Raw genomic sequence first — 450,144 nt, 5'->3', positions numbered from 1 at the left:
TCAACTCCGCCTGCGCCGCCTCCAGCGCGGTGCGGGCGACGGCCAGTTCCGGCGTTTCCAGCGGACCCAGGGCTTCGCGTTCGCGCTTGGCCTGTTCAAACTGGCCGACGACGCGGGCCAGCCGCGCCTCGGCGTCGCGCTTCCTCGCGCTCTCGGCGTTGGCGCGGGCCTCGACGGCGGCCAGGGTCCCGGCCAGGCGCTCGACCTCGCCGTCGGCGGCCTTGCGCGCGTCCTCGGCGACCAGCAGGGCCTTCTCCAGTTCCGGCCCGCGCTCCGGCGCGGCGGCGATCTCGGCCTTCAGCCTGGTCAGTTCATGGTCCAGCCGGTCCAGCTCACGCTGGGCGTCGGCGGCCATACGCTCCTCGCGCTCGACGTCGGCGTGGATGCGGGCGGCTTCGGCCTTCAGCCGGTCGACCTCGGCGCGGGCGGCCTGTTCGGCCATGTCGAGGCGGTCGCGTTCCAGCGTGGCGCGGTGCAGCAGGGCGCTGGCCACGGCGTCTTCCTCGCGCGCGGGCTTCATGGCGTCCTGCGCCTTCAGCGCCTCGGCCTCGGCCTTGGTGGCGGCTGCGCTGGCCTCGGCCACGGCGCGGTCGGCGTCGCGCAGTTCCTGGGCCGCGACTTCCGCCGCCGCCTTGGCGTCGTTCCAGCGGACGTAGAGCAGGGCGGCCTGCAGGGCCCGGATCTCGGCCGAGATCTTCTTGTACTTCTCGGCCTGACGCGCCTCGCGCTTCAGCCGGTTCAGCGCCGTTTCCAGCTCGCGGCCGATGTCGTCCAGCCGGTCCAGGTTGGTCTCGGCGGCCTTCAGTCGCAGCTCGGCCTCGTGCCGCCGCGTGTGCAGACCGGCCACGCCGCCGGCTTCTTCCAGAATCCGTCGACGGTTCTGCGGCTTGGCGGCGATCAGTTCGGAAATCTGGCCCTGACGCACCAGGGCCGGGCTGTTGGCTCCGGTCGAGGCGTCGGCGAACAGCAGCTGGACGTCGCGGGCGCGGACCTCCTTGCCGTTGATGCGATAGGTCGAGCCCTGGCCCCGGTCGATGCGGCGCGACACCTCCAAGACGGGAGAGTCGGTAAAGGGCTGGGGCGCGCGCTTCTGGGCGTTGTCGATGGTCAGGACGACTTCGGCGTGGCTGCGCGGCGGACGGCCCGAGGCCCCGGCGAAGATGACGTCGTCCATGCCCTGACCGCGCATGGCCTTGGCCGAGTTGGCGCCCATGACCCAGCGCAGGCTTTCCAACACGTTGGACTTGCCGCAGCCGTTCGGCCCGACCACTCCGGTCAGGCCGGACTCGATTTGAACTTCCGCCGCGTCGACGAAGGATTTGAAGCCGACGAGCTTCAGTCTCTGGAACTGCATCGGCGGGGGCTTAGCGCCCCTTGAGCAGCGGGTCTATGGCTGCCGACAGGGTTTCAATCGAATGATCGGCGGCGCGGCGGCCGTTGACGAAGAAGGTCGGGGTGCCGTTGACGCCGGCGGCTATGGCGGCCTCGACGCTGTGCTGCAGGTTCTGGTTCGTCGCCGGATCGGCCAGGCAGGCTTCGATCTGCGGCTGGGTGCGGCCGCTGACGGCGATGGCGCCCATGTACCAGCCGCGGACGTCGCCGCTGGCGAAGGCCGCAGCCTGACCGGCCATGAAGTGGTGGGCCACGTCGAAGAACTTCTCGGGCGCGGCGCAGCGCGCGATGGCGGCGGCGGTGGCCGCCACCTGGGCCGGCTGGGTCGGCAGGTCGCGGAACACCAGCTTGACCTTGCCGGTGTCGATATAGCGCGCCTTGAACGTCGGCAGGACCTCATTGGTCCAGGCGGCGCAGTGGCTGCAGGTGAAGGAGGCGTATTCGATCACCGTCACCGGGGCGTCGCTCCGCCCCAGCACACGGTCGGCGGGGCTCACCGCCGGCACCGCGGCCACGGCGGCGGTCGCGGCCGACGCCGACGGGGTGTCGGCCGCGAAGGCGACGGGCGCGACGGTCAGCACGGCCGCCGTGGTGACGACGGCCATCAGGCTTCTGATCATGTCCGGTCGCGCCCTCATCGCCCTACTTCTTGGCCAGTTCGGCGTCGATGGCCTGCGACAGGCCCGACAGGCTGCTGTCGACGACCTTTGTGCCATTGACGATGAAGGTCGGGGTGCCGGTCACGCCCGCGTCGATGCCGGCCTTGATGCGGTTGCTCATCTCTTCGATGGCGGCCTTGTCGCGGATGCAGGTCTCGGTCTGCTCCTGGCTCAGGCCGGCGGCGGCGGCGGCGCGGAACAGGGTGGTGCGCGGCGCAACGCCCGCCATCCACTCTTTCTGGCTGGCCATGATGTCGTGGACGACGTCGAAATACTTGTCGGGTCCGGCGCAGCGCGCGATCAGGAAGCCGGCGACGGCGATGTCCTGCGGCGGGGTCGGGAACTCGCGGAAGACGTAGCGGACCTTCTTGGTGTCCACATACTTGGTCTTGAACTCGGGCCAGACTTCCTCGTTCCAGACGGCGCAGTGGCCGCAGGTGACCGAGGCGTATTCGACAACCGTGACCTTGGCGTCATCGCCGGCACCCATGGACATGTCGCCCTGTGCGGCGCCGCCGGTCTTGGCGGTGCAGCCGGCGACGGTCGCCATGGCGGCCAGAGCGGCGGCGGTCAGGGCCGCACGGCGGCTCATCGATGCGTAACGGAACGTAGCCATGGGTCGTCCTTGGTCGAAAATGGTGACTCAGAAGAATGACGCGATCCGCCGGACGCGCGCAATCCGATTATTTGTCGAGAACAGATACGGCCATATTAGGCCGCGCCTGTCGCCGATATCCTATCGGAGGCCCCAAAGCCAAGCCATCAAAGCCGGCGGGACCTGTGGTCGCACAAGTCGGTCGTCGTGGCGGTGGTTGAGGGGCAAGCGGTCATGGCTTCCGCGCCGACAGCGGCCTTTGGCTTCAAGGCCGGAAAGCGGCTGTGTGGAATGTCCGCGAAGGGTGGAAAGCGGACATGGGCTTTGTCATGCTGCTCTCGCGCAACGGGAGCACTCACCATGGATCATAAGAGAGACTTAGCTGTTCCGTGGGTGCCACTTTCGGATATCCCTCAGTCGCCATGCGGGATCGAAGTGGACGCCGCCCCGGGGTGGGTGACGGTTCGTGCTGTGTATTCGTTCTACGACGGCGACCGCGATTTGATCATCGAAATGCGTTCGATAATCGCGAGCCTCTTTGATGAAGCTGCTTCGCCGCTCGTCGATTTCTCCCGGGGCTACCCGAAGCTCACCGATCCTCGTTGGCCGCATCACTGGTGGCCACTCATGAAGGTTGAGGACTCTAGTTGGCTGGTTGAAAACCGTGCGCGCTTGTTTGAAGGCAATGCCTACGAACACATTCGAATAGTCTCGGACGATGGCACCTTCGATGCGATCGTTGAGCAAGCCCCGGACAATGTGCAGTGGGTTTCAGGCAAGGGCGCTTCATTTTACACACCTTCCTACCGATCAAAATGAGGCCTTGGCACAATCGGCAATTCCGCTAGGGGCTTCGGTCGTCCGTCATCGCCGTAGAGCGAAGAGTACTTCGGCACACTGAACGTCAGCGAGGGTGCAGAGCGGTCATCGATACCGAAGCCCGAAGCGGATATCGACGGTTGGGCCCAAGAGTGGCCCCGCTGCAGTTCCGCTACGGGTCGAATGCGGTCCTGAGGGGCGGCGCCGACAGCGGACGTTCGGCTTCAAACTGAAAAGCGGTCGCCATCGATTTCGGTTAAGGGAGCGAACATCGATTTGCGATAGGCCATCCGGCCGGGCTCGCTCCGGGCTAGAGGGGTGTTCGCGCGAATACTCCTCTAACATTCTGTTAAATATAAATTATTTACTCGGCTCGTGATGGGCCGGGATGACCATCTATCCGCCAGTACGAACACTCGGCTTACGCTCGTTGGAAGAACAGCTATGAATATCGACCGCCTTTTGATCTCTGCCGCCCTGGCTGCCATGGCGCTGTCAACACACGCCAATGCTCAAGCGCCGGTTCTCGGCGATTCAGCCTCGCGCGCCTCGACCTTTGATTGGTCAGGCCCCTATGCCGGCGTGAACGCTGGGGGCGGATTTGGCGATTTCGAGCATTCGAATGTGTTCACAATAACCAGCGACACGGGCCTTCTGCTCGACGGATCGGTTGATCTTCCGGTGGGCGGAATGCTCGGCGGGGTTCAGGCCGGTTACAACTGGCAGTCAGGTCAGTTCGTCTATGGCGTCGAGGCCGACTTTCAAGGATCGACCGTGGAAGGCGAGGGGTCGATCAACGGCAGGTCGCCGCGCGTGACCTTGACTGGCCAGGCCAGCACCAAATTGAATGGGCTAGGCACCGTGCGCGCTCGCCTTGGCTATACGCCTGTCGACCGCTTCATGGCCTATGCCACGGGCGGCCTGGCGTACGGTGATACCGAGAGCGTTCTGACGGGCGTTGTTGATATTCTGCCGGTCGCGTCGAAAAAATCCGAGACGAAGACTGGTTGGGTTGTCGGTGGCGGCGTTGAATACGCTCTCACGAACCATTGGACCATCAAGTCCGAATACCTCTACGCCAACCTCGGCACGGTCACGCTTTACAGCGGCGACCTGGGCCTTCCGGGGGCCGATTTGAACTTTGGCAACGAGGTTGCTTTCCACACCGCGCGCGTGGGTCTGAACTACAAGTTCTAGAACCCATCGACACGACGGGGACCGAGGCTGCCAAGGCTCGGTCCGCTTGTCAGCGGCCCTCGGTTTCAGGGGGCTGCGACAGGACCGCCCGGCCCAGCTTGCGCAGCGCGGCTTTCAGGCTGTCGGGCGCGTCCTCGACGGCGGCGGCCAGTTCGGCCTCGACGGAGGCGGGCAGGGGCGGCAGGGCTTTCAGGCCGCGCGCACGCGGCTTGGCGCCGGCCACGGGCAGGGGTTTGACCGGGCCCTGGGCGATGCGCAGCCGCTCGACCGATCCGGCGCCGAGGAACAGGTTCACCCGCTGGATGATGTCCTCGGACTGATGCTGGACCAGCAGGGCGGCGGGGCCGGCCACACGCAGTTCCAGCGTGCCGCCGGCGGTCCCGCGACCCTTGGTCAGCTTTTGCGGGCGGGTGACGCGGGCCAGGCGCTCGCCGACGATCTCGACCCAGCGCGGCTCCAGGGCGCCGGCGCCGCGGCCGAACTGGGCGTCCAGCTTCTTGATCAGCGGCGCCAGCGACCGACCGGCCGGGGGCGGCGGGCGCAACGGCGGGCGCGTCCGGCGTCTCGCCAGGATTTCGCGGGCTTCGCTTTCGGTGGGCAGAGGACGACGCATTCGTCCTATATACCGCGACCCATGCCCGACGTCTCTTCCCTCCGCGCCGCCCTGCTTGATTGGTACGACGCCCATGCGCGGACCCTGCCGTGGCGCGCGCCGCCGGGGGCGAAGACGCGCACCGACCCCTACCGGGTCTGGCTGTCCGAGGTCATGCTGCAACAGACGACCGTGCCGCACGCCGCCCCCTATTTCGAGCGCTTCACCACGCGCTGGCCGACGGTCAGCGATCTGGCGGCGGTCGAGGACGGCGAGCTGATGGCTGCCTGGGCCGGGTTGGGCTACTACGCCCGCGCCCGCAACCTGCTGGCGTGCGCCCGCGCCTTGGCCCGCGATCACGGCGGCGTCTTTCCCGATCAGGAGGCGGCGCTGCTGGCCCTGCCGGGGGTGGGCGCCTATACCGCCGCCGCCGTGGCCGCCATCGCCTTCGACCGGCCCGCCAATGTCGTCGACGGCAATGTCGAGCGGGTCATGAGCCGCCTGTTTGCGGTCGAGACGCCTCTGCCCGCCGCCCGGCCCGAACTGAAGCGGTTGGCCGCCCTGTTCGTCAGCGACGACCGCCCCGGCGACTGGCCCCAGGCCCTGATGGACCTCGGCTCCGGCGTCTGTCGGCCCAAGTCGCCGTCGTGCGAAGTCTGCCCGCTAGCCTTCGGCTGCGAGGGGCTGAAGACCGGTGAACCCGCGCGCTATCCGCTGAAAACCAAGAAGGCCGAGCGCCCGCACCGTCTGGGCCACGCCTTCGTCCTGCGCGACGCCGCTGGGCGGATCGGCCTGGTGCGCCGTCCCGACAAGGGCCTGCTGGGCGGCATGGTCGGCCTGCCGACCTCGGACTGGAGCGCCGCCGCGCCCGCCTTTGATCCGCCGGTCGCCGCCGACTGGACCGAGGCGGGGGCGGTCGAGCACGTCTTCACCCATTTCAGCCTGACCCTGACCGTCCATGTCGCCGAAGCCGACGGCGACTTCCTCTGGACCGAGGCGGACACGGCGCTGGCCGCCCTGCCGACCGTGTTCAGGAAGGCGCTGGAACGCGGGCTGGCCTGACGTAAATCCTCCCCTGCTTGCGGGGGAGGGGGACCACGCAGTGGTGGAGGGGGCGTGTCTGGATGCGACGGATTGAATCTGGCCGCACTTTGATTTTAGACGGCTTGCTGGTTTCCGCCCCCTCCACCGCCGTCCGGCGGTCCCCCTCCCCCATAAGGATGGGGGAGGATCGAAGAGGTCAGCCCGCCACCCTCAGACTGACGGTTCCCCGCCGTTCGCGCGGCATGACCACGACATGGCCGTCCACGCGCTGAAAGTTCAGGTCGATGGCCCCGTCCCCGACCGCCAGATTGGTCAGGTTCAGCCGGTCCAGCCCGACCGGCAGGGCCGGTCTGGTGACTTCGACCAGCCCCTCGGCGGCCTTGATCTCGACCCCCAGCACCGCCTGCAGCATCAGGAAGACCGACCCCGCGGCCCAGGCCTGCGGCAGGCAGGCGACCGGATAGGCGATGGGCGGCTCGCCCGTCTCGCGGATGAAGCCGCAGAACAGCTCGGGCAGGCGCAGCTGGAAATGCGCCGCCGCGCCGAAGATCTCGCCCAGCAGCATGGCCACCGCCCGACGCTCGCCGTAGCGGGCCATGCCCGCCGCAGCCATGGCCGTGTCGTGCGGCCAGACCGAGCCGTTATGATAGCTCATCGGATTGAAGCGCGTCTGACCCTTGCCCAGGGTCCGCAGTCCCCAGCCCGAGCGGAACTCGGCGGTCAGCATCCGCCGCGTCACCCGCAGCGCCCGCTCATGCGAGGGCAGGCCGCTGAACAACAGGTGCCCGGCGTTGGAGCCTATGGCGCGGCACTGTTCGCCGTCGCCGTCGAGGGCGATGGCGTAGAAGCCCTCGTCCTCCATCCAGAACCTTTCCTCGACCAGGTTCCTCACCCGGTCGGCGCGCGCCTGCCACTCCATGACGCGGGGATCGCGCAGGTGCTCGCCAATCTCGGCCAGAGCCTTCCAGGCGGCGAAGGCGTAGCCCTGAACCTCCAGCAGGGCGATCGGCCCCTTGGGGAAGCGTCCGTCGGCGTAGAAGATGGAGTCTTCCGAGTCCTTCCAGCCCTGATTGGACAGGCCGGTGTCAGCGCCGCGCGCATAGTCGATCAGGCCGTCGTTGTTGCTGTCGCCATAGTCGCTCATCCACCCCGCCGCCGCGATCAGGTTGGGCCACAGGGTGCGGATGGTCTCCATGTCGCCGGTGCGCTGGGCGTAGGCGCCGGCCAGGGCGATGAACAGGCAGGTGGTGTCGACCCCGCCGTAATAGAGGCCGAACGGCACTTCGCGCAGCGCGCTCATCTCGCCGCCGCGGGTCTCATGCATGATCTTGCCGGGGGCGGAGTCCATGAAGGCGTTGACCTCGGTCGCCTGACGCGAGGCCAGATAGGTCAGCACCCCCTTGGCCAGACTGGGGTCGATCCACAGCATCTGCCAGGCGGTGATGATGCCGTCGCGCCCGAACGGGGTCGAGAACCACGGCACCCCGGCGTAAGGATAGGGGCCGGTCGGCAGGTCGGTGGTCAGCAGGGCCACATCGGTGCGCGACTGGGTCAGCCAGTCGTTGACGCGGGGATTGCGCGGAGCCTGAACGCTGGCGCCGCGCCGCAGCCTTCGACGCATGGCCAGTCGCGCCTGGATCGCGTTCCAGCGCCAGCGCTCCTGATCAGGCGCGTCGCAGACATCGAGGCCGCACTCGATATAGAGGTCCAGCCGCCGACCTTTGGGCAGGCTGAACATGAACTCGGCCCGGTTGGCGCTGAGGCGGGCCGGAGGCTCGGAAAAGGCCAGGCAACTGGTGCGGGTGAAGCCGTCCAGCCCGGTGTAGGCGAAGCTCACCCGGCGTCCATCCATGGTCGGCGTGGCATAGGCGCCGCGCGCCGCCCGCGCCGTCCCGCGCACCTCGAAGATGTCGGCGAAGTCGGCGGCGAACTCGAAGGCCAGCGGCAGCAGGATGTCCTCGATGCCGTGATTGACCATCCGCACCCGCTCGAACAGCCTCTTTTCCCAGAGGAAGCGCCGCCGCTCCAGATGCAGCACTCCCGCCGGGGCCGAGCGCCCGCCCATCGGCGGCAGGGGGCGGTTGGTCGAATGGCAGGTGAAGAAGACATTGTCCTCGGTCACGCCGGAACTGAGCCGCGACGGCCGCGCCCGCCCCACCGTCAGGACAAAATGCGACAGCATCCGCGTGTCTTGGTCGAACAGGCCGTCGGCGCCGCTCTTGACGTCCCCCCAGTGGTCCGCGACCAGAAAGGTGTCGCGATCCTTCAGCGCCATCAGGGTTTCCAGCCCGTCCTGATCGCTGTTGTCGGCGGCGGTGGTCTGGACCGAATAGGCGTCGTCCATGGTCTGCCTCGCTTCAGCGCGGAGTTCGCTTAAGGCCCTTCAGGGAAATGGCCGAACGGCCCAAGGGTTCAGGCGCGCACGGCGAAACTGCGCGGCTCGCGCAAGGGGCGGACCGGCGCCTCGTCCAGAACGTGGGCGGCGAAGGGGCGGCGGGCCAGGAGGTCGCCGTAAACATCGAGATAGCGCCGCGCCATGGCCGTGGCCGAGAAGCGTAGGTCGAACCGCGCCCGGATCGCTTCGCGATCCAGGGTGTGCGCCTGTCCGGCGGCGGCGACCGCCTGTTCCAGGGTGTCGACCAGAAAGCCCGTGGCTCCATCCTCGATGATCTCGGGCGTCGAGCCGCAACGGAAGGCCACCACCGGCGTGCCGCAGGCCATGGCTTCGATCATCACCAGGCCGAAGGGCTCGGGCCAGTCGATCGGGAAGAGCAGGGCTTCCGCTCCGCCGAGGAAGGCCGACTTCCGGTCGTCGCCGATCTCGCCGACGAACTCGATCATGGGACTTGCCTCAACGAGCGGCTTGATGACCGTTTCCCAATAGGTCTTGTCCGCCGCATCCACCTTGGCCGCGATCTTCAAGGGTTTGCCGAGGCGCTTGGCTATCTCGATGGCCCGGTCGGGGCGTTTCTCGGGCGAGATACGGCCGAGGAAGGCCAGATAGCCCTCGGATTTCGGCGAGAAGCGGTAGAGGTCGCCGGGCATCCCATGATGCACCGTCGCCTTCCAGTTGGCGGCGGGCAGGGGGCGGCGCTGATCGTCGGAGATGGAGACCAGGCCGAACTGGGGCCAGCGCTCATAGACCTCGGGCAGGTCTTTCAGGTCGAGGCGCCCATGCAGGGTGGTGACGGTCTTGTCGGCCAGCCCCTGAAAAAACGGGAAGTGGGCCATGTCGGTGTGAAAATGGATGACGTCGAAGTCGTCGGCCCACTCCAGCACCTGGGCCAGCATGGTCATGTGGGCGGCCATGTCGGACTTCAGCGGCGCCGGGTCCAGCCGGATGGCCTGATCGCGCACCGGGATCAGCCGCGCCCGCGTCTCGGCCTCGGCGCTGGCGAACAGGGTGACGTCATGGCCCAGATCAACCAGGGCGTCGGTCAGGTGGGCCACGACCCGTTCCGTGCCGCCGTAAAGCCGGGGCGGCACCGCCTCATAGAGGGGCGTGACCTGAGCAATCTTCATGATCGGACTCCAGCGCCCCCGATGGCGCACTGAAGTCCTCAACACAGGTCAATGAACGGCGGTTCCAGCTTGGCCGGACAACTTTCCTCCCCATTCCATGGGGAGGGGGACCACGGCCCGAAGGGCGGCGCGTAGCAGCCGAGTGGTGGAGGGGGCGGCGCAGGCATCTGACGTGGAGACGCCCCCTCCGTCACGTCGCTGCGCCGCGCGCCACCTCCCCATGAAATGGGGAGGAGAAGCCTCGCCTACTGCATCCCGGCGCGGATCTCGGCGCGCAGGGCGTCGATGGGGCGCAGGCCCGTGTCGGTCTTGAACCGCCAATAGGTCCAGCCGTTGCAGGCCGGGGCGTTTTCCAGCAGGGCGCCCAGCTTGTGGATCGAGCCGGTCATGGAGCCGGACACCAGCGAGCCGTCGGCGCGGACGCGGGCCTCATGGTCACCCTTGGGGCAATACAGCTTGTCGCCGGGGGCGAGCAGGCCGGCTTCGACCAGAGCGCCGAACGGCACCTTGACCTCGGCCTTCTTGGAGCCGGTGACGACCAGGTCCTCGGGCGCGGCGGGGATGACCGCCTTGATGCGCTTCTCGGCCACCTTGGCGTAGCCCTCGTCGCGCTCGATGCCGATGAAGCGGCGGCCCAGGCGCTTGGCCGCGGCGCCGGTGGTGCCGGTGCCGAAGAAGGGGTCCAGGATGACGTCGCCGACGCGGCTGGCCGACAGGATGACCCGGTGCAGCAGGGCCTCGGGCTTCTGGGTCGGGTGGGCCTTGTCGCCGTTCTCGTCCTTCAGGCGCTCATTGCCCGTGCACAGGGCCAGGGTCCAGTCCGAGCGCATCTGGGTGTCTTCGTTGAAGGCCTTCAGCGCGTCGTAGTTGAAGGTATAGCGCTTCTGCTCGCGCGACTTGGCGGCCCAGATCAGGGTCTCGTGGGCGTTGGTGAAGCGGGTGCCCTTGAAGTTCGGCATCGGGTTGGACTTGCGCCAGATGATGTCGTTCAGCACCCAGAAGCCCAGGTCCTGCATCGCCGAACCGAGGCGGAAGATGTTGTGATAGCTGCCGATGACCCACAGCGAGCCCTCGTCCTTCAGCACCCGGCGGCATTCGGTCAGCCAGGCGCGGGTGAAGGCGTCATAGGCGGCGAAGCTGTCGAACTTGTCCCAGTCGTCATCGACCGCATCGACCTTGGAATTGTCCGGCCGCAGCAGGTCGCCGCCCAGCTGCAGATTATAGGGCGGGTCGGCGAAGACCATATCCACCGACTTGTCCGGCAGGCCCTTCAGCACCTCGATGCAGTCGCCACGCAGGATGACGTCGGTCTTCAACTCGGACATGGAAAAGCGGCCCCGGACAGATGAGGGGCTTATGGTGAATCCTTACGGTTAAGGCGAAGTAACCAAACTTAAGATCCCGACAAATGGAGAAATCCTTGTCCCCTTGCGGGAGAAGGTGGCAGGCGAAGCCTGACGGATGAGGGGTCTCGCGACGGCGGATGAAGGCGGACGGTCGAAGCGCAGCGTGACCCCTCATCCGACCTCGCTCTGCTCGGCCACCTTCTCCCGCAAGGGGAGAAGGCAAAGATGGTGCAAATCGCATCCCGTCTGAGCTATGACGCCAGGATGATCGCACGCCTCCGCCCCGTCCCGTTCGCCCTTGGGCCTGTCCACTTCGTCGGCATCGGCGGCATCGGCATGAGCGGCATCGCCGAAATCATGCTGAAGATCGGCTATCAGGTGTCCGGTTCGGACGCCAAGGCCAGCGCCAACACCGAGCGGCTGGAGCGTCTGGGCGCCCGCATCTACATCGGCCATGACGCGGCCCATGTGACCGAGGGCGTCTCGGCGGTGGTCTATTCCACGGCGGTCAAGGCGACCAACCCTGAGCTGGTCGCCGCGCGCGAGCGCCGGATTCCCCTGGTGCGCCGGGCCGAGATGCTGGCCGAGCTGATGCGTCTGCAATTCTCGATCGGCGTCGGCGGCACCCACGGCAAGACCACGACGACCTCGATGGTCGCGGCCCTGCTGGACGCGGCGGGTCTGGACCCCACCGTGGTCAACGGCGGCATCATCAACGCCTACGGCACCAACGCCAAGGTGGGCGAGGGCGACTGGATCGTGGTCGAGGCCGACGAGAGCGACGGCAGCTTCCTGCGCCTGAAATGCACCGTGGCCATCATAACCAATATCGACCCGGAACACCTGGACCACTACGGCGACTTCGACGCGGTCAAGAAGGCCTTCTGCGACTTCATCGAGGACATTCCCTTCTACGGCTTCGGCGTGGTCTGCCTGGACCACCCGGAAGTGCAGAAGCTGGCGGCCCAGATCGATAACCGCCGCCTGGTCACCTATGGCCTGAACCCGCAGGCCATGGTCCGCGCCGAGAACGTGCAGATGTCGCCCGACGGCGCCCGCTTCGACGTGGTGGTGCAGGGCCAGGGTCTGGCCGCGCTGGACGAGCCGACGCGGATCGAGGGCCTCTATCTGCCCATGGCCGGCTGGCACAATGTCTCCAACTCCCTGGCCGCCATCGCGGTGGCCCGTGAACTGGGCGTGGACGACGACGCCCTGCGCGCCGGTCTGGCCGGCTTCGGCGGGGTCAAGCGCCGCTTCACCACCACGGGCGTGGTTGGCGGCGTGCGCGTCATCGACGACTATGGCCACCACCCGGTCGAGATCGCCGCCGTGCTGAAAGCCGCCCGTCAGGTGGTCCAGTCCGCCGAGAACCCGGGCCGCGTTATCGCCGTGGTCCAGCCGCACCGCTATACCCGCCTGCGCGACCTGATGGAGGATTTCTCCACCTGCTTCGCCGACGCCGACAGCGTTCTGGTCGCCGATGTCTATCCGGCGGGCGAGCAGCCGATCGAGGGCGTCGACAAGCACGCCCTGGCCGACGGCATCCGCCGCTATGGCCACCGTAATGTCTCAGCCCTGGAAAACGCCGCCGTCCTGCCGCGCGTCATCAAGGATGAAGCCAGGCCGGGCGATCTGGTCGTCCTTCTGGGCGCCGGCGACATCACCAGCTGGGCCTACGCCCTGCCGGCGCAACTCGAGGCGCTGGGTTGATCGACGCGCCGTCGCTGCCTGATTTTTGCGCTGAGATGCGACGGCTAGCCGCGGTCATCGAGGCCAGGGCGGAATTGCTTCCCGACTGCGGCGGCCCTGATCGAGGGGGACTCCGGATCGAACTGGAAGGCGGCACCTTTTTGCTCACCTACAGCGAGAAGGGCGTGACAGATGTCCTTGCGCGCAGCGCCGACGCGGACGCGGTAATGGAGCAGGTGTTTGTGCAAGTCACCGGGCGACTGGCGGCTGAGGACTTGTCGTCCGACGCGCCGGCCATCGAGCCTCAGGACTTCGTCCTTCCTTCGATTGACGAAGCGCGAGCAGCTGCAACGCAACTCCAGAACGACGGTGGACTGATGCAGCTTCGATTGATGGCCCAACTCAATGCTGAATGGGGCCGTCGGCAAGCCGAGCGGAATGTTGCGCGCGCGCTGGAAATCCAACACTTCTTCAACGGGAGCCGCCCTTGACCATCACTCTCCCGACCGTGCGCGGCAAGCTGCTGCTGAACGAGCCGCTGGGGCCCTACACCTGGTTCCGCGTCGGCGGGGCGGCGGACGCCCTGTTCATCCCGGCGGACGCTGACGACTTGGCCGACTTCCTCAAGGCCCTGCCGGAAACCGTGCCCGTCACCATCATCGGCGTCGGCTCCAACCTGATCGTGCGCGACGGCGGGGTCGAGGGCGTGGTCATCCGTCTGGCGGGCCGGGCGTTCGCCGCCATCACGACCGACGGCGACACTGTCACGGCGGGCGCGGGCGCGCTGGACTCGATGGTGGCCAAGGCCTCGGCCAAGGCGGGCATCGCCGGGCTGGAGTTCTACGCCGGCATTCCCGGCACTATCGGCGGCGCCCTGACCATGAACGCCGGCTGCTATGGTTCGGAGACGAAGGACGTTCTGGTCTCGGCCTGGGGTCTGACGCGACAGGGAGAGCGGATCGAGCTGGCGCTGGCCGACTTCGGCTACACCTACCGCCATTCCAACGCCCCGGCGGGGGTCATCTGGATGGAGGCCACCTATCGCGGCACGCCCGACGCGCCCGAGGCCGTCGCCGCCCGCATCCACGAGATCACCAGCCGCCGCGAGACCACCCAGCCGATCCGCGAAAAGACCGGCGGCTCGACCTTCAAGAACCCCGAAGGCCATTCCTCGTGGAAGCTGGTCGACGAGGCCGGCTGGCGCGGCAAGCTGCGCGCCGAGACCGGAGGAGGGGCCAAGTTCAGCGAGCTGCACTCCAACTTCATGATCAACCCGGGCGAAGCCACCGCCGCTGACATCGAAGCCCTGGGCGAGGCCGTCCGCGCCGACGTCCTGGCCAAGACCGGCGTCCAGCTGGACTGGGAAATCAAGCGCATCGGGCGCAAGGCCTGACGCGGCCTTTCCTCCCCATTCTATGGGGAGGGGGGCCACGAAGTGGTGGAGGGGGCGACGCAAGCGTCTGCCGTCGAGCCGCCCCCTCCGTCACGTCGCTATCGCGCCGCGCCACCTCCCCATGAAATGGGGAGGAAAGACGTGACGAATTCCCCTCCCGACCCGCTATCGTTTCCAACCGGTTAACCGTATTCAGGGCATAGGGGCGGGCTAGTAGTCGGATCGTCCCATGCGCGCGCCCCTGAACACCCTTCATGTCGCTGTCCTGATGGGCGGCCTGTCGTCGGAACGCGAGGTCTCGCTGTCCTCCGGTCGCGGTTGCGCCGACGCCCTGGAAGGGCAGGTGGCCAAGGTCACGCGCGTCGACGCCGGTCGCGATCTGGCCCAGGTGCTGACGGCCCTGAAACCCGATGTCGTCTTCAACGCCCTGCACGGCGAATGGGGCGAGGACGGCTGTGTTCAGGGCGTGCTGGAAACGCTGAAGATCCCCTACACCCACTCCGGCGTCCTGGCCTCGGCCCTGGCGATGGACAAGGACAAGTCCAAGGCCGTGCTGCGCGCGGCGGGCGTCGTTGTCCCCGGCGGCGGCCTGTTCGACCGCATGGCGGTGGCCGCGGGCCACGTCATCGCGCCTCCCTATGTCATCAAGCCCAACGCCGAGGGCTCCTCGGTCGGCGTCTATGTCATCCAGCCTGGCGACGCGCCCTGCGCCATCGTCGGCGACGACAGCTGGACCTATGGCGATCTGGTCATGGTCGAGCCCTTCATCGCGGGCAAGGAGCTGGCCGTCACGGTTCTGGGCGAGGCGGCCGGCCCGCGCGCCCTGACCGTCACCGACATCACCCCGACCAAGGGCTTCTACGACTACGAAGCCAAGTATGCGCCGGGCGGCTCCAAGCACGTCCTGCCCGCCGAACTGCCCGCCCATGTCTTCGACAAGGCCCTGCGTCAGTCCGAGCTGGCCCACACGGCCATGGGCTGCCGCGGCGTGTCCCGATCCGACTTCCGTTATGACGATGTTAACGACGTTCTCGTTCTTCTGGAGGTCAACACCCAGCCCGGCATGACGCCGACCTCGCTCAGTCCCGAGCAGGCGGCCTATGTCGGGATGGCGTATCGTGATCTGGTTCGGTGGATGGTGGAGGACGCCTCATGCCCGCGGTAGTGCGTGGCGGTCGGCGACAGGGTTCGGCCAAGGGCAAGGGGCCGCAAAAGGGCTCCCGCAACGCTTCGGCCACGCCGGGCAAGGTCGCCGCCATCGGTCGGCTCGACCTCTCGCCGCGCGCCGTCCTGATCTCCATCGTGGCGGGCGTCGTGGTGCTGGGCGGGGTCCTGGCCACCGGCGCGCGCGCCGAGCGCATCTCCAATTCCGTCTCTCATAAGTTCGACAGCGTCACCTCGGGCATGGGGCTGAAGGTCAAGCAGGTCCACGTCACCGGCGCCTCGCCCGAGGCCCGCGCCGCGATCCAGCAGGCTGTCGGCGTCAGCGCCGACCAGCCCATCGTCAGCCTCGACCTGAACGCCGTGCGCGACCGGGTGCAGGCCGTGGGCTGGGTCAAGGAGGCGCGCGTGGTGCGCCTGCTGCCCGACACCCTGATCGTCGACGTCAAGGAACACGACCGCCTGGCCGTCTGGCAGACCGGCGGCCACGCCTATGTCATCGACAGCCGGGGCCAGGTAATCCAGGGCGCCGACGCGGGCCGCTATCCCAAGCTGCCGCTGGTGGTGGGCAAGGGCGCCGATCAGACCGCGTCTGAAATCCTGCCGCTGCTGGCCCAGCGCCCGCGCCTGATGGCCCGCATCGAGGCCCTGGTCCGCGTGGACGAGCGCCGCTGGGACCTGCGCCTCAAGGACGGCAGCCTGATCCAGCTGCCCGCCGTCGATCAGGACAGCGCCCTGATCCGCCTCGACGCGCTGGACCAGCGCGAACGCCTTCTCGACCTGGGCTTCGCCCGCGTCGATCTCCGTACGCCCGAGGAGGTCGCCGTCCGGCCCTCCGAAGGCGCCGTCTGAACCGAATACCCAGGACACGATCATCATGGCCGGACGCAGCCGAGACACGAACACGGATCAAGCCAAGGGCGCCCCGCGCGCTCCGGCCGTGGCCGCGCTCGACCTGGGCCAGTCCAAGGTCGCCTGCTTCATCATGAAGCCTGAGGGCGTGCGCCACGCCGACCGCACCATCCGCGTTGCGGGCGCCAGCCACGTCCAGTCGCGCGGCGTTCGCGGCGGGGCCATCGTCAATATGGACGAGGCCGCTCAGGCCATCGGTCACGCGGTTGAGCGCGCCGAGCGCGCCGCCGGCTCGCCCGTCTCCGGCGTCATCGTCACCACGGCCATCGGCCAGATGGCCAGCCACCGGGTTCAGGCCCGCGTCTCGCTGGGCGCCCATCCGATCAGCGACGGCGACCTGGCCCGCGCCATCGGCATGGCCCTGGCCCAGATCCGTCTGCCCAACCGTCGCCCGATCCACGTCCTGCCCATCGCCTGGTCGGTGGACGGGGCGCGCGGCGTCCATGACCCGCGCGCGATGCGCGGCGGCTCGCTGGGCCTCGACCTGCTCGTCGTCTCCATGTCCGAAGGCTCCTTCGGCGCGCTCAGCCACTGCCTCGAACTGGCTCACCTTGATCTGCAAGGCGTCGCCGCCGCCCCCGTCGTCTCATCGCTCGCCGCGCTGGAAGAGGACGAGATGGAGCTGGGCAGCGTCTGCATCGACATGGGCGGCGGCTCGACCTCGGCGGCGGTCTGGGGCGGGCGCAGCCTGTTGCACATCGAAAGCCTCAACGTCGGCGGCGATCACGTCACCGCCGACATCGCGCGCGGCCTGTCGACGTCCAAGGTCGGCGCCGAGCGCCTGAAGACCCTGCACGGCTCGGCCATGGCTTCGGCCAACGAAGACCGTGAGATGCTGGAGGCCCCGCCGCGCGGCGAGGATCCGTCCGCCGGTCCCGTCATCGTCCCGCGCGCCATGCTCAAGACCGTCATCGCCCCGCGCGTCGAGGAAACCCTTGAGCTGCTGCGCGACCGGCTGAAACACGCCGGCGTCGGCATGGACCCGGGCGCGGGCATCGTCCTGACCGGCGGCGCCAGCCAGCTGAACGGCGTGCGCGAACTGGCCGTGCGCGTGTTCGATCGCCCGGTCCGCCTGGGCAAGCCGCAACGCGCGCCCCACCTGGCCGACGCCGCCTCCGGCCCGGCCTTCTGCTCGGCCTCGGGCGTCCTGCTGCGCGCCGCCTACGGCCCGCGTGAGGCGGTCTCGGCCCGCAAGCTGATGTCCCGTCAGATCACCGCCGCCGACGCCCCCAAGGTGCACCGCGGCGGCATGGTGGCCCGCGCCGCCGGCTGGCTGCGCGACAACCTCTAGGGCGACACGCGCCGACGACGGACGGCGTGGTCGTCCCATTCCAGTCGGATTTCGGAGCACGCCGTCTGATCGTTCTTTGTCGAGAGCGATCTTTTCGTGACGAGTTTTGCGCAATTTGTGCGCTGTGAGCATCGTACCGGGAATGACCGTCGATCGTGGAACGGCTCTCGGCCTTGTGTGTCGGGACTGTGTTCTGATTGTTACAGGTCTGACGCGGGGTAGCCTGATTTAGGTCACAAAGCTTGTGGTGCGGGCAAATTTGGCTAGACGGGTGGTGGAGCTGCAGATTCAAAATTTGATTTGCGGCAATTTTCATCAAGAGTTGGGGGCGATCTTCATATGAACTTGAAGCGCAAGTATTTGTTCGGAACCACGATTTTGGCTGGGGTGATGGCTGTCGCCGCGCCTGCTCTGGCTCAAGAATCGACGCAAGCCGCTGCCCAGTCGGCGCCCACCACGCAAACGACGACGGTGTCGGAAGTGGTTGTGACCGGTTCGCGCATCCGTCGTAGCGAGTTCACGAGCACCCAGCCGATTCAGGTGATCACTGCTGAGCAGGCCGAACTGAAGGGCACTGCAGACGCTGCTACCGCCCTGATGTCGTCGTCGCTCGCGGCGGGTTCGTTCCAGCTCAACGACCAACTGACCGGCTATGTCACGGCTGGCGGCGGCGGCACGCAATCGGTCGCTCTGCGCGGCCTGGGCTCGCAGCGCACCCTGACGCTGCTCAACGGTCGTCGTGCAGGCCCGGCCGGCACGCGCGGTCAGGTTCAAGCTTTCGACCTCAACGTGATCCCGCAGTCGGTTGTCGAGCGTTTCGACATCCTGAAGGACGGCGCTTCGTCGCTGTACGGTTCGGACGCCGTCGCCGGCGTCATCAACATCATCACCAAGCGCGATGTGGATGGCGGCTACATGAGCGCCTACGTCTCGCAGCCGTTCGAACATGGCGGTGAAGTCTACCGTGTTGACGGCAGCTACGGTCAAACATTTGACCGCGGCTACTTCAGCGTGGGCGCAGAATATTATCGCGCCGAAGCTCTGCGCCGCGAGGATCGTGACGACACGGGTTGCCAAGCGGACAACCTGCGTAGCGCCGCTACGGGCGAACGCGTCGACTACATCGACCCCCGCACGGGTAAGTACAAGTGCGTGAACTTCACCAACCAGTATGTCTCGGTGTCGGGCGTCGGCAACCTGGTCCGCAAGGATCTGTCGCCCTTCCCCTACAACTATAACACCCCGGGTAATACGTCGCCCTACGCTGACTGGGCGCGCTTCAACAACTCCGCCGACAAGAACACCTACCTCTACGCCCCGACGGAATCGGAGCTGTGGAATCGTTCGACCGTCATCAGCCCGACGGAACGGGCGACCTTGACCTTCTTCGGCGGGTATGACCTGACCCCCAACATCGAGCTCTACACCGAGCTGATGTACAACCGTCGTGAATCCTCGCAAAACGGCGTTGGTCAGATCTTCCAGAGCTTCGCCCAGCGCAACACCGTCAACGGCGTTCCGAACAATCTGCCGATTTCGAACCCGAACAACCCCTTCGGCCGCACGGTCCAGACGGTCGGCGTGTATGAATCCAGCTCGAACCAGGTTGTTGACTACTACCGCGCTGTCGCCGGCGCTCGTGGCCAGTTCTCGGCGTTCGGGCGTAACTTTGACTGGGATGTCTACGGCCAGTACTCGCTGTCGGACGCTGTCTATGACAACGGCCCGCGCGTCTATCTGGACCGCTTCCTGGCTCTGAACAGCCCGAACGTGGCCTGCACCAACAACCCTGTTGGCGGTAACGTCTCGAACTTCAACTGCTCGGCCCTGCCGAACGGTATTCCGTGGGCTGACGCTCGCGTGCTGGCTGGCAACTACACGCAAGCTGAACGCGACTTCCTCTTCATCAACGAAGAGTACACCACGACCTACGACCACGCTTATGTCGAAGGCGTCATCAGCACGGACAATCTGTTCTCGATGCCCGCCGGCGATGTCGGCTTTGCCTTCGGTGCTCAGATCCGTCACGAGAAGATCGACGACACGCCCGGCGAGCAGGCTGCTAACCGCAACATCGCACTGTACACCAGCGCCGGCCGTACGGTTGGTTCCGACGATATCCGCGAAGCTTTCGCCGAACTGGACGTGCCGCTGCTCAAGGCGCTGCCGTTCGCTGAATCGCTCTCGCTGAACTTGTCGGGCCGCGTTTCGGATTACGACAGCTATGGCACGAACTCGACCTGGAAGGCCGGTATGAACTGGCAGATCACGCCAGAGTATCGCATCCGTGGCTCGATCGGCACCTCCTTCCGCGCCCCGGCGCTGTATGAGCTGTACCTGGGCAACCAGACGGGCTACGGCGCGCAGTCGTCTGTCGACCCGTGCTACGACTACGGCAGCAACACGAGCATTGATCCCAATGTTCTCGCTGCATGCCAGGCGCTGGGCATTCCGTCTGACCAGACCGGTGGTTCCAGTGCGACCATCTTCACGAACGGCGGCAAGGGCGTCCTGGAAGCTGAAACGGCCGAATCGCGCAGCCTGGGCGTGGTCTGGACTCCGCGCTTCGCTTCGCTGTCGGTGGCCGTCGATTACTTCGAAATCGAAATCGAGAACGAAGTTTCGCAGTTCGGTGCTTACAACATCATCGAATACTGCCTGCGTGGCCGCACCGACTTCTGCAGCCTGTTTGAACGCGACCCCGTCACCAACTACATCACCACTGTTAACAACAGCTACGTTAACATTGCGACGCAGTGGAGCCGTGGCATCGACCTGACGCTGCGCTATGATCGCGACACGCCGTGGGGCGACCTGACCTTCCAGACTCAGAACACCTGGAAGCTGGAAGATCGCACCAACACGCTGGGCGGTGAGATCGAGGACTACCTCGGCAACACCTTCAACTACTCGGGACCGCAGTACGCCGGCAACCTGAGCCTGACCCTGCGTTCGGGTGATTTGACCTGGAACTACGCTGTCGATGCTATCGGCAAGGGTTCCGACTATGATCAGTACGGCTATCGTACGGCCTTCTCGGCCAAGTATGGTCAGGACGTCGCCTACAAGATGTGGAACGAGTTCACGACCTACCACTCGGCCTCGGTTCGCTACGCTCTTGAAGACTGGACCTTCCAGATCGGCGTGAACAACCTGTTCGACGAGCGTCCGCCGTCGTCGGACGCTTCCACCTGGCGCGTGGGTACGGCCGCATTGAACGGTTACGACATGCGTGGCCGTCGTGGCTTTGTCCGGGTCGGCCGCAGCTTCTAAGCGAGCGACCATCGGTATATGAAGGGGAGGCGGTTTCGACCGCCTCCCTTTTTTATTGCGCGTTGTCTCTAGGCTGCCTGTCCAAGGTTGGCTCAAAAACGATCACGCCAAAAGATTGTTTGAACAATGCGACGCTGGCTCTCGGCGCAAAAAAGAACCCCCCGGCAGCGGAGCCTGCCGGGGGGGGGGGGGGGGTAATGTTCCGCAGAGCGGGTGGATTACAGGCCGCCGTTACAGCCTTCGCGGAAGTAGTTGTCGATGAGGCCAAGTTGTTGGGCCATGATTGCGCGTGTCCACGCATTGCCATGACCGTAGTCTGTCAGCCGGGTGAACTGAACATCCTGTCCGCTTGAGCGCGCCTTTTCGACGAACCATTCCGAATGTTCAATCGGCGCGGTTTGGTCTCTTTCGCCGTGGTAAAGCATGATCGGTATGCTGATCGTGTTGGCGACGGCGGCAGGGCTCAAGCCCTTCACGGTGTCTCTTTGAGCGTCGCGCGTATAGGGGTTGTTGAGTAGCGAGTCGCGGATCCGCGACAGGTCGGAAACGCCAGCGCCTGCGATGGCGCATTTGTACAATCCGTTTGGCCGGACAGCCGCCACCATGGCTGCATACCCGCCATAGGAAAATCCGAACATGGCCACATGGCCCTGCTTGGCCAAGCCGTCGTTCTGAGCCCAGACGACGGCGTCATCCAGGTCATCCTGCATCTTCTGTCCCCACTCGCCGTCGCCCGCGCGCCATAGCGCCGTTCCCCAACCGGATGATCCGCGGAACTGGGGCTGAACAACTGCATAGCCGCGCGAGGCGAGTAGAGCCGGCCACATTGAGCCGTCCCATTCCATGTCGTCCCGCGCCCAAGGTCCGCCGTGAGGCATGATCACCGTAGGATAAGGGCCCGTTCCGAAATGCTCGGCGTTGGGGCGCGTCACAAACGCTGGGATCACCTGTCCGTCGCGCGCGGTGTAGGTCGCGTATGACGTGACGCCCAGGGATGCCGGAGCAATGTCGGGGTAGGGCTGCGAGAGAACGGTCAGCTGTTCTTTGTTGCGCAGCAAGTAGTATGCGCCGGGGTCATTGGCGCTTCCGGCCCAAACGATGATCGTGTTCAGGTCGCGCGACGCCGAGATGATGCGGGCGTGGCGCCCGACCCGGTACGGAATTGTCTGATGTTGGCCGGTGGCCGGATCGACGATGTCTACCGGCGTTTCCTGAATGCCCAGCGCAGCATTGATCCGGTTGTTCAGAAGCTCGAGTTCAGGAAGGACTGGATAGGTTTCGCCGCGCAGACCAGCGTAGCTGAAGCTGGCGATCTCACCGAAACTGTCCCCCGGAATATTCCAAACCGAAACGCCAGTAGCTTCAAACAGGGGATGGCTGAAGGCGACCTCGCCTAGGCGCCGCGCCGCAATATCATATTCCAAGATCGCGGCCTTGTCGCGATCGCGGTTCGAGATGATGAAGGCGATATTCGGATCTTTGGAGAAGCCGGCCACCGAGAAGACCTCGCGGTCTTTGACGTAGTTTCTTACGTGCTCTTCCCATCCGCCGGCGGCATTACGAAACTCGGTTGCGACATATAGGCCGTTGCCGTCGCGGCCGGTGCGGCTGCGCGCCCTCAGATCGCCATTCAGGTCGGTATCGTATCCGTTGACGCGTTCACCGGAACGCAGCACGCGCTCTGATCGGTGGCGGCGGACATCGTATTTGTAAATGTCGCTACCAACGCTGAGGAGAACATTGTCAGGATCGTTTGGAAGGGTGTCGATGACCCTGGCGCTGGAGCGGCTAAGTTGTTCGCGTTCGCTTTCTGAGCGCGTCTGGATCGTGGTCAGAGGATCGTTCCACGGCCCGCCATTGACATTGATCAGATATAACTTGCCGGCGAAGGTTTTAAAGGATCCCGACTCGAACGGTTGCCAAGCGGTAATCGCCACGACGCCGTTCTTCACGAACTGGACGCTCTGCACCTTCATGTGCTGCGCACCCATGTTGCGCGGCTCGTTCGCCAGGTTGTTGGCGTCCCAGATCGTGACGACGCGCTCTTCTCCCCGCGATTGGACAGCGGCCAGATGTCGGCCATCGGGCGACACGGTCAAGCTGGCAATGGCGGGGTATGCGGCGAGTTGCTCGAGGGTCGGCGCACGGAACGTGTCAGCGGCGGTGGCGGGGACATTTGGCGCTTCCGCAAATGTCTGCACCGCCGTTAGCATAACGATCGTAGCGACGCCGGCCGCTAAGGCCGCACGTGTAATATTCTGCATTCTAGCCCCCATTGTCTGTCATCGACTAATCATGTCGATCCCCACGTTTGTGCCACATTCTGACCATGCGCGTCGCGGTCGCAGTTCGCCGGGAGGGACGAAATTTGTAGGAATATAACAATAATCCGACGGCTCCGCTTTCGATCTGGCCGACTCATAGTACCGGGGTAACACTCCGTTAACGCAAAAGGGGTTTTCCTTAACGCGCTCATAACCAATGCGATTCGGCGGGGATTTCGCACTGGGGTTAACGGGCAGGGTCGGAAGGTCGGAACAACAATCATGTCTCTCTCGCTGGTGAAGCCGCAACACACGGAACTGAAGCCCCGGATCGTCGTCTTCGGCGTCGGCGGCGCGGGCGGAAACGCCGTCAACAACATGATCGACGCCGGCCTTGAAGGGGTCGAGTTCGTCGTCGCCAACACCGACGCCCAGCATCTGAGCTTCGCCAAGACGGATCGCCGCATCCAACTGGGCGAGACCATCACCCAGGGCCTCGGCGCCGGCGCCCACCCCGAAGTCGGCATGAACGCCGCCGAGGAGAGCGCTGATGAGATCCACGCGCACCTGGACGGTGCGCACATGGTCTTCATCACCTGCGGCATGGGCGGCGGCACCGGCACCGGCGCGGCCCCTGTCATCGCCAAGTGCGCCCGCGATCGCGGCATCCTGACCGTCGGCGTCGTGACCAAGCCCTTCACCTTCGAAGGCCGTCACCGCATGCGTCTGGCGGACTCCGGCGTCGCCGAGCTGCAACGCTACGTCGACACCCTGATCGTCATTCCGAACCAGAACCTGTTCCGCGTCGCCAATGAGCGCACCACCTTCGCCGACGCCTTCGGCATGGCTGACCAGGTGCTGCACTCGGGCGTCCGTTCGATCACCGACCTGATGATCCTGCCCGGCCTGATCAACCTCGACTTCGCCGACGTCCGCGCCGTCATGTCCGAAATGGGCAAGGCGATGATGGGCACGGGCGAGGCCACGGGCGATGACCGCGCCCTGCTGGCCGCTCAGAACGCCATCGCCAACCCGCTGCTGGACGAGACCAGCCTCAAGGGCGCCAAGGCCGTGCTGGTGAACATCACCGGCGGTCTGGACATGACCCTGCTGGAAGTGGACGAGGCCGCCAACGCCATCGCCGCCGAAGTGGACGGCGACGCCAACATCATCTTCGGCGCCGCCTTCGACCCGGCCCTGGACGGCAAGATCCGCGTCTCCGTCGTCGCCACCGGCATGGACGAGGCCGTCATCCAGAAGATCGAGCCCCAGGGTTCCGCCTTCTCGGACCGCCGCCCGGCCGCTCCGGCGCCGCGCCAGCCGGAAGTCCGCATCGATCCGGTTCGCGAACCGGTCCGTGCGCCCGAGCCGGCCCCCGTCTATGAGGCTCCGGCCGCTCGCGCTGCACCCGAGCCGCGCCCCGAGCCCGTCATCCATGACGCGCCCCGCAATCTGGAGCCGATCGTCGATCCCTGGGTCGAGGAATACGAATCCGGCGCCGTCCGCGCTCAACCGGCCGCCGCGTCGGCCGAGCAGGGCGACCTCTACTTCGACCGCGGCCAGCAACAGCAGCCCCAGGCCCGTCCGGCTCCGCGCCGCGAAGAGCCGGTCGCTGAGGACGAATACTACGACGACCGCGATCACCGTCGCAGCGGCTGGAGCCTGTTCGGCAAGAAGCGCCAGCAGCCGCAACAGCAGCAGCCCTCCTACGCGCCGCAGCCGTCGTCGAACCGCACCACCCAGCAACTGCGCCAGACGCAGGCGACCCAGCCGACCCAGGACTATCAGGCCGGTCACGCGGAAGACGACGACCTCGAAATCCCGTCCTTTCTTCGCCGCCTTGCGAACTAAGCGGACCAAACGCTGATTGAAACGCCCCGGAGCCTGGCTCCGGGGCGTTTTTTCTTGGCGGGATTGGACTCGGCGCCTTTCCGGTCCCGCTCCTCCCGGCGTCCGCCGGGATGAGCCGCGAAGGAAAGATGAGGTCCCGGCGGCATGGGCAGGCTGTCACCCGACCGAAACATTTCGAAACCCGACTTTCATTTCCGGCTTGAGCGGTCGTGGTTAAACGACAGGTGAGGCGAACTCCGCACGTCATGCGCGGAGCCGCGCAACACAGAGAGTTTCCAGCTTGCCGGTCCGTCACGACCATCACGAACAGACCATCGTCGCCCCGGCCATTTGCGCCGGCGTGGGCGTGCACACCGGCCAGCGCGTCAAGCTGGTCGTGCGTCCGGCTGCGCCGGGCACGGGCATCGTCTTCGTGCGCACCGACATCACCGACCGCGACAACCGCATCCCCGTCTCGGGCGAGGCCGTCGTCGACGCGCGCCTGAACACCATGATTGAGAATGCGGCCGGCGTGCGCCTGTCGACCATCGAGCACCTGATGGCCGCCCTGTGCGCGCTCGGCGTCTCCAACGCCGTGATCGAGGTCGACGGCCCCGAGCTGCCGATCCTCGACGGTTCGGCCCTGCAGTTCGTGCAACTGCTGGACCGCGCCGGTTTCCGCCGTCAGGAAGCCCCGGTCCGCTTCATCGAGATCCTTAAGCCGATCCGGGTGGAGGAGGGCGACAAGTCCGCCTTCCTGCTGCCTTGCGATCGCTACGAGATGCGCTTCGAGATCGACTTCCCCACGCCGGTCATCGGCAATCAGGTGGTGGACTTCGTCGTGGACGAGGCGACCTTCCGCTCGGACATCATGGCCGCGCGTACCTTTGGCTTCGCCCATGAGGTCGAGGCCCTGCGTCAGGCCGGTCTGGCCCGCGGCGGTTCGCTGGAAAACGCCGTGGTCATCGACGGCGACGAGATCCTGAACCCCGGCGGTCTGCGCATGGAACGCGAGTTCGTGCGCCACAAGGCTCTGGACGCCATCGGCGACCTCTATGTTCTCGGCGCGCCCCTGATGGGCCGCTACGAAGGCGTCAAGGCCGGTCACGCCCTGAACAACAAGCTGGTCCGCGCTCTGCTGGCCCAGCCCGACGCCTGGCGCGAGACGGTTCGAGTCCCCGACATGGCGATGGCGGGCTGATCCTCTCTTCCTTCTCCCCCTGAGGGAGAAGGTGTCATGCCTGCATGACGGATGAGGGGTGACGGCGGCGCCCTTCACGAGTCAGCCCTGTCGTCGGCCTCACCTATCCCAGCGCAGCGCTGACACCCCTCATTCGAGCCGCGGCGCGGCCCGCCTTCTCCCTCAAGGGGAGAAGGATCAGGTCAGGGCGATCGCGCTGATCAGCCGCCCGAAATCCGGCTCCCCCGCCAGAAACGCCCGCCGGTTCGAGTAGAATCGCGCTGCGTCCGCGCGCGTGTCGTCGCCGGTCCAGGCGGCGTCGCCGACGCCGGACTGCTCCAGCCGCCACAGGACAAAGCCCGGCAGGTCGAACAGGCGTTTGTCCTCCGTTGCGCCCGGCGCAAAGAAGCGTTCGCTGCCGGGGTCATGATGGGCGAACCGCTCCTGATAGTCGGCGCCGACCTCATAGGAAGCCTGCGCGATGCAGGGACCGACCACGGCGACCATGCGCTCAGACCGCGCGCCGAGGGCCTCCATCGCCGCCACCGTCGAGTGGATGATCCCGCCCAGGGCTCCCTTCCAGCCCGCATGGGCCGCACCTACCACGCCCGCCTCGGCGTCGGCGAACAGGACGGGCGCGCAGTCCGCAGTCAGGACGGAGGCGATGGGGCCGCGCACGGCGGCGACCACGGCGTCGCCCTCGGGCCGCTCGCCCTTCCAGCCGCTGTCGGCCACGCGGGCCACGGCGGAGTGGATCTGATAGCAGCCGCACAGGTCGTCGTAGGCGCCGCCCATCCATTCGGCCACGCGACGACGGTTCTCGGCCACGCGCGCCGGATCGTCCTTGGAGCCGACGCCGGTGTTCAGTCCGGCGTAGATGCCCTCCGACACGCCGCCCTCGCGGGTGAAGAAGCCGTGGCGGACCCCGGCCTTGTCGAGCAGGGGGTGGGTGATGGGGTTCAGGCTCATCCTTCAAATCCCGGCAGGGCCAGCGAGCGGGGCGAGAAGATCGCCGCCGCCTTGAACAGTTCGCCCATCTGGTCCGGCGCGGTCAGGCGGTCCAGCTGGCGCTGGATGACCGGGGCGGCGTCGGGGCGGGCCTGCATCAACCTCTGGGCGCGGGCTTCGATCCCCAGGGCCTTGAGGAAGGCGCCCTGACCGACGCAGCCGGTGACATCCGCCCCGGTCCGCACAGCGGCCTCCAGCACCAGAGGATAGTCGGCCCATTGCGTCAGGTCGGCCTCGCCCGGCGTCGCCAGCGGGTCGACCTTCTGGTGCCGCCTCAGACCTTGCAGGGTGTCGCCCGCGCCCGGGCGGCTGCGGCCATAGTCGATCAGCAGGGCCGCGCCCGAGGCGGCCTTGACCAGCACGGCCAGGTCGCGCGCAAAGGCCGCCTGCTGTTCCGAAATCTCGACCACCTGACCCGGCTCGACATCGTACTCCGGCCGCTCGAACCCGCCCGAGATGGCGACCAGGCCAAAGGTCAGTTCATTGTCGTCGGTCACGCCGACGCGGCGCTCGGCCCAGCCGCCCTCGGTCTTCATGAACTGGCGCGCGGGCATGCAGTCCAGCACCTCGTTGCCGATCAGGATGACGGGGGCGTCGGTCTCGATCTGGTGCAGGGCGCTGAGCCAGCGGGGGTGAACGTCGGCCTCGGCCAGCCGCCGCGCCTGTTCGGCCCGCAGCGGCGCACTGGGCTCGATCAGGATCAGGTCCACGGCCTCCAGGAAGCCGGGGACCAGCCGCGCCGCCCGCAGCACGTCGGACATCAAGGTCCCGTCGCCCGGCCCGACCTCGACCAGCCGCACGCGCTCCGGCGCGCCCAGACGGCTCCAGACCTCAATGGCCCACAGACCGATCAGTTCGCCGAACATCTGGCTGACCAGGGGCGCGGTGATGAAGTCGCCGCCTTCCCCCAGCGCGGGCCGCGTCGAGTAATAGCCGCCCTTGGGGTCGTGCAGGCAGCGGGTGACATAGTCCGCCACCGTCATCGGCCCCGTCAGCACGATCTCGCGGACCAGCCGGTCCTTGAGCGTCTCCGTCATGGCCTCTTACGCCTCCGCCACGACCGGCTTCTTCAGCGCCCGCCAGATCAGCCCGGCGCCGACCAGCATCATCGGGATCGACAGGATCATGCCCATGGTCAGGCCCAGCGGCAGGTGCTCCAGTCCGGCGTCCGGCTGACGCACGTTCTCCAAGGCGGCGCGGCAGACGCCGTAGCCCAGCAGGAACAGGCCGGTGACGAAGCCCGGACGCTTCAGCATCTTCCACTTCCAGATGGCCAGCGACAGGATGATCAGCAGCAACAGCCCCTCAAGCCCGGCTTCATACAGCTGGCTCGGGTGGCGCGGTTCATTGCCGGCGGGGCAGAAGCCGTACATCTGCTCGATGCGCGCGTTGCAGAAGCGGATGGCCCAGGGAACCGTCGTCTCGCGGCCCCACAGCTCGCCGTTGATGAAGTTGGCGATGCGCCCGAACAGCAGGCCGATCGGCGCGACCGGCGCGATCAGGTCGCCCAGGCTGAGCGGATTGATCTTCTGGCGGTTGGCGTAAAGGATGATGGCCACGACGACGCCCAGGAAGCCGCCGTGGAAGCTCATGCCGCCGGTCCACAGCTGCAGCAGCTCCAGCCGCTCGCCCCAGTTCTGACCCGTAAACAGCTGGGCGTACATGGCTGGCTTGTAGAAGAGGGCGTAGCCCAGACGTCCGCCCAGGATGACGCCGAACGTGATCCACAGCACCAGATCGTCCAGTTGCGGGCCCGTCACCGGCGGCTTGCCGGGCGACCACAGCCGCTCCGTCTTGGCCAGGCGCGAAGCGTACCACCAGCCCAGCACGATCCCGGCGACATAGGCCAGGGCGTACCAGCGGATGGGCAGGGGGCCGAGATGGATCAGGACAGGGTCGAATTCGGGGAAGGGCACAGGGCCTCCGTCAGCGCCGTTTGGGACCGAAAATCTCTAGCAAGAGAGACTGCATTCGTCGCGCGCTTTTCCAGCGAAGCAGTTTATAGCCGGTTCGGACGGAAAGGTTTCGTTCACCCAATTTAAGTCGCCATTAACCATATACTGGTGTGGCAGAGACGCGAGATTTCATCATGCAGACGCGCAATCCGATCCTCGACGAGTTCGCCAAGCTGACGACCGGCGCCATGGGTCTGGCCCAGGCTGCGGGCGACGAGGCCAAGGCCGCCTGGCGGGCCCAGACGGATCGATTCGTCGCCGAGATGGATCTGGTCCGCCGCGACGAGTTCGATGTGCTGAAGGACGAGATCGCCGCCCTCCGCGCCGAGATCGCTGAGCTTAAGGCTCAGAAATCGCCTGCGAAAAAGGCGTCGAGCGGAACGTCCACAGCTGCGGCGCCTGACGCTGATTCAGCCGGTTGAGCCGAATCTCCGAACACGTTTACCGTTCGTTTGCAGGTCGTGAGTCGCGACCCCCGAGTAAGAATGTGAATCCCTGATGGATGCAGCCCGACCCGAAGAGGTCGACGTTCCCTACGACCCCCTGGATGTCGTGGAGCACGTCCTCAACGCGGAGAACCTGCCGTTCGACCGGACGGACGACGGCGACCTCGCCTTCGCCCTGGCCGGCGACTGGAAGGACTATGAGCTGTGGTTCGCCTGGCGGCCCGAGGGCGACTGCCTTCAGCTGTGCTGCGCCCTGGACCTGCGCGTCATGAAGACGCGCCGCGCCGCCGCCTATGAACTGGTGTCGATGATCAACCAGCGTACCTGGCTGGGCCATTTCGAAGTCTGGCCGGACGAGGGCGAGATCGTCTTCCGTCACTCGCTGGCCCTGCCGCACAGCGAGCGCCCGACCCTGGCCCAGGCTGCGTCCATGATCGACGCCGCCATCGAGGCCGCCGACCGCTACTACCCCGCCTTCGACTTCATGGTGCGCGGCTCCAAGAAGGCGCAGGAAGCCATCGACGCCTGCCTGTTCGAAACCGTGGGCACCGCCTGATGACCAAGGGCGGGAAGATGGGGCCGGTCGTCCTGCAAGGCGTGGGGCGGCTGGGCTCGGCCATCCTGGAAGGCTGGCTCAGGACCGGCGCCGTCGATCCCGCCGACCTCATCATCCTGACCCCGTCCGAGAAGCCCGCCGCCGAGACGGCGCGGGGCCTGGGCGCGCGGATCAATCCGCCGCTGGAAGCTCTGGCCGACGCCCGCGCCTTCGTCATCGGCGTCAAACCCGCCAAGTGGCTTGAGGCCTCGCGCCCTGTCCTGCCGTATCTGGCGCCCGACGCCGTGATCGTCTCGGTCATGGCCGGGGTGAGGGGGCAGACGATTGCCGAGGGCTTCGACGGCCGCTCCGTCGTCCGCATCATGCCAACGACCGGCGTGGCCCAGGCCCAGGGCGTGGCGACCATCTGGGCCGCTGACGCCGCCGCCCGCGCCGTCGGCGAGGCCCTGTTCGCCCTCATCGCCGAAACCGTCCACCTGGACGACGAAGCCGCCATGCACGCCGCGACCGCCGTGTCTGGCTGCGGCCCCGCCTATTATTTCGCCTTCACCCGCGCCCTGGCCCAGGCCGGGGTCGAGGAAGGCCTGACGCCGGAGGCCGCCGTGCGGCTGGCGCGCGCCACCCTGCGCTCTGCGGCGGCGGGCGTCGAAGGAACCGAGGCTCTGGACGCTTTGATCGACCGCGTGGCCTCGCCCGGCGGCGTGACCCAGGCCGGTCTTGTGGCCCTGAACGCAGACGGCGCCCTCGACCGGGCGGTCGAGAGCGCCGTGCAGGCGGCTGTCGCCAAGTCCACCGAACTCAGCCGCTGACCCTTAACGGGTGACGTAGCGCCCATCGGCCAGGTTGCGCGCCAGCCGGTCAAAGGTCGTGCTCGCGTCCTGCCAGGTGCTGAAGCCGCGCACATCGCTCAGCGTCGTCGAATAGCGGCTGTATTTCACCGGAAGCACTTCACCCGACGCGGTCGTGACCGTGCCCTCGATGGCGGCGCCGCCGATCGAGATGCTGCGGAGCGGGTCCAGCCCCGGCTTCTCCACCATCTGCTGCATGGTCGGCCGGTTGGGCTTCAGATCGGTGATCGTCAGCTCAATACGGGCGCCGTCCAGCGCATGACGCTCGGTCAGGACGCGCGTGACACGGGCGGTCAGGTCGTCGACCTGCTGCTGGACTTCACGCTGGCCGAGCTCTTCGGCGGTCTTGGCGAAGTCGGGGCTGACGGTGACGACGACCGCCGAGGGTTGAGCTGCGACGGCCCCGGCCAGAGCCATGGCGGCGGTAAGCGGTGCGAGGAATGCGAAAGGACGCATGAAATGGTCTCCTGATCCAGGCCCCCCTGGAACGCCTCCAACATGAGCTTGTTCCAGCGGCTACGCTAGAGCCAAATCGGTTTGGACGTTTTCGCGTTCAAGCCCAGATATTCGCTTCAGCATTAGGGAAAAATCCTGATTCACAAGCAGGCTCGTGGGGTGCGACAGATCAGCCCGGCAGGCGGATCGCCGCCTTCAGCCCGCCCAGATCGCTGCGGCTCAGGGTGATGTCGCCGCCGTGGCCGCGCGCCACGTCGCGGGCGATAGCCAGGCCCAGACCCACGCCCTTGCTGTTCTGATTGCGCGAGGCGTCCAGTCGCGAGAAGGGCCGGAAGGCCTCCTCGTGCATGTCGTCGGGAATGCCCGGCCCGTCGTCCTCGACCGCGATCTCGATCCCGCCCGAAGGCAGGGGCCGGGCGGACAGCCGCACATGCTCGCCGTGAACGGCGGCGTTGCCGGCCAGATTGTTCAGGGCGCGACGGAAGGCGAGGGGGCGCAGCATGGCGTCCAGCTCGTCGGGCGTCTCCACCGTCACCTCGGCCCCGGCGCGGCGGGCGTCCTCTGCGGCGCGGCGCAGCATCTCGGGCACCGAAACCGCCTGGATCGCTTCCCCGGCCTCGCCGCGCGCGAAGGCCAGGTATTCGTCGATCATATGCTCCATCTCGTCCAGGTCGCCCTTCATGGCCTCGGCCCGCTTGAAGGGCGGGGCCAGGGCCAGTTCGAGGCGCAGACGGGTCAGAGGCGTGCGCAGGTCATGGCTGACCGAGGCCAGCAGGGCCGTGCGTTGTTCGATATGACGCTGGATGCGGGCGCGCATGTCGAGGAAGGCGTTGGCGGCGGCCCGCACTTCGCGCGCGCCGTGCGGCTTGAAGCGCGGCACGGTCTCGCCCCGGCCAAAGGCCTCGGCGGCGTCGGCCAGACGTTCGATCGCTCGCACCTGATTGCGGATGAACAGGACCGCCACCCCCAGCAGCAGAATGGTCGCCACCGTCAGCCACAGCACGAAGATATGGGCCTGGGTCGCCACGGCCCGCTCGCGCGGGGCGATGACGCGCAGCACCCCGCCGGGCTCCTGCACCCGGATGTCGACATAGGCGGGGTAGCGGGTGGTGTCGTACCAGAAGGGCTGGTCCAGCCGCGAAGCCAGGGCTTTCTCCAGCGTGCGGTCGACCACGCCGATGGCGCCGCGCCGCTGTTCCTTGGGCAGGGTCGCGCCCTCCTGAAACGCGATGGACAGCTGCATCGACCGCTCGGCCCGGTCGGCGATGACGGTCAGGTTCTGCGGCGTCGGCTGGTCGCGATAGCTCTCGGCGGCCCAGGCCACGTCCCCCGCCAGGCCTTCGGACAGGCGCGCGGTCACGGCCTGCCAGTGGGCGTCGAAGAAGGCCCAGGTCACGGCCCCCTGCATGACCAGAACCGGCAGGACGATGATCAGCAGCGACCGCCCCCACAGGGAGGTCGGCAGGCGGCGCTTGATCATCCGCGCCCAGAGGGGGAGGGGCAGCAGCCTCATGGCCGGGTCAGTCCGGCGCCAGCATGTAGCCGACGCCGCGCACGGTCTGAAGATAGCGCGGGTTCTTGGGATCGGCCTCCAGCTTGCGGCGCAGGCGAGTCACCTGCACGTCCACGGCGCGGCCAGTGATGTCGGCGGTGTCGGGCGACAGGTTCATCCGCTCGACCGGCGAGTGGGCGTGGATGGCCAGGGTCTTCAGCAGTTGCGCTTCGGCCTCGGTCAGGCGTTGCAGCACGCCGTCGCGGGTCAGCTCCAGCCGCTCCATGTCGAACACGGCCGGCCCCATGCGGATTTCGCGCGGGGTCATCGGCTTGCCGCCGGTGCGGCGCAGGATGGCCTCGATCCGCAGCGCCAGTTCGCGCGGATCAAAGGGCTTCGACATATAGTCGTCGGCGCCGCGCGACAGGCCCTCGATCCGGTCATTGGGATCGCCCTTGGCCGTCAGCAGCAGGACGGGGGTCTTGGACAGCGACGCCTGGCTGCGGATCCAGGTGGTCAGATCGAACCCGCTCTCGCCCGGCATCATGACGTCCAGCACGATCAGATCGAACTCGATCAACTCGACCAGACGCCGCGCCGCGCCCGCGTGGGCGGCCCCGGTGACGCGATAGCCCTCGCGCGCCAGGAACTCTTTCAGCAGTTCGCGGATTCTGTCGTCGTCATCGACGATCAGAAGGTGACGGCCGGCGCCGGGGGCGGCCACAGGGCCAGAGCGGCCGTTCGAGCGCGTATCAGTCATGCTTTGGGCGATCCTGCCGAACGCAAGGCGTTGACGGCGGCGGGAGAGAAGAGTGTAAGCGGACCACATCCCCGGGAGACGTTATTCAATGGCCTTCGTTCCTTTCGACGATCGTGACGGCTGGATCTGGTTTGACGGCGCATTCGTGCCCTGGAGGGACGCGAAAACGCACGTACTGACCCATGGCCTTCACTACGGCTCGTCGGTCTTCGAGGGTGAGCGTATGTACGGCGGCGAAATCTTCAAGCTGACGGCGCACAGCCAACGGCTGAAACGCTCGGCCGAGCTGCTGGACTTCGACATTCCCTACAGCGTGGCCGAGATCGACGCCGCCTGCAAGGAAACCTGCGAAAAGAACGGTCTGACGGACTGCTACATTCGTCCCGTGGCCTATCTGGGCGCCGAACAGCTCAGCGTCTCGTCGCTGAACAGCAAGGTCCACCTGGCCATCGCCGCCTGGGAATGGCCCAGCTATTTCGACCCCGAGGTCAAGAAGAAGGGCATCCGTCTGGAGTGGGCCAAGTGGCGCCGCCCCGACCCGGCCACCGCCCCCTCGACGGCCAAGGCCGGCGGCCTCTACATGATCTGCACCATGTCCAAGACCGCGGCTGAAAAGCGCGGCTATGCCGACGCCATGATGCTGGACTGGCGCGGCTATGTGGCCGAGGCCACCGGCGCCAACGTCTTCTTCGTCCAGGGCGGCGTCCTGCACACCCCGCGCGTCGACCACATCCTGGACGGCATCACCCGCCAGACCGTGATCGAGATGGCCCAGGCCAAGGGGATCGAGGTGGTGATCCGCGACATCCTGCCGGAAGAACTGGCCGACTTCTCGGAATGCTTCCTCACCGGCTCGGCCGCCGAAGTCACCCCGGTCAGCGAGATCGGCGACCACCGTTTCACGCCCGGCGAACTGTCGCTGAGTCTGATGGACGACTACGGCAAGCTGGTCCGCGGCCAGCTGTAAGGGCAGGGATTTCCTCCCCCTCCATGGGGAGGAGGAAAACGGCAATCAGGCGGAGGGCTCGCCCTCCGCCTTTTTCCTGCGCGCCGCCTCGGCGGCCCGGCGCTGCACGGCGCGTTTCTGACGCCAGCGCCACCCCAGCCACGCCAGGGGCGCGAACACCAGCAACAGCGGCAGGACCCCGGCCAGCAGCATGATCAGCGCGCCCAACGTCGACATGAACAGATAGGCCGCCTGGCCCAGGGCGTCGGTGACAGGTTTCAGGGCGCTGTCGGGCGCCAGTTGCCCCGCCGCGCGATAGGTCACGTCCAGCTTCGAGGTCTGCACCCGCGTCCGCATGACCGCCAGGGCCGAGCGCGTCGCGTCCAGTTCACCCTGGACCCGCGCCAGTTCACGCTCGACCTGCAGCAGTTGTTCCAGCGGGCCGCTGCGGGTGGCCAGGAGCTGCTGCAGCCGGTCGCGCAGCGTCTCCATCGCCCGCATCCGCGCCTCGGTGTCGACCAGTTGCCGGGTCAGATCCTCGCTCTCGACGGCCTGTTCGGCCACGCGCCCGCCGGCGCCCTTGGCCTCGCCGTCCAGCGCCGCGCGGAAACGGGCGACGTAGGCGGGCGTGGCGCGCATTTCGAGGCGGGCCTCGACCGAGTCGCGACCGACGCGGCTGGAGTTCGAACCGATCACCTGACAGGCGGCAGGGCCGGCGGCGATGCAGGCCTGTTCATGCTTGGTCATGAGGCTTGTCGCGGCCTCTGCCGGAAGCTCCAGCCCGAAACGATATGCGTAGGCGATACTGGGGGCGATGCTGGGGGCGATGCTGGGTGCGACGACCGACGAGGGGGCACCGCTCGGTCCCGGCGGCGCGGAGGCGGCGCCGCCCATGACGGGCGCGGCGGGCGCGGCCGCCATCAGTTCGACGTCCACCGACTCGTCGGCATACTGACGCGATGCGTCCTGGCATCCCGCGAGCAGGGCGCTCGCCGCCGCCGCCCCGATCAGTTCCTTGCGCATCGGACCTCTCCCGTTGATGACGTAACGGCGATTGGCGTCTCGCATAACGGCAAAGTTTGGGCTGAGCCGAGGCGCTGGCGCGACAGGACGCCGCATGCGCTCTTGACCAGCAGGCGCGGGGTAGCGTTCAAGCAGGTTTCAAGGACGGTCCTCAGCCGTCGGCCGGTTGCGGAGCCGCCTTTCCCATGTTCACCCTTCTGAACCTCCAGAGCCTGTTCGGTCTGGTCGTCATCATCGCCGTCTGCTGGGCGATGTCCGAGAACCGCAAGGTCTTCCCCTGGCGTCTGGCCATTGGGGCGGTGGCGGTGCAGGCGGCCCTGGTGCTGGCGACCTTCGCCATTCCGGGCTCTCAGGTGGTGCTGGATGCGATCAACAATGCGGTGAAGGGGCTGGAACTGGCCACCGAAGAGGGGACCAAGTTCGTCTTCGGCTACCTGGCCGGCGGCGATCAGCCCTACGCCGTCGCCAACGAGGGCGCCCTGTTCACCTTCGCCTTCAAGGTTCTGCCGCTGATCCTGGTGATCTCGGCCCTGTCGGCCCTGCTGTGGCACTGGAAGATCCTGAAGTGGATCACGCTCGGCTTCGGCTTCCTGTTCCAGCGCACCATGGGTCTGGGCGGCGCCTCGGCCCTGGCGGTGGCGGCCAACGTCTTCCTCGGCATGATCGAGAGCCCCATCGTCATCCGCGCCTATCTGGACAAGCTGACCCGCTCGGAACTCTATCTGATGATGGTGGTCGGTCTGGCCACCGTCGCCGGCTCGACCATGGTGGCCTACGCCACCATCCTGGCGCCGGTCCTGACCAATGCGGCGGGCCACGTCCTGGTCGCCTCCATCGTTTCGGCCCCGGCCGGGGTCCTGCTGGCCCGCATCATCATCCCGGAAAAACCGGGGCAGGGCGGGGCGGTCGCCGATTACAACTCGGCGCTCAAGTACGACAGCGCCATCGACGCCATCGTCAAGGGCACCTCGGATGGCCTGATGGTGGTGCTGAACATCTCGGCCGTGCTGATCGTCTTCGTGGCCCTGGTGGCCCTGGCCAACGTCATGCTGGGCGCCTTCTGGATCGGCGGCGAGGCCTTGAGCGTCGAGCGCATCCTCGGCGTGGTCTTCTCGCCGGTGGCCTGGCTGATCGGCGTGGAATGGGCCGACGCGCAGAAGGCCGGCTGGCTGCTGGGCGTCAAGCTGACCCTGACCGAGTTCGTCGCCTTCATCAAACTGGGTCAGGTGCCCGACGGCGACATGACCGAGCGCACCCGGATGCTGATGACCTACGCCCTGTGCGGCTTCGCCAACATCGGTTCGGTCGGCATCACCGTCACCGGCCTGTCGGTGCTGATGCCCGAGCGCCGCGAAGAGGTTCTGGGTATGGTGTGGAAGGCCCTGTTGGCCGGCTTCCTGGCCACCCTGATGACCGCCTGCATCGTCGGGGCCATGCCGGCCTCGGTGTTCGGCCAGTAAGTCTGATCTGGGGGAACCGTCCGATGAAGCTCTACACCTCCTATCGCGCGCCCAATCCGCGCCGGGTCCGCTGGGTCATGGCCGAGAAGGGCATCGACAACGTCGAGTTCGTCGAGATCGACCTCTTGTCCGGACAGCACCGCACGGCGGAATACCGCGCTAGGGTCGGCGTGCCGCACGTTCCGGCGCTGGAACTGGACGACGGGACCTGCCTGTCGGAATCCATCGCCATCTGCCGCTATCTGGAGGCGCTGAACCCGGAGCCGAACCTGTTCGGTCACGATCCGAAGGAACAGGCCGTCATTGAGATGTGGACCCGCCGCTGCGAGATCTACCTGGCCAACCCGATGATGCTGAACGTGCGCTTCAGCCACCCGGCCCTGGCCGCGCTGGAAGCCCCCCAGCCTCAGGTCGCGGAATACAGCCGCGTCGGCGCCGAGAAGTTCATGCGCCTGCTGGATCGCCAACTGGCCGAGCATGAGTTCATCGCCGCCGACCGCTTCACCATCGCCGACATCGTCGCCGCCGTGGGCCTCGACTTCGCCCGTCTGGTCAAATACCGCCCGCCGGAAGAGTTCACCCATCTGGCCCGCTGGCTGGAGGCCTGTCGCGCTCGCCCGGCGGCCAAGGCAGGCGTCTAGAGGCTTTTCGCTCCCTGTTCGTCATGCCAAGCTGTGCGGCATGAACAGAGCAGTCACGATCACCCTCGTCCTCGGCCTCGCCGTGTCCGCCGCCGCCTGTACGGAAAGCCGGCGCGCGCGCAACGACGCCACCTTCAGCGACCGCCCGGCCGACATCACCTGCTGGACCTATGGCGTCGAGACCTTCCAGGGTCGCTCGACCGGCAAGGTCGAATACAACGACGGCGGCCGCATCGCCTTCGTGGACGCCGCCAATGGCCGCTACACCACGGTCGATGGCGAATGCCGGGTGGTCTACGCCGCGCCTGCGAAGTAGGCGGCCTCAGTCTCGCGGCGTGAACTTCCGGATCACGCCCGAAAAGGTCATCAGCAGCCGGTCGCCCGTGTTGATCTGACCGCGCACGAAGATCAGGCTCTTGCCGGCCTTCGTCACCTGGCCGGTCGCCTCGATCAGTTCGCCGACATAGGCGCCGTCGATGAAGGTGGAATCCAGCTGCACCGTCACGCCGGACGCCCCCTCCATCTCCTGATAGGCGATCTGGAACATGGCGATGTCGGCAAAGGTCATCAGGCAGCCGCCGTGCATCCGGCCGCCGAAATTCATGTGCTTCTGTTCGGCCCGGAAGGCGCAGCGCATCGAGCCGTCGGGGTCAGGCTTTCGATAGAAGGGCCCGACGGTGGAATCGAAGGTGGTGTTGGAGATTTCATAGGTCGTCCATCCGGCGAACTCGCCTTCGGTGACTGTGATTTTCTCAACCATGTCGGTTTCGCCTTCTTTCCGGTCCTGCTGTGCAGCATATAGGCGCAATGAGCGATCCTATCGAAGCGGCCATTTTTGAAAAACTGGCCAAGGCTGACCCCAAGAACGTCGGCGGCAAGAGCATTGAACCCTCGGACGTGGCCAAAGAGCTGCAGCCCGAGCAGTGGCAGCGCATGCTGCCCAAGGTCCGCGCCGCGGCCCTGGGCCTGATGCGTCAGGGCAAGCTGACCATCACCAAGAAGGGCAAGGTTGTTGACCCCAACGCCTTCAAGGGCGTGATCCGTCTGCGCCTGCCGACTGAGGCCGAGACGGCTGCCGCGCTTGCGGCCCTGCCGCCGGTCGAGCCTTCGGATGACGGCGACTTCGACTGATCCTGAAGAGGGCCCCCAAGCGGGCGTGGACGAGGGCGGTCTGGACGCAGTCCTGGCCGACATCCGCGCCTGCCGGGCGTGCCTGGGGCAGTTGCCCCACACCCCACGCCCGGTGGTCATGGTCGCCCCCGAAACCCGCCTGCTGATCTGCGGCCAGGCGCCGGGGCGGCGCGTGCATGAAAGCGGTCTGCCCTTCACCGATCCGTCCGGGGTGCGCCTGCGCGACTGGATGGGCGTGGACGAGGCGACCTTCTACGGCGACGCCCGTCTTGGCGTCGCCGCCCAGGCCTTCTGCTTTCCCGGCACAAATCCGAAAGGCGGCGACTATCCGCCGCCGCGCCGCTGCGCCGAGCTTTGGCGGCCCCGGCTGCTGGCCGAACTGCCCAAGGTCGAGCTGACCCTGCTGGTCGGCGGCTATGCCCAGACCTGGGCTCTGGGCGACCGGGCCAGGGCCACCATGACCGAAACGGTCCGCGCCTGGCGCGACTACGCCCCCGCCATCCTGCCCCTGCCGCACCCGTCGTGGCGCAATACGGCCTGGCTGCGCAAAAATCCGTGGTTCGACGCCGAGGTTCTGCCCTACCTTCGCCAGAGGACAGCGGAGATACTGGCGTAATGCGCAGCTTTCTTTCCCTTCTCCCCTCGAGGGAGAAGGTGGCTTGCGGAGCAAGACGGATGAGGGGGCGGGCAACCTCATGCTCATCGGCGGACCGTCTGCCTGCCGAAACCTCCCCCTCATCCGAGCGCCTTCAGCGCCCACCTTCTCCCTCGAGGGGAGAAGGGAAGGCTCTTCGCGGGTGGATGGGCGCCGTGCTGCTCAGCTTTGCCCTGTCCGCCTGCGCCACGCCGCACCTGCAAGGCCCGCAAACCCCGCCCAACGGCTTCAATGGCCCGCGCATCGAGGCCGGAACCCTCGGCCGCGGCGCCTTCGTGGTTCAGGACGGCGCGCGGCTGCCCTATCTGCGCTGGAGCCCCGAGAACGGCGCGCAGCCCTGGGCCGTCATCGTCGCCCTGCACGGCTTCAACGACCACTACGCCTCCTTCCGTCTGGCCGGGCCGTGGTGGGCCACGCGCGGCATCGAAACCTGGGCCTATGACCAGCGCGGCTTCGGCCTGTCGCCCCATCGCGGCGAGTTCGCGTCGGAGAGCCTGACCAGCGCCGACCTGCGCACCATCGTCTCCCTCGTTCGCGCCGAGCGCCCCAACGCCCTGATCGTGGTGGCGGGCGAGAGCATGGGCGGGTCCTCGACCATCGCCGCCTTCGGCGGCGAGACCCCGCCCGACGCCGACCGGGTGGTCCTGCTGGCTCCCGGCGTCTGGGGCTGGTCCAGCCAGAGCCCGCTCAACCGCGCCGGCCTCTGGGCCGCCGCTCGCCTGATGGGAGCCAAGACGGTTGAGCCGCCCGCCTTCGCCGTCCGCAACATTCGCGCCTCGGACAATACGCTGGAACTGATCCGCAACGGGCGCGATCCGCAGAGCATCCTCGCCACCCGCTTCGATTCCATGCATGGCCTGGTCGACCTGATGGAGGCGGCCTCGATGCGTCTCGGCGCGATCGAGAAACCGACCCTGCTGCTCTACGGCGCCCATGACCAGATCGTGCGCAAGGGGCCGATGCGGCTGGCGCTGGAGCGGGCGGGCGAACGGCCCAACCTGCGCACCGCCTATTACCCGAACGGCTGGCACATCCTGAACCGCGACCTGCAAGGCGAGGTCGTCTATCGCGACGTCGAGGCCTGGCTGCGCGACGCCGCCGCGCCCCTGCCGTCCGGCGCCGGGCCGGTGCTGCCGGCGCTGCGGGCTGATCCGAAGGCGCGCTGAGTTCCCGCTCACCGCTCATCCCGGCGTCCGCCGGCATGAGCGGGATCAAGAAGGGCTCGGACGCGAAACCGTCATGCTTGCCGTTTAGGCGGGCGCGGCGTATCTCCTCGCGCAACAAAAAATACCCCAGGAAAGGCCTGTCATGGGCAAGACGCTGTTTGATTCCCCCTCTTTCGCGAACCATGAAGGCGTCCACGCCTTCCACGACGAGAAAACCGGCCTGAAGGCCATCGTCGCCGTTCACTCCACCGCGCGCGGCCCCGCCGTCGGCGGCACCCGGATGTGGAACTACGCCTCGGCCGCCGAAGCGCTGGAAGACGTGCTGCGTCTGTCCAAGGGCATGAGCTACAAGAACGCGGTCGCCGACCTCGAAATGGGCGGCGGCAAGTCGGTCATCATCGGCGACAGCCGCACCCAGAAGTCGCCGGAACTGTTCCGCGCCTTCGGCCGCGCCCTGAACGGTCTGGGCGGTAACTACTACGCCGCCGAAGACGTCGGCACCTCGGTCGAGGACATCGCCGAGGCCCGCAAGGTCACCGAATACGTGCTCGGCCTGAAGGACGGCCCGGAAGCCTCGGGCGACCCCAGCCCTGTCACCGCCGAGGGCGTGTTCCGCTCGAATCTGGTCGTGGCCCGTCGCCTGTTCAAGCAGGACGACATGACCGGCCTGACCGTCGCCATCCAGGGCGTGGGCCACGTCGGCGCCTATCTGGCCGAGAAGCTGCACAAGGCCGGCGCCAAGCTGATCATCACCGACGTCAACCAGGCCAACCTGGACGCCGTCGCCGCCGCGACCGGCGCCGAGATCGTCGCGCCCGACGCCATCTATGACGTCGCCGCCGACATCTACGCCCCCTGCGCCCTGGGCGCGACGCTGAACCTGCAGACCCTCGACCGCCTCAAGGTCAAGGCCGTCTGCGGCGCCGCCAACAACCAGCTGGCCACCGCCGACATCGGCGACGAGCTGTTCCGTCGCGGCGTGCTCTACGCCCCCGACTACGTCGTCAACGGCGGCGGCATCATCAACGTCGCCTCGGAAATGAACGCTCGCCAGTCGGGCGGCGCCTATGACGCCTCCTGGGTCGAAGGCAAGCTGTCGCGCCTGATGGACACCTTCGAGGAAATCCTTGAGCGCTCGGTGGTCGAGAACAAGCCGACCCACCTGATCGCCGACGCCATCGCCGAAGCCCGCATCAAGGCGGCTGGCGACCTGAAGGCCGAGCTGCTGAAGGCGGCCTGAGCTTTCAAACACTGAAGTCTGAAGAGGGCGGCGTGTCGAAAGGCGCGCCGCCTTTTTCTTTCCTCCCCATTTCATGGGGAGGGGGACCGCGTAGCGGTGGAGGGGGCGGCGCAAACGGCAGCCGCAGAGTCGCCCCCTCCGTCTCGTCGGCTTCGCCGCTGATCCACCTCCCCATGGAATGGGGAGGAAAGCTGATAGACCTCGGATTCCCTCAATCTTTAACGCATCTTAACGCGGCGTTTACCATCCACGCGGCACTTTCTGCCTAGCGGGGCGGTGTGGTCCTCCCGCCAGTATGAGGCGGGGACGCGTGGGCGGCTTCACGGCGGCGTTGCAGAAGTTCGGGATCGGCCGCTTGGCCGCAGTGCTTGGCGTCGCCGCGGGCGTGGCCGCCGTGCTGGTCGCCGTCATGCTGCGGGTGGGCCAGGCGCCCGACGCTCTGCTCTATTCCAACCTCGACCTGCGCGAAGCCTCCGAGATCAGCGCGGCCCTGGATCAGGCCGCCATCAAATACACTTCCAAGGGCGACGGCTCGACCATCTTCGTCAGCCGCGACGAAGTCGGCACGGCGCGCCTGCTGCTGGCGGGCAAGGGGCTCGTGACCTCGGGCAGCGTCGGCTACGAGATCTTCGACAACCAGTCGGTGCTGGGCCAGACCGAGTTCCAGCAGAACCTGAACGAGCAGCGCGCCCTGCAAGGCGAGCTGTCGCGCACCATCATGTCGATGCGCGGCATCACCTCGGCCCGCGTCCACATCACCATGCCGCGCCGCGAGATGTTCCAGGCGGCCGCCACCGATCCCACCGCCGCCGTGGTCGTGGGCGTGGGCGGGCGCGATCTCAGCGCCGATCAGGTTCGCGCCATCCGCAACGTCGTCGCCTCCTCGGTGCCGAACCTGAAGCCGGACAAGGTCACGGTGACGGACCAGTCCAATCGCACCCTGGCCGCCGGCTCGGAAGACACGGGCTTCACCTCGGCCAACGCCGAGGCCGCCAAGGCCACGACCGAATCCCAGCTGCAGGCCCGCATCAAGGACATCGTCGAGGGCGTCGTCGGCGCCGGGGCGGCCCGCGTCCAGGTCACTGCCGACATCGACCACAGCCGCTCGACCACCCAGGAACAGAAATACGACCCCGACGGTCAGGTCGTCCGCTCGACCTCCACCAACGGTTCGCAGTCGCAGGACACGACGGGCCAGGCCGACGGCGGCGTCACCGCCACCAACAACATCCCCGGCGGTCAGGCTCCGAACACCACGCCGATCGGCTCGACCAACTCGGAAAACACCGAGACGACCAACTACGAGATCTCCAACACCACCACCACGACAGTCAAGGAGCCGGGCGAGGTCAAGAAGCTGTCGGTCTCGGTCGCCGTGGACGGCAAGTACACGCCGGCCGCCGGCGGCAAGGGCGAGCCGACCTACGCCCCGCGCACCGCCGAAGAAGTGCAGCAGATCAAGACCCTGGTCGCGGCCGCCGTCGGCATCGACGAGACCCGCGGCGACAAGATCGAGGTGGTCAACGTCCGCTTCAACCGCGAACCCTCGGCGGCGCCGGGCGCGGACGAAGGCTCGTCGATGTTCAACTTCGACAAGAACGACATCATGCGCGGGGTCGAACTGCTGGTCCTGCTGATCACCGGCCTGCTGCTGATCTTCTTCGTCGTCCGTCCCCTGCTGAAGACGGCCTCGGGCGGCGCCGGCGCGCCTGCCCTGGCCGGCGCCAACGGCCTGCCGGTGACGCCGCTGGACACTCAGCTGGTCGGCGGAACCCTGCCTGGCCAGCCGGCCATGCTGGCCGCGCCCAGCGAGATGGATCAGCGCCTCGACATCGCGCGCATCGAGGGCCAGGTGAAGGCCTCCTCGATCAAGAAGGTGGCCGACTTCGTGGATTCCCACCCCGAGGAATCCACCGCCATCCTCCGCTCCTGGGTGCATGAAACCACATGACCCGCCTGGTGAGTAAAAAGGCCCCGATCGACGATATCCGCAAGCTGACGGGCCCTGAAAAGGCGGCCGTCGTCCTGCTGTCGCTGGGCGAAGAGCACACCATCCTGTGGCAGCAGCTCGATGAGGAGGAGATCAAGGAGGTCTCCCAGGCCATGGCCGGTCTCGGCACCGTGGCCGCCGCCGTGGTCGAGGAGGTCCTGGTCGAGTTCGTCTCCGGCATCGGTGGCGCCGGGGCCTTGATGGGCAGCTATGAGCAGACCCAGCGCCTGCTGGCCTCCTTCATGCCGGGCGACCGCGTCGACGCCCTGATGGAGGAAATCCGCGGCCCCGCCGGGCGCACCATGTGGGACAAGCTCGGCAATGTGAACGAGGCGGTCCTCGCCAACTATCTCAAGAACGAATACCCGCAGACCGTCGCCGTGGTCCTGTCCAAGGTCCGCCCTGACCACGCCTCGCGCGTGCTGACGGCCCTGCCCGAGGACTTCGCCCTGGAATGCGTCCAGCGCATGCTGCGCATGGAGCCGGTGCAGCGCGACATCCTCGACAAGATCGAGCAAACCCTGCGCACCGAGTTCATGTCCAACCTGGCGCGCACGTCCAAGCGCGACAGCCATGAACTGATGGCCGACATCTTCAACAGCTTCGACCGCCAGACCGAGGCCCGCTTCATCGGCGCCCTGGAGGAACGCAGCCGCGATTCCGCCGAGCGCATCCGCTCGCTGATGTTCGTCTTCGAGGATCTGTCCAAGCTGGACCCCGGCGGCGTGCAGACCCTGCTGCGCGCGGTCGAGAAGGATCAGCTGGGTCTGGCGCTCAAGGGCGCCTCGGACGCCCTGCGGGAGATGTTCTTCTCCAACATGTCCGAGCGCGCCTCGAAGATCATGCGCGAAGACATGGAGTCCATGGGGCCTGTCCGCCTCAAGGACGTCGACGCCGCCCAGATGACCATGGTCCAGGTGGCCAAGGACCTGGCCGCGCGCGGCGACATCATGCTGGCCGGCCAGAGCGGCGACGACGAGTTGATCTACTGACATGACCGGCATCCCCTCCACCGCGCGTCCCTTCATCTTCGACACCGAGTTCGATGCGGCTGGCGACGTCGTGCGCCCCTCGGCCTGGCAACCGGTCAAGCGGTCCTTCGCCCCGGCCGAGGTCGACGCCCTGGTCGCCCAGGCCCGTCTGGAAGCCCGCCAGCAGGCCCTGGCCGAGGTCGAGGCCCTGCGCGCCGACGCCCTGTCCGCCCTGGCCCAGTCGGTGGCCCAGGCCGCCGGAGCGCTCAGCACGGTCGCCGAGGCCCATCGTCGTCAGTCGGCAGAACTGTCGGTCGCCGCCGCCCGCACCCTGGCCTCCGCCGCCTTCGATCGCTTCCCGCGCCGCCCGCTGGAAGCCGCCATCGAGCAACTGGCCCAGGAGATCGACGCCTCGCCCCGTTTGCAGGTCCGCGCCTCGGGTCTGGACGCCGAGACCCGCGCCCATGTGGAGGCCCTGTGCGCCGACGCCGGTTTCAGCGGCCTGATCGCCTTCCGCGAGGACGCCGGCGCCCCCGCCGCCGCCTTCACGCTGGAATGGGCCGACGGCCGCGCCGAGTTTGATCCCGAGGGCGTCGCCGCCCGCGTTTCGGCCGCCCTGGAGGCCGCCTTGGCCGCCGAGGCCGGTCATGCTGAAACCCTCGACAGGAGCGCCTTCTGATGGCCACCGACGATCTCGCCCTGGAAGAGTTCGGCGATTCCACTGCGCTCGCCGTCGCCGACGAGGGCGGCGAGAAGTCCGCCGCCGACCTGGCCACCGTCTTCGACGTGCCGGTCAACATTTCGGCCGTCCTGGGCAAGGCCCACATGTCGGTGGCCCAGCTGCTGAAGCTGAACCGCGGCTCGGTGCTGGAGCTGGACCGCAAGGTCGGCGAGGCGATCGACATCTTCGTCAACAACCGTCTGGTCGCCCGCGGGGAGGTCGTCGTCGTCGAGGACCGCCTGGGCGTGACCATGACGGAAATCATCAAGACCGAGGACTCGGGCGCCTGATGGGCCGCCCGGTTTTCGTTGTAGCGATCTAGAGGAGAAGACCCATGCGGCTTCTGGTGGTTGGCAGGCTCAGCGGACAGCTGGCGACGGCGGTGAAGATGGCCATGGCGCACGGCGCCAAGGTCCAGCACGTCGAACGCGCCGATCAGGCGACTGAGCAACTGCGTCGCGGGCAGGGGGCCGACCTGATGATGGTCGACTACCGCATCGACATCGCCGCCCTGATCGCCGCCAACGACGCCGAGCGCATCCACGTCCCGGTCGTGGCCTGCGGCGTGGACGCCGACGCGCGCGAAGCCGCCGACGCCATCCGCGCCGGGGCCAAGGAGTTCATCCCCCTGCCGCCCGAGGCGGACCTGATCGCCGCCGTCCTGTCCGCCGTGGCCGACGACGAGCGCCCGATGATCTCGGCCGATCCGGCGATGAAGGCCGTCGTGGCCCTGGCCGATCAGGTGGCGCGCTCGGACGCCTCCATCCTGATCACCGGCGAAAGCGGCGTCGGCAAGGAGGTGATGGCCCGTCACCTGCACAACGGCTCCAAGCGCGCCGACCGCGCCTTCATCAGCGTCAACTGCGCCGCCATTCCCGACAACCTGCTGGAATCCGAGCTGTTCGGTCACGAGAAGGGCGCCTTCACCGGCGCTGTGGCCCGCCGCATCGGCAAGTTCGAGGAGGCCGACGGCGGCACCCTGCTGCTGGACGAAATCAGCGAGATGGACGCCCGCCTGCAAGCCAAGCTGCTGCGCGCCATTCAGGAACGGGTCATCGACCGCGTCGGCGGCTCCAAGCCGGTGCCGGTCAACATCCGCATCATCGCCACCTCGAACCGCGACCTGGCCAAGGCCGTGGCCGAGGGGAGCTTCCGCGAGGACCTGCTCTATCGCCTGAACGTGGTGAACCTGCGTCTGCCGTCCTTGCGCGAACGTCCTGGCGACATCGCCGTCCTGTGCGACCACTTCATCCGCAAATACGCCGTCGCCAACGGCGTGCCGCCGCGTCCGATCTCGATCGAGGCCCGCCGCGCCCTGGTCGGCCACCGCTGGCCCGGCAACGTGCGCGAGCTGGAAAACGCCATGCACCGCGCCGTCCTGCTGGCGACGGGGCCGGAGATCGACGTTGACGCCATCCGCCTGCCGGACGGCCGCCCCCTGCTGGAAGGCGGCTCGACCGCCCCGTCGCCGACCGCCTCGACCTATGACGGGGGCGTCGCCGGTCATGCGGCTCAGATGGCCGACGCCATGACCCGCAGCTTCGTCGGTCAGACCGTGGCCGAGATGGAAAAGACGCTGATCCTCGACACCCTGAACCACTGCCTGGGCAACCGCACCCATGCGGCGACCATTCTGGGCATCTCGATCCGCACCCTGCGCAACAAGCTGAACGAATACGCCGACGAGGGCACGGCCATCCCGGCGCCCCAGTCGGGCGTCGCCGCCGCCTATGGCGCGGCGGGCTAGACCCATGCGCGCCGACCGCCGCATCCTCCTGCTGGGCGTCGGCGGCCTTATGCTGGCGGCCTGTTCGCGCGAGGTGATGTCGGCCGAGGCCGATCTGGACGCCGATATCGACGCCGAAGACGGCCCGCTCGATCTGGACCTGTCGGATCTGGAAGCGCGCCACGGCGGACGGCTCGGCCTGGCCATCGCCTCCGCCGGAGCCAACGCCGCCTGGCGCGGCGACGAACGCTTCGTCTATTGCTCGACCTTCAAGATGTATCTGGCCGCCGCCACCCTGTTGCGGGTGCAGGCGGGCGATGAGCGACTGGATCGCGCCATCCCCATCACCGCCGCCGACATGATCAATCATGCGCCGACCACGCAAAAGGCCGTGGGCTCGACCCTGACGGTCGAACAACTGATGCAGGCCACGGTCGAGCTGAGCGACAACCCCGCCGCCAACATCCTGATCCGCGAGATGGGCGGGCTGGACGCCCTGCGCGCCTTCTATCGCGGCATCGGCGACGACAGCACCCGCGTCGACCGTCTCGAGCCGGAGATGAACCGCGCCGACGGCGACAAGGACACCATCACCCCGATCCAGTCGGTCCAGAACATCAGCCGTCTGCTGGTTTCCCCCGAAACCCCGCTGAACGCGGCGTCAAAGGCTCTGCTGATGCGCTGGATGACCGCCACGCCGACAGGGCAGGGCCGGATCAAGGCGGGCGTCCCGACAGGCTGGGTCGTGGCGCACAAGACCGGCTCCGGCGGCTATGGCCCGACCAACGACATCGGCCTGATCCAGCCGCCCCAGGACGTAAAGAGCGGCGCGCCGATCGTCATCGCCGTCTATTTCCACGCCACGCGGGAGTCCACCGACGCCCAACGGGAGGCCGTCATCGCCGAAGCGACCCGGCGGGCGTTGAAGGCCCTGGGGCATGGCTGAATCTGCGCGAATCCTGTCATCAGGCGGGATGACCTTCGCCCATCGCCATGGTTGATGCGCCGATCCTGATGAAGGACGGCTATGCGCGCCCCACCGGGCGCGACGCGCTCGGCTGGCTGATGCGCGGCGAGGTGCTGATGGCGATCGGCGTGATCGGCGTCATCATGCTGCTGATCCTGCCGGTTCCGAAGATGCTTCTGGACCTGCTGCTGGCGATTTCGCTGGTCTCGTCCGTGTTGATCCTGATGACGGCCGTGATGATGAAGCGGCCGCTGGACTTCGCCATCTTCCCCACGGTGCTGCTGGTCTCGACCCTGTTCCGTCTGGGTCTCAACCTGGCCTCGACCCGGTTGATCCTGACCCACGGGCACGAAGGCCACGACAGCGCCGGTCAGGTCATCAACGCCTTCGGCCAGCTGATGATGGGCGGCAACTTCATCATCGGGGTCATCATCTTCGCCATCGTTCTGGTGGTGAACTTCGTTGTCATCACCAAGGGCTCGACCCGCATCGCCGAGGTTTCGGCCCGCTTCACCCTGGACTCCATGCCGGGCAAGCAGATGGCCATCGACGCCGACCTGTCGTCGGGCTTGATCGACGAGGACCAGGCCAAGCTGCGCCGCAAGGAGCTGGAACAGGAATCCACCTTCTTCGGGGCCATGGACGGCGCCTCGAAATTCGTGCGCGGCGACGCCGTGGCCGGCCTGATCATCACCTTCATCAACGCCATCGGCGGACTGCTGATCGGGGTGCTGCAACATCAGCTGCCGGTGGGCGAGGCGGCCAACACCTATGTCCAGCTGACCATAGGCGACGGTCTTGTGACCCAGGTCCCGGCCATCATCATCTCCATCGCCGCCGGCTTCCTGGTGTCCAAGGCGGGCGTCGAGGGCACGGCGGACAAGGCCCTGGTGGCGCAACTGGCGACCAACCCGGTGTCGCTCGGCGTCGTCTCGGGCGCGGCGGGCCTGATCGGCCTGATCCCGGGGATGCCGCTGATCCCCTTCGCCGCCCTGGCCATCGGTTCCGGCTTCATGGCCTGGAGGCTGGGTCGGAATCGGCTCAAGCCCGCCGTGGTCGAGGCCGTGGACCTGGGCAAGCCCAAGGAGGACGTCGAGGAGCCGATCTCGACCGCCCTGACCATCGACGAGGTCAAGATCGAGCTGGGCTACGCCCTGCTGACCCTGATCAATGATCTGGAAGGCCGCCGCCTGACCGATCAGATCCGCGCCCTGCGCCGCTCGCTGGCCCAGGAATACGGCTTCGTCATGCCCAGCGTGCGCATCCTCGACAACATGCGCCTGCCCAATCAGGGCTACGCCATCCGCATCAAGGAGATGGAGGCGGGCGCGGGCGAGGTGCGCCTGTCGTCCCTGATGGCCATGGACCCCGCGGGCCGTCAGGTCGAGCTGCCGGGCGAGCACACGCGCGAGCCTGCGTTTGGCCTGCCCGCCACCTGGATCGACGAATCCCTGCGCGAGGAGGCCACCTTCCGCGGCTATACCCTGGTCGATCCCTCGACAGTGCTGACCACGCACCTGACCGAGATCCTCAAGGAGAACATGGCCGAGCTGCTGACCTACGCCGAGGTCCAGAAGCTGCTGAAGGAGTTGAAGGGCGAGGAGCAGAAGCTGGTGGAGGAGTTGATCCCCACCGTCGTCACCGTCACCACCCTGCAACGCGTCCTGCAAAGCCTGCTGCGCGAAAAGGTCTCGATCCGCGACCTCCCCGCCATCCTCGAAGGTCTGGCCGAGGCCGCGCCCCACACCACCAGCGTCACCACCCTGGTCGAGCACGTCCGCACCCGTCTGGCGCGCCAGCTCTGCTGGGCCAATCGCGGCGACGACGGCGCCCTGCCCATCGTCACCCTGTCGCCGGACTGGGAACAGGCCTTTGCCGACAGTCTGATCGGCCCCGGCGAGGACAAGCAGCTGGCCATGGCCCCCAGCCGCCTTCAGGACTTCATCCGCGGCGTCCGCGACACCTTCGAGCGCGCCGCCATGTCGGGTGAGAATCCCGTGCTGCTGACCGGCCCCCAGGTGCGCCCCTATGTCCGATCCATCATCGAGCGCTTCCGCGGCCAGACGGTGGTGATGAGCCAGAACGAGGTCCACCCCAAGGCCCGCCTGCGGACCGTCGGCACGGTCTGACCCGGATCGAGGTTAACGACTGGACTCAAGGGGTTGGGTCGATAAGCTGGCGACCATGAAACGTATTCGGCCGGCCCTGCGGACCTTTGGCGCCTTTCTGCGCACGCCGACCCTCAGCCGTTCGATCATCGCCCTGCTGGCTCTGGCCATCCTGCTGCTGCTGGCGGTCAACGCCGCCACCTACGTCATGATCCAGCGGACATCGGCCTATAACGACACGGTCGATCACAGCCAGCAGGTGCGTCTGGCGGCCAAGGACGTGCTGGGCCTTCTGGTCGACGCCGAGACGGGGCAGCGCGGCTTCATGCTGACGGCGCGGCCCGAGTATCTCAAGGTCCATGACCGGGCGGTGGCGCAACTGCCCGGCGTGCTGGCGCGGCTTGACGGCCTGATCGGCGCGGACGCCGAACTGGCCCCCCGGTTGGAGCGGGTCCAGGCCCTCTATCGTGAGCGCATGACCCTGATGGATCACACCATCGCCTTGACCCGCACGGGTCGGATCGGCGAGGCGGTCTCCCTGATCCGCAGCGGCCGGGGCAAGGTTCTGATGGATCAGATGCGGATCGAACTGACCGCCATCGACGCGGTCGAGGCCCGGCGCCTGGCCGAACGCACGCGGCAGTCGGAAAGGGCCTCGGCGGTGACGGTGTCGGTCAACGCGCTCGCCGCCCTGCTGATCCTGATCCTGGCCGGCATCAGCACCTGGCTGGTGCGCCGCTATGTCGAGGAGATCGAAAGCGCCCGCCTGGAACTGGATCGCCTCAACGCCGGGCTGGAGAACCAGGTCCGCGACCGCACCGCCGAGCTGACCCGCGCCAATGAGGAAATCCAGCGCTTCGCCTATATCGTCAGCCACGACCTGCGTTCGCCCCTGGTCAACGTCATGGGCTACACCTCCGAGCTGGAGCAGATCGGCAAGATCTTCGACCACCAGTTGACCCAGCTGGAGCAGACCCATCCCGACGCCATCGAGCCCGAGGCCATTCGGGCCGTGCGCGAGGACGTGCCCGAGGCGGTCGGCTTCATCCGCGCCTCGACGGCCAAGATGGACCGGCTGATCAACGCCATCCTGAAACTGTCGCGCGAGGGGCGCCGCCGGCTGGCGCCCGAGCCGCTGGACATGACGGCTCTGGTCCGCGGCATCGCCGACAGCCTCAACCATCAGGTCAGCGAGGCGGGCGGCGAGATCATCGTGCGCGACCTGCCGGTGCTGGAAAGCGACCGCTTCTCGATCGAACAGATTTTCGGCAACCTGCTCGACAATGCGGTCAAGTATCAGCAGCCGGGTCGGCCGATCCGCATCCTGGCCGAGGGCCACCAGACCGCCGACGGCTGGCTCCACTACCGGATCACCGACAACGGGCGCGGCGTGTCCGAACGCGACCATGAGCGCATCTTCGAGCTGTTCCGCCGCGCCGGAAAGCAGGACCTGCCGGGCGAGGGTCTGGGCCTGGCCTTCGTGCGCAACAGCGTGCGCCGTCTTGGCGGGACCATCACCCTGGAGTCAGAGCTGGGCCAGGGCTCGACATTCCATCTCAAATTCCCCACACGGTTGATCGTGCTGGGCGAGGCTGGAGACAATCTATGAGCCACTCCGTGAAGATCGTCATGGTCGAGGACGACCACGGCCACGCCAAACTCATCGAAAAGAACATCCGCCGCGCCAATATCGCCAACGACATCGTTCACTTCGATCACGGCGACGCGGCGCTCGACTATCTGTTCAGCGAGGAGGTCCGGGCCCAGGGCCCTCTGCTGATCCTGCTGGACCTCAACCTGCCGGACATGTCGGGGACCGACATCCTGGAAAAGGTCAAATCGGACGAGCGGCTGCGCCGCGCCCCCGTCGTCATCCTGACCACGACCGACGACAAGATCGAGATCCAGCGCTGCTACGACCTGGGCTGCAACGTCTACATCACCAAGCCGGTCGACTACGAAGCCTTCGCCGGCGCCATCCAGCAACTGGGCCTCTTCCTGTCCGTCATGCAGGCTCCCGAGATTTGAGCGCCCCTATCCGCCTGCTCTACATCGACGACGATCGGGGTCTATCGCGGCTGGTCCAGAAGGAGCTCGGCCGTCACGGCTACGAAGTCACCTGCGCCCCCGACGCCGACGCCGGCTACGCCGCGCTGCAGGCCGGCGAGTTCGACGTCTGCGCCCTGGACCACTACATGCCGGGTCGCGAGGGGCTGGACGTCCTGCCCGACATTCTCGACCTGCCCGGCCCGCCGCCGGTCGTCTATGTCACCGGGGCCCAGGACGGACGCATCGCCGTGGCCGCCCTGCGCGCCGGCGCCGCCGACTATGTCATCAAGGACGTGTCCGAGGACTTCACCGCCCTGCTGCGCTCGGCCATCGAGGACGCCCTGCTGCGCCGCCGTCTGGAGCGCGAGAACGAAGTCGCCCAGGAAGAAGTCCGCCTGGCCCGCGACCGCGCCGAGGCCATGCTGCGCGAGGTCAATCACCGCGTCGGCAACTCCCTGCAACTGGTGTCCAGCTTCATCTCCCTGCAACTGCGCCAGCTGGCCGACGAGGGCGCGCGCTCGGCCCTGCGCGAGGCCCAGGTGCGGATCGAGGCGGTCGCCCACGTCCACCGCCGCCTCTACACCTCGTCGGACCTCGCCACCGTGGCCATGGACGAATACCTGCAAGGTCTGGTCGAGGAACTGGGCAAGTCGATCGGTCCCGCCACGGGCGAGGGCGCGCTCCGTCTCACCCTGCGCGCCGAACCCATGCGGGTGACGACGGATCAGGCCGTCTCCCTCGGCGTCATCGTCACCGAACTCGTCACCAACGCCGTCAAATACGCCTATGAGCCGGGCGAGGGCGGCGAGATTCGGGTCGTGCTGGCCGCCGCGGCCGAGGGACGCGCCGTCCTGACCGTCGAGGACGACGGCCCCGGCCTGGGCGACGGCGCCCCCAAGGGCACCGGCCTGGGCTCCAAGATCGTGTCCGCCATGGCCGGCGGTCTGCGTTCGGCGGTGCAGTTCGACGCCGACCACCCCGGCGTGCGCGCGCAACTGGTCTTCGACCTTTAGCTCAAGTTCTCCTCCCTCTCACCGCTCATCCCGGCGGACGCCGGGATCCAGTGCTTTGGCTGCAAGCACGACGCTGGCGAAGGCGCGTCTCAAATCCGCGCGCCCCATTTGACCTTTAGGCCCTTTCGCATCGGCCGTGACGCGCGTTAGTCTGCCGCGATGAAGCTTCAGTTTGGAACGGCCCGACCCGGCCTCGACTACCTCCACCGCGCCGCGACCTTCGGTCTGGTCGAACAGGACGGCAAGCTGGCCTGCGTCCGCGTGGATCGCGGTGAGGGCAGCTATTTCGACCTGCCCGGCGGCGCCGTCGACGGCGAGGAAAGCGAGCAGCAGGCCCTGGTGCGAGAGTTCGCCGAGGAGACCGGCCTGATCGTCCAGCCCGAGGATCGGCTGACCGAGGCGGCGCAATATTTCCGCAAGACCGACGGCTCGCCGGTCAACAACGCCGGGGGGTTCTGGACCGTGCGCGTCACCGGTTTCGACGCCTCGACCCAGTGCGAGCCCGACCACGAACTGGTCTGGCTGGACCCGCTGGACGCCGTCTCGCGCCTGCGCCACGAAGCCCACGCCTGGGCCGTGGTCAAATGGCTGCGTGCGAAAATCCAGGGAACCTGACCGCCGCCGAACGGTTGTTTCTGTCGAAGCGTCGTCAGCCCGACGGCGTCAGTACAGAGGGTTCTCATGCCTGATCATGACCGTATCGAAGGCGCCGCCAAGAACATCGGCGGCAAGATCAAGGAAGCCGCCGGCAAGGTGACTGGCGACGAAAAACTGAAGGCCGAAGGCCGCGCCGATCAGGTCGAAGGCAAGGTCCAGAACGCCGTCGGCGGCCTCAAGGACACCCTGCGCGGCGACCGCCACTAAGACCCCCCGTTGGTACCGATCAGGCCGTCGCCCTCACAGGGCGGCGGCCTTTTCATGCCTATTTTAGCCAGAGCCCGGTCGCGTCAGTCGTTGCCCGTGAAGGGGCCGGTTCATAGAGAATGTCCGTAATGGGTGGGCAGCGGACTTGGGGATGATAGGTTCATCATCTGCGCTATTCGAGGAAGCTGTGATGAACTGGCTAGCCCGCCTGATGGGTCAAAAGCGGACCAGACCGGCTCTCCCGCCTGTGGCAGTACCTCGTCGAATAGGCGAATTTCTTAAAATCCAGGCTCTTGGTCCAATCATCCTCAATGACGAGATGGAGCGTTCGCTCGGGGCCTATCTCTCGGATGAAATCACTCGGCGGGATTTTCAGCTCGAAGCGGCTGAAGCGTTCTCTGACCCCAATACCGACTGGATCGGAATCCTAACGCATTTCGATGTTTACGAAGCCGAGGATGCCGCCGACGCCCACGACTACGCGAAGCTGGCGATCTGGGACTATGCTTTTCCGGGCGAGCCCCTGCCGCTGGAAAGGCGGTAGTTAGCGTCCGCTATCCGTTGTTTTCGTGTTGACCTCTTGGTCAGAAAGCAGTCGCCTTCAAAGTCGCTCAAGGATGGGAAACAATCACAATCAGGCGGGCTAGACCATGTGGCGGACTTCGCTAGTCACCTTGTCTACATCGAAGCTCATGTAGTCGTACAAAGGCTGTCCGTCTGGCCGGGTGGGCTGCACTGCTATCGCCCAAATATCCGCATGCTCACGAACGCTGGTGATAGGGTAGGTGAAGCCTTGCTCGCCAATGTCGGCGATCCGGGACTTTACGAGTTCGATAGCCTTCGCCCTATTCATGGCGGGACGATAACGGATCGATCGAACGTCTCCAACGGGCCGAGCGCCGCCCTACCGCGTCAGCGCCCGCATGGCCTTGTCCAGCCCATCCAGCGTCAGGGAATACATCCTCTGGTCCATGACCTCGCGGATCAGGCCGACCGACTGGGTATAGCTCCAGTAGCGTTCGGTGACGGGGTTCAGCCAGACCGACTTGTCCCACTGCTGGCGGGCGCGTTTCAGCCAGACGGCGCCGGCCTCCTCGTTCCAGTGCTCGACCGAGCCGCCCGGCATGGTGATCTCATAGGGGCTCATGGTGGCGTCGCCGACGAAGATGGCGCGCCAGTCGCCGGGGTATTTGTTCAGCACGTCCCAGGTCGGGATCTTCTCATTGTGCCGCCGCCGGTTGTCCTTCCACACCCCTTCATAGAGGCAGTTGTGGAAGTAGAAGAACTCCAGGTTCTTGAACTCGGTCCTGGCCGCCGAGAACAGTTCCTCGCACAGCTTGATATGGCCATCCATCGACCCGCCGATGTCGAGGAACAGCAGGACCTTGATGGTGTTGCGCCGCTCGGGCCGCATCTGGATGTCCAGCCAGCCCTGACGCGCCGTGCCGTCGATGGTGCCGTCCAGATCCAGTTCTTCGGCCGCGCCCTCGCGCGCAAAGCGGCGCAGACGGCGCAGGGCGACCTTGATGTTGCGGGTGCCCAGTTCGACGCTGTCGTCCAGGTTCCTGTATTCGCGCTTTTCCCAGACCTTGACCGCGCGGCCCTGCTTGCCAGGCCCGCCGATGCGCACGCCCTCGGGGTTATAGCCGCCGTGGCCAAAAGGGCTGGTCCCGCCGGTCCCGATCCACTTGTTGCCGCCCGCGTGGCGTTCCTTCTGCTCCTCCAGACGCTGTTTCAGCGTCTCCATCAGCTTGTCGAAGCCGCCCAGAGACGCCCATTGGGCCTCGATTTGAGCCTTCTCCCCGTCGGTCAGGAACTTCTCGGTCAGCAGCCGCAGCCAGTCCTCAGGGATATCGGTGGTCAGGTCCTCGCCCGCCCCGACCGTCTCCAACCCCTTGAACACCTTGCCGAACACCTGATCGAACCGGTCATAGTGCTTCTCGTCCTTGACCAGCACCGCCCGCGACAGGTGGTAGAAGGCCTCGACGTCGCGCCCGGCCACATCCTTGTCCATGGCCTCCATCAGATGGAGCCATTCCTTCAGCGAAACCGGAACACGAGCTTCGCGCAGGGCGGTGAAGAAGGGCAGGAGCATGGGATCAGACTGGGCCGCGATCAGCCGCGTTTCAAGATGAACTCGTGGTCGTTCCAGGCGCCAACCGGGTAGTCGTATTCGCCGGCCTTCTCGAAGCCGTAGGCGGCGTAGAGTTTCTGCGCCTTCTCGTTGCCGCTCCAGACGCCGATCCACAGGGGGCCGTCGGTGTGGGCCTCCATCCATTCCAGCGCCAGTTTCAGCAGCTGGGTCCCCAGACCCAGGCCTTGCGCGTCGCGGCCGATGTAGAGGCGGCGCAGTTCAGCGTGGCTGGGCTGAGCGTCGGGATGGGGCAGGGTGTTGGGCCCGGTGTTGGCGAAGCCCAGGATGTCGCCGTCGCGGTCGGCCACCCACCAGGCGGCGCCCGGCTCGGCCAGTTTCGACAGGATGGTCTCGACGCTGAAGCTCTTGTCGAGGAAGGCGGCCAGGTCGGCGGCGGGGTAGGGGATGCCGAAGCCCTCGACAAAGGTGTCCACGAACGTCTGTCGGCCCAGCACGGCCAGGGCGGCGGCGTCGTCGGGGCGGGCGGGGCGGATCACGGGCTCGGTCATGGCTTCGCCTCTAGCGCCGGGCGGGGCGGGGGTCGAGAGGGCGCTCGCGAGGCTGTCATCGCTTGGTGGTTGCAGGGGCGCGTGCCGGGAGCTACCACCATCTTCCAAGGGGCCGACGAAACGCTGGCCCCGCTAACCGCATTCGGGGGGATTGAGGGACGCCAAAGCCTTGATTTGACAGGCTGCTCCCCGTGCTATGACGTCTCCCGCACTCATGACCCACACCGAATCCGCCGCATCGACGCCTTCAGAGGCGGACCCCGCCGCCCAGGCGACGCCGGCTGTGGGCGCGATCATCCTGGCGCGACACGGCGAACCGGCCCTGTCGCGCAAATGTCTGATCACCTCGGACGAGTACCGCGACTGGTGGGGCCGCTATGAGGTCGGCGGCCTGCGCGCCGGCCAGACGCCGCCGCAGACCCTGCTGACCGCCGCCGAGGGCGCGGGCGCCATCTACGCCTCGTCGCGTCTGCGCGCTCAGGAAACGGCCCGCGCCGTGGCCCGCGACCGCGAGGTCCTGGTCGACGCCCTGTTCATCGAGGCGCCCCTGCCGCCGCCGCATTTTCCGTCGTGGATCAAGCTGTCGCCGCGCTACTGGGGCGTGATTTCGCGCTTCTGGTGGCACGTCTTCAACCACCACGAAGGCCAAGAAACCCGCGCCGAGGCCGAGGTCCGCGCCGATCAGGCGGCCCGCATCCTGATCGCCCGCGCGAGCGAAGGTCAGGACGTCCTGGTCCTGGCCCACGGCTACTTCAACCACATGGTCGGCCAGAAGCTGAAGTTCCACGGGTGGCGCCTGGCCGAGAACCAGGGCTTCAAATACTGGTCCCAGCGGCGCTACGAGAAGCGCTGAACCCGAACGGTTGACGGATATAAAGGCTTTCGTCGTTGATGCGCCGCGCGGGCGTCTCTAGGTTGCCCGCATCATGACCGACGCCCCCGTTTCCCCCGCCGTTTCCGCCGATCTCAGCTTCGAGGACGCCCTGTCGCGTCTGGAGGGCATTGTCTCGCGTCTGGAGTCGGGCCAGGCCCCGCTGGAAGAGTCCATCGCCCTGTACGAAGAGGGCGCGCGCCTCAAGGCCCACTGCGAGGCCCGGCTGAAAGCCGCCCAACTGCGCGTCGAGAAAATCGTCGTCGGCGCCGACGGCCAGGCCAAGGGCGTCGAACCCGCCGAATTCGCCTGACGGCGCCGTCGTGACCCTGCTCGCCGCCAACTCTCCAGAACAGGCCGTCATCGACCGGGTGGCCGAGATCGCCGATCTGGTCACGGTCGCCCTCGACGAGCTGCTGCCCCGCGCCGACGGCCCCGAATGCCGCCTGACCGAGGCCATGCGCTATGCCGCGCTCGGCCCCGGCAAGCGTCTGCGGCCCTTCTTCGCCATCGAGGCGGGGCGCCTGTTCAATGTGGACGAGCGCGCCGTGCTGCGCGCCGCCTGCGCCCTGGAATGCGTCCACGCCTATTCCCTGGTGCATGACGACCTGCCGGCGATGGACGACGACGACGTGCGGCGCGGCCGGCCGACCCTGCACATCGCCTATGACGAGGCCACCGCCATCCTGGCCGGCGACGCGCTTCAGACCGCCGCCTTCGACATCATCCTCGACGAAGACACCCACGAGGACCCCGCCATCCGCTGCGAGCTGGCCCGGCGCCTGTCGTTTGCGTCCGGCGCGCGTGGCATGGCTGGTGGTCAGATGATCGACCTGCTGGGCGTCCGCGACGACCTCGGCGGCGTCGCTCGGATGCAGCGGCTGAAGACCGGCGCCCTGTTCGCCTACGCCTTCGAGATTCCGCTGATCATCGCCAACGCCAGCGATTCCGCCCGTCACGCCCTGATCAGCTTCGCCCACGACATCGGTCTGGCCTATCAGATCGTCGACGACCTGCTGGACGTCGAGGGCGACGCCGCCGAACTGGGCAAGGCCGCCGGCGGCAAGGACGCAGCGCTCGGCAAGACCAATTTCGTCACCCTGCTGGGCGTCGAGGCGGCGCGTCACAGGGTCGCGCACCTGGCCGATCAGGCCCGCTCCCACCTGGATCCGTTCGGCCACGAGGGCGAAATCCTCAAGGCGAGCGTGGACTTTGTGCTCAAGCGCAGGTCCTGATAGGAAACGCCCCCGCTGTCCGCGGGTTAAATGACTGACGATCCGCGTCAAAGGCCCCCCGTTACGATGCCCGACACCCCCGTTCTCGACACCGTCACTGTTCCCGCCGATATGCGCGGGTTCGACATCGCGCGGCTGAAGCAGTTGGCCGACGACGTGCGGACCGAGACCATCGACGCTGTCTCCGTCACCGGCGGCCATCTGGGCTCGGCGCTCGGCGTGGTCGAGCTGACGGTCGCCCTGCACCATGTGTTCGAGACGCCCAGGGATATCCTCATCTGGGACGTCGGCCATCAGTGCTATCCGCACAAGATCCTGACTGGGCGCCGCGACCGCATCCGCACCCTGCGTCACGGCGGCGGCCTGTCGGGCTTCACCAAGCGCGCCGAGAGCGAATACGACCCCTTTGGCGCGGCCCACGCCTCGACCTCGATCAGCGCCGCCCTCGGCTTTGCCGCCGCCCGCGACGCCAAGGGCGAGAAGAACCGCGTCGTGGCCGTCATCGGCGACGGCTCCATGTCGGCGGGCATGGCCTATGAGGCGATGAACAACGCCGCCGAGGCCACCAGCGGCCAGTTGATGGTGGTGCTGAACGACAACGACATGTCGATCGCCCCGCCCGTCGGCGGCATGAGCGCCTATCTGGCTAAACAGGTCTCGGGCGGCGCCTATCAGAACATCCGCAAGGTCGGGAAGAAGTTCGTCGACCACATGCCGCGCCCCTTCCGCGACGCGGCGCGCAAGGCCGAGGAATACGCTCGCGGCATGATCGTCGGCGGCACCTTCTTCGAGGAGCTGGGCTTCTACTACATCGGGCCGATCGACGGTCACGACATGGAGAACCTGGTCCCCATCCTGAAAAACGCCGCGGCCATCACCGACCGTCCGGTGCTGGTCCACGTCGTCACGCAAAAGGGCAAGGGCTACGCCCCCGCCGAGGACAGCGCCGACAAGTACCACGGCGTGGTCAAGTTCGACGTGGTCTCGGGCAAGCAGGCCAAGGCCGTCTCAAACGCCCCCAGCTACACCAAGGTCTTCGGCACAGAGCTGATCAAGCACGCCCACAACGATCCCAGCATCGTGGCCATCACCGCCGCCATGCCGACCGGCACCGGGCTGGACCTGTTCGGTCAGGCCTTCCCCGACCGCACCTTCGACGTCGGCATCGCCGAGCAGCACGCCGTCACCTTCGCCGCCGGTCTGGCGGCGGATGGGATGAAGCCAGTCTGCGCCATCTATTCGACCTTCCTTCAGCGCGGCTATGATCAGGTCGTCCACGATGTGGCGATCCAGTCCCTGCCGGTGCGCTTCGCCATGGACCGCGCAGGGCTCGTCGGCGCCGACGGCGCGACCCACGCAGGCTCGTTCGACATCGGCTTCATGGGGGCTCTGCCCGGCATGGTGCTGATGGCCGCCGCCGACGAGGCGGAACTGGCCGCCATGATCTCGACCTCCCTGGCCATCGACGACCGCCCCAGCGCCTTCCGCTATCCGCGCGGCGACGGCGTCGGCGTCGAGATTCCCGAACTGGCCGCCCCGCTGGAGATCGGCAAGGGCCGCATCGTTCGCGAAGGCACGTCGGTCGCCATCCTGTCGCTGGGCACCCGCCTGCAGGAATCGCTGAAAGCCGCCGACCTGCTGGCCGCGCGCGGCGTCTCGGCCACGGTCGCCGACGCCCGCTTCGCCAAGCCGCTGGACGCCGACATGATCCTGCGTCTGGCGCGCGAGCATGAATGCCTGATCACGGTGGAAGAGGGCGCCATGGGCGGCTTCGGCGCCTTCGTCCTGCAACTACTGGCCGAGAAGGGCGCGCTGGACAGCGGCCTCAAGATCCGCACCCTGACCCTGCCCGACGTCTTCCAGGACCAGGACAAGCCCGAGGTCATGTACGCCCAGGCCGGCCTCGACGCCGACCACATCGCCGCTGTCGCCCTGACCGCCCTCGGCGTCGACGCCAGCCGCGCCGTCCGGGCCTAACGCTCTAAAAAACCTTTTCCCCTTGCGGGTGGAGGAAGCTCGCACCGCGAGCGACGACGGGTGGCAGTCCTCGGACTTGATCCGGGGCTGACGGATGAGGGGGGCTCACCCTTACCAAATCCGCTCACCCCGGCGGATGCCGGGGTCCAGTCCTTTGGCTGCAAACGCCGTGCGTGAGGCTCTCACTAGGTCCCGGCGTCCGCCGGGATGAGCGGTGAAAGGGGCAGCCTTCACATCCAGCCCCGCCAATCCCTGAAACTGCAAGGGATTGAGCCCGCCATCCCCCATTTCCTCGCCCCACCCTCGACCTGGCTCATCATCCCCCTGTCCCGTCGCAAGGGAGGGCTCGCTAGGCCGGCGAACCGAAGCGGCGGCGGGGGCGGAGAGAACGGGGGTCTTGTCGAGCCGTTTGTCCTCCATCGCGCGCACCGGGCAAGGGAGCACCCAGCGGAAGGCGGCGACGGATCAGGCGAAGCGTTCAGGAGTGAAGGGGGCAGCGCGCGAACGCGGGCTAATCTCGGGGTCTCAAGTAGCCCGAAGGGCGATAGACCTCACTTCAGACGAGACATCGATGGGGCCTAGCGACGGGGCGAGGCCGCATGCCTCGTCACCCTGGCCAACGCGCGCAGCGAGGCCGAGCCGCGGCCGCGATCTCGCGAGGCGGGCGGTCCTGTTTTCTGAGCCGCAGCCAAAGAAAAGGCCCGCTCCGGTTTCCCGGGGCGGGCCTTGATCTTTCAGCCTGGGCTGGGACCGTATTAACGGCCGCCCGGAACCCGGGGCTTCGGCGCCGGCAGCAGGCCCTCGCGCTGGGCGCGCTTGCGCGCCAGCTTGCGGGCGCGACGGACAGCTTCAGCCTTTTGACGGGCGCGCTTTTCCGAAGGCTTTTCGAAGTGCACGTGGCGCTTCATTTCACGGAAGCTGCCTTCACGTTGCATCTTCTTTTTCAGGGCCTTGAGCGCCTGATCGACGTTGTTGTCGCGAACGAAAATCTGAACCAGGGTTATCTCTCCTTTGGCCGCCCGCCGCGTCCTTTCGAAGGGAGACGGGCAGACAAAATAAAAATCTCGACCGAAAGAACTGAGGCTCTCGGATGAAGGCGCGCTGATACACGACCCATCGGGGCCTGTCCAGATCGACACAGGCAATCGTGATGGGTCGAAATGCCGGACGGAGAGGACTATTCTGGGGATATGACCGACACCGCCGCCTCCGCTCCCAGGACTGACTGGGCCACCCGCATGGAACAGGCCGTGCTGGACGCCGCCCTGACGCGTGCGCCGGCCCTGGGCTGGAACCGTAGACTGGTCCGCGCGGCGTGCGAGGCCAACGGCCTGTCGCTGGGGGACGAGGAGCTGCTGTTGCCGAACGGCGCGCGCGACCTCGCCGTCCTGCTGTCGCGTCGCCACGATTCGCGGGCCTTGAAGGCGCTGGAGGCCACGCCGCCGGAGACGATGAAGATTCGCCAGCGAATCGCCGCCGCCGTCTCGGCGCGGCTGGAGGCGGGGGCCGAGGACCTTGAGGCGGCCAAGCGCTGCGCCGGATTCCTGGCCCTGCCGACCCATGCGGACCTGGGCTTCAAGCTGGCCTGGGAAAGCGCCGATCACCTGTGGCGCTGGGCCGGCGACACGGCCACGGACCAGAACCACTATTCCAAGCGCGCCATTCTGGCCGGCATCCTGATCCCCGCCCTGACCATGCGCTGGTTCGAAGGCCGCGAAGCCGCCGAGGCCTTCGTCGCTCGCCGCATCGAGAACGTCATGGCCTTCGAGAAGTGGAAGGCCGGCAAGGACTTCGACGCCCCCCTGAAAGCGGTCACGGATGCGCTGGGGCGGTTGAGGTATGGGGCGAAGGAAGCTTGAGCGCCCTCTCCTGATGGGAGAGGGTCAGAGGATGCGGTTCACGTGCGCCATCTTGCGTCCGGCGCGGGCCTCGGCCTTGCCGTAGAGGTGCAGGCGGGCGTTCGGTTCGGCGGCCAGGGCGCGCCACTGGTCGACCTCGTCGCCCAGCAGGTTGGTCATTTCGATGCGGGCATGGGCCTCGGTGGGGCCGAGCGGCCAGCCGACGATGGCGCGGATGTGCTGTTCGAACTGGTCGCAGACGCAGCCGTCCTGGGTCCAGTGGCCGGTGTTGTGGACGCGCGGGGCGACCTCGTTCACCAGCAAGACGCCGTCTCCCATGTCGAACAACTCGATGCCCATGACCCCGACGTAGTCGAGGCCGTCGAGGACCGCCGAGGCGATCTCATGGGCGCGTCCTTGCGTCGCCGCATCCACGGCGGCGGGAGCCAGGGTGGTCTTCAGCACCCCGTTGGCGTGGATGTTCTCGCCCAGAGGATAGACGGCGACCGCGCCGTCACGGCCGCGCGCGGCGATCACCGACAGTTCGCGATTGAAGACGGCGGCGGCTTCCAGAACGGCGGGGCGGCGCCCGATGGCGTCGAAGGCGGCTTCGGCGTCGGCGGCGTCCCTGATCCAGACCTGGCCCTTGCCGTCATAGCCTTCGCGGCGGGTCTTCAGCAGGGCGGGCAGGCCCAGCGTCTCGATGGCGGTGGCGAGGTCATCCAGGGTCGAGACGGCGGCGAAGTCGACGGTCGCGGCGCCGACGGCGTTCAGATAGGTCTTCTCGTCCACCCGGTCCTGAGCCACGGCCAGAGCGGTCGGCCCCGGCGCGACCAGGGCGCCGGCCTCGGCCAGCTGCTCGACCGATAGGGCGGGCACGTTCTCGAACTCGAAGGTGACGACGTCGCACAGGCGGCCGAGCGCCTGCAGCGCATCGGGGTCGTCATACGGCGCGGTGATCTGGGCGCGCGAGACGCGGGCCGCCGGGCAGTCGGGCTCGGGGTCGAGGATCACCACGTCGAAGCCGAGGCGCGAGGCGGCCTGGCTCAGCATCCGGCCCAACTGGCCCCCGCCGAGAATGCCGAGGGTCGATCCGGGGGGCAGGGGGAGCTGGGGCAAGTCAGTCCTCGACGGTTTCGGCGACGGAAGCGGTCTGGGCGGCGCGGAAGGCGCTGAGGCGTTCGGCCAAGGCGGGGTCCGACAGGGCCAGGATCTGCGCGGCCAGGATGCCGGCGTTGGCGGCGCCCGCCTCGCCGATGGCCAGGGTGGCGACGGGCACGCCGCCGGGCATCTGGACGATGGAGAGCAGGCTATCCATGCCCTTCAGCGCCTTGGACTGGACCGGCACGCCGAGCACCGGCAGGTCAGTCATCGAGGCGGCCATGCCCGGCAGGTGGGCCGCGCCGCCGGCGCCGGCGATGATGACCTTGTGGCCGTTCGCCTTGGCGGTCGTCGCGAAGTCATAGAGGCGTTGGGGGGTGCGGTGGGCGCTGACGACCTTGGCCTCCCAGGCGACACCCAGCTGATCCAGGCGTTCGGCGGCCAGCTTCATGGTCGGCCAGTCGGAACGGCTGCCCATGATGATGGCGACAGGTGGCGTCGAGGCGGTCATGCGCGAAGGCTCCCCACACGGAAAGCGGCCCGTTACAGCACGCGCGTTGCGCCCGCAACCAAGGTCGCTAGAATCATCCGCGTCGCGAGGGCCTGAGTCGCCCGCGATTCGCGATACCGGAGCCTGACTTGAACCACGTGGCCGAACCGACTGCAGGGACCGATCTGCACGCCGAGATCGAACGGCTGCGCGCCGAAGTCGCCGCCCTGACGGTCCGGGCCGAGACGGCCGAGGCCCTGGCGGATCACGATGTCCTGACGCCTGCGCTGAACCGGCGCGGCTTCATGGCGGTGCTGAACCGCAGCATGGCCTATTGCCGCCGTCACGAGGTCGAGGCGGCCCTGCTCTATCTCGACATGGACGGGTTCAAGGGCGTGAACGACGGTCTGGGCCACGCGGCAGGGGACGCCGCCCTGATGGCCGTGGCTGACCTGCTGCTGGCCAATGTGCGCGAGTCTGACGCTGTCGGGCGTCTGGGCGGCGACGAGTTCGCGCTTCTGCTGATGAACGCGGGCGCCGACGAGGGACGGGAAAAGGCGAAGCGTCTGGCGACGGCCCTGGAAACCGAAGGTTTCGTCTGGGACGGGGCGACGGTGGCCCTAGGCGGCTCGTTCGGCATCCGCGCCTACGCCGGTCAGACCGATCCCGAGGTCTGGCTGTCCGAAGCCGACGCCGCCATGTGGCTGAGGAAGAAGGGCCGCTGAGCCGACGCCGACCTAGGCGATGATGTCGGGCAGGATGCGGTCTTCGATCTTCACGATCTCGTCGCGCAGGGCCAGCTTCTTGCGCTTCAGGCGGGCGATCCGCAGCTGATCGGGGATGGGCATGTGGCCCAGCGCCTCGATCGAGGCGTCGAGGTCGGCGTGCTCCTGCTGAAGCGCCTTCAGCGTATCGCGCAGCTGCTGGTCCTCATCGGACAGGAAAGGTTGGTCGTCGTTCATGGCTCGCCCCGGACGTCCTTGTTCATAGCCGACTGAGGCTCAGGCGGGAAGGCGGTCGGCCAGGATCGTCAGCGCCGGGCGGGGCACCACGCGGGCCCACAGCTTCGCCGTCTCGGCCAGACCGTCGATGGCGCGGCGCGGGGCGTCGGACGGGGCGGGAGCCAGGTCTTCCAGCTCCAGCATCAGGCGGCGCTCGGCGTCCAGCTCCAGCGTCTTGACCTGCTGACGCAGGGCCTCGCGGTGGGCGTCCTCGATGTCGGGGATGGGCGCTTTCAGGATGCGGCGCACAGCGCGAAGCGGGCTGACGATGACGGTGTCATAGGCGCGAGCCGCGTCGCAGGCGGCCTCAATCGTGTCCTCGTCCGGGCGGCGGCCGGTGACGGCGACCCAGGCGGCCCACAGCAGCAGGGGCACGTTCTGTTCGTGGTGGTCCTGCAAGCTCAGGCAGGCCTCGGCCACGCCCGGCGCCTTGTAGGCCGTCAGGGTCCAGGTCCACAGGTCGCTCATGCGCGCGTCGCCCCGGCCTTCAGGCCTTCCCAGCGGCGCACGGCCGCCCAGTCCAGACCGAACAGGTCCAGCGCCCGGCCGACCGACTGGTCCACCATCTCGGCGATCGAATCGGGTCGGGCGTAGAAGGCGGGCAGGGGCGGGGCGATGGTGGCGCCCATCTCGGCCAGCGCCGTCATGGTGCGCAGGTGGCCCAGGTGCAGCGGCGTCTCGCGCACCATCAGCACCAGCGGGCGGCGTTCCTTCAGCACCACGTCGGCGGCGCGGGTCAGCAGGGTCGAGGTCACGCCGGTGGCGATCTCGCTCATGGTCCGCACCGAGCAGGGAGCGACGATCATGCCGAGCGTGCGGAACGAGCCCGAGGCGATGGCGGCGCCGACGTCGGCCAGCTTGTAGGTCACGTCCGCCTTCGACATCAGGTCGTCGGGGCTCAGATCCGTCTCCTGCGACAATGTGAGCAGGGCGGCTTTCGTGACGACCAGATGGCTCTCGACGCCCAGTTCGCGCAGAGCGTCCAGCACCCGCGCGCCATAGACGACGCCGGAAGCGCCAGAGATTCCAACGACCAGCCGCGGGGGCGTCGGGTTCCGTATGGTCGAGTTCACATCTTCGGCCATTTTGACTTCCAGTCTCTCCGTGTCCGGAGCGGCGCAGGGTCACTGCAATGTGATTCCACAGGCCGTCGTTCCGGGCGCTCAGTGTAGTGGTCCCTTAGACATGGAGGCGCAAGCCATGACCATCGAGGCTCGTATTCGCGAACTGGGAAATCGGCACCGGTCGCTGGATGAAACCATTCAGCAGGAGGCGCGCAGACCCACCGCGGACCCGATCCACCTCAGGGAACTCAAGCAGCGAAAGCTCAGGTTGAAGGAAGAGATCACTAGTCTGGAGGCCAGAACCCACTAGCCTCCCCAAAACAGAAACGGCCCCGAAGATCGCTCTTCGGGGCCGTTTCCACATTCAGGGCAGACCGATCAGTCGTTCTTGCCGAAGACCGATTCGGCGGTCGGCTCGGCGCCGGGGCGCACGCGCTCCTCGGGCACGAACTCCGGCTCTTCCGGTTCGGCCTGGATCGACTGCAGGGCGGCGCCGCCGCTCTTGGCGTCGTCCTTGGCCTTCTTGTCGGCGGCCTTCTTGACGATTTCGTCCAGTTGCAGCTGGCCGACCAGGCCGAGCGTCACCGGATCGACCGGCTTGATATTGGCCGAGTTCCAGTGGGTGCGGTTACGCACGGTCTCGATGGTGGACTTGGTGGTGCCCAGCAGCTTGGCGATCTGGGCGTCGGTCACTTCCGGGTGGTTGCGCACGAACCAGGCGATGGCGTCGGGGCGATCCTGACGACGCGACACGGGCGTGTACTTGGGGCCGGTCTTGGACGGCTTCAGCAGTTCGGCGTGGCGGCTGACCACGGCCTTCATGCGGTAGTCGGGATTGTCCTGAGCTTTCTCCAGCTCTTCGCGCGTCAGCTGACCGCCAGTGACCGGGTCCACGCCGCGGATGTCGCGGGCCACGTCGCCGTCGGCGATGCCGCGCACTTCCAGCGGGTGCAGGCCGCAGAAATCGGCGATCTGCTCGAACGAGAGCGAGGTGTTGTCCACCAGCCAGACCGCGGTGGCCTTGGGCATCAGGATGTCGGTCATGGGGCGTGCGTCCCGGCGTTTGCGGCCCGAAAATCGGGCGTTTGAATCGACGGCGCCCGACCTTTCGGCCGGGCGCTGAGAGCTTCTGTATAGGCGCATTCGCGACAAAAGAAAACGTTGTCCGAATATGGCGTACAGCAAAGGTTCATCGGCGATGTTGAACAGTCTGGCTTGTGGTGCGTTGTGCGCCAAAGGATCAGGAAGGACAGCTCTCATGAGACAGTTCGCGATTATCGCCGCCGGCGCAGTCATGGCTTTTGGCGGAGCCGCCGCCGTGCCTGCGGGCTCGGCCGAGGCTCAGGTTCAGACGCGCGGCGCCCCGCGGGGCAGCTATACCCAGAGCTGCACCGGCTCCTACGTCAATCAGGGGCGGCTCTATGCGGATTGCCGCGACAACCGCAACAATGTCCGCGAGACCTCGATCGAACTGGCGCGTTGCTCCAGCGAGGAAATCCGCAACGACAACGGCCTGCTGGTCTGCGGGCGTCACCGCGGGGACTATGAGCGTCCCGGCGGCGGCAACGGGGGCAATCCGGGCTGGCCCGGCGGTCCCGGCGGCGGCAATGGCGGCAATCCCGGCTGGCCCGGCGGTCCGGGCGGCGGCAACGGCGGCGGCTGGGGCAACAGCTCGATCACCGTCTATCGCGACGCCGACTATCGCGGTCAGGCGCTGACCTTCCGCCAGGAAGTTCCCAACCTGCGCAACAGCGGCATGAATGACGCCATCAGCTCGATGCGTCTGGGGCGCGGCAGCTGGGAAGTCTGCACCGACGCCTATTTCCGCGGCGATTGCCAGGTCATCAACGGCGATGTGCGCAACCTGCGCAACATGAACCTGAACGACAAGATCTCGTCCCTGCGGCCCGCGCGTCGCGGCGGCAACTGGTAGGCCTGTGAAACGGGAGGCTACTGCCTCCCGTTTTTCCGGGGCTCAGGTCGTCAGAACGATCTTGCCGACGTGGTCGCCCGCCTCCAGTCGCTGATGGGCGGCGGCGGCCTGGTCCAGGGGGAAGGTCGCCTCGACCCGGGCGCGCACCGCACCGGCGGCGACCCAGGGCCAGACGGTCTGTTCGACGGCTGCGGCCAGGCGGGCCTTTTCGTCCGCCGGTCGGCTGCGCAGGGTCGAGCCGGTCAGGACGATCCGTTTCAGCATGATCCGCATCAGGTCGATCGGGGCCACCGCGCCGGTCAGGGCAGCGATGACCACCCAGCGTCCGCCGGGCTTGAGCGCGTTCAGGTTCAGATCGGCGTAGGCCGCCCCCACCATGTCCAGCACCACGTCGGCGCCGCCCGCCGCCTTGATCGCCGCCAGCAGGTCGCCGTCCGTGGCGTCCAGGCTGACGTCGGCGCCCAAGGCCAGGGCGGCCTCGGCCTTGGCCGCGCCGCGCGAGGTGGCGATGACGCGGGCGCCCGCCGCCTTGGCCATCTGGATGGCCATGACGCCGATGCCGCTGGTGGCGCCGTGGATCAGCAGGGTCTCGCCCGCCTTCAGCCCGCCGCCCTCGAAGACATTGGCGAAGACGGTGAAGACGGTCTCGGGCAGGGCGGCCGCCTGTATGAGATCGAGACCGTCAGGGACGGGCAGGGCATGGCGGGCGTCGACCACGGCGGAGTCGGCGTAGCCGCCGCCGCCCAGCAGGGCGCAGACCCGGTCGCCGACGGCCCAGCGCGTGACGCCGTCGCCCACCGCATCGACCTCGCCGGCGACCTCAAGCCCCAGAATGTCCGAGGCGCCGGGCGGGGCGGGATAGAGGCCGACGCGCTGGACGATATCGGGCCTATTGACCCCGGCAGCGCGCACGCGGATGCGAATCTCGCCCGGCGCGGGCGTCGGCTGGGGCCGTTCCGCCAGACGCAGCGCCTCGGCTGGGCCCTTGCCGCCTTCGATCTCGATGACCCGCATGATGTCTCCGCCGCTTGCAATCGTGCTCGTTGGGGCGTTTTCATACGGCTTCGTGTGGTTTCTGGCCACGGAGACGGTGATGACGTTCGAAGATCTGGAGCCCCGACCCCAGGGCGGCGAGGCGCTGAAGGCGCTGGGCCGCGAGGACCTGGACCTCTATGCGGTGGACGAACTGCACGAGCGCATTGCGGCGCTGGAAGCTGAGATCAAACGGTCGAAGGCCGCCATCGACGGCAAGTCCTCCAAACGCAGCGCCGCCGACGCCCTATTCAATTTCCGCTGATCCGCCTCTCCCGCCATGTCGTAATCCGTGGCATGACGATTGCAGTTCCGGTCCGTGCGGCGTCGTTCTGACCCGCGAGTTTGACGGACGCGCGTGACGTTTCATGGGTAGAACCGAGTTGACTGCCATCGACGCTGACATGGTCGGATTGCGTTCGCGCAGCGCTGAGGTGCTGGATTTCGCGCGCTCGGAGCTGTTCGACCGGACCTTCCGCGAGGGCATGGAACTGGTCGAGGAGACCGCCGCCTATCTGGACGGCGACGGGCGTCAGGATTCGCGCCTGCTGTCGCGCGCCGCCGCCCTGGCCTATGCGGGCGAGAGCATGAAGCTGACCACGCGGCTGATGCAGATCGCCTCCTGGCTGCTGGTCCAGCGCGCCGTGCGTGAGGAGGACATGAGCGCCGCCGCCGCCTGCGAGCCGCGCTATCGCCTGGCCGACCGCAAGGTGGAGAGCGAGCCCAGCCACCGCGAGCTGCCCATCGCCCTGATCGAATACGCTGTGCGCGCCGAGAAGCTCTATGACCGCGTCCTGCATCTGGACCAGCGCATGTATCTGGGCGGCGACGAGGAGCAACCGGTCAATCCGGTGCAGAGCCAGCTGGATCGCCTGCAGGCCGCCTTCGGGGGCTGACGCCCCCGAACACCTTGAAATCGAGGCTTACGGCCCGACGTCGTTGGCGTCGCTGGGGCCGTCGGCGATGACGCGCGGCAGGTTGACGGCGATGCCGAGCGCCTGGGCCAGTTTTTCATCCCGGCGATAGACGTCCTCACGGAAGGCGACCCTGCCCTGACCGTCGACGAAGGCGGTCCAGTAGAGCAGGCGCACGGCGATCTCGCGGCCGGTGGTGACGCGGGTGGTTTCGCGACTGTCCTGGGCGGTGTCGAACTGGGCCAGTTTTGCGGGGTCAGGTTGCAGCAGCAGGCGGGCGAACTCGACCGCATTCTGAACCCGGACGCAGCCGTGGCTGCGCTGGCGCACCGACAGGTTGAAGGCGCCCTTGGACGGGGTGTCGTGCAGGAAGATGGCGTAGCTGTCGCGCAGCTCGAACTTCACATAGCCCAGCGACGACTGCGGACCGGCCCGCTGGATCACCCAGCCGTCCTTGTTGATGTACATGTCGTGGGCGGCCAGATAACCGGGCCCCTTGGGCAGGATCTCGCGGCGGGCGATGCCCATCGGCACGGTCCAGGGCGGGTTGGCCACGACCGAGGCGAAGGGTTTTTCCAGGCTGGGCGTCTGATTTTCGGCCGAGCCGACCACGACGCGGTTGGAGTGAACCGGCTTGCCGTCCTTCCAGTAGACCATGATGGCGGCGGCGGTGTTGACCTCGATCCGCTCGGGATTGAGGTCGCGCTTGAGCCAGCGGCGGCGCTCCAGGTTCAGGGCGATCTGGCGGGCGCGGTCCTCGGCCGAGGCCCCGAGCGAGCGTTGGGTGCCGGCGCCGATGCGACCGTCGGCGCCCAGGCCGTGGCGTGTCTGGAAGCTGCGGACGGCCTGTTGAAGTTCCGACCCATAGGTCAGGTTGCCCTTCAGGCGTTCGCCGGCGGCGGCGCTGAGGTCGCCCTCGGCCACCAGGCGGGCGATCAGGGCGGGGATGCGGTTGTCGCTGGTTCCCGGCTCGATCGTGCCGCCCTGACGGAAGGCGGGCCAGCCGCCGGCGCGGGTGATGCGGCGATAGCGGGCGTAGCCGGCCGACAGGTTGGTGTAGCCGATGTCGGTGGGGGCCAGGCCGTCGAACCACTGGCTCAACTGGTTGGCGCTGACCGCCTGGGTCAGGCCGGTCGGGATGTCGACGCTGTTCTTCTGCATCTCCCACAGGTCCTCGACCGTCTCGGGACGGACGCGGCCCTCGGCCAGAACGCGGGCATAGGTCACGGCGGCGGCGGTGGTGCGGATCTCGGCCGAGGCGGGATCGGCGGCCAGGCCGACGAAGTCGAAGAAGTCAACGGCGGGCAGGGCGTGGCGTTCGGCCCCGGCGGCGACTTCCTGCAGGACGCGCAGGCGGTCGGCGGTCCAGATCGGCCGGCCGCCGGTCAGTTGATAGACGGCGCGGACGTCGGCCTGAACGGCCTCTGGCAGGCGGCCGGCCTGGGCGTCGAAGCCGGCGATGAAGACCTGGGGGTCGACCGATCGGGTCTGCGCCAGGGCGGAGGAGGCCGCGCCAAGGGTCAGGGTCGCTGTCGCGGCGCCAAGGCCCAATTCCCGTCGGTTCATTCTACAGCTCTTAAGTCCGGTCCGGCGCCAGACCCGTCGCCTGCGCCCCGAAGGATCGAACGCCCCCATGTTATCGACGTTCCGGGCAAACAAAAAGCGCCGGCCCTTCGGACCGGCGCTTCTGTGGCGACTTTGTCGCAGCCCCGAAGAAGGGCTGTAGGGCTTACTTCTTGATGAAGCCGCCGAACTTGTTGTTGAAGCGCGACACGCGGCCGCCGCGGTCCAGCATCTGGGCGTTGCCGCCGGTCCAGGCGGGGTGCGTCGACGGGTCGATGTCGAGGGCCAGCGAGGCGCCTTCCTTGCCGTAGGTCGAACGGGTCTGGAAGGTGCTGCCGTCAGTCATCACAACCGTGATGAAGTGGTAGTCGGGGTGCGTGTCCGCTTTCATCGATCTGATCCGTCTCTGCGCTTCGACGATGCCGACCGTCAGTGCGCGTAAATAGAGAAACCCGCCGAGGCTGCGGCGGGAATGAGGGGCGGCGTTTACACCGGGGGGCGTTCCGGGGCAAGAGCGCGAGTATGACCCAAGTTTCCACGCCCTCCGCGCCTCAAGACGCCGCTTCAGCGGCGAGGGGCCGCCCCGGCGCCGGCGCCCTGCTGGTTGAACAGATGGACGAGGCGGGCGGCAAGCGCGCCAAGACCCGCAACATCAAGCCCCTGGGGCGTTTGCTGCCCTTCATGATGCGCCACCGGCTGGATGCGGGGATCGCCGGTCTGTGGCTGATCTTCTCGACGGCGGCGTCGCTGGGGCTGACGGCGACGGCGCGCGGCGCCATCGACAACGGCTTCGAGAACGGCGGGCGCGACATCAACACCTGGTTCCTGATTCTGGGCGCCAACGCCCTGATTCTGGGATTGGCGACGGCCTTCCGTTACTTCTACGTCACCAAGACCGGCGAGCGGGTCATCGCCGACCTGAGGACGGCCCTGTTCAAGCGCATCCTGACGCTGGACCCGGTCTTCTTCGCGCATATGCGGACGGGGGAGGTGCTGTCGCGTCTGACCACGGACATCCAGTTGGTCGACACCCTGCTGACCACCTCGGTCAGCTATGCCCTGCGCAACTTCTTCACCCTGATCGGCGGGGTCATCCTGCTGTTCTTCGTCAGCCCCAAGCTGACCGGCTTCGTCCTGTTGATCGTGCCGGTGCTGATCGTGCCGCTGTTCATCTTCGGACGGCAGGTGCGCAAGCTGACGGTCAAGTCGCAGGACACCTTCGCCAACGCCGTCGGCTTCGCCGGCGAGAGCGTGGACGCCATCGAGACGGTCCAGGCCTTTGGCCGTGAAAAGAGCGCCATCGGACGCTTCGGCGCGGCGGTGGAAGAAGCCTTCGGCGTCTCCCTGATCCGCATGCGGGCGCGCGCCGTCATGACGGCCATGATCATCGTGGTGATGTTCGGCGGCGTGACCCTGGTGCTGTGGCTGGGCGCGCAGGACGTGATCGCCGGGACCATGACGCCGGGGGCGCTGTTGCAGTTCGTCCTGCTGTCGGTCTTCGCCGCCGGCGCCGTGGGCGCTCTGGGCGAGAGCTGGGGCGACGTGCAGAAGGCCGCGGGGGCCATGGAGCGCATTGACGAACTGATGCGCGCCGTTCCCGCCATCGCCCCGCCCGCGTCGCCCGTCGCCCTGCCGCAGCCGCCGCGGGGCGAGGTGTCGATGTCGGCGGTGGACTTCGCCTATCCGGGCCGTCCCGACCTGCCGGCGCTGAAGGGCTTCAGCCTGACCGTACGTCCGGGCGAGACGGTGGCCCTGGTCGGGCCGTCGGGCGCGGGCAAGTCGACGGTCTTCCGCCTGTTGCTGCGCTTCTATGATCCGCAGTCGGGGCTGGTCTCGGTGGACGGGGTGGACGTGCGCGCCGCCGATCCGGTCGAGGTGCGCGAGCGTTTCGCCTGGGTGTCGCAGGAGGCGCCCCTGTTCTCGGGCTCGGCGCTGGAGAACATCCGCTTTGGCCGCGAGGCCGCGACGCTGGAAGAGGCCCGCGCCGTGGCCGACGAGGCCCAGGCGCTCGGCTTCATCGAGGCCCTGCCGCAGGGCTTTGACACGCCGCTGGGCGAGCGCGGCAAGAGCCTGTCGGGCGGGCAGCGGCAACGTCTGGCCATTGCGCGGGCCCTGGTGCGCGAGGCCCCGATCTTGCTGCTGGACGAGGCGACGAGCGCTCTGGACGCCGAGAACGAGCGCCTGGTGCAGGCGGCGCTGGATCAGGCCATGGAGGCGCGCACGACCCTGGTCATCGCCCACCGTCTGGCCACGGTCCTGAGGGCCGACCGCATCGTCGTCATGGACGGCGGCCAGGTGGTCGAGGAGGGCACCCACGCCGAGCTGACGGCCAAGGGCGGGCTCTATGCCCGACTGGCGGCCTTGCAGTTTCAGGGGACCTAAGGGCGGGCGTTCTCCTCCCCATTTCATGGGGAGGTGGCGCGGCAGCGCAGCCGACGTGACGGAGGGGGCGACACCACGTCTGACGTTTGCGCCGCCCCCTCCACCGCTACGCGGTCCCCCTCCCCATGAAATGGGGAGGAAAGAGTTGGATGGCCGTTGCACTGTGATCAGAAAAAAAACAGTGCAATTGGTGCAATCGCCTGCGGAGTAGGCGGCGATCCTCCCCCGTGAATGGGGGAGGATTGAAGGGCGTTTGCGGCTGCGACGATGTCAAAGAACGCGAGCATGATAACGCAGCCTGGGGCGGCGCCATGAGTTGCGCTTCGGAGCGCTGAAAAAGGCTTTGAGATCAAGGCGCGAGGCAGCGGCGTTGTGATGGCTGACGGGCCTTTCCTCCCTGTTCGCGGAGCGAATGGGGAGGTGGATCGGCGGCGCAGCCGACGAGACGGAGGGGGCGGCTCGACGGTAGCGTTTGTGTCGCCCCCGCCACCGCTACGCGGTCCCCCTCCCCACAGAGTGGGGAGGAAAGAGAGGCGTTAGCGCGCCGCCACCGCCTTGCCGGGGAAGTCGCTGAACACGGCGTCGACGCCGAGGGCGTGGAAGGCTTGCAGGTAGGCGGTCAGGTCGCCGTGGTCGGCGGGGGCTTCGCCGCGGCGGTGTTCCAGGGGCAGGAAGGCGTTTTCGGCCCGGAAGGTCCAGACCACGACCTTGAGCCCCGCGGCGTGGGCGTAGGCGATCAGAGGCGTGGGGGGCAGGCTGCGACCCGAGGCGTCGCGGGGCAGGATCATGCCCGTCTCGACCCCGATGGCGTCGGCATAGGCGGCGACAGCGCTGAGGCCCTCGGGCGTGCTCATGGCGGCGTAGGTCAGGTCGGGCCGGTCGGCGGGGCCGCCCGAGACGCTCATCAACTGAAGCAGGGGGGCGTCGATGCGGGCGTTCAGCCTTTGCAGCGGCCCGACCTCGAAGCACTGGATCAGGAGGGGGGCGTCGGCGTCGGTCAGGCCGTGGCGCTCCAGCGTCGCGACGAGTGAATCCTCCATCGGCAAGCCGAGGCCGGCGAAATAGGAGGGGTGTTTCAGCTCGGGCGCGACGCCGATGACGCGGCCGGCGCGGGCGCTCTCTTCGCGGGCCAGGGCCACGACCTCGTCGAAGGTCAGGAAGGGCTCCTGATCGTTCCAGGCGCTGTTGGCGGGGCGGAGCAGGGGCAGTCGCTCGCGGGCGCGCAGGGTCTTCAACTCAGCCAGGGTGAAGTCTTCGGTGAACCAGCCGGTGGTCTGGACGCCGTCGATGACCTTGGTCGCGCGTCGGGCGGCGAACTCGGGCCGTTCGGCCACGTCGGTCGTGCCGCCGATCTCGTTTTCATGACGGACGACGAACTGGCCGTCGCGGGTCATGACCAGATCGGGTTCGATGAAGTCCGCGCCCTGTTCGATGGCCAGGCGATAGGCCGAGGCGGTGTGCTCGGGGCGTTCGCCGGACGCGCCGCGATGGGCGATGACTTGGGGGGCGGGCGCAGACATGGCGTCAGGATGGGCCGGATCGCGCGCCGAGGGTAGGGGCAGATACGACGAAGGCGGCGGGTCAATGACCGCGCCGCCCCCACCCGACCTCGCCTGACGGCTCGGCCACCCTCCCCATGAAGGGGAGGGAGAATTCTAGTTTACGCCGCTTGCAGCAGCTTGCGCAGCTGCGGGTGCAGTTCGGGGTTCGAGGCCACGATCTGCTTGCCGTTCTTGGGGTCGCCGTCGATGTCGATGGTGGTGACGGTGCCGCCGGCTTCGGTGACGAACAGGATGCCCGCCGCCACGTCCCACGGTTGCAGGTTACGCTCGAAGAAGGCGTCGTAGCGGCCGGCGGCCACCCAGGCGAAGTCCAGCGAGGCGGCGCCGAGGCGACGGATGCCGGCGACGCGTTGGCCGACCGCGTGGATGTCCTTGATCGACTGGGCGTGGCCGGTCTTGCCGATGAAGGGCAGGCCGGTCGAGATCAGGCTCTCGGACAGGTCGCGACGGCCCGAGACGCGGATGCGCTGGTCGTTGAGGTAGCAGCCCTTGCCCTTTTCGGCCCAGAACAGCTCGTTCATGACGGGGTTGTAGGTGACGCCGGCGACGATCTCGGACGAACCGTCGGGATGCTTGCGCTCCAGGCCCACCGTGATGGCGAAGTGGGGCATGGCGTGCATGAAGTTGGTGGTGCCGTCGATCGGGTCGACGATCCAGGTGTGCGACTTGTCGGTGCCTTCGACCATGCCGCGTTCCTCACCGAGGAAGCTGTAGCCGGGGCGGGCCTTCATGAGCAGTTCGAAGAGGGTGTCCTCGGCCTTCAGGTCGGCGGCCGTGACGAAATCGCCGGGCCCTTTGCGCGAAACCTGAAGCTGGGCGACTTCGCCGAAATCGCGAAGCATGGGGCGTGCGGTCTTGCGCACGGCGCCGATGATGACCTGAACGAGAGCAGAGGCGAGGGCCATGGGGTTCTCCTGGTCCGGCTGTCCTTGAAGGCCCTGTTTGGCCCGGAGAGACGGAGAAGCAAAAGGGGCGCGGACCATCCGCGCCCCTGTAGATTATGTCTTATGCCCGACCTTGGCCGGGAAAGACGGTCTTTGTTAGTCCGCGCGGCGGACGTATTCGCCGGTGGTGGTGTCGACGATGATGCGCTCGCCGGCCGACATATAGGGCGGGATCATGATGCGGACGCCGTTGTTGGCGATCGCCGGCTTGTACGACGACGACGCCGTCTGGCCCTTCACAGTGGGCTCGGTCTCGGCGACTTCGAGCGTGACCTGTTCCGGCAGTTCCAGGCCGATGGGGCGGTCTTCATGCATCTCGATGATGACCTTCATGCCCTCTTGCAGGTAGGGGATGCGTTCGTCGCCGACCCAGCCCTTTTGCAGTTCGATCTGCTCGTAGGTGGCGTCGTCCATGAAGACCAGGCTGTCGCCGTTGTCGAACAGGTAGGAGAAGTCCTTCTGTTCCAGGGTGACGCGCTCGACCTTGTCTTCCGAACGGAAGCGTTCGTTCAGCTTGTTGCCGGTTTCGAGGTTCTTGGCCTCGACGTTGGCGAAGGCGCCGCCCTTGCCGGGCTTGACGTGGCTGGCCTTGGTGACGACCCAGAGGCCGCCGTTATGTTGCAGGACCATGCCGGGTTTGATGGTGTTGCCGTTGATTTTCATAGAAACCGCTGGATCTGAGGGCTGGGGGCGGCCCGGCCGCTCGTGGGCGGGCGCGCGAAATCGCGGCGAGCCGTAGAGGAACAGCGGAAAAAGGGCAATGGGGGCGCTGATCGCCGGTCTGCGGATTTAGTGGACGGTCGGTACCTTGCGCAGTCTGGCTTCGGCCTTGTTGGCCAGGCGGACGCCCATGCCGGTGGGCGAGGCCAGCTTGCCCGCCGCGGGGTCCAGCTTGCGCGCTTCGTGAGCGAAGGCGGCGGCGAGGCCGGCTGAAGACATGGCGGCGGCCATCTGGGTCGTCAGCCGTGTCGGACGCACGGCCAGCCAGACGGCGCTGACGGCCTGGGCCGCGATCCACAGGGCCATGGCGGTGCGGCGCTCGGGGCGGGCGGGGGCGTTCCAGACACGAACGGCGGAAAGGGTGGTGGCGGAGAACATGGCGGGCAGGATCAGGCTGATCGGACCGCGCGGGCGTTCAGTGATCGGGGCGTCGCCGCCGAGCGGCTGGAGTGCGCGGCGGGGCTGGGGGCGGATCAGCTTTGACGCGGCGGTGGTGGCGGCCAGGGCGAAGCCGGCGGTCAGGGCCACGCCCAGTGCGACATGGGTCCAGTTCCGGCCCTCGGCGTTGAGGAAGTCGGCGGCCTGGTCGCGGGCGGTGTCGAGGGCGTCTTCGATGCTGGTCATGAGACCGAAATGGCCGGACGCGGAAACTCGTTCCCGCGCCCGACATCCGGAAGATGGATCAGTTGCCGGTGGCGGCGCCGTCGGTCTTGATCTCGCTCATGGCGGACTGGAGGTAGTTCTGGGCGCCCAGCAGTTCGATCAGCTTGTGCTGGTTTTCGAGGAAGTCGACGTGCTCCTCGGTGTCGGCCAGGATCTTCATCAGCAGGTCGCGGCTGACGTAGTCGTGGGCGGCTTCGCATTGAGTGACGGCGTCGCGGGTCGTGGCGCGGCTGTCGATTTCCAGTTGCAGATCGGCGCCGAGGCATTCGATCGGTTCCTCGCCGACCTTGAGCTTGTGCAGGTCCTGCAGGTTGGGCAGGCCGTCGAGGAAGAGGATGCGCTTGATCAGCATGTCGGCGTGTTTCATCTCGCCGATCGATTCCTGATAGATCACGTTGCCGAGGTGGCTGAGGCCCCAGCTTTCGAACATGCGGGCGTGCAGGAAGTACTGATTCACCGCCGTCAGCTCGTTGGTCAGAACTGCGTTCAGGGTGCGGATGATCGCCGGATCGCCCTTCATGGTCGTCGCCTTTCGTCATGGGCGGCGAAGGGAGGCCGGAACGGCGCTCCAGACTCAATCGCTGCCGGATGTGAAGGCTTTTACCACGGCAAAGGCGTCGCGGACGAATTGCGAGTACTTATCACTGCATTGATAGTGCGAGTGAATTTCGTCTTCAGGCGCGCTGGACTACTCGGCGGCGAGGGCGAAGGCCGCCTGGGTGTCCTGGATCATCTGTCGCATTTCGCAGACGCATTTGGCGCACTGGGCAGAGCATTGATTGGACGCGAAAATATCCTTCGGGCGGGTGGCACCCGCCTCGATGGCCTGGGCGACGTCACGTTGGCGAAGGCCGTTACAGTTGCAGACGTACAAGGCGGCGTGCCCCGAAGCAGTTACTGAGAATGGCTCGCTATAGCATTTCTTAAGGCGAGTGCAAATCGTTCGCATAGGGCTGCGACATTGACGCCCGGCGCGCGGACGGGCAGGGCGGGAGGCATGGCACGTCAACCCGCAACCCCGCCCCGTCCGCCCTGTCAGCTGTATCTGATCACACCGCCGGTCATCGCCGATCTGGACGCCTTCGCCGGCCTGCTGGAACAAGTCCTGTCGGCGGGCGACGTCGCGGCCTTGCAGATCCGGCTCAAGGACGCCTCTGACGATCAGATCAAGGCCGCCGTGGCGCGCCTGGCGCCGATTGCTCAGGCGCATGGCGTCGCCGTGATCCTGAACGACCGGCCTGACCTGGCCAAGGCCACGGGCTGCGACGGGGTGCATGTGGGCCAGGACGATACGCCGGTGGCCGAGGCGCGGCGCATCATGGGGCCGGACGCCATGATCGGCGCCACCTGCCACGATAGCCGCCACCTGGGCATGGAGGCCGCTGAAGCCGGGGCTGACTATGTCGCCTTCGGCGCCTTCTTCCCGACCGAGACCAAGCAAACGACCCACCGCCCCGACCTGGTCGAACTGACCATCTGGCAGGAGACGATGGAGACCCCGTGTGTCGCCATCGGCGGCGTCACGGTCGAGAACGCCGCGGCTGTGGCGGCGGCGGGGGCGGATTTCGTGGCCGTCAGCGCGGGCGTCTGGCGCCACCCCGAGGGGCCGGCGGCGGCGATTCGGGCGTTTAACGCCGTTCTCGAAAGCGCCTTCTGACTTCAGAGGATGTTTAGGAAGGTCCGGCAGGATGGGGTGTTAGTCGCGTACACCGGACCCGATCATGACGATGAGCCGAGCGCTCGACAGGGCTGAGCCTGCTTTCGACGTCGCGCCTGCGGAGGGCGGCGTCGCTGCGTCTGCGCCCAATGCAGCCTTCTTCCGACAGCCCTTGGCGCCGATCCTGACGGCCATGGGCGTGACCATCCTGGTCGTGCTGGCGATCAGCTTCGCTCGCACCAACGGCTTGGTCGCCGCCCTGTGGGGGGCGGGCGGGCTGGCGATGGCGGTCTGGCTGCGCGGCGGCCGGGGTCTGACCTATGATCTGGGGTTCGGCGTCCTGGTGGTGACGGGCGTGCTGGCCGGCGAGTTCCTGGTCGGCAACGGCCCGCTGCTGTCGCTCATGTTCATGACCATGAACCTGCTGGAAATCGTGCTGGCGGTGGTGCTGATCCGTCGCTTCGTGCCGGGTCTGAGCGTTACTTCGGTTGAGGGGCTGGCCCGGTTCCTGGGGGCCTGCGCCGCCGCACCCCTGCCGTCCGCAGTGCTGAGCGCCCTGGCGTTGAACGCCATGCTGGATGTGAACGTCTTTGACGGCCTGAGAATCTGGTGGTTCGGGCACGCCCTGGGCTTTGCCGTGATCGGCGCCTTCGGGTTGGCGTTGCAGCGTCGTCATCTGGTGATCGCGCGTCAGCCGGGGCGTCTGGCCGAGGGCGCCGTCCTGCTGGGGATGATCGGCTTTGCCTGTTACGCCATCTTCTCTCACCTGAGCCTGCCCTACGGCTTCCTGTTGATGCCGCTGCTGTTGATGATGGCGGTGCGCTTCCGGGTGTCGGGCATCGCCCTGGCGCTGGTCGTGGTCACGATCATGGCTATCGGCGGGACCATGGCGGGACACGGACCCTATCACTCGTTCGGGGCCGAGAACCGGGCGCTGCTGGCGCAGCTTCTGGTGCTGCTGGGCTATATGCCCATCCTGATGGTCGCAGCCCTGCTGGAGGAGCGCGATCGGCTGGCCGAGCGGGCGCGGGCCGGTCGCGAGCGGGCCGAGCGGGCCTCGGCGGCCAAGTCGCGGCTGCTGGCCAACGTCGCCCATGAGATCAAGAGCCCCGTCGGCGGCATCATCGGCATTGGCGAACTGTGGGCGGGCGGCCAACTGGGCGCGACCTCGGCCGAACAGGTCGAGATGGCGCAGATGCTGGTCAAGACGGCGCGTCAGGTCGAGACCCTGGCGCATGACCTGCTGGACGTGGCGCGGGCGGAATCCGGCGCGGTCAAGGTGGAGCTGCGGCCCACCGACGTGGCGGGTCTGCTGGACGACGTTCGCCGCAGCCTGATCCTGAAGCCCGAGACTCGGGGTCTGTCGGTCGAGGTGGCGGTCGAGGGCGACGCCCTGATTGCGCAGGCGGATTCGCAGCGCCTGGCCCAGGTGATCGGCAATCTGGCCGGGAATGCGGTCAAGTACGGCGCCTCCGGCGGGCGAGTGCTGATGCGCGCCGTCTGGGCCGACGACCGCGTGCGGATCGAGGTGGTCGATTTCGGCCCCGGCCTGAGCCTGGAGAAACAGGCCCAGTTGTTCGAACCGTTCAACCGGCTGGGGCTGGAGCGTTCGGCCATCGAGGGGCATGGCATCGGCCTGGCCCTGGCCAAGCGGCTGACCGAGCTTCAGGGCGGGGATATCGGCGTGATCTCGACGCCGGGCCACGGCGCGACCTTCTGGGTCGAACTGCCCGCGGCTTGACCGCCGGGCGGAGCGGGGGCCAAGGTCGCCGCATGAAAACCGCGCTTATCGCCTCCGTCCTGCTGAGCCTGGCCCCGGCGGGCCAGGTCCTGGCCCAATCAAAGGCTTCTTCGCAGAGCGTCGAGGAACTGACCCGACTGCTGAACGGCGGCCCGCCCGCTGCGGCGCGCCCTGCGCCTGCTCCGACGCCGACGCCTGCTCCGACGCCAGCGCCCGCCGCGCCGGTTCGATCGACGGTCGCGGCGACGCCGAGACCGGCGTCCGTGCAGACGGCCCCGGCTGAGCCGCCGGTCAGAGCCGCGCCGACGCCTGTCGCCCCGGCGCAGGTTGCGCCCGCGCCGCCGCCCGCGCCCGCTTCGGAGCCGCCGCCGCCCGCGCCGCCGCCCGCCGTCCCGCTCAGCCCGGCGGCGGTCGCCGCCCTGCCGTTCCGCATCGACCTGCCGAGCGGGTTCCAGCTATTTGAAGGTCGCAGCGCCCCGGACGCCAAGGTCTGGTCCGTGCGAAAGGCGGGCAAGACCTTCGCCATGATCTACGCCGGGCCGTCTTCGCAGTTTCCCATCTATGACGGCGAGCAGGTGACGGCTGCGGGCCGCGTCTCGGTCATCGTGCCCGAGGGCACGCGTCGGATCGCCATGGAGCACCTGTTCCAGCGCCCGGTCGCACCGACCGAAATCCACGTCTGGCTGATGAGCCTCGACGGCGCCGACCGTGACGCCGCCGAGCGACTGGCTCAGTCGGTCGACCCCCGGTAACGGGGGCGCCGGGTCTATTCGGACCAGACGGCCAGATCGTTGCCGGACGGGTCGCGGAAGTGGAAGCGGCGCCCGCCGGGGAAGGCGAAGATCGGGTGGGTGATTTCCCCGCCCGCCGCCTGCACCTTGGCCAGCATGGCCTCAAGGTCTTGGGCGTAGAGGATGGGCAGGGGCTTGGGCGTCATGGCCTCGGTGGTGAAGCCGCCGTCCAGGCCCTCGCCAAAGGCCGCGTAGTCGGGGCCGTAGTCCTGAAACACCCAGCCGAAGGCCGAGGCGTAGAAGGCCTTGTGCGCCGCCATGTCAGTGGCGGGCAGTTCGAGGTAGTCCAGCTTGCCGTCTTCGCGCATCGCGACTCTCCAGAAAATGGAGGCGGACGCTTGCACGACGGACGATCCTGCGCAAACCTGCAAATGGTTCGCAAATGCAGGAGTCGGCCCATGATTGTCCTCAGCGCCGGATGCGCATCGCTGGCTTCCCTCATGCGCGATGTGGAACGATGCGCGGGGCGGGAAACGAAACGGGCGCCAGTCGGAAACGACCGACGCCCGCGTCTGGTGTGCATCAATGACGGCGATCAGCGCGCCGTCTGGGTCTCGCCCGCGCGCCACACGCGATAGCGCACCTCGACGTCCGACGGGGCGTAGACCACCACCGGCAGGCGCGAGTTGTAGCGGATCAGCGGCTGTTCCTGCGTGGTGACGAAGGCCTGGCGCTGTGAGCCGGGCGGACAGCCCATCATCGTGCTGGCGGCGTTTCCCAGGGCCGGCAGGACGTAATAGTCATAGCCCCAGCCCTCTGCCGTCCGGGTTTCCAGGCGACCGCCGAAGACCTGGCGGTTGCAGTCCACCGTCTGGGTCTTGCCCAGGATCAGCTCGACCTTCAGCGCGCCTTCGTCGGCCTGGGCGGGCAGGGTGATGACGTGGCGCGTCTGGCCCGCCGTCGCGGCCGGGAAGGCCTTCAGGGCGTCAGCGGCGTCGGTCTGAGCCGAGGACGTGCTGTCGTTCATGGCGCTTTCCGCCTGGGCGGTGGCGCAGGCGGCCAGGGTCAGGGCGGCGACGCCGGCGAAGAGAGAGGGGAGGATTTTCAAAAGCGTAGTCTCCACGGCCAAGGTTAGCGTGACCGTGGAGAACGTTGCAGGATCAGGCCAGTTCCACGGCCATGGCGACGGCTTCGCCGCCGCCGATGCACAGGGAGGCCACGCCCTTCTTGCCGCCGCGCGCCTGAAGCGCCGCCAGCAGGGTGGACAGGATGCGTGCGCCCGAGGCGCCGATGGGGTGGCCGAGCGCCGTGGCGCCGCCGTTGACGTTCAGCTTGGCGCGGTCGATGCCCAGTTCCTGTTGCGCGATCATGGCGACGACGGCGAAGGCTTCGTTGACCTCCCACAGATCCACATCCTCGACCGACCAGCCCGCCTTCTTCAGCGCCTTCTGCATGGCGGGGACGGGGGCGGTGGTGAACAGGCCCGGCTCATGGGCGTGGGCGGCGTGGCTGACGACGCGGGCGACGATGGGCAGGCCGAGCGCCTTGGCCGTGCTTTCGCGCGTCATGACCAGGGCGGCGGCGCCATCCGAGATCGAAGAGGCGTTGGCGGCGGTGATGGCGCCGTCCTTGGTGAAGGCGGGGCGCAGGGTGGGGATCTTGGCCGGGTCGGCCTTGCCGGGCTGCTCGTCCTCGCTGACCACGACAGGGCCTTTACGCGTAGCGACCTCGACCGGGACGATCTCGGCCTTGAAGGCGCCCGAGGCGATGGCGGCCTTGGCGCGGGTCAGGCTCTCGATGGCGTACTCGTCCATCGCTTCACGGGTGAACTGATACTGGGCCGCCGCGTCCTCGGCGAAGACGCCCATGGCCTTGCCGGGGGAATAGGCGTCCTCAAGGCCGTCCATCATCATGCTGTCGACGATGACGTCGTGGCCGATGCGGGCGCCGCCGCGGTGCTTGGTCATCAGATAGGGGGCGCCGGTCATGGACTCCATGCCGCCGGCGACGATGACCTCGGCGGTGCCGGCCAGCAGGGCGTCATGCGCCATCATGGCGGCTTGCAGACCCGAGCCGCACATCTTGTTCACCGTGGTCGCCTCGACGTGCTTGCCGAGTCCGGCGCCGATGGCGGCCTGACGGGCCGGGGCCTGGCCCAGGCCGGCGGGCAGGACGCAGCCCATGAAGATCTGCTCGACCTTTTCAGGGGCGAGGCCGGCGCGCTCGACAGCGGCCTTGACCGCAGCGGCGCCCAGGTCGGTAGCCTTGACCGGCGACAGCGCGCCCTGGAAGCCGCCCATGGGCGTGCGGGCGAAGGAGACGATGACGACGGGATCAGTGGCGGCGGTCATGGGGGGCGTTTCCAGTATGAATCGTTTCGCGGGGGATTAGGGGAGGCGGAGGGCCGCTGGCAAGCGGCGCCCAAGAAGAGTGGAGGCCTAAAGCAGCTTCCTGCGCTGACGGGCCAGGGCCAGCGGGCGACCGTCCGCGCCCCAGGCCACGGCCTCGTCCAGCGACCAGCCCAGGCCGTGATCCAGCAGCCGGTACTCGAAGAAGGCCCAGCCGTCGGGCGCGGTTTCCGGCGTCGGATCATTGATGAAGTCGTAGCGCAGATCGACGCTGGTCATCATCGGCGGCGCCTTGAAGGCTGTCCAGGCGGGCGGATAGAGGGCGTCCAGCAGATAGCAGAGCCGCAGTTCGTCCAGCGGCGCGCCGTCGCGGGTCCGCATCCAGACCCGCTCGACGGCGGGCTTGCCTTCGTTGCCGCCCAGAATGTTGGGGCCGCCGTCAAAGCGATAGTCGACGTGTTGCGAGAAGCGGGGGGCCATGGGGCCGCTGAGGCCCGGCGCGTCGCTGTCCAGCAGGGGCGGCGGGGTGAGCAGGGGGGTGAGGGTCTCGGCGCTGGCGCCGTCGGCGCCGTAGGTGGCGCTGGCGTGGTGGGTCAGGCGCGAGCCCTGCCCGCCCTCGACCACGGCATAGGCGACGTTGCGGCCGCCGCGCAGCAGACGCGGGCGGAAGTGGATCGGCTGGCCGTACCTGGCGGCGGCCAGGTACTGGACGGTCAGGCTGCGCAAGGGGGCCTTGAGGTCCAGGCCCTGCCGCATGGCCCCGGCGCACAGGGCCGCCAGCAGACCCCCGAAGGGAAAACCCGCCTCGGGCGGGGCGGCGATGGGGCCGTTGGAGAATTCGCCGGAGAGATGGGCGCTCAGGCCCCCGTCTTCGGGCGTCAGGGTCAGGGCGTCGTGCAGCAGGTCGGCTTCGGTCATCGGTCCACGCAACAGGCGAAAGAGGCGGGCGGAGACTGAAGCGTCGCCGCCGGCAAGTCGAGGAAGGCAGGAAGACGGCCGGGAAGCCGCAAGTTAGTTGCCAAAAGAAACTGACAAACTGCGTCCCGATTGGCAACCCACTTGTCAAAAGCCTGACGCGGGGTCACTTTCCGTCCATGGGACGCACCGCCGACTATAGCCGCCAGAGCTGCTCGATCGCCGCCACGCTGGAGGTGATCGGCGACCCGTGGACCCTGCTGGTTATCCGCGACGCCTTCAACGGCGTACGCCGGTTCGAGCAGTGGCAGGAGCGGCTGGGCGTGGCGCGCAATGTCCTGGCGGCGCGTCTGAAGTTGCTGGTGCAGCACGGGGTGCTGGAGCCGCAGCTCTATTCCGAGCGCCCGCCGCGCAACGAATATGTCCTGACGGCCAAGGGCAAGGACCTGTACGGGGTGCTGGTGACGCTGCACGCCTGGGGCGAGAAACACGTCTATGGCGAGGCCGACAGCGGCGTCGCCATGATCCACAAGACCTGCGGCCACGACCTCAAGCCCCGCATCGCCTGCGGCCATTGCAACGAGATCGTCAAACCCCGCGACATCGAACTGACCTGGGCCGAGAACCGCCCGACGGTCGGCGATATGATGCCGAAGGAAGACGCGGCCTAGGCAGTTGCAAGCGGACGCGCTGAATGTCCGCTAGGGGGAGCAGACCCCAGCGATGACTTTGGCTTCGCCAATCGCTCGCCTTTCCCAGACGACGAAAGCCGGCCGCGCTTGCGCACGACCGGCTCCCGTCATCCCTTGACGCACACCACCTGACGCAGGGTGTGCACGACCTCGATCAGGTCGGCCTGGGCCGCGATGACCGCGTCGATATCCTTGTAGGCCATCGGCGTTTCGTCGATCACGTCGGCGTCCTTGCGGCACTCGACGCCCTGGGTCGCGCGGACGTGGTCTTCGACCGTGAAGCGGCGCTTGGCCTCGGTCCGGCTCATGGCCCGACCGGCCCCGTGCGAGCAGGTGCAGAAGCTGTCTGCATTGCCCTTGCCGCGCACGATGAAGGACTTGGCCCCCATCGAGCCGGGGATGATGCCCAGTTCACCGTCCTTGGCCGATACCGCGCCCTTGCGGGTCAGGAAGACGTCCTGACCGAAGTGCTTTTCTTTCGAGACGTAGTTGTGGTGGCAGTTCACCGCCTCCTGCGTCGTCGTCAGATCGGGCCAGAAGGCCTTCAGCACGCCCAGCACCTGCTCCATCATCACCTCGCGGTTGGCGCGCGCGTACTTCTGCGCCCACGACACCGCCCGCACATAGTCGATGAAACCCTCCGTCCCTTCGGGGAAGTAGGCCAGGTCCTGGTCCGGCAGGTTCAGATGCCAGCGACGCGATTCATACTTGGCGCGCTCGATGAAGTAGGTCCCGAAGCGGTTGCCGACCCCGCGCGAGCCGGAGTGCAGCATGACCCAGACGTCGCCCGCCTCATCGAGGCACAGCTCGATGAAATGGTTGCCGGTGCCCAGCGTGCCCAGGTGGCCGAAGCCGCGCGGGTGCCCCGCCTTGGGATGGCGCTCGATCACGGCGTCGTAGCCCGCCTTCAGGTCCGCCCAGCGCGCCGCGGCCGAGGCCGGAGGCTCGGACGACCAGGCGCCCTTGTCGTTGCGCCCGCCGTTGTCGGTCCGGCCGTGCGGAACGGCGGCCTCGATGGCGGAACGGATGCCCGACAGGTCGTCCGGCAGATGCTCGGCGCGGATCGAGGTCCGCACCGCCATCATGCCGCAGCCGATGTCCACGCCTACGGCAGCGGGGATGATCGCCTTCAGCGTCGGGATTACCGAGCCCACGGTCGCGCCCATGCCCCAGTGGACGTCGGGCATGACCGCGACGTGCTTGTGGATGAAGGGCAGCGAGGCCACGTTCTTCAACTGCTTCAGCGCCGCATCCTCGATGGGCACGCCCCGGGTCCAGGCCTTGATCGGCACGCCCGGGCTTTCGATTACGTCATAGCCAGACATGGCTGACGTCTCCTCTTCTGTCTGTGGTCCTCTCGAACCGGACAGAGGGCTGTCGCTTGCACCTACAAGAAACCCCTCCGGCCGGTGGCGGGAGGGGTTGCTGGAAAACCGAAGTCGAATGACCGCCGGTTCTTCTACATCCCTCCCATGCACGCGCCTTTGCCCTCGACCGGCAGGCGGTCGACGGTCATGGGCCGTTGCGAAGGGTGAATGTTGAAGAACATGGGTTTCTCGATTCCGGAGCGGGGCTTCTACACGCAAGCCAAGGCTCTGGCTACGACGTTATTCGAGCGAACCGCCCTTTAACGCCATCAGGGGGATGACGATGTCCTCTTCGTCGTCGAGGTGGCGGATCAGGTCGGGCGAAGCGCGGTCCAGCACGTCAGTCAGGCGGTGGGCGCGGTCAGGGGCGTCGGGGGACTGGCCGGCGACCGCCTGATGGAAGGCGACCGCTGAGTGATAGAGGGCGTCCAGATGGGCGTGGATGGCGTCGTGGTCGCGGTCCAGCAGGTCGAGGCCGGTCTGGATGCGCGGCTCGATCCGGCGGAACTGGGGGAAATAGTGGCCGCTCTCGACGCGGTGGTGGCCGTCCAGATGCTGGAGGAAGGCTTGCAGCGTCGGGATCAGGGCGGCGTGCAGGCCGCGCGGGTCGAGCGCGCCGGAGCGCCAGCGCGCGGCGGCCTCGGCCATCTGCGCCTGCTGGGCGCGGAAGCCGGCGTGCATCTGCAGCCAGAAGGCGGCGGTTTCGGGCAGGGCGCCGGTCCAGCGCTCACGCGGGAAGGCGTCGCGCAGATACAGCATCTCGCCCGGCAGGCCGGCGCGGACGCCCAGCGCCTGCGCGTCGTGAGGCGCCTCAGACGACAGCGGTGGTGCTCTGGATGAAGCCGCCGCCCAAGACGCGGTCGGGGTCGGCGGGGTCGTAGAGGGCGCAGGCCTGCCCGGGGGCGACGCCTTCCTCGCCTTCATCGAAGACGACCGAGATGACGCCGTCCTCGCTCATGGTCAGGCGGGCGGGCGAGGGCTGGCGGGTGGAGCGGACGCGGGCCAGGACGGGGGCGCCGTCGCGGGCGGCTTCCTCGATGGTGGCCTGATCGCCCAGCCAGTTGGTTTCTTCCAGCACCAGACTGGCGGTCAGCAGGGCTTCGCGCGGGCCGACGATGACGCGGCGGTTGTCGGGGTCCAGCCTGGTGACGAACAGGGGCTCGCCCACGGCGACGTTCAGGCCCCGGCGCTGGCCGATGGTGTAGTCGGTGATGCCGCCGTGCTGGCCCAGCACCCGGCCGTCCATATGGACGATCTCGCCCGCTTCACGGCCTTGCGGACGTAGGCGGTCGATCAGGGTGCGGTAGTCGCCGGAGGGCACGAAGCAGATGTCCTGGCTGTCCGGCTTGGCGGCGATCTTCAGGCCCAGAGCGGCGGCGACGCCGCGCACCTGGGGCTTTTCCAGATCAGCCAGGGGGAAGCGCAGATAGTCCAGTTGCGCCTGGGTCGTGGCGAACAGGAAGTAGGACTGGTCGCGCGAGTGATCGACGGCCTTCCTCATTTGTGAGCGGTTGCCGACGGCGGCGCGGCGGACATAGTGGCCCGTCGCCATGGCTTCGGCGCCGAGATCGCGGGCCACGTCCAGCAGGTCGCGGAACTTGACCGTCTGATTGCAGCGGATGCAGGGGACCGGGGTCTGGCCCTTCAGATAGGAGTCCGCAAACTGGTCGATGACCGCGTCCTTGAACCGGCTTTCGTAGTCGAGGACATAGTGGGGAATGCCGATCAGTTCGGCGGCCAGACGGGCGTCGTGGATGTCCTGACCGGCGCAGCAGGCGCCCTTCTTCTTGAGCGCGGCGCCGTGGTCGTAAAGCTGGAGGGTGACGCCGACCACGTCATAGCCGGCCTTGGCCAGCAGGGCGGCGACGACGGTGGAATCCACCCCGCCTGACATGGCCGCGACCACGCGGGCGCCGACCGGCAGGCCGACGGCCTGTCGCGCGCTCTCGATCGCGGCGTCCATGTCGGCGGCGCCGGACATGGGGGCGATGGTCGGGATGGGGCAGATGTCGTCAGCCAGGGTCATCGCCGCCATATAGAGGGGCTTGCGTTCGATTTCGAGGCGGGGGCGTTAAAACGACAAAGGCCGCCTCTGTTTCCAGAAGCGGCCTTGTGATCTCGGGGCCTCAAGTAGCGCGAAGCGCGGTAGGCCCCCAAAGGGATGTCATCAATCCCGGTAGCTCTGGATGCGCGTGGTGCGCAGCCCTTGCATGCCCCATTTGTCGATCGCCTGTTGCCAGGCGATGAATTCCTCGGCCGTCAGACGATACTTCGTCAGGGCGTCTTCCAGGCTGATCAGACCGCCGCGCACGGCGGCGACCACTTCGGCCTTGCGGCGGATCACCCAGCGGTTCGTTTCCGCCGGCGGGAGATCCCGCAGGGTCAGCGGCGTGCCCGTCGGGCCGACCACATATTGTTCGCCTCTACTATTAAGGCGTCGCTCTTGCAGCATGGGCTTAAGCCTCTTTCACCACCACCATCGACGCGTACCCTAGGACCCCCCCCGCTAAGGGGCGTTTAAGCGTCGTGGTGAAGGAATGGCTAAGACGCATCCTCCGCCCCCGGCGCATCGAAGGCGCCGGAAACGAAGGATTCATCGAGTCTAACAAAGGCTTACTCACGGAGTCCGGTTAAGCGATCAACGCTTGATGCTGAGCAACTCGGACAGCATCTCGTCCGCCGTGGTGATGATCTTGGACGAGGCCGAGTAGGCGCGCTGGGTGGTGATCAGGCTGGTGAACTCGGCCGAGAGGTCGACGGTCGAGGATTCCAGCTGCTGGGCCGCGATCATGCCCGCGCCCCCCGTGCCCGCCGCCTTCAGGTTGAAGGTGCCGCTGTCCAGGCTGACGCGGAAGGCGTTGCCCGTGACCTGACGCAGGCTGTCGGGGCTGGGGAAGGTGGCGATGGCGACCTGGGCGATCCGGCGCATGACGCCGTTGTCGAAGATGGCGGTGACGAAGCCGCTCTCGTCGATCTTGATGTCCGACAGGTTGCCGAAGGCGGTGCCGTTGGTCACCGTCGACTGGACGATCGAGGCCGTGTTCAGCTGGCTGAGGCCGCCGGCCGAGGTGGCGAGATCCAGGGTCAGGGTCTGGGCCGAGATGCCCAGGCCGTCGGCCCACTTCACCTTGTAGTCGTCAGCCGGGTTGGCCGGGTCGATGATGACGTTGGGGTCGGAGCGGCCGAAGTCCAGCACGGCGTTGGCCGGATCGTCGAACAGGCCCTTGCCCGCGGGCCAGGTCTGCATCGTGGAGATGTCCAGACGGCCGGCGGGGGTGAAGGCGAGGACGCCCTTCTTGATCTGGCCGTTGGAATAGGCCCCGCCCGTGATCACGTCGTCGGCCGGAACCGCGACGATTTCCGCATACCATTCGTTCGGCTGATCGCTCTTGAGCAGGCGGATTTCGATATTGCGCTGGCCGCCCTTGGAGTCGGAGACCGGGATGTTGATCTTGAAGTCCGGCTTCACGCCCAGGGGGTTGTCGTCCTCGCCATTGTACATGGCCATCGAGTTGATCGAGGGGTCGTACTTGGTCTTGGCGACGTTGTTGTTGACGATGCCGAGGCCCGGCGAGCCCAGGGCGACCGTGTCGCCGCCGCCCAGGTCGAGGTCGGTCAGGGACTGGGCCACGCCGCCGACCGTCAGGCTGGCCAGGGCGCCGGCGGCGTCATAGGTGGCCACGGCGTTGATGGTCTGGATGCCGGTCTTGACGGTGACGTTGTACTCGCTGGGGTTGCCGGTCGGCGAATAGCGGACGGTGAAGTCCTTGGGCCCGGAGGCGGCCGGGACGAGCGGCACGTTGGTGTACTTGTTCGGGCTGGCGGCGGTCGAGATCGTCTGGCCGGAGTAGAGGTTGGCGTTGATCTGGGCGCGGGTGGTGGGCTCGGCGGTGCCGCCGACGGTGCCGATGTTGATCGAGCGCAGACGGGTCAGGTCCGACGGGTCCGTGGCGATGTCGCCGTTGGAGTCCACCGGCCAGCCTTGCAGATACAGGCCCGCGCTGTTCTTCAAATAGCCCAGGTTGTCGATACGGAAGGCGCCCGCGCGGGTGAACAGGCGGCTGTCGGTGGCGCCGACGCCCTCGGCCTTCTCGGTCGTGACGAAGAAGCCCTGACCATCAACGGCCAGGTCGGTGCTTTCGGTCGTGCGCTGCAGCTGGCCTTCCTGGCTGATGAAGTGCCGGGCCGTGGTCATGACGCCGCCGGCCGCATAGCCGCCCGCGCCCTTGCTCTGGCTGTTCACGATGGTCTGGAACTCGCCCTGGGTGCGCTTGTAGCCGATGGTGTTCACGTTCGCGATGTTCTGCGAGATCGCGGCCAGGGCGGCGGAGTTGGCGGAAAGACCGGAAACCCCGGCCTGCATGGCGCTGTTGATGCTCATTGTAGCGGCTCCTTAAGCGGAAATAGGGGAAGCGAGAGGGACGCCGTTCAGGCGTCGGTCTCGGGATCTGTGGGCAGCGGCGGCGTGGTCGCCGTCGGTGGGTTCACGCTGGCGTTCTTCTCGTCGAGCGCGATGATGCTGGAGAGCGGCATGACCGAGTTGCCGATCGTGACGTAGGGTTCGTCGGCGTACATCTCGACGCCGGTGATGCGGCCGCGCATCAGGACCTGGGCGTCGACCTTGCCGCCGGTGGCGTCCTTGGCCGTGACCTTCAGGGTATAGACGCTGCCGTCCTGACCTTCGGTCCAGTTGAAGTCGTGGACGCCGACGCCGGCGTCCGGGGCCGGGCCCTTCCAGACGACCTGGCCCGAGGCGTTCAGGACCTGAAGCTCGACGTCCGAGGCGTTCGAGCCCAGCTCGTAGCTCCACGACGCCTTGCCGTCGGAGGCCTTGGTCGCGTCCCAGACGGCGGTGGCGTCCTTGCCGATGTAGTTGGAGGCGCTGGCCAGGCCGTCGCCCTTCTGGCCGTTCAGCAGAGCGGTCAGCAATTGGTTGGACAGCAACTGCTGTTCGACGCCGGCCATCTGGGTCAGCTGACTGGTGAACTCGTTGGAATCGACCGGCGACAGCGGATCCTGGTTCTTCAACTGGGCGGTCAGCAACGAGAGGAAGGTCTCGAAGTTCGACGCCAGCATGGTCGAGCCGGTGTTGATCTTGTCGGTGGCGGTGTTTCCGGAGACGGCGGTGACCATCGATCAGACCTTCATATCGACGCGGTCGGGCGTCAGCGAGAGAGAGGCCCAGGGGCCGGGCGTCGGCAGGGCGGTGTCGGCCTGAGCGGCCAGACGGGCGGCGCCGGCGAAGGCGCGACGATCAGGGGCGCGGTCAAAGGCGCCGCCGCCGAAGCCGGACGACGGGTTGCGGTCCGAGAACTCAAGCGAGTCCTGGGTCAGCTGGAAGCCAGCGTCCTGAAGCTGGCGGCGCAGTTCGTCGGCGCGGGCGCGCATGTCGGTCGCCGCCGCCGGGTTGTCGAAGGCCAAGCGGGCGGCGAGGCGACCGTCGGAATCGATCTCCAGGCTGACGTCGACGCGGCCCAGGCCCTCGGGCGTCAGGGCCATGTCGAAGCGGGTCGAGCGGCCTTCCAGCTTCTTGAGGATCTGGGCCGCCAGGTGGGCGGTGGTCTCGACTGTAGCGCGCGACAGCTGAGACAGGCCCAGATCGCGCGGGGCGTTGGGGGCGGAAGCCTGGGCGTCCAGAACCTGATGCGACGGCGCCACGTCTGTGTGAGCGTCCAGAGGGGCGTCGGCGGCGGGCAGGGGAGAGGCGGGCGAGGCGGTGTCGCTGGCGCCCGTGTTCTGGGCGCCGTTCTGGGCGCTGTTATGGGCGCCGGTCGCCGCAGCGGCGGCGGCAGTGGCGGTCGGCAGGATCGAGCGGGCGCCCGCGGCGGCTTCGCTCCGGCTGTCAGCGGTCGCCGTGGCCGCGTTGGAGCGGCGCTCGTCCAGACGCGCGCCCCCATTGCGGGCGGGCGCCGGAGCGGCGGGTGCGGGCGGCGGGGTCTGAGGCGCGGCCTCGGGCTCGACGTCGTCGGAGGTCGATGAGGCGGCCGATAGAATGACGGCGGGCGCCGGGTCGGCCGCGTCGGCGGCCGGGGCCCCGGCGGGGGCGGCGACCTGTGCAGCGCCCTGGACCTTGGACGCAGCCGGCGGCGCGACGGGCTGCGGCGCGGCCGCGGTCGTCGGGAGAGGCGTGGCGGCCAGGGCTTGAGCCATGGCGGGCGCGGTCGCTGCGACCGGCGGGGCCGCAGGGGCCGTCGTGGCCCCAGGGGCCGTAGTGGTCGCAGCGGCGGTGGTCGGGACGGGGGCGGGCTCGGCCGCCTGGGGCGCGGTCGCCGGAGCGGCGGGCGCGGCCGTCAGGATAAGGGGGGGCTGGGCGGCGACGCGCGGCGTGGCGGCGACTTCGGCGCGCGGCGCGACCGGGCTCTCGACGGGGGCTGCGGCGCGGTCGGCGGCGGCCGCAGCGGCCGGAGCCGTGGGCGTGGGACGGGGAGCCGCCGACGCGGGACGCTCGGCGAAGTCGGGCCGGGTTTGTTTCTCAGCCTGAGCCTGAGCATGGGCCGAAACCTGGGCCTCATCCTCGGTCTGGCCCTGAACGGCGATGGGCGTTTGCGGGGCGACGACGACGGCCGGCGCTGGCTGGACGGCCGAAGGGCGGGCGCTCAGGGGCTGGGCGGTCGATGTCTGAGCAGGACGGGTCTCGGTCGGCGTCGTGACCGCGTCCGCCGTCATCTCGGGCGGCGATGAAGACGGGGCGACAGGAGACAGCGACGGGGCTGCGTCTTTGGCGGGGGGCGGCGCATCGGGCGCGGCCTCCAGAAGGGGCGCGAGCGGCGCCGTGGGGGCGACGGGCGCAGCGGCGCTCGCCGAAACGGCGTCGTCCGTCGTTCCGGTCGCCGAGGGCGCGACCGACAGGGGTGCGACTGGCAGAGGCGCGGGGGCGATCAGGGGCAGGGGCGGCCAGACGGGCGGCGCCTCGACGGCCCCATCCAGGGACGGGGCGGCGTCGGCGTCGGCGAGCGGCGCGTCCAAAGCCGAAGCGCTGTCCTCGCCCTGGCCCTTCGACGGCGCAGCGACAGCGGCGACCAGACCCGCGAACAGGCCTTCGTCGCCCGTCGTTTCCACGGAGGCGGCGGCGCCGACCGGGGCGGTCGGGGCGATCAGGGACATGACGCTGAGCGCGGACATGAGCGGGGATAGGGCTTTCGCTGGGTGGGCGGCGCCTACTGCGCTCAGAGAGTTCGAAAGCTCTGGCGCAAGCCTCGGGCCAAGTCGCGCATCCAATATCAAAACATTGAAATTGATAGACTAATCTAGAATCCAGCTCTCGCTGGAGGGTGAAAACGCCCGGCGCTTCTTGCCGCGCCGCCACCTTTTTGCCGGGCGAACCGGGCGCTTCGGGACATGGCCTGGGTTTTGCGCCGCCGCTGGTGAACGCACAGGGGCTGAAAAGCCGATGTCTAATAAATTCAAGGAGTTGGCTAGAATGGCTAACCGAAACGCCGGGCAAGATTTGCGCGCAGGCCAGCAAGGCTTGCCGGGCGCAGCCCTGTATGGAGCCCGTTTCTGATGTCCCTGAACTCGATCATGAACATCGCCACCTCGGGGATGAACACGGCCCAGCAGCAACTGCGGGTGGTCTCCGACAACGTCTCCAACGTCAACACGCCCGGCTATATACGCAAGGTGGCCGATCAGCAGTCCTGGGTCAGCCAGGGCGCGGGGGCCGGGGTCGAGGTGGCGCGCATCCGCCTGGCCACCGACCGCTTCCTGCAGGCGGCCAGCCTGAGCGCCGGAGCTGACGCCGGGCGTCAGTCGGTGCGCTATGAGCTGTTCAACAATATCCAGTCGCAGTTCGGCGATCCGGGCGCGGACAGCGGCTTCTTCGCCCAGATCGACAAGATCTTCTCGGCCTTCGGGGCATCGGCCGAAAACGCCACCTCGGGGCCGCTGCGTCAGGATGCGATCTGGAAGACCCAGGCGATGTTCGACGAGGCCGCGCGCGTCGCCAAGGAGATCCAGGCCACGCGCGAGGAGGCCGATGGCCGTCTGCGGACCGCCGTAGACAAGGTCAACGGCCTGGTCGATCAGATCGAGAAGCTGAACGTCGACATCGCCCGCGCCAATGTCGTCGGCACGGATTCGACCGGCGCCCAGACCGCCCAGGCGGCGATGATCAATGAACTGTCCGAACTGCTGGACGTGCGGATCACGACCCGCTCGATCGGCGGGGTCGAGGTGCGGACCGGAGCTGGCATACTGTTGGCCGGTCAGGGCGCGGCCAAGCTGGAATATCAGCGGGCGGGCGCGGTCTCGCCGGAGACCGTTTTCAACCAGATCATGATCACCGAGCCCAACGGCCAGCGGCGACCGCTGACCGAGGGCCTGGCCTCGGGCGAGATCAAGGGTCTGCTGGAACTGCGCGACCTGGACGCGCCCGCCGCCGCAGAGCGCCTGGGCGAACTGATGACGCGCCTGGCGGACGAACTGAACCGCGCGCACAACGCCTCGTCCTCGGTCCCCGCGCCGTCGGTGCTGAACGGCCGCAATGTCGGCCAGTCGCTGGAGACGGCCCTGACGGGCTTTACCGGCACGACCACCATCACCACGGTCGACGCCCAGGGCGTGATTCAGAACGCAGCCCAGATCGTCTTCTCGGGCGGGACGATGACGATCAACGGCGTGGCGGCGACGCCCGCCACCTTCCTGGCCACCCTGAACGGCCAGTTGGGCGGCGCGAGCGCCAGCTTCATCAACGGCCAGTTGAGCATCCAGGCCCCCGCTGGTCAGGGCGTCGCCATCGCCGACGACGCAACCAACCCCAGCAACAAGGCGGGACGCGGATTCTCGCACTACTTCGGTCTGAACGATCTGGTCTCGACCAGCCGTCCGGCGCTTTACGACACCGGGCTGACGCCGGCGTCGCAGCACGGTTTCACGCCGGGCGAGACGATCAAGTTCCGCTTCACCGACGCCGCAGGGTCGCGCATCCGCGATCTCTCGGTCGCCGTGCCGGCGGGCGCGGGCACGATGGCGGAGATGCTGGCGGCGCTGAACGACCCGACGACCGGGGTCGGCGCCCACGGCAGCTTCAGCCTGAACGGCGCCGGCGAACTGATTTTCACCGGGCACGGCGCTCCGCCGTCAACCATGTCGGTGGTCGAGGACGGCACCCGTCAGGTTCCCTCCGGCGTGTCGATGAGCGACCTGTTCGGGCTGAGCGGGGCCCGTGCCTCACGCGCCGGCGGTTTTTCGGTTCGCGCCGACATCGTCAAGGACCCGTCGAGGCTGGCCTTGGCCCAGTTGAACCTGGCGTTGGCGCCGGGCGCGGCGGCGCTGAGCCAGAACGACGGCTCGGGCGGGCGCCTGCTGGCCAAGGCCGACCAGAACGCCACCGCCTTTTCGGCGGCGGGCGGCGCGGGCGGGGTCAACATGTCCCTGTCGCGCTATGCTGCGGAATTCTCGGGCGAGATCGGCGGCAAGGCGACCATCGCCAAGACCCGATCGACCAACGCCGGCGCCCTCTATCAGGAGGCCTCGGCCCGACGCAGCTCGGTCGAGGGCGTCAATATGGACGAGGAACTGGTGCTGATGACCACCTATCAGCAAGCCTTTAACGCTTCGGCGCGCCTTATCCAGGCGGCGTCGGAGATGTACGACACCCTGATCGGGATGATGCGATGACCCGCGTTTCGACCTTTGGAAACTATCAGTCGGCCCTGCTGCACCTGATGAACGCGCAGGCGCGCGGCGAAGAGGCGCAGAACAAGGTCAACACCAAGAAGAACGCCACCGACCTGGTCGGCTTCGGGCGGCAGTCCGAGACGGTCATCGCCCTGAAGTCCAGCCAGACCCGGATCCAGGGCTTCATCGACACCAACAAGACCGTGGCCGACCGCCTGGCCATGCAGGACCTTGGGCTCGACCGGGTCGCCGACGCCGCGACCTCGGCGCGTCAGGCCATCGCCAACGCCATCGCCGCCGGACGGATGGAGGGGCTGATGTCCGAGATGGAGACCATCTTCAAGATGGCCGAGGACGGCCTGAACATGAAGCACCAGGGCAAGTATGTCTTTTCCGGCGGGGCTGTGGACCAGCAGGCCGTCGTCCTGCCGGCCGCGCCGGCCGGCACGGATCTGGAAAGGCTGGCGGCCATGCCGGCCGTGGCGGGGGCCTTCAAGAACGATCAGTTGAAACAGTCTTCGGTGCTGGATGAGACGGTCACGATGGACACCGGCTTCCTGGCCAGCGATGTGGGGCAGGGCCTGTTCGACGTCTTCCGCGACCTGCAGATTCTGCATCAGACGACGCCGCTGAACGGTCAGATGACTGACGCCCAGAAGACCGCCCTGACCGGCCTGATGTCGCGCTTCGAGACCTCGGCCAAGGACGTGGTCAACATCCAGGCCAAGAACGGTTCCATGCAGGCGCGCGTCGAAACCCTGCTGGAATCCCAGGAAACGCGCAAGATTGCGGTCGACGTCATGCTATCGGGCAAGACCGACGCCAACATGGCCGAGGCGGTGACGGAGCTGGAGATGGCCCAGATCGCCATCCAGGCCTCGGCCCAGGTGATCAGTCAGCTGCGGGACGTGTCCCTGCTCAACTATCTGCGCTGATCGTTAGGCTGATGCGGAGCCGTTGAACGATAACGGTTTCAGCGCGTTGGTCCCTTTAGCGAGCTTCGCCATGGGCGATCCGGTCAAGCTCGGCTAAAGGGTGGGCATGGACGTAGCCGATTTTCAGATCGAAGACGGGCCGCAGGGCGCCGCAAAGCTGCGCCTGAGCGGCGACTGGACCACCATGGGTCTGGCCCGTACCGCCGGGCGCCTGTCCGAGGCGCTGGGCGACCGGCCGGTGGCGGAACTGGCGCTCGACGATCTGGGCCGTTTCGACACCGCCGGGGCCCTGGCCATCGTTCAGAGCCTGTCGCAGCCCCTGCCCAAGACGGCGTGGCGCGACCGCCCCGAGGCGGGGCGCATCTACGCCATGGTCGAGAAGCTGGACCGCGAGTCCAGCGCGCCGCCGAAACGCGCCGGCGCCTTCACGCGGACCTTCGCCAAGATCGGCCTGGGAGTTTATGACTTCGCCGCCGAGGCTGTGCTGTCGCTGGCCTTCCTGGGGCGGCTGGTCGTCGCCGTGGGCTCGGCGCTGAAGCATCCCGGCGCCATCCGCTGGCCCGCCTGGTTCAGTCAGGCCGAGCGGTCGGGGCTGGACGCCATCCCGATCATCGCCGTGACCAACTTCTTCATCGGCGCCGTCATCGCCTTCCTGGGGGCCAACCTGCTGACCCAGTTCGGGGCCGGGGTCTTTACCGTGCAACTGGTGGCGGTGTCGGTGCTGCGCGAGTTCGCCGTGGTCATCACCTCGGTGCTGCTGGCGGGCCGTTCGGCCTCGTCCTTCGCCGCCGAAATCGGCTCGATGCGGATGAACCAGGAGGTCGACGCCATGCAGGTCATGGGGGTCAATCCCTTCCAGGCCCTGGTGATCCCGCGACTGGCGGCCATGCTGCTGATGCTGCCGCTGCTGACCTTTGTCGGCATGGTGGCGGGCCTGTTCGGCGGCATGCTGGTGACGTGGAGCGAACTGGCCTATGGCCCGTCCTTCTTCATCCAGCGCATCACCGAAGACCCGATGATGGACACCCACCTGATGGTCGGCCTGGTCAAGGCGCCGGTCTTCGCCGTGGTGGTGGCCGCCATCGGTTGCCGTCAGGGCATGTCGGTGGCCGGAGATGTCGAGAGCCTGGGCCGTCGGGTCACGGCGGCTGTAGTTCAGGCCATCTTCGCCATCATCTTCCTCGACGCCGTCTTCGCCATGATCTTCCTGGAGTTGAACCTGTGACGGCCCGCACGGAAAAGCCGATGCGCGAGAACGTCGTCGAGGTGCGCGGCCTGTTGAGCCAGTTCGGCGACCGCGTGATCCATCAGGACCTGAACCTGGATGTGCAACGCGGCGAGGTGCTGGGCGTGGTCGGCGGGTCGGGCACCGGCAAGACGGTGCTGCTGAACTCGATCATCGGCCTGAAACAGCCAGAGGGCGGCTCTGTGAAGCTGTTCGGCTATGACCGCGAAACCATGACCAAGGCCGAGGCGGCCGAGGTCGAAAGGCGCACCGGCGTCCTGTTCCAGCAGGGGGCCCTGTTCTCGTCCCTGACGGTGCTGGACAATGTCGCCTCGCCTCTGGTCGAGCACACCAACCTGCCGCGCGACACCATTCGCGAGCTGGCCGAGATGAAGATCGCCATGGTCGGGCTGAAGCCGGAGTCCCACTATCTGAAACCGGCCGAGCTGTCGGGCGGGATGAGGAAGCGGGTCGGCCTGGCCCGTGCGCTGGCCCTGGACCCCGAGTTGATCTTTCTGGACGAGCCGACGGCGGGGCTGGATCCCATCGGGGCGGCGGCCTTTGACCAGTTGATCCGCGACCTGTCGGACGATCTGGACCTGACGGTCTTCATGATCACCCACGACCTCGATAGCCTTTACGCCATTTGTGACAAGGTGGCGGTGCTGGCTGACAAGCACGTCGTTGAGAAGGCCACGGTTCAGGAACTGGAACGTTCCGATCATCCGTGGATCAAGGAATACTTCCTGGGGCCGCGCGGTCGCGCCGCCCACAAGGCCGCTTGAGGAGAGCGGGAAGAGATGGAAAGAGACGCCCACTACGCCGCTGTCGGCATCGCCACTGTCGCCTTGTTGCTGGCGCTGGCCGTGTTCACGATCTGGCTGGCCCGCCTGCAGTTCAACAACGACTACGATGTCTATGACATCGTCTTCTACGGCCCCGTGCGCGGTCTGTCGGAAGGCGGGGAAGTGCATTTCAACGGCATCCGCGTCGGCGAGGTCACGGCCCTGAATCTGGACCCCAAGAAGGGGGATCAGGTCATCGCCCGCGTGCGCCTGAATGGCACGACCCCGGTGCGCGTCACCTCGCGCGCCCAGTTGGAGCCGCAGGGCATCACCGGTCTGAACTACATCCAGATCACGGCGGGCGAACCCAACAGCGCCCTGCTGAAGGACCAGTATCCCGACAACGTGGTGCCGGTGATCCAGAGCCAGCCCAGTCCGATCGCGGAACTGCTCAGCGGCTCCGGCACGGTGCTGGCCCAGACGGTGGATGCGCTGAACCGGATCAACCGGGTCATGTCGGACGACAATATCCGCAGCTTCTCGTCCAGCGTGAAGAACGTCGAGGCCCTGACCGCCGAGCTGGAAGCCCGCAAGGGCATGTTCCAGCAGCTTGAAGAAACCATCACCAAGGCCAACGCCGCCGTCGGCGAGTATCAGGCCCTGGGCGCCAGCGCGCGTCAGATGATCGACACCGACGGCAAGCAGGCCATCGCCAATATCAACGCCGCGACACGCGAGGCGCAGCAGACCATCGCCTCCATCAACCGGACCGCGACCGGGCTGGAGGGCCCCCTGGGCGACTTCGGCACCCAGACCGTGCCGCAACTGAACGACACCATCCGCCAGCTGGATCAGGCGACGCGCTCGCTTCAGTCGCTGATCGACAATGTGCGTGAAAGCCCGCGCGACTTCATCACGAAGGCGCCGTCCAAGGAAATCGAGGTGCAGCCGTGATCCGTTCCGCCTTTCTGATCGCCGCCGCTTCGGTCGCCTTGTCCGGTTGCGCCCTGCTGTCCTCGCCTGATCCGGTCCAGCTCTACAGGTTCGGCGGAGCTTCGGCCTTTGCCGGGACGGGAGCGACCTCGGCCTGTCCCGATGTCCATGTCTCGATGCGTCGGGTGGAACTGCCCGAAGCCTCGCGCGGGGATCGCCTTCTGGCCGTGACAGGCGCCGAAGCCGCCTACATCAAGGGCGCGCGCTGGGTGTCGCCGGCCGAGACCCTGTTCGAGGAAAGTCTGCGCAACGCCTTCCTCGACGGCGCGACCTGCACCGTCCTGAGCAATGGTCCCCTGACTCGCGACGGACTGCTGCTGAGCGTTGATGTCCGCCGCTTCGAGGCGGACTACGCCGCGCCGGGCGCGGTGCCCGAGGCCAGCATCGTGGTCCTGCTGCGTCTGGTCCGTCCGGGCGACCGCGCGATCGTGGCCGAGGATCGCATCGCGGTCAGCGAAAGCGCCGGCGAGAACCGCCAGTCGGCCATCGTCGCCGCCTTCGACCGCGCCACCGCCGAGGCCAGCCGCCAGATCGTCCTCTGGACGGACCAGCAGGGTTTTCAGGCGACGCGAAACCAATAGCCTTCTCCCCCTGGGGGGAAGGCGGCTCGCGGAGCGAGACGGATGAGGGGGAGGGCGCCTGTGCGCGCCACCTGAACCGTTTCGCCCGCTGACACGGCCCCCTCATCCGAGCGCCTCCGGCGCCCACCTTCTGCCCCAAGGGGAGAAGGATAGAGAAAACCCCGGCGGCCTCGCGGTCGCCGGGGTTTCTGTTTTCAGACGGGCAGGGCGGTTCAGCCCAGGCCCGCCGCCACCGTGTAGGTCGCCTCGGTCTTGGCCGCGACCTCGTCCAGGGTCACGCCCTCGGCCAGTTCGATCAGTTCCAGACCCGAACCGTCCGGCTTGACGTCAAAGACGGCCAGATCGGTGATGATGCGGCTGACCACGCCCGTGCCAGTCAGGGGGAGGGTGCAGGATTTCAGCACCTTGGACTGGCCGTGCTTGTTGGCGTGCTCCATGACCACGACCACGCGCTTGACGCCCGCGACCAGGTCCATGGCGCCGCCCATGCCTTTCACCAGCTTGCCAGGGATCATCCAGTTGGCGATGTCGCCGTTCTGCGCCACTTCCATCGCGCCGAGAATCGACAGGTTGATGTGGCCGCCGCGGATCATGGCGAAGCTGTCAGCGCTGCTGAAATAGGCCGACTCGGGGATCTCGGTGATCGTCTGCTTGCCGGCGTTGATCAGGTCAGGGTCTTCCTCGCCTTCAAACGGGAAGGGGCCCATGCCCAGCATGCCGTTTTCCGACTGGAGAGTGACCTCCATGCCTTCGGGGATGTAGTTGGCCACCAGGGTCGGGATGCCGATGCCCAGGTTCACATAGAAGCCGTCCTGAAGCTCTTTCGCGGCGCGCTCGGCCAGTTGTTCGCGAGTACGAGGCATTATGCTTGCTCCTTACGGGCTACCGCTTCGCTACTTGAGCCCGTCGTCGCGCGTTGACGGACCGTGCGCTGTTCGATGCGCTTCTCGGATACGGTCTGGATCAGGCGGTCGACATAGACGCCCGGCGTGTGGATGTGGTCGGGGTCCAGCGAGCCGGTCGGGACGATTTCCTCGACCTCGACGACCGTCACCTTGCCGGCGGTGGCCATCATCGGGTTGAAGTTGCGGGCGGTCTTGCGGAAGACCAGATTGCCGCGCTCATCGGCCTTCCAGGCCTTGATGATGGCGAGGTCGGCGATTAGGCCGGTTTCCATCACATAGTCGCGGCCGTCGAAGTTGCGCACTTCCTTGCCTTCGGCGACCAGGGTGCCGACGCCGGTGGCGGTGAAGAAGGCAGGGATGCCCGCGCCGCCCGCGCGAATGCGCTCGGCCAGCGTCCCCTGCGGGTTGAACTCCAGCTGCAACTCGCCAGCCAGGTATTGCCGCTCGAACTCCTTGTTCTCGCCGACGTAGGACGAGATCATCTTGGCGATCTGCTTGGTCTCCAGCAACTGGCCCAGGCCGAAGCCGTCCACGCCTGCGTTGTTGGAGATGACGGTCAGTCCCTTGACGCCCGAGGCTTTCAGCCCGGCGATCAGGTTTTCAGGAATACCGCACAGGCCGAAGCCGCCGGACATGACGGTCATCCCGTCAAAGGTCAGGCCCTCCAGCGCGGACGTGACGTCAGCGTAGATCTTGCGCATCGCTCTCCCTTTTTCACCGTCTGATGAATATTGCGGTCTTATCCGTCCATAAAGCGGGCGAGCGAACGGAGCAAGCGTCCGCATCCAAAGCCGGGGCTGCTGCGTATGCAGGGGGCCGTCCCTGCCGCCAATGGAAACTTCATGAGCCTGGTCAACGCCGCCATCCGTCAGCTTCAGGATGCGCCCTTTCCCGACTTCATCACCCGGCCCGCGATCGACAGCCTGGTGAGCGAGGCGCGCCGGCGGCTGGATCGGGACGGGCCGCACGACCAGGCCGCCTTTGCGCGGGAGATGGCGCGTCGGGCGGTGGCCGAACACACGGCCGCAGCCAATGATCAGCATTATGAGTTGCCGCCCGAGTTCTTCCAGATCTGTCTCGGGGCGCGGCTGAAATACTCCTGCTGCCTGTATGGCGACGGGGCCGAGACCCTGGATCAGGCTGAGGAGAAGGCTCTGGCCGAGACCTGCGCCCACGCCGAACTGGCGGATGGCCAGACCATTCTGGAACTGGGCTGCGGCTGCGGCTGGGGCTCGCTGAGCCTGTGGATGGCGGAGCGCTATCCGGCCGCCCGGATCACCGCCGTGTCAAACAGTCACAGCCAGCGCGGCCATATCGAGGCCCAGGCGCGGGCGCGGGGCCTGACCAATCTGACGGTCGTGACCTGCGACATGAACGATTTCCAGACCGAGGCGGGCGCCTTCGACCGTATCGTCTCGGTCGAGATGTTCGAGCATATGGCCAACTGGCGCGCCCTGCTGACGCGGGCGCGAGGCTGGCTGAAGCCCGACGGGCGGATGTTCATCCACGTCTTTACCCACCGTGACGCGCCCTATCGATTCGACCATACCGACAGCGGCGACTTCATCGCCCAGCACTTCTTCACCGGCGGCATCATGCCCAGCCGTGGCCTGATCCGGCAGTTCCCCGACCTGTTCGAGGTCGAGCAGGCCTGGACCTGGAGCGGCGCGCACTATGCGCGGACGGCGAATGACTGGCTGGCCAACATGGATCGGAACGCCGAGCGTGTGGCGGTGCTGATGCGCGAAACCTATGGACGGGATGCGGCGCTGTGGACCCGGCGCTGGCGTCGCTTCTACCTGGCGACGGCGGGTCTGTTCGGAAACGACGGCGGCCGCACCTGGGCGGTCAGCCACTATCTGTTGAAGCCGGCCGGAGAGGGCCTGTCCTGATGCTGAAATATGTCGCGGCCTATCTGGGGGCGGGCCTGACCTTCGCCGCCATCGACGCCGTCTGGCTGACCACCATGGCGGATCGGCTCTATCGGCCGGTGATCGGGCCGCTGATGGCGGATAAGCCGAACATGACGGCGGCGGTGATCTTCTATCTGATCTCCATCGGCGGCATCGTCTTCCTGGCCATCGTGCCGGCGCTGAAGGAGGCGGCCTGGACGCGAGCCTTGCTGAACGGCGCCGTGCTGGGCTTCGTCGCCTACGCCACCTACGACCTGACCAATCAGGCGACGCTGAGCGTCTGGTCAACCCGGTTGACGATCATCGACCTGTGCTGGGGCACGGCCCTGACCGCCGTGGCCTCGGTCGGCGGCTATTTCGCCGCCCGATGGGTCGAGGGGCGGTTTGGCTGAGCTCTACGGGTTGACCCTCCGGCAAGTGCGCCCCTAGACCATAGCCGCCCGGCGTCTTCGGGCGCCACGTCGGGGAAGATCACCATGCGTCGTCAACTGTTGAAGCAGGCCCTGCCTGTCCTGGTCCTGCTGGCCGCCGTGCCCGCCCTGGCCATGCCCGCCGCCGCCCAGGCGCCGGCCGCCCCGACCTATCAGCAGCCGCCGCAACCGATCGCGCAGATCCTGGACGCCAAGCCCAACCCGACGGCCAGCCTGAGCCCCGACCGCCAGACCCTGTTGCTGCAGGACCGCGCAGGCCTGCCGAGCATCGCCGAACTGGCCGAGCCCATGCTGCGTCTGGCCGGGTATCGCATTAATCCGCAGAACAATGGCCCGGCCAATAGCCGCGCTGCCTGGCTGACGGGCCTCAGCTTCCAGACGGTCGAGGGCGGCGCCGCTCGCGTCGTGGCCGGTCTGCCGGCCAATGCGCGCCTGACCAGCGTCAGCTGGGCGCCGAACGGCAAGGCCGTGGCCTTCCTGTTGAACACGCCGACAGGCCTGGAGCTGTGGACCGCCGACGTGGCCTCGGCCCAGGCGCGCCGCCTGACGGGCCCCAGCGTCAACGCCGCCAACGGCGCGGGCTATAGCTGGCTGCCCGACGCCTCGGGCTTGCTGGTGCAGGCCGTGCCCGCCGGTCGCCGCGCAGCCCCCGACGTGACGCGTCCGCCCTCTGGCCCGACCGTGGCCGAGACCGGCGGCCGTGCGGCTCCGGTGCGCACCTATCAGGACCTGCTGTCCGACGCGGGCGACGAGGCCCTGTTCGAGCACTACTTCACCAGCCAGCTGACCCTCGTGCCGCTGAACGGTCGCGCCCGCACCATCGGCCAGCCGGGCGTCTTCCTCGGCGCCTCGGTGTCGCCGGACGGCCGCTACATCCTGCAGACGCGGGTCAAGAAGCCCTATTCCTACGTCGTGCCCGCCAGCCTCTTTCCGGCGGACGTCGTCGTCACCGACCTGAACGGGCGTGAGGCGCACCGCGTCGCCGATCTGCCGCTGCGCGACAACGTGCCGACGCCGTTCGACGCCGTGGCCCCCGGTCCGCGTGCGGCCCAGTGGCGCGCCGACGCCGACGCCACCCTGGTCTGGGTCGAGGCCCAGGACGGCGGCGATCCGCGCAACGCCGCCGAGGTGCGCGACCGCGTCTTCATGCTGCCGGCGCCCTTCAACGATCGCCCGCGCACCCTGGTGGACCTGAAGGAGCGCTATGCCGGCGTGCAATGGGGCCGCGACGATACGGCCATCGTCAACAGCCGCTGGTTCAACACCCGTCACGAGACCCGCACCCTGGTCGATCCGTCGAACCCCGGCGCGGGCCGCGTCCTGGTCGATCGCAACTATCAGGATCGCTACAATGATCCGGGCTCGGTGGTGGTCGAGCCCAATGCGCGCGGTCGTTCGACCATCCGCTTCACCGCCGACGGCGCCAAGGTCTTCGTCGAGGGCGACGGCGCCACGCGTCAGGGCGAGTATCCCTTCCTCGATACGCTGGACCTGAAGACCGGCGAGACGGAGCGTCTGTGGCGTTCGGCTCAGGGCGAGTATGAAACCGTTGTCGGTATTCTGGACGACGCGGGCCGCAAGCTGGTCACCTATCGCGAGAGCCGCACCGACCCGGCCAACCTGCGCCTGCGCGATCTGGACGGCGGCGTGACGCAACTGACCCAGTTCCCTGACCCGGCCCCGCAACTGGCCGATGTGAAGCGCGAGCTGATCACCTATACCCGCGACGACGGGGTCCAGCTGTCGGGCACCCTCTATCTGCCCGCCGGTTACGACAAGGATCGCGACGGCCCTCTGCCGCTGGTGATGTGGGCCTATCCGGCCGAGTTCACCGACGCCGCCGTGGCCGGGCAGGTGGTCGACACCGAGAACCGCTTCGTGCGCCCCAGCGGCATCAGCCATCTGTTCCTGCTGACCCAGGGCTACGCCGTCCTGGACAACCCCTCCATGCCCATCGTCGGCAAGGACGGGGCTGAGCCCAACGACACCTACATCGAGCAGTTGTCGGCCAGCGCCAAGGCGGCGGTTGATGCGGTGGTGGCTCTGGGCGTCGCCGATCGCGACCGGATCGCCGTGGGCGGCCACTCCTACGGCGCCTTCATGACCGCCAACCTGCTGGCCCACACCGATCTGTTCAAGACCGGCATCGCGCGTTCGGGCGCCTATAACCGCACCCTGACGCCGTTCGGCTTCCAGGCCGAGCAGCGTTCCTACTGGGAGGCGACCGAGACCTATAACGAGATGTCGCCCTTCACCTACGCCAACAAGGTCAACGAGCCGATCCTGCTGATCCACGGCGGCGCCGACGACAACTCGGGCACCTTCCCGGTGCAGTCGGAACGCTTCTATGCGGCGCTGAAGGGCAATGGGGCGACGGTGCGCTACGTCGTCCTGCCGCTGGAAGCCCACGGCTATCGCGCGCGGGAATCCGTCGGCCATACCCAGTGGGAAATGGTCACCTGGCTGGATCGCTATCTGAAGCCGCAGGCGACGACGGCGGCGCAGTAAGACGCATCTTTCCTCCCCACTCTGTGGGGAGGGGGACCGCGAAGCGGTGGAGGGGGCGGCGCAAACGTCAGCCGTGGAGTCGCCCCCCTCCGTCACGTCGCTATCGCGACGCGCCACCTCCCCATGGAATGGGGAGGAAAGAGGCTATCTGTCCCATTCTGGCACATCGCCATACAGGCCTGCCAGAAACTCGATAAAGGCCCGCACCCGGTTTTCGGCCCGCGCCCGGCCAGCGGTCAGGGCGAAGACGGCGACGTCCGACGCTCCGGCATACTGCGGCAGGACCCGCAGCAACCGCCCGTCGCGCAGTTCCTCGCCTACGTCCCAGGTCGAGCGCAGGGCGATGCCGGCGCCCGCCAGCACCAGCTCACGCGCGACTTCGGACGAGTTGGTCCGTACCCGGCTGCGGGCGCGGAAGGTGACGGGGCCGTCGGGGCCTTCCAGTCGCCAGGCCGACTGGTTCTCAGCGGCCAGTTGGGCGTGGGCGCGCAGGTCGTCCAGCGACTGCGGCGCGCCGTGCTCGGCCAGGTAGGCAGGCGTGGCGCAAAGGACGCGGCGGTTCGGGGCCAGCCGATGCATGGCGGGGTCGCCCGCCTCATAGCTGCCGATACGCACGGCCACATCCACATCCTCGGCCATCAGGTCGACGAAGGCGTCGGTCAGGTTCAGCTCCAGCGTCAGCCGGGGATGGGCGTCGAGAAAGGGCGTCAGCAGGGGCGCCAATCGCCGTCGTCCGAACGAGGTCGGGGCCGAGACCCGAAGCAGGCCGCGCGCCTGGGTGGTGCGGCGCGACACCAGGGCCTCCAGGTCCTCGACCCCGTCCAGAAGCTGCATGGCGCGGTCATAGACCAGCCGCCCGGCCTCGGTCGGGGCCAGCCTACGCGAAGTGCGCTCGATCAACCGCACCCCCAGGCGGTCCTCCAGCCGCGCCAGCCTGCGCGAGGCCACGGCGGGCGACAGGTCCAGCCGTCGGGCGGCGGCGGACAGGCTGCCTTCCTCCAGCGCTCGGACGAATATCTCATACTCGGCCAGCATGGCGGGGTCTCATCGTTGCAATTTATGCAAAGATAACCGCCGATCTTCGCCGTGGCTAGGCGGCGGGCGCGGGGCTAGGGTTGAGGCTCAAGGGAGAGCCGCCATGTCCACCACCTATGTCCGCCACGGAAGTCTGAGCGTCGCCGCCGAACTGGACGCCTTCGTCCGCGACGAGGCGGCGCCCGGCACGGGCGTGACGCCCGCCGCCTTCTGGGCGGGGCTGGAAGGGCTGCTGTCTGAGCACGCGCCGACGAACCGCGCCCTGCTGGCGCGCCGCGACGACCTGCAGGCGAAGCTGGACGACTGGCACCGCGCCCATCCCGGCCAGCCGGACCCCGAGGCCTATCAGGCCTTCCTGCGCGAGATCGGCTACATTGAGCCCGAGCGGGCCGACATCCGTGCCGAGACCGCCAATGTCGATCCCGAGATCGCCACCATGGCCGGGCCGCAACTGGTCGTGCCCCTGACCAACGCCCGCTATCTGCTGAACGCCGCCAATGCGCGCTGGGGCAGCCTGTATGATGCGCTGTACGGCACGGATGCTCTGGGCGAGGCGCCCAAGGGCGGCGGTTATGACGCCGAGCGGGGAGGCAGGGTCATCGCCCGCGCCCGCGCCCTGCTGGATCAGGCGACGCCTCTGGCCGAGGGCGGTCATGCCGAGGCGGTCGGATACAGCGTCGAGAACGGGCGGCTGGTCGTCGCCCTGTCGGGAGGACGGACGACGGGTCTGGCCGATCCGGTGGTCTTTATCGGCTATGCGGGCGAGGCGGCGGCGCCCTCTGGCGTCCTGCTGCGCCACAATGGTCTGCATCTGGAGATCGTCGTCGACCGCGCTCACCGCATCGGGCGCACCGATCCGGCGGGGGTGGCGGACGTGATGGTCGAGGCGGCCCTGTCGGTCATCGCTGACGCCGAGGACAGCGTCGCGGCGGTGGACGCCGAGGACAAGCGGCTGGTCTATTCCAACTGGCTGGGCCTGATGCGCGGCGACCTGTCGGCGGGCTTCGTCAAGGACGGCCAGACGGTGCAGAGGCGCATGAACGGCGACCGCGCCTACACGGCGCCGGACGGAACGGCCTTCGCCCTGAAGGGGCGCAGCCTGCTGATGGTGCGCAACGTCGGCCTGCACCTGACGACCGACGCGGTGCTGGACGGGGAAGGGCGCGAGGTTCCCGAGAGCCTGCTCGACATCGCCATGACCGGCCTGATCGGCCTGCACGATCTGAAGCGCCCGGCGGACCAGCGCAACAGCCCGGCGGGCTCCATCTATGTGGTGCGGCCCAAGATGCATGGTTCGGAGGAGGTCGCCTTCGCCGACGCCGTGTTCGGCGCGGTCGAGGCCATGGTCGGCCTGCCGCCGCTGACGCTGAAGATGGGCATCATGGACGAGGAGCGGCGCACCAGCGTCAATCTGGCCAACTGCATCGCCGCGGCCAAGGGCAGGGTGGCCTTCATCAACACCGGCTTCCTTGACCGGACCGGCGACGAGATTCATTCGGTGATGGAGGGCGGACCGGTCGTGCGGAAAGAGGCGGTGCGCAATACCGGCTGGATCAAGGCCTATGAGGACCGCAACGTCGACATCGGCTTGAAGGCGGGTCTGTCGGGCCGCGCCCAGATCGGCAAGGGGATGTGGGCGGCGCCGGACCGCATGGGCGAGATGCTGGCGACCAAGGCGGGTCATCCGCGCGCCGGGGCCTCGACCGCCTGGGTCCCGTCGCCGACGGCGGCGACCCTGCACGCCCTGCATTATCATGAGGTCGACGTCTGGGCGCGTCAGGCCGAGATCGCCCAGCGTCCCGCCACGGGATTGACGGCCCTGTTGACCCCGCCGTTCGCGACGGGGACGCCCTCGGCCGAGGAAATCCGCCAGGAACTGGACAACAACGCCCAGGGCATCCTTGGCTATGTCGTGCGCTGGATCGATCAGGGCGTCGGCTGCTCCAAGGTGCCGGACATCCACGATGTCGGCCTGATGGAGGATCGGGCCACGCTGCGCATCTCCAGCCAGCATCTGGCCAACTGGCTGCGCCATGACGTGGTCTCGGAGGGCGAGGTTCGGGCGGCGCTGGAACGGATGGCGGTGGTGGTCGATCGCCAGAACGCGGGCGACCGCGCGTATCGCCCGCTGGCCCCGGCCTTCGACGGCCCGGCCTGGAGCGCCGCCTGCGACCTGGTGTTCAAGGGGCGCGAACAGCCTAACGGCTATACCGAGCACCTGCTGACCGTCTGGCGACGCCGCGCCAAGGCGAAATAAGCCGCTGCGGCCTACCGCCGCTGTCCCAAAATGAAGCGAAAGCTTGTCAAACCTTAACGGCGCTCGTAGAACCGCGTCCGTTAACGTTTCATTAACCTTCGCGGTCGGTGTCAAACACCTCAATCGCTGCGAATGTGTGCCGTTTTGGGATGGCACGTCTCTTGGAACGCTGACGACGAACCCCCTCCTGGTGGCGGGGGCGCCGCAAGCGCGGCTTCGGGAGGCGAACGGTGGGGATGACGAAGTATCTGGCATGCGCTGCATCGCTCGCTGCTCTCTGCCTCGTGGCAGGGCAGGCGACCGTGGCTCGCGCCGCCGATATGGCGCCGATGGGGGCCTCCAACCGTCTGCGCGTCGAGGTTGCGGGCGTGATCTCGCCCCGCTGCGCGATGGGCCAGTCCGAGAACTCCTCGTCGTTCGGCCAACTGTTGGACATGTCGAGCGGCGGCACGGTCGCCCGCAGCCTGAAGCTGGATTTCACTTTCAACTGCAACAGCCCGTTCCGCGCGGTTCTGACATCGCAGAACGGCGGGCTGCTCACCGACGCTTCGCCCGCTTCGGGCTTTCGCAATCGCATCGCCTATGACGCCGCCCTGGCTCTGCCGAACGGCCGATCCACGACCGCCTGCAGCAGCGCGCGGATGCAGGCCAGGGGCGACGAGCGTTCCGGCTGCACCTTCCGTTTCAACGATCGCGACGGCGCCTCTGGCGCGGCCTCGGTGAAGCTGTCCATGGCCCCAGATCCGTCGCCGGTTCTGGCGGGCCAGTACCGAGATCGATTGGTCGTTCGCCTGTCGCCCATCCTGGGCGGGGAGAGGGACTGAGAGAAATGACGACGGCGATTTCGCCGCCGCCATCTTGGGGCCCGTGCCCCGTCAATGAACGAGGCTCGATGGGGGCCTCTACTTGGAGAGAATGACCATGAAGAAGCTGCTTCTCGCCGGCGCCGCCGCCGCCCTGATCGCCAGCCCGGCTGCCGCTCAAAACTGGCAGACGCAACAGTACGGCAACGACGGCGCCGCTCACTGGGCGCTGAACTCCAGCGTCGACACCTTCTGCAAGATCAACGCTGCTGCCCCGAGCGTTAACGCCTACCGCGCCACGGCGACCCCGGGCGACAACGGCCAAGGCGGCACCGTCGCCAACTCGGACGGCACCCTGAGCCTGAACATCCAGGAGCCGACCACCAACACCATCCAGAATGCCTCGGCCTTCATCAGCTACGCCAACTCGCAGTGCAACACGCCCTTCACCATCACTGCAAACTCGCAGAACGGCGGCCTGCTGAACTCGACCAACACCACCACCGACACGGCCTTCGCCTCGCTGGTCCCCTATAACGTCGGCGTGCAGTTCGGCGCTCAGAACACCGGCGGCGCCGTCGCAGCCGGCAACTTCAGCCTGAACTGGGCCCAACAGCAGGCCACGGCCGGCACCTTCCGCTTCAGCGTGGATGTGCCCGCCGCTAACCGTCTGCTGCTGCAAGGCAGCTACAAGGACTTCCTGAAGGTGACGATGACCCCCGCCATCTAAGGCGGTCATAGGTCGGCTTTCAATCAGGGCTCGGTCTCAGCGAGGCCGGGCCCTGAATCTTATCAGTTTTGAAACGGCGTGCGGCCAAGGGTCGTCGGACCCTGTTCGGAGATACGAATGTTCCCCGCTTTTGTGAAACGGCTGCTGATTTTCGCCACTCTGGCCGCAGTTTTCGCCGCCACGCCGTCGGCCGCCCTGCTCGTCCAGCCGGTGTTTCTCGATATGCGCTATAGCGGAGTTCTGTCGAACGCCGGGGTGCGTGTGGTGAACGACCGCAACCGTCCCGTTTCGGTGGAAGTCACGGTCAGTTCCGTGGACGTCCCTGAAAGCGGCGACGCCGTGTTCACGCCCATCGAGGGCGAAGACTTCCTCATCTTCCCCGCCGTCGCCAATATCCCGGCCAACGGCGCGCAGATCTTCCGTGTCCGCTGGATCGGGGATCCGGCCAAGGCTGAGGGACAGATTTTCGCCTTCACCACGAGCGAGCTGCCGCTTGAGATCGACGGTGATCCGTCAGCAGCGGTGCAGTTGTTGTACGCCATTCAAACCATTGTCGGCATCGGCCCGGTCAATGCTCGCGCCGAGATCGAGGCGGTTTCGGTTGAGCGCGTCAGCCGACCGAATGGCGACAAGGGCGTGATGATCACCTTCCAGAACAATGGCGAGTTGCATGGCCAGGTCAGCGCCGCAACCCTCACCCTGGCCACGCCGGGCTGGTCTCATCAATTCACCCCGGCCGACATGTCGGCTGCGGTCGGTCTGGGGCTTGTGCCGGCCCAACGCCGACGCGCCATGTTCCTGGCGGTGCCTGATCTGCCGGACAGCGGCGCCATCACTGTGACCGCTGACGTTCCGCGCGTGACCGGAAACTGACGGCGATGGCGGGGGGAAAATACAAGATGCTGGCGGGCGCAAGCGTGCTGGCCGCCTTCGTGGCCGCTCCACACGCCAGTGCAGGCGACGCCGCCGCTGTCGAGGGCCATCTCGATAGCCCGATCGCGACTTCGCCTCGGCCGACCGCGCAGACTTCCGGCCGCCGTGCCGAGGTGGAGCTGGTGGTGCCGGTGCGCGAGCGCGGCCCGCTGGGTCAGGCGACCATCATCATTGGCGCCGATGATCAGGTGCGAATGCGGGCGGCGGACCTGATCGGCCTGTTGTCGCGCATGATCACCCGCGAGGCTGCGGCGGCCCTGCTGGCCGCAGCCGACGCGAACGGCTATCTCACACCGGAAGCCGCGCAAACGGCCAATTTCGACTTTGTGTTCGACCCCGGCCTGCTCGATATCGCCGTCACCATTCCGTTGGAAGCCCGGCAACGCCAGACCCTGGGCCTCGGCTTTGACGCGACCACCGAAGCGCCGCAGGTCACTAATCGTCCTTCCGGCCTGGCCGCCTATCTCAATTATCGCGCCTCGCTTGATTATCTGCATCGGGCGAACGGGTCCCGCGACGAGGGCCTGCAATCGCCCCGCTTCGACCTGGATTTCAATGGCTCCGTCGGAGCCGTGGCCTTTGAAAACCTTCTGACCATAGACCCGGATGCGGATCAGTCGTTCCAGCGGAACGCCTCGCGTTTGATCTACGATCAGCCCGACCACGCCTTGCGCTGGACTCTGGGTGATCTGGGGCCCGAAGGAACTTCGTTCCAGAGCGCCAGCGATATCGCCGGTCTGGGTGTGTCGCGGTTGTATAGCCTGCGGCCCAGCGACCGTTTCATCACGACCCGGTCGTCGCGTACGGTGACGCTACGCGAGCCGTCGACCGTCGAGGTCAGGGTGAACGGCGTGGTGGCGCGCACCCTGGTGCTTCAGCCGGGCACCTATGATTTGCGGGACCTGCCGCTGACGCAGGGCGCCAACGCCGTGGAAATCGTGGTCGAAGGACCGTCTGGCGCGCGCGAAGTCATAGCCTTCGACTTCTTCAGCGACGCGACCCTGCTGGCGCCCGGAGTCGATGAATTCTACTTCGCCGGCGGCGTGCGAGCGCCTCGCGAAGGCGGCGAGATCAATTATGAGACCGATGACCCGATCATCTCGGGTTTTTATCGCCGCGGCATCAACGAGCAACTCACGGTCGGGGCCAACCTTCAGGCGGTGCGCGACGCCGCTCTGGCGGGCGGCGAACTGGTCTATGGCGGGCCGCTGGGGTTGAGCGCGCTCGATTTGTCCTTCAGCCATCGGGATGGCCAGGGATCTGGATATGCTGCGCGGCTCGAGCACCGCATGTTCCGTGAAATGCAGTCCCTGACCGGCCGAGAGACGTTTGATTTCTCGATCGAGATGCGTAGTCGTGATTTCGGCCCGATCGAGACACTGGGCCCGATCGCCAACTACAGTGTTCAGACCGCCGCGCGTTATTCGCGTCCGCTAAGCCGAAATCTGGTGGCCTCGGTCGGGGCGGACTACGCCAAGGCGCGCGGCGCAGTGCGTGACCGATATGGCATGTCGGCTTTTGCGTCCTGGCGCGTCAACTACGACACCAATGTCAACTTCGGCGCGACCTATAATTCCAGCGGCTTGAGCGGCTCCGAAACCAATATATTCGTGAACCTGACCCGTCGCTTCGGCGCTCGGGCGACCTTCTCGGCTGGAGCCGAAAGCCGTAACGGACTGGTCCGCGCGGGCTATTCGCGGGCGCCGGAGCGGTCGCTGAACGACTGGGGCTACAGTGTCGATGTCTCGCGCACCGAGGACGCGGTCGGCCTGAACGGGGCGGCAGTCTATATCGCCAATCGCGGCGAGTTCGAGATCAACCACGCCACGGTGTTCGACAACGCCGGCGATATCGCCAACCAGCAGACGTCGCTGAGAGCCTATGGCGCCTTGGCCTATGCCGGGGGACAGTTCGGCGTGGGGCGGCGGATCTATGATTCCTTCGCTCTGGTGTCGACGCACTCGAGCCTGGACGGGCGTCCGGTGTTGATCCGCGGTGTCTCGGCGTTGGAAGAGAGCGGCCGGTCCGGCGCGCTGGGGCCAGCGCTGGTGCCGCTCGGCTCCTATTATTCTCAGTCTGTTCCCTATGATGTTGAAGATCTGCCGATCGGGTATGATCTTGGCGCGGGTCTGTTCCAGGTGCAGCCGCGTCTGCATTCGGGCTACGTCCTGACCGTTGGGTCGGCCTATTATGTCACGGCGGCGGGCCTGATGCTGGATGACCAGGGGCAGCCCGTCAGCCTGCGCATGGGTCGGGCGGTGTCGCTGGACGACGCTGACGCGCCCCAGGCCGCCGTGGTCACAAATCGCCAGGGCCGGTTCGCGGTCAGCGGCCTTTCCGCCGGGCGCTGGCGCATCACCTTGGCCGGCCAGCCCGCGCTGGTCTATGATATCGTCGTTCCGGATACGACCCTGTATCGGGCTGGCGAAATCCGTCCGACCGGAACCGCAGGAGGAATGCGATGAATCGCAAGGGGTTAATGACGGCGGCGGCTCTGGCTGTTGCGACCACGGTCGCGGCTGGCGCGGCGCAGGCCGAGTGCGATCTGGCCTCGGTCCGCGTGATCGCCGATGGCGTCGTGCTGCGCTATGATCCCTTCGATCAGGATGATGCGCGCGGTGAGATCAGCGTGCGGCTGAACGCCAATCAGGCCTGCGCCGACGCCCGGATCGAAATGGCGATCGCGCCGAATATCGACAGCATCGGCGCTGCGGGAACGCTCGAGGCGCGTGACGGCGCGAACGGGGTGACGGTCCAGGTGGCCTCGCAGATGGGGCCGGCGCGGGTTGTGACCGATCCGCTCACCGCCTTCGCCCGTCCGGCGCCGGCAGGTCGGCTGTCGGCCTCGGGCTTGCTGACCGGGCCGGGTTTGCGGGTGATCGCACCCTATGGCCAGATCGTCCCTCCCGGTCGTTATCGCGCGCGCGCCACCTTGCTGACCCGCGCGATTGACGCCGAGGGCGCGGCGACGGATGTGGTGGAGACGCCCTTCTACGTCGAGATCGAGGTCCAGCCTTCCTTCCGCCTGGCCGCCGGCGTCGAGCAGCGGCTGTTCCTGGGCGAGTTGACGCCCGGCGCCGACAGCCAGCCCATGACGTTCAACGCCTATTCCAATGTCGGCTATGATCTGAAGGTGCGTTCGGATCATCAGTGGCGGATGACCCTGGACGGTTCGAACGCGGCCAATGCGCCGGGCGTGCCGTATCGTGTCGCCATCTCTGATCGCCTTGTGCGGCGCGAAAGCGGCGAGGCTTCGGTCTTGCGCTTCGACGAGCCGCGCGCCGGGCGGCGCTCGCACACGCTGAAGGCCACGGCTCTGCCGTTTGATCCGCAGCCGGCGGGGGCTTATCAGGACTTCATCACCATCGAGATCAGCCCCCGACTGGGAGGCGGATCGGCGCCCGCCTAGCGCCGATTCCGTCCGCGGCTTCTCATGGCGTCAACGAGGCTGCGGCGGCGAAGCCGCGGCCTTGACCCCGTCCTAGAGCGGTGAAATCGAGACCCGCATGAAGACGGGGGCCTGATCGTCGGTCAGGGCGGCGTTGGTCAGGCGCCAGTTCGACGTGCGCACGCGCGCCTCAGTCGAGATCAGTTGAAGTTGACCTGAGGCATCGATCGGCGCCTCTTCGAGTCCGTGCGACAAGACCCCGCCGGTCACGTTCAGCAACTGGACGTTCATGCGATAGCCTTGGGTGTTGCAGACCTCGCGCACGAGCCCCAGTTCAACGGCGCCGTCGCGCATGAACAGTGCTGACTCCCCGACTTCCGACTGCACGCGGCAGAAGGGCTGGACCTCCGCGACGAGGCGGAAGCCGATGCTGGCCTCCGCTGCAGCGGCGGTGTCAGGCAATGCCGTTGTGGCGGCCAGTGATGCGATTGCCAGCGCGCCGGTCTTAAAGACGTTCACAGAACTTCTCCTTGCGATTCGACTGTACAATCTCCTCTCTGAGTAAAAATCACCCGTAGAGATGTGCTTTACCGCAGTTAAGCAAACAGGGTTTCCGCCTGTTAGGAAATGCGGTCGTCTGTCTTCGTCTCGGGATCAGGGGATCGAGGAGGGGCGCAACGCAAGAAAAAGGGGGCGCGACCTGCATCGCGCCCCCGCTATGACGGGCCGGTCTGGAGGGGCGGCGTCAGGTCTTGGCGCCGGCGCGGCCGCGGCCCAGTTCGCGGTTGAGCCACAGGGCCAGCAAGGTGCAGACGGCGCCGGACAGCAGATAGCCGCCGCCGGCGATCAGGCCGAACCTGCCCGACAGAGCCAGGGCCGCCAGCGGGGCGAAGCCGGCGCCGAACAGCCAGGCCAGGTCGGACGTCAGGGCCGAGGCGGTGTAGCGGTTGCCCAGGCTGAAGCTGGAGGCGATGGAGCCGGAGGCCTGGCCGAACGACAGCCCCAGCAGGATGAAGCCCAGGATCATGTAGGACAGCTCGCCCACCGGGCCGCCGTCCAGCATCTGGGGCGCGAAGCCCGAGAAGGCGGCGATGCCGGCGGCGGTGACGGCCAGCAGGGCGCGACGGCCGTAGCGATCAGCCAACCAACCCGAGGCCAGGATGGCGGCCAGGCCGAAGACGGCGCCGACCAGTTCGATCATCAAGAAGCGGGCGGGCGATTCCTGCGTGTAGAGGAAGACCCAGGACAGCGGGAACACCGTCACCATGTGGAACATGGCGAAGCTGGCCAGCGGAGCGAAGGCGCCGATGACGATGCCGCCGCCTTCTTCGCGCACGGCCTTGGTCACGGGGGCAGGGTGCAGTTCCAGGGTCTCGAACGCGGCCTGGAAGGCGGGCGTCACCACGATGCGCAGACGGGCGAACAGGGCCACCACGTTGATGGCGAAGGCCACGAAGAAGGGATAGCGCCAGCCCCAGTCGAGGAAGTCGGCGGCCGACAGCTTGCTGAGGAAGTAGGCGAACAGGGCGCTGGCCACGATCAGGCCGAAGGGCGCGCCCAGTTGCGGCGCCATGGCGTACCAGCCGCGACGGTTGTCCGGTGCGCTGACGGCCAGCAGGGAGGCCATGCCGTCCCAGGCGCCGCCGAGCGCCACGCCCTGACCGATGCGCAGCACGATCAGCATGACCGCCGCCCAGTGACCGACCTGGGCGTAGCTGGGCAGGAAGCCGAGGCAGACCGTGGACAGGCCCAGCAGGAAGAGGGCGATGGTCAGCTTGGTCCCACGTCCGAAGCGTCGGTCGATGGCGATGAACAGGGCTGTGCCGAAGGGCCGGGCGATAAAGGCCACGGCAAAGACGGCGAAGGACAGCAGGGTCCCGCCCAGCGGTCCCGCATAGGGGAAGACCAGTTGCGGGAAGACCACGACCGAGGCGATCGCATAGACGAAGAAGTCGAAGAATTCCGACGTGCGACCAATGATCACGCCGATCGCAATTTCTCCGGCGTCGATTTTGCCGTGTCGCGCGTTGATCTGGCTGGCGTCCCGCTCAAGGGACTCTGAAGAAGGCGCGCCGCTGGTGGCGTTCATGACCGATGACGTTCCCTGGACCCGGGCGCGACACGCGCGCCGACATGGTAAGAATGGCGAAAGCCGTCATTTGCTCCCGATCATCTGCGCGGGGGATAGGACGGATTGTCCAATGTCCCCCCTCGGCAGGCGGCGGTACGGGCGGCGCACAATGATCGTGCCAGAGCCCTCTTCCCGAACAGGAACCGCCGTGCGCCGCCTGCGACCCCTATTGCTGCTGCCCCTTTTGGCCCTGATGTCGGGCTGTAAAGCCGTTGTCCTGTCGCCGGCGGGCGACATCGCGGCGCAGCAGCGCGACCTGCTGGTCTGGTCGGTGGCGCTGATGCTGATCATCATCATCCCGGTGATGGCCCTGACCGTCTTCTTCGCGTGGAAATACCGGGCGACGAACAAGGAGGCCCGATACGAGCCCGACTGGGATCACTCGACCCATCTGGAGCTGGTGATCTGGGCCGCGCCGCTGCTGATCATCATCTGCCTGGGCGCCATCACCTGGTCGGGCACCCATCTGCTGGACCCCTATCGATCGCTGGATCGGGTCAACAAGGGTCAGGCTGTGGCTGAGGGCGTCGAGCCGCTTCAGGTGAACGTCGTCGCCATGGATTGGAAGTGGCTGTTCATCTACCCGGAATACGGCATCGCCACGGTCAATGAGCTGGCCGCGCCGGTGGACCGGCCGATCCGCTTCCACATCACCGCGACCGGGGTGATGAACTCCTTCTACATTCCCGCCCTGGCGGGGCAGATCTACGCCATGCCCGGCATGGAGACGAAGATGAACGCCGTCATCAATCGTCCGGGCGAATACGTCGGCTTCTCGGCCAACTATTCCGGCGACGGCTTCTCCAACATGCGCTTCACCTTCCACGGTCTGGACCAGGCGGGCTTCGATCAGTGGGTCGCCGGCGTCCGCGCCGACAGCAAGACCCTGGACCGCGAGACCTACCTGGAGCTGGAGAAGCCCAGCGAGAAGGTGCCGGTCCTGCACTACGCCTCGGTCGATGAAGGCCTGTTCGACGCCGTGCTGAACATGTGCGTCGCGCCGGGCAAGATGTGCATGGGCGAGATGATGGCCATCGACAAGAAGGGCGGCCTGGGTCTGACCGCCGTCCACGCCACCTGGCCGCTGGTCCACGACAAATACGCCCGTCGCGGCCAGGCGGTCATGGGTTCAGGCGAGTCCTACGTCATGGCGATCTGCACGCCGCTGGAGGCCGAGAAGGCCGCCGTCGACGCCGGGCGTCGCCGCCAGGAACTGGCCGCGCAGATCACCCGCTCGGCCCCCACCGAACAGATCATGGGCCGGGGTCTGACCCGCCCCGGTTCGGTTTCCCGCACGGAGGTCGCCGTCGCCGGCTGGCCCTTCGCTCCTCGCATCCCTGCGCCGACCGCCGCCGACGCACCCGCGTCGCAATCCTGAGCGCCCTACCGACATGTCTATTGATCACATCGCATCCCTGATCTTCGGCCGGTTGGACTGGAACGCCCTGCCGTTCCATGAACCGATCATCACGGCGACCTTCGCCGTCGTCGTGCTGGGCGGTCTGACGACCCTGGCCCTGATCACCCGCTACAAGCTGTGGGGCTATCTCTGGACCGAATGGTTCACCACGGTCGATCACAAGAAGATCGGCATCATGTACATGATCCTGGGGCTGGTCATGTTCCTGCGCGGTTTTGCCGACGCCATCATGATGCGCCTGCAACAGGCCATGGCCTTCGGCGGGGCCGAGGGCTATCTGAACGCTCACCACTATGATCAGATCTTCACCGCCCACGGCGTGATCATGATCTTCTTCGTGGCCATGCCTCTGATCACCGGCCTGATGAACTATCTGGTGCCGTTGCAGATCGGGGCGCGCGACGTCTCCTTCCCCTTCCTGAACAATTTCAGCTTCTGGATGACGACGGCCGGCGCGGTCCTGGTCATGGCTTCGCTGTTCATCGGCGAGTTCGCGCGCACCGGCTGGCTGGCCTATCCGCCGCTGTCGGGCATCGGCTACAGCCCTGGCGTCGGCGTCGACTACTACATCTGGGCCCTGCAGATCGCCGGGGTGGGGACCACCCTGTCCGGCATCAACCTGATCGCAACCATCGTGAAGATGCGCGCGCCGGGCATGGGCCTGATGAAGATGCCGGTCTTCACCTGGACCTCGCTGTGCGCCAACGTCCTGATCGTGGCCTCCTTCCCGGTGCTGACGGCGGTTCTGGCCCTGCTGACGGCGGATCGCTACCTGGGCACCAACTTCTTCACGAACGACTTCGGCGGCAATCCGATGATGTACGTGAACCTGATCTGGATCTGGGGCCACCCCGAGGTCTACATCCTGGTGCTGCCGCTGTTCGGCGTCTTTTCCGAAGTCACCTCGACCTTCTCGGGCAAGAAGCTCTTTGGCTATACGTCCATGGTCTATGCGACGGTGGTCATCACCATCCTGTCCTACCTGGTGTGGCTGCACCACTTCTTCACCATGGGCTCGGGCGCGTCCGTGAACTCCTTCTTCGGGATCACGACGATGATCATCTCGATCCCGACCGGGGCCAAGCTGTTCAACTGGCTGTTCACCATGTACCGCGGCCGCATCCGGTTCGAGCTGCCGATGATGTGGACGGTCGCCTTCATGCTGACCTTCGTGGTCGGCGGCATGACGGGCGTCATGCTGGCGGTGCCGCCGGCGGACTTCGTCCTGCACAACTCTCTGTTCCTGATCGCCCACTTCCACAACGTCATCATCGCCGGCGTGCTGTTCGGCCTGTTCGCGGCCATCAACTTCTGGTGGCCCAAGGCTTTCGGCTTCAAGCTGGACAAGAAATGGGGCCTGGTCAGCTTCTGGTGCTGGGTGGTGGGCTTCTGGGTCGCCTTCGCCCCGCTCTATGTCCTGGGCTTCATGGGCGTGACGCGGCGGATGCGGGTCTTCGACGATCCGTCCTATCAGATCTGGTTCATCATCGCGGCGGTCGGGGCCGGCATCATCGCCATGGGCATCCTGGCCATGCTGATCCAGTTCGCGGTCTCGATCCTCAACCGCGACAAGCTGCGCGACGAGACGGGCGACCCCTGGCACGGCCGCACGCTGGAGTGGTCCACGTCCTCGCCGCCGCCGGACTACAACTTCGCCAAGACGCCGATCATCCACGACTCGGACGCCTGGTGGGACATGAAGGCGCGCGGCTATGAGCGTCCGACCGACGGCTACAAGCCCATCCACATGCCCTCGAACACGGGCGCGGGGGTGATCCTGGCCGGCCTGGCGACGGTCATGGGCTTCGCCCTGATCTGGTACATGTGGTGGCTGGCGGGCCTGAGCTTCTTCGCGCTGATCGCCTACGCCATCTTCCACACCTTCAACTACAAGCGCGACTACTACATCCCGGCCGAGACGGTGCAGGCGACGGAAGACGCACACACAAAGGCCCTGGCGGCCGCAGCGGCGAAGGGGTGATCCGATGAGCCATGCTTCTTCCCTGAACCCGGACTACGTCGACGAAGCCGGGCGACCGATCTACCACCCGGTCGAGGAGCCGCATCACCCGGAAGGCCACAGCACCATGCTGGGCTTCTGGATGTATCTGATGAGCGACTGCCTCATCTTTGCGATGCTGTTCGCCGTCTATGGGGTGATCGGCGCCAACTACGCCGCCGGCCCCGCGCCCAGGGACCTGTTCGAGCTGCCGCTGGTGGCGCTGAACACGTCGATGCTGCTGTTGTCGTCGATCACCTATGGCTTCGCCATGCTGGCCATGGTCAAGAACCGCACGGCCCAGATGCAGATCTGGCTGGCGATCACCGGGGTCTTCGGTCTCTGCTTCCTGGGGATTGAGCTCTATGAGTTCGCCCACCTGATCCACATCGGCGCCACGCCCCAGCGCAGCGGCTTCCTGTCGGCCTTCTTCGTTCTGGTCGGCACCCACGGCCTGCATGTCACCTTCGGCTGCATCTGGCTGGTCACGCTGATGGTGCAGGTCTGGCAAAAGGGTCTGATCCCGGCCAACAAGCGCCGGCTGATGTGCCTCAGCCTGTTCTGGCACTTCCTGGACGTCATCTGGATCGGCGTCTTCACCTTCGTCTATCTGTTCGGGATGCTGCGATGAGCGCCGAAGCCCACAACGACCACGCCGTGACCCACGACGATCACCACCACGGCGACGACCACGATCATGGTTCGTTCAAGACCTATATGATCGGCTTCCTGCTGTCGGTCGTGCTGACGGCGATCCCGTTCTGGCTCGTCATGACCGAGACCTTGGCGCCGCAGACCACGGGACTGATCATCACGGCCTTCGCCGTGGTGCAGATCGTGGTCCACATGGTCTTCTTCCTGCACATGAATCACAAGTCCGAGGGCGGGTGGAACATGCTGGCTCTGATCTTCACCATCGTGGTGGTGGTGATCGCCGTCGCGGGGTCGGTCTGGGTGATGTATCACCTGAACACCAACATGATGCCCACCCACGACATGCAGACCATGGGCTGAGCCTGATCAGGCGAGGCCAGGGGAGAAGCGCCATAGAGCCGTTGTCGCGACCCGCCCGGCCGCCGCGCAGCATGACCGCCCTGATCCTGGGCGCGGTCATGTTCGCCCTGCTGTTCGCGGGCTTTTCGGCCCTGGGCGTCTGGCAGGTGCAGCGTCTGCTGTGGAAGCAGGACCTGATCCGTCAGGTCGACGCCCGCATCCACGCCGCGCCCGCCGCCGCGCCGCCGCCGGATCAGGTCATCACGCGGCAGGCGGATCAGTATCGTCGGGTTGTCGTCAGCGGCCGCTTCGATCATCAGCATGAAACCCTGGTCAAGGCGGTGACGGACCTCGGCCCCGGCTATTGGGTCATGACGCCGCTGGTCGCTGATCGCGGCTTTACTGTCCTGATCAACCGCGGCTTCGTGCCCTCTGAGCGTCAGAAGCCGCAGAGCCGCGCCCCCGGTCAGGTCGAGGGCGAGACGACGGTCGTCGGCTTGCTGCGTCTGACGGAACCTGACGGCGGCTTCCTGCGCGCCAACGACCCGGCGGGCGACCGCTGGTTCTCGCGCGACGTGACGGCTATCGTGAAGGCGAGGGGGCTTTCCGGGCCGGTCGCGCCCTATTTCATCGACGCTGACGCCACGCCCAATCCGGGCGGCTGGCCGCGCGGCGGCCTGACCGTGGTGCGCTTCCCCAACAGCCACCTGATCTACGCCCTGACCTGGTTCGGCCTGGCCCTGATGTCGGCGGCGGGCTTCATCCTGTTCTGGCGCGAGGAAAAGCGGCGGCGGGCGGCGCCATGAACGCGGTCCGCGTCGCGCGCAGCCTGCTGGGTCTGGACGGCCAGACCGAGGCGCCGGTGTCGCCGGGCGCGGCCGGGCGGCGCAACATGCTGCTATTGATCCAGTTGCGCTGGCTGGCGGTCATCGGACAGGTGGTGACGATCGCCGTGGTCCACTGGGGGCTGAAGATCCCCCTGCCGCTGGGCCAACTGCTGCTGGCCCCGATCGGTCTGGCGGCGATCAACCTGGCCAGCGCGCCCGTCACCCTGCGGCGCCGAAGCGTGACCGACCCGGAGTTGCTGCTGGCCCTGTTCGCGGACGTGGCCGCCCTGAGCTGGCTGCTCTTCTTCAGCGGCGGGGCCAGCAACCCGTTCGCCGCCCTCTATCTGATGCAGATCGTGCTGGCGGCGGTCCTGCTGCGCCCCCCCTATGCCTGGGGCTTTGTTCTGGTCACCAGCGCCTGTCTGGGGGTGCTGGCCGTGTGGCATCAACCCCTGCTGCTGCCGCCCAGCGCGGATGCGCGGCTGGGCCTGATCCAGGCCGGGGCCCTGGTCAACTTCATCCTGATCGCCGTGCTGCTGGTGGCCTTTGTTACGCGCTCGACCCAGAACGTGCGGGCGCGCGACGCCTATCTGGCCGACGCGCGGCAACAGGCGGCGGAACAGGACCATATCGTCCGCATGGGGTTGCTGGCCTCGGGCGCGGCGCACGAGCTGGGCACGCCTCTGGCCTCGCTGTCGGTCATCCTCAGCGACTGGAAGCGAATGCCGACCCTGACGGCCGACGCCGACCTGACCGCCGACATCGTCGAGATGCAGGCCGAGGTGGAGCGCTGCAAGACCATCGTCACCGGCATTCTGATGTCGGCCGGCGAGGCGCGGGGCGAGGCGCCCACCATCACGACCCTGGGCGGCTTCCTGTCGGAGATCGTGGCCGACTGGCGCGCGAAGTCCAACGACGCCATGGCCGTGGTCCTGCGCGGGCCGACGCCGCGCGACCCCCGCATCATCGCCGATCCGGCCCTGAAGCAGGTCTTCAGCGCCCTGCTGGACAACGCCCATGAGGCCGGGGCCGAGCGCATGGTCATCGCCGCGACCCTGGACGACGACCTGCTGTCGGTCGAGTTCAATGACGACGGGCCGGGATTTGCGCCGGAAATCCTCGAACGCATGGGCCAGCCCTATCAGTCGACCAAGGGGCGGGCAGGGGCGGGGCTGGGCCTCTTCCTTCTGGTCAATGTCATGCGAAAGCTGGGCGGCGGGGTGGTCGCCGCAAATCGACGCGACGGCGGCGCCTGTGTTCGCCTGACCCTGCCTCTGGAGGCCCTGGCCGCGAAATGAACGAGATGACTGACGCGCCCCGCCAATTGCTGATCGTTGAAGACGACGAAGCCTTCGCCAAGACCCTGCGCAAGTCGTTCGAGCGACGCGGCTATGAGGTGGTGTCCGCGCGCAGCCATGAGCAACTGGTCGAACTGCTGGCCGTCCACCATCCGCAATACGCCGTGGTGGACCTCAAGCTGGGGGCGGCCTCGGGCCTGACCTGCGTCCAGACGCTGCACGCCTTTGACCCAGATCTGAACATCGTCGTCCTGACCGGCTTCGCCAGCATTGCGACCGCGGTCGAGGCCATCAAGCTGGGCGCCCGCCACTACCTGGCCAAGCCCTCGGGCACCGACGAGATCGAGGCCGCCTTCGCCCGTCAGGACGGCGACCCGGACGCGGCCCTCAGCGCCCGCCCGACCTCGATCAAGACGCTGGAGTGGGAGCGTATCCACGAGGTCCTGGCCGAGACCAATTTCAATATCTCCGAGACGGCCCGCCGTCTGGGGATGCACCGCCGCACCCTGGCGCGGAAGCTGGAGAAGCGTCAGGTCACCTGACGCTGTCCGTCAATGCGCGCCGCGTCCGAACAGGCGCATGGCCTGATGCAGGCCGACGGCGAGCGCTCCACCGACGATTAGGCCCAGCAGGGCGGACAGCAGGGCCGTGGTGGTCCAGCCGACCACGCCGCCCAGGGGGCCGAACAGGCCGCCGACCGCGTGGGCCAGATGCTCGACCGGCTCGGCCGGCCAGGCCAGGCCCAGGGTGTGCGTGCCGTGCAGCAGGATGCCGCCGCCCACCCACAGCATGGCCACGGTGCCGATGACGGTCAGGGACGAGAAGACGCCTGGCATGCCCTTGACCAGCCCGCGCCCGATGGCCCGGCTGGTCTTCGAGGCGCGTTTGGCCATGTGCAGGCCGATGTCGTCCAGCTTCACCAGCAGGCCGACCGCGCCATAGACCGCGACCGTCATGGCCAGACCGACCACGATCAGGACGCCTGCCTGCGTCAGCAAGGGCGCTTGCGACACGTCGGCCAGGGCGATGGTCATGATCTCGGCCGACAGGATCAGGTCGGTGCGGACGGCGCCGGCGACCGTGGCCTTTTCCAGGTGAGCGGGGTCGTCGCTGACCGGCTCATCGTCCGTCGCGTGGTCGCCGAACATCTCCATCACCTTCTCGGCCCCTTCGAAGCAGAGGTAGGCCCCGCCGCACATCAGCAAGGGCGTAATGGCCCAGGGCGCGAAGGCGGTCAGCAGCAGGGCGACCGGCAGGATCAGCACGAGCTTGTTGCGGATCGAGCCCACGGCGATCTTGCCGATGATGGGCAGTTCGCGGCTGGGGGACAGGCCGGTGACGTATTTGGGCGTCACGGCGGCGTCGTCGATCACCACGCCCGCCGCCTTGGTCGCGGCCTTCCCGGAGGCGGCGCCGACATCGTCGATGGAGGCCGCCGCCAGCTTGGCGATCGCCGCCACGTCGTCGATCAGGGCCATAAGTCCAGAAGGCATGGGCGCATCCGCAGGGGAGGAAATGAGCAGGGCTCCTTCCTGCCCGCGACAAGGCGACTTGGAAAGGGGCGCAGCTTCACCTGGCGAGCAGAAGCTCCAACCAGTCGCCCTGGAAGGGAAGTTTCATGCCTGAACAGATCGAGAGAGACGATGGTGGGTGATCACAGGTTCGAACTGTGGACCCGCTGATTAAGAGTCAGCTGCTCTACCAACTGAGCTAATCACCCGTACCGTCGTCTGCGCCCTTGGTGTGGCGCCGGTTCTTCGTGGCGACCCGCTGGGTTGCCCGAAGGGCCGTCCTATTACTCAGGATGCCGGGGGGGCGCAAGGGCTGATTGCGGGATTTTCTAAAGTTTGTTCCGCGCGCTAAGGTCGCGCCCGGAATCAGCCGCCGACAGACGCGGCACGAGGAAATGACACATATGGCGTTCTGGAACCGTCGGCGATCGATCGATGCCATGCTGGCCCCCCATGAGGGGCCCGCGCTGAAGAAGACCCTGAGTTGGCCGCATCTGATGGCCCTGGGCGTCGGCGCCATCGTCGGCACCGGCATCCTGACGCTGATCGGGGTCGGCGCGGGTCTGGCCGGCCCGGCGGTGCTGATCAGCTTTGGCCTGGCGGGCCTGGTCTGCGCCTGCGCGGCCCTGGCCTATGCCGAGCTGTCGACCATCATGCCCGCCTCGGGCAGCGCCTATACCTATACCTATGCCTCGCTGGGCGAGATCTTCGCCTGGGTCGTGGGGTGGAGCCTGATCCTGGAATATTCGCTGGTCGTCTCGGCGGTGGCCGTGGGCTGGTCCGGCTACGCCATTCCCTTCCTGTCGGGTCTGGGCGTCGACCTGCCGCTGGCCCTGACGGTCGGTCCGCATGTCGAGGGCGGCCTGATCAACCTGCCGGCCGTCTTCATCATCGCCGTGGTGACGGGCCTGCTGCTGATGGGCACCAAGGAAAGCGCCACGCTGAACGCCCTTCTGGTGCTGGTGAAGATCGCCGCCCTGGTGGCCTTTGTCGTCATCGCCCTGCCGAATTTCGACGCCGCAAACTTCACCCCCTTCATGCCCAATGGCTTCGGCGCCCCCTTCGTCCAGACGGGCGTCATGGCGGCGGCGGCCATCATCTTCTTCGCCTTCTACGGTTTTGACGCCATCGCCACGGCGGCTGAGGAGACCAAGAAGCCCGAGCGCGATCTGGCCATCGGCATCATCGGTTCGATGGTGGTCTGCACCGTCCTCTATATCGTCGTCGCGGCCGCCGCGATCGGCGCGGCTCCGGTGGCCTCATTCGCTGACAGCCCCGAGCCCCTGTCGTTGATCATGCGCGGCCTGGGTCAGGGCGTTGCGGCCCAGTGGATCGCCGCAGCCGCCGTCATCGCCCTGCCGACCGTGCTGCTGGCCTTCCTGTTCGGCCAGAGCCGCATCTTCCTGGGCATGGCGCGCGACGGCCTGCTGCCCAACCGCCTGGCGCGGATTTCCAAGCGCGGCGTGCCTGCCGTCGTGACGGTCTTCACCGCCATCGTCGTGGCCTTCCTGGCTGGCATCATGCGTCTGGACGAGCTGGCCTCGCTGGCCAACGCCGGCACCCTTATGGCCTTCATGGCCGTGGGGATCAGCCTGATCGTGCTGCGGGTGCGTGAGCCGAACCGCGAGCGCAAGTTCAAGACACCCCTGTGGTGGTTGGTCGGCGGCATCGCCATTGTCGGCTGCATCACCTTCTTCTTCAGCCTGAAAGCCTCGACCCAGATCTACTTCCTGCTCTGGAACCTGGGCGGTCTGGCCATCTACCTGCTGTGGTCGTCGAAGAACGCCCGGCTGGCCAAGAGTCCGGTGGCCTGATGGCGCGGCGCGATCTTACGGGGGCGGTGGATTTCACCGTCCTCGAGACCATGACCGCCGGTGTGGACGACGTGACGGAGGAGGTGCTGGGCCTGTTCGTCCAGCAGGCCGCGCTTTGGTCGCCCCTACTGGACGCCAGCGCCGAGGGCTGGCGGGATGCGACCCATACCATTCGCGGCGCCAGCGCGGGCATCGGCGCCAATGACCTGGCGGCGGTCTGCGCCGAGGTCGAGCATGGGGAACAGGACCAGGCCCATGCGGGACTGGAACGGGTGAGGACGGCGCTGGACGCGGCCCTGAGCGACATCGCCGCCTATCGCCACGAGATGATGCTGAGAAGCCTCAAGGGCTGACGGCGAAAGGGGCTGACCCGTTCCTGCGGACGGGCGTCTCGGCGCAGACGGCGCCTGCGGCCTGTTCGATCCGATCGCGGCAAGCGCGTGGGCCTGACCGCGATCAGGGCGGTCCTGTCCGATCCTGCAAGGCGTAGTCTGGCGGCGGCTCCGCTGTGAGCCGCCGCCCCTCGGTCAGCTCAGGACGACGATCGCGACGCGACGGTTCTGGGCGCGGCCTTCGCGCGTGTTGTTCGGCGCCACCGGCTTGGTTTCACCATAGGAGATGGTGGCCATGCGGTTCAGGGCGATGCCCTGGTCGCTGAGGAAGCGACGCACGGCTTCGGCGCGGGACTGGCCCAGTTGCTCGTTGGCGCGGGTGTCGCCCGACGAATCCGTGTGGCCCTGGATTTCCAGATAGACGTTGCGGTTCTCGGCCTTCAGGCGCTGGACCAGTTCGGCCAGGCGCTGTTCGGCTTCCGGCGAAAGGGCGTCGCGGTTGACCGGGAACTTCACCGAGTCGTCCGACAGCACGACTTCGTAGAGGAACTTGCCTTCGGCCAGCTTGTGGGCGGCGTTGGCGCGGGCCAGGGCTTCACCCGCCGTGCCTTCGACCTGGGTCAAATGGCTATCGACCTGGGTCACGCGCTCATCGACCACGGCGACGTTGTCACGCACGAAGCGGTGGCTGGCGCACCCGCTGGCGGCCAGACCGCCGATCAGCACGAGGCTGGTCACGGCCACCGCTCGAGATGTGAGTTTGATCAAGTTAAGTCTCCTTCGTGCCGGGGCGCTAGTCCCGGATGTGCGCTCGCCGAACCTGTCGGAGCAGGAACGGCGCGGTAGAGACGCGCAGCGAAAGAAAAGGTGCCAGCTTAACCATAGAAAAAGTTCAAATATCTGCGTTTTTCACCCCTCTTGTGCGTTGTATCCCGAGCGCCTTGATCCTGACGCGAGTGACTGATCCCTTCAAATGAGGGTCTCGAAGGCCGAGATCGACTGTGGAATACAGATGACGAGATACACTCCCTCCGGAGCGTTGCAGCGGCGGGCCGGATCTGAATGACGAGAGCGGAGACCTCGGCCCGCGGTCGTCGGCGCCGCAGCGCGCGCGTCTGGACGGTGGCGGTCAGCGTCGCGGCCCACCTGCTGGTTCTGGTCGCCATCCTGATGTCGCCGGTGAAGACCCCGGTCTTTCCGCCCGAATGGAAGGCGGTCGAGGTCGAGTTGGTCGAGCCGCTGCCGCCGCCGCCCGCGCCGGAACCGGCCGAGCAGGAGGCCGGCGGCGGCCAGCCCGCTGCGGCCCCCATGCCCGATCCCAAGCCGTCGCCCGCGCCCACGCCTGTGAAGGCGCCGGCCAAGGCCGCGCCCGCGCCGGTCGCCCGCCCGACGCCGCGCCCCAGCCGCCCGGCGCCGCGCTCGCCGACGGTGGAGCCGGTGCCGATCGCCGCGCCCGAGCCCAGCGTCTCCTATGTCTTCCTCGGCGACAGCGCCCTGGCCGGCGCGATGACGGCGGGCGGCGGCTCGGGCGTGGGCAGCGGCGCCGGGACCGGTTCGGGCACAGGGTCCGGCAGCGGGTCGGGCTCAGGCTCCGGGTCGGGCTCGGGCGGGGTCTGCAACATGGTCGAGCGGTTGCAGAACGCCCTCCGCGACGACCCGCGCATCCGGGCGCGTCTGACCGAGGCCTATCGCGACTCCGGCGCGCGCGGCCGGGCCATTGTCATCTGGAACGGCGACTGGGTGCTGAGCCCCGGTCAGGACGGCAAGGGTCTGGCGGGGGTGCGTCAGGCGGTGGCCGTGGTGGTCGGCTTCTCGCCGCGTCAGTGCAAGTCGCAGACGGTGCGCGGCTATGTGGTCGTGACCCTGAGCGACGATCCCGGCGCGCCCAAGCTGGCGCTGGGAACCGGCCAATGGCGCTGGTCGGACCTGCTGGGGCTCTAGGAGAGCGCCGAATAGGGGGAAAGGCGCGCCGCCGAGGTCTGGCACAGGGTCTTGATCCAGCGCCGCGCCGCCTTCAGTCGCGCCGTGCCGTGGACCTCGCGGTGGGTGCTGAGCCAGAAGCGGCGCTCGATCAGCACCTGGTCGGCCAGCACCCGCATCAGCCCCTCGGCCAGGAAGCAGGGCAGGACCCCGATCCCGCCGCCCGCCGCGATCATGTCCCGCTGCGCCCGGATCGAGGAGGAGGCCAGGCGCGGACGCAGGTTGGGCCGGATCTCGTCCAGGTAGTGCAATTCCGGGGCATAGATCAGGTCGTCGACATAGCCGACGATGTCGAAGCGGGGCAGGTCGTCCACGCTGTCGGGCGCGCCATGCCGGGCGACGTGCTCGGGCGCGGCGTAGAGGGCCAGTTGATAGGGTGTCAGCGGCTCGACGATCAGGCGCGGGCTGGCGGCGGGGCTGAGGGTGATGGCCATGTCCACCTCGCGACGGCTGGGCGACAGGAAGCCTGAACTGGCGGCCAGTTCAACATTCAGCCCCGGATGCGCCGCCAAGAGCGCGGGCAAGGCGGGGGCCAGGACGGCGCCGCCGAAGCCTTCCGAGGCGCTGATCCGCACGGTGCCAGCGATCAGGTCGGGCCGCGTCACCCGCTCGGCGGCCTCCATGGCGCTTTCGGCGTCCAGCGCCGTCTCCAGCAGATGCGCCCCCGCCGCCGTCAGTAGCAGGCCGGACGCCGAGCGCACCACCAGGGTCGACTTCAACGCCGTCTCCAGCCGCGCCACGCGCCGCCCGACCGTGGCGGCGTCTATGCCCAGCCGCTGCGCCGCCGTGGCCAGCGAGCCGGCCCGCGCGGCGGCGATGAAGATGCGAACGTCGTCCCAGTCGAACATTGCAGGATTGCACAGCATAGGATGCAAGATTGCAATGGGTGGCGCGCCATCGGTCTGCTAGGCCATGCTGCAACGAACAACGACATCACAGGGAAACGCCTCCATGCGCGACATTCGCCACTTCATCGACGGTGCGGCCTTCGACGGCGCATCGGGCCGTTTCGGCGACGTGTTCAACCCCAACACCGGCGAGGTTCAGGCCCGCGTCCAGCTGGCGACCGTCAGCGAGATGGACCGCGCGGTGCAGGCCGCGCAAGCCGCGTTCGAGGGCTGGTCCAGCACCAACCCGCAGCGCCGCGCCCGCGTCATGTTCGAGTTCAAGCGCCTGGTCGAAGCCAACATGAACGAGCTGGCCGAGCTGCTGTCCTCGGAACACGGCAAGGTCATCGCCGACTCCAAGGGCGACATCCAGCGCGGTCTTGAAGTCATCGAGTTCGCCTGCGGCATCCCGCACGCGCTGAAGGGCGAATACACGCAGGGCGCCGGCCCCGGCATCGACGTCTATTCCATGCGTCAGCCGCTGGGCGTGGTGGCGGGCATCACCCCGTTCAACTTCCCTGGCATGATCCCGATGTGGATGTTCGGCATGGCGATCGCCGCCGGCAACACCTTCATCCTGAAGCCGTCGGAGCGTGATCCGTCGCTGCCGGTGCGCCTGGGCGAACTGATGATGGAGGCGGGCGCGCCCAAGGGCGTGCTGAACGTCGTCCACGGCGACAAGGTGGCGGTCGACGCCATCCTGACCCACCCCGACATCCACGCCGTCAGCTTCGTCGGCTCGTCCGACATCGCCCACTACGTCTATCAGATGGGCGCCCAGCACGGGAAACGCGTCCAGGCCATGGGCGGCGCCAAGAACCACGGCATCGTCCTGCCCGACGCCGACATGGATCAGGTGATCAAGGACCTGACCGGCGCGGCCTATGGCTCGGCCGGCGAGCGCTGCATGGCCCTGCCGGTGGTGGTGCCGGTCGGCCAGCGCACCGCCGACGAACTGCGCGAGCGTCTGGTCTCGGAAATCCCCAACCTGCGCGTCGGCGTCTCGACGGACGCCGAGGCCCACTACGGCCCGGTCGTCACCCAGACCCACAAGGACAAGGTCCTGGGCTGGATCAACAAGGGCGTGGAAGAAGGCGCCGAACTGGTCGTTGATGGCCGCGAGTTCAGCCTGCAAGGCCACGAGAAGGGCTTCTTCATCGGCCCGTCGCTGTTCGACCACGTCAAGCCGGAGATGGAATCCTACAAGGAAGAGATCTTCGGCCCGGTGCTGCAGATCATGCGCGCCGCCAGCTTCGAGGAGGCGCTGAGCCTGCCGTCGAAGCACCAGTACGGTAACGGCGTCGCCATCTTCACCCAGAACGGCCGCGCGGCCCGCGACTTCGCCGCCCGCGTCAACGTCGGCATGGTCGGCATCAACGTGCCGATCCCGGTGCCGGTGGCCTATCACTCGTTCGGCGGCTGGAAACGTTCGGCCTTCGGCGACATCAACCAGCACGGCATGGAAGGTCTGCGCTTCTGGACCAAGACCAAGACCGTCACCGCCCGCTGGCCTGACAGCGAGCTGGAACACGCCGACAGCTCCTTCGTCATCCCGACGATGGGCTGATCGCCTACGCCCTCAGCTGAGGGTATAGGGAATGACCCCCCGCTCATGGTCCGGCACACTCAGCGTCCGGTCGATGGGCGGGAAGGCGCGCTGGGGGCAGTCGGTGCGCTCGCAGATGCGGCAGTTGACGCCCATGCGCGTCGGCGGGCCGCTCAGGTCCAGACCGTCGGCGTAGACCAGTTGCGCCGCGTGTTCGATCTCGCAGCCGAGGCCGAGCGCATAGCGGCGATCCGGTTCGAGGAAGGACCCGCCCGGCTTGGACACGCTCTTGGCGATGCAGATGTAACGGGCGCCGTCGGGCATCTCCGACAGGTTGACCAGGATGCGGTCCGGGGCGCCAAAGGCCTCGTGCACGTTCCACAACGGGCAGGCGCCGCCAAAGCGGGCGAACTGAAAGCGGGTGGCGCTGTGACGCTTGGTGATGTTCCCGGCCATGTCCACCCGCGCGAAGTAAAACGGCACGCCGCGCCAGCCGGGGCGTTGCAGGGTCGAGAGCCGGTGGCAGACCTGCTCGAAGCTGACGTGGAAGCGGTTTCGCAGTCGGTCCACATCGTGCCGCAGCTCGCGCGCCGCCTCGAGGAAGCGGCGATAGGGCAGCAACAGGGCGCCCGCCGCATAGTTGGCCAGACCGACGCGGCAGACGTCGCGCGCGGCGGGAATGTCGAAGGCGGCCCGGTCCAGTTCGTGCTCGATCAGGTCGTGGAAGCGCAGCAGCACCAGCTGGTGCGCCATCAGGAAGGACCGCGTCGCGCCGGGCAGGCTGGCGTCCACATAAAGAATGCGCGCCGCCGGATCGAAGCGCCGCATGGCCCCGCGGCCTTCGCCGGTGGCCAGGCGCACGCCGCACAGGTCGTTCAGCGCCGCCTCCAGATCGCGCTCCGGGTGGCCGCCGGCGCCTAGGCCCAGCTGCTCTGCCAGCGCCTCCGCCGCCTGATCCAGCACGTCGATGTAGTTGTCGCGATAGTGGAAGAAGTCGCGCACCGCCTCATAGGGCAGGGCGGGCGCCGCCTGCGCCCGCTCGTCCCGGCCCAGGGTCTCGTTCAGCGTCTTCAGCCGCTCGTCCAGACGGCGATAGTCCTGATGCAGGGCCAGGAACTGACGCGCCAGCCGGGGGGTGTTGGTCACGGCCTGCTTCAACTCGACGGGCGAGGGGGCCTCGGCGTGACCGGCCACGTCGGTGACGGCCTCGCGCAGGTCGGCGATCAGGCGGGCGTCGCCGTCCAGATCGAACAGGCTGGCGTCCACGTCGAAGGCCCGCGTCAGGGCGATCAGAACCCGCGCCGTCGCCGGGCGTTGATTGGTCTCGATCTGCGACAGGTAGCTGGGCGACAGGGCCAGTCGTCCGGCGCAGGCTTCCAGCGTCCAGCCGCGCGCCTCGCGCAGCTTGCGCACCTTGGCCCCGAGATAGAGTTTTTCCGCCATCGCAACTTTGCAAAACAGCCCATCAACCTTGGCAGGCTTACGCACTTACGCCCCTTTTGCAAAGTTGCGATTGCCTTTTTGCAACGAAGCGGGTCAGTGATCACGAAAGATTACAGGGAGCAGCCCAAACCATGAGCCAGGCCATCCTCGAGGAACTCGAGCGCCGTCGCGCCGCCGCCAAACTGGGCGGGGGGCAAAAGCGCATCGAGAGCCAGCACGCCAAGGGCAAGCTGACCGCGCGCGAACGGATCGAAGTCCTGCTGGACGAAGGTAGCTTCGAAGAGACCGACATGTTCGTGGAGCATCGCAGCCACGACTTCGGCATGGACCAGCAGCGCATCCCCGGCGACGGCGTCGTCACCGGACGCGGCACCATCGGCGGCCGTCTGGTCTATGTCTTCTCCAAGGACTTCACCGTCTTCGGCGGCTCGCTGTCGGGCGCCCATGCGGCCAAGATCGTCAAGATCCAGAAGATGGCCCTGACGGCGGGCGCCCCGATCATCGGCCTGTTCGATGCCGGCGGCGCCCGGATCCAGGAGGGCGTCGAGAGCCTGGCGGGCTACGCCGACATCTTCCTGCAGAACACGCTCGCCAGCGGCGTCATTCCGCAGATCTCGGTCATCATGGGCCCGTGCGCGGGCGGCGATGTCTATTCGCCCGCCATCACCGACTTCATCTTCATGGTGAAGGACACGTCCTACATGTACGTGACCGGCCCCGACGTGGTGAAGACCGTCACCAACGAGGTCGTCAGCCATGAAGACCTGGGCGGCGCCCGCGTTCACGCCGGCAAGTCGGGGGTCGCCGACGGCGCCTTCGAGAACGATCTGGAGGCCCTGTCCGAGGTTCGCCGCCTGATCGGCTTCCTGCCCCTGTCGAACCGCGAAAAGCCGCCGGTGCGCGACAGCTATGACGAGCCGGATCGCGACGAGGCCAGCCTCGACACCTTGGTCCCGACCAATCCGAACCAGCCCTATGACATGAAGGAGCTGATCCTGAAGATGGTCGACGAGGCCGACTTCTTCGAGATCGGCGCCGACTTCGCCAGGAACATCATCTGCGGCTTCGGTCGTCTGGACGGCCAGAGCGTCGGCATCGTCGCCAACCAGCCTCAGGTTCTGGCGGGCGTGCTGGATATCGACTCGAGCCGCAAGGCCGCGCGCTTCGTCCGCTTCTGCGACGCCTTCCACATCCCGCTGGTGACGCTGGTGGACGTGCCGGGCTTCATGCCGGGCACCAAGCAGGAGTACGGCGCCCTGATCAAGCACGGCGCCAAGCTGCTGTTCGCCTATGCCGAGGCCACCGTGCCCAAGCTGACGGTCATCACGCGCAAGGCCTACGGCGGCGCCTATGACGTCATGAGCTCCAAGCACCTGCGCGGCGACGTCAACTACGCCTGGCCCACCGCCGAGATCGCGGTCATGGGCGCCAAGGGCGCGGTCGAGATCATCTTCCGCAAGGAGGCCGGCGACCCCGAGGCCCTGGCGGCGCGCGAGGCCGAATACAAGGCACGCTTCGCCAACCCCTTCGTGGCGGCGGGTCTGGGCTACATCGACGACGTCATCATGCCCCACGGCACGCGCCGTCGCCTGATCAAGGCCCTGCGCACGCTGAAGAACAAGACCCAGGAAAATCCCTGGAAGAAGCACGACAACATCCCCCTGTAAGGCCCAGAAATGTTCAAGAAAATTCTGATCGCCAACCGGGGCGAGATCGCGGTTCGCATCATCAAGACCTGCCGCAAGATGGGCATCAAGACGGTGCTCGTTTACTCGGACGCGGACGCCGGGTCGCTGGCCTGTGAGATGGCCGACGAGACCATCCACATCGGGCCGTCGCCCGCCGCCCAGTCCTATCTGATCCAGGACAAGATCGTGGACGCGGTGCGTCAGTCGGGCGCCGAGGCGGTCCACCCCGGCTTTGGCTTCCTGTCGGAAAACCCGGTCTTCGCGCGTCGTCTGGAAGCCGAGGGCATCACCTTCATCGGCCCGAACCCGCACGCCATCGAGGCCATGGGCGACAAGATCACGTCCAAGAAGTTCGCGGCTGAAGCGGGCGTCTCGACCGTGCCGGGCCACATGGGCCTGATTGAATCGACCGAAGAGGCGGTGAAGATCGCCAACGAGATCGGCTATCCGGTCATGATCAAGGCCAGCGCCGGCGGCGGCGGCAAGGGCATCCGCGTCGCCCATTCCGACGCCGACATGGCCGAGGGCTTTGCCGCAGTGAAGGCCGAGGCCCTGACCGCGTTCGGCGACGACCGCGTCTTCCTCGAGAAGTTCATCGTCAATCCGCGCCACATCGAGATTCAGGTGCTGGGCGACAAGCACGGCAACATCGTTTCGCTGTTCGACCGCGAATGCTCGATCCAGCGCCGCAACCAGAAGGTCATCGAAGAAGCGCCGTCGCCCCTGCTGGATGACGCGACGCGCAAGGCCATGGGCGATCAGGCCATCGCCTTGGCGCGCGCCGTGAACTACGACTCGGCCGGTACGGTGGAGTTCGTGGCGGGGCAGGACCGCAGCTTCTACTTCCTGGAAATGAACACCCGTCTGCAGGTCGAGCATCCGGTGACGGAGCTGATCACCGGCGTCGATCTGGTCGAACAGATGATCCGTTCGGCGGCGGGCGAGACCATGGGCTTCAAGCAGGAAGACCTGTCGATCAAGGGCTGGGCCATCGAAAGCCGCATCTACGCCGAGGACCCCTATCGCGGCTTCCTGCCGTCGATCGGCCGTCTGGTGCGCTATGAGCAGCCGGAAGAGGGCGATCAGGGCGACTACACGGTCCGCAACGATTCCGGCGTCCGCGAGGGCGACGAGATCAGCATGTTCTACGACCCCATGATCGCCAAGCTGTGCGCCTGGGGCGAGACGCGCGACGCGGCCGTCGAGGGCATGGCCCGCGCGCTGGAGGACACCCACCTGTCGGGTCTGGGCCACAACGTGCCCTTCCTGTCGGCGGTGATGGATCAGGAGCGGTTCAAGTCCGGGGAGCTGTCGACCAGCTATATCAAGGACGAGTTCCCCGACGGCTTCCGCGGTCTGGAGCCCAGCGAGGCGCAGAAGGACATCTTCATCACCGTGGCCGCGGCGATGAACGAGGTCCTGGCCGAGCAGGCGGGCGATCCGTCGGAACGCACCGACTGGACGGTCCTGATCGGCCGCGAAGGCCATGAGGTGTCGCTGTCCTATGACGAGGCCGAGGACCTGGTCATCTCGCTGGACGAGCGCGACCTGACCCTGTCGGAAATCGACTGGCGTCCGGGCATGGCCCAGTTCCGCGCCGTTCTGGATGACGAGCCCTTCACCGCCGAGGTCAAGCGCGCGCCCGACGGCTTCGACATCCGCCACCGAGCGGCCAAGGCGCGCGTCCGCGTCCTGACCCCGCGCGCCGCCGAGATGTATCAGCGCCTGCCTGAAAAGGTCGCCGCCGACACCTCCAAGCTGGTGCTGTCGCCCATGCCGGGTCTGGTCGTCGACATCCCCGTGACCGTCGGTCAGGAGGTCAAGTCGGGCGAGACCGTCGCCATCATCGAAGCCATGAAGATGCAGAACATCCTCAAGGCAGAGCGTGACGGCGTGGTGAAGGCGGTCGGCGCCAAGGCCGGCGATCCGGTCGCCGCCGACGACGTCCTGGTGGAGTTTGCGTAAATGACGACCTTTCCCACGCCGACGCCGCTGGAATGGCGGGAACAGGCCGAGAAGGCGCTGAAGGGGCGGGCGATCGAAAGCCTGCTTCATCTCGACGCCGACGGTCTGTTGATCCGGCCGCTCTATGCCGACGCAACCGGGGTGCAGGCGCTTCGCGCGCCGCGCACCACGGACGCCGAGGGGCGGGCGTGGGACCTGCGCACCCTGGTCGAGGGCGACGAGGCGGCGGCGATCAACGCCGCCGTCCTGACCGACCTTGAAAACGGCGCCGCCTCGGTGGTGCTGAAGGGGGCGTTCACGACCGACGAGGCGGCGCTGGCCGCCGCGCTCGACGGCGTGGCGTTGGAGCTGGCGCCGGTAGCGCTGGATGCGGGCTTTGACGGCGTGAAGGCCGCCGAGGCTCTGGCGGCGGTGGCCAAGGGTTCGCCCCGCGCCCAGCTGCAATTCCACCTCGACCCGATCTCGGCCTACGCCGAGACCGCTGAAGGCGACATCGACGCGGCCGTGACCGAGGCGGCTGAGGCGGCTGCGCGTCTGGCTGGCACCTATCCTGACGCCAAACTCTTCCTCGCCTCGGGCCGCGTGGTGCATGAAGCGGGTGGTTCGGCGGGACAGGAACTGGCCTTCGCCGCCGCCAGCGCCGTCGCCTACGTCAAGGCCGCCGTCCTGGCCGGACTGAGCACCGAACAGGCGCTGAAGGGCGTGGTCCTGGGCGTGTCCGTCGATGCTGAATATTTCGACGCCCTGGCCAAGGTGCGGGCCATGCGCCTGATCTGGGCCAGCGTGTCCAAGGCCTTTGGCCATGAGACGCCCGCTATCATCGAGGCCCGTTCGTCGCGGCGGATGCTGTCGGCGCGCGATCCCTGGCCGAACCTGCTGCGCCTGACCGCCGCCGGCTTCGCGGGCGCGGTCGGCGGCGCCGACGTGGTGGTGCTGGACGCCTTCACCCGCGCCGAGGGTCGTCCCGACGCCTTCGCCCGGCGTCAGGCCCGCAACACCCAGCTGGTGCTGATGGAAGAAGCCAATCTGGGCCGGGTCGATGATCCCGCCGCCGGGTCCTGGTTCCTGGACAGCCGCACTCGCGATCTGGCCGAGGCGGGCTGGAAGGAGTTCCAGTCGATCGAAGCCGAAGGCGGCGTGGTCGACGCCCTGAAACACCACCTGATCCAGCCGCGCGTCGAACGCGCCCGCGGTCAACTGGAAGCGGCGCTGAAGGACGGCGCCCGCCACATGGTCGGCGTGACCAAATACGTCGATCCCGATCCGCGCCCCGCGCCGGTCGAGGCCGCTGATCCCGCCTTCGTCCCGGTGCGCCACGGCGCCCTGACCCCGGTGCGCTTCGCCGCGCCGTTTGAGATCGCGTCCGAGGAGGCCGCCCAATGAGCTTCCCCGACTTCTCCAATGTCGACCTCGACCTGACCGCGACGGGCGAAGGCCCGACGCGTGATCCCTGGCTGACGCCCGAGGGCCTGACGGTCGAAACCGCCTATGGCCCCGAGGCGCTGGAAGGCCTCGACGCCATCCACGGCCTGCCGGGCTTCGCCCCCTATATGCGCGGCCCCTATCCGACCATGTACGCGGGCAATCCGTGGACGATCCGCCAGTACGCGGGCTTCTCGACCGCCGAGGAGTCCAACGCCTTCTATCGTCGCAACCTGGCGGCGGGTCAGAAGGGGCTGTCGATCGCCTTCGACCTGGCCACTCACCGGGGCTATGACAGCGACCATCCGCGCGTGAAGGGCGACGTCGGCATGGCCGGCGTGGCCATCGACAGCATTCTGGACATGCGGACCCTGTTCGACGGCATTCCGCTGGATCAGATGTCGGTGTCCATGACCATGAACGGCGCCGTCCTGCCGATCCTGGCCCTCTATGTCGTCGCCGCCGAAGAGCAGGGCGTGCCGCACGCGGCCCTGACCGGAACCATTCAGAACGACATTCTGAAAGAGTTCATGGTCCGCAACACCTACATCTATCCGCCCGCGCCCTCGATGCGGATCATCTCGGACATCTTTGCGTGGACCGCGCAGGAGACGCCGAAGTTCAACTCGATTTCGATCTCCGGCTATCACATGCAGGAGGCCGGGGCCTCGGCCGAGATCGAACTGGCCTACACGCTGTCGGACGGGTTGGAATACATCAAGGCGGGCGTGGACGCCGGGATGGACGTGGACCGGTTCGCGCCGCGTCTGTCCTTCTTCTGGGCCATCGGCATGAACTACTTCATGGAGGTGGCCAAGATGCGGGCCGGCCGCCTGTTGTGGGCGGAAAAGGTCGCCGAGAAGTTCTCGCCCAAGGACCAGCGGTCGCTGTCGCTGCGCACCCACTGCCAGACCTCGGGCTGGTCGCTGGCGGCTCAGGACGTGTTCAACAACGTGTCGCGCACCATGGTCGAGGCCATGGCGGCGGCGGGCGGTCAGACGCAGAGCCTGCACACCAATGCTCTGGACGAAGCCCTGGCCCTGCCGACGGACTTCTCGGCCCGGATCGCGCGCAACACGCAGATTTTGCTGCAGATGGAGACGGGCCTGACCCGCACCATCGACCCCTGGGGCGGCAGCTTCTACGTCGAGCGCCTGACGCATGATCTGGCCAATCGCGCCCGCGCCCTGATGGCCGAGGTCGAGACGGCGGGCGGCATGGCCAAGGCCATCGAGGCCGGCATCCCCAAGCTGCGCATCGAGGAGGCGGCGGCCAAGACCCAGGCCCGCATCGACACTGGCAAGCAGACCGTGGTCGGCGTGAACCGCTATCTGAACGACACGCCCGACGACATTCCGATGCTGAAGGTCGACAACGCCGCCGTCCTGGCCGCCCAGATCGAGAAGCTGAAGAAGCTGCGCGCCGAACGCGATCAGGCCGCGACCGACGCCGCTCTGGAAGCCCTGACCGCTGGCGCGCGCGGAAACGCCAACCTGCTGGAACTGGCGGTTAAGGCCGCCCGCGCCAAGGCCACGGTGGGCGAGATATCCGACGCGCTGGAGGCCGCCTTCGGACGCCACGTCGCCACGGTGAAGACCGTCTCGGGCGTCTATGGCAAGGAGGCGGGCAAGGATCCCAAGGTCGCCCGCGCCCGCGACATGGTCGCCACCTTCGTCGAGAACGACGGCGGCCCGCCCCGTATCCTGATCGCCAAGCTGGGTCAGGACGGCCACGACCGGGGCCAGAAGGTCGTCGCCACCGGATACGGCGACATTGGCTTCGACGTCACCGCCGGGGCGCTGTTCCAGACCCCCGCCGAGGCCGCCAAGGATGCGGTCGAGAAGAACGTCCACGCGGTCGGCGCTTCGTCGCTGGCGGCGGGGCACCTGACGCTGGTTCCCGAACTGCGCGCCGAGCTGGCCAAGCTGGGCCGCGAGGACATCATGATCGTGGTCGGCGGCGTCATTCCGCCGTCGGACGTCCAGCCCCTGCTCGATATGGGCGCGGCGGCCGTCTATCCGCCCGGCTCGGTCATCGCCGACACGGCGGCGGACCTGATTGAAAAGCTGAACCAGCGTCTGGGCTATGCCCAACCGACGCCGGCGGAGAAGAAATAATGATCGGCAATCTGAACCACGTCGGCGTCGCTACGCCCTCGATCGCGGACTCGATCAAGCTGTATCGTGACATCCTGGGCGCGACGAAGATCGGCGAGCCGTTCGACCTGCCGTCGCAAGGGGTGAAGGTCTGCTTCATCGACACGCCTACGGCCCAGATCGAACTGATCGAGCCCTATGACGAGACCAGCCCCATCACCGGCTTCCTGGCCAAGAACCCCAAGGGCGGCCAGCACCACGTCTGCTTCGAGGTGGCCGACATCCACGCCGCCGTCGCCGAGATGCGCGCCAAGGGCGTGACCATCCTGGGCACGGGCGAACCCCGCATCGGCGCCCACGGCACGCCGGTCGTCTTCCTGCATCCCAAGGAGATGGGCGGCGTCCTGATCGAACTGATGGAAACGCCGAAAGAGGCGCACTGAAGTCAAAAGGCCCGGTCGCTGACCGGGCCTTTTTTCTTGGCTGCGATCCGCCCACTTTGCCGTCACCCCGGATGGCCCGAAGGGACAATCCGGGGCCCAGGCGGCGGCTTCAATGGCATGGGCGGAGAAGGCCCTTGCGTCTGGGTTCCGGGTTCGCTTCGCGCCCCGGAATGACGGCAGGGAGGATCAGAACAGGATCTTGCGCAGGCTGATGCGGAAGGTCCGGCCCAGCGGGTCCAGATAGTCCGGCTGATAGGCGTTGGGCGTCTCGCCCAGGCCGTTGCGCACATCGAGTCGCTGGTCGAACAGGTTGTCGACGCCGATGCTGACCCGCGCGCCCTTCAGCCACGGATACTTGGCCACCCAGGCCTGACGCGACGACAGGTCGGCGAACAGGTTCAGGTTGACCGTGGTCAGGTCGGAGAAGGTCAGGTCGTCGCTGGCGTTCGCGCCGCCGCTGACCCGCGTGGATTCCTTCCAGTTGGCGTTCAGGAAGCCGCCCATGCCGCTCTTGAACAGGCCCATCTGGAACTGGACCTCGTTGCGCGACTGACCTCCTCGCGAGCCGGTCGCGGCGCCGTCGAGCAGGTCCAGAACCGGCAGACCGTCGCGGATCGTGATCTCATCCTGAAGGCGATAGGTGTGATAGAGCGAGACGTTGAAGCGGCCCTGGCCGGGCTGCATCGCCGCGCCGCGATTGCCGCCGCGTCCCCCGCCGCCGCCCATTCGCATTCCGCCGCCGGGAGGGGGACCGCCCGCGCCTGCGCCGCCGCCGGGAGGCGGGCCGCCGCCTTCGCCGCGCATGCCGCCGCCGCCCGGACCGCGTTGGCCCATGCGGGCGGCCGCCGCCGGATCAGGCTTGCCGAAGGGCGTCGAGAAGTTGAGGCCCCAGCGGATTTCCTGCTGCTCGGCCTTCTGGAAATTCAGCGGCCGGGCGTCGATGGACACCAGATTGCCGTCCAGATCGCGCGTGAACCGTTCGGGCAGGGCCGCTTCCAGGTCCGGCGTGATGGTGGGGAAGGCGGCGATGGAGCCTTCGATTTCGGTGCGGGTGTAGTTGGCCGTCAGCCGCAGGTCCTTGTCCTTCAGCGGCGTCAGGTTGAAGCCCAGCTTCAGCACCCGCTTGGTCTCTTCGGACAGGCCGGAATTGCCGCCCTCGATACGGGTGATGTTGACCGACTGGCCGGTGGCGAAGTCATAGACCGGCACGTTTGGCGTCGAGATGGTCGGGTCGTTCAGTTGCGACATCGACGGGGCGTTCTGCTCGTCCGACCAACTGACGTTGAAGTTGACCGGGCTCCACGGCGACCAGTTCAGCCCCAGGGTGTAGGCGCTCAACCCGCCGAAGTCGGACAGGTCCTGATAGGCCAGGTTCAGGTTGGCCGACAGGTCGCCCAGCACGCCCAGAACCTCACGGTCGCGGCTGGCGATCGGCAGGTTGAAATTGCCCGAAGCGCTGGTCCGGTCGCGCGACAGGGAGCGTTCGGAGAAGACGCTGTCCTGATCAGCCAGCGAATAGCGCAGGCTTTCGGAATCCAGCGACTGGGTGTCGAAGCCGACCTTGAAGGTCGAGGACAGGGCGCCCGCCGGGCCTTCCCAGGCGTTGCCGTTGATGATGGCCTCGACATTGGCGCTGCTCGACACCGAGCGAGCGGTGTCGAAGGGGAGCAGCGGCAGCAGGCTCGCGTCCCCGAACGGATCAATCACGCCCGCCGTCACTCCGGCTTGCAGGGCGTCGTCGTCGAGGCCGCGCCCGGTGCGCGTCTTGGTCTCGGTGCGGTTGTAGCCGCCCGTCAGGGTCCAGCGCCAGTCGCCCAGATAGCCGTCCAACAGGGCCCCGACCTTGCCCGAGAGGGTGTCGGTGGTGCGCGACAGGGCGCCCGGCGCATCCAGATAGAGGCCTTCCGGAACTGTGGAGGGGGGCAGGATCAGATCGACGCCGGGCAGGCCGAAATAGCTGAGGCTTGAGGTGTCATCCAGGCTGGCGCTCAGGGTCAGGGCGGTGGTGTCGTTCAGATCGCGCACCAGGGACCCGGCGACCGAGCCCTGATCGCTCTTGGGCAGGATGGTGCGGTAGGCGGTGGGGGCGCCGTCATCACGCACGATGTCGCGTTCGGTTTCGAACAGGGGGCTGTCGTTCTCGTATTCAAGGTCCAGAGTCGCGCGCTGCTTGCCGGCGATGCGCAGGATGTTGCTTTCCAGGTCGCTGACCGTGCGACCGCCCTGATCCGGGCGACGGACGCTGGCCTGCATCGTCACCGAGCGGAAGTCGGCCTTGAGGACGAAGTTCACCACCCGCTGATCGGCGCTGTAGCCATAGGAGAGGGCGGTTTCCTCGGGCAGAATCTCGGTGCGTTCGATGGCCTCGGGCGGGATGCCGCGGATTTCCTGGAAGCCCGAAATGCGCCGTCCGTTGACGAGGAAGACCGGCGAGCCGCCGCGCGAACTGCGCGTCACCGGCTCCAGCAGGGTCATCAGCTCCTGGATGCTGCTGGCGCCATAGGCCTTCAGCTGCTCCTCATCCAGCACCAGTTCGGGTTCGTAGTCGCCCAGGGCTGCGCCGCGTCGCCGGGTGGAGACGGCCTGGATCTCGCCCAGGTCATAGGCTTCCTGCTCGTTGATGGCGGGGGTGGCGGGCGTCTGGGTCTGCGGCGCGACCGCGGGCGTCGTCTCCGCATTGGGATCGAGCGAGGCGAGAGCGAGAAGCAGAACGACGGGCGACATGAAGAGTCCTGGCTAGACCGAAAGCGTGAGCGTCGACCTGCTTGAAGACCGATGTGCGCCGAATAATGGCGACACGGGCTCTGTCAGATTAACAGCCTGTAATGACGCGGAAATGTCACGGCAGGCCCGACAGCAGTCTAACGCACGAAGGGGCGGCGTCCGTCGCACGCCGCCCCTTCTTTTTTCTAGCTCTGATGAAGTCAGAAGCGGGCGCGGACGCCCACCACCAGGTTGCGGCCCCGCTGCGGCGCGGTCTCGGCCAGGAAGGAGGCGTGGTTCAGCGCCAGCTCGTCCAGCAGGTTGGTCCCGCGCAGGAAGACCTGCGACTTCATGCCCGCAAAATCGACATCATAGGCCACGGTGGCGTTGACCATGTTGTAGCCGGGCGTCTCGCGCTCGAAGGCGGCGATGTCGTTCTGCTTGAAGGTGCGGCTGTATTCGACATCGCCCGACCACGGACCCGAGAAGGCCTCGGCGCGGACGCCGAGGCGAGCGGCCGGGATGCGGGGCAGGTTTCCGCCGTCACCCTTCAGTTCACCGCGCACATAGTCGCCGAAGACCGTGGCCGACAGCCAAGGCGTCAGCTGCTGGCGCACCTCGCCCTCCAGGCCGGTGAAGGTGGCGTCGGCCTGACTGTAGCGGATCAGGCGGAAGTCCTCGAACTGGTCCAGGGTCCGGGCGAAGATGTAGTCGTCATAGACGTAGTGATAGGCGCTGACCGAGGCCGTGGTGGCCCCTGCCGTCTTGCGCAGGGTCAGTTCCAGCGCATTGGCCGTTTCGACATCGAGGCGGCTGTCGCCCATCTCATAGGTGTTGGTCGCCAGGTGGACGCCGTCGGCATAGAGCTCCTGGGCCGACGGGGCGCGCTGCGAGCGCGACAGCGACATCGCGCCCGACCAGCCGGGCATGAAGTGCCAGACCGCCGAACCCGAGATCGAGAAGGGCTTGTGCTCGGTGTCGGCCAGACCCAGAGCCGAGGCCTCCTGCCACTCCTGGCGCAGGGCGCCTTCCAGGTGCCAGTCGCCCAGCTCATACTCCTCCATCACGAACAGGCCGGTGTTCCTGGTCGTGCTGGGGGCCAGGAAGCTTTCCTCGCCCACAGCGGCGAAGTCGCTCTTGCTCAGTTGCAGGCCGACCACGCCCTTGAAGCCCGCGATCTCGCGGTGCTGGGCCTCGATACGGCCGTCGTAACCCTCGTTGGTGAAGGTGGTCGAGACGACGCCTTCCTCCAGTTCCTGATGCTGATAGTCGGTGTAGCCGGCGCGCAGGCGCAGGTTCTCGATACCGGGCAGGGGATCGCGCAGTTCGCCGCGCACATCGAAGCGGCGGCTCTTCAGCCGGACCTCGGGCACGCCATGGTCTTCGTCGCCGTGGTCGTGATCGTGACCGTCGTCGCCACCGTCATGGTCGCCGCAATGCAGGGTGTCGCCGTGCGGGTGGCAACCCTCGAATTCGTGCTCGTGGCCCGCCAGTCCATAGCGGCTGGTCTGTTCGGTGTAGGCCGCGCCCAGATAGCCGCGCGACCCGATGTAGGAGGCGCCGAGCGTCGCGGTCGAGGTCTTGTTGTAGGAGCCGTCCAAGCGAGGTTCGTCCCAGTCGGGAACCTTGTAGTCGTCCGCCTTGCGGGCGGCGGCCTCGACCCGGACGGCGAAGTTCCCGGCGCCGACCGTCATGCCGACCACGCCGGCCTCTTCGTTGTCGACCGCGCCGCGACGATATTCGACCACGCCCTCGCCAACGTTCGCGGGGATGCGGGTGGGAATCTTCTTGTCCAGCAGGTTGACCGCCCCGCCGATGGCGCCGCCCCCATAGAGAAGCGCCGAGGGGCCGCGCAGGATCTCGATGCCTTCCAGCAGCAGGGGCTCGCCGGAAATCGCGTGGTCGGGTGAAACCTCCGACGCGTCCATCAGGCCTGCGCCTTCGCTCAGCACCTTGACGCGGGGGGCGGACTGACCGCGGACCACCGGGCGGCTGGCCCCGCCGCCGAAGGTGTCGGAGTTGACGCCGGGAATGCCGCCCAGGGTGTCGCCCAGGGTCGACTGGCGGCGGTGGACCAGGTCGTCGCCGCTCAGCAGGGCGACGTGCGAGCCTACGTCGTCGCCAGCCCGGCCCAGGGGCAGGGCGCGGACCACCACATCGGCGATCTCGGTCGGCTCGTCCTGATGCGCGGTCTGGATGACGTCATCGGCCGCGACGGCGGATGTGGAGAGGGCGGCGGCCCCGGCGGCGGTCAGCAGGAAGGTTTGAAGTCGCAAGGCACGCATCCCCGTTACAAAGTCACGGACTTGATATGTTATAGTGTATCACTACGCAACCGTCGCGCTGGATTTCCTCGCAAGCGGAGCCTTTGGCCGGGCGCGGCGTTGGGACGGAACCCCTGTTCCGCGACGCCCAAGAGAGGCCCATGACCCGTTCCGCCGTTGTGCTGCTGTCCTGTCTCGGCCTGACCGCCGCCGCCTGTTCGCAGGAGCCGCCGCCCTCGCCGAGCGCCCCGATCGAGGCGCCGACCACGCCGCCCGCCGCCGCCGTCGGCTATGCCTGCGAAAGCGGCAAGACCATCGCCGTCACCTATCCCGACACGGAGACGGCGCGGGTGTCCTACGACGGGCGCGACTACGTCCTGACCAGCGCGGTCTCGGCCAGCGGCGCCCGCTACGCCGGGCAGGGGCTGGAGTGGTGGACCGCCAGCCGCAATGGCCAGGAGAGCGCGACCCTCAGCCGAATGGCGCCGAACGAGACGACGGGCGGGACGATCATCGAGCGGTGCAGCCGGCCGGTCCCGGTTCTGGCGCCCGCGCCGGTCGGTCCTTGTGTCGGGGCGGACCTGAAGCTGTCGGTCGAGGGCGGCGATGCGGGCATGGGCAACCGCGTCACCACCCTGGCCTTGCAGAACGTCGGGGCTCAGACATGCAGCCTGACCGGCTATCCGACTGTGACGCTCGCTGATGCCAACGGGCGCGCCCTGACGACGGTGAAGGGGGTGCAGGAACCGGGCAACTATTTCGCGAAAGGCACGCCGCCGACGGCGGTCCCGTTGAAGCCCCAGGCCAAGGCCTATTTCGATCTGGCCTGGAATGTCGTGCCGCACGAGGCGGAGGGCGAAAAGACCTGTCCCGAGGCCAAGACCCTGCGCCTGACCGCCCCCGGCGACGCGGCTCAGATCAGCCTGCCGCTGGCCCTGACGCCGTGCGGGAAGCAAATTCGTGTCGGTCCGTTTCGTCCGGTGATCGACGCCTCGGCTGGTTCTGCCCCTGCGCCCTGAAATCGGGGGTTCAAACCTGCCTGAATTCAGCGTAGCGGAGAAATCATGACCCAGAGCACCAATACGGTCTTCTACGACCGCATCTCCGCCGAACTGGCCGACATCGATGCGCAGGGGCTGACCAAGCCCGAGCGCGTCATCGCCTCGCGTCAGGGGCCGGTGATCTCGGTGAACGGCCGCGAGGTTCTGAACTTCTGCGCCAACAACTACCTTGGTCTGGCCGGCGACGAGCGCGTCACCCAGGCGGGCGTCAAGGCGATGGAAAAGTGGGGCGCGGGCACGGCCTCGGTCCGCTTCATCTGCGGCACGCTGGAAATCCACAAGGAACTGGAACGCGCCATCGCCGACTACCTCGGCTTTGAGGATACGATCCTGTTCGCCGCCGCCTTCGACGCCAACGGCGGCATCTTCGAGCCCCTGTTCACCGAGGCCGACGCCATCGTCTCGGACAGCCTGAACCATGCCTCGATCATCGACGGCGTGCGCCTGTGCAAGGCCAAGCGCTATCGCTTCGCCACCTCGGACATGGCCGACCTCGAGACCCAGCTGAAGCAGGCACGGGCCGACGGCGCGCGCGAGATCATCATCGCCACCGACGGCGCCTTCTCGATGGACGGCTATATCGCCAGGCTGAAGGACATCCGCGCCCTGGCTGACCAGTACGGCGCCCTGATCATGGTCGACGACTGCCACGCCACCGGCTTCATGGGCGACAAGGGGCGCGGCTCCTATGCCTGGAACGGCGTCGAGGTGGACTTCGTCACCGGCACCTTCGGCAAGGCCCTGGGCGGCGCCATGGGCGGCTTCATCTGCGCCAAGGCCAATGTCGTGGCCCTGCTGAAGCAGCGCGCGCGGCCCTACCTCTTCTCCAACGCCCTGGCGCCCGCCGTCTGCGGTTCGTCGCTGGAGGCCATCCGCATCGCGGCCGGCGAAGAGGGCGACGCCCTGCGCGCCCAGCTGTTCGCCAACGCCGCGCGCTTCCGCTCGGCCATGACGGCGGCGGGCTTCACCCTGCAGCCGGGCGAGCACCCCATCATCCCGGTCATGCTGGGCGACGCCAAGCTGGCGCAGGACATGGCGGCGCGGATGCTGGAACTGGGCGTCTATGTGATCGGCTTCAGCTTCCCGGTGGTGCCGCGCGGTCAGGCCCGCATCCGCACCCAGATGTCGGCGGCGCATACCTTTGAACAGATCGACGCCGCCGTGGCGGCGTTCACGACGGCTGGTAAAGAACTGGGAGTGATTTGATGGCGGACATGATGAAGGCCCTGGCCAAGACCAAGCCGGGCGTCGGCCTCGAGATGATCGACGCCCCGATCCCGGTGGCGGGCGACGAGGACGTGCTGATCCGCGTCCACCGCACGGCTGTCTGCGGCACCGACATCCACATCTGGAACTGGGACGAGTGGTCCCAGAAGAACGTGCCGGTGCCCATGATCACCGGCCACGAGTTCGCCGGCGAGATCGTCGCCATCGGCAAGGACGTGGATCGCCGCCTCAAGGTCGGTCAGCGCGTCTCGGCCGAGGGTCACGTCATCGACCTGAACTCCGAGGCGGCCCGCGCCGGTCACTTCCACCTGGACCCCGACACCCGAGGCATCGGCGTGAACCGTCAGGGCGCCTTCGCCGAGTTCGTGGTGGCCCCGGCCTTCAACGTCATCGAGCTGCCCGACGACGTCCCCTATGAGATCGGCTCGATCCTGGACCCCTTCGGCAACGCCGTGCACACGGCGCAGCAGTTCGACCTGCTGGGCGAGGACGTGCTGGTCACCGGCGCTGGTCCCATCGGCATGATGGCCGCCGCCGTGGCGCGTCACGCGGGCGCTCGCACCGTGGTTCTGACGGATATCAACGACTTCCGCCTGGAACTTGCACAAAAGGTTGCGCCGGGCGTGCGCACGGTCAACACCACCAAGGAAGACCTGCGCGACGTCATGCACGAGCTGGGCCTGAAGGTCGGCTTTGACGTGGCGCTGGAGATGTCGGGCTCGCCCATCGCGTTCAAGCAGTGCGTCGACACCCTGATCATGGGCGGCGGCATGGCCATGCTGGGCATTCCGTCCAAGCCGATGGAGACGGACTGGGGCGCGATCATCCTGAAGGCCCTGACCATCAAGGGCGTCTATGGCCGTGAGATGTTCACCACCTGGCGCAAGATGCTGGGCCTGCTGAAGGCCGGTCTGGACCTGACGCCGCTGATCACCCACCAGATGCCCTATCAGGACTTCGAGGCGGGCTTCGAGGCCATGCGCTCGGGCCAGTCGGGCAAGGTCGTGCTCAACTGGGCCGACTGAGGCGTCTGACGCCTCCATGAAATCAGGCCCCTCGCCCTGTCGGCGAGGGGCCTTTTTCGTGCCTAGTAGCGCGCCCGCAGCGTCAGCCCCACGGTGCGCGGGTCGCCGGGATTGCCGATGACCAGGCCCGAGTTGCCGGACTGGATGCTGACGAACTGCAGATAGTCCTCATCCAGCGCGTTCTTGACCCAGACGAAGGCCTCCCAGCCGTTGGCGGCGCGGAAACCGGCCCTGAGGTTCAGGATCGAATAGCCCTCGATCTCGGTGTAGCGCGAGACCGAGGCGTCGGAGTTGTAGGTCGAGCGATAGCTGGCGTCCGCCCCCGCGAAGACCTCGCCCGACAGGCCGAGGAAGCCGCCCTCGCCGTGAACCTCGCCGCCGATCGACGCGGCCCAGGGCGAAACGCCGGGCAGTTTCTCACCCGACAGGTCGCAGGCCACGGTCGCGGCCCCGATCCGTTCCAGCGGGCAGGGGCCGTTGGCGAAGGAGTCGTACTGGGCGTCCGTCCAGGCGACATTGACGTAGAGGTCCAGATTGCGGTTCGGGCGGGCGAAGGCGTCCAGTTCGACGCCCTGGATCACCACCTTCTCGGCATTGGCCAGATAGCCGCGCAGGGCGCCGGGGCCGCTGTCGACGACATTGGCCTGATAGTCCTCCACATCGGTGCGATAGGCGGCGAGGTTGGCGGTCAGGCGGCGGTCAAAGGCTTGCGTCTTCAGGCCCAGCTCCCAGGTGGTCACCACCTCGGGCTTGACCACGGCGTTGGTCAGGGAGGGCTGGCCATTGGGCAGGTTGGGGATGCCGGCCATGTTGATGCCGCCTGACTTGTAGCCTCGCGCCACGCTGCCGTAGGCAAGGACGTCGGGCGTCGCATTCCACGCCAGCGACACCTGACCCGACAGGTCGTCGTCCGCCAGATCGGCGGCATAGGCTTGCGGCCGGGCGATGCCGAGGCGGCGTGAGATCAGCGTGGCGTCAGTCGTCGCCAGCCCGCCCGTCGTGGTGGCGGCATAGGCGCCCGACTTCTCTTCATTGGTGTAGCGGAGGCCCGGCGTCAGGTGCAGGCGATCGGTGATGTTCCAGGTGAACTGGCCGAAGACGGCGTAGGAATCCGTCTCGATCCGGCTGTCGTTGAAGACCTTGTAGCCGTCCAGCAGGGCGTCGGGCAGGGTCGGGCTGAGCAGCCAGTAGGTCGCGTCGGCGCCATATTCGGTGACGCCGTGCGTCTCGACCGCCTGATGAAAGGCATAGAGGCCGACGGTCCAGTCGATGCGGTTCGATCCGGTCGAGGACAGGCGCAGTTCCTGGCTCCACTGGTCCTGCCACGACGGGTTGGCCGACTGACGGGTGATGTCCAGCGCTGTGTAGTCGCGGTCATTCTTTGGTCCCCAGTCCCAGGCGCGCCAGGCCGTGACCGAGGTCAGGACGCCCCAGCCCAGATCATAGTCGATGACCGCCGAGGCGCCCCGGTGGATCTGGTCGGCCTGGATGGCGCTGTCGACGTCGGCGAGGCGGTCGTAGGGGTTGGTGCTCGGCGGAGCGTAGCCGCGACCCGCGGCCAGGGCCGCGAACTGCTGGGCGAGGGGCTTCTGCGTCTGGCCCGCCGTCACATAGACCTGGGTGCAGCAGTCGGGCGTCAGGTCGGCGTAGTCGGCGAACAGCCGCACGCTCAGCCGGTCATTGGGCTGGAACAGCAACTGTCCGCGCAGGCTGATCGCGTCCTGCGAGTTCTGCTTCTCGCCGGTGGTGACATTGTCCAGCAGGCCGTCGCGGCGGGTGGAGACGACCGAGAAGCGGCCCGCCAGTTTCTCCTCGATGAGGGGGCCGGAGAAGGTCGCCTTGGCCTGCAGGAAGCCGTAGTCGCCGACGCTCAGCTCGGCCTGACCTTCGGGCGTGAACGACGGCGCGCGGGTGGTGATGTTCAGGGCCCCCGCCGTGGTGTTCTTGCCGAACAGGGTGCCCTGCGGCCCGCGCAGGATCTCGATCCGCTCCAGATCGACGAAGTCCAGCGTCGCCGTGGCCGGGCGGCCGTAATAGACCTGATCGACATAGATGCCGACGCCCTGCTCCAGCCCGTCGTTGGCCAGGCCGTAGCTGGCGCCCAGGCCCCGGATGGTGATGGCGGTGTTGCGCGGGTTCGAGGTCAGCAACTGGACGCTGGGCGCCAGCTGGGTGATCTGGCCGACGTTATAGGCGCCGGTGCGGTCCAGCAGTTCCTCGTTCACCACCGTCAGGGCGATGGGCACGTCCTGGGCCCGCTCGTCGCGGCGACGGGCGGTGACGACAATGTCGCCGACGCTGGCGACGCCGGGCGTGGGCCGGGCCTGTTCGTCCGCCTCGGCCCAGCCGAGCGTCGGCGCGCCCAGGCAGGCCGCCGCGCAGGCGGCGGGCGCCGTGGCGACCAGAAGGCGGCGGGCAAGCGGGTGGATGGCTGCTGACATGATCCCCTCGGAGCAGATGCTGTGAGGGGAGATGTGCTGGGTTCGGCCTCAAGTCGGCAAACGATGATCGTTCACTTGAGCGGGTAGAATTTCTAATACCTGTCGGGTGCTCATCCCCTCTTTTCGCCAATGTATAGGGTTAGATCCTTGACGTGGAAAAGAAAATCTATCGTCACTGAGGGTGGGGATCGACCGCGCGGGGGCCCGTGGCGCGGAAGACGATGCCCACGAAAAGGACCATCGACAGCAGGGTCAGGCTGGGGCCGACGACCAGGCCTGTGTTGGCGAAGGCCTGGAGATCAGGGCCGCTCAGCAGCTTGGCCGCCAGGGCCGGCATGAAGATCAGCAGGCCGACCACCGCCACCCAGAAATGGAGGGCGGGCAGCCAGCCCTGCGCGGCGCCCGGCTGGACCCGGTAGAAGAGGCCGTAGAGGGCCATCGACACCCAGCCCAGCAGGTTGATGTGGGCGTGCACCGGGGCGGCGGCGAACTGCTCGGTCGCTCCCATCCAGTAGCCCAGGCCCATGCCGATCAGGGCGAACAGGACCGCCAGTCGGAGGAAGCGGTTGGAAAGGCGGTGGTCCATCGACGTGTCCTCTGCTGTCCGAGCCGAGTGCAGTAGTCAGGCGAACAATGATCGCTCAAATGAAACAACCGTCATTTCATCGTGGCGGGGCCAGCAGCCGCATCAGGGCGGGCTCGAAACCCTGGGCGTCGGGGCCGGGCAGGGCGTCGGACAGGGCGGCGGTCTGGAAGAGCTCCAGCACGCGCGGGTGGACGTAGGCGGCGCGGCAGACCGTCGGGGTGTTGCCGAGCAGGCCGGACACCGCCTTGACGCAGACGGTGATCTTGCGCCGGGCGTCTGTGGGCGAGGTCGGCGGTTCCATGACCCGCAGGGCGCGCGCGGCGGCTGCCGTGCCGGCCCAGGTGCGGAAATCCTTGGCCGAGAACTGCTCGCCCATGGCGTCGCGGATATAGGCGTTGACGTCGTCCGAGGCGACGGGATGCAGGACGCCCTCGCCGTCGCGGTATTTGAACAGTTGCTGGCCGGGCAGGCCCTCGAGCGTGCGCATGGCGCGGGCCAGGCGCGGGTCGCGGACGCTGACGCGGTGGTCCTTGCCGCTCTTGCCGCGAAACTCGAAGGTCAGGGCGGCGCCGTCGACCTCCAGATGCCGCTTGTGCAGGGTGGTCAGGCCGAAGCTGCGGTTCTGGCGGGCGTACTCGGCGTTGCCGACGCGGATCAGGGTGATCTCCAGCAGGCGCACGGCGGTGGCCAGCACCTTGTTCCGACAGGGGCCGCGCCGCGACAGGTCCTGGTCCACGCGGGCGCGCAGTTTCGGCAGCTTGCGGGCGAAGGCGGTCAGGCGGTCGAACTTGTCGGTGGCGGCGTGGCGGGTCCAGTCGGGGTGGTAGCGATACTGCTTTCGCCCCCGCGCGTCGCGCCCCGTCGCCTGGATGTGGCCGTTGGCGTGGGGGCAGATCCAGACCTCGGTCCAGGCCGGGGGAATGGCCAGGGCGCGGATGCGCGCCAGGGTCCGGGCGTCGCGGATCGGCTGTCCGTCGCGCCCGCGATACGAGAAACCCTTGCCCGCCCGGCGGCGGCTGAGGCCGGGGCGGTCGTCACGACACCAACTGAGGCCCTCGGGGATGTCGGGGGCGGAGGGGAGGCGGGCGGGGCCGTCGGGCATGGCGTGTGATCCTGAGACGTGGGACGCCAACGGACTGCGGCCCGCGCCGGTTCCTCTTGACCGGAGAGGCCGGGCGAGGGACGGAACGGCATGAACTATCGTCACAGCTTTCACGCCGGAAATTTCGCGGACCTGGTCAAGCACGCCCTGGTGCTGTGGCTGCTGAAGGAGCGGCAGGCCCGGACCGGGGCCCTGGGCCCGGTCACGGTCATCGACACCCATGCGGGCGCGGGCCTCTATGACCTGTCGGGCGACGGTGCGCGCTCGCGTGAGGCCGAGGCGGGCGTGGCGCGGCTGATGACCGCCGAGGACCGTCCGCCGCTGATCGAGGCTTTGGCCGCCGAGGTCGCGGCCCTGAACCCCGACGGCGGCGTCCGCTTCTATCCCGGCTCGCCGTTGCTGATCGCGCGGGCGCTGCGGGACGGCGAGCGCTATGTCGGGTTCGAATTCCATCCGCCGGTGCAGGACATGCTGGCCGAGGCCCTGGCCGACTGGCCGACCGCCGAGGGCCATCAGGGCGACGGCTATGTCGAGGCGCTGAAGGCGGCCAAGGCGACCAAGGGGCCTCTGGTCCTGATCGACCCGCCGTTCGAGCGGCCCGACGACTATGTGCGTTCCGCCGAGACCGCCGCCGCCATCCTGCGCCATGACCGCACGGCGACCGTGGCCATCTGGACCCCGCTGAAGGACATGGAGACCTTCGACGGCTTCATCCGGCGTCTGGAAGAAGCCAAGGTCGGGCGGGTGCTGGTGGCCGAGGCGCGCCTGCGCCCGCTGAACAATCCGATGAAGATGAACGGCTGCACCATGACGGTGGTCAATCCGCCCTCGGGCGCAGAGGCGGCCGCCGCCGAGATCTGCGGCTGGGTCGCCGCGACCCTGGGCGAGGCGGGAGCGCGGGCCGAGGTCTGGCGCGCCGGCTGAGGCCTGGATTGCACTGCGATCAGAAAAAAACAGTGCAATGGGTGCAATAGGCGGCGGGCGTGAGCGGGCCTCTGCGTCCCTCTATTCCGCCGTCATCCTCGGGCTTGCCGCGAGGCTTGAAGCTGGCCGGAACCTGGGGCGGCGGCGGCGCGGGTGGTGATGTCAAAGAACGCAGGCATGATAGCGCGGTCTGGGGCGGGGCAATGGGTTTGGCGGCGGTCGGTTGAAACAGGCTGATAAATCAAGGCTCCGGCCAGCGTCATTGTGATGGCTGGGCGCGAATGGCGCCCCTCCAGGCGTCAGGGCCTGTGGCGGAGCGACGCCACGGCTCCGTTTGCGTTTGCGGAACTTCTCCCGCATCTGTTGGGGCCGCCTCCCCGACGGACACCCCCATGACGCGCATCGCCATCCTGGAAACCGGCCACCCGCCCGAGCATCTGCGGGACGCCTTTGACGACTATCCCGCGCGGTTCCGCGCCCTGCTGGGCGAGAACGTGCCGACGGTGCGGTTCGACGTGCAGTCGGGGCATTTGCCGGAAGACCCGTCGATCTACACCGGGGCCATCGTCACCGGCTCGGCGGCGGGAGTCTATGACGACCTGCCGTGGATTTCGCCTCTGGTGGACTGGCTGAAGGCGGCGCGGGGGCGGACGCGGCTGCTGGGCATCTGCTTCGGGCATCAGGTTCTGGCCCACGCCTTCGGCGGCAAGGTCGAGAAGTCGCACAAGGGCTGGGGCGTCGGCCTGCATCGCTATGACGTGGTGGGCCACGAGCCGTGGATGCACCCGCGCGCGCCCTCCATCGCCATCCCGGTGTCGCATCAGGATCAGGTGGTCGCCGTCGCGCCCGACGCGCGGGTCATCGCCTCCAGCCCCTTCACCCCCTACGCCGGTCTGGCCTGGGGCGAGGACGCCATCAGCTTCCAGTGCCACCCGGAGTTCCAGCCCGCCTATGCCGCCGCCCTGATCGAGGGGCGACGCGGCGACCGCATCCCGCATGATCTGGCGGACGAGGCCTTGCTGAGCCTGGAGGGCGCCAACGACCGTGCGGTGCTGACGGCGTGGATAAGGGCGTATCTGCTGCTGACCCCGCCGCCGATCGAGGCGGACGGCAGCGGCATCTGACAGGGACGCCGGGCGCGTTCGCTGAACGCTAACTTCTGCCGTGCCAGTCTGAGGCTTCAGTCTGGAAGTCTCATGTCGCCCATCAACGCCACGGTCCTCGCGATCGCCATTCTGCTGTCGCCGGGCCTGGTTCAGGCCCAGGGGCAGACGCACGCGCAAGCCGAGGCCCCGACCGAGACACAGCCGCAAGGCCAGGGCCCGTCGGCTGATCTGCTGCGGGCCGTGGAGCAGCGCGCCTCTCGGACCAGCTTCGCTCAGCTTGAAGCCTTCGGCGAGGCGGCCTACCGGCGGCGGGACCGCGAGGGACTGAACCGCATCTATCATGTCGTCTGGATCGTCCAGAACCAGGGCGAGTTCGAGCGCGCCGCCTTCTGGAACCGCCGGCTGGAGGAGAAGGCGCGAGCCCAGCGCGACCAGCGTTTCATCCAGGTGGCCCATCTGAACGACCTGAGCGCCCGCTATGACCAGGGCGACCTGAACGTCGACAAGGAAATGAACCGGATGGCCGTCAACGGCGTCGACTGGTTCGTTCGCGCCCATGCCGCGCGCCTGACCGCCTTGACCCTGATGGATCAGGATCGGGTCGGGGAGGGGCTGAAGCTGCTCAATCAGGCCGAGACCGACATCCCCGACGAAGACGCCTTCGCCAACACGGCCCATTCCGGTCTGTGGGAAATGACCGGCATGGGGCTGATGAAGCTGAACGACGTGGTGGGGGCGACCATCGCCTTTCGCCGGTTCGAAATCGACTACGCCAACCCCGCCTATCCGCGCCCGGATTTCGACAGCCTCTACAACCTGACCAAGATGGCGGTTCAGGTCGGCGATCTGAGGCGGGCGCAGGAATACTACGCCGCCCACCGCCGGTTGAGCCTGAGAACCGGGCTGGAAAACCTGATGGTCTATGACTCGGCGCTGTGCGCCCAGGTGGCGGACGCTCGCGATGAGGCGCTGGAGGTTCTGGGCTGCCTCGCCCCCTATGGCGAAGACCTGGGGGTGGCGGCCTTCCTCAGGCTGGAGATTCTGCCGCTGCGCGCCGTGGCGCGGGCGCGGACGGGCGATCTGGACGGGGCGCGCCGCGACCTGGAGCAGTTGCGTCGTTTCGACGGCCACGGCGGGGTGGATTCCCATGTGGCCCTGGTCGAGGCTGAGCTGCTGTTCGCCCAGGGGCGCTCGACCGAGGCCTTCCAGGTGCTGCGCACCTATCAGCGCGACCGCGACGTTCAGACCTCGCAGCGGTTCAGCGCCGGAATCCGTCAGGTCACGGGCGACATTCAGGAACAGCTGGATCGCCGGCGCCAGCAGTTGGACACCGCGCGGGCCAATACCGAACTGCAGCGCACGGTCATCCGCTGGCAGAACTGGATCGTCGGCATCGGCGTGGTCTTCATGCTGTCGGCCCTGCTGACCCTGATCTGGCAGTGGCGGCAGGGGGCGGAACTGCGCAAGGCCCGCCGTCGCGCCGAGGACGCCAATCGATCCAAGAGCGAATTCCTGGCCAATATGAGCCACGAGATCCGCACGCCCCTGAACGGGGTGGTGGCCATGGCCGACGCCCTGGGGCAGCGCGACCTCAACCCCGACGAGCACGACATGGTCGAGGTCATCCGCTCATCCGGGGCCACGCTGGAACGCCTGCTGTCCGACATTCTGGACAGCGCGCGGATCGAGTCCGGCCAGGTCACGATCGAGCCGGCGCCCTTCCATCTGGGGCGGGCGGTGCATGACGTGGCGGCCCTGTGGCGCATTCCGGCCGAGGCCAAGGGGGTGGCGGTGGTCGCCCATGTCGATCCGGCCTTTGATCGCCTGGTCCAGGGCGACGCCGTGCGCGTGCGCCAGGTCCTGACCAATCTGGTCAGCAACGCCCTGAAGTTCACCGCCGAGGGGCAGGTGACGCTGACCGTCGAGCCGGGCGTGGAAGGCGACGTCCGCTTCGTCGTCACCGACACCGGCGTCGGCTTCGACGATGCGCAGAAGGCCCGCATCTTCGGCCGCTTCCAGCAGGCCGACGGCTCGATCACGCGGCGCTTCGGCGGGACGGGGCTGGGGCTGGCGATTTCGCGCGAACTGGTCGAGCTGATGGGCGGCTGGCTGGAGTGCGAAAGCACTCCGGGCGAGGGCTCGCGCTTCTGGTTCGAGATCCCCCTGCCGCCGGTCGAGGCCCCGGTCGAGGCCGTCGAGCCGGTTCAACTGGCGGGCGACGTGCGCGAACAGCCGCTGCGGGTGCTGCTGGCCGACGACCACCCGGCCAACCGCAAGGTCATCGAGATCATCCTGGGCGCGACCGCGATGGAGCTGGTTGCGGTCGAGGATGGGGCGCAGGCGCTGGAGACCTTCAAGCGCGAGGCTTTCGATCTGGTGCTGATGGACATGCAGATGCCGGTGATGGACGGCCTGACCGCCACGAGCGCCATCCGCGCCTTCGAGGCCCAGGCGGGCCGGGCGCGGACGCCGATCCTGATGCTGACCGCCAACGCCATGGCCGAGCACGTCGAGGCGGGTCGGGCGGCGGGGGCGGACGGCCATCTGACCAAGCCCCTGACCCTGGCCGCCCTGTTCGACGGGATCGCCCGCGTGATGGCGCTCAGCGAGCGGTCGAAGGTCGCCTAGATCAGGGCCACTTCACCACGGGCGGCATGGAGCTGAGGATCGACTCGACGTTGCCGCCGGTCTTCAGCCCGAACATGGTGCCGCGGTCGTAGAGCAGGTTGAACTCGACGTAGCGGCCGCGCCGGATCAGCTGTTCCTCGCGCTCCTCGGGCGTCCAGGCCTCGGTCATGCGGCCCGCGACGATCTTCGAATAGACCTCGAGGAAGGCCTTGCCGACGTCCTGGGTGAAGGCGAAGTCCTTCTCCCAGTCGCCGCTGTCGTGGTGGTCGTAGAAGATGCCGCCGGTGCCGCGCGGCTCGTTGCGGTGGGGCAGGAAGAAGTACTCGTCGCACCACTGCTTGTACTTGGCGTGCCAGGTCGGGTCATAGGCGTCGCACGAGGCCTTCATCGCCGCGTGGAAGGCCTCTGTGTCGGGGTGATCCTGGCGGCGATCCGCGTCCAGCACCGGCGTCAGGTCGCCGCCGCCGCCGAACCAGGTCCTGGTGGTCGAGATCAGGCGGGTGTTCATATGCACCGCCGGGACGCGCGGGCTGGCCGGGTGGCAGATCAGGCTGATGCCGGTGGCGAAGAAGCGCGGGTCTTCCTCGGCGCCCGGAACGTTCTTCGCGTAGTCGGCGGGGAAGGTCCCGTGGACGGTCGAGCAGTGGACGCCGACCTTTTCAAACAGGCGGCCGTGCATCATGCCCATGACGCCGCCGCCGCCTTCCTTGCGGTCCCAGGGCGTGCGCACGAAGCGGCCGGCCTCGCCGGGGAAGAGGTCGGCGGGGGCGGCGTCTTCCAGGGCCTCGAAACCGGCGTGAATCTGATCACGCAGGGTCTCGAACCAGACGCGGGCGCGCTCGCGGTGCTCGACCATCAGGGTAGGGGTGTCTTGGATCATCAGGGCTTCAACCATGACGGACGGCCTTTGTGAACAGTGTGCGGTGCGCGGTTCATGCGCGCGGGGAGAAAAGCCGGCCTTGATCCAGATCAGACCTGGTTCCCATGCCGCGCCGCCTGTGCCAGCGTGGCCGCATCAGTTTTGAGGACCGACATGATCCGCACCACCCTGCTTGCCGCCGTCTCGCTCGCCGTTCTGGCCGGACCCGCCATCGCTCAGTCGCCGATGCCCGACAACGCTGCGGGGCAGGCGCAGGTGCTGCAGATCCTGCGCCGCACCCCGCTGATCGACGGCCACAACGACCTGCCCTGGGCCCTGCGGCAGGGCTTTGGTAATGATCCCTACCGCGTTGATCTGGCGACCAATCTGGCGGCGACGACGCGGCTTCACACCGATATTCCTCGCCTGCGCGCGGGCGGCGTCGGCGCCCAGTTCTGGTCCGTCTATGTCCCGGCCAGCCTGGAGCCGGTCGAGGCGGCCAAGGCCACCTTCGAGCAGATCGACACGGTCAAGCGCATCGCCGCCGCCTATCCCTCGGTGTTCGAGATCGCCACGACCGCCGACGACATCGCCCGCATCCACAAGGCGGGCCGCATCGCCAGCCTGATCGGCATGGAGGGCGGCTATTCGATCGACGATTCCCTGGGTCTGCTGCGCGAGTTCTATGATTCCGGCGCCCGCTACATGACGCTGACCCACTCCAAGACCACGACCTGGGCCGACAGCGCCACGGACGCGCCCAAGTGGGGCGGCCTGTCGCCCTTCGGCGAGCAGGTGGTCAAGGAGATGAACCGCATCGGCATGATGGTGGACCTGAGCCACGTCTCCGAAGAGACGATGCTCGACGCCATCCGCGTCTCGACGGCGCCGGTGATCTTCTCGCACTCGTCGGCGCGGGCGGTGACGGCCCATCCGCGCAACGTGCCCGACGCCGTGCTGCGCCAGATGCCGGCCAACGGCGGCATCGTCATGGTGACCTTCGTGCCGGGCTTCATCAGCGAGGCCGTGCGCGCGTCCGGGGCGGCCCGCTCGGCCGAGGTCTCGCGCCTGACCGCCCTGAACCCCGGCGATCCCGACGCGGTCAAGGCGGGCGTCGCCGCCTGGGAGGCCGCCAACCCGGCGCCCCGAGCGACGCTGGACGACGTGGTGGCCCACATCCAGCACGTCCGCGACGTAGCGGGCATCGACCATGTGGGCCTGGGCGGCGACTTCGACGGCGTCGACAGCCTGCCGGAGGGCGTCGAGAGCGTGGAGGCCTATCCGCGCATTCTGGCCGAGCTGATGCGTCGCGGCTGGTCCGAGGCCGACATCCGCAAGATTTCCGGCGAGAACCTGCTGCGGACCATGCGCGCGGTGGAACGCGCCGCCACGGCCCAGCGCGGCGAGCGGCCGAACCTGGCGCAACTGCCGAACGACGGCGCGCCGGAGTAGGGGGACGTAGTTTCTCACTCCCCATGAAGGGGAGGGAGAAAGCTTAGCGCACCGGCAACTCACCCAACTGCCTCAGGCCTTCCCACAGGGCGATGCCGGCGCTGACCGACAGGTTCAGCGAGCGGGTGTCCGGGTGGATGGGAATGAAGACGCGGGCGTCGGCGGCGGCGTGGACGTAGTCGGGAGCGCCGGCGCTTTCCTTGCCGAACAGCAGGGTGTCGTCCGGCTGGAATTCGAAGTCGGTCAGGGGCGCGGCGCCCCTGGTCGTGAACAGGATCAGCCGTCCCGGCGGGCGGTCGCGCTGGAAGGCGTCCCAGTCGGCGTGGCGTGTCATGTGGCTGAGGGGACCATAATCGAGCGCCGCGCGCTTCATGGCGCGGTCGTCGAAACGGAAGCCGACAGGCTCGATGACGTGCAATTCGACGTCGAAACAGGCGCTCTGGCGGATGCAGGCGCCCACATTCTGCGGGATGTCAGGTTGAAAAAGGGCGAGACGCATTCTAAGGCCGTCATACGCGCGGGGCGGGGTCTTGTCGCGGTCTTTGTTGCGACCGTTTCGCAAGTTGCATCAGCAGCTTGCGATCGTGGCTGTAATCCAAGGGCCGCAGGCATCTTCTGCCGTTCCGCAGGGACGATCCATGCCGACGACCAACCCCTTTCGGGGCGGGCGATCGGGAGTGCAGAGGTGAGAGCGTGGCCGAATCGGTCGTGAATGCTGAAGGGCCTGATGGCCAACACGGGGGCGGCGACGCCACCCGCCGCGATTTCATCCACATCGCAGCCGGCGCCGCCGCAGTCGGTGCGGGCGTGATGGTGGCCTGGCCGCTGATCAACCAGATGAACCCCGCCGCCGACACCCTGGCCCTGGCGTCGATCGAATTCGATCTGACCAAGGTTCAGGAAGGCCAGCAGGTCGTCATCAAGTGGCAGGGCAAGCCCGTCTTCGTGCGCTACCGCACGCCGGCCGAGCTGAAGCGCGTCATCGCCGATGACCACGCCCCGGACCTGAAGGAGCCCCAGACGGACGCCGAGCGCACCAAGCCCGGCCACGAGAAGTATCTCGTCGTCATCGGGTCCTGCACCCACCTGGGCTGCGTTCCGACCTTTGGTTCGGGCGACTACGGCGGCTGGTTCTGCCCCTGCCACGGCTCGCACTACGACGCCTCGGGCCGTATCCGTAAGGGCCCGGCGCCGAAGAACCTGGTGGTGCCGACCTACGACTACGTGTCCGACACCCGCGTGAAAATCGGCTGAGGACGGACAGAGGACCCATGAGCGATCACGAATCCACCTACGTCCCCAAAACCGCGATTGAGCGGTGGATGGACACCCGCCTGCCGATCATCCGTTTCGGCATGGACTACGCCAACCTGCCGACCCCCCGTAACCTGAACTACTGGTGGACCTTCGGCGGCATCCTGGCCCTGTGCCTGATGACGCAGATCATCACCGGCATCGTTCTGGCCATGCACTATACGCCGAACACGGCCCTGGCCTTTGAATCGGTCGAGCGCATCATGCGCGACGTCAACGGCGGTTGGCTGATCCGCTACGTGCACGCCAACGGCGCGTCGATGTTCTTCATCGCCGTCTATCTGCACATGCTGCGCGGTCTCTACTACGGTTCCTACAAGGCGCCGCGCGAGATGATCTGGATCGTCGGCTGCCTGATCTTCTTCCTGATGATCGCCACCGCCTTCCTGGGCTACGTCCTGCCCTGGGGCCAGATGTCCTTCTGGGGCGCTGAGGTCATCACCAACCTGATCGGCGCCATTCCGGTCATCGGCGAGCCGATCCTGATCTGGCTGCGCGGCGGCCCGGCGATCGACAACGCCACGCTGAACCGCTTCTTCTCGCTGCACTATCTGCTGCCGTTCGTCATCGCCGGCTGCGTGGTGCTGCACCTTTGGGCGCTGCACGCCGCCGGTCAGAACAACCCGGTCGGCATCCTGATCCCGAAGGACCGCCAGAAGAAGGACATGCTGCCCTTCCACCCCTACTTCACGGTCAAGGACGGGTTCGCCATCATCCTGTTCCTGATCCTGTTCTCGGTCTTCGTCTTCTATCAGCCGAACGCCCTGGGCCACGCCGACAACTACATCCCGGCCAACCCGCTGCAGACCCCGGCCCACATCGTCCCGGAATGGTACATGCTGCCGTTCTACGCGATCCTGCGCGCCATCCCCGACAAGTTCGGCGGCGTGGTGGCCATGTTCGGCGCCATCGGCGTGCTGTTCGTCCTGCCCTGGCTGGACACGTCCAAGGTGCGCTCGATGCGCTACCGCCCGACGATGCGCACCTGCTTCGTCATCTTCCTGGTCGTCTGCTTCGGCCTCGGCTGGTGCGGTGGTCAACTGCCGGACGCCCCGGTCATTCCGGGCATGCCCAGCTTCACCCTGGGTGACGGCAAGCTGAACTCCTACCTGTGGCTGACGCGCTTCCTGACGGCCTACTACTTCATCTTCTTCCTGGTGCTGATGCCGTTCCTGGGCCTGCGCGAGAAGCCGTTGCCGGTCCCGGCGACGATCTCCGAGCCGGTCCTGCCCGTCACCGAGCAGAAGGGCTGAACGCGATGATTTCGAACGAGAAGAAAACCGTGTCCTTCCGTAAAGTTCTGGTTTCCCTGACGGCCGCTGTCGGCCTGGTCGCCATCGCCGCTCCGGCGATGGCCGCCGGGGGCGCCAAGCATCCGCGCGAAGGCGGCTTCAGCTTCGAGGGGCCGTTCGGCACCTATGATCAGGGCCAGCTGCAACGCGGCTACAAGGTCTACAAGGAAGTCTGCTCCTCGTGCCACAGCATGAACCTGGTGCACTTCCGTAACCTGGGCGACAAGCACGGCCCGTTCTGGAACCCGGAGTATCCGAACCCGAACGACAACCCGGTCGTGAAGGCTCTGGCCAAGGAAGTTCAGGTCCCGGACATCGACAGCGAGACGGGCGAGGCGCTGATGCGCGACGCCACCACCGCCGACAAGTTCCCGTCGCCCTATCCGAACGCCACGGCTGCGGCCGCCGCCAACGGCGGCGCGGCCCCGCCCGACCTGTCCGTCATGGCCAAGGCTCGTCACGACGGCGCCAACTACATCTACTCGCTGCTGTCGGGCTACGTGACCCCGCCGGCCGGTCTGAAGATGACCTCGGCCCAGCACTACAACCCCTATATGGCGGGCGACCTGACTCCGTTCTGGGAAGGCAAGGGACACGTTCCTCCGGGCGGCTTCATCGCCATGCCCGCGCCGCTCCGCGACGGCCAGGTCACCTATGACGACGGCACCAAGGCCAGCGTCGACCAGATGGCCAAGGACGTCGCCGCCTTCATCGCCTGGACCTCCGAGCCCAAGGCGACCGAGCGCAAGCAGATGGGCTTTGGCGTGCTGATCTTCCTGCTGCTGTTCGCAGGGATCACCTACGCCAGCTACCGCCGCATCTGGAAGGGCGTCGCCCACTAAGGCGAACCCCTTCGAGACGAGATGACCCGCCGGGGCGATCCGGCGGGTTTTTTCATGCCTGGAGGCAGGAAAGGCCGCATCGACTCGGGGGATTTCGGCCGATAGGGTCCGGGCCTCTGTATTCGTCGAGGGGTCTTTCCATGCGTTTGATGTCGTCCGCCGCCGTCCTGTTGTTCGCCGCCGCCCTGGCTTCGGGCGCTGTCGCCCAGACGTCCAGCCCGACCCCCGACTTCGATGCGGCGCGCATCTCCAACGATATCAAGGTCCTGTCCGACGACAGCTTCGAGGGGCGCGGCATCGCCACCCCGGCGGAGCAGAAGGTCATCGACTACCTGAGCCAGCAATATGCGGCGGCGGGCTTCGCCCCCGGCGGCGAGAACGGCGGCTGGACCCAGGCGGTCGGCCTGAACCGCTTCACCGTCTCCAACGTCAGCGGCCAGATCAAGGTCGGCGACTGGACCCAGGCCCTGACGCAAGGCCAGCAGGCGACGATCACCACCCGTCTGCCCGGCAACGGCGTCGACCTGCGCGGCAAGCCGCTGGTCTTCGTGGGCTACGGCACGAACGCGCCCGAGCGCGACTGGAACGACTTCAAGACCGATGTGCGCGGCAAGGTCATCGTGGTGCTGGTCAACGACGCCGACTTCGAGGAACCGGCGCTGAACACCTTCGGCGGCGAGGCCATGACCTATTACGGTCGCTGGACCTACAAGTATGAAGAGGCGGCGCGTCAGGGCGCGGCGGGGGTGTTGATCGTGCATGAGACGCGGCCCGCCTCCTATGGCTGGACCACGGTGGCCAACTCCTGGTCCGTGCCGCAGTTCGACATCGTGCGTCAGAACCCGTCGGCCGAACGGGTGCCGATGGAGGCCTGGATTCAGCGCGACGTGGCTGTGGACCTGTTCCGCCACGCCGGGCTCGATTTCGAGCAGGAGAAGATCAAGGCCCGCAGCCGCGACTTCCAGCCGGTCGAGCTGAAGGGCGCGACCATCGACGCCAAATTCGACGTGAAGACCGATCAGATCACCACCCACAACGTCCTGGCCAAGCTGGAAGGCGCGACCCACCCGAACGAGACCATCCTCTACACCGGCCACTGGGACCACATCGGCATGGGCGAGCCGGACGCCAGCGGCGACCGTATCTTCAACGGCGCCGTGGACAACGCCTCGGGCACGGCGGGCCTGCTGGAGCTGGCGCGCCAGTGGGCCAAGGGCCCCAGGCCCGAGCGGACCATCGTCATGATCAGCTTCACCGGCGAGGAAAGCGGTCTGCTGGGCTCCGAGTTCTATGCCGCCAATCCGCTCTATCCGCTGGAGACCACGGTGGCGGGCTTCAACCTGGACGCGACCAGCGTGCTGGGTCGGATGAGCAAGCTCGGCGTGACGGGCTACGGCCAGTCCGATCTGGACGAGCGGGTCATTGCCCTGGCCGCGGCGCAAGGGCGCGGCTTTGAGGGAGACGCGGGCGCCGGCGCCGGCATCTACTTCCGTTCGGACCACTTCCCGCTGGCCAAGCGCGGGGTGCCGATGGGCTATCTGTCCTCGACCGGCGACTATGTGGACGAGCCGATCGCGCCGCGCCTGGCCGCCGCAGCGGAATACCGCGCCAACCGCTATCACCAGGCCGCCGACGAGTGGGAGCCGAACTGGGACTATGGCGGCATGATCCAGGATCTGCAGGTGGTCTTCGACGCCGGCCAGGCCCTGGCCAACAGCCGCGACTGGCCGCAATGGAAGGCTGGGTCGGAGTTCGGCCCCGCGCGCGCCGTCAGCGCGGACCAGCGCAAGTAGGCCGGGACGGCTCCGGTTTCGCGGAATATGACAAAACTTTAAGGGGCGGCCTCGCAAGGGGCCGCCCTATTAGTTTGGCTCAACAGCCCCCGTGGGGAGGGCTCGGGAGTTTTCATGCACCGCCAGTTCTTCAGCGGCGTCGCCGCCGCCGCGCTTTTATTCGCCGCCGGTTCGGCGATGGCCCAGGACTTTTCCGCCCAGCGTCTGTCGGACGACATCCGCACCATCAGCGCCGACGACTTCCATGGCCGCTATCCCGGCACGGACGGCGAGAAGAAGACGCTGGACTGGCTGCAGGCTCAATATGAGGCCATGGGCATGGCGCCGGGCGGCCCGAACGGACAGTGGCTGCAGGTCATCGACCTGAAGCGCTATACCCCCGTGGCTGACGCCTCAAAGGCCAGCTGGACCGGCGTCGACGGTCAGGTCCACGCCCTGACGCCCGGAAGCGACATCCTGCTGCGCGCCGTCAGTAATGACGGCCGGGCCGCGGTCGCCAACGCCGGGGTGGTCTTCGTCGGCTACGGCATCACCGCGCCCGAGCGCGGCTGGGACGACTACGGCGACGTGGACGTGACGGGCAAGATCGTTCTGGTCCTCGGCGGAGAGCCGGACGGCGACCTGTTCAACGGCCCCTACGCCACTACCTATCAGTCAGGCAGCTACAAGGCGGACGAAGCCAAGCGCCGGGGCGCGGTGGGGATCATCACGGCGTCTCGTTCCCTGGCGGCCGACATGAGCTGGACCCGCACGGCGCAGGGCAACAGCCGCACCCGCACGTTGACGCCGGGCGCGGCGGATCTGGAATTCTCGGGCGCCATCAACGCCGACGTCCTGAAAACCATGGGCGTGGATGTCCTTGAACTGGCGAAGCGGGCCGAGACCGGCGATTTCCGCGCCTTCGCTCTGCCGGGCATGACCCTGTCGGTCGAGACGGCCGAGACCATCGACACCTTGCGCACCCACAACCTGCTGGCCCGGATTCCGGGTACGACGCGCCCCAACGAGACCATTATCTACTCGGCCCACTGGGACCATGTGGGCGTCAACGAACACGCAGCGGGCGACGACAAGATCTTCAACGGCGCCTGGGACAACGCCTCGGGCACCATCGGCGTGCTGGAGATGGCGCGTCAGCTGAAGGCCGCGCCCGCGCCCGAGCGCACCATCGTCTTCGCCCACATGGCCGCCGAGGAAATGGGTCTGTTGGGCGCCTACGCCTATGCCGCCGATCCGGTCTATCCGCTGGAGACGACGGTGGCCGACATCAATATCGACATGCTGCCGCTGTCGGGGCCGACCCGGGACGTGCCGATCTTCGGCAAGGGTCAGAACAGTCTTGAGGACGATCTGGAGGCCCTGGCCGCGAAGGAGGGCCGCTATGTTTCGGACGACGGTCAGCCGGAGCAGGGCTTCTACTACCGCTCCGACCACTTCCCCTTCGCCCGCGCAGGCGTGCCGGCCCTGATGCCGTGGCACGGCGTGGACTGGGTCGACGGCGGCAAGGAGGCCGGTCTGGCGGCGTGGAAGGCCAAGTTCGGCGCCGACTATCACCAGCCCAGCGACGAATGGTCGGCCGACTGGGACCTGCGCTCGGCGGTCGAGAACCTGACCCTGCTGTATCGGCTGGGCTTGCAACTGGCCAACAGCGACGAATGGCCGACGTGGAAGCCGACCTCCGAGTTCGGTCAGGTGCGCGCCGCCAGCGACGCGGCGCGCCGCTAGAGCGGGCTCTGAACCGCCTGAGGGCTGCGGCGTTTGTCAGGGATGCGTTCTGACCTGACATTCGCCGCCGTCGCCTGCGTCATGGCGTTGACCGCCTGTGACCGCGACGGGGGCGTCAACCCGCCTACGGAGCCCGCCCGTCCCATTGAGGGGCCGGCGGCGGAGGCCCCGCCGACCCAGCGCCCGCCCGGCGCCGAATCCCTGCTGCCGGGCGCCGGTCCGGCAAGCTTCGTCGGCCGTTGGGCGGCGGAGGCGGACTGGTGCTTCAACCCGCGCGGCGACCGCCAGCCCATCGAGATCACCACGACCGAGTTGCGCGGCTATGAAAACCGTTGCGACCTCCAGCGCATCACCGAGATCAGCACTGGCTATGAGGTCGCGTTGAAGTGCGACGGCGAGGGGCAGGCGCGCTACGAGCGGGTGCGTCTGGCCGCCACGGACCGCACCCTGGTCCTGACCTGGATGGACCGCAACGACCAGGCGGTGCGGCTGATCCGCTGCACCACCCTGGCCGACTGAGGCGTCAGACCGCCGCCAGGGCCTGTTCCAGATCCGCGATGAGGTCATCGATGTGCTCGATGCCGACCGACAGGCGCACGGTGTCCTCGGTGACGCCCGCCTTCTTCAGCTCATCGGGCGACAACTGGCGGTGGGTGGTCGAGGCGGGGTGGCAGACCAGGGACTTGGCGTCCCCGATATTGACCAGTCGGGTGAACAGCTTGACCGCGTCCTGGAAGCGGCCGCCGGCCTCGCGTCCGCCCTCTACGCCAAAGGTCAGCAGACCTGAGGCCTTGCCGCCGAAATACTTCTGGATCAGGGCGTGGCCGGGGTGGTCGGGCAGACCGGCGTAGTTGACCCACTTCACCTTGGGGTGGGCCTTCAGATACTCAGCCACGGCTGTGGCGTTCTCGACGTGCCGGTCCATGCGCAGGGCCAGGGTCTCCAGCCCTTGCAGGATCAGGAAGCTGTTGAAGGGCGAGATGGCCGCGCCGGTGTTCCGCAGCAGCACGGTCCGCACGCGCCCGATATAGGCCGCCGGGCCAAGCGCCTCGGTATAGACCACGCCGTGGTAGCTGACCTCGGGCTCGTTCAGGCGGCGGAAGCGCGCCTTGTGCTCGGCCCAGGGGAATTTGCCGCTGTCGATGATGGCCCCGCCGATGCTGGTGCCGTGGCCGCCGATGTATTTGGTCAGGGCGTGGACGACGATGTCGGCGCCGTGCTCGATGGGCCGGGTCAGGTAGGGGGTCGGCACGGTGTTGTCGACGATCAGCGGCAGGCCCTGGGCGTGCGCCGCGTCGGCGAGAGCAGCGAAGTCCACCACATTGCCCAGCGGATTGCCGATGGACTCGCAGAAGACCGCCTTGGTCCGCTCGTCGGTGTTGGCGGCGACGGCGGCGATGTCGTCGGCGTCGATGAAGCGCACCTCGATGCCGTACTGGGGCAGGGTGTGGGCGAACAGGTTGTAGGTGCCGCCATAGAGGGTGCCGGTGGCGATGATGTTGTCGCCGGCCTCGGCGATGGTCAGGATGGCGTAGGTGATGGCCGCCATGCCCGAGGCCACGGTCAGGGCCGCGATCCCGCCCTCCAGCGCCGCCAGACGCTGCTCCAGCACGTCGGACGTCGGGTTCATGATCCGGGTATAGATATTGCCCGCCACCTTCAGGTCGAACAGGTCGGCCCCATGCTGGGTGTCGTCGAAGGCGTAGCTGGTGGTCTGATAGATCGGCACCGCCACCGACTTGGTCGTCGGGTCGGGCGTATAGCCGGCGTGGACGGCGAGCGTGTCGAACTTCATGGCGTAATCCCGGGGAGTCTGACGCGGAAACCGCGCCTTCATTCCCCGAGGCTAGCAAACCCCAGACAGCAATGGGATTTCAGATTTTCTGCGGGGCCGGTCAGATTTTCTAATCGCGCCCCGCAGCTGGATCAGTTGTTGAACAGGAAGTGCATCACGTCGCCGTCCTTGACGACATAGGCCTTGCCTTCGGCGCGCATCTTGCCGGCTTCCTTGGCGCCCGCTTCGCCCTTCAGGGCGACGAAGTCGTTGAAGGCGATGGTTTCGGCGCGGATGTAGCCCTTTTCGAAGTCGGTGTGGATCACGCCGGCGGCTTGCGGGCCGGTGGCGCCGACGGGGATGGTCCAGGCGCGGGCTTCCTTGGGGCCGACCGTGAAGTAGGTCTGCAGGCCCAGCAGCTTGTAGGCCTCGCGGATCAGACGGTTCAGGCCGGGCTCTTCCAGACCCAGGGTCTCGAGGAACTCCTTTTGCTCCTCGTCGTCCAGGACGGCGATTTCGGACTCGATCTGGGCCGAGATGACCACCGAGTTGGCGTTGTCCTCGGCGGCGCGCTTGGCCACCAGGTCGGACAGCTCATTGCCCTTGTCAGCCGAGGCCTCGTCGACGTTGGCGACGTAGAGGGCGGGCAGGGAGGTCAGAAGCTGCAGCATGTGCCACGCCTTCTCGTCTTCCTTGTCGATCTGGGCCACGCGGGCAGGCTTGCCGGCGCGCAGAGGCGTCAGGGCCAGGTTGATCAGGCGCAGCGTCTGCTGGGCGTCCTTGTCGCCGCCCTTGGCCTTCTTCTCGACGTTGACGACGCGCTTCTCGAGGCTTTCGAGGTCGGCCAGCATCAGTTCGGTCTCGATGATCTCGAGGTCCGAAATGGGGTCGATGCGGTTTTCGACGTGGGTGATGTCGTCATCGACGAAGCAGCGCGCGACAAAGGCCACGGCGTCGCAGTCGCGGATGTTGGCCAGGAACTGGTTGCCCAGGCCTTCGCCCTTGGACGCGCCCCGCACCAGACCGGCGATGTCCACGAAGGTGATCCGCGAGGGGATGATCTCCTTGGACCCGGCGATGCCGGCCAGCACCTCCAGGCGCGGCTCCGGGACCGCCACGTCGCCGGTGTTCGGCTCGATGGTGCAGAACGGATAGTTGGCGGCCTGAGCCGCCGCCGTCTTGGTCAGGGCGTTGAACAGGGTGGACTTGCCGACGTTGGGCAGGCCGACGATCGCGACTTTAAGAGCCATGGGATTCCTCGTGAGCGCGAGCCTTTAGCCGGTTCGGGCCTGTTTGTCAGGTGCGGCGGCGCCACGGCCCTTCCTCCCCGCGCGGCGGGGAGGAAGGACGCGTGTCCGACTACTCCTGCGAATCCACCACCGGCGGCTGCTTGACCGCCGCGTGGACGCCGATGGCCGGGGCCTTTTCGAAGGTCAGGGTGAAGGAGGCGACGCCGCCGTCCACCAGCGGATCGCGCAGGCCCATCAGCATGATGTGCGTCGAGCCCGGCTTCAGCTCGACCTTCTGACCGGCAGGCAGGGGCAGGCCGTCCTTCAGCTCGCCCATGCTCATGACGCCGTTCTCCATCTTCATCTCGTGGATCTGGGCGCTTTCGGCCAGAGCCGTCGAGACGCTGAGCAGGCGGTCGTCGGAGCCGGCGGTCAGGGTGACATAGCAGCCGCCGGCCTTGGCGCCGTTCGGCGTCGGGCGGCACCAGGCGTCGGCGACCGTGACGGTTCCGGGGACAGCGGCGGCCTCAGCGGGCTTTTCCGCCGGCTGACCGCAGGCGGCCAGGGTCAGGGCGGCGGCCGACAGACCGGCCAGGGCGAACAGGGATTTCATCGAGGTGTTCCTTTCTACGAGGCGACGGTCTTGGACCCGGCGAACGTCCGCACCGCTCGATCGAGCAGCAGGGCGGCCACAAGGCTCAGTCCCGTCAAGGGATAGAGGATGGACAGGGGAATGACGATGCACAGCACCGCCGTCCGGGCGCGAGCGCCGGGGGGCGAGGGCGGGGCGCCCAGGCGATGGCGCGACACGCTGGGCGGACGGCGCTTCCACCACATGACCAGGCCGCTGATCGCCAGCACCCAGACGGCGATGCAGCCGACCAGCATCAGGATGCGGTTGACCCAGCCGTACTGCATCCCCTGGTGGACGGCGATGCCCCACTCAAAGCCCTTGGCCATGACGCCGAACTGTTCCCAGCGCAGGTCGGCCTTCACCGCCCCGGTCGCGCCGTCCACATAGAGGCTGCGTGCATCCTCGGCCTGGTGCGTCTGGCGCGCGACGGTCCAGGCCAGGTCGGCCGATTGCGGGATGCTGACGGTGAAGGGGCGGGGCAGGCCCTGTTCACGCGTGGTTTGCAGCACGCGGCTCAGCCTGGGGGCTGCATGACCGTGAGCGGGCGCGGGCAGGACGGCCTTGTCCAGCGTCCAGCCCACCCCGGCCGGGGCGTCATGCGGCTTGGCGTGGCTCCAGGGGCTGGCGGCGGCGGGCGCGGGCGGACGGCCCAGACCCGTGCCGCGCATCACCCCCATGAACTGATCGCCCCAGACGGCGGACCAGGGCATGCCCGTCACCGCCAGGAAGATGATCACCCCGCCGACATAGAAACCGGTCACGGCGTGCAGGTCCCGCCAGAAGGGGCGACGACCCGCATCGGTTTCCTTCAGCCGCAGCACCGCCCCTGTTCTGCGGCGCGGCCACCACAGATAGAGGCCAGTGGCGCACAGGATGACGGCCCAGCCCGCGACGATCTCGACCAGGATGTTCAGCGCCTTGCCGACAGGCCCTCCGACCAGGCTGAGGGAATGCAGCGCCTTGATCGTCTCGGTCACGCCGCCATAGGCGGTGACGCCCGTGACGCGGGCCGTATGAGGATCGACGAAGACGGTCCGTCGCGAACCGTCCGGGCGATCCACGCGGATGCGCACGGCCTGATCGGATCGCGCCGGGACCAGGACATTGGCGGCTCGCCCCTGGCCGGCGACGGCCGCCGCCGCCAGCCATTGGTCGGGATCGGCCGTCTGCGCGCTGGCCGGGACCTGGATCATGGCGCGATATACGGCCTGATCGATCTCGTCCCTGAACAGATAGAGGCCGCCGGTCAGCGTCAGCAGCATCAGGAAGGGCATGACCAGCACCCCGGCGTAGAAGTGCCAGCGCCAGACGGCGCGATAGGCGCCGGACATCATGTCCGGCGCCTCGCCCCTGCTGTTGGCGGGACGGCCCATCAGTAGGCCAGCCTGACGCCGACGAAGACGGAGCGTCCCTCGCCGGGGAAGAAGACGGCGGTCGAAGTCGTGCGCGCGTCGGTCACGGCGGAGAACTCGCCGACGTAGCGCTCGTTCGTCAGGTTGCGGGCGTCGACATAGACCGAGGCGTGGGACCCGATGTTGAAGCCGCCGGTCAGGCCCAGAACGGCGTAGTCGGGCGCCTTCATCGTATTGGCGTAGTCGACATAGGGGCTGCTGATCCGCCACTCGACCGAAGGCGTGACGAAGACGCCCGAGGCGTGACGCCAGGTCAGCTCGGCCCGGTACTGATGCTCGGGCACGACCGGCAGGCGGTTGTCGCCCCAGCGCGCATCGCCGTCGAAGCGGAAGTCGCTCCAGTTGTACGTCTGGCGCAGCAGCAGGGAGCCGTCCGCCAGTTCGACGGGCAGGCGCCAGTCCAGACCGGCCTCGATCCCCTGGTGGAGGGTCTTGTCGGCGTTGAAGGTGGCGGCTGGGATGTCCGGGCCGGTGATGAAGTTCAGCATCTCGCCGTCGATCTGGCTGTGATAGGCGGTCAGGTCCCAGGCGAAGGCGCCGCGTCTGCCGCGCGTGCCGATCTCGGCGGTCCAGGCGTCCTGAACCTCGACCGGGACGAAGCCGGCCAGCGGGGCCTGCACAAGCGCCCCATAGGTCGGCGGCTCGACCGAGCGGGTGACGTTGGCGAAGACCTGGGCCCCGTCCTCATTTTCCCACAACAGGCCCAGACGCGGCGAGAACCAGTCGTAGTCGATGCTGTCGTCATTGGCCGGGGCCAGATGGTCGCGATAGTCGCGCGTGGCCCGCCCCCAGGATCCGCCCGCGACCAGGGCCAGCCGGTCGGTGACGAACAGGCGCCCCTCGGCGAAGACGTCGAGCCCCGTCGCCTCCTGCTTGCCCTTGGCCGTCAGGGCGCCGCGATTACCGGCGATGTTGACGTAGCGCAGGGCGTCCAGGTCGCCGTCACGCCAGCTGAAGCCATAGAAGGCGTCGGCGCGCAGGCCCGCGACCTGACCCGCCCAGTCGATGCGGCCAAAGGCGCCGCGCGTGGCGCTTTCCTGATCCACGACCTGGAAGATCGGGTGATAGAGCGACTTCTCCCAGCCCCAGACGGCGCCCTCGAACAGGGTGGATTCATTGAAGCGCCAGCGCGTCTGCAGCGTCAGGCGCTTGACCGTCAGGTCGCGGGCCTGATCGCCCGCGACGGCCGAGATCGAAGCCATGCGCGGCGTCTTCAGCGCCTGATCCAGCGTCAGGGCGCCGGGGATGTCCTGCTTGATGTCCGCCGCCTGGGCGATCAGGCGCACCTCGCGGTCTTCGCCGAACGAGCGCCCGGCGTTGACGGTCAGCCGGCCTTGCGACTGTTCGCTATGATCGCGCCAGCCGTCGCTCCGCATCCCCGTGACGGCGGCGTAGACGTCCCAGTCGCCGTGCGTGCGGGCCACGGCGGCGTGGCCGCGCGCAGAGCCGAAGCTGCCGCCTTCCAGCTGAAGCAGGTTCTCTTGCAGCGCCGTGCGGCCGCTCGGCGTCACCAGGTTGATCGCCCCGCCCAGCTGCGCCCCGCCGAAGCGAAGCGTGTTCGACCCCTTCCACACCTCGATGTAGCGGGCGCTCAGCGCGTCCACGCCCTGAAAGTCGGAGAAGCCGTCGGCGTCGGCGAAGGGGACGCCGTCCTGAGCCAGCAGGACGCCGCGCTGATGGAAGCCCTGGGCGATGCCCGAGCCGCGAATGGAGAGGCGGCTTTCCTCGCCATAGCGTTTCTGCGCCAGGACGCCGGGGACGTTCCTCAGGGTGTCGGAAAAGCCCTGGGCGAAGCGGTCGGCATAGCTCTCGGCCGAGACGACGGCCACGGCGCCGGGGGTGCGGCTGAGACGGTCGCGCGCCTCGGCCACGACGGCGGGGTCCTCGGCGTTGCGGCGCCCGGTGACGATGATGCTGTCGACGACGGTTGCCGGACCTTCAGCATTTGGCCCCTCAGCCTCGGAGGCATGAGCGAGGGCGGGCGCCAGGCAGGCGCCGATGAGCAGCGCGCACGGCGCCGTAGTGGTCTTGAAAGACATGAAACTGGGATCCTGAAAACAGAAATGCAGCCGCGCGGCCCGTCAGCAGGCGCGCGGCGTCGATAGGTCTGGTTTTCAGGCGTGGGGAGGCGCGGTGGACGGCGGGCGCGGCGGCGCGCGGGCCGGCGGCGGGGGACTGACGCGGAAGGGCGCATAGGCGACCGGCGCGACCATGCGGACGGCCGGAGCCGGCGCGGGCGCGGCCGGTTCGGGCAGGGCGGCCAGCAGGGGCATGACGCAGGCCGCGCACTTGGCCCCGACGTGCTGGTTGACCGGGCCGTCGACGCCGCCTGTCTGGATCGTCTGCGGCCCCTCGGCCGAGCAGATGACGATGGGCTGGCCGGGAACCGAGGCCGCCAGCGCCGCAAAGGGGAGCAGGGTTCCGATCACGATGGCGAACGTCGCGGCCAGGAAGGCCAGCGAGCGCGTCATCGACCAGTTTTCACTCTGGGACCGGGTCACAGGCCGGGGCTTAAACCTTCCCGCAATGTGAAGCCAGAGCCGTCCAGCGTGACGGGAGGCCGCACACCCTCGACAACAGCCGTTTCTCCGTGTCAGCGTGGCCCCCGAAACGCTCAGGGAAGATCTCATGATCCGCGCACTTGGACCCTTCGCCGTCGCCATGCTGCTGGCCGCGCCGGTAATGGCGCAACAGGTGGAGGAGGGGCCGGGCGGTCCCGACCGCGTCTCCCTGACCGTCTATAATCAGAACATCGCCCTGGTGGAGGACGTGCGGAACCTGAACGTGCCCGCCGGGCGCTCGCGTCAGGAGTTTCCGGGCGTGTCCGCCAGCATCCGGCCCGAGACGGTCGGCCTGTCGGGGCGCGGCCTGTCGGTGGTCGAGCAGAACTTCGACTATGACCTGCTGACGCCGGGCAAGCTGATGGAAAGCGCCGTGGGCGGCGACATCGGCATCGTTCGCACCAACCCCGGCTCGGGCGCCCAGACGACCGAGCGCGCCCGCGTTCTGGCGGCGAATCAGGGCGTGGTCTTGCAGATTGGAAACCGCATCGAGGTGCTGCGCGACGACGGGGTGCCGACGCGGGTCATCTTTGACCGGGTGCCGGAAAATCTGCGCCCGCGTCCGACGCTGAGCGTTACGCTGGACGCCGAGGGCGGTGGGCGGCGCGAGACGACGCTCTCCTATCTGACCGCCGGTCTGGCGTGGAAGGCCGACTATGTCGCCCGGTTCGACGAGAAGGCGGGCAAGCTGGACCTGACCGGCTGGGTGACGATCACCAACAACTCGGGCGCGACCTTCTCCAACGCCCAGACGCGGGTGGTGGCGGGCGACGTCAACCTGATCAACCAGGGCGGTTACAACCCGCGCGGCGTGGTGCGGCCCGGCCAGCGCGGCAACGGCACGCAGACGGGCGGGCAGGGCGCCCTGGCCGACGTCTATGTCTACCCGCTGCCGGAAGCCGTCACGGTCGCCAACAACCAGACCAAGCAGGTGGGCCTGATCGACGCGGCGGGCGTGCCGGCGACCAAGCGCTATCTGAATGTCATCGACGGCTTCCAGACCTTTGAGGAGCCGGTCGCGGCCGAGGTCGGCGTCATATTCTCGAATGGCTCGGGCGCCGCCGCCCGCGCCCTACCGGCAGGGGTCATGCGGGTCTATGTGAAGGACGCGGCAGGCGAGCCGCGCTTTATCGGTGAGGATCAGGTCGATCACTCGCCTGCCGGGTCCGAGATCGTGGTCACGACGGGCGACGCCTTTGACGTGACGGTGCAGCCGCGCCTGGTCTCGTCCGAGCGCACGTCCAAGCGCCTGGTGGACTATTTCCGCACCCGCTATGCGATGGAATACACCGTTCGCAACGCACGGCCGGAGCCGGTGACGGTCGAGGTGCGCCAGCGCGGTCTGGGTCGTGACACGGAACTGAGCGAGCAGAGCATCGCGGGCGAGATGCGCGACGCCCGCACTGTCGTCTGGCGCGTGCCTGTGCCGGCCAACGGCGAGACCAAGCTGACCGCGACCATCACCACGGGCGGCTGATCCCATGCGCCGCCTTCTGGCGATCACCACGGCCCTGACCGTCCTGGCGCCCTCCGTCTGGGCGCAGACCGAAAGCGTCTCCGCGCGCCCGGACACGGCGACCGTGGTCATCTACCGTGACCAGCCGGTCGATACGGTTCAACTGATGGCGCAGTCGCGTCAGCCCTGGAGCCGGCTGGATCGTGAAGGGCTGGCCCTGATCGTCGAGACGCGGACAGTGGACCTGCCGGCGGGCGAGGGGATCATCCGCTTTCGGGGGCTGGCCACCGGCGTCGTGCCGCAGAGCGCGGTGCTGGAGGGCCTGCCCGCCCATGTGGTCGAGCGCAACGCCGACTTCGACCTGCTGTCGCCCGCCAGCCTGATGGAGAAATCCGTGGGCGAGGTGGTGCGGGTCGTCCGCACCAATCCCGCGACCGGCGAACAGGTGGAAAAGGCCGCCGTGATCCGCGCAGGCGCGCAAGGCACGGTGCTGGAGATCGACGGCCGGTTCGAGGCCCTGGACTGTTCCGGCCAGACCGAGCGCGTCATCTTCGACCGCGTGCCCGAGGGGCTGGGCGACCAGCCGGTGCTGTCGGTTCGCACGCGGGCCGAGCGGGCCGGGCGGCACACCGTCACCCTGGCCTATCTGGCGACGGGGCTGCAGTGGTCGGCCGACTATGTGGCGCGTCTGGACCCCGCCGACGGCACGCTGGAACTGACCGGCTGGGTGACGCTGGCCAACTTTGGCGGGACGGGCTTCCCCGACGCGCCGGTGCAGGTGGTGGCCGGGACGCTGAGGAAGGACGACGGCACCGTGCCGGTCGAGCCGATGGTTCGCTATCAGCAGAACCAGTGCTGGCCGCAGGGGACGACGACCTTCGGATCGGGCGAGAGCTATGGAATTCCACCGCCGCCGCCGCCCGCGCCACCCCCACCGCCGATGATGATGGCGGCGCCGGTTGCCATGCGCGCCGCTGTCGAGGACGTCATCGTCACCGGCAGTCGCGTCGCGCGTCAGGGCGAACTGGGCGACTACAAGATCTACACACTGCCGGAGCCGACCACGGTGGCCGCGCGCCAGACCAAGCAGGTGCGGTTCCTGGAGCGCGAGGGGGTGGCCTATGAACGCGTCTATCGTGCGAACGTGCTGAGCGCCGACGACGAATCGCGGTCGTCCGAGATCATCCTGAAACTGAAAAATGAAGAAGCCGCCGGGCTCGGCCTGGCCCTGCCGGGCGGCTCGGTGGCGGTCATGCAGCCGGATGGGGCGGGCGGCGTCCTGCTGGCGGGTCAGGACCGTTTCGAGGACAAGGGCGTGGGTCTGCCCGTGCGCCTGACCTTTGGCCTGTCGCCCGACGTGCGGGTGCAGACGCGGCTGGTGAAGTCGAGCAGCACCACGCGCGGGGCGGTGACGACGGAACGGTCGGAGGTCGAGACCACCGTCACCAACGCCCGCGCCGAGCCCGTCACCGTCGAACTGGTCGCAGACGCGGCGATGTCGCGCGGCTTCCGTATCCGCAGCCAGTCGATCCGCAGCCGCATCGACGACACCGGCTTTCCGGTCTGGACCCTGACCGTCCCCGCCAATGGCGCGGCGACGCTGAAGGCGGCGTGGACGACGACGGATTGAAGCATCTTCTTTCCTCCCCATTCCATGGGGAGGTGGCGCGGGCGCGCCAGCGGCCGTGACGGAGGGGGCGACTCGACGGTGGGCGTTTGTGTCGCCCCCTCCACCGCTACGCGGTCCCCCTCCCCATGGAATGGGGAGGAAAGCAGGAGCGTCTGCCTACTCCCCGCGCGCCGCCTGACGCGGGCTGAACTTCGGCGCCGGTGCCAGACGCATGACTTCGCCCTGATAGCGTTCGTCGTCGCCGGCCACGGCGAAGGGCAGGGCGTCGGCGCAGGCTTGCAGCAGGGCGTCCAGCCAGGGCTTCTCAGCCTTGTGGAAGTCGCCCAGGACGTGGGGCATGACCAGATGGCTCTCACCCGGATGGCCGACGCCCATCCGGCCCCGGCGGAAGTCGGCGCCCAGGTGGCTGATCAGGCTGCGGACGCCGTTCTGGCCCGCCGCGCCGCCGCCGGTCTTCATGCGGAAGCGGCCGGGGGCCAGGTCGATCTCGTCGTGGAAGACGATGATCTCGCTGGGTTTGATCTTGTAGAAGCGCGCCGCCTCGCCGACCGCGCGGCCGCTCTCGTTCATATAGGTCTGGGGCTTCATCAGCAGGACCTTGACCGGGCCGTCGGCGCTGTCGACCTCGCCCTCGCTGACGATGGACTGGAACTTGGCCCGCTCGGGACCGAAGCGCCAGCGGCGCGCGATCTCGTCTACAGCCATGAAGCCGATGTTGTGGCGGTTCTTTTCGTATTTGGGGCCCGGATTGCCCAGACCGGCGATGATGATCATGGGGACCTCTTGCCCTGTGCTCCGGGCAAAGAAAAGCCCCGCCGGGCGAACCGGGCGGGGCTGAACTTTTGGCGTCTTCCCTCAAGCCGCTTCGCGCCGTGCGCGAAGCGATAGGGAAAAATGCCCTTAGGCTTCGACGGTCGTGTCGCCGGCGTCCGACTGGCCAGCGGCCGAGGTCTTGATCGTGGCGATCATGAAGTCGCGGTCGGTGATGACAGCCGTCGCGCCCTTGGGCAGGACGATGTCCGACATGCGGATGTTTTCGCCGATTTCGCGGCCCTTCAGGTCAACGACCAGTTCGTCGGGGATCTGGTCGGCGGCGACCATGATCTCGACCGAGTGACGGACGACTTCCAGCATGCCGCCGGCGCGCGAGAAGGGCGCTTCGTCAGCGTTCTTGAAGTGAACGGCGATCTCGATCTTGACCGGGGCGTTGGCGTCAACGCGCATCAGGTCGAAGTGCAGCGGGCGGTCCGACACGGGGTCGAACTGAACCGTCTTGGCGATGACCGGCTGGGTCTCGTCGCCGTACTTCAGGGTCACAAGGTGGCCCAGCAGCTTGCCGGTGTAGAGGGACTTGCGGAAGTCCTTCTCGTTCACCGAGATCGAGACGGGGGCCTTGTCGCCACCGTACAGGATGCCAGGCACAGCGCCCGAGCGACGAACAGCGCGCGCGCTGCCGGTGCCTGCGCCTTCACGGACGTCAACGTTCAGAATGATCTCGGCCATCGGGCTCGCCTCAATAACAACAGATACGCCGCGCCAACCGGAGCCCGCGCGACGGGGTCATGAACCCTCGAATTCAAGAGGGCGGGCTATTACACGGATCAGGGGGGGGACGCAACCGCCCCGGTCTGTTTCAGCCCGCCAGCGCGTCAGTTCATGCCGCTTCCCGGCGTGGGATTGGTCTCTGCGACCGTTACGACCGGCGTCGTCGCGACCGGCACCGGGCCGGTGTACTGGGCCGTGCAGGTGGCCAGGTCGCGCACGATATGGCGTCCGGTGCAGAACATGTCCTCATAGCTGGGGCGCGACGCCGCCAGGCACTGGAACAGCATCAGCTTGGACATGTTGGTGCAGAATTCGGTGTTTGATTCGGCCGTCAGCGCGTCGGTGTTGCTCCGGGCGTCGTCTCCGGCGGCTCCCAGGGCGGCCAGGGCGGCGATGGCCAGAGAGTTGACCATGGCGGGGGTGAAGGGGGCCCCGCGCTGCGCCGGAGTCAGGTTCAGGCCAGAGCCGCTGTTGGCCGCGGCGAACAGGCGGGCGCTTTCCTCGGCGGACGGCAGTTGCGACACCGACAGGGACTTGGCGCCCTGCAGGCGTCCCTCGCGGTTGGCGATCGGCGTGACGGCCCAGCGGCGACGCGGGTCGCGGCGTTCCTGGATCGTATAGGCGTCGCCTTCCACCGCCTCGGCGATGGCGGTCAGGCTGGCGATGTCCTTGCCCATGGTCGAGGTGATCAGGCCTGCGGCGGCGTCTGCGCCGGGCAGGGTGGCGGCATAGGCCGGATCGGCCACCATGCGGGCGATCATGTCCTGACGCAGGGCGGGGGTGGAGGCGAACTGGCGCACCCCGGCGACATATTCGGGCGATTGCAGGGCCAGGATGGCGCCATAGGCGATCATGCCGCGCGACAGCTGGGCCGGCTCATAGGCGGCGCCCTTGCGGATCGCGGCCTGGATGGATTCGGCGTCGGGGAAGCCGGCCTGGATCGTCCCGACCTCGCGCACGAAGGCGACGTAGACCGAGGCGGCCTGGGCCACGCCCTCGTTCAGGCTGACAGCGGGAAGCGGCGTGACCGGCGGCGGCGGCGGCGCTTCCGGTTCCGGCGTCGAACAACTGGCCAGAAGGGCGGCTGCGGCGATGGCGGCGACGGACAGGCCGCGGCGCAAGAAGGCCTGGGACATCGGCGAAATTCCCTCAAATCAAACGCGGGGCGCGCCCCTGAAACCAGGGCAGGGCGCGCCCATGAAACTGATGCGACTTATATCGCTGAGGGAATGGTTATTCGAAGGTTAATCGAACAGCTTCGAGACCGATTCCTCGTTGGCGATACGGCGGATAGCCTCGCCGATAAGGGGCGCCACGGAAACCGTGCGAATCTTCGAGCAGTTCAAAACTTCGTCAGGCTGTTCGATGGAATCGGTGATCACCAGCTCCTTGAGCGGGCCGTTGGCGACGCGCTGGACCGCCGGGCCGGACAGGACGCCGTGGCTGATATAGGCCGAGACTTCCGTTGCGCCGCGGTCGATCAGGGCCTGGGCCGCGTTGACCAGGGTGCCGCCCGAATCGACGATGTCGTCGAACAGGATGCAGCGGCGGCCTTCGACGTCGCCGATGATGTTCATGACCTCGCTCTCGCCCGCCTTGGGGCGGCGCTTGTCGACGATGGCCAGGTCGGCGTCGAGGCGCTTGGCCAGCGAGCGGGCGCGCACCACGCCGCCGACGTCGGGCGAGACGATCATCAGGTCGTCGCCGCGCGGATAGTTGTCCTTGATGTCCTGGGCCAGGACCGGCGTGGCCACCAGGTTATCGGTCGGAATGTCGAAGAAGCCCTGGATCTGACCGGCGTGCAGATCCATCGTCAGGACGCGGTGAGCGCCGGCGCGGGTGATCATGTTGGCGACCAGCTTGGCCGAGATGGGCGTGCGGCCGCCGGTCTTCCGATCCTGACGGGCGTAGCCGAAGTAGGGCATGACCGCCGTGATCCGCCGCGCCGACGCCCGCACCAGGGCGTCCGTCATGATCAGCAGCTCCATCAGGTTGTCGTTGGCCGGATAGGAGGTCGACTGGATGATGAAGACGTCCTCGCCGCGGACGTTCTCCTCGATGACGGCGAAAACCTCGTTATCGGCGAATCGCTTCACCTGAGCCTTGGTCAGCGGCATGTCGAGGTGGGTGGCGATGGCCTGGGACAGGGTCCGGTTCGAATTGCCAGAGAGCAGCTTCATTACCGGTCATCCTTTTGCCGTCATCGCTGCGCCAATGAGCGCAGACGTTTCTGGACGCGCTCTTTAGCAGCGGATCGCCTCGCATCAACCCGTCATGACGGATTTCGCTGCATTGGCATGGTCGCAGTCGCTGCTATAGAGATCGCCGTAACGACAGCGGCGCACCGGGGGTGCGCTGTGACCAAGGCATCTTGAGAGGTCGCCCTTGCCCGCTTCGAAGTTCCGTTCCGGCCTGACTCTGCTGACGGTCGCCGTCGCCGCCCTGACGGTTTCCGCCTGCGCCGGGAACAAGCCGCGTCAGAAGCTGGCCTATGAAGAGCGTCCGGTCGAAGCGCTCTACAACACCGGCTATCAGCGCCTGCAGTCCAAGCGCTGGACCGACGCGGTCGACTATTTCCAGGAAGTCGAACGCCAGCACCCGTATTCGGAGTGGTCGCGCCGCGCGATCCTGATGCAGGTCTACGCCTATTATCAGAACAATAATTATCAGGACGCCATCGCAGCGGCTGACCGCTTCATCGCCCTGTTCCCCGGCAATCCGTCGGCGGCCTACGCCTTCTACATGCGCGCCATCTGCAACTTCGAGCAGATTGTCGATGTGGGCCGCGACCAGGGCTATGCCGAGGCCGCTCTGGTCGGCCTGCGCGACGTGGCGCGGCGCTATCCCAACACGCCCTACGCCACCGACGCGCGCGTCAAGATCGACATGGTCAACGACCAGCTGGCCGGCAAGGAAATGGCCGTGGGCCGCTTCTATCAGCGCGCCAACCAGCCGCTGGCGGCGCTGAACCGCTACAAGGCCGTGATCAATAACGAAGCCTTCCAGCGCAGCTCGCACACGCCGGAGGCCCTCTATCGCCTGGTCGAGGTCAATGTCGCCCTGGGCCTGAACGAGGAGGCGACGCGCAACGCCGCCGTGCTGGGTCACAACTATCCGGGCAGCGCGTGGTACGCTGAGGCCTACGCCCTGCTGACCGAGCGCGGGCAGCGCCCTGACGTCCAGCCCGAGGCCAAGCGTGAGAGCTGGCTGCAGCGCATCATTCCTGGCGGCGCCTGATCCGTCAGCGCCAATCGGGGGTCCATAGAGGCCAAGAGGGGGAACGCCTGCGGAAAGACGCTGCGTTCCCTTTCTGTTTCCGGCTACAGTGGGCTGTAAAGTCGAATCACGCTGGCCCATGCTGACCACTCTCTCGATCCGTGACGTCGTCCTCGTCGACGCCCTCGACCTGGAGGTCGGCGAAGGCCTGACCGTGCTGACCGGCGAAACCGGGGCCGGCAAGTCCATCATTCTCGACGCCCTGGGCCTGGCCCTGGGGGCGCGCGGCGACGCCGGGCTGGTGCGCGCGGGCGCCAAGCAGGCGGTCGCCACCGCCGTCTTCACCGCCCCCGACGACGAGGCCCTGATCGCCCTTCTGGCCGAGCGCGGCTTCGAGGTCGCGCCGGGCGAGGAACTGATTCTGCGCCGGGTCGTCTCGGCCGACGGCCGCAGCCGGGCCTACGTCAACGACCAGCCGGCGGGCGTGACCGCCCTGCGTGAGATCGGCGCCCTGCTGGTCGAGGTGCATGGCCAGCACGAGACGGTCGGCCTGCTGGACTGGAAGACCCACCGCGCCTTGCTGGACAACTATGGCGGCCTGCAGCCCCAGCTGTCGGGCGTGGCCGCCGCCGCCGACCGGCTGAAGGCCGCGCAGGGGCGTCTGGACGAACTGGAAGCCTCCGCCGCCGAAGCCGCCGCCAAGGCCGAGGAGATCGCGCTCAACCTGGCCGACCTCGACGCCCTGGACCCGCAGCCGGACGAAGAGACCGAACTGGCCGGCGAACGCGCCATCCTCGGGGCCTCGGAAAAGGCCGTGGCCGACCTGGCCGACGCCCGCAACCTGCTGGGCGGAGACAAGCTGAGCCAGCGTCTGGCCTCGGCCCTGCGCGCCGTTGAACACGCCCGCCAGCGCGCGGTTCAGGCGGGCGCCGAGGGCGACAACCTGATCATCATCAAGCTGGGCCTGGCCGCAGAGGCCGTGGATCGCGCCCTGGTCGAGGCGACGGAAGCCGTCGCCGCGGTGGACGCCGCCGCCGACGCCTTCGACTTCGAACCCGGCCGTCTGGACAAGGCCGAGGAGCGGCTGTTCAGCCTGCGCGCCGCCGCGCGAAAGCTGAACACCACGGTCGACGCCCTGCCGGGGCTGCGGGTGCGTCTGCGCGAGCAACTGCGCCTGATCGAGGACGGGGCCGAGGCCCTGACCAATGCCCGCCGCGACGTGGCCGTGGCGATCGAGGCCTATGACGTGGCCGCCATGCTGCTGACCTCGGCGCGCGAGGCCGCGGGTGATCGACTGACCGCCGCCGTCATGGGCGAACTGGGGCCGCTGAAACTGGATCGCGCCCGCTTCCGCGTGACCCTGGACCCCATCGAGAACCGTCGCGGCCCTCTGGGCGTCGAGACGGTGCGCTTCGAGGTCGCCACCAACGCCGGCACCCCCTTCGGCCCGCTGGACACGGTGGCCTCCGGCGGCGAACTGGCCCGCTTCGCCCTGGCCATGAAGGCGGCCCTGGCCAGCCGCGAGGACCAGCGCCAGCCGGTGATGATCTTCGACGAGGTCGATCAGGGCGTCGGCGGCGCCGTGGCCGAGGCCGTGGGTTCGCGCCTTCAACGCCTGTCGAGCGGGGCCCAGGTCCTGGTCGTGACCCACAGCCCCCAGGTCGCCTCACGCGGCCACACCCACTGGAAGGTCCGCAAGGCCGACCACGACGGCCACACCCGCACCTCCATCGACGTGCTGGAACCCCATCCCCGCCAGGAAGAAATCGCCCGCATGCTGTCCGGCGCCGAAATCACGGACGAGGCGCGGGCCGCGGCGCGGGTGCTGATCGGCTGATTGTCGCTCATCCCGGCCTTCGCCGGAATGAGGAGAAAGGAGGGGGCGAGTTAGACCCCCAGGATCCAGCCCTCTTCGCTTTCGACCTGCGCCACCAGGGCCTCGTCGGCCGTCTTCGGCGGGGCGAAGGCTTTTTGCAGGGTTCCCGCGTCGTCCATCTGGGCGAAGGCTTCGGCGGCGGTGCGGACCTGGGCCTGGGTCTTGTATTCCTTGACGCCTTCGCCGTTGATCTTGCGCTTGGCGTCGAACAGGGCGGGCCAGACCTCGACCACGACGGCCGACAGGGGCTCTACATCGGCCTCGGTCAGTTCACGCCAGCCGGTGTTGAAGGGCCAGACGGCGGCGGAGGCGCCCAGCTTGTCCAGCAGGCGGCGCAGCATGGGCACGCCCAGCAGGGTCAGGCCGCCGACAGCGCCCGCGCCGTGCATCTGCCAGACGCTCTTGGGCGGCAGCTTGTCCTTGCGCGCGGCCAGTTCGGTGGCGCGGAACTCCGGGATGTCGGCGCCGGCGCCTTCGGGCGGCTTGGTCGTGGTCAGCCAGCGCTGGGCCTGGCTGGCGGGCGCGCCCCAGAAGGGCCAGGGCTGGTCGGTCATCAGCCGGTTCATCTTGGCCGCGACCTGATAGCGGTTGTTGGTGTTGCCGGCCTTGTCGACGATGTTGGCGGCCAAGAACTTGCCCATGGCCTCCCACGGGCGGCCGTCCAGCTTGAGGCGCGCAGCCGTGCCGGCTGGGAAGCCGAAGTCGAAGTCGAAGCCGACCAGGACGCGGTCGCCGCGCTTGCGGTGCTCGGCCAGCAGGTCGGCGATCAGGGCTTCGCCTTCGGCGCGCGTGGCGACGTTGTGGGTCTCGGTATAGAGGCGGAAACGCACGTCGCGCTTGGCGACGCCGACCCACAGGGTCTGCTCGCCCAGCTTCTTGCCTTCGGCGGCGGTCCAGTCGGCGATGATGTAGGCGTCGAAGAGACGGGCCACGGCGGGCTCCTGAAACACAGTAAACAGTAGAGGCGGCTTCTAGCCTTCCGCAGCGGAGGCGGGAAGGGCGATCAGCGCTTCATCAGGGCTTCGACGTGCGACAACCAGCGGCGCCCCAGCCGCAACGCCTCGGTCGGCGACCCGGTGGAGGCGGGCAGGTCGGCGTTCCACAGGGCCAGTTCGAACTCGGGGCTGCGCGTGTCGTCGAACATCAGGCGCAGAACCACCTGTTCCGCCTCGGGCACGACGACGTCCAGATCCTTGCGCGCCAGGCCGCGCCGGGCGCGGGCGACGACATGGCCGTCGACGATGATCTCGCCGCCCTCGACCTCGTCGAAGGCATAGACCAGGCCCTGAGAACCGCGTTTCCACAGCACGACGACCTGACCGCCGTCGAAATCCAGACCCGCGGCGCGACCCTCGGCGGGGGAAAGGGCCTCAGTGTCGGCCTTGACGCCCAGCGTCTTCATCAGGGCCCGCTTCAGTCGTCGCTCAGGCTCCATCCACCAGGACAGCATCAGGGCGCCCGTCGTCAGGAAGGCGGCGGTCAGGGCGATCAGCAGGATGACCCTGAACGTCTCGCTCATGGGTCAGGCGTCCAGATCCAGGTCGACCACCACGGGGACGTGGTCGCTGGGCTTTTCCATGTCGCGGGCCTCGCGGTGGGTCTCGATGCCGCGGAACCGGTCCGTCGCCTGGGGCGACAGCAGGGCGTAGTCGATGCGGATGCCGTTGTTCCTTTGCCAGGCGCCGGCCTGATAGTCCCAGAAGGTGTAGGTGCCCTTGGGCTCCTGACCCAACTCATGGGCGTCCGACAGGCCCAGCCACTTCATGGCGTTCAGGGCCGCGCGCGTTTCCGGCTGGAACAGGGCGTCGTTGACCCAGTCCTCGGGCTTGGCCGCGTCCTCGGGCGTCAGGATGCAGTTGTAGTCGCCGCACAGGGCCAGCGGCTCTTCATAGGCCAGCAGGCCCTTGGCGTGGTCGTGCAGACGCTGGAACCAGGCCAGCTTGTAGGGAAACTTCTCGGCGCCGAGCGGATTGCCGTTGGGCAGGTAGATCGACGCCACGCGCACCGGAACCGGGGCCTCGATGACAGCCTCCAGATAGCGGGCCTGTTCGTCGCTGTCGTCGCCAGGCAGGCCGCGCTGGATGTCTGACAGCGGGAACTTCGACAGGATGGCGACGCCGTTATAGGTCTTCTGACCGTGGGTCTCGACGTTGTAGCCCAGGCTCTCGAAGGCCTCGCGCGGGAATTTCTCGTCCACGCATTTGATTTCCTGGAAGCAGACGACGTCAGGATTGGCGGCTTCCAGCCAGGCCAGCACCGTGGGCAGGCGGGCGTTGACCGAGTTCACGTTCCAGGTGGCGATGCGCATGGCCGTAAGGCTAAGGCGAGCCGCGTTCACCGTGAAGGGGGCGGTGAAAACAAAGACGCCGCCGGAGTGATCCGGCGGCGCTTCGTTCGACGATCCGGATGTCGCCTAGGCTTGCGGCGTCGCGGCCGGAGGCGTGGTCGTCAGCTTGCAGCCGCCGCCGATCGTTTGGGCGGTGGCGCAGGGATAGACCTGTTGCACGGCTTTTTCGGCATTGAAGCGCACGATGACGCCGTCGGCGCCGGCGCAGGTCGCTTCATAGAAGCTGCCATTGGCGTTCTGGCCCATGAAGCGGGCCTGCTGCACGTCGCAACCGGCGGCATCGCTGCCAGCCAGCCAAGCCTTCAGGGTCGCGGCTTGCTCCGCGGGCTGAGTAAATTTGCAGGTCGCGTTGATCGAGGCGAGCTCGAAGCAGGGCGAACGCGTCCAGCCCGAGGCGGATTTCTGGATGCGAGCGCCGTCGGCGTTGGCGCAGCCGATCTCATAGACGATGGCGCCGTCGGCGGCGGCGCCGACAATCCCGGCGCCGTCGATGACGCAGTCCATGCCGGCTTCGCGTGCATAGGCCTCGAGAACGGCGGGGCCGTTGTCATTGGCCGGCAGGGTGCAAACTGTGCCAACCTCAGCCGCGGGGTCCTTGGCGCGGGCGTTTTCGGCGGAGGTTGCAAGGACCAGGCAGTCCGTGGCCGAAGGCGGGGTCGAGCCCAACACGATATAGCCGGGACCTGTGGCGCAGGCGATTTCGTAGAGCGAAGACTTGTCCGGCGTCTGGCCCAGGAGCTTGGCTTCGGTGATCTGGCAGGTGTTGCCCAGGGTGGTCAGATGCCCTTGAACGGCGGTGCGGACCTGGGCTTCGCTCGGCGCGCGAGCAGCGCGCGGCTCACGGCTGCGCCCAGCGCGATTGTTGGAGCCTTCACGAACTTCCGGCTGATTGGGTGCTTGGGATTGGGCGAAGGCCGGCGCGGCCATCGTCGAGGTCAGGGCGACCGCAGCAAGCACGGCCATAAAGCGGGAATACAGAGCCACGGGTGACGCTCCTGTCAAAGGGAGGAAACGTCCTGCCGGTCCAAAGAGCCTGGGTCAAGGCGATGGACGCGATGACATTCGCCCCATAAAGAGATGGTTTCGATAGGAGACGGACTTGGCAGACGGCGTCGCTGGACCTGATGGCCGCGTGGAGCGGGGGCTGACCTATCCGCTGGCCGGCGTGCCGGAAACCGGCCAGGCGATCGAGGTTGCGCCCGGTGTCCTGTGGCTGCGTCTGCCGCTGCCGATGACGCTGAACCATATCAACGTCTATGCCCTGGCGGATGGCGAGGGCTGGACCCTGGTGGATACGGGATTGAAGACCAGCGCCTCTCGCGAGGGGTGGGAGGCGGCGCTGGCGGGGCCGCTGGGCGGCAAGCCGGTCAAGAGGATCATCTGCACCCATATGCACCCCGACCATATCGGGCTGGCGGGCTGGCTGTGTGAGCGCTTTGACGCGCCCCTGCTGATGTCGCGGCTGGAATATGTGACGGCGCGGATGCTGATCGCCGACGAGGGTCAGCCTGCTCCGGATTCAGGTGAGATCTTCTATCGCGCCGCCGGTTGGAACAACGAACAGATCGCGCGCTGGCGCACCGGCTACGGCGGCTTCGGCAAGGCCGTGGCGCCTATGCCCTCGGCCTATCAGCGCCTGTCTGCAAACGACGTGGTGCGCATCGGCGCCGGAGACTGGCGTGTGGTGATCGGCGAAGGCCATAGCCCGGAGCATGTCTGCCTGTGGCGCGAGAGCGACGGCGTCATGCTGTCCGGCGATCAGATCCTGCCGCGTATTTCATCGAACGTGTCGGTCTGGCCCACAGAGCCTGACGGCGATCCCCTGGGCGAATGGCTGCGCTCGCTTGAGGCGCTGAAGGTGCGGCTGCCCGGCGATCTGTTCGTCCTGCCGTCCCACGGCGAACCCTTTTACGGCGTCACCACCCGGCTGGAGGCCCTGATCCGGGGGCATGAGACAGCGCTGAAGCGGCTGGAGCGGACGCTGAAGGCGCCGAGCCGCGCCGTCGATGTTTTTTCGGCCCTGTTCGCGCGCCCGGTGGGCGACGAGGTGCTGGGCATGGCGACGGGCGAGGCGATCGCTCACCTGAACTATCTGGCCCGCGAGGGGCGGGCCCGACGCGACCGCGATGAGGCGGGCGTCGACTGGTGGACACTGACGGAGGCGGCGTAATGAGCGAACACATCAAGGTTGATCTGGACGGCGGCGTCCTGACGGTCGTCTTCGACCGGACGGATAAGAAGAACGCCATTACCCAGGCCATGTACACGGCCCTGGCCGAGGCGACCGAGCGGGCCAAGGCGGACGACGCCGTGCGCGTGGTCCTGTTCCGCAGCGAGGGCGACTCGTTTTCGGCGGGCAACGACATCGCCGACTTCATCGCCATCGGTCAGACGACCGGCGACATGGTCGAGATGGGGGTGTTCCGCTTCCTGAAGTCTCTGGCCGATCTGGACAAGCCGGCGGTGGCGGCGGTGCGCGGGCGCGCCGTGGGCATCGGCCTGACGCTGCTGCTGCACTGTGACATGGTGGTGGTGGCCGAGGACGCCCTGTTGTCTGCGCCCTTCATCAACCTGGCCCTGGCGCCGGAAGCGGCCTCGACCCTGCTGCTGCCGGCGGTGATCGGCCATCAGCGCGCCTTTGAAATCTTCGCCCTGGGAGAGGCCATCGACGGCAAGACGGCCCTGGCCTGGGGCATGGCCAACCGGGCGGTTCCGGCCGATCAGGTCGACGCTACGGCCCGCCAGTTGGCCGACAAGCTGGCACAGCGCGCGCCCAACTCGATCCGCAAGACCAAGGCTCTGATGCGCGACGCCGAAGCCCTGTGGGTGCTGATGCAGCGTGAGGCCGAGGCCTTTGGCTCGCAGATGCGCAGCCCCGAAGCGATGGAAGCCTTCATGGCCTTCAGTCAGAAACGGGCGCCGGATTTCTCGAAAGCCGGCTGATTTCTCGCAAACGTGATTGATTCGAGGGGGCTGGGGGTCTAGGCGCCGCGCATGAACGCCGTCGCCGCCCCAGTCTCCGTCGAGTCCGCAGCCCCCGTCCGTATCGAGCGAGAACGATCGGGGGATTCTGCGTCGATTGACGCTCTGGTGCTGGCGGCCTTTGGTCCCGGTCGGTTCGCCAAGACGGCGGAGCGGCTGCGGGAAGCGGCGGCGCTGGCGGTCGGCTTTTGCGCCTTCGAAGGTGAACGGTTGATCGGGTCGGTGCGGCTGTGGTCGATCACAGTCGGGGCCGCGCGCTCGGTGTTTCTGGGGCCTATCGCGGTGGACGCCGCCAGCCGTCGCGGCGGGCTGGGCGCTGAATTGGTGCAGGCCTGCATCGACGAAGCCAGGGCGATGAAGCTGGACGGCGTGCTGTTGATCGGCGATCCGCCCTATTTCTCGCGCTTTGGCTTTGTGGCCGCGCCGGACGCTGTGTTCAGCGGGCCGGTGGATCGGCGTCGGATCATGTGGCTGCCGATCACGGCGACGGCGCCGGTCGGGGCCGTGCATCCGGTGGTCTGAGGGCCGTTCCACCTTCCTTTGCCGGGCGGCGCGCCCCATAGTTCGGAAATGACCAACCCAGCGACATCGTCCGGTCTGTCGGGCGTGGCCGAAGCCGCGCGGCAAGCGCCCGGGCGGGGTTTGCCGCCTGTGCATCTGTGGCATCCCGACCATTGCGGCGACATCGACATCCTGATCCGCGCCGACGGCGTCTGGATGCATGAAGGCGCGCCCATCGGTCGGGCCGAACTGGTGCGGCTGTTCTCGACCGTGCTGCGGAAGGACCCGGACGGCTATCACCTGGTCACGCCTGCCGAGAAGCTGAAGATCAAGGTCGAGGACCTGCCGTTCCGAGCCGTGACGATGCAGGCGGCGGACGGCGTGCTGAGGTTTACGACCGACGTGGGCGATGTGGTCGAGGCGGGGGCGGAGCACGCCATCATCGTCGAGACGGACGCGGCGACCGGCGAACCGGCGCCGCGCCTCCATGTGCGGGCGGACCTGTGGGCGCGGATCGCGCGGTCGGTCTTCTATGAGTTGGTCGAGCGGGCCGAGGCGGTGGACGGGCAACTGGTGGTGCGGTCCGGCAGCGAGGTCTTCGCCCTGGGGAGCGTGGAATGAGCTGCGAGAGTTTGAAGAAGCGGCTGCTGGCCCATCTCGACCCGGTCGAGACGTGGACGCCGGAGCGGACGGCGATCCGTTCGGACTATGATCTGAACCCCGACATGGCGCGTGCGGCGCGCGAACTGCGGCCCGCCGCCGTCCTGGTGCCGATCATCATGCATGACGACGGGCCAATGGTGTTGATGACGCGCCGTTCGGACAGCCTGGCCAGTCACACCGGCCAGATCGCCTTTCCCGGCGGGCGGCTGGACCCCGGCGAGACGGCGGGACAGGCGGCCCTGCGCGAAGCCTTCGAAGAGGTGGCGTTGGAGCCGAACGTGGTCGAACTGCTGGGGCTGGGCGATCCCTACGAGACGGGGACGGGGTTTCTGGTCACGCCGGTGGTCGGCTGGCTGACGGCGCCGCCGTCGGTCACGCCCTCGCCGGACGAGGTGGCCGAGGTGTTCGAGGTGCCGTGGGACTTTCTGATGGACCCGGTCAATCACCGCCGAGACTATTATGACCCCGAGGGCGGCGCACGGCGCTGGTTCTGGGCCATGCCGTTCGAGGAACGTTACATCTGGGGCGTGACGGCGGGCATTCTGAAGGGGCTGTTCGGGCGGCTGTACGGCGACGAGGTCGAGCCCCTGTCGGCGGCGGCCGAGGACGCGGCGTGAGCCACAGGCTGCAAGGGCAGGACTGGCTGACCGCCCCGACTACGCGAGCCGTGATGACGGCGCTGGCGGCGGCGGGCGGGGCGGATTGCGCGCGGTTTGTCGGCGGCTGCGTGCGCAACGCCCTGATCGGCGTGCCCATCGACGACATCGACATCGCCACGACCCTGACGCCTGACGCCGTGGTGGCGGCGCTGAAGGCGGCGGGCCTGCGTTCGGTTCCAACGGGCATCGAGCACGGGACGGTGACGGCGATTTCGGAGCGCCAGCCGTTCGAGATCACCACCCTGCGCCGCGACGTCTCGACGGACGGGCGGCGCGCCACGGTGGCCTTCACCACGGATTGGGCCGAGGACGCGGGGCGGCGGGATTTCCGTCTGAACGCCCTCTATGCCGACGCGGACGGCGTCATTCTCGACCCGACGGGGCAGGGGGTTGATGATGCGATGGCCGGGCGGATCGTCTTTGTGGGCGCGCCGGAGGGGCGCATCCGCGAGGACTACCTGCGCATCCTGCGCTTCTATCGCTTTTACGCCTGGTACGGGCGCGGCGCGCCGGATGCGGCGGCGGTGGCGGCCTGTGCGGCCTTGGCCGAGGGCGTCGAGCAGTTGTCGGCGGAGCGGGTGTCCAAGGAACTGCTGAAGCTGCTGGCCGCGCCCGATCCGCGCCCGGCGGTGCGGCTGATGGCTGAAGCGAGCGTGCTGGGGCGGGTGCTGTCGGGACCTGCTGACCTGGCCCTGTTCGAGGCGATGGTGGACCTGAGCGGCGATGCGGTGCTGCGGCTGTCGGCCTTATTGCCCGCTGATCCTGCGCGGGTGGCTGAGATTGCGCGCGCTCTGCGTCTGTCGAACGCCCAGCGCGACCGACTGGTCGCGGCGGTCGGCGGCGAGGGGACGACGGGGCTGACGGACCCGCAAGCGCGCGCGCTGATCTATCGCGACGGGCGTCAGGCCTTCGAGGACCGCGTCATGCGCGCCTGGGCGGCGGGCGGCAAGGCCGAGGACGCGCGGCGACTGCTGGCCTTGGCGCAGGACTGGTCGCGACCGTTGCTGCCTGTCGGCGGGCGCGATCTGGCGAAGCTGGGGCTGAAGCCGGGGCCGGAGACGGGGCGGGTGCTCAAGGCCTTTGAGGCTGGCTGGATCGCGGACGATTTCCCCGGCCACGGCCACGAAGAACGGCTCAGGGCGCTTCTGCCGCCAGTGTGAAGCGGGTGATGACGGGGCGGTGGTCCGAGCCGGTCTTGCGGCCCAGCTTGCGTTCCAGCAGGGCCAGGTCGGGAGAGCGCCAGACCTGGTCGATGGTCATGGCGGCGGCCGACGGAACCGCCGCGGGCCAGGTGCCGGGCCAGCCGGGGGCGGGGATCAGGCCGGCCTCGGCCTGGATCTGACGGCCGATGCGGGCGCTGGAGACGCTGTTGAAATCGCCCGCTGCGATGACCGGGCCGGTCAGGTCGCGGCGAATGGCGGCGAGCGCTGCGGCCTGATGAATCTGGCCCCACTGAGGCTGGAAGGGCCAGGGCCGGGTCAGGTGGGCGCCGACGATGTTGACGGGGCCGAGCGGGGTCTGGGCGGTCGCGGCGACCGAGACCAGGCCATCGGGCCGGTCGGCGATGGCGGTCAGGGGATAGCGCGAGGCGATGGCGGCGCGGGCGGCGCCGCTGGGCCGGTCCACGCGGGCGTTCAGCACGCGATGCGGGTAGCCAGCGAGCACGCGATCCAACTGAGCCGAGGGCGCGTCGCCCAGTTCGACCAGAACCACGATGTCGGGGTTCGCCTCACGGATGGAGCGGGTGATGGCCTCGACGTCGGTGTTCCAGGCCCAGAGGTTGGCGGAATAGAGGGTCAGCGCCGGCGCGCCTTCGCGGGGCAAGGCCCCGCCGCGTGGGAACCACTGCGGCCAGGCGGCGAGGATCAGCAGGACGGTGACGCCCAGACCCGCGATCATGGCGGGGCGCACCCTCAGCAGGGCGCTGGCCAGGGTCAGAAGCAGGGTTACGGCCAGGGCTGGGGCCGCGAACTGGGCCAACAGGTCGGTCCAGCGGTGGTCGAACCGCGAGAGCGCCGACAGGGCGATGACGGCGGGCGCGGCCAGCAAGCCCAGCAACGCCAGGTGGATCACGGCCTTCAACGGTGAGATCAAGCGGACTTCCTTGAGGACAGATGCGGCGGACCGCCCCCTTGGCCTATCCGACCGGGGCGCCGCCTGTCGAGAGCGAGGCCGCGGCGTCCGACGCTCGACGACGCGCGCAATTTGGGCGGCCAATCCCTGTGATTTTCCGGGTTTGCCGGGCGCCGCCCGCGTTCGGCGCGCCTGAGTCGCAGGCTTGAGCAGACTGATCCTCCAATCCCTGGAGGACTATTCGATGAGCGACGACGCCAGCGCCCGGCTGGGCCTGCCCTATCTTGCGGCGGGACAACTGCAAAAGCATGTCACCCTGAACGAGGCGCTGACCCGTCTGGACGCCCTGACCCAGACCGCGGTGGTCAGCCGCACGGTGACGGCCCAGCCTGCGACCCCCGCCGACGGCGCCCTCTATATTCTGCCGCCCGGCGCCACCGGCGCGGAGTGGGCCGGACGACCGACAGGCAGCCTGATGCGCGCCGAAGCGGGCGGCTGGATCGCGGTCGCGGCGCCCGACGGCCTGCTGGCCGTGGTGCTCGATAGCGAAGAGGTGCTGGTGCGGCGGGCCGGGCTCTGGACGCCGCTGGCGGGCGAGCCCGTCACGGCCCTGCAAAACCTGACCCGTCTGGGGGTGAACACCGCGGCGGATGCGGCCAATATCTTCGCCGCCCGTCTGAACAAGGCGCTGTGGACCGCGCTGGAGAGCGAGAGCGGCGGCGACGGCGATCTGCGCTTCACCTTCAACAAGCAGGGGGCGTCGGACGTCCTGTCCCTGCTGTTCCAGAGCGGCTGGGGCGGGCGGGCCGAGCTGGGCCTTATTGGGGACGACGACCTGAGGCTCAAGGTCAGCGCCGACGGCGGGACCTGGCGCGAGGCCTTCACGGTGGATCGCGCGACCGCGCGTCTGTGGTTCGCCCAAGGTGCGACGCGGCGTGAGACCACGGTGCTGACAACGGGCGCCAGCTGGACCCCGCCTGCCTGGGCGCGCTGGGTCGAGGCGGTGTGCGTGGGGGGCGGCGGCGGCGGTGGAAACGGTGCGATCGGAGCGGCCGGAACCGCGCGCTTTGGCGGCGGCGGGGGCGGCGCAGGCGGCGTGGTCACAGGGCTGTGGCCGGTCAACGGGTTCTCCGGCGCGCTTGCCGTGGCGGTCGGGGCGGGCGGCGTCAGCGGCGGCGCCGGCGCGAGCTCGACGGTCTCGGCAGGGGGAAATCTGCTGCTGACGGGCGAGGGCGGCAAGGGCGGGGCGGCAGGAACCGCATCCTCGGGCGTGGGCGGCGCGGGGGGCGGGGGGCTGATCCGCTCCAACGCGGGGGGCGACTCGTCGGCGACCGCCATCGCTGGCGTCGGGCAGGCGCAGAGCCGGCCGGACGGTCCGGGCGGCGGCGGTGCAGGCGGCGGCGTCAGCGCGGCTAACGTCGCCTTCAGCGGCGGCGCGGGCGGTGACGGCGCGGTCCTGCATGTTCGGGCGGCGGGGGGGCTGGGGCGCACGACATCCGGTCTGGGCGGTCAGGCGTCGCCGCTGTCGGCCTTGTCCTGCGTGGGCGGCGGCGGTGGAGGCGGCGGCGGCGCGGCCTCGGGCGCAGGCAATCCCGGCGCGGGGGGCGGTCTCTATGGCGCGGGCGGCGGGGGCGGCGGCGCGGGTGTGACAGCGGGCGGCGCGGGCGGCGCGGGCGCGGCGGGCGTCGTCTGGCTGACGGCGATCGGGTGAGCGGCATGACCCGATATTTCGATCGCATCTTCGAGCCGGACCTGCTGGACGAGGAGGTCTGGACCGCGCCCGAGCGGCTGACCCCCGACGACTGTTTCGACCATCTGGGCAGCGACTGGCGCAGGCCCGCCGCGCCCCGCGATCAGGAGGATGAAGGATGAGCGAGATCGGTTTGGCCGAGGGGCGCTGGCTGTGGCGCAGGCTCTATGTTTTTGTCGCCAGCGCGGGGCTGTGGGTCCTGCTGGCGCGGGCGGTGGGGCGGACGGCGCCCGCCGACCTGCCGCGCGTGGCCGAGGGGCTGATGGGGCTGATCGCCCTGATGCTGGTCCTCTATCTGGTGGCGCCGACGGCCCAGCAGATGATCGCCATGCTGGCCAATCTGCGCCTGCGTCTGGCGACGGGAGGCAGGGCGTGAGCTTTCGTCTGTCGCAACGCTCGCGCACCCGGTTGCAGGGCGTCCACCCGGACCTGATTGCGGTGGTCGAGGAAGCGATCCGTCTGAGCCCGGTGGACTTCATGGTGACGGAGGGGCTGCGCGATCCCGCCCGTCAGGCCGCGCTGGTGAAGGCCGGGGCCAGCCGCACGTTGAACTCGCGTCACCTGACGGGGCACGCAGTCGATGTGGCGGCCCTGATTGGCGGGGCGGTGCGCTGGGACTGGCCGCTGTATGGCCGTATCGCGGGCGCCTTCAAGGCGGCGGCGAGCGACCTGGGCGTACCCCTGACCTGGGGCGGCGACTGGACCCGGCTGAGGGACGGTCCGCACTTCGAACTGGATCGGAGGGCCTATCCATGAGGGCCGTAATGCGGACGCTGACGCCGCTGGGATGGTTGGCCCTGATGGGGGCGGCGGTCCTGTTGCTGGCGATCGCCGGCCGCGGGCTGGGGCTGCGCTGGGACCCGTTCGACCTTCAGCAGAAGCGGCTGGACGCGGCCCAGGCGCAGGCGAGTCAGGCCGAGCGTGACGCCGATGCGCGCCGTATCGAGACGGCGGGGCAGGCGCAGCAGGCCGTCCGCCTCGAAATCCATCACCGACAGAATCTGGCCGTGGAGCGGGCGACCGTCGCGGCCGTCACCCAGGCAAGGAGCGCCGAGGATGCGAACCAACTCTTGGACCCTGTGCGGGCTGATCGTCTGCACGCTCATGACCGCGAGCTGTGCCGGCTCGCCCCCGATCTCGACGGTTGCGCCGCCCCGCCTGGTTCTGGCTGAGGCGGCGACGCGTCCCTGCGCTCTGGCCGTTCTGCCGCCGGCGCCCAGTCTGGCCGACCTGGAGGCCGGCTATCTTCTGCGCGGCGCCCAGATCCTGGCCTGTGACAGCGCGCGGCGACTGGCGGTCGATGCCTTGAGCGCAGAACGGGCGATGCAGGACCGATGGAGAGAGGCGGAAAAGGTCGGGCGGAAAGGCGCGCGGCGCGGCTGATGTGGCGCTTCTTGCCGGGCGACCCGGCAAAACCTGCCGGTTTCGGCTGTCGCCCGGCAGGATTTGCCGAGCTGTAAACGTGGTTTACCAAATCTAACGTATAAAAATCAATGCGTTGAGAAACTGGCGCAGCGGGGTCCGAGTGGCCCCGTCCTTGCTCCTAGTCTTCCCGAGCAGAAAGCTCCCGGCAGCCAAAATGGCGTCGGACATGTCGAAGACACATAGGAAAGCCAAAATGGCTAACAGCATCAATACGAATGCCGGGGCTCTTGTCGCCCTGCAAAATCTCAACGCGACCAGCCGTGACCTCAACGTCACGCAAAACCGCGTGAACACAGGCCTGAAGGTTTCCTCGGCCAAGGACAACGGCGCGATCTTCGCGATCGCCACCAATCAGCGCGCCGAGATGGGCGCCTTGGACGCCGTCAAGAATTCCATGCAGCGCGGCCAGTCGATCGTCGACGTGGCCCTGGCCGCCGGCGAGACCGTGGTCAAGGCTCTGGAAGAGCAGAAGAGCCTGGCGGTCGCCATCTCCAACGCCTCCGGCGACGCTCTGAAGGCCTACGTCACCGACTACAACGCCCTGGGCGCCGAAATCACCAAGGCCCTGGCCGGCGCGACCTTCGACGGCGTCAACCTGTGGACGGACACCACCGCCGCCGGCGCCAACATCAGCGTCAAGACCGGCACCGGCACGACCGACAACTTCGTGCTGAAGGGCGGCGCGACCGCGACGACCGCCACGGCTCCGGCCAGCGCAACCACCCTGGTCATCTCCAACTACACCACGCCCAGCGCCGCCGACATCACGGCCATGCAGGGCCTGACCACGGTCGTCACCGGCTCCATCACCTCCTTCACCAGCGAACTGGGCGCCATGGGCACCAAGTCGAAGTCGCTCGAACGCTCGCTGATCTTCACCAACAAGATCCAGGACGCGGTCGAGGTCGGGATCGGCAACCTGGTGGACGCAGACCTGGCCAAGGAAAGCGCCAAACTGACGGCCCTGCAAACCAAACAACAACTCGGCGTCCAGGCGCTGGGCATCGCGAACCAGGCCAGCTCGATCCTGCTGGGTCTGTTCCGTTCGTAAGAATTGGATGCGGGTCTGCGGGCCCGTCTCTCGATACCACCCCCACCGAGCAGAATGCTCCCGGCAGTCAAAATGACGTCGGAAATGTCTGAAGACTAAGGAAGTTCCAGTATGGCTAACAGCATCAACACCAATGCCGGCGCCCTCGTTGCCCTGCAAAACCTCAACAACACGAGCCGTGATCTGGGCATTACCCAGAACCGCGTGAATACCGGCATGAAGGTGTCTTCGGCCAAGGACAACGGCGCCATCTTCGCCATCGCCACCAACCAGCGCGCCGAGATGGGCGCCCTGGACGCCGTGAAGCAGTCGATGCAACGCGGTCAATCGATCGTCGACGTGGCTCTGGCTGCGGGTGAGACCATCACCAAGGCGCTTGAAGAACAGAAGAGCCTGGCGGTCGCGATCGAATCCTCCGTCGCCGGTTCGGCGGCTGAAACGGCCTACCTGGCGGACTTCAACGCCCTCGGCAATGAAATCACCAAGGCCCTGGGCGGCGCCACCTTCGACGGCGTCAACCTGTTCTCGGCGACCACCACGGACGCGATCACGGTCAAGACCGGTACAGCCACGGCGGACATCTTCACCCTGAAAGCCGCCTCGACCGCCGCGACCGCGGTATCGACGGCAGGCGGCGGCGTCGTCCGTGCTGGCGCGACGGCCGCCCTGGTCGAAACGGCGCTCAAGGGCTTCACCGCGGAGCTGGGCAAGCTGGGCACGCAGTCCAAGTCGCTGGAACGCTCGCTGACCTTCACCGGCAAGATCCAGGACTCGATCGAAGTCGGTATCGGCAACCTGGTCGATGCGGATCTGGCCAAGGAAAGCGCCAAGCTGACGGCGCTGCAAACCAAACAACAACTCGGCGTCCAGGCGCTGGGCATCGCGAACCAGTCCAGCTCGGTCCTGCTGGGCCTGTTCCGCGGTTAAAGAATTGGAAGCGGGCCTACGGGCCCGTTTTTGATGAGGAGACTACCCCCGAGCAGAACGCTCTCGGCGTCAAAACGGCGTCGGAAATGTCAAAGACAAAGGAAAAGCCAAAATGGCTAATAGCATCAATACAAACGCGGGCGCACTGATTGCTCTGCAAAACCTCAACAACACGAGCCGCGATCTTGCGGTCACGCAAAATCGTGTGAACACTGGTCAGAAGGTTTCTTCGGCCAAGGACAATGGCGCCATCTTCGCCATCGCCACCAACCAGCGCGCCGAAATGGGCGCCCTGGACGCCGTGAAGCAGTCGATGCAACGCGGCCAATCGATCGTCGACGTGGCTCTGGCTGCCGGCGAGACCATCACCAAGGCGCTTGAAGAGCAGAAGAGCCTGGCGGTGGCGATTGAATCCTCGGTCGCCGGTTCGGCGGCTGAAACGGCCTACCTGGCGGACTTCAACGCCCTCGGCAATGAAATCACCAAGGCCCTGGGCGGCGCCAACTTCGACGGCGTCAACCTGTTCTCGACCGCTGCGGCGGACATCGAGGTCAAGACCGGCACGGCGGCTGCGGACAAGTTCGTCCTGAAGGCCACGGGCGCGGCTACGGCTGTCGCCACCGCCGGCGGCGGCAAGGTGCGGGCTGATGCGACGGCTGCGGCTGTCGAGACTGAGATCAAGGCCTTCACGGCCGTTCTCGGCGGTCTCGGCACCAAGTCCAAGTCGCTGGAAAGGTCGCTGACCTTCACCAGCAAGATGCAGGACGCGCTTGAAGTCGGCGTCGGCAACCTGGTGGACGCCGACCTGGCCAAGGAAAGCGCGCGCCTGACGGCTCTGCAGACCAAGCAACAGCTGGGCGTGCAGGCGCTGTCGATCGCGAACCAGTCGAGCTCGGTTCTGCTCGGCCTGTTCCGCTAAAGAATTAGGGGCGGGCCTGCGGGTCCGCCCCTGATGTGACTACCCCGAGCAGAATGCTCCCGGCTGCCAAAACGGCGTCGGAAATGTCGAAGACAATAAAGGAAGTGCCAAAATGGCTAATAGCATCAACACCAACGCAGGCGCACTGATTGCTCTGCAAAACCTGAACAACACGAGCCGTGATCTCTCGATCACGCAAAACCGTGTGAATACCGGCCAGAAGGTTTCTTCGGCCAAGGACAATGGCGCCATCTTCGCCATCGCCACCAATCAGCGCGCCGAGATGGGCGCCCTGGACGCCGTGAAGCAGTCGATGCAACGCGGCCAATCGATCGTCGATGTGGCCTTGGCCGCGGGCGAGACCATCACCAAGGCTCTTGAAGAACAGAAGAGCCTGGCGGTCGCGATCGAATCCTCGGTTGCCGGTTCGGCTGCCGAAACGGCCTACCTGGCTGACTTCAACGCCCTCGGCAATGAAATCACCAAGGCTCTGGGCGGCGCCACCTTCGACGGCGTCAACCTGTTCTCAGCGACCACGCCGGCCATTGAAGTCAAGACCGGCACGGGCGCGACGGACCTCTTCACGTTGAAGGCTGCTGGCGGGGCCGCTACGGCGGTCGCCACGGCGGGCGGTGCGGTCGCTCGGGCCGGCGCCACGGCTGCGGCCGTGGATACGGCGCTCAAGGGCTTCACAGCCGAACTGGGCTCGCTGGGCACCAAGTCCAAGTCGCTGGAAAGGTCGCTGACCTTCACCAGCAAGATGCAGGACGCTCTGGAAGTCGGCGTCGGCAACCTGGTGGATGCCGATCTGGCCAAGGAAAGCGCGCGCCTGACGGCTCTGCAAACCAAGCAACAGCTGGGTGTGCAGGCGCTGTCGATCGCGAACCAGTCGAGCTCGGTTCTGCTCGGTCTGTTCCGCTAACAAGACGTGATCGAGGGCGGGTCTTTCGATCCGCCCTCGTTCGCACGTGAGGAGACAGGAGGCGCGGCTCAGCCGCGTAAGGGGAAATGGCAGACAATGTCGCAAAGCTCCCGAACATAACCCTCGTTCAACCTGACACGCTTGGTCAGGCGGTCGAGGCGCCGGTCAGGCCCGTCAAGGCTGAACCCGACGCTGGGCGTTATCGCCTGACCATCGAGGAAGGCCCGAGCGGGTTTGTCTACAAGACCCGCGACCGCGTCACCGGCGAAGTCATTCGCCAGTTGCCGCGCGAAGAGGTCGTGAAAATGAGCGCCCGCCCAGGCTATGGGGCGGGGGAGCTGATCAAGACCAAGGTCTGATCGGCGTAGTAGCGTGGACTGCGGCGCCGCCGGTTTTCCGAGCGGCGCCGCAGTCGTTTCCATGCCGTTAACCATACGCTCAGGAATCAGTTTCATTCTGTGGGTCAGAATTTGAACTGGGGCTAGAAGCCATGACCAACAGCGTACTCACCAATGCGTCTGCGCTAATCGCGCTCCAGAACCTCAATTCGACGAACAATAAGCTGGCGGCGACCCAGAGCCGCGTGAACACCGGCCTGAAGGTTCAGGGCGCCAAGGACAACGCCGCCACCTGGGCCATCGCCCAGAACCAGCGGGCCGACACCGGGGCCCTGGAAGCGGTCAAGACCAGCATGAACCGCGCCACCTCGCTGGCCGACGTGTCGCTGGCCGCCGGTTCACAGATCTCGGACCTGCTGATCGAGCTGCGTGAAAAGGCCACGGCCGCCGCCGATCCCTCGTCCACGGCCGCCTCGCGCAAGGCCTATAACGACGAGTTCCAGTCGCTGCTGAAGTCGCTCAACTCCTTCGCCAAGAACGCCACCTTCGACGGCGAGAACATCCTGAACGGAGCCAGCACCACGGCCCTGGACTTCCTCGCTAACGTCGGGGGAACCGAAACCATCTCGATGAACCGCCAGGACATGTCCCTGGTGGGGCTGAACCTGGACACGACGGACTTCACAGCGCCGGCGACGGCGTTCGACCTTCTGAGCGCAGACAATGCGACCAGCGCGCTGAACCAGGTCAAGCTGGCGCTGGACAACGCCAACAGCAAGCTGGCCGAACTGGGCGCCCAGTCCAAGCAGATCGAGAAGCACAATCTCTTCGTCGGCAAGCTGATGGACTCGCTGGAAGTCGGCATCGGCAACCTGGTCGACGCGGACATGGCCAAGGAAAGCGCCCGCTTGCAGGCGCTTCAGGTCCAGCAGCAGCTGGGCGCGCAGGCCCTGTCGATCGCCAACCAGGCGCCGCAGATCATCCTGTCCCTGTTCAAGGGCTGATCTATCTGAAGTAGCGGGGCGAGCCGTGGCCGAGTGAAATCGGCGGCGGCTTGCGCTGCGCCGGGCGAGGCATCAGTCCGTAGAGGCTAGCCAGTTTCAGGAAGACCCAACGCATATACGACATGGGCGCAACACCCTCTTGCCTGTGGTGGTCAGGAAACGGCGGATAACCGTCGCCGTTCCGGGGCAATCTTAAACACTTCGTTACCAGCTTGGCGGCAGACTGAACGCAGGAGCGTCGGACTGTGATCAACAACAGCTATCTTCTGGGCCTGTACGGCGGGACCTCGACCTTCACGGGAAGTTCGAGCGCGACGACGGCCGTTAAGAAGCAGCCGACCGCCCCCTGGGCCACCTCAGTCAAGCCGCAGAGCCAGTCCGACCTGTTGCGCGCGGCCCTCAGCGGCCGTCGCCTTGTCAACGAAGACAATGCTGTCCTGGATGTGAAGGGCGCCTCGTCGGGCGACTACCGCAAGATCTTCGCCATGTACCAGGGCCTCACCATGCTGGAGGCCGTCGCCGACCGTGCGGGGCAGAAGAACCTGACCGCGCTGGAGCGCGCGCAGTTGTCCAAGCGCATGGACGCGGGCCTGGCTGAAATCTCCGCCTATCTGGGCGCGACCCAGTTCGACGGCGTGCGGATGGTTCAGGGGCAGTCCGAAACCAAGGCTCAGACAGGGGCGGCTGTGCCGCGCGATTCGGCCAAATATGTCACCGGAGCGGTCCATAGCGGCGATCTGGCGAGCGAAGTCAGCGCCTTCCAGGGCGACGTCAAATTCACCATGACGGTCAAGAAGACCGGCGGCGACCAGACCATTTCCATCGATCTGGCCGACATGGGCTCGACCCCGCGCACGATGCAGTCGGTGGTGGATCACATCAACGGCAAGCTGGAGGCTGCGGGCGTCCAGACCCGGATGGGGCGCGAGAAGCTGCCGTCCGAGCCGCGCGTCATCAAGACGGGCGACAAGACCATCACCCTGCCGGCGGGACCGGACCAATGGGCGCTGGCGGTTCAGGGCGTGTCTTTCGAAAAGGTCAGCTTCACCCCCGTCGCCGCCTCGGACGCCGTCTATGTGGTGCAAGGCGCAGGCAGCAAGGGCGGCCACGAGGTCCTGAAGTTCCAGGAAGGCACGATCAACACCTCGGGACAGGCCTTCTGGGTGGACGGTCAGGTCGGCCAATCGGGCCTGCCCGACGGCGTGGAGACCGTGCGCGCCAGCGCTACCGGCCCCGACGGCTCCATGTGGATCGTGGCCGACGTCAGCGTCGGGACCGCGACTCAGCCGATCAAGGGACAGGGCGACGTGGTCCTGATGAAGCTGGATTCCACCGGCAAGGTTGTCACCAGCCGGGCGCTGGGTGCGGCCTCGACGGCCAGCGGTTACGCCATCGCCGTGGACGCCGACGGGCGCGTGGCCGTAGCCGGCTCCGTGGTCGGCGCTCTGGTTCCCGGAGCCTCGGGCGCGGACGCCAATCTGGCTGACAGCTTTGTCACCGTCTTCGACGCCAAGGGCGTGGAACAGTGGACCCAGCGTCGCGGCGCCAAGGCGGCGGACGAGGCGACGGCGGTCTCGTTCGGCGAGGACGGTCGCGTCTATGTCGCCGGACGCTCGCAGTCCTCCATGCCGGGCGCCTTCGCCTCGGGCGGATGGGACGGCTATGTCCAGGCCTTCAGCGAAAGCCGGATTCACAGCCTGGCGCCCGTCACCGCAACGGCGTCGGGCATCAGCCAGTTCGGCACGGCCGGGGACGACAGCGTCCAGGCCATGACCACAGCTGGCGACAAGCTCTACACCGCCGGGGTTGAAAACGGCCGCATGGTGGTGCGCCAGTTCCAGATCGACCCCACGGGCTCGCCGACGCTGCTGTCCAGCCGCGACCTGGGCTACGCCAGCGGCGAGATCGCGGGCCTGTCCGTCGTCAACGGCCAGGTGATCCTGGCGGGCACGACCCGCAACGGCGCCCTCGACATCGGTCAGGTCAACACCGCCCATTCCGGCGGCACGGACGCCTTTGTCGCTGTGATCAACAGCGACCTGAGCGCCTCGGCCAACGACCGGCTGACCTATTACGGCGGAGCGGGCGATGATTCCGCCGCCGATGTGAAGATTGTCGACGGCAAGGTCTGGCTGACCGGGATTTCCGACCGCACGGTGGGAGCCAAGGCCGAAGACCCGACCTCGGGCTATCTGGCGCGTCTCGACCCGCTGAGCGGCGCGGTCGAGTGGAGCCAGACCTGGACCGGTGCGGATCGTCAGGCCGCGCCCATGACCATCGCCGTGGCCGCAGGCGGGGCCAGCGTGCTGGACAGGCTGGGGCTTCCCCAGGGCGAGATCCCGCAATCTGACTCCCAGAATTTGGTGGACGCCACCTCGCTGCGGGCCGGCGACCGCTTCTATGTCACGTCGGGCACGACCGGGCGTTCGGTGGCGGTGACCATAGACGCCAAGGAGACCTTGCAGACCCTGGCGCGCAAGATCGAGACCGCGTCGGGCCGCACGCTGAAAGTCACGATCAAGACCGACAAGGATTTTGTCACCGGCCTGGACGGCGACACCAAGATCACGGCGGGCGGCGTGCAGCGCTTGTCCATCACCTATGCTGACGGGCGCGAGGGGGCGGTGCTGCGGGCGGGCGAGGCGGGGCGTGACGCCTTGGCCGGTCTGGGCCTGTCGCCTGGCTATATCGGCCCGACCAGCAGCGACCTGAAGACCTTTGGCCTGGCCCTGCCCAAGACGCTGAGCCTGAAGGACGCCGAGGCGGCCAAGGCGGCGACCAGCACCCTTCAATTGGCGGTCAAGGCGCTGCGCGACGCCTACAAGGCGCTGGACCCGGACCGCAGCAAGCCCAAGCCGACGGGCGAGGTCCCGGCCTATCTCAAGTCGCAGCTCGCCAATTATCAGGCCGCACTTGCACGACTCACAGGCTAGAGGCGGCGATCCCTGCTTTAGGTTGACGCATGCGGCGTCGCCGGGGTTATTGGGGCCATCATTGGCGTCGAGTCCCGCATGGCCCTTCCGAAAGACAATCGCACAGTCCTGATCGTCGGGGGCGGCCTGGCCGTTGTCGCGGCCGTGGCGGCCGCCCTGGTGTTCAGCGGCGGACGGGACAAGCCGACCGAGGCGCCCCCCGCGGCGCAGGGCGGGCTGACCATCGATCTGGCCGAGGCGCCGTCGCTGGAACCCGCGCGCGAACTGCGCTGCTTCGTCGATGGTCAGTTTGTGGGGCAGGCGACCCTGGCCGACTGCGCCAAGCGCAACGGCGTGGCCACCAGCGCCCTGGACGTGGGTCTGGACGCGACCGGCGCCCTGGCCGCAGCCCCGACCGCCGCCTTTGCGCCGCCGCCGGCCCTGCCGGTTGAGCCGACCGTGGAAATTGCGCCGGTCGACGACGCCGCGTCGCCGACAGAGCCCGCGCGGCCGGCCCCCGCCTCGTCGTCGGCCACCGCCTGTCTGCGCCACACCGGCTCGGAATGGCGCGCCATTTCCAACGGCATGAGCCTGGGGGCCTGTGTTCAGGCCCTCTATGCCGGCACCTGCGTCCGCCCGGGCGAGGCCCAGTACGGCCGCTGGGGCGATACGACTCTACGTCTGGTGCCGCGTCGCGTGGAACAGTCGAACGACAACAACCGCTTCCGCACCCTGGCGCAACAGGACCGCAACTGTCAGTTCCCGGAGCTGGGTCGATGAGCCGCAAGACTGTCGCTTCCGCCGCCGCGCCCGTCATCGCGCTGGGCCTTCTGGCCCTGACGGTCGCCGCCTGCGCCCAGAAGGGCGTCGAGGCCCCGACCGAGCCGGGCGTCTGCTATCACGTTGTCCTGGCTGAAGACGGCAAGGCCGCGCCCCAGATCAACGTCGTCGCCCGCGACCAGAAGCAGATCGAGTTCTGCGCCGCGCGGCTTGAGGAGATGCGCCTGCGTTTCCTGCGCATGGGCGGCAACAACCGCGACATGATCGGCGCCTATCAGGGGCAGTTCATCTTCATCGACCGGGGCGGGGTCAAGTTCGGCAAGACCTTGACGGGGCAGCGCTTCTTCGCCCTGACGCGAACCGGGGACGGTCGCCTGGCCATTCCGGGCGCCATCCAGCGCGAGATCGACGGTCGTCCCGTCGCCGTCGCCCCGCAATAAGAATTCTCGCCCGCTTGGGTGCGAACAAAACTGGAACATTCCGTCATGATCCGCTAGGGATCGACGGCAAGAACATAAAAGGACATCGGTCATGGCCGGCAGCGTCAACAAGGTCATCCTCATCGGCAACCTGGGCAAGGACCCGGAAATCCGCACGCTGAACAGCGGCGATCGCGTCGCCAACCTGCGTATCGCGACCTCGGAGCAATGGCGCGACAAGGCCACCGGCGAGCGCAAGGAAAAGACCGAGTGGCACGCGGTCGTCATCTTCAACGAGAACATCGTCAAGGTGGCCGAGAACTACCTGAAGAAGGGCTCGACCGTTTACATCGAGGGCTCGCTGCAGACCCGCAAATACACGGACGCGCAAGGCGTCGAGAAATACTCGACCGAGATCGTGCTGCAACGCTTCAACGGCCAGCTGACCATGCTGGGCGGTCGTAACGACAGCCAGGGCGGCGGCATGGGCGGCGGTCAAGGCGGCGGCTACGGCGGCGGTCGCAACGACGACGACTACTCCTCGGGCTTCTCGACCGGCGGCGCCAACAAGCCCTCGGGTCCCAAGGAAAGCTACGACCTGAACGACGACATCCCGTTCTAAGATCTGAAAACTGACGTGGGCCGGGGGGCTTACAGTTACCGCAACGACCCGGCCGTGCCGTCCTTCCCGGACGACCGGCCGCTGGTCCTGTTCGACGGCGACTGCGCTCTCTGTTCCCATTCCGCGCGGACCCTGCTGAAGCATGGTCCGCGTTTTCGTCTGGCGCCGACGCAGTCGGTTCTGGGCCGGGCCCTGCTGGCCCACTTCGGCCTGTCGCCCGACGATCCCTCGACCATGCTGGTGATCGAGGATGGGCGGGCGATCAGCCGCTCGGACGGAGTGCTGCATCTGGCGGCGTCGCTGCCCTTTCCCTATCGCGCCGCCGTGGCGGCCCGGGTGATCCCCCGACCGATCCGCGACGCCGCCTATGGCCTGGTCGCGCGATACCGACGGCGGTTTCCGGGTCAGGCCTGGTGCGCCCTTCCGCCCTCGGGGGCGGATCTCAACGACCGAATTCTGGGATAGACGGATGAGCGACGGGGGACGGGTTCTCGTTCTGGGAGCCAATGGTTTTATCGGCTCGCATCTGGCCGCCGCGCTGTCGTGTGAGGGCTGGTCAGTGCGCGCGGGCGCCCGGCGTCCCGCCGAGGCGGCGCGACGCGCGCCGACGTTTGACTGGGTCTGCGCCGACTTCGCCCGCCTGACCACGGTCGAGGCCTGGGCGCCGCTGCTGGACGGGGTCGACGCCGTGATCAACTGCGTCGGCGTCTTGCAGGACGGGGCAGGGGACAGCACCCGTCTTGCCCATGTCGACGGCCCGCGGGCCATGATCGCGGCCTGCGAGCGCGCCGGAGTCCGGCGTCTGATCCATATTTCCGCCGTGGGCGCCGATGAGGCGGCCGGCACGGCCTATGCCCGCACCAAGGCCGAGACCGAGCGTCTGGTCGAGGCCAGCGCCCTGGACTGGCTGATCCTGCGGCCGTCGCTGGTGGTGGACCGCGCGGCCTTTGGGGGCACCGGCCTGATCCGGGCCTTGGCGGCCTTTCCCCTGTTCAGCCCCCTCGTCGGCGGCGATCAGACCTTCCGGCCCATCGCCCTGGGCGACCTCGGCGCCGCCGTCGTCGCCGCGCTGAAGCCGGGCGCGCCGAGCCGCGAAACCTTCGACATGCCCGGACCCGAGGCCGTGACCATGGCCGAGACGGTGCGGCTCTATCGCGGCTGGCTGGGCCTGTCGCCCGCGCCGGTGATCCGAGTTCCGCGCGCGCTGGCGGCGCCCGCCCTGGTAAGCGGCGACCTGCTGGGCCGCTTGGGCTGGTCCTCGCCGATCCGCACCACGGCCATCCGCCAGATGGATCATGACGTGTCCGGTCAGGACAGCGGCTGGGCCGAGCGTCTGGGCGTGCATGCCCGCGGCTTCTCGCGCTTTCTGGCCGAGACTCCAGCGTCCGTGCAGGACGTCTGGCACGCCCGGCTGTGGTTCGTGCGGCCGGTGTCCATCCTGACGCTGGGCCTGTTCTGGCTGATTACAGGCCTGATCAGCTTTGGGCCGGGCTGGAACGGGGCGCTGGCTATCCTGCACGAAGGCGGCTTCGGGCGCTGGTCCGGGCCGATCGCCTAGTGGGGCGCGCTGCTGGACGTGGTGCTGGGGCTGGCCCTGTTCGTGCGGCCGTGGACGGCGCGGGTGGCCATCTTCATGTGCCTGTCGACCGTCGGCTATCTGATCGCCGGAACGCTCAGCCTGCCGCACTACTGGATTGATCCGTTGGGGCCGTGGCTGAAGGTCTTGCCGATGATGGCGCTCTGCCTGTTCGTGGCGGCGACGGACGCGCGGCGTTGATGACCTATCTGATCCTCAAGGTGATCCATATCCTGTCGGGCGCGGTCCTGTTCGGCACGGGGGCGGGCATCGCCTTCTTCATGCTAAGGGCGCACGCCACGAAAGACCCGCGCACCGTCGCCTCGGTCGGTCGGATCGTGGTTCTGGCCGACTTTGTCTTCACCGCCAGCGCCGTGGTGGTTCAGCCGCTCAGCGGTCTGGCCCTGATCTATCTGCAGGGCTACAGCCTGACCGAGCCCTGGCTGATGGCGGCCTATGCCCTCTATGTCCTGATCGGCGCCTGCTGGCTGCCGGTGGTCTGGTTGCAGTGGCGGATGGTCAAGCTGGGCGAGGGCGCGGAGACGGCGGGAACGCCTCTGCCGCCTGCCTATCACCGCCTGTTCCGGGCCTGGTTCATCCTCGGATGGCCGGCCTTTGCGGGTGTTCTCGGCATCTACGCCCTGATGGTGGCCAAGCCGACCTTCTAGCGCGCGAAGCGGCCCTTGGACGCGACGTCGCTGAGCGCCTCACGGACGGCGGCGGTCAGTTCGGGCAGGGATTGCACCTGTTTGACGCCGTAGGCCTGGGCCGTGATGTCGACGTTGCCCTTCCTCCAGAAGCCCTCGGGCGCGAGCACGATCAGCTTTCCGCCGCGCGCGTGCAGGCCCATTTCCAGCAGGCTGATGGGGCTCTGGGTGCCGGGGGCGAAATACATGACGATGACGTCGGCGGATTCCAGCGCGGCCAGCTCCCACTCGACCTGACGGCGGAACTCGGGCTCGTCGGCCTCCGGGCGCCACTCAGGGTTCCAGTCGGGACGGCGGGGATTGAGAATGACCACGTCCATGTCGGCCAAGGCTGCGGTCATCGCCGCCTGCCAGTCGGGGGCGCCGCCCATGTCGATGCTGCCGCCCAGGAAGACGCGCGGGCGGCTGTCGTCGATGGGCAGGGGCTGGGGCGAGACCACGGCCGTCGGTCCCTTGGCGGACTGCGCCAGGGCGGGCGCGGCGCTGAAGGCGGCGCCAAGAGCAGTGACGGTCATCATCAGGGCGGCCAGGGTGCGGGTCATCGATCTGCCTCGGGTTCGCGAAGGGGCGGGGGATAGCACCCTGTCGGGCGAAGACTAGGGCAGGCGCGACGGAAAAGAGCGGTCATCGAACGTGACGGGTCTTTCGCGACAACCTGTGGCATCAGGTCGCGGTGTCCAGCCAACGTCATTCCCCGCTCAGCCTGCTCGAGATCGGCGCCATCATCGCGGTGATGCTGATCTGGGGCGTCAACAACGCCGCCGCCAAGGTGGCGACCGAGGTCTTGCCGCCGCTGATGGTCGGGGCCCTGCGTTTCGCCATCGCCGCCGCCTGTCTGGTCTGGTTCGTGCGGCCGCCGTTTCCGAACTGGAAGAGCCTGCTGATCATCGCTGTGGTGGGCGGGCCGATCCACTATGGCCTGATCTATCTGGCCTACTGGCTGGCCCATGACGTCAGTCCGGTCACGGTGGCGACCCAGCTGTGGATCCCGCTGACCTCGCTGTTCGCCTTCCTGATGCTGGGCGAACGGATTTCGCGCATGGCGACCATCGGTCTGATTATCGCCTTCGCCGGGGTGGCCTGGATGACGCTGGATCCCCACGCCTTGCAGGACTGGAAGGCGATTGCCGTCGGGGGGCTGGGCGCCTCGGCCTGGGCGCTGACCACGGTGATCGCGCGGCGCACCACCTCTATCCCGCCGCTGAAGATGCAGGGGCTGCTGGCCCTGATGGCCCTGCCGGTCTTGACCTTAGGCTCGCTGATGTTCGAGACGGGACAGTGGGAGGCCGCTCGGAGCGCGCCGCCCGTCGTCTGGGGCACGGTGGTCTGGGCCGGAGTGGTCTCGTCCGTGTTCGCCACCAGCCTTGTCTTCTGGCTGGTCCAGAAGCGCGAAGCCGGGCGGGTGACGCCCTATCTGCTGGGCGCGCCGCTGGTGTCCATCCTGATCGGCTGGCTGTGGATGGGCGACGTGCTGACGCCCCAGATCGTGACGGGGGTGGCCATTGCGCTGGCGGGCGTGGTGACAGTCGCCCTGGGGGAGCGCGGCTTGCGTGCCGGCGCCCCCGCCAAGGTCTGATACGCGCTACTGGGCGCTGAGAACCGCGCAGGCCACGCGGTCGCCCGCGCCGCCGATGGGCTGGCTGCTATGGTCGTCGGGGTTGGCGTGGATCACCAGGGCCGAACCGTCGGCGTCCCACAGCCACTGGCCGGGGCCGTCCTGGCTGATGCGGGCGCGGGGGGTGAAGAACTCACCGTGGGCCGATCCGTCAGCGGCGGCGTACAGGTTGGGCAGGTCGCCGTCGTCCGGGCCTTGCGCGTTCAGCAGGCCGTGCGGCGTCTTGGGATCGGTGTGGTTGATGTGGGCGCCCGCCGAGGTGAAGGGGGCGGCGCACTGGCCCGTGGCGTGGATGTGGATGCCGTGCCAGCCGGGCGTCAGGCCCGAGGCCTCGACCTTGACCAGCAGGCCGGTCGGCCCTTGCGTCAGGGTCGCCTTGCCGATTTCGGCGCCGGCGCCGTTGATGATGGCGGCCTGACCCGTCTGTCCCGGCGTGGCGCGCGGCATCATGGCGGCGTGGTCCATCGCGGCGGCCTGGCCGTGGGCGGCGTGACCCATGGCGGCATGGTCATGAGAGGCGCTGGAGCTTTGCGCCGAGGCCGTGGCGGCGAAGGCGGAAGCCGCCGCGAGGGCGGTCAGAGCGGCGAGGGTCAGACGCATGGTTTTCCTGTCCTTTTGGGCATGGGGATATCGGCGGCGTTTCTTTGCCACGACGGCCCCCGGATGCTAGAAACCGGAACAGCGGATCACGTTCCGATTCCGGCCATTTAAAGCCTGATTTCCTTGACCGACGACAGCTACGACAACGCCGCACCTTCGGCGCCCGGCGACATCTCAATCATCACGATCGAGGACGAGCTGAAACGCTCCTACCTCGACTACGCCATGAGCGTCATCGTCAGCCGCGCCCTGCCGGACGCGCGCGACGGTCTGAAGCCTGTTCACCGCCGCATCCTCTATTCGATGCACGACCTGAACATGACGCCCGAGCGGTCGTATTCGAAGTGCGCGCGCGTCGTCGGTGACGTGCTGGGTCGCTTCCACCCGCACGGCGACGCCTCGGTCTACATGGCCCTGGTGCGGATGGCGCAGCCCTTCTCGATGGGGCTGATGCTGGTCGATGGTCAGGGCAACTTCGGCTCGGTCGACGGCGATATGCCGGCCTCCATGCGTTACACCGAGGCCAAGATGGCCCCGGCGGCGGTGGCCCTGCTGACCGACATCGAAAAAGACACCGTCGATTTCCAGCCCAACTACGACGAGAAGGAATTGGAGCCCGTCGTCCTGCCGGCGCGGATTCCGAACCTGCTGGTCAACGGCGCGGGCGGCATCGCCGTCGGCATGGCGACCAATATCCCGCCGCACAACCTGGGCGAAGTCGTGGACGCGGCCGTGGCGCTGCTGGACAATCCCGACATGGGCGATGAGGCCCTGCTGGACATCGTGCCCGGCCCTGACTTCCCGACGGGCGGCGAGATCATGGGCCGTACCGCCCCGCGCAATGCGCTGCGCGACGGACGCGGCTCGGTCATCGTGCGCGGTCGCGCCTCGGTCGAGGAGATCCGCAAGGATCGCGACGCCATCGTCATCACCGAGCTGCCGTTCCAGGTGAACAAGCAGACCCTGATCGAACGCATCGCCGAAATGGTGCGCGAGAAGCGTCTGGAAGGCATTTCCGACGTCCGTGACGAGTCCGATCGTCAGGGTATGCGCATCGTCATCGAGCTGAAGCGCGACGCGTCGGGCGATGTGATCCTGAACCAGCTTTATCGCTACACGGCGCTGCAAAGCTCGTTCGGCGTCAACATGCTGGCGCTGAATCACGGCCGTCCCGAGCAGATGGGCCTGCGCAAGCTGCTGGAGCTCTTCCTCGAGTTCCGCGAGGAAGTGGTTGTCCGCCGCGTCAAGTTCGAACTGGCCAAGGCCCGCGACCGCGGCCACGTCCTGGTCGGTCTGGCCGTGGCCGTCGCCAACATCGACGAAGTCATCCACATCATCCGTTCCTCGGCCGACCCGGCGGAGGCGCGCGAGCGCCTGCAGGCCAAGGCCTGGCCGGTCGGCGACATGATGGCCCTGGTCGAACTGATCGCGGACCCGCGCTCGGTGCTGATCGAGGGCGACAAGCTGAACCTGACCGACGAACAGGCCCGCGCCATCCTGGCCTTGACCCTGTCGCGTCTGACCGGCCTGGGCCGCGACGACATCTTCGGCGAGGCGCGCGGCCTGGCCGACACCATCCAGGGCCACCTGACCATTCTGTCGGACCGCGCCAACGTCCTGGCCATCATCCGCGAAGACCTGCTGGTGGTGAAGGCTCAGTTCGCCGTTCCGCGCCGCACCCTGATCGGGGAAGGCGACGCCGAGATGGAGGACGAGGACCTGATCCCGCGTGAGGACATGGTCGTCACCGTCACCCACGGCGGCTACGTCAAGCGCGTGGCCCTGAACGCCTATCGGACCCAGCACCGCGGCGGCAAGGGCAAGTCGGGCATGACCATGAAGGACGAGGACGCCATCACCGGCGTCTTCTCGGCCTCGACCCACACCCCGGTCCTCTTCTTCGCCACCAACGGCAAGGCCTACAAGCTGAAGACCTGGCGCCTGCCGCTGGGCACGCCGCAGTCGCGCGGCAAGGCCTTCGTCAACCTGCTGCCCATCGAGCCGGGCGACAGCATCATGAACGTGCTGCCGCTGCCCGAAAACGAGTCGGAGTGGGACAACTACGACATCATGTTCGCCACCAGGTCGGGCGACGTGCGGCGTAACAAGCTCAGCGACTTCGCCACGGTGAACCGCGCGGGCAAGATCGCCATGAAGCTGGAAGACGACGACCGCATGGTCGGCGTATCTATCTGTAACGCCGACGACGACATCCTGCTGACGACCAAGCTGGGGCGCGCCATCCGCTTCAAGGCCGACGACGTTCGCGTCTTCAAGGGCCGCGATTCGACCGGCGTGCGCGGCATCCGTCTGCAGGGCGACGACGAGGTCATCTCGATGGCCGTCCTGGGCCGGGTCGACGCCTCGCCGGAAGAACGCGCAGCCTACGTCAAGCACGCCAACGCCATGCGCAAGGCTCTGGCCGGCGCGGACGCGGACGAAGATGTCGCTGTGGTCGAGGCCGACGACGAGGAGGTGGGCGACGCCGCCCTCAGCGTCGAACGCATCGCCGAACTGGGCGCGGCTGAGCAGTTCATCCTCACGGTAACGGAAACCGGCTTCGGCAAGCGCTCCTCGGCCTATGAGTATCGCCGCACCGGTCGCGGCGGGCAGGGGCTGACGGCCCACGGTCTGGGTGGTCGCGCCGGCACGCGTCTGGCGGCGGCCTTCCCGGTCGAGGAGTCGGACGACCTGATGCTGGTCACCGACGGCGGCCAGATGATCCGCACCCCGGTCGGCCAGGTCCGCATCGTCGGCCGCTCCAGCCAGGGCGTCACCATCTTCCGCACCGGCAAGGACGAGAAGGTCGTCTCGGTCGAACGCCTGCCCGACTCGGGCGGCGACGATGACGGCGCGGACGACGCCGTGATCGAAGAGGGCGGCGACCTCTCAGCTTGACCCTTCAGAAGCCCCTCGTCCACAGTATGACTGGGATGAGGGGAGGGGCGCTATGCGCATTTTGATGGCCGCCGTTGTCATGATGCTGTCGGCTTGCGCCTTGCCGCAAGCCGACCCGGCGCGTGTGGAACAGGGACGTGAGGCCTACGAGTGGGTGCGCGACGGTAACGTCGAGGCGCTTTCTAGTCAGAGCACAACGACGATGCGGCCTCAGATCACGGCCCCGGCGCTCGCAGACCTCGGTCGCTGTGCCGTGGCTGGAAAGCCCGCGAGCAGTAGGGTCGTATCATGGAGCTCCAACGTCGTTGCTGGGGGAACTTCGACGTATGAGGTGACCCAACTGTTGGAATATACCCAACAAAACGTGCTGGTCTCCGCTCGCATGATGCGTCAGGGCGAAGGCCCTTGGCTGATTGACGGTATTCACCTCAATGTCGTCAGTCCTGCCCAGGTGGCGGCTGCAAGCGGGTTCAGCCTGCAAGGAAAGTCGCCGCTGCATTACGCTGTGCTGGCCGGCGTTGTTCTTGCCCCGCTGCTCTGTCTGGTGACGGCAGGGGTTGCTGCCTGGCGTCGGCGGTGGGGCTGGATGGCAGCGAGCCTTTTCGGCGTGGCTCAAATCGCGTTGAACTGGAGCAACGGCGCATGGCAGTTCCAGCCGATCAACGTCGCGTTTCTCAGTGCGGCGGCGGTCAAGGGGCCCGGGGTGTTGGAACCGTGGATTCTGATGGTCTGGCTGCCGCTTCCCGCCCTGCTGTTCTGGATACTGAAGCGTTATCGAACCAAGGCGCTGACAAACACGCAGCTTCCTCAAGCTGTCGCCGACGCGTGAGCGCGCTCTTCGTCAATGGCGAGCCGGCTTCCGTAGAAGACCTGGCCCATCAGGCCTTGGTCAACTACGGCGCCTTTACCTCGTTCCGCGTGGAGGGCGGCGGAGTTCGAGGGCTGGACCTTCATCTTGCCCGGCTGGAGGGTGAGGCGACGGCTTTATTCGGCGAACCGGTCGCTGAGGCCGTCTTGCGCGATCAAATGCGAACGGCTCTGGCCGAGCGGACAGATGCGTGGATGAGGGTGAGTCTGTTCGCACCCGAGATTTCCATGCGCGCGCCTCACTGGGTCGGGCGGCCCAAGGTCATGGTGGGCGTGTTTGATCCGCCCGCGCCATTGTCGGACGGCATTCGGCTCCAGACACAGGTCTATGCGCGCGAAGTTCCGCATCTGAAGCACGCCGCCACCTTTGGCCTGACCCGCGCGCGGCGTCAGGCGGTGCTGGCCGGGTTCGACGATGCTCTGTTCGTCGATGGCGAGGGGCGAATCTCCGAAGGCTCCATCTGGAACATCGGCTTCGTCCAGGGCGAGACGGTGGTCTGGCCCGAGGCCCCCATGCTGGCAGGGACAGGCCAGGCCTTGCTGCAACGCGCGATGGCGGAGCTTGGCCTGGCCAGCGAAACCCGCCCGGCGTATCTGTCCGATCTGGCGAGTTTCGACGCCGCCTTCATCTGCAACAGCGCCACGCCTGCTTGCGCCGTCGCGGCCATCGACGGCCAAGCTTTTCCTCCGGCGGAGGCCCTGATCGGGCGCCTGATCGACGCCTGGCGATCAAACCCGTGTCAGACGATCTAGGCCGTTGATTTCGCACCTGCTAAACGGATCGAAACGCGGGGAGGCGAAGGCCATGCGCATCGGACTGTATCCGGGAACTTTCGACCCGGTCACGAACGGCCACATGGATATCATCGGGCGTGCCATCAAGCTGGTCGACCGGCTGGTCATCGGCGTGGCCCAGAACGACGACAAGGGGCCGCTGTTCTCGACCGCCGAGCGCGTCGAGATGCTCAAGACCGAGGTGGCGCGTTTCAACGCCGACATCGAGGTACGGCCGTTCAGCAGCCTGTTGATGCATTTCGCCGAAGAGGTGAACGCTAACGTCATCGTGCGCGGCCTGCGCGCGGTCGCGGACTTTGAGTACGAGTTCCAGATGACCGCGATGAATCAGCGCCTCAACAGCGACATAGAGACCGTGTTCCTGATGGCCGATCCGCGCCATCAGGCTATCGCCTCGCGGCTGGTGAAGGAGATCGCTCGTCTGGACGGCGCGATCGAGAGTTTCGTCAGCCCGGCGGTCGCCGCCCAGGTGCGCGCCAAGGTGCAGCGCTAGATTTCAGGACTAAGAATGACCTTCAAGATGCTTCTGGCCGCCGCTGCGGTCTCGATGTTCGCGGGCGGCGCGGTCGCCCAGACCGCTTCGGAATGGCGCACGGTCGCACCCGAGAACCTGATGGTGATCGACACCTCCAAGGGCCGGGTCTTGGTCGAGTTGGAGCCGCGCGTGGCGCCGAGCCATATCGAGCGTATCCGCACCCTGACCAATCGCGGCTTCTATGACGGCCTGAAATTCCACCGCGTCATCCCGAACTTCATGGCTCAGACCGGCGACCCACAGGGCACCGGCGCGGGCGGCAGCGATCTGCCCGATCTGAAGGGCGAGTTCAGCTTCCGACGCGGTCGCGACAGCGGCTTTGTCGCGGTCGAGAACAGCGGACCGGGCGTGCGCGGGATCATGGGCAGCTTGCCGGTCGCCACCCAGCCGGACGCCCAGATGTTCGTTACCGCCGATCTGAAGGTCGGGGCCAGCGGCCTGTTCTGCCCCGGGGTGGCGGGCATGGCGCGCGCGGGCTCGCCCGACAGCGCCAACAGCCAGTTCTTCCTGATGACGGGTCAGAACGACAACCTGAACGGCGGCTACACGACCTTTGGTCGCGTGGTTCAAGGGCTGGACGTGGTCAAGGCGCTGAAGGCCGGCAGCGACGCCGAAGACGGCAAGGTCGCCGACCCCGACATCATGACCAAGGTGCAACTGGCCTCGGCCCTGCCGGAAAGCCAGCGCCCCACGGTGCGCGTGGCTGTGCCGGGTTCGGCGCCTTTCAACGCCGCTGTCGAGGCCGCCCGCACCGCGCGCGGCGCCCAGTTCGGCATCTGTGACGTCCAGCCGGTGGTGCAGATTACCGGCGGCTGAGTTTTCTGATCGGGGGAGGGTCGAGGATGCGCTTTTCAACGGGCTTGGCGGCGGTGTCCGCCCTGATGCTGGCGGATGCGGCGTGGGCGCAGGAGGCGGCGCCGGTCGTCGCTGCGGCGCCCGCCGTGTCCGCGAGCGAGTGGCGGACGGTCTTGCCCGAGAATCTGCTGGTGATCGACACCAGCAAGGGCCGCATCCTGGTCGAACTGGCCCCCGAGGTCGCGCCCGGCCATGTCGAGCGTATCCGGCTTCTGGCGGGGCGCGGCTTCTATGACGGTCAGCTCTGGCATCGGGTCATCGATCAGTTCATGGCCCAGACCGGCGACCCCCTGGGCACCGGCGAGGGCCAGAGCCCCTATCCCGACCTGAAGGCTGAGTTCACCTTCCGCCGCGACGCTCAGACGCCGTTCACGGCGGTGGCCGCGCCCACCGGGGCCGTGCTGGGCTTCCTGCACTCCCTGCCGGTTCAGACCCAGCCTGACGCCGTCATGGCTACGACGGGGGACCACAAGGTTCACGCCTGGGGTCTGTATTGTCCTGGCGTTGCCGGGATGGCGCGCGATGAGGCCCCCGACAGCGCCAACAGCCAGTTCTTCCTGATGCGCCAGCCCTATCCCTCGCTGGACAAGCGCTACACGATCTGGGGGCGGGTGATTTCCGGGCTCGACGTGGTGCGGGCCCTGAAGTTCAGCCCCAACCCCGACGGCATCGTCACCGACCCGGACCGCATGACGCGGGTGCGGGTCGCGTCGGATCTGCCGGCGGCCGAGCGTCCGACGGCGCGGGTGCTGGATACGGCCTCGCCGCAGTTTCGCGCCCTGGCCGATGCGGCGCGTCAGGCCAGGGGCGCGGACTTCTCGGTCTGTGACATCGACCTCCCGGTTCAGGTCGCCGGAGCACCCGCGGCCTGATTTCCAGAGCCTGAGCGGCCCCGGCGACGGCGTCGGCGGGGTTTCTGGCGGTCCTCGCGCATTCTTTGCAGCAGCAGGCCCTCGCGCAGGCCTCGGTCGGCGACACGCACGCGCTCGCACGGCCAGGCGCGCTGCACAGCCTCCAGAATCGCCGCGCCGGCCAGCACCAGATCGGCGCGGTCCGGCCCGATGCAGCTTTCCGCCGCTCGACCCGCGGGTCCCAGCCGTTTGAGCCGCAAGGCCGCCGCCTCGCAGTCGCCGCGCGTCATCCACAGGCCGTCGACCAGGTCGCGCTGATAGCGGCGCAGGCCCAGATGGATGCCCGCCAGGCTGGTGATGGCCCCGGAGGTGCCGACCATGTGCACCCGTCCGCTCTCGAACAGGGGGCGCACCGAGGCGTCGTTGGGACCGCCCGCGGCCAGATGTTCGCCCACGTCAGCGACCATGGCCTCGTACCAGGCCTCGGTGTCGCCGGCCGGCTCCGGGTGGCGCTCGGCCAGGGTGACGACGCCCAGGGGTGCCGACATCCAGCCCTTGCTTTCAAAGCCCCGCGCGCCGCGCGTCAGCCAGGACAGTTCGGTCGAGCCGCCGCCCACGTCGATGACCAGCACCGCCTCGGCCCGGGGGTCGAACAGGTTGAGGCAGCCGGCGACGGAGAGGCCGGCTTCCTCCGCCGGGTCGATGATCCTGAGCTTCAACCCGGTGCCGCGACGCACCCGTTCGATGAAGGCCTCGCCATTGTCGGCGGCGCGGCAGGCCTGGGTGGCGACGGCGGTCAGACGGTTGGGGTCCAGCCCCTTGCGGGCCACGCGCTCGGCGCACAGGGCCAAAGCCTCATAGGCCCGGTCCATGGCGCGGTCGTCCAGCCGGCCGGTGTGCGACAGGCCTTCGCCCAGACGCACGATGCGGCTGAAGCTGTCGACCACCCGGAACCCGTCGCGCGACGGGCGCGCGATCAGCAGGCGGCAGTTATTGGTCCCCAGGTCGAGCGCGCCATAGAGGGGCGCATCACGACCGGAAGTCCCTGAATCGCGGGACTTCGTGGGCTGGGACCGCGCGTCGCGCCGGGAGGGCGCGCCAGGGGTCTCCGGCATGGGCCGAGCTTTCATGTGGGCGGTCCGATGCGGCGCCCGTCCCGATCAAGGTAAACCGCAAGCGACAGTCACGCCAAGTCCTACCTGTCGGAAAGATGAACAGAGCGCGATGCATCCGCTTCAACTTGCGGGGCGTAGATGTTGCAACATGACCCAGGTTCACACAGCCCGGTTTGGCCTTGGACAGATCGTCCGGCATCGCGACCACGCCTTCCACGGCCTGGTCATGGATGTGGACGCATCCTACGCAGGCCCGGCCGCAGAGACGGGCGTGGTCGCCAGCGATCAGCCCTTCTATCGCATCCTCGTCGCCGACGCCGAAGGCGGAGTGATCGCCTACGCCGCCGAAGAGGCCCTGGTGGCGACGCCCGAAATCGAGCCCCTGTCGCGCGAGGACGAGCGGGAGTGGTTCACCGTCGACGCCCAGGGGCGTCACGCGCCGCGCTCGCAAACGCTGCAATAGGCGTGCGTGACGACGGCCGTTTGGCGCGCTAATCTGCCCCCAACGGCCGTCAGAGCCGCGAGGAGCGTTCCCATGTCCGATTTCGAACACGTCTTTGAAGCCCCGCCGGAAGGCGCCGCCGCCGACTGGACCATCCCGCAGAACTGGGACGCCTATACCGAGGTCGAGCATGAGACCTGGAACACGCTCTACGCCCGGCAGATGAAGATCCTGCCGGGCCGCGCCTGCGACGCCTATATGCGCGGGCTTGACGCCCTGGACCTCAATACCGGCGGCATCCCTGACTTCGAGGTGATGAACCCCAAGCTGCAGGCCCTGACCGGCTGGACCGTGGTCTGCGTGCCCGGACTGGTGCCCGAGGACGTCTTCTTCGATCACCTGGCCAACCGCCGCTTCGTCTCGGGTCAGTTCATCAGGAAGCCGGATCAGCTGGACTACCTGCAGGAACCCGACATCTTCCACGACGTCTTCGGCCATGTGCCGATGCTGACCGACCCCGACTTCGCCGCCTATATGGAGGCCTACGGCAAGGGCGGGCAGCGGGCGGCGTCGCTGGGGATGCTGGACAAGCTGGCGCGGCTCTACTGGTACACGGTCGAGTTCGGCCTGATGAAGGAGGCCGACGGCCTTCGCATCTATGGCGCGGGCATCGTCTCCTCGGCGACCGAAAGCGTCTTCAGCCTGGAAGACGCCTCGCCCAACCGCCTGGGCTTCGATCTGGAGCGGGTGATGAAGACCCTCTACCGGATCGACGATTTCCAGCAGGTCTATTTCGTCATCGACAGCATCGAGGAACTGAAGGCGGTGACGCTGCAGGACTTCGGGCCGCTGTATGAGCGATTGAAGGGGGCCGAGGACCTGCCGATCGACACCATCCTGCCGAGCGACAAGGTGTTCACGCGCGGAACGCAGGCCTATGCGGCCAAGGGCGGACGGTTCGCGGCCTGACGGTCGGCTGTCGAAAAAACAGAGTCCAATTCGTCTGAATCGTCTGAAATCCCCTCCGTGGCGCTGACCGGGAGGGGATTATGGCGCGTGGGGAAGGGCAGGCGAGGGAAGGCGTGTCGGACGGGCGTGAATCCCATGTTTTCCAGGGATTGCGCCACGAAGTTGTGACGCTTGCGCGAACTTCCTTCTCCCCTCGGGGGAGAAGGTGTCGTGCGGAGCATGACGGATGAGGGGGCGGTGGGCCTCAGGCGGTCGTCGTGACTTTATCGAACCTACCCCTCATCCGAGCGGCTTTGCCGCCCACCTTCTCCCCCAAGGGGAGAAGGATTGGTTCGGGCTAGTCTCGCTGGAACGGATAGAAGTCCGTTCCCAGCGCCAATATCCCGGTCAGTTCGTCCAGCGCGCCGCGCGTTTCGTCCAGCAGGTCGGGGTCGGCCAGATCCTGAGCGATCAGGGTCTCGCGATACCAGCGGGTCGCCCAGCCCGAGAGGCGGGCGTGAAGGTCATCCGTCATCCGCATGGCGGGATTGGTCGCGGCCAGTTCGTCCTCGGTCAGGACGACGCGCAGGCGCAGGCAGGCGGGGCCGCCGCCGTTGCGCATCGATTGGCGCACATCGACATATTCGACCCGGCCGATGGGGCCGTTGGAGGCGGCGAGCGCTTGCGCGACCGCATGGCTGCGGGCGTTGTCGCGGGTCTCGGTCGGGCAGATCAGGGTCAGGCGGTCCTCGCCCGGAATCTGGATCAGCATGGAGTTGAACAGATAGCTGCTGATGGCGTCGGCCAGCGGCAGGTCGGCGGCGGAGACCTCGACGAACTGGGGCTCGAACAGGCCGTCGGCGGCGCGGCGGATGGCGGCCTTGGTCGCGTCCGTGTCTTCAAACGCCAGCTCGTGGAAGAAGAGGGTGTCCAGGGCGCCGACGCAGACCACGTCGTTGTGGAAGGTCCCGCCGTCGATGGCCGCGCGCGACTGCTGGGCCAGAACCGGGCGACCGGCCTCGTGACGGCGGACGACGGCTTCGGACGCCTCGCGCGTTTGGCGGGCGGGGAAGCGGCCGTCCCAGGGCTCGAAGGCCTCGCGACCCCAGACCAGCAGATTGACCCCGCGCCCGCCGTGCGTGGCGCACAGGCGGACGTGGTTGGCGGCGCCCTCGTCGGCCAGATGGGCGACGGCGGGCAGGGCGTCATGGACGGCGAACCGGGTCGCGTCGGGGAAGAGGGCGTTCAGCGCGCGCTTGGTCTGGGCGTGCTCCAGCGAGCGGTGCAGGTTGGTGTGCAGGTTGGCGGGGGTGAAGTGGACCCGGCCGTCAGCGGCGTCGGCGCTGGGCGTCACGGTCGCGGCGTTGGCGGCCCACATGGGCGAGGCCGAACAGGCGGCGGCGGCGAAGGCGGGCGCGTCGCGCCAAGCCTTGGCCAGCACCGTCTTGTCATTACCTGAGAAGCCGAGCGAGCGCAGGAAGGGGATGTTGGGCCGTTCATGCGGCGGCAGGACGAACTGGGGCAGGCCCAGTTCAGCCAGACGCTTCATCTTGTCGAGGCCCTGCAACACGGCCGCGCGGGGGTTCGACGCCTCGCCCTTGTTCAGGCTGGAGGCGAGATTGCCCGGCGACAGGCCCGCATAGGAGTGGGTCGGGCCGATCAGACCGTCGGCGTTGGCTTCGATGGCGGTCATTTTTGCACGACGGGGTCGAGAGGCGCGGGCGACATCGCCACATGCAGGAAGTGCATGCCAACGGCCGCAAGGCCCGCGATAGCGATGAGAACGACGGCGATCCGGCGGCGTCCCGCTAGATGCGCGCGAACCGCACCTGCAGCCATACAGCCCCCGAAGAGCGCGGACCACACGTAGCCGTCTGCCTTGTCGGCGTCGAAGTGAAGAAGAAGGTTTAGCGCAAGGCTGGCAATGGCGAAGCTCAGCGCCGTCCAGACGAGCGTCGACCAGGCACCGGTCTGTAGCGAACGGCCGACGGAGTCGGAACTCACGCCCTTAACCCCTTGATCTCGCTTTCGATGTTCTTGACCGCGCCAGCCTCGAAGCTGGCGACCGGGTAGGCGCAGTAGTCGGCGGCGTAGTAGGCGCTGGGGCGGTGGTTGCCGGAGGCGCCGAGGCCGCCGAACGGCATGTCGCCCGCCGCGCCCGTGGTCGGGCGGTTGAAGTTGACCACGCCTGCGCGGATGCGGTTGATGAAGCGGTCCCAGTTCTTCGCATCGTCGCTGACCAGACCGGCGGACAGGCCGTATTTGGTGGCGTTGGCGGCGGTGATGGCGGCGTCGAAGGTCGGGACGCGGAGGACTTGCAGGAAGGGGGCGAACATTTCCTCGTCCTCTACCGCGACCCCGGTGACGTCGATGATGGCGGGCTTCACGAAGGCGCCGGGCAGGTTGTCGACCGGGCCTGAGGCGCGGATGACCTTGGCGCCCAGATCGATGCGTTGCTGCAGGGCCTGAAGCGCGGCCTGAGCCGCCGTTTCCGAAATCAGCGGCCCGGCGTAGGGCTCGGGATCGCTGTCCCAGGGGGCGAAGTTCAGGCGGTCGGACATGGCGGCCACGGCCTCGACGATGGCGTCGCCCGCCGCGCCTTCCGGCAGGATCAGGCGGCGCGCGCAGGAGCAGCGCTGGCCGGTGGTGACGAAGGCGGACTGGACCACGATGCCGGCGACGGCCTCGGCGTCGGCGGCATCCCACACGACCAGGGGGTTATTGCCGCCCAGCTCCAGCGCCAGGATGACGTGGGGATCGTCGGCGAACTTGCGTCGGAAGTGCGCGCCCGCCGCGCCCGAGCCGGTGAACATCAGGGCGTCGATGGGCTGATCCAGCAGGGCTGCGCCGGTGTCGCGCCCGCCCTGCACCATGTTGAACACGCCCTTGGGCAGGTCGGCGGCGTCGAGGCATTCGGCCATCAACTGGCCGGTCAGGGGCGTTTCCTCGGACGGCTTGAACACGACCGTGTCGCCCGCCAGCAGGGCCGGGACGATGTGGCCGTTGGGCAAATGGCCGGGGAAGTTGAACGGGCCGAGCACCGCCGAGACGCCGTGCGGGCGGTGGCGCAGAGTGGCGCGACCGAAGGCGGTGTCGGTGCTGCGCTCGCCGGTGCGCTCGTCATAGGCGCGGATCGAGATGTCGACCTTGCCCGCCATCGAGGCCAGCTCGGTTTTCGTCTCCCACAGGGCCTTGCCGGTTTCGCGGCTGATGGCCTCGGCCATTTCGGGGGCGCGGTCTTTCAGGATGGCCTGATAGCGTTTGACCGCGTCGATGCGGTCCTGACGCGGGCGGTCGGCCCAGTCGGGGAAGGCGGTGCGGGCGGCCTCGACGGCGGCGCCGACCTGTTCCGGGGCGGCGGCTTCGCCTTCCCAGACGGTTTCGCCGGTGGCGGGGTTGGTGGAGATAAAGTGGGTCATTTGAAGTCTCCCCTTCTCCCCTCGGGGGAGAAGGTGGGCGGCGAAACCGCCCGGATGAGGGGGCGGGTGGAAATGGGGGCGCGATGGGCTGACGTCGAGAGTGGGGCAGGCGTCCCCCTCATCCGTCTCTCTACGCGAGCCACCTTCTCCCCCGAGTGGAGAAGGAAGAAGGCGGCGGGGCTCACGACTTCACCCGAACTGTGGCGCCGTCCTTGATCTTCAGGGCGGCGGCGACGTCGGGGGTCATGCGGGCCAGGTCGCCATCGACCAGAACGCGGGCGCGGACGGCGCGGAAGGCCGAGACGCTGTCGGTCGAGACGAGGCTGGGCAGTTCGACCTCGACCTCATTTTTGATGCGGGCGGTCAGGACGCGGGCGTCACGGACGGTACGGATATTGTCACGACCGCAGGCCACGGTCGGGCCGGCGTCGAAGATGTCGACCAGGCCGTTGGGGCGGAAGCCCTCGCTTTCCAGCAGGGCCATGGCGGGCACGCCCTGGGGGTGGACCTTGCCGATCACGGCACGGGCCGGTTCGGGCAGCAGGTCGATGTAGATCGGGTGGCGCGGAGCCAGGTCGAGGATGAACTGCTTGTCGGTCGAGCCGGTCATGCGGTCGGCGTCGTCGAAGTCCATCGGGAAGAACTTGTGCGCCACATGATCCCAGAAGGGGCAGTAGCCGTCGGGCGTGAAGACGCCGCGCAGCTCGGCCAGGACGTTGTCGGCGAACAGTTCGGGCTGGGCCCCGATCAGCATGTAGCGCGACTGGCTGAGCAGGCGCCCGGCGCCGCCCTTTCGACGGTCGGCCTTGAGGAACAGCGAGCCGACCTCGGTCCAGCCGGTGCATTCATTCACCAGGACCAGGGTCTGATGGTTCAGCTTCACGCCCAGCGACGGCGACTGGACGGTGTTGTTGACCACGCGGAATGAGAAGAAGGGCCGCTTCAGCCCCACGGTCGCCTTGACCGAGCCGATGCCGTCGATGTCGCCCGTGTCGCCGTCTTCGAGCATCAGGGTGTACCAGGCTTCTTCCGGCGCGATCCTGCCCTCGAAGCTGGCCTTGCTGAGTTCCAGACGCTCGCTCAGGACATCGGCGTCCTCGGGCAGGCTGGTGAAGCCGGGGCCGGACAGGATGGCCAGTTCAAGCAGGTGGTGAAGGTCGGCCGGGCCGGCGGGGCGAACAACGAGCATACGGTTACATAGTCTCCAGTCGGAGCTGTTTCAGTTTCAACGCGTCAATCTCGCCCGAGGCGATCTTGCACAGGATCAGGGCCGACAGCTGGGCGCGTTCGACGAAGCTGGCGGGCCAGGCGAACTCCTGATCCGAATGGATCTCGCCGCCGACGACGCCGAGGGTGTCGACGTTGGGCAGGCCCGCGGCGTGCAGGTTGTTGCCCTCGCAGACGCCGCCGGAGGGCTTCCAGGCGATCGTTTGCCCCAGCAGCTCGCCCGCGTCGCGGACGGCGTGGAACAGGGCGGTCTGGCTGGCGTCCATCGGCTTGGGCGCGCGGGTCATGCCGCCGTGCAGGTCCAGGGTCAGGCCGGGAAAGGGCGGCTCGGCGGCGATGGCGCGCACCGAGGCGTTGATCCAGTCGGACGCCGCCTGATCCGGCACGCGGACGTTGAAGCGGACCACGGCGTTGTCGGCCACGACGTTCAGCGCGCCGCCGCCGGCGATCTTGGCCACATTGACGGTGACGCCCTCGCGCTGGCCGTTCAGGCCGTGCAGGCGGGCGGCGATGATGGCCGCGCCGGCGACCGCATTGGCGCCCTCGTGAAAGGCGCGGCCCGCATGGGCGGCCTTGCCGGTGACGATCAGGTGGAAGTTGCCGCTGCCCTTGCGCTCGCCGGCCAAGGTGCCGTCGGACAGGGCCGGTTCATAGGTCAGGCCGACGTGGCCGCGCGCGCCCAGTTCAGCCAGCAGCGGGGCCGAGGCGGGCGAGCCGATCTCTTCGTCGGGGCTGAGCAGCACGGTCCAGCCGACGCCGGCCTTGTCCGGGTGGGTCTCGAAGGCTTCCAGCGCGGCCAGCATGACGCTGATCCCGCCCTTCATGTCGGCCACGCCCGGGCCGTTCAGGGCGCCGTCGGGGCGGGTCGTGACGGTCTGGAAGGCGCTGTCGGCGGCGAAGACGGTGTCGTAGTGGCCGGTCAGGACGACCTGGATCGGGGCCTCGGGCCGGGCGGTGATGGTCAGGCAGTCGGCGTAGGTCTCGGGGACCACGGCGCCGCTGTCGGCCACGGTGGTCGAGGCCTGGGTGGGCACGCGCAAGACGGCGGCGGGCAGGCGCTGCGCCTCGGCTTCCAGCGCGTCCAGCATCCGCGCCAGACCGGCGACGTGGCGACTGCCGGAGTTGATATGGGCCCAGTCGATGGTCCGCGCGACGATCAGGTCGCCCTGGGCCGCGACGTGGTCGAGCACGGCCTGATCTTGAGGTTCGATCCGCATAACGGCGACACTAGACGGGGGCAGGGCAAAGGTGAAGGCGGGGCGGTTTCTCGCTCTTGCCCGTGGGAAATCGGGGCCGCGCGGGATAGGTTTGCCGCCGCAGTCGAGGAGTCGCGCATGAACCGTCGTTTCAGCTTTCCCAATCCGTTCGGTCCCGTCGATTCGGGTTCGGCAGCCGCGGCGATGGCGCGCCTCAGCGCCCTGGGTTTCTGGCTGTGGGCGGCGACGGGGCTGATGCAGGCAGGCCTGGTCTGGTACGCCTCGGAGGCCAGCTATGCCGAGTTTCGCGGCGCGACGACGGGGTTCGCCGTCTTCTTCGCCCTGGTCGCCGGATTTCTGGGCTGGATGCAGTGGCGGCGCCCCAACCGCATCCTGCCGGTCTTCGGTCTGGCCTGGGCCTTGTATGAGTTGAGCTCCACCGGCGTCAGCCTGCTGGTCGGGGCGCCGCTGGGCGTGGCGGGCGTTCCGGCCTGGGGCGGGATGATCGCGGCGGTCGCCATGCTGGCCTGCGTGGTGCTGCATATTGGCGGGCTGCGCGGTGCGGCGGCGCTGGCGCGAGACGGACACAAGGCCTAGGTGAGGGCCCCAGACAGGAGTGTCGCCATGACCGTCACCATCTTCCACAATCCGAAATGCTCGACCTCGCGCAAGGCGCTGGAGCTGTTGCTGGACAAGGGCGTTCAGCCGACGGTGGTCGAGTATCTGAAGACCGGCTGGGACGCGGCGACCCTGGACCAACTGGCCAAGGAGACGGGCGTGGGCCTGTCGGGGATGCTGCGCAAGCGGGAGGCGAAGACGGCTGAACTGCTGGAGAGCGGGGCGTCCGAGGATGTGATCCGCGCCGCCATGATCGCCGATCCGGTGCTGGTCGAGCGGCCCATCGTTCAGACGGCGAAAGGCGCCCGGATCGGGCGGCCGGTCGAGAGCATTCTGGACATTCTATAGGCCGTCATTCTCCGGGCCGTGCTTGCGCTGCGCCCGGAGAGCGACCCGAAGGGCGGCGCGTAGCAGCCAAAACTCCACGCGCCATGCTTGCCGTAAAGATCGCCTGCGGCGCCGCTGGGTCCCCCGGTCTCGCTATGCTCGCCGGAGGATGACGAAAATCAAGGCGCCTTCAAAAGACCCTAGCGGCTGCGGTTCCGGCGTCGGTCGGTGGCGCGCTCGCCGCCGGGGCGGTCGCTTTCGCGGCGCCAGCGGACGGAAAGGCTGGCGTCGCCTTCGCCGCCGAACTTTGAGCTGACCGCCAGGTTGCGGCGCACCTGCCATTCGACATTGACCGCCGCCCCGCCTTCGCCGCCGCCGATGATCTCCAGATAGACGTCATCGGTGATGTACCGGCCGCCGGCGACCGTCAGGCTGGACGCCTCGCCGCCGAAGGACAGGCGGTCAAGGCCCGCCAGTTCGCGCAGGTTGCCGATCACGTCGAAGCCGCCGCCGCCGGCCAGGGAGGCCACGGCCGAGGCCAGCTGCGCCGCCTCGAAGCCTGACAACTGGGACGCCGAGCGGCCGAACAGGACCTGCGACAGGATTTCATCCTGGGGCAGGGCGGGGGTCGAGGTCAGCTCGATCTTGGGCTGGGCCGCGGTGCCTGTGACCTTGATGGTCGCCGTCAGGGCCGGGTCTTCGCGCACCGCCGCCAGGTTCAGGCGGATGCGGGCCGGATCGGTCGACAGGATGACCGAGCCGCTGTCGTCGAAGACGAAGCGCTTGCCTGCGAACTCATAGTCGCCGCGCACCACATTCGCCGTGCCGCTGAGCTGCGGCTGAGAGATGGTGCCGCGCACGCGGGCGTTGGCGGCCAGTTCAACGTTCAGGCCGCGTCCGCGGACGTGGATTTCGCGCCCGGTCAGATTGAGGTTGAGGCCGATCTGCGGGCCGCGCGACTTGACCTCGGTCTCGACGGGATCGCCGCCGGGACGGTTGATCTCGACCACCTCCATCTTCACCACGCCGTTTGAGCCAGGCAGGTTGGGCGAAATGTCCGCCTCGTCGATCTTCAGGTCGCCGCTGAGCTGGACGTTGCCGTCCGCGCCGCGCACCGCCGTCAGGACTCCGTTGGCGCGGGCCTTGGCGATGTCGTTGTCGATGACCCGGAAGCGGGTCAGTTCCAGCCGCAGAGTCGAGCCGGAGCCCTGGCGCAGACCCAGCTCGCCGCTGCCCGTCACCGTGCCCTTGACGCCGTCGGCGCCCTCGAAGCGTTCGATCACGGCCTGGTTGCCGTCGAAGCGGCTGGCCAGGGTGACGCCTTCAAGACGAAGTCCGGTGGCGCTGTCGCGGAAGGCGCCCTGGGTCAGGTCCAGGCGGCCGTTGAGGCGGGGCTCGTTTAGGGTTCCGCCGAGGGTGGCGCGCGCGGCGACCTGGCCCGACAGGGATTGGGCGCCGCCGAGGAAGAGGTCCCAGATGGGCTGGATCTGGCCGTTGACGGCGACCTGGCCCGACATGTCGCGGGTGCGGGCGACGGCCAGCCGCAGCGGGGCGGCCGAAGCCTCGACCGGCAGGCTGATGTCGGCCGAGGCCTGAACCGCCGCGCCGTCGTGGGCCTGGGCCCGCAGGCGCAGAATATTGTCGCTCAGGTCAGCGTTGAGCGTGCCGTCCACGGCCAGGCCGCGGGGCGCGTCGATGCTGCGAAGCTGTTTCAGGTCGATGTTGGCCGACCCGTTCAGGGTGGCGCCCGCGCCTTGCAGCGAGACGCGGCCGGTGACCTGACCGCGCAGGTCGGGGGCCAGGGACCCCATCTCGACATTGGTCAGATCCGCCTGAATGGCGCTGCCGGCCTTGTCCTGGCGCAGTTCGCCGGTCAGGACGCCGCCGCCGACGCCCAGATCGACGCGGACCACACGGCCGTCGCCCTTCAGGGCGAGCACGGCTGGGGCGCGGGTGGTGAAGGCGACCTCGCGCACACGGCCGCCGCCGCGCAGGGTGATGGTCTGGGCCAGAGCCTGACCCTGGCCCTGGCGGGCGTATTCGCCGGTGCCGTTGAACTGGACCGGGGTGGCGCCCCCGACGTCGGCGGACAGGGTGAAGGGCAGGCGATCCAGCGTGCCCTGACCCTTGAGCGACAGGCTGCGGATCACCCAGGTCGATCCGGTCAGGCGGACGTTGCGCCCGGTCACGTCGAGGATGGCGCTCTGATCGCCGCCGCCGTCGGTCAGACGCACCCGGCCATGGGCCTCGCCCGAGGCCAGGAAGGCGCCCTGACGCGCGGTGAAGGTCAGGTCGGCGCTGGAGGGGAAGTTGTTGGACAGGGCGATGGCGCCTTGCGCCGTCACGCCGCCGGCGTTGAGGTCCACCTCGGTCAGGCGAAGGCGCTGGCCGCCGAGGAAGAAGTTCCCCGAGGCCCGCGCCGGGCCGTAGTTGGAGCCGGAGTTGAGCACGATCCGCCCGTCGGACGCGTCGGCGCCCTTGCGGAAGCTGAGGATCAGGTCGGCGTTGGTCAGGACCAGACCGCTGGCGGAGACCTTGTCGAAGGCGGCGCGCAGGTCGGCGCGGGGTTGGGCCAGGGTGCCGGTCAGGGCGCCGTCGCCGCTCATGGCGCCGTCGATGGCGACCGGGCCGACGCCGAACGGGCCGCGGGCGTTCCAGTCGAGGGCCAGACGCATCTTGCCGCCCTCGATCAGGCCCTTGGCGCCCATGCGGCCGGCGGCGCCGGTCAGTTCGCTGCTGTCGATGGCCAGGACGCCGCTACGCCATGAGCCGGCGGCCTTGAGGCGCGGGGTCGGTCCCAGCAGGCGGTCCAGTTCGTCCATGCCGACGCTCATGCGCGAGCCGCGGCCGTCGAAGCTGAGCATCCAGGGGGTCTTGCCGCGCGCCTTGCTGGCCTGGATCGGGCCGCTGAACGACCCCTTGGCGTCGCGACGGATGCGCGAGATGTCGGTGATGTCGGCTTCGCCCCGGAAGCTGAGGCCGCCGGTCAGGCTGCGACCGCCCGATCCGGTCAGGGTCAGGGCCTGGCCCCGTCCGTCGATCTTCTTCAGCAGATAGACGCCGTCGGTGGTCCGCGAGCCCTCAAGCCGCACGCGCGGGGTCGCGCCCAGCAGGGCGCCGATGATGCCGGCGGTCGAGCCGCCGACCGCGCGGGCGTCGGTCGTGATGTCGATACGGCCCTTGTTCACGGCGATGTCGAGCGGGCCCGAGATGCGGGCGGCGCGATAGCTGGCCAGATTGGCGTCCTGAAGGCTGGCCGAACCTTGCAGGGTCCAGGTCCTGGCGTCGCCCTTGAACACCCCGGTATAGGTGGCGCCTTCGGCCAGGGTGAAGCCGACCAGGCGGTTCAGCGAGGGGGTGGAGATCGTCAGGCTGACGCCGTCAGGGGCGGTGCGGTCCTTGAGCCGGATCAGTCCGCGCGCCCTGGACTGGATGTTGTCGGCGCTGAGGGTCCAGGCCACGCCCTGGAAGCCTTCGCGCGTCTGGTCCGGCGTGGTGGCGAAGCCGAAGCGGGCGGTGCGGCCGATCCGCTCGACAAAGGGCGCCAGCAGGTCGGAGCCCGAGAAGTCGGCATAGCCGCCGATGCGCGCGCCGTCCTTGCCGTAGCGGCCCTTGACCGACAGGGGGGTGAAGTCGCCGGTCTTGACCTCGATGTTGACGATCTCGCCGTTGATCACGGCGACGGCCGAGAAGGGCTTGTCGGGGGAATAGCCCAGCGACCCGGCGATCGGCCCGCCCTGAGCCTCATTGGCGCGCAGGTTGACCCGCAGGTTCTCAGGCGTCTTGCCGATGACAGCCTTGAGCAGCAGGTGATCGCCCTTGCGGTTCAGACTGAAGGCGTTGACGTTGACGATCTTGTCGCCCTTGCGCGGGATTTCAGCGTCGCCGGTCAAGGTCCAGCGGCCGTATTCCTTGGAGAAGTCCTCCATCAGTTCGACGTTGGCGCGGAACCGGTCGATGTCGACGGTGATGGCCTGGGGGCCGCTGGGTTCTAGCCGGGGTTCCAGCAGGGGGCGGCGGATCAGGCGGATCTGATCGGCCGTGATCTCCTTGGCATGGAAACGGCGCATCAGCAGGGGCCAGTAGGACCAGTCGACGCGGACGTTGGTGGCTTCGAGCCAGACGCCTTTTTCATCCGTGACCGTGACGCGGTCCAGGGTGAAGTCGTTGAACAGGTCGCCCTTCAGGCCCTCGACGTTGATGCGGCCATATCGGCTGATCTTCTTGCCGGCGACGAAGCTGGTGATCAGGTCGCGCCCGGAATCCGAGACCAGATACATGCGCCCGCCGACGGCCGCGACGAGGGTCAGGGCCAGCAGGGCGGCGACCACGACGCCGGAGACGAAGGCGATCAGTTGCAGGCGCGTGCGCTTGCGCTTTTCCGCCTTGGCGGGCGTGTCGGCGGGGCGTTCCGCTTCGGGTTCGTGAGGCGGGGGAGTGTCGGTCAAAACGCCTGGCCGATGCTGATGTAGAGCTGGAAGTTGCTGTCGCCCTCACGCTTGTCCAGCGGAATGGCGATGTCGGCGCGGACCGGACCAAAGGGCAGCTTGTAGCGGACCCCGACGCCCGCGCCGTAGCGTAGGTTGTTGAAGTTGGGCGTTTCCTGGAAACCGATGGCGCCGGCGTCGATGAAGCCCACAGCCTGGAACTTGGCGCCGATATCCCGCCGCACCTCCAGCGAGGTCTCGAACAGCGACAGGCCGCCGCGCGGGGTGTTGTCGGGCAGACGCGGGTTGATGCTCTGATAGGAATAGCCGCGCACAGAGCCGCCGCCGCCGGAATAGAAGAGGCGGTCCGACGGCACCGTCAGCTCCTCGCCGCCGATGATGGAGCCCATGCGGACACGCCCGGCCAACACCGTCTTGGCGCCATCCTGCAAGGGCAGATAGCCGGTGGCCTGGCCCTCGGTCCTCAGGAACAGCACCGTGTCCTCGCCGGTCACGGCGGTCGGCTGGGCCGAGACATAGAGGCGGAAGCCGGTGGTCGGGTTCAGCGGGTCGTTGGAGCGATCCATGAAGGCGCTGGCCCGCCCCGTCACGATGGCCAGGTCGCGGTCGAAGGTGATCGGCGCCTGAGTGATCGGGTCGAAGCGGTTTTCCGTGTACTGGCCGGCGTCGACGCCCAGGCCGTAGGTGAAGAAGGAGGTCTTGCCGATGCGCTGGGTCAGGTCGGCGTTCACGCTGACGGCGCTACGGTCGTAGGCGTCGGTCTGTTCGTTGACGAGGTAGGAGGACAGCTTCAGCGTCCGGCCCGGTCGGCGCCAGTGAGGCAGGCTGACCTCGCCGCCGAGACGGCTGTCGATGCTGGCGAAACGAAGTCCGTACTTGACCGTCGCGGCGCGTCCGAAGCGGTTGAAGCGGGTCTGGAACACGTCCACGCCGACCCCCTCTGCGGTCGAATAGGTGGCGCCGGCCTCCAGCAGACTGCGCGGGCGGTCTGACAGGCCGACCACGACGGGGCGCAGGCCGTCGGCCGTCACCTGATCGAGCGGCGACAGGGAGACGTTGACGCCGTCATAGACGCCGGTGTCCAGCAGGCGGCGTTCCAGCTCGGCCACGTCCTCGGGATCATAGCGGTCGCCCGCCTTCCAGGGCGCCAGGCCAGCGACCCATTCGGGATTGGTCGGGCCGCGCGTCCGCACCTGCAAGCCGTCGAGGCGGACCAGAGCGCCCGAGGCGATGTTGAAATTGGGCTGGACCGTGAAGGTGGCGTGATCGACGACGACGCGGCGCGGTTCGGCCTTGGCGTCGGCATAGCCTTCGCGGGTCAGGCCCGCCACGATGCGGCCTTCGGCGGCCAGGACGTCGGGGGCGCGTCCCGGCTCGCCGGGCGTCAGGGCCATGTCCTTGGTCACGACCTGCTGGGTCACGGCGTCGGGAACGGGCGCGAGCCAGTTGACCCGGGTCTCGTCGAGCATGAAGCGGCGGCCGGGCGTGACGGTGACGATCGCAACGGGCTTGTCCTCGCCCTCGACGTCGTCCTCAAGCGTCGGCTGGTAATAGCCTTCCGAGCGCAGCAGGGCCTGGGCGGCCTCCATCGCGGCGCGGGCGCGACGACGGGCCTCGAACCGGTTGGCGGGGGCGGCCTCGACCTGACCGATCGCCTGTTCCAGCTGGCGGCGCAGTTCGCTGTCGATCTCGCCGCGAATCTCGGCCTTGGGCTCGGCCGCGACGGCGGCAGGGCTGCATGCCGCCCAGAGCGCCAGGCCGCTGAGGAGGGGGGCGGCGAGAAGGAGAGGGGGCCTCGACGTCAAACTGGAGCCTTGGTTTCAGAGCGCAACGACTGGAGCGGACGCCGTTCTGGCGGAATCAGTAGAACAGCGTATCGCTTTCCGGTTGCACCGTCTGTTCCGAGGTGCGTTGTTCGGGCGGCAGGGTGTCGACCGGCGGCGGGGCGTCGGTCGGGATCGGCGCCTCGGCCACCGCGGGGGCGGCCGATTCTTCAGCGGCGGGCGCGCTCGGCTCCTCGGTCTGGACCTCGACGGCGTCGTAGTCGTGATCCGAGGCGGGATCGCTGCAGGCGGCGAGAAGGGCGGCGGCGCTGAGGCTGGTCGCCAGCAGCAAACGTTTTACAATCAACTGGTTCATCTGAATTTCTTCCCCCTGTGGGGTGGCAAACGCCGTCTGCGGCGCTGGGTTCCGTCCTTTGTTGACTGAACGAGAATGAACCGCAACTGAACCTTTCGCGTCACAGGGCGTCAGAGACGAATTGGCCATTCGGTCAGGGCCCGATCCAGGGTCTGGGTCGGGCGGTCGGGGCTGACGACGGCGGCCAAGGCGAGCTCGTGCGGCGCAGCGAAGCGCGGCGCCGGCGCGGGCTGGACGATCCCGGCCTCGATGAAGGTCCCACGGGCCTGATTGTGCGGATGGCCGGCGGCTTCGCCCAAGGTCAGGACGGGGGTGACGCAGGCCTCGGTCCCGGCGAAATGCGCGCCCCAGTCGTCGCGGTCGCGCGTGGCGAACAGGGCGGTGAAGCGGGCCTGAAGCGCGGGCCAGTTCTGGCGGTCGAATTGGGGCGCTTCGTCCGGGGTCAGGCCGAGGCCGGCGATCAGGGCGGCGTAGAAGCGCGGCTCCAGCGCCCCGACTGCGACGAAGCCCCCGTCGCGACAGGCGTAGCAGCGATAGAAGGGCGTGCCGCCGTCCAGCAGATTCGTTTCGCGCTGGTCGTTCCATAGGCCGCGGGCGCGCAGGGCGTGGAACAGGCTGGTCAACAGGGCCGAGCCGTCGGTCATGGCGGCGTCCACGACCCGCCCGTGACCGGTGGTCTTCGCCTCCAGCAGGGCGGCCAGGACGCCGCTGACCAGCATCATGGCCCCGCCGCCGTAGTCGCCGACCAGGTTGAGCGGGGGCGACGGCGGCTGATCGCCCGGGCCTATCGGATAGAGGGCGCCGGACAGGGCCAGATAGTTGATGTCGTGCCCCACCTGATCGGCCATTGGCCCGGTCTGGCCCCAACCGGTGACGCGGCCGTAGACGAGGCGTGGATTGCGCGCGGCGCAGACCTCTGGTCCCAGGCCCAGCCGCTCCATCACGCCGGGGCGGAAGCCTTCGATCAGGGCGTCGGCGCTCTCGATCAGGGTCAGGACCCGGTCGCGGTCCTCGATCGATTTCAGATCGACCGGCACGGCGGGGCGGCCGCGGTGCAGGACCGCGCCGCCGACCTCCTCGAACACGGCGGCCGGCGCGCCGCCGCCGCGAGTCAGACGCAGGACCTCGGCCCCCATGTCGGCCAGCACCATGCCGGCGAAGGTGACGGGCCCCAGGCCGTCGATCTCGATGATGCGTAGTCCAGAAAGCGGTCCCATGCGGTCAGGCTAGACCGGAACCTCGCCTGGACGAAAAGAGATTCTCGGGGGCGGGAACTTCAGACGCCGGCAAGCCTTTCGTGGGGACGGGGCGGAAGATCGCTTGCCCTCAAGGCGGCGGCCCGGCACGGGAGGCGCTGGATCAACTGACGACCGGAACTATTGTGACTGAAGCTGAACGCATCAACGCCCTGCTCGACATCGTCGACGGCGACAGAACGCAAGATGCGGAGACCAGCGCCAAGCTTGTGGTCCTGGGGCTGGCGGAGAGGTCGGGCAAGCCCGTCAAGCTGCGCCCCACCAACGCCGGCTGGAACCTGATGGGCCAGTTGGGCCGGCCGTTCCGCGTCGAGTACGGATAACTTCGGCGTCTGAACGCGCAAGGCGGCGGGCGAGGTTTTCCTCATAAAATAAGCGCCTTCCGGTCTGGCGGCCCTTGACCTGCCGTCGCGAATGAACCAGAAACCGCCTCCGCAAACAGGCGCTGCGCCGGTTTGTGATGAAGCAATCCAAGTGGTTGATTTCAAAGAGTGTGCGCCCCTAGCTCAGTTGGTTAGAGCATCTGACTTTTAATCAGAGGGTCCTCGGTTCGAGCCCGAGGGGGCGTACCATTTTCTCCCTGTAATTCCAGAACCTTGCTTGGCCCGACTGAATGGACTTGGTCCGTGGGGCGCTGTTTGGGCCCATATGGGGTCCAACCTGCTCGGCATTCTCATCGCGTTTCAGGCGGTTTCGATAGCCCTGTGTCGAGCAGGGTTGGCGATACAAATTCGAGCTGAGCCTCTGCTCTTTCGAACCGACGCTCATTTTAGATTCGCACCGGTTGACCCTCAAAGGGCAGGCGCGCGTGGAGGTGCATCCGAGCGCTGGCCGACTTCGGCGCCAGGCCACATGCTGGCGAGTTGATGGTGCTTGCCGCGCGGCGAAAAACCGCTGGCCCCCAAATCTGAACGTTTGTATGAAATCTCGATGAGCAAGGTTCTAGTCATCGGCGCCGGCCATGCCGGTGGATCCGCCGCCGCCTTCCTGAGGCAGTACGGTCACCAGGGAGAAATCGTTCTGGTCGGGGACGAGGCCACGCCGCCCTATCAGAGGCCGCCCCTGTCCAAGGGATGGCTGGTCGGTTCGATGGACGTCGATGACATCCTGCTACGGCCCGAAGCCTTCTATGTCGCCCAGGGCGTCGATCTCAGGCTGGGCGTCACGGCGACCTCGATTGATCGACAGGCGAAGGCGGTCAGGTTTTCGGACGGAGCGATCGAAGGCTATGATCGCCTGATCCTGGCCACGGGGTCCACGCCGCGAAGGCTGCAGATCCCTGTCCACAGCGACAGCCGATTGCTGGAACTGCGAAGCCTGCCGGACGCGACGCGGCTTAAGGCCGCTCTGGGGCCGGGCAAGCGATTGGCGATCATTGGCGGCGGCTACGTCGGGCTGGAGGCTGCGGCCTCGGCGCGGCGGTTGGGGGCAGAGGTCGTCGTGCTGGAACGGATGGAGCGGATTCTGGCCCGGGTGGCCTCCGACACCCTGTCCACATTCTATGCGGATCGCCATCGTGTCGAAGGCGTGGACATCAGGACCGGTGTGGAGGCGGCTTCGATCTCGCCCGGTCGCGTGACGCTGACGAACGGCGACGCGGTTTCGGCGGACGCCGTTCTGGTCGGCATTGGCGCGACGGCCTGCGATGACCTGGCCCTGGCGGCGGGCCTGGAATGCCGGGACGGCGTTCTGGTGGATCTGGAGGCTCGGACCAGCGACCCGGACATCTACGCCATCGGCGACATGACCCGCCGACCCATGCCGCTCTATGACTGCAGTCACAGGTTGGAAAGCGTGGGCAACGCCCTGGAGCAGGCCCGCCAGGCGGCTGCGGCGATTACTGGCCGTGCGGCGCCCCCGGCGGAGGTTCCGTGGTTCTGGTCCGACCAGTTCGATGTGAAACTGCAGATCGCCGGCCTGCCGTTCGGGGCGGACGGGGAGGTGGTGCGGGGCGATCCCAGGCGGGCGGGCTTCTCCGTCTTCCATCTGAAGGGAGAACGGATCGTCTGCGTCGAGGCGGTGACGTCGGCGCCGGCCTTCATGTTCGGCAAGCAGATGATCGCCAGAGGCGCGTCAGTGGATGCGGTTCGTCTGGCGGATTCGGAAATGCCGCTGAAAGCGGCATTGCGAGATTAGACGTCGGGCCGTCTCAGCGCCGATGTCCACAGCGTCGTCAGTTCATTGACCAGGGTGGTTTTCGACACCGGCCAGTCGCCGCTGACGGCGTCGAGCATGGAACGCTCCAACTGGATGATCAAAAGGCGGGCGCGTAACAGGGCTGTGTCGCGTGAACAATTCCAGTGGCGGCCATCGGCGACCAGGGCCTCGGCGAAGTCGCTCAGATAGTGCAGTTGCGGGGCGATAAAGGCCGCACCAATGTCGCGCACGATGGAGCTTACCTCCCTCTGATAGGCCTGCCACTGATCGTAGGCTTGGCCCAACCAGACGCTGACCGCCTTTTCGTCGGCGATCGGCAGGGCGGCGAAGTGGCGATACATGGTCTCCGCACGGCCGAACATCTGGGCGACGACCGCACGGGTCACGTCGCTCTTGTCGGTGAAGTGAGAATAGAAGGTGGCCCTCGCCACGCCGGCCTCAGCCAGAATGTCCTCGACCGTCATCTGGGCGAGGCCGCGATCCGAAAGCACCTTGCTGGCGGCGGAAAGGATGGCCTGGCGTGAGCGTGATCTTCTGCCGTCTGCGGCCGGGCGTTTGGCGGTGGCGTCCATGCCGACTCCATGACGAAGGGGTTGGTCCGAGTTATAGGCCGATTTCGCGTGGGGGCACAATTTGCTCGCCACAAATACGCATTGCAATCATATTGGATATAATTAATTTCATAATGCGTAGTCGGAGTGAGAAATTGGGGCGGGTTTCGGGGAAGGTGGCGCTCGTCACAGGCGGGACGCGGGGGCTGGGACTGGCGACCGCGCGGCTTCTGGCCGATGAGGGGGCTCGGGTTTTCGTCTGCGGCCGCACAGCGCCGGACAATCTGGAGGGGCTGACCTTCCTGCCTTGCGACGTTCGTGACCCGGAGAGCGTGAATGCCCTTTTCGTCGCCATCACCGAGCAGGCGGGCGGCGTGGACGTCGTGGTCAACAACGCCGGGGGCTCGCCGCAGGCTGACGCCGCCACGGCCTCGCCGCGCTTCGCCGAGAAGATCGTCGGGCTGAACCTGATGGCGCCGCTATGGGTGTCCCAGGCCGCCTATCCGCACATGAAGGCCCACGGCGGGTCCATCATCAACATTTCCAGCGTCTCGGCGCTGCGTCCGTCGCCGGGGACCTCGGTCTATGCGGCGGCCAAGGGCGGGCTGCTGGCCCTGACCCGCAGCCTCGCCAACGAATGGGGGCCGGAAATCCGCATCAACGCCGTGGTCGTCGGCTATGTCGAGACGGAGCAGACGGAGGCCACCTATGGCGACGCCGAAGCCCAGGCCCGTATAGGGCGCAACATCGGCGCGAAAAGACTGGCGCGAGCTGAAGAAGTCGCGGCGGCGGTCGCCTTCCTCGCGTCGGACGCGGCCTCCTATGTTTCGGGGGCCGTGCTGGAGGTTCATGGCGGAGGCGAGCGGCCCGCCTTTCTGGACATCGCCCAGGACAGGGCCTGAGGAGCGGATGATGCGCAAGAGCTTCACGCCGGTGCGGATCGGCCCCGCGACCCTGACCAATCGGTACATCCGGTCCGGGGCCAATGAGATGATGACCTGGGAGCAGGCGCCGTCGCAGGCCCTTCTGGCCTTCCACGAGCGGTTGGCGGCCGGCGGCGTTGGCATGACCACCCTGGCCTATGTCGCGGTGTCGCCTGACGGCCGGACCTTTGCTGAGCAGGGCGTCATGAGCGAGGCCAGCCTGCCTCAGTACCGGGCGGTGGTCGACGCGGTGCACGCCCACGGGGCCCTGGCCTCGGCCCAGATCACCCACGGCGGCAGCTTCGTTCAGCACAAGGAGCTGAGCACGCGTCGCGCCCGCTCGGCCGACGGCGGTCTGGACATGGTCGGCATGATGGTGGGGCGTCTGTTCCAGCACCAGATGACGCGCGCCGACATGGACGAGGTCATCGCCGAGTTCGTGCTGGCGGCTGAACGGTGCCGCACGGCCGGATTCGATGCGGTCGAGATTCACATGGGGCACGGCTATCTTCTGAACCAGTTCATCTCGCCCCTGTCCAACCATCGCAAGGATGAGTACGGCGGCTCGGCCGAGGCCAGGGTGCGCTTCCCCGCTGAAGTCCTGAAGGCGGTCAAGGCGGCTGTGGGGTCAGACCTCGCCGTCCTCGCCAAGATCAACCTCTATGACGGGGTCAAGGGCGGCGGCACGGTCGAGGACGCCATCGTCACCGCCCGGGCGCTGGAAGCCGCCGGCGCCGACATGCTGGTGCTGTCGGGGGGGCGGAACGTCGAATCCGCCTGGGCGATCTTCAACAGCCCCTTGCCCTATGCCGACCTGAAGACGCTGCATCGTGGCCTGAAGAATGTCCTTCAATTCGCGCTTCTGAAAGCCATGACGCCGAAGTCGGCCGTCTTTCGCGAACTGTATTTCCTCGAGGCCGCCCGGCGCGTGCGCGCCGCGGTCGCCTGCGGCATCGGCTATGTCGGCGGGATGCTGAGCGCCGAGGCCGCAGAACAACTGCTGGACGAAGGTTTTGACGCCGTCGTCATGGCGCGGGCCCTGGTCCACGAGCCGGCCCTGGTCAACCGGTTCAAGGACGATCCCGCCGCCCGGTCTCACTGCATCAGCTGCAACCGCTGCGTGGCCACGATGTACACGCCGGAAGGTCTGTTCTGCCCGATCAGCGGCAACGACTTCCCGCAGGCTATGAACCAGACGCCGGCTGTGGCGCGCTGACAGGAGAATAATGAATGACGTTTCAGGACAAGGTGGTGGTGATCACCGGCGCGGCCTCTGGCATTGGCCAGGCGACGGCTGTTCGGTTTGCGGCCCAGGGCGCCGTGGTGGCGCTCGGGGACATCAATGAAGAGGGTCTGTTGGCGACCCGCGCCCTTCTGGGCGAGGATGCTCGTGTCAGCCTGCACCGGGTGGATGTCGGGGATCCGGCGGACTGTGAGGCCTTTATCGCCGCGGCGGCCAAGGCGCACGGTCGCATAGACATTCTGGCCAATGTGGCGGGCGTGCTGGACTGGTCCCCGCTGGGCGATTTCGACGCCGCGCGCTGGAACCGCCTGGTGTCGATCAACATGGGCGGGGTCTTCTTCCTGAGCCAGGCGGCGGCGGCGCACCTGAAGGCGACCCAGGGCAATATCGTCAACGTCGCCTCGGCGGCCGCCCTGGTCGGCATCGCCTACAACTCGGCCTATTGTGCGAGCAAGGCTGGCGTGGTGGCCATGACCAAGGCGATGGCGATTGAACTCGCCGGTGATCAGGTGCGGGTCAATGCGGTCTGCCCTTCAGGGGTGATGACGCCGATGATCATGGCGGCGGGTCTGCCCGAGGGGGCGGACATGAACCTGATCGGGCGTGCGGCGCCCAAGTTGGGTCGGCTGATCGAAGCCGACGAGGTGGCGGCCTCCATCCTGTTCTTGGCGTCGAACGACGGCCGCTCAATTACGGGTTCGATCCTGGCCGTGGACAGCGCCCAGACCGCCGGCTGAGGGGCAGGGCGGTCTGTACGCAAAGAGGCCCGGAGATCGCTCTCCGGGCCTCTTCTTTTTGGGGCGACCTGGCTGGGCCTATTTCAGAACCTGGAAGGACTCGGCCTCAGGAGTCCGCGACGCATTCCAGTAGTCGACCAGGCGATAGGGCCAGGACATGAAGTTCCGTCCCTTGGAGTTGTTGTAGTAGCTCTTGGCCTTGGGGTGGCTCCAGATCATGTCCTGCATGCGCGTCTCGATCTGGCGGTTCCAGGCGTCGAAGGCGTCGCGGGTCGGTTCGATGCCGTGGCCGTCTTCGGCGACGACGCGATCCAGACATTCAATGATGTAGTGGGTCTGGGCTTCCGACAGCAGGTTCTGGCCAGCAGCGTGGTTGGGCGCGCTGTTGGGACCGACGGTGAGGAAGAAGTTGGGGAATTGCGGAACCGTCACGCCGAGATAGGAGCGCGGGTCTTCATCGCCCCAGATCTCGCCCAGGCTGGCGCCCTCTCGTCCCACGACGGTCAAGGGACCGAGCGCCTTTGCGGTGATGAAGCCGGTGGCGAAGATGATGATATCCGCTTCGATTTCCTCTCCGTCGGAAGTCACGACGCCCGTCTCGGTGATGCGCGTCACCTCGGTGTTTTCTAGGCGCACATTGGGGTGACGCAGGGTGTCGAACCAGCCCGTGTCCAGCAGCAGGCGTTTGGAGAAGATCGGGAAGTCCGGCAGCAGCTTCTCGTAAAGGTCGGGGCGGCCTTCCGTCTTGGCCTGCAGATAGCCGACGGCGATGTTGCGCATCATGTCGTTGACCGCCGAGACCGAGGTCGGGTGATCCGCCCAATCCGGGTCCTTCAGCACGTTGACGAACAGGCCGTCGCCGGCGAACCAGTAGACGCGGAAGCGGAACCATTCCTTGTATTTGGGGATGTGGCGCATGGCGAACTGCACGCCTTCCGTGACCGGCACGGCGATCTCGGGGTTGTGCAGCAGCCAGTGCTTATCGCGTTGCAGCACCGTCAGGGACTGGACCTTGTCGGCGATGGCCGGGGCCAGCTGGACAGCGCTGGCGCCCGTGCCGATCAGGATGACCTTCTTGCCAGTCACGTCGATGTCAGAGGTCCATCCGGCGGTATGGACGGCGATCCCCTTGTAGGTGTCCAGGCCCGGAATGGGCGGCAGTTTCCAGCGGTTCAGCGGCCCATGGGCGTTGATCACGGCCTTGGCGGTGACGACCTCTTCGCTGCCGTCGGCCTTCTGAAGCGTGACCTGCCAGCGCTTGGAAGCCTCGTCCCACAGGCAGGCCAGAACCCGCGTGTTGAAACGGGTGCGGTCCCGGATGCTGTACTTGTCGGCCACCCGCAGCAGGTAGTCCTGCATCTCCTGGGCCTTGGGATAATAGGTGGTCCACTCCGGATTGATCTCAAAGGAGTAGGAGTAGAAGTGGCTGGGGGTGTCGACGCCGCAGCCGGGATAGCGGTTCTCGTACCAGGTGCCGCCGATTTCCGGGTTCTTCTCGATGATGACGTGGTCGTAGCCAGCCTCGGCCAGCTTGATCGAGGCGACGATGCCGGTCAGGCCGGCGCCGATGATCAGGACGTTGAAGTCGGACGGCGGCGTCTTGCGTCCCGGAACGGTCGCGCGCGACGGCGGCAGTTCAAAGCCCATCTGCTCCAGCAGCAGGGGCACCTGATCGGTGGGAATGGGTTCGCCCACCGCAACGGACATCATCCGCTGCATGGTTTCGGCGTCGAGCGCCTTGGGCGTCACGCCGGGCGTGCGGGTCAGCACCTGGAACAGCTGTTCGCGCAACTCGTCCTCGAGGCCCGCCGGCATCGGCGTCGGATCGGGCGCCCAGGGCGAGGTGATGTAGGGCTCGAAGTGATCCAGCATGGCCGTATCGCCCGTGAGGTGGACATAGACCATCAGCAGGGTCGGTGTGTGGGCATCGTCCAGGGCGGATCTCAGTTCCGCAGTGGGCTCAAGCGGCAGGGGCCGGTCGTTGGTCAGCAAGGTGAAATCCTCCCTCGATCTAGAATTTGAACATTTGTATGATTTCTCGAGGGATGCAAGGGGCTGAAACGCAAAAGACGCAACCGGCCGGGGCCAATTGCGTCCTTTGCGTAGGAAGTCAGGAATGCCTTAGAGCGTGTCAGGCCTCATGATCGCGTCGGTTCCACCGTCGCTGTAGAGGATCTGGCCCACCACATAGTGACCCTTGAGCATGAGCAGATGCAGAATGCTCTCGGCGATCTCGGCGGGCTCTGCATAGTCCTTGACCGCCATGGGATTGGCCTGGGCGACCATGGCCAGCATGTTTTCATCCGCCAGAAGCGGCGCTGTCATGGGGGTCTTCACCACGCCGGGCGCCACGGCGTTGAGCAGCAGTCCGGCGCCGGCCCATTCCGGCTGGACGGCCGTTCGGCGCAGCCAGCGCGCCAACGCCAGCTTTGAGGTCATGTAGACGGTCCAGGGATTGGCGGTCAGTCGTGTCTGGGCCAGGGCTTCGTCGCCGTCGAGGCAGGCGGCGACCACGTCCTCGTCGCCCCCCAGCAGCGCCGCCGTGGAGCAGAGGACGACCGCGCGACCGCGCTCGGCCCGCGCCAGCAATGGCCGCAGGCCTTCGAGCGTGGCCACGGCGCCGAAATAGTTCACCGCCAGGGTGACGTCGGCAATGTCCGCGCGCGACAGGCCCGCAGCGGCCACCACGCCGTCGAGCACGCCGCCTGACAGACGCTCGGCCTCGACGACCAGGGCGGCCCGGCCTTCAGCGGTGGCGAGGTCGGCGATGATCTCGGCCTCTCTCAGATCGACGCCAATGACCTGATGGCCCTCGGCCTTGAGGGCTTGGGCGACGGATTGGCCGATGCCCGAGGCGGAGCCGGTGACAAGATAACGACCCATTAGCCGAACTCCACGACAGAAAGGATATGATTGGTTGCGTCAGGCCAGATGTAGTCGAGCTCGATCACCAGGCTGTCGCCCGTCGGCCCGTTGATCAGAAGGTCCGTCGCGATAAAGGCCTGCACGCCGTTGCGGCCATAGGCGTACCGCGTGACGTCGCCGAAGACGGGGGAGGCGTCCAGGCGTCCATCGACAACGGGATCGCCCGCCATCGGACGATTGTAGGACACGGTGATGCGGTCCTTCAGAAGCGGATCGCTTTCAGCGGCCTGCTGCAAGCCGATCATGGTCGCCTCAAGGTCATCCAGACTGTCGGTGAGAATGCCGAGGTGGAAGGCGTATTCGGGGTCCTGCACCTGGGCGGCGCGCAGGGCGGCGACGGACGGATGTTCGTCAGGCTGGCCGAACTTCAGCGCCGCCCTGACGGCGTCGAAATAGTCACGTTGGGCGGGCGGGCAGGCCGAGACATAGACGATGCCGTCGCCGCGAGCATGGTGCTGATTGGCGGTGACAAAGCGGTAGAAGGCGCCTGCGGGCAGCGGCAGTTCCTGGGTCTTGATAAACCCCAGAAGCGTCAGGAGGCGCTCGGCGGCCTTGGCGTCTTCGGCTTTGGGATAGTGCAGGGCCGTATGGCCCATGGAGCGTCGTGACGTGTCGTGGATGGTCATGGTCTTGATCTCCCTCCCCAGGATTTCGCCAAAATGAATATATGTATGAAAACTAGCGGGTCGCGCGGTTTCGGCAAGAGCGAATGGAGGGCGTCGGATCAGGCATGGTCGCGCAGACGCGTCTTCAGCACCTTGCCGGCCGGGTTGCGGGGCAGGTCCGGGACGATGCGGATCGAACGAGGCGCCTTGTAGTTGGCCATGATCTCGCGGGCCCAGGCCAGCAACTCGGTCTCGGTTAGTTGCGCGCCCGGACGCAGCACGATGAAGGCGCGCCCGACCTCGCCCATGCGTTCGTCCGGGACACCGATGACCGCTGCGATCTCGACGCCGGGATGCTCCGACAGGACCTTCTCGATTTCGGCCGGATAGCAGTTGAAGCCGCCGCAGATATACATGTCCTTCTTGCGGTCGGTGACCTTCAGGTAGCCGCGCGCATCAAGAACGCCGATGTCGCCGGTGTGCAGCCAGCCGTCGGCGTCGATGGCGGCGGCCGTCGCGGCGGGGTCGTCCAGATAGCCGCGCATGACGAGGGCGGAGCGGACCCAGATTTCGCCGGCCTCGCCGACAGGCAGGGCTCGGCCCTCGGCGTCGACGCAGCAGAGCTCGACGCCGTCGAGCGGGGGCCCGCAAGTGGACGAAACAGTCTCGGCGTCGTCTTCAGGGCGGCTCATGCAGATGACGCTGCATTCGGTCATGCCGTAGCCGTTCACGACCCGCTCCATGCCCAGTTCGCGGCTCATCCGTTCGATCAGGACCGGAGGGACGGGCGCGGCGCCGGTGATGGCCACACGAAGAGACGACAGGTCACGGCGGCGGTCGGTGTTCTGCAGGGTCAGCAGGGACTGGTAGATGGTCGGGGGGCCGGGCAGGACGGTGATGCGGGCGGCCTCGACGAGGCTGGCCGCGCCCTCGACGTCGAAGATCGGCATGGGGACGATGGCGGCGCCTCGCAGCAGGCAGGCGACCCAGCCGGCCTTGTAGCCGAAGGTATGGAAGAAGGGATTCACGATCAGGAAGCGGTCGCCTTCTCGCAGGTCGATACGCTCGCTCCAGCCGGTGATGACGGCGACGACCTGGCCGTGGGCGGACAAGGCGCCCTTGGGCGCGCCGGTGGTGCCCGAGGTGAAGATGATGTCGGACAGGTCATCGGGCGACAGACGCGCGGCGGCGGCGTCCAGAGCGTCGAGGTCGGCCTCGGCGCCCGCTGCCAGGAAGTCGTCCAACTGATCCAGAAGGACGATGCGCTCCAGGGCGGGGACATCCTCCGTCGCAATCAGCGACGGATAGCGGACGCCGAGGAATTCGCTGACCGTGAACAGCACCCGGACCCCGGCGCGCCGGATCAGGTCGGCGGCCTCGGCGCCCTTGAAGCGGGTATTGAGCGGCACCAGGACGCAGCCGAGGGTCTGGGCGCCGAGGGCGGCCAGAATCCACTCGCGGCTGTTGGGGGCCCAGATGGCGACGCGGTCGCCGTGGCCCAGGCCCATCGCCTGGCAGGCGGCGGCGAAGGCGAGGGCGTCTCGCCACAGAGCGGTGAAGGTCCAGCTCTGGTCGCCCTCGATCAGCGCTGTGGCGTCGGGCCAGCGCTGGGCGGCCCTGCGGGCGGCGTCGGGAATGGAGAGGGGCAGGGAGCTCATCGGCCTCGTGGCTCCCTCGGCAGGCCGAGACCGCGCTCGGCGATGATGTTCTTCTGGATCTCGCTGGCGCCGGCGTAGATGGTGTCTGCGCGCGACATCAGGAACATGTTGGTCAGGCCGTCGAAGCCGCCGTCGGCCTCGGCCAACTCGCCGTCCTGGCCGAGGACGTCCATGGCCAGTTCGCCCAGATCGCGACGCCACGAGGACCAGTAGAGCTTGTAGGTGTAGGCGGCGCCCGACAGGTGGGCGCTGTCCTGGCCTTCGAGCATCCTCAGGGCGTTGAAGCGCATGATCCGCAGACCCGCATGGGCCTGTGCGATCTTCTGACGGATCAGCGGATCACGCGACTTGCCGTTGGCGCTGGCGGCGGCGACGATCTGGTCCAGCTCGGTCTGGAAATGCATCTGCTGGCCCAGGGTCGAGACGCCGCGCTCATAGCCCAGCAGGGCCATGGCCACGGTCCAGCCCTCGCCCTCGGGTCCGACCCGGTCGATTTCGAGCGCCAGGGCGCCGTCGAAGAAGACCTCGGCGAACTCGGACTCGCCGGTCATCTGGCGGATGGGACGAGTTTCGACGCCCGGCTGGTCCATCGGGACCAGGAGGAAGGACAGCCCCTTGGGGCCGACGCTGCCGGCCTCGGTGCGGGCGATGACGAAGCACCAGTCGGCAATGGCCCCCATAGAGGTCCAGATCTTCTGGCCGTCGATGACATAGCGGCCGTCATCGAGGCGGGCCCGCGTCTGGACCGCAGCCAGGTCCGATCCGGCGCCGGGCTCGGAATAGCCCTGGCACCATATGGCGTCGCCGCTCTGGATTGCGGGCAGGAAGCGGCGCTTCTGATCCTCGTCGCCCAGCGCAATCAACGTCGGACCGAGAAGCTCGACCCCCAGATGGCCGACACGGGGCGGGCCCTTGGCGCGGGCGTATTCCTCGGCGAAGACCACCTGTTCGGCCACGGTGGCGTCACGCCCGCCGTACTCGACAGGCCAGCCGATCGTGCTCCACCCGGCCGCGCCGAGGGTCTGTTCCCATTGGCGACGACGCGCGACATGGTCCACCTGATTGACCTGCCCCTTCAGATCATTGAAGGGGCCGTCCAGTTGACTGGCCAGCCACGCGGCGGCCTCTGCACGAAAGGCGGACAGTTCGGGCGCGAAGTCGACGGACATCAGGCCACCTCGAACAGGCCGGCCGCTCCCATGCCGCCCGCGACGCACATGGACACGACCACATATTTCACGCCGCGACGCTTGCCCTCGATCAGGGCGTGGCCGACCAGGCGGGATCCAGTCATGCCGAAGGGGTGGCCGATGGCGATGCCGCCGCCGTTGACGTTGAGCTTGTCGGGATCAATGTCCAGATGACGCTGGCAGTAGAGGGCCTGGGAGGCGAAGGCCTCGTTAATCTCGAACAGGCCGATGTCCTGCATCGTCAGGCCCGCGCGCTTCAGCAGCTTGGGGATGGCGAAGACGGGGCCGATGCCCATTTCCTCAGCCTTGCAGGCCGCGACCTGGAAGCCTCGATAGACCCCCAGCACGGGCAGGTTCTCTTTCTGCGCCGTGGCGAGGTCCATCACCACCTGGGCCGAGGCGCCGTCCGACAGCTGGCTGGCGTTGCCGGCGGTGACGTGACGGCCTTCCTTGATGACGAGTCCGTCCTTGAACACCGGCTTCAGGCCGGCCAGGGCCTCATAGGTGGTGCCGGCCCGGACGCCTTCGTCCGCCGACAGGGTGATCTCTTCCTCGCCCGTCTCCTCGCCCGTCTTGGCGAACAGGGTGCGGGTGGTGGTCAGGGGCACGATCTCGTCGTCGAACAGGCCGGCGGCCTGGGCGGCGGCGGCGCGCTGCTGGCTCAGGGCCGCGAACCGATCCTGGTCCTCGCGGCTGACGTTGTAACGGTCGGCCACCAGTTCGGCGGTCTCGATCATGGCCATATAGGCATGAGGATCGTGGGCGATGACCCGTTTCGAGCGGTTGCGGAAGGTGGGGGCGTGCTTGTTCAGGGTCAGTGAGATGCTCTCGACCCCGCCGGTGACGGCGACGTCGATCTCGTCCGTCATGACGCCGCGAGCGGCCAGAGCCAGGGCGTTGAGGCCGGACGAGCATTTGCGGTCCAGGGTAAAGCCCGACACGGTTTCATCCGGCAGGACCGAGGCGTGGACGCTGAGCCGACCCAGATTGTAGCTCTGGGTGCCCCAGTGGTTGCCGACCCCAAGGTAGAGGTCATCGACTCGGGCCGGATCAATCCCGGCGCGCGCGACGGCGGCGTCGATGACATGGGCGGACAGGACTGGGGCTTCGGTGTTGTTGAAGGCGCCCCGATAGGCCTTGCCGACGCCGGTTCGGGCGGTGGAAACGATAGCGGCTTCGCGCATCAGGCTTGCTCCAGAAATCCGTGCATATTGTTGGGGCCCCAGTAGGCGGTCATCCGAGCGATGAGGCCGTCGGGGTTGAATTCGAAGGTGTCGATGACATCGATCCGGGCCGCGCCTTGCGGCAGGTTCAGATGGACGCTGAAAGCGAAGGCGGCGACGCTGCCGACCACGCGGACCGGCCCGTCCAGACGCAGCCGGGCGCCGGTCGCCATGGATTGCGCATAGAAGGCGTGGATGGCGTCGCGTCCCCTGATGGGTTCGGCGTCGGCAGGATCGCGCACCTCGGCGTCGAGGGCGTAGAGGGCGGCGACGGCCTGGGCGTCGGCGCGGTCGAAGGCGGCGATATAGGCCTCGACGGTCTCCATCATGGATTGGGGCGTCAGCGACATGGCGGCCTCTAGGGGATGTAGCGGCTGATGATGGAGGCGACGCAGGCGGGCTTGTCGTGACCCTCGATCTCGATCGAGACGTCGATCGTCACCTGAACGGCAGCGCCCTTTATCTCGGCGCGGCTGAGCAGGCCCCGGGCCCGGATGCGTGATCCCACCCTGACGGGCGCGAGGAAGCGCACCCGGTCCAGGCCGATATTGAGACCCGACGAGACCCCGTGGACCGTGATCAGGTCCGGCATGAAGGCGTTGATCAGGCTCAGCGTCAGATAGCCGTGGGCGATCGTGCCGCCGAAAGGACCCTCGGCGGCGCGTTGGGGATCGACGTGGATCCACTGCATGTCGCCGGTGGTCTCGCCGAAGCGTGTGATGCGGTCCTGGTCGATATCGAGCCAGTCGGTCACGCCCAGATCACGCCCTTCGGCGGTCAGCAGGGCGTCGGGGGTTGCGAAGACGACCCCCATGGTCAGGCCCTCTGGCTGGAGGCCGAGATGATCTCGCCGGTCATGTAGGAGGACAGGTCGCTGGCCAGGAAGATCATGATGTTGGCGATCTCCCAGACCTCGGCCGGGCGACCAAAGGCCTCGCGCTTGACCAGTTCGGCCAGGGCCTCGTCGGTCGTGACCTTGGCCAGGAAGGGGTGCATGGCCAGACTGGGCGACACCGCATTGATCCTGACGCCGTGGTCAGCGGCCTCAAGGGCGGCGCAGCGGGTGAAGGCCATGACCCCGGCCTTGGCGGCGGCGTAGTGGGCCTGACCCTTCTGGGCGCGCCAGCCGAGGACCGAGGCGTTGTTGACCATGGCGCCGCTCTGGGCCGCGTACATGACCGGCAGGAAGGCCCGGCTCATGCGGAAGACGGAGGTCAGGGTCACGTCCATCACCCGCGACCACTGGTCGTCGGTCATGTCGACCACGTCGACTTCTCCGCCCAGACCGGCGTTGTTGATCAGGACATCGACACGGCCCAGACGTGCGACGGCGGCGTCGCGCAGGGCGTCGACATCCTCCTGGCGGGTCACGTCGCAGACGACGGTTTCGGGGCGGACGCCGACGACCTGGGCGATGGCGTCGGCGGCCTCGTTCAGGCGCCGTTCGTGGAAGTCCGAGATCAGCAGGGTCGCGCCTTCCTCGGCGGCGCGACGGGCGGCCGAGAAGCCGATGCCCGTGCCGGCGGCGGCGGTGACAACGGCGGTCTTGCCCTTTAGCAGGCCGCGCGGCTCGGGATAGGCGGGCGGGGTGTTGATGCGGCTCATGCGGCGTCTCCGAACAGGCGAGCGGCGATCATCTCGCGGTGGCTGGACGGGGAGGTCAGCCAGCTGGCGCTTGATCGCGCGCGTTTGAAATAGAGGTGGGCGTGGTGTTCCCAGGTGAAGCCGACCCCGCCATGCAACTGGATCTGATCGGCCGCGCACTTTTGCAGGGTCTCGGTCGCCCAGGAGGCCGCGACGGCGCAGGCGTCTTCAAGCTCGAGGTTCCGGTCTATGGCGGTGACGGCGTAGAGGACGGCCGAGCGCGAGGCCTCGATCCGAACCATCATCTCGGCCAGCATATGCTTGACCGCCTGGAAGGAGGCGATGGCGCGGCCAAACTGGATGCGGTCCCGGCCATAGGCGACGGTGGCCTCCAGGCAGAAGGCGGCGGCGCCGGTCTGTTCGGCGGCGAGGAGCCCGGCGCCCAGCAGGCGGATGCGATCCTGAGCCGCCTGCGATCCCTGCGACAGGACGGTCAGATCGGCGGCGGCCACGTCGAAGACGACGCGCGACAGGGGGCGGGTGGGGTCCAGGCCGGGTGTGCGGATGATGGTCAGGCCGGGGGCATCGCTCGGGACATGCAGGATGCGCCCGTCGTCGGCAAAGACGATCAGGGCGTCGGCGACGTGGGCGAAGCTGACGTGGTCGGCGACGCCGCTGAGGCGCTGGTTGTCGAGATGGGGCCGGGCGGCCAGTCCGGCCACCGTCATCCGCTGATCGCCCGAGGCGACGCCGGGCAGCAAAGCCGCCTGCTGGTCGTCGTCGCCGGCCATCAGCAGGGATTGAACCCCGAGCACTGCGGTCTCGAAGAAGGGCACGACCGCGAGCCGCCGACCAGTTTCCTCCAAAACCAGGGCCATGGCGGCGGCATCCAATCCGGCGCCGCCGTGGATGTCGGGGATCATCAAGCCGATCAGGCCCATGTCCTGAGCCATGGCGGACCAGAGGGGGGCGTCCCAGCCTGACGGGTCCTCGACGACCGCGCGCAGCCGCTCCAGCCCTGCCGTTTCCGACAGCAGGGACTGGGCCGCGTCACCGATCAGGCGATGTTCCTCGCCGAGCTGCATCAGCCGGCCCCATAGACGGGTTTGGCGGGGGCGCGACCGGCGATCAGACCGTCGATGACCGGCCCCAGTTCATCGGCCCGCAGGCGCGCGCCCTTGTCGTGGGCGGGGCTGTCGGTCCAGCCCTCGGACAGGTGGATGCGTCCGCCCAGCAGCTCGAACACCTGACCGCTGACATGGGCGGACTGGTCGCTGCATAGCCAGGCGATCAGCGGGGCGGTGTTGGCGGGGGCGTAGGCGTCGAACCCGTCCTTGGCCGCCATGTCGAAGCCGCCGGTCTCGGTCATGCGGGTGCGGGCGTTCGGGGCCACAGCGTTGGCGGTCACGCCGTACCGCTTCAGCTCGGCGGCCTGAACCAGGGTCAGACCGGCGATGCCTGCCTTGGCGGTGGAATAGGCGGACTGGCCGACCGACCCCTGGAGCCCCGCGCCGGACGAGGTGTTGATGATGCGGGCGTCAACAGCGTGACCGGCCTTCTGGCGGCTGCGCCAGAAGTCGACAGCGTGGCGGCTGGTGCAGAAATGACCCCGCAGGTGGACGCGCAGCACCGCGTCCCATTCCTCGGGCGTGCAAGAGACGAACATCCGGTCGCGGACGAAGCCCGCGTTGTTGACCACGGCGTGCAAGTCGCCGAAGGCCTCGACCGCGGTTTCAACCATGCGGCGTCCGGCGTCCCAGTCGGCCACGTCGCCCATGTCGGCGACGGCCTGGCCGCCGAGTGCGCGGATTTCTTCAGCCGTAGCTTCGGCCGCGCCCCTGGAGGCGCCGTCCTCCCCGTGCGTGCCGACGCCGAGGTCGTTGACGACGATCTTGGCCCCCTGAGCCGCCAGTTCCAGCGCATAGGCCTTGCCCAGGCCATTGCCGGCGCCGGTGACGATGACGACGCGACCTTCGCAAATTCCAGACATGACTTCTACTTTCCCAGATTGGCGCGTCGGCGGAGGTTCAGAGGCGCTCGATGATAGTGACGTTGGCCTGGCCGCCGCCTTCGCACATGGTCTGCAGGCCGTAGCGGCCGCCGGTGCGTTCCAGGGCGTTGAGCAGGTTCATCATCAGGCGGGCGCCGGTGGCGCCGATCGGGTGGCCCAGGGCGATGGCGCCGCCCATGACGTTGACCTTGTCGTGGGGCACATCCAGTTCCTGCATCCAGGCCAGCGGCACGGAGGCGAAGGCCTCATTGCACTCGAACAGGTCGATATCGGCGATGCTCATGCCCGCCCTGTTCAAGGCGTAACGCGTGGCGGCGATCGGCCCGGTCAGCATCCAGACCGGGTTGTCGGCCCGGACCGACATGTGGTGAATCCGGGCGCGGGGCGTCAGACCATGTTGCTTGACCGCCGCTTCCGAGGCGATGAGCAGTGCGGCGGCGGCGTCGCAGTTCTGGCTGGCGACCCCGGCGGTGATGACGCCGCCCTCATAGACAGGTTTCAGCCCGGCGAGGGCCTCGAGCGAGGTGGTGGGGCGAACAGTCTCGTCGTGCGAGAGACCCGCGAGTGGCGCGATGTCGCGCTTCAGCCAGCCAGCCTTGGTGGCGGCTTGGGCGCGCTGATGCGACGCGAGGGAGAAGGCCTCCATCGCCGCGCGACTGACGCCCCATTTGGCGGCGATCATCTCGGCCGAGTTGATCTGGTCGATCTTCTGGCCGCCATAACGGATGTCCCAGCCCTCGGCGCCGATGAAGGGATTTTCAAAGCCGAAGGCCGCGCCGACGGTCATGGCCGAGGAGATGGGAATACGGTTCATCGCCTGACTGCCGCCTGCGACGACCAGATCCTGGACGCCGCTCATGACGCCCTGAGCCGCGAAGTGGATGGCCTGCTGGGCGCTGCCGCACTGGCGGTCGATGGTGACGCCGGGGACGTCCTCGGGCAGGCCGGCGCAGAGCCAGGCCGTGCGGGCGATGTCGCCAGCCTGACCGCCGATAGTGTCGTTGCAACCCCAGACCACGTCATCGACCAGGGCAGGGTCGAAGGCGAACCGTCCCATCAGGGCCTTGATCGGGTGGGCCGCCAGATCGGCGGGGTGCAGGGTCGCGAGGCTGCCCTTGCGGCGTCCGGTCGGCGTGCGAACGGCGTCGATGATGTAGGCTTCGGCCATCAGGCGATCTCGGTTGCAAAGGTTTGGTCGGGACCGGTGGGGCGCGTGAAGACGCGCGCGGCCACGCGGGTCCGGTGGAAGGCGGGATCGCCCCAGGTGAAGGTCAGGCCGAGGACCCGCTTCAGCACCAGGTGAACGTCGACCTCGTAGCTGTAGCCCATGGCCCCGTGGACCTGCAGGCTGGCCCGGGCGGCATGATCGGCGGCCTCGAGGCAGGCGAGCTTGGCCTGGCTGATGCGGGCGCGGGAGAAGGCGTCGCGGGCGTCGAATCCGGCGGCGGCGGCGTGAAGAACGGGGCGCGCAAACTCGATCTTCACCTGGGCGGAGGCTAGCTGATGCTTGACCGCCTGATAGCTGCCGATCGGCTTGCCGAACTGCTGGCGGTCGCGGGCGTAGTCGACGGCCAGGTCTATGGCGCGCTGGGCCAGACCCAGACCCTGGGCGGCGGCGAACAGGGCCCCCCGATCCAGGGCGTCTTCCCACAGGCGCGCATCGCCAGCGATCTGGCTGCCCCGGACCGGGGTCCATTCGACGGCGAACAGGCGACGGAAGGGGTCGATGCTTTCGCGGCGGGTGAGCGTGACCTGCGACGGTCGCGCCAGATGGGTGGCGCCCTCATGGTGCAGCAGGATGGCGTCGGCGATGTCGGCGTCCGCCACCAGCGGATTGAGCGGGTGGGCGATGGCCACGCGGACCGCCGGATCGACCAGAATGGGCGAGGCCGGGCAGACGGCGGCCAGAAGCGGCACGGCGACGCCCGCGCTTTCGACCAGGGGCTCGGGCAGCAGGTGGCGCCCGGCGGCCTCGGCGATCAGCAGGAAGTCCAGGGCTTTAAGGCCCAGGCCGCCCGAGGCCTCGGGCAGCAGGACCTGGGTCAGGCCGGTCTCGACGATGGCGGCCCAGCGGTCGGCGTCCAGGGCTGCGCCGTCCGACAGCATGCGGCGCAGGCGCAGCGGCTCGCAGGCGTCCTTGAGCACCGTCTCGGCAGCGTCGGCGAACATTCTCTGTTCGTCTGAAAAGATGAAATTCATGCCGGTCTCACCGGGGCAGGCCGAGCATGCGCTCGGCGATGATGTTGCGCTGGATCTCGTTGGAGCCGGCGTAGATCGGACCAGCCAGGGCGAAGATGTAGTCGTCGATCCAGGCGGTTTCGTCGGGCGAGGGGATCAGTTCCGCCTCGGCGCCCAGGATGGCGAGGGCGGTCTGGTGCAGATGGATGTCCAACTCGGACCAGAAGATCTTGTTGGTGCTGGTCTCAGGACCAATGGCCCCGCCGTTGATGATCCGGCTGGCGGTCGAATAGATGTTCAGGGCATAGGCCTCTGCATTCATCCATGCGGTGAGGACATCACCTTCAAGTCGCGGATCGCATTGATCCTTACGCCTTTCGTAAAGCGCTGCCAGCTGGGCCGCCGCCACCTGGTAGCGGGCGGGCGAACGCAGCATGAGGCCGCGCTCGAACCCGGCTGTGGCCATGCAGATCGACCAGCCCTGACCCTCGTCGCCCAGGCGGTTGAAGGCCGGAACGCGCACGTCTTCGAGGAAGATTTCGGCGAAGCCGACGTGGCCGTTCATTTTCTGGATGGCGTTGACGGTGACGCCGGGCGCGTCGAGCGGAAAGAAGATCAGGCTGAGGCCCTTGTGTCGCTCGGAGCCCGGCGTCCGGAACAGGCCGAAGGCCCAGTCGGCGAAGACCGCGCGCGACGACCAGATCTTGTGGCCGTTCAGCACATAGTCGTCGCCGTCCTGAACGCAGGTCGCCCTGACCCCGGCCAGGTCGCTGCCGGCCTGGGGCTCGGACCAGGCCTGGGACCATATTTCGTCGCCGGAGGCCATAGGCGGCAGGAAGCGGGCTTTCTGGGCGTCGGTGCCGAACTCGATCAGGGTGGGGCCCAGAAGGAAGACGCCGTTCTGATTGACGCGTCCGGGCGCCCCCGCGCGGTAATATTCTTCCTCGAAGATCAGCCAGCTGATCAGGTCGAGGCCGCGTCCGCCGTAGGCCTGAGGCCATGTGACCATGCCCCAGTCGCCGGACTTGAGCGTCCTTTCCCATTGGCGATGGGCCTCGAAGCCTTCGCGCGAGGCGTCGAAATGCTCCAGACGCTCGGCCGGGACGTTGGCTTCCAGCCAGGTCCGCACCTCGGCGCGAAACGCCTGCTGTTCGGGGGTGTAGGTCAACTGCATCAGAAGCTGGCCTGCCTGCCGCCGTCCACGAAGGCGTCGCGCGCCGTCTGGCTGTCCTCCTCGGCGTACATCTCAAGCGTGAAGCCCTGCTCGATGCGATATCGGTCCGAGGGGTTGGAGGGTTCGATCAGGTTCAGGGCCTGCTTGGCGATGACCAGGGCGACGCGGCTCTTGGCGGCGATGACGGCGCAGAAGGCGCGGGCCTCGGCGTGCAGGTCGGCCAGGGGCACGACCTTTTCGATCGCGCCGTAGCGGTGCAGGTCCTCGACCGGAATCCGGCCCCCGGTGAAGAAGGCGGCGCGCACCTTCTGGATCGGGACCATGCGCGACAGGAAGGCGGCGCCGCCCATGGCGCCGCGATCAATCTCGGGCAGGGAGAGGTAGGCGCCTTCGGCGGCGATCAGGGCGTCGCAGGCCCCGGCGAGGTTGACGCCGCCGCCGATGACGAAGCCGTGCAGGGCGCCGACGACGGGAATCTCGGCGTCGCGGATGGCCTTGAAGCTCAGGTAGTTGTCGCGGTTCAGTTTGGCGATGCGTTCGGGGTGGGCCTGCATCTCCTTGATATCGACGCCGGCGCAGAAGCCGCGGCCCTCGGCCCGGATCAGGATGCAGCGCGCTTCAGGATCAGCGGCGGCCTTCTGAATCAGGCCAGGCAGCATCTCCCAGCCCTGGGTGTCGAAGGCGTTGACCGGCGGGTGATCGAAGACGATCTCGGCGATCCGGTCCTTGACGGTGAGTGAAATCGGCATGTCGCGCTCACGAAACGGGGGAAAGGAGGTCGGGGGAGGCGAGGGCGTCGAGACGTCCGATCGCTTCCTCGACAATGCGGTCGACCAGGGCCTGGCAGGTCGGGATCTCATGGATGCGGCCGCCGATGACGCCGGTGGCCATGACGCCGTTGACGACATCGCCGTCGACCACGGCCTTCTGGATCAGGGTCGGCATGGTGGCGGCCATCAGCACCTGCCGAAGGGGCTGTTCGCCGTGCGTGGCCATGCCCCGGGCAGAGCGCAGCAGGCTCAGGACCGAGGCGCCGGTCTGCTTCTTCATGATCAGGGCGGCCTCAAAGGCGCGCAGCCACATGGCGGCCTGACCTGACTTTTCGATGCGATCCATCAAGGGGGTGCGGACCATGCGCTGGGGAATGCCGTCCAGCTTGGTGGTCAGGACGATCTGGTCGGTCCCTGCCTTGAGATAGGCGGCCTTGGTCGTGTCCGGCACGGGGCTTTCCTGCGTCAGCAGGAAACGGGTGCCCATGGCCACGCCCACCGCCCCATAGGCCAGGGCCGCCGCCAGACCGCGACCGTCGCCGAAGCCGCCGCTGGCGATGACCGGGATGGATACCGAATCCAGCACCTGGGGCAGGAGGACGGTTGTCGCCACCGAGCCGGTATGACCGCCGCCTTCGCCGCCCTGGACATTGACCATGTCCACGCCCAGCTGCTGCATCTTCTGGGCGTGCTTCACCGCGCCCACGGTCGGGATGCACAGGATGCCGGCGTCCTTGAAGCGTCCGATCATCCGGGCGTCGGGACCGCGTCCGAAGGAGACGGCCCGCACCTGATCCCGATTGGCCAGGATCAGATCGACGATCTGCTCGGCGCCCGGCTGGAACATATGGAAGTTGACGCCGAACGGACGTTGCGTGCCGCGACGCACCGCCAGAAGCTTGGCGCGGGTTTCGTCGGGGGTCATGACGGCGGCGCCCAGAAAACCGAAGGCGCCGGCCTCGACGCTGCCGATCACCAGCGAGGGTTCGGCCACCCAGCCCATGGCGGTCTGGATGATGGGCGCAGAACAGCCCAGGCGCTCGGTCAGAACGGTTCTTATGGCCCTGGACGTCATGCTCAGTCGTCCTTGCCGTCGGCGGCGGCCTTGTTGGCGGCGGCCATCGCCTTGGCGTCCATGCCGCCCAGGCTGTTGCCCTGAAGCAGGTCGGACTGGGCGTGGGCGAAGTGGTGCATGTGGAAATGGGCGTCGGTGGCCGTCCGCTTGCCACGCAGGTCCTCGACGTGGTTCAGGGCCTGCTTGGTCAGCCAGTTGCCGAGGCGCGGGCGTTTCGCCAACTCGTCGGCCATGGCCATGACGTCGTCCGTCAGTCGCTCGCGTGTCGACAGGCGATTGACCATGCCGAAGCCATAGGCGCGCTCGGCCCCCATGCGCTCGCCCAGCATGATGAATTCCTTGGCGATGCGCGGCGGCAATTCAAAGCCGTGGGCGAAATACTCGACCCCCGGAATGCCCATGCGGTTCACGGGGTCCTGGAAGAAGGCGTCGTCCGTGGCGACGATGAAGTCGCAGACCCAGGCCAGCATCAGGCCGCCGGCGATGCAGGCGCCCTGGACGGCGGCGATGGTCGGCTTGGGAATGTCGCGCCAGCGGCGACACATGCCGATGTAGACCTCGTGCTCGCGGGTATAAAGGAACTCGGCGCCCGGCTTGTTGACGTGGTCTGGGACCAGGGCCTGACGGTCCCAGCTGAGTGTGACGTCGCGGCCGGGGCTGCCGATGTCGTGCCCCGCCGAGAAGTGCTTGCCCGCGCCCGCCAGGACGATGGCGCGCACGGCGTCGTCGTCCACCGCGCGCCGGAAGGCGGCGTCCAGCGCATAGGTCATCTGGCTGTTCTGGGCGTTGTTGAAGCCCGGACGGTTCATCGTGATGACCGCCACGGCGCCCTTGACCTCATAGAGGACGGGCTCGTCCGTCTCGTAGACGACATCGGCGGTTTTGGGCTCGACCAGGCTGTTCAGGTCCATGGCGTCAGCTCCGGACGCCGGCAGGATTATCCTTGAGGACCTTGGCGCGGACGTTGTTGACGTCGATCCTGGCCATGGCGGCCAGTTCGGCGTCGGTCGGGGCCGTCGTGGTCGGGATGGCTTCGGGGCGCCACAGGTCAAAGCCGGTGTTGTCCTGAACCTCCTCGAAGGTCACGCCGGGGTGGAGTGAGACCAGGCGGATCGCGTGCGCCGGGCCGCCGAAATCCATCACCGCCAGATTGGTGATGATGCGGCGCAGGTTGAGCCAGGCCGGGGTCTTCCCGTCAAAGCGAGCCGGGTTGTAGCCGGGGGAGCAGACGTAATCGACTTCGCCGGTGACGAAGGCGCGCTTGGAATGCTGGGTGAAGAAGAAGCTGTTCGGATGGCTGGCGGTGTTGCCGGGGAAGCCCCGGGCGCCCAGCATGGCCGACTTGGGTTGCTTGTGATCGCCGATGACGCTGATGTTGGTCTGGCCGTAGCGGTCCATCTGCACCGGCGACACCATGGCGTGGCGCTTGCCGCCCCACAGGCTGGTGAAGACCCGCTCATAGGGAATCCAGCCTTCGATCTCGACCTCGGCTGAGGACCGACCGGGGCCGAGCGGTTCCGTCGTGTACCAGCACTCGCCGTCCGTGGTGGCCAGGGCGGGGTTGTACAGGGTCTTGCACACGCCGACCGCGATCCGGGGCAGGGGGCCGATGCCGGTGCCCATGATTTCGCCGTCTTCGCGCCAGCTCTGGGCGGCGGCGGCGATCATCAGTTCGGCAAGGCTATAGGGCTGCTCGCTCATGTTCGGGCTTCCCTCAGTAAATCGGCCGGCGCAGGGCGCGCACGGCGTCCGGTCCGCCGACGGCGGCCAGGTATTGATCATCGGAGACATCGATGAAGCGGGCGCGGTAGTCGGCCCAGGCTTCGGGGGATGCGGCGGCGTCGCAGTAGGCCTTCAGGTGGGCCATATCGATTTGGTAGTCGGGAGAGGCGCTGGTGGGGTGGGCGCCGAAGGGCGCTTCGGCCACGCCGCTCACCAGGGCCCGCTCGAAGATGTTGAACCGGCTGTTCTCGCGCAGGTCCAGATCGGCGGTGGAGACCAGGGCCTCCGCCGTGACGAAGACCTGATCGGCGGCGCGGGCCAGCAGTTCGTCAAACAGGGGGTCGGGAGACAGGGTGAGGACATTGCCCCGCGCGTCGGAGCGATGGACATGCAGCAGGGCGACGTCCAGCTTGATGGCGGGCATGGCCAGCAGGGTCTCGCCGTCCTCGAACGGGCTGACGACCGTGCGGGACAGTTCAGGCTGCTTGACCAGGTCGGTGCCCAGTCCGATGCGGGTCGGCAGGAAGGGCAGGCGCATGGCGGCGGCGCGAAGCCCCCACTGATACAGGCCCTCGTCCAGCTCGAGAATGTCGAGGGCGCCGGCCTGACGCGCGGCGCGGAAGTGAGGGTCCAGCGGAATCTGGTCCAGGCTGACGAAGGAGAAGATCAGCTTCTTGATCTTGCCGGCCGCGGCCAGCAGACCGACGTCAGGGCCGCCGTAGGCGACGATGGTCAGGTCTTTCAGATCGCTGCGGGCGATGGCGCGGATCAGGGCCATGGGCTTGCGCCGTGTGGCCCATCCGCCCAGGCCGATCGTCATGCCGTCCTTCAACTGGCCGACGATGTCGTCGATGGTCATGCGCTTGTCGATCATGTCTCAGTCCTGAGGCTCGTGGGCCCATTTGTGCCCCCACGCGCTGACGGCCAGACTGGTGGTCGGCGTCCAGGTCGCGGGATCGATGACCAGCCCGTTCCAGCCGTATTCGATGTCAAAACCGCCGGGCGTCTGGACGTAGAAGGAGGTCATCTTGTCGTTGACGTGCTGGCCCAGGGTGGCGGAGATCGGGATGGCGCCCTTGCTCTTCAGCGCCTTGTCATAGGCGCGGCCGACGTCGGACAGGCTGGCGGTTTCCAGCATGATGTGGACGGCCCCGCTGGGGCTTTCGGGCATCTCGCCCAGCGCCAGGCTGTGGTGGCGGCCGTTGGCGGCGTGCAGGAAGGCGAAGCCGATGCCCGGATCGTCGCGTCCGCCGCCCTGCAGGTAGAAGCGGCCCAGATCTGTGTCACGGAAGCCCAGGACCGCCTTGTAGAAGTCATGCGTCTCGGTGAACTGCGGGGCGGTCAGAACCACGTGCCCCAGGCCCAGGTCGCCGTTGTCGCCGGTCACGAAGCCGCTGACGCCGGCTGGCGAACTGAAGGGCGCATAGTCGTAGAAGCGGCCATAGTAGATTTCGAAGGCGTTGCCCGAGGGGTCGGAGGAGCGAACGATCTCGTAGGTCTGGCGGGCGCGCGCCTCCATGACGTCGGCGTGTTCAACCGGGCGACCTGCCGCCTTAAGCTGAGCGACGGCGGCCTCAAAGGCGGTCTTGTCGGCGAATTCCCAGCCCGGAGCGACGAAACGGTCCTGCGTCCCCTTCTGAATCCAGAAGCGGAAGGGGCGGTCGTCAATGCGGAAGAGGGCGACGTCAGGATCGTGCGAAGCCGATTCCATCATGCCCAAAAACTGGGTTGCGAAGGCGCGCCAGGCGTCCAGGTCCGTCGCCTCGACCACGATATAGCCCAAAGAGCTCGCGGACATTGATTTCGTCTCCCCATTCGCGCGCTGCATCACATTTTCCGCGGAGCGCTTGCTTGACGTTTTGCGTAATAAACAATATCGCTTTTTACGCAATATGAAAGTTCAATCCGCTTTCACGCTGAAGGATGCAAGCTGAATGGTCGAAGTTTCTGCATACGTGGGTTCGAAAAACGAAGCGCCCGCAGCAGCCCCGTCGCCGAGTGATTTGATCGAGCGCGCCCGGGCCATGATTCCTGTTCTGAAGGCGCGCGCGTCGCGCTGCACGGCGGAGCGGCGGGTGCCGACCGAGACCATGCGCGAGATGCATGAGGCGGGCTTTTTCCGCATCCTTCAGCCGCGCCGCTGGGGCGGCTACGAGATGGAGCCGAACGTCTTCTTCGAGGTGCAGAAGCTGATCGCCGAAGGCTGTATGTCGACGGGCTGGGTTCTGGGCGTCGTCGGCGGCCATCCCTATCAACTGGCCCTCTTCCCGCATCAGGCGCAGGAAGACGTCTGGGGCGAGGACGACACGGTCCTGATGTCGTCCTCCTATCAGCCGGTCGGCAAGGTCGAACGCGTGGACGGCGGCTACAGGATCTCGGGCCACTGGGGCTTTTCGTCAGGGTCAGAGCACTGCAACTGGGTGCTGCTGGGGGCGATGATCCCGCCGGTGAACGCGGGCGATCCGCCGGACATGCGGACCTTTCTGGTGCCGCGCTCGGACTATCGGATCGAGGACGCCTGGTACACCTTCGGCCTGCAGGGCACCGGCAGTCAGGACATCGTGCTCGAGAACGCCTTCGTGCCCGAGCACCGGACGCACAAGTCGATCGACGGCTTCCTCTGCGCCAATCCGGGTCAGGCCGAGAATGACGGCCCGCTGTTCCGTCTGCCCTGGGCTCAGGTCTTTGTGCGACTGGTGTCCACCGCCGCCATCGGCGGGACGACGGCGGCGCTGAACGGCGCCACCGAGATCATGGAAAGCCGCGTCTCCACCAATACGGGCCGGGCGTCCAAGACCGATCCTCTGCTGATCAACGCCATCGCCCGCGGTCGCGCCCAGATCAACGAGATGGAGGCGGTGCTGCACCGGAACATGGAGGCGCTGATGGCGCGGGCGACTGCTGGCGAAGACATCCCGATGCAGGACCGGGCCATGTACCGCTATCAGTCCGCCAGCGTGGCGCGGCGTTGCGCCGACATCGTTGACGACCTGATGCCGCTGTTGGGCGGCCGCGCCATCTATAACAGCAGCCCTCTGGTCCAGCCTTGGCTGGATCTGAACGCCGCGCGCCAGCATGTCGCCAATGATCCGAACAACATGGGTCCCGATGTGCTCGGCACCCGAGCCGGGCAGGCGCCCGGCTTCGTCTTCCTGTGAGGCGGGCATGACGCGCGCCGCCCTTTCCAAGGCCGTCCACCGCGTTTCAGGCGGCTATGACATCTGCATTCAGGAAGCCGGGTCCGGCCCTGCCGTCGTCTTCATCCACGGTAGCGGGCCGGGGGCGTCCGGCCTGTCGAACTTCCGCCAGAACGTCGACGCCTTTGTCGATGCGGGCTTTCGCGTCATCCTGCCCGACATGATCGGCTATGGGGCGTCGTCCAAGCCGGAGGGCATCGACTATACCCTGACCCTGTTCACTGAGACGCTTTACGAGGCCCTGCAGGCGCACGGGATCGAACGGGCGATCCTGGTCGGCAACTCTCTGGGCGGCGGCGTGGCCATCCAGATGGCCCTGGATCATCCCGCGTTCGCAGAGCGTCTGGTGCTGATGTCGCCGGGTTGCGTCGAGGAACTGCCCGTCTACTTCGCCATGCCGGGCATCGCCAATATGCGCAGCGCCTTCGGCAGCCCGGACTTCAGCCCGGCGGACCAGCGTCGGCTGGCCGAGAGCCTGGTCTATGATCCGGTCCACGTCACCGACGCCCTGGTGGCGGAACGCTACGCCGTGGCCAAGGACCAGCCCAAGGACGTGCTGGCGCGGATGAAGACGCACAATGTTCGGCCGCGCCTCAAAGAACTGAAGATGCCGATTCTCGGCTTCTGGGGCTATCAGGACCAGTTCATGCCGCTGACCGGCATCGACTACTTCCTGGAGGACTGCGACGACGCCCGCTTCATGACCTTCAACAAGGTCGGGCACTGGGTCCAGGTCGAGCGGGCCGAAGAGTTCAATCGCTATACGATCGGCTTCCTCCGTGGCTGATCCCATGAGTGCACCAGACGAGGTCATGGTCGGGCTCAAGGACGCCATGCGGCGTCTGGCGTCCGCCGTCGCTGTGGTTTCGGCTCGCGGGCGAGATGGGGGGCCAGTCGGGATGGCGGCGACGTCAGTCACGTCGCTATCCATGGATCCCGCCTCCCTGCTCGTGTGCGTGAACAGGCAGGCGGGTCTGCACGCCTGCCTGTTCATCGGCACGCGGTTCAACGTCAGCCTGCTGGGGGTCCAGCACCGCGACGTGGCGAACGCCTTCGGGGGGCAGATGGCGCGCGAGCTGCGCTTCGGCGTCGGCGACTGGCGGCCTGACGCCGGGGGCATTCCGGAACTGCTGGACGCCCAGGCCAGCATCAGCTGCGAAGTGGATCGCCTGGTGACCTATGGCACCCATTCGATCGTCATCGGCGCCGTGCGCTCGGTCTCGGTCTCCGGCGCCGTCCAGCCCTTGATCTATCAGGACGGTCAGTACCTATGACGAGCCGCGCGCATTTCGCCGACAAACTGCACCGCGCCCTGCGCGAGGGGCGCGCTGTAGCGCCCCTGATCGAGCAGGACCCCAGCCTGACCATCGACGACGCCTATGCCATCTCCCTGTCCGTGCTGGAGCGTCGCACCGCCGAGGGCGAGGTGGTGGTCGGCAAGAAGATCGGCGTCACCTCCAAGGTGGTGCAGGACATGCTGGGGGTCGATCAGCCCGACTTCGGCTTCCTGACCGACGCCATGTGGGTCAAGGGCGAGATCGACATCGCCGCCAAGGGGCTGATTGCGCCGCGCGCCGAGGCCGAGATCGCCTTCTTCCTCAAAGCCCCCCTGAAGGGACCGGGCGTGACCGAGGCCGATGTGCTGGCCGCTACGGATAAGGTCGCCGCCTGTTTCGAGATCGTCGACAGCCGTATTCGCGACTGGAAGATCGGCATCGTCGACACGGTGGCCGACAACGCCTCGTGCGGGGTGTTTGTGATCGGCGACGCTCATGACGATCCGGCGGCGCTGGACCTGCCGGGGCTCAAGGTCACGGTGACGAAGAACGGCGCCTTCCTGTCGGAGGGGCTGGGCTCGGCGGTGCAGGGCTCGCCCCTGACGGCGGTGGCCTGGCTGGCCAACACCCTGGGACGTTACGGCGTCACCCTGGATGCGGGCGATGTGATCCTGTCGGGCTCGCTCGTGCCCCTGGCGGATGCGGTCGCTGGGGACGAGTTTGAAATGAATCTGGACGGTGTCGGGCGCTGCGTCGCTCGCTTCCGGTGAGAGGTCTGATGACTAGAGTGAAATGCGCGATCATCGGGTCCGGCAATATCGGCACGGACCTGATGGAAAAGCTGATCCGCTATCCCAAGAATCTGGAGTTGGCGGCGGTGGTCGGCGTCGATGCGGCGTCCGAGGGTCTGGCCAAGGCCCGCGCCCATGGCGTGTTCGCCACCCATGAGGGTCTGGCCGGTCTGGCGGCCTGGTCCGGCTATGACCAGATCGGTGTCGTGTTCGACGCCACTTCGGCCTATGCTCACAAGGACCACGACGCCAGGCTCCGCGCTGACGGCAAGCTGGTCATTGACCTGACGCCTGCCGCCATCGGTCCGTTTGTCGTTCCGGCTGTGAACGGCGACGAGAACCTCGACAGCGGCAACGTCAACATGGTCACGTGCGGCGGTCAGGCCACCATTCCGATGGTGGCGGCGGTCAGCCAGGTGGCCAATGTCCGCTATGCCGAGATCGTCGCCTCGGTCTCGTCGCGCTCGGCTGGTCCGGGCACGCGCGCCAACATTGATGAGTTCACCCGCACGACCGCCCGCGCCATCGAGAAGGTCGGCGGGGCCGAACAGGGCAAGGCCATCATCATCCTGAACCCCGCCGAACCGCCCATGATCATGCGCGATACCGTCTTCACTCTGTCCGACGGCGCCGACGAAGAGGCGATCCGCGCCTCGGTCGAGGCCATGGTGGCGCGGGTCCAGGCCTATGTGCCCGGCTATCGCCTGAAGCAGCAGGTCCAGTTCGAGCGCTTTGGCGACAACAACCCTCTGATCATTCCGGGCCGAGGCCCCTTTACCGGCCTAAAGACAGCCGTCTATCTCGAAGTCGAGGGGGCCGGGGACTATCTGCCGCCCTATGCCGGAAATCTGGACATCATGACCGCCGCCGCCAAGGCGACGGGTGAGATTCTGGCCGCGCGCCGACTGCAGAAGGAGGCCGCGTGATGGCGTTCGATGTCACCACTGACCGTCTCTACATTCAGGACGTCACCCTGCGCGACGGCATGCACGCCATCCGTCACAAGTATTCGCTGGACCATGTGAAGACCATCGTCCGGGCGCTGGACCAGGCGGGCGTTTCGGCCATCGAGGTGGCGCACGGCGACGGTCTGTCCGGCGGCAGCTTCAACTACGGCTTCGGCGCGCATACCGACTGGGAGTGGCTGGAGGCGGCGGCCGAGGTGCTTGAGAAGGCCGTGCTGACCACGCTGATCCTGCCGGGTCTGGGCACGGTCGAGGAGTTGAAGCGCGCCTATGACTTGGGCGTGCGATCGGTGCGCGTGGCCACCCACTGCACCGAGGCCGACGTCTCGAAACAGCATATCGGCATCGCCCGCGATCTAGGCATGGACGTCTCGGGCTTCCTGATGATGAGCCATATGATCGAGCCGGAAGCTCTGGCCCAGCAGGCCCTTCTGATGGAGAGCTATGGCGCGCACTGCGTCTATGTCACCGACAGCGGCGGCGCTCTGGACATGGACGGCGTTCGCGACCGACTGCGGGCCTATGATCGGGTGCTGAAGCCCGAAACCCAGCGCGGCATGCACGCCCACCACAACCTGTCGCTGGGCGTGGCCAACTCGATCGTGGCGGCTCAGGAAGGCGCGCTCCGCATTGACGCCTCGCTGACCGGCATGGGCGCCGGAGCCGGAAACGCGCCGCTGGAAGTCTTTGTCGCCGCCGCCGACCGCAAGGGTTGGAACCACGGGTGCGACGTCAACGCCCTGATCGACGCCGCCGAGGATCTGGTCCGGCCGTTGCAGGACCGTCCGGTGCGAGTGGATCGCGAAACCCTCAGCCTGGGCTATGCCGGGGTCTATTCCTCCTTCCTGCGCCACGCGGAGAAGGCGGCGGAAGACTATGGCCTGTCGACCCGGGACATCCTGGTCGAACTGGGCCGTCGTCGCATGGTGGGCGGTCAGGAAGACATGATCGTCGACGTGGCGCTGGACATGCTCAAGGCGGGTCAAGCGGCGACCGTCTGAGCCCATGCGCAGGCTGTCGCTGGACCACATCACCGTCGTCGACGCCACGCCGTCGCAGCTGATCGAAACGGCTGCTGCGGTCGGGTGTCGCGGAGCCTGTCTGTTCCTGCACTCGATGCCGGTGCTGGCCGCCATGCCGGTCTATGACCTGATGACCGACGCCGCCGAGCGGCGCAGGACGCGGGAGGCGATGGCGGCCCACGGCGTCACCCTGGACATGGTCTATCCCTTCACCGTGACGGGGCGGTCGGCGGCGGCGGATTTCGCGCCCCTGCTGGAAACCGCCGCAGAGTTGGGCGGGCGTCGCGCCAACGTCCTCTGTTATGATCGGGAACCGGCCAGACGGCTCGACCTGCTTGGGAGGCTGGGCGAGCAGGCGGCGGCGCATGGCCTGGCTCTGGCGATTGAATTCTATCCGCCCTCGCAGGTTCGCACCCTTGATGAGGCGTTCGATCTGATCGAGGCCCTGGGGCGTGACGACGCGGGCGTAACCCTGGATCTGCTGCATCTCGCGCGGTCTGGGGGGCTGGCGGGCGATCCATCGCGGCTGGCGGACCCTCGCATCCTGATCGCCCAGGTGTGCGACGGGGCGGCTGAAACGCCTTTGGATCAGCGCGAGTTCGAGGCGGGCGCCGAGCGGCGACTGCCCGGCGCAGGTGATCTGAAATCCGCGGCCTTTGTGTCCGCCCTGGCCGCAGACCTGCCGCTGAGCATCGAGGCGCCGCGCCAATCCGCGCTGGTCGCCGGCCTATCCATTCAGGAGCGAGCGCAGGCCGCTGTTACGGCCACGCGCATGATTATGGGAGAAGCGACTTGGCGAGACTGAGAGGCAAGACGGCGATCGTCACCGGCGCGGGGCGCAGCGGCAATATCGGCGTGGCGATCTGCGAGGCCTTTCTCCGGGAAGGGGCCAATGTGGTCGCGACCGACAGGAATGACGACGATGCCGCGGCGGTCAGCGCCAGAATGGCGACCACGGGACGGGGCGACGCCTTCCGTTTCGCGGTCCATGACGTCACCGAGGCCGGGGACTGGGCGCGGGTGGTCGAACAGACTGAAGTCTGGTTTGGCGGCGTCGATGTCCTCGTCAATAACGCGGGCGTCTCCTATCAGGGCGGGCTGATCGACAGCACGCTCGACCAGATGCGCACCGCCATGGCGGTCAATCATGACGCCCTTTTCCTGGGCATGCAGGCCTGTTTGCCCGCCCTGGAAGCCAGCGTGCAGCGCTTCGCCGGAGGCGGGTCTGTGATCAATAACCTGTCGATGGCGTCCTACATGCCCAACGCCAACAACCTGGGCTATCACGTCTCCAAGGCGGCGGGGCGGATGCTGACCCTGTGCGCCGCCACCGAGCTGGGTCCCAAACGCATCCGGGTGAACTCGGTCCATCCGGGGCTGACTGTCACCCCGCTGGTCACTGAAGCCTTTACCGCCTACGCCGAAGCGGGTCTGTGGGAGAGCGGGGAGGCGGCGATCGACGCTGTCGCGGCCATGTCGCCCCTGGGGTTCGCTAGCCAGCCGGAAGATACGGCGCACGCCTTCGTCTATCTGGCTTCGGAGGAGGCGCGCTTTGTCACTGGAACCTCGCTGTATCACGACGGGGGCCTTGGCCGCCGTTACTGATCCTCGTCGATCAGGGCCTGGAGCAGGCGGGCCAGTCCCGCCTCGAGGGCTGCGGCCTCGTCAATCGGCAGGGTCTGCTCCAGGCTGAGTTCGTGGCTGACGGCGACGCCCATCAGCAGGCTGGACGCCAGACGGGCCCGGACCCGCGCCTCGGGCCCGCCGATCCACGCGGTCAGCGGCGCGAGGAAGTCGGCGGACGGCGCCGAGCGGATGATAGCGTAGGCGCGAGAGCTGCCGAGGGACCGCAGGACGATCTGCAGGGCTTCGAGTCTGCCTGGCTGGCCGCCGTTTACCACGGCCTCAGCCATGCGCCGCCCGAAGGTGGCGCGATCCCCGGCGATCAGCTCGCTGGCGTTGCCGCAGCTTTGCAGGACACTGGCGAACAGTTCCGCCTTGGCCCCGAAGTAGCGGGTGATCATGGCGGCGTCGACGCCCACATCGCGGGCGATGTCGCGCATGCCGACATCGTCATAGCTTTCCACCGCAAAGCGCTTGCGCGCCGCCGCCAGGATCGCGCACCGGGTCGCCTCCGCGTTGCGCATGCGGGGTAGGCAAGGCGTTACCTGGGCGGCGGGCATGGTCTTACCTTTTTGCGGCGTGGACAGGGGCCGCGCGTCAGGGGTGGCGCAGCCGCGCCAGTTCGCCGGCGTCCAGCGCGATGGAGGCCGCCTTGAGGCTTTCCTTCAACTGCTCGACGGACGAGGCGCCGATGATCGGCACGGTCTGCAGCGGCTGGCTGGTCAGATAGGCCAGAACCACGTCGTTGACGCTGACGCCGCGCGCTTCGGCCACAGACTTGAGGACGGGCAGGCGGGCGCGGTTGGCGTCGTTGACGTACATGGCCTTGAGGTCGTCCCGCAGGGCTTCCTCGCCGCCGTCAATCCATTTGGCGAAGACGCCGCGGCTCTGGCCCGCATAGGGAACCATCGGCAGGGTGTCAGCATGCACGGCGGCCAGACCATCTTCGTAATAGAAGCCATAGCCGGCGGCGGCGGCGCCCTCGGCGTTGGGCGAGGCCAGACCCCAGAAGGGCTGGACGGCGGCGAAGCCGGCATGACCGATGGAGGCGGCGTAGGCCTGGGCCGCCTGGATACGCTCGGGCGTCCAGTTCGAGGCGCCGAAATAGCGGATGCGACCGGCCTTCTGATGCGCGATCAGAGCGTCGATGATGAGCTCGACCGCGACGCCGGGATTGTCGGCGTGCAGCCAATAGAGGTCGATGGTGTCGACGCCGAGGTGGCTGAGGCTTTCCTCGAGATCGGCGGCGATGTCCTCGGGCGTGATGCGGGGGCGCCAGTCGCCGACGCGCATGTCGAAGAAGCCGCCCTTGGTGGCGATGACCAGACTGGAGCGGTCCTGGCCCTTGAGCCAGGCGCCGATGGCGCGTTCGCTGGCGCCTTTGGGCGCGTCGGGGATCCAGTCGCCATAGGAGCGGGCGGTGTCGATGAAGTTGCCGCCGGCGGCGACAAAGGCGTCCAGCAGGCTGTTCGACTTCGCCTGATCATAGGCGGTGCCGAACATGTTCGTGCCGAGGCAGAGGGCGCTGACCTTGAGGTCCGTGGCGCCGAGCAGGGTTTGTTTCAGCATGGGGTGTCTCCGTCTCAGGCGCTGAGGCGCGGGGTCTTGACGCCCGCAAGGTTGCAGGACTGTTCCAGCAGGGCGGAATAGTCCTTGTCGTGAAGCGGGGTGGCGCGCGCGGCGCCAAAGACCGCGTGGGCGGCGGACCCGACCGGCAGGCCCACGCGCTGTTCAGCGGCGGCGTTGATGGCCAGGGTCATGTCCTTGAAGGCCAAGTCGATGGTGAAGCCTGGCGTGATGTCGCCGAGCAGGACCTTGTTCGCAAGGGCGATCTGGAACTGGCCGTTGGTGGCGGTCGTGGCGCCGGTGACGGTCTTCATCGTGTCCACGTCGAGGCCGAGCTTGGCGCCGAGGGTGATGGCTTCGGATACGACCTGGGCCGTGGTCAGCAGCATGAAGTTGTTGATGACCTTCATCCGCTGACCCATGCCCGCCGCGCCGCAGCGGTGGATGCTGTTGCCCATGGCGTTCAGCAGCGGCTCGACGCGGGCGTAGGTGGCGTCGTCGCCGCCGACCATGAACAGGCTCTCGCCGCGCTCGGCGTGCAAGGTCAGGCGGCCGACGGGCGTGTCGATGAAGTTGACGCCCTTGTCGGCGCAGGCCGCCGCCAGCTTGTCCGTGCCCTTGGGGTCGATGGTGCTCATGTCCATCAGAACCGTGCCGGGCTTCAGGGCGGCCAACACGCCGCCGTCGCCGAGCACCACGGCCTCGACGTGCTGGGTCGCGGGCAGCATGGTGATGACGATCTCGGCCTGGGCGGCGGCTTCGGCGGCCGATGCGGCGCGGGCGGCTCCCAACTCGGCCAGACGGGCTAGCTTGTCCGCATCGATGTCGTAGGCGACGAGATTGAAGCCCTTGCGGACCAGATTGGACGCCATCGGCAGGCCCATGGCGCCCAGGCCGATAAAGGCGATCTTGCGTGTGTCGCTCATGGTCAAACCTCCCCGTGGTTGGTGTAGGTGGTCTTCACCTCGGTGAAGAAGTCAGCCGCCGCCGTGCCCTGTTCGGCCCCGCCGTAGCCGGACGGCGCGCGGCCGCCGAACGGGACGTGATATTCGATGCCCGCGGTTGGGGCGTTGATCATCACCATGCCTGCCGGCGAGCGGCGGCGGAAACGTTCGGCGGCGCTCAGGTTGGTGGTGCAGATGCCTGAGGACAGGGCCAGTTCGCAGTCGCGCGCCGTGGCGATGGCCTCGTCCAGATCGCTGACCTTGATGACGCCCGCGACCGGCCCGAACACCTCCTCACGGTTCAGGAGCATGTCGTTGCGCGTGCCGATGAACAGGGTGGGGGCCAGGTAGTGGCCGCGATGGCCGGTATCGACCTCTGTGCCGCCGGCGACGAGTTCGCAGCCGTCGTCGAGGGCGGACTGGATGAACTCCTTGTCCTTGGCCAGTTGTCCGGCGTTGGCGACGGGGCCCATCTGCGACGCTGCGTCGAGGGCGTGGCCGACCTTCAGGGCCTTTACCCTGGCGGTCAGGCGTTCGACGAAGGCGTCATGTATGCCTTCGGTGACGATCAGACGCGACGACCCCGTGCACCGCTGGCCGGTTTGACCCCAGGTGCCCTGAAGCGCGACCTCCACCGCCAGGTCGAGGTCGGCGTCGTCGAGCACGACCAGAGGGTTCTTTCCGCCTAACTCCAACTGCACCTTGGTCATGGTCGGGGCGGCCTTTTCCAGCAGGTCGCGACCGGCGGCGGTCGATCCGGTGAAAGACAGGGCGTTCGCGCGGCTCAGCAGGCGAGGGACGAGATTGCGACCTGATCCGTTGATGAGGTTCAGCACGCCTTTCGGCAGGCCTGCCGTTTCAAGAGCCTGGGCGAGCAGGACGGCGACCCCGGGGGTGAAGTTGGACGGCTTCAGAATGCAGGTGTTTCCGAACGCCAGAGCCGCGGCGATCTTCCAGGCCGGGATGGCGAGGGGGAAGTTCCACGGGGTGACGATCAGGCAGACGCCGACGGGTTCGTAGTCGACCCGCACGCTGTGGCCCTGGCGAAGACTGGGCAGCGAGGCGCCCGGATGGCGCAGGGCTTCGCCGGCGAAGTAGTGGAAGACTTGAGCTGCGCGGATGGTCTCGCCCACCGCTTCCGCCAGGATCTTGCCCTCCTCCTCGGCGAGCAGGCGGCCGATGTCTTGGGCCTTGGCCAGCAGAATGTCGCCGGTCTTGCGCAAGATGTCCGAGCGGGTCTGGATATTGGACCGGCTCCAGCCGTCCAGCGCGCGGTGGGCGGCATCACCCGCTTCGTCGGCTATGGCAGGCGAGGCGGCGAAGTAGGTTCCGACCTGGCGATCGAGTTCCGACGGGCTGAAGGTGGCGAACTCGGTTCCGTCGTCGCGCCAGAGGCCGTCGATCAGGTTCAGGCCCTTGAAGGGAATTCCGGTCACTCTGCGGCTTCCTCGATAACGCCTCTCTGGGCGAATTCTGCAATTTCTTCGTGGGTCAGCCCGAGGCGTTCCGTCAGAACGGCGCGGGTGTCGGCGGCCCGAATCGGCGGCGGTCGGCGATAGGTCGCCGGGCTGCGTGACAGGCGCGCCGGGAAGGCGATGGTCTTCACCGCCTGGCCGTCTCGATCCATGGTCTGGATCAGGTCGTGCGCTGCGACCTGCGGGTCGGACAGGGCCTCGGGCACGGAGTTGACGGGGCCGCCCGGCAGATTGTTCGCCTTCATGGCCGCCAGAAGATCGGCGGCGGTCCAGCAGGCGATCGCCGGGCCGAACAGCTCTTGCAGGGCGCGCCGGTTGATGCTGCGGCCGCTGTTGTTGACGAAGCGCGGGTCGGTTCCGACCTCGGGCAGGCCGATCAGGGTGCAGAAGTCGCGGAACTGCCGGTCGGTGCCGATGGCGACCAGGACGTGGCCGTCCGAGGTGGCGAAGTCCTGATAGGGGACGACGTTGGGATGCTCGTTGCCGAGGCGGCCCGGCGTCATGCCGCCGTTGAGCCAGTTCGACGCCTGGTTGGCCAGGAGGCAGAGCTGGGTGTCCAGCAGGGCGCAATCGACATGCTGGCCTTCGCCGGTCCGGGCCCTGTGCTGGACCGCGGCGAGGACGGCGATGGCGGCGTAAAGGCCGGTGAAGAGATCGCTGACAGGCACGCCGACCTTGGTGGGCGCGCCGCCCTGATCGTCGGGAAAGCCCGTGACGCTCATCAGCCCGCTCATCCCCTGGACGAGGAAGTCGTAACCGCCGCGCTGGGCGTGGGGGCCGTCCTGCCCAAAGCCGGTGATCGAGCAGTAGATCAATCTGGGATTGATGGCGGAGAGGGCGGCGTAGTCGAGGCCATAGCGCTCAAGCGCGCCGACCTTGAAATTCTCGACCAGAATGTCGCTGTCGGCGGCCAGACGACGGACCAGGTCGGCGCCGTCCTTAGTGGACAGGTCGATCGCAATGGCGCGCTTGTTGCGGTTGGCCGCGAGGTAGTAGGCGGCGTCGCCCGAGCCGTCGTCCAGGAAGGGCGGGCCCCAGCGGCGCGTCTCGTCGCCGCCGCCGGGAAGCTCCACCTTGACCACGTCAGCGCCGAGATCGCCGAAGATCTGGGTGGTCCAGGGACCGGCCAGAACCTTCGAGAGGTCGAGGACCTTGAGGCCTTCGAGCGGGCCGACGGGCGCGGAGGCTGATGCGCCGCTGGTCATTTGGCGCGCTGGTTGAACCGGCGGCCTACCAGTGCCGAGGCGATATTGATCTTCTGGATGTCGATCGATCCGCCGGCGATGCCCCAACCCCAGGCGTCGCGGAAACGCTGCTCGGCCGGGTATTCCTTGGAGTAGCCGTAGCCGCCCATCAGTTGCATGGCCTTGCTGGTCACATCGCGGACCATTTCATTGGCGAAGCACTTGGCCATCGAGCTGTCGACCACGCTGGGGAAGCCCTGGCCCACGCCCGCGACGGCGCGGTGGATCAGCAGGCGCGAGGCCTCGACCTGCATGGCTATCTCGGCGATCTTCATCTGCACCGCCTGGAAGTCGACCAGGGGCTTGGAGAAGGCGTGGCGTTCCTGGACGTAGTCGAGGATGTCCTCGTAGGCGGCGGCGGCGATGGCCAGGGACATGGTGGCGTTGCCGCAACGCTCCAGACAGAAGGCGCCCATCAGGTCGGGGAAGCCGCCGGCGGGCGCGACGAGATTTTCGAGCGGGACCTCCACGTTGTCGAGGATGATGTCGGCGCTGTAGACGCCGCGGAAACCCATCAGCATTTCGCGCGAGCCGAACGACAGGCCAGGCGTGTCATGGTCGACATAGACCGCGCCGATACCCTTGGCGCCGGGGGCGTCGCTGAGCTTGCAATAGACGAGGTAGCCGTCGGAACGTCCGCCGCCGCTGGACCAGCGCTTGAGGCCGTTCAGGACGATCTTGTCGCCCTTGATCTCGCCACGGGCGGTCAGGTCGGTCAGGGCCGTGCCGGCGTCCGGTTCTGACATGGCGATGGCGACGACGTGTTCGCCGCGGCAGACAGCGGGCAGGATGCGCTGCTTCAGCACCTCTGAGCCCATATGCTCGATCACCTTGACCGGGCCGACGCTGCTTTCAAAGATCGGGAAGGCCATCCCGGTGTGAATCTTGCCGAACTCCTCCAGCACCAGAAGGGCTTCCAGGGCGCCGAGGCCGAGGCCGCCGTATTCCTGGGAGATGTTGATCCCCATGAAGCCCATCTCGCCGAGCTTCTTCTTCCAGTCCTTGGAGAGGGGCTCGTTGGTGCGTTCGACCTCAAGGCCGACCGAGGCCATTTCACCACGGGCGAAGGCTCTCGCCGCATCGCGCAGGGCAGTCTGATCTGCTGTGAGTTGGAAATCCATTCGCCAGTACCCTCGTAGTGTGTGGGGCAATGTTTAGTGCGAACGGCTGTATCCAGCCAAGAAAATAATCAATTTGCGTGAAAATTTGCGCTGTTAAAAACGCATATCGTCAATCTGGGGTGTCTTCGCTCTCTGTCAGCAGCGCTGCGGGCGTGTGGGCGATGAGGGCGTCTTCGCTCAAGCCGATGCCGCGACCGGCGAACCAGATCAGCTGGCGCAGGCGCTCGTCGTGTGAGCCGTCATAGCTACCGATGGGCTGGCCCGGGCCGGACGCCAGGGTGATCATCGAGCCGATGTGCTCGAGCAGCATGATCACATTGGAGGGGGAAATGGGCAGGCCGGTCAGGTCCCCGTCGGCGCGCGCCTGATCCAGGGCCGTCTGCAAGGGCTGCATGCCGAGGCGGACGGCGCGGCGGTAGGTCATGCGTGCGAAGTCGCCTTCGGCGGCCAGGTTGGCGAAGATGATCCTGATCCGCTCGGCATGGGTTGCTTGTCTGCCTTCCAGGCAGGCGCGAAAATAGGTCGTGAGCATGGCGGTCAGGCCCTGGGCGCCCGTGCCGGTCAGGCCCATGGCCTCGTAGGCCGCGTTCTGATCTTCGATCAGGTCTCGCAGAACCGCCTTGTAGAGGCCGAGCTTGCTGCCGAAGTGACGAAAGACGAGCGCCTCCGACACGCCGGCCTCGGCAGCCAGTTGCTGGGAGGAGGCGTTGAGACCGTGCCGGGCGTAGGCGCGCCGGGCCCCTGCGAGGATGTCGGTGCGCCGGTCGGCGGCTGAGAGGCGCGTGCGGGTCATGGCAAAGCTCTATCGTTTTGCAGCGCGGATCAGAAGCGCCTTGGAAGAATCCCGTTGCCGGAAGTCGAATAGGGCGCCTATATCGCAAGTAAGTAAACACTTACAAATAGGAGGAGTCGCCATGTCCAATGCTCGCAGTTCGCTGTTGAGACCCGTCGCCGAACCCGTCGTCCTTGAGAGCGTCTATACGGAGGACCAGCATCGACGGCTTCTGGATGTGGTGCGCCGTGAAGGGCCCTGGTCGCTGATTCTGGCGCAGCATTTCAAATCGGCGGAAGAAGTGATCGCCACCATGTCGGGGCAGATGCCGCCCGGCGTGACCCCGACGATGGACATGTTCCTGACGCCCTGTTTCCGCGGTCATTTCGCTGAAGGCGGGGTCTGCTTGCACGACGGCATCGAGGACGCCTTCTACAACACCACCTTCCTGAACCACGCCAAGGCCTACTGGGGCGCCCAGTACGCCCACCCGACCCTGATGCTGTTCAACATCCAGGGGCCCTGCCACTCTGAAGATCCGGGCCATCTGGACGGCGTGTCGTTCCGGGGTCTGTCCTATCAGGACACGCCCGTCTGGCTGCTCAACATCATGGGCAAGTCCGGGCTGTTCACGGACTATGTGCGCAAGATGGCTCAGGTCATCACCTGGTACTATCGCGGCTCGGACGGGGGCGGCTTCACCTACTGGCCTGAAGGGCCGGCCGCTCAACCGAAGCGTCTGGCTGCGCCCATGTGGGGCAAGGGCGTCGTGGTCCAGAATGAGATGATGTACCACCGTGGCGAGGCCAACGGCCCTGCGTCTCTCCGCCGCCCCGAGGGACTGGCCCTGAACTCACTGTTCGGCGCCGATCCGGACGTGGCTGACGGCTGGCAGGTCACGACGGACGGCCAGGTGATCCAGAAGGTGTCAGCTGAAGAAATGCGGTTCCTGGTTCACTGGAACGGCGAGGTCTTCATGGACATCCAGGACATGCGTCGGACCCTGCAGCACACGGCGGATCTGACCAAGGATCAGGTGTTCGACACCTTCCTGAAGGATCTGCGCAGTCGCGGGGTGCAGGTGGAGACGCCGTCTGATCCTCTGCATGATCAGGCCTTTATCGGCACGCTCGTAGCTCACTACGACATTGGCGTGCCGCACACCTATCCCGCCGAAGCGCCCGGGCCGAGGCAGTTGGCCGCCTGACCATGGGATGGTCGTCTACCGGGCCTGTCTGACCTGGTAGACGACGCCTTCCACCGATGAAGCGAAGGGCGCTGAAGCGTAGCGGTGAGCCTGATGTTCCGCGATGACGTTCATCGAGCCCCATAGAGCGACGGTGAGCAGGAGCAGGCCAAGGCCGTAAATGGCGCCGCACGCGAACCGGTTTGCGTCGTTCGTCATGATCATTTCCTCCGTGGCCCTCTTGATGGGGCCATTCAGAGAGTGATCAGCAGTATGCGTTTTTTGTAAATATTAATTCGTCTGATTATGCGATTTTTATAGCGATAAATCCCATGGATGCGTAATCCTAGGGGTGTGTCTTTGTTTGGCTTGCGGGGGTGGTTGTGGAGCAATGCGACGTTCTGGTGGTCGGCAGCGGAGCAGGGGCGCTTTCCGCCGCGGTCCGCGCCATGGACCACGGACTGACGGTCGTCCTGATTGAGAAGGCGTCGGAGTGGGGCGGAACTTCGGCCCTTTCGGGCGGGGCCCTGTGGTTGCCGGCCAACGGCCAGATTGAGGGCGATGAGGCTCAGGTCGCCGCCTCCTACATGCGAGCCTGCATCGGAGAGGCAGCGTCCGAAGACCGCTTGAGCGCCTATGTCGAGCGCGTCCCGGCGACGCTGGATTTTCTGTCAAGCGTCGGAATCAAGCTGCAGGCCAATACTGAGTATCCCGACTATCGTCAGGATCATGCGGGGGCGACGCCGGGCGGGCGCACCATGGACCCGCAGCCGTTCGACGGCGGACTTCTGGGCGAGCATTTCCACACCCTGCGCGACCAGCTGCCCTTCATGAAGGTGTTCGGCCGCATTTCGTTGTCCAATCCCGAAGGCCGCATGCTGTCCCGACGGCGAAAGGGCTGGGTCGGTCTGCTGTTGCGCATGACATGCGCCTACTGGCTGGATATCCCCTGGCGCCTGAAGACGAAGCGCGGGCGCCGTTTGACCATGGGCTCATCCCTGGTGGCGCCCCTGGGAAAGGCCTTCCTGGATCGTCAGGGACGCATTCGCCTCAATCATCGTCTCACCTCACTGATGCGGGCGGAGAGCGGCCGGCTCGTGGCGGAGGTCTCTACGCCGGATGGCGTCCGCCAGATCGACGCTGGCGCGGTCATTCTGGGAGCCGGGGGCTTTGAACATTCGGCGGAACTGCGCGCCGCCTACCTGCCGCCAGCGGCTGGGGTCGACCACAGCGCTTCACCGCCTGGACAGAACACCGGCGATGCCCTGACGGCGGCTGTGGCGCTCGGCGCCGGAACCGAGAATCTGGGCAACGCCTGGTGGGCGCCGTCCATGCGGGGCCCCATGGGGGACCGCGAGGACGCCGTCTATGTGCTGTTCATGGAGCGAGCCTTCCCCGGCGGACTGATCCTCAACAAAGAGGGGCGTCGCTTCGCTAACGAGGCCAAGTCCTACAACGACTTCGGCCTGGACATGATTGCGGACCAGCAGAAGACCGGCGGATCGTCGGACGTCTGGATGATCTTCGACGCGGATTTCCGCGACCGATACATGGTGGGCCCGCTGATGGCGGGCAGCATCACGCCGGACGCGCGTCTGCCGAAGCATTGGCTGGGGCGGGTCTATCATCGCGCTCCGACCCTCGAGGCGCTGGCCCAAGAGATAGGCTTGCCCGCCGCTGCGGTGGTGGAGAGCATATCGCGCTTCAACGCCGATGCGCAGCGGGGCGAAGACCCTGAATTCGGGCGAGGCGGCAATGTCTATGATCGCTATTTCGGCGACGAAGCCTTCCCCAATCCGAACGTGGCGCCCGTGGCGCAGGCGCCCTTCTACGCTGTTCGCATTGTCCTGGGGGACCTGGGCACCAATGGCGGACTGAAGACGGATGCGGACGGCGCCGTCCTTGCGGCTGACGGCGGACGCATTCCCGGCCTCTTCGCGGTCGGCAATACGGCCGCCTCCGTCATGGGGGCCTCCTATCCCGGGGCCGGCGGCACGCTGGGGCCTGCGGTCTCCTTCGGCCTCGCTGCTGCGGACGCGGCCGCCGCCGCCACCAATCACAGGAGCATTTGATGTCGTCCCAGATGGACCCGCAACTCGCCGCCATCCTGCAGCATGCGCCGCCCTATCCGGGCGCGCGCGCCATCCCGCTGGAGGAACTGCGCGCCTATATCCGCCAGACGGCCGTCGACGCGCCCCGGTATCCGGCCCCGCTCGCCGAGGTGGGCGACATCCGCATTCTCGGTCCCGTCAGCGGGCAGCTCACGCTGCGTCACTATCGTCCGGTCGGTCAGGGGCCCTGGCCCGTGACCCTGTTCTTCCACGGCGGGGGCTTCGTAATGGGGGATCTGAATAGCCAGGACATGATCTGCCGCGCCCTGGCCGCAGCCGCGGAGACGATCGTCCTCTCGGTCGACTATCGTCTGGCGCCGGAACACCCCTATCCTGCGGCGGCCGAGGACGCCTTCACCGCCCTGCGCTGGGCGCAGGAGAACGCGGCTCTGATCGGAGGCGACGCCTCGCGTCTGGCGGTGGCAGGCGACAGCGCCGGCGGCGTTCTGGCGGCTGTCACTGCGGTCAGGGCCCGGAGGGCGGGCATCCCCCTGAAAGCTCAGGTCCTGTTCTACGGGGCAGGCGGATATCCGTTCGACAAGACACCCTCATGGGCGGAGTTCAAGAACGGCGCCCTGCTGAACGCCGACGACATCGACTACTTCTGGGAGCTCTACCTCGGCGATGTCGAGGCCAGGGGCCGCGAGCCGGATGCAGGGCCGCGTTACGCCGACCTGACAGGGGTGGCGCCGGCCTACGCGCTCTCCGCCGAACTGGATCCGACCCGGGACGATTGTGAGGATTTCGCCGATCGCATTCGCGCGGCGGGGGGAGAGGCGGTCACGGACCGGGCGCCCGGCATGATCCACGGCTTCCTGTCCTTTTTGGGCGCTGTCGACGAGGCTGAACGCGCCATCGAACGTACCGCCGCTTGGCTGAAACAGCGCTGGGTCTGAACCAGCGCGCTTGGGAGGGAATACGCATGAGCAATGATCGCAAGGCCTTTGAAGGCGGCGTGGCCGTGATCACCGGCGCCGGCGCCGGTCTGGGCGAGGGGCTGGCCCGTCGCGCGGCGACGCTCGGCATGGCCGTGGTGGTCGCTGACATTGACGAGGCGCGAGCGCTGGCCGTAGCAGCCGACATCACGGCGGCCGGCGGCGCAGCATCGGCCGTCAAGGTCGATGTGTCGCGTCCCGAGGAACTCGATCGTTTGGCCGACTGGGTCTACGCTCGCCACGACGAGGTCCGGCTGCTGATCAACAACGCCGGCGTGGAAACCATCGGCAATAGCTGGGAGCTGTCAACCGAGTTGTGGGAGCGCACCCTGGACATCAACATCCATGGGGTCATCCACGGCGTTCGCGCCTTTACGCCGCGCATGCTGGCCTCGCCGAACAAGTCCTATATCGCCAACCTGGCGTCCGTGGGCGCCTTTGGGCAGATGCCTCTGCAAACGGCCTATATCGTCACCAAACACGCGGTCCAGGCCTTCACGGAATGCCTTTACCTGGAGTTGCAGCTCAAGGGCGCGCAGATTCAGGTCAGCTCCATCATCCCGGGCATGGTGAAGACCCGCATCTTCAACGACGCCCGACCGGCCGCCGATCCGCAGGCGGCCCGTCACCAGGAGGTCATGCGCCAATCCATGGACGCCTACGGGATGGATCTGGGCGAAGCCTGCCAGGTCATCCTTGAGCAGGTCGCCGATGGCGCTTTCTGGGTTTCCACCCAGCCGGACATGACCCAGAGCATCGCGGGCAATCGCGCCCGTTTCCTGACTGAGCGGGAGGCGCCGGCATTGACGGCTGAAACTCGCGCCCTGCTGGACGCCTGATGACGGAGCCGTGGGAGGAAGCCTGGTGGCCGGGCGATATTCGCCAGCCGGCGCGATTGGACGAGGCTTCGGAGGCAGGCTGGAGCCACGAGACGGACGTGGTGGTCGTGGGGTTTGGCGGGGCCGGCGTCTGCGCTGCGCTTGAGGCCCGCCAGGGCGGATGCGAGGTTCTCGCGCTCGACCGATTCGAGGGGGGCGGGGCGACCCGTATCAACGGCGGCGTCTATTATGCCGGCGGCGGCACCGCGACGCAGGTCGAAGCGGGGGTCGAGGACACGGCCGACAACATGTTCGACTATCTGCGCCAGGAGGTTCAGGGCGTCGTGAGCGACGAGACCCTGGCCCGCTTCTGCCGCGAGAGCATCGCCGACCACGCCTGGCTGGCGGCGCAAGGCGTGTGCTTTAATGCCCGTCTCTATGAGAAGAAGACCTCCTATCCGCCGACGGACTACTATCTCTATCACTCCGACAGTTCCCTGGCGCAGTCCTACGCGGCGAAGGCCCGTCCTGCGGCGCGGGGACACCGCGTCTACATGCCGGCGGAAAACAAGGCTGACGGCTACGGCAAGGGCTTCTTCGATCCCTTGCGGAACGCGGCCCTTCGCTCCGGCGTCAAAGTCCTGACCCAGACGACGGTCGAGGCCTTGATCCTGGACGATCATGGGCGGGTGGCGGGGCTGGAGGCGCGGCAAGCGCTGACCGATGCGCCCTCGGCCCGTCAACGATTGAAGCTGATTTCGAGCATCAAGGGCCTGACTTCCGTGCCGCCGGTCATGCCCGGCGCCGCCTGGATGGCGCGCAAGGCCGACAAGCTGCGCCTGAAGTTGCGGCGCATCGATGAAGCCGAGGGGCGGATTCTGAGGATTCGCGCGCGCAGCGGCGTGGTCATCGCGGCCGGCGGTCACGTTTTCAATCGTGAGATGATCCGCGCCTTCTCGCCGGACTACGCCAAGGGCCTGCCCTTGGGGACGCCGGGTGATGACGGCTCGGGCGTTGCGCTCGGTCTGACGGCGGGCGGCGCCATGACCGGCATGGAGCGCATCAGCGCCTGGCGCTTCATCAACCCGCCCTTCTCGTGGGCGAGAGCGCCCATGGTGAATTCCACCGGCGCCCGCTTTATCGACGAGACCCTATATGGGGCCGCCGTGGGCAAGGCCATGTGCGACGGTCGGGACGGCAAGGCCTGGGTCATCCTGGACCGGCCGCTTATGATCGCTGCGCGGCGGGAGGCGAGCGCCGTCGGCGTCTTGCCCTTCCAGAAATGGCCGGCCCTGGCGGCGATGCGACTGGGTCGAAAGAAGGCGCAGAGCCTTGAGGGTCTTGCCCGACAGTGCGGCTTCGATGCGACGGTCTTCAAGCAGGCCATCGCCCAGCACAACGAGGTCGCCGAGGGGCGGCAGGCCGATCCTTTTGACAAACGATCTTCGGATGCCGCCGCCCTGACTTCCGGCCCTTTCTACGCCGTGGACGTCTCCATCGATGCGGCCTTCTTCCCCCTGCCGACGCTGACGCTGGGCGGCCTGAAGGTGGACGAGGCGACGGGTCAGGTGCTGAGGTCGGACGGCACGGGCGTTGCTGGGCTTTACGCCGCCGGACGCTCCGCCCTCGGGATCTGCTCCAACCTCTACGTGAGCGGCCTGTCAGTGGCGGATTGCGTCTTCTCGGGTCGGAGAGCTGCGAAATCCCTCACATCCGACGCGGGTTGATCGCCAATTTCGCAGAGGCAGGCTATGAAGACGATCAAATCATCAGCCAGTCGGCGGAGCAGAATGAAGATCAGGGAAGGTGCGGTGTCCGCCATTCCGGCGCTGGACGACGTCGACAACGGCATTGTCGATATATTGCGCGACAATGGCCGGGCCACCAACCTGGAGATCGCCGATCGCCTCGGCATCACCCCGGCGACGGTGTCTACGCGTATCCGCAGGCTGGAAGACAGCAAGGCCATGCGCGTCGTGGCCGTGTCCGACTTCGCCGCCCATGGCTATGACATCCTGATCGCGGTCGGCATCAAGGTGCGCGGCCGGGACGTCGAGGCGGTCGCCGCCGACCTGGCCCTGCTGCCTGAAGTCTTTTCGATCAATCTGATGAATGGCCGCTACGACCTGGAACTGCTGGTCGCGCTGCGCGAGTTCGATGAAATCGGCGTCTTCCTCACCGACCATGTGGCCCGGATCGAAGGCGTGAGCGACCTCGCGCCGGGTATTGCGGCCGACATTGTGAAATTCGAGTTCAGCGTGGCGCCCCTATGAGCAAGGCTGGTCTGGACGAGCTTGATCACCGCATCATCGAGGTGTTCAGCCGCGATGCGCGGGTCTCGAATCGGCAGGTCGCCGGGGAGCTGGGCGTCACCGAGGGCACCATCCGTACACGGCTGCGCCGCCTTCAGGCTGACGGCATGGTGCAGTTCACGGTGGTCACCGACTTCCGCATGGCCGGGTCGCCCAACCTCGTGATGATGGGAATCCATGCAGAGCCGTCGCGCGTGCCCCAGCTGTCGGCCCAGCTGTCGGCCCTGCCCGAGATCGGCGGCGTGGTCGTCATGCTGGGGCGCTACAGCCTGCTGGCGACGGGCCTTTTCACCTCGGTGGAGGCGGTGGACCGCCTCGTCCGTCACGAGATCCGCCCGTTGCCGGGGGTTCGAGACGTCGAGACGTCCTGGTCCATCCAGACCTTCAAGTATGATGCCCGCCTGGCGCGGATAACCCGTCCCGTAAACAGTGGGGCCGCCTGACGCCTCAGTCGGGTGAACGGCCCGTCGCATGGCTCGCCGCCGTATAGGCGAAGGTCAAGGCGGGGCCCAGGGTCGATCCGGCGCCGGGATAGGCGCCGCCCATGACCGAGGCGGCGCAGTTGCCGACGGCGTAGAGGCCTTCGATCACTTGGCCCTCAGGCGTCAAAGCGCGGCCTAGGCCGTCCGTCGAGACGCCGCCGCAGGTGCCGATGTCGCCCGGATAGATGGGGATGGCGTAGTAGGGCGGTCGATCGATCGCGGCGAGGGTCGGATTCGGGCTGATCCTCTGGTCTCCGTACATGCGGTCGTAGGCGCTTTCGCCCCGGGCGAAATCCGGGTCCTGGCCGTCCCGGGCGCGCGGATTGAAGCGTTCGAGCGTGGCCTTGAGCACATGGGGATCGGCGCCGATCTTCCTGGCCAGACCTTCGGCGTCGTCCGCCTTGCGGATCATTTTCCGAACAGAGGGTCGGTGAAGGCTGTCCGGGATCAGCGGCAGCAGAGGGCCCATCGGATAGAGGCGGCGATAGCGGCTGTCGAAGATCATCCAGAACGACGAGGCGCCGGTCTTTTCCATGTGCGTCGCCATAGCCTGTCCGGCCAGATGGTATGACATCGCCTCGTTCATGAAGCGCCGTCCGCTCTGGTCCACCATGATGCAGCCGGGCAGGGCGCGTTCGATCGTGCAGAGGCGCGCGCGGCTCTCGCCGGGAACCCGGAAGACAGGCGCCCACCAGGCCGCGCCCAGCCCGGTGAGTGCAGCGCCCACAGCCTCGGCGGCGAGGATGGCGTCGCCCGTATTATTGATCTGGGAGCCGGAGTGGGTCGGGTCGGGGATGGTCGGCAGGTGACGCGCCCTCAGGTCGGCGTTTCGTTCGTAGCCTCCGGCGGCCAAGATGACGCGGGACGTGGCGATGGTCACGATCTTGCCATCGCGGCGGACGCGCGCGCCGGTCACCTGTCCATCCTCGACGATCAGCGACGACAGGGCCGTGCCGCTCTGAATGCGGACTCCGGCCGCCTCGGTCGCCATCAACAGCCCCCCGGTGAGAGCGTTTCCGAGCGTCAGGTAGCGGTCGCGCGAGGTGGTGAGACGGTAGGGCAGATCAAGGGCGTAGCGCGAGGCCATGCCCGCCAGAGTGCGCATCCAGCCCTTGGGCCGATAGAGCAGGGCGTAGGTCTCGGCAAAGGTCCAGTTGATCACCCCGCCGAGGCTTGCGGCGGGCGAGGCGCGGCGCAGCCTTCGCATGTCTTTTTTCAAGGCGCGGGCGTCGATGGGCTCGGGCAGGTGGGTCCGCCAGCCGGTTTTCCCGCCCTCCAGCTCGGGATGGTAGTCGGGGTAGGGCAGAGGTGCATAGCGCAGTGCCGTGCGCTCGCTCAGCCAGTCCAACATCCGGGGCGCGTGGCGCAGGAAGGACCGAATGTTCGCATTGGGCGACCAGTCCGCGGCCAGGGCGCGCATATAGCCGAAGGCCTGATCCTCGTCGTCCGTATGGTTCTCGATCGCGGAGGCCATGCGGCTGCAGGGGATCCAGATCCCGCCCCCGGACGTGGCCGAAGTGCCGCCGATTTCGTCGGACTTTTCGATGATCAGCACCGAGGCGCCCGTCTCGGCGGCGCGCAGGGCGGCGACCAGCCCGGCGGCGCCTGAGCCTACGACCAGCACCTGCGTTTCCAAACCCTTGGTTGCTGTATGCATCCCTTACCCCGCGCCCTGTCGAAATTGCATTTATGCGTTTTTATGTATGCTAACAGCTACGCAATCAAAGATTTTGTCTAGGGTGCTAACGGCGCTTTGCGAAGTCGATTTCCTATGTTAGCGTTTACTTACTAACGGCCGAATGGGGAGGATGTCATGGCTCGCACACAGGATTACGGCCTTGGACCGCACACCTTTCCGAGGGGGTGGTTCGTCGTCGCCGAGGCCGTAGAAGTCACGTCTACCCCGTTGGCGGTCCGCTATTTCGGGCAGGAGCTCGTGCTCTATCGGGGTGAGAGCGGTGCGGCCTACATGGTCGATGCCTTCTGCCCGCACATGGGCACCCACCTGGCGCGCAACACCAGTTCCTACGTCGTGCAGGACCGCATCCACGTCGAGGGCGACAATATTCGCTGCCCCTATCACGCCTGGCGGTTCGGGCCGGACGGCAAGTGCAATGAAATCCCCTACGCCAAGGGTCCGATCCCCGCAGCGGCCAAGATCCGCACCTGGCGCGTAGAGGAGAAATACGGTTGCATCTTTGTCTGGCATGACCCGGAGGGCGGCGAGCCCGACTTCGATCTCCCCGTCATCGCCGAATGGGACAACCCGGCCTATGTGAAGTGGGATCTGGACCGTCTGGGCGAGTTGCCGTGTCACCCCAAGGAGGTGGTGGACAACATCGCCGACGTGGCCCACCTCGGCCCCACCCACGGCGGGCCCAGCGAGTATTTCCACAACGAAATCGACGGCGTCGTCGTTCGTCAGCGTCAGGGCGCCCAGCACCGCAGTCTGGCGGTCGGCGAGATGCTGGAAACCGACACCTTCTACACGGGGCCTGGCGTCCTGCTGTCCTATTTCAACGGCGGGGGATCGATCATGTTCATCGCCCACACCCCCGTCGATGATGGTCTGATCAAGGCCTGGCACGGCCTTCTTCTCCATTCTGGCAAGGCCGCGGCGGAGCCGGCGGACAAGGCGACGCAGCAGGCCTATCAGGCCGGAAGTCTGGCGGCCTTTGCGCAGGATTTCGACATCTGGCGCAACAAGGCGCCCTGCATCACGCCAATGGCCGTGCCGGGCGACGGCCCCTACGGCAAGGTCAAGGTCTGGTACCAGCAGTTCTACAATCCGCGAGATCAGGCAGCTAATTTCCAAGCTAGGGCTAATGGTTTTTATGAAATCAGAGGTTTGCCTCCACGCAGGGTGAATTAGTTCTGATTTTCTCTCTGAATATTGAAATGAATCATTTCAATAAAGAGATGTTAATCTAAGTTTTTCTGTGGCGTACCGAATTCTGAACTTAAAATTAATTGAACAATCAAAACAAATAGAGTCCAGAGGCAGCGATAAGCGCCCGTTTGACTCAGGGGAAGGAAATATAATGATCAAGTCGAGTAGCCTGATCGCGGCCCTGCTTTGCAGTGCAGCAGGCGTGGCCCTGGCGACAGGGGCCGAGGCGCAGACAGCGCAAGAGCCGACCTCCACCGTCTCCGACGTCGTGGTCACCGCGACCCGCAACGCCCGCCTGCTGAAGGATGTGCCCCTCGCCGTGGATGTGGCGACCGGCGAACAACTCGAACAACTGAGCATTCTTGACGCCAAGGATGTGCAGCAACTCGCACCCGGTCTGACCATGACCAACAAGGACGGGCGCTCGAACACCGCCACCCTGCGCGGCATCGCCTACGACCCTGACTCGGGCACTGCGCCCTCCGTAGACATCTATTTCAACGAAAATCCCGTTGATCCGCAGCTGATCATGTCCGCCATCTACGACATCGGCCAGATTGAAATCCTGCGCGGTCCTCAGGGGGTTCTCCGGGGTCGGACGGCGCCGGGCGGCGCCATCACCATGGTCTCGCGCCAGCCCAGCCTTGATGGGCTCGAAGGCTATGTTCAGGCCACGGCGACAGATCAGGATGCAACCAACTTCCAGGGCGGTGTCTCTGTTCCCCTTGTGACGGACCGCCTGGGCGTTCGCCTGGCCTTCCTGGACGACCGCAATCCAGTCAACGGCGTGCACAATGTGATCCGCAACGACGATTCCGAGGGTCATACGCAGAGCTTCAGGCTGTCCTTGCTGGCCAAGCCGACCGACGCCGTGACCGTCAATCTGGCCTATCAGCGGCTGGAATCCGAAGATCGTCAGTATCCCCAGGTGATCGGAACCGGAGCCGTTCTGCCCGAGGGGCCGCTCCCAGACATTACCTTTGTTCCCAATGGCCCAGCCGCCGGTCCCGCCGATCGGATTTCAGTCACGGACGGACCGGCGACGTTTGATCGCGAGTACGACCTGCTGACCTTCGGCGCGGACTGGACGATCGGTTCGGGCTCGCTGTCCCTCAACGCGTCCAAGATGAAGGGCAACCTGGATCAGCGGCTGGACTACGACATAGGCAACGCTGTCCCGAACTACGACGAGTATCAGGAACTCGTCATCCCCTATGACAACACCTACCTCGAGCTGCGCTATGCCTCGGACCTGGCGGGACCGCTCAACTTCCAGGTCGGCGCCAACTTTCAGGAGACTTTGTCGACGCCTGTGACCGTGCATCAGCGCACCGACACCCTGCTGAGCGGCCTGCCCGCATTCATGATGGGTCTGCCGGCGGAATTGGGCGTCATCTCAACCTTCCCGCTCTACACGATCAGTCCCGTCATCGTGGACATCTCCTCACCGACTGAGACGCGCAGCACTTCGGCCTTCGCCAGCGTCACCTATGACCTGTCGGATCGGCTGCAGTTCAATGGCGGGCTGCGTTACACGCGCTACAAGTCCTATCAGCAGAGCTTCCTGACGGTGGACGCCGGCGGCGCGGTGGTGCTGGACGGCTATCCGACCCTGCCGGAGGATAAGGCGCGCCGCACGGTGGAGGCGGTCACGGGCGGCGCGAGCCTGGTCTACAAGTTCACCGACGCGATCAGCGCCTACGGCAGCTACGGCCGGTCCTTCCGGGCGGGTTCCGCGGCTGTGGGCAATACGGCGCCGCTGGACGACAACCTGGTCATCACCGACGACGAAATCTCGGACGCCTTCGAGATCGGTCTGAAGGGCAATATGTTTGACCGACGCATGAGCTTCACAGTCAACGCCTTCTACCAGACCTTCGACAACTACATCGCCCGTACCCCTGAGATGATCCGGATGGCCAGCGGACGAAACGGCATCATCGATTCCGTACTCAAGGTGAACTACAACGCCGACGCTATCGTGAAGGGTATTGAGGCGACGGTCTGGGGCAAGCCCTCGTCGTCATGGGACATCTCGGCTTCGGCCAGCTATACCGACGCGCAGTTCGATGGCGGGGCACGCCCCTGCAACCAGGTCAATGGCGCGGGCGACATCTTCGTCCCGATTGGTCAGCAGGCCTCCTTCTGTGATGCAACGGGCAAGATGGGGGACCAATCCCCGTTCCAGCTGTCGGCGAATTCCGAGTACCGCCTCGCTCCGATGGGTTCGCTGGAGCCCTTCATCCGGGGGCTGGTGACCTACAGCCCGGGCTTCGATTCCGATCTGATCGACTATGAGTACGACGCCTTGGCGTTGGTGAATCTCTATCTGGGCGTTCGCTCGGAACAGGGGTGGGAGCTGTCGATCTTCGCCAAAAACCTGTTTGACGAAACCGCCGTGCGATCCGCTGCGGACGGCAACTATCTGAAGCAGACCAGCGTCCTCAACCCTGACTTCACCCTCTCGCCCGGTCCTTCGCTGAATTCCGGCTACCGTCAGGTGTCCGTGAATACGCCCCGTGAAATCGGCGTCTCCCTCCGCGTCAGTTTCTAGGGCAATCGCCGCCGATAGGCGGCCTCCCTCGACTTCCGCACGGCGCATGGCGCCGGGCGGTCTTTTCCAAGAATTCAGGGTTCGTCAGCATGATTATCGGCAATGGTTATTCATTCAACTTCAGCAAGTTGATCGTTGCGGATTTGGACCGGTCTGCGACCTTCTATAGTCGGGTCTTCCGTCTTGAAGAGCTGGCGCGCGTAGAGGACGCCATTGCCGGGCGGACTATTCGCGAAGTGATGTACAAGCCCACCCATGAGGGCGGCGCCACCTTTGTGCTGCTGGCCTTTGACGACGCACCCACGCCCGCCGGCGGTGAAATGATCGTCGGCTTCACGGTGGCCGACCTTGACGCCGTCGTTGCGGAGGCCGTGGCGGCCGGCGGTTCGCTCGCCGATCCCATCCGCGACATGCCGGAGATGGGCATTCGCGTCGGCTTCATCCGGGATCCGGAAGGCCATCTTCTCGAGATCGTCCAGTTCTTGTCACCCGCAGCCTGATCGGGATCGTCATGTCCGATTGCAAACGTTTTACGGGCCGTCGACTGGTGGTGACGGGCGCCGCCTCGGGGATCGGGCGGGCCACGGTGCTGCGGCTGGTGCAGGAGGGGGCGACGGTGGTCGCCGTCGATCTGTCCGAGCCGGGGCTCAAGGAGACGGCGGCCCAGGCCGGCGGCGGCGTGACCTGTCATGTGCTGTCGGTGGCGGACGAAGCCGCCGTCACAGCCCTGTTCCGCACGGTCGCCGAGGAAGGGCCGTTGCACGGCCTGATCAATCTGGCGGGCGTGCTGAAGGCGAGCCATACGACCGAGACCACCGTCGAGGCGTTCCGCGCCATGTTGGACGTCAACCTGGTCGGCGCCTTCATCTGCTGCCGGGAAGCTCTGCCCCTGCTTGAGAAGACGGGCGGCGCGATCGTCAATGCCGCGTCGACGGCCAGCTTCTTCGGCCACGCCTATATGGCGGCCTATGCCGCCTCCAAGGGGGGCGTCGCGGCTATGACGCGCACCCTAGCCTGGGAATATATCAAGCGCGGCGTGCGGGTGAACGCAGTGGCGCCCGGCGGAATCGCCACGCCGATGACCGAGCAGATCCAGAGCGGCTTCCCGGAAGGCGTGGACATGTCGCTCTACATGCACCTGGCCCGGCCCGACTTCCAGGTGGGCGAACCGGCGCAGGTCGCCGCCGTGATCGCCATGCTGGCGTCCGACGATTCCGCCTTCATGAGCGGTGAAATCGTGCGGGTTGACGGCGGCGTCCACGCCTGACGTCCGCCGTCGCGCGCCTAGACCTGAGTGAAGAGTTGATATGCCGAAAGTGATTTTCATCCAGTCCGACGGAAGCCGGCAGAGCGTTCAGGCCCGGCCTGGCTCCAGCCTGATGTCGGCGGCGGTCGGCGCGGCGGTGCCCGGGATCGACGCCGAATGCGGCGGGTCCATGTCGTGCGGCACCTGTCACGTCCACGTAGATCAGATCTGGCGCGACAGCGTTGGCTCGGCCAGCGAGGATGAGACGGCTCTTCTGGAGTTTGTCGAGGGCTACGTCCCGGCCTCGTCCCGCCTGTCCTGCCAGATCGTCGTCACCGAGGATCTGGACGGCTTGATCCTCAATCTCTCGACGTGACTGCGATGGGGCAGACGTCTCGCGCCAGCCGAACCGCCCATCGCGATCCTGTCGCGAGTGAGGCGGAGGCAAGAGTGATGCGTCTTCCTGACCGATCCAGGCAGCCCTCCGCTTGCGTCGCCGACCTGGACATCTTGCCGGTCGCGTCGATCTCGGACCTGTCTCGCGCGACGGGCGCCAGTCAGCGCGCATTGCGCTTCTATGAGGCCCTTGGCCTGCTGCAACCGACGCGAACCAGCCGGCTCAAGCGCCTCTATTCCCCGATGCAGTGCACCTTGGCGCAGGAAATCGTGCTGTTGCGCTCCCTTGATATTTCGCTCGACCATATCCGTCGTCTGATTGATAGGCAGCGGCCCGCCGCCGAACGCGAGGACGAGGTGAGGCGAACGGTGGACCGCATCGCCGCTGGTTTCGAGTTCAGGGCGCGGACCGCGCGTGAAGCGCTCGCACGCCTGGAGACGCCGACCCTTCCATCCGTGGGCGCCGACCGGCGCTGACGCAGCGCGATATTGCCGATGCCGAACGGCAAGGCATGGGCTGACACGCCCGCTTGCTCTGCTAATGATCTCCTCGAAAGCGGGGCAGGCCGGTCCGTCGCCGTGCTGCCTCTCTGTGAAAGGATTTCCCATGACCGACGCGCTTCAACTCACGCACTGGATTGGCGGCGAGAAGGTCGGCGGGGATCTGTCGGGCGAGAGCCTGAATCCGTCTGACACGCGCGAGGTCGTGGCGCGCACGCCGAAGGGCGGGGCCGCCGAGGTGGATCAGGCGGTGCAGGCCGCGCGCGCCGCCTTCCCGGCCTGGGCCGACGCCTCGCCGGAGGTGCGCTTCGATGTGCTCGACCGGGCCGGGGCGCTGCTGATGGAGCGCCGCGAGGTCGTCGGCCGCCTGCTGTCGCGCGAGGAGGGCAAGACCCTGGCGGAAGGCGTTGGCGAGACGATGCGCGCGGCCCGCATCCTGAAGTATTTCGCGGGCGAGGCCCTGCGGCTTCACGGCCAGAACCTGGCCTCGACCCGTCCGGGCGTGGAAATCCAGACCTATCGCCAGCCGGTCGGCGTCTTCGGCCTGATCACGCCGTGGAACTTCCCCATCGCCATTCCGGCGTGGAAAATCGCCCCGGCCATCGCCTTCGGCAACACGGTCGTCCTCAAGCCCGCCGGGCCGACGCCCGCCACCGCTGAGGCTCTGATCGCCATCCTGCATGAGGCGGGTCTGCCCAGGGGCGTGGTCAACATGGTCATCGGCGACGGCGACGTGGGCCGCGCCATCGTCGCCCATCCCGGTGTGGACGGCGTCAGCTTCACCGGCTCGCAGGGCGTTGGCGCGGGCGTGGCCGAGGGGGCGATGAAGCGTCAGGCGCGCGTGCAGCTGGAGATGGGCGGCAAGAACCCGCTGATTGTTCTGGACGACGCTGATCTGGAGCGGGCGGTCGCCATCGCCCTCGACGGCAGCTTCTTCGCCACCGGCCAGCGCTGCACGGCGTCGAGCCGCCTGATCGTGCAGGACGGGATCCACGACCGCTTCGTGGCCCTTCTGGCCGAAAAGGTGGCGGCCTTGCGGGTCGGCGACGCGCTGGACCCCAACACCCAGATGGGCCCGGCGGTGACCGAGGCCCAGCGCGAGGTCTCCTACAGCTACATCGACATCGCCAGGGAAGGCGGCGGCCGGATCGTCACCGGGGGCGAGCGGCTGACGCTCGACAAGCCCGGCTGGTACGTCCAGCCCACCCTGATCGCCGACACCCTGCCGGACGCGCGCATCAACACCGAGGAGGTCTTCGGCCCGGTCGCCTCGACCATCCGCGTGGCCAGCTACGAAGAGGCTCTGGCCGTGGCCAACGGCGTCGAGTTCGGCCTGTCGGCGGGCATCGTCACCCAGTCGCTGAAACACGCCCGCGACTTCCAGCGCAACGCCAAGGCCGGCATGACCATGGTCAACCTGGCCACCGCCGGGGTCGACTATCACGTGCCCTTCGGCGGCACGAAGAAGTCCAGCTATGGCCCGCGCGAGCAGGGCTTCGCGGCCGCGGATTTCTACACCCAGACCAAGACCAGCTACTCGGCGAGCTGAGGGGCGGGCCTAGGCTTCACCCTTGCGGCGCGGCGTGATCTAAGGCGGCATGCGTTTTATTTTCCTCGCCGTATCCGCTGCTTCCCTTTCGCTGGCCCTGGCCGGATGCAATGCGGGGGCGTCAGCGCGGGGCGGGGCCGAGCAGGTCGGGGCGGGTTTTGGCGACGCCGTCACGGCGCCGCTGGATGATCTGAACCTGCGGCGGCAGGAGATACCGACCATTCTCTTGCAGGCGGAAGCCAGCCCCTATGATCTGCGCAATCTGAACCACTGCCGCACCATCGCCGCGGAGATCGCGCGCCTGGACGAAGCCCTGGGCCCGGATGCGGACGCGCCGCCGTCGCAGGACGGGTCGTATCTGAGCGAGCGGGCGGCGGATGCGGCGGCCTCGGCCACGCTGGACGCGGTGCGCGGGGCGGTGACGGACTTCATCCCGGCGCGCAGCTGGGTGCGACGCCTGACCGGCGCGGACGCCCACAGCAAGCATGTGCAGTCGGCCATCCAGGCCGGGCTGCGCCGTCGCGCCTTCCTCAAAGGCGTGGGGATGCAGCGCAACTGCGCCCCGCCGGCGGCGCCAGCGGGGTTCGTGCCGCGCAGAGGCCGCAACTAGGCCTTGACGTGACGGGCGCGGAAGTCGCGGCGGAACTGCTCGAAACGACCTTCGCTGATGGCCTCGCGCATGGCCGCCGTCAGGGCCTGATAGAAGGCGATGTTGTGCCAGCTGAGCAGCACCTTGCCGAGAATCTCGTCGGCGCGGATCAGGTGGTGCAGATAAGCCTTTGAATAGTCGTTGGACGCGGGGCAGGGCACGCCCATGTCCAGCGGGTCTTGATCCTCGGCGAAGCGGGCGTTCTTCAGGTTGATCGGTCCGTCCCAGGTCCAGGCCTGACCGTGGCGACCGGCGCGGGTCGGCAGGACGCAGTCGAACATGTCGACGCCGCGATAGACTGCCTCGACCAGATCAATGGGCTTGCCCACGCCCATCAGATAGCGCGGGCGGTCCTTGGGCAGGAACTCCGGCGCATAGTCCAGCACCTCGCACATGGCCTCATGGCCCTCGCCTACGGCCAGACCGCCTAGCGCATAGCCGTCGAAGCCGATCTCTTGCAGGCGCTCCGAGGATTCGCGGCGCAGGTTCTCATAGGTCGAGCCCTGCTGGATGCCGAACAGGGCTTGGGTGTCGCGGGTTCCAAAGGCGTTCTTGGAGCGCTGCGCCCAGCGGGCCGACAGCTCCATGCCCTGACGGGCGCGCTTTTCCTCGGCGGGCCAGGCGACGCATTCGTCCAGTTGCATGACGATGTCGGAGCCCAGGCGGTCGGCCTGAATCTGGATCGAGCGTTCCGGCGTCAGGACGTGTTTGGAGCCGTCGATATGGCTGGAGAAGGTCACGGCCTCCTCCGTCAGCTTGGAAATGCCCGACAGGCTCATGACCTGAAAGCCGCCGGAGTCCGTCAGGATCGGCTTGTCCCAGCGCATGAAGTTGTGCAGCCCGCCGAGGCGCTCCATCCGCTCCGGGCCGGGGCGCAGCATCAGGTGATAGGTGTTGCCCAGCAGGATGTCCGCGCCGGTCTGCTTGACCTGATCCACCGTCAGCGCCTTGACCGTGGCGGCCGTGCCGACGGGCATGAAGGCTGGGGTGCGGATGTCGCCGCGCGTGGTCTTCAGCACCCCGGTGCGGGCGCGGCCTTCGGTGGCGTTGATCTGGAAGGGAAAGGGCAACAGTGAACTCCGCTCATCCCGGCGCGCCGGAATTTGTGAGTGCTCAACCACGGAACGGCGCGCCTGTCATCAAGCTTGGATGCGATCCTCCCTTGCGAAGCGGGGGAGGGGGACCATGCGCAGCATGGTGGAGGGGGCGAGCACGGGCGCTGAAGCTGGATAAACTGGGCTTTGGTATGTGCCGTTGGGCCAGGGATGTGCTTGCAGTCGCCCCCTCTACCGCTTCGCGGTCCCCCTCCCCCGTAAACGGGGGAGGATTAAGAGGGGCGATCAGCTCCGCAGGCTTTCCAGCATTTCGGCGCGTTGCAGGTCCTTGGGACGGCCGAACAGGCGGCAGGTCTCGATCTGCTCGCTGATCGACGGGGTGAAGACGGTGAAGTCCTCCAGCACGATCGGCACGCGGGTAGAGAAGGTGACGGGAACCCAGTCGCCGCCGGCCCGCACATCCATGTCCGCCATGACGTCCAGCGGCACCGGCGTGGTCAGGATCTGGCCGAAGACCTGCGACCGGAACAGGCCTTCGCCGGGATCTGGCGTGACCTGTCCGTGCAGGGCCTCGATCAGGCGACGCGCATCGCGCGGGCTGCACAGGACGTCGATGTCGGGCGCGCGCCAGTCGCGCAGGCCCCACAGCACCATGGCCGCGCCGCCGAAGATCCACCACGGGTCCTGCATCTCGGTCGCCGCCGAGGCGAGGATGTCGAGCGAGGCGGCGAAATCGTCGGGCAGATCGTCGATCATGCGTCGTTCCTGAACAGCAGGCTCCCGTCGCCATAGGAATAGAAGCGATAGCCGTTGTCGATGGCGTGGGCGTAGGCGGCGCGCATGGTCTCCAGCCCGGCGAAGGCGCTGACCAGCATGAAGAGGGTCGACTTGGGCAGGTGGAAGTTGGTCATCAGCACGTCGCAGGCGCGGAAGCGGTAGCCGGGCGTGATGAAGATGGCGGTGTCGCCGTGGAAGGGCTGGACCACGCCGTCCTCGGTGGTGGCGCTTTCCAGCAGACGAAGCGAGGTGGTGCCGACGCAGACGATGCGGCCGCCGGCGGCGCGCACGGCGTTCAGGGCTGCGGCGGTCTCGGGCGAGACCTCGCCCCACTCGCTGTGCATCTTGTGGTCGGCGGTGTCGTCGGCCTTGACCGGCAGGAAGGTGCCGGCGCCGACGTGCAGGGTCACGGCGTGGGTGCTGACGCCGCGCGCGCGGATGGCCTCCAGCAGGGCGGGGGTGAAGTGCAACCCCGCCGTCGGCGCGGCGACCGAGCCGTCATAGGTGGCGAAGACCGTCTGATAGTCCTTAAGGTCGCGGTCGTCCTCAGGCCGCTTGGCCGCGATATAGGGGGGCAGGGGCATGACCCCGACGTCGCGAATGGCGTCGTCCAGCGCCGGCCCGGCCAGGTCGAAGCGCAGGGTGATCAGGCCGTCTTCGTCCTTGGCCTCGACGGTGGCGTCGAGGCGGCCCAGTTCGCAGGCGGCGTCAGATTCTCGTCCGAACCTCACTCGGTCGCCGGCCTTCAGCCGCTTGCCCGGCTTCATGAAGGCGGACCAGACGTCGGGCGCGTCGCGGTGGTGCAGGGTGGCCTCGACCTCGACGGTCAGGGTCTCGCCCTCCGGTCCGACCCTTTGGCGCACGCCGGACAGGCGCGCCGGGATCACCCGCGTGTCGTTGAACACCAGGGCGTCGCCGGGTTGCAGGAAGTCCGGCAGGTCACGGATGATCCGGTCCTGAAGCGCGCCGTCCTTGACCACCAGCAGACGCGCGGAATCGCGCGGCTCGGCGGGGCGCAGCGCGATGCAGTCATCGGGCAGGTCGAAGTCGAAATCTGAGGTCAGCATGAGGAGGGGCAAAGGCCATGCCCGCGCCGCCGGGTCAAGGCGGCGAGCGGTTGGCCGCACCGTGCGAAGCGACTATCTGAGGCTCAGTTTGCATGAGGACGATGACATGGCCGATCGCTATCTGGACGACCTGACGGTCGGCGAAAGCTGGGAGGGCGCGCCCTTCACCATCACCGAGGCCGAGGTGATCGCCTTCGCCGAGCAGTTCGACCCTCAGCCCATGCACATCGACCCCGCCGCCGCCGCCGAGGGCCGGTTCGGCGGTCTGATCGCCAGTGGCTGGCACGTCGCCTCGCGGGTCATGCGCGAATATGTCGAGGCCGCTCACTTCGGCGCCACGCCCATGCTGGGCCTCAGCATCGACGACCTGCGCTGGCTGCGCCCGGTGCGGCCCGGCGACATTCTGACGGTTCGCCGCGAAATCCTGGCCGTCACCCCGTCGCAGAGCCGCCCCGACCGGGGCACGGTCAAGACCAAGACCTGGGTCCGCAATCAGGACGGCGACCTGGTCATGACCTTCGAGAACCTGATGCAACTCCCCAAGGACGCCTCGGCGCGGCTCTGATCTGCCCGCTGCGGTTGACCGCGCGCGTTCCAGGCTGCAAAGCCCGTTGATGCTTCAGAACCTTGAAACCCTGTCCCGTGAGGCCCGTTCGTGGCCGTTTGAGCAAGCGCGCAACCTGCTGGCCCACGTGCTCAAGAAACGGCTGTCGGACGCGGAGCGCGATGCGGCGAAGCTGCTGATCGACGCGGGCAAGGCGGACGAGGCCCTTGCGACCTTCGAGGCGCTGAACCGGCCGGTGATCCTGGAGACGGGTTACGGCCCGTCGGGCCTGCCGCACATGGGCACGTTCGGCGAGGTCGCGCGCACGACCATGGTGCGCAATGCATTCCGCGCCCTGACCGGCGACCACTGGCGCACGCGCCTGATCGCCTTCTCGGACGACATGGACGGCCTGCGCAAGGTGCCGGAGGGCGTGCCGAACCCGGAGATGCTGCGCGAAGACCTGCATCTGCCGCTGACCAAGGTACGCGATCCGTTCGGCACGCACGACAGCTTCGGCGCGCACAACAACGCCCGTCTGCGCGCCTTCCTCGACGGCTTCGGCTTCGAGTACGAGTTCATGTCCTCGACCGAGACCTATCGCTCGGGCCGGTTCGACGCGACCCTGCTGACCCTCTTGGAACGCTTCGACAAGGTCATGGGCATCATGCTGCCGACCTTGGGCGAGGAGCGCCGCGCCACCTATTCGCCCTTCCTGCCGATCAGCCCGATCACCGGCCATGTGCTGCAGGTGCCGACGCTGGAGCGCAACGTCGAGCGTGGGACCATCGTGTTTGACGACCCCGCCGGCGGGCGCACCGAGGTCCCCGTCACCGGCGGCCATGTGAAGCTGCAGTGGAAGCCCGACTGGGCCATGCGCTGGACCGCGCTGGACGTCGACTACGAGATGTCGGGCAAGGACCTGATCGAGAGCGTGCGCGAGAGCGGCAAGATCTGTCGCGCCCTGGGCGGCACGCCGCCGGAAGGCTTCAACTACGAGCTCTTCCTCGACGTCGAGGGCAAGAAGATCTCCAAGTCCAAGGGCAACGGCCTGACGATGGACGAGTGGCTGCGTTACGGCACGCCCGAGAGCCTGAGCTGGTATATGTTCCAGTCGCCGAAGTCGGCCAAGAGCCTGCATTTCAACGTCATTCCGCGCGCGACGGACGATTATCTGTCCTTCATCGAGCAGTACAAGACGCAGGAACCGGCCAAGCAGATCGACAACGCCGTCTGGCACATTCATTCGGGTCAGCCGCCCGAGAGCGCCTCGCCGGTGTCCTTCGCCCTGCTGCTGAACCTGGTGGGCGTGGCCAACGCCTCCAGCAAGGACCAGCTGTGGGCCTATTTCGCCAAATACCTGCCGGACGCCACGCCCGAGAATGAGCCGGTTCTGGACCGTCTGATGGGCTATGCGCTGAACTACTACGAGGACTTCGTGAAGCCCTCGAAGACCTATCGCCTGCCCGACGACAAGGAGAAGACGGCGCTGCTGGACCTGGCGGACCGTCTGAAGGCTCTTCCGGCCGACACGACCGACGGCGAGATCATTCAGGGCGAGGTCTATGCCGTGGGCAAGGCGCATGAGTTCGAGCCGCTGCGGGCCTGGTTCCAGGCGCTCTATGAGGTGCTGCTGGGCGCCTCGCAAGGGCCGCGCTTCGGGTCGTTCGCGGCCATCTATGGTTTGCCGCAGACCATCGCCCTGATTGAGACTGGGGCGAACGGCGAACTGGCCGGGAACTGAATGAACCGAGCCGTCGCGGGAAACCGCGGCGGCTTTTTCTTTGAGGCCGGCCACATGGCCTCACGTAGCCCGAAGGGCGGTAGGCCCTGGCATCATGGCCTCAAGTAGCCCGAAGGGCGGTAGGCCCTGGCATCATGGCCTCAAGTAGCCCGAAGGGCGGTAGGCCCGGCCACATGGCCTCACGTAGCCCGAAGGGCGGTAGGCCCCCTAAGAAACATGAACCGAATATAACAGCGAGGCTCCGGGAGCCTTCACCTTGGGCCAGGCATTCTCCTCCTCAAGACAGTCGATGACAGGAGAGAGACATGTCCAAGTTCTTCAAGGCGGGTTTGGCCGCCACCGCAATGTTCGCCGCTCTGGGTTCGGCCGCCGTGCCGATGACCGCCAGCGCCATGCCGCAAGCCAACGGCATCACCAACTGCGACGCCCCGGGCGGTCGTCAACAGGCGGGCGCCGCCATCGGCGCCGTGCTGGGCGGTCTGGCTGGCAGCCAGGTGTCCAAGAATGAGCGCGCCCTCGGCGCCGTGGTCGGCGCGGGCGCCGGCGCCGCCGCCGGTTCCTACATCGGCTGCAACCAGCAGCGCGCCCGCTCGGCTAACCAGGCGGCCGCCAACTCCTATCGCGCGACCTCGAACCTGCGTATCCGCACGGGTCCGGGCGCCAGCTATCGCCAGACCGGCAGCCTGCGCGCCGGCCAGCCCTTCACCGCAGTGGGCTCTCAGGGCGAGTGGGTTCAGATCGCGGGCGGCGGCTGGGTGAACGCCCATTATGTCGCGCCGAACTAAGCATCTGACCGTCTGACTGAAGAGAGCCGTCCTCGATCGGGGGCGGCTCTTTTCGTATAGGGACGGGCCGCCTTACTGACTGACCCAGAGGATGCGGGCCATCCAGAGAATGTCGCGGCGGGGCAGGGCGCGCGGCGGATAGGCGGGGTTGATCGAAGCCAGCGTCACCTCGCGCGCGCTCATCGCAGCCACTTCCTTGGCCAGGGTTTCGCCGCCGGTGGTGCGCACCACGACCCGGTCGCCCTTGCGCACATCGGTCGCCTCGCGATCGACGATGACCTTGTCGCCTTCGCGATAGAGGGGCGTCATGGAATCGCCGGCGATCTGAAGGCTCAGCAGGCTGTCCTTCATGCGCGGCAGGGCGGTCTGGTCCCAGCCCTCGGCCAGGGGTAGTCCCGCATCGTCGAAGAAGCCGTCGGCGCCGGCTTGGGCCAGGCCGAGCAGGGGAATGGCGTAATCCTCGGGCGGCGCGTCGTCGGCCAGGGCGGCGAAGGCGCCCAGCGAGGTTCCTGTAGCCTCCAGCACCCGGGTCAGACTTTCGGTGGAGGGCCAGCGCGGGCGGGGCGGTTGGCCGGGCCCGAAGCGTTTCGACGGATTGAAACTGGTCGCGTCCAGGCCCGCCCGGCGTGCCAGACCCGACGGCGAGGCGCCTTCACGACGCGCCAGGGCGTCAAGGGCCTTCCAGAGCTTGGCGTGGGACAGCGGCACAGCGGAATCCGGGCGAGAGGCGTGCCGTCAGACTATCGCAAGACGATAGGAATATCCACCTAGTCGGCTTCTGCCCCGATCGCGCGACGTTCCTGCCAGGCCCAGAAGGTGCCGATGGCGATCGCCAGCATGATGCCGTAGCCGGTCATGTTGACCACGGTGTAGAAGGCCGAGATCGGCGTACGCAGATCCAGCATGACCATGATGTGGCTGGTGACGGCCAGCAGTTGCAGGGCGCAGGCCCAGACGGGCCAGGATCGCGGCGCCTTCCAGACCATGGCGCCAAAGATGATCAGCATCACCACGTCGATGGCGAAGACCCCCCACTGAACGCCAAAATAGCCGCCAGCGGTCTGGGCCATGAGGGAGGCGAACCAACCAAACAGAAAGGCGCCCGCGCCAATCTTTTCAGGTTCTCCGCCCTTCATAAAGGCAAACAGACCAACGGCCACGACGAAAGCGGCGCCGACATAGGCAGCAATGGTTTCTAGCAACGAAAGCCCCCATCGTCGTCACGACAATGGGGGCCAACATAGCGCAAACTATTCAGGAACCGCAGAGCCGATCCCGAAGATTACGCGAATTTCACGCGACGCGCAGGTGATCGCCCTTGTGGGTCATTGGGCGGTTGTCCCACTCGTCGGGCTTGTTCAGCGGGCCGACGGCATAGGTGCCGTAGCCGAGGCGACGGTGGTCCTTTTGCAGTTCGGCGTGGCAGGCCACGACGGCTTCGCGGGCGGTGCTGAGGGCCATGATGGCCTCGATGGCCTTGGCCTGCGAACCCGCGCCGGAGACCGGCGAGATCGACAGGGCGGCGCGGGCGCCGATCATCGATTGAACCAGGGTGGTGGCGTGGGTGATGGCGTCATCCACCGCTTTTTCGGTGGCGTAGAGCTCGCCGGCGACGCTGGCGATCACTTCAGTGCGGTCCATGACTTTACCCCTCAATAAAGAAAACACCGTCATTTCTTAACGCGTATTAAGGGTGTTTGGTAGCCTTTTATTTACCAAGGGTTACATTCATTCCAAAGTTGTGTGCGGCAACTTCAGGTTGCGTCATCGTCGCCGTCCAGCAGGAAGTGAGCGGTCAGGGCGGCGATGGGCTGGTCGCGGCCCTGCTGCCAGGCCTCGGCCAGGACATGGGCGACGCGCCGCCCGGCCTTGTTGATTCGCGCCTGGGCGAAGACGTCGCCGGGCCGGCCCGAGCGCAGATAGGCCACGGTGACGTTGATCGGGCGCGGCAGGCGCAGGCGTGGATAGCTCAGCGACACCTGGGCCACCGCGGTCATTTCCAGCAGGGCTGCGGTTGATCCGCCGTGCAGGGCGGGCAGCATGGGATTGCCGATCAGGTGATCCGCGAAGGGCATGACGACGGTCAGGTCGTCGCCGTTCAACTGGGTCCGCAAGCCGAGGAAGCGGGCGTAGGGGAGGCTGTCGAGCAGGGGAGCGGTCATGCGGCGTCTCCGGCGCTGGTTCTGGCGCGCAGGTTGGCGCCGGCGCGATGGTCGCCCTCGGCGCTGATGACATAGGCCGACTGTGCGGCGGCGACGGGATCGGCGGGGTCGTCCTCAAACGCCCAGGCGCGGACAAAGCCGATGCTGCGCGTCAGCCGATAGCAGCGCGCCTCGGCGATCAGGTCCCGGCCAGGAATGGCGGCGCGCATATAGTCGACGCGCAGATCAAGAGTGGCGATGGGCTGATAGGTCTTCAGCCCGACCCAGACCGCCAGGCCGCCGACATGGTCCAGCAAGGTCGTGACCAGGCCGCCCGCCAGGACCCCCGTCTCGGGATCGCCGACCAGGTCGTCCCGATAGGGAACCCGCAGCCGCACCCGGTCGCCCTCCAGCCCCTCGTATTGAAAGCCCAGGGCGTGGGTGTGGGCCGCGCCCGAGGCGAGTTGAGGCAGCAGGGTGGTCAGGAACTGATCCGTCATCGAGACGTCCTTTGTCTAAGGGTCGTCTGCGGTCGCTCAGATCACCGCAGCGCTCGCCTTTGGTGGCGCGCGTCGGGAGGCCTGTCCATAGACCAAAGGCCGCCTCGGCGAGCCGGGCGGCGTGAAGGATCGAAGGCTGGCGTCAGGTCAGGCGGCGGGACGCTTGCGGGCGGCGGGGGCGGTCGCGGCCGCTGCGGCAGGGGCGGCGAGGGCCGCGTTCATCGCCATGCGCAGGCGTTCCGGCTTGATCGGTTTCTCGACCACGGCGGCCATGCCGACGGCCAGATAGTGTTTGGCGTCGTCGGGATCGGCGTTGGCGGTCAGGGCCACGATAGGGATGTTGCGGCTGTCGCCGGGCAGGGCGCGAATAGCCTGCGTCGCCTGAACCCCGTCCAGGCGCGGCATCTTGATGTCCATCAGGATCAGGTCGAACGGGCGGGCCTGAACGGCCTCCAGGGCCTCCTGGCCGTCCTCGACGGTTTCCGAGGTGCAGCCGAACATTTCGCACAGGGCCTGGGCCACGACGCGGTTGGTGGCGTTGTCGTCGGCGATCAGGATATGGGGGCGGGCCTGCAGGTCCAGTTCATCCAGGGTGGAGACGTTCGACGGCTCCTCCTGCTGGATGATGGCGCGGGGCGCCGACAGGTCGAAGGCGAAGGTGGCGCCGCGACCGGCGTTGTTCTCGGCCCAGATGCGACCGTCCATCTGCTGGACGATATGGCGGCAGATCGACAGGCCGATCCCGCCGCCGTCCGGTCCGGCGGCATGCTCGAACAGGGTGTCCAGGCGGGCGGGTTCGATGCCGGGTCCGTCGTCGCGGACGCGAGCTTCCAGGCGGACCTGGTCGCCGATGACGACGGCTTTCAGGCTGGCTTCCACCATGCCGTTGCGGGCGAATTTCAGTGCATGACCGATCAGGGTGTTGAACACCTGGGTCAGGCGCGGACCGTCCAGGACGCCAGCCAGTTCGGTGTCGCCCTCATAGCCGACCATCAGGGCGACGCCGTCCTGGGTCGCCCGTGGGGTCCACAGGGTCTGGATCTCATCCATCACGGCCCGCAGAGGGGTAGGGGCGGGCGACAGCGTCAGTTCGCCGGCCTCGGCGCGGGCCAGGTCGAGCGCGTCCTGCAAGGTGTCCAGCAGGGCTTCGGAGGAGTCCATGATCGTCTGGACGTGCGCCAGGGCGGCGTCGTTCAGGGGTTGGCGCAGCAGCATCTCGGCCACCGCCCGGACGCCGTTCATCGGGGTGCGCAATTCGTGGCTCATCAGACCCAGGAACTGGCTCTTGGAGCGCGCGGCGGCGGCGGCCTGAAGCGTGGCGTCGGTGGCGGCGCGCACCTGTTCAGTCAGGTCGCGGTTCTGTTGGCGCTCGATGGCGTTGACGGCGCGCAGCAAGCCCACCGCCGTACCGACGCCGCGATAGGCGCCGTCACGGGTGACGATGAAGCCGCGCAGCAGGGCGCCGGGGCCGCTTTTCAGAATGATGTTGGAAAAGGCGTCGATGCGGACGCCGGCTTCGACCACGGCGGGCTCGTCGTCCATGATGTGCGTGACTTCACGCGCGCCGTACAGGCTCTGGCCCAACGGTCCCGCCAGCTTCATCAGAAAGTCGCTGCGTTCGATCAAGCCAAGGGGGCGATCCCCGTCGACGACCGGGATGACCAGGGTGTCCGGTTCACGCGCGAAGCGAGCGAAGACCTCGCCCGCCATCGTGACGGGGGTCACAGGCTCCACGCGCTCGGTCAGCACTTCGATCGTCGGCATACGGCCGGCACTCCAATATGGAGTTTTACATTCGCTGCGAACGCTTTGCGAAAGGGTTAAGAGCGAACGGAATTTGCTCAATCTGACGAAAAGGGACGGGCGCTCGGGTTTTGCGGCGCGGCGTCGTCTGGCGTATAGGGGGCTCTGATCCGATCTTCCCCTGTTCCTTTTGGATGCGCGCGGCCACTGGCCGACCGCAGGTTCGTCATGAGCGTTACGTCGCAAGTCTCTGAAACCTCTGCCCTTGTCCTGTTTTCGGGAGGGCAGGACAGCGCCACCTGCCTGGCCTGGGCGCTGGAGCGGTATGACCGGGTCGAGACCATCGGCTTTGACTATGGTCAGCGTCATGCGGTCGAGATGTCGGCGCGCCAGACGGTGCGCGAGCAGATGGTGAACGTCCTGCCGCAATGGGCCGACCGGCTGGGGCCGGATCATGTCGTCGATCTGACCGGTTTCGGGGCTATCGGCGAGACGGCCATGACCACGGATCGGACCATCGAGGCCGATGCGCGCGGCCTGCCCAACACCTTTGTGCCGGGGCGCAACCTGATCTTTCTGGTGGCGGCGGCGGCGCTGGCGGACCGGCGGGGGCTTCAGGTCCTGGTCGGCGGCATGTGCGAGACCGACTTCTCGGGCTATCCCGACTGCCGCAACGACACGATTCAGGCCATGAGCCAGGCCCTGACCCTTGGGCTGGCCAAGCCGTCGCCGATCGAGACGCCGCTGATGTTCCTGACCAAGGCCGAGACCTGGGCCCTGGCCGAGCGGATCGGCGGCGCGGCGCTGGTCGAGATGATCGTGGAGGCCAGCCACACCTGCTACCTGGGCGACCGGACGCATCGCCACGACTGGGGCTATGGCTGCGGAACCTGCCCGGCCTGCGAGCTGCGCGCGGCGGGCTACAACGAATGGGCGGCGCGCGCGTGACTTACTCCGCCAAAGAAGTCTTCCTGACGGTGCAGGGCGAGGGCGGTCAGGCCGGGCGCCCCGCCGTCTTCCTGCGCTTCGCCGGCTGCAACCTGTGGAGCGGGCTGGAGCGGGACCGCGCCACCGCTGTCTGCAGCTTCTGCGACACGGACTTTGTCGGCGTGAACGGCGACGGCGGCGGCAAGTTCAAGACCGCCGACCTGATGGCCGACCATGTCGCCGGCATGTGGCGCGGCCGCCAGGGCGATCCCAAGCTGGTGGTCTGCACCGGCGGCGAGCCGCTGATGCAACTGGACGCAGCTCTTATCGAGGCCCTGCATGCGCGCGGGTTCGAGGTCGCCATCGAGTCCAACGGCACCCTGGTCGCGCCCGAGGGCGTCGACTGGATCTGCATCAGCCCCAAGGCCAACGCCCCCGTGGTCCAGACCTCGGGTCAGGAGCTGAAGCTGGTCTATCCGCAAGCCCTGGCGATGCCGGATCGGTTCGAGGGCCTCGACTTCGAACGCTTCTGGCTGCAACCCATGGACGGCCCCGACCAGGCCGCCAACACCGCCGCCGCCATCGAATACTGCCTGACCCACCCGCAATGGCGGCTGAGCGTCCAGACGCACAAGTATATCGGGGTGCGGTAGGGCTGGGGGCGGACCTGCGGAATGTCGCCCAAGGGTGGGAAGCGGACGTCGCCGGTTGCTGAGAATGAGGCTATCGCGGTAAGTTTCGTGCGCCGTTGGAGGGGGATATGATGTTCTGGACCTTAGTCCAGCGTACCTGCTGGGCAGTAACCGCCTTTGGCCTCACTATGTTCGCGCTGCTCATGCTTAACTTGGTGCAGCCGGCCTTGTGGACCGCAATAGCTGTCATCCTCGCTTTTCCAGCTTTCATCACTGCGGGGATTCTGAGGACAAACGGATTCTTGCGAGCACGTGGATTAAAGGAAGCGGAGATCCCAACGGCGAGGAGGGCTCTCAGCCGTTCCGTCGCGATTTGGTTCCTCGTAGGGCTTGGACTTGCGGTCTTAACCGGGCTCTTTGGCTACTTCGTGCCCCAGTAAGTCATGTCCGCTATGGATCGAAAGAGGACTTCATGCCTCCCGTCACCCCGGACGGCCCGCAGGGGCGATCCGGGGGCCAGGCGTTCAACGCACTGGCATGGGCGGAGAAGCCGCAACGGCCTGGGTTCCGGGTTCGCTTCGCGCCCCGGAATGACGGCTGAGGGGTGGTCTCGATTCTTGGGCGTCGGCGCCGATAGCCTTCAGGCGGCCTAAGCTGCCGACTGTGTTCGAGGCGCGATGAAGGGCCGCACCGCCGCCATCGCCCGCGCCACGTATTCGGCCTTTTCGCCGACGGGGGCGACGTAGTGGATGGCGTCTTCGGCGTCCTGAACCGTCGCCAGACGAGCGATCATCCAGGCGGCGAGGTATTGCGAGGCGAGGCAGCCGCCCGCGGTCGCGACATTGCCATGCGCGACGAAGGGGGCGTCCACGACGTTGACGCCGGCCTCGATGACCCAGGGCTTGGTGGTCAGGTCGGTGCAGGCGGGCAGGGCGCCGATCAGGCCCAGTTTCGCCAGCAGCAGGGTTCCCGAGCATTGGGCGCCGATCAGTTGGCGTGTCGGATCCAGTTTCAGCTGTGACAGGAAGGCGGGATCGGCGGCGTAGTCGCGCGTCCTGATCCCGCTGCCGATCAGGACGGCGTCGGCCTCGGCCAGAAACTCGAGCGGCTTCTGGCGCTGGATCGTCACCCCGGCCATCGATGTGACCTCGGGCGTGGGGCAGGTGATGTGGGCGGCCCAGCCCTGGCTCTTCATGCGGTTCAGGATGCCCGCCGCGATGAAGCTGTCCAGCTCGTTGAAGCCGTCGAGGGTCAGGATGGCGATCTGCATGGGGGTCAGCAGGCCTTGCCCTGGCGGTGGCGTTGTTCGCAGCGGCGCTGCTCGCGTTCATAGTCGCGCTGCTCGCGCTCGCGCTTGGCCCTGGTTTCCTCGTCCGAGGTGGTGACGGCGTCAAAGCCCGCGCCGACCACGGCCCCGGTCGCCTTGACCGTGCCGCCGACGACGGCGGCGCCCGTTCCGACCACGGCCCCGACGACGCAGGCTTGCAGCATCAGCGAACCGCCGATGACGGCCAGAAGGGCGGTCGCCCGCGCGAAGGGTTTGGTCATGAGAATCTCCCGAGGCGCCGATCTTGCGCCTGGGAAGTGAACAGAGGCTGACGCGAGGGCGACAGTGAGGCGATCCTCCCCTGTGCAGCGCAGCGAAACGGGGGAGGGGGACCATGCGCAGCATGGTGGAGGGGGCGGAAATGGGCAGGGCGGGGGCGTTTGATTCCGCCCCCTCCACCGCTTCGCGGTCCCCCTCCCCCGCTGCGCAGGGGAGGATTTAGAAGGTTACAAACTGTCGACCATGACCAGTTCGGCGTCTTCGCTGGCCGTGATGGTGATCACGGCCTCGTCGACGATGCCGGCGCCGTCGCGGGCGTTCAGCGTCACGCCATTGACGTCCACCCGGCCCACGGCGGGGACCAGATAGGCGCGGCGACCGGCGGCCAGGTCATAGGTCAGGCTTTCGCCCGCCTTCAGCGTCGCCGCCAGGATCCTGGCGTCGGCGTTGATCGTCAGGGCCTCGTCCGCCGGATCGCCCGAGGCGACGACGGTGAAGCGGCCGGAGCGGTCGTTCTTGGGGAACTCCCGCTGGCCCCAGGACGGCTGGGCGCCCGGCTTGTCCGTCTCGATCCAGATCTGGAACAGGGTGGTCGTCTCGTTCTCGAGGTTGAACTCGGAGTGACGCACGCCTGTGCCCGCGCTCATCACCTGGACGTCGCCCGCGCCGGTGCGGCCCTTGTTGCCCATCGAGTCCTCGTGGGTGATGGCGCCGGTGCGGACATAGGTGATGATCTCCATGTCGGCGTGGGGGTGGGGCGGGAAGCCCGACCGGGCGCCGATCTCGTCGTCGTTCCAGACGCGCAGGCGGCCCCAGCCCATGCGCTTGGGATCATAGTAGTTGGCGAACGAGAAGTGGTGTTTGGCGTTCAGCCAGCCGTGGTTGGCGCCGCCGAGGGTGTTGAAAGGTCTGACGTCGATCATGGTGCGGTCTCCCTGTGGCGCAGCCTATGCCGCGCTGTTCGAGACCTATATAGGTAACAATGACTGTTGCGAAAAGGGGGCGTCTTTCCCCCCTTGTTCGCGGAGCGAATGGGGAGGTGGATCGGCCGCGTCAGCGGGCGAGACGGAGGGAGCGGCGCAAAGGGGCAGCTCGAAACTGCCGATGGCGGAGTCGCCCCCTCCACCACTTCGTGGTCCCCCTCCCCATGAAATGGGGAGGAAAGGCGCGAGGTTTAGCCCACCTGCGCCCGGTGGCGCAGCATGGCGTCGGCCAGGACGATGGCGGCCATGGCCTCGACGACGGGCACGCCGCGCAGGGCGACGCAGGGGTCGTGGCGGCCCTTGGTGCGCAGGTCGACCTCGGCGCCGTCGCGGTTGATGGTCTGGCGCAGGGTCAGGATGGAGGAGGTGGGCTTGAACGCCACGCGCGCTGTCAGCGGCTGGCCGGTCGAGATGCCGCCCAGAACCCCGCCCGCCTTGTTGGACAGGAAGACCGGCAGGCCGTCGTCGCCCAGGCGCATTTCGTCGGCGTTGTCCTCGCCCGACAGCTCGGCTGAGCCAAAGCCCGCGCCGATCTCGACGCCCTTGACCGCGTTGATCGACATCAGGCCCGAGGCCAGTTCGGCGTCCAGCTTGGCGTAGAGGGGCGCGCCCCAGCCGGCGGGGACGCCTGTGACCTCCAGCGCCACGACGGCGCCGATGGAGGAGCCGGCCTTCCTCACGCCGTCCAGATAGGCTTCCCACGCGGGGACCACGTCCGCCGAGGCGGCGAACAGGGCGTTGTCATAGACGGCGTCGAAGTCGAGGGCTTCGTCGGGAATGCGGTGCGGGCCCAGCTGGACCACGCCGGCGCGGATGCGGATGCTGTCACCCAGGACTTTACGGGCCACGGCGCCCGCCGCCACGCGGCTGGCCGTTTCGCGGGCGGACGAACGCCCGCCCCCGCGGTGGTCGCGGACGCCGTACTTGGCCTGATAGGCGAAGTCGGCGTGGCCGGGGCGGAAGGCGCGGGCGATCTCGCCGTAATCCTTGGAGCGCTGGTCGGTGTTTTCGATCATCAGACTGATCGGGGTGCCGGTGGTGACCGGGCCGTTTCCGTCGTCAAAGACGCCGGACAGGATGCGGACCTGATCGGCCTCCTGCCGCTGGGTGACGAAGCGGCTGCCGCCGGGCTTCCTCAGATCAAGCAGGGGCTGAATGTCGGCCTCGGTCAGCGGGATCAGCGGCGGGCAGCCGTCGACGACGCAGCCGATGGCCGGGCCGTGGCTTTCGCCCCAGGTGGTGACGCGGAACAGATGACCGAAGGTATTGTGCGACATGGCTTACCGCTTAAGCCGCGATGCGCTCTGGCGTCCAGACCCGCGTGAAGCGAAGCAGCAGGTCTTCGGCGGCTGATGGCAGGTCGGCCGAGGCCTCCAGCTTGACGAACAGGTCGCCAGCGGGGCGGTTTCCGCGCGCGGGCAGGCCGAGGCCTTTCAGGCGCAGACGCACCGGCTCGACCATGTCGGGCACCAGCCAGGACGAGCGCAGACCGGCGTGGGTCATGATCTCGATGCGGCCGCCGTCGTCCATCATCCGCTGCGGCACGGCCCAGTTCATGAACAGGTCGCCGCCGAGAACCGACAGGCCGTCGGCGGGACGGATCAGGACGGGCAGCAGCAGGTCGGCGCTGTTGGGGCCGCCGCGCTTCAGCCGGATCTTGTCGCCGGTGCGGACGCCGGGTGGGGTGTGGACCAGCAGGGTACGGGCGTCGATGACCGTGCGGACGCAGCCGCCGCTGATGGCCTGCATCGGCGTCAGGGCCAGGAGGGGCGCGGGCGCAGGGGGTTGAACGAAGGGCTTGGCATGGGGCGGGGCGGGCAGGGCAAGCGTCTGGGCCTGCAACAGACGATAGGCGGCGATGACCCGCCGGAATTGTTCGGCGTCGCCGCCAGGCGCATCGGGGCGGGCCGCCTTGACCGCGACGCGGAAGGCCGTCGTCAGGCCCTCGCCGCCGACAGGACCGCTCAGGCCCAGAAGGGACCGGGCGTTTTCGAGGGTGAGGGTGTCCGCGCACATGGACCTCAGCCTCGAACGGATATGGTCAAGACCGGGTTAACCCTGTCGACTGAAACGACAATTTCAATCCATGGTGAAGCCTGGTGTCGCAGCCTAGTCCACGACTGATGACGTACGGGAAATGCGGGTGTAGAGATTCGGTCCATGACCCAGCCCCTGATCCCGCCCAGCCCGTCCGCTCAGGATTACGCCGCGCAACTGGCGGCCAATGCGGACGAGACCATGTTCGAGCGCTCGGAGCCCTTCGGTCTGTTCGCCGACTGGCTGCAAGCCGCCAAGGCTTCTGAGCCGAACGACGCCAACGCCATGACCCTGGCGACGATCGACGCCATGGGCATGCCGGACGCACGCATCGTCCTGCTGAAGGACGTGGACGCGCGTGGCTTCACCTTCTTCTCCAATCAGGAAAGCGCCAAGGGTGAGCAGTTGTGGGCCCATCCCTCTGCGGCTCTGGTCTTCCATTGGAAGAGCCTGCGCCGTCAGGTGCGGGTGCGCGGCGTCGTGGAGCAGGTCAGCGCCGCTGAGGCCGACGCCTATTTCGCCAGCCGGGCGCGAGAAAGCCGCATCGGGGCCTGGGCGTCGGACCAGTCGCGCCCGCTGGACAGCCGCGCCGAACTGGAAACGCGCGTGACCGAACAGGCGGCGGCCTTTGACGGGCAGGAGGTGCCGCGTCCCGACCGTTGGACCGGCTGGCGCGTCGTGCCGCAACAGATCGAATTCTGGCGCGACCGGGCCTTCCGCCTGCATGACCGGCTGCGTTTCGACCGCATGGTCGAGGACGAGGTTGAGGACGAAGGCAAGGCTTGGCGCCGAACGCGCCTGTGGCCCTAGGCTAGACGGCGTAGCGGGCCAGGAAGGTCTCGACCGCATCCTCGGCGATGGCGCGCGGGGTCCGTTCGGCCAGAACGTCGTCGCCCGTCACCAGGGGGACGAAGAAGACCGGGTGTTCGATCATGCCCATCAACTGGCCGGCGGCCCAGGAGGGCTTTTCGACCTTCATCTGCCCGGCCTGGGTCATGTCGATCAGCATGCCCATCAGGACGGCCCCGAAGTCGTTACGTCCACGCTCGAAGAAGCGCATGGCGATGGCCTCGAAGCGCGGACGCTCGGCCAGAACCAGCCGGAAGACCGAGCGAACGAAGCTGTTGCTCATGAACTCGGCATAGCCGCTCATGAATTCGTTCAGGCGTTCGCGCGGCGTGCCCGAGGTCGTATGCACCGCCGCCATGTGGCGGGCGAAGTCTTCCGAGGCGTTGTCGATGACCGCTTCAAACAGAACCGCCTTGCTGTCGAAAAAGGCGTAGAGCGTCGCGGTGGACACGCCGGCTTCGCGGGCGATGGGCTCCATGCGGGTGCCCGCATAGCCCTCTGTGATGAAATGCAGCCTCGCCTGTCGCACGATGGCGGCGCGTCGAGGGTCGTCGAAATCCTGGACCGGTGCGGTCATCGTTAAATACCCGGAAAGAGTGTGGATAACGTGCCTTTAAATTGCCTCGATTGCAACAAGTAACGCCGGTGTGCGAATGCAAATCATCAACGATGCCAAGTTTCTAGAAGCGGGTGGGCGAGGACGGGCGCGGCCAGGCGAATGACCGCCTGCGGATCTTCCAGCCGCACCGCCGCCGTGGCGTCGGCGACGATAAAGTCGGCATGAGTGCGCGACGGTTCGGTCAACCGTTCGTGGCCGGGGCGGACGGTCAGCAGATACTGGTGAATGACGGATTCGGCGGTGCGGCCGCGCTCGGTCTGGTCGCGCAGCAGGCGCCGGATGAAGCGGATGTCGGCGGGCGTATCGACGAATACCTTGATGTCGAAAAGGGCTGTCAGGGCCGGGGTGCACAGGACGTGGGTGCCCTCGACGATCACCACATCGGCGGCGGGGATGGGCTCGCCGCCTGGGTCGCGGCCGTGGTGAAGGAAGGAATAGAGCGGGGCCACGACCGGCCGGCCAGCCTTCAGCTCGGTCAGATGGTCGCGCAACAGGTCGTGATCGCGGGCGGCCACGTCGTCGAAGTCATGGGTGTCTGCGTCGAAGCCAGGCACGCTGGCGGCGTCGAGATAATAGGAGTCCTCGCGCATCAGCACCGCAACGCCGGCGGGCAGGGAGGCGACCAGGGCCTCGGCCAGGGTGCTTTTGCCGGAGCCGGAGCCTCCGGTGATGGCGATCAGGATGGTCATGGGCGGTCTCCGTGCGTCTGCGCGGCCTTCTAGGCCCGTCGGCGCGCCTTGACCATGTTGCAGGGCGCGGGCGCTGTGGATGCGACAGAATAGAGCGGGTTTGTTTCCCCAACGGCACGTTGCTTGTCGCCGTTCACCTAGATAGCGTCGCTGCAAAGCGCCACGCACAGAGGGCGCAAGACGAGGGAATGCGATGCTGGGTTTGATGCAGGACTGGCCGCTGACGGTCGACAAGATTCTCGATCACGCCAACAACTGGCACCCGAACCGCGAGGTCGTGACGCGATCCGTCGAGGGGCCGATCGAGCGCACCACCTATGGCGCCATCCACGGCCGCGCCAAGCGGGTGTCGAATGCGCTGAAGGCCTGGGGGGTGCAGCCTGGCGACCGCATCGCCACCCTGGCCTGGAACACCGCCGACCATATCGAGACCTGGTACGGCATCATGGGCATAGGCGCGGTCTGCCACACGCTGAACCCGCGCCTCTTCCCCGAGCAACTGGTCTACATCATCAACCATGCCGGAGATCGGATGATCTTCGTCGACCTGACCTTCGTGCCGCTGCTGGACGCCATCCTGCCGCATTGTCCGTCGGTCGAGCGGGTCGTGGTTCTGACCGATCCCGACCACATGCCGCAGACGAAATTGCCGGTGGTCGACTGCTATGAGACGGTGCTGGAACAGTCGTCGGAAGACATCGCCTGGGGCGGCTTCGACGAACAGACCGCCTGCGGCCTCTGCTACACCTCGGGCACGACGGGGAACCCCAAGGGCGTCCTCTATTCCCACCGCTCCAACTTCATCCATACCCTGCTGGGCCTGCAGACGACGGTCCTGGGCGCAACGCCCAGCGAGGTCATCCTGCCGGTGGTGCCCATGTTCCACGCCAACGCCTGGGGCATCGCCTTCGGCGGGCCGGCCGCGGGGTCCAAGCTGGTCATGCCGGGCGCGCGCATGGACGGCGCCGGCATCTATGAACTGCTGGAGAGCGAGGGCGTCACCTTCTCGGCCGCCGTGCCCACCGTCTGGCAGGGCCTGCTGAACCACCTGCGCGAAAACCATCTGAAGCTCTCGACGGTCAAGCGCGTGCTGATCGGCGGCGCCGCCGTGCCGGAAAGCATGATCCGCGCCTTCAACGACGAATTCGGCGTCGAGGTGCTGCAGGGCTGGGGCATGACCGAGACCTCGCCCATCGGCACCCTGTCGAACATGACTCCCGAACTGGCCGCCCTGCCGTTCGAGGAGCAGTTGAAGTGGCGGGTCAAGCAGGGCACGCCGCCGCTGGGCGTCGAGCTGAAGCTCAAGGACTATGACGGCAAGGAGATGCCGCACGACGGTCAGACCTATGGCCGTCTGATGATAAAGGGGCCGACCATCGCCCGCGCCTATTTCCGCGATGACAGCGAGATCCTGGACGACGAGGGCTTCTTCGACACCGGCGACGTCTCGACCATCGACGACCAGGGCTTCATGCAGATTACCGACCGGGCCAAGGACGTCATCAAGTCCGGCGGCGAGTGGATCAGTTCCATCGAGATCGAGAACCTGGCCGTCGGCCATCCCAAGGTCGCCCTGGCCGCCGTCATCGGCTCGGCCCACCCGAAGTGGGATGAGCGTCCGGTCCTGCTGATCAAGCTCAAGGAGGGCGAGGCCGAGGACAAGCAGGAACACCTCGACTTCCTGGTCGGCAAGATCGCCAAGTGGTGGATGCCGGACGACGTGGTCTTCCTGGCCGATATTCCGCTGGGCGCCACGGGCAAGATCGACAAGAAGCTGCTGCGCGAGCAGATGAAGGACTATCGCCTGCCGACTGCAGGTTGATCTTTCAGGAGGGCCGCATGGCTGAACCTACCCGGACCCAGGCGCGCGCGGCGGAGATTCGTCTGCGCTGGCTGACGCTGGCGGCGTGTGCGGCGCCCTTGCTGGTGCTGGTCGCCGTTTTCGGGACTCGGTTCGGTCTATGGAGCGCTGGTTTCGGCCTGGAGGTCCTGACGCTGAAGATCGGCCGCATCCTGGCCTTCGTCGGGCTGGCGGCGGCTCTGGTCGCGGTCCTTGTCGCCCTGAAGGACGTGCGGCGGCGGGGCTTTTATGCGGTCGTGTCTCTGGTCGTGGCCGGGGCGACCGTGGCCCTGTTCCTGATCCAGCAACAGCGTTTCGCGGTTCCGGCTGACAACGACGTGACGACCGACGCCGCCGAGGCGCCCGCCTTCTCGCGCGCGGTTCTGGCCATGCGCGGCGGGCAAGGCGCAGGAGAGGGCGGGGCGTCGGTCGCTTGTCCCGATCTGGTTTCGGTGTCGCGACAGGTGGCGCCGGAAACGGCGGCGGCGGCGCTGTCGGCGGCGGGCTTCACCGTGCGCGGCGCGGCGCCCTTCCGCGCCGACGGGGCGAAGGAAGGCTTCTGGTTCGGCCTGACCTATGACGCCGCCATCCGCATCCGGCCGGGCCGCACCGACGTGCGCGTGGCCCAGCGCGAGGGCGTCAGGGTGGGCGATGAATCCTGCCGCCTGGCCCGCGCCATTACGGATGGGCTCAAGCCGCTGGTCTAGGATTGCATTGTTCTTTGATCCTCCGGTAAGATCAGGAAAACCGGGGGGTTAGATGACAGACGCAACGCTGGACGGCGGACCGATCAATGACGGTCTGGGGCCGTTGCACGGGGTTTATCCCTCGGGCGGCGATGAGGCGGGCGAAGTCCTGCGCTTTCACTCTACGCTGGAGCCGAAACGCTTTCTGGGGCTCAGCCTGCGCAACGGCCTTCTGAACATCGTCACCCTGACCCTCTATCGCTTCTGGGGAAAGACCGAGGTGCGGCGCCGCGTCTGGCAGGGCGTGCGGCTGAACGGCGACGCCTTTGAATATACGGGGCAGGGCAAGGAGCTGTTTATCGGCTTCCTGTTGGCGCTTTTGGTTCTGGGTCTGCCGCTGCTGCTGGCGGTGTTCGCCGTCCAGTTCGGCGGACCGGCGGCGATCGCGGTCCTGTACCCGATCCTCTATCTCGGTATGTTCTGGCTGTGGGGTTTCGGAGTCTTCACCGCTTTCCGCTACATGGCCAGCCGCACGACCTGGCGCGGGGTGCGCTTCCGTCTGGGCGGCTCGGCGCGCAGCTATGGCTTCAAATATCTGGGCGCCATCTTCCTCAGCGGCCTGTCGATGGGCTGGTTCTGGCCGGTGGCGCATCGCGGCCTGGCCGAAAAGCTGTGGGACGAACTGCGCTTTGGCGACCGACGCATCCGCTTCCGCATGAGCCGGGCGGAAAAGGTCAGCGTCTATGGCTGGTACGCCCTGGGCTGGGTCGGCACGGCGGTCGGCTATCTGGTCTTCGTCATCGGCATGGTTGCTCTGTTCGCTGTCCTGGGGATGATGGATGCGCCCGCAGGGCAGCCGCCGGGCCTGGGCTTCACGCTCGGCCTCTATGGGATGATGCTGGTGTTGGCGCCGATCTTCCTGCTGCTCTGGTCGCCCTATCACGCCGCCATGCTGCGCTCGATCAGCGCGGGCGTGACGCTGGACGGGGCGGGCTTTCATCTGGAGGTCAAGCCGATGGAGCTGTGGTGGCTGACGGTGTCGAACATGGCGGCTCTGCTGCTATCGCTCGGCTTCCTGACGCCCTGGGTGCAGGCGCGCACGGCCCACTTCATGGTGTCGCGGCTGACCTCGGCGGGTCTGGCGCATCTGGATCTGGCGCGGCAGGCCGGCAAGGGGCCGGGCTCGGGCGAGGGTCTGGCCGACGCCTTCGGTTTCTCGGCCATTTGACGTGCAGGGCCGCTTTCACGACGGATTGAGTTCCCGCCCCGCGACGGTCGAGGTCGCGTGGCTGGACAAGGCCCTGTGTTTTTCTCCGGCAGACAGCGAGGCTCGGGCGTGGACGCGAGACGGCCTCCATGTGGTGCGCGAGGGCGATCAGGCCCGACTGTCGCATCCGTCGGAGCCCGACGCCCGGCTGGTGCTGGCTTTGGCCGACTGGATCGCATTGGGCGGATCGGTCGCCGTCGAGAAGCGCGGGCGGGTCAGGGAGACCCGGCTGGTCATCGGTCTGGCGGCTGTCGGCCTGTCGGTCACGGCCTTCGTCTTCTGGGGCGTGCCGGTCTTTGCAGGGCCTCTGGCGCGGGCCACGCCGATCCAGATGGAAAAGGACATGGGCCGCAGCTTCGACGCCCAGATGGGCGCCATGTTCCATCGCTGCGAAGGCGAGCCAGGGCAGGGCGTGCTGGACGAATTGGGCACGCGATTGTCGATGCAGTCCGACACGCCGTTCGACGTGCGCGTGCGCGCCGTTCAGGCCCCCTTCGTCAACGCCTTCGCCCTGCCGGGCGGGTCAGTCCTTGTCACGGACGACCTGATCCGCGAGGCCGAGACGCCGGACGAACTGGCTGCGGTCGTGGCCCACGAAGTCGCCCACATCGAGAAGCGCCACGTCATGCAGGCGGTCTGGCGCAGTCTGGGCGTCGGCCTCTTGCTGGACGCCGTGGTCGGCGGCGGCACCGGGGCGGGCCAGCAGGCGGTGCTTCTGGCCGGGCAGGCGACCGACCTGCGCTATGGCCGGGACGCCGAGCTGGAGGCCGACCAACGTGGACAGGCCCTGCTGGTCGGCGCGGGAATGTCGTCGCAGGGCATGGCGCCCTTCTTCGAGCGGATGCACGGCGAGGGCGAGGACAAGCGCCTGGCCGCCGCCGCCGAGTTCGTCTCGACCCACCCGGATTCGGGGCGGCGCGCCCAGCGGGCGCGGGACGGCGCCAGGTCGGGGGCTGCGGCCCTGTCGCCGTCCGAATGGGCCGCAGTGCGCGCCAGTTGCGGCGCGGGGTCAAAGGATCCGGTAACGCGCCTCAAGGACCGGCTGCGGCGACGCGGCGACAAGGCCCCGGTCGACCAGGGCGATGAGGTGGGCCAGGACTGACAAACTGGCCGCCGGCCACAACCGCTGATCCACGGCGGCGTAGAGGGCCGGGACCATCTGGGCGATGGTTTCGTCGCCGGCCGCCAGCCGTGCCAGCACTTGCGCCTCGCGCTCCAGCCGGTGATGGCGATAGGCCTTCAGGAAGGGCGCGACCTGGGTGATGGCTGGGCCATGCGTCGGCCAGATGGTCGAGAAACCGCGCGCCAGCACCCGCTCCAGACTGTCCATATAGGCGGCCATGTCGCCGTCCGGCGGAGCGACGACGGTCGTGGACCAGCCCATGACGTGATCGCCGCTGAACAGGGCGTTCTCCTCGCGCAGGATGAAGGCCATGTGGTTGGAGGCGTGACCCGGCGTGGCCATGGCCTCGATCGTCCAGCCGTCGCCGTCGATTCGGTCGCCGTCGTTCAGGATGACGTCGGCCTTGAAGTCCGCGTCGTCGTCCTCGTCCAGAGAGGCCGCGTCCATGGCGTCCGAGGCGTGGACGGTCGGCCCGTGCGGCGCTGCGGCCAGAATCATCGCGCCGCCGACCGCCTCGGCCAGGGCCTGCGACAAGGGGGCGTGGTCGCGGTGGGTGTGTGTCACCAGGATGTGGCTGACGGTCCGCCCCTTCACTGCCCGCAACAGAGCGTGCAGATGAGCCTCGTCCGCGGGGCCGGGATCGATCACCGCCACGCGCGCGCCCGGACGGTCACGCCCGACGATGTAGGTCCCGGTTCCTGTAAAGGTGAACGGCCCCGGATTGTCCGCGATCACCCGCTGAATCAGCGGCGAAACCTGATCGCGATGGCCATAGGTGAAGTCGAACTGTCGGACGTAGGGGATCACGGGCGCGCGTCCTTGATGAGCGGAAGCCGTCGGGAGGGGGCGGCCCCGCCTTTAACGCGTCCAGACGGTTCGGGCGCCTTCGCTATGCTCCGAACGTGCGTTTTCACCATCCCCAAGTCAGAGCGGCAGGCGGCTCAGATCATACCCGGCGGCGAGGGCGGCGGCGCGCAGGCTGTCAGCATCCGCCCCCCTCAGCCGCTCGGCCATGGCCCAGGTCGCCGCCGAACGCATCCCGGAACGGCAGAACATCAGGGTCGTCGCAGGCTCAGCCATCCATTCGGTGACACGCGCAACGGTCTCGGGATCGGGAAGGCCGCGCACCGGTGCATCCAGATATTCAACACCAGCGGCCTCGGCGACGGCGCGGATATCGGCGCTGGTCGGCTGGCCCGGCTCTTCGTGATCGGGCCGATTGTTAACGATCCGCCGCAGGCCCAGCCGCTCGATCAGGGTCGGCAGTTCATCCGGCGTGATCTGGCCTGACAGCCAGATATCTTCCTTCAATGCGGCGGGGTCGGTCATGTCTACTGTCTCTTGACGCGGACGGCGCGGCTGCGCCCTGCGACGAGTAGATAGCTCCCTAGGGACGCGCGGCGCACGCGAATTTCCGTACCGGGGTGATTCTGGAATCGAACCGGGGCGGAATCGATCTGACGCCATTCTGATCCGTCGGCCAGTCGGAACAGCCATTTGCCGTCCAGCCCTTGGCCAGCGCTGACCAAGGTAGTTTCGACGGCTTCGATCTTTTCTTCATCGCCGTCACTCCGGAAGACGGGCGGAAGGGCGGGAATTTCGAATCCGAACAGTTGCCGCCGCGCCTCTCGAATCTGTCCCCGCTCGACCACTACGACCTCGCCTTCACGCTCGGCGGCGTCCAGTGCGCCAGCTGCACTGTCGAAACACGCCAACCGCTCAATGTCTGACGTGATCTGGCGGCAACGGGCCACATGCTCGAGAAGCGGGGATCTGGCGGTGGTGGGAGATTGCGCGAAGGCTGGCCCCCCAAGCGACAAAATGACGGTCAACGCCAGGGAAGGTGGGAGGATCGTGCGCACAACGCTCTCCATTAGAACTAAAGGCTCGAATGTATAGCCTTAATGCCACGCTCGCCGGCCATAAGCCAAGCGAGTTATAGCGTGGCGATTTTGCGACAGGACGAAGGCGACATCATTAAGCGCCTGTAATTTTCCTGTCAGACATTGAAGACCCGTGTCTAATCTCATGCCTAGCTACCTATCAGACGCTTTAACGTCGACAATCAAGGTTGGCCGTGGACGACAGGCGGGGGTCATACTTTGCCGTTGTCGTCCACAACTCAGGAGGGTGACACTTGAAATTCCAGAACAAACGCGAGCGACTGCTGGCGTCCACCATGATCGCGGGCCTCGCGCTTGCCGGTGTGGCGGCTCCGGCTATGGCGCAAACGACCCCGGCGCAGCCTGATCAGGCGAGCCAGGTCGAGGACGTCGTGGTTACGGGCTCGCGCATTCGTCAGCCGAACCTCACCACGACCAGTCCCGTGACCCAGGTCACCGGCGAGGACATCGACGTTCAGGGCGTGACCCGCGTCGAAGACCTGGTGAGCCAACTGCCGCAGGCCTTCGCCGCTCAGAACTCGACCGTCTCCAACGGCGCTTCGGGTACGGCGACGGTGTCGCTGCGCAATCTTGGTTCGTCGCGCACGCTCGTGCTGATCGACGGCAAGCGTATGGGCTACGGTTCGCCGCAAGACGACGCGGCCGACCTGAACCAGATCCCCGGCCAGATGGTTGAGCGGGTGGAAGTCCTCACGGGCGGCGCCTCGGCCGTCTACGGCTCGGACGCCATCGCCGGCGTCGTGAACTTCATCATGCGTCGCGACTTCGAAGGCATCGAAATCGATGCTCAGTATGGCTTCAACCAGCACAACAACGACTATGACGGCGTGGGCAACCTGCGCAATGTCATCGCTGGCCGCGCCGCCACCAACCCGTCGCAGTTCAAGCTGCCCGACGACAACGTCACCACCGGCTTCAGCCGTGAAGTGAATATCCTGATGGGCGTGAACGCCCCGGATGACCGCGGCAACATCACCCTGTACGCCGGCTACCGGAAGAACAACAAGGTGCTCGGTCGCGACTACGACTATTCGTCGTGTTCGCTGGCGGCGCCGGGCGCCGCGACCCCGAATGATTTCTCGTGCGGCGGTTCCGGCACCTCGTTCCCGGGCCAGTTCACGCCCGACTTCGCGGCTGGCAACATCTTCACTGTAGACGCCAACGGGAACTTTATCCCCTACGTCGGCTCGCGTGACGCCTATAACTTCGGCCCGCTGAACTATTATCAGCGCCCGGATGAGCGTTATACGCTGGGTGCGTTTGGTCATTACGATGTGACCGACAAGATCGAGCTCTACACCCAGCTGATGTTCAGCGATTATTCGACCATCGCCCAGATCGCGCCGTCGGGTAACTTCTTCGGTGAGTTCTCCAACGGTTTCCGCACGACCGACGGCAGCTCGACCATCGGCTGCGACAACCCGCTTCTGTCGGCTCAGCAGGCCGCGACGATTGGCTGCTCGCCCGGTGATATCGCCGCCGGCACCGACGTGTCGCTGTATATCGGCCGTCGTAACGTGGAAGGTGGCGGTCGTCAGTCCGACATTCGCTTCCAGTCGTATCGCGGCGTCATGGGCGCACGAGGCGATTTGAACGACGCCTGGAGCTACGATCTGTCGATCCAGTACTCGCGCGCCCAGTACACCAACATCTATCGTAACGAGTTCTCGAACACGCGCCTGGCGCGTGCGCTGGATGTCGTGACCGATCCGAATTCGGGTCTGCCCGTCTGTTCGTCGGTCCTGGCCGGCATTGATGCGGACTGCGTGCCCTACAACATCTTCCGCCGTGACGGTGTTACGCCGGAGGCGCTGAACTATCTGCAGGTGCCGCTGGTCGCGACCGGCTGGACCACCCAGCAGGTGGTGTCCGGTTCGCTGACGACCGACCTGGGCGCCTATGGCGTCAAGTCGCCGTGGGCTACGCGTGGCGTTCAGGCCGCCTTCGGGGGTGAGTATCGCCGTGACGCTCTGGATCTGACGCCCGATGTGTCGTTCACGACCGGCGACGGCGCCGGCCAAGGCGGCGCGACCCTGGGCCTCAACGGCGCCAACCAGGTTTATGATGTCTTCGCTGAAGCTCAGATCCCGATCGCCGAAGGCATGGCCTTCGCCGACCAGCTCTCGGTGGACCTCGCCTATCGTCACTCCGAGTATGAGCTGGGCGGCGGCACGGATTCGTGGAAGATCGGCGGCGACTGGGCCCCGGTGTCCTCGGTCCGCTTCCGCGCCAGCGCCCAGCGCGCCGTTCGTGCGCCGAACGTGATCGAATTGTTCACTGCACAGGGCTTCAACCTGTTCGATCTGGACAATGATCCCTGTGACGACCTGAACGATGACGGCGTGCTGAACAACAGCATCCCGGCTTCCTGCATTGGGACCAATCCGTGGCAGGTTTCATCAACTCAATCGGACAGCGGCGCCCTGAACAGCCCCGCTGGTCAATACAACTACCTGCAGGGCGGCAACCAGGCCCTGACGCCTGAAGAATCCGACACCGTGACCTTCGGCGTCGTCTTCACGCCGGAGTTCCTGCCGGGCTTCAACCTGACGTTGGACTACTTCGACATCCAGATCGACAATCTGGTGTCCACGATCGGCGCGCAGAATTCGCTGGACGCCTGCTACACGGCAGGTCTGGCGGCGGCTTGCGCCAATATCGAGCGGAACGCCAACGGCCAGCTCTGGGTCGGCACCGGCAATGTCGTTGACCTGAACACCAACATCGGCGGGCTGAAGACCGCGGGTGTGGACGTCGCTGTCAACTACAACCTGGATCTGGCCGATTTCGGCTGGGACCGCGCCGGCACCCTGGGCTTCGCCATGGTCGGCACCTGGCTGGACAAGCTGGAGACGGATACGGGCCTCGGCTTTGCCAACTCCAAGTATGACTGCGCCGGCTTCTACGGCAACCAGTGCGGCGTTCCGAGCCCGGAATGGCGTCACCGCTTCCGCGTTGACTGGGGCACCCCGATCGAAGGCTTGAACGTCAACGGTACGTGGCGTTACTACGGCGGCGCTGAAATCGCCGTTCTGGGCGCCGACGGCAGCCTCGACAACGCTCCGGCCGCTCGCATCGATCGCGAGTTCGACGCCATCAACTACTTCGACCTGGCCGCCACCTGGCAGGCTCGTGACAACGTGTCGGTGCGCGCGGGCGTGAACAACGTCTTCGACACTGATCCGCCGCTGTCCTATTCGGTCGGCACCACGGGTAACAACAACACCTACCCGCAACTCTACAACGCCATGGGCCGCTACTTCTTCTTCGGCGTCACGGCTAACTTCTAAGTTCCTTCAGAAGCTTGGAATGGGGCGGCGGACCTTCGGGTCTGCCGCCCTTTTCTTTTTGGATGGGGCGGCGCTCACGGCGGACCTTCTCGCCGCCGCTCCGACATGAGGCGGGGTCATGCGATGGCCTTATGGGCCTTGCCGCACGATTGGCTCCACAGCGCTCCGCTGCCTTCGCTTGGAGGCAAGGGACGTCGCTGTAGGCGACCCAAAGATATAATGGGCTCAGCAGGAGGAAGACCGACGCCTGACGGATCAGGCGGACTTGGCCTCAGGCGACGGTGTCGCGCGCGATCGCGTCCGGATCATAGTTCAGGATCGGAGCCAGCCAGCGTTCGGCGGTTTCGACGTCCCAGCCCTTGCGGCGGGCGTAGTCCTCGATCTGATCGCGGTCGATCTTGCCGACGCCGAAATAGTGGCTGCCCGGATGGCCGAAGTAGAGGCCGCTGACGGACGCCGGGGGCGTCATGGCGTAGCTTTCGGTCAGGGCCATGCCGGCGTTGTTCCCGGCGTCCAGCAGGCGGAACAGGGTGGCCTTTTCCGTGTGGTCCGGCTGGGCCGGATAGCCGGGGGCGGGGCGGATGCCCTGATACTTCTCTTCGATCAGGTCCTGCGTGGTCGTGACTTCATCTGAGGCGTAGCCCCACAGTTCGGTCCGCACCTTCTTGTGCAGGGCCTCGGCGAAGGCTTCGGCCAGCCGGTCGGCCAGGGCCGTGGCCATGATCGAGGAATAGTCGTCGCCGGCATCTTTGAAGCGCTTGGCGATTTCCAGTTCGCCGTGACCCGCCGTGACGGCGAAGGCGCCGATGTAGTCCTGACCGTTCTCAGCGATGAAGTCCGACAGGGCCAGGTTGGGCTTGCCGTTCGACTTCCTGATCTGCTGGCGCAGGGTGTGGAAGCGGGCGATCTCGCTGCTGCGGCCCTCGTCGGCATAGACGGCCACGTCGTCGCCCACGGCCTGAGCGGGCCAGAATCCGACCACGCCTTTGGCCGTGAACCACTTCTCGTCGATGATCCGCTTCAGCATGGCCTGGGCGTCCTTGAACAGGTCCTTGGCCGCTTCGCCGACGATCTCGTCTTCCAGGATCAGCGGATAGCGGCCGATCAGCTCCCAGCTGGCGAAGAAGGGCGTCCAGTCGATGTGGTCGGCCAGATCCGCCAGATCCCAGGCGTCGAAGGCCCGCACGCCGAGGAACGACGGCTTGCCCGGCATGGGGGCGGCGGGATCGGCGTTGAAGCGGTTTTCGCGCGCCTGCTGCAGCGTGGCGCGGGCCTTCACCTCCTGGCCGCGCGCGTACTGCTCGCGGATGCGGGTGTATTCGTCACGTGTAGCGGCCTCGTTCTTCGCCTTTTCGGACGGGGACAGCAGGCCCGACACCACGCCGACGGCGCGGCTGGCGTCGATGACATAGGTGGTCGAGCCCTTGCGATAGCCCGGCTCGATCTTGACCGCCGTATGGGTGCGGCTGGTGGTGGCCCCGCCGATCAGCAGGGGAATGTCGAAGCCGCGTCGCTCCATCTCGCGGGCGACATAGACCATCTCGTCCAGCGAGGGCGTAATCAGGCCGCTGAGGCCGACGATATCCACCTTGTGCTCGATGGCGGCGTCGAGAATGCGGTCAGCCGGGACCATGACGCCCAGGTCGATCACCTCGTAGTTGTTACATTGCAGAACCACGCCGACGATGTTCTTGCCGATGTCGTGGACGTCGCCCTTGACCGTGGCCATCAGGACCTTGCCCGCCTGCTCGCGCGGCTTGCCGGCCTTTTCGGCCTCCATGAAGGGGTTCAGCCAGGCCACGGCCTGCTTCATCACGCGGGCGGATTTCACCACCTGTGGCAGGAACATCTTGCCCGAGCCGAACAGGTCGCCGACCACGTTCATCCCGTCCATCAGCGGACCTTCGATGACGTGCAGGGGGCGCTCAGACGCCAGGCGGGCCTCCTCGGTGTCGGCCTCGATGAACTCGGTGATGCCGTGGACCAGGGCGTGGGCGATGCGGGCCGCGACAGGCTGCTCGCGCCAGCTCAGATCGACGACGCGCGCCGCGCCCTTTTCGCCCTTGTAGGTGGGGGCGAGGTCGACCAGCCGCTCGGTGTTGGACACGTTGGTCCGTTGTGGCCGATTGAGGATCACGTCCTCGACCGCCTCGCGCAGCACCGGGTCGATGTCGTCATAGACGGGCAGGTCGCCGGCGTTGACGATGCCCATGTCCATGCCCGCCGCGATGGCGTGGTACAGGAAGACGCTGTGGATGGCCCGGCGCACCGGCTCGTTGCCGCGGAACGAAAACGAGACGTTGGACACCCCGCCCGAGATGCGGGCGTAGGGCAGGGTGCGCTTGATCTCGCGCGTCGCCTCGATGAAGTCGACCGCATAGTTGTCGTGCTCCTCGATCCCCGTCGCCACGGCGAAGATATTGGGGTCGAAGATGATGTCCTCGGGCGGGAAGCCGACCTCGTTGACCAGGATGTTGTAGGCGCGGGTGCAGATCTCGATCTTGCGCGCGGCGGTGTCGGCCTGACCCACCTCGTCGAAGGCCATGACTACGACGGCGGCGCCGTAGCGCAGGCATTTGACCGCGTGCTCGCGGAAGGCCTGTTCGCCCTCCTTCATGCTGATCGAGTTGACGATCGGCTTGCCCTGAACGCACTTCAGGCCCGCCTCGATGACCTCCCACTTGGAGCTGTCGATCATCACCGGCACGCGGGCGATGTCGGGCTCTGCGGCGATCAGATTGAGGAAGGTGCGCATGGCGACGGCGCCGTCCAGCAGCCCTTCGTCCATGTTGATGTCGATGACCTGAGCGCCCGCCTCGACCTGCTGGCGGGCGACGTCGAGGGCGGCGGTGTAGTCGCCGTCCACGATCAGCTTACGGAACTTGGCCGAGCCGGTGACATTGGTCCGCTCGCCGACGTTGATGAAGACAGGACGCATCTTAATGACCGAACGCAATCCTTCTCCCCTTGGGGGAGAAGGTGTCATGCGGAGCATGACGGATGAGGGGGAGGTGTCCGCGTGCACGGTCCTTTGCGATGAGGGAAAAGCCGGCGTCCCCCTCATCCGAGCCGCTGGCGCGGCTCACCTTCTCCCCCGAGGGGAGAAGGGAAGTAGTGGAGGCGTGCATCACGCCACCAGCTCGAAGGGTTCCAGGCCCGCAAGGCGCATGGCCACCGGGCGCTCGGGGATTTCGCGCGGTTTCAGCGGCGCGACTTCTTCGGCGACGTGGCGGATGTGGTCGGGGGTGGTGCCGCAGCATCCGCCGACGATGTTGACCAGGCCGGAGGCGGCCCATTCCTCAATGAAGTGGGCGGTTTCGTGCGGTTGCTCGTCGTACTGGCCCATGGCGTTGGGCAGGCCGGCGTTGGGATAGGCGGCGACCAGGGTGTCGGCGACGCGGCTCAGTTCGGCGATGAAGGGCCGCATCAGGTCGGCGCCGAGGGCGCAGTTGAAGCCTACGGCGAACGGCTTGGCGTGGCGCACGGAGTTCCAGAAGGCCTCGGCGGTCTGGCCCGACAGGGTCCGGCCTGAGCGGTCGGTGATGGTGCCGGAAATCCAGATGGGCAGGGCGGGCAGGCCCTCGTCCTCAAGGTCCTTGATCGCCTTGATGCAGGCCTTGCAGTTCAGCGTGTCGGTGATGGTTTCGATCAGATAGAGGTCGACGCCGCCCGCGTTCAGGGCCTTCACCTGATGGCGATAGGCCTCATAGACCTCGTCAAAGGTCACCAGCCGCGCGCCGGGGTCGTTCACGTCCGAGGACATGGACAGCATCTTGTTCAGCGGGCCGATGGAGCCGGCGGCGAAGCGGGGCTTGTGCGGCTCCTTTTCCGTCCAGCGGTCGGCGGCGGCGCGGGCCAGTTTGGCGCCTTCCAGATTGATGTCCCACACGGCCTGGGCGTCCAGCTTGTAGTCGTCCTGGGCGATGGTCGTGGCCGAGAAGGTGTTGGTCTCGCTGATGTCCGCGCCCGCGGCGAAATACTGGTCGTGCAGGTCAGCGATGATGTCGGGGCGGGTGATGCAGAGGATGTCGTTGTTCCCCTTCATCTGGTCCTTCTCGTCATAGCCCTTGGCCGCGACGAAGCGGTCGCCGCGGAAGTCGGCTTCGTCCAGCCCGCTGCGCTGGATCATCACGCCCCACGACCCGTCGAGGACCAGGATGCGTTCCCTGGCAGCCGCATGAAGCGCGGCGATGCGGTCTTGGCGGGGCAGGGGAGAAGTCATCTACGCAACAGCCTTGGTTTCACGCACGCCCAGCACCCGGCAGATGGCATAGACCAACTCGGCGCGGTTCAGGGTGTAGAAGTGGAAGTCCGAGAAGCCCTCTTCCTGCAGCCGCGCGCAGGTCTCGGCGGCGATGGAGGCGGCCAGCAGCTTGCGGGTCTCGGGATCGTCGTCCAGCCCGTCGAAGTGCGCCGCCAGCCAGTCGGGGATGGAGGCGCCGCAGGCCGCGCTCATGCGGCTCAGGCCCTTGAAGTTGGACACCGGCATGACGCCCGGGATAAGGGGGATGGTCACGCCCGCCGCCCGCACCCGGTCGCGGAATCGCAGGAAGGCCTCGATGTCGAAGAAGAACTGGGTCACAGCCCGCGTGGCGCCGGCGTCGATCTTCGCCTTCAGGACATCAATGTCGTGGTCGATCGACGGGCTTTCCGGGTGGCGCTCGGGATAGGCGCCGACGGTGATGTCGAAGCCGCCGACGCGGCTGATGGCGGTCGTCAGTTCGGTAGCGTTGGCGTAGCCGTCGCTGCGCGGGACATAGGCGCCGCCGATGCCGTCTCCGCCGGGCGGATCGCCGCGCAGGGCGACGATGTGATCGACGCCGATGGCCTTGTAACCCTCGATGACCTCATCAACCTCGTCGCGGCTGGCCTCGACGCAGGTCAGGTGGGCGGCGGGGCGCAGGGTGGTCTCGCTGATGATCCGCTGCACCGTGCGGTGGGTGCGTTCGCGCGTCGAGCCGCCCGCGCCATAGGTGACCGAGACGAAGGCCGGGTTCAGCGGTTCCAGGCGACGAATGGCGGACCATAGGTTGGCCTCAGCCTCATCGGACTTGGGCGGGAAGAACTCGAACGAGACGTTGACGGCGTTTCGGTTGGACCCGGCGCGCGCCACGGGCCCCAGCGGCGACAGCAGCAGGGCGCGGGCTTCGGCGAGAGAAGAGGGGGCCATCAGGCGGTCTTTCGTGCAGAGGCGGCGGGGCGTTCGGCGGCCCAGATGTGGACGGTCAGACCCTCGGTATCAGGCGGCAGGGCGACCGGGGCGTCGGCGGTCAGGCCGGCCTTGTCGAGCCACTCCTGTATTTCCTCGTCGGCGAAACCGAGGCGGCGATGCTGGTGCTCTTCGCGAAGCTGCTCCAACTGGTGCGGGGCGAAGTCGACGATCAGCAGCTTGCCGCCCGGCATGACCAGACGCGCGGCCTCGGCCACGGCGGCGGCGGGATCGGCCAGGTAGTGCAGGACCTGATGCACGATCACCAGATCAGCGCTGCCGTGCGGTAGGCGGGTCGAGAAGATGTCGCCGTGGCGCAACTCGACCTTGTCCAGCCCGGCCTTGGCGACATTGGCGCGGGCGATGTTCAGCATGTTCTGGCTCAGGTCGAGCCCGACCGACATCTTCGCCTTCTTGCCCAACAGGGTCAGCATCCGCCCCGAGCCGGTGCCCAGGTCGACGACGCGCTGGAAGGGGCCGGGGCCGGCCGCTTGCTCAACGGCGGTTTCCACTGCGCTCTCGCAGACATAGAGGCTGCGCATCTGATCCCACTGCGGCGCGACCTGTTCGAAGTATCGGGCGGCGTCGATGGCGCGCTCCTTGCGCACCTCGTCCAGACGGCGATGGTCGGCCTCGCCCTCGGCGTCGTCCAGCAGGTCCAGAACCGTATCGATCAGGCGGCGCGACAGGGCGTCGTGCGACAGGCGGTAGAAGACTCGCGCCCCATCGGGGAATCGTTCGATCAGGCCCGCGTCGGCCATCAGCTTCAGATGACGCGACACGCGCGGCTGACTCTGGTCCAGAACCCGCGACAGCTCCATGACCGACAGCTCCTCGGCGGCCAGCAGCGACAGCACTCGCAAACGGGTCGGTTCGCCCGCGGCGCGCAGGGCTTCAACGGTCTGGTCAGCAGTCAGTGTCATGATGTCGTATAAAGATATCCTTATACGATTATGCAAGCAAAAACTCGCTGCGAACGGGGACTATCACCCGTTACGCTGCACGGATTGTTCGTCGATTAGGTAAAGTGGATCGACGTTCTGCTTTCCTCCCCATTTCATGGGGAGGTGGATCGGCGGCGCAGCCGACGAGACGGAGGGGGCGACACAACGTCATCCGTCCGCGCTGCCCCCTCCACCGCTACGCGGTCCCCCTCCCCATGAAATGGGGAGGAAAGAGGTCAGGTCGCGACGGGCGACTTCAGCCGCTCGCCCGCGAAATGGGCCGACAGGTTCTGCAACAGCAGCATCAGCATCCCCTGAACCGCCTCGGTCGTGGCCCCGGCGGTGTGGGGCGTCAGGACGGTGTTGGGCACGGTCGCCCAGCGCGGCGCCTCGGTCGGCTCGGTCTCGAAGACGTCCAGCGCCGCCCCGCCCAGCCGCCCGTCGCGCAGGGCGGTGATCACGGCGTCTTCGTCCACCAGTTGACCGCGCGCGACATTGACCAGCAGGCCGGTGGGACCGAGCGCCTCGATCACTTCCGCCGAGATCAGGCCGCGGTTGCTCTCGTCCGCGCGGCAGGCGACGACCAGAACGTCCGAGGCGTGGGCCAGGTCGAGCAGGCTGTCGGCGCGGGGCCAGGCGGCGTCCTTGGCGCGGGGCGCCCACCATTGGACGGTCATGCGCATGACTTCGGCGCGGCGGGCGATGGCCTCGCCGATGGCGCCCAGGCCGACGATGCCCAGGGTTTGTCCGCCCATCGACGGGGTGATGGTCTTGGACGCCGGGGTCCAGCCGCCGGCGCGGACCTGCCGGTCGCCCTCGGCGATCTGACGCCGCGCCGCCAGGATCAGGCCGATGGCGTGGTCGGCGACGTCTTCGTGGTTGATGGCCGGGGCGTGGGTGACGGGCAGGCCGCGCGCGCGACACCACTCCACGTCGATGCCGTCATAGCCCGAGGTGAAACAGGCGATCAGCGACAGGTTGGGCAGGCGCTCAATCAAGGCCTTGTCCAGTTCGAACTCGCCCGCGACGACCAGGACGCGCACATCGGCGGCGGCCTCGATCGGCGGTCCCTCCCAGAAGCGATAGACGTCGTAGGCGCCTTCGAGGAAGACGCTGAGCGGCGCGAGGTGCCGCTGCATGATCAGGATGGCGGGGCGCTGGGTCATGAGGCCAGACTAACCCGGTTCCGCCAGAGCGCCAGCGGCCAAAGATGAAGACTGGGCGGCCATCTGACCTTGGCCCGTTCGCGCTTCCCCTTCGCCGTCACCCCGGACGGCCCGAAGGGACGATCCGGGGCCCAGGCGGCGGCTTCAGCGGCTAGGGCGGAGATGCATCAGGCGTCTGGGTTCCGGGTTCGCTTCGCGCCCCGGAATGACGGCAGGGGAGGGCTGATACGCGATGTGACAGGCCAAAGAAAAACGGCCCCCCGACTGCTCGGAGGGCCGTTCTTCATTCTGCTTCTCGGATCAGCGACCGAACTTCTGGTGCTGGATGCGCTTGGGAATGATGCTGTCCGCACCCAGGCGGCGCATCTTGTCCTGTTCGTAGGCTTCGAAGTTGCCCTCGAACCATTCCACGTGGCCGTCGCCTTCGAAGGCGAGGATGTGGGTGGCCAGACGGTCAAGGAACCAGCGGTCGTGGGAGATGACCACGGCGCAGCCGGCGAACTCCTCCAGAGCCTCTTCGAGGTTCTGCAAGGTTTCGATGTCCAGGTCGTTGGTCGGTTCATCGAGCAGGATCAGGTTGCCGCCCGAGGCCAGGGTCTTGGCCAGGTGCACGCGGTTGCGCTCACCGCCGGACAGTTGGCCGACCTTCTTCTGCTGGTCGCCGCCCTTGAAGTTGAAGCTGCCGACATAGGCGCGGGTGTTGATCTCGCGCTTGCCGACCATCATCACGTCGGTGCCGCCCGAGATGGCCTGCCAGATGGTTTCATCCGGCTTCAGGTCGTCGCGCGACTGGTCGACATAGGCCAGCTTGACCGTCTCGCCGACCTTGATGGTGCCGCCGTCCGGCGTTTCCTGGCCGGTGATCAGCTTGAACATGGTCGACTTGCCGGCGCCGTTGGGGCCGATGACGCCGACGATGCCGTTGGGCGGCAGCTTGAAGGTCAGGTTGTCGAACAGGGTCTTGTCGCCATAGGACTTCTTCAGGCCCTCGACTTCCAGAACCACGTTGCCCAGGCGCGGGCCGGGCGGGATCTGGATGACGGCGAAGGACTGGGCCTGGCGGCTGCTTTCCTGATCGGCGACCATCTTCTCATAGGCGGCCAGACGGGCCTTGGACTTGGCCTGACGGGCCTTGGCGCCCGAGCGGACCCATTCCAGCTCGCGGGTGAGGGCGCGCTGGCGGGCTTCGGATTCCGATTGCTCCTGAACCACGCGCTTGGTCTTGGCTTCCAGCCACGAGGAGTAGTTGCCCTCGTGCGGGTGGCCCTTGCCGCGGTCCAGTTCCAGGGTCCACTTCGTCACCTGATCCAGGAAGTAACGGTCGTGGGTGACCAGGATGACGCAGCCCGGGAAGTTCTCCAGGTGGTGCTGCAGCCAGGCGACGGATTCGGCGTCCAGGTGGTTGGTCGGTTCGTCCATCAGCAGCATGTCGGGCTTGCTGAGCAGCAGGCGGGCCAGGGCCACGCGGCGCTTTTCACCACCCGACAGGTTGGTGACTTCCCAGTCATCCGGCGGGCAGCGCAAGGCGCCCATGGCCTGGTCGATGCGGCTGTCGATGTCCCAGACGTCGCCGGCGTCGATCTTCTCCTGGAGGGCGGTCATCTCCTCCATCAGTTCGTCGGTGTAGTTTTCACCCAGCTCGTTGGCGACCTGATTGAAGCGGTTGACCCACTGCTTCTCCTCGCACCAAGCCTCGACGTTCTCGCGAACGTTCAGGCTGTCGTCCAGCTTGGGTTCCTGTTCCAAGTAGCCGCGCTTGATGCCGTCGGCGGCGCGCGCTTCACCCGTGAACTCGTTGTCCAGGCCGGCCATGATCTTGAGCAGGGTGGATTTACCCGAGCCGTTGACCCCGACAACGCCGATCTTGGCGTCGTTGTAGAAGCTCAGCCAGATGTTCTCGAAGATCTTCTTGCCGCCGGGGAAGGTCTTGGTCAGACCCTGCATCTGGAAAATATATTGCTGCGCCATGAGGTGCGGTTTCGCCCTGTCGTCTGATCTGATGGGGAGGTTGGCGCGGGATGTAGCCGTCGCAGACCCTTTGAGCAAATCTCTAGACGTAACGCGGGGCGGTTTGAAGGCGCGCTGCATCTGTTCGCGCCCGTCACGGCCTCTACCCGTCAGTCCGCAAAGGGCAGGGGAGCGGCTACTATGAAGTCACGGTCTATGGGGGCGCTGCTGGCGGCGGGTGTGCTGTGCGCGGCAGGTGAGGCGGGCGCGCAGGACCGCGCAGCCTTCGGTGCGGCGCTGGACGCCTTTGCCAGCTGGGCGATGCAGCGGGTCGAGGCGGCGCCGGGTCTGGCCGTCGCCGTGGTGGACGAGCGCGGGCTGGTTCACGCGGCCGGCTTCGGCGTGGCGGATGTGGCCACAGGCGCAGCCGTCACGACGGACACCCGATTCTACATCGCCTCGGCCACCAAGTCCTTCACCGCCCTGTCGTTCGCCGCCATGGGGCAGCGGGGCGAGGTAGGTCTGGACGCCCCCCTGGCCGACTGGGCCCCGCCGTCGGGCGTGCCGAACGACATCGCCTCTCGCATCACCCTGTCCGATCTGCTGAGCCACCGCTCGGGCGTGGATAATGACCCGATCGCCTTCCGGGTCGCCTATACCGGCGACTGGACGCCCGAGGTCCTGTGGCGGCTGACGGCGGAGACGCGTCCGCGCGACACCCCCTATGGGCAGTTCGTTTACGCCAACTCGGGCTACAACCTCGCCACCGTTCTGAGCGAGCGCCGCTGGGGCCGCGACTGGCGCGCCATGGTCGAGGACGAGGTGCTGACGCCGCTGGGCATGACGGCGACGACCGCGCGCATCGACGCGGCGCGGGCGTCCGGCGCGGTGGTCGCCGCCGGGCATTTCGGCCGTATTCCGGGCCAGCCCGAGCGGTCGCCTCTGCAAAAGACCGACGCGACGATGCAGTCGGCGGGCGGGTTGATCTCGACCGCCAGCGACATGGCGATCTGGCTGGAGGCGCAGATCAACGACGGCCGTGTCGGCGGGCGTCAGGTGTTCCCGGCAGGGCTGGTCGCTTCGACCCATGCATCGCGGGTGGCGCAGGAGGCGACCTTCGGCCCCTATGTCCGCAGCGGCTATGGTCTGGGCTGGCAGGTCGGGCGCTATGGCGACGATGTGCTGATCCACCACTTCGGCAACTTCTCGGGCTCGCGCGCCCATGTCTCCTTCATGCCCGAGCGTCGTCTGGGCGTGACGGTCATGGTCAACGAGGACGCCTTCGTGGGCGACCTGGCCGATGTGGTCGCCAACTACGCCTATGACTGGTTCGCCGGCCTGCCCGATATCGACGCCGTCTATGATGTCAAACTGGACGCCCTGATCGCCGAACGCGACCGCCGCCGCACCGGCATAGCCGGGGCGCTGGAATCGCGAGCCAAGCGGCCTCGCACCCTGTCGCTGGCCAACGCCGCCTATGTGGGCGACTACGTCAATCCGGCCTATGGAACCCTGACGATCCGCGAGGCGGGCGAGCGTCTGTCCGTCGCCATCGGCGTGCAGCAGGCCCTGGCCGACTACCTGACTGAGCCTGAGGGCCTTCGCGTCGAACTGACTCCGTTCCGGGGCGAGGGCCTGGTGTTCAAACTGGACGCCGAAGGTCGCCCGACCACGCTGACCTATCAGGACGCGGTCTTTGTGCGGGACTAGGGCTTGGCGGGCAGGACGGCCATCAGGGCGCGGGTGAAGCCGACCGGGGCGACGGTCAGGTGGTCCTCGTTGTCCAGCACCGTCGACTGGATGGTCAGGCCCGGATAGGCGCGCGATTTCAGCAACCGCTCCATCGTGCGCATGTCGCCGACCATGTCCGTCTCGTTGTCATGCCGGGCGGTGGGGCCCGGGCCTTCGAAGCCGCCGACGTACATGAAGACCTCGGCGGGCAGGTCGCGATGGGTGCGGGCGTAGTCGGCTTCCACCTTCATCATGTGGCGCTTGTCGTACCAGAAGGAGGGGCTGCCCAGCACATAGCCGCTGAACATCGTCGGATCGGTGAACATGATCTGGGACCCCAGCAGAGCGCCGTAGGAATGGCCCAGCAGGACGCGGCGGGCCGGATCGGTGCGGAACTTCTGCTCCACGAAGGGCAGGGCCTGGGTCTTCAGATAGGTCTGATAGGCCGCACCGCCGCCATGCACGGAGCCGGCGGAATTGCGCGGGCCGTTGGGCGTGGGGGTGTAGTCGCGCCGACGGCTGTCGGCGCCGCCGTCGCCCTTTGCGTAGGACAGGCCGATCAGGATGAACTCCTCGATCACTGGTCCCTCCAGATTCACCCGCCGCGCGATCTGGCGGATGATGGGGAAGGCGTAGTCGGCGTCGGTGACATAGAGGACCGGATAGCGGCGGTTAGGCTGAGCCTCATAGCTGGCGGGCAGGCTGACGAAGACCTCATAGTCGCGGCCCGAGACGGGGTCGGGCACGGACCAGACCTGAGTGCCCGTCAGCACATAGGGTGCGCCCTCGGCGGCGGATTTGGCGGTGGTTTGGGCGTCCGCCCGTTCGCCGCAGCCCGCGGCGAGGCTCGCCGTCAGCAGAATCATCGCCAGTCCCAATGCCCGCATGGAGGCCCCCTCAAGCTTCACCAGAAGGGCAGACTTCAGGGGAAATGCGGCCTTGAAAGGGCGATCAGGCGTAGTTGAAGCTGATCGAGATACGCTGTTCCTCGGCGCGGTTGGCCGGGACCTCGTGGCGCAACCAGCTCTCCCACATCAGGATCGTGCCTGAGGCGGGCTTCAGATAGACGAAGGGCTTCTCGGCCTCGGTCGCTGCGGCGGTCAGGCCGGGGCGGGCCATCATCATGACCAGGCGCGGGTCTTCAATCTTCAGCGACGAGGCGCCGTCGGGGACGTGGATATAGATGGTGCCGGAAATGATGGCGTGGGGGTGGATGTGGCCGGTGTGGCCGCCGCCGGGCATCAGGACGTTGACCCACAGATTGTCCAGCTTGGGCTTGCGCGCCAGATCGAAGTGCAGGGCCTTGGCGTAGGCGGCGGCGTGCTTGTCCAGCAGCCGCTTCAGCTCGGCGAACTCGGGGAAGCGGTGCGGCAGGTCGTTGATCGAGCCATAGGAGGTGTAGCCCGGATAGTGGTTGGTCTTGCACCATGCGATCCCCGCCTCGTCCTCCTCGGCCATGACCAGGCAGAGGTCGAGGATTTCCTCGTGCAGTTCGGCCCAGCCGGGCGCGGCGGCCAGCGAGGCTTCATAGACTTGGGTCGGGAACAGGGGGCGCAGGGACATGGCGGTTCCATACCTCTCCCTCCCCATTTTGGGGAGGGTGGTTGAGCCCGAAGGGCGAACCGAAGGTCGGCGCGTAGCAGCCAAGCCGGGTGGGGGCGCTTCGGCAAATCGCGCGCCGCGCTCCGTATCGCCAACCCCCCCCACCCGTCTGACGCTGCGCGTCAGCCACCCTCCCCATGAAGGGGAGGGAGAGGCGCCATCACCAACCCAGCCCCGCCTCGCCGCGCAGGATGGCCTCGGCCTCGGGGCTGTGCTTGGCCTCGGTGCGGTCGTGCAGGACCAGGGGCGGCAGCAGGCGTAAGGGGGCCTTGCCGGTCTTGATGCCCTGGACCAGCACCCGCTTGGCGGGTTGGTCGGCATAGGGATGGATCGGGCGGATGGCGAAGGAGCCGGCTTTCTCGCCCAGCAGGGCCAGCAGGTCGGCCAGACGGTCGGCGCGGTGGATGACCACGATCCTGCCGCCCTCGCGCACGGCTTTCAGCAGGAAGCCGGTCCAGGCCTTCAAGCCGTCGTCGGCCATCCAGGCGCCCATCTTGCCGGGGCCGGGCGCCCGCAGTGCGCCGGGGTCGTCGAAGAAGGGCGGATTGCTGACGGCCCAGTCAAAGGTCGGCAGGTCCAGCGCGCGAAAGCCCTGCGCCACGTCGCCGCTGACAATCGTAGTGCGATCTTCGACGCCGTTCAGGGCGGCGTTCTCGCGCGCCAGTCCGGCGGCGGTCACATCGCGCTCCAGCCCGGCCAGGGTCACGCCGAGGCGTCGCGCGGCGACCTGCATCAGCACGGCGCCCGCGCCGCAGCCCGCCTCGATCAGCCGCTCGCCGGGTTTGGCGTCGACGGCGGCGGCCAGCAGGGCGGCGTCCATACCGGCGCGATAGCCCTTCACCGGTTGGCGCAGTCGGACGCGTCCGCCCAGCAGGGCGGATTCCGCAACATCAACTGCGGCAGTAAGGGTTGACCCGGCTTGACCCATCATGATGCCGCCACCATTGTGCGCCGCATCGCGTTCGGGCAAGCGGATGCGTGTGATTTCCGGGCGAATCTCCTCCTTCGCCCCTGTGCTGAAAGAGAATTTCGTGGACGCAGCTCTCGTCGCCGCTCCCCGCCCCAAGGGCGATGTGGACGCTCTTGTTCGTCTGGCGAAGGACGACATGGCGGCGGTTGACGCCCTGATCATCGCCCGGATGCAGTCCGACGTGCCGGTGATCCCCCTGCTGGCCGAGCATTTGATCTCGGCGGGCGGCAAGCGCCTGCGTCCCCTGCTGACCGTCGCCGCCGCTCGCGCCATCGGGGCTCAGGGCGACATCGCCGCCGCCACCAAGCTGGCCGCCTCGGTCGAGTTCATCCACACCGCCACCCTTCTGCACGACGACATCGTCGACGGCTCGGAGATGCGGCGCGGCAAGGTGGCGGCGCATCTGATCTGGGGCGCTGCCTCGTCGGTGCTGGTCGGCGACTTCCTCTTCGCCCGCGCCTTTGAACTGATGGTCGAGACGGATTCCCTGCGCGCCCTGGGCATTCTGGCCACGGCGTCCAGCGTCATCGCCGAGGGCGAGGTGCTGCAACTGACGCGCGCCCACGACCTGAATCTGGATCAGGAAACCTATCTGCAGATCATCCGTGCCAAGACGGCCGAACTGTTCGCCGCCGCCGCCGAGTCGGGCGCGGTGGGCGCGGGCGCGACCGAGGAACAGGTCAAGGCGCTGCGCGACTATGGCATGGCTCTGGGCATCGCCTTTCAACTGGCCGACGACGCGCTCGACTATGGCAGCGACACGGCGACGCTCGGCAAGAACGCGGGCGACGACTTCAACGAGGGCAAGGCCACCTTGCCGCTGCTGCTGGCTGTCCAGCGCACCAAGGGCAAGGAAGACCTGTTCTGGGACCGGGTCATCACCAAGGGCGAACGCACGCCCGAGGACTTCAACCGGGCGCGTGAACTGATCCTGGGCACCGGCGCAGTCGAGGCGACGCTGGACGCCGCCGGCGACTATGCCGATCAGGCGAAGGCGGCGCTGTCGGTCCTGCCGGCCAGCGACTGGCGTTCGGCGCTGGAAGACCTGGCCGACTTCGCGGTCAGCCGCGCGGCCTGATGCTGCTCGCGCTCGTCATGTCGGGGATGCTGTCGGCGGCTCCGCAGGACCTGCCGCGTTTCACCCTGACGCCTGAGCCGGGCGACGCCCTGAAGGCGGAGCTTTTCCGCCTGGCGCCCGGCGACGCCGACGCCCAGGTTCGCGCCCTGCTAGGCGGCGGCGAGGCCGAGGCCTTCACCCTCAAGACATCCGGCGCCCTGAAGATGACCTACCGCCGCGAGACGGGGCCGGGCGGGGGACTGGTGCTCTATGCGGCGCCGGACAGCGATCACAGGCCCGATGCGGCCTGCCTGCTGACACGCACCCCCGAGGGCGACCGCGACAACTCGCGTCGGGCTTCGGAATGGTGCCTGTCCTTCATCCTGAAGACGGCGCCGACGTTGAACATTCCCCCGGCGCCGCTCTCGTAGGTTATTTCAGAGAAGCGCAGAACTTCTGGATGCGCGTGCAGGCGGCTTCCAGCACGGCTTCCGACGTGGCGTAGCTGACGCGGAAATAGGGGCTGAGGCCGAAGGCCGTACCCTGCACGACGGCCACGCCTTCGTGATCCAGCAACTCGGCGGTGAAAACCTCGTCATCGGTGATGACCACGCCAGAGGGCGTCGTCTTGCCGATCAGGCCTTCGATCGAAGGATAGACGTAGAAGGCGCCTTCCGGGGTGGGGCAGCGGACGCCCTCAGCCTGGTTCAGCATGGACACGACCAGATCGCGGCGCTTCTCGAAGGCGGCGGAGCGTTCGGCCAGGAAGTCCTGCGGGCCGTTCAGGGCTTCGACGGCGGCCCACTGGCTGATGGACGACGGGTTGGAGGTCGTCTGGCTGGCCACCTTTCTCATCAGGTCGATCAGGGGCTTCGGACCGCCGGCATAGCCGATGCGCCAGCCGGTCATGGCATAGGCCTTGGACACGCCGTTGACCGTCAGGGTGCGGTCGTAAAGGTCCGGGGCGACCTGGGCGATGGTCAGGTATTCGAACCCGCCATAGACAAGGTGCTCATACATGTCGTCGGTCAGGATCCAGACCTGCGGATGCTTGCGCAGCACCACGGCCAGGGCTTCCAGTTCGGCGCGGGTATAGGCGGCGCCGGTCGGGTTCGACGGCGAGTTGAGGATGATCCACTTGGTCTTCGGCGTGATGGCGGCATCCAGCACCTCGGGGCGCAGCTTGAAGCCGTCGGCTTCCTCACCGATCACGGTGACGGGCTCGCCGCCGGCCAGCAGCACCATGTCCGGGTAGGACACCCAGTAGGGGGCGGGCACGATGACCTCGTCGCCGGGGTTCAGCGTGGCCACGAAGGCGTTGAAGATCACCGGCTTGCCGCCCGAGGCGACGTGAATCTGGTTGGCGGCGTAGGTCAGGCCGTTTTCGCGCGCGAACTTGGCCACGATGGCGGCCTTCAGTTCCGGCATCCCGTCGGCGTCGGTGTACTTGGTCTCGCCGCGCTTGATGGCGTCGATCGCCGCCGCCTTGATGTTGTCGGGCGTGTCGAAGTCGGGCTCGCCGGCGCCCAGGCCGATCACGTCGCGGCCTTCGCGTTTCAGTTCCCGGGCCCGGGCGGTCACGGCCAGGGTGGCCGAAGGCTTGACGCGGGCGAGGGCGGTGGACTGAAGGCTGGACATGACTATCCCGTCTGGAGGATGTGAAGAGAGCCGGGGAGGCGAGGCTTGATACGCAACCCCGCGCGGGCGCACAACGTTTGTGCGTCTCGCAGACGATTAAAAGGCGATTTGGGCGAAATTTATGCGGCGGATCGTCGATTTCCTGCTGAACATGGAGGCTCAGCGCTGGCGCACCCTGTTGGTCAGCTTGCTGTTGCTGGGGGGAATCATCGCCCTGTTCGCCTTCGGCAAGGCGCATTTCACCCTGGGCGCCGAGGAAAAGCTTGAGGCCTGGCTTGAGGGCTATCGCGTCGGGCCGTGGGGGCTGGTCGCCGCCATTGCCGTCTTCACCCTGTCGGCCTTTGTCGGCATTCCGCAGTTCATCCTGATTGCGGCCTGCGTGGTGGCCTTCGGGCCGTGGTTCGGTTTCCTCTACAGTTGGATCGCCACGGTGGTTTCGGCGGCGGTCACCTATTGGCTGGGGCGCGGTCCCACGGCGCGGGCTCTGGAGCGCTTCGGCGGCGGCGCGGCCGAGCGGTTGCAGCGCTTCGTCGGCCGCAACGCCTTTTCGGCCAGCTTCATCATTCGCAATGTGCCCTCGGCGCCCTTCATCGTCGTCAACATGGCGTTCGGCGCGGTGCGAGCCTCTTTCCCGGGCTTTCTGGCCGGGTGTGCCCTGGGCGTCCTGCCCAAGACGGCCCTAGTCGCCTTCTTCGGCGGCTCCTTCATGGCGGCGGTGTCGGGCGACGGGGTGTGGACCTCCCTCATCCTCGCCGGGGTCGCCGTCATCTGGCTGGGCCTGATGATGACGGTGCGCGAGTTGGTCAAGCGTCGCGAGGCGGCGCGGTTATCAGACGTGGATTGAACCGGAGATGACGATGCTGAAGCTCTATTATTCGCCCGGCGCCTGCGCCATGGCCTCGCACATTGCTCTGGAGGAGGCGGGCGCCGACCATGAGTTGCACAAGGTTGATCTGCGCCGGGGCGAGCAGCGCACGCCGGAATATCTGGCCGTCAATCCCGCGGGCGTGACGCCGGCCCTGGCGACGGCCCACGGCGTGATTACCCAGAACGTCGCCATCCTGACCTATGTGGCCCAGACACATCCGCAGGCTCGGCTGGCGCCGCTGGACGATCCCTTCGCGTTTGCCCGACTTCAGGCTTTCAACGCCTGGCTGGCGTCCTCTCTTCACCCCGCCATCGGCAAGGTGCTGTTCTCGCGTCCGCCGCTCGAAGGCGCTGCCCGCGACGAGGCGGTGGAGCAGGCCCTGGCCAAGTATGACCTGGCGGAACAGCACCTTCTGGTCGGCCCCTGGGCCCTGGGCGCCGATCATTCGGTCACAGACGGCTATCTGATGGTCTTCAGCCGCTGGGCGCGCCAGGCGGACCTGCTGGACAAGGCGCGCTTCCCCGGACTGAACGCTCATCTGGACCGGGTGCAATCGCGTCCCGCTGTTCAACGAGCGCTCGCCGCCGAGGGCCTGTCGGCGATCTGACGCGCCGAGCCGCAAGCGGGGCTGGAAAGCTTGAGCGGACGGGCTTTCAAGCCTTGCTGTGACAAGGCTGTGATCGGTGAGTCATAGGCGCTTGCAATCGACGCGCCATGCGGGCAAACGGGCCTGTAGTCGGCCAGGCGAGGACGATCAGGATGGTTCGGCGCACATGGGTGCGCGGGGCAGGGCGTCGCCAGCGCGGACGAACAAGACTCACGCCCTAGCAGGCCCGAACAAGCGGTAACCGACGCCCATGCTTTCACCCCTCTTCGGCATGATCTCCAACGACATCGCGATGGATCTGGGGACGGCCAACACCCTGATCTACATGCGCGGCAAGGGTATCGTCCTGAACGAACCTTCGGTCGTGGCCCTGCGCAACGTCGGCGGTCGCAAGATCGTCCACGCCGTCGGCCTGGAAGCCAAGCAGATGCTGGGTCGTACGCCCGGTCACATGGAAGCCATCCGTCCGATGCGCGACGGGGTCATCGCCGACTTTGAAGTCGCCGAAGAGATGATCAAGCACTTCATCCGCAAGGTTCATAACCGCAAGGGCTTCGTGAACCCCAAGATGATCGTCTGCGTCCCGTCGGGCGCCACGGCTGTCGAACGCCGCGCCATCAATGATTCCTGCCTGAACGCCTCGGCCCGCCGCGTCGGCCTGATCGACGAGCCCATGGCCGCCGCCATCGGCGCGGGTCTGCCGATCCACGAGCCGACCGGCTCGATGGTCGTCGATATCGGCGGCGGCACGACCGAGGTCGCCGTCCTGTCGCTGTCGGGCATCGTCTATTCGCGTTCGGTCCGCGTCGGCGGCGACATGATGGACGACGCCATCATCAGCTACATGCGCCGCAACCATAACCTGCTGATCGGTGAAACGACGGCGGAGCGCATCAAGAAGGACATCGGCACCGCCCGTATCCCGGCTGACGGCGAAGGCCTGTCGATCGAGGTCAAGGGCCGCGACCTGATGCAGGGCGTGCCGCGCGAAGTGAAGATGAGCGAGCGTCAGGCGGCTGAAGCCCTGGCCGAGCCGGTTTCGCAGATCGTCGAGGCCGTCAAGGTCGCGCTGGAAGCCACGCCGCCGGAACTGGCCGCCGACATCGCCGACAAGGGCATCATGCTGACGGGCGGCGGCGCTCTGCTGCGCGGCCTGGACGTCGAGATCCGCGACCACACCGGCCTGCCGGTTCAGGTCGCTGACGATCCCCTGTCCTGCGTCGCCATCGGCTGCGGCAAGGTGCTGGAGCACCCGTCGTGGATGAAGGGCGTCCTCGAGTCCTCGCTCTGAGGCTGAACAGCCTGTCGTGACGACCGCCGTCTTCGGGAATCGGTTTTTGCGATAGGCTCTCATCGTCGGCGGGGCCTGACCCCGCCGATCCCGGATCTCTAGGTAGGAAGGCTGGCCGTGGCGTTTCGCGACGGACCGTTCGAGAACATCAAGGTGCCGCTGGCCTGGACGGCCGCGGTCGTGGTCGTCGTCGGCATCATCGGCGCGGCCATGCTCCTGCTTGGCGACAGCCGCCAGCCTCAGAACGCAGACGGCTATGCGCCCGCCAGGGCCGGCTTTGAGACGGCGGCGGCCCCTGTCGGCGGGGCCCTGTCTGCGCCCGTGCGCTGGACCGGCAACGCCGTCGACTACGTCAAGGGTTACTTCTTCGCCGTGTCCGAGAACCGTCGTCTGCGCGCGCAGATCGTCGAACTGAACGCCTGGCGCGACGACGCCCTGGCGCTGAAGAACCTCAACGGTCGCTACGAACAGATGCTGGGCGTGAAGACCGAACCGCCGGTGCCCATGGTCACGGGCCTGGCCATCACCGATGCGCGCGGCCCCTTCGCCCGCTCGCGGCTGCTGAACATCGGCGCGGCCAAGGGCGTCCGCATCGGCAATCCTGTGCTCAGCGAGCATGGACTGGTCGGGCGCATCATGGGCGCCTCGGCCGGCAACAGCCGGATGCTGCTGCTGACCGACGTGGCGTCGCGCACCCCGGTTCTGGTTGAGCGCACCGACGCCCGCGCCATGCTGACCGGCGATGGCAGCGGCAGCCCGCGTCTGGACTATGTGCGCGGCGCGGGATCGGTGCAGGAAGGCGACCGCATCCTGACCTCGGGCGACGGCGGCGGCTTCCCGCGCGGGCTGCCCATCGGCGTGGCCGCCAAGGGCGTTGACGGGAGTTGGCGCGTCAAGCTGTTCAGCGATCGCACCGCCATCGACTATGTCCGCGTCCTGCTGTTCCAGGATTTCAGCCAACTGGCTGACCAGAACGCCCTGAACGCGCCGCCTCTGGCCAGCCTGGCCGCCGCGCCGCCGCCGACCCCGGCCCAGGCCGCCGCCATTCAGGATGTGGCGACCCGCCGCGCCGCCGCCGCCGCCGCGGCCGCTGAACGCGTGCGCGCCGCCAACGCCGCGCCGCCGCCTGCCCTGGCGGCTGCGCCGGTCGCAGCGCCAGCCTCGACGAGCTCGGCTCCGGCCGCGACCCGTCCGGCTGCCACCCGCCCGGCTGTACAGCCGCGTCCCGCCGCACCCCGCCCGACGGCTCCGGCGCCGGTTCAGCCGGCAGCGGCCTCGAGCGAGCCTGTTCCCACCCCGGCGGGAGCAGCGGAGTGAGACGGGCGATCACGGTCCGCGTGGTCGGCCCGCTGCAATGGATCGTCTATCCTGCCCTGACTGCGATTGCGGCCACGGTGCTGCTGGCCGTCCCTTTCCGCCTGTTCGGCCTGAACCTGCCCGAGCCGGTCTTTCCTCTGGTTCTGGCCTTCGCCTGGCCGCTGATCCGGCCCTCGATGCTGGCGCCGGTCGTCCTGTTCGGCCTGGGGCTGTTCCTTGACCTGTTCTGGGGCGGCGCCCTGGGGCTGTGGCCGCTCAGCCTGCTGGCGGTCTACGGGGCCATCCTGCTGGCCTCGAACTTCCTGGCGGGGCAGGCGACCATCGTCCTGTTCGCCCTCTATGTCGCCTCGACGGGCTTCGCCTTCTTCCTGGCCTACATGATCACTACCCTGAGCCTGGGCAATGCGCCGAGCATCCTGGCCGTCCTGGGTCAGGTCGTGCCGACGTTGTTGCTCTTTCCCCTGGCCGACTGGCTGATCCAGCGATTTGACGACGCCGACGTGCGCTTCCGATGAGCAGCGAACCTCACATCTTCTTCTCCGACGTCAACGAGCGGCAGGGGTCCTTCCTGCGGCGCACCTTCCTGCTGGGCGGGGGGATGGCGCTGGGGACCATGGCGCTGGTCGGTCGGCTGGCCCAGCTTCAGATCGTGAAGGCCGAGGAATACGCCACCCTCGCCACCAACAACCAGTTCAACTTTCGCCTGGTGCCCCCGCCGCGCGGACTGATCAAGGACCGCAACGGCGTCATCATCGCCGGCAACCGCCCCAGTTTCCGCGTTCTGGTCGTGCGCGACGAGACCAAGGACCTGGATCAGACCCTGGACCTGCTGGGTCAACTTCTGCCGGACACGCTGGAACGTCGCCGCACCCTGATCCGCGAGATCAACGCCGCCCCGCGCTTCTCTCCGGTTCCTGTCAAGGCGGACCTGAGCTGGGAGGAGTTCTCCAAGGTCAACCTGCACGCCGCCGAGCTGCCGGGCGTGATGGCTGACATGAACGAGGCCCGCTACTACCCGTTCGGGGGCGCCTACGCCCACGTCATCGGCTATGTGGCCAAGGTGTCGGACCGCGACGTCAAGGCGATCCGGGATAAGGGCGAGCAACCGCCTGCCATCCTGTTCAACCCCGGCTTCCGCATCGGACGTCAGGGCATCGAAAAGGCGCTGGACACTGATCTGCGCGGCGAGGCCGGCGGCAAGCGGGTCGAGGTCGATGTGCGCGGCCGGGTCGTGGCTGAGGACGCCGCGGGCTCCAAGGCGGCGGTCCAGGGCTCCGAGGTCCTGCTGACCCTGGACAACGATGTGCAGAACCGGGCGCTGGAGGTCTTTGGCGAGGAATCCGGCAGCTGCGTCGTCATGGATGTGCGCAACGGCGACATCCTGGCCATGGTCTCGTCGCCGTCGTTCGATCCCAATCTGTTCGTCTCGGGCGTGCCGTCCAAGATCTATCGCGCCCTGGCCGACTATGAGCGGCGTCCGCTGCTGGACAAGGCGCTGGGCGGCACCTTCGCGCCGGGTTCGACCTTCAAGCCGATCGTCGGTCTGGCGGCCATGAAGCGGGGCTGGGACCCCAATCGCCGGGTGGTCTGCAACGGCAGCTTCTTCCTGGGCCGGCGCTTCGCCTGCCTGGGGCGGCATGGCGCGCTGGACCTGCGTGGTGCGATCAAGAACTCCTGCAACGTCTACTTCATGACGCTGGCCACGGAGTTCGGCCCCGACGCCATCGCCGAGACCGCGCGCGAAATGGGCTTTGGACAGACCTTCGACATCGGCCTGACGGGTCAGAAGGCGGGGCTGGTGCCGGACCGCGAATGGCGGCGCAGGAACCCCGTGCGGGGCGACGGCAAATGGTATCCGGGCGAAACGCCCAGCTATGGCATCGGGCAGGGCGCCCTGAACGTCAACGCCCTGCAGTTGGCGGTCTATACGTCGCGCATCGCCAATGGCCAGAAGGCGGTGACGCCGCGCCTGATCAAGTCGATCGGCGGGGTCGAACAGAGGGCGGGCGCGGCCTTCGCCGACCTGCCTTATGACACCGCCCTGTTGAAGGTGTTGCGCGACGGCATGGAGGCCGTGACCGACGTCGGCGGGACGGGCTTCCGCAACAGTCAGCTGGGCCTGGGCGCGGTCCGCATGGCCGGCAAGACCGGCACGGCTCAGGCCCAGAACTATGGCGCCGGATCGCGAAAGGGCGCCGGTCGTCCCTGGGCCCAGAAGGACCACAACCTCTTCATCGCCTATGCTCCGACCGACAATCCCCGCTACGCCGTGTCGGTGATCGTGCAACACGGCGGTCTGGGCGGCGGCACGGCCGGCGCCCCGCGTGCGCGCGAAGTCATGAAGGTCGCCCTGCTGAAGGACCCCGAGATTCGCGCCCGCATCGAACAGGCGGGCTTCGAGGCGCCCGAGGACGCCGGCGCCCGAGAGGCCGAAGCGCGCGGCGAACCCGTTGACGCCCTGCCTACCGATATCGTCGCGCCCCCGCCGGAGCCTGCGCAGTGACCGCTTCCGCCCTGACCCGTCCCGGCGAACGTGACCGGATTTCCAGCAAGCTGGCCGAGCTGGACTGGCGCGTCATCGGCCTGTTGTGCGTTCTGGCGGGTATCGGCACGGCCATGCTCTATTCCATCGCCGGCGGTAGCTGGTCGCCCTGGGCGTGGAAGCATCTGCTGCGCTTCGGCGTCCTGCTGGTCGCCATGATCGGCCTGGCCATGGTTCACCCCAAGTGGTGGTTCCACGCGGCCTATCCGGTTTACGGCCTGCTGCTGTTCATGGTGCTGCTGATCGAGTTCACGCCGATGGGCTATGTGGCGGGGGGCGCCAAGAACTGGCTGAACCTTGGCTTTATCCGCATCCAGCCCGCCGAGTTCATGAAAATCGGCCTCGTTCTGGCGCTGGCGCGTTGGTATCATGGCCACTCGGCCCAGGACGCGCGCTGGTCGTGGAAGCTGCTCTTTCCCCTGGGAATGATCGGTCTGCCCTTCCTGCTGGTGGCCAAGCAGCCCGATCTCGGCTCGGCCATGATCATTGGCCTGACCGGCGCCGCCGTCATGTTCATGGCGGGCCTGAGCTGGCGCGTGATCGCCGCCGCCGCCGCCGCCGCCGTGGCCGTCATCCCGCCCTTCGTCATGTTCGTCATGCACGATTATCAGCGCAACCGCGTCCTGACCTTCCTGAACCCCGAGGCCGACCCGTCCGGCACGGGCTACAACATCATCCAGTCCAAGATCGCCCTGGGGTCCGGCGGTCTGATGGGCAAGGGCTATGGCCTGGGCAGTCAGAGCCAGCTGGAGTTCCTGCCGGAACGCCATACCGACTTTATCTTTTCGACCGTGTCCGAGGAGTTCGGCTTCCTCGGCTCCTTCACCGTCCTGGCCTGCTATCTGGCGTTGATCCTGATCTCACTGCGGATCGCGGCTCTCTCGCACAGCCATTTCGGCCGTATCAGCGCGGCGGGCATGACGGCCTTCCTGGCCCTGTTCGTCCTGATCAACGGGGCCATGGTGATGGGCCTGGCCCCGGTCGTGGGCGTGCCCATGCCGCTGTTGTCCTATGGCGGTTCGACCATGATGACGGTGATGATCGGCTTTGGGCTGATCCTGTCGACCCACGTCCACCGGTATGTCGAACTGCCGAAGGGGCAGGGACTGTTCTGATTGCGGTCTCAGGCGTTAGGCTGAGACCATGACCGACAAAGCGCCCGACGCCATTTCGCCCGATCCTGTTCCAAAGGCCGATCCCTCGATGTTCTCGGACTGCGGCGACACGCCCTGTCCGCAGCCGGTCATGGCCGATCCCAGGAACGAGGCGGCGGTTCAGGCCGAGGGCGTGCGGATGCGCAGCAACCCCGCCGAATGGGCCTTTGTGCGCCTGTCCAAGCTGATCGAGGAGTTCGAGGCCAACCTCGACAAGGATGAAGAGATCGGCGCCCGCGTCGTCGGCCTGCCCGGCGAGGGCACGATGCAGATCGTCGATGTCGGCTTCTGGGGGCCGGACCTGATCATCTTCTTCGGCCGCAACGCCGACGGCAAGCCGGTGCGCCTGATCCAGCACTACACTCAGATCAATGTGGTCCTGGCCGCGATCAAGAAGCCCGAGGAGCGCGAGGCGCGCCGCATCGGCTTCCAGCTCAATGAAATGGTGATGAAGACCAATCCGGCGCCGGCTGGCGTCTGAACCAACCCGTCATCCCGGCCAGGCGGCGTAAGCCGCGCCGAGCCGGGACCGCCAAGGACGCGGGGCTTTGCCAATAGGCTTGGGTCGGGCGCGGGCGCTTCCGACGGTCCCGGATAAGGGCTGCGCCCTTTCCGGGATGACGAAGGGAAGCAACGGCGGGTTTAAAGCGTCGCCGCCCAGTCCGTGCCCTTGATCAGGCTGTCGATGATGCCCGGTTCGCTGGAGGCGTGGCCGGCGTCGCCGACGATGTCCAGCTTGGCCTCGGGCCAGGCGCGATGCAGGGCCCAGGCGCCCGAGATCGGCGTCACCACGTCAAAGCGCCCTTGCGCGATCCAGCAGGGGATGTGGCGGATGGTGGCGATGTTCTCCAGAATCCAGTGCTCGCTGTCGAAGAAGCCGCCGTTGGTGAAGTACCAGTTCTCGATCCGGGCGAAGGCCACGGCGAACTCCGGCTCGGCGAACTTGTCCGGCTTGCCTGACGGGCCCTGAACGCTGACGGTCTCGCCTTCCCAACTGGACCAGGCGACGGCGCAGCGGTTGCGCTCGGCGATGTCGTCGCCCAGCAAACGCTTGTTGTAGGCGGCCATCAGGTCGCCGCGCTCAGCCTCGGGGATGGGGGCGACGAAGCGTTCCCAGGCGTCCGGGAAGATCATCGAGGCGCCGTCCTGATAGAACCAGTGCAGCTCTTTTTTCGTCAGCAGGAAGATGCCGCGCAGGATCAGCGCGCGGCAGCGCTCCGGGTGCTTGATGGCGTAGGTCATCGACAGGGTCGAACCCCACGATCCGCCAAACACGACCCACTTGTCGATGCCCAGCTTCTCGCGCAGACGCTCGATGTCGGCGACCAGATCCCAGGTGGTGTTGTCTTCGAGTGAGGCGTTGGGCCGCGACAGGCCGCAGCCGCGCTGGTCGAACATGACGATGCGGTACTTGGCCGGATCGAAGTAGCGGCGCATCCCCGGATTGACCGCCCCGCCGGGGCCGCCGTGCAGGACGATGACCGGCACGCCCTGCGGATTTCCGCTTTCCTCGTAATAGATCTCGTGGACGCTGTCGGTCGCCATCCAGCCCGAGGCATAGGCTTCCAGCTCGGGGTAGAGGTCGCGGCGCGGGGTATCGGTCACAGGAAATGCCATGTCAGGAAATGGGGGTTTTCAGATTGGCCGGTCAGGCGTTGACGATGTGTGAGCGGAACGCCGCGATCGCCAGCACGATCCATCCGGCGATCATCAGCGCGCCGCCGATCGGTGCGATCATGCCCATGACAGACAGGCTGAGCAGGCCGATCATGGCCAGGGCCAGACAGAAGATCAGGCCGCCGCTCGCCGCCAGCCAGCCGGCGATCCGCGCGGGCGCGCCGCCGCTGGCCCAGATGGCGCAGGCGACGCCCAGAACGGCGTGGACCATTTGATACTGGGCGCCCGTGGTCAGCAGTCCCTTGACGCCCGGCCCCGCGCCGTGGGCGGCGAAGGCCCCCAGGGCCACGGCCATGGCCCCGTTGAAGGCGGCGAAGACGAGCAGGTTGCGATCAGGTCTCATGGCTAATGTCTAGACCACAACGCGCTGAGAGTCTGCTATCGCAGCGGCCATGAAATCCGCCCCCCGCATGGCCCTGCAATACGTCCTCCTGTTCGGCGCCAGCGGCGTCACCCTGCCGTTCGCCGGCCTGTGGTTCCGCGAGCAGGGGCTGAGCGGAGCCGAGATCGGCGCCCTTTTGGCCATCCCCATGCTGGGGCGTCTGGCGACCGGCCCGCTGTTGGCGGTGTGGGCGGACGGGTTCAAGTACAGACGCACGCCGATCGCCCTGCTGGGGTTGGCCATGGCCCTCGGCTACGGCGGGGCAGGGCTGGTTCAGGGCTTCGCCGTCTGGGCCGTCTGCTGGTTCGTCGGGGCCACGGCCGCGGCGGCGCTGATCCCGCTCAGCGACGTGATGACCCTTAGGGTGGCCCGGCGTGACGGGTTCGCCTTCTCCCTGCCGCGCGGCTGCGGCTCGGCCGCCTTCGTCGTGGCCAATGTGGTCATGGGGATGCTGTTGACGCGGGCCTCGCCCGATGCGGTCATCGTCTGGATCGGCACAGCGGCGGTGCTGATCGCGCTGACGGCCTGGCGCATCCTGCCGCCCGAGCCTGTCACCGATGGTCCGCGCGTGCCGGGGCTGGAGCGGTTCAAGGGGCTGGGACGTCTGGTGGTCGATCCGGTCTTCATGACCGCCATCTTCGCTGTCGGCGCCGTCCAGGCGGCCCATGCCTTCTATTACGGCTTCTCGGCCATCGCCTGGAAGGCGCAGGGCATTCCCGAGAGCGTGACCGGCCTCTTGTGGGCCTTCTCGGTCCTGGTCGAGATCGGTTTCATGTGGGGGATCGAGCCGTGGCGTCGGCGCGTCGGCGTCTCGCCCTGGCTGATGCTGTCGGTGGGGGCGGGCGCGGCGATCATGCGCTGGACCCTCATGGCGTTTTCGCCGCCGCTCTGGGCCCTGTGGCCCTTGCAAGGCCTGCACGCGCTCAGCTTCGCGGCCACCTATCTGGCGGGGGTGGAGATCGTTGAACGGCTGTGTCCGCCGGACAGCCATACGGCGGCCCAGACCCTCGGTTCCGTGCTGTCGGCGGGTGTCCTGATCGGTCTGGCCACGGCGGCGTCGGGGCCGCTGTATGACGCCTTTGGCCTCAAGGGTTATCTGGCCATGGCCATGTTGGCCGCGACCGGAGGCCTGGCCGGACTGATGCTGCAAGCGCGCCTGGCGAAACGCTAGGCGGCGCTGGAGCGAGGCAGGGGCGACAGGTGGCGAGCGATGACGGAGGCCGTCGTCTTCACCGCCAACTGGACCCTGGCGAGCGGTGCGTCGGACGGGGCGCGGATCAGGCCGATGGCGGGCGAGGCCGGGCCATCCGGCAGGTCGTTGAGGATGCGATAAAGGATAAAGCTGCCCGCATCCTCTTCGGCGTCCGAGGCGGCCACGGCCTTTAGCCCGGCGGCGGTCAGGTCGCGCACGATCTCGGCGGCGGGGGCGGTGGCGCGGACGACGCCGGGGCCGGTGTGGTCCAGCCTGTCGCCGCCCTCCAGGCGCCGGTTCTCGGCCCGGGTCTGCAGGCGAAAGGCGCCGGGATGCACAGTGCGGCCTACCAGCAGCAGGGCGCCGCATTCGCCGCTGCGCAAACGCGCGCTCAGATCGACGGCCAAGGCTTCCGCCGAGGCCGCGCCCGCGACGGGCAGGGTGCGGGCGCCGACAGGGTTCCAGGGATCGCCCGACAAGTCTTCGACCGGGTCCCAGGCGGTAAAGCTCAGGTCCCAGGCGCAGATGGCGATGGCGGGGCGTCGGTCGGGACGAAGCCCGGTATCGAGATCCAGCAAGGAGTCCACCCTGTGTGACACTAACGCGACAGCGGCCGCAACCTGCGGTCAAACCCGGCGGGAGGTCAAGCCCGCCGGCGACGAATGTGGCTGCTTTGGGGCGAACCTATTTGAGGTCGCCTATGGCGGCGTCCAGCAGCATGAAGGCGCGGCCCTCGTCGGTGGCCAGGCGCGCCTGCACGTCGTGGGCGTCGCCGCGGCGCGCATGATCCTGCATCTCCAGGGCGAAAGCGCGCACATAGGCGTCGGCGTCGGTCCTTAGCTCGGCGTCGGCCAGGATGCGGCGCGAGACGCTGCGCACGGCGGCGGGCGCGACGCGGCGCACGATCTGGCGGGCGCGGTCGGGTTCCTGAATCGCCAGGGCGCGAGCGGCTTCCTCGATGCGAGGGCGCGGCAGCAGGGCGTTGGGATCTACCCCCATGCGGCGGATGGCGGCGGTGATGCGGTCGGCCAGAGCGGCGGCGTCAACCGGCGCCGCCACGGGGGCGGGCGCCAGGGCGTCCAGTTCCAGCGGCGCTTCATCGGCCTCGTCTTCACCGGCCAGATCGCTCCAGCCCAGGGGCTCGTCCGAGACGGGCGGCGGCGGCGCGACGTCGGTTGGCTCCAACCGCAGACGACCACGCAGGCCGAAGCCGCGGTCTTCCGCGACCTTGGCGGCGGGCGCGGGCTGGGGCTCGGGCTTGGCTTCCACGGGACGCGGCTTGTAGCGCGGCGTTTCGGGTGCGGGGGTGGACAGCAGGGGCTCCCGGCGGCGGTGGGCTGGGGTGTCGCCCGAAACCACGCCCATGACGCGCACGGCCTCGGTCAGCATTTCGTAGTTGCGGCGGACGCGGTCCTGGAAGCCGGATTCCAGGGCCTCGGTGTCCTCGGCCGCCTTCCTCGACGCCGCCGACAGGGCGGCCAGGCCGTCCTCGACCGAGGCGCGGACGGCGTCCACCCGGGCCGCGGCTTCCTGCGGCAGGCGGCTGGCGCGGTCGTCCATGTCGGCGACGGCGGTCTCGACCTGGGCCAGGGCGGCGGTCATCCGGTACAGGGCGCCTTCCAGACGCTCGATGACCTTTTCGCCGGTCAGATCGACCATGTCGGCGGTCTGGTTGACGATCTTGCGAGCGCCGTCGATGCGGGCCTCGGCCGCCTCGTCCGCCTTTTGTGCGGCGTCGAACAGGGATTCGCCCAGGCGATCGGCGCGGATCTGGGCCTGTTCTATGGCGGCGGCGGCGGCGGCACGCTGTTCCTCGGCGGTGGCCTGCAGGGCGGACAGGGCGCGACGGGTTTCCTCGACCAGAAGGTCGCGGGCCTCGGCCGCCAGGGCTTCGAAACGGTCCAGCGCCAGCTTGGTGGCGTGGTCGAAGCCGTCAGCCTCGCGCTGGGACAGGTCCACCAGGGCGCGGAACTGATCGGCGGCGGCCTCGATCTGAGCCTTGATGGCGTCGCTGACGTCGCCGGTCGTCTGGTTCAACTCGCCCGCGGCCGCACGGGTCAGGGACAACTGCTCGGTGAACTGGGCGCGCTGGCTCTCGATCTGGGCCGAGAAGTCTTCCTGATCGGTGCGCAGGGCGTAGGCGGCCGTGACCAGCGAGGCGCGTTGCTGGCTCAGGCCTTCCTCGACCGACTGGATCTGTTCGGCGACGCCGGTTCCGGCGGTTTCCAGACGCAGGGTCTGGCGGGCCAGGTCGTCGGCGGCGGCGCGAGCCGCGTCCTGGGCCTCATTGGCGGCGGCGGCCAGGTCAGCGGCGCGGGCCGCCAGGGCGGCCTCGGCTTCGCGCAACTGGGTCTGGGCCAGGTCCGAGGCGTCCACCACCATGCGCGATTGACGTTCGACAGCGTCGACGACCCCGGCGGCCTGGCTGTCCAGCTGGACGCCGAGGGCGCCCATCTGTTCACGCTCGCGGCCCAACTGGTCGGCCAGGCGGCGGGCCATGCGACCCGCGCCGTCGGCGGCTTCGTTCAGGCGGACGGTTTCCTGAACCAGGGCTTCGCGCAGTAGGACCATGTCGTTGCGGGCGCGCTCGGCGGCCAGGGCGGCCTGATCGATGTCGCCGCGCAGCGAGGTCAGCACCTGCCCGGTCTGATGGGCGGCCAGAGCGGTCGGGCCGACCAGGGCCTCGGCCATGTCGCGGGCGCGGCGGGTCTCGGTCGCCAACTGAGCGCCCTGACGGACGGCGTGAGCCAGCATGATGGCCAGACCTGCAGGAGCCAGGGCGATCAGGGCGTAGACGGCCAGACGCAGGGGTTCCAGCGCCACCGCGCCCGAACCGAACTCATAGGCGAACCAGGAGGCGACGCCGCCGATCCACAGGGCCGAGGCCAGGCCAGCGATCAGATAGGCGTTGCCGCCGGAACGGGGCGCGGGGGCGGGCGCGCGACGCGCCGGCGCGGGGGTCGGGGGCGAAGCCTTGTCGACCACGGCGGGCGGGGCTTCGGCGGACACCGCCAGCGGCGGCAGCTCGGGCTGGGCGTGCAGGGCGGCGGCGCGTTCCTCGGCCAGACGTTGTTCTTCCATCAGGCGACGGCGGCGACGCTCGGACATCGGCTTGTCCGCCGCGGACAGGGGCGGGGTCTCCCCTTCGAAGGCGGCCTCGTCGGATGCGGCCTCGGACAGGGACTCGTCGTGAATCTCGCCCGGTTCCGGGTCGGACAGGTTGAGCGGCGGCCGATGGCTGAACTTCATGGGGCGTCGATCTCGATCACTATTCGCCGGAAACGCGGCGAGGGCGCGCGGAGGGATTGGACCCTAGCGGCTCGATCCGCCCGCGCAAAGGCTCGGGCCGAGGGATTCCGTGGGACAATCGAGGGTAAAGGCGGCGTGAAAGGACGGATCAGCAGTCGCGGGGAACGGCGACGGCGATCGTGGCGGCGGGCTTGTCCTTGCATTCCTGCACGCGCTGGATCTCGCGATCAGCGTGGCGCGGGGCATGCAGATCGACGCCAAACTGCGACAACGCCGCCGCAGCGAGCATCGCAATCAGGCCAGCCAGCATTTCCAGCAGCATTTGCATGGCCGGCTTTATGACAGGCGTCGGGCCGATTTACAATGAGGCGACTTTATGAAGCGTGGCTATTGATCGCGCGCCGTGGAACGAAATCGGTCTCAGCGTCACTGTATGGGGCGGCGCGGGATGGATCGTCACGCGAATCAGACAGTCAGGCGGCATGGGCGATCACAGCGACACCTATCAGGGCAGCCTGCTCGATCCGGGGCATGACTGCTGGCGCGTGGCCACGGCGGACCGTTTTACCCCGCTGATGGAGAACAACGCCTATTTCGACGCCCTCGCCTCGGCCTTGCAGAAGGCGACCCGATCCATCGTGGTTCTGGGGTGGCAGTTCGACCCGCGCACGCGACTGGACCCTGAATCCCCTCTGACCGACCGGCGCGGCGAGATCGGTCATCAGTTGCGGATGCTGGTGCGGGAAAGGCCCGAGCTGGACGTGCGGCTGCTGATCTGGAAGTCGCCGCTGCTGATCGCTGCCTCGCAGGGCTTCTATCCGCACAAGGCGCAGCGCTGGTTCCGCAAGCGCACAGTCGAGTTCCGCCTGGACCAGCCCGGCATCCTGGGGGCTTGCCATCATCAGAAGGTGGTCGTCATCGACGATAAGGTCGCCTTCTGCGGCGGCGGCGACATCGCCACCGATCGCTGGGACACTGACGAGCACCTGGACGCCGACCCGCGCCGCTGCCAACCCTCGGGCCTGTTCAGCGCGCCCCGGCATGAGGTCATGTGCGTCATGGACGGCCCGGCGGCGAAGGCCCTGGGCGATCTGGCGCGCCAGCGCTGGTATCGCGCCACCTGGGAGCGGACCGTGCCGGAGGAGGTCGACAGCGATCCCTGGCCCGAGGGGGTGGAGCCGGCCCTGATCGACGTGTCTGTCGGCATCGCCCGCACCGAGCCGCGCGTTCGGGGGCGCCCCGAGGTGCGTGAGAACGAGGCCCTTCATCTGGAAGCGATCCGCCGGGCCAGGCGGCTGATCTATCTTGAGAACCAGTACTTCACCTCGCCCCTCATCGCCGCCGCCCTGGCCGAGCGGCTGGCCGAGCCTGACGGGCCGGAGATCGTGCTGATCTCGACCGGACGCAGCCCCAGCTGGTTCGATGGATTGACCATGGACACCGCCCGGGCCGAGGTCCTGTACCGGCTGGAGCAGGCCGACGCCTATAACCGCTTCACCGCCTTCAGCCCACGCACGGCCGAGGGCGAGCGCATCATCGTCCACGCCAAGATGTCGATCATCGACGATCAGTTGCTGCGGATCGGTTCGACCAATCTGAACAACCGATCACAAGGCCTGGACACCGAATGCGATGTGGCCGCCGAGCCGACGACCGAGGAGGGAAGAGAGGTCATCCGGCGCTTCCGTCAGCGGTCTCTGGGTCATTTCATCGGTGTCTCGGGCGAGACCTTCGCGCAGGCCGAAGCCATCATGGGCTCGGTCGGACAGGCCATCCTGACCTTCGGCTCCGAGCGGATGACCCTGCTGGGCTCGACCCTGCCCTCGCAGGTGGAGCGGGTGTTCGCCGAGTGGCAACTGGGCGACCCCATGTCGTCGATGGACGCCTGGCGGCCATGGAAGCGGCTGAACCGCACCCACCGCACCCGGCCGCGCTCCGAAGGCGGTCAGGCCCCCGGCTGATCCCGGAACTCGAAGTCGATGGCCAGGGGCAGGTGATCGGACGCCGCCCGCGCCAGCGGATGCAGGGGCGTCATGGCGCCCGTGACGCGGATTTCGGGGCTGACGAAGCAGTGGTCGATGCGGATGGCGGGGAAGCTGGACGGGAAGGTCTTCACCGAGGGCTTCAGTCCCAGTTCGCGCTGGGCGTCGGCCAGCCGCCGGGTCAGGGCCTGATAGGGCCGGGTGATCGAGGTGGCGTTGAAGTCGCCAGTCAGCAGCGTCGGCCCTGTGCAGCGCGGATCGCCCAACCATTCCGGTCCGACCAGGGCCGCCGCCTGCATCCGCTGTTCGCGCGGCACCAGACCCAGATGGGTGTTGAAGACATTCAGGATGGTCCCCCCGAAATCGATGGCCGACCACAGGGCGCCGCGCGGCTCCAGCCCGCGCAGGTTGGGCATGGTCGGCAGAGCGGCGGCCCGTATCAACCGCTCGGGATGCGGGGTCAGGATGGCGTCGCCGTAAAGCTCGGCCTCGACCTGCATCGCCGGATGAAAGCGGAAGCTCATCGACAGAAGTTCGGCGATGGCGCTGGCCTGATCGACGCCGTTGGTACGGGCCCGGCCGACGTCCAGTTCCTGCAGGCAGACGATGTCCGGCTCCAGTTCGGCGATCACGGCGGCGATGCGCGCCACGTCCAGCTTGCGGTCGACGCCGACGCAGCGATGCACATTATAGGTGACGAGTCTGGGCATGGGTCCTTGTCGGCGCGGTCGATCCCGCAGCCTGTCTATCCGCTCTAGATGACAACCAGACGGTCGGGGACCTCGTTGATATCAGCGGCTCGCGGCGGAAACTGTTCCGCCAGAACCTGACCGCACAGGGCGATGGCCTGCTGCAAACCTTCGACCGGCTGATCGCGACGCAGACCCTCAGTCAGGGCGGCGACGGCGTCGGCCCAGACCTCGGGACTGACGCAGGCGTGGATGCCCTCGTCGGCGATGACCTCGACCTGATGATCGGCCAGGGCGGCGAAGATCAGCACCCCGGTGCGCGCCTGGGTCAGATGCAGGCCGTGGGCCAGGAACTGCTGCATGGCGGCGCGGCGGACGCGGGTGCGACGCAAGGGGGCGGGCGTGAGCAGACGCCGCACGGCGGGGATCAGGCTGAGCAGAAAGACGCCGAGGAAGACCGCCGCCTGCACCAGAGCATAGGCCGCCAGGGCCTGTCCGATCTCGGCCTCGCGCGCGGCGGCGTGGGCCGCCTGCCATTCGGCGCTGCCCAAAAGACTCAGGCTGGGCAACCAGTGAGCCCCGAAGCCCAGCGGGATCAGGCCCAGCGGCAGCAGCAGGGCCGCCGCCGCCGCCCAGGCCAGGCTGACGTCGCGATAGGACGACACCTGTCGCGCCACGACGCAGAATATCTCGCCTGAGGTGTTCTCCTCGGCGCGGGCGATGGCCTCGGCGACGCGGGCGTGGTCGTCGGTTGTGAACTGCATCACCATCCCCCCGAGGCGCCGCCGCCGCCGAAGCCGCCGCCGCCGCCGCCAAATCCACCACCGCCGCCCCCGAAGCCGCCGCCTCCGCCCCAGCCGCCGCGTCCGCCGCCGCGACCCTGGTTCTTCAGCGCTTCGCTGGCGGCCCAGATCAGGATGGGGGTCAGACCGTCGCCGCCCTTGCCGCCGCGTCGACGTTTGCCGCCCGCCGCCGCGCCGACCAGGCTGACGAACAGGAAGAAGAAGATCAGGAAGATGATCAGGGCGGGCAGGATCGGCTTTTCGCGCTCGCTCGCCGCGCTTTTCGCCTCGGCCGCGCGGGCCTGGGCTTCGGCGGGATCGGCGGTCAGCTGGGCGATGACGGCGTCGGTCCCGGCGATGATGCCCGCCGCATAATCGCCCGTGCGGAAGGCCGGCAGGATGTCGTTGCGGATGATCAGCGAGGAATAGGCGTCGGTCAGGACGCCCTCCAGGCCATAGCCGACCTCGATCCGCACCTTGCGCTCGTTCGGCGCGACGATCAGCAGGGCGCCGCCGTTGTTTTCCTTTTGTCCGATGCCCCAGTGACGACCCAACTGATAGCCGAAGTCCTCGATCGCCTGATCCTGCAGCGAGGGCAGGGTGACGACCACCAGCTGATCGCCGGTCTGCTGTTCCAGCGTGGCCAGCTTGGCGGTCAGGGCCTGTTCCTGCTCCGGCGTCAGCAGTTGGGCGTCATCGACCACCCGGCCCGTCAGCGTCGGAAACCTGATCTCGGCGGAGAGGGCGGGCAGCGCCGCCAGCCACAGGGCGAGACCGAGCAGCAGCGCCGGGATCAGACCCGGCGCTCGCCTGTCCCTCAGGGCGAGGGCGGAAGGGGTCATGTCGGGCTGACTACGCCGCCGGAGCCGCAGTCGGCGGGATCGAACCGGGGGCAGCCCCCGGCGTGGTGGCGGGCGCGCCGCCCCCCGGCTGAGCGCCGGGGACGCCAAGGTTGAAGTTCACGGTCGGCGCGCTCTGGGCCTCGGCGGTGGCGGTGAACAGCTGCATCGGCTTGGAGCCGCTTTGCAGGGTCTTGGCCCAGATCACGGTGGGGAAGGTGCGCAAGGCCGTATTGTAGTCGCGCACGGCCTCATTGTAGTCGCGACGCGCCACGGCGATGCGGTTCTCTGTGCCTTCCAGCTGTGATTGCAGGGTGACGAAGTTCTGATTGGCCTGAAGCTGGGGATAGGCCTCGACCGTCACCAGCAGGCGGGACAGGGCGCCGGACAGCTCGCCCTGGGCCTGTTGGTATTGCTGGAAGGCGGCGGGGTCGCCCAGCTTGGAGGCGTCGATATTGACGCTGGTGGCCTTGGCCCGCGCCTCGATCACCTGGGTGAGGGTGGTGCGTTCCTGAATGGCCGAGGCCTGCACCGTGGCGACCAGGTTCGGCACCAGGTCCGCGCGGCGCTGATACTGGCTCTGGACATCGGCCCAGGCGGCCTCGGCGCGCTCCTGCTTGGTCGGAATGGTGTTGTAGCCGCAACCCGCCACGGCGGGGGTCAGGACGACGACGGCCGCGACGGCCGCGAGACGGGGCGAGAATCCAGCCATGAAGCTCCTCCGGCGGCCATGATGACCGCTGATCCGGTAAAGACTATCGGAGCGGAAAGGCTCCGCTTCAAGGTTGGAATTTTGACAACCCAGTCCGCTCATCCCGGCGGACGCCGGGATCCAGTCCTTTGGTCATCAGTCGCGCCGAGAGGCTTTTGAGCAACTCGGGGCGGATGAAGCTCTTACTGGACCCCGGCGTGCCGGGGTGCGCGGGAGTTAGAGCAGGCGCCTCAGCCGCCCAGATCGTCCGGCGTGACGCCGACCGAGCGGCAGGCGGCGGTGTAGGTATTGGCCAGCAGGCAGGCGATGGTCATGGGGCCGACGCCGCCGGGGACGGGCGTGATGCGACCCGCGACCTCGACGGCTTCGGCAAAGTCCACATCGCCGACCACGCGGGTCTTGCCCTCGGCGGCCTTGACCGGGTCCTTGGAGGGGACGCGGTTGATGCCCACGTCGATGACCGTCGCGCCCGGCTTGATCCAGTCGCCCTTGATCATCTCGGGCCGACCGACGGCGGCCACCAGAATGTCGGCGGTGCGGCACAGGGCGGGCAGGTCGCGGGTGCGCGAGTGGGCGATCGTGACGGTGCAGCTTTCACCCAGCAGCAGTTGCGCCATCGGCTTGCCGACGATGTTGGAGCGGCCGACGATGACGGCGTTCAGGCCCGACAGGTCGCCCAGCTGCTCCTTCAGCATCATCAGGCTGCCCAGAGGCGTGCAGGGGATCATGCCCGGCAGACCGACCGCCAGACGCCCGACATTGACCACGTGGAAGCCGTCCACGTCCTTGTCCGGGTCGATGGCGCCGAGGACGGCGGCCGAATCGATATGCTTGGGCAGAGGCAGTTGCACCAGGATGCCGTGGATGCCCGCGTCGGCGTTCAGCGCCGCGATCAGGGCCAGCAGCTCTGCCTGCGTGGTCGTGTCGGGCAGGCGGTGGGTGTCGGACCGCATCCCGGCCTTCTGCGTCGTCTCGCCCTTGTTGCGGACGTAGATCTGGCTGGCGGGGTCCTCGCCGACGATGACCACGGCCAGGCCCGGCTTGACCGCGTGGGCCGCTTCCAGCCGCGCGGCGGCGGCGGCGACGCGCTCGACCAGGGTCTGCGAGAAGGCCTTGCCGTCGATCAGCGAGGCGCGGGCGGGTTCGTCAGCCATGGTTGGCTCCAAGGGCTCGGGAACTGGAAAGCGTGGCCGCGATTTACAGCCGCGGCGGTTCGGCGTCTATGATAGCGCCAGCAAAGAGGTTTTCATGCGTCATTCTCCGTCCGGGGCCCTGTTCGCAGCGGTCAGCGTCATCGCCCTGCTGTCGTCCGGCTCGGTATCCGCCCAAACGGCTGTCGACACGCGCATCGGGGCCGAGGTTCGCGGACAGCTTGAGGATGGGGATGCGCGCACTCGCGGCGGCGACGCCTATCGCTATGACGACTATCGCCTTCAACTGCGCGCCGGTCAGCGGTTGCAGGCCGAACTGCGCAGCAGCGACTTCGACCCCTTCCTGGCCATTTACGCCGAGGGCGGCGTCTCGGGCGAGCCTCTGGCGACCGACGACGACGGCGCCGGCAGCGGCATGAACGCCCGCCTGCGTTTCACGCCCGAAAGCGATGGCGTCTATATCGTCCGCGCGCGGCCCTTCTCCGGTCTGGCCACCGGCGCCTACACCCTGGCGCTCAGCGAGCGCGTGGCTCCGCGTCAGCCGCGTCCCGGTCGGATCGCCGTCGGCGGGAACGTCTCAGGGCGGCTGACCAGCGGCGACGCTGAGGACGAGGACGGCAATGTCTTTGACGCCTACGCCTTCCGCGCGAACGCCGGGGAGCGCGTGGCCGTCTTGCTGGAATCCGACGCCTTCGATCCGCTGGTCCGTGTCGGTCGCATGGTCGGGGGCTCGTTCGTCGAGGCGGCCCAGAACGATGACGGGCCGGGCAAGGGGCTGAACTCCTACCTGGTCTTCACGGCCCCTCAGTCCGGCGACTATGTGATTCAGGCCGCCTCGGTCAGCAGCGGCGCCGAGGGCGACTATCGCCTGTCGCTGGAGCAGGGCCCGCCGGCCCCCGAAGCCCGCAGCATCGCCGTCGGCGACGAAGTCAGCGGCCGGCTGGACGAAGACAGCGCCCAGAGCGATTCTGGCGCCCCCGCCGACCTCTATCGCTTCACCGGACGCGCCGGGCAGCGCGTGGCCATCAGCCTGAAGGCCGACGACTTCGACAGCTACCTCGAACTGTTCGACGCCAACCACAACAGCCTGGCGACCGACGACGACAGCGGCGGCGAACTGAACGCCCGTCTGACCTTCGTCCTGCCCGCAGACGGCGACTATCTGATTGAGGCGCGCGGCTTCTCGGACGCCACGGGCAGCTATGACCTGAAACTGGAAGAGGTGGCCCCGCCGCCGCCACCGACGGCGCTCAGCTTTGGACAGACGGTTCAGGGCGACCTGAAGGAGGGCGGTCCGACCGATGACGCAGGGCGTCTGTTCGACGGCTACGCCTTCAGCGGAACCGAAGGCCAGCGGGTTCAGGCCATCATGCGGTCCGGCGATTTCGACGCCCTGTTGCAGGTCAGCAAGGCGGGCGAGGAATTCGAGGAACTGGCCAGCGACGACGACGGCCTGCGTCAGGGCACGGACGCGCGTCTGACCTTCACCCTGCCGGAGGACGGCGACTACATCCTTCGCGCCCTGCCTTATTCGAGCAGCGGCAAGGGGCTGTATTCGCTTGAGTTCGCGGATCGCGGACCGGAGCCGGGACCGGGCAGCCTGCTGGTCGGCTCGACCGCGCGCGGCGCCCTGACGGACAACGACGCCCTGACTGACGAGGGCGTCTCGTTCGACGCCTATACCTTCAAGGCCAAGGCCGACGAGAAGCTGCGCTTCACCCTGATCTCCCCGGCCTTCGACGCGGTGGTCGAGGTGGGCGAGGACAAGGAGGGCGACTTCCGCAGTCTGGCCGAGGATGACGACAGCCTGTCGGACACCCACGCCCGTCTGGACTGGACCGCGCCGCGCGACGGGACCTATGTCGTGCGCGCCCGCAGCTTTGCCCCCGGGTCGACCGGCGACTATGTCCTGACGGTCGAGCGTCAGCCCTGATGTGTTGCAGGTGAGCGACGACCTGATCCTGGGCCGCAAGGATCAGCACCTCGACGTGGTGCTGTCCGGCGGCGGGCGGCATGGCCTGGCGTCTGGCTTTGACGACTGGCGCTTCGTCCATGAGGCCCTGCCGGATCTGGACCACGCCAAGATCGACCTCGGCGCCGACTTCCTGGGGCGGCGCCTGCAGGCCCCTCTGCTGATCAGCGCCATGACCGGCGGGCCCGCCCGCGCCGAGGCCATCAACGCCCGTCTGGCCGAGGCGGCTCAGCATCTGGGCATCGCCCTGGCTGTGGGCTCCCAGCGCGCAGCCATCGAGGGCGGGGCGACCGGCGGGCTGGATCGCGCCTTGCGCGACCGGGCGCCCGACACGCCGATCCTGGCCAATATCGGCGCGGCCCAGCTGACGCGCGGCTTTGGCGTCGAGCAGGCGAAGCGGGCGCTCGATATGATCGGAGCCGATGCTCTGGTCGTGCATCTCAACCCCTTGCAGGAAGCCTGTCAGCCCGAGGGCGACCGCGATTGGTGGGGCGTCGGCGCAGCCCTTCAGGCCCTGATCCGTGAGCTGGACGCGCCAGTCATCGTCAAGGAGACGGGGGCGGGCATATCCGCCGTCACCGCCCAGCGCCTGATCGCCATGGGCGCGGCGGGCGTCGACGTGGCCGGGGCCGGCGGCGCCAACTGGGGCCTGATCGAAGGCGAGCGCGCGACCGATGCGGCGGACAAGGCCCACGCCGCCGCCTTCGCCGCCTGGGGCATCCCCAGCGCCCGCGCCATCGCCGAGGCCCGCAATGCCTTGCCGGAAGCCCTGATCATCGGTTCCGGCGGGGTCCGCGACGGCGTCGATGTCGCCAAGGCCGTGCGCCTGGGCGCCGACGTGGTCGGCATGGCCTCGGGCGTCATTCAGGCGGCGACAGAGTCCACCGAGGCCGTGGTCGCCCACTTCCAGACCATGATCCGGCAACTGCGAACGGTCTGCTTCTGCACCAACGCGGCCAGCGTGGCGGCGCTGAAGCGCGTGCCCCTGCTCAGTGTAAAATAAATCAGCTGTTTAGGCGCTCAGGTTAGGGCGCTGGTCAGAAACCACGGAGACCTCTCATGCGCACCCTTCTGATGACGACCGTCCTGGCCTCGGCCCTGGCGATCGCCGGCGCCGCTTCGGCCCAGAGCAGCATCCGCCCCGGCCAGACCGTCCAGGGCAATTTCACCGCCAAGGACGCCCGCATGGGCGACGGCTCGCACTACCGTTGCTATGTCATCCAGACCAACCCGGACGAGGCCTATACGGTCACGCTCAGCTCGTCGGATTTCGACACCTATCTGTCGGCGGGCGCGGGCGCGGACTGCGACGACACCTCTGTCTCTAACGACGACGGCCCCGACATGGGCACCAATTCTCAGTTGCGCTTTGTCTCCGGCGGCGGCCTGTGGATCATCAAGGCCAACACCCTGAGCGAGGGCGAGACCGGCCGTTATGAACTGCGTGTCTCGGCGGGCGAACGCATCCGCCCGACCACCCAGGTCCTTCCGATCGCCGTCGGCGAAAGCCGTTCGGGCCGTCTGGAGTTCAGCGACCGTCGCGCCGACGACGGCTCCTTCTACGACTGCTACGCCCTGACCATCTCGCGCCCGGGCAGCGTCGCCGTCCGCCTCGATTCCGGGGCCTTCGACGCCTATCTGGGCCTCTATGAGGGGCCCCAGTGCGACGGCGCCTCCCTGGCCAGCGATGATGACAGCGGCGGCGGCACCAGCGCCCAGATCGTTCAGACCCTGCGGCCGGGGACCTATTCGATCCGCGCCAATACGCTCGGTGCGGCGGAAGAGGGCGACTACACCCTCAGTGTCACCTCGCGCCGTTGATGGCGGCGGCGGCCCCGGTCGGATCGATCGGGGCCGTTTTCGCATCCGCCGCCGGAAAGGGGCGGTCGAAGCCGAAGCTGTAGTCGCCCGGCTCCAGCCGCACGACCCGCGTCGCTGACGGCTCTATCGGCTCGATGACCAGAGGCGTCGGGGGCAGGGGCGGCGGTTCGATCCAGGCGCTTTCCAGCGCCATTCCATTGGCGCCCAGCGGCGTCATGGGCAGCAAACGTTCCGGGTCGTGCTCATAGCCGTTGCTGAGCTCGCCGACCGTCAGGATCGGCCGGGGCGGCAGCTCCGGCTCGACCGGGGCCACCACCTCGACATTGATCGCAGGCCCCTCCGTCGCCGGGCCATGGGCTGTCGCGGTCGAGCGCCATAGCGTCCACCCGCCGCCAAGCAGGGCGGCCAGACCCACCGCTGCGATCGCCGCCGTCATCGCCTTCATTGTCACTCACCCATCCTGACTCTCCGGGTGTGAAGCGCGCGACGACCGATGGGGTTCACGGCTTCGTCGCCCGCGACGGACAGGACGCCTGGCGGGTCAATCAGGCTGAAGGCAAGAGGTCGCCGGCGAAGGCGCGGTAACGACCAGCCCGCACCGCATCGGTCGCCCGCGCGATGTCCGGCGCGAAGTAGCGGTCAGCGGAATAGGGTTCGGCCGCTTCCCGCACGATGGCGTAGGTCTGTTCCAGTTCCGGCGATGTGGTCAGCGGACGACGGAAGTCGATGCCCTGAGCGGCGGCCAGCAGTTCGATGCCGACGACGGTCGCCGTATTGGCGGCCATGTCCAGCAGGCGGCGCGCGCCGTGGGTGGCCATCGACACGTGGTCTTCCTGATTGGCGCTGGTCGGCACGGTGTCGATGACGCAGGGGTGGGCGACCATGCGGTTCTCGGCCACCAGAGCCGCCGCCGTCACCTGGGCGATCATGAAGCCCGAGTTCACGCCGCTGTCCTTGACCAGGAAGGCGGGCAGGTCGGTCATCTTGGGGTCGACCAGGATGGAGGTGCGGCGCTCGGAGATGTTGCCGATCTCGCACAGGGTCATGGCGATCATATCCGCTGCATAAGCAACAGGTTCCGCGTGGAAGTTGCCGCCCGAGATGACGTCGCCATCCTCGATGAAGACCAGCGGATTGTCGGTCACGGCGTTGGCTTCACGCTCCAGTATGGCGGCGGCGTTGCGCAGCACGTCCAGCGTCGCGCCCATGACCTGAGGCTGGCAGCGCAAGGAGTAGGGATCCTGCACCTTGGCGCAGTCGTGGCGGTGGCTGTCGCGGATGGCGCTGCCGGTCAGCAGTTCGCGCAGGCGACGGGCCACGTCGATCTGGCCCGGCTGGCCGCGCAGGGCGTGGATGCGGTGGTCGAACGGCGCGTCGGAACCCAGAAGCGCATCGACCGACAGGGCGCCGGCCGCGACGGCGGCGGCGAAGACATCCTCGGTCGCGAACAGGCCGGCAAGGGCCAGGGCCGTCGAGCACTGGGTGCCATTCAGCAGGGCCAGGCCTTCCTTGGGGCCCAGGACGACCGGCTTCAACCCGGCCTTGGCCAGAGCCGAAACGGCGTCCAGCGTCTGACCCTGATAGCGGGCCTCGCTGACGCCGATCAGGACGCAGGACATATGGGCCAGCGGCGCCAGATCGCCCGAGGCGCCGACCGAGCCCTTGGCCGGGATCAGCGGCAGGACCTCGGCGTTGACCATGCCGATCAGGGTCTCCAGCGTGTGCCGCCGAACGCCCGAGGCGCCCTTGGACAGGCTGGCGATCTTCAGCACCATCAGCAGGCGGGTGACGTTCTCGCTCAGCGGTTCGCCGACGCCGCAGGCGTGGCTGAGCACCAGGTTCTTCTGAAGGGTTTCAAGGTCTTCCGCCGCAATGCTGGTGTTGGCCAGCAGGCCGAAGCCGGTGTTGATGCCATAGACCGTGCGGCCCTCGGCCAGGATGGCGGCGACGACCGCCGCCCCCTTCTCGACATTGGCCCAGGCGGCGGGCGTGAGTTCGACCTGAACGGGTCCGTTCAGGACTTGGCGCAGCTGATTAAGAGTCAGCGGATTTTGGCCGATGATGATCTTGGTCATACGTAGTCCTTTCCCTTCTCCCCTTGGGGGAGAAGGTGGGCGGCGTCGCCGCTCGGATGAGGGGTAGGGTTCAGCGGGCTCGCGAGGCGACGTTGAGCATGGGGACGTGGCCCCCTCATCCGTCTCGCTGCGCGAGCCACCTTCTCCCCCGAGGGGAGAAGGGACTTCATTTCAAGCTCGGCAGATTGAGCCCGTGCTCGCGCGCGGCGTCCTTGGCGATGTCGTATCCGGCGTCGGCGTGGCGCATGACGCCGGTGGCCGGGTCGTTCCACAGAACGCGCTCCAGCCGCTTGGCGGCTTCCGGCGTGCCGTCGGCGACGATGACGACGCCCGAGTGCTGGGAATAGCCCATGCCGACCCCGCCGCCGTGGTGCAGCGACACCCAGGATGCGCCCGATGCGGTGTTCAGCAGGGCGTTCAGCAGGGGCCAGTCGCTGACGGCGTCCGAGCCGTCCATCATGGCCTCGGTCTCGCGGTTCGGGCTGGCGACGGAGCCCGAGTCCAGATGGTCGCGGCCGATGACGATGGGGGCCTTCAGCTCGCCCGAGGCCACCATGTCGTTGAACATCAGACCCGCGCGATGGCGGTCGCCCAGACCGATCCAGCAGATGCGCGCCGGCAGGCCCTGGAAGGCGATGCGCTCGCTGGCCATGTCCAGCCAGCGGTGCAGGCCGGCGTTGTCGGGGAACAGCTTCTTCATCGCTTCATCCGTCTTGCGGATGTCCTCGGGATCACCCGACAGGGCCGCCCAGCGGAACGGCCCGATCCCGCGGCAGAACAGCGGGCGGATATAGGCGGGGACGAAGCCTGGGAAGTCGAAGGCGTTGCTCACGCCCTGATCGAAGGCGACCTGACGGATGTTGTTGCCATAGTCGACGGTGGGGATGCCCATGGCGTGGAAGTCGAGCATGGCCTGAACGTGGACGGCCATCGACTGACGGGCGGCGGCCTCGACGGCGGCAGGGTCGCTGACGCGCTTTTCTTCCCACTCGGCGACGGTCCAGCCGGAGGGTAGGTAGCCGTTGACCGGGTCGTGCGCGCTGGTCTGGTCGGTCACCAGATCGGGACGCACGCCGCGCTTGACCATTTCAGGCAGAAGGTCAGCCGCATTGCCCAACAGACCGATCGACAAGGGTTTATTGTTCTTGAACGACTGCTCCAGCAGGGCCAGGGCCTCGTCCAGGGTCTCGGCCATGACGTCGACATAGCGGGTGCGAAGGCGGAACTCGATGCGGCTGCGCTGGCATTCGATGGTGATGCAGGAGGCGCCGGCCATGGTCGCGGCCAGGGGCTGGGCGCCGCCCATGCCGCCGAGGCCCGCCGTCAGGATCCACTTGCCCGACCAGTCGCCGCCATAGTGCTGGCGACCCGCTTCCATGAAGGTCTCATAGGTGCCCTGAACGATGCCCTGGGTGCCGATGTAGATCCACGACCCGGCGGTCATCTGGCCGTACATGGCCAGACCCTTCTTATCGAGTTCGTTGAAATGCTCCCAGGTCGCCCACTTCGGCACCAGGTTGGAGTTGGCGATCAGCACGCGCGGGGCGTCTTCGTGGGTGCGGAAGACGCCGACCGGCTTGCCCGACTGGACCAGCAGGGTCTCGTCGGCTTCGAGCTTCTGCAGCTGCTCGACGATGGTGTCGAAGGCCTGCCAATTGCGGGCCGCCTTGCCGATGCCGCCATAGACGACCAGGTCCTCGGGGCGCTCGGCCACCTCGGGGTCGAGGTTGTTCATCAGCATCCGCATGGCCGCCTCGGCGGCCCAGGTCTTGGCGGTCTTTTCAGACCCGTGCGGGCTGCGGATGATGCGGGTGTTGGGCGTGGCGCTCATCGATTCCTCCATGCGGCCCAGAGTGCGGGTTGGGCCGTCGTTTGGGGCGAGTGTTATGTCTAGACATTATTGCGTGCAAGAGGCAGTTTCGATTCATGGATCAAGAGCCGCTTCATCGACGGATCGCCGGCGACATCGAGCGCCGCATCGCCTCGGGCGAATGGCGGCCCGGTTTCCGCATCCCGACCGAGGCCGAACTGATGGCCGAATACGGCTGCGCCCGCATGACCGTGTCGCGCGCCATGACCGACCTGTCGGCGCGGGCGCTGGTGGTGCGCCGCCGCCGCGCTGGGACCGTGGTGGCCCATCCGCCGGTGCATTCGTCGGCCTTGGTCGCCATCCCCGACATCCAGTCCGAGGTCGAGGGCAGGGGGCTGGCCTATGCCCACCGCCTGCTGGGCCGCATCGTCCGCCCGGCGCGCCCCGACGAGGGTCTGGGCGAGCGGGTGATCGAGCTGGAGACCCTGCATCTGGCCGACGACCTGCCCTTTGTCTTCGAGCGCCGCCTGATCTCGCTGACCGCCGCGCCCGAGGCCGAGGCCGCCGACTTCGCCGCCCAGCCGCCGGGCGGCTGGCTGCTGGCCCACATGCCCTGGACCGAGGCCGAGCATCGCATCTCCGCCGTCGGCGCCGACCCCGAAACCGCGACCCATCTGGGTCTGGCCGACGGCGCCGCCTGTCTGCGGCTGGAGCGCCGCACCTGGCGCGACGGTCAGGGCGTGACCTGGGCGTGGCAGACCTTCCCCGGCGCGGCCTATGATCTGGTCGCCCGCTTCTCTCCGACTAAAGGATGACCCGATGAGCGAACCGTCTGAAGCCCTCGGCTGGCGCTCTGTCGCGGATCTGGTGGGGAACCATCCCGACGCCCCCGTCGCCCTGATCGGCGCGCCGCTGAACGAGCGGTCGCTGACGCCGGGCCGCTGCGATCTGGGGCCGAAAGCCCTGCGCGCCGTCCTGCCGCGCCTGTCCACCTATGACGTCGAGACGGGGCTGGAACTGGAGATCAAGGTCCATGACGCCGGGGACGTGGCGCTGAAGGCCGTCTCGCCCTTCGACGCCTTCGAGCCCGTGCGCGATGCGGTGGCGGCACAAGCTCACCGCGCCCTCACCATCCTCATCGGCGGCAACAACGCCATCACCCGGCCCGGCGTTCATGCGCTCGGGTTGGAACGCGTCGGCGTCCTGACGCTGGACGCCCATTTCGACCTGCGCGACACGGACCAGGGCCTGACCAACGGCAACCCGATTCAGGCCCTGCTGGACGACGGCATGGATGGCCATCGCATCAGCCAGGTCGGCCTCGCCCCCTTCGCCAACACCCGCCGCGCCCACGAAAAGGCCGAGGCCGCCGGCATCAGTGTCCGCACCGCCCGCGAGTGCCGCCAGCGCGGTCTGGCGACCGTGGTGGTCGAGGAACTGGAGCGCCTGTCGTCCCTGTGCGAGGTCATCTACGTCGACTTCGATATCGACGTCATCGACCGCAGCCAGTGGCCCGCCAGCCCCGGCGCCCGCCCTGGCGGAGTCTCGGTCCACGACTTCTTCGACGCCGCCCGCGCCATCGGCGCCTGTCCCAAGGTCCGCGCCGTCGACCTGACCGAATACGACCCCTCGCTGGAAGTCGGCGACCTCGGCTCCCTGACCGCCGGACGCTGGTTCTGCGAAATCCTCAGCGGAGTCGCCGCGCGATGATGATGATCATTTTTCCTTCTCCCCTCGGGGGAGAAGGTGGGCCGCGGAGCGGCTCGGATGAGGGGGGCGTCAGCCCTTTGCACCTCACTTGCCGATCATCCGTCTTGCATCGAACGTCCCCCTCATCCGTCTCGCTTTGCGAGCCACCTTCTCCCCCGAGGGGAGAAGGATCATGATGTTTGACCGTCTCATCACCGACTGCCACATCGCCGCCATGACCGAGGGCGGCGCCCCCTATGGCGCGATCGAGGACGCCGCCATCCTGATCACGGACGGGCGCATCGCCTGGGTCGGGCCGCGCGCCGACCTGCCTGTGCACAAGGCTGTGGAAACCGACCGTCTGGGCGGGCGCTGGGTCACGCCGGGCCTGATCGACTGCCACACCCACCTGGTCTTCGGCGGCGACCGCTCGGGTGAGTTCGAGCGGCGGCTGGAAGGGGCGACCTATGAAGAGATCGCCCGCGCCGGGGGCGGCATCGTCTCCTCGGTCAAGGCGACGCGCGAGGCGAGCGAGGACGACCTGTACGCCTCCGCCTGCAAGCGTCTGGAGGGGCTGAAGGCCACCGGCGTCACCACGGTCGAGATCAAGTCCGGCTATGGCCTGGATCACGACAGCGAGCTGAAGATGCTGCGCGTCGCCCGCCGCATCGGGCGGGACGCCGGGGTGCGGGTCCGCACCTCCTACCTGGGCCTGCACGCCGTCCCGCCCGAGCACAAAGCCGACCGCGCCGCCTATGTGGACAAGGCTGTGGACGAAATCCTGCCCGCCGCCCATGCCGAGGGTCTGGTCGACGCGGTGGACGCCTACTGCGAGCCCATCGCCTTCACCACGGACGAGGTGGCGCGCCTGTTCGACAAGGCCGAGGCCCTGGGCCTTCCGGTCAAGCTGCACGCCGACCAACTTTCGGACGGCGGCGGCGCGGCCCTGGCCGCCCGCTATCATGCCCTGTCCGCCGACCATATCGAGCACACGACCGAACCGGGCGTTCAGGCCATGGCCGAGGCAGGCGTGGTCGCGGTCCTTCTGCCCGGCGCCTTCCTGATGCTGCGCGAGACCAAGGCGCCGCCGGTGGCCCTGTTGCGCCAGCACGGCGTGCGCATGGCGGTGGCGACGGACTGCAACCCCGGCACCTCGCCCGTCGCCTCGATGACGGCGGCGCTGAACCTGGCTTGCGTCCAGTTCCGTCTGACCCCGGAAGAAGCCATCGCCGGCGCCACCCGCCATGCCGCCCGCGCCCTGGGATTGCAGGACGAGACCGGGACTATCGAGCCCGGCAAGGCCGCCGACCTCGCCGTCTGGGACATCAGCCGCCCGGCGGAGCTCTGCTACTGGCTGGGCGCGCCCCTGCTGCATCGGCGCTACCTGAACGGAGATCTCACCTAAAGGTTGTATTTTACAATAAAGCTAATCTAGGATTGTTGGCGGGGAGGCCGACAATCCATGGATGCAGACGACTTCATTCGCCGCTGGTCCGAGGCGCCGATCAGCGAGCGCGCCCACTACCAGACCTTCATCGGCCAGCTGTGCCGCCTGATCGGTGTGGCGGCGCCGGACGACGAGCGGACGGGCGATCTCGACTACTGCTTCGAGCGCCCGGTGAAGTTCCTGCACGAGGACGGGGGCAGCCATCCAGGCTACATCGACTGCTACCGGCGCGGCGCCTTTGTGCTGGAGGCCAAGCAGTCGGGCAAGCGCGGGGCGGGCGGGGCGCTGGACCCCCAGCCGCAACTGGCCCTGTTCGGCGGTCGCGGACGCAAGACGACGGCGCCGTCCAGCACGGCGGAAACCCTGATGCGCAACGCCAAGCGTCAGGCCGAGAACTACGCCAAGGCTCTCGACGAATGGCCGCCCTTCATCGTCGTCGTGGACGTGGGCCGCGCCATCGAGCTGTGGTCCGACTTCGGACGGCAGGGCAAGGCCTATGTCCCGTTTCCCGACCGCGCCCGCTATCGCATCGAAATGGCGCACCTGCGCGACGAAGCGGTGCGCGAGCGGTTGAGACGTGTCTGCGGCAGCTAGGCTGATCGGCGGCGAGATGCGGACAATAGGCCAAGTCTTTGAAACGATGCGGTGCCATTTCTTCCAATGATGAGATGGTCTTTTACGCAAATTCCTAAAGCACAACCTGCAGCAATGATCTGCCGCGTGACTTCGACATGCCTTGCTTCTGGCGAGGGGTCCCCCCAGGGGTGATTATGCACTATTATGATCGAAGCAGCATACACTTCGAGTGCGCGGCGCATGATCTCCCTGGGATAGATTGGCATGTGGTCGATGGTGCCGCGGTTCATGATTTCATCGAGGATGAGGTAGCTCTTTGCGTCTAGGAACAGGATCCGGAACTGGATAATTCCTTCGGCCTGCATATCGGCGCGCAGATAGGCAATGACCCTCTGCCTGTCTTCTAGAAGAGGTCGCTGAGCGGCCCTCTGTGCCAGGGCCCGTAGTCCATAAGCATGGATGGTGAGCAACCGCTCGATTGCCGCGTGGGCGCAGTCGGGATCCACTTGCACGGCGACAACGTGTAGGACTGAAAGACTCGTTGCCGCGACGCCTGCAAGGTTGCCAAAGTACCTAATCCACGCCTCGGCTACGCGTTCGTTTCCGATAGCCGCTGTAAGAATGTCGGCATCATCGCATTTAAGCCGGTCGTTATTGGCGCTCCAAATTTTATCCTGGGTTCTCGCGGAATGCTCTTGCATCGTCGTCAGCGCCCCTCGCGCTGCGTCGAAGTCGATCAATCGCACGCCCTTCCCAGAGGCCGAAGAGGGCGCAGGCGAGGACGCTCCCCCATGAAATCCACCTCAAGGTCACAGCGGTCCAGATCAGACTGTCGATCTGCAGTAGCGAAATGATGTGAGTGGAAAGAGCGAGCAACTGGCAGCCGGTCGCGAAGACCAGCCACCATCTGTCGCTCCTGAGGGCGAGCCACAGCAGCCCTACGAATGTGATCAGCGACGAGATCGCGACGCCCCACCTAGTCTGTCCAAATAGCAGCGGCTGGACGAAAGGGGTTGCGCAGTTGAGCGCTGCGAATAGGGTCGCCGCAACTCTCTCTGGCAAGCCTCCTCGACCTGCCAATGCGAGAATTGTGAAGATTGTTGCGGCAAGTAGCGGCGTCACGGTCAGGTCACTAGATCATGCCGCGTTCGCGGCTATCGTTGGCAGCAAGGCTTTGGGGCGGTCGGGTTTCGTTTCCGTGGCGCCATCCATCTTCCAGATGACCGCGTGTTCTTCTGCAACCTGCAAAAGCCCACTATGCGCGGCGATGATGGCGGTTCGCGCAGCGGTCATGGCTTGAAGGCCTGTGATGACATCTTGCAAGGCGGCGTGTCCCACGCTTGCAGCGAGGTGAGAGGTCTTGCGACCATCTAACATGTCGGCGCCGAGCCGCATGGTCTGTGCCAGGGCCTCGTCCAGGGCGTGTTCACTGGTCCGCAGGCCACGCGCGATTTGGATGCCTGTTTGGTGCTTGTTCATGATCGGTCCCTTCGTTGAAAGACGCGTCAGAGACCGCCGTCACTCGCCAGTCGATCAATCAGCTGGGCTGTAACCACAAGTACAGACAGCCCGATGATCGCCAAAAGCCCGAGCCCAACATACACGCCGAGTATCCAGTAGAGCCTTCCAATCAGTCGGGGTAGCGAAGGAAGTCGCCACCCGAAGATCGTGGGCCTGGCAATCGGCGCTGCTGGTTCGATAGATGTAGTCTGCAACGCCCGCTCACTAGGAGCCACGATCTGCACGTTGGGTATTTCGATTGAACCGTATAGCGGATGAACCGTGAGAAGACCCATTGCCTCGCGCCGGTTGGAAGCGCCGAGGCGCCGCATGGCTGCGCGGATGTGACTGCTAACAGTTTCTGGGGCAATCGTCAGCCGACGAGCGATTTCCTTGTCGGTGCTTGCGGCCTGTCGCAGGCATTCCAACTGCATGCGGGTTAGTGCCACGGGATTTTCGCTCAAACTCTGACGCATCCGAGCCTCGAACAACAAGCAAAGTGCTCGCATTAAGGTAAATGGCCGAATCGTGGCGGGGGCAAGATTTTACGCCTCTCGTGCAGGCGCTTTTCGGGGACAAATTTGAGCGGAGACAGCCACGACCTGACCGTAGGGGTGGATGTGACCGACGCCGTCGCGCTGAAGGCCAACGCCCTGTTGTGCTCGCCGGGGGTCAAGCTGCATGGCGCAGGCTTCATCGTTGCGCCGGACCGGGCGGCGGCCCTGCTGTCGGCGTCAGAGCCTGAGGCGGCCTCGCCGATCCGCGCCTATCGCAACGGCCGCGATCTGGCGGACCGTCCGCGCGGGGTGAACGTCATTGACCTGTTCGGCTGGGACGAGGCCGAGGTGCGGCGACGACATCCGGCCATTTTCCAGCATGTTCTGGAGACGGTGAAGCCGGAGCGCGACCGTAACAACCGGGCATCTTACCGCGACAATTGGTGGATTTTCGGCGAGCCCCGCCGCGAACTGCGGCCGGCGCTGGAAGGCTTGCGGCGCTATATCGCCACGGTCGAGACGGCCAAGCATCGCTGGTTTCGGTTCCTCGACGCGGACATCCTGCCGGACAACAAGCTGGTGGTGATCGCCAGCGACGACGCGGCGGTTCTGGGCGTCCTGTCGTCGCGCCTGCATCAGGACTGGTTCGTGGCCAACTCGGCGCGGATCGGCGTCTACGACGGCGACGCGGTTTATGTGAAGGGCGCCTGTTTCGACGCCTTTCCCTTTCCCGATCTGTCGGGCCGGGCCCGCGCCGAGATCGCCATTCTGGCCGACGAGATCGATGGTCTGCGGGCCAGGGTGCTGGCGCAGCACGGTTTTCTATCCATGACCGGTCTCTACAACGCCCGCGCGCGGCTGGCGGCGGGGGCGCCCCTGACCGAGGCCGAGCGCACGATCCACGAGGCGGGCTGTATCGGCCTGTTGGATCACCTGCATCAGCGGTTGGATGCGGCGGTCCTGGCGGCCTACGGCTGGCCGGTGAATCTGTCGGCGCATGAGGCGGTGGCGCGGCTGGTGGCCTTGAACCGCGAGCGCGCGGTCGAGGAGGCGCGCGGCGAGGTGCGGTTCCTGCGGCCCGACTTCCAGATGGGCCGGGTCAAGACCTCGCGGCGGGCGATGCAGGTCGAGGCCGCTCTGGATGTCGAGGCCCGCTTGCCGTCCCTGCCGGATGCGCCGGGGGCCATGGCCTCGGCCCTGCTGCAGGCCCTGAGGCAGGAGGGGGTGCCGGTCGGTCCCCGCGCTCTGGCGGCGCGCTTCGGCGGGCGTCGCGGACGGCGCATGGAGGACCGGATCGAACAGACCCTGGCGGTGCTGGCTGTGGCGGGGTCGGTGCAGCGCACCCCGGACGGATGGTTCACCCCGCGCCGGGTCTGATGCTAGCCTCCACCTCTGGAATCGGGGGCGGGCAACATGGCGCAGTCAAACACAGACGTCGTCATTCTGGGCGGCGGGCATAACGGGCTGGTCTGCGCCTTCTATCTGGCGCGGGCCGGGCTGAAGGTGACCGTGCTGGAGCGGCGCGGCGTCGTCGGCGGGGCGGCGGTGACGGAGGAGTTCCATCCCGGCTTCCGCAACTCGACCGCCAGCTACACCGTCAGCCTGCTGAACCCGCACATCATCGCCGACATGGATCTGCCTCGCCACGGCCTGCGGGTGGTCGAGCGGCGGGCGGCCAACTTCCTGCCCTTTGACGACGGCCGCTACCTGCTGACCGGCGAGGGGCGGACCCAGGCCGAGGTGGCCAAGTTCTCGGTGGGCGACGCCGAACGCCTGCCCGAGTATGAGGCGCGGCTGGAACCGGTCGCCGCTATTCTGCGCGACCTGATCCTGACCACACCGCCCAATGTGGTTGAAGGTGGATGGCTGGCCGCCCTGCCGGAGATGCTGAAGGCGGCGTCGCTGGGGCGGCGGGTCTCGGGTCTGGGCCTGGCGGCGCAGCGCGACCTGCTGGACCTGTTCGCCAAGTCGGCGGGCGACTGGCTGGACGGCTGGTTCGAGAGCGACCCGATCAAGGCCCTGTTCGGCTTCGACAGCGTCGTCGGCCACTACGCCAGCCCCTATACGCCCGGCTCGGCCTATGTCCTGCTGCACCATGTCTTCGGAGAGGTTAACGGCAAGAAGGGCGCCTGGGGCCACGCCATCGGCGGCATGGGGGCGATTACTCAAGCCATGGCCGCCGCCTGCGCCGAACAGGGCGTCGACATCCGGCTGGATGCGCCCGTCGCCGAGGTGCTGACCGAAAAGGGCAGGGCGGTCGGCGCCGTGACCGAGGCGGGCGAGGTGATCCGAGCCCGTGCCGTCGTCTCCAATCTGCATCCGCGTCTGCTGTTCGACCGGCTGGTCGATCCGGCGGTGGTCCCGGCGGATTTCACCGAGCGGATGAGCCGCTACGCCTCTGGCTCGGGCACATTCCGCATGAATGTGGCCTTGTCCGAACTGCCCCGGTTTACCGCCCTGCCAGAGGCGGGGGATCACTTGACGGCGGGCATCATCATCGCGCCGACGCTGGCCTATATGGACCGCGCCCATGCGGAGGCGCGGCTGAACGGCTGGTCGTCGAAGCCCATTGTCGAGATGCTGATCCCCTCGACCCTGGATGACAGTCTGGCGCCGTCGGGGCAGCACGTCGCCAGCCTGTTCTGCCAGCACGTTTCGCCCGATCTGGCGGACGAGCATCGCGACACGGTGGCCGACCTGATGATCGAGACGGTCGAGGCCCACGCGCCGGGCTTCAAGGCCTCGGTGGTCGGGCGGCTGGCGCTGGGCCCGCGCGATCTGGAGCGGCGCTTTGGCCTGATCGGCGGCGACATCTTCCATGGGCGGCTGACGCTGGATCAGCTTTTCAGCGCTCGGCCCGTCCTGGGCCACGCCGATCACCGGATGCCTGTGCCGGGGCTCTATCTGTGCGGCTCCGGCACCCATCCCGGCGGCGGGGTGACGGGCGCGCCGGGCCACAACGCGGCGCGCGCCATCCTGAAGGATATCAAGCCAGGCTGATGTTCATCGCCTTCAGCAGGGCGTCGCGGATGGCGCCTTCGGTAAAGGGCTTCTGAATGGTGGGGTGGCCGCGCCAGTTTTCGGGCAACCCGGCCTCGCCATAGCCGGTCGAGAAGACGAAGGGCACGCCGCGCGCACGCAAGGCCTCGGCCACCGGGAAGACCTCGCGGCCCGCCACATTGACGTCCAGCAGGGCCGCATCCAACGCCCCCTCCGTCGTGGCGGCGACCAGGCCGTCGTCGATGTTGGACTCCGGCCCCACCACGGCGCAGCCCATGTCCTCCAGGATGGTTTCCAGCAGCATGGCGACCAGGGACTCGTCTTCGATCACAAGCACACGACGGTCCTGCAAAGCTTTGGTCATGCGGCTTCCTTGTTTAGTGGAATGGTGATTTCCGCGGACAGGCCATCGTCGCGGTAGTGCATCTGCACTGTGCCCGCCAGATCATGCCTGACGTTGCGTTCAATCAAACGACTGCCGAAGCCCCGGCGTTCCGGCGGCGTCACGCTGGGCCCGCCGGTTTCGCGCCAGACGATGCCCAGTTGCGGATTGTTCAGGTCCGCGACCGTCCAGTCGACCAGAACCCGACCCTCTCCCGACGACAGGGCGCCGTATTTGGCCGCATTGGTCGCCAGTTCATGGAAGATCATGCCGAGCGACACGGCCATGGCCGGGTCCAGCGCCACGTTCGGCCCGTTCAGGGTCAGGCGATGCAGGCCGTGCGCCGTCGTTTCATGCTCCAGCACCTCGCGCAGGTCGGCGCCTTCCCAGTGACTGCGGGTCAGCAGGTCGTGCGTGTGGGACAGCGACAGGATGCGCGACTGGAAGGTTTCGGCGAAGGAGCGCGGGTCCTCGTGTGAGCGTGCCGTCTGCATGGCGATCGACTGGACCGTGGCCAGGGTGTTCTTCACCCGGTGGTTCAGTTCGTCGATCATCAGCTTCTGACGTTCGGCGGCCAGGACTTCGTCGGTGACGTCGTGCCCCTGGACGAAGACGCCCATGATGGCGCCGGCGTCGTTGCGGATCGGCTGATAGATGAAGTTGAGATAGCGGGTCGCCAGCGGACCGTTCGGCGTCTGCTGCAACTGGACCGGGCTTTGCCGTCCCTGGAAGGGCTCGCCGGTCGCCAGGACCTCGTCGAGGAAGTCGTAATAGCCCTGACCCGCCAGTTCCGGCAGGGCCTTGCGGATCGGCTTGCCGACGACATCGCGATGGCCGATCAATTGGCCATAGGCGCCGTTGTGCAACTGGATGACGTGCTCCGGACCATTCAGCACGGCGACGAAGCCCGGCGTCTGCATGAACATGTCCAGCAACTGACGTCGCTCGGTTTCCAGGCGCCGGTTGTCGGCCTGAATGCTCAGGGCGCGGCGGAACATGCCGCCGCCGATCAGGGTGTCCAGCGCCGAGGAGGCGTCGGCCGGCCTCAGTCGGCCGACCTGCCGGCGCAGGCGCTCCAACTCGGTGATGTCGCTGGTGTGCTGAAGGATATGAGTGACGCGGCCCGTTTCATCCTTGATCGGCGTGTGGGTGCAACTCCAGTAGCGATCGTCATAGACGACCGTGCCGTCCTCCTGCGTGATGGGGATCGGGTAATGAAGCACGGCCAGATTGTCGGGCTGCCCCGTCGACAGCACCTTTTCGAACGAGGCCGCCAGCTGCCGCGCATTTTCAGGGCCCTCCTGTCCGGGGCCTGCGTCGAAGGCCTGCATCACCGGCTGGCCCAGCAATTCCTCGCGCCGCCGCTGCGTCACGTCCAGATAGGCCTGGTTCATGCCCGCATAGCGCAGCTCGGCGTCCAGCAGCATGTAGGGATTGGGCGAAGCGTCAAACGCTGCGACCAGATCGATTGTCTTGGCGAGTGTTCGCACTCTGGCCCCCGTGTTCGCTCAGCCTAACGCGAGCGAGAGCGAAAGGGTGCCTGTTCCTGACGCAAAAATCGGGAGGATGTCCAGTGGTCAAGTTTATGGACGACTGACGCCTAACTGCTGACGCCCAGGGTGTCCGACAGGGCCCAGTACATGGGCTTGGGGCTGTAGCGTTCGTCATAGGGCAGGCCGCGATTGACGCCCTGGGCGGCGCGGACGCGCGCGTCGACCTGTTCGGTCAACCATGAGAACTTGTCGGTCAGGCCCCAGGTCACGACGCCCCGCACCTCGGGGAAGGCCAGCATGATATCGAGGTAGCGGCGGGTTTCGTCGGCGACCTTCTGGTCGCGTGCGGTGGTGGAGGGGCCGCCCCCGGCTTCCTTGACGTCCAGTTCAGTCACCGTGATGTCGAGGCCGAGGTCGATGAGCGCCTTGGTCATATCCTGCAAGCCGACCTTGTCGATCGGCCCCTTGGACAGGTCCAGGTGGGCCTGAACGCCGGCCCCGTCCAGCGGCACGCCGGCGGCGCGAAGACGCCGCAGCAGGGCGACGAAGGCCTGACGCCGCGCCTTGTCGACCGGGTTGCCGTACTCGAAACCATAGTCGTTGATGACCAGATGGGCCTGGGGCGCATGGTCGCGCGCCTCCTCCATCGCCCGTTCGATATAGGTGGGGCCAAAGGCGCGGAAGAAGGTGTTGCGGCGCAGGGAACCGGCGCCCGCCTCGGTGTCGATGGGTTCGTTGATCACGTCCCACTCGCTGATGCGTGAGCCGTAGCGACCGAGCACACGCGAGAAATGCTCGGACATCAGCCGCCAGTCGCGCTGTTCCAGCAGTTCCTGCCTGGCCCAGTCGGGGGTGCTTTGTTCCCACAACAGGGTATGGCCCCGGACCCTCAGTCCATTGTCGTCCGAAAACGCCAGCAGATCGTCTACAGGGGTGAAGTTGAACTGACCCTTGCGCCATTCCAGCGCGTTCCACTTCAGGTGGATTTCGGGGGTCAGGACGTCGCAGTCCCGCAGGACTGCGTCGCGCAGGGCCTGGTCCTGGCGCAGATGGTCGGCGCGTGCCGCCGCGCCGTAGTAGCGTCCGCCCTTGCGGGCGGCGCGCGACAGTGAGGGGGCGGCGTTGCTGGCGTCGGGCAAGGGCGCGCCTTCTCCCTCGGGCACGGCCCAGGCGCCGTGCGGGGCGACGGCCAGCGCCGGAGCCAGGGCGAGGCCAGTCAATACAGAGCGACGTGACGGAAGCGTCAGCATACTACGCCTAGCCTTCTCTAGAAGCGGAGAAGAGTAAGCGTGATCGTTAAGCTCCCCGGGAATAACGCCGGGTTAACGATGGCCGGTAGGTGATTTTAGGGCCGAATTACAGTCGCCGTTTGACGATTGTCCGTGCGGCTAAGCTTGAAATCAGAAGCTGTGATAGAAACCAACGCGGACATAGCCGTCGGAATCGCGGTTGTCGCCGTCGCTAAGTCCCGCCGAGATCTGGAACTCGCCCTGATCGCCCACCTTGAAGCCCAGCACCGGCCCGACGTGATAGGCGGAGTAGTTGGAATCTCCGTCCGCCGCCACTTCCAGACCCGCTCGGACGCGGCCCGAGCTGCCGATCGTATGCGTCACGCTGGCCAGGGCGTCGTAGTCGTCCAGGGTGAAGCCGTAGGAGCCGTACCAGTCGACGCGCCAGGGTCCGGCGACGTGGCCGCCGTCCAGGCTGACCATGACCTCGCCTTCGCCGCCGTCGCGGCGGTTGCCCGGATCGCCGGGGCTGAGGTCGGTGTCGACATAGCGATAGCCCAGGCCGACGCTGCCCCAGGTCGGGCCTGACCCGAAACGATAGACCAGTTCCGCCTGCGCCCCGGTGAAGTCGGCGTTGATGGTCGTCGGACCGTTCTGATAGTCATAGCCGCCGGTGAAGGCCACGCCGCGCACGGCCCAGCCCTTGCCCTCGGCCGAGCCGGGCAGACCCACCGTGGCCCCGACATAGGCGGAATCCGCGACGTCCAGCTTGCCGCCCGCGAAAACCGTGTTGTTGTTCTGGGCGACGGCTGCGCCCGACCAGCCGACCACGCCGAGCGTGATCAGCGCGGCCGTGAGCGACACGTTCGAGAAGGGGCGGCTGTGGCGGTCGGTCATGAACATTCCCTGGCGATAGTATCGAGTGCGTCGTCTGCTCGGCGACGCTGAGGAAGCTGCTTCAGATAGGCTGAACCGTTTAGGTTAATACTTTCAGACGACCAGTTTCCCTCGTGTCAGTTCGGCCAGGCACTCCGCGCTCCGGTCCACCGGCGCGCGGGTGCGCGACACCCAGGCGATCAATTCCTCCATGCCGGCGTTCATGTCGCGCTCGGGCCTGAATCCATAGGCGCGCTCGATCTTGGAGATGTCGCCGAAGCAGTGGCGGATGTCGCCGACGCGATACCTGTTCAGCACTTCCGGCGCGATGTTCTTGCCCAGCAGTCGGGCCAGAACGCCGGCGATCTCATTGACCGAAATCGGCGCCCCGCTGCCGACGTTGAACACGTCCCAGGTCTCGCGGTCGCTATCCAGAACCGTGGCGAAGGCGCGGGCCACGTCCTGGACGTGGACAAAGTCGCGCATCTGGCGGCCGTCCTCGAACACCAGGGGCGGTTGGTCGTTCAGCAGGCGGGCGATGAAGATGGCGGCCACCCCGGTATAGGGATTGCTCAGGGCCTGGCGCGAGCCGTAGGCGTTGAACAGCCGCAGGGCGACGGTTGGGATCTGCAGGGCGCGGCCCACCGACAGGAACATCTCCTCATGGTCGCGCTTGTTGACGGCGTAGATGGAGTTGGGCTGCAACAGCTTGTCTTCGGCCGTCGGCACGGGCTCCAGTTCCTCGCCGTCGATCATGACCTCCCACTGCCGGGCCTCAAGCTGGGCGTGGGAGCGGATGTCGGCGGTCACGCGGGCATGGGTCGAGGGGCGAACATAGTCACCCTCGCCATAGATCGACATGGACGAGGCCACGGCGATCCGTTCGACGCTGTGCGGCTTCTGCGACAGCACCTCCAGCATGACGGCGGCGGCCATGACATTGTTGCGGGTGTAGTCGACGATATTGGTCATGCTCTGGCCCACCCCGACCGAGGCGGCCAGATGGGCTAGATGGGTGACGCCCTCCAGCGCCGCCTCAAACACCCCCTCGTCCAGAATGTCGCCTCGGATGCGGCGCGCGCGCCGGTCGAGGTAGGTGGGCCAGCCCTCGGCGTCCATCTCGCCGTCGCCGTGAACCTGGGGCGACAGGCTGTCCAGCACGCTGACGCGATAGCCGCGCGCCAGCATGACGTCGACCAGATGCGAGCCGATGAATCCGGCCCCGCCCGTGATCAGGATATGCTTGTCCATGACCGTCGCCCGCTCAGTGATGGTGGGGGTGGTGGGGCAGGACGCCGAACTGGTCCAGCTTGGACCGCACCAGCGTATTGTTGGCGTCGATCTTCTCTGTGCGCTGCCAGACCTGGCCGCTGTCCTTCAGATACATGACGAAGCCCAGCGTCAGCGGGATGATCCACATGCACCACCAGACCATGATGAAGATCGGATTGACCATCAGCATGTAGCCGATGCGGTCCGTGGCCCGCTCCAGCACCAGCCCGGTTCGCGTCCAGGTCCGCATATAAAGGCCAACGATCAGCAGGGTGAAGGCGATGATGTTGAACACCGACAGCACCACCAGCCACAGGGGCAGGAAGTTGTCGCCGGCGAAGAACCGCCACGCCGCCCAGACGCCCAGGGGGATGCCCAGGGTGTTCACCCACAGCGACATGCAGGGCAGGAAGTTGGTCCAGGCGCGCACCCGCTCGCCGAAGGTGAAGTCCATCTCCTTCAGCGGCGTGCCCAGGCTCTGGAAGAAGCCGGCGACCCAGCGCTTCCTCTGGGTGATGCCCTCGCCAAAGGTTTCCGGCACTTCTTCGATCAGGGAGTTGTCGATGATGCCCAGCGTCTTGCCGTTCTTCCAGAACCGCTCGCCGACCTCGGGGTCCTCGATGGTGATCCAGGGATGGAAGCCGCCGAGGGCGATCAGGTCGTCGACCTTGAAGAACAGGCCCTTGCCTAGCACCCAGAAGGGCTGTTTGGGGTCCGACAGGTGGCCGTACTTGGCGCCGTCCCAGGTCATGTGGTCGAAGGCGTGAAAGGCGGCGGCCAGGCTGGCGTTGAGGTTGCCGGCGACGTTGCGGGCCTGAAGCACGTCGTACTTCTGCAAACCGATGGCGGCGGCCTTGAAATGGTCAGCCGGCGGGCAGCTGTCGGCGTCGATGTAGTCGATCGTCAGGTTCGTCTTGTCGCGATGGGTCTCGGCGACCTGATACAGGGCGTAGATCAGCTGCCGCGTCTTCTTGGGCGGCAGGTCCTTGGCGCCGGCTCGCTTGCCGTTGTGCCACCAGTAGGCCTTCGGGTTGGCGTCCCAGGCGTGCCAGACCACGTCCCAGCGCGGGTCGGTGGTCGGCGGCACCTCCAGGATCTCGACGAAGGGATAGGCCGCGGTCAGTCGTTGCAGGCTGGCGATCGTCTCTGTGTCGTTGGAATTCGGGATGGCGACGACGCGATAGCGGCTGCGGGGATAGTCGAGCTTGGCCAGGGCGGTGAAGGTCGTCTCCATCGTCCGTTCCAGCTCTCGCAGGACGGGATAGAGCAGGACGATGAAGGGCATCTCCGCCTCGGTGGCGGGCAGGGGGTCGTCCATGTCCACGCTGTTGACACGCAGCGAGCGGAAATACATCTCCAGCAGGAAGCAGCCTAGGTAGAGCAGCTGGGATATGGCGAACAGCCATATGAGGATCGTCGGAACGCTGTAGTTTTGCATCGAAAGGCCCGCCCAGAATTTCCGTGTTGGAGTGCTGTCTGTCCAGTCGTGTCGTCAGGTGTCTCTGCTGCCGCTGTGCTGTGGTCAGGAGGCGAAGGCGCTGGTGGCGCTGCGCCCGCTCAGGCGCATTTCGTCGGTGAAGTAGGCGATGGTTCGGGCCAGTCCGTCATGCAGCGGCACCTGGGGCGACCAGTTCAGGTGCTCCAGAGCGCGTGAGATGTCGGGCTTGCGGCGGCGGGGGTCGTCCACCGGCAGTGGATGGTGAACGATGCGCGAGCGGGAGCCGGCCATCTGAAGGATCTGCTCGGCCAGTTGATTGACCGTGGTCTCGTGGGGGTTGCCGATGTTGACTGGGCCGTCGATGCCGTCGTCGGCGTTCATCAGGCGGATGAAGCCTTCGACCAGGTCGTCGACGAAGCAGAAGGAGCGGGTCTGTTCCCCGCTGCCATAGATGGTGATGTCCTCGCCCATAAGGGCCTGGACGATGAAGTTGGACACCACGCGACCGTCATCGGGATGCATGCGCGGGCCATAGGTGTTGAAGATGCGGACGATCCGCGTCGTCAGGCCGTGCTGAAGGCCGAAGTCCGTCACCAGGGTTTCAGCGAACCGCTTGCCCTCGTCGTAGCAGGAACGCGGTCCGACCGTATTGACGTTGCCCCGATAGCTCTCGGTCTGCGGGTGAACCTCGGGATCGCCGTAGATTTCCGATGTCGAGGCCTGAAAGAAGCGGGCTTTGTCCCGCGCCGCCTTGTGGAGAAGGTTCAGGGTTCCCAGCGAACAGGTCAGGGCTGTCTTCACCCGGTCGTACTGATAGTGAACCGGAGAGGCGGGGCAGGCCAGGTTGTAGATCTGCTGGACCTCGGGCAGGTCGTCGGGCAGCGGCGCGTTGATGTCGTGCTCCATCAACAGGAACCGGCCTGACGCGCCCAGGTGCGAAACATTCTGGGGTCGACCAGTATGAAAGTTGTCGATGCAGATTACAAAGTGCCCGCTATCCACCAATCGGGCGCATAGATGAGAACCAAGAAAGCCAGCGCCACCCGCCACGATGGATGTTGCATTGGAAGAATGGCGCGAAGTGTTCGCTTGACCATAGAAATCGACGTTTTCAACCATTTGACTTTGACCTGGTTGTTCAGTGGATCATTGATCTGTTTTCATACGCACGACGACTGAATTCATCCGCTGCGGGAATCACGAAATCCATAAGCGGCACGTTAGCGATTCGTTAACCAACGGCTCGAACTTGGGTTCCGCCCCGAAATCGCCAATATGTCGCCACGTTGTAAAAAGGGGACGGCGCGGGCCCCGCGAAGACGCGAAGACGCGCAGACGCGCAGGTTCTCATGCGCGTTGGGGCTGTCATGACAAAGAGTCGAGGCAGGGCGAGGCGCAGCCTGTCTGACGGCGGGCGCACATAGGCCCGGGCCGGGTCGCTCAGGTCTGGAGCGGACTGGCGATCAGACTTGGGAGGCTACAGTCGTATGAAGGGCTGCATCAGGCGCCCCATCCAGCCATCGAGCTGTATTTCGCCATCCAGCGCCACGACGCAGAGGCAGGGCTCGTCCGACACGACGCGCGGCTGGTGCAACACGTCGTCGTCGGCTTCTTCCAGATCGCCGATGTCGAAGCGTTCGGTCTCGGTGGCGTAGGCGCCTGACAGGACGCAGGTCAGCTCGACCCCGCCGTGGGTGTGGCGGGGCGTTTCGCGGCCTGAATCAATCTTCAGCAGGATGACCCGGCAGGCGCCGTCGCGCGGGGCGTGGACGTCGCGCGCCCGGATGCCGGGGCCGATCCACCGCCAAGGTCCCAGGGCGTAGCGCCGCAGCGGTTCCGGCAGTTCGGGCATGTCGTTGAGCGGGGCCTGGACCACGGCCTCGCCCGCGTCGGTCTCGATCCGCGCCATGGCGTGCGCCAGGGCGTCGTCCGACAGGACTACGGGCGCGGTCTCGTCCAGGAAGGCGCCGCCGACCGACTGCAGCTGGCGCACCCAGGCGTCGTTGGCCGGGCGCAGCGCCAGATGCGCGGCGACCACCACGGCCTCGGGCGGGCTGAGCGTTCCGGCGGCATAGGCGAGAAGCCGCTGCTCCGAGGGATTGCGGTTCGGGTTCATCGGGGCGCCTCCTGAGAGGCTTCAAGAATGAGGCGGAGCTTGATCATGGCGTTGCGAATGCGGGACTTTACGGTGCCCAGGGGCAGGTCGAGCCGTTGGGCGATTTCGGAGTGGGGGCTGTCCAGGAAGAAGGCGAGCCGCAGGACCTCGACCTGATCGGGCTTGAGCCGCGACAGGGCGTCGCGAACCCGCTCGGCGTCCTGCGACGCGGCAAGGATGTCGTCCGGCCGCTGCACCTCTGTGTCGGCCAGTTCGATTTCGGGGACGGGCAGGGGGCGGGCGTCGCGGCGCAGCATGTCCAGGCGGCGGTTGCGGGCGATGGTGAAGATCCAGGTAGCGGCGCGCGCCTTGCGGGCGTCGAACAGATCAGCCTTGCGCCACACCGTCAGCATGGCGTCCTGGGCGAAGTCCTCGGCGGCGGCGGCCGTCGCGCCGGACTTCATCAGCCAGGCCTTCAGGCGCGGGGCGAAATGGTTGAACAACTGGGCGAAGGCTTCACGGTCGCGACGCAGGGCCACGGCCTCGATCAGGCGATCATACGCAAAGGCGTCTTGGGACGGGCAGTCCTCGCTCATCCGAGGTGTAGCCCTTGCAGTTGTGAATGATGACGGCTCGACATGCATGGAACCTAATACGGTTCGGGAAAATGTCTGGATCATTCGCAATCCGATTTTGACGCTGCTGCGTAAATCGTTGAAGCTTGCCGCAAATTAGGCGAGCGCGTTTCGGAGTCGTCATGTCGCATTCGCCTGTCCGCCCATCTAGCGGCCCGCTCAAGATCGCCGTGGTCGGTTCTGGCGTCGCCGCCCTGTCCTCGGCCTGGCTTCTGTCGCAGCGCCACCAGGTGACGGTGTATGAAAAGGCTGATCGTCTGGGCGGTCATTCCAATACGGTGACGGCCGGGGCGGCGACCGGAGACGTGGCGGTCGACACCGGCTTCATCTGTTTCAACGACGCCACCTATCCCAACCTGATCGCCCTGTTCGCCCACTTGGGCGTCAAGACGCGGGCGACCGACATGTCCTTCGCCGTGTCGCTGGACGCGGGTCGGTTCGAATACGCCGCTCCCGGCCTGTTCGCTCAGCGCCGCAACCTGCTGCGTCCGCGCTTCTGGACCATGCTGGGCGAGATCATGCGCTTTTATCGCGAGGCGCCGATCGATCTTGGCGGTCTGACCGATCCCAACCTGACGCTGGGCGATTATCTGAAGCGTGAAGGGTTCAGCGACGCCTTCCGCGACGACCACCTGCTGCCGATGGCGGCGGCGATCTGGTCCTCGCCCGCCCATACCTTGATGGACTATCCGGCCGAGGCCTTCATCCGCTTCTGCGGCAATCACGGCCTGCTCAAGCTGGTTGGCCGTCCCTTGTGGCGCACCGTCGAGGGCGGCAGTCGGGTCTATGTCGAGCATCTGGCGCGGGGCATCGGCGATGTGCGACTGGATCATGGCGTGACCGCGGTGCGCCGTGTCGAACAGGGGGTCATGGTTCATGACAGCCAGGGCGGCGTCGAGCGCTTCGATCATGTCGTCATCGGCGCCCATGCCGATCAGGCCCTGGCCATGCTGGCCGAGCCGACCGAACGCGAAAGTCAGGTGCTGGGAGCCTTCCACTACAGCCGCAACCTGACGGTTCTGCACACGGACGCCGGTCTGATGCCGCAACGTCGCCGGGCCTGGGCCAGTTGGAACTACATCGGCGCCGACGACGGCCTGTGCGTCACCTATTGGATGAACAAGCTTCAGGGCCTGCCGGGTCAGGACCTGTTCGTCACCCTCAATCCGCCGCGTCCGCCCAAGCCCGACACCCTGCTGCGCAGCGAACTGTACGAACACCCGATCTTCAATCCCGCCGCCCTCCAGGCGCAGAAGCAGCTGTGGAGCCTGCAAGGGCAGGGCGGCGTCTGGTTCTGCGGCGCCCACTTCGGCGCGGGCTTCCATGAGGACGGTCTTCAGTCTGGCCTCGCGGTGGCCGAGCAACTGGGCGGCGTGCGCCGTCCCTGGTCGGTCGAGAACGAGAGCGGGCGTATCCATCTGACGCCCCCGTCGCGCCCGGTGCTGGAAACGGCGACATGACCCGGGCCTCGGCCCTCTATCGCGGCGGCGTCATGCACCGGCGTTTTCGGCCCCGGACGCATCAGTTGAACTATCGCGTTTTCTGGCTGTTGCTGGACCTGGCGGAGATCGACGGTCTTGACCGGGAACTGCGTCTGTTCTCGCGCAACCGCTTCAACCTGCTGTCCTTTCACGACCGGGATCATGGCGACGGGTCCGGCGCGGCCCTGCGACCCCAGATCGACGCCTTCCTGGCGCGCGCCGGCATCGATATTGGCGAAGGGGCTGTGCGCCTGCTGACCATGCCGCGCGTACTCGGCTACGTCTTCAATCCGATCAGCCTCTACTATTGCCATCAGGCCGACGGTCGGCTGGCGGCCATGGTCTATGAAGTGACCAGCACCTTCGGCGTGCGCCACGCCTATGTCATTCCGGTGCCGGAGGCGGATCAGGCGGCGGGCCTGATCCGGCAGGGCGCGGCCAAGGCCCTCTATGTCTCGCCCTTCATGGGGATGGAGATGGACTACGCCTTCCGCGGCCATGCCCCTGGCCCTCGCCTGGACCTGGTTATCGACGGGATCGACGCCGAGGGCGTGCTGATCACCGCCGCCATGTCGGCCGACCGCCGACCTCTGGACGACCGTTCGCTGGCGGCGGCGGCGCTGGCTCTGCCGTTCATGACCCTGAAGGTCGTGGCCGCCATTCACTGGGAGGCGCTGAAGCTCTGGATCAAGGGCGTGCGTCTGACCCGACAGCCCCCGCCGGCCCGCGAGGCTGTCACCATCCAGCACCGGGCGCGCGAAAGCCGTCTGGCGCGTTGACTCCTGTAAACACCGGGCCACGATCGCCCGCTTCCAACGCAAAGGGCGCCTGACGCCATGACCACCACCTATTATGGCGATCGGAACGACCAACGGGCGACGTCTCCGGTCCTGGGCCTTCTGTTGCGTCTTTTGTCCGCCAACTGGACCTGGGGGCGCCTCACCCTGGTCCTGCCCGACGGCAGCCGTCATCTGCTGACGGGGCAGACGCCCGGCCACGCCGCCGTCCTGACCGTCCGTGAGCCGCGCTTCGCCGCTCGCGTGCTCAAGAGCGGGGATATCGGTTTCGCCGAAGGCTATATGGCGGGCGAGTGGGATACGCCTGATCTGGCGGTCCTGCTGGAGACCCTGGTCAACAACTACGACCACATCCGGCGTCTGTTCGACGGCAATCCGCTGATGAACCTGGTCAACTGGTTTGGCCACCGCTTGAACCGCAACAGCCGTCGCGGATCGCGTCGCAACATTCACGCCCATTACGATCTGGGCAACGCCTTCTACGGCGCCTGGCTTGACCCCTCGATGACCTATTCCTCGGCGCGGTTCGAGCGATCGGGTCAGTCGCTGCCGGACGCCCAGCGGGCCAAATACGCCGCGTTGGCGCGGATGATGGACCTGAAATCCGGTCATAGCGTGCTCGAGATCGGTTGCGGCTGGGGCGGATTCGCCGAGTTCGCCGCGCGCGAGGTCGGGGCCGTGGTCACGGGCGTCACCATCTCGCGCGAACAGTACGACTATGCGCGCCGTCGCCTGTTCGAGGCGGGCCTGGCCGAGCGGGCCGACATTCGCCTGATCGACTATCGCGACGTGGAGGGCCAGTTCGACCGTGTCGCTTCCATCGAGATGTTCGAGGCGGTCGGGCGCGAATACTGGCCCACCTACTTCCAGAAGGTCCACGACGTGCTGAAGCCCGGCGGGCGCGCCGGTTTGCAGATCATCACCATCCAGGACGACCTGTTCGAGGAATACGACGCCCGCACCGACTTCATCCAGAAGTACGTCTTCCCTGGCGGCAGCCTGCCGTCCGAAGCCCGTATCGCCCCGGTGATCTCCCGCGCCGGCCTGAGCGAGGTCGCGGTCGAGCGTTTTGGCGGCGACTATGCCGACACCCTGGCCGAATGGGCGCGCCGTTTCGACGGAGCCTGGGGCGACATCCTCCGCACCGGGGCCGGATTCGACGACCGCTTCCGCCGCCTCTGGCGCTTCTACCTGGCCTATTGCGAGGCCGGCTTCCGGTCGGGGCGGACCGACGTGATCCAGATGGCTCTGGAACGTCCCTAGGCCTCAGGTCTTCGTCTTCCCGCCGGGTTGGTCTGCGCGATCCTAGATCCGATCGACCCGGCGTCGCGTATCCGTTTCAGGAACCGGGAGACGACCATGGCGAATAGAATGATGCGCGGCCTGAGCGTGGCGGGCTTGGCCTTGACGGCGGGCGCCTGCGCCAGCGCCGGCGCCCCGGCGAACTCCGGCTTCCTGACAAGCTACGAGGGGCTGGCGCCGCGCACGGACGTGGTGCGCGCCTCGGTGATGCAGCGGCGGGACGAGCCGCTGGCCTCGACCATCACCCGCCTGTGGGTGGCTCCGGCCGAGGTCTTCGGCGTCGTCGACCCCGTGCTTTCAGACGAGGACCGGCGCGCGGTGCTCAGCGAGGTGGACCGTCAGGTCTGCTATGAATTGAGCGAGCGTTTCGACATCTCTGAGCTGCCCGATCCCCAGGCGGGCACGGTGCGGGTGGGCGTCACCCACATCCGGCCGACGCATCAGGCCGGGTCGGCGGCGGCGGCCGTCGCCAACTTCTTCATCCCCGGCCCGATCAAGGTGCGGGCGCCCGGCGGCACGGGCGGCCTCGGCGCGGAAGCCGAGCTTCTGGCGCCCGACGGTCGTCAGGCCGCCGCCATCGTCTGGCGCCGCGACGCCATGGTGGTGGGGACGGACAAGCCCTCGCTGTCGCGCATCGGCGACGCGCACCGGCTGGCTGAGCCCCTGGGCGACATGGTGGGCGACGCCCTGGCGCCGAGCGAGCGCGATGTGCGGGCGATCCCCAATCCCGATCCCTGCCGTCGCTTCGGTCCTCGCGTTCGCGTTGAGGGCATCATCGCCGGTATCGCCACAGGCCTCTATGAGCCGGGCCTGAGCGGCGGCCCCCGGCCCGCCGCGGATGACGCAGACGTTCCCTGACGCAACGGCCACGACGGTTCGAGCGGTCAGGGTGGCTATGTTTCAGGAAAAGGGATGGTGGACGCGACAGGGATTGAACCTGTGACCCCCTCGGTGTGAATCCTATTTTAGCGGTTTCAGGCCGGTTCAGCCGGTTTCAGTTTTTGAAGCAAGATATTGTTTTTACGTCATTTATCTACAATTGATCATTTCAGGTGTTTTCAGGCAGTTTCGTATGGGGCGCCCCCCTAACGCCCCCCTTGGTGTAGTATGAGGGGGTCAGAAGTGATTTGAGGGACAGATGCCTCGGGATCCCGTGCGTACAGATCGTCAGATCGCCGCCCTGAAGCCGCGCGATGCGCGGTATGAAATGGCCGTCGCGGACAGCCGCGGCCTGTACGTCCGCGTGTGGCCTACGGGGGCGAAAGGCTTCGAACTTCGATACACTGCCGAGAACGGCAAACGGCGTCGTCATGTGCTGGGCGCCTATCCGGACATCACCCTTGCCGAAGCTCGTCGTCTGGCCGCTACAGCCCGGGTTGCCGTCGCAGGCGGGACAGATCCGGCCGCTGCCCGCAGTGCGCGTCGGGAGGAAGCCAGGACGGGTGACACGCTCGAAGATCTGGCTGAGGCCTACTGGAGGGCTGCCGGAAAGGGACTGCACGGCGGACGACGACGTCCCAAGCAGGCGAGGACCATCGAGTCCGAACGTTCGCTTTTCCGCCGCTACATAAAGCCGGTTCTCGGCGACATGAAGTTCGCCGCCGTCAGGAGGACGGATATCCGCATCTTCATGCGGGACCTGGCGGCGGAAAGCGGCCTGGCCCCGGCCAGTCTCGCCTCGGTCGGGGGCGTCCTGATGAGCGTGCTGGGCTTTGCGGTCTACGAGGATCGCCTTGAAGCCAATCCGGCCTACGGACTGACCAGGCCCCTTGCGCTCACGCCCCGCGAGCGGATGTTCGATGACGAGGCGCTGCGGGTTCTGTGGAACGAGGCCTCGCTGGCGTCATCGCCCCGCGCGCCCGGCGAGAAGACGGCCGGCATGCATGCGCGTCTCGATGCGCCCACAGGCCTGGCGATCCAGTTCCTTATGACGACTCTGACGCGCCGGTCTGAAGTCGCCGAGGTGCTTTGGAGCGAGATCGATATGGCCAGCGCCGTCTGGACCATCCCTTCGCATCGCACCAAGGCTCGACATGTGCATGTCGTTCCCCTTCCAGACGAAGCCCTGGCCGTGTTGCAGCGGGCGCGTTCTCTGTATCCGAAGAGCGCTTGGGTCTTCCCGGCGCCGCGCAACAGGACTGGTCCTGTAGATCCCCGCGCTTTGACCAGGGCGGTCGTCCGCACCTGCAAGCGTCGCAACCTGCCCGCCGGTTCGCCTCACGACGTGCGGCGGTCAGGCGCCACGACCCTTACCGGCAGGTATGGGGTAGGGCGTTTCATCGTCGGTCATCTTCTGGGGCACACCGTGCGGGACGGCGCCGCCGTCACGGCGGTCTATGATCGTTACAGCTACATGGCGGAGAAGCGGGCGGCCCTTCAGACCTGGGCCAGCCATCTCGCCAATCTGAAACCCTCCGCAGAGGCCGGTGGAGCGTGCAAGCCAAGCTGGGGTTAGAGCCCGCCCCTGCCGTCCATTCCCTCAGGACGGAGACGATCGTTACGAGCTAGGCGGCCGGACCTTGGACGGAGCTGTGCTCGCCACTGACCTCGTCGGTTACAGTCGTCTGGTCGTCGCCGGAAAGCATCTCGGCCTCAACATTCGTCTCCCGCGTCACGCGCGCCGTGACGTCTCCGAGGGCGCCGGTCTAGGCCGGACGCCGGGCTTCGAAACTGATGATCTGGTCGTCCCGATCCGGCGCGCGACCCTGTTGATACCCGCCGCAGGCCGCCACGTCCGTGAAGCCTGCGGCCCTCAAGGCCAGTTCGAACTCATGGACGCCCCACCAGCGCAGCTTGAACAGGTCCAGCTCGGTGGCCGCCAGGACGCCGTCCCGCCAGTGTTCATAGCGAAGGTGGGACAGGGTGGTCTGGGCGATGTAGTCGGTGTCCACCCGGCGGGCGGTCAGGGTCAAAAGGTCGCCGGAGTCCGTCGTCCAGGACCGGACGGACTCGGAGCTGTCCAGAAAGCCGCCGATGGGGTCGGGGTCGAGGATCAATCGACCGCCTGGGGCGAGATGATCGTAAAATCGTCTCAGCACGGCGGTCGCCGACGCCGTACTGGTGATCAGTTGAAACGAACCGGCTGGAATGATGATCGCGGAAAAGCGGGTGGGTGAGACAAAGGTCTCAAACGACCGCTGCGTCAGCCGGGCGGAAAGCCCCCGCTTGCGGCACTCGTCCCGGCAATAGCCGAGCATTTCAGCCGAGGCGTCGAAGCCTTCCATCTCAAATCCCGCCTCGATCAGGGGAATGAAGAGGCGTCCGTTGCCGACCGCGGGCTCCAGCACGGGTCCGCTGTCGCACTCGAGCAGCCGCGCCCGATAGAACGCCTGATCACCGAACGAATGCCCCACCGACTTGTCCAGGTCATAGACCCAGGAGGCGAGTGTTCCGTATCGATTATGCATATTCAGGCTCCTGCGATCTGTCGTGGCGCGTGACCTGTATCGGGGTCAAGGGGCGCGCTGGACGAGGCAAGTCGCAGGCGCTGGTCCGCGCGCCGCTATTGAGCGGGAGAGTTTGGAGCGCACAGGTCTGATGCCAACGCCATTGATGCGACGGATGCACCCTTGCTTGCGGTTGCCTGATCTGATGCCGTTCCGACCTATCGGTACACGATATTGTTTCGTGGTGTCGCGGAACATCGCGCTCATCCAAGGTCTCATTCGGACCGTATCCAGCTCCCGCCCCGGACTTGCTCCAGCGCGGATGCAAGATTGCAGTTCCGAGTTTGTTGATGAACCATACGCCCCGCCTGACCGAACTTCGCCGCCTCCAGCTCAATGCGGAACACATGGCGAGGCTGTCGCCCTTCAAGGCCGACCGCGAGAAGTTCGGGCGGATCGCGGAGCGTTACAGGCAGGAAGCCGAGGTTCTGAAGGGGGAGGGCGGGCCGCCCGCGTCTTCCCGCAAGAGCAGATGAACCGCAGCTGCGGCATCTCCGCCGGCCTCGGCATCGCCGTCGGCGCTCAGGGATGCGTCTGAGTCAGGGAACGGGGTCAGGAAGAGGGCGCGGTGCGTTGATGCGGTCACGTCTCGATCATGGTCGTGACCTTCGACGCCAGGTCCGTCATCGCGAACGGCTTGGTCATGACCTCCATGCCCGGTTCCAGCAGTCCATTGCCAACGGCGGCGTTCTCCGCATAGCCCGTGATGAAGAGGACCTTGAGGTCCGGACGCCTCATGCGGGCGGCGTCGGCCACCTGTCGCCCGTTCAGGCCGCCAGGCAGACCGACATCTGTGATCAGGAGCTCGATCCGGTGCTCGCCTTCCAGAAGGCGCAAGCCTGAAGGCCCGTCGGCTGCTTCCAGCGTAGCGTAGCCATGCTCACGCATAATCTCGACGACAAGGCTGCGCACAGACGCCTCGTCATCGATGACAAGGATGGTTTCGCCATGACCAGAGACGGGGTTCGGACCCGCCGCCACCGGGTCAGGCTCGGCCGGGGCTCCGTGATAACGCGGCAGGTAGAGACACATCGTGGTGCCCAGTCCGGGTTCGGAATAGACTCGAATCTGACCGCCGGACTGCCTGACGAAGCCGTGGATCATCGACAGACCCAGCCCGGTGCCCTGTCCGATCGGCTTGGTGGTGAAAAAGGGTTCGAAGATCCTCTCGATGATCTCGGCGGACATTCCTGAGCCGGTATCGGTGACGCAGATGGAAATATATTGGCCAGGAGGCAGGTCGCGCTCGCGGGCGTGGCGATCGTCGAGCCACTTGTTCGCGGTTTCTATCGTCAGACGGCCGCCTGCCGGCGCCATGGCGTCGCGAGCATTGATGCACAGATTGAGCAAGGCGTTCTCAAGCTGCGATGGATCAATTTCACTCAGCCACAGTCCGCCGGCGCCGACGACTTCAAGGTCAATATCAGGGCCGACCGTACGGCGGATCAGATCCTCCATCCCGCCGATCAGGCGGTTGGCATCCGTAGGGCGAGGGTCCAGGGTCTGGCGACGAGAAAAGGCCAGAAGGCGCTGGGTGAGGGTGGCCGCCCGCTGGGCGGCGCCCTGCGCCGCTTCAACATAGCGCCCGACTTCGGCTCCGCGACCCTGCGCCATCCGTTTGGAGATCAGTTCCAGGCTGCCGGAAATCCCTGCGAGGAGATTGTTGAAGTCGTGGGCAATGCCGCCCGTCAGCTGGCCGACAGCCTCCATCTTCTGGCTCTGACGCAGGGCGGCATGAGCGGACTGCAGTTCTTCCGTCCGCTCCTCGACACGGGCTTCAAGCGAGGCGTTGAGATCCGCCAGAGCGCGTTCAGCCCGTTTCCTCGCCGTGAGATCCTGGAAGAGAACGGCCACCTGACGACCTCCGGCTGGTCCGACCTTGAAGGCGGCCAGCTCCAGCCACCGGCCTGTGGCTTCCAGTTCCTTTTCAAAGCGGATCGGCCGGCCTGTTTCAAGGACGTCCCGATAAAGCGAAACCCAGCTGCCGGCCTCGGCCGGAACCATGTCGCGAACCCGGCGGCCGACCACGTCGTCAATCCCGGCATGTTCGGCATAGGCGGCGTTGGCTTCGACATGGACATAGTCGCTGAGCGGCCCGTCAGGCCCGTCGATGAATTCGATAACGCAGAAGCCCTCGTCCATGGTGTCGAACAGGGTCTGGTAGCGTTGCTGGCTTTCGGAACGCTCGGCCTCGGCGCGAAGCCGTTCCACCACGTTGCGGGTTCGCGCCGCCACATCCTGAAGGAAATCCAGGTCGATCTGGCTCCATGCGCGGGAGCGGGCGTCCGTGACGAACAGCATGGCGACCAAGTGGTCGCGCTCCAGCAGGGGCACGGCGGCGAAGGCGTGTATGCCCGTCGCCGTCAGGCCGGCGGCCTTTCCGCGCATGAGGGCGTCCTGGGCGACGTCGGCCACAGCGACGGCGCGCCCCTGGGCCAGGAACTTGAAAATCTCGGGATGGTCTCGCGGCGACCAGGCCTGCTTCGGCGCCTTGCCGCCCTTGTCGAGCGAGACGTAGGCCGCCGCCAGGTCCAGGGTTTCGCCGACGATGCGCGCGGCGGCGGCCGAAATCAGTCCGGGGTCGTCCAGGGCTGTGAGCTCGTCATGCAGGCGGAGCAGGGCGGCTTGCCGGATTTCGACCTGCTTGCGCTCGCTGATGTCGAAGCTGACCCCGGGAAGACGGCGGAGTCGCCCCTCGGCGTCCAGCACGCACCGGCCCTCGGCGACGACCCACACCGTTCCTCCGTCGGACTGGACCAGACGGTATTCCGCGCTGAAGGCGGAGCGCATCTCAACGGCGCGCTCGATCGTCGCCCGGACCTCCGGGAGATCCTGAGGATGGATGGCGCTGAAGAAGACCTCAAGCGGCGCGCCCTCGCGCGCGACAACAGGATCTACGCCGTAGAGCCGGGCGAAGCGTTCATCGGCGCGCACGATATCGGTGGCGACGTCCCAGTCCCAGGCGCCGACGCCGCGACCGGCCGACAGCGCCATCTCGAGCCGTTCGACCGCCTCGGCCTTGTGAGCGGCGAGGCGGATTTGCTCGGTGATTTCGGAGACGAAAACCATGACGCCGGCGGGCTGGCCGGATTCGTCAGGAACCGGGGCGTAGTGAAGATCAAGCCAGGCCGATTCAGGGCCGGAGCCTCGATCCAGGACCAGTTCCTGGTGTTCAAGCGACCAGGACTGTCCGGCGAGCCCGCGACGAATATTGGCGTCGTTGAAATCGGCGATTTCAGGCCAGCCCTCACGCGCGCCCATGCCGAGCAGTTCGGGGTGGCGGGCGCCGGCGAAACGCGCATACCCGTCATTGTAGAGCAAAACGCCGGACGGCCCCCAGAGCAGAACCATAGGATTTGGCGCGGCGATCATCATGCCGACGACCGTCGTCAGACCTTGCGGCCAGGCTGACCGGGGACCGAGCGGCGTCCTTGACCAGTCGTGGTCTCTGATGAGCCGGGCCATTTCGCCCGGACCGTTCAGGAAGTTCCTGTCTGCGGCCGTCTGAATCACAAATCCCCCTGATCGCCATGCGATCGGCCGCTTTTTAAGTCGTTTCGCCGATGAGGCTGTCGAAGGCTCTGGCCACATTCTCCAGCGTGTAGGGCTTTTGAATGATCGGACGCCCCCTGTGTTCGATCGGCGGATTGGCCTGTTCGCCGTAGCCGGTCGCGAAGATGAAGGGAACGCCGACTTCCGCCAGTCGGTCGGCGATCGGATAGCTGTGACGATCGCCGAGATTGATATCCAGCATGGCGACCGTGGGACGGGTCGTCTCGATGAATTCGAGCGCCCCCTCCACCGTAGCGGCGGTGGTGACGGAAGCCGCCCCCAGCCTATGGGCGATATCCTCGGCGTCCAGCGCGATGATGAGGCTGTCCTCGACCAACAGTATGTCGTGGTTGGCCAGCACCGCGTCCGGGAGGGCCTGGGGGTGGCCTGGGGCGGGCCGCGGGTATCTGATCATCTTGCCGCCGTCCGTGGGCCGCGGTTCCGACAGATGTCGCGCCGGGATGCGGAAGACGGCGTGCACGCCGCCGGGCTCATAGGCGACGTCCGCCGATCCGCCGAGATCATAGGGGACCGAGCGGCTGATGATGGTGGTGCCGAAGCCCTGCCGCGTCGGCGGGGTCACCGGCGGTCCGCCGATCTCACGCCACTCCATGACCAGGTCACCCGCCGCATTGCGGCTCCAGCCGATCACCACCCGCCCGTCCTGGGTCGAAAGACTCCCGTACTTGTTGGAGTTTGTGACCAGCTCATGCAGCACCAGCGCCATGGTGGAGTAGGCGTTGGGGTTCAGGAGAACGGGTTCGCCCTGGAGCGTGATGCGTCCCCGCTCATCGACGAAGGCGGCTGCTTCCGCGTCGATCAGCGCCTGCAGGGGCGCGGGTCCCCAGTGGTCGTCGGTGATCTGGTTGTGGGCGCGCGCCAGGGCGTGGATGCGTCCGTCCACGACCTTGACGAAGTCGGCGATGCTGGCGCTGGTGGGTTCCGACTGGCGGATCAGGCCCCGTATCAGACCCAGGATGTTGCGCACCCGGTGATTGAGCTCCGCAATGAGAAGCTCCTGACGCGCGCTCGATTGCTGGCGCTCGGCGGAGGCTTCATCGGCGAGACGCAGGACGACCTCTATCAGGGTCGCCCGCAGGGTCTCCGCCACCCGGATTTCTGACGCCGTGAACGGTTGAGAGCGTCCCTCGACCAGCTCTTTCCATTCGGCGAAGCTCTCGCGCGGCGTCAGGCGAGGGCCGTTCGGGCCAAAACTCACCGGCTTGTGCGGGTCGCCGCCCCAGCGCACGGAATGGATTAACTCTCGACGAAACAGGATGACGTAATCGCGCGGGGAGCGAGAGATCGGAATGGCCAGAAGACCGGCCGCGGCCGAGGCGAAGGCGGCTGCTTCGGGGACCAGCGAGCCGATGTGATCGGTCGCGAACACGCGACCGGCGGCCGTGCCGTTCAGCGCGCGCACGATGCGACGGAAATCCTCCAGAGGGGGCGTCTCGCCGGAAAAGGCGTGATTGCCGCCAAGCCATACGCCGACACCATCGGCCGGTATGGCGTGGGTGAGGATGTCTGCGAGCCAGTCAGGATCCTTCAGCAGGGTTTCGTCCGACGCCACGGCCCCCAACAGCTGGTCGGAAATATCCCGGGCGCGACGTTCGTACTCGACGGTCTCCTTACGCTCGCGACTTTCCAGGCGCATGGAGAACATCTGGGCGAACAGCTCGCTGACCGACCGTCGCTCGAAGGTGGGGCGTCTCGCGGCGTAGTGATGACAGGCGAAAAGACCCCAGAGCTTGCCGTCGACGATGATGGAAATCGACAACGAGGCGCCGACGCCCATGTTCTTGAGATATTCGATATGGATCGGTGAAACCGATCGCAGCGTCGAAAGAGAAAGATCTAGAGGCTGGCCCGCCTCGTTGCGCGAAGGAATGACGGGCACCGGCACGGCGTTCACGTCCGTGATCAATCTCAGGAGATTGCGCCGGTAGAGTTCCCGCGCCTGGGCGGGGATGTCGGTCGCCGGATAGCGAAGCCCCATGAACCGGCCGATGCCCGATCGCGCCGCCTCGGCCACGACCTCGCCGGACCCGTCCTCGGCGAACCGGTAGACCATGACTCGATCGTAGCCGAGGAGGGCGCGAACCTGGCGGGCGCCTTCTCTATAGAAGGCCGGAAAATCCGCCGCCTGATCCAGCCGCGACATCATGGATCGAACGGCGCCGCTTGCGTCGCCGTGTTCGCCGGACGCCGGTTCGGCCTCAATGACGATCTCTCCGGCGGAGACATGAACGGCGACGTCGAAAGCCGGACCGCCGTCCACGAGTACGCAACTGAACAGACGTTCGACGGCGTCACGTCCGCCCAGCATGGCGACGCGGTTGCGCAGATCGTGAACCGCCGTAGGGGTGAACAGGTCCTGGACCAGGGCGCCGATGACATCCTCCGGCGACTGATGGAGGAAATACTCGATGTTTGCGGAGGCGCGCGCCACCTGCCAATCGGCGGTCAGAGCGAGCAGGAAACCGATCGGTTGGATGGCTCCAGGGATGTGAATAGGTTCACGATCGCAATTGGTCAGATCGACCGAGGCGGCGGGGGTCGTCACTATCGGTCGGCTCCGGGGTAGGCGCGTGCGGCGTTTTCGAACACCGTGAACACTGAACAGGCGGCGCTTGCGGCCCTGTCGAAGCGGTCTGGCGAACTTAGCCGTTCATCAAGAACAGAGGCTAATGCGCGCCAGGCGGCCGGGTTCCCGGACGAGAGGAAAGATCTCGGGAGATTTTCGGAAACCGACCGGATCAGAACGGCGGCGCCAAGCCGAGAGCCTTCAAGGACATAGATGGCGCCCAATATCTCCGCCTCTCCACGAAAAGGCGTGACCGAGGCGGGTTCGGGCAAGGCCAGGCCCATCAGGCTCAGATCGGATCGCAGCGCCGCTGAGCGACGTCTTTCGGGCCAGTCCGGCAGATAAGCTCCCGCTTCGGCGCCATCCAGAGCGCCCTCGACGCCCATGAAGGCGCTCGCCTGGGCCTGGAGAAAGGCGGCGTAGTCGGCGTGACGAGTCAGATCATAGCCAGACATAAAGGCGTCCAGGCGCTCATGAGCGACGGAGGTGGCCGCCTTTAGCCTGAAGCGCGCGCTAATCGCGGCGGCCGGTCCAGAGAGATGGGGCAGGACAGGTTCCTTGGCTTGGGCGAGGGTACGCGACGCGGACGCCTATTGCTTAAGCGTCTGGAGCTTTGTCAAACACATGACCGCAGCCTGGCCGTAACGCATTGACCTAGGTTAGGATCGGCCATGCGTAGATCGATGGATCAAAGCGCATGGGCGCGGAAATTGGACGCGGTTGAAACAACCTGAAATGCCGATTTGAGGGTGGCTTGTGCGGCCCCTACCGTCCGCCTTGACGCAGTGCGAAGTGGCAAAGGCAGGTCATGAAGCGAGCGAGAACATAGCTGCCGAGCGGGAGGCCGCCCCCGCCCAAGACCTAATTGTCAAACCTCGAATACGCGGTATGGGAGTTCACCCAAGGTTCGCAGAACAGGCAAGGCGACATTGTAGACGGGGACGCCTCGTGCCGTGCGGCCTTCAGGCGCGCCGCGGTGAGCATGCCCGTGGACCACAAGTTTGACGTTCTCGTAGCGATCCACGACCTCCCCCAGGCGAGAGGAGCCGAGGAAGGGGTGAATCTCCGGCGGCTCGCCGATCACCGTGTCTACGATAGGCGCGTAGTGCAGCAGCACCACGCTGCGTTCAGTGCGAAGGGTGCGGATGGAATTCTCGATGAGGTTGGCGTCCTCGACCGCCTCCTGGACGAACTGCTTGATCGAAGCCTCTCCGAACGAACTGAGCATGTAACGACCGAAGCCGCCGACAAAGCCCTTGCCGCCGGCGAAACCGACGCCCCCGATCTCATAGGACTCTCCGGTCAGCATTCGGACGCCCGCCTCGGACATCAGTCGGGCGACTTCGTCGGGCTGGCCGCATTCATGCTCATGATTGCCGAGAACCCCGACCATGGGGATGCGGCAGGCCCGCAGGTCTTCGAGCAGGTTCTCGACCTCGCCTGTCTTGCCGAAGTTGACCAGGTCGCCGCACAGGCACAAGACATCTGCGTCTTCGTGGACGCGGTCGAAAAGATCGCGGTAGAGGCGATGCGAAGTCTCGCCGACGTGCAGGTCCCCGACGGCGGCGATACGCAGCTTCCTTCCTGGTCCAGCCTCCATGCCGGGTTGAGGCGTCTGGATGTCAGGCGACGGGGTCATGGCGTTCCTCCAGGCCCTTGCCGACAACGTCGCCGAAGCCCCATTCGCTGATGTCGGCGATATAGTCGCGAGGGCTGAACAGACGGCCGCGACAGACCCTGACGCGCGGCGCCGGCAGATCGACCTGGGCCTGAAGCCGTTCCAGGAGCTCGGTCATCAGCCATGCCGGCACACGGCCGCGCTCTGTGGGATAGGCGAAGCGGAAGTTCAGGAGGTGAGCCATGAGGACCTCCCAATAGAGGTCCATCTGATCCAGCATGGACTTCCAGTCTATGGCGTCGGACTGCTTGAGGATGACGTGGTTCACGTCGGCGCCGTCGTAGCGATACCGATCCTGGATGAAGACCTTGGACAGGATCAGGGCTGTCGGCGACGTGATCATGACCTCATGGCCGTAGACCGTGATCCGGTCCTCGCCAAACCAGCTGTCCGACACCGCGATGGTGCCGTTCGACATGGCGAAGATGACGTCGAAGAAATGCTTGTCGTCCTTCCAGACCTTGGCGATCCAGCGCTCGTCCTCGACATCCGTCCGGTATCCGCGTGCCTGGAAGTAGGCGAGAATGCGAGGGTAATCCCCGGGCTTGCAGAAGACGTCCAGGTCCTTGGTTGGACGGCGGATGCCGGTGTAGGCCGTCACCGCATAGGTGCCGGAGAGCAGGAAGGGCACGCCGGATTCCTTCAGAAGCCGAAGGCTCTCCTCGTAGAAGGCCATGGCCTCGGGCGGAGGTTCAAATGCGGGCTCGGCGACGGTGTCGGACATGCAGCGGGGTTCCTGAACAAGGTCAGGGAAACGGAGCCGCCAAGGCGAGGGTTCCGCGTCAGAAACGTCGGCGGAAGGGCCAGGACCATGAATATGCCGCAGAAGCCGTAAGGCTCGAGCCATGAGCTCAACAGGCCGCCGGTTGAATGAGATGGCCTGTAACCATTCGGCTATGCCGTTGAACCTTCTCGCGGCCAAGCAGTTAGCCAAAGCCAGGCTTTAGGGAGAGGGCGACATGACCATCGATGACCGGTCCGGCGGGGTGGTTCGACCCCTACATCGCATATTGCTGGCGTTTCCGATCAGCCTCTTCACCTTCGCCCTGTTCACCGACATCGCCTATCTGAAGACGGCGGAGATTCAGTGGACGAACTTCTCGGCCTGGCTCATCACCGGGGCGCTGGTGTTCGGCGGTATCGCAGGCGTCTTCTCCATCATCGATTATGTCGTCGGCGCGCGGCGGGGTCGGTCGCGCCTCGGCCTGATTCATCTTGTTGCGCTCGCCCTGGCCTGGGTGCTGGGGCTGGTGAACGCCTTCAAGCACAGTCAGGACGCCTGGAGTTCGGTCGGCGCCTTTGGCCTGACCCTGTCCCTCCTGTGCACATTGCTGGTCATGATCGCCGGCTGGATCGCCTATTCAGCCGGGGAGACAATCTGATGGACAAGAACCTGCTCGCCGCCAGCGCCGCGACCCTTGCAATGGCTTTCGCCGTGGCCTCCTGCGGTAACGCCAGCGATCCCAAGCTCAACCAGACGGGCGGCGCCCCCGACCTGCCAAGAATAAACGAGACCTTGGTTCCGGCGATGAAGATCAGCCCGCCCGCCGGCTGGAACGGCGAGACGCCGACCGTGCCGCAGGGCTTTACCGTCAGCGCCTTCGCAACCGATTTGAAAATTCCACGCCAGATGCTGGTCCTGCCGAACGGCGATGTGCTGATCGCCGAAGGGCGTGGCGGCCACGCACCGCGCCTGCGTCCCAAGGACGTGATCGCCGGTTTTATTAAAAAGCAGGGCAACACCAAGATCAAAGGGGGCGACCGCATCACCCTGCTGCGCGACGCCGACAACGACGGCGTTCCCGAACTGCGCGCCGTTCTGGTCGAGAATCTGGATGCGCCCTATGGTCTGGCCTATGTCGAGGGCTACCTCTACGTCGCCGAACAGGGCGCCCTGACCCGTTTCGCCTTCCAGCCCGGGCAGACCGGCATCGCGACGCCGGCCGAGCGTGTGACGGCCCTGCCGTCGCGCATCAACCACCACTGGACCAAGTCCCTGACTGTCAGTGCGGACGGGACCAAGTTTTATGTCGGCATCGGCTCCAACTCCAATATCGGCGAACGGGGACTGGCGGTGGAGGAGGAGAGGGCCGTGGTCTGGGAAATCGACCGCGCAACCGGCGCGCGTCGCACCATCGCCACCGGCATTCGCAACCCGACGGCCCTGGCGATCGAGCCCACGACCGGTCTCCTGTGGTCCGTGGTCAACGAGCGCGACGAACTGGGACCGCAACTGGTGCCTGACTACCTGACCCAGGTGCGCGACGGCGCCTTCTATGGCTGGCCCTACAGCTACTGGGGCCAGAACATCGATCCGCGCGTGAGACCGCAGAAGCCGGACATGGTCGCCAGGGCCGTCAAACCCGACTACGCCCTGGGCTCGCACGTCGCGGCGCTCGGTCTCGATTTCGCGCGCAGTGGCGGCTTTGGCGGCCCGTACGCCGACGGCGCTTTCATCGGCATGCACGGCAGCTGGAACCGCGAAGACCCATCCGGCTACAAGGTGGCTTGGGTGCCGTTCAGCGGCGGGCGTCCCGTCGGTCAGCCGGTCGATTTCGCCACGGGCTTCCTCAAGGACGGAGAGGCTCGCGGACGTCCGGTCGGCGTGGCCTTTGATCCGACGAAAAGGATTCTTCTGGTCGCTGACGACCTGTCCAATACGGTCTGGCGGATCGCTCCCTCGCGTTGAAGGCGTCACGGTCACGAGGCATGATTGAACCGTCGCCGTTCCGGGTCGTTAGCCGACCATGACCTCCACGCCCTGGACGCCCTACTGCGGACCCGCGCCCGACCCTGCGGATGTTCTGGGACGTTGGAACGGCGATCCCGTTCTTCTGATGGTCTTGGGACTTCTCGTCGCGTGCGGGGTATTTCTGGCGTTGAAAAGCCGCCCCGGGTCGTCCTCCTCGCTGGGCGCGGCCGGGGTGCTGGTTGTCGTCTTCATCTCGCCGCTGTGCGCTCTGAGTTCAGCCCTGTTCACGGCGCGCACGCTGAATCACCTCTTGCTCCTGCTTGCTGCGGCGCCCCTGCTGGCCCTGTGGCTGCCCAGGCTGATGGCGCCGCGACTGGCCTTGGCCACGGCTGTGCAGGCCGTCATCTTCTGGGCCTGGCACGCGCCTGATCTCTATGCTGCGGCCCTGTCGAACGACCTGATCTATTGGATCATGCAGCTGACCATTCTGGGCAGCGCGGTCTGGTTCTGGGCGGCGGTGCGCGCGTCGAACGCCGCAGCGGCTGTGGCGGGGCTGCTGGCGGCCATGCTGCTGATGGGCCTGCTCGGCGCCCTGATCGTGTTTGCGGGTCAGCCGCTCTATGCGCCTCACTTCGCCACCACACTGGCCTGGGGCATGACGCCGCTGGAGGATCAGCAGGCGGCGGGCCTGATCATGTGGGCCCCGGCGGCGGCGGCCTATCTCCTGGTCGCCCTATGGCGGATCAGCGGCCTGTTCAGCGGCGGGGAGGCGGCGCGTCCGGCATGATTGACCGGCTGATCGCACAGGCGCTGGAATGGGCGGCGGGGCACCATGATGAAGGCCGCTATTCGCCGGTCGCCATCGTCTTTCACTGGACCATGGCGGGCCTGGTTTTCTTCCAGATCGGGTGGGGTTGGTGGATGGGGCGGCTGCCGGTCGGCGGCGCCAAGGCGGCGGCCTATGAGGTCCATTTCGCCATCGGTCTGCTGATGCTGTTGCTGGTCATCGGCCGGCTGTCGTGGCGGCTGGTCGCACCCAATCTGATCAATGATGCGGACAAGCCGGGTTGGGAGAGCATAGCGGCGCACGTCACCCACTATGTCTTCTACATCTGCCTGTTCGGGCTCCCCCTGTCGGGCTGGGCCATGATCTCCGCCACCGCGCGAGACACGCCGCTCGCGGCGGCTGGGGTTATCCCCTGGCCCCTGCTGCCGATGCAGGATGTCTCCAACACCCGGCTATGGGCGATCGAGGCCGGCGCGGAATGGATGCACTGGGCCATGGTGGCGGCCTTGCTGCTGATGATCCCGATCCACGCCGGTGCGGCGCTCAAGCACCATCTGATCGATCGGGACGACGTGTTTCACGCGATGCTGCCGGTCGCGCCGCAGCTGCGGCCGAAACGGACGCGCTGGCAGCGGCGCTGGCGGGCGCTGGAGAAGCGGGTTGGTCGGACAGCCACCGAGCTATGGCGCGCGCTTCTGCGTCCGTCAGCCTCTGGACGGCGGCGGCCATGACGCCGCGTGGATCGTTGCGGCGCTTGCCCGACTTCCAGCGGTCGATCTGCTCCAGCGTATAGGCGGCGGGCTGGCCGGCCACGATCGGCTGGCCTTCGCCCGCGCCCTGGCCAGCGGCGCCGTGGCAGGCGGAGCAGGCGGTGATCCCGCGGCTTGCGTCTCCGGAGATCCAGATGGGCGGGGGCGAGGCGGGGGGCGCAGGCCGCGCCTTGTCGTCTGCGGGCAGACCGGCGTACCAGGCCGCCACCGCGCGACGGCTGTCGGCCTCGAGACCCTTGGCGATGCGGCTCATCACGTCGTCGGGCCGCAGGCCGCTGGCGTAGTCCTCCATCTGTTTCTGCAGATAGCCCGCATCCAGCCCCGCCAGTCGCGGCGTCGAGACGCCATCGCCCTGACCCTGCAGTCCATGACAGGTAAAGCAGGCGTTCGCCGCTCCGCCGGCGCCGCCGCCCATGGCGACGACCTGGCCAGATGCGGAGAAGGCGCGGTCGGTCTCGCCGGGCGTGGCGTCGCACGCGACAAGGCCGGCGCTGGCGAGAATGAGGCCGAGAAGAGTGAGGGGAGGGAGGGCGCGCACCTTGTCCCAACACCGCCTTATGGTCCCGGTTCCAGGCGGGAACCGCTCAGGCTGCGAAGGATTGGGTTCTGGTGAAGCTGGAGAGGGGCGGGATGCGAACATGTACGGACGATGCGGACCATAGGGACCTTGCTACTGTCGATGGGGCTGTGCGCCGCCTTGACAGCTTGCGCCGACAAGGCGAATGCGCCGCGCCCGCTGGCCCAGGCGGACGCCGCCGAAGGGCTGAGGCTGATCGAGCGTCATGGATGCGCGGCCTGCCACGCCATCCCCGGGGTGCGCTGGCCGCAGGGGCGAACCGGCGGCGATCTTGCGGGTGTGGCGGCGCGACCGATGATCGCAGGACGGTTGCCCAATCAGCCGGCGGTGATGGCGGCCTTTGTGCAGAACGCGCCGGCCCTGCTGCCCGACACGGGAATGCCGCTCATGCCCCTGGCCGACGCCGAAGCCCGCGACGTGGCGGCCTATCTCTATATGCTCGATGACGATTGAGACGCCCGCCATGCTGAGCGGCTGGCCGCCGCCTGTGCTGGACCCGGCCGGCCCCTTCGCCGGGCCGGTGACGACGGTCGCCTGGGTCCTGTTCGTCATGGGCGCCATGGTGCTGACCCTGGTGCTGGTCGCGCTCGGCGTCGCCCTGTTCGGCCCGCGTCGGTGGAAGCGCCGCGTCGGGGGCGAGAAGCTGGTTTGGATCGGGGGGCTGGCCTTTCCCGTCGTCGTGCTGACCGGCCTGTTGATCTACGGCCTGAGCGTGACGGCGCGCGTGGCCGACGCGCCGCGTCCGGGCGAGATGCGGGTCCGCGTCACCGGCGAGATGTGGTGGTGGCGGGTGGCCTATCTGGATGATCAGGGAAGGGAGATCGTTCAGGACGCTAATGAGGTCCACATTCCCGCCGGTCGTCCGGTGGTGCTGGAGCTTGAAAGCGCGGATGTGATCCACAGCGTCTGGATCCCGCGTCTGGGCGGCAAGACCGACATGATCCCCGGGCGGCGCAACTTCATGCGCCTGCAGGCCGACGAACCGGGCATCTATGCCGGCCAGTGCGCGGAATACTGCGGCGGGCCCCACGCCCTGATGGGACTGGTTGTGGTGGCTCATTCGCCTGCTGAGTTTGCGGCGTGGCGTCTCAAACAGGCCGCTCCGGCGGCGGTGTCGAGATCGCCCGGCGCGGCGGTGTTCACAGCTTCGGGGTGCGGCGCCTGCCACACGATCCGGGGAACCGAGGCCAATGGTCTGGCCGGGCCGGACCTGACCCATGTCGGATCGCGCCAGACCCTTGGGGCCGGCATCCTGCCCAATAACCAGGGCACGATGGCAGGCTGGATCGCCGACAGCCAGGGCATCAAGCCCGGCAACCGCATGCCCTCCTATTCCGTCCTGAGCGGCCAGCAGCTGCGGGATGTCTCCGCCTATCTGGAAAGCCTCAAATGACGTCGGAAACCGGCTTCGACGTCGACAAGTACGACCGGTTCCCGACCACGCAGCCCCGGCCTGAGGGGGAGCTGGAGCAGCTGGAACAGGCCTGGTGCGGGCCGCGCTCGCCGTGGGAATGGATCACGGCGACCAATAACAACATCATCGGCGTCTATTATGTCGGCGCGGCCATGCTCTTTTTCGTGCTGGCGGGGGTCCTGGCCCTGCTGATGCGGACGCAGCTGGCCCTGCCGATGACGGGCTTGCTGCCCCAGGACACCTACAACCAGATCTTCACCATGCATGGCACGGTGATGATGTTCCTGTTCGCCGTGCCGGCGGTCGAGGCCCTAGGCGTCCTGCTGTTGCCGCAGATGCTGGGCGCGCGCGACCTGCCGTTTCCGCGTCTGGGGGCCTACGCCTTCTGGGCCTATCTGATCGGAGGGCTGGCCTTCTTCTGCTCGCTGTTCTTCGGCCTGGCGCCCGACGGCGGCTGGTTCATGTATCCGCCCCTGACCAGCACCACATATTCGCCGGGGATCAAGGCTGACTTCTGGCTGCTGGGGATCGGCTTCATCGAAATCTCGGCTATCGCGGGGGCCATCGAGATCATCGTCGGAGTGTTGAAGACGCGCGCGCCGGGCATGACCCTGGACAAGCTGCCGGTCTTCGCCTGGGCCATGCTGATCTTTGCCTGCATGATCATCATCGCCTTTCCCTCCATCATCCTGGCGACCCTGTTGCTGGAGATGGAGCGCGCCCTGGGCTGGCCCTTCTTCGACCCGCTCAAGGGGGGGGACCCCATGCTGTGGCAACACCTGTTCTGGTTCTTCGGACACCCTGAGGTCTACATCATCTTCCTGCCTGCGGCGGGGGCCATGTCGACCATCATCCCGGCCATGGCGCGCACCCCTCTAGTCGGACATCCGCTGGTGGTCATGGCCATGCTGGCGACGGGCTTCATCAGTTTCGGCGTCTGGGCCCACCACATGTTCACGACGGGCATGCCCCAGATCAGCATCAACTATTTCAGCGCGGCCTCCATGGCGGTCAGCGTGCCGGCCGGGGTTCAGGTCTTCGCCTGGATCGCGACCATAGCAGCGGGCAAGATGCGGTTTTCGACCCCCGGCCTGTTCGCGGTCGGCGGGATGGTCATCTTTGTCATGGGCGGACTGACCGGGGTCATGGTCGCCATGGTGCCCTTCGACTGGCAGGCCCACGACAGCTATTTCATCGTCGCCCACCTGCACTACGTCCTGATCGGCGGCATGGTCTTCCCCCTGTTCGCCGCCATCTATTATTGGCTGCCCATGTCCAGCGCGCGGCCCCTGAGCGAATCCTGGGGGAAGTGGATCTTCTGGCTCATGTTCGCCGGGCACAACCTGGCCTTCATGCCCATGCACCTGACCGGGCTGATGGGCATGCCGAGGCGGGTCTACACCTACCTGCCGGGGAGAGGCTGGGATCTGCCCAACTTCATCTCGACCATCGGCGCCTTCATGTTCGGTCTGGCCGTCCTGCTGTGGGTCATCGACATGATCCGCAACTTCCGGCCCTTCGGTCCGCGCGAGGCCGGCAACATCCACGACGGCCCGGGCCTGGAGTGGCTGCCCAGCGGATTCTATTCGGTGCGGTCGATCCCGGTGGTGAAGAGCCTCTATCCCTTGTGGGACCAGAGGGGGCTGGCCAGGGACGTGGCGGCGGGCCGCTACCTCCTGCCGGGCGCGGCCCGGGGCGAGCGCCAGACCCTGGTCACCAGTCCGCTGAACGCCGAGCCGCAGTATGTGCTGCGGATCCCCAGACCATCGGCCTGGCACGTGTTCGGGGCGGTCTACACTGCGGGCTTCTTCCTGATCCTGACCGTTCAGGCCTATGCGGCCGCCGTCGTCAGCGGCGTGCTGGCCGTCTACTGCATCATGCGCTGGTGCTGGTTCCTGGACGCGCCTCATGCCCGCAAGACGACTGACATCGGGGCGTCGATCCGCGTGCCCAACTATGTGTCAGGTCCTTCCAGTCACGGATGGTGGGCCATGGTGATCGTCCTCGTCGTCGGCGCCATGGTCTGCCTGCTGGCAGGGTTCTCCTATGTCTTCCTGTGGAGCCGAAGGCCGGATCTGTGGCAGGCCCCCCCGGACATCAGCTCGTTCATGGCGTCCGTCGGCCTGCTGGTCGTGGCCGGGCTTTGCGCCGGCGCAGCGCCGCGGGCCGTGCGAACGGCGCGAGAGGGAGCGGTTACGGTCGCAGCCGGCTTGCTGGCGCTGGCCTCCGCCGCGGCGATCGCGGCGACGATCCTGGAGGGGAGGGCGTGGTGGGCGACCGGATTGCGGCCGGAGGTTTCCAGCCAGGGGGCGTCGGTCTACGCCCTGCTCGGATGGGCCGGGACCTTCGCGGCTGTCGGCGGCCTGATGGGGCTCTATGTCGTGCTGAGGCGGTTGTTTGGTCGTCTGGCCGCCGAACGCCCTTCGACCGTGGACCTGATCGGCCTCTTCCTGGCCTTCACCGCAGCCCAGGCGATCGGGGTGATCCTGCTGGTCCGCCTCTTCCCGGGCGGTGCGACATGACCCGCTGGTTGAGGATGACCGGCGGGCTGCTGATCTGGGCCGCGCACTTCGTCGGGGTCTATCTGATTTCCAGCGCCGCCGACGTCTGGTCGTCCAGCGAAGCCGGAAGCGCGCGCTGGATAGGGCTGGCGTTCAGCATGGGCTGTCTGCTCGCCATTGTCGCCATGGGGGCATGGTTCTGGAGAGGGCGACGCCAGGTGTCCGGTCCGGAGGCATGGGAGCGGCGGGTGGGCCTGACGAGTCTCCTGGTCGCCGTGATCGGCGTCTGCTGGCAGACAGCGCCGCTGGCTTTTTAAACGTATGCCGCGGACGCCGCTTTGGACTTATGACAATAGGCCACGCTGGACACTGAGTTTTTGGCCCCTATCCATATTCATCGCAATCTCTCTGTCCTGTCTGATGCGGCCGAGTATGACGCTTCCTGCCTCCCGCCCGGGGCCGCACGGAACTGGCAGAGCGGCTGGGGTTTGGCGTCGACCGAGGGTATGGCTGTCTGTCACCCCTTTCGCCCGATGGTCGGCCCGACCTGTGCGCAGGTCCTGCGCCGCAGCGGTCGCCCGAGCAGATAGGGCGTTTCGATGCACGGGGTGCAAAGGGCGGCGGCCGGCTCTGGGGCAGGCTCTGGGGCCGGGTCGGTTATCGGCCCGGCGGCGCCGCCGCCCCGCTGACGCTTCATCTATATCTTGTCCTGCCGATCTCGAGGCGCTTCAGCATGCTCGGGCGGCCTCCTGCGGAAGACATCCCGAACGCCTGGAGGTTGGCTGCGGCCATCTGGGCATCCTGTCCAGTCGCCTGCCTCCCGGCGCCCGCCCTGATGTGGATTTGGCGTGCAGAGTGATCTGGGAGGGCGCATGCCTGAGGATCTCGTGCGTGAAGATCCTCAGATCGCCGCCCTCAAGCCGCGCGGAGCCCGATACGAGGTGGCTGTCGCGTCTTTCTGTCCGCGTCTGGCCGACCGTCGCCAAAGGCTTCGAGCTTCGCGACATGGCCGACAAGCGGCGGCCCTGGGCCAGTCATGTCTCTAATCTGTAACCCTCCGGACAGCGCGAGGAAGCGGGTCAGCCAAGCTTGGAATAGAGCCCGCCTCCCCATATTCCATCCTCATCACCAGGACGGAGGCGATCATCCATGGCTGGAGGCTGGACCAGGGACGGCGCGGTGCTTGACCAGATTAACGACACTGTCGTTGACGGCGTCCTCACAGCACGCGCTCGTATTCCCAATGGGCCGGGGCGAGACGCCTGTCTCGAATGTGGCGACGCCATTCCCGAAGCCCGTCGCCGCGCCATGCCAGGGGCTGCGACCTGTGTTTCCTGCCAGTCCGGCAGGGACGCGCGGATTGTGACCGTCGGCATCAACCGGCGCGGAAGTAAGGACAGTCAGCTGCGCTAGGAGCCGCGCAGTGAGGTTGCGTAGATAAGGCTGCTGGACGGGAGTAGACCTTCTTCTATCAATCAGTCTTGAACGCCTGGGCTGCTTCTGCCGTCGCTAGCTCCGCCGCCTGGAAAAGGCGGATGTGTTGGCGGCGCGCACCCAAGAGATGCGCGAGCACGGCTTTGGGAGCTTCGGTCGCGCCAGGCGTCTACCCGTCAACCCGGGGAAACGCGACGACGATGTCGACGTTCGATGCCTGGGGCGCCTGAGGCCTCTCCAGCACGTTTGTGTCCGGTATCGGCCATTTGGGACCCGCCCGACTTCCCCGAACGTAGAAGTCTTCATGGCGACCTATGATTTCATCTTGAGCGGCGTGGACTCCGAGATGCCCCTACAGGGCGCGGCGTCCACGGACGCCGAGGCCTGGCGGGAGGCCATCCTCTTCCTTTCGGAGATGTTGCGCGAGAAGCCTGTGCGGGAAGGCGGCGCCTTCTCGCTTCAGATCATTGTCCGGAACGAAGGTCGGGAAATCTGCCGGGTCGGCGCTTCGGCTCATTAGAGCCTGGGCCTAAGGGGCGAAGAAGACGGCCGGTTACGCCAAAGGGGGGCAATCACGGAGCCGGCCGTCTGCCGATCTTCTCCCCAAGAAGGATCTGCACCAGGGCAACGTCGCGTGCGCCGTCGCCGCTCCCTCCGTCGGGTTCCGGACTTATCGCCTCGTTTGGGGAGAGAAGCGGCCCTTGAGGCGAGCTTTTCCCTGGGGCCTGGAGCGAGACGGACGGTCCGGCGTTGCTCCGGAAGTCATCAGGAGCAGACACATGAGCATGCACGACCAAGCCTTCAGAACTGTCGAACTCCCGGCGCTTCCGGGAAAACTGGGTGAGATCGACGCTCTTCTACAGGCGGTCAGATCCTCTGGCGCTGCAACCGGGGAGCGCGTCGTGCTCCAGCAGATAGCGCGTATTATCGACCGCTCTTCTGGCGGTCACATCTACCAGAAGCCGCTCGGCTGAGCGGCGTCTTCCACGCTGTAGCGGCGGGTCCGGCGCAATGTTCAAAACCCGACATAACTTCAGAATGCGGATTTTATCGACGATTTCAGCCCGTTTCCGAGCAATTTTGGAGGGTTCCGTTGGAGGTGTGGAAATTTCAGTCGGCAACTCTTTGGGGGGGCATCGCTTGAAATCGCTCACAACGAAAGGCGCTTGAATGAAGCTGTTAATTCCCGCTCTCGCCGCGACGGCGCTGATGCTGACCGCGTGTGGAGACAATGCTTCCGATCGCGGGCAGGTTGAAGGTCCCGTGGTTTCGGGGTCTGAAACGCCGCGCAATCCGGCCGTCGATACGGGCGGCGGCGATACGCTTACACCGGGAGCCAACTCCTTCACGGAGGCTCAGGCGCGTTCGGCGATCGAAAAGCAGGGCTATGTCATCGCCGGCCCGTTGAGCCAGGACGCCCAGGGCCTGTGGAGCGCTTCCGCCACCAAGGACGGCGCCGAGGCCGTGGTCTCGGTCGACTACAAGGGCGTGGTGAGCGCCGCCGTTCCGGGTCGCTGACCCTTCAACGACAACTGATATTCAAAGGAGCTCTCATGCCTGTTGTTACGCGTCTGTTCGACCACCACACCGAGGCCTTGGCCGCCGTCTCTGAACTCGAGGCCGCCGGCTTTGATCATTCGACCATCAGCATTGTCTCCAACAATGCGGAAGAATGGCATGATGGTCATCAACACAAGGACCATGCCGGCTCCGCCCTGGGCGACAGGAATGGCGACGGCGTCAACGACGTCGGCGAAGGGGCGGGCAAGGGTGCGGCTGCGGGTGGCGCCCTCGGCGCCGGCGTCGGTGTTCTGGCCGGCCTGGGCATGCTGGCGATCCCGGGCCTGGGGCCGGTCGTTGCGGCGGGTTGGCTTGCGTCGACGGCTGTCGGCGCCGCGGTGGGCGCGGCGGCCGGCGGTGCGACCGGCGGTCTTCTCGGCGCGCTCAAGGAAGCCGGCCACAGCGACGAAGACGCTCACGTCTATGCCGAGGGCGTTCGGCGCGGCGGCACGCTCGTCAGCGTCCAGGCGTCCGATGCGGATCGCGCGCGGATCGAGACCATTCTGGACAATCGTCGCGGCCTGGATGCTGTCACCCGAGGCGGCGTCTACCGCCAGGCGGGCTGGACCGAGTTCGATCCGCGGGGTGAACCCTATAGTCCGGAACAGATCAGAGCCGAACGCGCGCGCTACCGCTGACGCGGTTCAAAAAACCCGGGGCGTCTCTCCTGACCGGAGCGACGCCCCTCTTTTGTCGGCGACGGCAGTGTCGCCCAGACGACATTTCCCGCCTGGGGTGGGGATTTCGGCGTTCCTGGTCTAGGCAAGGGTCGAAGACATGGGCGTCGTCATTTCTTTTCCAGACAGGGTCCGCCCAGGTCGCAGACGGCGCGCCTCGAGGTTAGCGGTTGTCGGCTTTTGCGCTGGCTTGCTCGTCGCGGCAGGCGTCGTGCTGGCGGGCCAGGATCTTCTTCGAGGAGGACGGGGCGGCCTCCTGAACGAGGCGGCAGGCCGCTCAGCATCGGTCGCTCGGGTCCACCCTGATCAGGCGGCTGTATCCCGTTGATGAGCATCATTGGAGACCAGGCTCGCAGATTCCGCAGGGGGTTGCGGGCCGACGACCATGGTCGCCGAGGGCGTCCTGCTGTCGCCGCAGCCGCAAGACACGGCGCGCAGACCGGCCAGGTCGAGGATCTGGACCCGTCCACGTCCGAACCGGACCAGACCGAGGGACTGCAGGCGTCCAGCGGCGGCGTTGACGCTGGTCCTCTGCACGCCGAGCATGGCGCCGAAATCGGCCTGGGTCAGCCGGAGGGGCGCGCCATTGGCCCCGCAATGGAGCCGGACCAGCCACTTCGCCAGCCGCTCCTGGACCAAGTGCGAGGCGTTGCAGGCCGCTTCGGCGGCCAGCCCGCTCAGTCGTCTGGAAGACTGCCGGGCGACCAGACGGTTGAGCCAGTCGCGGCCGAGGCCGTCGACGACGCAGTCGGCGGGCACGCGGCAAAAGGTGGTGTCGATCAGGGCTCTGGCCGTTGGCCGGTCGGCGTCGGGGTCAAGGGCGTGGTCCCATCCATGAACCGACCCGGCGACGACGGTCGCGACGCAGATGCGGTCGCCGTGCGGGAAGAGGCCCAGAACGCCTGCGAGAACAAAGGAGAGAAAGCCGGTTTCCACGAGGGGTTGGCCGGCAGGGATCGTCATCAGCCTGCTGCGAGCCTGTGCGATCGACTGGATGCTGCGCGGGAGCGCCTGGAAGACAGGATGGTCGACCAGGTCCAGGTGCGGTCGATGAAGACCGCAACCTGTATTGGTGAGGCTGATCATAGTTTGCATGTCGGACTCCTGAGCGCAGAGTGACGCCCCGGGCACAAGCCGCACTTACATGGGTTAGGAATAGCGCGAGGAAGTCTGAAATGCGCGAGCAGCCGATGTCGTCTTTTTCGCCAAGTCCGGCTCAGTGCATAGGGAACGAGCGCCCAGGCTTTGAATTCATCTTCGGGACCCGGAGGCGATATGATGCTTTTCACCATTTGCTAAAGCGCACGCGGGATCGGTGTGCTGAGAACCGAGCGCCTCCTGGCCGACGAGCAGGCGGCTATCGCACAGGTGAAACGCCGGTTGGGCGCGAGCAGGACGTTCAGGAAGCCAGGGTTCGAGGACGGGGAATTGCGGTTCAAGGTTTCGTCGGACGCCAGTGGCGTGCCGCCGGCGGCCGGCGGGCCCAGTTGGATATCTTGACCCAACGCCGACGGCGCGGCGACGGAACGCGTGCGGCGCATGAGGATTAACACGGCGACCCTTAACGCGAGGAGACCGTCCTGATCAGTCCCCTGATCCAGAAGCTGTCGCGCCGTGATGATCTATCCGAGCCGGAGAAGGTGGTTCTGGGTGAGCTTCTTCAGCCGCCGGTCGTCATTCCGGCGGGAGCCGACATCGTCCGGCAGCATTCATCGCCCGGCTTCAGCACCCTGATCCTCGACGGCTTCGGGGCCCGATATGTCGTGCTGATGAACGGTTCGAGGCAGATCACGGAACTGAACGTGCCCGGCGACTTCGTCGATCTGCACAGTCTGATGATGAACCCGATGGATCACGGGGTGGTTGCGCTCACCACCTGCACGGTGGCGCGATGCCCCCATGAGGGCCTGCGCCGGCTGACAGAGACCGAACCCCATCTGACCCGGCTGCTCTGGATGGACACCCTGATCGACGCCGCCGTGCACCGGCAATGGATCGCAGGCCTGGGACGCCGGACCGCCGTGGCGCGCCTCGCCCATCTCCTGTGCGAACTCTATCGTCGCCTGGAGATTGTCCATCGCGCGGGTAGCGGAAGGATGGAGCTTCCTCTCAGCCAGGCCGTCCTCGCAGACGTCCTCGGGCTGTCGGACGTCCACGTCAATCGTTCCATCGCCCAGCTTCGGAGCGCGGAACTGGTCAAATGGACAGGACGCGCCATCGAGATCTGCGATTGGGACGGCCTGGTCAGGCAGGCGGAGTTCGACCCCACCTATCTGAGGCTGACAAAGGCTCCGGTCTAAATCTGGTCTAGTTCGTGGTTGTCGATCACGAGACCCGAGGAGGGAGGGCGATGGCTCCGAAATTTCCATAGGGAAACCGGTTCCGGCACGGGCACGTCCGAAAGACTGTCCAGTCCGGCCAGGCGATCCTTCAGGTCTGTGCCGAAATACTTGTCGCGGGGCGGAGAGCCTAGAAGCTTGAAGGGTCCGTTCGACCCCTGTTCCAGGGCGGCGTGGTCTCGCCACAGGCGTCGCCATTGTCGGATCCAGGCGCGCGTCGCCAGGATCTCGACCGGAGTCGCGGCCTCCACCTCGCCGGCGATGACCCGCATCAGGTCCATGATCGAGATCAGGTCGTCCACGACCCCACGGTCGATGTCGACATAGCGGGGGTAGAGCAGTTCCTCGCGGATGATGGAGACCATGGCGAACAGCCGGCAGAGTTCGGCGGGGCGGTCCGCGCCCGTCTCCGATTCAAGATGGTCCTTGAAACGGCTGTCGAGATAGCGGAGCTCGGCAAGCATGTTCAGAACCTCCTTCTTTCGGAACCAGGGACGATATTGAAAGCCAATCGTCCGCGCCCCGGCGCCCAGAGTCCTCTTTTGGTCACTGGCGGAGGACGGGGTTTGGGGAAACCCGATAGATCCAGGCGGGCAGGCGGCGCTCTGGAACTTTGGCAACCCCTGCGGGAGGCGGGAATTGATTCAGGATGCAGAACCAGATCGTGATCGTGGGCGGCGGCGCAGGCGGCCTGGAGCTGGCCGCCCTTCTCGGACGCCGGCTGGGCCCCCACGAAGGGCCCCGGAAAGTGCTCCTCATAGACCGGGCGGTCTTTCATCTGTGGAAACCCTCCCTTCATGAAGTCGCGGCCGGCTCGCTGGACTCGAGGCAGGAAGGCCTCGACTATCTGATGCTCGCGCGTCGCAATCATTTCAGGTTCATGCTGGGCGAGGTCGAAGGCCTCGACCCCGTCGCGCGCCGCCTTCGTCTGGCTGAAACGCGGGACGTCGACGGCGCCCTGCTGATCGGGGCGCGGTCGCTGGATTTCGAATGCCTGGTTCTGGCTACGGGCGCCGGGAGCCATCTGTTCGACACGCCCGGCGCGGCGGAACACGCCTGTCTGCTCGAGGACGTGGGGGACGCGGAAGCCTTTCACCGGCGGCTCGCCGCGCTCTTCCTGTCATCCGCCTATGACGGTCGCCGTCTGCTCAGGATCGCCATCGTCGGGGCCGGCGCGACGGGGGTCGAACTCGCCACGGAGCTTCTGGAAGGACATGGGGTCCTGTCGGCGGCGCTCGACCCCACCGAGCGTTTCACGCTGGAGGTGACGGTGGCGGAGGCCGCGCCGCGCATACTCGGCGGTCTTCCCCAGACGGTCGCCGACAAGGCGGCCCGGGCCTTGCGGGCGCGCGGCGTCCGGCTCGTCGTCGGGGCGCGGGTGACGCGCGTCCGAGCCGACGGGCTGGAGACCGGCGCCGGCGAGATTCCGGCCGACCTGATTGTCTGGGCCGCCGGGGTGAAGGCGGCCGAGATCAACAGGACCTTCGGCCTGGCCACGGGGCGTCTCAACCAGTTCGTCGTGGACGATCGCCTCCGCACCTCCGCTTCCGGCGTCTACGCCATGGGCGACTGCGCAGAGGCGCCGGGGCCTGATGGACGCCCCGTTCCGGCCAGGGCCCAGGCCGCATCCCAGGAGGCCGCCTACCTGGCGAGAGCCCTGACGCGGCCCGGGGATCCCGGACCCTATCGATACCGCGACAAGGGCTCCCTCATCTCCCTCGGCCCGGGTCATGGGCTGGGCTCGCTGATGGGCGGACTCGTCGGCCCCGACTTCCTGATCGAGGGACTTCTCGCGCGTTGGGCCTACATGGCTCTTCACCTCGAGCACCACCGGGTTGTCGTCGGTCTGCGCAGAACCGTGCTGCTGGCCCTGAGCCGGTTGTTCCACCGCCGTGTCTCTGGGCGCCTCAAGCTGCACTGAAGAAAGCCCCCGGCTGGTTGGCCAGGGAAGGGCTCGGCGGGTCAGCCGCGCCGACTCGGCGCCGGTCGCCGGGGCGAGACCCGGCTGCGGGTCCGGCCGGACCGACGCATCAGGGGCGTCCGACCGAAGACGAAAGCGAGCAGCCAGCCAACAAGGCCGCCTGGTCGTATCGATGTTGATCCGGCTTTCGACATGAAGCCATCCTGACCCTGTGCGCAGGGGCGCCCAACAACATGGGTTAGGAAGATCGGCGACGCCTGCGACCGATGGCACGTCGTCATAGGACAGGTGGGCCGAATCCAGTTTGGGCCAAGGCGCCTTTGGCAGCGTGTCGTGATCTGGAGTTTGCGCGATCAGGCGACTTGCGCGGCAGTCGCGCTCTAGGTCCGCGTCGAGGCGGCGGTGGAACGGGTGTCTCCGCCTGCATTCTGGCCGGCGCGGAAGACCCGGATGGGTTTCTTTTCCTCCAGACCGTCGGAGCGTCCGTCCGTGCGGGCCGGCGCCGTCACCGTGGGGTCGGTATTGTCCTCCGGGTCCGGTCGGGGCGGCTGGTCTGGGCTTCGGGTCATGGCGTCCTCGAGAGTAGGCGTGAGGTCAACCCGTCCGGGGTCCGACCGGTTCCGGTCACGCCAGGCCCTCAGAAGGCTGTGGGAATGAGCGGTCCGCAGACGGCGCTGAGGTTGGCCGCCTGAACCAGGCCGGGCAGATCCTGAAGCACGGTGCGTCCCGCCCTGTAGTCGACGAGAACATTGCGTCGAAGCTGCTGGAGGGTGCGGTTCATGTGAACGGCGCTCAGGCCGAGGATGTCGGCGAGCACGTCCTGCGTCAGGGGCAGATGGAGGGCGCCGCCACGCGCGGACCCGAGGCGGACCTGACGCTCGTGCAGTTCGAGCAGCAGGTGGGCCGTGCGTTCGTAGGCGTTGAGCCGCCCGAGCCGGACGACCTGGCGCGCCATGCGTAGGCGTTCGGCTGTCCGGCAGCGCCGCCAGGCTTCATTCAGCGGGGAGGCCTGGACGCTGGATTCGGAAAGGGTGGTCCAGAAGGCGGTGGCGTCCACGGTAACGATCTCGGTCAGGGCCCAGACCTGGAGATCGGCGTCCACCGATCCCGAGGCCACGATGACGTCGCCGGGCAGGCTGAGGCTGACGATCTGACGTCGTCCGTCGTTCAGCATGGCGCCGCGCGCGATCCAGCCGCTCGTCACCAGCCGGGCCTGGTTGCGCTCGGGGTCCATGGGAATGGCGGCGCCGGAGGGCTGCTGCTGGGGCGCGCCTGTGAAATTGCTGCGGATCAGTGCAGTCCCCTCCACACCGATCGGGGCGAAGCTGGCCAGCATCCGCTCCAGGGGCGCGGTGAGGCGGGCTTCAGGACCTGTATCCGACTGATTCTTCATGGCCTTCGACCAACAGCATGGCTTCGACGACCAGTTCTTCACATAGGTTGGTTTTCGCGCGTTTCGTGCTGGCCGGGTGCTGAAATCAGGCGCCGGCCGATGCGCCGCTGGTCCAGAATTTCGCGTCCAGACAGGCTGCTGGGCGAGTGTCGGCGCCCAGACCGTCGGAGAGAATCTCCAGCGCAGGTTCCAATCTCGCGGGGCGGGAGGGCACGAGACCGTCGCGGGGCGTCCAGAGGTCATAGGAACGCATATGGGCGTCCGCAGCCGTAAATAGGAGGCAGAGATCTGCAGCGAGCCCCACGAGAATCAGGCGGGTGGCGCCGAGGGAGGGCAGGAGCACCGGCAGACCCGTGCCGTAGAAGCCCGACTGCTGGGGTTTGATGATGAAGACGTCGTCGTCGGCGGGCGCCAGACGTCGGGAGATCGAAGCCCCCCGCGCCCCGGCGCGGCAGGCCCGGTCGACGATCTGCCGGCGGTCTTCAGACCATCGATCGAAGTTGTCATTGACGTAGATGACCGGCGCGCCGCAGCGGCGGGCGGTCGCACGAAGGTCGTGGATGACGAGGCTCGCGGCTTCGGCCTGGTCCAGGATCGCCGCGGCGCCGTCGAATTCCAGGTCGTTGATCATGTCTATGATCAGCAGGGCGGGGCGTTCGCCCGCAGGATGTCCGGAAGCCGTGGGCGACATCGTGGGTCAGCCGCCGACGTAGCGATCAAATTCCTGGAGATAACGGATCTTCAGTCGATCCTGGTCCTCGGCATGGGCTTTCAGGTGGAGAAACCACCCGTGCTCTTCCTCGTACATATGGGTCAGGACGGCGCCCTCGACATGTTCCCACTTGTCGAGCCATGCCAGCGAGTCCGGCGCGATCGTCTCCAGTTCAGCCATCTGCATCTTGGCGGCGGTCTGCTCGCCATAGGCCAGTCCGGCCTGGCCCTTGTGGCCGTGGCGGGCCATGGCCGGATAAAGCACCAGTTCCTCCGCCAGGCTGTGACCGTTGAGGACGAGGGCGAGGGCGTCCCGCGCCGCCAGACGCGCTTCGCCCGCAGCCGCCTCACGTCCGGACTGAAACGCCGCCCGGATCGCCTCGTGATGATCCAGGGCCGCGGACAGCCAGTCTCCGGGGGCGGCGGCCTCCCGCGCGGCCGCCGTGGCCTCGGCCCTTTTTTCCGCCGAGGGGGCGGGCGTGATGGCGGCGAGCGCCTTGTCGATGACGGACATGTCCTGCTTCTCCCTGGGGCTTCAGTCAGGCCTAACGATCCGCGAACAGGCCGGTCGGCAGAGACCGGTAGCCGACTCAGCCATCGACCGTCCGTCAGACGGTGACGACGCCGCCGACGGCGGCGATGCGCTCGACTTCGGCATAGGAGGCCCGTGCGAGGCTGGCGCCGAAGACGTCAGGATCAATCTCCTCATAGACCAGCCGGGCCCCGCGCCGGTCGGCCAGGGTTGCGAGGGCGGTGCGCACCAGGTCTTGGCCGGCTACGACCGGAGCGCCGGTGTAGAGCAGGAGACGTCCGCCGGGCGCGAGGCGGGAGAGGGCTTCTTCCGCCCACTCCAGAGCGACCTCCGCGCCGTACTGACCGCCGCCGTCGCGGTACAGCCGTCCGCTGCGCCCCGCCATGTAGGGCGGGTTGGCGGCGATCAGGTCCCAGACGCCCTCAGCAGGAAACCCGCCTGGCCGGAGATCGATCGGGAGACCGGCATGTCGGGCGTTGAGGCGGCAGAGGCGAAGGGCCTGGGGGTTGATGTCGGTGGCGACGACGGAGGCTTCGGGATCGAGGGCGGCGATCGCGAGGGCTCCGGCTCCCGCGCCGACCCCGATCTCGAGCGCCTGTCGCCAGGCGGAGCCGCGCAAGGTCTGGCGAAGGAAGCGGACGTAGCGATAGCTGTCGGGTCCGAGGAAGACGGCCCGTTCCTCCGCAGAGGAGGCGGAGTGCAGGTGCAGGCGTCCGTCCAGACGACTGACGCGGAGCCGGGAGCGGAGCCCGTCCCCGTCCGCCTCGAGAGCCCCGGCCTTCGCCAGGGCGTCAAGAAGCCATGCCGGGGCGAGGGGCGGATCGAATACCCGGCCCCAGCCCAGGATGTCCCGGAGGAGGTCGGGGGCTTCCGCCCGGCGCCGTCGCGCGACCAGGCCATGGACGGCCGGGGTGGGCGAGACGAAGTCGTATCCGGCGGCGTCCAGGCGGGAGAGCAGATCGAGGAGGGCGGCGTCGGCGGGCGAAAGGACCTGCGACGTCAAGCGGAACGACGCAGGGGGGCTGCGCCCCAGAGATGGGCCCGGTAGGCGTCGAAGCAGCGGGCGCCGGCCATGAGCCGCATGATCGCGCCCTCAGCCAGGGCGCGGACGCACTCCGGGCGCTCCGCGGCTAGGGGGCGAAGCACCTCCTCGTTCCAGGCCTCGGAATGGGCGATGTCCAGGGTGGCGTGAAGGGCGAAATACTTGCGCTCCACCCCGACGCCGAGCCGCTTGAGGCCCTCGGCCACATGGGCGGCTCGCCAGGGGGCCGTGAGCTCTACAGCCCCCAGGGCGCCGAGGGCGTGGTAGGCGTAGCGTCTCTGGGTCGAGAAGGCGACGAGGGTGTTGCCGAGGGCGAGGGACGGCCACGCCGTCTCATCGATGCGGGGATGCAGGTCGAGCGCCGCGGCGAGACGGTCCAGCATGGGACCGTGCATGCCGGCTTCCGACCCGCGGCCCATTTCGTCCCAGTAGTTGCGCGCCAGTTCGAGCTTGGGACGGGCCGGCATCTTGACCTGGGCCATGGCCACGAGATCCTCGAACCCGGCCTCGCCCGCCACCTCCTGCAGCAGGAACCAGCGCATCTCCTCCATCGTCGCCGTCTCGGCGAGCCAGGGAAAGAGCGGGTCCGCCTCTCCGGGGCCGGAGCCCTTGAGCCCCTCGAACCAGGCGACGAAGGCGTCGGCCGTGGTCGGCAGGTCGGCGAGCCAGGGCGCGGCCTCGGCCCGGTCGCGTTCGATGAATTCGCCCTCGACCAGCATCATCTCCGCATCGTGGCGGAGGTCGTCACGCCAGGTAGAACGCGGCGTGGCCGGGGCGAGGCGACGGTGGTTCCAGTGCGCCAACCGGCGATGAAAACCCGCCGGGTCCGAGGGTTCGGGGGCGGGGAGCGGGGCTGGACCCTCTGGCGACATGAAAGGCTCCTGTGACTTGGGGACTGCCATACGCCCTGCCGCGACCCAGGGTTCCCGAAGGGGGGCGAGACCCCGAAATCCCTGCCTCCGTGTCGGGTTTCAGACAGTGGAACTGCGTCCGTGACCGTCGGTTCATCCAGTCCTTCAGGGAGGCGCCGAATGGAAGAGACTGGATTTAGCTGGACGATCAGCCGGGTCGAGGAGGCCTGGGCCTGGGTCGTGTCGGACCCGTCGGACGGGGCGGCTCTTGTCGCCGGCCAGGCCCCGTCCCGCGCCGTCGCCGCCGCCATGGTGGTTCGCGCCCTGGCGCGCGGCATGACCGAGGCAGCGCCTCGCGAGTTGGCCGCATGAACGCGACGACGACGAGCGGACCGCGGGCGATGCAGGTCCTGGAGCGGAGCCTCTATCGCGGTCCCCATCTTTACAGCGTCAGGCCCATGGCGCGCATCCGTCTCGACCTGGGTCGGATGGAGGACTGGCCGACCAATCGGCTGGGCGACTTCACGGCGCGCCTGATGGAGGCGCTGCCGGGCCTCGAGCGGCACGGCTGCTGCTACGGCGAGCCGGGAGGGTTCGTGCGTCGCCTGCGCGACGGGACCTGGTTCGGCCACGTCGCGGAGCACGTCGCCCTGGAACTGCAGACCCGCGCGGGAACCCCTGTCACCCGGGGCAAGACGCGTTCGGTGCGCGGCCAGCCGGGCGTCTACGACATCCTCTTCACCTATGGCGACGAGACCACGGCCCTTCTGGCCGGACGACTGGCCCTGCAGATTTGCGACGCCCTGCTGCCGGAGGCGCTCGCCGGGATCAGCGGCCTGGACCGGGTCTGCGCGGACAGTCTCGATCCGCGCCTGCCGGGCGCCGTCAGCGCCGATGAAGCCGGGACCATTCTCCGCGACGCGGTGCGCCGGACGGCCTTCGGACCCTCCACCCAGGCCCTCGTCGACGCCGCGAGACGCCGGGGGATTCCTGTCGAACGTCTCAATTCCGGCAGTCTCCTGCGTCTGGGCTGGGGCGCGCGGCAGAGGCGCCTGCGCGCCAGCGTGACGGACCGCACGGGCCTGATCGCGACCGAACTGGCGGGCGACAAGGCCCAGGCCAAGGCCTTGCTCGAGGCCGTGGGCTGTCCGACCGCCCGCGGAGAGGTGGCGCGCACCGCGGACGAGGCCGCCGCCGCCGCCGCACGCCTGGGCGGCAGGGTCGTGGTCAAGCCGCTCGACGGCAACCATGGACGGGGCGTGACGACAGGCCTGGACACGTCCGAGGCCGTCAGGAAGGCCTTCGCCCTCGCCGCGCCCCACGGTCGGCGGGTCATCGTCGAACAGGAGCTTCCGGGCCGGGATTACCGGGTCCTGGTGGTCGACGGCAGGGTCGTCGCCGTCGCCGAGCGCAGGCCGCCCTGCGTCGAGGGCGACGGGCGTCGTTCGGTCGCGGAACTGGTCGAGGCGGTCAACGCCGATCCGCGCCGGGGCGTCGGCCATGAGAACAGCCTGACCCGGATTCGCCTCGACGAGGAGGCGCTGGCGCTTCTGGCCCGCCAGGGCCTGTCGCCCGAAAGTGTTCCGGAGGCCGGCGTCAGGGTCCTGCTCCGGACCGCCGCCAACCTCTCGTCCGGAGGGATGGCGACCGACCGGACCGAAGAGATTCATCCGGCCAACGCCGCCATCGCGCGGCGGGCCGCCCTGGCCCTTGGGCTCGACGTGGCCGGGGTGGATCTTCTGGCCCCGGACATCCGCCGTTCGGTGCGCGACACCGGCGGCGGCGTGGTCGAGGTCAATGCGGCGCCGGGATTGCGCATGCATCTGTCGCCTTCCGAAGGCGAGGCGAGGGATGTCGCCCGGCCGATCGTCGAGATGATGTTCCCGCGGGGCGTCCGGTCCCGCATTCCTGTCATCGCGGTGACCGGCACCAACGGAAAGTCGACCGTGGGCCGGATGATCGCCCATGTGCTGCAGGCGGAAGGACGGACCGTGGGCCTGACCAACACCAGCGGCGTCTATGTCGACGGAGAACGAATCCGCGCCGGCGACGCCAGCGGTCCGCGCAGCGCCCGGATGGTGCTCAGTGATCCCGTCGTCGACGTCGCGGTGCTCGAGTGCGCCCGGGGCGGCATCCTGCGCGAGGGCCTCGCCTTCGACCGCTGCGACGTCGGCTGCGTCCTCAACGTCCAGCCCGACCACCTGGGGCTCAAGGGGGTGGACACGCTGGAGGATCTGGCGAAGGTCAAGTCGGTCGTGGCCGAGGCCGTGTCCCGACGGGGATTGAGCGTCCTCAACGCCGATGATCCGCTCACCCTGCGCATGGCGCGCCATGCCGGCGGCCGGGTCTGCTGGTTCTCCATGAGGGGCGGCGCCGAGACGCCGGGCTTCCTGCTCAAGCACGTGGCCGAAGGCGGGGCCGCGGTCCTCTATGACGCCGCAAGCGGCGTGCTCGAGCTTCACGACCGGGGCGATCGCCGCCGGCTGGCCCATGCGGCCGAACTGCCCTCGACCCTGGGCGGGGCGGCGGCCTTCAATGTGGCGAACAGCCTGGCGGCTGCGGCGGCCTGCTACGGCGTGGGCGTGCCTCCGGAGCGCATCGGCCGGGCCCTCGCCGGCTTCACGTCCAGCTACGAGCAGAATCCCGGTCGCCTCAACATCTGCGACCGGCACGGCTTCCGGGTCATCATGGACTACGCCCACAATCCGGACGGCCTTCGGGCGCTCGGCGGCCTCGTGGCCGCGATCCGTCCCGCCGGCGGCCGGACGATCGCCATGATCAGCATCCCCGGCGACCGGCGGACGCAGGAGATCGTCGCCATGGGCGAGATCAGCGCCGGCTTCTTCGACGAGGTCGTCTTCCGGGAGACGCCCGACAACCGCGGCCGTCCCGCGGGAGAAGTGATCCGCCTGCTTGGCGAAGGGGCGCTGCGCAGCGGAGCGGACGCATCGCGTTTCCGCGGCGTGCAGAAGGAGGAGGAGGCCGTGGCCGCATGTCTTGAGGCGGCGCGACCCGGGGACCTTGTCGTCCTGACGCCGACCCGCATCGAGGCGGTGTGGGCGCAGGTCCAGGCCTTCCGCCCCGCCTTGCCTTCCTCGGCCCTGGGCCTGAATGCGCCCGGCGTCGTCCTGGAGCCTCCTCATGGGTGAGGGCCCTCTGATCATCATCGGCGGGCATGAGGACAAGACCGGCGAGCGGGTCATCCTCAACGAGGTTGCCCGGCGCCTCGACGGCGGCAAGTTGGTGATCGCGACCATCGCCTCCCATGAACCCGAAGGCTATTTCGACAGCTATCGGGAAGGCTTCAAGGGCCTCGGCGTCGGTGAACTGATCGAGCTCTACGTCGAGGACCGCGCCGAGAGCCATGAGCGGGACCTTCTCGACCGGCTTGACGGCGCCGCCGGCGTCTTCTTCAGCGGCGGCGACCAGCTCAGGCTGGCCAGCCAGATCGGCGACACGCCGATCGAACGACGCATTCGCGATCTCCATGCGCGCGGCGGCGTGATCGCGGGGACGTCGGCGGGGGCTTCGGTGATGAGCGAGACCATGCTGGTGAAGGGACCGAGCGCGGAGACCTACAGGATCGGCGAGGTGCACATGGCTCCCGGACTGGGCCTGCTCCCCAATGTCATCATCGACCAGCATTTCGCCGAAAGGGGAAGGTTCGGCCGGCTGCTGGGCGCGGTGGCCCACAATCCGCGGATCATGGGGCTGGGCATCGACGAAAACACGGCTGTGGTGGTCGAGCACGGGCGGTTGAGGGTGCTCGGCGACGGCGCCGTCTATGTCGTCGACGGGGAGGATGCGACCCATTCCAATATCTCTGAAGGCGGCGCCGAGGACGCCCTGTCCATGTTCGACGTGCGCCTCCACGTCCTGGCCCGGGACGACGGCTTCGACCTCGCCCGCCGTCGTCCGCAGCGCGCGACCCCCGAAGAGACGGGCGGGAGCGGCGATCCGCAGTGACCTGAACCCGACACGCCGGCCCCAGCGCTCGTCGCGGGGGTTAGCCTCCTGAACCGACTGCAAGGAGGGACGCCGACATGACCAATGCAGACGACGTCTGGCGCGACGTCTTCGTCACGGGCCTCAAGAACGCCCATGCCGTGGAAAACCAGGCCCTGGCCCTGATGGATCGCCAGATCGACCGCGCGCGAAACTTCACCGAGGTCGCCGACCGGTTGAAGGCCCACCGTCGTGAGACCGAGGGACAGATCCTCCGCCTGGAGACCCTGCTGGACGGCTTCGACGAGAAGCCGTCCGGGCTCAAGGACGCTGCGCTCTCGCTCGGCGGCAATCTGGCGGCCATGAGCCACAGCTTCGCCGAGGACGAGATCCTGAAGAACGCCTTCGCCAACTACGCCTTCGAGAACTTCGAGGCGGCCTCCTACCGGGCCCTGATCCTTCTGGCTGAGAGCGGGGGCTATTCGGCGGCCTATGACCCCCTCGCCGCCACCCTGGAGGAGGAGGTGCGCATGGCGCGCTGGGTCAACGACAGCCTGCCCATGCTGGTCGAGAAACACCTCGAGCTCAGGCGCGCCGGCGAGAAGGCCAGCCGCTGAGCCATCAGACGAACTCTGGCTTTATTTTCTTTTTTATCAACCGGATGACGACATCATGTTCATGCATAACAAGAAGCTGATGTATACGGTTCGGGTCGCCGAACCCAACCCGGCCCTCGCCACGCTGATGCTCGAACAGTTCGGCGGACCCCAGGGCGAGCTTGCCGCCGCCATGCGCTACTTCACCCAGGGACTGGCCGACGAGGACGTCGGCCGCCGCGACATGCTGATGGACATCGCCACGGAGGAGCTGAGCCACCTGGAGATCATCGGCTCGATCGTCGCCATGCTCAACCGCGGGGCCAAGGGAAGGCTCGCCGAGGCCGCCGAGGAGGAAGCGGACCTCTACGCCGGCATGACCTCGGGCGGCGAAAGCCACACCATGTCCATCCTCTATGGGGGCGGCACGGCTCTGATCAACTCCGCCGGCGTGCCCTGGACGGCGGCCTATATCGACTCCATCGGGGATCCGGCCTGCGATCTGCGCTCCAATATCGCGGCCGAGTCCCGGGCCAAGATCGTCTATGAGCGGTTGATCAACATCACCGACGATCCGGGGATCAAGGACGCCCTGACCTTCCTCATGACGCGCGAAGTGGCCCACCAGAAGTCCTTCGAGAAGGCCCTCTACGCCATCCCCGCCAACTTCCCGCCTGGCAAGCTTCCGGGCCATCCGGACTTTGCCGACAAATATTACAACATGTCCCAGGGGGAGGGGGATGCGAGAGGCGCCTGGAACGAAGGCGAGCAGTGGGAGGTCGTCGATGATCGCGACGCCCAGGCGGCGGTGGACGGCGGCGCGGGGGACGCCTCGGTCAAGCTGTCGGCGGCCGACAAGAAGACGGTGCAGGCCTTTGCGGCCCGCACCCGGTCCGACCCTTCGGCCGATCCGATCACCGGAGCCGATCTCGGCGCCGGCCCGGGAGCCGGCCGAACCACGCCCCTGGAAGCCCAGTCCTGATTGCGGATCGAGGCGTCCTGCGGGGCGCCCTCGCCAGGGGCCTCGCGGAGGCGTCAGACCGGCCGCCCGCCGCGCGCAAGGTCTCGGCGGTCTCAAGGGAGCGACGACAGGGTGAAGCCAGCACGACTTCGGGGCGTTCGTGAGCCGGAAGGTTCGCGAACCAGGTTCCGGGGGCGCGGGCCTGCACTAGGCCCTGGGGGCTCAGCGGGACGTCCGCGTCCCGCATTTCCAGCTGGATGCGATCATGGCCGGCAACCTCGAGCGCGACATCGCCGACGCCTTGCCCGTGGCGAACCGGCCAGAGGGCTGCGGCTCAGCGGGACCGGTCAGCCCTCGCGGCCGGTGTCGCGTTGGGGGCGATCGGCGAGCCTGAACCTCGGCCGCCGCATCTTGCCCGCACGTGGAGGAGCGCCGGTGCGGCTCGACGGGCTCAGGCCGCCTCGGCCAGCGCAGGGACGGGCGGAGCGGAATGGACGACGTCCTGACCGCATGTGTTCGGAAGAGGGCCCGGCGCAACCGGCTCCGGGCGCTTCGCCGGAGCCGCCGCAGGGCAGGGCGGCGACGTGAAGACATAGAAGCCGCGGTCGGCCATGGCGGCGAAGAAGTCCTGATCGTAGACGCGATCCGCAAACATCGAAGCTGACAGTCTCCCTTCTGTCCATCGGGAGGGCGTAACGAGACCCATGCGGCGGCGTTCCATGGGTCCGGCTTCCGACTCTTTGAGCGCGAACCTCAATCGCCTGCAGCTCGCTCAAGGGGCGCCTCGGCGCCCGTCATTCGCGGGTCGGGTCGCTTTTCCTGATTTCTCAGAAACCCGGTCAATGCCGTGGCGAGGTAGACAAGGGCCAGGAGCAGAAGGAGGAGGCCTCCGAACTGCAGGAGCCGCCGGGGGTTGCGCAGGACTGGCGGCTTGTCGGCGGATTTCATCGGAGCGCCTTCCTTCTGGCCGGGTGTTCGTGGGTTCAAGCGCCCGGAGCCCTCGCCTGTTCCCGGGGGAGCCGCTGGCTCGCCGATCCGCCGTTTCGAGGACGCCTCCGGAACGCGTGGGCCGCCGAAGCGCTACCGGGGAGCAGCGAGCCGCCGGACGCCCTCGTCCTTCGCGGTCGTACAGACAATCCCGAGCCAGATGAGGAATGGACATGAAATTCTATGAGATCATCGTCGCCGACGCCCATGGCGCCGAGCGCAAGCTGAGGGTGCCTTCTCCGACGGACGCCCAGGCGGCGGACGCCGCCGCCCCCTTGTTGAACAGCGGGGACTCCATTCTTTCGATCCGCGAGACGCCCGACGACGGCCTTCAGAGAACCGACGGTCCGCCCCCCAAGACTCAGGCGGAGGAGCTCGCGCCGACCACGCCCGGCATGGCGTCCCGTCGCGATGCTTCGTGATCCATGCAGGCCGTCCCGGCGGAGACCCCCGGTGAGATGAAGCTTCGCGTCGGCACGGCGGGCTGGGCCATACCGGCCGGGGTGAAAGATCGGTTTCCTGTCGAGGGGAGCGGGCTCGAACGCTACGCCGGCCGGCTCGGCGCCGTGGAGATCAACTCCACCTTCTACCGCCGCCACCGGGTCTCGACCTTTGAACGCTGGGCCGCCGCCACGCCGCCGGATTTTCGGTTCGCCGTCAAGGCGCCGCGCGAGATCACGCACCGTCGCAAGCTGGAGAACTGCGAAGGCCTGCTCGCGGACCTGGCCGCCGATCTCAGGGGGCTCGGCGACCGCCTTGGGCCGGTCCTGATCCAGACGCCGCCCGGCCTGGCCTTTGACGAGACCCGGACAGGTTCCTTCCTGCACGCCTGCTGCGCCCTGCTTGAGGCGTCGATCGTTCTGGAGCCGCGACATCCTTCCTGGTTCACGGCCTCGGCGGATGACTGGCTCGCCTCGCGCCAGGTCGCGCGCGTCGCGGCCGATCCGGAGCCGGCGCCGGGCGCGGGCCGGCCTGGCGGTGCCGCAGGCATGGTGTATTTTCGTCTTCACGGCAGTCCGGACATGTATCGCTCGGCCTACGGGGGCGAGCGGCTCAAGGCCATCCTGCAAAGGGTCATGGCGGCGGGCGCTGCCGGGGCCGAGCGCTGGGTCGTCTTCGACAACACCGCCTCGGGCGAGGCCGCCGCGGACGCGCTGGCGCTCGCTGCTCTGGCGGGCGCCGTCTAGTCGCCGGTGTGGTCGTGGGGGGCGGCGACCGGCTTGGATTCGGGCGACTCGCGCTGCCTCAGGAAGATCGACAGGACCACCAGCACCGCCGTGGACAGGAACTCGCTCTGCCAGTTCTGGAAGGACTCGAACCAGAGCTGCGGGTCGGCGAGATAGGCGAGGGCGCCCTTCGCGGCTTCTCCATGCTGCCGCGCCTCTTCGCCGGCCGCTCGCGCGCTCTGGGTCCAGTGGACGAGGAAGGAGAGGAGGAAAAGCAGGATCAGCGCCAGACCCAGGGAACGTGCGTAGACCGCGCGTGAGAAGGCGCCCCAGCGCAGCGGCGCGGGCGCGCCCGGCTTGTCGGCCTGGGTCTCAAGATCGGCGTCGCGGGGCGGCGCCTCCGGGTCGCGGGATTCTGACGAGCCCTTCTGGATCAGAAAGGCGGTCAGGACCACATAGGCCGCCATCTGCAGGAACTCGCTCTCCCAGTTTTCGAAGACGGTCGACAGGAAGGGGGCGCTTCCCAGGTATGCCATCAGCGTGCCGCCGTCCTGGCCGTGTCGCAGGGCCTCCGCCGTCTCAACGCGCCAGCCCGCGAGGGCGTGGCCCAGGATGCTGATGGCGAAGAAGAGCGTCAGGACAAGGGTCAGGCTGTTGTCTCGCAAGAAGCGCATGGGGCCTCCGGTTCCTCCATGAAAGACGTCGCTTGACGGCCAGGGCTCCTGTGACGCGCCAAGCGCCGCAAGGGCTCCCTGTGTCGGGTAGAGAGCGTGTGAAACGGACCTCTGCGACAGGGATTGCCCTGTCTCACCGCAAGGACGCCCCTCATGAACGCCCAGCAGTCCGGAGCGCTTTCGCTCGCCTCCATCGCCCTCAACCTGACCCTGCTCGACACCCTCGTGGAGAAGGGACTTCTCGACCAGGAGGAGGTGCGGCGCCTCTTGCTCCAGGCGGACGACAAGGTCGGGAAAAGCCCGTCCATGGAGGTCACCCGGGGCTTTCTCGCCGGTCTCCGTCGTGATCTGGGTCTAGACCAAGCCTAGGAGCCCCGCCGCCGCTCGAACGGGGCGACGGGGCGAGCGCAGGCTTCGCCTTGGCGCTCTCGGCGGACCAAGACCCCCAGCGCTCGGCCGGCGGGTTTCCAACGGACACGCCCCTGCGCAGGTTCCGGCGGGGCGCAGGCGGTCCGGATGGTCCTTGTGTCGCCTTTCCGACAGTGTCGGGCAGCCCCGCTGCGCCGGGCTCGCAGGGGCCTCGTCGTGACCGGTAGCGGTCGCTGGAAACCCCCCGGCCCGACGCGCGCTTCGTCTGTCACATCCACAAGGAGCTCATGACCATGCGACACGCCCCGACCTTCGCCGCCGCCGCCGCCGCCGCCACGCTTCTGTCCGCATGCAGCCCGCAGGGCGGAAACGAAGCGGTCGACAAGGCCCAGGACGCGGTCTCCGCACCCGTCGGCCAGACCTCGGCCGCGACCATGGGGAGCAACCTCGTCAGCGCCTATGTGCCCGGCGCGGCCATGGGAGACATGTATGAGATCCAGGCGGCCGACATCGCCCTGGAGCGCGCCAAGCGGGCCGACGTCAAGGCCCTGGCCCAGATGATCAAGACCGATCACACCGCCGCCGCCGCCGCCCTCAAGACGGCCGCCGCCTCCGCGGCTCCGGATGTCGCGCCGCCCGCCGAGCTGGACCAGCGTCGCAAGGGCCTGCTGGACAATCTGAGATCGGCGGGCGTGGCGGACTTCGACAAGGTCTATATCGACCAGCAGGTGGCGGCCCACCAGGAGGCCGTGACCCTCCATCGCGGATTCGCCGACAATACGGATGCGCCGGCCCTGGCCACCCACGCACGGACCGTCCTGCCGAAGATCGAGGCTCACCTGCAGAAGGCCCAGGAGATCCAGGCCGCGATTTCCGGCTAGGCGACATGGCGCCCAGGCTGAAGGTCTTTGAATGGTCAGACGGGTTTCACCGTTTCACGGTGGCGGCCCCATCCCGGCCCAAGGCCCTGGCCGCCTGGGGCATTCAGCAGGACATCTTCGCTTCCGGGCTCGCCAGGGAGGCGCCCGAAGCCGAGGACGCCGAAGCGGCGCGGGCGCGCCCTGGTGAGGTCGTCGAGCGGGGGCTGGCGGTTGATGTCGGCCAGGCCGGTCCCCGGGCGGCGCGGCGGAAGGCGCGCAAGCGACCGACCGCGGCGGAGCAGCGTCGGGTTCGGAGCCTCGAGAACGAACTGGAGGCGCTTGATCGGGCTCACGCCGACAGCGCAGAGGCTGTTCGCGTCGAGATGAAAAACCTTGAAGCGCGGGCCGCCGATGAGAAGGCGCAGTTTGACCAGACACGGACCAAGCTTGTTCGCGAGCTGGCCAAGGCGCGCGGGAAACTATGATGGGCGGAGGCGGCCGCGCCTCCCCGGAACCGGAGAGAACCCATGCAGACACAGCCGACAAGCACTGACGCGGACATGGCGTCGACAGGCTTTCTGAACCACGACGTCCATGACGGGGATCATGCCTCCTCGTCCATACAGGCCGTCATGATCAACCGGCCCAGGTCCGAGCTCTACGCCTTCTGGCGAGAGTTCCGGAACCTTCCTCTTTTCATGGCCAATGTCCGGTCCGTCAGCAGCGACGGACGCGACTGGGTCATAGCCGGGCCCGGCGGCATGGATGTCGAACTGGAAACCGAGATCGTCGAAGACCGGCCGGGCGAGAAGATCGCCTGGCGGTCCACGGCGGCGGCGGACGTCGATCACGAGGGCTGGGTCGAGTTCCGCGACAACGCCTTCGGGCGAGGGACCGAGGTCCGCGTCATGATCAGCTATGACCCGCCCGCCGGCGCCGTGGGCAAGCTGGTGGCCAAGGTGATGCAGCGCGAACCGCGCATCCAGGCCCGACGCGAGCTTCGCCGCTTCAAACAGCTGATGGAGACGGGGGAGGTTTCCACCTCCCAGGCTCCCGCCGCCGCGCCCCGCGGCTGAACCTCAAGGACGAATTCCATGCGCGCACTGACCTGGCACGGCAAACACGATGTCCGGGTGGACACGGTCCCCGATCCCGAGATCGTCAATCCCCGCGACGCCATCATCAAGATCACCGCCACCGCCATCTGCGGCTCGGACCTTCACCTCTATGACAGCGTCATCCCCGGCATGCACCGCGGCGACATCCTCGGCCACGAGTTCATGGGCGAGGTGGTCGAGGTGGGGCGCGGAAACACCAGCCTGCGGGTCGGGCAGAAGGTGGTGGTCCCCTTCGTCATCGCCTGCGGCCAGTGCTTCTTCTGCGGAAAGGAGCAGTATTCCGCCTGCGACAACTCCAACCCCGCCGACAAGTCCGACGCCTCCGAGGTCGCCTACGGCTACCCGGCGGCGGGGCTGTTCGGCTATTCGCACCTGACCGGCGGCTATGCGGGCGGGCAGGCGGAGTACGCCCGCATTCCCTATTCGGACGTCGGACCTATCGTCGTGCCTGACGGCATCGAGGACGAGAGGGTGCTCTTCCTGTCTGACATCTTCCCCACCGGCTGGATGGCGGCGGAAAACGCCGGGATCGAGCCGGGCGACACGGTGGTGGTCTGGGGGTGCGGGCCCGTCGGCCTGTTCACGATCAAGAGCGCCATCCACATGGGCGCGGCGCGGGTGATCGCCATCGACCACCATCCGCGCCGTCTCGCCCTGGCGAAACAGAACGGCGCCGAGGTGCTCAACTATCACGAGGTCAAGGTGCTGGAAGCGCTCAAGGAGATGACGGCGGGCATCGGACCCGACGCCTGCATCGACGCCGTGGGCATGGAGGCGCATGGTTTCGCGCCGGACAACATCATCGACGCCGTCAAGCAGGAGACGAAACTGGGCACGGACCGTCAGCACGTCCTGCGCGAGGCCATCATGGCCTGCCGCAAGGGCGGGCGCATCTCCATGCCGGGGGTCTACGGGGGGATCGGCGACAAGCTGCCGATCGGCGCCTTCATGCAGAAGGGACTGACCCTGAAGACCGGCCAGACCCATGTGCAGAAATACCTGCCGAAACTGCTGGAGCTGGTGATGGACGGCCAGATCGACACCACAGACCTGATCAGCCATCGCCTTCCGCTCGAGGAGGCGGCGACGGCCTACAAGAACTTCCACGACAATCCCAATGAGTGGACCAAGGTCGTCCTCAAACCCTGAGCCGCCTCAGGACGCCCGGCTCGTCGGCGAACAGGACGAAGGCCCGTCTCCGGTGGAGACGGGCCTCGATGGCGGAGCCTTGCGGCTCGACGCGGTCGGATGAAGGCGGGCGGTCGGGCTAGTCCGGACCCAGGCGACGGGCCCAGCGGGCTTCGTCGCTCGAAGGACCGAGGCGTTTATTGGCGATTGTCGCGTTCATGGCGCTTCTCCTCGCTGGACGCCTGCCGTGTCGAACGCGCCTCGGCCGAATGACCCTTGTGCACATCCTTCTCGCCTCCGCCGCCCGAGACCTGGTTTCGGGGCGACAGATGATCGGGATCTTCGGCGTCCTTCACTACGGGATCGGGCTGCGGGGCCTGCCGGTTCTGGTGACTTGAGCCCGGGCCGCCCCAGCGGTCGGCGTCCTTGTCTCGGTCCATTGACGTGTCTCCCTCTGTTGGTCCACGCCTGTCGAACCGTCGGCATGACGCCGTGTTCCTACTGTCGGGCAGCGGGCCCTGGCGGTCTTCGCGGAACCCGTTTCGGTCCCTTGTCAGGGCGGGCGCCCTGGTCGCGTGGTGTTCAACGGTTGCTGACGGGCAGGATATCAGTTCCGGCTTTGTTCTCTTTCTGCTAGGCGTGGCGAATGGACGTCGCCGCGCTTCGTAAGATCATCCATGTGGATATGGACGCCTTCTTCGCCTCGGTGGAGCAGAGGGATGATCCGGCCCTGCGCGGACGGCCGGTGGCCGTAGGCCACGCCGCTTCGCGCGGCGTGGTCGCCGCCGCCAGCTATGAGGCGCGCAGGTTCGGCGTGCGGTCGGCCATGCCGTCGAGCACGGCCTTGCGGAAATGCCCTGAGCTGATCTTCGTACCGCCCCGTTTCGAGGTCTATCGCGCTGTCTCGGCGCAGATCCACGCCATCTTCGCCGACTATACGCGCCTGATTGAACCCCTGTCCCTGGACGAGGCCTATCTCGACGTCACCGCCAATATCCGGGGACTGCCGACGGCGTCGGCGACGGCCGAGGAGATCCGCGCGCGCATCCTTGAGGAGACCGGCCTGACGGCGTCCGCCGGGATTTCCTACAACAAGTTCCTGGCCAAGCTGGCCTCGGACCAGCGCAAGCCCAATGGCCAGTTCGTGGTCCCGCCGGGGAGAGGGGAGACCTTCGTCGAGGGCCTGCCGGTCAAGCGTTTCCATGGCGTCGGGCCGGTGACGGCGGAGAAGATGAACCGCCTGGGCATCGAAACGGGCGCGGACCTGAAGCGTCAGTCTCTGGCCTTCCTGCAGCATCACTTCGGCAAGTCCGGCGCCTGGTACCATGGCGTGGCGCGGGGCGAGGATCAACGACCCGTCAATCCGGATCGCGAGCGCAAGTCGAGCGGATCGGAGACCACCTTCGCCAGCGATCTGGTCGATCCGGCGGCGATCGAGGCCGCTCTGGACGAGATGGCCGACGATGTCTGGGCCTGGTGCGAAAAGGCCGGGTCGCTCGGCCGGACCGTGACGGTGAAGGTCAAGTGGGCGGACTTCCAGCAATCGACCCGAAGCCGCTCCTTCAATGAGCCGGTCGCCTCGAAGGCGCGGTTGCGCGAGATCGCCCGCCTGCTGGTGCGGTCCCTCTATCCTCCGACCAGAGGCGTGCGCCTGGTCGGGGTGACCCTGTCCAATCTGGAGAAGGGCTCGCCGAAGCCTGACTTGGGCGAACTGGCGCTGTGACGGCCATGCTTCAGGCCGATCTGTTCGGCCACGTCCGCGCGCCTGCCGTTCCGCCGGGCTTTGACTACTGGCCGGAGGTCCTGACCGAGGCGGAGCAGGCGGCGGTGGTCGAGCAATTGCAGGGGCTGGACTTCAGCCCCTATGAGCACATGGGCTACCAGGGCTTCCGGCGGATCGCCGCCTTCGGACGTCGCTACGACCTGGAGCGGGGCCGGCTGGAAGCCGCGGATCCCTGGCCGGCGTTTCTGCAAGACCTGCTGCGACGTCTGACGGGACGGATCGATCTGGACGAGGCGGCTTTCGTCCAGGCTCTGGTCAATGAATACGCTCCCGGAGCCGGCATCGGCTGGCACCGGGATCGGCCGGTTTACGGGGAGATCCTCGGCGTCTCCTTTCTCGCGCCCTGCGTCATGCGCCTGCGCCGGAAAGACGGGCCAGGATGGAGCCGGTCAGCCGCGCCCCTGGCGTCTGGATCGGCCTATCGACTGTCAGGCGAGGCGCGGAGGGATTGGGAGCATTCGATCTCGCCGATGACGGCCCTGCGCTATTCGATCACCTTCAGGACCCTGGCCTGACCGCAGAGCCTAGCTGGCCAGGATGTCAGCGGCTTCGGGATGGCGCTGGGCCAGGCGGGAGGCCCAGTCCGCAGACATCGGGCGAGCCTGGCGCGCCTCGCGGGGGCGCGCCAGGACGAGGGCGGCCGCCTCCCTGTGAGCGGGCCAGTCCATCAGAAGACGCATGGCGGCCTCGAAGTCAGGGTGGCTGGAGGCATGGGCGAAGGCGCGGTCCAGGGCCTCGACGTCGTCGAAATCGGGCAGGCGCGAGAGGTAGTCGCGCAGAACCGGGGCCGCCAGGTCGCGCTCGAACAGGGTCCACCGCAAGTCCTGGGCTTCCTGGCGGTTTCCTTCGGCCTCGAGCACGTCGATGGAGGCGGCTTCCCAGGCCGGGGTCAGACGGGGCGCGCCCTCCTTCGGGTTATGGCCGAAGGTCCAACGCCGGTTGAGCGGGGAGGGGCGCAAGGGGGCTTCCAGGGCGGCGCGGGCTTCGGCGACGCGGCCGGCGTCCAGAAGGCGGCGGGCGATGTCCGCGGCTATGTCGGGGGAACCGGCCTGTTCGGGGGTGACGAGGGACAGCCAGAGATCGAGGTCCCCGGCCCTGTCCGCGAGGCGGCGCAGCAGGTTCCGGCCTGCCGGGGTCTTCCTGGCCGAGGCGTCCAGGCCGTCCAGCAGCCGGCGCGCCGAGACGGGGCCCAGGGCGTCGCCAGCAGCGGAAATCCAGCGTCCATAGTCCTGCGGACGCCGTTCAAGGGCGTCGACCAGATCCTGCAGGGCCTTGTCGCCGCCAGCCTCTGCGAGCGCGAAGAGATCCGGCGCGGCCGCTTCGAAGGCGGCGGGGAGTTCGCCCCGTGTGTCCTTCACGCGGGCGGCCAGGCCCGGATAGAGGTCGAACCAGCGGATGAGGACGGCGAGCGCCTCGGCCGGCGCCTCCGGCGACAGACGCTCGACAATCATCCGGAAGTGGGCGTTGAGGTCCTCGATCAGCTCGGCGCGCTTTCGCCATGACACGCGGGTGCGGGCGGCGGCGAGAGCGGTGATGCGCTTGTCGATCTCCAGGGCCAGGACATCAGGCCCCGCCTCGGCCGCCAGTTCGAGACGAAGGCGGCGCTTCAGGTTCGGGTTTCCGGCGCCGGCCTCGATCAGCAGGTCGGCCAGGCGCGGCGCGCCGAGGTGGATGAGGCTGGCGGCTGACAGCCGCGTCGAGAGTCTTGATTGACGCGCCATGAGGTCCTTTGCGAGGAGGGCGAACCTGCCCGAACCCTTATAACATGCTCATCCTGACGCCTGCCGAAACGGGAGAGGTAGGGTTAAGAGAGGGGTCTTTTAGCGAGATATCCGTTCCGACGGCTTCATGGCGCCGCCGGGCCCACTGAAGGCCCGCTCTGATGGTCGGCGCTCAGGCGTGGAAAGTCGACCGTTCCGCGGCTGTGTCGCCGGAAGCCTGGACCGCCCGCTCGATGGCCGCGTAGAGGGTTTCGGGTTGCACCGGCTTGCCGACGAAATCATCCATCCCCGCCGCAGCATATTCTTCCTGCTGATGCTGCAGGGCGTTGGCCGTCAGGGCGAGGATCGGCGTGCGCCGTCGTCCAAGGAAGGTCTCTTCGGCGCGGATCGCGCGCGTGGCGGCGATGCCGTCCATGACGGGCATCTGGACGTCCATGAGGATCACGTCCCAGTGGCGCTGCCGCCAGGCCTCGAGGGCCTCCAGGCCGTTTTCGACAAAATGGCATTCCACATCGACTGGTTCGAGAAGAAGCTCGAGGACCTTGCGATTGATCGGGTGATCCTCCGCCGCCAGGATTTGCAGCGGAACGGGCCGGTCGCCCGGCGGGGTTTCGCAGACGGCGGCCGCAGGCGGGGCGGGTTCCGCCTCTTGCCGAGACCGCGGCGGGGTCCGTTGTTCGGGCAGCGGGAGGACGATTTCAAACCTCATGCCCGCGTCCGGAAGACGTTCGGCGCGAATGTCGCCCTCCATCAGCGCGACGAGATCGGCGCAGAGAGAGAGGCCCAGACCGGCGCCGCCGTGACGGCGCGTCGGGGACTCGTCGAGCTGCACGAACTTCTGGAAAAGCAGCGCCATCTGGTCGGCGGCCACCCCGGGACCGGTGTCGGACACCGCCAGCCGCAAGCCCTGCCGGGCGGGGCGAGCCTCGACCAGTATCCGTCCATGGTCGGTGAATTTGACGGCGTTCGAGATGAGATTGGCCATGATCTGGCGCACCCGCGTTTCATCGCCGACATAGACCTCCGCAAGGTCCGGCGAGGCGGCCAGACGCAGCTCCAGACCCTTGGCCGCCGCCGCGGGTTCGAAGAGGCGGACCAGACGGTCGAGCAGGTCGCGCAGGGCGAAGGGGCGGGAATCCAGAACGAAGTGACCGGCCTCGATCTTGGACAGATCAAGCATGTCGTTGAGCAGGACCCTGAGCGCTTCGCCGGATTCCAGAAGCAGCAGACTCTGCTCGCGCTCGCGCGGCGGCAGGTCGGCGCCCGCGAGCGCTCGCGCCAGACCCAGGACGCCGTTGAGCGGCGTTCTGATCTCATGGCTCATATTGGCGATGAAGGCGCTCTTGGCCCGGCTGGCCGCTTCCGCCTGACGGCGCGCGGCGACCGCCGCCGCCTCGGCGGCGCGCTGGCGCGCCATGGTCCTGGACAATCCCCTGACGGCGGCCACGGTCGCGGCCGCCAGCAGCATGCCGGCCACCAGGAGCTGCACCGCCGCAAGCGGCGAGTCATAGCTGAGGTAGAGGAAGACCGGCAGGCTCAGGAGCAGTCCGATATGGGGCGCCAGCGCCGCCAGGGCGACAGCGCGCGAGCCGCCGGTCGTCATGGCCCCGTTGAGGAGGGCTCCCGAAGCCAGGACCGCGGCGCAGACCAGGCCGAGCGTGTCCAGCGTCATGGCCTGACGCAGGGCGAAGCTGGCGAAGACCAGGTTGCCCGCCAGAACCAGAGCCAGCCCCGGAAACGTCAGACGTCGCCGGAGCCGGGGGGAGGCGCTCCACAGGGCCGTCAGGAAGCGCTCGCCGGCCTGGACGAGAAGATAGGTCCCGGTCCAGGCCAGGGCGAAAAGGGAACCCGTCATGGGCCAGAAGACCAGGGCGATCAGCAGGCCGAACCCGATCCGCGTGCGCCACTGCTCCGCGCGCCGCCTCAGGGCCTCTCCAATCCACCGTCGCTCCATAGGGGTCATGCCGGTCTCTCCTGACGGCGAGGATGGTGGGACGGTCTTCGTCAACAAAACGTTCGACGTCTGCGTGAAGCGGAACAGAGCATGGCCCTTGATCATTGCCGCTACGGAGCTGTGATGCGCTCCATCCTTCGGCGGGCGGACGTCGTCGTCGCAAGGCGCGCGGCGTCCGCCATCTGCCGCTGGAAAGTCCCCCGGTTCCCGGTCGGGGCCCCGCTAATACTGGAACTGGCCCTGTGTCGGGCATCCGACACAGGGAGACGGCGGCCGGCGAGAGCGCTTGACCAAGGAAGGGAGCAGGGAGCGATCCATGTCCTATCTGGTCACCTATGAAGCCGGCGAGAAAGACCTCGCCACCTGCGTGTCCGACGACCGCGCCGCCCTGCGCCTGGCGGCGTTGTTCGAGGCGCAGGGGCTGACAGGCGTGATCATTCAGGACGGGGGAACGGGCGAGGTGTTTTCGCCCGTGGCCTTCCGCCTTCGATGCGGCCAGGGATCACAAGCGACCAGGGGCGTCGACTAGGAGGGGTTTGAGTTGCGCTCATCCAGACCCCGTCTATCGCCAGGTCCCCGGACAGGCGATGGGGCGCTGCGGCGGCGGCCTCGATCCCGCACTCCGGGTGGGCGCCGGCCAGGCCGCTGACGAGAACATGCCGGCGAAGAGGGGATTCTCGCGAACCCTGACGCCGATAAGGCCTTTGCCGAGATAGGCCGGCAGATCGCCGTTCCGCGGCCCGGAAGCGGATTCAGGGCTCAGGGGCGGCGCAGGATGGTCATCCATTCGGCGGAGGCTCCGCCGACTATTTGGGGCCGGTCTCCTTCGACCGCCGTCGATCAGGCGGCCTCTTGAAGATGTCGCCGACCACCGTCGCGTCCGGGCCGTCCGGACCGGCGCGCCTGCGGGACTCGCGGCCAACGCGCTCTACGGCCTCGTCGGATTCGTCGGCTTCGGGCTTGCCGCCCGGCGTCGCGGCGTTGCGCGCCCGTCCTCGGGATTGATCGGATGTCATGGTCGTGCTCCTGCCCGCCTCCCATACAGACGACCTCCCGACAGGAATGGTTCCTTTCCATGCGCGAGACCCAGCTTGTGTCGGGCGCCGGTCTCAGTGGCCTGGCTCCCGGATATCGTCTGCTGCGACACCTGGTCTCGGAGCCTCTCGTCCGTCGTCGCCTCGGTCAGGCGCAGGTCCACGCCTGCATGGCTAACGCGTTTTCTGCGAACGCGCCTCTGGGGCGGGAGCGGCGGGGCGCATTCAAGTCAGGTGGTCCGGTCGATCTTCCCAACATCGGCCTGATCGACGCTGAGGGCGCCCTGCATCTGAAGGATCGCAAGTCCGCCATGATCCTCTCCAGCGGCTAACGTCTGCTTGCGACGCTTGCGCCCAGCCCAGGGCGAACAGGTGAACGGGGCGTGCGCCGGATCTGATCCAGCCCTGGGCCAGGCCAGGCCTCTTCGGACCGGAGGGAAGGAAAGGGCGCTCTGGGGCGCTCCGCTCGGGAGCGCAGGGAGGAATACGCCATGACTTCGCTCGTCGCTTTGGACTGCACCATTCCGGCTACGCCCTATGAGGAGGCGGCGGATCTGGACCTGTTGTCGGCCCTCCTGGAGCGGGACCTGCCGGGGTCGGGTCGGGACGCCGCCGCCGCCCTGATCACCGCCTTTGGGGGCCTGGCGGGGGCGGCCGCCGCGGACGCCGCCGCCCTGGCGCGAGCGGGTCTGCCGCCCGGGGCTGTGGCCAGTTTCGGCAACATCAGGGCCCTGGCCCTGGCCATGGGTCGGGCCGAGGCCTGCAGGCGACCCGTCCTCTCGTCCTGGAGCGCGCTCCTGACCTACCTGCGCATCGCTTTGGCCCATGCGCCGCGCGAACAGTTTCGCGCCCTCTACCTCAACAAGCGCAACATCCTGATCCGGGAAGAGCTGCGGGCGGACGGCACTGTCGACCACGCCCCTGTCTTCAATGCGGGGCCCGCGCGGGTGGAGCGTCTGGGGCGGGTTCCGGAAATCCCGGAAACCGAGGCCTACGTAGACCTGGTCCTGTCCTGCTATCTGGCCCTGGCCGCAGGCCGGGACGTCCGGTCCGCCCGGGACTGCCGAAGCCGGGAGAGAAGCCAATGATCCCGGAGCAAGGTCGAGCGGCGCCGGATGACGGGGCGGAAAATCTTCTGACGCGCAAGGAGGCCTCAGCCTTCCTCGCCGCCCTGGGTGTGCGCCTGAAGCCGGCCACCCTGGCTCGCCTCTGGTCCATGGGCGGGAACGGACCGCCATGTCTTCACGTGAGATCGCGTCCCTTCTACCCCCGCGGCCTGTTGCGGGCCTGGGCCCTGGACCAGATTTCCGAAGTCCGCACGTCGGCGCCGGCGGCCGCCCGGGCGCGTCGCCATGGCTGAGGAAGGGATTTCGGGCGAGGAGGGCCCTGCGCCCGAGGGGCGTTTGCTGGTCTGGTCCGAGGTTCGGGCCCTGGTCGGCGTCAGCCGGACCACGGCCTGGCGTTTGCAGCAGACAGGCGGTTTTCCGGCCTCTGTCGCCCTTTCGCCCGGCCGGGTCGGCTGGTGGGAGAGTGAGCTGGAGGCCTGGCGGAAGAACCGCGACAGACGGCGCTGGCGCAGTCCTTCCAGCCCCCGTCTCAAGGGAATGGACCGACGCAGCGGAAAACCCTGTGAGGAGAGCCTGGCTTCGAAGTCTGAGGCGATGAAGTCCAGGGCGACTCCGCGACCCTCGCGAAGGACGCCGAGGTCCGCCGTCCATCCTGATCAGATCGACTTCGACTTCTGATGCGGCCGCGGCGGGCTGGAACGGCCACAGCCTAGCGGCTATGCGCGGCGGGGCGCGCTCGGCTTCCTGTCGCCCGGGCGGCGGCGACTTGCGTCCGCCCCGGTTTCAAGGTCACTGGCGCCATGGGGAAATATGATCCGCTTCGCGACTACCTGAAAAGACAGAAGGTCGACGCTCTCGAGTTGAGCTTCGCCGAGATCGAGCTCAGGCTGCGCGCCATGCTTCCCAAGGGCGCGAGCCTTCCGCAGTGGTGGACCGACGAGGCCGAACCGACGCCCCGTGAGGTTCAGAAGGGCGCCTGGCGAGCAGCGGGATTCGACGCCTGTCTCATCCCCGGCAAGGAACGGGTGAGGTTCAAGCGCAGGCGCTGATCACCAGGAAGGCTCGGCGCCTGCGGCCGGCAAGAGGGCCTTGCCGAAAGCTTCGCGATCGATCCCGCCGAAGAAGGGCTGTTCGGCCTCCGGCTCACGGGACGTCTCTACCGATCCGACCGAGCGATCGCCGTCAAAGACGTAGCCCGTGCGGCCGCCGAAGCGGAGGGCTCCAGCCTCCTGCATCGCCTGGTCGTCCTCGACGGCCTCCAAGACCTTCATTTCGACGTCATGCCGGTCGTCGCCCTCGATGAAACAGAAGTAGATCATGGTTTCTCCTGGACGGGCGGTTCAGCGAGCGAAGCGACGGCCGGCTTCAGCGCGGGGTTCATCGATCCGCAGGGCTCGGGCGAAGGGGGCGACCTGCCAGAGACCCGAAAGCCCGACGAGGATGTAGACGCCGCGGGTGATCGCCGAACCGTCGCCGAAGAGGGCGGATACGAGGTTGAAATCGGAGGCGCCGACGAGGCCCCAGTTCACGGCTCCGATGATGACCAGGACAAGGGTGATGAGATTGACGGCTTTCATGGTCTGCACTCCGTGTGACGTCGATCAATCGGGCCGGGCCCCGCCCTTGTTCCGGCAAGACCGGTATCGGTCACAGACGCAGGCGTCCGCGAACGCCGAGCGGGCCGACCGGCCGGGCGGCTCATGGTCGGGTCGAACTCCCGGGCGAGGTCGGGGATTGGTGTCGTGGGACCAAACTGGATGGAGACGCAGACCCATGATCACGAACCATGAAACCGACGACGCCCGGCACGGCGATCAGCGCGGCCCGCACGCTCCAAAGGCCGGTCATCAGCGCCCGGCCGAGGCGGTCGATAGTCTGGCCGACGACCAGGCGGAAGAACTCCTGATGGACGGTCAGGAGGAGGTGTTTTCGCGAACGGAGATCGAGAGCGGCCGCATTGAACATCATGTCGGCGAGGAGGTAGCCGCCCCAGTGTCGTCTTCCCGACCCAGGTCCGCCGACTAGGAACCTCGGGCCGGGCCATGGCTTCACATCCCATGCCCCATCCCCTTCAGGAAAAGGACGCCCAGTGGCGTCGACGCGGCCAGGGCGCCAGGCCGATCTTCGATCCCGGCACGGCGCCGGCGGGCGCCGACGAAGAGGCCGGAGGCGCCCGCTCGGTCGCCCCTTCCGAAGAGGGTCCTGAGACCCCCTTGCCCACGGAACCTGTGTTCCAGCCGGGAGGCCCCCGTCTCACCCCGACCTTCTGGTACGGATGTGCGGCCGCCATCGGCGTGGTCATGGCCGTGCTCGGTCTCTTGAGTCTTTGAACCGGCGGACCTGAACGAAGGTCTATCCGTCGAGCGGTTCGCGCCCCTTGCCCATATGAAAAGGACCAACATGCCCCGGAATCCCCATGAAGCCTCGGCCAGGGCCGTGCGGAACAAACGGCCGGTCGAGGCCCAGTACGTGCGCCAGGGCCGAAAAGGGTCGCGGATCATGGCGGTTCTCCTGGGAGGCCTGGTGCTGACGGCTGTCGGCTTCGCCGTGGTCTGGGCCTTCTGGGCGGGGCCCTTCGCCTCCGTTCCCGTGGATAACGGCTCCCAGGTCGAAGACGCCGCAGCCTTCCAGGATGAGCCCGGCAGGCGGCTGACGACGGATGCGCCTGTGACGGCCGCCGACGACTCCGCGCCTTCCCGGACGAATGGGGCGTCGCGCGGCGCATCGGGCGCCGCCGCGACGGCGTCACGCTGACGCCGAGATGCAGAGCTTCCTCTTCGAGTCCGACGCAGGGCCTGACGGCAGGACGTTCAGGTGGCGATCGAGCCTCGCCTCAGTGGACGAGGCCCGGGTGGAGGCGGTGCGCACCCTGGGCGAGCTTCTTCGGGACGACGGCGCCGCCTTCTGGAGTTCGCGCGAGGCGCGGATGACGGTCTCATCCCCTCAGGGCGAGGTCCTGTTCCAGCTGGTGCTGAGCTCCGCCGGGGCGCCGGCCCTCACGGATGACCAGAGACGCGAGGATCCGGACGCCTGTCGAAGAGCGCTGTGGGAAATGCGCGAGATCGCCGCCGCCGCCGCGCTCCAGGACAGTCCCATGACTGATCAGGAAGCTCTGCACACCCTCGCCGCCATAGCGGCCTGGGTGCAGATCGAGGCGCCGGCCGACGGCGCGGCCTGCGGGACTGTGATCGATCTCCTGGTCGATCTCACCGCCGGGATCGATATCGACGCCCTGGACGACGCCCAGGCCATGACGCTGTTTCGACAGATCGAGAAGAGCCTGGTCGTCTGAGGGTCGTGGATACCGTCAGTCGGCGAGTTCGATCCAGGTCGGAGCGTGATCGCTCGATTTTTCCCAACCTCGGACCTCGCGATCGACGTTGGAGGCGCGGAGGCGATCGACGAGGGAGGGGCTGACCAGAAGATGGTCGATGCGAAGTCCCGCGTTGCGGGCGTAGGCGTTCCGGAAATAGTCCCAGAAGGTATAGATGGTCGCCTGCGGGTGGTGCAGACGCAGGGCGTCCGTCCAACCCTGGTCGAGCAGGCGGTTGAAGACGCGCCGCGCCTCGGGACGAAAGAGGGCGTCGTCCGTCCAGCGCTCCGGCTTGTAGACGTCCGCAGGGGTCGGGATGATGTTGTAGTCGCCCGCCAGCACCACCGGCGCTCCGGTCTCGATCAGCCGGGCGGCATGGGCGATGAAGGCCTCCGCCCAGGCGAGCTTGTAATCAAAGCGGGGGCCGGGCGCCGGATTTCCATTGGGCAGATAGAGGCAGCCCACGAGAACGCCGTTTATCGCAGCTTCGATGTAACGGCTCTGGCTCGGGTCAGGGTCGTCGGGAAGGCCGCGTCGGGTTTCGTGGATGGCCATTCCCTTCGCCAGAACGGCGACCCCGTTCCAGCTTTTCTGACCCAGCCATATCGCCTCATAGCCGAGGTCGCCGAGGGCTTGCGCGGGGAAGTTAGCCTGCTGGGCCTTGAGCTCCTGCAAGCAGACAACGTCCGGACGCGTGGACTCCAGCCAGCGGAGCAGCACCGGCGCCCGGCCGTTGACCCCGTTGACGTTGAAGGTGGCGATCCTCACCGCGGAAGCGTTCCGGATCGAGAAGGTCGGCGGCGCCGATCATCCGAAGAGGCCTTTGGAGGGAGGAGCGGAAGGACCATGGCCTTTAAAAGCGGCTGGAGCAGAGCTGTTCCGCCACGCCGGGGATGCCTCAGGAATGGGTGTCGGGCTTGGCGGGGGCCGTGACCGTCACGCGCCAGATCTCGCGGCCGCCTGCATTCTGGACGACAAGGTCGAAGCCGAAGGGCGCCGGGGCGGCCGTAGACTGTTCGGCCAGCAGCTCGGCGGCGAAGCGGACCCCTTCGCGGTAGGCGACATCGTCCGAGGCGGCCTCGTTCTCGAGCACCAGTTCCTTGTCCGGTTGGGTGACGATATATCTGTAAAGCGCCATGATGGACATCTATACGCGGGAACGTGAAGATCGGATGATTTCGGGCCAGACGCCGACCCAGGGGCTGATCGCCAGACTCGAGCGGCGGGACAGGATCAGTCCCGACGAGCGGGTCGCGCTGGAACAGGCGCTCGACGCCCCCGTCCTGCATCGCGCGGGCGAAATGATCCTCCAGTCAGGCGCCCGTCCTTCGAGCTGCCGCCTGCTCGTTTCCGGGCTCGTCGCCCGCATCAAGGATTTCCAGAGCGGCGCGCGCTCCATCGCCCAGCTTAGCGTAGCTGGAGATTTTCTCGACCTGCACGGCTTGGTCATGAAACAGGTGGACCATGGCGTCCTGGCGCTGACCGACTGCATCACCGCGTCCCTGCCTCACCGCACTTTGGCGGATATGATCGAGACCCATCCGCACCTCGGTCGGCTGTTCATGCTGGAGCTGGCCGTCGACGGGGCCATCCAGCGCGAGTGGTTTCACCGACTCGGGCGCCAGGATGCGCTCGGGCGGATGGCTCACCTCCTGTGCGAGCTCGACGCCCGGATCGCTATGGCGGGACTGGGGAACGAGGACGGATTCAGCCTGACCATGACCCAGGAAGATTTCGCGGACTGCCTCGGGCTTTCATCGGTGCACGTGAACCGGACGCTCGCCGAGTTGCGCTCTCGCGGCCTGGCGTGCTGGCGGGCCGGGTGGGTCGAAATCCATGACCGCGCCGGGCTGGTCGCCCTGGCGGGCTTCGATCCGAACTATCTTCGTCCGGACGCCGCGCCGATCTAGGAAGCGCGGCGGATCAGTCGGTCTGGGCGATCCTCAGTCTGTGGCCTGGAGCGACGCCCCGCTGCAGATAGGCCGGCTCGAAATCGGCCAGACCGACCAGCTGTTCCCAGTCCAGGACCTGAGCGGACCGGCTCGCCAGTGTCGCCACGGATCGGAGGGCCTTCAGAGTCCGGTTGACGTGAACGGAGGTCATCCCCGTCGCGTCGGCGATCTGGTTCTGGGTCAGGGGAAATTCGAAAGAGTCCGTGCCGTTTTCGCGGACGCCCTGGCGCGTCGCGATCTCGCAGATGAGATGGGCGATACGCCCAACGGCGTCCCGCCGACCTATGTTCACGACCCACTGCGACAGGATGGCTGCGTCGACCATGCAGTCCCGCCAGAACGCCTCGGCCAGGGCGGGGTGCCGGGCGGCCGCCGATCGCAGGGCCTGGTGAGGGATTTTGAGGACCTTCGTCCGGCAAAGGGCCTGCAGGGCGGAGGTCGCGCGGGGCTCCACCACGGACTGCAGATTGGCCATGTCGCCGGGAACGTGAAGCGCGGTGATCTGCCGGTCTCCGCGGGCGTTCTGGCCGAAACGTCCCAGCGCCCCCGTGACGACCAGGCTGGCGAATTCCGTCATCTCGCCCAGGGCGACATGGTCGATGTTCGCCTCCAGCTCGGATGGAAAGGCGGGCAGGTCCAGTACGGCCTGCTGTTCGACGGGCGTGAGCTGGGAGCGAAGGTTGAGACGGTTCAGAAAAACCTGAAGCCCGGCGCGGTTCTGATGAGGCAAACGATCACTCCGCCATGCAGCGGGAACGTGCGCCCACGGCTGTCGAGGCCTGCGGGCTCTTCTCGACATTGAGTCACCATGATCTGCGGGAGAAACGGCCGCACTAACCTATGATATAAAACGCCTGGCGTCGGATAGCGGGGGCGGCAAATCGCCGGAAAGCCGATCTTTCGCCAGAGGCAGGCTCAGGTGAAAACCAGACCGTCCGGTTCGAAGCCAAGAAGGGTCCCGCCGGAGCGCGACGGCGCCGCCTCCTCGCGGCTCGATTGCACGCCGGAGCGGGCAAGGATCAAGGGCGCCCGGCCAAGTTCGGGCTTAAGCAGGCAAGGCGAGGATAAGCCGCGTCGAAGTGTCCGGTACCGGACACCCAGAACCGTCAGCGGAAGAGGACATTTACAGTCGGCAATCACTTCGGGAGGTGAATTGTAATGCGGCTCGGCGACGTGTCAGCCCCTCTTCGGCGCGTCCCGGGCCGCATTTTGCGGGCGAACGCGGGAGAGCGGGGATGTTGAGGAAATCGGCTATAGAGAGGGCCTTCGAACTGGCGGATTCGGGTCGCTTCGCAATCCCCAGCGCAATACGAAAGGCCATGATCTCCGAAGGTTATACCCAGTCGGATGTCTTCACCCTCGAAGGTCGTGCGACCTGGACGCAGCTTCGCCGTCGGTGTCTGGCCGCCGCTGAACGGAGCGCGCGCTCCGGCAGCGCCTCCGCCGGGGATTCCAGCAATCCCGGTCGAGGAGCGGCGGCTTCACGGACGTGACGACGGCGCGCCTGCGGCGGCCGGCTTTTCGAAGTCGCCCGTCTTCTCAAATTCGGGCGTTCCCTCGGTCTTCCCGGAAGCTGCTCTGTAAGACGGCGGGGGCGCAAGATTGTCCGAGGACCTGACCTGTGGCGTGATCCTGACGACACGGCTGGATGTCGAGGAGGAGCGGGGCCGTGTTTTCAGCAGGATCCGATCCGGTTCGTCATCATGGGCGCCGCATCGCCCTCCATCAGAAGTTCGCCCACAATCCTGCCCGAGCTTCTCAGGGCGTCCAGCCTCTCTTCGGCCTGATCCCATTCGCCTGCAGTCAATCGGCAGGAGAGGGTTTTGCCCAGCCATTCGTAGTCGATGAGGAAGGTCTTGTCGGCCATGATGGTTCTCCCCTGATGACGGCGGTGAAGCAGGGATGCGTCCGGACCGAAGGCCGGACGCATCCCTGCTTGTCAGCGGCGGTTTTCCCAGCCTCGACGGGAAGCCTCGGAGTGGCCGCGGGAATCTCCGAACCAGCCGCCATGCCCGCGATCGGAACGTCCCGAGCGATCGTCGTCGTCGCGATCTGAACGACCTCTGCTCTCCCAGCCGCGACGCGCCGCTTCGGCATGACCGCGAGAGTCTCCGTACCAGCCGCGGCCGTCGCCATCATCGTCGTCGCGTCCGCGGTAGGACCGCTCATCGCGGTCGCGGTCCGAAGACGAACTGCGCCCGCGCCCGTCGCCGCGGCCGGAGCGGTCGTCGTCGCTCATGAAGCGGCCCTGGTCGTCACGGTCCCGGTCGGAGGAGGAGTTGCGGCCGCGTCCGCCGCCGCCACGGCCGGAGCGGTCGTCGTCGCTCATGAAGCGGCCCTGATCGTCACGGTCCCGGTCGGAGGAGGAGTTGCGGCCGCGTCCGCCGCCGCCGCGGCCGGAGCGGCCGTCGTCGCTCATGAAGCGGCCCTGGTCGTCACGGTCCCGGTCGGAGGAGGAGTTGCGCCCGCGTCCGCCGCCGCTGCGGCCGGAGCGGTCGTCGTCGCTCATGAAGCGGCCCTGGTCGTCCCGGTCCCGATCGGAGGAGGAGTTGCGCCCGCGTCCGTCGCCGCCGCGGCCGGAGCGGTCGTCGTCGCTCATGAAGCGGCCCTGGTCGTCGCGATCCCGGTCGGACGAGGAACTACGCCCACGTCCGCCGCCGCCGCGGCCGGAGCGGTCGTCGTCGCTCATGAAACGGCCCCGATCGTCCCGATCGCGGTCGTCATCGCCGCGCATGGACCGGCGCTCGTCCCAGCCGTGCCGAGCGGCCTGGGAATGACCGCGGGAATCCCCGTACCAGCCCCGACCGTCGCCATCGTCGTCGTCGTCTCGGAAGCTGCGACCCTCGCCACGGCTGCGCGCGGCCATGGAGTGGCCCTCGGAGTCTCCGAACCAGCCGCCGCGACCACGGCCTCGATCATTGTCGTCCCGGCGGTCGTCGTCACGAGACCGCGAATAGGATCCGCCGCGGCGATCATCATCGTCATCGCTGACGAAACGGCCGCGTTCGTCTCGTTCCGGACCTTGATTTCTGGGCATGCCATACTCCTGGGTTGGGCGATTTTCGCCTTGCAGTTGATGAAACGACACGAGGTGCGACGGGCGCAGCCGGTCGGCCTCCTTCAACAGCCGTCGCTTCCGTTCCTGAAGTCGGCGGCCCAGCGCGGCGGTGTCGACGCCGGCTGCCGTCGCCTTGGCGAACACGCCCGTCCGGGGCGCCTCCTCCTCGGCGACATGGTGTTTGATCTGCTCGGCGAGGACCTTGAACCGGGCGGGCTGGAGCGGATCGTCCTGGCCGCTGGCGAGCAGCTCGATGATCAGCAGCTTGGCGCAGTCATGCTCGACTTGGGCCTCGTCGAGGGCGTCCTCGGTCTCTTCGCCGTCCGCCGCGCGGCAGGCGGGGTAGAAGATTTCTTCTTCGAGCAGGGTATGGAGCGTCAGTTCGGTGCAAGCCTCGCGAATGATCGCCGCCTTGCGCTGGTCGGAGGCGGACTCGAACTCTCCGAACAGGGCCTCCACCCGGCGATGGTCGGCCTTGAGCAGGGCAATGGCGTCGGCCCCCGGGTCGGACGCGATGTCCGGGGTCTTGTCGGCCTTTCGCGGTTGACCGGGTTTTCCCTGGCTCGCGGCGGCCGATGATCCGGCGTCCGTCCCGGTGTCGCCGGGAGAGGCTTTTGCGCCCGCACCAGCCTTTCCCGCTGTCAGGGAGGGATCAGCCGCGCCGGCGGCCGTGGGCGGTTTTGGGGCTGGAGAAGCGGCGTTATTTTCCGGCGTCTGCATGACGGCTCCTGTCGAAAGGGGACAGGGGGCAAATCTGCCTTGCCGATGCGAGTTCCGGCCTCGCCCTTCGGACCCGGATCAGGATCGCAACTGCAAGGCTAAGTCGATCAGTCG

General features: G+C 67.3%; 442 protein-coding genes, 2 tRNA genes and 1 pseudogene (1 of these 445 only partly in view). 242 read left to right on the top strand and 203 right to left on the bottom strand.

All coding sequences use genetic code 11. The features are described from left to right. The 3 genes in view from smc to P0Y52_10620 are tightly spaced (at most 22 nt apart) and all read right to left on the bottom strand, a layout consistent with a single transcriptional unit that may run on beyond the window. Positions 1–1,354: the 5' portion of a chromosome segregation protein SMC gene (gene smc / locus P0Y52_10630; protein WEK56998.1), read on the bottom strand. It extends 2,087 nt beyond the left edge of the window; 1,354 of the gene's 3,441 nt are visible here — the first part of the coding sequence; its start codon is at positions 1,352–1,354; the stop codon falls past the left edge of the window. A gap of 10 nt (positions 1,355–1,364) precedes the next feature. Continuing rightward, complete coding sequence (locus P0Y52_10625) at positions 1,365–2,012, bottom strand: thioredoxin domain-containing protein (GenBank protein ID WEK56997.1); 648 nt, start codon at positions 2,010–2,012, stop codon at positions 1,365–1,367. 22 nt (positions 2,013–2,034) lie between these two features. Continuing rightward, positions 2,035–2,667, bottom strand: coding sequence for a DsbA family protein (locus P0Y52_10620; GenBank protein ID WEK56996.1), 633 nt, complete (start codon positions 2,665–2,667; stop codon positions 2,035–2,037). Between the two features lie 339 nt (positions 2,668–3,006). Here P0Y52_10620 and P0Y52_10615 point away from each other — a divergent pair, with 339 nt between their 5' ends. Then, on the top strand, positions 3,007–3,465 hold the full coding sequence (locus P0Y52_10615; GenBank protein ID WEK56995.1) for a hypothetical protein: 459 nt from the start codon (positions 3,007–3,009) through the stop codon (positions 3,463–3,465). Between the two features lie 444 nt (positions 3,466–3,909). Next, on the top strand, positions 3,910–4,662 hold the full coding sequence (locus tag P0Y52_10610) for a porin family protein (protein ID WEK56994.1): 753 nt from the start codon (positions 3,910–3,912) through the stop codon (positions 4,660–4,662). Positions 4,663–4,711: 49 nt separating this feature from the next. On the opposite strand, the gene P0Y52_10605 is transcribed toward P0Y52_10610, so the two are convergent. Next, the gene (locus P0Y52_10605) at positions 4,712–5,275 is read right to left on the bottom strand and encodes a DciA family protein (GenBank protein WEK56993.1); all 564 of its coding nucleotides are present in this window, start codon (positions 5,273–5,275) and stop codon (positions 4,712–4,714) included. A gap of 21 nt (positions 5,276–5,296) precedes the next feature. On the opposite strand from P0Y52_10605, the gene mutY reads away from it, so the two are divergent. Next, on the top strand, positions 5,297–6,316 hold the full coding sequence (mutY, locus tag P0Y52_10600; GenBank protein ID WEK56992.1) for an A/G-specific adenine glycosylase: 1,020 nt from the start codon (positions 5,297–5,299) through the stop codon (positions 6,314–6,316). 178 nt (positions 6,317–6,494) lie between these two features. On the opposite strand, the gene P0Y52_10595 is transcribed toward mutY, so the two are convergent. From P0Y52_10595 to P0Y52_10585, 3 genes are all read right to left on the bottom strand, one after another. After that, a complete protein-coding gene (locus tag P0Y52_10595; GenBank protein WEK56991.1) occupies positions 6,495–8,642 on the bottom strand; it encodes an amylo-alpha-1,6-glucosidase in 2,148 nt (715 codons plus the stop codon). 68 nt (positions 8,643–8,710) lie between these two features. Beyond that, positions 8,711–9,820, bottom strand: coding sequence for a glycosyltransferase family 4 protein (locus tag P0Y52_10590; protein ID WEK56990.1), 1,110 nt, complete (start codon positions 9,818–9,820; stop codon positions 8,711–8,713). 245 nt (positions 9,821–10,065) lie between these two features. Beyond that, the gene (locus P0Y52_10585; protein ID WEK56989.1) at positions 10,066–11,145 is read right to left on the bottom strand and encodes a site-specific DNA-methyltransferase; all 1,080 of its coding nucleotides are present in this window, start codon (positions 11,143–11,145) and stop codon (positions 10,066–10,068) included. Between the two features lie 285 nt (positions 11,146–11,430). Between P0Y52_10585 and murC the strand changes: the two genes are divergently transcribed. From murC to P0Y52_10550, 7 genes are all read left to right on the top strand, one after another. Further along, a complete protein-coding gene (murC, locus tag P0Y52_10580) occupies positions 11,431–12,876 on the top strand; it encodes a UDP-N-acetylmuramate--L-alanine ligase (protein ID WEK56988.1) in 1,446 nt (481 codons plus the stop codon). Then, on the top strand, positions 12,873–13,346 hold the full coding sequence (locus P0Y52_10575) for a hypothetical protein (GenBank protein ID WEK56987.1): 474 nt from the start codon (positions 12,873–12,875) through the stop codon (positions 13,344–13,346). The genes murC and P0Y52_10575 overlap by 4 nt, the downstream gene beginning before the upstream one ends. Beyond that, the gene (gene murB, locus P0Y52_10570; GenBank protein ID WEK56986.1) at positions 13,343–14,248 is read left to right on the top strand and encodes a UDP-N-acetylmuramate dehydrogenase; all 906 of its coding nucleotides are present in this window, start codon (positions 13,343–13,345) and stop codon (positions 14,246–14,248) included. Before P0Y52_10575 ends, murB begins: the two co-directional genes overlap by 4 nt. Positions 14,249–14,477: 229 nt before the next feature. Beyond that, entirely contained in the window at positions 14,478–15,413 is a 936-nt protein-coding gene (locus P0Y52_10565; protein WEK56985.1) for a D-alanine--D-alanine ligase, read from the top strand. Further along, positions 15,401–16,261 (top strand): cell division protein FtsQ/DivIB, encoded by an 861-nt coding sequence (locus P0Y52_10560; protein WEK56984.1) that lies wholly within the window; start codon positions 15,401–15,403, stop codon positions 16,259–16,261. The genes P0Y52_10565 and P0Y52_10560 overlap by 13 nt, the downstream gene beginning before the upstream one ends. A gap of 25 nt (positions 16,262–16,286) precedes the next feature. Next, positions 16,287–17,612, top strand: coding sequence for a cell division protein FtsA (gene ftsA, locus P0Y52_10555; GenBank protein ID WEK56983.1), 1,326 nt, complete (start codon positions 16,287–16,289; stop codon positions 17,610–17,612). Positions 17,613–17,951: 339 nt separating this feature from the next. Then, a complete protein-coding gene (locus tag P0Y52_10550; protein WEK56982.1) occupies positions 17,952–20,885 on the top strand; it encodes a TonB-dependent receptor in 2,934 nt (977 codons plus the stop codon). Positions 20,886–21,103: 218 nt separating this feature from the next. Here P0Y52_10550 and P0Y52_10545 read toward each other — a convergent pair whose 3' ends face one another. Further along, positions 21,104–23,149: a prolyl oligopeptidase family serine peptidase gene (locus P0Y52_10545; protein WEK56981.1), complete on the bottom strand. Its 2,046-nt coding sequence runs from the start codon at positions 23,147–23,149 to the stop codon at positions 21,104–21,106. Positions 23,150–23,431: 282 nt separating this feature from the next. Here P0Y52_10545 and ftsZ point away from each other — a divergent pair, with 282 nt between their 5' ends. Both ftsZ and lpxC read left to right on the top strand, forming a co-directional pair. Continuing rightward, entirely contained in the window at positions 23,432–25,000 is a 1,569-nt protein-coding gene (gene ftsZ / locus P0Y52_10540) for a cell division protein FtsZ (GenBank protein WEK56980.1), read from the top strand. Positions 25,001–25,280: 280 nt separating this feature from the next. Next, a complete protein-coding gene (gene lpxC, locus P0Y52_10535) occupies positions 25,281–26,180 on the top strand; it encodes a UDP-3-O-acyl-N-acetylglucosamine deacetylase (GenBank protein ID WEK56979.1) in 900 nt (299 codons plus the stop codon). A 177-nt stretch (positions 26,181–26,357) separates the two neighbouring features. On the opposite strand, the gene P0Y52_10530 is transcribed toward lpxC, so the two are convergent. Genes P0Y52_10530 through lgt form a run of 3 tightly spaced genes read right to left on the bottom strand, consistent with a single transcriptional unit; the run spans position 26,358 to position 29,083 of the window. Further along, a complete protein-coding gene (locus P0Y52_10530; protein ID WEK56978.1) occupies positions 26,358–27,128 on the bottom strand; it encodes a polyphenol oxidase family protein in 771 nt (256 codons plus the stop codon). Continuing rightward, complete coding sequence (locus P0Y52_10525; protein ID WEK56977.1) at positions 27,125–28,204, bottom strand: SAM-dependent methyltransferase; 1,080 nt, start codon at positions 28,202–28,204, stop codon at positions 27,125–27,127. The genes P0Y52_10530 and P0Y52_10525 overlap by 4 nt, the downstream gene beginning before the upstream one ends. A gap of 6 nt (positions 28,205–28,210) precedes the next feature. Then, positions 28,211–29,083: a prolipoprotein diacylglyceryl transferase gene (lgt, locus tag P0Y52_10520; GenBank protein WEK56976.1), complete on the bottom strand. Its 873-nt coding sequence runs from the start codon at positions 29,081–29,083 to the stop codon at positions 28,211–28,213. A gap of 173 nt (positions 29,084–29,256) precedes the next feature. On the opposite strand from lgt, the gene P0Y52_10515 reads away from it, so the two are divergent. The 3 genes from P0Y52_10515 to P0Y52_10505 all read left to right on the top strand — a co-directional run bounded on the left by P0Y52_10515 (position 29,257) and on the right by P0Y52_10505 (position 30,933). Next, complete coding sequence (locus P0Y52_10515; GenBank protein WEK56975.1) at positions 29,257–29,544, top strand: accessory factor UbiK family protein; 288 nt, start codon at positions 29,257–29,259, stop codon at positions 29,542–29,544. A 76-nt stretch (positions 29,545–29,620) separates the two neighbouring features. After that, positions 29,621–30,124, top strand: a complete 504-nt coding sequence (locus tag P0Y52_10510) for a YbjN domain-containing protein (GenBank protein ID WEK56974.1) — start codon at positions 29,621–29,623, stop codon at positions 30,122–30,124. Beyond that, positions 30,124–30,933, top strand: a complete 810-nt coding sequence (locus P0Y52_10505) for a pyrroline-5-carboxylate reductase dimerization domain-containing protein (GenBank protein ID WEK56973.1) — start codon at positions 30,124–30,126, stop codon at positions 30,931–30,933. The genes P0Y52_10510 and P0Y52_10505 overlap by 1 nt, the downstream gene beginning before the upstream one ends. A gap of 3 nt (positions 30,934–30,936) precedes the next feature. On the opposite strand, the gene P0Y52_10500 is transcribed toward P0Y52_10505, so the two are convergent. From P0Y52_10500 to P0Y52_10490, 3 genes are all read right to left on the bottom strand, one after another. Continuing rightward, positions 30,937–31,428, bottom strand: coding sequence for a hypothetical protein (locus P0Y52_10500; protein ID WEK56972.1), 492 nt, complete (start codon positions 31,426–31,428; stop codon positions 30,937–30,939). Positions 31,429–31,597: 169 nt separating this feature from the next. Next, positions 31,598–32,941, bottom strand: coding sequence for an ATP-binding protein (locus P0Y52_10495; protein ID WEK56971.1), 1,344 nt, complete (start codon positions 32,939–32,941; stop codon positions 31,598–31,600). A gap of 7 nt (positions 32,942–32,948) precedes the next feature. After that, positions 32,949–33,680, bottom strand: coding sequence for a response regulator transcription factor (locus P0Y52_10490; protein WEK56970.1), 732 nt, complete (start codon positions 33,678–33,680; stop codon positions 32,949–32,951). A gap of 88 nt (positions 33,681–33,768) precedes the next feature. Here P0Y52_10490 and P0Y52_10485 point away from each other — a divergent pair, with 88 nt between their 5' ends. Further along, positions 33,769–34,647, top strand: coding sequence for a branched-chain amino acid aminotransferase (locus P0Y52_10485; GenBank protein WEK56969.1), 879 nt, complete (start codon positions 33,769–33,771; stop codon positions 34,645–34,647). Between the two features lie 45 nt (positions 34,648–34,692). Here P0Y52_10485 and P0Y52_10480 read toward each other — a convergent pair whose 3' ends face one another. Next, positions 34,693–35,649 carry a DUF4349 domain-containing protein gene (locus P0Y52_10480; protein WEK56968.1) on the bottom strand — a complete coding sequence of 319 codons (957 nt, stop codon included), beginning with the start codon at positions 35,647–35,649 and terminating at the stop codon, positions 34,693–34,695. A 185-nt stretch (positions 35,650–35,834) separates the two neighbouring features. Between P0Y52_10480 and P0Y52_10475 the strand changes: the two genes are divergently transcribed. Genes P0Y52_10475 through P0Y52_10465 form a run of 3 tightly spaced genes read left to right on the top strand, consistent with a single transcriptional unit; the run spans position 35,835 to position 38,066 of the window. Then, on the top strand, positions 35,835–37,109 hold the full coding sequence (locus P0Y52_10475) for a nucleoside transporter C-terminal domain-containing protein (protein ID WEK56967.1): 1,275 nt from the start codon (positions 35,835–35,837) through the stop codon (positions 37,107–37,109). 23 nt (positions 37,110–37,132) lie between these two features. After that, positions 37,133–37,750: a glutathione S-transferase gene (locus P0Y52_10470; GenBank protein WEK56966.1), complete on the top strand. Its 618-nt coding sequence runs from the start codon at positions 37,133–37,135 to the stop codon at positions 37,748–37,750. Positions 37,751–37,790: 40 nt separating this feature from the next. Beyond that, complete coding sequence (locus P0Y52_10465; GenBank protein ID WEK56965.1) at positions 37,791–38,066, top strand: hypothetical protein; 276 nt, start codon at positions 37,791–37,793, stop codon at positions 38,064–38,066. 6 nt (positions 38,067–38,072) lie between these two features. Here the strand turns inward: P0Y52_10465 and P0Y52_10460 are convergent, their stop codons facing one another. After that, positions 38,073–38,510, bottom strand: coding sequence for a PaaI family thioesterase (locus P0Y52_10460; protein WEK56964.1), 438 nt, complete (start codon positions 38,508–38,510; stop codon positions 38,073–38,075). Between the two features lie 47 nt (positions 38,511–38,557). Here P0Y52_10460 and P0Y52_10455 point away from each other — a divergent pair, with 47 nt between their 5' ends. The 17 genes from P0Y52_10455 (at position 38,558) to P0Y52_10375 (ending at position 54,895) form a co-directional block, all read left to right on the top strand. After that, a complete protein-coding gene (locus tag P0Y52_10455) occupies positions 38,558–38,881 on the top strand; it encodes a DUF3253 domain-containing protein (protein WEK56963.1) in 324 nt (107 codons plus the stop codon). Beyond that, positions 38,862–39,497 carry a uracil-DNA glycosylase family protein gene (locus tag P0Y52_10450; protein ID WEK56962.1) on the top strand — a complete coding sequence of 212 codons (636 nt, stop codon included), beginning with the start codon at positions 38,862–38,864 and terminating at the stop codon, positions 39,495–39,497. Before P0Y52_10455 ends, P0Y52_10450 begins: the two co-directional genes overlap by 20 nt. A gap of 185 nt (positions 39,498–39,682) precedes the next feature. Beyond that, on the top strand, positions 39,683–40,702 hold the full coding sequence (locus tag P0Y52_10445; GenBank protein ID WEK56961.1) for an alpha/beta fold hydrolase: 1,020 nt from the start codon (positions 39,683–39,685) through the stop codon (positions 40,700–40,702). A 142-nt stretch (positions 40,703–40,844) separates the two neighbouring features. Further along, the gene (locus P0Y52_10440; protein WEK56960.1) at positions 40,845–41,942 is read left to right on the top strand and encodes a Glu/Leu/Phe/Val dehydrogenase; all 1,098 of its coding nucleotides are present in this window, start codon (positions 40,845–40,847) and stop codon (positions 41,940–41,942) included. 295 nt (positions 41,943–42,237) lie between these two features. Continuing rightward, on the top strand, positions 42,238–43,893 hold the full coding sequence (gene fliF, locus P0Y52_10435) for a flagellar basal-body MS-ring/collar protein FliF (protein ID WEK56959.1): 1,656 nt from the start codon (positions 42,238–42,240) through the stop codon (positions 43,891–43,893). Next, positions 43,890–44,924: a flagellar motor switch protein FliG gene (fliG, locus tag P0Y52_10430; protein WEK56958.1), complete on the top strand. Its 1,035-nt coding sequence runs from the start codon at positions 43,890–43,892 to the stop codon at positions 44,922–44,924. The genes fliF and fliG overlap by 4 nt, the downstream gene beginning before the upstream one ends. 1 nt (position 44,925) lies before the next feature. Beyond that, positions 44,926–45,582, top strand: a complete 657-nt coding sequence (locus tag P0Y52_10425) for a flagellar assembly protein FlbE (GenBank protein ID WEK56957.1) — start codon at positions 44,926–44,928, stop codon at positions 45,580–45,582. Then, positions 45,582–45,914 carry a flagellar motor switch protein FliN gene (gene fliN / locus P0Y52_10420; protein ID WEK56956.1) on the top strand — a complete coding sequence of 111 codons (333 nt, stop codon included), beginning with the start codon at positions 45,582–45,584 and terminating at the stop codon, positions 45,912–45,914. The genes P0Y52_10425 and fliN overlap by 1 nt, the downstream gene beginning before the upstream one ends. A gap of 44 nt (positions 45,915–45,958) precedes the next feature. Then, a complete protein-coding gene (locus tag P0Y52_10415) occupies positions 45,959–47,371 on the top strand; it encodes a sigma-54 dependent transcriptional regulator (GenBank protein WEK56955.1) in 1,413 nt (470 codons plus the stop codon). 4 nt (positions 47,372–47,375) lie between these two features. After that, positions 47,376–48,296 (top strand): class A beta-lactamase, encoded by a 921-nt coding sequence (gene bla / locus P0Y52_10410; GenBank protein ID WEK56954.1) that lies wholly within the window; start codon positions 47,376–47,378, stop codon positions 48,294–48,296. Positions 48,297–48,364: 68 nt separating this feature from the next. After that, positions 48,365–50,446 carry a flagellar biosynthesis protein FlhA gene (gene flhA / locus P0Y52_10405; GenBank protein ID WEK59481.1) on the top strand — a complete coding sequence of 694 codons (2,082 nt, stop codon included), beginning with the start codon at positions 48,365–48,367 and terminating at the stop codon, positions 50,444–50,446. A 55-nt stretch (positions 50,447–50,501) separates the two neighbouring features. Further along, positions 50,502–52,034 (top strand): CHASE3 domain-containing protein, encoded by a 1,533-nt coding sequence (locus P0Y52_10400; protein ID WEK56953.1) that lies wholly within the window; start codon positions 50,502–50,504, stop codon positions 52,032–52,034. Next, positions 52,031–52,453 carry a response regulator gene (locus P0Y52_10395; protein ID WEK56952.1) on the top strand — a complete coding sequence of 141 codons (423 nt, stop codon included), beginning with the start codon at positions 52,031–52,033 and terminating at the stop codon, positions 52,451–52,453. The genes P0Y52_10400 and P0Y52_10395 overlap by 4 nt, the downstream gene beginning before the upstream one ends. After that, on the top strand, positions 52,450–53,487 hold the full coding sequence (locus tag P0Y52_10390) for a histidine kinase dimerization/phosphoacceptor domain -containing protein (GenBank protein ID WEK56951.1): 1,038 nt from the start codon (positions 52,450–52,452) through the stop codon (positions 53,485–53,487). The genes P0Y52_10395 and P0Y52_10390 overlap by 4 nt, the downstream gene beginning before the upstream one ends. A gap of 159 nt (positions 53,488–53,646) precedes the next feature. Continuing rightward, positions 53,647–54,102 carry an NUDIX domain-containing protein gene (locus P0Y52_10385; protein ID WEK56950.1) on the top strand — a complete coding sequence of 152 codons (456 nt, stop codon included), beginning with the start codon at positions 53,647–53,649 and terminating at the stop codon, positions 54,100–54,102. Positions 54,103–54,168: 66 nt separating this feature from the next. Then, the gene (locus P0Y52_10380; GenBank protein WEK56949.1) at positions 54,169–54,351 is read left to right on the top strand and encodes a CsbD family protein; all 183 of its coding nucleotides are present in this window, start codon (positions 54,169–54,171) and stop codon (positions 54,349–54,351) included. Between the two features lie 190 nt (positions 54,352–54,541). After that, positions 54,542–54,895, top strand: coding sequence for a hypothetical protein (locus P0Y52_10375; GenBank protein WEK56948.1), 354 nt, complete (start codon positions 54,542–54,544; stop codon positions 54,893–54,895). 360 nt (positions 54,896–55,255) lie between these two features. On the opposite strand, the gene P0Y52_10370 is transcribed toward P0Y52_10375, so the two are convergent. Both P0Y52_10370 and P0Y52_10365 read right to left on the bottom strand, forming a co-directional pair. Further along, positions 55,256–56,446 carry a VWA domain-containing protein gene (locus tag P0Y52_10370; GenBank protein WEK56947.1) on the bottom strand — a complete coding sequence of 397 codons (1,191 nt, stop codon included), beginning with the start codon at positions 56,444–56,446 and terminating at the stop codon, positions 55,256–55,258. Positions 56,447–56,466: 20 nt separating this feature from the next. Next, positions 56,467–56,994, bottom strand: a complete 528-nt coding sequence (locus P0Y52_10365; protein ID WEK56946.1) for a GNAT family N-acetyltransferase — start codon at positions 56,992–56,994, stop codon at positions 56,467–56,469. Between the two features lie 214 nt (positions 56,995–57,208). On the opposite strand from P0Y52_10365, the gene P0Y52_10360 reads away from it, so the two are divergent. The 4 genes from P0Y52_10360 to dxs all read left to right on the top strand — a co-directional run bounded on the left by P0Y52_10360 (position 57,209) and on the right by dxs (position 61,077). Continuing rightward, positions 57,209–57,847 carry a phosphoglycerate mutase family protein gene (locus P0Y52_10360; GenBank protein WEK56945.1) on the top strand — a complete coding sequence of 213 codons (639 nt, stop codon included), beginning with the start codon at positions 57,209–57,211 and terminating at the stop codon, positions 57,845–57,847. Between the two features lie 73 nt (positions 57,848–57,920). Beyond that, on the top strand, positions 57,921–58,178 hold the full coding sequence (locus P0Y52_10355; GenBank protein ID WEK56944.1) for an exodeoxyribonuclease VII small subunit: 258 nt from the start codon (positions 57,921–57,923) through the stop codon (positions 58,176–58,178). Positions 58,179–58,227: 49 nt separating this feature from the next. Further along, complete coding sequence (locus P0Y52_10350) at positions 58,228–59,100, top strand: polyprenyl synthetase family protein (GenBank protein WEK59480.1); 873 nt, start codon at positions 58,228–58,230, stop codon at positions 59,098–59,100. Positions 59,101–59,166: 66 nt separating this feature from the next. Next, entirely contained in the window at positions 59,167–61,077 is a 1,911-nt protein-coding gene (gene dxs / locus P0Y52_10345) for a 1-deoxy-D-xylulose-5-phosphate synthase (protein WEK56943.1), read from the top strand. A gap of 755 nt (positions 61,078–61,832) precedes the next feature. Here dxs and rpsU read toward each other — a convergent pair. Beyond that, entirely contained in the window at positions 61,833–62,075 is a 243-nt protein-coding gene (gene rpsU, locus P0Y52_10340) for a 30S ribosomal protein S21 (GenBank protein ID WEK59479.1), read from the bottom strand. Between the two features lie 192 nt (positions 62,076–62,267). Here rpsU and P0Y52_10335 point away from each other — a divergent pair, with 192 nt between their 5' ends. After that, positions 62,268–62,936, top strand: a complete 669-nt coding sequence (locus P0Y52_10335; protein ID WEK56942.1) for a COQ9 family protein — start codon at positions 62,268–62,270, stop codon at positions 62,934–62,936. Positions 62,937–62,960: 24 nt separating this feature from the next. Here the strand turns inward: P0Y52_10335 and P0Y52_10330 are convergent, their stop codons facing one another. Both P0Y52_10330 and purE read right to left on the bottom strand, forming a co-directional pair. Further along, positions 62,961–64,034 carry a 5-(carboxyamino)imidazole ribonucleotide synthase gene (locus P0Y52_10330; GenBank protein WEK56941.1) on the bottom strand — a complete coding sequence of 358 codons (1,074 nt, stop codon included), beginning with the start codon at positions 64,032–64,034 and terminating at the stop codon, positions 62,961–62,963. 1 nt (position 64,035) lies between these two features. Beyond that, on the bottom strand, positions 64,036–64,527 hold the full coding sequence (purE, locus tag P0Y52_10325) for a 5-(carboxyamino)imidazole ribonucleotide mutase (protein WEK56940.1): 492 nt from the start codon (positions 64,525–64,527) through the stop codon (positions 64,036–64,038). 137 nt (positions 64,528–64,664) lie between these two features. Between purE and P0Y52_10320 the strand changes: the two genes are divergently transcribed. Continuing rightward, complete coding sequence (locus P0Y52_10320; protein WEK59478.1) at positions 64,665–65,231, top strand: GGDEF domain-containing protein; 567 nt, start codon at positions 64,665–64,667, stop codon at positions 65,229–65,231. 12 nt (positions 65,232–65,243) lie between these two features. On the opposite strand, the gene P0Y52_10315 is transcribed toward P0Y52_10320, so the two are convergent. The 3 genes from P0Y52_10315 to P0Y52_10305 are packed head-to-tail and all read right to left on the bottom strand — an operon-like array spanning position 65,244 to position 66,592. Continuing rightward, on the bottom strand, positions 65,244–65,468 hold the full coding sequence (locus P0Y52_10315) for a DUF465 domain-containing protein (GenBank protein WEK56939.1): 225 nt from the start codon (positions 65,466–65,468) through the stop codon (positions 65,244–65,246). A 39-nt stretch (positions 65,469–65,507) separates the two neighbouring features. Then, complete coding sequence (locus tag P0Y52_10310) at positions 65,508–65,975, bottom strand: TIGR02444 family protein (GenBank protein ID WEK56938.1); 468 nt, start codon at positions 65,973–65,975, stop codon at positions 65,508–65,510. Continuing rightward, entirely contained in the window at positions 65,972–66,592 is a 621-nt protein-coding gene (locus P0Y52_10305; GenBank protein ID WEK56937.1) for a UbiX family flavin prenyltransferase, read from the bottom strand. The genes P0Y52_10310 and P0Y52_10305 overlap by 4 nt, the downstream gene beginning before the upstream one ends. Positions 66,593–66,707: 115 nt before the next feature. Here P0Y52_10305 and P0Y52_10300 point away from each other — a divergent pair, with 115 nt between their 5' ends. After that, a complete protein-coding gene (locus tag P0Y52_10300) occupies positions 66,708–66,881 on the top strand; it encodes a DUF465 domain-containing protein (GenBank protein WEK56936.1) in 174 nt (57 codons plus the stop codon). Between the two features lie 68 nt (positions 66,882–66,949). Here P0Y52_10300 and P0Y52_10295 read toward each other — a convergent pair whose 3' ends face one another. Next, positions 66,950–67,615 carry a DUF1013 domain-containing protein gene (locus P0Y52_10295; protein ID WEK56935.1) on the bottom strand — a complete coding sequence of 222 codons (666 nt, stop codon included), beginning with the start codon at positions 67,613–67,615 and terminating at the stop codon, positions 66,950–66,952. A 214-nt stretch (positions 67,616–67,829) separates the two neighbouring features. Between P0Y52_10295 and P0Y52_10290 the strand changes: the two genes are divergently transcribed. Then, positions 67,830–68,504 (top strand): beta/gamma crystallin-related protein, encoded by a 675-nt coding sequence (locus tag P0Y52_10290; GenBank protein WEK56934.1) that lies wholly within the window; start codon positions 67,830–67,832, stop codon positions 68,502–68,504. Between the two features lie 42 nt (positions 68,505–68,546). Here P0Y52_10290 and P0Y52_10285 read toward each other — a convergent pair whose 3' ends face one another. Continuing rightward, the gene (locus P0Y52_10285) at positions 68,547–69,518 is read right to left on the bottom strand and encodes an NAD(P)H-quinone oxidoreductase (GenBank protein WEK56933.1); all 972 of its coding nucleotides are present in this window, start codon (positions 69,516–69,518) and stop codon (positions 68,547–68,549) included. 79 nt (positions 69,519–69,597) lie between these two features. On the opposite strand from P0Y52_10285, the gene P0Y52_10280 reads away from it, so the two are divergent. Together P0Y52_10280 and P0Y52_10275 are read left to right on the top strand one after the other, a co-directional pair. Continuing rightward, positions 69,598–69,801, top strand: coding sequence for a DUF1192 domain-containing protein (locus P0Y52_10280; protein WEK56932.1), 204 nt, complete (start codon positions 69,598–69,600; stop codon positions 69,799–69,801). Between the two features lie 139 nt (positions 69,802–69,940). Next, positions 69,941–70,432 (top strand): DUF1465 family protein, encoded by a 492-nt coding sequence (locus P0Y52_10275; GenBank protein ID WEK56931.1) that lies wholly within the window; start codon positions 69,941–69,943, stop codon positions 70,430–70,432. A 27-nt stretch (positions 70,433–70,459) separates the two neighbouring features. Here P0Y52_10275 and P0Y52_10270 read toward each other — a convergent pair whose 3' ends face one another. Next, a complete protein-coding gene (locus P0Y52_10270) occupies positions 70,460–72,016 on the bottom strand; it encodes a L,D-transpeptidase family protein (GenBank protein WEK56930.1) in 1,557 nt (518 codons plus the stop codon). A 163-nt stretch (positions 72,017–72,179) separates the two neighbouring features. Beyond that, positions 72,180–72,404, bottom strand: coding sequence for a 50S ribosomal protein L31 (gene rpmE / locus P0Y52_10265; GenBank protein WEK56929.1), 225 nt, complete (start codon positions 72,402–72,404; stop codon positions 72,180–72,182). Positions 72,405–72,535: 131 nt separating this feature from the next. Here rpmE and P0Y52_10260 point away from each other — a divergent pair, with 131 nt between their 5' ends. Beyond that, entirely contained in the window at positions 72,536–74,395 is a 1,860-nt protein-coding gene (locus P0Y52_10260; GenBank protein ID WEK56928.1) for an ABC transporter transmembrane domain-containing protein, read from the top strand. A gap of 536 nt (positions 74,396–74,931) precedes the next feature. On the opposite strand, the gene P0Y52_10255 is transcribed toward P0Y52_10260, so the two are convergent. The 6 genes from P0Y52_10255 to P0Y52_10230 all read right to left on the bottom strand — a co-directional run bounded on the left by P0Y52_10255 (position 74,932) and on the right by P0Y52_10230 (position 79,158). Beyond that, positions 74,932–75,915 (bottom strand): glycerophosphodiester phosphodiesterase, encoded by a 984-nt coding sequence (locus tag P0Y52_10255; GenBank protein WEK56927.1) that lies wholly within the window; start codon positions 75,913–75,915, stop codon positions 74,932–74,934. Positions 75,916–76,055: 140 nt separating this feature from the next. Beyond that, entirely contained in the window at positions 76,056–76,862 is an 807-nt protein-coding gene (locus tag P0Y52_10250) for an inositol monophosphatase family protein (protein WEK56926.1), read from the bottom strand. A 135-nt stretch (positions 76,863–76,997) separates the two neighbouring features. Beyond that, the gene (efp, locus tag P0Y52_10245; protein ID WEK56925.1) at positions 76,998–77,564 is read right to left on the bottom strand and encodes an elongation factor P; all 567 of its coding nucleotides are present in this window, start codon (positions 77,562–77,564) and stop codon (positions 76,998–77,000) included. 126 nt (positions 77,565–77,690) lie between these two features. Then, complete coding sequence (locus P0Y52_10240) at positions 77,691–78,245, bottom strand: TspO protein (GenBank protein WEK56924.1); 555 nt, start codon at positions 78,243–78,245, stop codon at positions 77,691–77,693. Positions 78,246–78,303: 58 nt separating this feature from the next. Beyond that, positions 78,304–78,804 carry a bacterioferritin gene (gene bfr, locus P0Y52_10235; protein WEK56923.1) on the bottom strand — a complete coding sequence of 167 codons (501 nt, stop codon included), beginning with the start codon at positions 78,802–78,804 and terminating at the stop codon, positions 78,304–78,306. 168 nt (positions 78,805–78,972) lie between these two features. Continuing rightward, entirely contained in the window at positions 78,973–79,158 is a 186-nt protein-coding gene (locus tag P0Y52_10230) for a (2Fe-2S)-binding protein (GenBank protein ID WEK56922.1), read from the bottom strand. A 123-nt stretch (positions 79,159–79,281) separates the two neighbouring features. Between P0Y52_10230 and thiE the strand changes: the two genes are divergently transcribed. The 3 genes from thiE (at position 79,282) to P0Y52_10215 (ending at position 82,434) form a co-directional block, all read left to right on the top strand. Beyond that, positions 79,282–79,941, top strand: a complete 660-nt coding sequence (gene thiE, locus P0Y52_10225) for a thiamine phosphate synthase (GenBank protein WEK56921.1) — start codon at positions 79,282–79,284, stop codon at positions 79,939–79,941. Positions 79,942–80,005: 64 nt separating this feature from the next. Next, positions 80,006–81,682 carry an ATP-binding protein gene (locus P0Y52_10220; protein WEK56920.1) on the top strand — a complete coding sequence of 559 codons (1,677 nt, stop codon included), beginning with the start codon at positions 80,006–80,008 and terminating at the stop codon, positions 81,680–81,682. Between the two features lie 32 nt (positions 81,683–81,714). Next, entirely contained in the window at positions 81,715–82,434 is a 720-nt protein-coding gene (locus P0Y52_10215; protein ID WEK56919.1) for a hypothetical protein, read from the top strand. Between the two features lie 14 nt (positions 82,435–82,448). Here the strand turns inward: P0Y52_10215 and P0Y52_10210 are convergent, their stop codons facing one another. The 4 genes from P0Y52_10210 to P0Y52_10195 form a co-directional block, all read right to left on the bottom strand. After that, on the bottom strand, positions 82,449–82,781 hold the full coding sequence (locus P0Y52_10210) for a VOC family protein (GenBank protein WEK56918.1): 333 nt from the start codon (positions 82,779–82,781) through the stop codon (positions 82,449–82,451). A gap of 227 nt (positions 82,782–83,008) precedes the next feature. Continuing rightward, a complete protein-coding gene (eco, locus tag P0Y52_10205) occupies positions 83,009–83,521 on the bottom strand; it encodes a serine protease inhibitor ecotin (GenBank protein WEK56917.1) in 513 nt (170 codons plus the stop codon). A gap of 52 nt (positions 83,522–83,573) precedes the next feature. Beyond that, entirely contained in the window at positions 83,574–84,764 is a 1,191-nt protein-coding gene (locus P0Y52_10200; GenBank protein WEK56916.1) for an acetyl-CoA C-acyltransferase, read from the bottom strand. Positions 84,765–84,851: 87 nt separating this feature from the next. Next, positions 84,852–85,679: a thioesterase family protein gene (locus P0Y52_10195; protein ID WEK56915.1), complete on the bottom strand. Its 828-nt coding sequence runs from the start codon at positions 85,677–85,679 to the stop codon at positions 84,852–84,854. A gap of 176 nt (positions 85,680–85,855) precedes the next feature. Here P0Y52_10195 and P0Y52_10190 point away from each other — a divergent pair, with 176 nt between their 5' ends. Next, on the top strand, positions 85,856–86,347 hold the full coding sequence (locus P0Y52_10190) for a helix-turn-helix domain-containing protein (GenBank protein ID WEK56914.1): 492 nt from the start codon (positions 85,856–85,858) through the stop codon (positions 86,345–86,347). Between the two features lie 128 nt (positions 86,348–86,475). Here the strand turns inward: P0Y52_10190 and P0Y52_10185 are convergent, their stop codons facing one another. The 7 genes from P0Y52_10185 to P0Y52_10155 all read right to left on the bottom strand — a co-directional run bounded on the left by P0Y52_10185 (position 86,476) and on the right by P0Y52_10155 (position 94,857). Continuing rightward, positions 86,476–87,693, bottom strand: a complete 1,218-nt coding sequence (locus P0Y52_10185) for an RtcB family protein (protein ID WEK56913.1) — start codon at positions 87,691–87,693, stop codon at positions 86,476–86,478. 282 nt (positions 87,694–87,975) lie between these two features. Beyond that, positions 87,976–88,494 (bottom strand): hemerythrin domain-containing protein, encoded by a 519-nt coding sequence (locus tag P0Y52_10180; GenBank protein ID WEK56912.1) that lies wholly within the window; start codon positions 88,492–88,494, stop codon positions 87,976–87,978. A 52-nt stretch (positions 88,495–88,546) separates the two neighbouring features. Then, on the bottom strand, positions 88,547–89,716 hold the full coding sequence (gene mnmA / locus P0Y52_10175) for a tRNA 2-thiouridine(34) synthase MnmA (GenBank protein WEK59477.1): 1,170 nt from the start codon (positions 89,714–89,716) through the stop codon (positions 88,547–88,549). Positions 89,717–89,902: 186 nt separating this feature from the next. Further along, on the bottom strand, positions 89,903–90,187 hold the full coding sequence (locus tag P0Y52_10170; GenBank protein ID WEK56911.1) for a DUF1153 domain-containing protein: 285 nt from the start codon (positions 90,185–90,187) through the stop codon (positions 89,903–89,905). A 186-nt stretch (positions 90,188–90,373) separates the two neighbouring features. After that, positions 90,374–92,116 carry a flagellar hook protein FlgE gene (flgE, locus tag P0Y52_10165; GenBank protein WEK56910.1) on the bottom strand — a complete coding sequence of 581 codons (1,743 nt, stop codon included), beginning with the start codon at positions 92,114–92,116 and terminating at the stop codon, positions 90,374–90,376. A 47-nt stretch (positions 92,117–92,163) separates the two neighbouring features. After that, entirely contained in the window at positions 92,164–92,868 is a 705-nt protein-coding gene (locus P0Y52_10160; protein WEK56909.1) for a flagellar hook capping FlgD N-terminal domain-containing protein, read from the bottom strand. A 3-nt stretch (positions 92,869–92,871) separates the two neighbouring features. Further along, positions 92,872–94,857, bottom strand: coding sequence for a flagellar hook-length control protein FliK (locus P0Y52_10155; GenBank protein WEK56908.1), 1,986 nt, complete (start codon positions 94,855–94,857; stop codon positions 92,872–92,874). A 381-nt stretch (positions 94,858–95,238) separates the two neighbouring features. On the opposite strand from P0Y52_10155, the gene flgK reads away from it, so the two are divergent. The 6 genes from flgK (at position 95,239) to P0Y52_10125 (ending at position 101,872) form a co-directional block, all read left to right on the top strand. Then, positions 95,239–97,353 carry a flagellar hook-associated protein FlgK gene (gene flgK / locus P0Y52_10150; GenBank protein ID WEK56907.1) on the top strand — a complete coding sequence of 705 codons (2,115 nt, stop codon included), beginning with the start codon at positions 95,239–95,241 and terminating at the stop codon, positions 97,351–97,353. Then, entirely contained in the window at positions 97,350–98,288 is a 939-nt protein-coding gene (locus P0Y52_10145) for a flagellin (GenBank protein WEK56906.1), read from the top strand. The genes flgK and P0Y52_10145 overlap by 4 nt, the downstream gene beginning before the upstream one ends. A gap of 106 nt (positions 98,289–98,394) precedes the next feature. Further along, positions 98,395–99,513: an ABC transporter permease gene (locus tag P0Y52_10140; protein ID WEK56905.1), complete on the top strand. Its 1,119-nt coding sequence runs from the start codon at positions 98,395–98,397 to the stop codon at positions 99,511–99,513. Positions 99,514–99,533: 20 nt separating this feature from the next. Then, positions 99,534–100,298, top strand: a complete 765-nt coding sequence (locus P0Y52_10135; GenBank protein WEK56904.1) for an ABC transporter ATP-binding protein — start codon at positions 99,534–99,536, stop codon at positions 100,296–100,298. Positions 100,299–100,313: 15 nt separating this feature from the next. Further along, complete coding sequence (locus P0Y52_10130; protein WEK56903.1) at positions 100,314–101,252, top strand: MlaD family protein; 939 nt, start codon at positions 100,314–100,316, stop codon at positions 101,250–101,252. Beyond that, positions 101,249–101,872, top strand: coding sequence for an ABC-type transport auxiliary lipoprotein family protein (locus P0Y52_10125; protein ID WEK56902.1), 624 nt, complete (start codon positions 101,249–101,251; stop codon positions 101,870–101,872). The genes P0Y52_10130 and P0Y52_10125 overlap by 4 nt, the downstream gene beginning before the upstream one ends. Positions 101,873–102,084: 212 nt before the next feature. Here the strand turns inward: P0Y52_10125 and P0Y52_10120 are convergent, their stop codons facing one another. Together P0Y52_10120 and P0Y52_10115 are read right to left on the bottom strand one after the other, a co-directional pair. Then, positions 102,085–102,735 (bottom strand): 3-oxoacid CoA-transferase subunit B, encoded by a 651-nt coding sequence (locus P0Y52_10120; GenBank protein WEK56901.1) that lies wholly within the window; start codon positions 102,733–102,735, stop codon positions 102,085–102,087. Continuing rightward, entirely contained in the window at positions 102,735–103,478 is a 744-nt protein-coding gene (locus tag P0Y52_10115) for a CoA transferase subunit A (protein WEK56900.1), read from the bottom strand. Before P0Y52_10115 ends, P0Y52_10120 begins: the two co-directional genes overlap by 1 nt. Before the next feature lie 141 nt (positions 103,479–103,619). Between P0Y52_10115 and P0Y52_10110 the strand changes: the two genes are divergently transcribed. The 3 genes from P0Y52_10110 (at position 103,620) to P0Y52_10100 (ending at position 107,629) form a co-directional block, all read left to right on the top strand. Continuing rightward, positions 103,620–104,669, top strand: a complete 1,050-nt coding sequence (locus tag P0Y52_10110) for a cyclopropane-fatty-acyl-phospholipid synthase (protein WEK56899.1) — start codon at positions 103,620–103,622, stop codon at positions 104,667–104,669. Beyond that, the gene (locus P0Y52_10105) at positions 104,669–105,082 is read left to right on the top strand and encodes a DUF2177 family protein (GenBank protein WEK56898.1); all 414 of its coding nucleotides are present in this window, start codon (positions 104,669–104,671) and stop codon (positions 105,080–105,082) included. The genes P0Y52_10110 and P0Y52_10105 overlap by 1 nt, the downstream gene beginning before the upstream one ends. A gap of 84 nt (positions 105,083–105,166) precedes the next feature. After that, positions 105,167–107,629 carry a prolyl oligopeptidase family serine peptidase gene (locus P0Y52_10100; GenBank protein WEK56897.1) on the top strand — a complete coding sequence of 821 codons (2,463 nt, stop codon included), beginning with the start codon at positions 105,167–105,169 and terminating at the stop codon, positions 107,627–107,629. 144 nt (positions 107,630–107,773) lie between these two features. Here the strand turns inward: P0Y52_10100 and P0Y52_10095 are convergent, their stop codons facing one another. Next, positions 107,774–108,664, bottom strand: coding sequence for a LysR family transcriptional regulator (locus P0Y52_10095; protein WEK56896.1), 891 nt, complete (start codon positions 108,662–108,664; stop codon positions 107,774–107,776). A gap of 103 nt (positions 108,665–108,767) precedes the next feature. Between P0Y52_10095 and P0Y52_10090 the strand changes: the two genes are divergently transcribed. From P0Y52_10090 to P0Y52_10065, 6 genes are all read left to right on the top strand, one after another. After that, on the top strand, positions 108,768–110,921 hold the full coding sequence (locus P0Y52_10090; protein WEK56895.1) for a malate synthase G: 2,154 nt from the start codon (positions 108,768–108,770) through the stop codon (positions 110,919–110,921). Positions 110,922–111,223: 302 nt separating this feature from the next. After that, the gene (locus P0Y52_10085) at positions 111,224–111,745 is read left to right on the top strand and encodes a hypothetical protein (protein ID WEK56894.1); all 522 of its coding nucleotides are present in this window, start codon (positions 111,224–111,226) and stop codon (positions 111,743–111,745) included. Positions 111,746–111,842: 97 nt separating this feature from the next. After that, the gene (locus P0Y52_10080) at positions 111,843–112,454 is read left to right on the top strand and encodes a hypothetical protein (protein WEK56893.1); all 612 of its coding nucleotides are present in this window, start codon (positions 111,843–111,845) and stop codon (positions 112,452–112,454) included. A gap of 117 nt (positions 112,455–112,571) precedes the next feature. After that, the gene (locus P0Y52_10075) at positions 112,572–113,327 is read left to right on the top strand and encodes a hypothetical protein (protein WEK56892.1); all 756 of its coding nucleotides are present in this window, start codon (positions 112,572–112,574) and stop codon (positions 113,325–113,327) included. A gap of 26 nt (positions 113,328–113,353) precedes the next feature. Next, entirely contained in the window at positions 113,354–115,852 is a 2,499-nt protein-coding gene (locus P0Y52_10070) for a hypothetical protein (protein ID WEK56891.1), read from the top strand. After that, complete coding sequence (locus tag P0Y52_10065) at positions 115,849–116,796, top strand: hypothetical protein (protein ID WEK56890.1); 948 nt, start codon at positions 115,849–115,851, stop codon at positions 116,794–116,796. The genes P0Y52_10070 and P0Y52_10065 overlap by 4 nt, the downstream gene beginning before the upstream one ends. Before the next feature lie 72 nt (positions 116,797–116,868). Here the strand turns inward: P0Y52_10065 and P0Y52_10060 are convergent, their stop codons facing one another. Further along, positions 116,869–117,294: a hypothetical protein gene (locus tag P0Y52_10060; protein WEK56889.1), complete on the bottom strand. Its 426-nt coding sequence runs from the start codon at positions 117,292–117,294 to the stop codon at positions 116,869–116,871. Between the two features lie 226 nt (positions 117,295–117,520). Continuing rightward, positions 117,521–118,864 carry an MFS transporter gene (locus P0Y52_10055; GenBank protein ID WEK56888.1) on the bottom strand — a complete coding sequence of 448 codons (1,344 nt, stop codon included), beginning with the start codon at positions 118,862–118,864 and terminating at the stop codon, positions 117,521–117,523. Between the two features lie 190 nt (positions 118,865–119,054). Here P0Y52_10055 and cyoA point away from each other — a divergent pair, with 190 nt between their 5' ends. From cyoA to P0Y52_10020, 7 genes are all read left to right on the top strand, one after another. Further along, positions 119,055–120,284, top strand: coding sequence for a ubiquinol oxidase subunit II (gene cyoA, locus P0Y52_10050; GenBank protein WEK56887.1), 1,230 nt, complete (start codon positions 119,055–119,057; stop codon positions 120,282–120,284). Between the two features lie 13 nt (positions 120,285–120,297). Next, the gene (gene cyoB / locus P0Y52_10045) at positions 120,298–122,307 is read left to right on the top strand and encodes a cytochrome o ubiquinol oxidase subunit I (protein WEK56886.1); all 2,010 of its coding nucleotides are present in this window, start codon (positions 120,298–120,300) and stop codon (positions 122,305–122,307) included. Positions 122,308–122,311: 4 nt separating this feature from the next. After that, positions 122,312–122,956, top strand: a complete 645-nt coding sequence (gene cyoC, locus P0Y52_10040; protein ID WEK56885.1) for a cytochrome o ubiquinol oxidase subunit III — start codon at positions 122,312–122,314, stop codon at positions 122,954–122,956. Next, positions 122,953–123,339, top strand: a complete 387-nt coding sequence (cyoD, locus tag P0Y52_10035; protein ID WEK56884.1) for a cytochrome o ubiquinol oxidase subunit IV — start codon at positions 122,953–122,955, stop codon at positions 123,337–123,339. Before cyoC ends, cyoD begins: the two co-directional genes overlap by 4 nt. Before the next feature lie 71 nt (positions 123,340–123,410). Then, positions 123,411–124,124, top strand: coding sequence for an SURF1 family protein (locus tag P0Y52_10030; protein WEK56883.1), 714 nt, complete (start codon positions 123,411–123,413; stop codon positions 124,122–124,124). Then, positions 124,121–125,443, top strand: coding sequence for an ATP-binding protein (locus P0Y52_10025; protein ID WEK56882.1), 1,323 nt, complete (start codon positions 124,121–124,123; stop codon positions 125,441–125,443). The genes P0Y52_10030 and P0Y52_10025 overlap by 4 nt, the downstream gene beginning before the upstream one ends. A gap of 5 nt (positions 125,444–125,448) precedes the next feature. Beyond that, a complete protein-coding gene (locus P0Y52_10020) occupies positions 125,449–125,985 on the top strand; it encodes a response regulator transcription factor (GenBank protein ID WEK59476.1) in 537 nt (178 codons plus the stop codon). 9 nt (positions 125,986–125,994) lie between these two features. Here P0Y52_10020 and P0Y52_10015 read toward each other — a convergent pair whose 3' ends face one another. After that, positions 125,995–126,936, bottom strand: coding sequence for a DUF808 domain-containing protein (locus P0Y52_10015; protein WEK56881.1), 942 nt, complete (start codon positions 126,934–126,936; stop codon positions 125,995–125,997). Positions 126,937–127,087: 151 nt separating this feature from the next. Then, positions 127,088–127,163 (bottom strand) — tRNA-Lys (locus P0Y52_10010). Between the two features lie 195 nt (positions 127,164–127,358). Here P0Y52_10010 and P0Y52_10005 point away from each other — a divergent pair. Together P0Y52_10005 and P0Y52_10000 are read left to right on the top strand one after the other, a co-directional pair. Then, the gene (locus P0Y52_10005; GenBank protein WEK56880.1) at positions 127,359–128,768 is read left to right on the top strand and encodes an amino acid permease; all 1,410 of its coding nucleotides are present in this window, start codon (positions 127,359–127,361) and stop codon (positions 128,766–128,768) included. Next, a complete protein-coding gene (locus tag P0Y52_10000) occupies positions 128,768–129,121 on the top strand; it encodes an Hpt domain-containing protein (GenBank protein ID WEK56879.1) in 354 nt (117 codons plus the stop codon). The genes P0Y52_10005 and P0Y52_10000 overlap by 1 nt, the downstream gene beginning before the upstream one ends. 174 nt (positions 129,122–129,295) lie before the next feature. Here P0Y52_10000 and P0Y52_09995 read toward each other — a convergent pair whose 3' ends face one another. Continuing rightward, entirely contained in the window at positions 129,296–129,865 is a 570-nt protein-coding gene (locus tag P0Y52_09995; protein WEK59475.1) for an OmpA family protein, read from the bottom strand. Between the two features lie 297 nt (positions 129,866–130,162). Here P0Y52_09995 and P0Y52_09990 point away from each other — a divergent pair, with 297 nt between their 5' ends. After that, entirely contained in the window at positions 130,163–131,041 is an 879-nt protein-coding gene (locus P0Y52_09990; GenBank protein WEK56878.1) for a hypothetical protein, read from the top strand. Here the strand turns inward: P0Y52_09990 and P0Y52_09985 are convergent. Continuing rightward, positions 131,038–131,928 (bottom strand): LysR family transcriptional regulator, encoded by an 891-nt coding sequence (locus P0Y52_09985; GenBank protein ID WEK56877.1) that lies wholly within the window; start codon positions 131,926–131,928, stop codon positions 131,038–131,040. The two genes, P0Y52_09990 and P0Y52_09985, sit on opposite strands and share 4 nt — an antisense overlap. Before the next feature lie 103 nt (positions 131,929–132,031). On the opposite strand from P0Y52_09985, the gene P0Y52_09980 reads away from it, so the two are divergent. After that, positions 132,032–133,534 (top strand): CoA-acylating methylmalonate-semialdehyde dehydrogenase, encoded by a 1,503-nt coding sequence (locus P0Y52_09980; protein ID WEK56876.1) that lies wholly within the window; start codon positions 132,032–132,034, stop codon positions 133,532–133,534. Between the two features lie 12 nt (positions 133,535–133,546). Here the strand turns inward: P0Y52_09980 and P0Y52_09975 are convergent, their stop codons facing one another. After that, positions 133,547–134,956 (bottom strand): short-chain fatty acyl-CoA regulator family protein, encoded by a 1,410-nt coding sequence (locus P0Y52_09975; GenBank protein WEK56875.1) that lies wholly within the window; start codon positions 134,954–134,956, stop codon positions 133,547–133,549. Between the two features lie 131 nt (positions 134,957–135,087). On the opposite strand from P0Y52_09975, the gene P0Y52_09970 reads away from it, so the two are divergent. Genes P0Y52_09970 through mce form a run of 5 tightly spaced genes read left to right on the top strand, consistent with a single transcriptional unit; the run spans position 135,088 to position 142,570 of the window. Further along, positions 135,088–136,623: an acyl-CoA carboxylase subunit beta gene (locus P0Y52_09970; protein WEK56874.1), complete on the top strand. Its 1,536-nt coding sequence runs from the start codon at positions 135,088–135,090 to the stop codon at positions 136,621–136,623. Between the two features lie 9 nt (positions 136,624–136,632). Next, complete coding sequence (locus P0Y52_09965) at positions 136,633–138,609, top strand: acetyl/propionyl/methylcrotonyl-CoA carboxylase subunit alpha (protein ID WEK56873.1); 1,977 nt, start codon at positions 136,633–136,635, stop codon at positions 138,607–138,609. After that, positions 138,610–139,992: a methylmalonyl-CoA mutase family protein gene (locus P0Y52_09960; GenBank protein ID WEK56872.1), complete on the top strand. Its 1,383-nt coding sequence runs from the start codon at positions 138,610–138,612 to the stop codon at positions 139,990–139,992. Then, a complete protein-coding gene (gene scpA / locus P0Y52_09955) occupies positions 139,989–142,148 on the top strand; it encodes a methylmalonyl-CoA mutase (GenBank protein ID WEK56871.1) in 2,160 nt (719 codons plus the stop codon). Before P0Y52_09960 ends, scpA begins: the two co-directional genes overlap by 4 nt. Continuing rightward, complete coding sequence (gene mce, locus P0Y52_09950) at positions 142,148–142,570, top strand: methylmalonyl-CoA epimerase (protein ID WEK56870.1); 423 nt, start codon at positions 142,148–142,150, stop codon at positions 142,568–142,570. The genes scpA and mce overlap by 1 nt, the downstream gene beginning before the upstream one ends. A 186-nt stretch (positions 142,571–142,756) precedes the next feature. On the opposite strand, the gene P0Y52_09945 is transcribed toward mce, so the two are convergent. Together P0Y52_09945 and P0Y52_09940 are read right to left on the bottom strand one after the other, a co-directional pair. Next, entirely contained in the window at positions 142,757–145,294 is a 2,538-nt protein-coding gene (locus P0Y52_09945; GenBank protein WEK56869.1) for a TonB-dependent receptor, read from the bottom strand. Between the two features lie 200 nt (positions 145,295–145,494). Then, positions 145,495–147,558, bottom strand: a complete 2,064-nt coding sequence (locus tag P0Y52_09940) for a TonB-dependent receptor (protein ID WEK56868.1) — start codon at positions 147,556–147,558, stop codon at positions 145,495–145,497. 140 nt (positions 147,559–147,698) lie between these two features. Here P0Y52_09940 and P0Y52_09935 point away from each other — a divergent pair, with 140 nt between their 5' ends. From P0Y52_09935 to tdh, 3 genes are read left to right on the top strand one after another with little or no spacing between them, the layout of a single operon-like run. Next, positions 147,699–148,556, top strand: a complete 858-nt coding sequence (locus P0Y52_09935) for a DUF4232 domain-containing protein (protein WEK56867.1) — start codon at positions 147,699–147,701, stop codon at positions 148,554–148,556. A 45-nt stretch (positions 148,557–148,601) separates the two neighbouring features. After that, entirely contained in the window at positions 148,602–149,804 is a 1,203-nt protein-coding gene (locus P0Y52_09930) for a glycine C-acetyltransferase (GenBank protein ID WEK56866.1), read from the top strand. After that, the gene (gene tdh, locus P0Y52_09925) at positions 149,804–150,850 is read left to right on the top strand and encodes an L-threonine 3-dehydrogenase (GenBank protein ID WEK56865.1); all 1,047 of its coding nucleotides are present in this window, start codon (positions 149,804–149,806) and stop codon (positions 150,848–150,850) included. Before P0Y52_09930 ends, tdh begins: the two co-directional genes overlap by 1 nt. Before the next feature lie 62 nt (positions 150,851–150,912). On the opposite strand, the gene P0Y52_09920 is transcribed toward tdh, so the two are convergent. The 3 genes from P0Y52_09920 to P0Y52_09910 all read right to left on the bottom strand — a co-directional run bounded on the left by P0Y52_09920 (position 150,913) and on the right by P0Y52_09910 (position 154,979). Further along, complete coding sequence (locus tag P0Y52_09920) at positions 150,913–153,291, bottom strand: TonB-dependent receptor (protein WEK56864.1); 2,379 nt, start codon at positions 153,289–153,291, stop codon at positions 150,913–150,915. A 172-nt stretch (positions 153,292–153,463) separates the two neighbouring features. Further along, complete coding sequence (locus P0Y52_09915) at positions 153,464–153,877, bottom strand: hypothetical protein (protein WEK56863.1); 414 nt, start codon at positions 153,875–153,877, stop codon at positions 153,464–153,466. 76 nt (positions 153,878–153,953) lie between these two features. Then, a complete protein-coding gene (locus tag P0Y52_09910; GenBank protein ID WEK56862.1) occupies positions 153,954–154,979 on the bottom strand; it encodes a DNA topoisomerase IB in 1,026 nt (341 codons plus the stop codon). 90 nt (positions 154,980–155,069) lie between these two features. Between P0Y52_09910 and rlmJ the strand changes: the two genes are divergently transcribed. From rlmJ to P0Y52_09895, 3 genes are all read left to right on the top strand, one after another. Further along, a complete protein-coding gene (rlmJ, locus tag P0Y52_09905) occupies positions 155,070–155,903 on the top strand; it encodes a 23S rRNA (adenine(2030)-N(6))-methyltransferase RlmJ (protein WEK56861.1) in 834 nt (277 codons plus the stop codon). Between the two features lie 392 nt (positions 155,904–156,295). Then, positions 156,296–157,027 (top strand): type 1 glutamine amidotransferase, encoded by a 732-nt coding sequence (locus P0Y52_09900; protein WEK56860.1) that lies wholly within the window; start codon positions 156,296–156,298, stop codon positions 157,025–157,027. 72 nt (positions 157,028–157,099) lie between these two features. Beyond that, positions 157,100–159,637 (top strand): ATP-binding protein, encoded by a 2,538-nt coding sequence (locus P0Y52_09895; protein ID WEK56859.1) that lies wholly within the window; start codon positions 157,100–157,102, stop codon positions 159,635–159,637. Between the two features lies 1 nt (position 159,638). Here P0Y52_09895 and hemF read toward each other — a convergent pair whose 3' ends face one another. Next, the gene (hemF, locus tag P0Y52_09890) at positions 159,639–160,493 is read right to left on the bottom strand and encodes an oxygen-dependent coproporphyrinogen oxidase (GenBank protein ID WEK59474.1); all 855 of its coding nucleotides are present in this window, start codon (positions 160,491–160,493) and stop codon (positions 159,639–159,641) included. Positions 160,494–160,670: 177 nt separating this feature from the next. On the opposite strand from hemF, the gene P0Y52_09885 reads away from it, so the two are divergent. Further along, on the top strand, positions 160,671–161,948 hold the full coding sequence (locus P0Y52_09885; protein WEK56858.1) for a dipeptidase: 1,278 nt from the start codon (positions 160,671–160,673) through the stop codon (positions 161,946–161,948). Between the two features lie 43 nt (positions 161,949–161,991). Here P0Y52_09885 and P0Y52_09880 read toward each other — a convergent pair whose 3' ends face one another. Continuing rightward, complete coding sequence (locus tag P0Y52_09880; GenBank protein WEK56857.1) at positions 161,992–162,447, bottom strand: tRNA (cytidine(34)-2'-O)-methyltransferase; 456 nt, start codon at positions 162,445–162,447, stop codon at positions 161,992–161,994. Positions 162,448–162,641: 194 nt separating this feature from the next. Here P0Y52_09880 and petA point away from each other — a divergent pair, with 194 nt between their 5' ends. The 6 genes from petA (at position 162,642) to P0Y52_09850 (ending at position 169,433) form a co-directional block, all read left to right on the top strand. Next, positions 162,642–163,202, top strand: a complete 561-nt coding sequence (petA, locus tag P0Y52_09875) for a ubiquinol-cytochrome c reductase iron-sulfur subunit (protein WEK56856.1) — start codon at positions 162,642–162,644, stop codon at positions 163,200–163,202. 17 nt (positions 163,203–163,219) lie between these two features. Continuing rightward, a complete protein-coding gene (locus P0Y52_09870) occupies positions 163,220–164,515 on the top strand; it encodes a cytochrome b N-terminal domain-containing protein (GenBank protein ID WEK56855.1) in 1,296 nt (431 codons plus the stop codon). Positions 164,516–164,520: 5 nt separating this feature from the next. Then, complete coding sequence (locus P0Y52_09865; protein ID WEK56854.1) at positions 164,521–165,396, top strand: cytochrome c1; 876 nt, start codon at positions 164,521–164,523, stop codon at positions 165,394–165,396. A 140-nt stretch (positions 165,397–165,536) separates the two neighbouring features. Next, the gene (locus tag P0Y52_09860; GenBank protein ID WEK56853.1) at positions 165,537–167,189 is read left to right on the top strand and encodes a M28 family metallopeptidase; all 1,653 of its coding nucleotides are present in this window, start codon (positions 165,537–165,539) and stop codon (positions 167,187–167,189) included. A 114-nt stretch (positions 167,190–167,303) separates the two neighbouring features. Further along, positions 167,304–168,914 (top strand): M28 family peptidase, encoded by a 1,611-nt coding sequence (locus tag P0Y52_09855; GenBank protein WEK56852.1) that lies wholly within the window; start codon positions 167,304–167,306, stop codon positions 168,912–168,914. 42 nt (positions 168,915–168,956) lie between these two features. Continuing rightward, a complete protein-coding gene (locus tag P0Y52_09850; GenBank protein WEK56851.1) occupies positions 168,957–169,433 on the top strand; it encodes a hypothetical protein in 477 nt (158 codons plus the stop codon). 4 nt (positions 169,434–169,437) lie between these two features. On the opposite strand, the gene P0Y52_09845 is transcribed toward P0Y52_09850, so the two are convergent. The 6 genes from P0Y52_09845 to P0Y52_09820 form a co-directional block, all read right to left on the bottom strand. Then, a complete protein-coding gene (locus P0Y52_09845; GenBank protein WEK56850.1) occupies positions 169,438–170,709 on the bottom strand; it encodes an aminotransferase class I/II-fold pyridoxal phosphate-dependent enzyme in 1,272 nt (423 codons plus the stop codon). Positions 170,710–170,840: 131 nt separating this feature from the next. After that, positions 170,841–171,938 carry a redox-regulated ATPase YchF gene (ychF, locus tag P0Y52_09840; protein ID WEK56849.1) on the bottom strand — a complete coding sequence of 366 codons (1,098 nt, stop codon included), beginning with the start codon at positions 171,936–171,938 and terminating at the stop codon, positions 170,841–170,843. A 109-nt stretch (positions 171,939–172,047) separates the two neighbouring features. Continuing rightward, the gene (locus tag P0Y52_09835; protein WEK56848.1) at positions 172,048–172,530 is read right to left on the bottom strand and encodes a copper chaperone PCu(A)C; all 483 of its coding nucleotides are present in this window, start codon (positions 172,528–172,530) and stop codon (positions 172,048–172,050) included. Between the two features lie 14 nt (positions 172,531–172,544). Next, complete coding sequence (locus P0Y52_09830; protein WEK56847.1) at positions 172,545–173,924, bottom strand: PepSY domain-containing protein; 1,380 nt, start codon at positions 173,922–173,924, stop codon at positions 172,545–172,547. Beyond that, positions 173,924–176,002: a TonB-dependent receptor gene (locus tag P0Y52_09825; GenBank protein ID WEK56846.1), complete on the bottom strand. Its 2,079-nt coding sequence runs from the start codon at positions 176,000–176,002 to the stop codon at positions 173,924–173,926. The genes P0Y52_09830 and P0Y52_09825 overlap by 1 nt, the downstream gene beginning before the upstream one ends. A gap of 75 nt (positions 176,003–176,077) precedes the next feature. Further along, the gene (locus P0Y52_09820; GenBank protein WEK56845.1) at positions 176,078–176,434 is read right to left on the bottom strand and encodes a hypothetical protein; all 357 of its coding nucleotides are present in this window, start codon (positions 176,432–176,434) and stop codon (positions 176,078–176,080) included. A 157-nt stretch (positions 176,435–176,591) separates the two neighbouring features. Between P0Y52_09820 and P0Y52_09815 the strand changes: the two genes are divergently transcribed. Next, positions 176,592–178,001, top strand: a complete 1,410-nt coding sequence (locus P0Y52_09815; GenBank protein WEK56844.1) for a DUF4139 domain-containing protein — start codon at positions 176,592–176,594, stop codon at positions 177,999–178,001. A 4-nt stretch (positions 178,002–178,005) separates the two neighbouring features. Then, complete coding sequence (locus tag P0Y52_09810; GenBank protein ID WEK56843.1) at positions 178,006–179,610, top strand: DUF4139 domain-containing protein; 1,605 nt, start codon at positions 178,006–178,008, stop codon at positions 179,608–179,610. 156 nt (positions 179,611–179,766) lie between these two features. On the opposite strand, the gene pth is transcribed toward P0Y52_09810, so the two are convergent. The 4 genes from pth to P0Y52_09790 form a co-directional block, all read right to left on the bottom strand. Further along, complete coding sequence (gene pth, locus P0Y52_09805; protein WEK56842.1) at positions 179,767–180,384, bottom strand: aminoacyl-tRNA hydrolase; 618 nt, start codon at positions 180,382–180,384, stop codon at positions 179,767–179,769. Positions 180,385–180,510: 126 nt separating this feature from the next. After that, positions 180,511–181,113, bottom strand: coding sequence for a 50S ribosomal protein L25/general stress protein Ctc (locus P0Y52_09800; protein WEK56841.1), 603 nt, complete (start codon positions 181,111–181,113; stop codon positions 180,511–180,513). Positions 181,114–181,259: 146 nt separating this feature from the next. Then, a complete protein-coding gene (locus tag P0Y52_09795; GenBank protein ID WEK56840.1) occupies positions 181,260–182,291 on the bottom strand; it encodes a hypothetical protein in 1,032 nt (343 codons plus the stop codon). Between the two features lie 108 nt (positions 182,292–182,399). Continuing rightward, positions 182,400–183,335, bottom strand: a complete 936-nt coding sequence (locus P0Y52_09790) for a ribose-phosphate pyrophosphokinase (protein WEK56839.1) — start codon at positions 183,333–183,335, stop codon at positions 182,400–182,402. Between the two features lie 205 nt (positions 183,336–183,540). On the opposite strand from P0Y52_09790, the gene P0Y52_09785 reads away from it, so the two are divergent. Both P0Y52_09785 and recN read left to right on the top strand, forming a co-directional pair. After that, on the top strand, positions 183,541–184,392 hold the full coding sequence (locus P0Y52_09785) for an outer membrane protein assembly factor BamD (protein WEK56838.1): 852 nt from the start codon (positions 183,541–183,543) through the stop codon (positions 184,390–184,392). A gap of 118 nt (positions 184,393–184,510) precedes the next feature. Then, a complete protein-coding gene (gene recN / locus P0Y52_09780) occupies positions 184,511–186,208 on the top strand; it encodes a DNA repair protein RecN (GenBank protein ID WEK56837.1) in 1,698 nt (565 codons plus the stop codon). A gap of 50 nt (positions 186,209–186,258) precedes the next feature. Here the strand turns inward: recN and P0Y52_09775 are convergent, their stop codons facing one another. The 4 genes from P0Y52_09775 to P0Y52_09760 form a co-directional block, all read right to left on the bottom strand. Continuing rightward, positions 186,259–187,179 carry a cobalamin biosynthesis protein CbiG gene (locus P0Y52_09775; protein WEK56836.1) on the bottom strand — a complete coding sequence of 307 codons (921 nt, stop codon included), beginning with the start codon at positions 187,177–187,179 and terminating at the stop codon, positions 186,259–186,261. A gap of 71 nt (positions 187,180–187,250) precedes the next feature. Beyond that, positions 187,251–187,766, bottom strand: a complete 516-nt coding sequence (locus P0Y52_09770) for a hypothetical protein (protein ID WEK56835.1) — start codon at positions 187,764–187,766, stop codon at positions 187,251–187,253. 3 nt (positions 187,767–187,769) lie between these two features. After that, positions 187,770–188,555 carry an exodeoxyribonuclease III gene (gene xth, locus P0Y52_09765; protein WEK56834.1) on the bottom strand — a complete coding sequence of 262 codons (786 nt, stop codon included), beginning with the start codon at positions 188,553–188,555 and terminating at the stop codon, positions 187,770–187,772. Between the two features lie 105 nt (positions 188,556–188,660). Next, positions 188,661–189,578, bottom strand: a complete 918-nt coding sequence (locus P0Y52_09760) for a hypothetical protein (GenBank protein ID WEK56833.1) — start codon at positions 189,576–189,578, stop codon at positions 188,661–188,663. Positions 189,579–189,693: 115 nt separating this feature from the next. Between P0Y52_09760 and P0Y52_09755 the strand changes: the two genes are divergently transcribed. Genes P0Y52_09755 through P0Y52_09730 form a run of 6 tightly spaced genes read left to right on the top strand, consistent with a single transcriptional unit; the run spans position 189,694 to position 194,559 of the window. Continuing rightward, positions 189,694–190,764, top strand: coding sequence for an MBL fold metallo-hydrolase (locus tag P0Y52_09755; GenBank protein WEK56832.1), 1,071 nt, complete (start codon positions 189,694–189,696; stop codon positions 190,762–190,764). After that, a complete protein-coding gene (locus P0Y52_09750) occupies positions 190,764–191,537 on the top strand; it encodes an enoyl-CoA hydratase (GenBank protein ID WEK56831.1) in 774 nt (257 codons plus the stop codon). The genes P0Y52_09755 and P0Y52_09750 overlap by 1 nt, the downstream gene beginning before the upstream one ends. Positions 191,538–191,588: 51 nt before the next feature. Continuing rightward, positions 191,589–192,098, top strand: coding sequence for an N-acetyltransferase (locus P0Y52_09745; GenBank protein ID WEK56830.1), 510 nt, complete (start codon positions 191,589–191,591; stop codon positions 192,096–192,098). 48 nt (positions 192,099–192,146) lie between these two features. Beyond that, positions 192,147–192,698, top strand: coding sequence for a DUF1285 domain-containing protein (locus P0Y52_09740; protein WEK56829.1), 552 nt, complete (start codon positions 192,147–192,149; stop codon positions 192,696–192,698). Next, complete coding sequence (locus P0Y52_09735; protein ID WEK56828.1) at positions 192,695–193,357, top strand: CoA pyrophosphatase; 663 nt, start codon at positions 192,695–192,697, stop codon at positions 193,355–193,357. Before P0Y52_09740 ends, P0Y52_09735 begins: the two co-directional genes overlap by 4 nt. Beyond that, positions 193,354–194,559: a CCA tRNA nucleotidyltransferase gene (locus P0Y52_09730; GenBank protein ID WEK56827.1), complete on the top strand. Its 1,206-nt coding sequence runs from the start codon at positions 193,354–193,356 to the stop codon at positions 194,557–194,559. The genes P0Y52_09735 and P0Y52_09730 overlap by 4 nt, the downstream gene beginning before the upstream one ends. Here the strand turns inward: P0Y52_09730 and P0Y52_09725 are convergent. After that, the gene (locus tag P0Y52_09725) at positions 194,534–195,493 is read right to left on the bottom strand and encodes an endonuclease/exonuclease/phosphatase family protein (GenBank protein WEK56826.1); all 960 of its coding nucleotides are present in this window, start codon (positions 195,491–195,493) and stop codon (positions 194,534–194,536) included. The two genes, P0Y52_09730 and P0Y52_09725, sit on opposite strands and share 26 nt — an antisense overlap. Before the next feature lie 184 nt (positions 195,494–195,677). Here P0Y52_09725 and P0Y52_09720 point away from each other — a divergent pair, with 184 nt between their 5' ends. The 11 genes from P0Y52_09720 (at position 195,678) to P0Y52_09670 (ending at position 203,808) form a co-directional block, all read left to right on the top strand. After that, entirely contained in the window at positions 195,678–197,183 is a 1,506-nt protein-coding gene (locus P0Y52_09720) for a DUF2793 domain-containing protein (GenBank protein WEK56825.1), read from the top strand. 5 nt (positions 197,184–197,188) lie between these two features. Continuing rightward, on the top strand, positions 197,189–197,344 hold the full coding sequence (locus P0Y52_09715; protein WEK56824.1) for a hypothetical protein: 156 nt from the start codon (positions 197,189–197,191) through the stop codon (positions 197,342–197,344). Beyond that, entirely contained in the window at positions 197,341–197,598 is a 258-nt protein-coding gene (locus P0Y52_09710; protein ID WEK56823.1) for a hypothetical protein, read from the top strand. Before P0Y52_09715 ends, P0Y52_09710 begins: the two co-directional genes overlap by 4 nt. Next, the gene (locus tag P0Y52_09705) at positions 197,595–197,978 is read left to right on the top strand and encodes a M15 family metallopeptidase (GenBank protein ID WEK56822.1); all 384 of its coding nucleotides are present in this window, start codon (positions 197,595–197,597) and stop codon (positions 197,976–197,978) included. The genes P0Y52_09710 and P0Y52_09705 overlap by 4 nt, the downstream gene beginning before the upstream one ends. Positions 197,979–197,986: 8 nt before the next feature. Then, entirely contained in the window at positions 197,987–198,394 is a 408-nt protein-coding gene (locus tag P0Y52_09700; GenBank protein WEK56821.1) for a hypothetical protein, read from the top strand. 446 nt (positions 198,395–198,840) lie between these two features. Then, positions 198,841–199,698, top strand: a complete 858-nt coding sequence (locus P0Y52_09695) for a flagellin (GenBank protein ID WEK56820.1) — start codon at positions 198,841–198,843, stop codon at positions 199,696–199,698. Between the two features lie 111 nt (positions 199,699–199,809). Continuing rightward, on the top strand, positions 199,810–200,625 hold the full coding sequence (locus P0Y52_09690; GenBank protein WEK56819.1) for a flagellin: 816 nt from the start codon (positions 199,810–199,812) through the stop codon (positions 200,623–200,625). Between the two features lie 112 nt (positions 200,626–200,737). Continuing rightward, positions 200,738–201,544, top strand: a complete 807-nt coding sequence (locus tag P0Y52_09685) for a flagellin (protein ID WEK56818.1) — start codon at positions 200,738–200,740, stop codon at positions 201,542–201,544. A 112-nt stretch (positions 201,545–201,656) separates the two neighbouring features. Continuing rightward, positions 201,657–202,466: a flagellin gene (locus P0Y52_09680; protein WEK56817.1), complete on the top strand. Its 810-nt coding sequence runs from the start codon at positions 201,657–201,659 to the stop codon at positions 202,464–202,466. Positions 202,467–202,552: 86 nt separating this feature from the next. Further along, positions 202,553–202,825, top strand: coding sequence for a flagellar protein FlaG (locus tag P0Y52_09675; protein WEK56816.1), 273 nt, complete (start codon positions 202,553–202,555; stop codon positions 202,823–202,825). Positions 202,826–202,956: 131 nt separating this feature from the next. After that, on the top strand, positions 202,957–203,808 hold the full coding sequence (locus P0Y52_09670) for a flagellin (protein WEK56815.1): 852 nt from the start codon (positions 202,957–202,959) through the stop codon (positions 203,806–203,808). Position 203,809: 1 nt separating this feature from the next. Here P0Y52_09670 and P0Y52_09665 read toward each other — a convergent pair whose 3' ends face one another. Continuing rightward, complete coding sequence (locus P0Y52_09665) at positions 203,810–203,932, bottom strand: hypothetical protein (protein WEK56814.1); 123 nt, start codon at positions 203,930–203,932, stop codon at positions 203,810–203,812. A gap of 121 nt (positions 203,933–204,053) precedes the next feature. Here P0Y52_09665 and P0Y52_09660 point away from each other — a divergent pair, with 121 nt between their 5' ends. The 8 genes from P0Y52_09660 (at position 204,054) to P0Y52_09625 (ending at position 210,785) form a co-directional block, all read left to right on the top strand. Further along, complete coding sequence (locus tag P0Y52_09660; protein WEK56813.1) at positions 204,054–206,741, top strand: transcriptional regulator; 2,688 nt, start codon at positions 204,054–204,056, stop codon at positions 206,739–206,741. A gap of 78 nt (positions 206,742–206,819) precedes the next feature. Continuing rightward, complete coding sequence (locus P0Y52_09655; GenBank protein ID WEK56812.1) at positions 206,820–207,500, top strand: hypothetical protein; 681 nt, start codon at positions 206,820–206,822, stop codon at positions 207,498–207,500. Then, positions 207,497–207,940, top strand: coding sequence for a hypothetical protein (locus P0Y52_09650; GenBank protein WEK56811.1), 444 nt, complete (start codon positions 207,497–207,499; stop codon positions 207,938–207,940). The genes P0Y52_09655 and P0Y52_09650 overlap by 4 nt, the downstream gene beginning before the upstream one ends. A 91-nt stretch (positions 207,941–208,031) precedes the next feature. Then, entirely contained in the window at positions 208,032–208,541 is a 510-nt protein-coding gene (ssb, locus tag P0Y52_09645; protein ID WEK56810.1) for a single-stranded DNA-binding protein, read from the top strand. A 54-nt stretch (positions 208,542–208,595) separates the two neighbouring features. Continuing rightward, positions 208,596–209,006, top strand: a complete 411-nt coding sequence (locus P0Y52_09640; protein ID WEK56809.1) for a DCC1-like thiol-disulfide oxidoreductase family protein — start codon at positions 208,596–208,598, stop codon at positions 209,004–209,006. A gap of 4 nt (positions 209,007–209,010) precedes the next feature. After that, the gene (locus P0Y52_09635) at positions 209,011–210,099 is read left to right on the top strand and encodes an NAD(P)H-binding protein (GenBank protein ID WEK56808.1); all 1,089 of its coding nucleotides are present in this window, start codon (positions 209,011–209,013) and stop codon (positions 210,097–210,099) included. Positions 210,100–210,111: 12 nt separating this feature from the next. After that, complete coding sequence (locus tag P0Y52_09630) at positions 210,112–210,318, top strand: DoxX-like family protein (GenBank protein WEK59473.1); 207 nt, start codon at positions 210,112–210,114, stop codon at positions 210,316–210,318. Further along, positions 210,318–210,785 (top strand): DUF2269 domain-containing protein, encoded by a 468-nt coding sequence (locus P0Y52_09625; GenBank protein WEK56807.1) that lies wholly within the window; start codon positions 210,318–210,320, stop codon positions 210,783–210,785. Before P0Y52_09630 ends, P0Y52_09625 begins: the two co-directional genes overlap by 1 nt. Here P0Y52_09625 and P0Y52_09620 read toward each other — a convergent pair. Next, positions 210,782–211,366, bottom strand: a complete 585-nt coding sequence (locus P0Y52_09620; GenBank protein ID WEK56806.1) for a nucleoside 2-deoxyribosyltransferase domain-containing protein — start codon at positions 211,364–211,366, stop codon at positions 210,782–210,784. The genes P0Y52_09625 and P0Y52_09620 overlap by 4 nt on opposite strands. Before the next feature lie 131 nt (positions 211,367–211,497). Between P0Y52_09620 and P0Y52_09615 the strand changes: the two genes are divergently transcribed. Continuing rightward, positions 211,498–212,400, top strand: coding sequence for a DMT family transporter (locus P0Y52_09615; protein ID WEK56805.1), 903 nt, complete (start codon positions 211,498–211,500; stop codon positions 212,398–212,400). Positions 212,401–212,406: 6 nt separating this feature from the next. On the opposite strand, the gene P0Y52_09610 is transcribed toward P0Y52_09615, so the two are convergent. Beyond that, entirely contained in the window at positions 212,407–212,937 is a 531-nt protein-coding gene (locus tag P0Y52_09610; protein ID WEK59472.1) for a superoxide dismutase family protein, read from the bottom strand. A gap of 225 nt (positions 212,938–213,162) precedes the next feature. On the opposite strand from P0Y52_09610, the gene gyrA reads away from it, so the two are divergent. Genes gyrA through P0Y52_09580 form a run of 6 tightly spaced genes read left to right on the top strand, consistent with a single transcriptional unit; the run spans position 213,163 to position 219,861 of the window. After that, positions 213,163–215,937, top strand: coding sequence for a DNA gyrase subunit A (gene gyrA / locus P0Y52_09605; protein ID WEK56804.1), 2,775 nt, complete (start codon positions 213,163–213,165; stop codon positions 215,935–215,937). 52 nt (positions 215,938–215,989) lie between these two features. Next, positions 215,990–216,766, top strand: coding sequence for a hypothetical protein (locus tag P0Y52_09600; protein ID WEK56803.1), 777 nt, complete (start codon positions 215,990–215,992; stop codon positions 216,764–216,766). Then, entirely contained in the window at positions 216,763–217,557 is a 795-nt protein-coding gene (locus P0Y52_09595) for an aminotransferase class IV (GenBank protein WEK56802.1), read from the top strand. Before P0Y52_09600 ends, P0Y52_09595 begins: the two co-directional genes overlap by 4 nt. 52 nt (positions 217,558–217,609) lie before the next feature. Then, on the top strand, positions 217,610–218,092 hold the full coding sequence (gene coaD / locus P0Y52_09590) for a pantetheine-phosphate adenylyltransferase (protein WEK56801.1): 483 nt from the start codon (positions 217,610–217,612) through the stop codon (positions 218,090–218,092). 15 nt (positions 218,093–218,107) lie between these two features. Continuing rightward, a complete protein-coding gene (locus P0Y52_09585) occupies positions 218,108–218,950 on the top strand; it encodes a peptidylprolyl isomerase (GenBank protein WEK56800.1) in 843 nt (280 codons plus the stop codon). A 26-nt stretch (positions 218,951–218,976) separates the two neighbouring features. Beyond that, complete coding sequence (locus tag P0Y52_09580) at positions 218,977–219,861, top strand: peptidylprolyl isomerase (protein WEK56799.1); 885 nt, start codon at positions 218,977–218,979, stop codon at positions 219,859–219,861. On the opposite strand, the gene P0Y52_09575 is transcribed toward P0Y52_09580, so the two are convergent. After that, positions 219,834–220,955 carry a Ppx/GppA phosphatase family protein gene (locus P0Y52_09575; GenBank protein ID WEK56798.1) on the bottom strand — a complete coding sequence of 374 codons (1,122 nt, stop codon included), beginning with the start codon at positions 220,953–220,955 and terminating at the stop codon, positions 219,834–219,836. The two genes, P0Y52_09580 and P0Y52_09575, sit on opposite strands and share 28 nt — an antisense overlap. Before the next feature lie 148 nt (positions 220,956–221,103). On the opposite strand from P0Y52_09575, the gene hspQ reads away from it, so the two are divergent. Then, the gene (gene hspQ, locus P0Y52_09570) at positions 221,104–221,418 is read left to right on the top strand and encodes a heat shock protein HspQ (GenBank protein WEK56797.1); all 315 of its coding nucleotides are present in this window, start codon (positions 221,104–221,106) and stop codon (positions 221,416–221,418) included. 72 nt (positions 221,419–221,490) lie between these two features. Then, positions 221,491–222,366 carry a phenylalanine 4-monooxygenase gene (phhA, locus tag P0Y52_09565; protein ID WEK56796.1) on the top strand — a complete coding sequence of 292 codons (876 nt, stop codon included), beginning with the start codon at positions 221,491–221,493 and terminating at the stop codon, positions 222,364–222,366. A 337-nt stretch (positions 222,367–222,703) separates the two neighbouring features. Here phhA and astB read toward each other — a convergent pair whose 3' ends face one another. From astB to P0Y52_09540, 5 genes are all read right to left on the bottom strand, one after another. After that, entirely contained in the window at positions 222,704–224,038 is a 1,335-nt protein-coding gene (gene astB, locus P0Y52_09560) for an N-succinylarginine dihydrolase (GenBank protein ID WEK56795.1), read from the bottom strand. Beyond that, positions 224,035–224,349 carry a hypothetical protein gene (locus P0Y52_09555; protein WEK56794.1) on the bottom strand — a complete coding sequence of 105 codons (315 nt, stop codon included), beginning with the start codon at positions 224,347–224,349 and terminating at the stop codon, positions 224,035–224,037. The genes astB and P0Y52_09555 overlap by 4 nt, the downstream gene beginning before the upstream one ends. Beyond that, positions 224,346–225,764, bottom strand: a complete 1,419-nt coding sequence (astD, locus tag P0Y52_09550) for a succinylglutamate-semialdehyde dehydrogenase (GenBank protein ID WEK56793.1) — start codon at positions 225,762–225,764, stop codon at positions 224,346–224,348. The genes P0Y52_09555 and astD overlap by 4 nt, the downstream gene beginning before the upstream one ends. A gap of 181 nt (positions 225,765–225,945) precedes the next feature. Continuing rightward, positions 225,946–226,953: an arginine N-succinyltransferase gene (locus P0Y52_09545; protein WEK56792.1), complete on the bottom strand. Its 1,008-nt coding sequence runs from the start codon at positions 226,951–226,953 to the stop codon at positions 225,946–225,948. 4 nt (positions 226,954–226,957) lie between these two features. Beyond that, complete coding sequence (locus tag P0Y52_09540) at positions 226,958–228,208, bottom strand: hydrolase (GenBank protein ID WEK56791.1); 1,251 nt, start codon at positions 228,206–228,208, stop codon at positions 226,958–226,960. Between the two features lie 117 nt (positions 228,209–228,325). Between P0Y52_09540 and P0Y52_09535 the strand changes: the two genes are divergently transcribed. Together P0Y52_09535 and arsC are read left to right on the top strand one after the other, a co-directional pair. After that, positions 228,326–228,784: a hypothetical protein gene (locus P0Y52_09535; GenBank protein ID WEK56790.1), complete on the top strand. Its 459-nt coding sequence runs from the start codon at positions 228,326–228,328 to the stop codon at positions 228,782–228,784. Between the two features lie 27 nt (positions 228,785–228,811). Then, a complete protein-coding gene (arsC, locus tag P0Y52_09530; GenBank protein WEK56789.1) occupies positions 228,812–229,153 on the top strand; it encodes an arsenate reductase (glutaredoxin) in 342 nt (113 codons plus the stop codon). A gap of 179 nt (positions 229,154–229,332) precedes the next feature. Here the strand turns inward: arsC and P0Y52_09525 are convergent, their stop codons facing one another. From P0Y52_09525 to P0Y52_09510, 4 genes are all read right to left on the bottom strand, one after another. Beyond that, on the bottom strand, positions 229,333–233,580 hold the full coding sequence (locus tag P0Y52_09525; protein ID WEK56788.1) for a translocation/assembly module TamB domain-containing protein: 4,248 nt from the start codon (positions 233,578–233,580) through the stop codon (positions 229,333–229,335). After that, entirely contained in the window at positions 233,577–235,337 is a 1,761-nt protein-coding gene (locus P0Y52_09520; GenBank protein ID WEK59471.1) for an autotransporter assembly complex protein TamA, read from the bottom strand. Before P0Y52_09520 ends, P0Y52_09525 begins: the two co-directional genes overlap by 4 nt. Positions 235,338–235,440: 103 nt before the next feature. Further along, positions 235,441–235,719: a hypothetical protein gene (locus tag P0Y52_09515; protein ID WEK56787.1), complete on the bottom strand. Its 279-nt coding sequence runs from the start codon at positions 235,717–235,719 to the stop codon at positions 235,441–235,443. Between the two features lie 110 nt (positions 235,720–235,829). Further along, positions 235,830–236,936, bottom strand: coding sequence for a CaiB/BaiF CoA-transferase family protein (locus tag P0Y52_09510; protein WEK56786.1), 1,107 nt, complete (start codon positions 236,934–236,936; stop codon positions 235,830–235,832). A 164-nt stretch (positions 236,937–237,100) separates the two neighbouring features. On the opposite strand from P0Y52_09510, the gene P0Y52_09505 reads away from it, so the two are divergent. The 3 genes from P0Y52_09505 (at position 237,101) to P0Y52_09495 (ending at position 239,111) form a co-directional block, all read left to right on the top strand. Next, entirely contained in the window at positions 237,101–237,298 is a 198-nt protein-coding gene (locus tag P0Y52_09505) for a hypothetical protein (protein WEK56785.1), read from the top strand. A gap of 172 nt (positions 237,299–237,470) precedes the next feature. Next, positions 237,471–237,547: transfer RNA gene (locus P0Y52_09500), tRNA-Lys, on the top strand. A 358-nt stretch (positions 237,548–237,905) separates the two neighbouring features. Continuing rightward, positions 237,906–239,111, top strand: coding sequence for an FAD-dependent oxidoreductase (locus tag P0Y52_09495; protein ID WEK56784.1), 1,206 nt, complete (start codon positions 237,906–237,908; stop codon positions 239,109–239,111). Here P0Y52_09495 and P0Y52_09490 read toward each other — a convergent pair. Continuing rightward, a complete protein-coding gene (locus P0Y52_09490) occupies positions 239,108–239,704 on the bottom strand; it encodes a helix-turn-helix domain containing protein (GenBank protein ID WEK56783.1) in 597 nt (198 codons plus the stop codon). The two genes, P0Y52_09495 and P0Y52_09490, sit on opposite strands and share 4 nt — an antisense overlap. A gap of 155 nt (positions 239,705–239,859) precedes the next feature. On the opposite strand from P0Y52_09490, the gene P0Y52_09485 reads away from it, so the two are divergent. The 3 genes from P0Y52_09485 to P0Y52_09475 are packed head-to-tail and all read left to right on the top strand — an operon-like array spanning position 239,860 to position 242,586. After that, the gene (locus tag P0Y52_09485; GenBank protein WEK56782.1) at positions 239,860–240,585 is read left to right on the top strand and encodes an SDR family oxidoreductase; all 726 of its coding nucleotides are present in this window, start codon (positions 239,860–239,862) and stop codon (positions 240,583–240,585) included. Between the two features lie 10 nt (positions 240,586–240,595). Continuing rightward, complete coding sequence (locus P0Y52_09480; GenBank protein ID WEK56781.1) at positions 240,596–241,822, top strand: NADH:flavin oxidoreductase; 1,227 nt, start codon at positions 240,596–240,598, stop codon at positions 241,820–241,822. Positions 241,823–241,836: 14 nt separating this feature from the next. Further along, positions 241,837–242,586, top strand: coding sequence for an SDR family NAD(P)-dependent oxidoreductase (locus P0Y52_09475; protein WEK56780.1), 750 nt, complete (start codon positions 241,837–241,839; stop codon positions 242,584–242,586). Between the two features lie 78 nt (positions 242,587–242,664). On the opposite strand, the gene P0Y52_09470 is transcribed toward P0Y52_09475, so the two are convergent. The 20 genes from P0Y52_09470 to P0Y52_09375 form a co-directional block, all read right to left on the bottom strand. Then, a complete protein-coding gene (locus P0Y52_09470) occupies positions 242,665–244,578 on the bottom strand; it encodes an NAD(P)/FAD-dependent oxidoreductase (GenBank protein WEK56779.1) in 1,914 nt (637 codons plus the stop codon). Between the two features lie 129 nt (positions 244,579–244,707). Further along, a complete protein-coding gene (locus P0Y52_09465) occupies positions 244,708–245,469 on the bottom strand; it encodes an SDR family oxidoreductase (GenBank protein ID WEK56778.1) in 762 nt (253 codons plus the stop codon). Continuing rightward, complete coding sequence (locus P0Y52_09460; protein ID WEK56777.1) at positions 245,469–246,137, bottom strand: hypothetical protein; 669 nt, start codon at positions 246,135–246,137, stop codon at positions 245,469–245,471. The genes P0Y52_09465 and P0Y52_09460 overlap by 1 nt, the downstream gene beginning before the upstream one ends. Positions 246,138–246,235: 98 nt before the next feature. Beyond that, positions 246,236–247,774 (bottom strand): FadD3 family acyl-CoA ligase, encoded by a 1,539-nt coding sequence (locus P0Y52_09455; protein WEK56776.1) that lies wholly within the window; start codon positions 247,772–247,774, stop codon positions 246,236–246,238. After that, entirely contained in the window at positions 247,771–248,943 is a 1,173-nt protein-coding gene (locus P0Y52_09450) for an acyl-CoA dehydrogenase family protein (protein WEK56775.1), read from the bottom strand. Before P0Y52_09450 ends, P0Y52_09455 begins: the two co-directional genes overlap by 4 nt. Then, entirely contained in the window at positions 248,943–250,148 is a 1,206-nt protein-coding gene (locus tag P0Y52_09445) for an acetyl-CoA C-acyltransferase (GenBank protein WEK56774.1), read from the bottom strand. The genes P0Y52_09450 and P0Y52_09445 overlap by 1 nt, the downstream gene beginning before the upstream one ends. Beyond that, positions 250,148–250,537 (bottom strand): nuclear transport factor 2 family protein, encoded by a 390-nt coding sequence (locus tag P0Y52_09440; GenBank protein WEK56773.1) that lies wholly within the window; start codon positions 250,535–250,537, stop codon positions 250,148–250,150. The genes P0Y52_09445 and P0Y52_09440 overlap by 1 nt, the downstream gene beginning before the upstream one ends. Before the next feature lie 8 nt (positions 250,538–250,545). Continuing rightward, complete coding sequence (locus P0Y52_09435; protein ID WEK56772.1) at positions 250,546–251,001, bottom strand: MaoC family dehydratase; 456 nt, start codon at positions 250,999–251,001, stop codon at positions 250,546–250,548. Positions 251,002–251,003: 2 nt separating this feature from the next. Next, complete coding sequence (locus tag P0Y52_09430) at positions 251,004–251,792, bottom strand: SDR family oxidoreductase (GenBank protein ID WEK56771.1); 789 nt, start codon at positions 251,790–251,792, stop codon at positions 251,004–251,006. Further along, positions 251,789–252,856, bottom strand: a complete 1,068-nt coding sequence (locus P0Y52_09425; protein WEK56770.1) for an acyl-CoA/acyl-ACP dehydrogenase — start codon at positions 252,854–252,856, stop codon at positions 251,789–251,791. Before P0Y52_09425 ends, P0Y52_09430 begins: the two co-directional genes overlap by 4 nt. Beyond that, positions 252,856–253,761 carry an SDR family oxidoreductase gene (locus tag P0Y52_09420; GenBank protein ID WEK56769.1) on the bottom strand — a complete coding sequence of 302 codons (906 nt, stop codon included), beginning with the start codon at positions 253,759–253,761 and terminating at the stop codon, positions 252,856–252,858. Before P0Y52_09420 ends, P0Y52_09425 begins: the two co-directional genes overlap by 1 nt. Before the next feature lie 37 nt (positions 253,762–253,798). Then, a complete protein-coding gene (locus P0Y52_09415) occupies positions 253,799–254,950 on the bottom strand; it encodes an acetyl-CoA C-acetyltransferase (GenBank protein WEK56768.1) in 1,152 nt (383 codons plus the stop codon). Next, positions 254,950–255,981, bottom strand: a complete 1,032-nt coding sequence (locus P0Y52_09410) for an acyl-CoA dehydrogenase (protein ID WEK56767.1) — start codon at positions 255,979–255,981, stop codon at positions 254,950–254,952. The genes P0Y52_09415 and P0Y52_09410 overlap by 1 nt, the downstream gene beginning before the upstream one ends. Positions 255,982–255,988: 7 nt before the next feature. Next, on the bottom strand, positions 255,989–257,134 hold the full coding sequence (locus P0Y52_09405) for an acyl-CoA dehydrogenase family protein (GenBank protein ID WEK56766.1): 1,146 nt from the start codon (positions 257,132–257,134) through the stop codon (positions 255,989–255,991). After that, positions 257,134–257,883, bottom strand: coding sequence for an enoyl-CoA hydratase family protein (locus P0Y52_09400; protein WEK56765.1), 750 nt, complete (start codon positions 257,881–257,883; stop codon positions 257,134–257,136). Before P0Y52_09400 ends, P0Y52_09405 begins: the two co-directional genes overlap by 1 nt. 7 nt (positions 257,884–257,890) lie before the next feature. Next, complete coding sequence (locus tag P0Y52_09395; GenBank protein ID WEK56764.1) at positions 257,891–258,979, bottom strand: nitronate monooxygenase; 1,089 nt, start codon at positions 258,977–258,979, stop codon at positions 257,891–257,893. Positions 258,980–258,981: 2 nt separating this feature from the next. Further along, a complete protein-coding gene (locus P0Y52_09390) occupies positions 258,982–259,890 on the bottom strand; it encodes an enoyl-CoA hydratase (protein ID WEK56763.1) in 909 nt (302 codons plus the stop codon). 4 nt (positions 259,891–259,894) lie between these two features. After that, positions 259,895–260,680 carry a hypothetical protein gene (locus P0Y52_09385; GenBank protein ID WEK56762.1) on the bottom strand — a complete coding sequence of 262 codons (786 nt, stop codon included), beginning with the start codon at positions 260,678–260,680 and terminating at the stop codon, positions 259,895–259,897. Positions 260,681–260,693: 13 nt separating this feature from the next. Further along, positions 260,694–261,575, bottom strand: a complete 882-nt coding sequence (locus tag P0Y52_09380) for a hypothetical protein (GenBank protein WEK56761.1) — start codon at positions 261,573–261,575, stop codon at positions 260,694–260,696. 3 nt (positions 261,576–261,578) lie between these two features. After that, positions 261,579–262,499, bottom strand: a complete 921-nt coding sequence (locus tag P0Y52_09375) for a VOC family protein (protein ID WEK56760.1) — start codon at positions 262,497–262,499, stop codon at positions 261,579–261,581. A gap of 226 nt (positions 262,500–262,725) precedes the next feature. On the opposite strand from P0Y52_09375, the gene P0Y52_09370 reads away from it, so the two are divergent. The 8 genes from P0Y52_09370 to P0Y52_09335 are packed head-to-tail and all read left to right on the top strand — an operon-like array spanning position 262,726 to position 269,558. Next, positions 262,726–263,859, top strand: coding sequence for a hypothetical protein (locus tag P0Y52_09370; protein WEK56759.1), 1,134 nt, complete (start codon positions 262,726–262,728; stop codon positions 263,857–263,859). A gap of 7 nt (positions 263,860–263,866) precedes the next feature. Then, the gene (locus tag P0Y52_09365; GenBank protein WEK56758.1) at positions 263,867–264,685 is read left to right on the top strand and encodes an alpha/beta hydrolase; all 819 of its coding nucleotides are present in this window, start codon (positions 263,867–263,869) and stop codon (positions 264,683–264,685) included. Positions 264,686–264,689: 4 nt separating this feature from the next. Then, on the top strand, positions 264,690–265,172 hold the full coding sequence (locus P0Y52_09360; protein WEK56757.1) for a flavin reductase family protein: 483 nt from the start codon (positions 264,690–264,692) through the stop codon (positions 265,170–265,172). Then, positions 265,169–265,945 carry a fumarylacetoacetate hydrolase family protein gene (locus P0Y52_09355; GenBank protein ID WEK56756.1) on the top strand — a complete coding sequence of 259 codons (777 nt, stop codon included), beginning with the start codon at positions 265,169–265,171 and terminating at the stop codon, positions 265,943–265,945. Before P0Y52_09360 ends, P0Y52_09355 begins: the two co-directional genes overlap by 4 nt. Before the next feature lie 8 nt (positions 265,946–265,953). After that, the gene (locus P0Y52_09350) at positions 265,954–266,892 is read left to right on the top strand and encodes an acetaldehyde dehydrogenase (acetylating) (GenBank protein ID WEK56755.1); all 939 of its coding nucleotides are present in this window, start codon (positions 265,954–265,956) and stop codon (positions 266,890–266,892) included. Continuing rightward, positions 266,892–267,932: a 4-hydroxy-2-oxovalerate aldolase gene (gene dmpG / locus P0Y52_09345; GenBank protein ID WEK56754.1), complete on the top strand. Its 1,041-nt coding sequence runs from the start codon at positions 266,892–266,894 to the stop codon at positions 267,930–267,932. Before P0Y52_09350 ends, dmpG begins: the two co-directional genes overlap by 1 nt. Before the next feature lie 4 nt (positions 267,933–267,936). Next, positions 267,937–268,758 (top strand): TIM barrel protein, encoded by an 822-nt coding sequence (locus P0Y52_09340; GenBank protein ID WEK56753.1) that lies wholly within the window; start codon positions 267,937–267,939, stop codon positions 268,756–268,758. Next, complete coding sequence (locus P0Y52_09335) at positions 268,746–269,558, top strand: SDR family oxidoreductase (protein WEK56752.1); 813 nt, start codon at positions 268,746–268,748, stop codon at positions 269,556–269,558. Before P0Y52_09340 ends, P0Y52_09335 begins: the two co-directional genes overlap by 13 nt. Here P0Y52_09335 and P0Y52_09330 read toward each other — a convergent pair. From P0Y52_09330 to P0Y52_09300, 7 genes are all read right to left on the bottom strand, one after another. After that, complete coding sequence (locus P0Y52_09330; GenBank protein WEK56751.1) at positions 269,552–270,136, bottom strand: TetR family transcriptional regulator; 585 nt, start codon at positions 270,134–270,136, stop codon at positions 269,552–269,554. The two genes, P0Y52_09335 and P0Y52_09330, sit on opposite strands and share 7 nt — an antisense overlap. A gap of 37 nt (positions 270,137–270,173) precedes the next feature. Beyond that, on the bottom strand, positions 270,174–271,145 hold the full coding sequence (locus P0Y52_09325; protein ID WEK56750.1) for an aldo/keto reductase: 972 nt from the start codon (positions 271,143–271,145) through the stop codon (positions 270,174–270,176). Positions 271,146–271,159: 14 nt separating this feature from the next. Next, positions 271,160–272,068, bottom strand: coding sequence for an NAD(P)-binding domain-containing protein (locus P0Y52_09320; GenBank protein WEK56749.1), 909 nt, complete (start codon positions 272,066–272,068; stop codon positions 271,160–271,162). A gap of 2 nt (positions 272,069–272,070) precedes the next feature. Next, positions 272,071–273,522, bottom strand: a complete 1,452-nt coding sequence (locus tag P0Y52_09315; GenBank protein WEK56748.1) for an aldehyde dehydrogenase family protein — start codon at positions 273,520–273,522, stop codon at positions 272,071–272,073. Next, positions 273,519–274,766 (bottom strand): CaiB/BaiF CoA-transferase family protein, encoded by a 1,248-nt coding sequence (locus P0Y52_09310; GenBank protein ID WEK56747.1) that lies wholly within the window; start codon positions 274,764–274,766, stop codon positions 273,519–273,521. Before P0Y52_09310 ends, P0Y52_09315 begins: the two co-directional genes overlap by 4 nt. Further along, entirely contained in the window at positions 274,763–275,926 is a 1,164-nt protein-coding gene (locus P0Y52_09305) for an acyl-CoA/acyl-ACP dehydrogenase (protein ID WEK56746.1), read from the bottom strand. Before P0Y52_09305 ends, P0Y52_09310 begins: the two co-directional genes overlap by 4 nt. Positions 275,927–276,035: 109 nt before the next feature. Then, on the bottom strand, positions 276,036–276,719 hold the full coding sequence (locus P0Y52_09300) for a TetR/AcrR family transcriptional regulator (GenBank protein WEK56745.1): 684 nt from the start codon (positions 276,717–276,719) through the stop codon (positions 276,036–276,038). A 121-nt stretch (positions 276,720–276,840) separates the two neighbouring features. On the opposite strand from P0Y52_09300, the gene P0Y52_09295 reads away from it, so the two are divergent. Beyond that, entirely contained in the window at positions 276,841–277,905 is a 1,065-nt protein-coding gene (locus P0Y52_09295; protein WEK56744.1) for a hypothetical protein, read from the top strand. Between the two features lie 15 nt (positions 277,906–277,920). Here the strand turns inward: P0Y52_09295 and P0Y52_09290 are convergent, their stop codons facing one another. Next, the gene (locus tag P0Y52_09290) at positions 277,921–278,103 is read right to left on the bottom strand and encodes a hypothetical protein (GenBank protein WEK56743.1); all 183 of its coding nucleotides are present in this window, start codon (positions 278,101–278,103) and stop codon (positions 277,921–277,923) included. A 164-nt stretch (positions 278,104–278,267) separates the two neighbouring features. Here P0Y52_09290 and P0Y52_09285 point away from each other — a divergent pair, with 164 nt between their 5' ends. From P0Y52_09285 to P0Y52_09260, 6 genes are all read left to right on the top strand, one after another. Further along, entirely contained in the window at positions 278,268–279,956 is a 1,689-nt protein-coding gene (locus tag P0Y52_09285; GenBank protein ID WEK56742.1) for an FAD-dependent oxidoreductase, read from the top strand. Continuing rightward, the gene (locus tag P0Y52_09280; protein ID WEK56741.1) at positions 279,956–280,891 is read left to right on the top strand and encodes an alpha/beta hydrolase; all 936 of its coding nucleotides are present in this window, start codon (positions 279,956–279,958) and stop codon (positions 280,889–280,891) included. The genes P0Y52_09285 and P0Y52_09280 overlap by 1 nt, the downstream gene beginning before the upstream one ends. Before the next feature lie 26 nt (positions 280,892–280,917). Then, positions 280,918–281,769, top strand: coding sequence for an SDR family NAD(P)-dependent oxidoreductase (locus P0Y52_09275; GenBank protein WEK56740.1), 852 nt, complete (start codon positions 280,918–280,920; stop codon positions 281,767–281,769). Then, on the top strand, positions 281,769–283,475 hold the full coding sequence (locus P0Y52_09270; protein WEK56739.1) for an FAD-binding protein: 1,707 nt from the start codon (positions 281,769–281,771) through the stop codon (positions 283,473–283,475). The genes P0Y52_09275 and P0Y52_09270 overlap by 1 nt, the downstream gene beginning before the upstream one ends. A 63-nt stretch (positions 283,476–283,538) precedes the next feature. Next, the gene (locus P0Y52_09265; protein ID WEK56738.1) at positions 283,539–284,021 is read left to right on the top strand and encodes an Lrp/AsnC family transcriptional regulator; all 483 of its coding nucleotides are present in this window, start codon (positions 283,539–283,541) and stop codon (positions 284,019–284,021) included. After that, entirely contained in the window at positions 284,018–284,503 is a 486-nt protein-coding gene (locus P0Y52_09260) for an Lrp/AsnC family transcriptional regulator (protein WEK56737.1), read from the top strand. Before P0Y52_09265 ends, P0Y52_09260 begins: the two co-directional genes overlap by 4 nt. 4 nt (positions 284,504–284,507) lie before the next feature. Here P0Y52_09260 and P0Y52_09255 read toward each other — a convergent pair whose 3' ends face one another. Then, positions 284,508–286,199, bottom strand: a complete 1,692-nt coding sequence (locus P0Y52_09255) for an FAD-dependent oxidoreductase (GenBank protein WEK56736.1) — start codon at positions 286,197–286,199, stop codon at positions 284,508–284,510. 156 nt (positions 286,200–286,355) lie between these two features. On the opposite strand from P0Y52_09255, the gene P0Y52_09250 reads away from it, so the two are divergent. The 8 genes from P0Y52_09250 to P0Y52_09215 all read left to right on the top strand — a co-directional run bounded on the left by P0Y52_09250 (position 286,356) and on the right by P0Y52_09215 (position 294,288). Further along, the gene (locus tag P0Y52_09250; GenBank protein WEK56735.1) at positions 286,356–287,414 is read left to right on the top strand and encodes a Rieske 2Fe-2S domain-containing protein; all 1,059 of its coding nucleotides are present in this window, start codon (positions 286,356–286,358) and stop codon (positions 287,412–287,414) included. A 169-nt stretch (positions 287,415–287,583) separates the two neighbouring features. Next, positions 287,584–289,986 (top strand): TonB-dependent receptor, encoded by a 2,403-nt coding sequence (locus tag P0Y52_09245; GenBank protein ID WEK56734.1) that lies wholly within the window; start codon positions 287,584–287,586, stop codon positions 289,984–289,986. A gap of 89 nt (positions 289,987–290,075) precedes the next feature. After that, positions 290,076–290,486, top strand: coding sequence for a VOC family protein (locus tag P0Y52_09240; GenBank protein ID WEK56733.1), 411 nt, complete (start codon positions 290,076–290,078; stop codon positions 290,484–290,486). Positions 290,487–290,497: 11 nt separating this feature from the next. After that, positions 290,498–291,253, top strand: coding sequence for an SDR family NAD(P)-dependent oxidoreductase (locus tag P0Y52_09235; protein WEK56732.1), 756 nt, complete (start codon positions 290,498–290,500; stop codon positions 291,251–291,253). 40 nt (positions 291,254–291,293) lie between these two features. After that, positions 291,294–291,608, top strand: a complete 315-nt coding sequence (locus P0Y52_09230) for a 2Fe-2S iron-sulfur cluster-binding protein (protein ID WEK56731.1) — start codon at positions 291,294–291,296, stop codon at positions 291,606–291,608. A gap of 77 nt (positions 291,609–291,685) precedes the next feature. Further along, positions 291,686–292,105 (top strand): MerR family transcriptional regulator, encoded by a 420-nt coding sequence (locus tag P0Y52_09225; GenBank protein WEK56730.1) that lies wholly within the window; start codon positions 291,686–291,688, stop codon positions 292,103–292,105. 130 nt (positions 292,106–292,235) lie between these two features. Further along, complete coding sequence (locus P0Y52_09220) at positions 292,236–293,678, top strand: aldehyde dehydrogenase family protein (protein ID WEK56729.1); 1,443 nt, start codon at positions 292,236–292,238, stop codon at positions 293,676–293,678. A gap of 49 nt (positions 293,679–293,727) precedes the next feature. Further along, positions 293,728–294,288, top strand: a complete 561-nt coding sequence (locus tag P0Y52_09215; protein ID WEK56728.1) for a hypothetical protein — start codon at positions 293,728–293,730, stop codon at positions 294,286–294,288. Here P0Y52_09215 and tgt read toward each other — a convergent pair. From tgt to queA, 3 genes are all read right to left on the bottom strand, one after another. Further along, positions 294,285–295,400, bottom strand: a complete 1,116-nt coding sequence (gene tgt / locus P0Y52_09210; GenBank protein ID WEK59470.1) for a tRNA guanosine(34) transglycosylase Tgt — start codon at positions 295,398–295,400, stop codon at positions 294,285–294,287. The genes P0Y52_09215 and tgt overlap by 4 nt on opposite strands. Positions 295,401–295,667: 267 nt before the next feature. Further along, a complete protein-coding gene (locus P0Y52_09205) occupies positions 295,668–296,138 on the bottom strand; it encodes a hypothetical protein (GenBank protein WEK56727.1) in 471 nt (156 codons plus the stop codon). Then, complete coding sequence (gene queA / locus P0Y52_09200; GenBank protein WEK56726.1) at positions 296,135–297,226, bottom strand: tRNA preQ1(34) S-adenosylmethionine ribosyltransferase-isomerase QueA; 1,092 nt, start codon at positions 297,224–297,226, stop codon at positions 296,135–296,137. The genes P0Y52_09205 and queA overlap by 4 nt, the downstream gene beginning before the upstream one ends. Positions 297,227–297,332: 106 nt before the next feature. On the opposite strand from queA, the gene P0Y52_09195 reads away from it, so the two are divergent. The 3 genes from P0Y52_09195 (at position 297,333) to P0Y52_09185 (ending at position 300,299) form a co-directional block, all read left to right on the top strand. Beyond that, the gene (locus P0Y52_09195; protein ID WEK56725.1) at positions 297,333–297,791 is read left to right on the top strand and encodes a MaoC family dehydratase; all 459 of its coding nucleotides are present in this window, start codon (positions 297,333–297,335) and stop codon (positions 297,789–297,791) included. A 49-nt stretch (positions 297,792–297,840) separates the two neighbouring features. Continuing rightward, the gene (locus P0Y52_09190) at positions 297,841–299,514 is read left to right on the top strand and encodes a lysine--tRNA ligase (protein WEK56724.1); all 1,674 of its coding nucleotides are present in this window, start codon (positions 297,841–297,843) and stop codon (positions 299,512–299,514) included. 305 nt (positions 299,515–299,819) lie between these two features. Continuing rightward, positions 299,820–300,299 (top strand): SH3 domain-containing protein, encoded by a 480-nt coding sequence (locus P0Y52_09185; protein WEK56723.1) that lies wholly within the window; start codon positions 299,820–299,822, stop codon positions 300,297–300,299. 72 nt (positions 300,300–300,371) lie between these two features. Here P0Y52_09185 and P0Y52_09180 read toward each other — a convergent pair whose 3' ends face one another. The 6 genes from P0Y52_09180 to P0Y52_09155 form a co-directional block, all read right to left on the bottom strand. Further along, positions 300,372–301,007, bottom strand: a complete 636-nt coding sequence (locus tag P0Y52_09180) for a helix-turn-helix transcriptional regulator (GenBank protein ID WEK56722.1) — start codon at positions 301,005–301,007, stop codon at positions 300,372–300,374. A gap of 59 nt (positions 301,008–301,066) precedes the next feature. Next, a complete protein-coding gene (locus P0Y52_09175) occupies positions 301,067–301,369 on the bottom strand; it encodes a hypothetical protein (GenBank protein WEK56721.1) in 303 nt (100 codons plus the stop codon). 223 nt (positions 301,370–301,592) lie between these two features. Further along, on the bottom strand, positions 301,593–301,940 hold the full coding sequence (locus P0Y52_09170) for a hypothetical protein (GenBank protein ID WEK56720.1): 348 nt from the start codon (positions 301,938–301,940) through the stop codon (positions 301,593–301,595). Between the two features lie 113 nt (positions 301,941–302,053). After that, complete coding sequence (locus tag P0Y52_09165) at positions 302,054–302,461, bottom strand: PaaI family thioesterase (protein ID WEK56719.1); 408 nt, start codon at positions 302,459–302,461, stop codon at positions 302,054–302,056. Beyond that, on the bottom strand, positions 302,458–302,940 hold the full coding sequence (locus P0Y52_09160; protein WEK56718.1) for a PaaI family thioesterase: 483 nt from the start codon (positions 302,938–302,940) through the stop codon (positions 302,458–302,460). Before P0Y52_09160 ends, P0Y52_09165 begins: the two co-directional genes overlap by 4 nt. A 147-nt stretch (positions 302,941–303,087) precedes the next feature. Next, the gene (locus P0Y52_09155; GenBank protein WEK56717.1) at positions 303,088–304,704 is read right to left on the bottom strand and encodes a response regulator; all 1,617 of its coding nucleotides are present in this window, start codon (positions 304,702–304,704) and stop codon (positions 303,088–303,090) included. A gap of 207 nt (positions 304,705–304,911) precedes the next feature. Here P0Y52_09155 and queC point away from each other — a divergent pair, with 207 nt between their 5' ends. Next, positions 304,912–305,631, top strand: a complete 720-nt coding sequence (gene queC, locus P0Y52_09150) for a 7-cyano-7-deazaguanine synthase QueC (GenBank protein WEK56716.1) — start codon at positions 304,912–304,914, stop codon at positions 305,629–305,631. Continuing rightward, positions 305,628–306,263 carry a 7-carboxy-7-deazaguanine synthase gene (queE, locus tag P0Y52_09145; GenBank protein WEK56715.1) on the top strand — a complete coding sequence of 212 codons (636 nt, stop codon included), beginning with the start codon at positions 305,628–305,630 and terminating at the stop codon, positions 306,261–306,263. The genes queC and queE overlap by 4 nt, the downstream gene beginning before the upstream one ends. Before the next feature lie 628 nt (positions 306,264–306,891). On the opposite strand, the gene P0Y52_09140 is transcribed toward queE, so the two are convergent. From P0Y52_09140 to P0Y52_09120, 5 genes are all read right to left on the bottom strand, one after another. Continuing rightward, a complete protein-coding gene (locus P0Y52_09140; protein WEK56714.1) occupies positions 306,892–307,512 on the bottom strand; it encodes a DJ-1/PfpI family protein in 621 nt (206 codons plus the stop codon). A gap of 5 nt (positions 307,513–307,517) precedes the next feature. Next, positions 307,518–307,790, bottom strand: coding sequence for a hypothetical protein (locus P0Y52_09135; GenBank protein WEK56713.1), 273 nt, complete (start codon positions 307,788–307,790; stop codon positions 307,518–307,520). 225 nt (positions 307,791–308,015) lie between these two features. Then, positions 308,016–308,711 carry a pirin family protein gene (locus P0Y52_09130; GenBank protein WEK56712.1) on the bottom strand — a complete coding sequence of 232 codons (696 nt, stop codon included), beginning with the start codon at positions 308,709–308,711 and terminating at the stop codon, positions 308,016–308,018. Positions 308,712–308,962: 251 nt separating this feature from the next. Next, the gene (gene aroC / locus P0Y52_09125; protein WEK56711.1) at positions 308,963–310,048 is read right to left on the bottom strand and encodes a chorismate synthase; all 1,086 of its coding nucleotides are present in this window, start codon (positions 310,046–310,048) and stop codon (positions 308,963–308,965) included. 10 nt (positions 310,049–310,058) lie between these two features. Beyond that, entirely contained in the window at positions 310,059–310,787 is a 729-nt protein-coding gene (locus tag P0Y52_09120; GenBank protein WEK56710.1) for a DnaJ C-terminal domain-containing protein, read from the bottom strand. Positions 310,788–310,931: 144 nt separating this feature from the next. On the opposite strand from P0Y52_09120, the gene pdxH reads away from it, so the two are divergent. Beyond that, complete coding sequence (gene pdxH, locus P0Y52_09115; GenBank protein ID WEK56709.1) at positions 310,932–311,618, top strand: pyridoxamine 5'-phosphate oxidase; 687 nt, start codon at positions 310,932–310,934, stop codon at positions 311,616–311,618. 1 nt (position 311,619) lies between these two features. Here the strand turns inward: pdxH and P0Y52_09110 are convergent, their stop codons facing one another. Together P0Y52_09110 and udk are read right to left on the bottom strand one after the other, a co-directional pair. Next, complete coding sequence (locus tag P0Y52_09110; protein ID WEK56708.1) at positions 311,620–312,234, bottom strand: TetR/AcrR family transcriptional regulator; 615 nt, start codon at positions 312,232–312,234, stop codon at positions 311,620–311,622. Between the two features lie 86 nt (positions 312,235–312,320). After that, positions 312,321–312,965 (bottom strand): uridine kinase, encoded by a 645-nt coding sequence (gene udk, locus P0Y52_09105; GenBank protein ID WEK56707.1) that lies wholly within the window; start codon positions 312,963–312,965, stop codon positions 312,321–312,323. 193 nt (positions 312,966–313,158) lie between these two features. Here udk and P0Y52_09100 point away from each other — a divergent pair, with 193 nt between their 5' ends. Genes P0Y52_09100 through P0Y52_09085 form a run of 4 tightly spaced genes read left to right on the top strand, consistent with a single transcriptional unit; the run spans position 313,159 to position 317,860 of the window. Further along, a complete protein-coding gene (locus P0Y52_09100; GenBank protein WEK56706.1) occupies positions 313,159–314,787 on the top strand; it encodes a long-chain-fatty-acid--CoA ligase in 1,629 nt (542 codons plus the stop codon). Between the two features lie 17 nt (positions 314,788–314,804). Next, on the top strand, positions 314,805–315,512 hold the full coding sequence (locus tag P0Y52_09095) for a DUF1499 domain-containing protein (protein WEK56705.1): 708 nt from the start codon (positions 314,805–314,807) through the stop codon (positions 315,510–315,512). Between the two features lie 52 nt (positions 315,513–315,564). Continuing rightward, entirely contained in the window at positions 315,565–316,719 is a 1,155-nt protein-coding gene (locus P0Y52_09090; protein WEK56704.1) for a DUF898 family protein, read from the top strand. A gap of 25 nt (positions 316,720–316,744) precedes the next feature. Beyond that, the gene (locus P0Y52_09085) at positions 316,745–317,860 is read left to right on the top strand and encodes a M48 family metallopeptidase (GenBank protein ID WEK56703.1); all 1,116 of its coding nucleotides are present in this window, start codon (positions 316,745–316,747) and stop codon (positions 317,858–317,860) included. On the opposite strand, the gene P0Y52_09080 is transcribed toward P0Y52_09085, so the two are convergent. From P0Y52_09080 to P0Y52_09070, 3 genes are all read right to left on the bottom strand, one after another. Beyond that, a complete protein-coding gene (locus tag P0Y52_09080; GenBank protein WEK56702.1) occupies positions 317,768–318,688 on the bottom strand; it encodes an MBL fold metallo-hydrolase in 921 nt (306 codons plus the stop codon). The genes P0Y52_09085 and P0Y52_09080 overlap by 93 nt on opposite strands. Before the next feature lie 117 nt (positions 318,689–318,805). Beyond that, positions 318,806–319,210: a TIGR01244 family sulfur transferase gene (locus P0Y52_09075; protein WEK56701.1), complete on the bottom strand. Its 405-nt coding sequence runs from the start codon at positions 319,208–319,210 to the stop codon at positions 318,806–318,808. Between the two features lie 2 nt (positions 319,211–319,212). Further along, positions 319,213–319,743, bottom strand: a complete 531-nt coding sequence (locus P0Y52_09070) for a hypothetical protein (GenBank protein WEK56700.1) — start codon at positions 319,741–319,743, stop codon at positions 319,213–319,215. 275 nt (positions 319,744–320,018) lie between these two features. Between P0Y52_09070 and P0Y52_09065 the strand changes: the two genes are divergently transcribed. Further along, positions 320,019–323,075 carry a TonB-dependent receptor gene (locus tag P0Y52_09065; protein WEK56699.1) on the top strand — a complete coding sequence of 1,019 codons (3,057 nt, stop codon included), beginning with the start codon at positions 320,019–320,021 and terminating at the stop codon, positions 323,073–323,075. 271 nt (positions 323,076–323,346) lie between these two features. Here P0Y52_09065 and metH read toward each other — a convergent pair whose 3' ends face one another. From metH to ettA, 6 genes are all read right to left on the bottom strand, one after another. Continuing rightward, the gene (gene metH / locus P0Y52_09060; protein ID WEK59469.1) at positions 323,347–326,013 is read right to left on the bottom strand and encodes a methionine synthase; all 2,667 of its coding nucleotides are present in this window, start codon (positions 326,011–326,013) and stop codon (positions 323,347–323,349) included. Positions 326,014–326,202: 189 nt separating this feature from the next. Further along, entirely contained in the window at positions 326,203–327,297 is a 1,095-nt protein-coding gene (locus P0Y52_09055; GenBank protein WEK56698.1) for a homocysteine S-methyltransferase family protein, read from the bottom strand. Continuing rightward, entirely contained in the window at positions 327,298–328,245 is a 948-nt protein-coding gene (metF, locus tag P0Y52_09050) for a methylenetetrahydrofolate reductase [NAD(P)H] (GenBank protein ID WEK56697.1), read from the bottom strand. Further along, on the bottom strand, positions 328,245–329,207 hold the full coding sequence (locus tag P0Y52_09045) for a metalloregulator ArsR/SmtB family transcription factor (GenBank protein WEK56696.1): 963 nt from the start codon (positions 329,205–329,207) through the stop codon (positions 328,245–328,247). The genes metF and P0Y52_09045 overlap by 1 nt, the downstream gene beginning before the upstream one ends. A gap of 257 nt (positions 329,208–329,464) precedes the next feature. Then, positions 329,465–330,394, bottom strand: coding sequence for a 2-hydroxyacid dehydrogenase (locus tag P0Y52_09040; protein ID WEK56695.1), 930 nt, complete (start codon positions 330,392–330,394; stop codon positions 329,465–329,467). Positions 330,395–330,694: 300 nt separating this feature from the next. Next, entirely contained in the window at positions 330,695–332,362 is a 1,668-nt protein-coding gene (gene ettA / locus P0Y52_09035) for an energy-dependent translational throttle protein EttA (protein ID WEK56694.1), read from the bottom strand. A gap of 180 nt (positions 332,363–332,542) precedes the next feature. Here ettA and P0Y52_09030 point away from each other — a divergent pair, with 180 nt between their 5' ends. Further along, complete coding sequence (locus P0Y52_09030; GenBank protein ID WEK56693.1) at positions 332,543–334,051, top strand: serine hydrolase; 1,509 nt, start codon at positions 332,543–332,545, stop codon at positions 334,049–334,051. On the opposite strand, the gene P0Y52_09025 is transcribed toward P0Y52_09030, so the two are convergent. From P0Y52_09025 to P0Y52_09015, 3 genes are all read right to left on the bottom strand, one after another. Further along, positions 334,048–334,959 (bottom strand): alpha/beta hydrolase-fold protein, encoded by a 912-nt coding sequence (locus P0Y52_09025; GenBank protein WEK56692.1) that lies wholly within the window; start codon positions 334,957–334,959, stop codon positions 334,048–334,050. The genes P0Y52_09030 and P0Y52_09025 overlap by 4 nt on opposite strands. 64 nt (positions 334,960–335,023) lie before the next feature. After that, positions 335,024–335,635 (bottom strand): TIGR02466 family protein, encoded by a 612-nt coding sequence (locus P0Y52_09020; GenBank protein WEK56691.1) that lies wholly within the window; start codon positions 335,633–335,635, stop codon positions 335,024–335,026. A gap of 199 nt (positions 335,636–335,834) precedes the next feature. After that, a complete protein-coding gene (locus tag P0Y52_09015) occupies positions 335,835–336,605 on the bottom strand; it encodes a methyltransferase (GenBank protein ID WEK59468.1) in 771 nt (256 codons plus the stop codon). Positions 336,606–336,747: 142 nt separating this feature from the next. Between P0Y52_09015 and P0Y52_09010 the strand changes: the two genes are divergently transcribed. Together P0Y52_09010 and P0Y52_09005 are read left to right on the top strand one after the other, a co-directional pair. Next, entirely contained in the window at positions 336,748–337,722 is a 975-nt protein-coding gene (locus tag P0Y52_09010) for a polyprenyl synthetase family protein (protein ID WEK59467.1), read from the top strand. Continuing rightward, positions 337,722–338,132, top strand: a complete 411-nt coding sequence (locus P0Y52_09005; GenBank protein WEK56690.1) for a hypothetical protein — start codon at positions 337,722–337,724, stop codon at positions 338,130–338,132. The genes P0Y52_09010 and P0Y52_09005 overlap by 1 nt, the downstream gene beginning before the upstream one ends. Before the next feature lies 1 nt (position 338,133). On the opposite strand, the gene P0Y52_09000 is transcribed toward P0Y52_09005, so the two are convergent. Next, complete coding sequence (locus tag P0Y52_09000) at positions 338,134–339,339, bottom strand: pyridoxal phosphate-dependent aminotransferase (protein ID WEK56689.1); 1,206 nt, start codon at positions 339,337–339,339, stop codon at positions 338,134–338,136. A 121-nt stretch (positions 339,340–339,460) separates the two neighbouring features. Here P0Y52_09000 and P0Y52_08995 point away from each other — a divergent pair, with 121 nt between their 5' ends. From P0Y52_08995 to P0Y52_08960, 8 genes are all read left to right on the top strand, one after another. Beyond that, the gene (locus P0Y52_08995; protein WEK56688.1) at positions 339,461–340,183 is read left to right on the top strand and encodes a VTT domain-containing protein; all 723 of its coding nucleotides are present in this window, start codon (positions 339,461–339,463) and stop codon (positions 340,181–340,183) included. Between the two features lie 13 nt (positions 340,184–340,196). After that, positions 340,197–340,814 carry a glutathione S-transferase N-terminal domain-containing protein gene (locus P0Y52_08990; protein ID WEK56687.1) on the top strand — a complete coding sequence of 206 codons (618 nt, stop codon included), beginning with the start codon at positions 340,197–340,199 and terminating at the stop codon, positions 340,812–340,814. 250 nt (positions 340,815–341,064) lie between these two features. After that, positions 341,065–342,105 carry a rod shape-determining protein gene (locus P0Y52_08985; protein ID WEK56686.1) on the top strand — a complete coding sequence of 347 codons (1,041 nt, stop codon included), beginning with the start codon at positions 341,065–341,067 and terminating at the stop codon, positions 342,103–342,105. A 117-nt stretch (positions 342,106–342,222) separates the two neighbouring features. After that, positions 342,223–343,422, top strand: coding sequence for a rod shape-determining protein MreC (mreC, locus tag P0Y52_08980; protein ID WEK56685.1), 1,200 nt, complete (start codon positions 342,223–342,225; stop codon positions 343,420–343,422). After that, complete coding sequence (locus P0Y52_08975; protein WEK56684.1) at positions 343,419–343,937, top strand: hypothetical protein; 519 nt, start codon at positions 343,419–343,421, stop codon at positions 343,935–343,937. Before mreC ends, P0Y52_08975 begins: the two co-directional genes overlap by 4 nt. After that, a complete protein-coding gene (mrdA, locus tag P0Y52_08970; protein WEK56683.1) occupies positions 343,934–345,925 on the top strand; it encodes a penicillin-binding protein 2 in 1,992 nt (663 codons plus the stop codon). The genes P0Y52_08975 and mrdA overlap by 4 nt, the downstream gene beginning before the upstream one ends. Continuing rightward, entirely contained in the window at positions 345,922–347,079 is a 1,158-nt protein-coding gene (gene rodA, locus P0Y52_08965) for a rod shape-determining protein RodA (protein ID WEK56682.1), read from the top strand. Before mrdA ends, rodA begins: the two co-directional genes overlap by 4 nt. A gap of 28 nt (positions 347,080–347,107) precedes the next feature. Next, complete coding sequence (locus tag P0Y52_08960) at positions 347,108–347,599, top strand: DUF6173 family protein (GenBank protein ID WEK56681.1); 492 nt, start codon at positions 347,108–347,110, stop codon at positions 347,597–347,599. A 161-nt stretch (positions 347,600–347,760) separates the two neighbouring features. Here P0Y52_08960 and pip read toward each other — a convergent pair whose 3' ends face one another. Continuing rightward, positions 347,761–348,735, bottom strand: coding sequence for a prolyl aminopeptidase (pip, locus tag P0Y52_08955; GenBank protein ID WEK56680.1), 975 nt, complete (start codon positions 348,733–348,735; stop codon positions 347,761–347,763). A 31-nt stretch (positions 348,736–348,766) separates the two neighbouring features. Then, positions 348,767–349,138: a DUF423 domain-containing protein gene (locus P0Y52_08950; protein WEK56679.1), complete on the bottom strand. Its 372-nt coding sequence runs from the start codon at positions 349,136–349,138 to the stop codon at positions 348,767–348,769. Positions 349,139–349,187: 49 nt separating this feature from the next. On the opposite strand from P0Y52_08950, the gene P0Y52_08945 reads away from it, so the two are divergent. Further along, complete coding sequence (locus tag P0Y52_08945; protein WEK56678.1) at positions 349,188–350,348, top strand: MFS transporter; 1,161 nt, start codon at positions 349,188–349,190, stop codon at positions 350,346–350,348. On the opposite strand, the gene P0Y52_08940 is transcribed toward P0Y52_08945, so the two are convergent. From P0Y52_08940 to P0Y52_08930, 3 genes are all read right to left on the bottom strand, one after another. Further along, positions 350,345–350,947 (bottom strand): hypothetical protein, encoded by a 603-nt coding sequence (locus tag P0Y52_08940; protein ID WEK56677.1) that lies wholly within the window; start codon positions 350,945–350,947, stop codon positions 350,345–350,347. The genes P0Y52_08945 and P0Y52_08940 overlap by 4 nt on opposite strands. A 106-nt stretch (positions 350,948–351,053) precedes the next feature. Then, a complete protein-coding gene (locus P0Y52_08935) occupies positions 351,054–353,618 on the bottom strand; it encodes a tipN (protein ID WEK56676.1) in 2,565 nt (854 codons plus the stop codon). A gap of 148 nt (positions 353,619–353,766) precedes the next feature. Further along, positions 353,767–353,946, bottom strand: a complete 180-nt coding sequence (locus tag P0Y52_08930) for a hypothetical protein (GenBank protein ID WEK56675.1) — start codon at positions 353,944–353,946, stop codon at positions 353,767–353,769. Between the two features lie 55 nt (positions 353,947–354,001). Between P0Y52_08930 and P0Y52_08925 the strand changes: the two genes are divergently transcribed. Beyond that, positions 354,002–355,579: a phospholipase D-like domain-containing protein gene (locus tag P0Y52_08925; protein ID WEK56674.1), complete on the top strand. Its 1,578-nt coding sequence runs from the start codon at positions 354,002–354,004 to the stop codon at positions 355,577–355,579. Here the strand turns inward: P0Y52_08925 and P0Y52_08920 are convergent. The 5 genes from P0Y52_08920 to folD all read right to left on the bottom strand — a co-directional run bounded on the left by P0Y52_08920 (position 355,564) and on the right by folD (position 359,776). Further along, positions 355,564–356,310 (bottom strand): endonuclease/exonuclease/phosphatase family protein, encoded by a 747-nt coding sequence (locus tag P0Y52_08920; GenBank protein ID WEK56673.1) that lies wholly within the window; start codon positions 356,308–356,310, stop codon positions 355,564–355,566. The genes P0Y52_08925 and P0Y52_08920 overlap by 16 nt on opposite strands. A gap of 44 nt (positions 356,311–356,354) precedes the next feature. Beyond that, positions 356,355–357,059, bottom strand: a complete 705-nt coding sequence (locus tag P0Y52_08915; GenBank protein ID WEK56672.1) for a TPM domain-containing protein — start codon at positions 357,057–357,059, stop codon at positions 356,355–356,357. Next, a complete protein-coding gene (locus tag P0Y52_08910; GenBank protein ID WEK56671.1) occupies positions 357,053–357,913 on the bottom strand; it encodes a TPM domain-containing protein in 861 nt (286 codons plus the stop codon). Before P0Y52_08910 ends, P0Y52_08915 begins: the two co-directional genes overlap by 7 nt. 10 nt (positions 357,914–357,923) lie before the next feature. Continuing rightward, positions 357,924–358,622 carry a LemA family protein gene (locus P0Y52_08905; protein ID WEK56670.1) on the bottom strand — a complete coding sequence of 233 codons (699 nt, stop codon included), beginning with the start codon at positions 358,620–358,622 and terminating at the stop codon, positions 357,924–357,926. Between the two features lie 230 nt (positions 358,623–358,852). Next, on the bottom strand, positions 358,853–359,776 hold the full coding sequence (gene folD, locus P0Y52_08900; protein WEK56669.1) for a bifunctional methylenetetrahydrofolate dehydrogenase/methenyltetrahydrofolate cyclohydrolase FolD: 924 nt from the start codon (positions 359,774–359,776) through the stop codon (positions 358,853–358,855). Between the two features lie 94 nt (positions 359,777–359,870). Here folD and P0Y52_08895 point away from each other — a divergent pair, with 94 nt between their 5' ends. From P0Y52_08895 to P0Y52_08885, 3 genes are read left to right on the top strand one after another with little or no spacing between them, the layout of a single operon-like run. Next, complete coding sequence (locus P0Y52_08895; protein WEK56668.1) at positions 359,871–361,706, top strand: pre-peptidase C-terminal domain-containing protein; 1,836 nt, start codon at positions 359,871–359,873, stop codon at positions 361,704–361,706. Between the two features lie 10 nt (positions 361,707–361,716). After that, a complete protein-coding gene (gene fni / locus P0Y52_08890; GenBank protein WEK56667.1) occupies positions 361,717–362,748 on the top strand; it encodes a type 2 isopentenyl-diphosphate Delta-isomerase in 1,032 nt (343 codons plus the stop codon). A gap of 56 nt (positions 362,749–362,804) precedes the next feature. Next, positions 362,805–363,566 carry a peptidase gene (locus tag P0Y52_08885; protein WEK56666.1) on the top strand — a complete coding sequence of 254 codons (762 nt, stop codon included), beginning with the start codon at positions 362,805–362,807 and terminating at the stop codon, positions 363,564–363,566. Here the strand turns inward: P0Y52_08885 and P0Y52_08880 are convergent. The 3 genes from P0Y52_08880 to P0Y52_08870 all read right to left on the bottom strand — a co-directional run bounded on the left by P0Y52_08880 (position 363,550) and on the right by P0Y52_08870 (position 367,472). Continuing rightward, a complete protein-coding gene (locus P0Y52_08880) occupies positions 363,550–364,017 on the bottom strand; it encodes a hypothetical protein (GenBank protein ID WEK56665.1) in 468 nt (155 codons plus the stop codon). The genes P0Y52_08885 and P0Y52_08880 overlap by 17 nt on opposite strands. A 94-nt stretch (positions 364,018–364,111) precedes the next feature. Next, positions 364,112–365,641, bottom strand: a complete 1,530-nt coding sequence (gene hutH, locus P0Y52_08875) for a histidine ammonia-lyase (GenBank protein WEK56664.1) — start codon at positions 365,639–365,641, stop codon at positions 364,112–364,114. A gap of 166 nt (positions 365,642–365,807) precedes the next feature. After that, positions 365,808–367,472 carry a urocanate hydratase gene (locus P0Y52_08870; protein WEK56663.1) on the bottom strand — a complete coding sequence of 555 codons (1,665 nt, stop codon included), beginning with the start codon at positions 367,470–367,472 and terminating at the stop codon, positions 365,808–365,810. Positions 367,473–367,567: 95 nt separating this feature from the next. On the opposite strand from P0Y52_08870, the gene P0Y52_08865 reads away from it, so the two are divergent. From P0Y52_08865 to P0Y52_08850, 4 genes are all read left to right on the top strand, one after another. Beyond that, on the top strand, positions 367,568–368,266 hold the full coding sequence (locus tag P0Y52_08865) for a UTRA domain-containing protein (GenBank protein ID WEK56662.1): 699 nt from the start codon (positions 367,568–367,570) through the stop codon (positions 368,264–368,266). A 4-nt stretch (positions 368,267–368,270) separates the two neighbouring features. After that, on the top strand, positions 368,271–369,161 hold the full coding sequence (locus P0Y52_08860) for an agmatinase family protein (protein ID WEK56661.1): 891 nt from the start codon (positions 368,271–368,273) through the stop codon (positions 369,159–369,161). Positions 369,162–369,336: 175 nt separating this feature from the next. Beyond that, complete coding sequence (gene hutI / locus P0Y52_08855) at positions 369,337–370,545, top strand: imidazolonepropionase (GenBank protein ID WEK56660.1); 1,209 nt, start codon at positions 369,337–369,339, stop codon at positions 370,543–370,545. A 57-nt stretch (positions 370,546–370,602) separates the two neighbouring features. Further along, entirely contained in the window at positions 370,603–371,181 is a 579-nt protein-coding gene (locus P0Y52_08850; protein WEK56659.1) for a hypothetical protein, read from the top strand. Here the strand turns inward: P0Y52_08850 and P0Y52_08845 are convergent. The 3 genes from P0Y52_08845 to P0Y52_08835 form a co-directional block, all read right to left on the bottom strand. Continuing rightward, positions 371,178–371,903 (bottom strand): JAB domain-containing protein, encoded by a 726-nt coding sequence (locus P0Y52_08845; GenBank protein ID WEK56658.1) that lies wholly within the window; start codon positions 371,901–371,903, stop codon positions 371,178–371,180. The genes P0Y52_08850 and P0Y52_08845 overlap by 4 nt on opposite strands. Positions 371,904–372,300: 397 nt before the next feature. Next, positions 372,301–372,642 carry a hypothetical protein gene (locus tag P0Y52_08840; GenBank protein WEK56657.1) on the bottom strand — a complete coding sequence of 114 codons (342 nt, stop codon included), beginning with the start codon at positions 372,640–372,642 and terminating at the stop codon, positions 372,301–372,303. A gap of 26 nt (positions 372,643–372,668) precedes the next feature. After that, positions 372,669–373,139 (bottom strand): helix-turn-helix transcriptional regulator, encoded by a 471-nt coding sequence (locus P0Y52_08835; protein WEK56656.1) that lies wholly within the window; start codon positions 373,137–373,139, stop codon positions 372,669–372,671. A 105-nt stretch (positions 373,140–373,244) separates the two neighbouring features. Here P0Y52_08835 and P0Y52_08830 point away from each other — a divergent pair, with 105 nt between their 5' ends. Next, complete coding sequence (locus tag P0Y52_08830; GenBank protein WEK56655.1) at positions 373,245–374,537, top strand: hypothetical protein; 1,293 nt, start codon at positions 373,245–373,247, stop codon at positions 374,535–374,537. Positions 374,538–374,573: 36 nt separating this feature from the next. After that, positions 374,574–376,160, top strand: a complete 1,587-nt coding sequence (locus P0Y52_08825) for an NAD(P)/FAD-dependent oxidoreductase (protein ID WEK56654.1) — start codon at positions 374,574–374,576, stop codon at positions 376,158–376,160. On the opposite strand, the gene P0Y52_08820 is transcribed toward P0Y52_08825, so the two are convergent. The 9 genes from P0Y52_08820 to P0Y52_08780 all read right to left on the bottom strand — a co-directional run bounded on the left by P0Y52_08820 (position 376,147) and on the right by P0Y52_08780 (position 385,541). After that, positions 376,147–376,524, bottom strand: coding sequence for a response regulator (locus P0Y52_08820; GenBank protein ID WEK56653.1), 378 nt, complete (start codon positions 376,522–376,524; stop codon positions 376,147–376,149). The two genes, P0Y52_08825 and P0Y52_08820, sit on opposite strands and share 14 nt — an antisense overlap. Further along, positions 376,521–378,032, bottom strand: a complete 1,512-nt coding sequence (locus P0Y52_08815; protein WEK56652.1) for an HWE histidine kinase domain-containing protein — start codon at positions 378,030–378,032, stop codon at positions 376,521–376,523. The genes P0Y52_08820 and P0Y52_08815 overlap by 4 nt, the downstream gene beginning before the upstream one ends. Before the next feature lie 110 nt (positions 378,033–378,142). Further along, the gene (locus P0Y52_08810; protein WEK56651.1) at positions 378,143–379,255 is read right to left on the bottom strand and encodes an endo-1,4-beta-xylanase; all 1,113 of its coding nucleotides are present in this window, start codon (positions 379,253–379,255) and stop codon (positions 378,143–378,145) included. A 180-nt stretch (positions 379,256–379,435) separates the two neighbouring features. Next, on the bottom strand, positions 379,436–380,161 hold the full coding sequence (bcsS, locus tag P0Y52_08805; protein ID WEK56650.1) for a cellulose biosynthesis protein BcsS: 726 nt from the start codon (positions 380,159–380,161) through the stop codon (positions 379,436–379,438). A 93-nt stretch (positions 380,162–380,254) separates the two neighbouring features. Further along, positions 380,255–381,391: an NAD-dependent epimerase/dehydratase family protein gene (locus P0Y52_08800; GenBank protein WEK56649.1), complete on the bottom strand. Its 1,137-nt coding sequence runs from the start codon at positions 381,389–381,391 to the stop codon at positions 380,255–380,257. Between the two features lie 13 nt (positions 381,392–381,404). Beyond that, complete coding sequence (locus P0Y52_08795; protein WEK56648.1) at positions 381,405–382,850, bottom strand: glycosyltransferase family 2 protein; 1,446 nt, start codon at positions 382,848–382,850, stop codon at positions 381,405–381,407. Between the two features lie 84 nt (positions 382,851–382,934). Further along, positions 382,935–383,903 carry an SDR family oxidoreductase gene (locus tag P0Y52_08790; protein WEK59466.1) on the bottom strand — a complete coding sequence of 323 codons (969 nt, stop codon included), beginning with the start codon at positions 383,901–383,903 and terminating at the stop codon, positions 382,935–382,937. A 424-nt stretch (positions 383,904–384,327) separates the two neighbouring features. Further along, the gene (locus tag P0Y52_08785) at positions 384,328–384,966 is read right to left on the bottom strand and encodes a ChrR family anti-sigma-E factor (protein ID WEK56647.1); all 639 of its coding nucleotides are present in this window, start codon (positions 384,964–384,966) and stop codon (positions 384,328–384,330) included. Continuing rightward, entirely contained in the window at positions 384,963–385,541 is a 579-nt protein-coding gene (locus P0Y52_08780; protein ID WEK56646.1) for a sigma-70 family RNA polymerase sigma factor, read from the bottom strand. Before P0Y52_08780 ends, P0Y52_08785 begins: the two co-directional genes overlap by 4 nt. A 161-nt stretch (positions 385,542–385,702) precedes the next feature. Here P0Y52_08780 and P0Y52_08775 point away from each other — a divergent pair, with 161 nt between their 5' ends. From P0Y52_08775 to P0Y52_08755, 5 genes are all read left to right on the top strand, one after another. Further along, positions 385,703–387,040, top strand: coding sequence for an FAD-dependent oxidoreductase (locus P0Y52_08775; protein WEK56645.1), 1,338 nt, complete (start codon positions 385,703–385,705; stop codon positions 387,038–387,040). Next, positions 387,037–387,840 carry a DUF1365 family protein gene (locus P0Y52_08770; GenBank protein WEK56644.1) on the top strand — a complete coding sequence of 268 codons (804 nt, stop codon included), beginning with the start codon at positions 387,037–387,039 and terminating at the stop codon, positions 387,838–387,840. The genes P0Y52_08775 and P0Y52_08770 overlap by 4 nt, the downstream gene beginning before the upstream one ends. A gap of 57 nt (positions 387,841–387,897) precedes the next feature. Next, on the top strand, positions 387,898–389,121 hold the full coding sequence (locus P0Y52_08765) for a cyclopropane-fatty-acyl-phospholipid synthase (GenBank protein ID WEK56643.1): 1,224 nt from the start codon (positions 387,898–387,900) through the stop codon (positions 389,119–389,121). A gap of 96 nt (positions 389,122–389,217) precedes the next feature. Next, the gene (locus tag P0Y52_08760; protein WEK56642.1) at positions 389,218–390,018 is read left to right on the top strand and encodes a DUF3313 family protein; all 801 of its coding nucleotides are present in this window, start codon (positions 389,218–389,220) and stop codon (positions 390,016–390,018) included. A 295-nt stretch (positions 390,019–390,313) separates the two neighbouring features. After that, positions 390,314–391,615: an integrase arm-type DNA-binding domain-containing protein gene (locus P0Y52_08755; protein ID WEK56641.1), complete on the top strand. Its 1,302-nt coding sequence runs from the start codon at positions 390,314–390,316 to the stop codon at positions 391,613–391,615. Positions 391,616–391,805: 190 nt separating this feature from the next. Here P0Y52_08755 and P0Y52_08750 read toward each other — a convergent pair whose 3' ends face one another. Further along, positions 391,806–392,567, bottom strand: coding sequence for a class I SAM-dependent methyltransferase (locus tag P0Y52_08750; protein ID WEK56640.1), 762 nt, complete (start codon positions 392,565–392,567; stop codon positions 391,806–391,808). A gap of 329 nt (positions 392,568–392,896) precedes the next feature. Between P0Y52_08750 and P0Y52_08745 the strand changes: the two genes are divergently transcribed. Continuing rightward, on the top strand, positions 392,897–393,082 hold the full coding sequence (locus tag P0Y52_08745) for a hypothetical protein (GenBank protein WEK56639.1): 186 nt from the start codon (positions 392,897–392,899) through the stop codon (positions 393,080–393,082). 106 nt (positions 393,083–393,188) lie between these two features. Here the strand turns inward: P0Y52_08745 and P0Y52_08740 are convergent, their stop codons facing one another. From P0Y52_08740 to P0Y52_08720, 5 genes are all read right to left on the bottom strand, one after another. After that, a complete protein-coding gene (locus P0Y52_08740) occupies positions 393,189–395,981 on the bottom strand; it encodes a PAS domain-containing protein (GenBank protein WEK56638.1) in 2,793 nt (930 codons plus the stop codon). A 172-nt stretch (positions 395,982–396,153) separates the two neighbouring features. Continuing rightward, positions 396,154–398,724 (bottom strand): HWE histidine kinase domain-containing protein, encoded by a 2,571-nt coding sequence (locus tag P0Y52_08735; protein ID WEK56637.1) that lies wholly within the window; start codon positions 398,722–398,724, stop codon positions 396,154–396,156. Next, on the bottom strand, positions 398,724–399,200 hold the full coding sequence (locus P0Y52_08730; protein ID WEK56636.1) for a biliverdin-producing heme oxygenase: 477 nt from the start codon (positions 399,198–399,200) through the stop codon (positions 398,724–398,726). The genes P0Y52_08735 and P0Y52_08730 overlap by 1 nt, the downstream gene beginning before the upstream one ends. Before the next feature lie 413 nt (positions 399,201–399,613). Then, positions 399,614–400,384: a metallophosphoesterase gene (locus P0Y52_08725; GenBank protein ID WEK56635.1), complete on the bottom strand. Its 771-nt coding sequence runs from the start codon at positions 400,382–400,384 to the stop codon at positions 399,614–399,616. Next, entirely contained in the window at positions 400,368–401,147 is a 780-nt protein-coding gene (locus tag P0Y52_08720) for a hypothetical protein (protein ID WEK56634.1), read from the bottom strand. Before P0Y52_08720 ends, P0Y52_08725 begins: the two co-directional genes overlap by 17 nt. A 235-nt stretch (positions 401,148–401,382) precedes the next feature. On the opposite strand from P0Y52_08720, the gene P0Y52_08715 reads away from it, so the two are divergent. The 4 genes from P0Y52_08715 to P0Y52_08700 are packed head-to-tail and all read left to right on the top strand — an operon-like array spanning position 401,383 to position 404,633. Next, the gene (locus P0Y52_08715) at positions 401,383–401,805 is read left to right on the top strand and encodes a hypothetical protein (protein ID WEK56633.1); all 423 of its coding nucleotides are present in this window, start codon (positions 401,383–401,385) and stop codon (positions 401,803–401,805) included. Further along, positions 401,805–403,112, top strand: a complete 1,308-nt coding sequence (locus tag P0Y52_08710) for a sorbosone dehydrogenase family protein (protein WEK56632.1) — start codon at positions 401,805–401,807, stop codon at positions 403,110–403,112. The genes P0Y52_08715 and P0Y52_08710 overlap by 1 nt, the downstream gene beginning before the upstream one ends. A 58-nt stretch (positions 403,113–403,170) precedes the next feature. Continuing rightward, positions 403,171–403,902 carry a cytochrome c oxidase assembly protein gene (locus P0Y52_08705; GenBank protein ID WEK56631.1) on the top strand — a complete coding sequence of 244 codons (732 nt, stop codon included), beginning with the start codon at positions 403,171–403,173 and terminating at the stop codon, positions 403,900–403,902. Next, positions 403,899–404,633, top strand: coding sequence for a cytochrome b (locus P0Y52_08700; GenBank protein WEK56630.1), 735 nt, complete (start codon positions 403,899–403,901; stop codon positions 404,631–404,633). The genes P0Y52_08705 and P0Y52_08700 overlap by 4 nt, the downstream gene beginning before the upstream one ends. Here P0Y52_08700 and P0Y52_08695 read toward each other — a convergent pair. Continuing rightward, a pseudogene (locus P0Y52_08695) lies at positions 404,626–404,925 on the bottom strand (c-type cytochrome). The gene P0Y52_08700 and the pseudogene P0Y52_08695 sit on opposite strands and share 8 nt — an antisense overlap. A 414-nt stretch (positions 404,926–405,339) precedes the next feature. On the opposite strand from P0Y52_08695, the gene P0Y52_08690 reads away from it, so the two are divergent. The 9 genes from P0Y52_08690 (at position 405,340) to P0Y52_08650 (ending at position 412,796) form a co-directional block, all read left to right on the top strand. Then, the gene (locus P0Y52_08690) at positions 405,340–405,702 is read left to right on the top strand and encodes a c-type cytochrome (GenBank protein WEK56629.1); all 363 of its coding nucleotides are present in this window, start codon (positions 405,340–405,342) and stop codon (positions 405,700–405,702) included. Then, positions 405,692–406,642, top strand: coding sequence for a cytochrome c oxidase subunit II (coxB, locus tag P0Y52_08685; GenBank protein ID WEK56628.1), 951 nt, complete (start codon positions 405,692–405,694; stop codon positions 406,640–406,642). The genes P0Y52_08690 and coxB overlap by 11 nt, the downstream gene beginning before the upstream one ends. Then, a complete protein-coding gene (locus P0Y52_08680) occupies positions 406,639–409,185 on the top strand; it encodes a cbb3-type cytochrome c oxidase subunit I (GenBank protein ID WEK56627.1) in 2,547 nt (848 codons plus the stop codon). The genes coxB and P0Y52_08680 overlap by 4 nt, the downstream gene beginning before the upstream one ends. Then, entirely contained in the window at positions 409,182–409,481 is a 300-nt protein-coding gene (locus P0Y52_08675; protein WEK56626.1) for a hypothetical protein, read from the top strand. Before P0Y52_08680 ends, P0Y52_08675 begins: the two co-directional genes overlap by 4 nt. Positions 409,482–410,313: 832 nt before the next feature. Next, entirely contained in the window at positions 410,314–410,577 is a 264-nt protein-coding gene (locus P0Y52_08670) for a DksA/TraR family C4-type zinc finger protein (GenBank protein ID WEK56625.1), read from the top strand. A gap of 325 nt (positions 410,578–410,902) precedes the next feature. Further along, positions 410,903–411,118, top strand: a complete 216-nt coding sequence (locus tag P0Y52_08665; GenBank protein ID WEK56624.1) for a hypothetical protein — start codon at positions 410,903–410,905, stop codon at positions 411,116–411,118. Positions 411,119–411,377: 259 nt separating this feature from the next. Further along, the gene (locus tag P0Y52_08660; protein ID WEK56623.1) at positions 411,378–411,572 is read left to right on the top strand and encodes a hypothetical protein; all 195 of its coding nucleotides are present in this window, start codon (positions 411,378–411,380) and stop codon (positions 411,570–411,572) included. Positions 411,573–411,768: 196 nt separating this feature from the next. Further along, positions 411,769–412,116 carry a hypothetical protein gene (locus tag P0Y52_08655; protein WEK56622.1) on the top strand — a complete coding sequence of 116 codons (348 nt, stop codon included), beginning with the start codon at positions 411,769–411,771 and terminating at the stop codon, positions 412,114–412,116. 35 nt (positions 412,117–412,151) lie between these two features. Further along, positions 412,152–412,796: a hypothetical protein gene (locus P0Y52_08650; GenBank protein WEK56621.1), complete on the top strand. Its 645-nt coding sequence runs from the start codon at positions 412,152–412,154 to the stop codon at positions 412,794–412,796. A 345-nt stretch (positions 412,797–413,141) separates the two neighbouring features. On the opposite strand, the gene P0Y52_08645 is transcribed toward P0Y52_08650, so the two are convergent. Beyond that, positions 413,142–413,921 (bottom strand): Crp/Fnr family transcriptional regulator, encoded by a 780-nt coding sequence (locus P0Y52_08645; protein WEK56620.1) that lies wholly within the window; start codon positions 413,919–413,921, stop codon positions 413,142–413,144. A 554-nt stretch (positions 413,922–414,475) separates the two neighbouring features. Here P0Y52_08645 and P0Y52_08640 point away from each other — a divergent pair. Continuing rightward, a complete protein-coding gene (locus P0Y52_08640) occupies positions 414,476–415,135 on the top strand; it encodes a Crp/Fnr family transcriptional regulator (GenBank protein ID WEK56619.1) in 660 nt (219 codons plus the stop codon). Here the strand turns inward: P0Y52_08640 and P0Y52_08635 are convergent. After that, complete coding sequence (locus P0Y52_08635; GenBank protein WEK56618.1) at positions 415,132–415,638, bottom strand: hypothetical protein; 507 nt, start codon at positions 415,636–415,638, stop codon at positions 415,132–415,134. The two genes, P0Y52_08640 and P0Y52_08635, sit on opposite strands and share 4 nt — an antisense overlap. Before the next feature lie 185 nt (positions 415,639–415,823). Between P0Y52_08635 and P0Y52_08630 the strand changes: the two genes are divergently transcribed. Continuing rightward, positions 415,824–417,095 carry an FAD-dependent oxidoreductase gene (locus P0Y52_08630; GenBank protein WEK56617.1) on the top strand — a complete coding sequence of 424 codons (1,272 nt, stop codon included), beginning with the start codon at positions 415,824–415,826 and terminating at the stop codon, positions 417,093–417,095. A gap of 380 nt (positions 417,096–417,475) precedes the next feature. On the opposite strand, the gene P0Y52_08625 is transcribed toward P0Y52_08630, so the two are convergent. The 6 genes from P0Y52_08625 to P0Y52_08600 all read right to left on the bottom strand — a co-directional run bounded on the left by P0Y52_08625 (position 417,476) and on the right by P0Y52_08600 (position 421,645). Beyond that, complete coding sequence (locus P0Y52_08625) at positions 417,476–417,664, bottom strand: hypothetical protein (GenBank protein WEK56616.1); 189 nt, start codon at positions 417,662–417,664, stop codon at positions 417,476–417,478. A gap of 68 nt (positions 417,665–417,732) precedes the next feature. After that, a complete protein-coding gene (locus tag P0Y52_08620) occupies positions 417,733–418,488 on the bottom strand; it encodes a Crp/Fnr family transcriptional regulator (GenBank protein WEK56615.1) in 756 nt (251 codons plus the stop codon). An 85-nt stretch (positions 418,489–418,573) separates the two neighbouring features. Continuing rightward, positions 418,574–419,179 (bottom strand): cysteine hydrolase, encoded by a 606-nt coding sequence (locus P0Y52_08615; GenBank protein WEK56614.1) that lies wholly within the window; start codon positions 419,177–419,179, stop codon positions 418,574–418,576. A 6-nt stretch (positions 419,180–419,185) separates the two neighbouring features. After that, positions 419,186–419,713 carry a hemerythrin domain-containing protein gene (locus P0Y52_08610; protein WEK56613.1) on the bottom strand — a complete coding sequence of 176 codons (528 nt, stop codon included), beginning with the start codon at positions 419,711–419,713 and terminating at the stop codon, positions 419,186–419,188. Positions 419,714–419,807: 94 nt separating this feature from the next. Next, on the bottom strand, positions 419,808–420,734 hold the full coding sequence (locus P0Y52_08605) for a methyltransferase (GenBank protein ID WEK56612.1): 927 nt from the start codon (positions 420,732–420,734) through the stop codon (positions 419,808–419,810). Next, positions 420,731–421,645: an iron-containing redox enzyme family protein gene (locus tag P0Y52_08600; GenBank protein WEK56611.1), complete on the bottom strand. Its 915-nt coding sequence runs from the start codon at positions 421,643–421,645 to the stop codon at positions 420,731–420,733. Before P0Y52_08600 ends, P0Y52_08605 begins: the two co-directional genes overlap by 4 nt. A 159-nt stretch (positions 421,646–421,804) precedes the next feature. On the opposite strand from P0Y52_08600, the gene P0Y52_08595 reads away from it, so the two are divergent. The 5 genes from P0Y52_08595 to P0Y52_08575 all read left to right on the top strand — a co-directional run bounded on the left by P0Y52_08595 (position 421,805) and on the right by P0Y52_08575 (position 427,147). Beyond that, positions 421,805–421,996: a hypothetical protein gene (locus P0Y52_08595; GenBank protein ID WEK56610.1), complete on the top strand. Its 192-nt coding sequence runs from the start codon at positions 421,805–421,807 to the stop codon at positions 421,994–421,996. Then, complete coding sequence (cphA, locus tag P0Y52_08590) at positions 421,993–424,773, top strand: cyanophycin synthetase (GenBank protein ID WEK56609.1); 2,781 nt, start codon at positions 421,993–421,995, stop codon at positions 424,771–424,773. The genes P0Y52_08595 and cphA overlap by 4 nt, the downstream gene beginning before the upstream one ends. Beyond that, a complete protein-coding gene (locus tag P0Y52_08585; GenBank protein WEK56608.1) occupies positions 424,766–425,590 on the top strand; it encodes a cyanophycinase in 825 nt (274 codons plus the stop codon). The genes cphA and P0Y52_08585 overlap by 8 nt, the downstream gene beginning before the upstream one ends. A gap of 77 nt (positions 425,591–425,667) precedes the next feature. Continuing rightward, complete coding sequence (locus P0Y52_08580; protein ID WEK56607.1) at positions 425,668–426,186, top strand: ferritin-like domain-containing protein; 519 nt, start codon at positions 425,668–425,670, stop codon at positions 426,184–426,186. Between the two features lie 55 nt (positions 426,187–426,241). After that, the gene (locus P0Y52_08575) at positions 426,242–427,147 is read left to right on the top strand and encodes a manganese catalase family protein (GenBank protein WEK56606.1); all 906 of its coding nucleotides are present in this window, start codon (positions 426,242–426,244) and stop codon (positions 427,145–427,147) included. A gap of 430 nt (positions 427,148–427,577) precedes the next feature. Here the strand turns inward: P0Y52_08575 and P0Y52_08570 are convergent, their stop codons facing one another. Further along, positions 427,578–427,781: a hypothetical protein gene (locus P0Y52_08570; protein ID WEK56605.1), complete on the bottom strand. Its 204-nt coding sequence runs from the start codon at positions 427,779–427,781 to the stop codon at positions 427,578–427,580. Positions 427,782–427,879: 98 nt separating this feature from the next. Continuing rightward, positions 427,880–428,074, bottom strand: a complete 195-nt coding sequence (locus P0Y52_08565; protein ID WEK56604.1) for a hypothetical protein — start codon at positions 428,072–428,074, stop codon at positions 427,880–427,882. Between the two features lie 212 nt (positions 428,075–428,286). On the opposite strand from P0Y52_08565, the gene P0Y52_08560 reads away from it, so the two are divergent. Both P0Y52_08560 and P0Y52_08555 read left to right on the top strand, forming a co-directional pair. Further along, on the top strand, positions 428,287–428,535 hold the full coding sequence (locus P0Y52_08560; protein ID WEK56603.1) for a hypothetical protein: 249 nt from the start codon (positions 428,287–428,289) through the stop codon (positions 428,533–428,535). Between the two features lie 3 nt (positions 428,536–428,538). Next, on the top strand, positions 428,539–429,300 hold the full coding sequence (locus P0Y52_08555) for a DUF72 domain-containing protein (protein ID WEK56602.1): 762 nt from the start codon (positions 428,539–428,541) through the stop codon (positions 429,298–429,300). Here P0Y52_08555 and P0Y52_08550 read toward each other — a convergent pair. After that, complete coding sequence (locus tag P0Y52_08550; protein WEK56601.1) at positions 429,297–429,953, bottom strand: hypothetical protein; 657 nt, start codon at positions 429,951–429,953, stop codon at positions 429,297–429,299. The two genes, P0Y52_08555 and P0Y52_08550, sit on opposite strands and share 4 nt — an antisense overlap. Positions 429,954–430,106: 153 nt before the next feature. On the opposite strand from P0Y52_08550, the gene P0Y52_08545 reads away from it, so the two are divergent. The 5 genes from P0Y52_08545 (at position 430,107) to P0Y52_08525 (ending at position 433,449) form a co-directional block, all read left to right on the top strand. Next, positions 430,107–430,322, top strand: coding sequence for a hypothetical protein (locus P0Y52_08545; GenBank protein WEK56600.1), 216 nt, complete (start codon positions 430,107–430,109; stop codon positions 430,320–430,322). Positions 430,323–430,615: 293 nt separating this feature from the next. Then, positions 430,616–431,203, top strand: a complete 588-nt coding sequence (locus tag P0Y52_08540; GenBank protein WEK56599.1) for a DUF4142 domain-containing protein — start codon at positions 430,616–430,618, stop codon at positions 431,201–431,203. Positions 431,204–431,208: 5 nt separating this feature from the next. After that, complete coding sequence (locus P0Y52_08535; GenBank protein ID WEK56598.1) at positions 431,209–431,667, top strand: hypothetical protein; 459 nt, start codon at positions 431,209–431,211, stop codon at positions 431,665–431,667. A 42-nt stretch (positions 431,668–431,709) separates the two neighbouring features. After that, the gene (locus P0Y52_08530) at positions 431,710–432,258 is read left to right on the top strand and encodes an SRPBCC family protein (protein ID WEK56597.1); all 549 of its coding nucleotides are present in this window, start codon (positions 431,710–431,712) and stop codon (positions 432,256–432,258) included. Positions 432,259–432,276: 18 nt separating this feature from the next. Next, positions 432,277–433,449, top strand: a complete 1,173-nt coding sequence (locus P0Y52_08525; protein WEK56596.1) for a glutathione-dependent formaldehyde dehydrogenase — start codon at positions 432,277–432,279, stop codon at positions 433,447–433,449. Positions 433,450–433,625: 176 nt separating this feature from the next. On the opposite strand, the gene P0Y52_08520 is transcribed toward P0Y52_08525, so the two are convergent. After that, complete coding sequence (locus tag P0Y52_08520; protein WEK56595.1) at positions 433,626–433,868, bottom strand: hypothetical protein; 243 nt, start codon at positions 433,866–433,868, stop codon at positions 433,626–433,628. 206 nt (positions 433,869–434,074) lie between these two features. Between P0Y52_08520 and dinB the strand changes: the two genes are divergently transcribed. Together dinB and P0Y52_08510 are read left to right on the top strand one after the other, a co-directional pair. Continuing rightward, positions 434,075–435,151, top strand: a complete 1,077-nt coding sequence (gene dinB / locus P0Y52_08515; protein WEK56594.1) for a DNA polymerase IV — start codon at positions 434,075–434,077, stop codon at positions 435,149–435,151. Between the two features lie 5 nt (positions 435,152–435,156). Continuing rightward, on the top strand, positions 435,157–435,726 hold the full coding sequence (locus tag P0Y52_08510) for an alpha-ketoglutarate-dependent dioxygenase AlkB (protein ID WEK56593.1): 570 nt from the start codon (positions 435,157–435,159) through the stop codon (positions 435,724–435,726). A gap of 9 nt (positions 435,727–435,735) precedes the next feature. On the opposite strand, the gene P0Y52_08505 is transcribed toward P0Y52_08510, so the two are convergent. Next, positions 435,736–436,932, bottom strand: a complete 1,197-nt coding sequence (locus tag P0Y52_08505) for a hypothetical protein (protein ID WEK56592.1) — start codon at positions 436,930–436,932, stop codon at positions 435,736–435,738. A 172-nt stretch (positions 436,933–437,104) separates the two neighbouring features. Continuing rightward, positions 437,105–438,895, bottom strand: a complete 1,791-nt coding sequence (locus tag P0Y52_08500; protein WEK56591.1) for a response regulator — start codon at positions 438,893–438,895, stop codon at positions 437,105–437,107. A gap of 307 nt (positions 438,896–439,202) precedes the next feature. On the opposite strand from P0Y52_08500, the gene P0Y52_08495 reads away from it, so the two are divergent. Further along, positions 439,203–439,415: a hypothetical protein gene (locus tag P0Y52_08495; GenBank protein WEK56590.1), complete on the top strand. Its 213-nt coding sequence runs from the start codon at positions 439,203–439,205 to the stop codon at positions 439,413–439,415. A 277-nt stretch (positions 439,416–439,692) separates the two neighbouring features. Here P0Y52_08495 and P0Y52_08490 read toward each other — a convergent pair whose 3' ends face one another. Further along, positions 439,693–439,902, bottom strand: coding sequence for a hypothetical protein (locus tag P0Y52_08490; protein ID WEK56589.1), 210 nt, complete (start codon positions 439,900–439,902; stop codon positions 439,693–439,695). Between the two features lie 59 nt (positions 439,903–439,961). Between P0Y52_08490 and P0Y52_08485 the strand changes: the two genes are divergently transcribed. The 4 genes from P0Y52_08485 to P0Y52_08470 all read left to right on the top strand — a co-directional run bounded on the left by P0Y52_08485 (position 439,962) and on the right by P0Y52_08470 (position 442,036). Next, complete coding sequence (locus P0Y52_08485; GenBank protein WEK56588.1) at positions 439,962–440,252, top strand: hypothetical protein; 291 nt, start codon at positions 439,962–439,964, stop codon at positions 440,250–440,252. A gap of 159 nt (positions 440,253–440,411) precedes the next feature. Further along, complete coding sequence (locus P0Y52_08480; protein WEK56587.1) at positions 440,412–441,008, top strand: JAB domain-containing protein; 597 nt, start codon at positions 440,412–440,414, stop codon at positions 441,006–441,008. Between the two features lie 264 nt (positions 441,009–441,272). Beyond that, positions 441,273–441,665, top strand: a complete 393-nt coding sequence (locus P0Y52_08475) for an AlpA family phage regulatory protein (GenBank protein ID WEK56586.1) — start codon at positions 441,273–441,275, stop codon at positions 441,663–441,665. Between the two features lie 122 nt (positions 441,666–441,787). Beyond that, positions 441,788–442,036: a hypothetical protein gene (locus P0Y52_08470; protein WEK56585.1), complete on the top strand. Its 249-nt coding sequence runs from the start codon at positions 441,788–441,790 to the stop codon at positions 442,034–442,036. Here the strand turns inward: P0Y52_08470 and P0Y52_08465 are convergent, their stop codons facing one another. Together P0Y52_08465 and P0Y52_08460 are read right to left on the bottom strand one after the other, a co-directional pair. Further along, positions 442,037–442,306 (bottom strand): hypothetical protein, encoded by a 270-nt coding sequence (locus tag P0Y52_08465; GenBank protein WEK56584.1) that lies wholly within the window; start codon positions 442,304–442,306, stop codon positions 442,037–442,039. 21 nt (positions 442,307–442,327) lie between these two features. Next, positions 442,328–442,564 carry a DUF378 domain-containing protein gene (locus P0Y52_08460; protein ID WEK56583.1) on the bottom strand — a complete coding sequence of 79 codons (237 nt, stop codon included), beginning with the start codon at positions 442,562–442,564 and terminating at the stop codon, positions 442,328–442,330. Between the two features lie 196 nt (positions 442,565–442,760). Between P0Y52_08460 and P0Y52_08455 the strand changes: the two genes are divergently transcribed. From P0Y52_08455 to P0Y52_08440, 4 genes are all read left to right on the top strand, one after another. Then, positions 442,761–443,012: a hypothetical protein gene (locus P0Y52_08455; protein WEK56582.1), complete on the top strand. Its 252-nt coding sequence runs from the start codon at positions 442,761–442,763 to the stop codon at positions 443,010–443,012. Between the two features lie 32 nt (positions 443,013–443,044). Further along, a complete protein-coding gene (locus P0Y52_08450) occupies positions 443,045–443,317 on the top strand; it encodes a hypothetical protein (protein WEK56581.1) in 273 nt (90 codons plus the stop codon). A gap of 70 nt (positions 443,318–443,387) precedes the next feature. Next, positions 443,388–443,741, top strand: a complete 354-nt coding sequence (locus P0Y52_08445; GenBank protein ID WEK56580.1) for a hypothetical protein — start codon at positions 443,388–443,390, stop codon at positions 443,739–443,741. Positions 443,742–443,823: 82 nt separating this feature from the next. After that, positions 443,824–444,279, top strand: a complete 456-nt coding sequence (locus tag P0Y52_08440) for a hypothetical protein (GenBank protein ID WEK56579.1) — start codon at positions 443,824–443,826, stop codon at positions 444,277–444,279. Between the two features lie 15 nt (positions 444,280–444,294). Here the strand turns inward: P0Y52_08440 and xth (P0Y52_08435) are convergent, their stop codons facing one another. Further along, positions 444,295–445,068, bottom strand: coding sequence for an exodeoxyribonuclease III (gene xth, locus P0Y52_08435; protein WEK56578.1), 774 nt, complete (start codon positions 445,066–445,068; stop codon positions 444,295–444,297). 130 nt (positions 445,069–445,198) lie between these two features. Further along, complete coding sequence (locus tag P0Y52_08430) at positions 445,199–445,438, bottom strand: hypothetical protein (GenBank protein ID WEK56577.1); 240 nt, start codon at positions 445,436–445,438, stop codon at positions 445,199–445,201. Here P0Y52_08430 and P0Y52_08425 point away from each other — a divergent pair. Continuing rightward, positions 445,437–446,210: a Crp/Fnr family transcriptional regulator gene (locus P0Y52_08425; GenBank protein ID WEK56576.1), complete on the top strand. Its 774-nt coding sequence runs from the start codon at positions 445,437–445,439 to the stop codon at positions 446,208–446,210. The genes P0Y52_08430 and P0Y52_08425 overlap by 2 nt on opposite strands. Positions 446,211–446,223: 13 nt before the next feature. On the opposite strand, the gene P0Y52_08420 is transcribed toward P0Y52_08425, so the two are convergent. The 3 genes from P0Y52_08420 to P0Y52_08410 all read right to left on the bottom strand — a co-directional run bounded on the left by P0Y52_08420 (position 446,224) and on the right by P0Y52_08410 (position 450,030). Continuing rightward, positions 446,224–446,982, bottom strand: coding sequence for a Crp/Fnr family transcriptional regulator (locus P0Y52_08420; GenBank protein ID WEK56575.1), 759 nt, complete (start codon positions 446,980–446,982; stop codon positions 446,224–446,226). A 945-nt stretch (positions 446,983–447,927) separates the two neighbouring features. Further along, the gene (locus P0Y52_08415; GenBank protein WEK56574.1) at positions 447,928–448,119 is read right to left on the bottom strand and encodes a hypothetical protein; all 192 of its coding nucleotides are present in this window, start codon (positions 448,117–448,119) and stop codon (positions 447,928–447,930) included. A gap of 72 nt (positions 448,120–448,191) precedes the next feature. Next, on the bottom strand, positions 448,192–450,030 hold the full coding sequence (locus tag P0Y52_08410; GenBank protein ID WEK56573.1) for a hemerythrin domain-containing protein: 1,839 nt from the start codon (positions 450,028–450,030) through the stop codon (positions 448,192–448,194). Positions 450,031–450,144: the final 114 nt, after the last annotated feature.

The organism is Candidatus Brevundimonas phytovorans, assembly GCA_029203145.1.
GTDB lineage: Bacteria > Pseudomonadota > Alphaproteobacteria > Caulobacterales > Caulobacteraceae > Brevundimonas > Brevundimonas phytovorans.
The sequence above is the reverse complement of the archived record's forward strand: the minus strand, read 5'-3'. Positions and strand labels throughout refer to the sequence as shown.

Excerpts from the sequence above, each read along its gene's own strand:
- P0Y52_10625 (WEK56997.1), bottom strand. The coding sequence starts at position 2,012 with ATGATCAGAAGCCTGATGGCCGTCGTCACCACGGCGGCCGTGCTGACC.
- P0Y52_10620 (WEK56996.1), bottom strand. The coding sequence starts at position 2,667 with ATGGCTACGTTCCGTTACGCATCGATGAGCCGCCGTGCGGCCCTGACC.
- P0Y52_10615 (WEK56995.1), top strand. The coding sequence starts at position 3,007 with ATGGATCATAAGAGAGACTTAGCTGTTCCGTGGGTGCCACTTTCGGAT.
- P0Y52_10610 (WEK56994.1), top strand. The coding sequence starts at position 3,910 with ATGAATATCGACCGCCTTTTGATCTCTGCCGCCCTGGCTGCCATGGCG.
- P0Y52_10605 (WEK56993.1), bottom strand. The coding sequence starts at position 5,275 with ATGCGTCGTCCTCTGCCCACCGAAAGCGAAGCCCGCGAAATCCTGGCG.
- mutY (WEK56992.1), top strand. The coding sequence starts at position 5,297 with ATGCCCGACGTCTCTTCCCTCCGCGCCGCCCTGCTTGATTGGTACGAC.
- P0Y52_10595 (WEK56991.1), bottom strand. The coding sequence starts at position 8,642 with ATGGACGACGCCTATTCGGTCCAGACCACCGCCGCCGACAACAGCGAT.
- P0Y52_10590 (WEK56990.1), bottom strand. The coding sequence starts at position 9,820 with ATGAAGATTGCTCAGGTCACGCCCCTCTATGAGGCGGTGCCGCCCCGG.
- P0Y52_10585 (WEK56989.1), bottom strand. The coding sequence starts at position 11,145 with ATGTCCGAGTTGAAGACCGACGTCATCCTGCGTGGCGACTGCATCGAG.
- murC (WEK56988.1), top strand. The coding sequence starts at position 11,431 with ATGATCGCACGCCTCCGCCCCGTCCCGTTCGCCCTTGGGCCTGTCCAC.
- P0Y52_10565 (WEK56985.1), top strand. The coding sequence starts at position 14,478 with ATGCGCGCGCCCCTGAACACCCTTCATGTCGCTGTCCTGATGGGCGGC.
- P0Y52_10560 (WEK56984.1), top strand. The coding sequence starts at position 15,401 with ATGCCCGCGGTAGTGCGTGGCGGTCGGCGACAGGGTTCGGCCAAGGGC.
- ftsA (WEK56983.1), top strand. The coding sequence starts at position 16,287 with ATGGCCGGACGCAGCCGAGACACGAACACGGATCAAGCCAAGGGCGCC.
- P0Y52_10550 (WEK56982.1), top strand. The coding sequence starts at position 17,952 with ATGAACTTGAAGCGCAAGTATTTGTTCGGAACCACGATTTTGGCTGGG.
- P0Y52_10545 (WEK56981.1), bottom strand. The coding sequence starts at position 23,149 with ATGCAGAATATTACACGTGCGGCCTTAGCGGCCGGCGTCGCTACGATC.
- ftsZ (WEK56980.1), top strand. The coding sequence starts at position 23,432 with ATGTCTCTCTCGCTGGTGAAGCCGCAACACACGGAACTGAAGCCCCGG.
- P0Y52_10530 (WEK56978.1), bottom strand. The coding sequence starts at position 27,128 with ATGAGCCTGAACCCCATCACCCACCCCCTGCTCGACAAGGCCGGGGTC.
- P0Y52_10525 (WEK56977.1), bottom strand. The coding sequence starts at position 28,204 with ATGACGGAGACGCTCAAGGACCGGCTGGTCCGCGAGATCGTGCTGACG.
- P0Y52_10515 (WEK56975.1), top strand. The coding sequence starts at position 29,257 with ATGCAGACGCGCAATCCGATCCTCGACGAGTTCGCCAAGCTGACGACC.
- P0Y52_10510 (WEK56974.1), top strand. The coding sequence starts at position 29,621 with ATGGATGCAGCCCGACCCGAAGAGGTCGACGTTCCCTACGACCCCCTG.
- P0Y52_10505 (WEK56973.1), top strand. The coding sequence starts at position 30,124 with ATGACCAAGGGCGGGAAGATGGGGCCGGTCGTCCTGCAAGGCGTGGGG.
- P0Y52_10500 (WEK56972.1), bottom strand. The coding sequence starts at position 31,428 with ATGCGTCCTTTCGCATTCCTCGCACCGCTTACCGCCGCCATGGCTCTG.
- P0Y52_10495 (WEK56971.1), bottom strand. The coding sequence starts at position 32,941 with ATGAGGCTGCTGCCCCTCCCCCTCTGGGCGCGGATGATCAAGCGCCGC.
- P0Y52_10490 (WEK56970.1), bottom strand. The coding sequence starts at position 33,680 with ATGACTGATACGCGCTCGAACGGCCGCTCTGGCCCTGTGGCCGCCCCC.
- P0Y52_10485 (WEK56969.1), top strand. The coding sequence starts at position 33,769 with ATGGCCTTCGTTCCTTTCGACGATCGTGACGGCTGGATCTGGTTTGAC.
- P0Y52_10480 (WEK56968.1), bottom strand. The coding sequence starts at position 35,649 with ATGCGCAAGGAACTGATCGGGGCGGCGGCGGCGAGCGCCCTGCTCGCG.
- P0Y52_10475 (WEK56967.1), top strand. The coding sequence starts at position 35,835 with ATGTTCACCCTTCTGAACCTCCAGAGCCTGTTCGGTCTGGTCGTCATC.
- P0Y52_10470 (WEK56966.1), top strand. The coding sequence starts at position 37,133 with ATGAAGCTCTACACCTCCTATCGCGCGCCCAATCCGCGCCGGGTCCGC.
- P0Y52_10465 (WEK56965.1), top strand. The coding sequence starts at position 37,791 with ATGAACAGAGCAGTCACGATCACCCTCGTCCTCGGCCTCGCCGTGTCC.
- P0Y52_10460 (WEK56964.1), bottom strand. The coding sequence starts at position 38,510 with ATGGTTGAGAAAATCACAGTCACCGAAGGCGAGTTCGCCGGATGGACG.
- P0Y52_10455 (WEK56963.1), top strand. The coding sequence starts at position 38,558 with ATGAGCGATCCTATCGAAGCGGCCATTTTTGAAAAACTGGCCAAGGCT.
- P0Y52_10450 (WEK56962.1), top strand. The coding sequence starts at position 38,862 with ATGACGGCGACTTCGACTGATCCTGAAGAGGGCCCCCAAGCGGGCGTG.
- P0Y52_10445 (WEK56961.1), top strand. The coding sequence starts at position 39,683 with ATGGGCGCCGTGCTGCTCAGCTTTGCCCTGTCCGCCTGCGCCACGCCG.
- P0Y52_10440 (WEK56960.1), top strand. The coding sequence starts at position 40,845 with ATGGGCAAGACGCTGTTTGATTCCCCCTCTTTCGCGAACCATGAAGGC.
- fliF (WEK56959.1), top strand. The coding sequence starts at position 42,238 with ATGAGGCGGGGACGCGTGGGCGGCTTCACGGCGGCGTTGCAGAAGTTC.
- fliG (WEK56958.1), top strand. The coding sequence starts at position 43,890 with ATGACCCGCCTGGTGAGTAAAAAGGCCCCGATCGACGATATCCGCAAG.
- P0Y52_10425 (WEK56957.1), top strand. The coding sequence starts at position 44,926 with ATGACCGGCATCCCCTCCACCGCGCGTCCCTTCATCTTCGACACCGAG.
- fliN (WEK56956.1), top strand. The coding sequence starts at position 45,582 with ATGGCCACCGACGATCTCGCCCTGGAAGAGTTCGGCGATTCCACTGCG.
- P0Y52_10415 (WEK56955.1), top strand. The coding sequence starts at position 45,959 with ATGCGGCTTCTGGTGGTTGGCAGGCTCAGCGGACAGCTGGCGACGGCG.
- bla (WEK56954.1), top strand. The coding sequence starts at position 47,376 with ATGCGCGCCGACCGCCGCATCCTCCTGCTGGGCGTCGGCGGCCTTATG.
- flhA (WEK59481.1), top strand. The coding sequence starts at position 48,365 with ATGAAGGACGGCTATGCGCGCCCCACCGGGCGCGACGCGCTCGGCTGG.
- P0Y52_10400 (WEK56953.1), top strand. The coding sequence starts at position 50,502 with ATGAAACGTATTCGGCCGGCCCTGCGGACCTTTGGCGCCTTTCTGCGC.
- P0Y52_10395 (WEK56952.1), top strand. The coding sequence starts at position 52,031 with ATGAGCCACTCCGTGAAGATCGTCATGGTCGAGGACGACCACGGCCAC.
- P0Y52_10385 (WEK56950.1), top strand. The coding sequence starts at position 53,647 with ATGAAGCTTCAGTTTGGAACGGCCCGACCCGGCCTCGACTACCTCCAC.
- P0Y52_10380 (WEK56949.1), top strand. The coding sequence starts at position 54,169 with ATGCCTGATCATGACCGTATCGAAGGCGCCGCCAAGAACATCGGCGGC.
- P0Y52_10375 (WEK56948.1), top strand. The coding sequence starts at position 54,542 with ATGAACTGGCTAGCCCGCCTGATGGGTCAAAAGCGGACCAGACCGGCT.
- P0Y52_10370 (WEK56947.1), bottom strand. The coding sequence starts at position 56,446 with ATGCTCCTGCCCTTCTTCACCGCCCTGCGCGAAGCTCGTGTTCCGGTT.
- P0Y52_10365 (WEK56946.1), bottom strand. The coding sequence starts at position 56,994 with ATGACCGAGCCCGTGATCCGCCCCGCCCGCCCCGACGACGCCGCCGCC.
- P0Y52_10360 (WEK56945.1), top strand. The coding sequence starts at position 57,209 with ATGACCCACACCGAATCCGCCGCATCGACGCCTTCAGAGGCGGACCCC.
- P0Y52_10355 (WEK56944.1), top strand. The coding sequence starts at position 57,921 with ATGACCGACGCCCCCGTTTCCCCCGCCGTTTCCGCCGATCTCAGCTTC.
- dxs (WEK56943.1), top strand. The coding sequence starts at position 59,167 with ATGCCCGACACCCCCGTTCTCGACACCGTCACTGTTCCCGCCGATATG.
- P0Y52_10335 (WEK56942.1), top strand. The coding sequence starts at position 62,268 with ATGACCGACACCGCCGCCTCCGCTCCCAGGACTGACTGGGCCACCCGC.
- purE (WEK56940.1), bottom strand. The coding sequence starts at position 64,527 with ATGACCGCCTCGACGCCACCTGTCGCCATCATCATGGGCAGCCGTTCC.
- P0Y52_10315 (WEK56939.1), bottom strand. The coding sequence starts at position 65,468 with ATGAACGACGACCAACCTTTCCTGTCCGATGAGGACCAGCAGCTGCGC.
- P0Y52_10310 (WEK56938.1), bottom strand. The coding sequence starts at position 65,975 with ATGAGCGACCTGTGGACCTGGACCCTGACGGCCTACAAGGCGCCGGGC.
- P0Y52_10305 (WEK56937.1), bottom strand. The coding sequence starts at position 66,592 with ATGGCCGAAGATGTGAACTCGACCATACGGAACCCGACGCCCCCGCGG.
- P0Y52_10300 (WEK56936.1), top strand. The coding sequence starts at position 66,708 with ATGACCATCGAGGCTCGTATTCGCGAACTGGGAAATCGGCACCGGTCG.
- P0Y52_10295 (WEK56935.1), bottom strand. The coding sequence starts at position 67,615 with ATGACCGACATCCTGATGCCCAAGGCCACCGCGGTCTGGCTGGTGGAC.
- P0Y52_10290 (WEK56934.1), top strand. The coding sequence starts at position 67,830 with ATGAGACAGTTCGCGATTATCGCCGCCGGCGCAGTCATGGCTTTTGGC.
- P0Y52_10285 (WEK56933.1), bottom strand. The coding sequence starts at position 69,518 with ATGCGGGTCATCGAGATCGAAGGCGGCAAGGGCCCAGCCGAGGCGCTG.
- P0Y52_10280 (WEK56932.1), top strand. The coding sequence starts at position 69,598 with ATGACGTTCGAAGATCTGGAGCCCCGACCCCAGGGCGGCGAGGCGCTG.
- P0Y52_10275 (WEK56931.1), top strand. The coding sequence starts at position 69,941 with ATGGTCGGATTGCGTTCGCGCAGCGCTGAGGTGCTGGATTTCGCGCGC.
- P0Y52_10270 (WEK56930.1), bottom strand. The coding sequence starts at position 72,016 with ATGAACCGACGGGAATTGGGCCTTGGCGCCGCGACAGCGACCCTGACC.
- rpmE (WEK56929.1), bottom strand. The coding sequence starts at position 72,404 with ATGAAAGCGGACACGCACCCCGACTACCACTTCATCACGGTTGTGATG.
- P0Y52_10260 (WEK56928.1), top strand. The coding sequence starts at position 72,536 with ATGACCCAAGTTTCCACGCCCTCCGCGCCTCAAGACGCCGCTTCAGCG.
- P0Y52_10255 (WEK56927.1), bottom strand. The coding sequence starts at position 75,915 with ATGTCTGCGCCCGCCCCCCAAGTCATCGCCCATCGCGGCGCGTCCGGC.
- P0Y52_10250 (WEK56926.1), bottom strand. The coding sequence starts at position 76,862 with ATGGCCCTCGCCTCTGCTCTCGTTCAGGTCATCATCGGCGCCGTGCGC.
- efp (WEK56925.1), bottom strand. The coding sequence starts at position 77,564 with ATGAAAATCAACGGCAACACCATCAAACCCGGCATGGTCCTGCAACAT.
- P0Y52_10240 (WEK56924.1), bottom strand. The coding sequence starts at position 78,245 with ATGACCAGCATCGAAGACGCCCTCGACACCGCCCGCGACCAGGCCGCC.
- bfr (WEK56923.1), bottom strand. The coding sequence starts at position 78,804 with ATGAAGGGCGATCCGGCGATCATCCGCACCCTGAACGCAGTTCTGACC.
- thiE (WEK56921.1), top strand. The coding sequence starts at position 79,282 with ATGGCACGTCAACCCGCAACCCCGCCCCGTCCGCCCTGTCAGCTGTAT.
- P0Y52_10220 (WEK56920.1), top strand. The coding sequence starts at position 80,006 with ATGACGATGAGCCGAGCGCTCGACAGGGCTGAGCCTGCTTTCGACGTC.
- P0Y52_10215 (WEK56919.1), top strand. The coding sequence starts at position 81,715 with ATGAAAACCGCGCTTATCGCCTCCGTCCTGCTGAGCCTGGCCCCGGCG.
- P0Y52_10210 (WEK56918.1), bottom strand. The coding sequence starts at position 82,781 with ATGCGCGAAGACGGCAAGCTGGACTACCTCGAACTGCCCGCCACTGAC.
- P0Y52_10200 (WEK56916.1), bottom strand. The coding sequence starts at position 84,764 with ATGACCGCCGCCACTGATCCCGTCGTCATCGTCTCCTTCGCCCGCACG.
- P0Y52_10195 (WEK56915.1), bottom strand. The coding sequence starts at position 85,679 with ATGACCGAAGCCGACCTGCTGCACGACGCCCTGACCCTGACGCCCGAA.
- P0Y52_10190 (WEK56914.1), top strand. The coding sequence starts at position 85,856 with ATGGGACGCACCGCCGACTATAGCCGCCAGAGCTGCTCGATCGCCGCC.
- P0Y52_10185 (WEK56913.1), bottom strand. The coding sequence starts at position 87,693 with ATGTCTGGCTATGACGTAATCGAAAGCCCGGGCGTGCCGATCAAGGCC.
- P0Y52_10180 (WEK56912.1), bottom strand. The coding sequence starts at position 88,494 with ATGCTGTATCTGCGCGACGCCTTCCCGCGTGAGCGCTGGACCGGCGCC.
- mnmA (WEK59477.1), bottom strand. The coding sequence starts at position 89,716 with ATGTCCGGCGCCGCCGACATGGACGCCGCGATCGAGAGCGCGCGACAG.
- P0Y52_10170 (WEK56911.1), bottom strand. The coding sequence starts at position 90,187 with ATGCTGCAAGAGCGACGCCTTAATAGTAGAGGCGAACAATATGTGGTC.
- flgE (WEK56910.1), bottom strand. The coding sequence starts at position 92,116 with ATGAGCATCAACAGCGCCATGCAGGCCGGGGTTTCCGGTCTTTCCGCC.
- P0Y52_10160 (WEK56909.1), bottom strand. The coding sequence starts at position 92,868 with ATGGTCACCGCCGTCTCCGGAAACACCGCCACCGACAAGATCAACACC.
- P0Y52_10155 (WEK56908.1), bottom strand. The coding sequence starts at position 94,857 with ATGTCCGCGCTCAGCGTCATGTCCCTGATCGCCCCGACCGCCCCGGTC.
- flgK (WEK56907.1), top strand. The coding sequence starts at position 95,239 with ATGTCCCTGAACTCGATCATGAACATCGCCACCTCGGGGATGAACACG.
- P0Y52_10145 (WEK56906.1), top strand. The coding sequence starts at position 97,350 with ATGACCCGCGTTTCGACCTTTGGAAACTATCAGTCGGCCCTGCTGCAC.
- P0Y52_10140 (WEK56905.1), top strand. The coding sequence starts at position 98,395 with ATGGACGTAGCCGATTTTCAGATCGAAGACGGGCCGCAGGGCGCCGCA.
- P0Y52_10135 (WEK56904.1), top strand. The coding sequence starts at position 99,534 with ATGCGCGAGAACGTCGTCGAGGTGCGCGGCCTGTTGAGCCAGTTCGGC.
- P0Y52_10130 (WEK56903.1), top strand. The coding sequence starts at position 100,314 with ATGGAAAGAGACGCCCACTACGCCGCTGTCGGCATCGCCACTGTCGCC.
- P0Y52_10120 (WEK56901.1), bottom strand. The coding sequence starts at position 102,735 with ATGCCTCGTACTCGCGAACAACTGGCCGAGCGCGCCGCGAAAGAGCTT.
- P0Y52_10115 (WEK56900.1), bottom strand. The coding sequence starts at position 103,478 with ATGCGCAAGATCTACGCTGACGTCACGTCCGCGCTGGAGGGCCTGACC.
- P0Y52_10110 (WEK56899.1), top strand. The coding sequence starts at position 103,620 with ATGAGCCTGGTCAACGCCGCCATCCGTCAGCTTCAGGATGCGCCCTTT.
- P0Y52_10105 (WEK56898.1), top strand. The coding sequence starts at position 104,669 with ATGCTGAAATATGTCGCGGCCTATCTGGGGGCGGGCCTGACCTTCGCC.
- P0Y52_10100 (WEK56897.1), top strand. The coding sequence starts at position 105,167 with ATGCGTCGTCAACTGTTGAAGCAGGCCCTGCCTGTCCTGGTCCTGCTG.
- P0Y52_10095 (WEK56896.1), bottom strand. The coding sequence starts at position 108,664 with ATGCTGGCCGAGTATGAGATATTCGTCCGAGCGCTGGAGGAAGGCAGC.
- P0Y52_10090 (WEK56895.1), top strand. The coding sequence starts at position 108,768 with ATGTCCACCACCTATGTCCGCCACGGAAGTCTGAGCGTCGCCGCCGAA.
- P0Y52_10080 (WEK56893.1), top strand. The coding sequence starts at position 111,843 with ATGAAGAAGCTGCTTCTCGCCGGCGCCGCCGCCGCCCTGATCGCCAGC.
- P0Y52_10075 (WEK56892.1), top strand. The coding sequence starts at position 112,572 with ATGTTCCCCGCTTTTGTGAAACGGCTGCTGATTTTCGCCACTCTGGCC.
- P0Y52_10070 (WEK56891.1), top strand. The coding sequence starts at position 113,354 with ATGCTGGCGGGCGCAAGCGTGCTGGCCGCCTTCGTGGCCGCTCCACAC.
- P0Y52_10065 (WEK56890.1), top strand. The coding sequence starts at position 115,849 with ATGAATCGCAAGGGGTTAATGACGGCGGCGGCTCTGGCTGTTGCGACC.
- P0Y52_10055 (WEK56888.1), bottom strand. The coding sequence starts at position 118,864 with ATGAACGCCACCAGCGGCGCGCCTTCTTCAGAGTCCCTTGAGCGGGAC.
- cyoB (WEK56886.1), top strand. The coding sequence starts at position 120,298 with ATGTCTATTGATCACATCGCATCCCTGATCTTCGGCCGGTTGGACTGG.
- cyoC (WEK56885.1), top strand. The coding sequence starts at position 122,312 with ATGAGCCATGCTTCTTCCCTGAACCCGGACTACGTCGACGAAGCCGGG.
- cyoD (WEK56884.1), top strand. The coding sequence starts at position 122,953 with ATGAGCGCCGAAGCCCACAACGACCACGCCGTGACCCACGACGATCAC.
- P0Y52_10030 (WEK56883.1), top strand. The coding sequence starts at position 123,411 with ATGACCGCCCTGATCCTGGGCGCGGTCATGTTCGCCCTGCTGTTCGCG.
- P0Y52_10025 (WEK56882.1), top strand. The coding sequence starts at position 124,121 with ATGAACGCGGTCCGCGTCGCGCGCAGCCTGCTGGGTCTGGACGGCCAG.
- P0Y52_10020 (WEK59476.1), top strand. The coding sequence starts at position 125,449 with ATGACTGACGCGCCCCGCCAATTGCTGATCGTTGAAGACGACGAAGCC.
- P0Y52_10015 (WEK56881.1), bottom strand. The coding sequence starts at position 126,936 with ATGCCTTCTGGACTTATGGCCCTGATCGACGACGTGGCGGCGATCGCC.
- P0Y52_10005 (WEK56880.1), top strand. The coding sequence starts at position 127,359 with ATGGCGTTCTGGAACCGTCGGCGATCGATCGATGCCATGCTGGCCCCC.
- P0Y52_10000 (WEK56879.1), top strand. The coding sequence starts at position 128,768 with ATGGCGCGGCGCGATCTTACGGGGGCGGTGGATTTCACCGTCCTCGAG.
- P0Y52_09990 (WEK56878.1), top strand. The coding sequence starts at position 130,163 with ATGACGAGAGCGGAGACCTCGGCCCGCGGTCGTCGGCGCCGCAGCGCG.
- P0Y52_09985 (WEK56877.1), bottom strand. The coding sequence starts at position 131,928 with ATGTTCGACTGGGACGACGTTCGCATCTTCATCGCCGCCGCGCGGGCC.
- P0Y52_09980 (WEK56876.1), top strand. The coding sequence starts at position 132,032 with ATGCGCGACATTCGCCACTTCATCGACGGTGCGGCCTTCGACGGCGCA.
- P0Y52_09975 (WEK56875.1), bottom strand. The coding sequence starts at position 134,956 with ATGGCGGAAAAACTCTATCTCGGGGCCAAGGTGCGCAAGCTGCGCGAG.
- P0Y52_09970 (WEK56874.1), top strand. The coding sequence starts at position 135,088 with ATGAGCCAGGCCATCCTCGAGGAACTCGAGCGCCGTCGCGCCGCCGCC.
- P0Y52_09965 (WEK56873.1), top strand. The coding sequence starts at position 136,633 with ATGTTCAAGAAAATTCTGATCGCCAACCGGGGCGAGATCGCGGTTCGC.
- P0Y52_09960 (WEK56872.1), top strand. The coding sequence starts at position 138,610 with ATGACGACCTTTCCCACGCCGACGCCGCTGGAATGGCGGGAACAGGCC.
- scpA (WEK56871.1), top strand. The coding sequence starts at position 139,989 with ATGAGCTTCCCCGACTTCTCCAATGTCGACCTCGACCTGACCGCGACG.
- mce (WEK56870.1), top strand. The coding sequence starts at position 142,148 with ATGATCGGCAATCTGAACCACGTCGGCGTCGCTACGCCCTCGATCGCG.
- P0Y52_09945 (WEK56869.1), bottom strand. The coding sequence starts at position 145,294 with ATGTCGCCCGTCGTTCTGCTTCTCGCTCTCGCCTCGCTCGATCCCAAT.
- P0Y52_09940 (WEK56868.1), bottom strand. The coding sequence starts at position 147,558 with ATGCGTGCCTTGCGACTTCAAACCTTCCTGCTGACCGCCGCCGGGGCC.
- P0Y52_09935 (WEK56867.1), top strand. The coding sequence starts at position 147,699 with ATGACCCGTTCCGCCGTTGTGCTGCTGTCCTGTCTCGGCCTGACCGCC.
- P0Y52_09930 (WEK56866.1), top strand. The coding sequence starts at position 148,602 with ATGACCCAGAGCACCAATACGGTCTTCTACGACCGCATCTCCGCCGAA.
- tdh (WEK56865.1), top strand. The coding sequence starts at position 149,804 with ATGGCGGACATGATGAAGGCCCTGGCCAAGACCAAGCCGGGCGTCGGC.
- P0Y52_09920 (WEK56864.1), bottom strand. The coding sequence starts at position 153,291 with ATGTCAGCAGCCATCCACCCGCTTGCCCGCCGCCTTCTGGTCGCCACG.
- P0Y52_09915 (WEK56863.1), bottom strand. The coding sequence starts at position 153,877 with ATGGACCACCGCCTTTCCAACCGCTTCCTCCGACTGGCGGTCCTGTTC.
- P0Y52_09910 (WEK56862.1), bottom strand. The coding sequence starts at position 154,979 with ATGCCCGACGGCCCCGCCCGCCTCCCCTCCGCCCCCGACATCCCCGAG.
- rlmJ (WEK56861.1), top strand. The coding sequence starts at position 155,070 with ATGAACTATCGTCACAGCTTTCACGCCGGAAATTTCGCGGACCTGGTC.
- P0Y52_09900 (WEK56860.1), top strand. The coding sequence starts at position 156,296 with ATGACGCGCATCGCCATCCTGGAAACCGGCCACCCGCCCGAGCATCTG.
- P0Y52_09895 (WEK56859.1), top strand. The coding sequence starts at position 157,100 with ATGTCGCCCATCAACGCCACGGTCCTCGCGATCGCCATTCTGCTGTCG.
- hemF (WEK59474.1), bottom strand. The coding sequence starts at position 160,493 with ATGGTCGAGCACCGCGAGCGCGCCCGCGTCTGGTTCGAGACCCTGCGT.
- P0Y52_09885 (WEK56858.1), top strand. The coding sequence starts at position 160,671 with ATGATCCGCACCACCCTGCTTGCCGCCGTCTCGCTCGCCGTTCTGGCC.
- P0Y52_09880 (WEK56857.1), bottom strand. The coding sequence starts at position 162,447 with ATGCGTCTCGCCCTTTTTCAACCTGACATCCCGCAGAATGTGGGCGCC.
- P0Y52_09870 (WEK56855.1), top strand. The coding sequence starts at position 163,220 with ATGAGCGATCACGAATCCACCTACGTCCCCAAAACCGCGATTGAGCGG.
- P0Y52_09865 (WEK56854.1), top strand. The coding sequence starts at position 164,521 with ATGATTTCGAACGAGAAGAAAACCGTGTCCTTCCGTAAAGTTCTGGTT.
- P0Y52_09860 (WEK56853.1), top strand. The coding sequence starts at position 165,537 with ATGCGTTTGATGTCGTCCGCCGCCGTCCTGTTGTTCGCCGCCGCCCTG.
- P0Y52_09855 (WEK56852.1), top strand. The coding sequence starts at position 167,304 with ATGCACCGCCAGTTCTTCAGCGGCGTCGCCGCCGCCGCGCTTTTATTC.
- P0Y52_09850 (WEK56851.1), top strand. The coding sequence starts at position 168,957 with ATGCGTTCTGACCTGACATTCGCCGCCGTCGCCTGCGTCATGGCGTTG.
- P0Y52_09845 (WEK56850.1), bottom strand. The coding sequence starts at position 170,709 with ATGAAGTTCGACACGCTCGCCGTCCACGCCGGCTATACGCCCGACCCG.
- ychF (WEK56849.1), bottom strand. The coding sequence starts at position 171,938 with ATGGCTCTTAAAGTCGCGATCGTCGGCCTGCCCAACGTCGGCAAGTCC.
- P0Y52_09835 (WEK56848.1), bottom strand. The coding sequence starts at position 172,530 with ATGAAATCCCTGTTCGCCCTGGCCGGTCTGTCGGCCGCCGCCCTGACC.
- P0Y52_09830 (WEK56847.1), bottom strand. The coding sequence starts at position 173,924 with ATGGGCCGTCCCGCCAACAGCAGGGGCGAGGCGCCGGACATGATGTCC.
- P0Y52_09825 (WEK56846.1), bottom strand. The coding sequence starts at position 176,002 with ATGTCTTTCAAGACCACTACGGCGCCGTGCGCGCTGCTCATCGGCGCC.
- P0Y52_09820 (WEK56845.1), bottom strand. The coding sequence starts at position 176,434 with ATGACGCGCTCGCTGGCCTTCCTGGCCGCGACGTTCGCCATCGTGATC.
- P0Y52_09815 (WEK56844.1), top strand. The coding sequence starts at position 176,592 with ATGATCCGCGCACTTGGACCCTTCGCCGTCGCCATGCTGCTGGCCGCG.
- P0Y52_09810 (WEK56843.1), top strand. The coding sequence starts at position 178,006 with ATGCGCCGCCTTCTGGCGATCACCACGGCCCTGACCGTCCTGGCGCCC.
- pth (WEK56842.1), bottom strand. The coding sequence starts at position 180,384 with ATGATCATCATCGCCGGTCTGGGCAATCCGGGCCCCAAATACGAAAAG.
- P0Y52_09800 (WEK56841.1), bottom strand. The coding sequence starts at position 181,113 with ATGGCCGAGATCATTCTGAACGTTGACGTCCGTGAAGGCGCAGGCACC.
- P0Y52_09795 (WEK56840.1), bottom strand. The coding sequence starts at position 182,291 with ATGTCCCAGGCCTTCTTGCGCCGCGGCCTGTCCGTCGCCGCCATCGCC.
- P0Y52_09790 (WEK56839.1), bottom strand. The coding sequence starts at position 183,335 with ATGAAGCTGCTCTCTGGCAATTCGAACCGGACCCTGTCCCAGGCCATC.
- recN (WEK56837.1), top strand. The coding sequence starts at position 184,511 with ATGCTGACCACTCTCTCGATCCGTGACGTCGTCCTCGTCGACGCCCTC.
- P0Y52_09770 (WEK56835.1), bottom strand. The coding sequence starts at position 187,766 with ATGAGCGAGACGTTCAGGGTCATCCTGCTGATCGCCCTGACCGCCGCC.
- xth (WEK56834.1), bottom strand. The coding sequence starts at position 188,555 with ATGCGCATCGCCACCTGGAACGTGAACTCGGTCAACGCCCGCCTGCCC.
- P0Y52_09750 (WEK56831.1), top strand. The coding sequence starts at position 190,764 with ATGAGCGAACACATCAAGGTTGATCTGGACGGCGGCGTCCTGACGGTC.
- P0Y52_09745 (WEK56830.1), top strand. The coding sequence starts at position 191,589 with ATGAACGCCGTCGCCGCCCCAGTCTCCGTCGAGTCCGCAGCCCCCGTC.
- P0Y52_09740 (WEK56829.1), top strand. The coding sequence starts at position 192,147 with ATGACCAACCCAGCGACATCGTCCGGTCTGTCGGGCGTGGCCGAAGCC.
- P0Y52_09735 (WEK56828.1), top strand. The coding sequence starts at position 192,695 with ATGAGCTGCGAGAGTTTGAAGAAGCGGCTGCTGGCCCATCTCGACCCG.
- P0Y52_09715 (WEK56824.1), top strand. The coding sequence starts at position 197,189 with ATGACCCGATATTTCGATCGCATCTTCGAGCCGGACCTGCTGGACGAG.
- P0Y52_09710 (WEK56823.1), top strand. The coding sequence starts at position 197,341 with ATGAGCGAGATCGGTTTGGCCGAGGGGCGCTGGCTGTGGCGCAGGCTC.
- P0Y52_09700 (WEK56821.1), top strand. The coding sequence starts at position 197,987 with ATGCGGACGCTGACGCCGCTGGGATGGTTGGCCCTGATGGGGGCGGCG.
- P0Y52_09695 (WEK56820.1), top strand. The coding sequence starts at position 198,841 with ATGGCTAACAGCATCAATACGAATGCCGGGGCTCTTGTCGCCCTGCAA.
- P0Y52_09690 (WEK56819.1), top strand. The coding sequence starts at position 199,810 with ATGGCTAACAGCATCAACACCAATGCCGGCGCCCTCGTTGCCCTGCAA.
- P0Y52_09685 (WEK56818.1), top strand. The coding sequence starts at position 200,738 with ATGGCTAATAGCATCAATACAAACGCGGGCGCACTGATTGCTCTGCAA.
- P0Y52_09680 (WEK56817.1), top strand. The coding sequence starts at position 201,657 with ATGGCTAATAGCATCAACACCAACGCAGGCGCACTGATTGCTCTGCAA.
- P0Y52_09675 (WEK56816.1), top strand. The coding sequence starts at position 202,553 with ATGGCAGACAATGTCGCAAAGCTCCCGAACATAACCCTCGTTCAACCT.
- P0Y52_09670 (WEK56815.1), top strand. The coding sequence starts at position 202,957 with ATGACCAACAGCGTACTCACCAATGCGTCTGCGCTAATCGCGCTCCAG.
- P0Y52_09665 (WEK56814.1), bottom strand. The coding sequence starts at position 203,932 with ATGTCGTATATGCGTTGGGTCTTCCTGAAACTGGCTAGCCTCTACGGA.
- P0Y52_09655 (WEK56812.1), top strand. The coding sequence starts at position 206,820 with ATGGCCCTTCCGAAAGACAATCGCACAGTCCTGATCGTCGGGGGCGGC.
- P0Y52_09650 (WEK56811.1), top strand. The coding sequence starts at position 207,497 with ATGAGCCGCAAGACTGTCGCTTCCGCCGCCGCGCCCGTCATCGCGCTG.
- ssb (WEK56810.1), top strand. The coding sequence starts at position 208,032 with ATGGCCGGCAGCGTCAACAAGGTCATCCTCATCGGCAACCTGGGCAAG.
- P0Y52_09635 (WEK56808.1), top strand. The coding sequence starts at position 209,011 with ATGAGCGACGGGGGACGGGTTCTCGTTCTGGGAGCCAATGGTTTTATC.
- P0Y52_09625 (WEK56807.1), top strand. The coding sequence starts at position 210,318 with ATGACCTATCTGATCCTCAAGGTGATCCATATCCTGTCGGGCGCGGTC.
- P0Y52_09620 (WEK56806.1), bottom strand. The coding sequence starts at position 211,366 with ATGACCCGCACCCTGGCCGCCCTGATGATGACCGTCACTGCTCTTGGC.
- P0Y52_09610 (WEK59472.1), bottom strand. The coding sequence starts at position 212,937 with ATGGGTCACGCCGCCCACGGCCAGGCCGCCGCGATGGACCACGCCGCC.
- P0Y52_09600 (WEK56803.1), top strand. The coding sequence starts at position 215,990 with ATGCGCATTTTGATGGCCGCCGTTGTCATGATGCTGTCGGCTTGCGCC.
- coaD (WEK56801.1), top strand. The coding sequence starts at position 217,610 with ATGCGCATCGGACTGTATCCGGGAACTTTCGACCCGGTCACGAACGGC.
- P0Y52_09585 (WEK56800.1), top strand. The coding sequence starts at position 218,108 with ATGACCTTCAAGATGCTTCTGGCCGCCGCTGCGGTCTCGATGTTCGCG.
- P0Y52_09580 (WEK56799.1), top strand. The coding sequence starts at position 218,977 with ATGCGCTTTTCAACGGGCTTGGCGGCGGTGTCCGCCCTGATGCTGGCG.
- P0Y52_09575 (WEK56798.1), bottom strand. The coding sequence starts at position 220,955 with ATGCCGGAGACCCCTGGCGCGCCCTCCCGGCGCGACGCGCGGTCCCAG.
- hspQ (WEK56797.1), top strand. The coding sequence starts at position 221,104 with ATGACCCAGGTTCACACAGCCCGGTTTGGCCTTGGACAGATCGTCCGG.
- phhA (WEK56796.1), top strand. The coding sequence starts at position 221,491 with ATGTCCGATTTCGAACACGTCTTTGAAGCCCCGCCGGAAGGCGCCGCC.
- astB (WEK56795.1), bottom strand. The coding sequence starts at position 224,038 with ATGACCGCCATCGAAGCCAACGCCGACGGTCTGATCGGCCCGACCCAC.
- astD (WEK56793.1), bottom strand. The coding sequence starts at position 225,764 with ATGACCCACTTTATCTCCACCAACCCCGCCACCGGCGAAACCGTCTGG.
- P0Y52_09545 (WEK56792.1), bottom strand. The coding sequence starts at position 226,953 with ATGCTCGTTGTTCGCCCCGCCGGCCCGGCCGACCTTCACCACCTGCTT.
- P0Y52_09540 (WEK56791.1), bottom strand. The coding sequence starts at position 228,208 with ATGCGGATCGAACCTCAAGATCAGGCCGTGCTCGACCACGTCGCGGCC.
- P0Y52_09535 (WEK56790.1), top strand. The coding sequence starts at position 228,326 with ATGAACCGTCGTTTCAGCTTTCCCAATCCGTTCGGTCCCGTCGATTCG.
- arsC (WEK56789.1), top strand. The coding sequence starts at position 228,812 with ATGACCGTCACCATCTTCCACAATCCGAAATGCTCGACCTCGCGCAAG.
- P0Y52_09515 (WEK56787.1), bottom strand. The coding sequence starts at position 235,719 with ATGAACCAGTTGATTGTAAAACGTTTGCTGCTGGCGACCAGCCTCAGC.
- P0Y52_09510 (WEK56786.1), bottom strand. The coding sequence starts at position 236,936 with ATGGGACCGCTTTCTGGACTACGCATCATCGAGATCGACGGCCTGGGG.
- P0Y52_09495 (WEK56784.1), top strand. The coding sequence starts at position 237,906 with ATGAGCAAGGTTCTAGTCATCGGCGCCGGCCATGCCGGTGGATCCGCC.
- P0Y52_09490 (WEK56783.1), bottom strand. The coding sequence starts at position 239,704 with ATGGACGCCACCGCCAAACGCCCGGCCGCAGACGGCAGAAGATCACGC.
- P0Y52_09480 (WEK56781.1), top strand. The coding sequence starts at position 240,596 with ATGCGCAAGAGCTTCACGCCGGTGCGGATCGGCCCCGCGACCCTGACC.
- P0Y52_09475 (WEK56780.1), top strand. The coding sequence starts at position 241,837 with ATGACGTTTCAGGACAAGGTGGTGGTGATCACCGGCGCGGCCTCTGGC.
- P0Y52_09465 (WEK56778.1), bottom strand. The coding sequence starts at position 245,469 with ATGGGTCGTTATCTTGTCACCGGCTCCGCCTCGGGCATCGGCCAATCC.
- P0Y52_09460 (WEK56777.1), bottom strand. The coding sequence starts at position 246,137 with ATGACCATCCACGACACGTCACGACGCTCCATGGGCCATACGGCCCTG.
- P0Y52_09455 (WEK56776.1), bottom strand. The coding sequence starts at position 247,774 with ATGAGCTCCCTGCCCCTCTCCATTCCCGACGCCGCCCGCAGGGCCGCC.
- P0Y52_09450 (WEK56775.1), bottom strand. The coding sequence starts at position 248,943 with ATGTCCGTCGACTTCGCGCCCGAACTGTCCGCCTTTCGTGCAGAGGCC.
- P0Y52_09445 (WEK56774.1), bottom strand. The coding sequence starts at position 250,148 with ATGCGCGAAGCCGCTATCGTTTCCACCGCCCGAACCGGCGTCGGCAAG.
- P0Y52_09440 (WEK56773.1), bottom strand. The coding sequence starts at position 250,537 with ATGTCGCTGACGCCCCAATCCATGATGGAGACCGTCGAGGCCTATATC.
- P0Y52_09435 (WEK56772.1), bottom strand. The coding sequence starts at position 251,001 with ATGGGGGTCGTCTTCGCAACCCCCGACGCCCTGCTGACCGCCGAAGGG.
- P0Y52_09430 (WEK56771.1), bottom strand. The coding sequence starts at position 251,792 with ATGAGCCGCATCAACACCCCGCCCGCCTATCCCGAGCCGCGCGGCCTG.
- P0Y52_09425 (WEK56770.1), bottom strand. The coding sequence starts at position 252,856 with ATGCAGCTCGGCGAGGAACATCGCCTGATCGGTGACGCGGCCCAGTCC.
- P0Y52_09420 (WEK56769.1), bottom strand. The coding sequence starts at position 253,761 with ATGTCTGGAATTTGCGAAGGTCGCGTCGTCATCGTCACCGGCGCCGGC.
- P0Y52_09415 (WEK56768.1), bottom strand. The coding sequence starts at position 254,950 with ATGGCCGAAGCCTACATCATCGACGCCGTTCGCACGCCGACCGGACGC.
- P0Y52_09410 (WEK56767.1), bottom strand. The coding sequence starts at position 255,981 with ATGAATTTCATCTTTTCAGACGAACAGAGAATGTTCGCCGACGCTGCC.
- P0Y52_09405 (WEK56766.1), bottom strand. The coding sequence starts at position 257,134 with ATGCAGTTGACCTACACCCCCGAACAGCAGGCGTTTCGCGCCGAGGTG.
- P0Y52_09400 (WEK56765.1), bottom strand. The coding sequence starts at position 257,883 with ATGCCGATTTCACTCACCGTCAAGGACCGGATCGCCGAGATCGTCTTC.
- P0Y52_09395 (WEK56764.1), bottom strand. The coding sequence starts at position 258,979 with ATGACGTCCAGGGCCATAAGAACCGTTCTGACCGAGCGCCTGGGCTGT.
- P0Y52_09390 (WEK56763.1), bottom strand. The coding sequence starts at position 259,890 with ATGGACCTGAACAGCCTGGTCGAGCCCAAAACCGCCGATGTCGTCTAC.
- P0Y52_09385 (WEK56762.1), bottom strand. The coding sequence starts at position 260,680 with ATGAGCGAGCAGCCCTATAGCCTTGCCGAACTGATGATCGCCGCCGCC.
- P0Y52_09380 (WEK56761.1), bottom strand. The coding sequence starts at position 261,575 with ATGATCGACAAGCGCATGACCATCGACGACATCGTCGGCCAGTTGAAG.
- P0Y52_09375 (WEK56760.1), bottom strand. The coding sequence starts at position 262,499 with ATGTCCGCGAGCTCTTTGGGCTATATCGTGGTCGAGGCGACGGACCTG.
- P0Y52_09370 (WEK56759.1), top strand. The coding sequence starts at position 262,726 with ATGATTCCTGTTCTGAAGGCGCGCGCGTCGCGCTGCACGGCGGAGCGG.
- P0Y52_09365 (WEK56758.1), top strand. The coding sequence starts at position 263,867 with ATGACGCGCGCCGCCCTTTCCAAGGCCGTCCACCGCGTTTCAGGCGGC.
- P0Y52_09360 (WEK56757.1), top strand. The coding sequence starts at position 264,690 with ATGAGTGCACCAGACGAGGTCATGGTCGGGCTCAAGGACGCCATGCGG.
- P0Y52_09355 (WEK56756.1), top strand. The coding sequence starts at position 265,169 with ATGACGAGCCGCGCGCATTTCGCCGACAAACTGCACCGCGCCCTGCGC.
- P0Y52_09350 (WEK56755.1), top strand. The coding sequence starts at position 265,954 with ATGACTAGAGTGAAATGCGCGATCATCGGGTCCGGCAATATCGGCACG.
- dmpG (WEK56754.1), top strand. The coding sequence starts at position 266,892 with ATGGCGTTCGATGTCACCACTGACCGTCTCTACATTCAGGACGTCACC.
- P0Y52_09340 (WEK56753.1), top strand. The coding sequence starts at position 267,937 with ATGCGCAGGCTGTCGCTGGACCACATCACCGTCGTCGACGCCACGCCG.
- P0Y52_09330 (WEK56751.1), bottom strand. The coding sequence starts at position 270,136 with ATGCCCGCCGCCCAGGTAACGCCTTGCCTACCCCGCATGCGCAACGCG.
- P0Y52_09325 (WEK56750.1), bottom strand. The coding sequence starts at position 271,145 with ATGCTGAAACAAACCCTGCTCGGCGCCACGGACCTCAAGGTCAGCGCC.
- P0Y52_09320 (WEK56749.1), bottom strand. The coding sequence starts at position 272,068 with ATGAGCGACACACGCAAGATCGCCTTTATCGGCCTGGGCGCCATGGGC.
- P0Y52_09310 (WEK56747.1), bottom strand. The coding sequence starts at position 274,766 with ATGACCAGCGGCGCATCAGCCTCCGCGCCCGTCGGCCCGCTCGAAGGC.
- P0Y52_09305 (WEK56746.1), bottom strand. The coding sequence starts at position 275,926 with ATGGATTTCCAACTCACAGCAGATCAGACTGCCCTGCGCGATGCGGCG.
- P0Y52_09300 (WEK56745.1), bottom strand. The coding sequence starts at position 276,719 with ATGACCCGCACGCGCCTCTCAGCCGCCGACCGGCGCACCGACATCCTC.
- P0Y52_09295 (WEK56744.1), top strand. The coding sequence starts at position 276,841 with ATGTCCAATGCTCGCAGTTCGCTGTTGAGACCCGTCGCCGAACCCGTC.
- P0Y52_09290 (WEK56743.1), bottom strand. The coding sequence starts at position 278,103 with ATGACGAACGACGCAAACCGGTTCGCGTGCGGCGCCATTTACGGCCTT.
- P0Y52_09280 (WEK56741.1), top strand. The coding sequence starts at position 279,956 with ATGTCGTCCCAGATGGACCCGCAACTCGCCGCCATCCTGCAGCATGCG.
- P0Y52_09275 (WEK56740.1), top strand. The coding sequence starts at position 280,918 with ATGAGCAATGATCGCAAGGCCTTTGAAGGCGGCGTGGCCGTGATCACC.
- P0Y52_09270 (WEK56739.1), top strand. The coding sequence starts at position 281,769 with ATGACGGAGCCGTGGGAGGAAGCCTGGTGGCCGGGCGATATTCGCCAG.
- P0Y52_09265 (WEK56738.1), top strand. The coding sequence starts at position 283,539 with ATGAAGATCAGGGAAGGTGCGGTGTCCGCCATTCCGGCGCTGGACGAC.
- P0Y52_09260 (WEK56737.1), top strand. The coding sequence starts at position 284,018 with ATGAGCAAGGCTGGTCTGGACGAGCTTGATCACCGCATCATCGAGGTG.
- P0Y52_09255 (WEK56736.1), bottom strand. The coding sequence starts at position 286,199 with ATGCATACAGCAACCAAGGGTTTGGAAACGCAGGTGCTGGTCGTAGGC.
- P0Y52_09250 (WEK56735.1), top strand. The coding sequence starts at position 286,356 with ATGGCTCGCACACAGGATTACGGCCTTGGACCGCACACCTTTCCGAGG.
- P0Y52_09245 (WEK56734.1), top strand. The coding sequence starts at position 287,584 with ATGATCAAGTCGAGTAGCCTGATCGCGGCCCTGCTTTGCAGTGCAGCA.
- P0Y52_09240 (WEK56733.1), top strand. The coding sequence starts at position 290,076 with ATGATTATCGGCAATGGTTATTCATTCAACTTCAGCAAGTTGATCGTT.
- P0Y52_09235 (WEK56732.1), top strand. The coding sequence starts at position 290,498 with ATGTCCGATTGCAAACGTTTTACGGGCCGTCGACTGGTGGTGACGGGC.
- P0Y52_09230 (WEK56731.1), top strand. The coding sequence starts at position 291,294 with ATGCCGAAAGTGATTTTCATCCAGTCCGACGGAAGCCGGCAGAGCGTT.
- P0Y52_09225 (WEK56730.1), top strand. The coding sequence starts at position 291,686 with ATGCGTCTTCCTGACCGATCCAGGCAGCCCTCCGCTTGCGTCGCCGAC.
- P0Y52_09220 (WEK56729.1), top strand. The coding sequence starts at position 292,236 with ATGACCGACGCGCTTCAACTCACGCACTGGATTGGCGGCGAGAAGGTC.
- P0Y52_09215 (WEK56728.1), top strand. The coding sequence starts at position 293,728 with ATGCGTTTTATTTTCCTCGCCGTATCCGCTGCTTCCCTTTCGCTGGCC.
- P0Y52_09205 (WEK56727.1), bottom strand. The coding sequence starts at position 296,138 with ATGATCGACGATCTGCCCGACGATTTCGCCGCCTCGCTCGACATCCTC.
- queA (WEK56726.1), bottom strand. The coding sequence starts at position 297,226 with ATGCTGACCTCAGATTTCGACTTCGACCTGCCCGATGACTGCATCGCG.
- P0Y52_09195 (WEK56725.1), top strand. The coding sequence starts at position 297,333 with ATGGCCGATCGCTATCTGGACGACCTGACGGTCGGCGAAAGCTGGGAG.
- P0Y52_09190 (WEK56724.1), top strand. The coding sequence starts at position 297,841 with ATGCTTCAGAACCTTGAAACCCTGTCCCGTGAGGCCCGTTCGTGGCCG.
- P0Y52_09185 (WEK56723.1), top strand. The coding sequence starts at position 299,820 with ATGTCCAAGTTCTTCAAGGCGGGTTTGGCCGCCACCGCAATGTTCGCC.
- P0Y52_09175 (WEK56721.1), bottom strand. The coding sequence starts at position 301,369 with ATGGCCCAGACCGCTGGCGGCTATTTTGGCGTTCAGTGGGGGGTCTTC.
- P0Y52_09170 (WEK56720.1), bottom strand. The coding sequence starts at position 301,940 with ATGGACCGCACTGAAGTGATCGCCAGCGTCGCCGGCGAGCTCTACGCC.
- P0Y52_09165 (WEK56719.1), bottom strand. The coding sequence starts at position 302,461 with ATGACCGCTCCCCTGCTCGACAGCCTCCCCTACGCCCGCTTCCTCGGC.
- P0Y52_09160 (WEK56718.1), bottom strand. The coding sequence starts at position 302,940 with ATGACGGATCAGTTCCTGACCACCCTGCTGCCTCAACTCGCCTCGGGC.
- P0Y52_09155 (WEK56717.1), bottom strand. The coding sequence starts at position 304,704 with ATGCCGACGATCGAAGTGCTGACCGAGCGCGTGGAGCCTGTGACCCCC.
- queC (WEK56716.1), top strand. The coding sequence starts at position 304,912 with ATGAGCGTTACGTCGCAAGTCTCTGAAACCTCTGCCCTTGTCCTGTTT.
- P0Y52_09140 (WEK56714.1), bottom strand. The coding sequence starts at position 307,512 with ATGCAGATCGCCATCCTGACCCTCGACGGCTTCAACGAGCTGGACAGC.
- P0Y52_09135 (WEK56713.1), bottom strand. The coding sequence starts at position 307,790 with ATGACCAAACCCTTCGCGCGGGCGACCGCCCTTCTGGCCGTCATCGGC.
- P0Y52_09130 (WEK56712.1), bottom strand. The coding sequence starts at position 308,711 with ATGATCGACGTCAGACCTTTCAACACCCTCGGCGGCGCCAACCACGGC.
- aroC (WEK56711.1), bottom strand. The coding sequence starts at position 310,048 with ATGTCGCACAATACCTTCGGTCATCTGTTCCGCGTCACCACCTGGGGC.
- P0Y52_09120 (WEK56710.1), bottom strand. The coding sequence starts at position 310,787 with ATGTGCGCGGACACCCTCACCCTCGAAAACGCCCGGTCCCTTCTGGGC.
- pdxH (WEK56709.1), top strand. The coding sequence starts at position 310,932 with ATGACCCAGCCCCTGATCCCGCCCAGCCCGTCCGCTCAGGATTACGCC.
- P0Y52_09110 (WEK56708.1), bottom strand. The coding sequence starts at position 312,234 with ATGACCGCACCGGTCCAGGATTTCGACGACCCTCGACGCGCCGCCATC.
- udk (WEK56707.1), bottom strand. The coding sequence starts at position 312,965 with ATGACCATCCTGATCGCCATCACCGGAGGCTCCGGCTCCGGCAAAAGC.
- P0Y52_09100 (WEK56706.1), top strand. The coding sequence starts at position 313,159 with ATGCTGGGTTTGATGCAGGACTGGCCGCTGACGGTCGACAAGATTCTC.
- P0Y52_09095 (WEK56705.1), top strand. The coding sequence starts at position 314,805 with ATGGCTGAACCTACCCGGACCCAGGCGCGCGCGGCGGAGATTCGTCTG.
- P0Y52_09090 (WEK56704.1), top strand. The coding sequence starts at position 315,565 with ATGACAGACGCAACGCTGGACGGCGGACCGATCAATGACGGTCTGGGG.
- P0Y52_09075 (WEK56701.1), bottom strand. The coding sequence starts at position 319,210 with ATGACCGACCCCGCCGCATTGAAGGAAGATATCTGGCTGTCAGGCCAG.
- metH (WEK59469.1), bottom strand. The coding sequence starts at position 326,013 with ATGCGTCCTGTCTTCATCAACGTCGGCGAGCGGACCAATGTCACCGGC.
- P0Y52_09055 (WEK56698.1), bottom strand. The coding sequence starts at position 327,297 with ATGACTTCTCCCCTGCCCCGCCAAGACCGCATCGCCGCGCTTCATGCG.
- metF (WEK56697.1), bottom strand. The coding sequence starts at position 328,245 with ATGGCCCCCTCTTCTCTCGCCGAAGCCCGCGCCCTGCTGCTGTCGCCG.
- P0Y52_09045 (WEK56696.1), bottom strand. The coding sequence starts at position 329,207 with ATGACACTGACTGCTGACCAGACCGTTGAAGCCCTGCGCGCCGCGGGC.
- P0Y52_09040 (WEK56695.1), bottom strand. The coding sequence starts at position 330,394 with ATGACCCAGCGCCCCGCCATCCTGATCATGCAGCGGCACCTCGCGCCG.
- ettA (WEK56694.1), bottom strand. The coding sequence starts at position 332,362 with ATGGCGCAGCAATATATTTTCCAGATGCAGGGTCTGACCAAGACCTTC.
- P0Y52_09030 (WEK56693.1), top strand. The coding sequence starts at position 332,543 with ATGAAGTCACGGTCTATGGGGGCGCTGCTGGCGGCGGGTGTGCTGTGC.
- P0Y52_09025 (WEK56692.1), bottom strand. The coding sequence starts at position 334,959 with ATGCGGGCATTGGGACTGGCGATGATTCTGCTGACGGCGAGCCTCGCC.
- P0Y52_09020 (WEK56691.1), bottom strand. The coding sequence starts at position 335,635 with ATGTCCCTGCGCCCCCTGTTCCCGACCCAAGTCTATGAAGCCTCGCTG.
- P0Y52_09015 (WEK59468.1), bottom strand. The coding sequence starts at position 336,605 with ATGATGGGTCAAGCCGGGTCAACCCTTACTGCCGCAGTTGATGTTGCG.
- P0Y52_09005 (WEK56690.1), top strand. The coding sequence starts at position 337,722 with ATGCTGCTCGCGCTCGTCATGTCGGGGATGCTGTCGGCGGCTCCGCAG.
- P0Y52_09000 (WEK56689.1), bottom strand. The coding sequence starts at position 339,339 with ATGTCCAGCCTTCAGTCCACCGCCCTCGCCCGCGTCAAGCCTTCGGCC.
- P0Y52_08995 (WEK56688.1), top strand. The coding sequence starts at position 339,461 with ATGCGGCGGATCGTCGATTTCCTGCTGAACATGGAGGCTCAGCGCTGG.
- P0Y52_08990 (WEK56687.1), top strand. The coding sequence starts at position 340,197 with ATGCTGAAGCTCTATTATTCGCCCGGCGCCTGCGCCATGGCCTCGCAC.
- P0Y52_08985 (WEK56686.1), top strand. The coding sequence starts at position 341,065 with ATGCTTTCACCCCTCTTCGGCATGATCTCCAACGACATCGCGATGGAT.
- mrdA (WEK56683.1), top strand. The coding sequence starts at position 343,934 with ATGAGCAGCGAACCTCACATCTTCTTCTCCGACGTCAACGAGCGGCAG.
- P0Y52_08960 (WEK56681.1), top strand. The coding sequence starts at position 347,108 with ATGACCGACAAAGCGCCCGACGCCATTTCGCCCGATCCTGTTCCAAAG.
- pip (WEK56680.1), bottom strand. The coding sequence starts at position 348,735 with ATGGCATTTCCTGTGACCGATACCCCGCGCCGCGACCTCTACCCCGAG.
- P0Y52_08950 (WEK56679.1), bottom strand. The coding sequence starts at position 349,138 with ATGAGACCTGATCGCAACCTGCTCGTCTTCGCCGCCTTCAACGGGGCC.
- P0Y52_08945 (WEK56678.1), top strand. The coding sequence starts at position 349,188 with ATGAAATCCGCCCCCCGCATGGCCCTGCAATACGTCCTCCTGTTCGGC.
- P0Y52_08935 (WEK56676.1), bottom strand. The coding sequence starts at position 353,618 with ATGAAGTTCAGCCATCGGCCGCCGCTCAACCTGTCCGACCCGGAACCG.
- P0Y52_08930 (WEK56675.1), bottom strand. The coding sequence starts at position 353,946 with ATGCAAATGCTGCTGGAAATGCTGGCTGGCCTGATTGCGATGCTCGCT.
- P0Y52_08920 (WEK56673.1), bottom strand. The coding sequence starts at position 356,310 with ATGCCCAGACTCGTCACCTATAATGTGCATCGCTGCGTCGGCGTCGAC.
- P0Y52_08915 (WEK56672.1), bottom strand. The coding sequence starts at position 357,059 with ATGGTGATGCAGTTCACAACCGACGACCACGCCCGCGTCGCCGAGGCC.
- P0Y52_08910 (WEK56671.1), bottom strand. The coding sequence starts at position 357,913 with ATGACCCCTTCCGCCCTCGCCCTGAGGGACAGGCGAGCGCCGGGTCTG.
- P0Y52_08905 (WEK56670.1), bottom strand. The coding sequence starts at position 358,622 with ATGGCTGGATTCTCGCCCCGTCTCGCGGCCGTCGCGGCCGTCGTCGTC.
- folD (WEK56669.1), bottom strand. The coding sequence starts at position 359,776 with ATGGCTGACGAACCCGCCCGCGCCTCGCTGATCGACGGCAAGGCCTTC.
- P0Y52_08895 (WEK56668.1), top strand. The coding sequence starts at position 359,871 with ATGCGTCATTCTCCGTCCGGGGCCCTGTTCGCAGCGGTCAGCGTCATC.
- P0Y52_08885 (WEK56666.1), top strand. The coding sequence starts at position 362,805 with ATGCGCACCCTTCTGATGACGACCGTCCTGGCCTCGGCCCTGGCGATC.
- hutH (WEK56664.1), bottom strand. The coding sequence starts at position 365,641 with ATGACCAAGATCATCATCGGCCAAAATCCGCTGACTCTTAATCAGCTG.
- P0Y52_08870 (WEK56663.1), bottom strand. The coding sequence starts at position 367,472 with ATGAGCGCCACGCCCAACACCCGCATCATCCGCAGCCCGCACGGGTCT.
- P0Y52_08865 (WEK56662.1), top strand. The coding sequence starts at position 367,568 with ATGGATCAAGAGCCGCTTCATCGACGGATCGCCGGCGACATCGAGCGC.
- P0Y52_08860 (WEK56661.1), top strand. The coding sequence starts at position 368,271 with ATGAGCGAACCGTCTGAAGCCCTCGGCTGGCGCTCTGTCGCGGATCTG.
- hutI (WEK56660.1), top strand. The coding sequence starts at position 369,337 with ATGTTTGACCGTCTCATCACCGACTGCCACATCGCCGCCATGACCGAG.
- P0Y52_08850 (WEK56659.1), top strand. The coding sequence starts at position 370,603 with ATGGATGCAGACGACTTCATTCGCCGCTGGTCCGAGGCGCCGATCAGC.
- P0Y52_08840 (WEK56657.1), bottom strand. The coding sequence starts at position 372,642 with ATGAACAAGCACCAAACAGGCATCCAAATCGCGCGTGGCCTGCGGACC.
- P0Y52_08835 (WEK56656.1), bottom strand. The coding sequence starts at position 373,139 with ATGCGTCAGAGTTTGAGCGAAAATCCCGTGGCACTAACCCGCATGCAG.
- P0Y52_08825 (WEK56654.1), top strand. The coding sequence starts at position 374,574 with ATGGCGCAGTCAAACACAGACGTCGTCATTCTGGGCGGCGGGCATAAC.
- P0Y52_08820 (WEK56653.1), bottom strand. The coding sequence starts at position 376,524 with ATGACCAAAGCTTTGCAGGACCGTCGTGTGCTTGTGATCGAAGACGAG.
- bcsS (WEK56650.1), bottom strand. The coding sequence starts at position 380,161 with ATGACCGACCGCCACAGCCGCCCCTTCTCGAACGTGTCGCTCACGGCC.
- P0Y52_08800 (WEK56649.1), bottom strand. The coding sequence starts at position 381,391 with ATGGACAAGCATATCCTGATCACGGGCGGGGCCGGATTCATCGGCTCG.
- P0Y52_08795 (WEK56648.1), bottom strand. The coding sequence starts at position 382,850 with ATGCAAAACTACAGCGTTCCGACGATCCTCATATGGCTGTTCGCCATA.
- P0Y52_08785 (WEK56647.1), bottom strand. The coding sequence starts at position 384,966 with ATGAACCCGAACCGCAATCCCTCGGAGCAGCGGCTTCTCGCCTATGCC.
- P0Y52_08780 (WEK56646.1), bottom strand. The coding sequence starts at position 385,541 with ATGAGCGAGGACTGCCCGTCCCAAGACGCCTTTGCGTATGATCGCCTG.
- P0Y52_08775 (WEK56645.1), top strand. The coding sequence starts at position 385,703 with ATGTCGCATTCGCCTGTCCGCCCATCTAGCGGCCCGCTCAAGATCGCC.
- P0Y52_08770 (WEK56644.1), top strand. The coding sequence starts at position 387,037 with ATGACCCGGGCCTCGGCCCTCTATCGCGGCGGCGTCATGCACCGGCGT.
- P0Y52_08765 (WEK56643.1), top strand. The coding sequence starts at position 387,898 with ATGACCACCACCTATTATGGCGATCGGAACGACCAACGGGCGACGTCT.
- P0Y52_08760 (WEK56642.1), top strand. The coding sequence starts at position 389,218 with ATGGCGAATAGAATGATGCGCGGCCTGAGCGTGGCGGGCTTGGCCTTG.
- P0Y52_08750 (WEK56640.1), bottom strand. The coding sequence starts at position 392,567 with ATGCATAATCGATACGGAACACTCGCCTCCTGGGTCTATGACCTGGAC.
- P0Y52_08745 (WEK56639.1), top strand. The coding sequence starts at position 392,897 with ATGAACCATACGCCCCGCCTGACCGAACTTCGCCGCCTCCAGCTCAAT.
- P0Y52_08740 (WEK56638.1), bottom strand. The coding sequence starts at position 395,981 with ATGATGATCGCCGCGCCAAATCCTATGGTTCTGCTCTGGGGGCCGTCC.
- P0Y52_08730 (WEK56636.1), bottom strand. The coding sequence starts at position 399,200 with ATGTCTGGCTATGATCTGACTCGTCACGCCGACTACGCCGCCTTTCTC.
- P0Y52_08725 (WEK56635.1), bottom strand. The coding sequence starts at position 400,384 with ATGACCCCGTCGCCTGACATCCAGACGCCTCAACCCGGCATGGAGGCT.
- P0Y52_08720 (WEK56634.1), bottom strand. The coding sequence starts at position 401,147 with ATGTCCGACACCGTCGCCGAGCCCGCATTTGAACCTCCGCCCGAGGCC.
- P0Y52_08715 (WEK56633.1), top strand. The coding sequence starts at position 401,383 with ATGACCATCGATGACCGGTCCGGCGGGGTGGTTCGACCCCTACATCGC.
- P0Y52_08710 (WEK56632.1), top strand. The coding sequence starts at position 401,805 with ATGGACAAGAACCTGCTCGCCGCCAGCGCCGCGACCCTTGCAATGGCT.
- P0Y52_08705 (WEK56631.1), top strand. The coding sequence starts at position 403,171 with ATGACCTCCACGCCCTGGACGCCCTACTGCGGACCCGCGCCCGACCCT.
- P0Y52_08700 (WEK56630.1), top strand. The coding sequence starts at position 403,899 with ATGATTGACCGGCTGATCGCACAGGCGCTGGAATGGGCGGCGGGGCAC.
- coxB (WEK56628.1), top strand. The coding sequence starts at position 405,692 with ATGACGATTGAGACGCCCGCCATGCTGAGCGGCTGGCCGCCGCCTGTG.
- P0Y52_08680 (WEK56627.1), top strand. The coding sequence starts at position 406,639 with ATGACGTCGGAAACCGGCTTCGACGTCGACAAGTACGACCGGTTCCCG.
- P0Y52_08675 (WEK56626.1), top strand. The coding sequence starts at position 409,182 with ATGACCCGCTGGTTGAGGATGACCGGCGGGCTGCTGATCTGGGCCGCG.
- P0Y52_08670 (WEK56625.1), top strand. The coding sequence starts at position 410,314 with ATGGCTGGAGGCTGGACCAGGGACGGCGCGGTGCTTGACCAGATTAAC.
- P0Y52_08665 (WEK56624.1), top strand. The coding sequence starts at position 410,903 with ATGGCGACCTATGATTTCATCTTGAGCGGCGTGGACTCCGAGATGCCC.
- P0Y52_08660 (WEK56623.1), top strand. The coding sequence starts at position 411,378 with ATGAGCATGCACGACCAAGCCTTCAGAACTGTCGAACTCCCGGCGCTT.
- P0Y52_08655 (WEK56622.1), top strand. The coding sequence starts at position 411,769 with ATGAAGCTGTTAATTCCCGCTCTCGCCGCGACGGCGCTGATGCTGACC.
- P0Y52_08650 (WEK56621.1), top strand. The coding sequence starts at position 412,152 with ATGCCTGTTGTTACGCGTCTGTTCGACCACCACACCGAGGCCTTGGCC.
- P0Y52_08645 (WEK56620.1), bottom strand. The coding sequence starts at position 413,921 with ATGATCAGCCTCACCAATACAGGTTGCGGTCTTCATCGACCGCACCTG.
- P0Y52_08635 (WEK56618.1), bottom strand. The coding sequence starts at position 415,638 with ATGCTTGCCGAGCTCCGCTATCTCGACAGCCGTTTCAAGGACCATCTT.
- P0Y52_08630 (WEK56617.1), top strand. The coding sequence starts at position 415,824 with ATGCAGAACCAGATCGTGATCGTGGGCGGCGGCGCAGGCGGCCTGGAG.
- P0Y52_08625 (WEK56616.1), bottom strand. The coding sequence starts at position 417,664 with ATGACCCGAAGCCCAGACCAGCCGCCCCGACCGGACCCGGAGGACAAT.
- P0Y52_08620 (WEK56615.1), bottom strand. The coding sequence starts at position 418,488 with ATGAAGAATCAGTCGGATACAGGTCCTGAAGCCCGCCTCACCGCGCCC.
- P0Y52_08615 (WEK56614.1), bottom strand. The coding sequence starts at position 419,179 with ATGTCGCCCACGGCTTCCGGACATCCTGCGGGCGAACGCCCCGCCCTG.
- P0Y52_08610 (WEK56613.1), bottom strand. The coding sequence starts at position 419,713 with ATGTCCGTCATCGACAAGGCGCTCGCCGCCATCACGCCCGCCCCCTCG.
- P0Y52_08600 (WEK56611.1), bottom strand. The coding sequence starts at position 421,645 with ATGTCGCCAGAGGGTCCAGCCCCGCTCCCCGCCCCCGAACCCTCGGAC.
- P0Y52_08595 (WEK56610.1), top strand. The coding sequence starts at position 421,805 with ATGGAAGAGACTGGATTTAGCTGGACGATCAGCCGGGTCGAGGAGGCC.
- cphA (WEK56609.1), top strand. The coding sequence starts at position 421,993 with ATGAACGCGACGACGACGAGCGGACCGCGGGCGATGCAGGTCCTGGAG.
- P0Y52_08585 (WEK56608.1), top strand. The coding sequence starts at position 424,766 with ATGGGTGAGGGCCCTCTGATCATCATCGGCGGGCATGAGGACAAGACC.
- P0Y52_08580 (WEK56607.1), top strand. The coding sequence starts at position 425,668 with ATGACCAATGCAGACGACGTCTGGCGCGACGTCTTCGTCACGGGCCTC.
- P0Y52_08575 (WEK56606.1), top strand. The coding sequence starts at position 426,242 with ATGTTCATGCATAACAAGAAGCTGATGTATACGGTTCGGGTCGCCGAA.
- P0Y52_08570 (WEK56605.1), bottom strand. The coding sequence starts at position 427,781 with ATGTTTGCGGATCGCGTCTACGATCAGGACTTCTTCGCCGCCATGGCC.
- P0Y52_08565 (WEK56604.1), bottom strand. The coding sequence starts at position 428,074 with ATGAAATCCGCCGACAAGCCGCCAGTCCTGCGCAACCCCCGGCGGCTC.
- P0Y52_08560 (WEK56603.1), top strand. The coding sequence starts at position 428,287 with ATGAAATTCTATGAGATCATCGTCGCCGACGCCCATGGCGCCGAGCGC.
- P0Y52_08555 (WEK56602.1), top strand. The coding sequence starts at position 428,539 with ATGCAGGCCGTCCCGGCGGAGACCCCCGGTGAGATGAAGCTTCGCGTC.
- P0Y52_08550 (WEK56601.1), bottom strand. The coding sequence starts at position 429,953 with ATGCGCTTCTTGCGAGACAACAGCCTGACCCTTGTCCTGACGCTCTTC.
- P0Y52_08545 (WEK56600.1), top strand. The coding sequence starts at position 430,107 with ATGAACGCCCAGCAGTCCGGAGCGCTTTCGCTCGCCTCCATCGCCCTC.
- P0Y52_08540 (WEK56599.1), top strand. The coding sequence starts at position 430,616 with ATGCGACACGCCCCGACCTTCGCCGCCGCCGCCGCCGCCGCCACGCTT.
- P0Y52_08535 (WEK56598.1), top strand. The coding sequence starts at position 431,209 with ATGGCGCCCAGGCTGAAGGTCTTTGAATGGTCAGACGGGTTTCACCGT.
- P0Y52_08530 (WEK56597.1), top strand. The coding sequence starts at position 431,710 with ATGCAGACACAGCCGACAAGCACTGACGCGGACATGGCGTCGACAGGC.
- P0Y52_08525 (WEK56596.1), top strand. The coding sequence starts at position 432,277 with ATGCGCGCACTGACCTGGCACGGCAAACACGATGTCCGGGTGGACACG.
- P0Y52_08520 (WEK56595.1), bottom strand. The coding sequence starts at position 433,868 with ATGGACCGAGACAAGGACGCCGACCGCTGGGGCGGCCCGGGCTCAAGT.
- dinB (WEK56594.1), top strand. The coding sequence starts at position 434,075 with ATGGACGTCGCCGCGCTTCGTAAGATCATCCATGTGGATATGGACGCC.
- P0Y52_08510 (WEK56593.1), top strand. The coding sequence starts at position 435,157 with ATGCTTCAGGCCGATCTGTTCGGCCACGTCCGCGCGCCTGCCGTTCCG.
- P0Y52_08505 (WEK56592.1), bottom strand. The coding sequence starts at position 436,932 with ATGGCGCGTCAATCAAGACTCTCGACGCGGCTGTCAGCCGCCAGCCTC.
- P0Y52_08500 (WEK56591.1), bottom strand. The coding sequence starts at position 438,895 with ATGACCCCTATGGAGCGACGGTGGATTGGAGAGGCCCTGAGGCGGCGC.
- P0Y52_08495 (WEK56590.1), top strand. The coding sequence starts at position 439,203 with ATGTCCTATCTGGTCACCTATGAAGCCGGCGAGAAAGACCTCGCCACC.
- P0Y52_08490 (WEK56589.1), bottom strand. The coding sequence starts at position 439,902 with ATGACATCCGATCAATCCCGAGGACGGGCGCGCAACGCCGCGACGCCG.
- P0Y52_08485 (WEK56588.1), top strand. The coding sequence starts at position 439,962 with ATGCGCGAGACCCAGCTTGTGTCGGGCGCCGGTCTCAGTGGCCTGGCT.
- P0Y52_08480 (WEK56587.1), top strand. The coding sequence starts at position 440,412 with ATGACTTCGCTCGTCGCTTTGGACTGCACCATTCCGGCTACGCCCTAT.
- P0Y52_08475 (WEK56586.1), top strand. The coding sequence starts at position 441,273 with ATGGCTGAGGAAGGGATTTCGGGCGAGGAGGGCCCTGCGCCCGAGGGG.
- P0Y52_08470 (WEK56585.1), top strand. The coding sequence starts at position 441,788 with ATGGGGAAATATGATCCGCTTCGCGACTACCTGAAAAGACAGAAGGTC.
- P0Y52_08465 (WEK56584.1), bottom strand. The coding sequence starts at position 442,306 with ATGATCTACTTCTGTTTCATCGAGGGCGACGACCGGCATGACGTCGAA.
- P0Y52_08460 (WEK56583.1), bottom strand. The coding sequence starts at position 442,564 with ATGAAAGCCGTCAATCTCATCACCCTTGTCCTGGTCATCATCGGAGCC.
- P0Y52_08455 (WEK56582.1), top strand. The coding sequence starts at position 442,761 with ATGATCACGAACCATGAAACCGACGACGCCCGGCACGGCGATCAGCGC.
- P0Y52_08450 (WEK56581.1), top strand. The coding sequence starts at position 443,045 with ATGCCCCATCCCCTTCAGGAAAAGGACGCCCAGTGGCGTCGACGCGGC.
- P0Y52_08445 (WEK56580.1), top strand. The coding sequence starts at position 443,388 with ATGCCCCGGAATCCCCATGAAGCCTCGGCCAGGGCCGTGCGGAACAAA.
- P0Y52_08425 (WEK56576.1), top strand. The coding sequence starts at position 445,437 with ATGATGGACATCTATACGCGGGAACGTGAAGATCGGATGATTTCGGGC.
- P0Y52_08430 (WEK56577.1), bottom strand. The coding sequence starts at position 445,438 with ATGGCGCTTTACAGATATATCGTCACCCAACCGGACAAGGAACTGGTG.
- P0Y52_08415 (WEK56574.1), bottom strand. The coding sequence starts at position 448,119 with ATGGCCGACAAGACCTTCCTCATCGACTACGAATGGCTGGGCAAAACC.
- P0Y52_08410 (WEK56573.1), bottom strand. The coding sequence starts at position 450,030 with ATGCAGACGCCGGAAAATAACGCCGCTTCTCCAGCCCCAAAACCGCCC.